We start from the raw sequence: 461,373 nt of genomic DNA on the forward strand, positions 1-461,373 counted from the left end.
ATCGGACGACTCGCATTGAAAAGAACCGGTCAAACCGTCCAATGAAGGGTCTGTCGGTGAATAAAGCTGCCAATTGTAGGTCCCTGCGGCGCGCGGAGCGACCCGAAGCGCATAGGTTGTCCCGCCTTTCCAGAACAATTCAATATAATATGATTCATCTCCGGGACCATAAACAGCGGCATACACGCGATTCTCAAGGTAAGGATTAGTAAAGGATTGACCTTCAAATTCGATTTCATGAACATCATACAGTTCAATCTGGGCCTGCAGGTTGAAAAACAAGCCTGAAATGATAAAGAGGGCGAAGAACCAGAGGATGCGGCAACTGTATTTCATAACAACTATTATGCTTTTCGATTAAATGATTTTTAAAACATGCATCAAAAATCACGCCAGCGGCATGGGGGAAAAATCAAGCTTTATTTTATAAATATCTTGATGCTTTACGAATAATTCTGTATTTTTTCCAAAACCACATAAACCAAACCAATAAAGAATACTATGAATGCTCCCAATCGTTTAACACTTGTACGCATCGCAGCCAGCCCTTTGTTTTTGATTGCTTTTGCGATTGATACAGCCTGGTCCATCGGGATCTGCCTGTTTCTATTAGCTGTCTTTGAATTTACAGACTTTTACGACGGTCAGTTGGCGCGCAAAAAGAACCTGGTCACGGATTTCGGCAAACTGATGGATCCCTTTGCCGACAGTATCAGCCGGTTCACCATTTTCCTCTGCTTTTTGAGCGCAGAATTGGCCCCGGTCTGGATCATTGCTGTTTTCTTTTACCGGGATGTCTTTGTGGCCATACTCAGAGTGTTTGCCATCCGGGAAAACGTCGTGGTTTCGGCACGTCCCAGTGGCAAGCTCAAAGCCATGTTTCAGGCGGGCAGCACCGCTCCCATCCTGATTATCTACTTTTTACAAAAGATCAACGTCATTCCGGAGCCGCTTTACCTGTTTGCACAGGTCAAGCTCGCCACCGTACTCATTGCCATTGCAGCCCTGGTCACGCTGTATTCCGGTATCGATTACTGGAACGGCAACAAGCATATAATTCTACAGTCACTGCAACGAAAACAGTAAAAATCATAAAAAAGCGACAAGGTCCGCGACGGAATCCGCTATGATCCGGGCTTTGTCGCTGGATTGTCGGGCCATTTCCAATGTTGTCTCGCCGCTGAGCACCAGCACACCCACCATATCGTATTGATCCGCCATACGTATATCTGTGTACAACCGATCACCGATAAAGGCGATTTTTGAAGGCTCTGCCTGCGCGCGTTCCGCAATGGCATTCACAGCCTCCTGTGTGGGTTTCCCTGCAACCACCGGCACCTGCCCGTCCGTCGCAGTTTCAAACAGTGAAATAAAGGACCCAACATCCGGTTTAAAGGTATCCCGGGTTACCGGACATAATTTATCGGCATGAGTCGCAATATAGGGCACGCCCCGCAGAACAAGATCGTAACACGCATGTATCTTTTCATAGGTCAACTCGGTATCAAATCCCAGCACTACCGCCCGGGGTGTTTCGTTGCGCGCCTGTTCTTCATCGAGACACACATATCCACGCTCCTTGAAATCCGAATGCAAATCACGATTCCCGACCAGATAAATCTCGGGAAACAACTCGCGCCGCCGCAGATAACTGTCCGCACAGTCGGCCGAGGTGATGATTTGCTCATCCGTGACCGGAAACTCGAGTTCCCTCAGACGATTCAAATAGGTTTGTCTCGACTTTGACGTGTTGTTGGTAAAATAAAACAATTTTCGTCCGGTTTCGAGAATTTTATCCAGAAATTCATAGGCGCCGTCAATAGGCACCCCATCAAGGTACAGGGTGCCGTCCAGATCACATACAACCGCTTTGCATTGTTCCAGCAAATGTAGATTCTGCAGTTTTTTCATAACTATTCTCTCTTTTATGTTCAACGATCAATTTAAGGTTTTTTTTAGGATAAAGGCAAGGATTGTTTATCGATTCCCCGGAACATCCGAGCTATTGCACGAGTTTGAGTTTAAACAGAGTTTTTCCTTGTTTGAAATCTTAATAAATCCTATATTAATAATATAATGAAGTCACTTTATATGAAAATTTTTAAATGCATAGCCCTGAGCCTAGCGGTTATTTCTCTGTTTACAGCATGCGCCGCAACCCGCCCGTCTGCTCCGGAGACCGCGTCCCATGCGGATTATAATCCAATCGCTCTGCAGTATATCATCAACGGCGCATTGGCGGACCTGGAGGGAAATCCCAAAGAGGCGCTGTTCAATTACCAACAGGCCGCAGAATATGACAGCACCTCGCCGGACATCTTTTTTGCCATGGCCGAGGCGTATTTCAAGACTCAGCAGACCGACCTGGCCATCCGGCACGCAAAAAGCGCCCTGTCGCTGAACCCCGAACATGTTCCCACCCTTGAGCTGCTGGCCGCTTCCTACGAAATGCAGGAAGACTATCAACAGGCAAACGATATCTATAAGCAGCTACATGAAATCAATCCGAATGATCTCGAGGTTCTGTTTTATCTGACGCATAATTATATCATTCTGGACAAATTCGAAAAGGCGCTGGAAACCTTTTCCCTGATGCTCCAAGCCGGTGTGCAAAATCCGGAATATTATCTCCAGATCGGACATCAACTGTATCAGAAAAAAGCCTATGACGAAGCAGAGACAGTATACCGGACGTTGCATGCGGTGTTTCCTGAACAGGAAGAAACCTATCTGGCTTTGGCGGCCACAGAGCTGGCGCGCCAGGATACAGCGGCGGCTGTCGCGTGGTATAAAGAAGGACTGAGCGTCGTTCCCGGCTCTGATGATCTCAGGTCTGAACTGCTGCGCATCTACAGGCAGCAGGAAAACTGGCAACACGCCATAGGTTTGTACCAAACCCTCGTCCAGAAAAACCCCAAAGACTTTAAAGCAAAAATCAGATTGGGACAATTGTACATTCAGCAAAAAGACACCGTCAGCGCTATTAAAATTCTCGAGGACGCTGCACGGTCTCATCCCCATCAGCAACGGGTATATCTGACCCTGGGCGCTTTGTACGCCCTGTCCGGTGACACGGCAAAAACCGTTGAGGTTTTCAGTCGGGGCTTCCGTCAAAATCCCGGGTTTAATCAGCTGCGCACCGAGCTGAGACAAATCTATGCAAGCCGTGGAAACTGGGACAACGCGTTTGCGCTCTATGAACCGCTGCTCGAGCAGGACAGCACCCGCGCCAGAGGAAACATTGAAATTGCAGAACTGCTGGTGCAAAAAGGCGACACCCTGCAGGCCATCCAGCGGCTGCAGCCGCTGGCAGAGTCCTATCCGGACAACTGGCAGATTCCGGTGAGTCTGGGCCGTTACCATTTCTTTCTCAACGATATGCAGACAGCGGGTGAGCACTTTGATAAAGCCCTGGACATCAACAAGAACATTGCGGAATTGTGGATTTTGCGCGGCCTGGTGTATCTGAATACCGGACAAACAGAAAACGCCGAGGCTCATTATGAAAAAGCCTTGGAAAAATTTCCGGAACATCCCGAACTGAATTTCTACATGGGCTCTCTGCAGAGCGGACAGGGCAAACACGCCGGTGCCATCAAATATTATGAAACCGCCCTTGAAAATGATCCGGGAAATGAGCAGGTAGCTCTTGCTTTGGCCGCTTCTTTTGACGAAATCGGCCAATATGAACAAGCGGAAAACCTGTACAGCCGGCTGCTTGACAATAATCCGGAAAACGCCATGATTCTCAACAACTATGCGTATCACTTGTCCGTACGCGGAACACAGCTTGAAACCGCGTTGACCTATTCCCAAAAAGCCGTGCAACAACGCCCGGACAATGCACCGTACCTGGACACCCTCGGCTGGGTTTATTATCAGCTGGGAAACTATGAAAAAGCCAGGCACTATATCCAAAAAGCCATGCAAAAAAGTCCGGAAACAGCAGAAATTATTGAGCATATGGGAGACGTGCTGGCGGCATTGGGACAGGAACAGGAAGCAAAAGATTACTGGCGGCGCGCCTATGAACTGGATGAGCGGAGGATCGACATTCTGGAAAAATTGAGCCGGGTCGAATAATGATGATCCATACCCCGCAGCGGCTTTTTATTTTGTTGTGCGTAATTCTGCTTGTTCAATGCGCCGTGTTCAGGCCCGGCCCCATGCTCACGATGGAAGAGCAGGATGCCGACAAACTCAAAAGAGCGCTGCTGAATAATTTTCAAAACATCCGCACATTGAATGCAAACGGACGTATCCTGGTACAGACGCCGCACAAATCATTTAGCGGATACGCACAGGTTCTGATCCGAAAACCGGATTCGATTTATGTCAAGCTCGAAGCGATGCTGGGACTGGATATCGGGGTGTTTTTCACGGACCACCGACAGTTTACACTCTATTCTCCGATGGAAAATATGGTTTATCAAAGCGATCACCCCGACACGCTGAAACTCGAGTCTTTTATCGGCTTTCAATTGTCAAAATCAAAATTCGTTCAGCTGCTATGCGGCCAGAATCTGCCGGAATTCGATGCAGCGCAGGTTACATGGCATCCGGATTCCATTCTCCTGAATCAGAAAACCGCATGCGGAATGCTGACGTACAAAATTGATCCGTATTGGGGCGCTGTCACCGAGGTCAGCCGCCGCAACTCTGACGGTGTTCTTTTGCAGCAAGAGAAATATAGCCAGTTCATCCGCAGAAACGGATCGCGAATCCCGCAGATAATCCGGATTACCCGTCCCCGGGATCACCAGTCCCTGACACTGGTGTACCAGACGGTCGCCGTGAATGAAGACATTGATCCCGGCAAATTTCAGCTAAAGTCGCCGGACAGTGCAGTACGCTACGAATTATAGCCGCAGAACAACAAATGAGAGCTGTGGATATGCCAAATACTTTGAATGACATTTCCGTTGTGATTCCTGCATTCAATGAGGAGGAATCGATTCCCGAACTGGTGAAGCAATTGACGCGAGTGCTTTCTAAATACAAGTTTACCTATGAATTGTTATTCATAGACGACGGCTCGAGCGATTCAACGACAGCTGTGATCCGTGGTCTTGAGGAACGGGATTCACACATCAAACTGATCGCCTTCCGCCGCAATTACGGCAAATCCGCGGCCCTGTCCGCCGGATTCGGATACGCGGCAGGCCGATACATTATCACCATGGACGCCGATTTGCAGGACGATCCCGAAGAAATCCCCAAATTGGTCAACAAACTCGAAGAAGGCTGGGATCTGGTGTCGGGCTGGAAGAAAAAGCGCTATGATCCTTTTTCCAAACGCATCCTGTCCAAGATCTATAATTTTTTCACGTCGGTATTCAGCGGTATCCGTCTGCATGATTTCAACTGCGGACTCAAGGCCTACCGCATCGAGGTGGCCAAAAGTCTGAACGTGTACGGCGAATTGCATCGTTATCTGCCGGTGATCGCGTTCCGCAACGGATTCCGCGTCACAGAAATGGCGGTTCAGCATCACGAACGCAAATACGGCGTTTCCAAATTCGGCGCAGCGCGACTAACCCGCGGCGCGTTTGATCTTTTAACCATCACGTTTCTGACCAAATATAAAAAACGCCCCCTGCATTTGTTCGGACTCTGGGGCGGCATTTCATTTTTTCTCGGATTCATTGTACTGTTTTTGCTGGCGTTTCAGAAAATAGTCTATGACGCACACCTGTCCGACCGGCCGCTGCTGTTTCTCGGCGTTCTGCTGGTGATTGTCGGTATCCAGTTCTTTTCAATCGGACTTTTAGGCGAAATGATCACGGAATCCCGACGCGACAGCGCCCCGTACCTCATTAAGGAGACCGTCGGTCTGGAGGATCAGCCGGAAGCATGAATTCCTCACGTGATATAACCCTGTCCGTCATTGTCCCGTCCTATAACCGCAAAGAGGAGATCCGCGATTTACTCCTGTCGTTAACACGTCAGACCCTGGATACCGCCTATTTTCAGGTGATCATCGTCGATGACGGGTCTACAGACGGCACCAAAGATTTTGTCGAACCCTTCGAACAGCAGCACGATCTGCCGGTTACGCTCTATTCCCAGGACCACCAGGGCCCCGGAGCGGCCCGCAATCTGGGTATGCAAAAAGCAACGGGGGATGTGTTTGTGTTTATCGATTCAGACTGCACCGCGTCGCCGGACTGGCTGCAGACCATCAAAACGCGTTTTGATCAGGACCCGCAGGTTATGGCATTCGGCGGCCGCGATGACGCGGCTCCGGATTTTCCGCCGCTTTTGCTGGCGATCAACTATTCCATGACGTCGTTCCTGACCACCGGCGGCATGCGCGGCGGCAAGAAAAAACGCCTGGCCAAATTCTATCCACGCAGTTTCAACATGGGACTGCATCGGAACTTGTACGAAAAAATCGGCGGATTCGGCGGCCTGCGCCACGGTCAGGACATTGAATTCAGCAACCGCATCATCAAAAGCGGCGAAAAGGTCGTCTATATCCCGGAATGCGTGGTGTTTCACAAACGCCGCACCTCGTTGAGCAAATTTTTCCGCCAGGTCTTCAACTGGGGGGTGGCGCGCATCAATCTTTATAAAATCGACAGCGCCATGTTGGAACCGCTGCACTTTGCGCCGGCCGTGGCGTTCTGGTTTGTGCTCATCTTTACCCTTCTGGCGCTGCTGTTCCGGCCGGTGTTTTCCGTGTGGATCGTTTTTGCTGCGGTCGGCGTGTTCGCCCTGCTCGCATCAGCTGTGGACGCCGCGGTAAAAGCAAAAAGACTCAAAACCGGCCTATTGACACCGCTGGTCATGATCCTGCAGATTTCGGGTTACGGACTCGGATTCAGCATTGCCTTTATCCGGCGTGTCATGTTCAAACAGGATGAATTTACCGGATTTGTCCGGCGCTATTATAAATAATTTTGAACCATAACCTCGGGTTTTTATTATGGCCAAGAAAAAACAGAAACAACAGAAAAAAGCATCCCAGCCGCAAAAACAACAGTGGCAGCTCACACCCTGGCAGCAATGGGGTCTGGCTGTGCTGTTGATTGTCATTACGGTTCTCATCTATTTCGAACCCATTGTCTTTGAAAACAAAGTGCCGCCGTCAACGGATATTCTGGCCTGGAAAGGCAATGCCCAGAGCATTATCGAGGCGCGACAGGAATACAGCTACACGCCGCTGTGGGCCAACAATGTGTTTTCCGGTATGCCGGCGCACCTGATTTCCCTGAAACCGCCCTTTGAACAGCCGGCCAAATATATCATGCAAGGTCTGTCCGCCATTCTTTCCTGGCATGCCTTGTACTATATTCTGGGCGCGGCCGGTATGCTGCTGCTCATGCGTTTTCTCAATCTGTCTTTAATTGCAAGTACGTTTACAGCACTGGCGTTTATCTGGTGGCCGAATCTGCTCGGACTTTTAGAAGCCGGACACAACAGCAAGGCGCAGACCATCCTGCTGATCCCCCTGGCGTTGTATACATTCCTGCGCATTCTGCGCAAACCGGATTTGCTGAATTTCAGTCTGTTCACCATCGCGTTCAGCCTGGTGGTGCGCGCCGGACATTATCAGATCGTATTTTACACCGGACTCATTCTGCTGGCGTTTTCCATCGCCAAACTGATTCAGTTTATCCGCGAAAAAGCCTGGAAAAAAATCGCTGTTATCGCCGTATTCACCCCCCTGGCTCTGGGAATCGGCATCGGCATGTCCGCGTTCCACACCCTGCAGGTGCGTGAATATTCAAAATACAGCGTGCGCGGTGTCAGCAGCGAAGAAGAAAAAGAGGGCACCGACTTTGAATATGCCACCCAATGGTCGCTGCATCCGGCGGAAATGTACAATTTCATTATCCCCCGATTTTTCGGCGGACATTCCAGTCAACTCTACGAGGGTGATGATGTGCCGCAGCTCAAAGACCGCACCATTCCCGGATACTGGGGACATATGCCGTTCACCAGCACCACCGATTATATGGGGGTGATCACCCTGGTGTTCGCGGTTCTGGGCATTTTGCTCCTTTGGCAACGCCGGGAGGTGAAAACCCTGTCCATTCTGATCTTTTTATCCCTGCTTCTGGCGTTCGGGCGCCATTTCCCGCCGCTGTACAATCTGTTTTTCAATGCGGTGCCGTTTTTCAACCACTTCCGGGTGCCCACCATGATCGTATCCGTGGTCTTTTTCTCATTCACGCTGCTGGCGGGCATGGGACTGCACGCGTTGCTCACAAAAGCGCGCGAGATGCAACGACTCAAGCTCCTGCGTGTGGTGCTGATCACATTCGGACTCTTTGCCGCGCTCGGTCTGGCCCCGTTCGTGTTCAGAAACAGCCTCGACTTTTTGCGCCCCCAGGAAGCGCAGCAGTACAATCCCCAGATCATCGAAGCATTGAAAAACGCCCGGTTTGACTTGCTCAAAGGCGATGCCGTACGCATGCTGGCGCTGCTGGCAGGCGCGTTTGCCCTGGTTTTGGCCTACATTAACAAATGGATCGGCAAGGCCATTCTCAGTATCGGTATCGGTGTTCTGCTGCTCATCGATCTGTTCGGTATTGACCAACGCTATCTGCAGCAGCTGGTCCCGGAATCACAAATGGACAATTATTTTGCGGCCACACGCGTGGACAATGCCCTGAAACAAACCGAGGGATTTTACCGCCTTTATCCCATGGGCGATTTCAGCGATCAGCCGCACTGGCCGTATCATCATCAAACCATCACCGGCTATCATCCGGCCAAACTGCGCATTTACCAGGACATTCGCGAATCTGTTATGATGCGCGGATCGGCGCCGGGATTCAATAACCCGGATGCGCCGATCAACTGGAATCTGGTGAATATGTTGAACACGAAATTTTTGCTCTCTCCCCGGAAACTGCAGCATCCGAATCTGACTATGCTGATCAGCAGCGAAGAGATGAGTGTGTACCGGAACACTGCCGCTCTGCCGCGTGTCTGGTGTGTGGGACAAACCGAGGTGATCGCTGACAAGGACGCGCGCCTGATGCGGCTGAATGACCCGGCTTTCGATCCGGCGGAGACCGCTATTCTGGAAGAACCGCTGGATGCAGAGATTGCGGCAGTCGAATGTCAGCCCGAAATCACCCGCTACGAGCCCAATTACATTGATATTGTAACCAATGCGTCTCAACAAACCCTGCTGGTGCTCAGCGAGATCTATTATCCGGCCGGATGGAAAGTATTTATCGACGATCAACCGGGCGAAATTCTGCAAGTCAATCACATTCTGCGCGGCGTGGTGCTGCCCGCCGGCGAACACACCCTGCATTTCAAACTGGAGCCGAAATCCTACGATATCAGTGTCGCCATGATGGGCGGCTCGATTGCCGTCACTTATATTCTGCTGATCATTGCACTGGTTCCGGTGTACAAACGATACAGATCATCAAAACAATAATCAATCAGGGCGGATCACATTCCGCCCTTTTTTAGAGACTTGATATGTGCGGAATCTGCGGTATTGTACAACACTCTGACGATCAGCGGCCTCTGGTCCGGCGCATGTGCGACAGTCTGGCGCACCGCGGACCGGATCACGCCGAGGTGTACCAATCCGGCAATGTGACCCTGGGACACCGGCGCCTGAGCATCATCGATCTGCAGACCGGGAATCAGCCGATTTTCAATGCCGACAAAACCCTGGGCATTGTCTATAACGGCGAGATTTACAATTACCGCGAGTACTGTACAAAGAACTGGTCAAACGCGGCTGCCGGTTCTCTACCCATTCCGATACCGAGGTGGTGCTGAAACTGTACGAAATCGACGGTGTGGACAGCTTTGTACGCCTGAACGGCATCTTTTCTTTTGCCATCCTGGACCAGCGCGACGGTGAAAAACTGGTGCTGGCGCGCGATCATTTCGGCATCAAACCGCTGCATTATTATTGCAAAAACGGACTGTTTGCCTTTGCCTCCGAGTACAAGGCCCTTCTGCTGCACCCGGACGTACCGCGGGAACTCAATGTGCAGGCGCTGCACCATCAGATCAACCTGCGTTACAATCAATTGCAGGAAACCCTGATCAAAGATATTTATCGCCTGCCGCCGGCGCATTTCATGATTGTCCGGGATGCAAACATCGAGCGCATCGAACGCTATTTCAGCCTGTCCCCCCGGATCAACCACAGCAAATCCGAGCAGGACTGGCTGCACGAAATCCCGCAGGTCATCCAGCGCGCCGTCAAGCGCCAGCTGGTCAGCGATGTGCCCATCGGTGTCTACCTGTCCGGTGGCATGGACTCGAGCACCCTGGTGGCCATGATGCGCGAGTCCGGCGCCGATCCGGTGAGCACGTTTACTCTGGGATTCAACGAGCCCACGGATGAGATCGATGACGCGCAGTACACCGTCGATCGCTATGCAACCGATCACCATGTTCTGCGCATGGACCTGAATCCCATGCGCAATATGCCGCATGTGATCCGGCACGCCGAGGAACCAAAAATCAATCTGATTCAGGGATACATGATGTCTCAGTTTGTCTCGCAGCACGTCAAGGTGGCGCTGGGCGGACTCGGCGGCGACGAATTGTTTGCCGGATACGACATTCACAAGTTTTTCTATCCCGTCAACCGCCTGCTCAAAGCCGTGCCGCGCGAATTCGAGGCCGGGATCGGCTCTAAACTGGCGTCGCTGTTGTATTCGCTGCAGTCGCGCCTGCCCATGCAATGGGACGAGTACCGGCGCGGACTGCAGATGGCGCTGTCCGTCGGCAATCTGGCGAAATTTTACCTCATTTTGCGCAATGTCTGGGACTTTGACCGGGCGCACTATGACAAAATTTATCATTCGGGTTTTCTCGATCACAATCTGCAGCCGGTAATGGACGAATTTGAACCGCTGTTCGATTCGGTTTCCGGTCATTCGCCGCTGGAACGCGTGTTCATCGCTGAAATGCGCAGCAAAATGGTCAATGACTATCTGCTGGTGGAGGACCGCATGTCCATGGCCAATTCTCTGGAAGAGCGCGTGCCGTTCCTGGACCTGGATCTGGTCGAATTTGCCCTGTCCATTCCTGGCGACATGAAAATGCGCGGCACGGAAACCAAATATCTGATGCGCAAAGCCCTGGCTTCGTACCTGCCGGGACATATTGTGCGCAAGAAAAAATGGGGATTCACTTTTAATCCCTATCTGCAGTTTCAAAAAGACCTGAAAACCACAGCCGAACGTATTCTCACAAAAAAACGCATCGAACGCGACGGCATTTTCAATTACGAATATATCAAAGCCATTTTAGACGCCAAACCGCATCCGCGTTTGCGCTGGCATTACAATTACATCTGGGTGCTGACCGGATTCTATATTTGGAAGCAGCTGTTTCTGGAATCCGGCAGCGGAGATCAGGATATGCAACTTGAGGCGTTTTACAGCGCATGACCGTACTGATTCTGACATATTACTGGCCGCCGGCCGGCGGTCCCGGTGTGCAGCGTATCCTGAAATTCGCCAAGTATTTACCGGAATTCGGCATCCGGCCGGTCATTTTAACGGTAAAAAACGGCGAATATCCGGCACGCGATGAGACGCTGATTCAGGACGTGCCGCCGGAGATGCCGGTGCACCAAACGTTTTCCCTGGAACCCTACGCCCTGTACCGCCGGTTTTCCGGACAAACAGGCAATGACCCCATCCCCACTTATGTGCTCACCGAATCGAGTCATTCCCTGAGCAAACGCCTGGCCGCCCTGATCCGCGCCAATCTGTTCATCCCGGACGCCCGTATCGGCTGGCTGCCGTATGCCCTGCAAGCGGCCAAACGGCTGTCGCGCACCTACTCTTTTGACGCCGTGATCAGCACCGCGCCGCCCATGAGCACGCACCTGAGCGCAGCGGCGATCGCAAAGCAACTGAACTGCCGCTGGGTCGCCGATTTCCGCGATCCCTGGACGGACGTGTTTTACTATCATGCGCTCAAACGCTCGCGTTTGGCTCAGGGTCTGGACCGCTGGCTGGAACGCCGCGTTCTCCGGGCCGCGGACGCCGTGGTCACGGTCAGTCCCTCCATCATCCGGCTGTTCCGGAGCAAAACGGACAACGACTATCACCTCATCCCCAACGGCTATGACCGCACCGCATTCGCGCCGGTCGCCCCCCTGCCCCCGGACGGCAAGTTTCACATCCTGCACGCCGGACACCTGGCGGACAACCAGAATCCCGCCGCCCTGTGGAAAGCCCTGGCAACCCTCTGCCGTCAATCGACTGAATTGGCCGATACCCTGCAGATCGATTTATACGGGGGCATTCATCAGCGCGTGTCAGATGACCTGACGGCCAACGGCTTGTCGAAACAGGTTGTCTATCACGGCTATCAGCCGCACCATCGCATCATCGCCGCCTACAAGCAGGCGGACTTGCTGTTCTTTGCGGTCCCGGACTGCCGGCACAACAGCGGCATTCTCACCAGCAAACTGTTCGATTACCTCGGCGCCGACACGCCCATCCTCGGCATCGGTCCGGAAACCGGCGACGCCGCCTCCATCCTCAAGCGCACGCACGCGGGACGCGTGTTTGATTACCGTGCTCACGACGCACTTGCAAACTGGCTGCTAAAATTATTCAAAGGCAAAAATTCGCTGAAACGCAGACACATCGAGGATTATGAGAGGAAACATTTAACGGGGAAATTAGCAAAGATTGTGAGGGGATAGTTTTTTCAACAAAAGGGGATTTTTAAAATCATTCAATCGCTTTACAAAAAATCACTTGATAATAACAAAAATAATGCTGAATTTATTATGCTATGAAAACTATTGCTGACATTCAAAAAACAATCAAAGACATTTACCCAAAGCTTGAACGAGACTACCATGTAAAATGCCTTGGATTATTTGGCTCCTATGTCCGTGGTGAACAAACAACAGTGAGCGATGTAGATTTGCTGGTCACATTTAGTGTAAAACCATCATTGTTTCAATTTATCGAGTTGGAAAATATCTTGTCTGACCGTCTGGGCATCAAAGTTGATTTGGTTATGGAATCTTCTTTAAAACCTCGCATCGGCAAACAAATTAAAAAAGAAATTGTGATGATATGAAAAGACTTTACTATGACTTTATAAATTATCTTGTGGATATTCTCGATGCCATAAATAAAATCCAGACGTTTATTAAGGGGCAAACATTTGAACAATTTTTTAGGGATGATAAATCACAATTCGCAGTAATCCGTGCATTCGAGATTATTGGAGAGGCCAGTAAAAAACTCCTGGATTCTGTCAAACAGGACAACCCAAATATTCCCTGGAAAGTAATGGCCGGGATTGAGGGATAAATTAATTCATGATTATTTTGGGATTGATATTGAGGTCGTCTGGAAATCAGCTACTTTGGATATTGAAACATTAAAACCCTTGATTCAAGAAATCATCGATAAATATCAATAATCTGGTCAACATCGGTCATCATGATAAAATTTACTGAAAAGCATTGAAAACCAATTTACAAACCAACAAAATACGCGGTATCATGTTTCGGGTTTCTCTTCCCAGAGTATACGCGGTTTCTTTTCTTGTTCGGCACAGTCTCGTAAAAAAGATTGATTAATTTCTGATATGGTATATCTGTTTCCGCTGCCAAACGTTTGAAATACTCGACTGTATCATCTTCTATACGAATGGTAATCTGCTCAAGAATAATCTCATTATCTGTTTTTTCTTCCTACTTTATATTTACTATCACACTTGAGACTTTCAACTTGAAACGGGTGCAAAACCGGCACAATCTTTGAAACAACGCACTCGTATAGCAAAGTCATTAAAAATACAAACAAAGCTGATGAACTCCAAAAAACAAATTCTGCTCATCGCCCTGGGCGGCAACGCTATGATCCGCAGCGGCCAGTCCGGCAGCATTCATGAACAATTTGACAATCTGCGTATTCCCATGCGGCAGATCGCCCGGCTGTCGCGGCACTATCGCATCCTGATCACGCACGGCAACGGACCGCAGGTCGGCAATTTACTGCTGCAGCAGGAAACCTGCGAGTCGGTGCCCCGGCTGCCGCTCGAAATTCTGGTTGCCCAGACCCAGGGACAGATCGGATATATGATCGAATCCACCCTGGACAGCGAGCTGATGGCCCAGGACGATGCGGAGCAGAAATTTCTCGTCAATCTGAACAGCTATGTGGTGGTGGACGAAAACGATCCGGCGTTTCAGACTCCCTCCAAACCCATCGGTCCGATACTGTCCCCCGAGCGCATCAAAGACCTGCCCTATCCGGTGATCGAGACTCCGAAAGGCTATCGCCGCGTGGTGGCGTCTCCGCAGCCGGTGACCATTGTTGAAAAACGCGAGATCGCGGCGCTGGTGGACATGGATTTTATCGTCATCTGCTGCGGCGGCGGCGGAATTCCGGTGATCCGACGCGAGCGGTCGTTCTGCGGTGTCAATGCAGTAATCGATAAAGATCTGGCCAGCAGCCTGCTGGCGCGCGAGATCGGCGCGCAAATTATGATCATTGCCACGGACGTCGAGGGCGTGGCCCTGCATTTCGGTCAGAGCGATCAGCGATTCCTGCGCCGCATGACCCTGCAGCAGGCGGAACACTCTATCGCCGAAGAACAACTCGCCATCGGCTCCATGCAGCCGAAACTTCAAGCCGCCGCGGAATTTATCCAAAACGGCGGTACACAAGCGGTGATCACCAGCATGGAAATGATTGAAGACGCGGTTGAAGGTAAAGCCGGAACCGAGATTGTAAAAAGCGGTTAAATTCGAAATCAAAGAGATAATAAAAGATTGATTTACCCTTTTTTCGGGTTAAAACAGCCAAAGGTAATCTTTATAAAGACTTGTTGTACATCAATTTGATTTAGGAAAATCTTTTACTTTAGAAGGTTTGTTATATTTATACATCAGATGTAATTGTGATATCTATTCTCGGAGCCTTTTAGAAAAAGTCTCAAAGTTTAGGGGAATATAATATGGCTCAGACATCCAACAAGATATAATTTTGAAATCCGCCTAATTCTTTACCTTTGAAAAAGGTTTGTTCCAAAGCGGTTATAAATCGATATTTAATGGTTTCATGCTTGTGAGGCTGACGCAGAGGATTCGGTTTTCCCTGCTTTTGCAGTTTATTCTGCCAGTTCATGTCCTTGATCCTTTGCTGCATCACTTTGGGATGCGTACCTTTAAACTCTGACAACCGGTCCATCGGACCATAATCAAATTCATCAGGCGCATGTTGATAATGAGTCAAAGCTTTTTTAAATCCCCAATGTACTGAATCCAAAGCTCTTTTTTTATTTTGCATAAGATGAGGAGGACGCACCCATCCGTAATGGTAGATTTCTGCATCGACCTTTGCGACTTTTAATTTGTGATGACCGTCCGGCTGACGCGGGTTTTCATAGTAATCAAATCGTCGAAACGACTGAGCGCTTTGCCAGGAATGGATATCTTTGCGGTTACGGATTAGACGAATTTCACGAGGATACCAGCCATGGCTTTTTTGATAATGATTATAGTCACCCCAAAAATGTTTATAGCTGAACAGCAAACCCTCTACCTGTTCCTGATCTATCAGCTGTTCACATCGGTCTTTGATAATCGGTAAATAGTTTTCATGAACCACTTCATCGGCCTGCAAATAAAACAGCCAGTCACCTGAACATTGTTCCTTGGCAATATCGGTCTGCAGGGCATTGATGACTCCCTTTTCAAAGTATTTTTCTTCCCACACCGTATCAATAATTTTAATTTTGGGATCACCAATATCCACGATACGGTCCCGGGTAGCGTCATCCGAATCGCCTCTGCCCACTGCAATGACGAATTCATCTACAATGGGCAGAATTGACTTTATCGATTCAACAATAGGGTAATAAAGTTTTATACCGTTTCTAACGAATGAAAAGCCGCTTAGGGTCATCGTACCGTTACTCCAGAACAGTGTTCAGATGCTCGACAAATTTTTCTGGCCCAATATATCCAATTTCCCGTAAATTTTCAAACTCTTTCCCGTCCTTGTCAAGAAAAACCAGAGTGGGCATTCCACTGACACCAAATCTCTGCATCAAATCCTGTGTGGCAGCATCGGGTTTGGTGCAGTCGACTTTGATCATTTCAAATTGCTCGGACACCTCTCCGACTTGCGGATCGGTAAACGTGGTTCGATCCATTTGTTTACAGGGAGCGCACCAATCAGCGTAAAAATCGATGAAAACCGGTTTATCTCCATCTATGATTTGATCATAGGATTGACCGCTATACTTTATCCAGTCAACCTGTGTGGTTTTGGCCTGGAGAGAGCCTTGAATCCAAACAATACTCAAGGCGATCAGAACCAGCCCAACAACGGCTCGGAATATTTTAAAGCTTTTTTTATATTGTCCCTGTTCCAGAAATCCGAGCAACAGTCCGGCAGTCAGTGCCAAAAGACCGAGCAGAAAACCGAGCTTATTGGGCACCAGCTCAAGCTGCGGAATAATAAAATAAAAAGCAACCCCAATAAGCAAAAACCCAAATAATTTGCGAATCCAGAGCATCCACACACCGGACTGCGGCAGTTTCCCGAGCAGACTGGAAAAGGTTGCCAGGAATAAATACGGGAGTCCGAGTCCCAGCCCCATCACAAAAAAGAGCAAAGTGCCTTTGACAACCAAACCGAGCTTGGCGATCAAACCGACCAGACCGATGATAATACCAGCCGCGCACGGCGCTATGACAATACCCACCGTTATTCCCATCAAAAAGGAACCGATAATTCCCTCACGGCTTTGCCCGACTTTGGTAAGCAGCCAGGACGGTACAGTGATTTCAAACGCACCAAACAGACTGGCGGCCATGAGCAGGATAATGGTAGCGATAGCCACCACAAACCAGGGACTTTGAAATAAAAATCCCCATTGCTTGCCGGCAAGTCCGGATAAAAGCCCCAGTATCGCAAACGACAAGGCGATTCCGACCACATACAGCAGAGCATTGGTAAACGCCTTGGCCCTGGTTTTATCACTTTGTCCTCCAAAATAACTCACCGTCATGGGAATAACGGGATAGACACAGGGGGTAAGATTGAGAGCCAGTCCTACGACGAAAAAGGCCAAAATGGCTGAAAACAGTCCCTTTTCCAAATACTCTAAAGCTCTCTGTTCACCCGGCGTCAGGTTGAGGGATTCTTTTGCATCTTTAGTTGTATAGATGTCTGCATTTTGAAAAATTTCAGAGTTGACCGGTGTTACATCGGTATCGGCTGCAACCACTTTAAAGTTCTTTGTAAATTGTACCGAATCAGGCGGGAAACACATATTATCATTACATCCCTGATAAGACACCGTTCCCGACACACTGTGTTCTTTAGGAGACAATTCCGGAGACACAGTAACCGGTACAATAATAGCTGTTTCCCCTTCATAAACAGATATTTTACCATCGGTAAAAGAAAATTGTACGAACTTTGGTTCAGGAAAAACCGGTTGTCCAATGCTAATACCGGCAGTAGATTCAAAATGAATTCGAGTCGGAATATAGAAATCGTCACCCGGATCATGCGAGTTGATATGCAACCCTTCTTTAATGTTCAGTACAACAGCGAGCTGGAATTGTTTACCCTGAGGCACCTGTCCGAGTGAAGACAGAACATTCACATCAACCATATCCATATCACCAAACTGTCCAAACAGCTGGGTAATGACCAGCAGAACAAAAAGCAAGACAAATATTTGTTTCATATCAGTTCCTATTCATTGTTATTTTTACCGGATCAAACATCAGATAAACAGTTAATATTCCATGACTACATTCTGGACTCGTCTTTCCAGCGTGTGATTCTCCAGCGTCCGTCATTACAAAGTCGAAAATTAAATATAGCGCTTCCTGAAAAGGAATATTCTCCGGCCGATCCAAATAAATTTAATTGTAATGTTTTTGAAAGTTCCGCCGTTTTTTCTTGTACCTCTTCATAGATAGTCGTGTTCCAGGTTAAAGTGATGGTATCAAAATTCCTGAATAATTGTCCGGTGGTCTTGAGATCCACATTTCGCCCCCAGGAAACAAATCTTCCGCTGCCCCCCAGGTCGGGATCAAAATAGACAAAAACAAATGAACTGTCCAATAGATCCGCATAGACCAGAGAATCCTTGAATGTATAGGCATAGATAAAATTTTTCAGGACATCATCCGGGGTTTGCTGTTCAGTCAGGACAATATCCTCCCCTGCGCTGTTATCCAGTTTCGGTGCAAATGGATTAAAGCATCCAAAGGCATACATCAGGAACGACATCAAACACGCAATTTTCCCCCAATTTTTTCGCACTTTGGGCTGATTCATAAAAAAAAAGCGGTGCAAGACATAACACCGCTTTTCAACTCATCTTGATTGTGTTTGTCATTATTTCAATTTGAATACAACCGGAATAGCAACCCGCACAGCAACAGGTTTATCACGCTGTTTGGCAGGTTTCCATTTTACCGATTTTATCGCCCTGATTGCAGCTTCATCACAGCCGTTGTTACCGAGAGTTTTTACAACATTGGTACTAACGACATTTCCTTTTTCATCAATCACACACTGTATAATGACTCTGCCTTCCACACCGGCTTTTCTGGCAATCTCCGGGTATTCCAGATTTCTCTGGATGGCAGCAAAGCCGCCAATAGGCTCCGGCGGCTCATCATAGGCCAGAAAAATATCAGGTTCTCCACTCTCTTCCGGAGGTGGGGGCGGTGGCGGCATTTCATCAAGATTAATTTCTGTAGATTCAATCGTCAAGTCTTCAGGAATATCTTCATCCTCACTTTCGATCGGAATCGTGGGACGAGACGGCGCCTCTTGACGTGACTGTTGTTCAGTCGCCTGAACCTGTTCAACGTCCAAATTGAGATCAACTTTTTGCTGGATCTGCTGTCTGGTTTCAACCCGCTTAAAGGCCTGAAACAAACCAACAACAAGAGCCAGAGCTAACACAAGTCCAAACTCAATTTGTTTTTTGTATTTGAGTTTCAGACTCACTTCCGGTTTTTTTCTTAAATACATAACAAATCACCTCACTCTGCCTCAACAAGCGTCGAGTAGTTGATGTTCAAGGCTGTGCCACCGACGGTCCGAAGCTCTTCGTGAATTTCCGTGATCTGCCCCATATCTACGTTCTTATCAGCACGCAAAGAGACAAGCTTCATCGGATTCAGCTGATCGGATACTTTATTATAGATAATATTCCGGATTTCACCAACTTCAACCAGATGATCATCAATAGATAGGCGTCCGGCATCATCAGCCCAAATCGTGGCAACGCCGCGTTTTTCTTCCAGCTTTTTAATCTTTTCAGCGTCAGGTAAATTAACCTGCAGGCCTTCACTGGTTTTCATAACAGTGGAAACCATGAAAAAGATCAAAAGCATAAATACAATATCCGGCAAAGATGCATCCGGTATTTTTGCATTTGTTTTTGATTTTTTAGTAAACTTCAATGCCTGCACTCCTCAAACGGTTTACAAGATTATTGTTCCGGTTCAGCGATAGAAATCCTTGTGGCATTGGCTTTTTTCAGCTCATCCAAAACATCTATATAAATATCGTATTTGGTATCCCGCACGGTTTTTACAGAAAAAATCATATTGGGATTTTGCGCCAGTAACTCACGTACACGTCGCGAGACCTCATTCACCTGAACTTGATTTTCGTCCAGCATAACCTGTCCACTGGCATTGATAAGTATATTTGTAATGTTTTGTGAACGGACTTTGGTTTCCTGACCTTTGTCCGGAAGCGTAAGTGACAATCCTTTATCTGTATCGATTGTCGTGGTAACCAGGAAAAAGATCAATAGCAAAAATGCTATATCGGCCAACGAACCCGTCGGTATTTCAGCTGAACGTTCTTTTTTCTTTTTTAACATTATAGAACGATCTCCAATAGGGTTTATTTCTTGTCCAAAGCCACTAATGCGTCAACCAATTCGGTAGAGCTTTCTTCCATATCAATGATCAGTTTGTCGATACGGGAGATGAAAAAGTTGTGCAAAATCTGGGTAATAATAGCGACAATAAGACCAAAACAGGTTGTTAACAATGCAACGGAAATACCACCGGCAACGATAGCGGGTGAAATATTATTCGCTGCAGCAATCGCGTCAAACGCCTGGATCATACCGACAACCGTGCCGGTAAATCCGAGCATAGGAGCAACAGCAATAATGGTGGCCAACCAGATCATACCGCGTTCCAGAAAGGCCATTTCAATAGAACCGGCATTTGAGATTGCTTTTTCAGCAGCCTCTACCCCGCGATCGGAGCGTAACAGTCCCGCGTGAAAAATAGAAGCAACCGGACCACGTGTGTTTTCACACACTTCGATTGCGGAATCCACGCCACCTGATGACAGGGCTTCTTTAACTTTTGACAAAAACTTTCTGGTATTCACCGAAGCTCTTGATAAAGTGATTAACCGCTCAATGCTGATCATAATACCAAGAATAAGCAATACCAAAATCGGATGCATGAATCCGCCGCCTTGTTGATAATAATAGAGCATTCCTAATGATCCTCCAAAAAGTTCATACCTTTGTTATAGATAACGATAGACAATTGAAATTAACTTAGGATTTTTTATCTAAAAAGTCAATATCTTTTTTCGTTTATTGCGAATCAGAGCCCTGCCAACTGTGCAGCTGCTTAACCTTGCGTGCAAGCGACATAGCATTTAACGCTGTTTCAACTTCATCATCACCGGTCACTCTGATCCGGTAATAATGTTCGCTGTCCCACAAATGCCTGGCAACTTCCGCTTTCATCAACAATTTAATATAATCCTCATCTTTTTCAAAAGCCTCTGCATTAAACTCTAAATCGTGTTTTTTCATCAACGCCTTTAATTGCTCAATGTTCCGATCATCTATGCGGAACTGAGTATTAAACGCTTTAAACCCGTCAAATTGTTCCTCTAATTCCGGTCCATAGGTGGATCCAAACTCAAAAAACAGGCGCTTTCTTCTCAGATTGTAGGTAAATCGGGTTATTCGACCGCTCGTCAGAATACTATCCGGTATAATGCCGCCGCCGCCGTACACCGTTCGCCCGGCCAATGTCACATATTTTTTTGTAGAATCCGGTTTGTTGCGCTCTGTATCATCACTATACGCTTCCTGATAATAATCAGCCAAACCATTCTCATAAGGCCGTTGTATCAATCGGCCGCTGGGGGTGTAATAGCGGGCTATTGTGAGACGAATGGCTCCGCCATCGTGCAGATTGATCTGATTCTGTACCAGGCCCTTGCCGAAACTGGTCTGGCCGACCACAAGTCCGCGATCCAAATCCTGCACAGCGCCGGCTACAATTTCAGAGGCGCTGGCTGATCCATGATCAATCATAACAACAACCGGATACATATCATGCGTGCCGCTGTCTGTAGAGTAAAAATCCTCGTCCATTTGCGGAATGCGGCCTTTGGTATAGACCACTCTATAACGGCCGGGAATGAATTTGTTCACCACTTTGACAGCCTGATCCAGATAGCCGCCGGAATTGCCGCGCAAATCGAATATGAGCTGCTGCATACCCTGGCTTTCGAGCTTTTTCAGAGCGTTTTCAACTTCTTCAGCCGTTGTTTTTGAAAAACGTCCCAAATAGATATAACCGGTCTTGTTATCTTGAAGCAGAAAAGCAGCCATCACGCTATAAATCGGGATTGTATCCCGGGTAATGGTGACCTCAAACGTATCCTCCTCACCCGGACGACGTATGGTTACATCAACTTTGCTGCCTTTGGGTCCGCGCAATTTTTCCTGAACTTCATCTTCCGTAATGCCATAGGTAGACTCGCCTTCTATTTCAACGATCCGGTCTCCCGGCAAAAGCCCGACCGCCTCGGAGGGACCGCCGACAATCGGGGATACAACGGTTAAAACTTTATTCAAAATGATAAACTCTATGCCGATACCTTCGAAAGAACCTTCAAAACGTTCATTGACTTTTTGGAGTTTCTTTTCAGGAATGTAAACCGTATGAGGATCAAGTTCTCCAAGCATGCCATGAATGGCGCCTTCAATTAGTTTTTCCGTATCCGGGGGTTCTACATAATAACGGTTAACCAGATTAAAAACCTCCTGAAACCGCATCAGCTGATTGCGAATGTTATCACTGGAATAGAGTTTTCCGTCACTTGATTAAAAGCCAGATTCCCCACCACAACCAGAGCAACAACCAAAAAGGCATGTTTCACATACTTGAACATACAAAATCCTTTGTTATTTTTGTAAACAAACGTAATTTATTGCAAAATCTTGTTCATCTTTAAAAAGCTGTTAAAAAAGAAAACCGATGGGACTGTCCCAGATCATGACCAAAGGGAACATAAGCGTAATCCAGATGCAGCTGTCCGAAATTTAAACCAAATCCGGCGGAAAAAGACTTGTCCTTGTAACCGGTTTGATAGCCTAATCTGATGTTCAGGGATGAAAAGGGTTTAAATTCGGTTCCCAGGTGAACGTGTGAATCCGCGTCAAGCAGTTTGATATAATCCAGAGCCACACTGACATTGTCCTGAAGCATTGAAAACGGTAACTTGTAAAGGACACCCGCGCGGGTTATTTCCGGAATATTTATCTGTTCAGCATCCATATCCGAGGTGACCCCGAGATTTTGCAGAGCCACGGCGAAATACATATCAGAAAATGGTTGATATCTCGCTCCCAGGTCAGCCAGATATCCATCAGCGTACTGGGTATAGATTTTTTCATGTACATATTTAACATTCAATCCCATCGAAAATGTTTCAGATACCCGTCTCGAGTAATTCAAGGAAGCGATGATGTCCTGAGAAGAAAAAGTCCCAAGCGGTTCTTCCGAAGCGATTTCCCGATATTCAAATCCTTCAACATTATTCAGGATCAACCCTATACCGATATTGCTGCTGCCCACCGGCAGGGAAACACTTGCGACATTGTGAGTGATACCCTGTATCCATTGAGTATGAGTAAAATGCACCTGTCGATTTTTCATCCAGCTTGTACCGGCCGGATTCCAAAAAAGTGCCGTCGCATCATCTGCCAAGGCCACAAACGCTTCACCCATCGCTGCAGCGCGGGCGCCCGCTCCAATTTTGAGAACTGCGAGACCGGTATCGCCTCCGGCAATCAAATTTGTATTCATCGATATGAGGAGAATAAATAAAAGCCACTTTTTCATCATGCGTTTCTTTCCTTCTTGCGTTTCTTTAAAACTCAATATTCAAAACTTGATATCTACAATTTATACAACAATCTTTTTAAATCAATCCATGCTATAAATTCAGCCCGGACAAATCATTTTAACAATAAAAGAACAAAAGCACAAGTTTAAAAATCAAAAACCCATGAAACAACATGATCGGCATTGATTGCTTCCCGTCCATTCACAAAGGCATAACCCAGACGCGTATCGATACCCAGAACCTGCAGGTAAAAGCCCAATCCGAATGTCAACATGTCATGATCAAGGCCCAGTCTCAAGGCTCCGAGTTCCGGATAAGCAAACTCGGTTCCAAAGTGATAACGCGGATTTTGTTTGTCGCTGGTTTCCATATCGGCGACCAGCAGCATCCAGTCCGGAAACACCTGGTAGGCAGCGGCAACCCTGACAACGCGGGGAAAATCGTATGTTGTGCTTGTGCCGTGATCGTAAACTTTATCTGTGCTCCATGTGTACCTGGACATGATATCTCTAAGGGCAACTCCAAGCGTCAAAGCTTGAATCGGCTCTGAATACAGCCCCAGATCAATACCAAACCCCGAGGAGGTCAACGGATTTTCACCGCGTTCAAGTCCGGGCATCCGGTTAACCAGAACTTTTCCTGAAACACCAAAACTCAAATACCGGGAAGGACTTGCCGAAAAGGACATGTAAAAGGCATGTTCGGAATTTGAATAATATTGAGTATGCTCACCGGATGCACTTCTGCCGTCGATTTGATCGACACCGGCGTGCACCCAGGCAACACCCAAACCGGCATTCATAGGCGGCGCTGACTCGTCATCCACATGGGGACGCAGAGGTGTGGCAAAGGCCACATAATCCAGACTCCTGTCCAGCGGCAGAAACGCCAGAGACACCACGGCCTGCCGGGTTTCCATGTGGGACAGCACGGCCGGGTTGTAGAGGATGGAAGAGGCGCCGTCCGCTGTAGCGGTATAAGCATCCCCCATAGCTCTGGCGCGCGACCCCACGCCCATTCTCAAAAAAGCTCCCGCATAGCCGCCGTCACCCGTTGACGCAAGTGTTGTAGCACTCAGACTGATGACCACTAAAAATATAAGCTGTATCACTTTCATCCAATACTCCGCACTAATTCACAACCATAATTTTGCCCCAATAGGCGCCGTCGCCGCTGATCTCTACACTGTAAAAATAGACGCCATTTGCCACGGTATCACCGTAATCATTGCTACCGTTCCAGACTTCCGAGTAATCACCGCCCCCCGCCCGATATTTGCCGTCACAAACCGTCGTTACCAGATCCATGGCAAAATCATAGACCTTTACAGTAACCTCTGCAGCGTCTGTTGTATTATATTGAATGCGAACGTGTCCCGTTTCACCCAGAACATTATCACGCGTACTCGAAAACGGATTGGGGTAAGCGTATGTTCGCGGCTCACCATCTAAACGGGTGGAACGGAACGCCCGATAAAGAGTCCAGGTATAACCATTGTTTTCGGTAAACGCCAATCCATCCAGTGTACCTACCCATAGACTGTCATTGGACGCATATACAGAATAAAATTCGTTTGTGAACAATCGGGTGCTGCTTTGACGATCACGAATATTTTGAAAGTTATACCAGGTTTCACCGTAATCCGGAGATTTCCATAATCCGCTGGTCCAGGTTGCCACATATACATTGGGTCCGTCAAACGCTATATCATAGGCGCGTTCACCTTGCAGAAGAATATCCCAGGTCCGGCCTCCATCATCGGTCCTGGACACTGCATAGGTCTCGTCCATACCTTCGGCTTTCCAGGTACAGGCCCATATGGCCTCATGATCCGCATCTTTTTGATGAGCAATATTTACAACCCAATTGCCGGATATATGTTCTTGTTGATTCGAAAATGTAAACTTTTCCCAGGTGTGGCCCCCGTCCATCGATTTATTAATCCCGCCCGATGTGCCAACCCACAAAGCGTCCCCGGTACTGAGAACAGAGAATGGCAAATGGTTTAAAACATGCACAGGGTCAAATACCAGCGAATCGGGTGTTTCGACCTGCCAGGTTTCGCCGAAATCAGTTGATTTTAAGAGACCGCCGCCAAAACTGGCTGCCCAAATCACTCCGTTCTGCAGGGTAAAATCCCATACCACGTTTTGTCCCGGGGTCTCGCCCGGCTGTTCAATGTATTTCCAGGTCTCTCCGTTATCAGAAGAAAAACTTAATCCCTTGCCCCAATCGACGGTAGCGTCAATCGCCTTGATGAATGTATCAATTCCCGCCGCCACCAATAATGTATCGCCCTTGACATACAGGGCAGAGATTCCTTCATCAATTAGGTTTTCAGCGTTTTCGTAGGATTCAAATTCGTTTGTGGAAAAGGTAAACCTGGAAAGCCCGTTACCGGTTCCGAGCCATAAATAATCCCCCTCACGAAAGATATCCGTCACGCCATTACCTACCGGTCCGCTGCGTTTTACCGTATTGACAGAATATCGGGAAATAATCCCGGCATTACCGGCTGACAAGGAAATCAACAGCAATCCCGCCAGACACAAAAGTTCGCGTCGCAGCATCGATCAATTCTCCTCTGTGTATAATAAAAGATGCGTCGTGGTGGAATCACTTTCATTGCCGGCAAAGTCCAATGCATAAAAAGTAAACGTATACTCTCCCGGTGGCTGTTGAGCATCAAACGTACCCATAATCGAATAAACGCCATCGTCTGCCGTCTCGTCGCCGCGCGCGCCCTGATCCCAGTCGGCAAAGTCCTCCTGCCAGGGCAAACCGTTATCAAACAAATCAAAATAGGGGCCGCTGCTCGGAAAAGAACCATCAGCTTTGCGCCATTTCATCCAGACCCGCCTGACATCACTCAACCCCTGATCATCCGTGACAGGTACAGTGATCAAAAAAGTTTTCCTGAATCCCTGCTCAGGCCGCAACACGGAATCTACATGCGCAGGTTCACCCAATATGGGCGGGTCGTTATAGATAGAAATGCTCCGGGATACCGGTTCACTAACTGCGCCGGAAACATCCCGGGCGCGGAAAATAAATTCATAGTCCCCGGTTTTTCTGCCGGATGCAAACTCTGCTGTGATTTGCTGTTCAAACTCACCCGGTGAGGTTGAACGGTCAATCCGGTTTTCAAATATTTTGGTGTCATTCAGATGAGCAGTGTAGGAAACACCCTGGAGATCCTGAAGACCATTAGAGTCGGTCACGGACACGGTAATGAAACGGCTGCCTGAAAAACCACTCGGCAATTCTTCCGGGGCCTCGATACGAGTGATCACGGGAGGAGTATTGGGATTGGCCAAGCCGACAAGCGACCATTCAACGGGCTCGCTTTGCTGATCCTTTTCATCACCGGCGGTAAAATGCCACACCAATTCCTGATCATCACCGGATGCGGTATTATAGTGTATTCGCTGCGTAAACACACCGTCAAATGCGGCAACATCGCCGTCATCCGGGTGCAAGGCGCCGCCGTCATCAAACAAATACCAGGTATAGAGTACGGACCCGTTTTTATCGCGCATGCTGAGCGCAACCGAATCGACCTGATTGTCGCTTTCGACCGTAACTTCCACCCGGTACGTTTTACCCGGGCTCAGCACTTTGGGCGCTGTTTGAACCGCAAGTTCAGGAGCCCCATAGGTCGGCGTTTGCGGCAATTCCCGTTTGGAACATCCTGCAGCAAAGATCAAAAGCACAGCAATTACTATTTTTTTCATATAAACTCTCAATGCCCCGAGTTAAAGACCGACTGTTCCAGAAACGCTTTCAGTTCCTCGTGATTTAGTACTTTTACGTCAGCCTCTTTTAATTGTTCCCCCGTCAACGTCGTGCAAACAGCAATGCAGAACATTCCGGCGGCTTTGGCGCTGAGTATTCCCATAGGAGCATTTTCAATAACAATGCATTCTGCTGCCCGCACCCCGAGATTTTCCGCTGCTCTCAGATAGGGGTCCGGAGCCGGCTTGCCTTGAGCCACGGCTCGCCCGTCAATGACAGCCTCAAATTGAGCATAGATTTCAGGCGAAACAACAGAGCGCACATTTTTATCCAGAGTTCCGGTTACAAGCGCTATTTGAACTCCATGTCGCTTTGCGCTGGAAAAAATATGAGGGATTTCAGGATAGATTCCGGCCTGTTGTGTGGAGCGAAACAATTTGTTTTTTTGATCCACAATTTCCTGGATATCTTTATAATCCACCTCAACGCCGGCGTGCTTGAGGATACGAGACGCGATATCAAGCGCCTGCCGGCCTTCGTTTTCCAGAACCATACGGTCATCAAGATGAGCCCCGTATTCTAAAAGCGTTTCCCGCCAGGCGGCAAGGTGAAAGGGCATGGTTTCTGCAATGACACCGTCAAAGTCAAAGAGCAGAGCTTTGTAATTAGTAAACAAGACCCACCGCTTCCCGGGCTTTATGCAGGTATTCCAGTCCCACGGACCGTGTTTTCTTTGCACCCTCACTCATGATATCCTTGACAACATCCGGATCATTCACAAGCGCCTCACGCTTTTCCCGGTAGGGTTCAAAAAACGTCCAAATCGCTTCGAGGAGTTCCTTTTTGACCTCGCCGTATTTAAGACCCGGTTTAAGATAACGCTCACGCAGCTCATTCCGCCCCGGTTTATCTAAAAACAAGGAGTATATCGCAAATAAATTACAGGTATCGGGGTCTTTCGGCTCCTCAACCGCCCGGGCATCCGTTACAATAGACATGACTTTTTTCTTCAATTGTCCTTTGGAAGCAAAAATCTCAATTGTATTGCCGTAAGACTTTGACATCTTTTGACCGTCAACACCGGGAATCATCGCCAGATCATCCTGAATGTCAGGTTCCGGGAGCACAAACACCTCTCCAAAGGCATGGTTAAATTTTTGGGCAATATCTCGCGTCATCTCTACGTGCTGTTTCTGGTCTTTCCCCACAGGGATCAAATCAGCGCCGTACATCAATATATCAGCAGCCATAAGCACGGGATAGGCAAACAAACCATGATTGATCTCGATTCCTTTTGCTTTTTTATCTTTGAATGAATGCGCCCGGTTCAGCAGCCCCATTTCGGTCACATTGGACAGTATCCATGTGAGCTCCGTGACCTCGGGGACATCCGACTGGACGTAAAAATAGGTTTTTTCCGGATCAATGCCCAAAGCTAAAAAATCGACACACGCTTCAAACGTATGCTTTTTTAATTGTTCAGGATCTTTCACCGTGGTAAGCGCATGATAATTAACAATAAAACAGAATAACTCGTGATTTTTCTGGTAGTCTATCATACGTTTCATCATTGCAAAATAATTACCCAGATGCAGAGCTCCGGAAGGTTGTATACCTGATAAAACACGCACAATAATTTCCTTTCCTGTTTGTTTTTTAAAATATAACAATTTTCAGGGTAAATTGGTACGAGAAAATAAAACAAATTCAACTGAACGAATCTTCGGGATTCACTTGCGATTACAAAATCGTTTTTGTAAATTCGGCCGAATCAATTTACACGAAGGAGATGAAAATGGATTCTCAGGAACTCATGCGCATCGAAGATCAGTACGGAGCTCATAATTATCACCCTCTAAATGTTATTATTCAGCGCGGGGAAGGAATATGGCTTTACGATACTGACGGTAAAAAGTATCTGGATTGTCTCAGCGCCTATTCCGCAGTCAATCAGGGACATTGTCATCCGCGTCTGGTTAAAACCATGCAGAAACAATGTCAACAACTCACATTGACATCCAGAGCTTTCCGAAACGAACAGCTTCCCCTCTTTTGCAAAGAGGTCAGTGAATTCACTGGTTTTGAACGAGTACTGCCCATGAACAGCGGCGGAGAAGCCGTGGAAACCGCCATCAAAGCAGCTCGAAAATGGGGATATATGGTCAAGGGTGTTCCGGCCAACCAGGCGGAGATCATTGTCGCGGAAAACAATTTTCACGGCCGCACCACAACCATTATCAGTTTTTCGACCGAAAATCAGTATAAATCCGGTTTCGGTCCCCTCACACCCGGATTTATCACCGTACCCTATGGTGATCTAAAAGCTCTGCAAGACGCCATAACGAAAAATACTGTGGCTGTATTTCTGGAACCCATTCAGGGTGAGGGCGGAATGATCATCCCGCCTGAAGGGTATCTAAAAGGAGTCCAGGGAATATGCCAGGAGAACAACAGCCTGTTCATTTTGGATGAAATTCAAACCGGTCTGGGACGTTGTGGCAAATTATTTGCTTTTGAATACGAATCGGTGAAACCGGACGCCCTTGTGGTTGGCAAGGCCCTGAGCGGCGGCTTTTATCCGGTTTCCGCTTTTCTTGCCAACAGTGAAATCATGGATATTTTCAAGCCGGGCGATCATGGCAGCACATTTGGCGGCAATCCTCTCGGATGCGCTATAGCACGAGAAGCGCTTAATATTCTAAAAGATGAAGACCTGATCAACAAGGCTTTCGAACTGGGAATCTATTTCAGAGGTAAATTGAACAGCATTCACTCGAAAAACATTGCCCAAGTCCGCGGCAAAGGCCTGATGATCGGTGTAGAACTGGACAAAAAGGCAGGCGGCGCCCGACGTTTCTGTGAAGCGCTTCAGGAACAGGGTGTTCTTTGTAAAGAGACGCATGAGCACATTCTGCGCTTTACGCCTCCGCTCATTATCGAACGTAAAGATCTGGACTGGGCCTTTGAAAGGATCAGTCATGTTCTTGAAACCTTGTAACCCGGAACGGTATTTTTATAGTGGCGTTCCACAAAAATAATTTGTACATTATATATTGAACTCGAGTTAACCTATTATGCCGACACCACTAGGTCACACATTGGCGGGTTCTGCTCTGGCGATATCATCCGGGAAGCCGCACAACAAATGGCTTGCTGTTTTTGTTCTCTTTTTCAGTGTTCTTCCTGATTTTGATGTGATACCCGGCTTTTTTACAGGAAATGTAAACCGTTATCACAGACTGTTCTCGCACAGCCTGGTCTTTGTAACCGTTGCCGGCTTGTTTGGCGCATTTGTATTGTGGCGGTTTTTCCATTACAAATTCAGGAAATCTGCATTTTGGCTGATCAGCGCCGGATATGTGCATCTTGTCATGGATCTTTTGACCCTTGACAAGAGCGCCCTTATGGGTGCCCTTTATTCATGCCGTTTTCGGATTTGCACGTCATTTCACCGGTTCAGATTTTTCTGGATCTGCACCGGGCATCTGCCGGACATGAGTTTTTCAGCAGTCTGTTTACCCGGCATAATTTTTGGGTCGTCTTTGTTGAATTCATTATTCTAGTACCAGTTCTGGTCTTGACACTAAAGAAACAATATAGATCAAATGAACACACCGAATGAACAACCCTATCTTTCTGTTACGGTTCCGCTTTACAATGAAGTGGAAAACGTAGAACGGTTGTGGAACCGGATCTATAGTGTTCTATCACAGCATCCCTATTCGTTCGAAGTCATTTTTGTCGATGACGGCAGTACGGACGGTACACGTGAGGCTGTAAAACAACTTGCCGGAACCCGGTCCCATTTGCGAGCCGTGTTGTTCCGGAGCAATTTGGGCAATCTGCTGCGATGGCAGCCGGATTCAAAACCTCGCGCGGTAAAGTGGTGGTGGCAATGGACGGAGACCTTCAAAACGATCCCAAAGATATTCCGTTAATGGTAGATAAACTGCAGGCGGGTTATGATGTGGTGAGCGGCTGGCGTAAAAACCGCAAAGATAAATTGATCGGCAGAAAACTGCCTTCAAACATTGCAAACCGCATCATCTGCTCGGTGACGGATGTGAAATTACATGACACGGGTTGTTCTCTCAAGGCCTTTCGCGGAGATTTACTGAGGCAAGTGGCGTTGTATGGTGAAATGCATCGATTTATACCCGCTCTGATGCGCATGGAAGGCGCCCGTATCACAGAAATGCCGGTACGACATCATCCCCGGCTTTACGGAACGTCGAAATACAATCTTTCCCGTACATTCCGGGTTATCATGGATTTAACCACCCTGCGACTGCTGATGCGCCATTTGTACAACCCGCTGCTGTATTTTTCAAAATTTTCTTTTCTATGCCTGGCGGGAGGCCTTGTTGCGTTGATCTGTTCGGTCTGCCACAGACATTCAACAGAGACTTTAAATGTCCTTATATCCATTACGGTTTTATTGCTTTCATCCGGATTTATGTTTATTTTACTCGGATTGGTCGGAAAAATGATCACCCACAGTGGCACGCGTAAATCCTTTGCCCTGGACACATTGTACGAAATTGATCACCCTAAACAAGAAATATAGGTTTGTATTATGGCCACACCGCCTGATAGTATAACATTATCAGTCATCGTCGCTGTTCATGACATCAGCGACAAACTGGAATGGTTAAATACCCGGCTTTGCAATGTCCTAAAATCTTATAATAAAACTTTTGAACTGATTTATGTGGATGACGGAAGCCAGGATACATCGTGGCAGGTACTCCAGTCACTTTGTCATCAACATCCATTTATCCGTATTATAAAATTGCGCACAGCATTTGGCGAATCCTCCGTATTGGAAGCAGCTCTTGAAATTGCAAAAGGCGAAAACATTCTGTTTTACACAGCGGGTATCGGCGTCAATCCTTCCGATCTGATCCAGGTCATTAACGAACTGGACACAGATGTAGACGTGGTCATCGGAGCCCGGTCGCCGCGGCGTGATTCGTATATCAACCGGTTTGTATCACGGCTGTTTAATTTTTTCACCAACCGACTCACCAGTCTGCGGTTAAAGGATATTAATTCCGGTGTTCTCGCCACCCGTCGTCAAGTTCTGGAACATGTACCCTTTTACGGTGCACTCAACACGTTTATTCCGGTTATGGCGCACAATCAGGGCTATAAAATCACTGAAATCAATGTGGAACAGCTCACCGGCAATTACAAGCGGGCTCTGCATCCGCGGGATTATGTCCGACGTCTATTGGACCTCGTAAGCGTCATATTTTTAAGCCGTTATACCAAGAAACCCCTGCATTTTCTCGGTTTCCTGGGTGTCCTGTTCACCGGGATCGGCGCTGCCATTGATATTTATTTGTTCTTTTACAGATTATTGGGTTTCGGCGGTATCGCAGGACGGCCTATATTGCTGCTGGGAATGGTGTTACTGGTCATTGGTCTGCAAATGATTGCCATAGGTTTGCTGGGCGAAATGATCATTTTTACACACGCAAGAGATATTCAGGAATACAACATTGAAGAGATTATTGATTAATCGTGAAACTAATCATTCAAATACCTTGCTTTAATGAAGCTGAAACCCTGCCTGTAACCCTGCAGGATCTCCCTAAAGATATCCAGGGTATTGATGATATTGAAATCCTTATCATCGATGACGGCAGTACAGACGACACCGTAAACGTAGCCAAAGCACACGGCGTACATCACATTGTCAGTCTGAGCAAAAACAAAGGCCTGGCCAAAGGATTCACCGCCGGTCTGGATGCCTGTCTGCGATTGGGGGCGGATATTATTGTGAATACCGATGCGGACAATCAGTATGTCGGAGCTGATATCAAAAATCTTGTTCAGCCCATCTTACAGGGAAAGGCTGATCTGGTTATCGGAGACCGGGAAATCAGCCAGATATCCGAATTCAGCTGGATGAAAAAACGTCTGCAGCAGCTGGGGAGCTGGGTGGTTCGGCAGGTATCGACCACAACCGTGCCCGATACCACCAGTGGATTCCGGGCGTTGTCCCGGGAAGCGGCGTTGCAGATCAACGTGATTTCCGAGTTTACCTATACGCTCGAAACAATCATTCAAGCGGGCAAGAAAAACCTGTCCATCACCTCGGAACCGGTACGGACCAATCGTAAGTTGCGCGAGTCCCGTCTTTTTAAAAGCAATTGGGGATATATCAAACGGTCTGTTGCAACGATCGGTCGTATTTACACCATGTACGAGCCGCTAAAAATGTTTTCTTTTATCGGCGGCATCTTTTTTCTGGCCGGCTTGCTGCTTGGACTGCGGTTTTTATATTTTTATGTCACGCAGGGCGGAGCAGGCCATATTCAATCCCTGATCCTGACTGCCATTTTACTGCTTCTGGGTGTGCAGATTTTCATAATCGGTCTTTTAGCAGACATTATCGGGTCAAACCGTTCGTTGATTGAAAACATTTTGTACCGTATCAAAAAAATGGAATATAAAAAATAAAACGCTTTAAAATTTTATATATAGCCGGACGTGAAGCGGAATATTCCCGGACAAGGATCGTGTACAAAGGCCTGAAATCACAGGGACTGCATGTGCGCACCTGCTTTCCGCCGGACAAGCGCTTTATCCATTATCCCAAATTACTGTGGCGCGCGTGGCGGCTTGCACGCGGTTGTGATGTGGTACTGGTCGGTTTTTACGGCCAGCTTTTACTTCCGTTCGTCAAACTGATCACACAAAAACCGATCCTGTTTGATATGTACATCGCGACTTTTGACACCATGGTGCACGATCGCAGGGCAGCTCGGGACGGCTCTGCACAAGCAAAGTTCTACAAATGGAGTGACCGTCTGGCCTGCAAACTCTCTGAAAAACTGGTTTTGGAAACCCGGGATCATATTCGCGATTTTTCTCAAAAATTTCGCATCCCGGAAGGTAAATTTAAACGAATATTTCTCGCAGTTGACAATACAGTCATTCACCCGAGACCACCGGGACCGAAAGCAAACCCGTTTTTGGTGCACTTTCATGGTGAATATGCACCCTTTCATGGCGTAAATACCATCCTGCAGGCCGCTGCGTTGCTCAAAAACGAAAATATTCACTTTCAGATCGTAGGAAAAGGCATCACTTATAAACGCGACCGTCAACTGGCGCGCGACCTCCTTCTTGACCATGTAACATTTTATGATCCTGTTCCCTATCACCAGCTTGCAGATTTTATGGCCAGAGCCGATGTATGCCTTGGCATTTTCGGCGATAATGAACGGATGCTGCGGGTAACCACCAATAAAGTCATAGAAGCCATTGCCATGGGCAAACCCCTGATCACCGGGCGTAACCGACCGGTCCAGGAATTGCTGACTCACAATAAAAGCGCGTACCTTATACCCCGCGCCAATCCGCGGGAGCTGGCCAATGCTATTATATACCTGAAAAATCATCCTGACCTTTGCGAAACATTGGGAAAAAACGCGTATCGGACAGCCAAACAAAACTGCACATTGGAGATTATCGGTCAGGACTTTGGAAATTTATTACAGGAAATAAAACATGAACCCGATTGATTATTCCTCGCTCTCGAAAAAGAACATTCTCATCACCGGCGGACTTGGGTTTATCGGGAGCAATCTGGCACACCAGCTTGTTAAATACGGAGCCGGCGTCACGCTTTACGATGCCTGCCTAAACCCTTATGGCTGGAATCCGGCCAATATACATGAAATCAAGGATCGTGTAACAGTGGTAAACGCCGATATCCGCGACACAGCAACCCTGCGAACCCATGTTCAAAACAAAGATATCATCTTTCATCTCGCAGCCCAGGTCGGTCGCGAAGTGTCCATGGAAAACCCTGAACTGGATACCGATATCAACTGTAACGGTACATTGAGACTGTGCAACGCAGTAGCTGATTTGAATCAGAATGTCAAAATTGTCTATGCAGGCAGCCGCGGACAAATCGGTGAGCCGGAATACCTTCCGGTCGATGAGGCCCACCCTACCAAGCCGACGGATGTCTATGGAATCAATAAACTGGCGGCAGAAAAGTATTTGCTGCTCTACGGGCATATTTACAACTTTCCGGTGGTGTCGCTGCGCCTGAACAACGTCTATGGACCGCGCTGTCAGATGGAACATGGATTTTACGGGATATTGAACTGGTTTATCCAGAATGCCATGACCGGGCGCACCATAACCGTTTATGGCGACGGTCAGCAGACACGCGATTACGTTTACGTGGATGATGTGGTGGACGCTTTTATACGCGCCGCTATTTGCAAAGAATTGAACAACGATATATTTTTCATCGGTTCGGGGATAGAAACCGTGTTTCTGGATATGGTTAAAACTGTGATCCAGGCCACAGGCAAAGGAGAGTATGAGCATATCCCGTTTCCCCCGGAACGCGAAAGCATTGATATTCGCAAATTTGTCGTGACATTCGATAAATTTCAAAAGGCAACCGGATGGAAGCCCCGTGTTGGACTAAAAGACGGGGTTCGCAAAACAGTCGATTTTTATCGTGACCGACTCGAACTGTACTTGAAAGAGAAAACCACCTGAAATGCGCATCGGCTTTATTCACAATATTTTTCCGGTTCTCTCACAGACATTCATCACCAAAGAGATGACCGGACTGGCCGAGCGCGGACTGGATATCCAGATCTATTCGCTTTTCAAACCAAATACAAACGATCCGGCCCGAAAGCGCTCAACAAATCTGTTTTCCGTATGCTATGTACTTTCTGACCTGACTTTGATCTCCGCACATATTCGAGCGCTGTTTTTTTCGCCAATCAGATATTTTTCAACATGGTTTTACGCCTGCACCTCCAGGGAAAACCCGTCGTCTTTTATTAAAACGCTTTTCAAGTTTCTGAAAAACAAAGACATGAACAAAACCGAGCGCCAGGATATGCTGCTGCACTTTTTCCTGGCCGTCCCTCTGGCGATCAAAATGCATAAAGACGGCGTTACATTGATCAATTCTCACTTTGCCGACGCCGCTGCCAGCTTTGCTCTGTTGTGCGCCAGACTCTTAAACCTTCCCTATGGCGTGACAGCGCATGCGTATGATATTTTTACTCCCCAATATAACCTGCATGAAAAAATATCAAACGCAGAATTTGTGCTGACCTGTACAAAATTTAACAAAACCTATTTTTCAGAACGCTTTCCCGAATTTGACCCTGATAAATTTCATGTCTTTTATCACGGCATCAACACCGGACGATTCAAGCCCTGCGACCGGCGCGAGAAAAACAATACAATGAATCTGTTATCAGTCGGCCGACTGGTGCATAAAAAAGGATTTGGCATCCTGATCGGCGCCTGTCAGTTGTTGCAGAACCGGGATATCCCTTTTCAATGCCATATTATCGGCGACGGGCCTCTTCACCCGGAGCTCAAGCGCATGATCGAAAACTGAACCTCGCTTCCATCGTGCGGCTATTGGGAAGCGTCGATCACCATAAAATTAAAAAGCACTATCACTGGGCCGATAGTTTTGTACTGCCCTGCATAGTCGAAAAAAACGGCAATCGGGATGGCATTCCCAATGTTCTTGCGGAAGCCATGGCCATGGGCTTACCTGTTGTGTCCACGCCTGTTTCCGGGATTCCCGAACTCATTGTCAATAACAAAACCGGGTTGTTGGCGGAACCCCAAAACATGACGGATCTCGCCAATAAAATAGAGTATCTATATAAAAACAAACACGAACAAAAGCGGCTTGGCGCAAACGCCCGTGATTTCGTGATCAGACATTTTGATTCTGACAAATGTCTGGATCAATTATTCAATTTTTACAAACATGTTGAACATGAAACTCATAATCAACGCAGATGACCTGGGTTTTCATTCTGCGGTCAATGCGGGAATTTGCAAAGCATTTACAGAGGGAGTGCTGAGCAGCGCCACACTGATGGCAAATGGCGCTGCATTTGATGAGGCGGTTCACCAAATCAAACAGATGAACTTGCCAACCGGTATCCATTTCAATCTAACCAGCGGCATACCGGTGTCGCGTCCCCGACAGATCCCCACCCTGGTGCAGGAAACCGGAACATTCTGGAACAAATGGAAATTTGCGGGACGTATGCTACGGAATAAAATCAGCATAACAGATATACAAACAGAGCTTTCCAGCCAGATTCAAAAATGCCTTGATGCGGGAATCCAACTTGACCATTTTGACGGCCATCATCATGTACACCTTCTCCCGCCGATTTCACGGGTGGTATTCAGCCTCATGCGCCCCATTTCCGGGAAATATCGTTCAGTGTCGTCGCCTTTACATATATCCTGGACCCTGAGCCCTGTGTCTGCATTCCAGCAAACAGCGTTCAAGAGTCTGAGCTATAAAAAGTATGCGACCGACTTTGTTACACCGGATCATTTTGTAGGAATGGAACTTTTAAACAATCCGGACAAAGAGAAAACCATTGCAGCGCTGCTGACACATCTGAAACCAGGGATAACAGAACTCATGTGTCATCCCGGTTTCTACTTGTTCCCGACCCTGTTTCAATTTACAACAAAGGACGCGAACACGAACTCGACGTCCTGGCCGGCCCTGAGATCAAAAAAATGCTTTATTCCCATAAAATAACGGTCATTTCCTACGGCGATCTATCGGCTTAGACGCTCTGGTCCCTCGACCCGCGGCTGTCTCATCAGCAGAGTAAATGGATCAAATCATCTAGCAAGTTTTGATCCTCATTCCCGGTTTGCTCCTAAAAATACTTGACTATTCCCCTCTTATATTGTAAGTTAAAATCTGCTATTTTATATAAAGGAGTCTATTGTGGATAAATTAATGCTTGATACAAGTACTAAAGGCAAACGTGGCGTTCACCTTTATGACCGCGACTTTGAGACTCGTGTTGAAAAACTGGTGCCAAAATCATATCTGCGTAAAAAACCGGCAGAGTTGCCCGAACTCGGCGAATCCGAGATCATGCGTTATTTTGTCAATTTATCAGGAAAAAATCACCATGTCGACAAAGGGTTCTATCCGCTCGGTTCCTGCACCATGAAATACAATCCAAAAATTAATGAAGAAACTGCCGGATTACCCGGATTCCAGCACATCCACCCGCAGCAGCCGGATGATACCGTGCAGGGTGCGCTCAAACTTTTATATGAAATCGGTAAAAATCTTTGTGAAATCGGCGGACTTTCAGCCATCACCCTGCAGCCTTCTGCCGGAGCGCATGGAGAATTGACCGGTCTGATGACTATCCGGGCCTATCACGAATCAAAGGGGCATCCACGCAAATATGTCCTTGTTCCGGACTCGGCGCACGGCACCAATCCAGCGAGCGTATCCATTGCCGGTTATAAAAGCAAAACTTTAAAATCAGACGAGAACGGGCTTGTTGACATTGAAGAGTTAAAAAACGCCCTGGATCAAGACACGGCCGCGTTTATGCTCACCAATCCCAACACATTGGGATTGTTTGAAAAAAATGTCAAACAAATCACCTCCCTGGTTCACGAGGCCGGAGGGCTGGTGTACATGGACGGCGCCAATATGAACGCGCTTTTGGGCATTGTACGTCCCGGTGACCTCGGTGTAGACATTGTGCATTTCAATTTACACAAGACGTTTTCAACACCGCACGGCGGCGGCGGACCGGGCTCCGGACCTATAGCTGTGACACGAGAGCTGGATTCGTTTTTACCGTATCCCTGCGTTCGACAATCAAAAGGTGCATACAGCATGGACTGTAAAAGACCGCAAAGTATCGGCAAAGTCAGTTCTTTTTACGGCAATTTCTCCGTGATTGTCAGAGCGTATACATATATCCGTATGCTGGGGAGTCCCGGATTGCGGCGTGTCGCGGAGCAGGCGATCATCAATTCAAATTATCTTCTGAGCAAAGTCAAAGACGATTATGATTTGCCGTATAAGCAAACTCCAATGCACGAATTTGTCATATCCGGAAATCGACAAAAAGAAAAAGGCGTCAAAACACTGGATATCGCCAAACGTCTTTTGGATTTTGGAGTTCATGCCCCAACCGTGTATTTTCCTCTCATTGTAAACGAAGCCATGATGATTGAACCAACCGAGACAGAAAGCCGCGCGACGCTGGACGCGTTTGCACAGGCTTTGAAACAAATCGCAACCGAAGTGGAAACAGAGCCGGACACCGTGAAATCCGCTCCGCACACGACCGTCATCTCTCGATTGGATGAAGCAGGCGCTGCACGCCAGCTAAATGTGAGGTATAACAGGCAGGATGAATAATGTCCGAAAATGCCAGGGCAATGCGCACGAAAAAAGAACGACCCGGGTGGAATGACCGCACCTTTAAAATTGTTATCGTTCAAAATACATCATCCGACGCATTATTGTTTACGGATGAATCAAGTAAAAATTACAGATATGAATATTTACAAGAATCTGCGTCGTTACAGGAACAGCTAATCTCCGCATGTCCGGATCTGGTCTTTTTAAATTTACCACAATCGTTTGTCCTGGCGCAGGAAATATGCTCATTTATCAAGACCTCCCATACCGCGTATCTTCCAGTCGTTCTGATTGCAGAACAGGACAATCAGGAGAACAAGATAAAGGCAATTCAGGCCGGCGCAGATGACATTATTCTAAAGCCTGTAAACCGATATGAATTAAAGTTCCGCGTCCGCAATCTGCTGCACATAAAATCCCTGCACGATCAATTACAGGACAAAATCAATCAACTGGAGCAGGCTCAACGCAAATTGTGGGAACTCGCGAATACAGACGCGGCTCACGCAGCCTGCATAATTACCGGTACTTTGTCAAAACCCTGGAAACCGAAATAAATCGAAGTAAAAGGCATCTTTTACCTGTTTCATTGGTTATGATGGACATTGATCTTTTTAAAACATACAATGATGTATTGGGCCATCCAGCCGGAAATAAAATACTGGGCTCATTAGCAAAACTGATTCAAAACAATGTCAGACGTATCGACACCGTTGCCCGATACGGCGGTGAAGAATTTGTGCTGATACTGCCTGCAACTGCGGCAAAAAATGCCCATGTTGCAGCAGAGAAAATCCGCAGTCTTGTTCAGACACATGACTTTGGTCAACATGTACAGCCGAATCAATGTCTCACCATCAGCTGCGGTGTAGCGACGTTTCCGCAGGACGGAGAAACCCGGGAACAGTTAATCCGGACGGCTGATTCTCGCCTGTACCAGGCAAAAAACTCGGGACGCAATAAAGTCGTATCCGGGAGACACACAATCATGATAAAATGGATTCGACAACAAGTCAAAAGTAAAATATTCAGACGGCTATTCCTGGCAACCCTGGCCGCCGCTATCATCCCGGTTATTTTAACCATGGGGACCTGGATTATCAACGGTATCAGCACCCCGTTGTATTATGCAGCGGTCCGCTTTGTGCTGATTATTTTAATTGCGGTGGGCGTAGCCGGCATCATTGCCACATTCATTTCGCGCAATATCACACAACCCATTTCAGATTTCGAGCACAGCGCAACAAAAATCGCTCAGGGCAACTTTTCTCATACAGTCAAGGTGCACACAGACGACGAAATCGGCAGGCTCGCGCGTCTTTTTAACTATATGACACTTGAATTAAAGAGACTCCACAATATGAATCTCGCCAAGATTATTGTGGAACGTAACAAAACTCAAACCATCATCAAAAACATTGCCGACGGAGTGATTGTTACAGACCCCCATTTGAACATTTTAATTTTGAATCATTCGGCGGAAAAATGGTTTCAAATCAAAGAGTCCGATGTTTCAGAACAGCCAATTTCCAACGTCATCAAAGAACCCAAACTGATTGAATTGTTGAGCCGCGCTACGGACCCCTGAGCAAACTGTCGAATCCAGCGTGGAAATTACTGTAAAACCGGAAAAAGAATGGAAAACAAGAGTCCTGCAAGCCAACGCAGCCCGGGTGCTGCAGAAAGATGGCAGAGCCGTCGTCGGAGTGGTCACTATTCTGAGAGATGTAACCCAGCAGATAGAAATCAATAAAATGAAAACTGAACTGGTCTCCATGGTCGCGCGCATGAAGCTGCGGTCTCCATTGACCAGTATTTCCGGCTTTAGCGAATTGCTGCTGGACAACGACTCAAGTCCGGAACAAAATACAGAATATGCAAAAATTATTCTCGAGGAAACGAACCGGCTTACGGATTTGGTCAATAAATTCCTGGATATATCAAGAATCGAATCGGGTCGAATTCAGCCAAACAAAATCAGTATAGACCTGTCAGATATTATCCGAATTGTCACCGGCAATCATTCGCAAAAATCATCTCGAAAAAATATCGAAATTTGCATCCATGAAAATGAAACGGTTCCTGAAGTTTATGCTGACTATGGCATGATGGAACAGGTCTTTATCAACCTCATTACCAATGCACTAAAATACAGTCCAGCTGACAGTCGTATTGATATTCATCTGTATGAGACTGGTCAATATGTCCGGGTTGATATTAAAGATCAGGGATATGGAATACCCGAAGAAGCGCTTGCAAAAATATTTGATAAATTTTATCGGGTAAGCACGGAAGAGTCGGAGAACCATGAAACCGGATCCGGTTTGGGACTCAGTCTGGTCAAACATATTGTTGAAATGCATAAAGGCGTTATAGATGTAAGCAGTAGGCTGGGAGAGGGATCGGTTTTTTCTGTATCCTTGCCCCAAATTACAAAAGAACACCTTGAAAGGGTTTGATGCTTTGCTCGATGCCGATTATTCTATAAGCAGTTTGCCCGCTTTTAAAATATAACGACCATCAATAACCACATCAGGCTTGTATACAACAGCATCCAGATGCACGGGGACATCATTTTTGCCGCCAAAAGACACATTATTGCCAATAGCTATATGAATGGTTCCTTTGGTCTTTTCTTCTTCCAGAATGCATCCGCTATTTAGGGTCATCTCATTTGTGCCGATACCAAATTCAGCAACAATCCTGCTGTTCGGGCCGAATTTTGAAAGCCGGGGGCGAAGCCGTCGCGCCGCATCATCGCCTTTAATTCTGACAGCTCTTCCCTCTTTGATGATTAATCTAAGCTGTTCCTTAGCGTAAACACCCATACCACAATCCACATATAAATCCCCGTTGCAACTACCCGGATTCGGTGCAACACTTGCTTCACCGGCAGGCAGGTTGCTAAAGCTTCCGGGTTCTTTTACCAATCCGGTGTCGGCATATCCTTTACTTTTCGATATACTAAAGCTTAATGCGGTGCCATTGGGTGACTGACATGTACATCATGAGCCATGCTCAATATATCCGAGACTTTTTGACTCAAACGGGCAATTTTCTCAAAGTTCATAGAAGCAAGCCGGCAGAACATTTCCCGAGTCATATTCGGCATGCTTAAGATTCTTGCTCCGTTTTTGCAAGCCTGGCGCCGTTCAGGTGTATGGGACAGAGTTTCCCCGGTTAAAAGTACAGCGCAATCCATAGCTCTAAGCATATCGCCAACTCCCCTGACAAGATGGCTGCGTCGCACCGGAAGCTGAATCAGAGCGGCATGTTTGGTTCGCCTGGAGCAAATCTCATATAATATGTTTGCTGTATCCATACATGGATCATCGGCAAGCACCAATATACTTTCCTTGCTCTTTAGCGCCATACATTTATTGATCACAGTATAGGCGGCCTTTTCGCATTGTTTCATGATCAATCCTGCTTTTGAAATAAACAGAGGAGAACCTGCTTGGGTCCTCCTCTATATTTGGGGCTGAAAATCAATTTAGCGTGATGAACTTTCGTTGGGCGAGCATATTAATAAACATACCAAGGCGTTCATACACGGGTTCAACCTTATCTCCGTAATGTTCCTCAAGTTGAACCGCAATATCAAAAACCGTCCGATTGCCGTCAATTTGCTTCCAGACAAAAGTACCATAATCATCCAGATGTATTTTATAATGCGACCGTTTCATGCGCGGCAGTAAATGCTTTTTTAAAAATTTACTCTTGAGCTTTGGTTCCAGCAGTACAACTTTATCATCCGCATACTCAAACTCGGTATTGTATGCCGGAACCATCGTCATTACATTTTTTTCTTGTTCACTTTTGTCTTTCATGATTGCTTGGACTTTTTCAAAGCGTTTAACGGAAAATTGATCAGGACATAGGCTAAAATTGCAAAAACGACCAAACCGAGCCACCAGAATCCTTTAAAATCTGCAGGCAAACCAAATATGTCTTTGAGATGGATATTGCCAACCACCAGTGCCGCAAGCACAATTCCCATCAAGGCTTCTCCGGCGACCAGTCCTGAAGCAATGAGCAATCCGTTATTGTCAACTTTTGTTTTGTCTTCTTCTGATTCAATATCTTTCTCTGCTATTTTATCAACAGCATATTTGATCAGGCCACCGATAAAAATGGCAAATGTGGTTTTAAACGGCAGATACATTCCAACGGCAATGAGCATGGGCGAAGGAGATTTAATCAGGATCAAACCAATGGCGAACAACATGCCCGCAATAACCAGAGGCCATGCCATTTCGCCGCCTACAATTCCTTTGCTCATCATAGCCATCAAACCAGCCTGAGGAGCCGGGAGCGCTTCGCTTCCGATTCCATTTGCCTGATGTAACAGCATAATCGGGACGACCAGAACAAATGCAGCAGCAACCACACCGATCAATTCACCGGCCTGCATTCTCCAGGGAGTCCCGCCGAGTATATGGCCCACTTTTAAATCCTGCATCATATCTCCGGCTACGCCGGCAACACAGCAGACAACTGAAGCCACACCCAGTACAGCCGCCACTCCAGGATTCCCGCGCATGCCCACGAGAATCATCAGAACAGCAGCGATTAAAAGTGTTGACAATGTCAAACCTGAGATCGGATTGGATGAACTGCCGATAATACCGACCAGATATCCGGCAACAGCCGCAAAAATGAATCCGGCAATGCCCATAACAACAGCGGCAAGAATAGCAGAGCCCCAATTTTGACTGAAAGACTGGTATAAAATAATCATACAAATAATCAGGACGCCGATAGCCATCAAGGTGAGACCAAAGGGAAAATCCTTGTCCAATCGGGATTTTGTTCCATCCTCTTTTCCGGCTTTTTTAATATCAGCCAGTCCGTGTCTGATTCCTGTAATTAGGTTGTTGCGCATGGAAAACAAGGTATAAAAAGCGCCAACCAACATACCACCGACTGCAATGGGTTTTATAGTCGAGCTGTAAGCAGCTTTGGCAATGGTTAGCCAACCAAATTCCAGAGCAAAGGGTTCAACCTGGCCTCCCATCAGAAAAATGGCGAGCGGCATCAGGAACAACCATCCGAACACACCACCGGAAAAAGTAATGGCAGCAAGACGAAATCCAATAATATATCCAACTCCCCAAAAATGCGGGTGAGGATGAAGGGCTCTGCATGATCATGCCGCCCTCATAATTCAGTTTCGCCTTTACCCCGGCAGCGGTTTCATAGATATTGCTGCTTCCGTCCAGCAATCGGATGACTGAAGTTTTAAACGTGGCAAATCCCGCCACACTGTCTTTAATGATCCGTAAACCGTTTTCATTTTTAAACAATTCGATCAAGGCAGCCAGACCCAATGGAACCGAATACAAATTTGGCCCCGGATTGACCGCCCTGCCCGGCTTTGACAATTTCTGCGCAGGCTTTGCTTTCCGGAAAGGGCAAGGTATCGTCTTCAATCAGGGTGCGTCTTAAAATAATGATAAACAAAACACCCAAAATACCACCCACAAGCATCAGAAACGTACTGGTCCAGTAATCAAAATTATCCCATACTCCTGAAATAACAAAGGCCGGTATGGTAAAAATGGCTCCGGCCGCCAGAGCTTCGCCGACCGCGCCGGTGGTTCGAGCCAAATTCTCTTCAAGAATAGTACCCTTGAAAGGTCTCAAAGCAGCCATTGCGATCACAGCCGCTGGAAATGTTGCCGCCACTGTCATTCCGGCTTTTAATCCCAAATAGGTATTTGCGGCGCCCAGAATAATGGCGAGTATCGCACCTGTGAACAAGGCCTTGAAGGAGACTCACGCATTGTACTGGTAGCGGGAACATACGGTTTCACGCCGCCTGTTCTTTTGTCTTCAGCCGTATGTAACTCCTCGTTGCAGTGATAGTTTATTATGATTAACGCATTATAGGGAAATTGGGTTAAAATATCAAGCTAAAAGAATAAATTCCCAACAACAGGGCGGCATTTTTAACCAACCGCGATCATCGCATCGTAACAACTGTATGTCAGGCTTGGCCTATCTATACAGAAACCTCGGAACATTTGAACAGGTTCTCATTTTCGTTGATGGAATCCTTTTCAAGCAACCTGTAATATTCCCGGAATACCCGTTTTTCAAGCTCAGCCCTGAATTCTCTTGAAATCGGATGCGCAATATACTTTTGTGCTGCCGTCTTCTCATTCGCCTTGACGGCATCAGAGCAGCAACCCTCTCTTGCTTTTGATAATTTTCATTCCCTTTACGGAAAAAGCGTCCTCAAAGGTTACGTTTACAAACGCTTTCAACTTGTGTTCGTCGCGTAATTTGACACAGATTTCAGTAATTTTCATACATCCCCTTTCCCCAAATAGTTAAAAAGCTCAATGACTGCGGAAGCATGGAACCATTTTGCGGCCTCCCATCTGTAAACTTAATATATTTTTTTTATAAAATCAAATATTTTTTAAGCTTGTATTTTTAAGCCGCGAGGATTAAATTAAAGGGATTAAATCCCTGGTTTCAGGTGTCTCTACTATTATGAAAATGGCAAAAAAAACATACTCGTTTTTATTCATCTTTTTCGTTGTGTTCTTTATGATTAGATCTGTATCCTCCAATCAACGGAAAGAACAGCGCAATCCTATCAACTCTGCCGAATTTTCAAGCAGTACAAAACAACATCAACGGCTTGAAAAAAGAAAGCATACAAAGTGCGGCACGTTTTTTGTCCATGAATTGCTCAATTCTCCTTCTCTATCGAAAAACAACTTTGAAAACATTGTATCCCATGTCATGTCCCGTCCGACTATGCAGTCATTTTACGATACCCCTGAAGGACATTTCAGGATTCATTACAATACTGAAACTCGTCCTATCGTTTATCAACATGATGTTGATGTATCACCAAAAGATTCGCATCCAGACTTTGTCAATCGGACAGGCGCTTATTTTGAGAAAAGTTATGCCTTTATCATTGATTCACTTGGCTATCTAACTCCGCCATCAGACGGTGGGCGTGGGGGAAACGACCGCTATGACGTCTATTTGTCTCTCGCGGATACGCTGGGATTAACGTCACCGGATTCACGCTCTGACCAATATGATGGTTATGATTCTTACACCAGCCATATTCAGCTGAATGCTGCCTTTGATGAGAATCAAACTCCCGATAAACTGGCCAAGGTTACAGCAGCACATGAATTTTTTCACGCGGTCCAGTTTGCCTACGGTCTGGATTATTTTGCAGATATAAACAGTGTCTGGTTCACGGAAGCTTCTGCGGTCTGGATTGAAGACCTGATTTACGATGATGTAAACGATTACTATGGTTACCTGCCGACATTTTTTAACTCTCCCTGGAAATCTCTGCAGACCTGGGACAATAACGCTCACGCTTATGCAGCCTGTATCTGGCCGCATTTTCTTCATCAGAAATATGATATTGATATTATAAAGGAAATATGGGAAAACGCAAACTATTACAATAGCATTTATAATGTCACAAGAGATCTCCTTGCGAACAGGCAAGTCACATTGGATGATGCCTTTCAGGAATTTACTCGCTGGAACTATTTCACAGGCTATCGATATTCAACGAATCTGCCCCACTATGATGAAGCCCGTTACTATCCTCAGGTCTCTATTCAGGCCCTGCATACAGAATTGCCGGTCATAAATCAGGCTCCTCCCGTCAATGAACGCCCGGATCATCTTGCAGCCAATTATATCAGAGCCTACAACAACTCGACTGAATCCAAACGGGCTTTATTCAATTTAAATTCCAGATATGACTGGGAACTACAGGGGCTTTGCAGTATAAACGGAATTTACACGCTATTGCAACCCGTCTATGTATCAAATTCGGAAGCCTTTATTGATATTCCAGCTGAATGCGATCAATTCATCCTCATCCCGTCCGTCACATCGAAAACCGGCGAGGCGATCGATTATACCTACGAAATCCTGAAGCATAACACAGCCACCGGAAATCTTTCTCTCAACTCTATAGATGTGATCGATGCAAACAATTCCCGTGTTGAACCCGGAGAAACCGCAACACTGTCGTTTTCTCTGCAAAACAGCGGACCAGTCATTAATGATTTGACTCTTGTGCTAAAAAGTGCGCAATCCGACATTGCTATTACACCTCAAGACATCACGACGGCTATAGAAAGCTTGTCCGCAACGCAACTCGACTTTGAAATTAAAGCGCCTGAATACTTTATGCCGCAGAAAACGGATTTCACACTGACAGCCCGTACACCTACTGATTCTGTTTCCTTTGATTTCACGCTTGCAGTTGGATTTGCTCCGATTTTGTTTGCCGACAAGGGTTTGTCAAACCCGGAACGCGACGTTTATTTCTCAATCCTCGACAGTCTTGGTCTTTTTTATGATCACATTTCGTTACCGAATGATGAACCCAAACTGGACATTCGCACTCATTTGCTATGCATAGTAGAAAAGGACACCCTTTCTGCTGAATTTCAAGAAAAGGTTCTAAATCAATTGTCATCGTTAGATATTTGTCTGATTACAAACCAGATATCTGATAGCATGATGAACAGATCCTTTTTTCAAGAGGCATTCGACATTCATTGGGGAGCGGCAATGAACGCCAAAGGAATTACCGGGATTTCAGGAAATCATATTTCAGAATCTGGTAACGGGATGTTTGTGTCAGTTCTTAACAATGCGGATGTTCTGGTTCCCTCCAGCCGGAGCAAATCTGTGTTTTACTATGACCTTTCAGATAAAAGCGCTGCTGTAACACTGGATGCAAATTCAAAAAGAGTGATGTTTGGATTTCCGGTACATGAACTCGATGAAAAACCAATGTATATATCCCCCTACATATTAATTTCGCGTGTTTTCGAGTGGTTTGAAACAGATTCACGCGTCAGTAAAGTGAATAGGCCGGACCAAAGGGTACTGCAGCCCTGTTATCCGAATCCGTTCAACAGCAGTACACAAATAAAGGTTGATACCGAGAACGCTTTATCAAACTGCTCGATAAATGTTTACAATATAAGGGGAGAACATGTCAAAACGATATTTCAGGGAAATTTGGCTCCAGGTGTGCATTCTATAACCTGGGAAGGAATAAATTCCAGCAATCAATGGGTGGGGAATGGTAACTATTTTATCCGCTTGAGTTCAGACAATGTTAAAGAAACCCGCAAGATCATTGTTCTAAAATAAAAAAAGGCCATTCATAATGGCCCTTTTGGCTAATAACTTCCCTTTTCAATAATGCTCATATAATTGGGATTATAGATCTCGCCGTCCAGCTCGGAATGCAGTAGTTCATAGTCATTATTACCCTGCAAATCTGAAAAAATAAAAACAACCCCGTTCTGCAGCTCATGGTAGGCCCAACGTTCATAAGGGGCGCGGTTGGCTTCGTTCGGGGTCCGGTCAATTTCATTGGGCATACCGTAAACCGCAAGTACACGGCCCCGGTCCGTTTTCCATCCCGGTTTTTTGAACGCTCTAAAATGTTCATTGGCGTAACGTATCCGTTCTAAATATTGATCACGAAACTCGTTTTCAGGTGTATCGGCAACCGGGTCATTGGCTTTCCAAAAATTGAACAAAAAGGTGCGTTTCAAGTCAATATCATCAATCTGTTTCCAGGTGACCCGGGATTCTTTATTCAGCAAATATAAAATGTAATCAAATTCTTTTTCGATGAGTACAGAGTCCATCGTGGCAAACCGGCTCATTTGCATGGATTGATCAACGATAGGTTGCTGCCCCTCATTAATTTGATAAACATAAAATTCTTTAGTTTGCCGGCCGATCAGACTGTCATCAGTACCCACCTCCAGAACAAGCTGATAAATCCCGGAAGTCAATTTCCCGACATTTATAAATCCGTATTCGACCTGGGGATTCACCGCTTTTTCACGCTTTTTTATAACCGGCTTTATTTTATTCAAAGCTTTACCATTCTTGTCCAGGACTTTATGACGTATTTCATAGTCGTTTTGAACAGCGTCCGGTAAATTATAAAGCTCGGAATAAAAGAACAACATAGGAACGGATTCGTTATAGATCAGAGAAGGATGCGGCGTGACAGACAAGGTATTTTTATAGAACGGGGAATGTTCCTCAGAACGCTTGATCAAAGATGACAATTCGAGATCGCTGATGCTAAAGCCGGGGATTGTTTCTTCAATGTTAACGCCGAACTGCAGCGAATCGACGTGTTCATGATGGTGTAAATCCTGCAGGATAAATTTACCCGTATAATCTCCCGGATCCAGTTGAAACCTCAATTGATCGACCAGCAGCTCGCTGTTTAAAATGGCATTCGTGTCTGCAATGATGGATTGATTTTTCCATGCGAATTTCTGGATCAAAGAATCATCTTGATAAAACTGCAGAGTTCCCAGAAAAAGCCCCTGGAAAGAATCTTCGGTACTGACATAACTCAGATCCTGTTTGGGAAAACTATAATAAAATTCGAGGACCGGTTGATCTCCGCTTTGAAACACCGCCCAGTCTAAATTGGCTCTCAGTGTTTTATGAGCTTGAACGGGTAAAACAAAGCTGGCCATAACAAATATTACAGCTAAAAATGAAATACAACGAACCATTATATCACCTTTACTTGGTCAGGTTATTAACATATCCTGTCTTTGAGTAATTTTACTCTGAATTTTATGTGTTGTTCCATTCATCAGAGCCGGCAGGGAGAAAAGATTAAAAAAAAGGGCTGATTCATACGAATCAGCCCTTTATACATCAGATAAAAGTATTGTTTAGAATCCGAATGTAAAACCGAACCACTGAGTGTCATCAAAGAACTCTGTGGTCTGGTAGGCATAATCGAATTTGACATTAAAGTCACGTCCGGCGCTGAGATTAAAGCCGGCGCCGAAAGCAGGACCGTACAGATAGTTGTCACCCTGCATTACAAATTCATCATCCTCGCCTTCAAGGCCGAGTTTATAAGCGACCGAGTAGGATCCTCGCAGGAAGAACATGTTGTTAAATGAATATTCAACACCTGCAATGTATTGATCGAGGAAGGAAGAATTGTTGGCATATGTTCCGGACAGAGAAAGCATATTCTCATCATTAATCGCCAGTTCATAGCCAATACCAATCTTTAACTGGGTCGGCAATTCAAATTCCATCGATGTTGATTTAAAAACAGAGCTGGCCGGTGTATCATTATAGTACTCGCCTTTGCGGCCCGGATTGATAACCGATCCTTCCAGATCAGAAACCCGGTATTCAAGGTCGGAGCCGTCAAATTTCATACTGGTTCCGAAATTTGACAGGACAATACCCAGACGCAGTCCGTTTTCATTTCTGTACTGCAAGCCGATATCCAAACCAAACCCGTTGGCTTTAACGGACATGATCTTTTCAGAGATCATTTTACCATTAATACCAAACTGGATTCTATCCGTGAATTTACGGCTGTAGTGCATACCCAATGTCAGATAGTTCGGAGAGTAGGTGAGACCATTACCTTCCGGATTATCAACGGTTGTTTGTTCAATATCTCCAAAAGAGATTGTTTTTATGGACATTCCGAAATTACCAACCTGTCCCATATTGGCAATAGCGCCGAAATAGGTGACATTCAGGTCGGCGATATAATTCTGATAAGACAATATGGCTTCGGCGCGGCCCTCAACCAGAGCGCCACCGGCCGGATTCCAATAGACAGCATCGATTCCGCTCACAGTGGCGATATTGGAACCGCTCAAAGCAGTTGAGCGAGCGCCCACGGGAATCAGCAATTCCGATGCTCCTGTGGTGCCGGTTTGCTTGGGATTGCCGGCAAACGCCGTCATACCCGCCAGGAGCAGAACGCAGGCAACAACGAAAAGAGTAAACGTTTTGTATCTCATATTACATTCCTTTCACTTTTTTGTAAATCTCCGTCTTTGTGGACGATGATCATGTTTAGTAGTACAGCAGTCGTTCAGCACGATTGATCACGCCCACCTTCAGCGTGGTCGAACCGACACTTTCGACATCCACGTACATGATATACATACCACTGGCTACAGGTACACCGGCTTCATTACGGAGATCCCATTCCGCGTATGTTGCTCCATCTGTTCCCTGCGCCTGACGGTCTTGATCATCGATTACACTGACCAAATTACCGGCCAAATCGAAAATACGAACGGTTGCGCCTTCTTTGGGAAGGTTGGTAATCCGCATAATTCTGTTGGTCGGTTTGCGTTCTGCCGGGTTAAATCCGAAATATGGATTCGGTACAGCTTTAATTTTATCAAGTTGTGCTTTGGCGACGTCAGCGCCGGTATTCGGCATTCTGGCGGTAAACTCAAACACATCCATTGGTGTATTGGGTTTGTTGGTGACAATTTTAATATATTCACCCGCGGCAGGCGGTCCGTAAAACACACCATCTTCATCCAGATCACCTTCAGATGCATTACCATAATCGTAATACATATTAATGGTGAAGCGGTTGACGGCCGGATACGTGACGCCCCAGGGACCATAACCGGGAGCCTCGGTACCATTACCGGTTGAAATATATTCATCGACCTTTGCCGGATCATATTCTGCATTATCATAAACATAAAGGGGTTCAAATGCAGGTGTGCCGAAAATACCGCCAAAGGTACGTTCCCATTTGCCGTTGTCATCGATATCATAGACACAAACGGGCAGACGGGTGACCGTACCGTCCAGATCAATGCGGTTCATGACAAACGGCAAAAATTCGGGATTACCGTTTTCATCGACAAGTACGGCATCTGTGAGATAACTCCATGCCAGAGTACTGTCATCATCGGTAAAGATGATCTCGTAATCCTTGGGGGACATGGTGCCGAATCGGTCAATGCTTGCCGGATCCGCATCACCGGTTCCCGAGATCGCGATTGTCGGCCATCCCTGAGAAATACCGTAATTATTCAGACTGGCCAATAAATTGGCGTCAGCGATTTCACCGGTTTCCGGGTTGATTTCAACGATACTGTTGATTCCCGGCGGCGGACCCTGGGCTTTGACCATCATACCGTCAACGACAAAATAATTCTGATCGTCATTCTGGTTTTTCTGATTTTTAAGCACATATTTCTGATCGGTGATATCGTACAGATGCCATACGATTTGAGTTTGTTCCGGATGCTCCGGATCAGGTGTTATTTCTTCAAATGTCACCCGATAATCGTGACCATTCAACTCGAGAGGATTCATGATCTCTGCGACCACATCACCATCACCAGGTCCGGCAACGTGTTCAGCGACAATCTGATCACCCACCTCTGTGGAATCGGTCAGTTGGACATCCAGGTATTCGCCGGGCAACACGGTTACACCGCGAACACCGCTCTCAAAGACTTTCGGGTATGCATCTGGAGCAACAGCATAAGCCGTGACGGCGTAATGATATTTTTTATAATTATCAAACGGCAGGCCGCTAAGCACATCCTGTTCCAATACCATACTGTGACTGATACCGGTGTTTTTGCCAAAAGCAACGGCTTCACTGAGCTGTACACCACTTTCCAGATCGAAATAGGTATCACTCAGACCTTCAATATCGTCAACAACATCATAAGTTGCAATCCGCTGCCATGGACCGGAAACGGAAGCGCCCTGGTAGACATTGTATCCCTGAAACGTATAGCCGTCTTTATCAAATTCTTCGATTTCAGCAGCCTGTGCCGGATCATTGGCCCAAACCAGGACAATCTGGTTATCCAGACCCTGAACTGTCATTTCCGGGGTCGGCGGTGTCGGCAGATCAAAATCCTTGTCATACGCCAGCTGGGCAAAAGCATCGAATTTCTTCAAATTACTAATGGCATCCAGATTATTGGATCCGGGAGCGATAATTTTCGCGCCCACGATAACCTGAGTGTCGCCGGCGGCCAACGTAAACGGACCGGAAGCCATCATGAAACGGCGGTCATCGGGAGATGAATCCACCCAACCGGTGCCGTCAACCGGATCGCCGGTGAAAGCGAATTTGGTGCTATCACCCGTCACCTCATTGACAAGCGGAGTGCCGTCACTTAAATTACCTTTCATAAACTCGAAACATTGCGCTGCACTTTCCGGATCGCCATAGGGATCCGGAGCGCCGTTCCAGTAATATGAAAACGCCGTCATAGGCAGGTATTCTCCATCCACTTCCGGACCCTGAAAAAAGTCAAAGCCGAGAGCGGGAGGCGCGCCGCCATACGTCGCGTCTGATGGACTGCCGTTATAACAGTACCCCAGACCCAGCGTGGTGTCACAACCAACCAAATCGTCGGCTGCATCACCCAGATCGGGATCATCCCAAACGGCTACAAAGACTGAATCATAGTCGTTTTCGGATTTGTTGATCATCACCCATTTGACAAACATCATGTTGCCCAATGCGTTCTTGGCGTTATAACCGAAAACCGAAGTCTGGATTTCCAGGCCCATCGGTTTGGTATTAAACAAGTTGGCATGGGTTGCGGGATCAGCATCATTGATCGTAAAGAACAAGGTCTGATCACCGGTCAATTTGGGTGTCATCACGCCGTCCACCATTTCATAGGGCGCGCCCTGATCAAAGGGCCATTCGTCCCAGTCACCGGTGCCGTCGCTGTTGATGACATAAATACGATAAGCCGGATCATCCGGATCAGCCGGAGCGCCGTTGATAATGGGGCCGGCCACAAATTCACTGGCATATTCAGCACAGGCGGTGCGGATGCTTCCATCTTCATCTTTGCCTGCGATCCAAAGACCGGAAGCGTAATCGATGGTTTTATCCGAACCGGCCGGCCATTCCATACCGGATCCGCCTACAACATCATTATCTACAATTTTACCATTATTGGTCACCCAGGACGCGATCGTATTTGCATTGTATTCAAAATGATCCGAAAGGGTGGCTGTTTTTGACAAATTCTCTGAATTCTTCGGTGCCGCCAGAGCCGGAGGACTGAAAAAAATCGTCACAGCAAAGGCCAGAACCGAGAGAATGGTCAAATATCTGACAACTCTATCCATAATTATGTCTCCTGTTTATTTCATTTGAAGCTGAAAAACCACTTAAGATTACAGGCTGAAACGCAAACCGAGTCTAATCTGACGCGGTGTCTCCCAATTATTAGGATCATTTATGAACGCGCGATACATATTTTCAGCATTGTCGCCTTCATACTGAGACATCCAATTCTGACCGTCAGCCGTGCTCAACCAACCGTTATCATTCGGCAGACCAGTCGCTTCATAGATACCGCTGCCGTAAGATTGACCTCTGTCATCGCGTCGATTGAACGGTTGTTTGGTATCCAGAACATTCAGGATCCACACGTAAACGTTCATATCAACACCTGCCAGCTCAAATGATTTGTCCAGTCGTAAATCAAGACTGTAAGTCCAGTCGGTGTAAACCGAATTCACACCACCCACGGGATAAGAAGTCGAGTTGGTGGCTCCAAATACGGTGTCAGCAATACGTTTGGGTGTATAGGGGAATCCGCTTCCAGCCTGGAACAGCAAATTGGCGCCCCAGCCGCTCACACGGTAATCGAGATTACCGGAGAAGGTATGGCGCTGATCGTAATCCAGCGGGGAGACAAAAATCGGATAATATTCATCACCGATCCAGGTCACATAAAAGTTACCGCGAGAAGTTGATCCGGTTCCTTTGGCATACTGAAGCGTGTAATTCAAATTGGCGCGCAGACCATTGGTCGGGCGCAGTTTATAGGTAAACGACATCCCTTTGACAACACCATAGTCACCATTCTGATATTGAGCATAAGTGCTTGGTGATGCGCCAACGCGGTTCTTCAGCACCACATTATCGGAAATTTCCTTGTAATAGGCTGTGATGCTCAATGAAGAGGTGTTGCTCAGCTGCTGTCCGATACCCACTTCATAGGATGTGGTGCGGACCGGTGCCAGATCCGGGTTGCCGATGTCAACCTGGTTACCCTGAACCAGCTGTGCGGCGTAATAGGCCCATCCCGTGTACAGGAACTGCAACTGCGGCTGCTGTACAAACTGTCCGTACTGTGCGTGAAATACAGTGCGGTCGGTTACGGGAAAGGACATACCCAAACGCGGACTCACATTGATATGCGCTTCCGTCTCAGTCAGAGATTCCTCGGCAATCAAACCATTTTCGATCTGGATATCATAAGGATCTTTGACGGTCTGGTCGTTGGCATCCATATAATCGACACGCAGACCCAGATTCAAGACCAGATCTGAAAGCTCGATCTTGTCCTGTACGTAGAACGCGCCGATCAGCGGATGTTTGGCCGCATCCCGTCCCTCATCCAGTGTTGCGGATGGATCCACTTCATTGCCGTCGAAATAAACCGGATATCCGAAATTCTCCGTATAAGCGGCACGATAAGCATTGATGGGATCAATATCCGGATTGTTTGAGAATGTACCAGCCAGACGATAAGACTGGGTGTTGTAACGCCGCATGGTATTGTAGCGGTATTCGAACCCGGTCTTGATTTCATGAGTGGTTCCGATCTGGTGGGTAAAGTCCAGCTTTCCACCCAATACATTGGCTCTGTTCAGGTTGTAAGCCAACGCCGGATAATGGGGCGGCGCAAAGATACCGGAACCCAGTCGGTAATAACTGCTTCTGGGTATACCGTCAGCCACCAAAAAGTCATTGAAAAGACCATTGTCGTTAAAGTCCGTCTTGTCCGCATAATCCGCCATATGGCGTTTCGCATCCGGATTATAGTCCTCATCGCCAAATGCAGAATAGTACGCGGTGGCTTCATAATACGTCTTGGGACCCAGGGTATGAGTCACTTTGCCATAGACAGAATAGTTGTAATCCTCTCTGGCGTAATTGTCCTCAATACTGCCCAGAGACCGGAAATGACTATAAGCGCGCCAATCCTGGAAAGAAGCGTTTCCACCCAGCTTGATGCGCACAGGTTTCAGGTCAAACTGAAGGTTGCCGTTAAAGGCCCATTCTTTCACCCAGTTACCGGGCAGGGGGCCTTCTTGCATGCGTACGGGCAGGATCCATTCTTCTTCAGGAACACCCATTTCCTGCAACTCGGCCTGAGAAAGCGTAATTTCATCATAGGTGTAATTCCCGTCAAGCACGGGGTGGCCGCTGGCGCTGGGATTACGATCCTGCTCATAAGAATGCTCTACAGAAGCAAAATACGAAATCTTGTTGCTCAGCAGGGGTCCTGTAACAGACAGGTTGTAAACATTGTATCCGTAAGAATACGTATCCAGAAAATCTTCTTCTTTGCTCAGGAATTCATCTGTGATCACTTCACCGGAGAGCTTGAATTGCTTGGCGCCACTTTTTGTGGAGGCAATCACAACACCTGAATTCGCAAAACCGTATTCCGCGGAAAAACCACCCGCCTGATAATTGATCTGTTCCAGCGACGTCACGGGCACCGTGCCCACACGTTGACCGGTTCGCAGATTGTTGCTGTACACACCATCGACGTAAAACGCAACCTCGTCGGCACGACCACCGCGGACGTACATGTCACCGCCGGCCGTCACAACACCGGTATTGGTGGCAACGGCGCCGGCCATAGACCGCAACGGCATGTTTTCAATGTCTTCCGAGGTCATAATCGCGGTTTCATTGGTGGCATTTTTATTGATGAGGGGACGGGTTGCGGTAATCACAACCTCTTCTCCCGCAATCGCTTCTGCGGGTAATTCAAATGTCAATTGTGTGGTCAAATCGACATTGACCAAAACTTCTTCGTATGTCACCGGACGATAGCCAATGAATTGAGCTCGTACACTGTATTGTCCCGGCGGCACATTCAGAATCACAAATTCACCGTTTACATTGGTGGCTGCGCCATAGTCCGTACCTACCACCACAACATTAGCAGCTGGTAAAGGCTCATTTGTTTCACTGTCCACAACCTTGCCAGAAATCTTTCCGTAAACGGCTGCAAACAACGAAACCGGCAGCAGAGCGGCAAGTAAAATGACTGCCACTGCAATTTTGTTCACACTTCTCATGAAGAGTACCTCCTTAGTTCCCATTAATTAATTACCTAATGCTAAAAAAAAACATGTTCTCCCTCCGGATTCACCTCCTTTCGTCTTTCAGCTTTAACTATTTATTAATTTTACTTATTTATTAGTATTGTAAATATTGTACAGACTATCTATACTTCCTATACTTCGTTATGGTATGACTATAAATCGGTTCACGACACCGAAATATTTTGAAAGGTTCTTTATCAGTGGCATAGATTCATATAGTGGATACGTTCATAAACTGAACTTTTTTGAATATAAATCATTTTGTAATTAATGTCAAGTAATAAAAATGTTTTTAAAATCTTGTATCCTTTGAATATAGTCAATTTATTAATAAAAAATCAATAAAAAAATATTTTTATAGTTTTTCAATAAAACGCTGCACTATGGTATTGTAAAGCAACACACCTTGCGCCGAAAGGGACAAATGCCCCGGATGGATAACCAGATAACTGCCGGAAGGAGAAATCTCAAAAGGCTCCGTCTGCTCTTCGGTTCCCAGAGCAGAGATTACCGATTCAAAGGCCTGCAAAAAATCAGTACCGGTCAAATGTGTCCAGCCCTGCAACGGGATTCCCGGGCGCCGGCGTAAATGGAGCATGACAAATTCTACAAGCCGCTGTTCAAAACTCAGAACTTCAAGATCAACCGGCGGTTGACCGTTTTGTCCGAGTTCAGCCAAATACAAGGCCAGGTCTTTTGCAGACCCCATACGCTTATCCGGAGGACTGTAGGAATGGGCGTCGGGCCCCAGTCCCAGATAAGCGTCCCCGGTCCAGTACATTTGATTGTGCCGCGATTCGCACCCCGGTCCGGCATAATTTGACAACTCGTAATGCTGATAACCGGAGCGGGTCAACACGGAATGTGCCGTCAGATATAATGATCGTTCCAGCTCTTCATGCACAGGTTTCAAACGACCAGATGCCAGGTCGATTTCAAACCGAGTCCCGGGCTCGAATGTTAACCCGTAAACCGATAAATGCTCAGGCTCATAATCCAATACCTTGTCCAGACTTTTCTGCCAGCTTTTTATCGTCTGCCCGGGAATGCCGAAAATCAAATCGACTGAAACCTGATCAAAAACCTGTTTGGCCAGGTCAAGCGTTTTTTCAGCCTGACCCGCATCATGAATCCGTCCTAATTTTAAAAGCTCCGGGTCCGCCAGGCTTTGTACGCCCAGGCTGATCCGGTTAACCCCGGCGGCGTTGTATTGTTTTAAATGTTTTGAAAATACAGCACCGGGATTGGCTTCGAGTGTAATCTCTGCGTCAAAGACAATTCTGAAATGCTTGTTGATCATATTAATGATCGAATGCACCTGCCCGGGCGCTAAGAGAGAAGGAGTGCCGCCCCCGAAATAAATACTGACGTATTCATACTCACTCCAAATCGTACCGGCATAATATTGTATCTCGGTTTCAAGCGCACGTATGAATGCGGTCATACGGTCGCAATCCACGACCGAATAAAAATCACAATACGGACATTTTTTTCGGCAAAAGGGAATGTGAATGTACAACGCCGCTTTCATCAAAGCTCAGACTTGCGCAGATTGGCTTCCAAATAATAATAATCTGCATAATTCAGAGGCACATCCACTTCGGAATCACTCGGTTTACTGCCCACCGAGTGATCCAGAATAAAGCCTTCTCTGCCCTTGTATTTTTCCCCGGACAGTGAAGCACATATCCGGTCCGCAAATTGCCGGTGCGCCTTTTCGTTGCTGTGCTGGTACAATTCATACAGCGCGGAACACATGATAGCCGCCGCAGAAGCATCCCGCGGAGCATCCGGAATATCAGGGGCATTAAAATCCCAATAGGGCACACCGTCTTCCGGCAGGTTCTCATGCGTCATCACATAATCAGCGATACCGACAGCCTGATCAAGATAGCGTTCATACCCGGTTTCCCGATAACACATGCTGTATCCATACAAGGCCCACGCCTGTCCGCGGCTCCAGGTCGATTCGTCAGAGTATCCCTGATGAGTCTCACGCGAAAGCACCTTGCCGGTTGTTGTATCATAATCCAGAACATGCCAGGTGCTATAGTCCTCGCGAAAATGATTGTTTAGAGTGTGATCGGCATGCGACACGGCTATGGAATAAAATGTAGAATCACCCAGTTCCTTTGCAGCCCGGAACAGCAGCTCCAGATTCATCATATTGTCAATGATCACCGGATACTGCCACTGATCGGACCAGTCCCAGGATTGGATACAACCCACAATCGGATTGTACCGGGAGATCAGCGTTTGCGCGCTCTGCAGCAGAACATCCCGATACTGACGATTCCCGGTAAGGCGAAACGCATTGCCGAAACTGCAATACATCATAAATCCGAGATCATGAGTGCTGTCATTGTATTGCTCATCTTTTAGAGGCATCGTGTAATTTTGAGCGGCCTCTTTCCAGTTTTCATTTCCAGTCCATTCATAGAGATACCACAGCGAACCCGGGAAGAATCCGCTTGTCCAGTCTGACGATGTAATTAGCTTTAACGAATCATCTTCCAGACTTCTTGGGTATTTATCAAAGCTATCAAGTTTTTCCAGCATGATTTTGTATTGCGCTTCGGCCCGCTCAAAATTATCTTGGACCGAAATATTTGGCGCTTTTTCACAGCACGGCAGAAAAACAACAATCAGAATAAAAATAAGACTATACACGGTTCTCATAACTTTCTCTTTTTTGTAATGAAATTTTCTTATTTGTCCTGCAGGAGAGATTGAATGCTTTAATCTATAATATTCACAAAACCATGTCCCTGCATTCCAGCAGAACAAGCAGAGTTTTGCGGCCCGTACTCTATCGAGTTCAGGCAAGTCATCTGACCAAGATCAGAGGGTCTAAAGGATCAAGCTCAGGCAAGGCAGGACAGCTTGTTCAAAGAATGACTTTGAAAATGCGGTTCCAGCGGATAGCATCCAGCAGATCCAGCATGGGTTCATGTTTATCCCAGGAAAAATAAATCACCAACGCTTCGCCCTCAACATTGTCTCTCGGCATAAAGCCCCAGTAACGGCTGTCCGAACTGTTGTCCCGGTTGTCTCCCATCATAAACAGATGGTCTTCCGGAACAACGACCGGGCCAAAATTACTTTTCGGAGAATGAACGTCCGCATATTTTCGAATGGTATAGGTTTTACCACTCTTTTTCTCGACTTGAAAGTAATTGACATACCGGCCCTCTTCAGGGTCAAACTCACGTTTGAGAAACGTTTCTTTCCCTTCGGGTTCACCGTTTACATAGACTGTATTGTTTTTGACCAGGAGGGTATCGCCTTCCAATCCCACACACCGTTTGATATAGTCCAGACGCTCATTTTTCGGATATTTAAAAATAACAATATCACCATGTTTGGGTTGACTCAAGGCAGGCATACGAAAATTGGGGATCTCGATATCCGTACCCCAAATCCTACGGGGTGTTTGTGCGCCGTAAACGAATTTATTCACCAGTAAAAAATCTCCAATCAATAGCGTATCTTTCATAGACCCTGATGGTATTCGAAACGCCTGAATGACAAACGCGCGTAACACCAGGGCGGCCAGCACAGCCACTGCTATAGCTTGAAAATAATGCCGTATTGCTCCTTTTTTCTTGCTCATTTACATCCTCATTTCGTCATCAGAATTCATACTTGATAATCCCATTCGAGCCGTGTCAAGTATTTGACAGAAGTATCAAAAAATGCTTTATAAATCAAGCTAACATAGAGAAAAAATAGCAAAAAAGCAACAGTTTGGTGCCCGGTTGTCCACCCTATGCCGAGCATGGTCCATCCCAACACTGCAAATATCATTGTCAGGACCGTAGTCAACACCGAAAACCCGCTCTGGAGCATATATCTCGGATCAGACCAGTCAAACTTTGCAGCTCTGGCTCCGCCCCACAGTCCAATAGCGCCGGCGCCCATGCAAATCAAAATCTGAATAATGAACACAAAAAGCAAGTCTGTAAACGGAATTCGGTCATGGATTCCCATAACAGACAATCCCACTGCGCCTGCAGATAAAATTAACAGAGAGACTTTGATTTGTTTAACCCACAAAAACACTTTAATTTTGACCGGCGCAATTACAAGATATAAAAAGGCGTATTGTTCTTTGGGTATACTGTTGCGCGCCAGAGCAACCGTCAGCATTGAAATCACCAGAGACATCACGATATACGTCGAAAGATTCGGCAAGGTTTCCACAAAATGATCCGAAGACCGTTGCAGAAAAATCGGCAAAAAGACCACGAATGCCATGGCCAGAATATCCGATTGTATAAAGCGGGTATCTCTAAAATCAATCCGAATTTCTTTTGATAAAAGCACTCTGACAAAGCTTTTAGGACGGTATTCGGCTTTATGCCGTTTTCCCCGTTTATTCAATCTATGCTGTGCAAACTCGAAACGGCTCAGCAGCGCCCCCGACATGTAAATAAAAAGCACGGCGCTTGCACTCAAAAGCAAGCTGTATTTCACAAAATCATAGAGATTCAAAGTTTCCGGAAAAAAAATAATCTCTGAAATCCAGGTGGAAGGTATCATGCCACCGGACACCACTGAACTGATGTGATGCAGCGTATTTAAAGTCTGATTATCAAATTCAGCAGAAAGCGGATCCAGTGTAGCGGTACGTACCCATTGCAACGCCAGCCACCCCCCTATAATGACGACTCCCACCAGTATGGACGTCAATCTCCTGCTCGAATTTACAGGAGCAATCCGGACAATCAAGAGTGCGATCAGGGTTGAAAACCCGGTCGGGATGACCACGTAGAGAGCGGAGGCAACAAGCAACACCGGATAATACCACGCCGGCATCTGCAAAACCCGGGCAGCGGCAAGAACAACAGGGCCGCCGAACATGATAAAAAAAGCCATATTGCTGAAACACGTATCCATAAACTTGTATCGATAGATACTGTTTGACGTTAAAGGCAAGACGCGCAGCAAAGCCATATCTTTATCCAGATACTGTTTTTGAAACACAACAGAAAGTCCGGAAAACATCAAAAACACCCCCAGGCCAAACAGGGTCCCTGAAATCATTTCGGGCCCGAAATTGATTTCAGGAGAATAATACCAATTGGAAAACAAATAAATCAGCCGATTGTAGATGATTGCAGGTACAATCAGCAAACCGGCGACCGTTAACAGCGTACGCTTTTTCAAGACAGAATGATGCAGAGGACTCTTGAACAAGGTCCAGCGAAGCATTAAAAGTTTAAGCATTAATCATCCTTTAAAAACTCTGCGACCTTGGCTTTGGATACATTGCCTGTAAGTTCCAGAAAAACAGATTCCAGGGTTTCCGGACTGCCGCTCTGCTGCCGGATATGATCCGGTCCGCCGAGTGCGACAAGCTCGCCTTGATTGATGATTCCGATTCGATCACACATAGCTTCTGCGATTTCCAGGATATGAGTAGACATGAAAATAGTTGTGCCCTTTTGGATCAGACCATTCAAAATATCCTTTAAATTGCGGGTTGCTTTGGGGTCCAGCGAGACAGTGGGTTCGTCCAGAAACAAGACTTTGGGTTGATGGACAAGCGCGGCGATAAGCGATACTTTTTTCTTCATCCCTCCGGAAAGATTCTCGATCAGTTCATCTCGAAAATCAGTTAATTCAAAAATATCCAAAAGACGATTCATACGCTCAAGTCCGCGATCCATCGGCACACCATAGGCCTTGATGATAAATTCCAGAAACTCATGCGGAGTCAACTTTTCATACAAAACAGGGTTTTCAGGAACAAACCCAAACTGTTGCTTTGCCCTTAACGGTTCCCGCACGATATCAATCCCATTGATCTCAATACGTCCGGCATCCGGCCTTAACAATCCCGTCATCATCTTGATGGTTGTGGTTTTCCCCGCGCCATTCGGCCCTAAAAACACAAACAATTCGCGATTGATCCAAAGATTGAGTGAAACGACAGCCCTCACATTTTCAAATGTTTTGGATACATTTTCAAGCTTTATCATAGGAAACCGGTGTCCTGTTATTCCAGGGTTTCAAGGAGTTTTTCAAGATTCAAAGCGTTAAAGGCATTGTCGGTTCCAAATAAAGGAGTTTTTACAGTATGTTGCTTCAATTGTTCAGCATATTCTCGAACCTGGACCAACGCTTCCTGTCGCATCTCCGGTTCATTATTGCCAAGAGTTGTATAGAGAATAATTCCGTCCATCATATTCATCACCAGTTCTGCATGCTTTAGGTGTTCATTGTGCAAATCGAGCTTGCGTTTCATGGCTTTAGGCAGTTCATGGCTCATCGCCTTGTCCAGTAAAAATCTTGCCTCGTAAATATTATAATAGCTTTTTTCCCAGACCTTGTTAAAATTTACATCATCCGCACCAGCAGGTTGATATTTTTCATTTCTAATAATTGTGCTGTCTCGCAGACTCCACCCCTGCTTTAGTTGAATGGGCAGATAATACAGCCAGGTTGTGATACTCTGCAGTGAAGCTTCCATATACAGATAGAATTGCTTCATCAGAGGAGCGATCGGACCATAAGAATGCGAGAAATATTCGCTGTTTAAAGAATCAATGGCGATTTTTGAATTCCATGTCTGGTTGGCAAATTGATAATGCACCAATTGCTGAACTCCCGGTTCTTTAATTTTGGGATTCATGTACAGCAGAGCCGTTGCGCCAAGTTCCCGATAAGCGGGTACATCCAGCCGCATAACAGAGGGAAACGCCGTAACCAATTCACTCATATAGGGGGCATTGAACAGTTCGCTTATCCCTGTTTTTCTGTCTGTCTGATTAAAAAGCTGCATACAGCTATCCGCGAACGGATAATTGATGTTGACGCAATTCGGATCGATACTGTAATGATTAAAACACCGGGGACCGGCATAAAGCAGCAAAGTAAAATTGTCCCCGGCAACGGCGCGATCAAAAGATTGGAAATCTTTTATATAGTCTGAAGGATAATGAACCAAAAAATGAGGCGGATTCTCCTCGTTTTGCAGCAGCGTTGCTACAGACTGATCTACAACCCTCAGCAGCTTTGCGTATTTTTCGGAATCAGTTGATAACGAACATTCAGAACATTGGCACCAGGTGTCCGGAGGCCACAGTGCAACTGTCGTGCAATTCGCATCGGCAAACTCTGCTTGCAATAAAACTCTTAAACGATCAAGGTGTGCAGCCTTATTGATACAAAACAATGAATCCGGGTTATTTCCTAAAAGTTGTTCATAGAACGGCAATATGGAAAACACAGTTTTTACACCGCCCCGGTCAAGCAGAGGATTAAGTTGATGTTGATTGGGAAACACATTAATCCGATTCCGAATCATCCAGACACAAAATGATGAATCCGCCGGGATATTCAAATCCATATTTTTCAAATAGCCTCTCAGCTCAAACTCTGGCTGTTTTTCAAGTCGCAATCCGGGTAAGGTGATATTATAGTTGCGCGGTATAGTTGTGCCTGTTTCTCCGGGGAAAAACCACCGGACACCGATCATTTGCAGCAGCTCATATCCGGCATAAAGCGGCCCGATCGAAGTATTGCCGCTGAGTACCAGCACAGTACGTTTTTCATCAACAAACGAATCTATTCGAAACGCTTGCGGATTGTTAACATCCTCCCGACTTTTCAGTACAGATTTACGAATGGCTCTGAATTCACTGCGGTCTGAGGGCAGACCGACATGAATGACCATACCTTCTGGAACAGGATCTTTTTCATCAAAAATGGGTATTCTCGATTCGCGCATTTCCACACTGCGGGCAAGATGAGATCGAAGTTCGAGAGCGCAAAAGGCATGACGCGAAATGGCAAGCAAAGAATCCGGAAGGTCCGTCTCGCTCGAATGAATGGCATGAGCGGCCTCCAGCGCGCTTTCAAAAGGCCCCAGATCAAGCATAATAGCGCAAGGCGTTTCATGATCGATTAATAGAAATGACTGTGGCGGATTGCTGCAGCTGAAAACCAGGGCAAGGCACAACCACCATATTTTTTTCATAATGAAAAACACTCTATTCTTTTTAAAGCAACGATAGATACATTCACAAAACCACACATTTTCGGCACAGATAAAAACAGCGCCTGCCTTTGAGTAAAGTCACAAACGCTGATTTTCCCTCCCTCCTGATATCAGGAGGGATAAGACTCGAACAGCTGTCCCCATGGACTGGTTTTGCGAAATTTACTCTGACGAGGTTTTCCCAACATCGGCCACCAGAGATAGTCATGGTAAAAGAAACTGCCGAAAACAAACAGATAAACCAGAGGCGTGTGGAAAAACAGCTTTTGCAGACGTTTCAACGGACTAAACCACAACGCGTCACCCACGCGACTCGCCATATTATCACCCACTGTATAATTGAGATTGATATCAGCGATATCCTCACCCACAATTTCAATTTCATCCATAACACCCGTTCCCAGACCTTTCTCAGTGGCAATGCGGATATAAGATAATGACATCGGATCAAACCCCATCATTTTGGCGGCAACCGCATCAATCGCAACCTGGTCGGCGCCGGCAAGCATAAAATGGGTATCGTGCGGCGTCATCGTGCGCGGCCCCGGCCCCGAGCCTGAAACCGTGCCGTCCATAACTGCAAACAAACCGCTGTGAATCTCCTGCTGTATGGCCAGTAAATCAACCAGGGTTTCATGAATCACAGAGTGGGTGTAATGGCGTTTTTTACTCAGCAACCCTCCGAATGCATTTTTCATCGCCCCGGTCGTGGTGGTGTAAATATGCGTTTTCATCGTGGGCAGATGAATAATATTCTTGTCCATAAAATAAGAAGGAATTTCTATACCGTTTGGAAATATTTTGTCGAGGACCAGCATTTCCGCCTTGGGTTCAAAGACAGTCCAGGTTATTTCTTTTTTGTTAAAGTTTTCATATTCGGGGATATGATATTTTTGATACAGCGGTTTTAATTTATTCATCCGCTGTCCCTTGTCCGCATTGGTAACAACCGTGTTATTGTGAACCGATGAAATATCCGTGTATCCCATGGCCTGCAACGACTGAATTGTGCCTTCCAATTGCCAGGGTGTCGTGTTGGCGCTCAAGTAGGGAAAATGCCAGGAAATATTATCTTTTAATATAGTGGTTTTGTTTTTATCCAGCGCCTTGCCGGCTTCAGCCTGCATAAATAATTGCTTTGTATCATCGATCACCTGATCGGGTGATGTTTTAATGACAGCCACTTTACTCATTTTAATTCTCCACTGTTTAGAGTTTTACAAATAAATAATAAAAAAAATGGATAATATATATAATAAAATTGCCGCAAATAATGAACGGTCTTTAAAGATAACGGTTTCCGGTGTTTCACCGGAATTTTTATTGTAAACAAGATAGACATAGCGAAATAATCCATAAATAACAAACGGCAATGTCCAGAGCAAATTTTGATTGCCGAATTTTTCAACAGTTTGCTCATCCAGTGTGTAAAGCGCATATGACATCAGACAGCTTGTTGTCACAATCGTCAAAATCTGGTCAAGGAACTGACCCTGATACTGATGCAGAGACGGACGCGTTGATCCGGCCTCTTTACCTAATGATAAAATCTCAGCCTTGCGTTTACTCAGAGCAAGGAACAAGGCTAAAAACAGAGCGCAGAGTAAAAACCAGGATGAAATAGGTTCGTTGATAGCCAGTGTGCCCCCCACAGCGCGAAACATAAATCCGGAGGCAATAATCATGACATCAAGAATCACAATGCGTTTTAAATAAAACGAGTACAGGATATTGAGAAAAAGATAAGCCGCAAAAACAACGGTCAGATAAACGTTGTAAAAGTAGCCACCAATCAAGGCGATCGTCATAAACACGAGGGCTGCAATAATGGCGGAAACCGGGGACAACTTTCCGGCAGCCAGAGGACGGTGTTTTTTTACCGGATGCCGGGCATCCTTTTTCCTGTCAAATACGTCATTGATCAGATAGACGCTGGAAGAAACCAGACAAAAATAGACAAAAGCAATGATGGCGCTGGACAATTTATCAATGACAAAAACATCCCGGGCAAACACCAGCCCCGCAAAAACCAGCACATTTTTGACCCATTGCCTGGGTCTGGCAGTGGTAAGGATATACCGTAGCGTTTGCATTTTCGTTCCTTTTTCATTCTAGTAGACTGTATAACCAAAAAAATGAATCATGCCGTGCTCCAGATAAAATATAAAAAAAGGCGGGCAAAAAAGCAATCCGCCCGCCTGATTCTGCGCATTATTTTAGCAATAAAAGCTTTCGGGTAAACTGTTTTTCATGATCCAGTCTTAGCTGATAATAATAAACACCACTCGAGACCGGTTCACCGGCGCTGCTGCCGGCGTTCCACATAATTGAGTGAATGCCTGCATTCATTTTGCGATCAATCAGTGTCTTGACCCGCTCTCCGCGGATATTGTAGATAATGAGTTCAACCCGGACATTTTTCGGCAATTCAAATCGAATGGTTGTTGACGGATTAAACGGATTGGGATAATTCTGATGCAAAGCCACACGCGTCGGCAGTGCAATTAGGGCCTGCGCCATTCCATACTCGGTTTCATAACCGTAACGGTCCACTTCCAGCAGTTTATAATAGTAGCGTTTGCCCGCCGTCACCTCGTTGTCGCGACAGGAATAAACACCCTGTTCGTTGGGCTTGATCATTTCGGGATTGATCCGGGTAAAACCGGAATTCTTATTGGCGCTCCTAAGCACATAAAATCCGGATGTGTTTACCTCCCTGGAGGTTTCCCAGGACACGACAACGTGGTTATCAATAGACTCTGCAGTAAAAGTTGACAGGTCCACAGCGTTCGGTGTGCGCAAGTGTACGTGCCAGCGCTCTTTGGTGTTGCATTCGTTATCCGAGACAACACACTCGACCACAAGCGCGGAATCCGGGAATTGTGCCTTGGTAAAGACCACCGGCAGCATCGGAGTATCTCCGGCAAAAATATCATCAATCATCCAGGTATAATACACCGCATCGCCATTCGGATCAGAAGCTTCCACTTTGAAAGAGAGGGGTTGATTGTAATCAATCACAAGCACGTCCTCTTCCGGTTCCCGCAATGTGATTTCCGGACACATATTCTGAACACTGGTATGGATCATCACCGTACCGCTGTCGGCGGCGCCGAACTTGTCGCGGACAATAAAGGTAATGCTATAATCACCTTCATATTCCATAGTCGGGGTCCAGGTGAACAGATAATTCTGAGCGGTATCAACGGTCGCGGATTCGGGCATATTTTTGAATTCATAATGCAGAGGATCATCATCCGCATCTTCAGCCCGGATGGAAATGTTAACCGTTTGTCCGGCTTCCACAGCTAAATTACGCGGCAGGGGCGGACTAAATTCAGGCGCACTGTTGACCACGATTGCCGTATAGCTCACCTGAGATTCGATGGCGGCATTCTGCGGCTGCACATTGACTTGCTGCGCCCCCAGATTGCCGGTTTGCCAGGTCACCTCGGCAATCCCTTGATTGTTTGTAAACGCGGGCAACGGTTCCTGGATCGACCCTGTTCCTTTCACCACATCAAATTGAATGCCTTCAGCTTCCAGGACGCGGTCGAACACATCCATGGCTTTGATCTTGAGCGGTATCTCGGAAAACGGTCGAACGGTTTCCACATCCGCTGACAGTTTTTGCAATTTAATGGTTCGCGTGCTCTGAACATAACAATTGAACGTCACACTTCCATAACTGCCGGCGGTGGCGCGAATCTTGTGCAATCCCGTGACCGTACCGGTTTTGAACACAACCGCAGCCATGCCGTTCGCATCTGTCTTGACCGGATTCAGGGTCAGCCAGGCGCCCTCGCCCACCAAAAGTTTAAACTCGACAGAAATATGGGAAATAGGTTCGCCGTTCTTTTCCGTGACCTGAACCGCAAATGAATCCGGCATAGTTTTATTGATCAGCCCGATTGTTGAATCACCGGACTGTTTGCTCACAAGACCATCGGCGGGTGGAGAAGCATAGGCCATAAAATATGTATCCGTGGGAATGCCGGTAACATTGGCGCGCACATGCTGCTCTCCCAGAACAGGTCCCAAAACCCAATGCACGCTGACGCGCCCTGTGCTGTCCGTCCGTACCGGTTGATTTTCCTGAATACTGCCGCCGCCGTCTTCGATGGCGAATGTCACCTCAACATTTTCTACCGGATGATTCCATTCATCCAGAACCCGCAATCCAATGGGATCCGGCAGCATTTTTTCCTTTTCATAATACTGGTCCGTTCCAAAGGGGACCACGTGATGCGGCGGACCGTTGATAAAAGAGATTTCGGTTTGTACCACGATCTGATTATTGACCAGCGCCCAAACCATCACGGCTCCTACGTTGGTTGATGCCACTGAAGCCTGTATGCGTCCATTGGCATCCGTTGGTGAATCGGGTTGATCAATAAACACTTCCAGCCCGCTCGCCTGCAGCGTGACCTGCAGACCGCTCAACGGATTTTCAAATTGATCTTTTAATTCAACGACGATATTGGATTTATCCTGACCATTCGCCAGGATATCCGTAGTTGCCGTCATGCTGCTGTTTTCAGAATCCGGTTCTCCCGGCAGAGCTTCCACCGTATATGAAATCGTTCCGGGTTTTAGAGGATCCACGCCGTCATCCGACGTGACACGGATTGTACTGGTGCTCGGCGCATCTCCGAGATACACCTGAGCCGCGGCAATGCCATGCCGATTGGACAGGACATTATGACTGGTATACTGTCCGTTAATCAGACAGTTTCCGGATTCGATCGTAAAAGTGACCGGATGCCGGGACACCGGATTGCCGTCATCATTCAGAACCAGTATTTTCAAAGAATCCGGCAAAACAGTTCCCACTTGCCCGGTGAATTCATCATCCGAATTCACGCGCTGCATGGAAACAGCCAGACTTTTGCGTCCGGAGGCAAAAAACTGCATGGGAGAGCCTTTCAGGCTTTTTCCGTCAAAGCGGGCCATGGCCTCGAATACATAATTATTTTCGCCATAATCCGTTCCCAATGTGGGTCGGACAGAGGCCATACCGTTTTCATCCGTATGAACCGTTATAGTGTTTTCACCATTAAAACGGGCTCCGGAGAATGTCATAAACTGGACGGGCCGATCCTCAAGTCCAATGCCGTTTTGATCCACGATCCGCACCTTGAACGGCTCCGGCAAAGGTTCATTGATACGGCCTTTTTGATGATTCCCGCTTACATATTTTAATTCATAGGGGTCACCCGGACCGGTATAGGCGGTAAAAATCAGGGGACTGCCTATCAGGTCTCTGCCTTCATACTGGCTGCTCACCGCAACTTTTTGTTCATGTTCAGTCGGACCCATGGTATAGGTCACAGCCACCTGTCCCCAAACATCCGTATTGCGCGTCAGGCGGGTCTGGCCGGAAAGGGTGCCGTTACCCTGAACCACCTCATACGTGACAGGATGACCGGAGATCGTATTCAGAAAGGAATCGGTCACGGTTATCTTGAACGGCTGCAACAGGGGCTGGCCGGCATCACCGGACTGGGTGTCACCGGAGACTTTCATAATACGCGCCGGCGGACCGGGATTGCCGGTTGCTGTAAAAATGACCGGAGATCCGTCCAGGTCTTCAGCGGTGGCCACGACCACGTTTTCACCGGCCTTGGTTCCCAGTTTCAAACGTACGGAGGCATGTCCGTCCGAATCGGTTTCTACCAGCACAGTCTGCAGACCCTGAATGGTTCCGCCCCCCTGAGTTACAGCAAATTCCACATCGAATCGACGCACCGGATTTCCAAAGGTATCCAAAATTTGTATGACAAACGATTCAGGCAGCAATTGTCCCGCGGTACTGGTTTGCTGATTGCCGCTGACCATGACAATTGAGGTCGGTTTCCCGCCTGTCGCCGATGCATAAAATACAATGGGAGAATTCTGCGCACTCGGTACTACGGCATGGAACACATACAGTGAATCGCCGATAGAGGAGCCCAGTGTAGGAGTGACTCCCGCAATACCCTGGTTGTTGGTCTGAACCTGTACCGTATCCTGGCCGGAAAAATGGCCGTCGCCGGACATGACGATAAACGTAATATTCTCGCCTTCCACCGGATTGTCCTGCATATCCGTCAACTTTACCGTTAGCGGTTCATCCAGTTCTGAACTGATATGTCCGATCTGGTCATTACCGGAAATATAATTTATTTTCCGGTTTGGCTCACCGGCGGAAGCATTGAATGTATAGGGACTGTTTTGCAGTTCGGTGCCGTTGTAAAAAGAAGAGGCTCGCAGTGCATTCGGCCCGATCTGCGGCCCCATCTGCCAGTTCACCTCGGCATAGCCGTTATTATCTGTTTGCACATTGACAGAGGCCGCCGTGTCTGAATCGGTCACACAAGCGCCCAGTCCCTGCTGAATGGTGTATTGAACCGTATGACCGGAAATCGGATTGCCGTATATATCAGTGATTTGAGTGATAATCGGCTGGCTGAGCGCCCTGTTGATAAATCCGGTTTGGTTGTCACCGGACACATAATTCAGGCGATAGGGATTCGCCGGCTGCGGTGTGACGGTGATGGTTTCCGGGGAACCGGCCAGATGCAGTCCGTCCTGAAGCGAAGACACCCGCAGAGAATTTTGTCCGTCAGCGCCGCTGACCGTACCCATCATCCAGGCCACACTGACCAAACCCTGTTGATCCGTTGTTTTGGAAAGGGTCGAATTCCCGGTTTGATCCAGGTCGCCGCTGCCTTGAGTAATATCAAAAGTAACCTGATGCGCGGGCACCGGCTGATCATCAGCCGACAACACTTTGAATGTAACCGTCACTTCCTGCCCGACAACCGCACCGGGTGTGCCAACCGGAGAGACCCGGATTAGCTGGTCAGGAACCTGTTCAACAGGACGAACCGTGAGTGTCTGATTGGTGGTCACACTTTCAAAAGTCCGAACATCTCCATTCGGGAGTTCAACCTTGACATCCACGCTGGCCGTTTGTCCGGCGCCAACATGCTGTACCATGGAACTCTGACTCTGATAGCCATTGTTTGCCAATATCTCCCGATACCCCAGCAGACTGTTCGCATCATCCAGGCCGCCTGCCTGATAAACCCAGATTTTAGCGCCGAGTCCCACAGCAATACCGTTATCATTGACGACTTTGACCTTGACAAAGCTATTGCTGCCGCTATAATCGTTTCGGAAAAGATGATTTCGGGAGTACAGCTTACCATCAGTGATCCCGCCCCGGGCCACAGCATAAATATCGAGATTACCGTCGTCATTCACATCAAATACACCCGAACCACGGCCGTCCGCAAAGAAGGCTTCAACGCCGCTGTTCGAGCCGGGCGCAAACGCGCCGTTCCCGTCATTAAAATATAATCTGGCCGGCTTGTATTTATCAATCCCGAACAAATCAATATCACCATCGTTATTCCAATCCCCGGTTAAAAGCCCAAAGGTCTGAAGGGAATTCACCCCGAGATTGGAAATATTAACAAATGATCCGTTGTTGTTTTGAAAAACTTCAATACGTGAGTTCGCTCCGGCATCGGAACCGACCACCATATCCAGATCGCCATCATTATCCACATCACACAGGCTTACCGAGTTCACACCGGCGGCCAGGGTCAGGGATGCCATGGAGGAATACCCGCCGTTCTGTGTGTTACGTGCGATATCAACACCGTCATTATGACAGATGACCAGATCCTGGTAACCATCATTATCCAGGTCTCCCGCCGTGACTGCCGCGTAACTTTTACCTGAAGAACGAAAGGCTTGTAAAATTTGTGTATTGACCGTAAAGTTGGCATTGCCGTCATTTAAATACATTTGGTGAGGCGATCCGCCATTGACCACAATAATATCCAAATCACCGTCTTTTTCTATATCCGTTAATGTGGCGCCTTTGGAATCCGAAGCGATATTGGAACCCAAACGTCCGGTTGCATTTGAAAAACTGCCGGTTCCGGTATTTAAATACAGATGATTGGGTTCATTGGGATAAGAGGAACTGTGATAGTTCATGACAAATATATCCTTGTCGCCATCCGCATCAAAATCACCCGCCAGCGAGGCGTAAGAATAGGACGGATCATTCACACCACGATCCGCGCCCAATTCGTCAAAACCTCCATTCTGAGCCATAAACAAAAGATTTTCAGTGTCATAATCTTTGGCAAAAAAGTGTGGTGTGTACAAATCAGAGGCCCCGTCGGCATCGAAATCCGAAATCAAGACACCCTGGGCGCCCACTTTTTGATGCGCCATTTCAGCCGAGGGATCAGCAATATTGGTAAACGGATAATTGCTCGCAGGTTTATATAGTTTCAAATCTTTATAGATGACGCCGGCGTTACCGGAACCATAAGTATCATCTTTACCCAAAAAGATGTATCCAAATGTTTCAACTTGTCCCTCGAACTCCTGCCGGGCCAACGTTTCTCCGTTCAGAGTCAGCCAGATTTCAGTTGTAGTCCAGATAATCCGAAAGGTATAATCAGTATTGCTATTCCAATTCCGACTGTTGATACGGGTTTCCCGGCGTTCATGGGGCGCTTTTTCTCCGTAAAAGGAAGAGGAGATAAACTTGAAATCGATATTGTATTGATTGACCAGTTTTTCATCGGATTTCAGCATCACGTATGAACCCGGAGAGGGGTCGACATCAAAAAAGGACCCGTCCCCTCTGGAATACAGAGAAATGGGGACCCAGTCATCCGTCACCTCCGGCATCATGTTGGTCAATGTGATTTCCATGGTGCCTTCCGGCGGCAGGAAATGATTCAGGTCAATCCGCAATTGCGCATTATCCCGATCGGCGGTCCAGCCGTTATTTGAAAAACTGCCTCCAAACGTGGATATCTGTCCGATGGAATTCTGATCATTGTTTCGCAACGCATGCGAATGTACAAGCACGTCATGATCCGGTTGCGCATATATAAGAGAAGTGATTATCAGCAAGGACATCACCAGAAAAAGACATGAGCGTATCATGAGCTCTCCTCTGATTCATTATTAGAGATAAATATTGACATTTTACACAGTTCAAACAGGAATGCAAAAACCAGGCCGATATTTAGAATTTATAATTTTATCTTTTTCAGTTCAGGCCCCATAATGTGTTAATTTTTAATCTTTTTTGCAAGGTTTATCAACAAGGTGAGAGTTTTTTCAGCAAATTCCTTTTGCTGTTGCGCAGATGTGTTCCATCTGCTAACACGCTGTTTCAAACCGGGAATTTAAACCCGGTCGGTCAAACAAGGAGCAGAGAATGACTTTTTCCGTATTCGCACCAATGTCTGGGGAAGCGTGTCCTATTCCTCGTTCACGGCAAAGGTGCGGTTTACCAATGAATTCCGCAAGTACCTGATCATTCCGGACGGCAAGGAAGGCGATTTCACGCTGGACGAGATCTTTATCGACAATCTGTACGTGAACTGGAAATCGCAGGGTGATATTCCTCTGTCCGTGACTTTGGGTCGCCAGAACCTGATCTATGGCGAAGGGTTTATTCTGCTGGACGGCAATCCCTGGGACGGTTCGCGCTCGATCTATCCCGATGCGATCAAAGTGTCGTTCAAACTGGACAACACCACTGTTGATCTTCTGGGCATTGGCGATAACCGGGTTGACAAACGTTTTCCGACAATAGCGCTCGGCGACCTCGATAATTCGGAAGGCCTGCCGAAAAATGCAGACGAGCAACAATGGCTGAACGACAGCCATGAACAGGCACTTTGTGTATGCGGTGCAAAAACGCGAATCATCGCGCTATGAAGGCTATTATTTTATGAAAAAAGAAGGGGCCAGGGCCTGGATCGGCAGTCCGTATGGTGATGAGGATTTGACATTGCACACTCTGGGCGGACGGGTTCAAGGTCCGGTTGAAGACAATCTCAGCCTGACCACGGAATGGGCCTACCCGTTCGGCAAACGCGGCGATTTCAATCAATCCGCTTACGGCGGCTATGCCTATTTGACCTATAACCTGAACCCTGAGAAAAAGATGAACGTGATGGGCGGATTCAATCTGCTCTCCGGCGATGATCCGTCAACGGATGACAATGAAGGTTGGAACCCCATTTTCAGTCGCTGGCCCAAATGGAGCGAACTGTACATCTATTCCCAGGTCATGGAAACCGTACGCGGTAGGCACAAGGTCGCGTACTGGACCAACACCTTTTCTCCTTACGTCAAATACAATATGAACGTGACTCCCAATATCAGCATGCAGGCCTGTTATTACCACCTGCAGTCGCTGCAGGACGCGTCATTCTGGAATCCGGGGGCAATGTGCGCGGCGACGAATTTCATCACCAAAATGGGTATCCTGGTGGCCATTGTGGACAGTCTGGTGCTGGCCTGGGGCCTGCCGCTGTTCTTTAAAGGCGGCACCGCCATCTTTTTCGGGTTGTGCGCGTCCGCGTTTCTGCCGATCTTTCTCGGCGGACTGTATCTGAAAAACATCAGCAAAGCCGCAGCCTTGTGGAGTTTTGCGTCCGGATTTATCGTCAGTTTTTTCTAACTGTTTTTTATGCACATCAAGGAATCCGCTCCGCTGCTGTTGTGCAACGCGCTGTTCGGCAAAGATTCCCTGGTTCAGGGCAGCATCTGGCAGGTGGTCGATCCGCTGGTGATCGCCCTGCCCGTGGCTGTGATTGTTCTTGTGGTCGTGAATTTTTTCGGCAAAAAACTGCCGGACGATCATCTGGACCGCTGTTTTCAGGATATCAAATCATGATCAATTATTGTCAGGAGGCCGGAAATGCTTGGATTAGTATTAGGCGATTTTTCCGTTTCACTCGTTTTTATACTCACTCTTTTGAGCGCTGTTCTCTGCGTGGTGTACGGTCTGTTGAACTGGAACCGCGGCGGACTGGATGATGATAAAATCGTTCAGGAAGACCAGCAATGGGAACAAGAAGAACACGAAATAGAAAAAAATTTATAGAATGAAAAGGGCGTCGGGATTCGGCGCCTTTTTTTTTGCATCGTTGGAGTGATGCTGCCGCGCGGCGGGATGGATATGGGACAGGATAACCGGATTGGCCGGATTGACAGGATCAAAAGCCAAAGCAGGAATTCTGAAAATAAAAATATCAATCCTTTAATCATACCGAGGCATCATGACGCTTTGTTTTGAATTGTGCCGCGACCTCTCGTCACAAAGCACCGGGGAATGTATTCTGTCCGGGAATACGGGCATAGGACACAGAGTGTCCGGGCTGCATTCCGCAAGAGACTGGCGGAACGATGGAAAGAATCCTGTCAATCCTGTCATCCGGTCCAATGAAAGGCTGCGGGGCAGCAAAGAGTTTGAGTAGAGATGGTTTTTAGACCGGATCGGAGAATGCATGTACACTCCCTAATCGGCGGCATTCCGGTTGGACACCAAAGCCCGGCCGGAGCAACGATTCATTTGATCAATAACATTTTGCAGGATTTCGTGTAGCCGCTCGATGTTCTCAAACGATAGAAATACACGCCGCTGGCAGCAGACTGCCCAAGCGCATCACGGCCGTTCCAGCGAATCTCCCTGAATCCGGCATCTTTTTCCGCGTCCACCAGCGTCGCGATCTCGCGGCCGCGCAGGTCATAGACCTTGAGCGTCACGTGCGCCGCTTCCGGTAGCTGGTAGGAAAGGGTGGTGGCCGGATTGAACGGGTTCGGGTGCGCCGGATGCAGACTGGCCTCGGTGATGGTCTGAGCCACCGGTTTGCTCAACTCCGGATTGGTCGCATATGGTTCCCCGTCGCCACGCGCCAGTGCCGTCAACCGGTGCTGCGGATAGCGCTGTGTGAGCTGATTCAGATACCTGTCGGCTTTTTGCGCGTCCGGCAGAAAACACCGGTACAGCTGCGTCATCTGGTACAACGTGAAGGGTTCGTATCCGCTGCCTGTCAGGTCCTGCAAGGCCTTTAGACACAGACTCTCCGCGGCTTTATAATCGCGATCCTTGATCGCCCGGATCACAGACAAATCGTGAACCACGGCGCGCGTCTCCAGCGGCAGATTTTGCGAGCGCAGTGTTTTGAACCAGGATGACATCCCCGGGATATTGTGCTTGTCCGAGATATGAAACACCTGACACAACGCCTTGCGCGCGTACACCGACGCCGGAAACCGCTTGATGATCTGTTGGTTGATCTCCAGAGCCTGATCCGGGTCCTGATCGTGGTAACGCACGTACCGGCCCCACTGCCAGAGAGATTCGGGATCATCGGGGTTCAAATCAGCGGGATCGAATTTGGTGTCCGTTAGTGTCACTCCGGATTTGGCCAGCGGCGAACCGCCGCCGGGATCACTTGACAGATAGGGTGTATGATTGAACGTACAGCCGCTGCCGACATAGGTATCTATTAAAGCCGGATACTCACCCCAGTAGCAATTAATGGCATCGGAGGAAGCGCCTGCATACATATACAGATCATAGGACCCGTTGTTATCGATGCTGTTGTAACCGTGCATGGGGTAATAGGACCCGAGCATGGCTTCACTGTAACGGCACAGGAAAAAGCCATAGGTGTTGTTGTCACAGATCACGTTGTATCCCCGGTTCGGTTCACCCTCGGTGAACACAGCCTCGCTGTAATAATCACAATCCACACCAGTTGTATTGTCCATGATGCTATTGTGCAGCAGCAGTGGAGAAGCGCCGTCCCAGGTCTGCACCCCGATGGTATTGTCGTGAATGTAGGAATAGGTGATCTCCGGAGAACAGGAGTTGACAGTAATACCGGTTTCCGCATTTTCAATTTCACAGCAGGTTAGTTCGCTGTTGTCATTGGCGTTGATAAAGCGGATACCGTACCACGTACCGGAATTGCAGGTAAATTCAATGGGATTGGCAGATGTGCCCTGGGCATTGAGGGTGCCGTTGACGACGAGTTCGCATCGGGCACAATCAGAACCCGAGGATTGATCATCGGTATTAGAAAAAGAAACTAAAACCGATGGTAAAATTGATAATGTAATTTCTGAGTTTACATGAACATCACCAGTAATATAAATATCATCAATCCAATAAACAGTTTGTGAATATCCACTAGTTGTTATAATGTCACCTGAAAAGACATAATGACTTGGATACATGTGATGACCTCTAAAAGCATCCAAAATGTCGTCTTGGTGCGGTGTGCCATTATTCGGATTGCTATCCCCGTATTCATCGTCATCAGCCTCCAGAATGCAACCGATGAGATTCCTGAAATCCTGAGTATATGGTGAAATTCCTAAATGGCAAAGCCCCTCAAAGATCAAGTTGTCTGTGATGGTGGCTCCAAGCTCTTCCCGTAAGTCCCAGGCCGCACCGGCCATTATCATTCCGTTATAATACCTATCACGCCATGTTCCCGTGGGATTCCAATCATCAGGATAAAGGTAACTGTTATCCAATGGTCTTCCTCCATGATAACCCTCGCCAAAGAGAAACTCTCCGACAATGGTGCAGGCAAAATAATCGCTGAAACCTTCATCTATTGCCCTACTATCATCTGCATTTATGTCATACTTGACGGCATGAGTATATTCATGGTAAATGACATCACTTGTTCTGGCATAATAATATTGAGAAGGTTTTCCTGAGGCCACAGCTATACCAAAATAAATATTTCCACCAGAATAGAAAGCACTGGTACTGCTATAATAGACATACGCATCCATAGAAGGATTCCCGCCATAGTCCCATTCATAACCAAATTGATCCTTCTACTGTGCCATTGATTGATTTTCTAATGGTCTCTTCTTTGTGAACAAGGGATCCCTTATTGGCATCGATATAAAAGGCTTCACCCTTACCTGCCTCCAGGTTGGACAATTCAACTTTCCAGCACAACGTGTAACAGTTTTCTTTATCATCAGGAACAATAATCATGGATGAAGATTCGACTTTGACTGATTCATCTAAATGATCTTTGAATAAATTTTTAGCAATATTCATAGCATTATCGTTAGTGATTGTGTAAGGAAAAGAAGATGGAAAGTTGAGATAAAAATGAACTCCAACCTTTTTAATCGTTCCATCAGTTGCTACTTTAATACCAACTTTAGAGGTATGGACCGGAATTTCGGAATGATATTGTTCGTAAATCAGATAGTAATTGCCACAACTGAAATAGGATGATTTTAATTGTAGTTCTTTTGATTTAATACCAAATTCTTTTTCATGAGATTTTAGATAATTTGAAACTGCCTTCTCTACGCTTTCTGCATCATTCGCTTTTCCAATGGAATCATTCAATCTGTAACCGGGATAAGTTTTGACATGACTGATGCCGGCAAAGGAAAAGTTAGCCAATACAAAAAAGAGCAAAAACACTAAAAGACTGATTGACGTTCTCATGAGCCTGTCCTCCTTTTAGTCAATAGCTTATTGTGTAAAAACAACTTTTTTTGTAACCTGCTTGTTGTTAAAATTTAAAACAACGAAATAAACTCCCGATGGTAAGATGATGCCTCTTTCATCTATGCCGTTCCAGTTAATTTCTGCTGACGTAGCTTGAGTAATGGAAAATGTTTTTACTTTTCGCCCTCTTATATCACAGATATAGATTTCCGGGTCGATTCTACCCTCAGCTCTTGGCATGTTAAGAGCGATTCGGGCTGAAGAATTGAAAGGATTGGGATATACTGAAAGCATGGACCGACTGATTGCATCGTGTTTTGGTTTATTCTTTGAGTCAACTGAGGTGACCAAATCAGGGTAGGCGATATCGTTGATGACTCCGTTGCGGAAGCTATACCATCTTGGTAAAATTGAGATAACATCAGAATACACGCACCCTATCTTCGGAGCCAATAAGTATGTCCAGCCATAATCAACAGCAAAATCAAAACCGAAAAAATAACAGTTTTCCAGTTTTCGATTATTAACAGAAAAAGAGTAGTTTTTTTTATCCAGGGATACTTTTACTGGAACCAGTGTATCTTCAGCAACAAAATGAGTTTTTATTAGCCAAGAATCTCCTTCATTCGCACCAAGATCAAACCACAACTCCTCACGACCGTCATAATAGCGATACACTTTATCCGCTGAGGTTCTCACATAAACCGAGTCTTCTAATCTGTGAATGGTAAAAAAATGATCAAACAGGAAATACGTTTTGCCGTCAATTTCAAGCGAATCAATAATGGAAATTGTATCCTGAAGAACAAATTTATCCGGCCATTCATAAAGATCAAAGACCCAGGTATTACCGATCCGAAGGGGGAAGTAGTCTGAAGCTTTAAGCTGTTGTTCCATGGCATTTGTTACAAATAAGCACAGAATCATAAGAATTATTTTGTTCATGTTTCATTACCTCCTTTTTCTGGTATCATTTACTTGACATAAATGAGTTTCTTGCTATCAACAAATCTGCCGGCAAAAAGCCGATAGAGATAAATGCCGCTTGTCACCTCCCCTCCTTTTTGATTTTTACCCTGCCATTTTACCCGATGCAGACCGGGCGATTGGTTTTGATCGAAAGTGATCACCTCCTTTCCGGTTATATCATAAACCGTCAGTCTGACATGCTGATTTTTTGAAAGTTTATATTTAATGATGACCTCTGAATTGAACGGATTGGGGTAGCTTTGATGCAAAATAGTTTGAGAGGGGAGACTGGAACTGTGTCTTTGAGATATAGAAGTTTTCAGCACCTCTCCCAAATTACCGTTTCGACTTACTTGTTGTGCAAAGATGCCCCAACCACTACCTGTACCGATCTCGTACCAGCAGACAATTGCACCACCTGAATTGTCTGAAATGGCCTTGGGTACACGTTGATAATGCTCTCTTGTTGAAATTGGTACATCATCAGACCACAATTTTAAACCGATCGAATTCAATTTTTGCCCAAACAAATCATTGTCTCCATTACGCCAGCCTTTCCATATGACCACAGGATTTGATGTTTCAACTGGTGCAATTCCATTTCCAAAAACACCTTTTAATAAATTGATTTTACTGAGCATGACACCATTATTGGGCCATTGAGGTAAACCCTCAGGATTTAATTTCTGTACATAAACATTAGATTGTCCCGAATGTGAGTCGTCCCATATAACAAATAAATTTCCATCTTTATTAATTAAAACATTAACATCAGTTTGATCATCTGCATTTTTCGTAATTGTTATCCCGTTCTCTTCCCAAAGGACTTGGCCTTTTCTATCTATCCTTTGTGCGCCAACAATATACTCAGGACTAATTCCATCAAACGTCCATCGTACCCCTGCAATAATGGCGCCCCCTCTTTTGTCACTTATCATTTGCCGCCCAACCGGATAGATCGCCACGCTATTATCATCCCATAAAAAGTATCCTTGCGAATTCAGTTTTTGCAGTTTTGTGTCCCAATTGGTTTCGCTGCTGTCGGAATACAAAATAATGGCATTCCCGGACCCTCCACAAACTGCCGGATTGGAGATATTGTCAAATATGAAATTATCGGTAACCACAAGCCCCGTATCCGGCCAGGCAAGCTGACCATCGGAGGTTATCCTCTGCCCCCTCAGTTCAAAAGCGCCGTTGCCATCCTGATCCTCGCCCCAAAACACAAAGGCGCCTTTGTTCCCGTCACTGCAGGCGGAGACTCCGGTTTTGTCTTTTCCTTCGACAAAAGGAGAGAGTTCAATTCCGGCATCTCCCCAGAGTTTGGTTCCACTGCTGTCTATGCGTTGAGCATAGACAGCGTTATAGGTGACTTCGTAGGGGTCGCCCACCAGATGCCGGTCCTCGAACAAAACGATTACCCCGCCGGCGCTGTCACTGACCAGATAATAATAAGGCGACTGATAACGGTTTGCACTGCTGATTCGGATTCCGTTTCAGGAAACCGGACATAACCATGCTTGTCCAGACGCTGCACCCATACCTGGCGCAGCAAAGCCGGGCTGTCCTGGTAAACAATAAACGCACCGCCAGCCCCGTCAGAGATCATTTGCGGCAACAGTCCGCCATGGGTCACCCGGGTGTTTTCCGCCCCGGATCGGCAGACCACTGAGAAAAAACCGTCCCAAACCAGAACAAAAATATCAGGATGTACTTCAGCATAATCCATCCTCCTGACTGTTGTCACCTATCCGATTAAACAAAAGGAAAAATCCGCATCCGCCCCGAAGGTGTTTTATGCCGTGTGTTTCGCAGTCCCGTGGTATTTCCTTTTTCTCTCCGACACCGCCCCGTAGCGCTGCGCGAATCCATTGTTGCATTCGGCGTCAGATGCTTCTCCCTGCCCTCAAAACCACCTCAAATCCTTTAGCTACTTTACAACCTAAACTATTAAAAGTCAAGCCTTATTTTGATTGAATTGATCTGTTTGGCTTTTTGTGGTGAAAGACAAGTTCGAGCAACAAGAGTCGGTGTGTATGAAATGATGCCCGTGAACAGCAAAAACAAAGCATTGTTGCCAAACAGGCAAGTTCCGGGCCAATATTTTTGCATTGTTTTCAAATAATTTACTGGAAACCCGACCCCGGACCCTGCGAAAATGATTCGCAGCCGGTAAAAAAGTTTCGCAGGGCGGGTTTTGCCGTATGGACCGTGAATTCAAAGTTTGGTTGCCCGTCAGAATCCATCTTTTGTCGTACAACTGTTTTTGTTGTGCGACAAATGAAAGGGGCAGGGCGCGGCCTGGTGCTTTTTATTTTATTGTGCTGCGACCATTCGTCGCACAATGGGGAAATTGTATGACGAGGTCCGTTTTGGAGTGCAATAGCCGGGATGTTGCCGTGCATGGCTTGCACTCAATAGAAATGTGTCCGTCAAGCAACCGGCACGGTATGCGCAGTCCCTGCTGCGACGCGAATTCGTGAAATATCACGGATATTTCACTCCAAATCCCCCCGGCTAATTTGTATGACATGGCGGAACGATGATATCCTGTAAATCCCGAATATCCTGTGATCCGGTCTGATGAGAGACTGCGGGGCAGAAAACATCAAGTATGGTATAGTGAAGAATACCGGCACGTCCTGAAAACAGAGAGGGTAGCGGAAGACAGGCAGCCGAGCGGCCGGCCTGCGTTGTTCAGCAGGACGGCAAACCGGCTGTCAAGTGTTTCCGGTCTGGGGTTTGTTTGATCTATTGAAAAAATACTATATTATCACTTTGCAGATGCCGGTTTAGCGAGGCGGTGCCCGCCCCGGTCGGCAAACTTTGAATGATCAGTAGAAACTGCAACGGGGCGGGCAGCCTGGCTGCAGCGAGGGGGAGACCTCCCCCTCAAGAAGATAAACCAGTCAACACCTTTGTACATGCCGAAAAGGGCAAAAAATACGAGTCATGTATTTTCAGGATTGTGCCGCGACCACTCATCGCACGTCTGAAGAGCCGTACGATGAGGACAAGTTTTGCATGGCAACATCCGTGATGCTGCTGTGCAAGATCCAATAATCATGAAATAGCAATCATTCGGTATTTTGATATTATCCGATATCTTTTACCGGATTCGCCGTTGCAGTTCGTGCCGTTTGTTTTGTTTGCTGTTCAAAGAAAATCAGCAACGAACAAGACGAACAAATAAACAAACCCGGCATATTTAATTTAGCAGTTCCTGATAAAAATGAAACATGCAGCTCAGAGCATTCAGCAATACATGCCTGAATGTCAAAGATTGGTATTGCAAAAGTACCAACAATTCTAATAGTGGATTTTTAGAATTTCAGTTCGTGTCGTTCGTTTTGTTCGCTGCCCCGATATTCAGCAAGGAACGATACAAACAAAACATTTAATGATGAACAAAGAATAGCATCACAGGTAAAAAATTGAATGTCTTTTGCTTTATTGTGCCGCTCTCATTCACCGCACTCTATTGTGCCGCGACCACTCGTCGCATAATTGGGGAATTGTACGACGAGGTCTTGCAGCAAATCAAAACGCGCTATTTGAAAAACATCAAAAACGCGCAAGACACCGGCGAACTGCGCTCCGATATTGATCCCGAGTTTTGCTGAATGGTGGTCAGTAAATTCAACGAAATGTATTAGGTCAAACACTTTGATATTTATCAGAGTGAATGATTTGAACAGGATATTGCCGAACAGATCAGGTTTTTAAAAAAACAGTTATGAACTGTTATGACTTAAATCTATAGCACTTTATTATTTATTTTACATGAATTTAAAATATACTATAACAGTATATACTGCAGTACGTACTGTTATGTTTTGGCCATCTCGTCGATATTCAACAATCACGAATTTCAAAAGACCGCGGCTGCATCCTTGACGTTTGTTAATAGAACACTCTTTCTGAATCGTAAAAAATCAGCAAATAACCCGGAATTTTCATATCCTGAAACAGGTTTTTAATTGAAACGATCTAAATAAAAAAAGGGACTTTAATGCAAAAACCAAATTTACTAAAAACCATCCGGGCGCCGTTTTTATCGTCAATCCTGTCACCGCTGCTGGCCGGTACGCTGCTGGCAGTACTGAGCGGCGCTCCGTTTCATCTATTTAATTTCATTCTGGTGCTGATCATGGGCATGGGACTGCACGCCGCCACCAATGTATACAATGACATCTATGATACCCTGCAGGGCACGGACCGCATCAACGAACATCGCAATGATTTCAGCGGCGGTTCGGGTCTGTTGGTGGAAAATCCGGACATGATATCCTACATGCGCAAGGTGGCTCGTGGCGGATTAATGGTCGCTCTGGCTGCCACCTTTGTTCTTTCCTTTGTCATTCGTCCCTCGCTTCTGCCCTTGTTGTGGATTTTATACCTGCTATCCGCGTTTTTCAGCAAATACTATACGGCAGCGCCGGTCAAGCTGGCCTACCGCGGATGGGGCGAAATCGCGGTCTGGTTTGCATTCGGTCCCATGGCCACGCTGGTGGCAGCGGTCAGCCAGAATGTAGCCGCACATCCTTATATCCTGTTCGCGCTGCCCATCACCGGGCTCAGTACCGCATCAATTCTCCTCGTCGGAGAAATAATCGACGAAACCGCGGACCGAGACAGCGGCAAAATGACAATTGTAGCGCGCACCGGCGCAAAAACCGGACGCTGGGTATACATGGGAATTCAGCTGATTTCATATTGAACACTGCCTTGTTATGCGGAATCCTCGGATGGCCGGGACTGATTGCGTTGATCGGCCTGGTTCCCTATTTCCTTATTTTCCCCAAAGCAGTCGAAATCATCACCCGGCACTATCAGGACATGGATCTATTGAAAAAAGCAGCCGGATTGAACGTAAAAATTCATTTGTTGTTTGCAGTCCTGTTTAATCTGGGACTCTGGCTGGCCGTCATGTTGGCCTGACCAAGCATACGATGAGTTCGGTGCATTTGCGGTGCAGCATCCGAGATGCTGCTGTGCAGGATCCAATAATCATGAAATAGCAATCATTCGGTATTTTGATATTATCCGATATCTTTTACCGGATTCGCCGTTGCAGTTCGTGCCCTTTGTTTTGTTCGCTGTTCAAAAAAAATCAGCAACGAACAAATAAACAAACCCGGCATATTTAATTTATCAGTTCCTGATAAAAATGAAACATGCAGCTCAGAGCATTCAGCAATACATGCCTGAATGTCAAAGATTGGTATTGCAAAAGTACCAACAATTCTAATAGTGGATTTTTATAATTTCAGTTCGTGTCGTTCGTTTTATTCGCTGCCCCGATATTCAGCAAGGAACGATACGAACAAAACATTTAATGATGAACAAAGAATAGCATCACAGGTAAAAAATTGAATGTCTTTTGCTTTATTGTGCCGCGACCACTCGTCTCACAATTGGGGAATTGTACGACGAGGTCAGTAATTTTGCAGTGCAGCATCCGCAATCAGCGGCGCGACTCGTTGTCAGTATCCGTGCTCTGTCTACGCAGGGCTTGGGCTGAATGCAGTCCGTGAAAACTCACGGATATTTACCTCCAAAAAAATTAAAACCAAATCCAAAACCGCCATGAATTCAGCGGCCACAAGCACCTGTTCGCGCTTTGGCACGATGCGGCCGCTGAAATGGAGTCCTGCTTATAGCCTCCCGAGGGGTCTCCTAATAACACGAATATCGTCAATCCACACAGTGCCCTGGCCGTTGACCACCAGATTAAACTCAACGCTGTCCGGATTTTCACCTTCCTTGAGATTAAACAGGATCGCCCGCTGGACCCAGTCCGTATCCCCGGTTAAGGGATTTTGTAACCCCCGGGAAAAATAGCGGCCTTTTTCAGGAAACACACACCACATTTCCAGGTAGCAATTCCCCTGCAGGTCGCGGGTGCGCAGCTGCGCCTGATACACCAGCCTGGCATTCTCAACGTCGATATCCCCGGCTTTGTACAATGGAACCACTGTTGTGTCTTCAACAGTCACCCGGAGCGCACCGTTTCCATCCGCCGTGACCGAGGTATCCAGTTCTACATTCTCAGAGGTAAGCAGGTTGTCCAGATTATCGACCGGGTAGTGTTTTAATTCCCGGACAGGAGATGCCTGTTCGCCGCAGGCAAACGATAAAGTTAGAACCGTGACAATGCAATACAAATACTTGCGCATACGTCCTCCGCTGTTTTAGTTGAATGGATTGATTCTGCGTTAAAATTTCTATTACTAAAACAATAAAACAGGCATGAAAATTCAAACACAACCAAAACAAGGCTTAAAAATAAAAATGATACACCAGCCAAATGGTAACCACACCCACCAGCAGATTTAAAATAACGCCAAGTTTCATAAAGTCGGAGAACCGGTATCCGCCGGCTGAATAGACCATGAGATTGGTCTGATATCCGAGCGGCGAGGCAAAGCAGGTGGAAGCGCCCAGGGCCAGGGTGATGAAATAGGGCCGCGGGTCACCCGGCATTACTTCGGCAATCGACAGCACCACGGGAAACATAATGGCCGCCACCGCATTATTGGTAATCACCCAGGTAAAGCTGCTGGTCAGCAAAAACACCCCCGCGATCACACCCGCCGGACCGAACACATCCAGCACACCCACGATGGTCTGTCCCACGAGTTCGGACAAACCGGAATTGGAGATGCCTTTGGCGACCCCGAAAGAACAGGCGATATACAGCATCACATTCCAGTTGACATTTTCCCTGGCGTCTTTGACGCTGAGGATTTTAAACAGGATCATAAGACTCGCCGTAATAGCCGAACCCAGGATAATGGGCACCACATTCAGTGAAGCGCCCAACACCATGAGCAGGATCAATCCCAGCGCCAGATTGCCCTTCCACCGGGGTTTTTCATAAATATCCAGACTGCGCGATACCAGGGCGAAATCGCGGTCGTGGTAAAAACGCTCTTCAAATCCGTGTTTGGCCAGAATAAACAGGGTATCGTTCGGCTGAAACACAATATCCCCGACCTTTTTATCGATACGACTGCCCGCCCGGTGAATGGCCAAAATAACGCCCTGATAGGTATCGCGGAAATTGCTGTCGCGCACGGTTTGGCCGATCAGCCGCGAGGCGGATGAAACCACGGCTTCGTAGGTTTTCAGCTTGTCCGAATCGACATTTTTCAGATCAAATTCCAGATCCCGCACCACATACAATCCCGGCGTTTTCTGCAGTTCATAAATAGTTTCGGGCAACCCGGTAAAAAACAACCGGTCTTCCGCCTGAACCATCTCGTCCGGCGCCACAGGCGCAATAACTTGTCCGTCTCTGGAAATCTGAAACAAGAACAATCCTTCCAGATGCCGCAAATTGGCATCCTGAACGCTTTTGCCCAGATGCGGGTATTCCTCGGAGACTTTCATCTCGACGACAAATTCACGGGTTTCTTCTCCGAGTTTGGCGGTCAGTTCCTTGCGATTCGGCAGTAAAACGTGGCTGAACAAACTCAACACAATCAGGCTGATCACAGCCACCGGCACACCCACGCGTGTCAACTCGTAGAACGAGAATCCTTCCAGACCTTTTTCCAGCAACAGACCGTGAATAATCAGGTTCGTGCTCGTACCAATCAACGTACACATACCGCCGAGAATCGCGGCATAGGAAACCGGGATTAAAAATTTTGATGAGGACAGATTGTTTTTTTTCGCCCAGTTTTTGATCACCGGAATCAGAGAGGCGACGATGGGGGTATTGTTGAGAAACGCGGAAAACCCGGCAACCGCGGGCAACAGGCGCAAATACCGAAACACCACCGGAGTGGACCGGCCCCCCAGCAGCTTGACAATGCTTTTTTCAAAAATCCCCGAAGCCTGCAGTCCGGCGCTGACAATGAACAAAAATCCCACCGTGATCATACCGGTATTGGAGAACCCTTCAAACGCTTCATCAATGGTAATGACATTGCCGATCACCAAAAGCAGCAAAGCAACAAAAATCAACAGGGAAGGCTGATACACATCACGGATCAGTCCGATGATCAGCAAAACAAGAATGGCAGCTGTAAAATAAAGTTCAAACATGGTGTTGTTCAGAGCGCTTCTTTTCTTTTATTCGCGTCAGAATAAAATACTGGTTTTTATATTTAGATGCAACGGGTATTCGAACAGCAGAATCAGACCGGATATAAAAACAGGAGCAAGGTTCCCAGAGTCAGCGCCTCTTCCCCGACCTGTACGATCGCTTTTGATAAAAAAGACTGCAAATCTGATAGATTCATGATACCCTCACATTCTGTTGACACAACATTAAAAAAACCTTGATTTTTCTCCCGAAATTCAGTAACATTCTAAATTAAAGCGGGAGTAATTCAGTGGTAGAATGCAAGCTTCCCAAGCTTGACGCCGCGGGTTCGACCCCCGTCTCCCGCTCTATGACCGAAAACATAGAGCTATGTTTTCGGTTTTTCTGTTTTGACAGGGCCACTGCAATATAATTATCCCTGTCATCCAGATCAATAATTAACTATTCCGATTTTAAAGGATTTTGTTGAATAAATGTTAAACCCAAAAGAATTTTACAGACGTCTGGATGCATTGTTGGCAACCATCCGTATCGAAAAATCGGATGGGAATTTACTGCCCAATATTGTAAAAACGCTGGTCTCCAATTTTAAAGACACCCTTCAAATCGATAAAGGGCGAATTTATGAACGACGCGCGAGCGAGCTTGTTCTGGTATACCCCAAATTGCCGGCGGAAGAAAGCATGTATGCCACCCGCATCCCCGTAGACACGCCCATCATCCAGATGGCGATCACCAATCGCAGTTATATTTACGATCAGCCGCCGTTAAACACTGCGTTTTACAACAGCAGCAAGAAAACTCCGGATATGTGTACGGCCATTTGGGTTCACAATCAGGATAAAGAATGGATGCTGGTCTTTTCGCTAAAGGAAGGTTGGGTGCGAGAAGAGATCAGTCTGTTTTTAAATTCAGTGCGCACCTCTATTAACTACCGTATCTTTACTGAACTCATGGAAGACCGGCTGGCACAGGCGCAAGAGATACAAAAGAGTCTGCTCCCCAAGAACAAATTTCAAATCGAAGGCTATGAAATTTTCGGGCGGTCGCAACCTGCAGAAATTGTCGGCGGTGATTTTTACGATTATTTTGAATATGAAAAAGACTTTTTTGGCGTAGCCCTGGGAGATGCCAGCGGACACGGTATTCCCGCGGCGCTGCTGGTCCGGGATGTGGTGATCGGATTGCGTATGGGGCTGGCCATGGAAATGCGGCTGGTGCAGACCGTCAAAAAACTGAATACAGTCATTCAAAAAAGCACCTATTCAACCAATTTTGTTTCCATGTTTATTGGTGAGGTGGAACAAGACGGTCACGTTTTTTATATCAACGCAGGGCACCCGGCGCCGTTTTTGATCAAAGACAAGGAAAGCGTGGAACTGCCGGCCACGGGCATCACGCTCGGATTTTTGCCGGACATCCCGTTGTCGCGTTCTCATATCCATATGCCGCCGTCCAGCATTCTGGTCATGTACTCGGACGGTATCATTGAGCGCACCAACGAAGCCGACCGAACAGTTTTGGGTACAAACGTCTGAGAAAACTGGCTGAAAAACACAAACAAAAAACAGCCAGGGAAATTGTTGATTTTATTTTCGATACGGTATACGAATTCGGCAACCGCACCAACTGGGACGATGACGCAACCGTGGTGGTTTTGAAACGCTCCGCGGTTTCTGAGGACAAACCTACTTTAACTCAATCACGGTGATCTCCGGGGGGCAGAACAGGCGTATGGGTACCCATGCGGTCCCCAGGCCCCGATTCACATACAAAGTTGTGTTGTTTTCCTGAAACAATCCCTGAGAATACATGCTTTCCATTTTATTCCGCCATACCACCGGCGATCCGACAAACGGCAGCCTGATTTGTCCGCCATGCGTATGTCCGCTCAGCTGCAAATCCACGCTGCTTTCCCGACTGTATTCAAAGGCTTTGGGCGAGTGTGCCAATAAAATTTTGTAAATTGACACTGAAATTTGATCCGCCATGACAGGCACGGCCTGCTCTTCATAATTGAAATCAATCCAGCGGGCGGGCTGGGTGCCGCGCTCATAGCCTTCAAAATCGGAACCAGCCAGGGTATCGCCAGCCTGATCAAGTATACGCACATCATCAAACTGATTAATGCCCTGGCCGGCGCTCCAAAACCCGACGCTTCCTCCGTTCAGGCGGGTGATGGATGTATCAAACGCCGAAATGGCCCATTGCTCCGGCTGTTGTTCGCCCTCCGGCCAGATCACCGCGTTGATCCGGGTTTGACCGGCCGTATGTGTTACACGAATTTTGAACTGATACCAGGTTTCAGCATGGACAGACAACGTCTGAACCGTCTCCCCCCACACCCGGGTATTATGAGGAGACAAAACAAACTCATCCTTGCCGGCACGCCTGCGGATGCGGTAAAAATGATCAAAGCCCTTGTCCATTTGTGAATAAAACGTGACGCCGATCCCGGACCAGTTTGGATTGAACTGACGGAATCGACCGTAAACCGTATAGTTTTTCCATGACTGATCAAATCGCATCACATGAGTATATGAATTACGAGATTTGGCATTGGTCTGCAACACCTGATTGTCACGATCTGTGTTGATCCAGAAATCCGATACATCTTTCAATTCGGGGTCATCCACGCCCAGAAGCGCCAGGGAATTCCCGTTCACACTAATTCGTTTGATCCGGTTGGACAATACAGTAACACCAATCCGCTGCATTTCCTTCAGCAACAGATCGCTTTTTTCCTTATCGTTGCTGATATCGTTATTACCGCGGCACAGATAAACACCGTCTTTGGCCTGCAGGGTTTCCATAAATTTAGAGACATGCGCCAGGGTGGTTTCAAAATCATTTCCTGTGTTTTCCCAGAGTTCCCGTTTTAAAAACAGATCTCCGGTCACGGCAATGATATCCGGACGCAGGCTGTTTACTTTTTGCACAATTTTTTTTTCAAAGGACGATAGCCTGTAGATGTGTAAATCCGAGATATGCACAACCCTGACCGGGTGTTTGATCTTTTCAGAGTCGATGGAAATCTCTTCAACAGAGATACCCGTTCGTTCAAACACAAAACCATAAACCAACGCCCCGGCCACAATCAAAATCAACAAAAGAATAGTAATCATAACAGGTTTTTGCATCTTTGCTTCCTTTTTCGTATTTTCTGGACACTCAATGTATCCCTATTCGCGCACATTTGCAATCATTTTTTCAGAGGGTAATATGTCAAATATCGGTCAAAAGCTTTCCAATATATCAGAAGAAATCGTCGAGACCTATGAACGGCACGGTGGCATCAACCGGATCGACGGTCAAAATCTGCCGAACAATGAACTTGTGGTTGAAATATTGGACACTTTTCTACACATCTTGTTCCCCGGTTATTTCGGATCGCGCGTACCGCCGCGTTCCAATATGCTGTTTTATGTTCAGAGCATGATCGACCGTCTGTTTTTAAGCTGTGTGGATGAATTTCAGCGCGCCTGCCGCTATGCGGAATCAACGGACAACTATGACGGTGAAATTTCTCAGGATACCTGTGAAGAAAAAGCCTTTACTCTTATATCATCCATACCCTATATTCGCGGTATGTTGAAACTCGACACCCTGGCTGGTTTTGAAGGCGATCCGGCGAGCAAAAGCGTGGAAGAAGTGATCTCCTGCTACCCGTATTTGTATGCCGTATCCACATATCGTATCGCCCACGAAATATACAAAATGGGGTTGCCGCTCATTCCGCGTATTATGACCGAATGGGCGCACCGGCGAACCGGCATCGATATTCACCCGGGCGCTGTCATCGGAGAACGTTTTTTCATCGACCATGGCACCGGTGTTGTCATTGGTGAAACCTCGGACATCGGAGACCAGGTCAAAATTTATCAGGGAGTTACCCTCGGAGCGCTGAGCATTCCGCGCAATCCCGACGGCTCGATTGTCAAAGGCGGCAAACGTCATCCTACGGTTAAGGATAATGCGACCATTTACGCCGGAGCCACAATTCTGGGTGGAGAAACGGTTATCGGTGAAAACAGCGTCATCGGCGCCAATACGTGGATTACCGCCTCGGTTCCGCCGAACACGCTGGTGACGTTTCAGGAACAACAAAAATACAGAAAGCTGGAGTGATATAACGACAATCCCGGCTGCGGTGTGGCCCAGCACAGCACCCAAATCCCTTTATGAAACTCTGTTTTGATCTTTTCGTATACCGAGCTAAACAGAATAAAATGGAGTTTCAAATTGAAGTTAATCACCTGTATACTCATTTCCCTGCCTGTTTTTATTGGTGCAAGTCCGCATTATCACAACTCGGGTATCGAACTCACTGCCACCCGGGTATCGGAAAGCATACAAATCGACGGAAATCTGTCAGAAACGGTTTGGCAGCACACCCGGACCGATCTGCAGTTTTTACAGCGCGAACCCGAGGAAGGTTCACCCTGTTCAGAATCGACAGACATTTATATTGCATTTGATGAACATTCATTATATATAGCCGCCCGGCTTTACGACCGCGCACCGGATTCAATTGTTTCCCCGGTCGGCCGGCTTGATTCAGACACTCCTTCCGATCTGTTCGGTGTGTTTATTGATCCTTACCACGACCACCGCAGCGGATACTATTTCGGCGTGAATCCCGCCGGCACCCGGTTTGACGGCACCTTGAGAAATGACGACTGGATGAACGATTCCTGGGACGGGATCTGGCAGGCCAAAGCCCGCATCGATTCTGCCGGATGGACTGCTGAGATGCGCATTCCATTCTCCCAGCTTCGCTTTAAACAATCCGGTCAGGATGTATGGGGAATCAATTTCAGACGCGATATTGTAAGAAAAAATGAAAAAGCCTATCTGGTGTACTCGCCCAAGAACAGCAGCGGCTTTACCTCGCGATTTCCGCATCTGTCCGGCATTGAAGGCATTTCCAGTCATCATAACATACAGATTACCCCCTATACCCGGACCAAGATACTGCAGGGCTATAGCTATCGGCAGAATCCGCTTATCGATCAGGGAATCAACTCTCCGGCCGCCGGATTTGACTTGCAATATGCGTTGAATTCGAAACTCACCATGAATCTGACTGTAAACCCTGATTTTGGCCAGGTGGAAGTGGATCCGGCCGTGGTGAATCTGTCCGATTTTGAAACGTTTTTCCGGGAAAAGCGTCCGTTTTTTGTGGAAGGGTCTTCCACCTTTTTATTCGGATACGGCGGATCGAACAGCCATTGGGGGTTTAACTGGAGCACACCGGATCTCTTTTACAGCCGGCGAATCGGCAAACAGCCGTACGGCGGACTCCCGGACAATGATTATGAAAAAATTCCGGATGCCACAACCATATACGGAGCCGGCAAAGTCACCGGCAAAGTGGGAAAAAACTGGAATGTAGGAGGATTGTATGCCCTGACGGCCCGGGAAAGCGGGGAATACCGAATTGACGGCACTCTGCACCACCAGACTGTCGAACCCCGAACCCATTTTGGCGTGGCACGGGCGCAGAATGAAATCCAGGAGGGTCGATACGGGATTGGATTTATCAGCACCGGCACCCGTCGGCAGTTTAAACATTCAACACTAAAAGACGAGATGAATCAGGAAGCCTATACGCTGGGAATTGACGGCTGGGCCTTTTTGGATGCTGAACAAACCTGGGTGGTTTCCAGCTGGCTGGCCGGTTCGCAGGTTTCCGGTACAAACGAACGACTGCTCGACTTGCAGACCAATTCCACACATTATTTTCAACGTCCCGGCGTCTCTCATCTCTCTGTGGACAGTTCAGCCACCCGTATGAGCGGTATGGCGGGTCGGGCGCTGCTGAACAAACAAAAAGGAAATTTTTTACTCAACAGCGCTATCGGTTTTGTCTCGCCCGGTTTCGAGGTCAATGATATGGGATTTTTGTGGCGGACCGACATGATCAATGCACATGTCGGCGCCGGTTACAAATGGACAACACCCGGGAACTATTTTCGCGAGCTGTGGGTGATCGGCTCTGCCTTTCAAACGGTTGATTTTGGCGGACATTTGATGGCCCGCGGAATATGGGGCACAACGGATATCAAATTGCTGAATTATCACAATATTTCAGTAACCGGATTTCATGTATTCCCGACACTCGACAATCGGCTGACACGCGGCGGACCGTTGAGCAAATCCCCCTCCGCCCGCTATCTGGAACTTGGATACCGAACCGACAATCGCAGAAATCTGGTTCTGGGATTATCCACTGACCTGTCGACCGGCAGAGCAGAACAAAGCTATTCGCTTTCAGCGGAAATGACCTATAAATCGGCAAAAAGTTTTTCACTGTCGCTCGAACCTGAAATCACCTGGCAGCACCGTCATGCCCAATGGATCGACGAGTTTCCCGATCCCCAGGCCGAGGCGATGTTTGGAAACCGCTATGTGTTCGGTGAACTGGATTACACAGAACTGAGCGCAGACATCCGGCTGAACTGGGCTTTTTCTCCGACACTCACCCTGCAGTTGTATGCACAGCCCTTGATTTCGCACGGTGATTATCATCATTATAAAGAGCTCGCCCGACCGGAAACGTACGAGTTTTACGAATACCAATCGGATGAAATCAGTTTAAAAGACGGTGATTATACGGTTTCTGCAGGCGAGACCTCGTTCTCATATTCAGACCCGGATTTTCACTTTAAATCATTCCGGGGCAATGCCGTGTTACGCTGGGAATACCGTCCCGGCTCGCGTTTGTACCTGGTCTGGACACAGGAACGAAGCAATGACCGCTATTATCAGGATCTGCAGTTTTCAAATTCTTTTGAAAGGCTGATGCGAGACTCGGCGGACAATATATTTATGATAAAAATGACCTACTGGCTGAATATCTAAGTTGCCTCCTGCAAAAGGCGCAGAGTTAAGGTCTGCGCCTTTATTAATTAACCACCACAATGCACCCCAGATTGACAACAGGTATCCGTTTGAGTCACTCCTGTCATAAACACCCAGTGTTTCTTCAACATCAGGATCATTAGAGATTGTAACGGAGACGCGTCCGCTTCTCAACGCCTGCATGCGAAGGGTTGTCAGGTTACCGTTTCCGGAAACAGCGGAGGCTTTGGGTGTAATTTCCACATCATGGATCAGCAGCCCCTCTGTATCCGTCAATTGTACCGTGATATCACCGGCATTTTGTTTTAAAAAATGTTTATCTTTTTCCGCAGATCGAAACGAGAGAATATTCGGATCAAATTCAATCCGGGTGACTGCTTTATAAAATTTGGTCTGCATCGCCCGAACCGCCACATCAAAACTCACGCTGTCACCGGCCTGTACATCCTGAGTGGACGGTGTCGATATGACAGCCGGGGTTACAAATTTCAAAGATAAATACAAATCTATTTTTTCTCCGGACCCTGCCGTGATGGTTGTGTCTCCTTGCATGATCACACGTGAATCTTTGTATACATCTGCCAGGAAACGAACCGGGATACCGGATGGAATCGTAAGTTGAGTATCCGCTCTTGCCCCCTCAAACGGCAATGTTAAATGCAAGCTGTCTTTTTTATGCAAGACGCGCAAATTCATGCTATCGACCAAAGACAGGGACAATGAGTGTCCCGAACTCTCACGCAGTGACAGGGAGAACGACAGTTTTTTATCAGCGACAGGTGGAATTCGGACTTGAACAGCGCAAAAATACCAACAGGGTACCAAGACAGATTATGGATATCATTGTACGTATCATTCAGATCATTCCTGTTTAATCCCAATCCACATGTAAATTAACGGTGGCCGCTTTTTTCTCGTCGTCACCCGACATGAATACGACAACCAACCCTCCGATGACAGCCGTCCCCAGCCAAAACAAAGGCCGTTTATAAAATGCTTTGGATTCGTCCCCGGTCTGAGGCGGACGAAAATTTTGATACAGTCTTTGATATGCTTCCTGAGAGACAAAATGAGTTTTATGAGACACACTGGCGGTCTGACCGTTAACGGCAGTCGCTGTAATCTGGTATTTTAGGGTATCCAGCCGGCTGTAGTAGGATTTCAAGCGAGCGCCGTACGTAAATCCACGTCGAACCACCCGGACCTGATTTTGCAGCACATATCCGCGTTCTCCGTTTGCATGGGTAACCAGGTAGTAGTACTTTGTTGTTTTATCAACAACAAGCTTTTCCCCGGTCATGACCCGGGCCACGATATTGGATGAAGGCGATGGTCGTCCGGAGAGTGTGAGCGCCTGCAGGGGCTGGACCGGCGCCAGGAACCGGATGCTTGGGCGGTATGCGATTCAATTGTCCGTGCACCGTTTTTCCGGCTACTGACAAAGCGAGCGTAACAGACTGTAATTCCGGTTTTTCACTGACTCTTGCCTGGATCATCAGGGGGTCTCCACGCTTTCCGACAATGACCGGCTGGTGACCAATGAGTGGTTTTTCATCATTCTGTCCTGCCCTCAGATGATCGACAAAAACAGGGATAAAAATCATGTAACAGGATACCCACAGGCATAAAATGACACGGGATATTATTATCAGCGTGTTATGACCTTTCATTGCCATCCTATATTTTTGCAACTCGTACGAACCTGATTATACAACAGAAATCATGCCAAAGTAGACACGGCCAAAACGCGACACGGCACGCCGGTCCCGCCTTTGACTGCAACAGCGCCGATGATCAGAGTAAACTCTTTATCAGTAAGCAAATTCAGCCGGGTCAGGTTTTCCAGGTGAAAGACATCATGTTCGGCCAAATACCGATTCACAATAAAATCCGCATCCCCGGCGCCAATATCCGGTGCGTCCATTCCAACACCATGAATCTCGCGTTCAACAAACAATTCTGCAGCATCCGCTGCGATTCCGGGCAGCATAGGCTTTTGCCCGGTTCCCATACAAGTAAACTCCCAGTACTGATCCCAACCGGTATGAACCAGTACCACACTTTCGGCTTTGATTCTGTTGTGCTTTTGCTCCCAGTCCCGGACCATATCCGCAGTCAGTTGAAATCCCTTGTAAAACTCCGGGTACTGAACCGCATGAACACACACAGCAGGCCGGATTAAATCAGCAACCGGCAATTGATCCAGGGTTATGGCATTTGACACATAGTGAGCCGGCACCCCGATATGCGTCCCTGAATGTTCAGCCATTGAAATCCGATTCATTCGGAATCCATCCTGCAGTTTTGTCCAGGGCTGAATCTGCACAGGCGGATCACCCGGCCAGACAGGAACGGATTCGGACAACGGATGACTGCAGTCGATGACTTGCACGATATCTCTCTCCCGTTGGTTCATAACCTCCTGCCGTTTAAATTAACCGGCAGCTATGATATACAATTAATATAATGAAAAATACGGATTTTTTTTGTATTTTCAAGGCATTTAAGGAATGACGATGAAAGAAGATATCGTAACAGATTCAAGCCTGGAATGGCATGGAAATCCCGAGGTCTCGACCGTTTTGCCCGCGCCCGAGCAAGTGGACAATGTGCTGTCTCTTCCCCTCAAACAGGCTATTTTTAAAATATCAGGCCCGGCCATCGGTTCCATGCTGATTATTATGGTTTTCAACCTGATCGACATCTGGTGGGTCAGTAAACTGGGCGCCGAGGCGTTGGCCGGCATCAGCGCAGCGTCTTTTATTCTTTGGGCTCTGCAGGCACTGGCTACACTGGCAGGCACGGGAATCAACTCTCTTGTAGCCCGCTACATCGGCTCCGGGCGGCGCAGTCATGCCTCTACCTGTATCGGACAGGGACTCTTGCTGACTGTGTTGCTTTCCGTGGTTCTTACGCTACTCGGCCTCATCTTTCAGAAATCTATCTTTACAAAAATGGGCCTGGAGGGTATGATCTTTCAGCATGCGATTGACTATCAAAGTATCATTCTTTACGGCCTCTTTGCCATATTTACAGCGTTTGCCGTTGATTCAGCATTCAGAGGCACAGGTGATACGCACACCCCTCTCAAAGTCATTGCAGCCGGTTTGACCCTGAATATGATTCTGGATCCGCTGTTGATCTTTGGTTACGGTCCTTTTCCGGAACTGCAGGCCGGAGGTGCCGCCCTGGCGACTGTCATTGCACATTTACTCATAGCCGTCATCCTGATTTTTCTCCTGCCCCGCCGGTCCTTGCATATTGCGATTCACTGGAAACGGCACTCCCTGGTTCATTTTCCAATGCTGAAACGGATCATACACATCGGTTCTCCTATTGCATTCAATGGCGTCATGTTCTGTCTGAGTTACATGATACTGACCACCATCATTACAGATTACGGATACAATTCTCTGGCCGCTCTCGGCCTTGGGCACCGCATTGAAGGAATATCCTATAATATGTCGGTGGGATTTTCATTTGCCGCCGCGACTCTGGTCGGACAATATCTGGGAGCCAGGCGCCCTCGCACAGCAGAAAAAGCCGCATGGCTCTGTGTATTGTACATCTCTATTATTTTGGCAATTTTAAGTATTGTTTTCTATTTTTTCGGCAGCAGTCTGATTCGGTTGTTCATCAGCGATCCTGCCGTGATTGCAGAAGGAGCGGACTATTTAAAGATCATTGCCATTTTCGAAATTTTCCTGGGATTCGAAATTGTGCTCGAGGGTGCATTCGGCGGTGCAGGAAACTCACTCCCTCCCATGATGATTGCAGCGCCCCTGACCTGGCTCCGGATTCCGCTGGCCCTGTTTCTTGCCGGCACACTGGGATGGGGCAGTACCGGAATTTGGTGGGCAATATCCCTGACGACCGGTCTAAAAGGGATAATACTCGGGTTCTGGTTCAAACGAGGACGCTGGATGAAGCAAACCCTATAAGTGAATCATTTTGACACAGTGTCTATTTTTAAAGCAATCAAATGGAATTGCTGTATATATTAATGATAAATAATACTAAACCCTTTTGTAATTTTCATATTAATTTACTATTTTTATATAACTTATTAGACGCTTTTTTTCTTTGCGATTTGCAAACGTTTGGCCTAAAACATGCATGGGTTCTCTATGCTATTTCTGTTAAAAGTAATCCTTTTCAAAATACGGGGCAACATATGAAACATAGTAAGCTGTTTTTTGTCACATTGATTCTGATACTCGGTATTGTTGGTTCGGTGCAGGCAAGTCATTTTCAGCCGCCATCCAGTAATTTCCAGCCGATGAATATTTATATTATTCAGGCTGCATATCATGGAATGTCGTTAACCGCAGGTGATGAAGTCGCTGTCTTTGACGGTTCTCTCTGTGTGGGCGTTGCCGTATTATCCGAGCCGCCCACGGCATCAAGCCCGGCTCTTTTGAACGCCTACAAGCATGACGACGGAGATGCGGGGTTTACCGGGGGAAATCCCATGACATTTAAAATGTGGGATGCCAGTCGTTCACAAGTATATACTCTGAGTTCAGGAGAAGTGCAATTTTACGATCCCAACACAGGCTCTCCCATCAGCCCCGTACCCTTTGAGGGACTGGGAACCGCTGTGGTGGGGCTGAGCGGCGGTGTCACCGATTATATGTATCTGACCACGCAGACCACCACCGGGGGGTCCACATCCCCTGCACCGGGAACCCATCCCTATCATTACACGGAAACCGTTTCTATTTCAGCCCTCCCTGAATCGGGATATGAATTTGATTACTGGGAAGGAGACGTTGCGGATACCCAGTCCGCTTCAACAACCATCACCATGACAGAAGACGAGACCGTCACGGCACACTTTTCCTGTATTGGCTATACGGTCACCATGGGCGTTACCCCGGCGGGTACAGGCGCCACCGTGCCCACTGTCGGAGATACCAATGTATGCGCGGGCAGCGAAATCACAATCAAAGCCACTCCTATAAGCGGATACGAGTTTGTGCAATGGTATGGCACCGGAATTGCCGACAGCTACAGCGCCAACACCACGGCAACCATAACAGCAGATCAATCCATCACCGCTGAATTTCAGCCGATAACAGCGGATCAGTATACCCTGAACATGGATGTCAACAATTCAACCCGGGGCTCGACCACCCCCGCAGCCGGCAGCTATTCCATCAGCCGGGATTCCGTGGTCACCATAACCGCCTCAGCCAATGCCGGATATCGGTTTGTAAACTGGAGCGGCGATGTGGCGGATCCAAACAGTGCGACGACCACAGTGACCATGAACAGCAACAAAACCATTGTCGCCAATTTCGAGCAGGAAGAATATGATTTAACCCTTTCATCCAATCCCGGTGCCGGCGGATCGACTTCTCCTTCGGCTGGAACCTACACTTACGATGGCGGACAGATTGTAAGCATCGCAGCAAACCCGGTCGACGGATATGTGTTTCAGGGATGGTCCGGAGCCGTAGAAGACCCTAACGCTCAGTCAACAACGGTAGTGATGAACGCGGACAAGGTGGTTACCGCGAATTTTGCGCCCAGTGACCATTACTTGACCTTGCAGGTCAATGAACCAGCATGGGGCACCACCAATCCGTCACCAGGAACCCATGCCTACGGCGACAATTATGTGGTATCCCTGTTTGCCGTCCCGGCCAGCGGATATCAGTTTGTCGGGTGGCAGGGAGATGTCGCAGACCCCAATGATCCATCGACCAGCACAACCATGACATCAAGCAAAACAATCACCGCTTATTTTCAACGGCAGCAGGTCACGTTGACCATCGATGACACGCCCGGCGGCAGCACCACACCGGTTGCCGGAGGCCATACATACAACTCGGGAGATGTGGTCAGTATTTCTGCAACCCCGGCTTCCGGATATTATTTTGTCCAATGGAATGGAGATGTAGCCGATCCCAATTCTGCAAACACCACAGTGATCATGGATGAAGACAAAACCATTTCAGCCACCTTTGCAGAGATGGCAACCTATTCGGTCAACATAAGCGTGATGCCGAACGGCAGCGGTACGACGGTTCCCGCGCCCGGAACGCACGCTATTGAACAAAACACACAAATCAATATAGAAGCCATTTCCAATGCGGGATATCATTTTTCCCGCTGGGAAGGTTCCGGCATTGCTGATCCGTTCGATTCAACAACCACGCTCCAGGTGGATGCAGCCAAGAACATTATTGCTCATTTTCAGTCCAATCAAACCACCCAGTATACCTTAACCATGGACATCAATCAAAGTGGTTGGGGCGCTACACAGCCTTCGGTCGGATCGCATCAATTCGGCGAAGGCGACGTGGTCACTGTGAGAGCCATACCGGAAAGTGGTTACCGATTTGCAAACTGGAGCGGCGCTGTCACTGATCCCAACAGCGCTCAGACCACTGTGCTGATCGATGGTGACAAAACCATTACGGCTAATTTTGAAGCATTGGATGAATACACAATCAGTGTGCTTCCTCCCGATCAAACCGACCGCGGCAGCACCACTCCCGGTCCCGGCAACTATACCCGTTTTGAGGGAGAAACGTTTGAAATTACAGCCACAGCCAACACGGATTACGAATTTGTAAACTGGAATAACAACAGCAGCCTGACCAATCCGACCCTGTCGTTTCAGGTCAATTCAAATCGCAGCTTAAAACCTTATTTTCAACTATCATCCACCGTTGAACTAACCATGCGGATGAATAACAACAGTTACGGCAGCGTATCTCCAGGTATTGGCAAACACACTTATACTCGTAATGACGTGGTCAACGTCGAAGCCTTTCCGAATCCGGGTTTCAGTTTTACACATTGGCAGGGAGATGTTGCCCATACCAATCAGGCGCAGACCACGGTAACCATGGATGCCAGCAAACTGGTCAAAGCCTATTTTGATCACCTCCAGTACGATCTCACGCTGCAGGCATCTCCGTCCGCCGGGGGTGATGTAAATCCGTACACAGGCACCAAACAATATGATTCCTGGAGCGAAGTTCAGATCGAAGCGGTGCCGGCGCCGGGTTATAAGTTTGTCGGCTGGACCGGGGATGTAACCAATTCGTCCAGCGCCACAACAACGGTCACCGTGGACCAAAACAAGGCGGTAGCGGCCAACTTTTCTCAAATTAATGAATATACACTGACCCTGAACGCTTCTCCATCCAGCGGCGGCACAACCCAGCCTTCTGTCGGTTCGCATACCTATGAGAAAGACGAGACAGTGACAGTTCGGGCATTCGCTGCTGCGGGTTATCAATTCTCGCACTGGCAAGGCGATGTTGCCAATCCGTCATCGGCAACAACAACGATCAACATCACAGCGGACAAGCAAATAACAGCGGTTTTTGAAGCGGACCAGCCGAATGAATACCAATTGACCGTTCAGGCGAATCCCGCAAACGGCGGAACCACCACGCCCCAGGCCGGGGTTTACACCTATTCAGCCGGGACTTCTGTGCCATTGACTGCCGTTTCAAATGCGGGTTATACGTTCAGCAGCTGGAGCGGAGGCGTAGACAATCCGTCCAGCGCACAAACGCATGTGGTCATGAACAGCAATAAAACGGTCACTGCTAATTTTGAAGCCGGACAAACCACCTATACCTTTACCATTGATGTGTACCCTGAAGCGACCGGCACTACCCAGCCGGTTCGCGGGCAGCATCAGATAGTAGCGGGAACCACACTGACCATTATTGCAAATCCGGCTCAGGGGTATAAATTCGAATTCTGGACCGGTGATGTCGAAGAGCCTTATAATGACACAACACGCATTACCATTGATGCGGACAAGGGCGTCATCGCGCATTTTCGTGAAATAGAAGGCACCCGGCGGACATTGTCCATTGCCGCTAATCCTACCGACGGCGGAACGGTCATTCCGGCGCCCGGAAAACACGAATACAACAGCGGCGCCCAGGTGATGGTGCAGGCATTGCCCTGGCCCGGTTATCAATTCACCACCTGGCAAGGGCCGGTACAGCAACCGGACAGCAGTACGACGTCCATCACCATGAATCTGGACCACTCGATCGCGGCGAACTTTCAGCAGGCGACGGGTCAGGTTTTTCTGACTATGCAGATAAATCCGGAAGGAGGCGGATTAACCGGTCCGGCTGTCGGCCAGCATTCATTTGCCGTCAATGAAAAAGTAAACATCACGGCGGTTCCGACCGAAGGATACGAATTCTCACATTGGACCGGTGATGTCAATGCGATGGACAAGTCTTCGACCTATATCAGAATGAGTTCCAACAAGACCGTGAGAGCGCATTTTACAACCGAACAAACCAGCAAAACCACATTAACGCTTTCGCATATTCCTGTAAACGGAGGCAGTACAACTCCGACAGCCGGTACGTACACCGGTGACAAAGACCGTGTGATCCCGATCAGCGCAAAAGCCGCATCCGGTTATGAATTTATCGGATGGCAGGGTGATGTGACAGATCCCACAGACAGCACCACCACGGTTGAGCTGGACCGGCATAAAAGCATTGTGGCTGTCTTTCGTCAAAAAGACATTCCCACTTCGATTCTAAGTCTGAGTGTCAGTCCCATTGATTACGGAACCACAGCGCCCGCAACCGGTATTCATTCTTATCAAGTGGGTGAAGTCGTCACGATAACCGCATTGCCGTATGAAGGCTATTATTTCAAAAAATGGATAGGTGAGGTCGCCAATCCCAACAGCCCGACAACAACCATCCATATGGAAAACAACAAATCGGTAACCGCGGTCTTTGAAAAGGGCGAGGCAGAACAGTTTACTCTGGAAATGATTGTCAATCCATCCGGAGCGGGAGTTACGGCTCCTGCAGTCGGTTCGCACCAGTACCGCCAGGGAGAAACCGTCAATATTACCACCATTCCGTCCCCCGGTTTTGAGTTCACCGGCTGGAGCGGTGGTGTGGCTGAGGCCCAAAAACCGACAACTGCTGTTGAAATGACCGGCAACAAACTCATCATTGCGAGTTTCAAGGCAGTTCAGCCGACAAGGCATACACTGACAATCGCGCTGAATCCGGATCAGGGCGGCATCACCGTACCCATGGCCGGTACGTACACGCTGAAAAAAGACAGTGTCATGACCGTAAAGGCGGTTGCAACCGCAGGCTATCGGTTCCTGGAATGGAAAGGCGACGTGACGGACACCGACACCTCGGTCACCCAGGTGCTGATGAACAGCGATAAAAACATCACGGCTCGTTTCATCAAAGATATGTACACACTGCAGATTAAAGCCAGTCCCTATGAAGGCGGCAGCACCACCCCGGTTTCGGGCGATACGATGGTCGTTTCCGGTGAAACCGTTGTGCTCGAAGCAAAACCGAAAAAAGGATTCAAATTTGCCTTTTGGAGCGGCGATATCGAAGACAATCTGAACCCCACTACCGTCGCGTTAACCGAGGACATGAACATTATCGCCAATTTTGTTCAACAGGATGAAAACATCCAGACCCCGGAGATTTTCGGATTGTCGGATGCGTTCAGAAATGATGTACTGCATTTTCAAATCCATAACGCACTCAGCAACCTGGGCCACAACCTGCAATTCCAGTTTGACTGGGGTGATGGAAACCGTTCCGACTGGGTAGAACTCAACTCCCAGAGTGAGAACAATATCACCAAAATCACCTCGCCGAACGGAAACAGCGGCTTGCCGGGCACAGGCAATCTTTTGGATTATGAATCAGGGACCCGTACCTCGGTTACATTGACAGTAAAAGGTGGAACCTATAATCCGGAAAAACATGCGATGCTCGGCGCTGACCCGGCCACAGGAACAGATGCCTGGGATATCTTTAATCAAATTGTGGATTGTCGCGGAACCATACAGCCCATAAATGAACCGAATGAACCGCTGCAGCTGACATTATCCGGTCTGGATCCGGACAAACGCTACACCCTTGCATTCTTTTCCGATCGCAACAATTTCGGCTGGGATCGCGCCTCTGTTGTCACTTTGAAAGGAGCGGAAGAATTTATCAACAACAGTTCGCAGGGCAAGGATCAGTTTGGGCAATCTCTTTATACAGGAGCCCGGTCCGGCTCTGTCAAACTTCCGTCCGACAATTCCCAAACCGGCTATGTGGCGCAATTCCGAAACATTGCCGGCGGTAATGACGGAAAAGTCACACTTTCAATCGATTTTGGCGGAAGCATGGGCCATGAATACAAAGGCAAGCTGGCGAGTGCGCTGATGGTCAAAGAACTGGATCAATCCGGCGTTCCGTCATTCACAGCTTATAATGATCTGGCCTGGTCAGAAGATTTTTACAAACACAAGTATCTGGCTTCGGGCAGTTATCTGATCCGCGTCAGAGCCCGTTGCAAAACCCATCAGGACGTGTTGTCCGAGTGGTCGGAAACGCACAGTGTCATTGTGAGCGGATGTTTGCTGAGCACCCGGGTTGCTCCGGAAGGCTCCGGATACATCCAGAAAATGCCGGATCAACCGGATTATGCGTACAGCACTCCGATCACATTACTGGCCACACCGGCAGAAAATATGGTGTTTGATCACTGGAACGATGATCCAACGGATTCATTGAGCACCAAAGTGATTACGCTGAACAATCACAAAACGATTACAGCACATTTCACCTATCCGTCCGCGGTAGAAGAAAAAACAGTGCCGACGGAATTTGCGCTTGAGCAGAACTATCCCAATCCGTTCAATCCCACAACTGAAATCCGGTACGCACTGCCCGGTCCCGAGCACGTGATTCTGGATATTTATGATCTGCGCGGACGACATGTCAAACGCTTATGGGACGGACGCCAGACCGCCGGACACCACAAACTGCTCTGGAACGCGACAAATAATCAGGGACTGAAAGTGGCGACGGGATTGTATTTTTACAGATTAAAGGCAGGTGATTATACCGACGTCAAGCGCATGATACTTTTGAAATAGACTAAAAAAAAGCCCTTGTCATTGACAGGGGCTTTTTGGTTTTATCACGAATGATGACTGCTTTTCTTTGTATATGCGTGCTAATCCTTTAAAAAACCATATCACGCAAAGAAGCAAAGGTCGCTGAGAAAAACAATATCATATCATGTCCCCGCTGCGTCTCAATATTTTAAATCTGGCTGCTCTTCCAAACCTCGTACAACTCGCGCAATACTATCCCGCATAACTGGTATATTGAGATCCAACAATAGGCCTGATTTCGTCCGGTTTTTTTGTAAACAGGATGCAGCCGTTCACAGGACTTGACATCTACTACTACCGTTTCATCAACAAGCAATATATCCAGACTTTTTTTCTCTGCGTCTTTGCGCCTCTGCGTGCCGGTATTTTTCAAGTCTCTAAAAACTGTTTCGAATTTTTAACGCCCAGCGATTGATAAATCCGCAACGTCGCGTTGGAACGGTTTAATGTATAAAAATGGATTCCCCTGACCTGATTTTCCACCAGATCCCGTACCTGCTCACTGGCCCAGTGCACACCGGCATGTTCCACATATTCTTCATTCACAGCACGCGTAATCAATCGATACAACGGAGCCGGAATTCGGGACCCGGCGGCCAGTTCCGACATGCGATGCATGCCTTGGGTGGAAATGATCGGCATGATTCCGGCGATGATCGGCGCCTCAATGCCGGCCAGTGAACAGCGTTCCTGATAATCATAAAAGTCCTGATTGGCAAAAAAGAACTGGGTGACGATATAGTCGGCTCCGGCGTCAACTTTGGCTTTTAGATGATCCAGTTCAACCAGCCGGTTTGGGGTTTCCGGATGACCTTCCGGGAAACCGGCGACGCCGATACAAAAATCCGGAAAATTTTTTCTGATAAAGGCAACCAGTTCACAGGCGTATTCAAACCCGCCCTCTGTCTTTGTCCATTTTTCATTGTCATCCGGAGCGTCACCGCGCAGGGCAAGTACGTTTTCGATGCCCTCTTTCTGGTAGCGCTCCATTATTTTTGCAATCTCGTCTTTCGTAGACCCAACACATGTCAAATGGGGAACCACCGTTAATCCCAGTTCCTTGTGAATGCGCACCACCAGCTCGTGTGTGCGGTGACGCGTGGACCCTCCAGCGCCATAGGTGACGCTGACGTAGGAGGGTTTAAGAGGAAGAAGTTTTGAAATGTTATTAAACAGGTTTTCCCAGCCGTCCTCGCTTTTGGGCGGGAAAAATTCAAAACTAAATGTAGTGGGTGTTTGATCCAAAAGATCTTTGACTTTCATAATTCTCCAAAATTTTAATTCACATTTTTATTAAAGGTTGTTTCAATAATTCGCGTGCTTTTTTGATCTGATGTTCTATAGAAACCGGCCCGGTGCCGCCGGCAATATTGCGATTCTTTAGAGCGTTCTGCGGATTAAAACACTCGTAAATATCCGCATCAATCAGTTCCGAGTGACGTTTCATAATGTCAAGGGATAAGCTATTCAATGCAGTTCCATTTTGTTCAGCGTTTGCAACGATTTTCCCGATCACACGATGCGCCTGACGAAACGGCATGCCTTTGCGAACCAGATAATCAGCCATATCCGTTGCAAACAGGTCAGGAGTCAATGCGGCGCGCATTCGATCCGGGAAAACAGCAAGTGTCTCCACCACTCCGGCCAATATCCGCACAGACAGGGTGGTCTGATATAAAGAATCGAATACCGGCGCTTTGTCTTCCTGTAAATCCCGAACATAGGCCGTAGGCGCGCCCTTTAGCAGGGTCAGTCCGGATACTTGATTTCCGATCACCCGCGCTGTTTTTCCGCGGATCAGTTCCAGAGAATCCGGATTTTTTTTCTGCGGCATCATACTGCTGCCCGTGGAAAACAGTTCATCGAGTTCAACAAACCGGTAGCCTTCGGACGACACGATGATCAAATCCTCGGCCATTCGGCTGATATGTACCATAATCTGGCTGCAGCAGAACAAAAGGTCATTCACATAATCACGATCAGACGTGGCGTCATAACTGTTTTCAGTGATCCGGCTGAACCCCAGTTCTTTTGCCAGTTGAATACGGTCAATGTCAAACCCGGCGCCGGCAATGGCTCCGGCTCCCAGCGGCATGCTGTCACAGCGCTCAAAAGCCTGATTGAGACGGTCAACATCTCTTTGCAGTTGGAAAAAGAATGATAGTAAATAATGCGCAAATGAAATGGGCTGCGCCTGGCGCAGATGTGTTTGTCCCGGCAAAACAGTATCTCTGTGTTCCTCAGCTTTGTTGGTGAGCGCGGACTGGAGTATTAAAATGGCTTGCTGCAAGTCCAGATTCTTTTCTTTTAAATAGAGTTTTAAATCAGTTACCACCTGGTCATTGCGGCTGCGTCCTGTGTGAATGCGGGCTCCGGTTTCGCCGAGACGTTCTGTGAGCCAGTGCTCGTTGGCCGAGTGAATATCTTCGGCGTGATCCGGAAAGGTCAATTTACCCTCGTGATAATCTTTCTGAATCGCATTTAATGCATCGCGAACCTGCTTTGTCTGCGCATCTGTGTATATACCGGTCCTGCACAATGCGCCGGCCCAGGCTTTATTCACGGCAATATCCGCATCAAACAAATGCTGATCAATGTCCAGTGAGACGCTGAACTCCTGCATCAGGGCATCCACGGATTTTGTAAAACGGCCGCTCCAGATTTTTTCACTGCTCATGTTAATCCCGCTTGAATTTGCTGTAATCCGGTTCTTTGTATTTCGGCTTTTTGCCCCAGTCCATCTCAACCAGCGAACGGACTTTGAGAGGCAATCCGAACAAGTTGATAAAGCCTTCAGCGTCTTTTTGTGCATACACATCTTCCGCACCGAATGTCGCCAGTTCTTCCCGATAAAGCGAGTAGGGTGAACGCCGGCCTTCGATCATAATGTTGCCTTTGTACAGTTTCAGACGCACATCACCCGTCACATTCTGCTGGGTTGATTCGACAAAGGCATCCAGAGACTCGCGCAGCGGTGTAAACCAGGCGCCGTTATAAACCAGTTCCGCGTACTTTGGTGATATCATTTCCTTGAAATGCATGGTCTCCTTGTCCAGGACCAGGGATTCCAGCTGCCGGTGCGCGTTGTACAGCAAAGTGCCGCCCGGCGTTTCATACACCCCGCGGGATTTCATACCGACGAGTCTGTTTTCAACCACATCTGCGCGACCGATGGCATGCTTTCCGGCGATCTGATTCAGTGTCTGCAGCAGCGTGACAGCTTCCATCCGCTGACCGTTCACGCCCACCGGCACACCATTCAGGAATTCAATTTCGACAAACTCGGGTTGATCCGGAGCCTGTTCCGGTGAATGGGTCAGCATGAACATATCATCTTTGGGCGCGTTCCAGGGATCTTCCAGATCGCCGCCTTCATGACTGATATGCCATATGTTGCGGTCATTGCTGTAGATCTTTTCTGTTGTCGCGGTGATCGGAATCTTTTTATCTTTGGCATAGGCAATGGCATCTTCACGCGACCGGATATCCCATTCGCGCCAGGGCGCCAGCACTTTAAGCTTTGGATTAAAAGCCTTGAATGTCAATTCAAAGCGCACCTGATCATTGCCTTTGCCGGTACAGCCATGCGCCACTGCGTCGGCGCCTTCCGCCTCGGCAATTTCCACCTGACGTTTGGCGATGATGGGTCTGGCAAATGAAGTGCCCAAAAGATACTGATTTTCATAAATCGCACCCGCCTTGAGGGTCGGCCAGATATAATCTTCGATAAAGGGTTTGCGCAAATCTTCGATATAGCATTTGGACGCGCCCGTGGCAATCGCTTTTTCTTCCAGGCCGTCCAGTTCTTCACGCTGCCCCACATCGGCGGCAAACGCGATCACCTCACAGCCGTAATGTTCTTTCAACCACGGTATAATGACCGAGGTATCCAACCCGCCGGAATACGCCAATACCGCTTTATGAATGCGTTCTTTCATAATTCATCTCCATATCACTCATTTTATAATCTGGGGGAAACAGTGTGGTTTTCTGATTCGATAGCACAATGTACTAAATATTTGCCAAAAATGCAATATCCTGAGAATTACTATTTTACAACCGAGCCGAATGGCATCATCACAGGTAGAGATCCAAGCCTGTCACTTGAATCAACTGCGAAAGGACTTTTGCACCATCTGATCCGTCAAAAAAATGGCAACCGCGATGATCAAACCCGGATAAATCGGTTCAATATTCCACAGATAGTCATGTGAGGTCAGGCCCAGAGCGCCTGAAAACGTCCAGACCGCAGAGATGCTGCCGGCACTGACCATGGTTAAAAAAGCCGAGCGGCTTTGCATGCGAATTCGATCAAAAAAGCTGGAAACCACAGGAAACAACAGCGCCGGGGTGGCAATAAAACCCAGCTCTTTCCAGAGCTGAACCACGGAACGGCCGTACAGAGCCAGCAGTACACTCAGCACCGTCGTAACAGCCAACCCGATGCGGGTGTACTTGAAAACCTGCGCCTCTTCTTTTTTGGCAATCACCCATAAAAAATCCCGTCCCAGGGTCATGCCTGAAATGAACATCATACTGTCGAGTGTGGACATGACGGTTGCGGTTAATCCGGCCATGAACAAACCGGATAATACAGGCGGCAGCACGCTTTGTGACAAGTGCAGATAGGCTGTGAGCGGATTATCCAGATTCGGAATAATAGCCCGGGCGTAAAGTCCGGCGCTGGTGGTTAAAAAATCAAACACAAACCAGAACAGGACGGACAAGAGCAATCCGGTGCGGGCCACATTCGTATCTTTGGCGGCAAAACAGCGCTGATAAAACGTCGGTTCCACAAAGGTTTGCAAGGCGATAAAATACCAGACGATGATATAGGCGGCGCCCTGTCCCCCATCCCATACGAAATGCGAATCCGGGCACTCTGTTGTAAGAAACGGCAACCCGCCGTATTCGCCGGCCGCAAAGGCGACCACCAGGATGAATCCGATGAACATCAGAGCAAACTGGAACATGTCGGTTTTGACCACAGACTGGAATCCGCCAAAAAACACATAGACCAGACTAAACAGCGCGCCGGCGGATGCCCCGATCCACAGCGGCCAGCCGAAAAAAAAGTTAAGCAATACGCCCAGCATGAGCACATAGGGCGCCGGGGAGGTCATGAAAAACACAAACAAAGCGCTGACATAAGAAGCGCGCAGTCCATAAACTTTTGACATTTGGTCCGGGATGGTATACACCAGTCGCGATCGGGCGCGGCGCGCCATTAAAAACGCAAATCCGAGCGCTGTGAGATAATAAGGAACACCGAATACCAGCCAATTGGAAATACCGTATCGATAAGTAAACTCGCCTACACCCAAAATACCGCCGTACCAGGAGGAAACCAAAGTGGCCACAAACAACGGCAGGGTCAGTCGCCGTCCGGCCAGTAAAAACTGTACCGCTTCGCTGCGCTTTTCACGAATCCGCAAAAAATAACCAAAACAGATGGTCAGTCCCAAATAGGTGAGAATAAAAATTGATTCCGTTAAATCGAGTTTTTCCATAGATATCCTGTTGTATTTAAACTCAAGGTACAAAAACAGCGATTTAAAACCAATACCTCAAGCCATTTATTTAAAGGGAATCATCCGGGATTTCAAACTCGTGCAGAAAATAAAGCTGATGATTCAAGACGAATGGTGTGCGAGTTCGGTAACAGAGTATGATTTTTTTTAATACCTCAGCAATGATCTCAAATCGGTCTCTGATAAAAAGTATCTTGATTGTTCTGCGGAAATTTACTATTTTCGGCATGCATGCAATCACAATCAGAAAGGAAGACTATGGCCGAATTTAAACCCTATGTGCCCGCTGATCAGACATTCAAAGATTTTACGCTCAAGAGTGTTATATTCGGAATTATTTTCGGAATTGTATTTGGCTCGGCCAATGCATATCTGGGACTGCGCGTCGGACTCACCATTTCCACGGCGATTCCGCTTGCCATTGTATCGGTTGCTGTGTTCCGTCTTTTGCAGCCGATTCTGGGAAAATCAAATGTTCTGGAACAAAATATCGCCGCGACCACGGGCTCGGCAAGTTCATCGCTGGCCTCCGGTATCATCTTTACCATACCGGCCCTGTTTCTATGGGGTTTTGCACCCTCGCTGCTGCAAATCGGACTGCTGGCCGGTTTGGGCGGCATCCTCGGTGTGTTGTTTATGATCCCGTTGCGCCGGTTTCTTATTGTCAAAGAACATCTTACCCTGCCCTACCCGGAAGGCACGGCCGCTGCACAGGTTTACATCGCCTCGGATGCAGGCGGCGCCAAAGCCCAAAATGTATTTGTCGGTCTGGGTGTAGGAGCCGGTTACAAGTTTTTTATGAGTTTTTTAAAACTGTGGCCGGAATCACTGAACCTCAAACTACCCATTATAAAAAAAGCCCAAATCGGTCTGGAAGCCGGCCCTGCTTTGCTCGGCGTCGGCTATATCCTCGGCTACCGTATTGCGGCGATCATGGTGGCCGGCGGTTTATTGTCCTGGGTGGGCTTGATTCCCCTGATCAACCATTTTGGACAGGGACTCGCTTCTCCCATGTTCCCGGAGACCAATCTACTGGTTCGCGATATGAGCGCCGCTGAAATCTGGACCCGCTATATCCGCTATATCGGCGCCGGCGCTGTGGCATTCGGCGGGATCATTACCGTGGTCAAATCCGTCCCGACCATGTTCCAATCGCTTCAAGTCGGATTAAAAGAAATTTTGCACAAATCGAATATCGAGGCAAAACCGCTGAGAACCGATCATGACTTGCCGATGAATATTGTGCTGTTAGGTGTTTTACTGGTTATTCTGGCGCTTATCCTGATTCCCACTATCCTGGGTATGGATACCACTCTGCTGATCCGTATTATCAGTGCGGTCTGTATCGCGATTTTTGCATTTATGTTTGTCACGGTCTCATCCCGGATTGTCGGTTTGGTCGGTGTGTCTTCCAATCCCACATCCGGCATGACCATCGTCACGTTGCTGGGTACCAGTCTTTTGTTTTACGCGCTGGGCTGGACCGATGATTTCGGCAAGGCGACGGCTCTGACCATTGGCACCGTGGTCGCGGTGGCGTCATCGATTGCCGGAGATATCTCTCAGGATTTAAAAGCCGGGTATATCATCGGCGCCACACCCAAACGCCAGCAAATGTCGGAACTGATCGGAGCTGCCACTTCAGCCTTTGCCATCGCCGGGGCTGTGTGGCTTTTGGGGCATGCCTTTTCATTCGGCTCTCCCGAACTCCCCGCGCCTCAGGCCACATTGATGAAAACCGTGATCGAAGGCGTACTGCAGGCGGATCTGCCCTGGGGACTTGTACTGACCGGCGCCTCTCTGGCCTTGATGGCGGAGCTGCTCAGTGTACCGTCCCTTCCGTTCGCTGTCGGCATTTATCTGCCGCTCTCCACCATGACCCCGGTATTTGTCGGCGGCTGTATCCGTTATTTCATGGAAAAGAAACAAAAAGCTGCAACCGTTGAGGAAAAAGGATCAGAACAAGGGGTTCTTCTGGGCTCCGGTTTCATTGCCGGCGAAGGGTTGATGGGCGTATTTATCGCGGCATTCGCCGCCTTTTCCGGTCATTTGCCCTATGGACTGGGCATCAGCTGGCCGGAACCTCTGGGACAGTTTGTTTCACTAACTGCATTTGTCCTTTTGGCTGCGTTCCTGATCAACCGTTCACGTAAAAAAGCATAGCGCAAACCAACGGATGCCTCTTCAGGCATCCGTTGATTCTTAAAGTTTCGATTGCTCATCATTAGACCCTATACAAGGAGTTTCTGTTATGGATACCGTTGCAATTCAGTCTCCTGATCAAATCGGGCGCAATTTCATTCCTTCCGAATTTCTGCCCAAAGGCCGGGATGAATATTATTTACGCAATCAACAAACGCCGATATCCGAATCCGTATGGCGGCACCTGGCCTCTACCGAAGTTGAGTATCTGGTCAAAAACGGCAACCGCGCCGCGGATTGGGATGACATCTGGGTGACGGATGAATTCAATCCGGAACAGGTGAACAATACTGAATTTTTCGGCCAAGTCAGAATCGGCCGTCTATCAAATAAAGTGCTAAGCCATCATGATCTGCATCTGCCCGTCGGGATCTATAACAGTAAAATTATTTCCTGTGATATTGGCAATGATTCTGCTATACACAACGTGCAATACCTGGCATTTTATATCATCGGCGAGCGCTGTATTCTGGCCAATATCGATGAAATGAACACCACCAATCACTCCAAATTCGGCAACGGCATTGTCAAAGACGGAGAACCGGAAGATGTGCGGGTGTGGCTGGATATTATGAATGAGACCGGATGCCGACAAATCATGCCCTTTGACGGCATGCTTCCCGCAGACGCCTATTTATGGGCCAAATACCGTGATGATCAGGACCTGTTGAAAAAACTGGGCGAACTCACGCAAAATCAATTCGACTCCAGGCGCGGTTATTACGGCATGGTCGGGACGCAATCGGTGATTAAAAACTCGCGAATTATCAAAGATGTTAAAATCGGGTCACACTGCTATATTAAAGGCGCCAATAAAATCAAAAACCTGACCATCAATTCCACATCAGATGAATCCACCCAGATCGGCGAGGGGGTTGAACTGGTCAACGGCATTATCGGCGTAGGTTGTCACATTTTCTACGGATGCAAGGCGGTTCGCTTTATTCTCGGTCCGCATTCCAGTTTAAAATACGGCGCGCGCTTGATCAATTCGTATCTCGGCGACAATTCGACCATTTCCTGCTGTGAAGTGTTGAACAACCTAATCTTTCCGGCGCACGAACAGCATCACAACAACTCGTTTCTCATCGCCTCGGTGGTCAAGGGACAGAGCAATCTGGCTGCGGGCGCCACCATTGGCTCCAATCATAACAGTCGGGCGAACGACAACGAGATTGAAGCCGGCCGCGGCTTTTGGCCGGGGTTATGCACCAGCGTCAAACATTCCAGCAAATTTGCTTCGTTTACTCTTTTGGCAAAAGCGGATTTTCCCGCGGAACTGAACATTCCCCTGCCCTTTTCACTGGTCAACAACAATGTCGGCCAGGATCAACTGGAAGTTCTGCCGGCGTTCTGGTGGCTTTACAATATGTATGCGCTGGCCCGCAACAGCTGGAAATTCACCAAACGCGACAAGCGCAAATTCAAACGTCAGCATATCGAATACGATTCCCTGGCGCCTGATACGGTGGAAGAAATTTTTCGGGGCCGTGAACTGCTCGAATGGTGGACGGGCAAAGCACTGGCGCGTACTCGAAAGCAAAAAACAGACGATCAAAACACGCACGAGTACATCAGTCTGGGACGCCAAACCCTTGCCGGTTCGAAATGGCCAACCGATCTCAAAGTAACCGGAGAGAACATGGAAAAGAGCAGCAGACGCAGCGTTGTTTTGAAACCATTACAAGGATATAAAGCCTACGGGGACATGCTGTGCCGCTATGCTGTGAACAATATCATGGATTTCATGTTCGACTATCCTGAAATGAAATTCCAGGACGCAAGAGCGCGTCTGTCCGGCGACCGGGAAAAAAAATGGATGAATATCGGCGGACAGCTGATCCGCGAACGGGACGTAGACCAGCTGCGCAAAGAGATCCGCAGCGGCAAACTCTCATCATGGGCGAATATTCACAAACGGTACGATGAACTGTGGGAAAATTATCCCCTGTTGAAACAACAGCATGCCTTTGCCACACTCTGTGAGTACCTGGGCACGGCAGAACCGTCCGATCAACAATGGCTGGATATGCTGGATAAAGCTTTGCATCTTCAGGAATATGTCCGTGATCAGGTTTTCATTTCGAGAGAAAAGGATTATGAAAATCCGTTCCGGCAGGCGACTTTCCGGAATATGAATGAAATGCTGGCCGCGATCGGCACGGTTGAAGACAACAGCTTTATCAAACAGGTTCGCGAGGAAACCGAAACCTATAAAGATAAAATCAAACAACTTCAAGACAGAGAATAATTTATAAAGCAGGAGGACCCCATGACATCGGATTCAAAATACGCACTCGTGCGTGAAATGCTGGACACGGTTGATGTTGTCAAACAATTCGATCCGTCCCAAACCCGTTCCGTCAGCTCGATCATTTCCAGTGTGGGACGGTTGCTGCTCACCGGAGAAGGCTCCAGCCGGTTATTCCCGGCCAAACACATGATACGGCGGGCATTGACCTGGGGCGTTGACCTCAACCTGGTCACCGAGGGCTCACGCCAGGCCGCCCAGTACGATTTGTCGCGTTTTTCCGTGTTCTGCGCATCCAATTCCGGACGCACCAAGGAAGTCGTGCTGTTGGCCAAAATGCTCGCGCAAGCCGGCAATCCGCACCGGTTTGCCCTGACTGCCAATCGGGATACGGTTCTGGAAAACACCTGCACCCAAACCATCGTGCTGAACTGCGGCTGGGAACAGGCGGTTGCCGCCACCAAAAGTGTCGTGGAACAGGCGCTGGTCTATGACTCGATTCTCTGGAATATCGCGGGAAAAGATATGAAACCCGCCCTGCCGAAACTGGCCGACGCGATACAGAACGCACTGACCCTGAAAATTGATCCGGATATTATTAAAACAGCAGCCCAGGCGCCGACCATCTATTTCGCCGGATACAATGACGGCGCCGCCGAAGAATTGACACTGAAAACCAACGAAATTACGCGTGAAAAATCCGATTTCCTGGAAGGGACCTATGCGGTTCACGGCATCGAAGAAGTCATGAACGCCGAGGATATCGTGTTTGTCATGAATCCGATCGATGATGAAATCGAAAAATTCCAGGACGTGCTGGTCAAGGGCGTCGGTTTGAACGTTGTGGCGGTGGCGGACCGGGACACGCCGTTTCCGACCATCAAGGTGCCGCATGTGGATGAATTTATGCCCTATATCTATTTGTGCGCCGGATGGAATCTGTTGGTGGATATCGGACTGCATCTGAATATTGATCTGGATAAACCGGAAAGAGCGCGCAAGGTGGGGAACGAGTTTACCGGGTGAGAAAAAACACATTCACATCAACCCCATAGTCGCCCGATAAAGGGTTGAGTGATAAAAACTGCAGGTGAATTAAATGGGCAGGACAGATAATAAATCCTGTCCATTTGCGTTTTAACTTTAAGCGAACGGTATGAAAAATGAATTTATCCATTTTTGGATTGGGCTATGTGGGCTGCGTAGGTATGGGTTGTTTTTCTCAGCTGGGCAACACTGTGATTGGTGTGGACAGGCAAAAGGATAAAGTCCGAATGATCAATCAAGGCATTGCGACAATTGAAGAAAAAGGAATCGATGAACTTGTTAAAACAGGCAGACAAGAAAACCGGATAAAGGCGACGGTTGATGCCGAATATGCAGTTTTGCATTCTGAGATATCTCTTATCTGTGTCGGGACCTTGAACTCACCTGACGGTCATTTGGACTTGAATGCCGTTTACTCGGTCGCCGACTCCATAGGCGATACATTGAAAAAGAAAAAAGAGCATCATATTACAGTTATTCGATCTACCGTTCTACCGGGGACCCACAAAGAGATCATCTCTATTCTCGAATCGCGTTCCGGCAAATCCTGTAATAAAGATTTTTCTGTCGTTTCCAACCCGGAGTTTCTGCGGGAAGGCACAGCTGTTCAGGATTTTTTATCACCGCCGTTTACGATACTGGCGTCTGAAAACAACTCTGCAATTGATAAATTAAAGAGCCTTTATCAAGAAATTCAGGGAGAGATTATTGTTACAGACATTGAAATTGCAGAACTCATCAAACTGGTCAACAATTCATTTCATGCTTTAAAAGTATCTTTTGCGAATGAGATTGGCAGAATCTGCAACAGACTTGGGGTGAACAGTCAGGATCTCATGCAGCTGTTTTGTAAAGACCAAGTCTTGAATATTTCTCCACAGTATTTAAAGCCGGGTTTCGCCTATGGCGGCTCCTGTCTGCCCAAAGATTTAAAAGCGCTGAACATTATTTCGCATGACCATTATCTGCATACACCGCTGCTCAAAGCGATTTCTGAAAGCAATGATGCTCACATTCAGTTCGCCAAAGAACTTATTTTGGAAATAAATAAAAGCAAGATCACATTTCTCTCAATTACCTTTAAACCTGGTACCGATGATTTGAGATGGAGCCCCGCATTGGAACTCGTTGAATATTTTTTAGGGAAAGGTTTTGATGTGAAAATCTATGACAAAAATCTCAATCTGTCAAAATTAATTGGAAGGAACAAAAGCTATTTGCTGGAAAGGCTGCCACATATTGAAGGTGTTTTGGTGGATTCTATAGAGGAAGCTGTTAAATTTGGTGATATTATTGTGATTGCTAACAAAGAACCATATATCTATAATTTTCTAATACCGAACAACTTGATCCAGGGCAAACTTTATATAGATTTAGTCGGTATGCTAAAGGGTGACACAAGGGAAAATGTTTACAGAATTTACTAAAGCCGACATTGTCTTTTTCGCTTTCTTTAGGTCAATCACTGCTTCTTTTTTAGGAACAAAATAATTTTGGGGAGCATACGGACAAGATTATAATACTGCAATTCTTTCAAGATCGAAAAGTACTGCCATGTATAAAATTATTCCAGAGGGGATCAATAAAAAAACAACAACTATCAAATTACTGAAAAAGGAAGAGGATATATTTAAAAATATTCCAAATATTATAGACGCTGCAGCCACTTTTACTATAGATTTAACTGGAGGTATCCATTCAAGAATAGGTCGAGATAGCAAATATACAGCAATAAAATAGCACACATATGCTATCAAAGCTGAAATTGCTGCACCAAAGTATCCCAACTTGGGTATCAGAATAAAATTCAAAGAAACATTTGTAATACTACCAATTAAAGCAACCAGTGTAATTTTATAACTTTGTTTTTGTAATTCAAACCCTTTGATTAGATATTGGCTCAACCCGAATAAAAATATACCCAGTGCTATCATAGGCAGCACTGTAGAACCTTCAATAAATGAACGATCTGAGAAAATCAGCAATATGTGCTTTGGGATACTGACGAGAATTGTCAATAGTGGTGAACAAATCAGGAAAAAAAAGCGTGTCTGCCCGGTTATAAGCTGCTGAGTTCTAAAATTACCATTTTTTTCCCAACTGTCAATAATAAGCGGATATGCAGCTAACATTAAAATCATATAAACAAACTTCAGAGTATTTTCGGATATCGTATACCCTACAGAATATAGGCCAACCTGAGAAGCATCAGCCAAAATGCCAATTAAATATCGATCAGAAAGCGAGAGCACCCAAAAGGATAGAAAGGATAGGCTGAATGGTAAACCATATTTAATAAACTCTTTCATTAAATTAAATGAAACTGCTTTAAACTTGAGTACAGATTTCAAATTTAAATTGAAGGTTATAAAACCAAACACGAACAATGATACGACAGAGAAAGCGATAAAAACTGCTTCTGCCTTGACCCCCCAATATAAGACTAATATAACACTGACAATGAACTTGCCTAAGGAAAAAAGACTCCATAATATTGAATAAAGTTTTGCTCTAAAAGATGCTCTGTAGACTTGAATGAATATCATAAAAAAAGAACTGGCAAAGGAAGCTATAATTACCATATTCAATATACCAAACAATTGTAAACTTAATTTGGACTTGAAAACTAGAACATTAAGAACAAAACTGAAAAGCGTTACTATTACGATTCCAACAAATGATGTAATAACTAGTGTAGAAAGGAAAATATCTAGTTTATTTCGATTTTTATAGGCAATATAAAATCGCGACACACTGGATGATAACCACATAACAGAAAAAACTTGAATAAAACCAAAAGTGGACAATCCAATTTGATAATATCCATATTCTTCTTGTGAAAAATATGCGGTAAGAAATCTAATGAGAAGTAATCCCAAAATCCCAGGGATTAATTTCGATGGTATGTAAACAAAAGAACTTTTGAGAGTATTTTTAAGACGATTATTTAAATCAACATTACTTTCAGACTTGTTCATTGTTTCTTCTCGGAATAATGATCTCAGACCTAACTTTAAGGTACACAATTTCAACAGCCGATATCATAAAGGCCCATACTATTGTAAATTGATAAATAATTGAACATACACTTGTAATAGAAGCAATGTACAGTCCAATAAAACCAGAAAGTAATGATGCAGTGATATATTTAATAAATAAATCCTGCGTATTTTTAAAAGCATAAAAACCTTTTTTAAACACTTTGAAACCAATCAAAAGAAAAGTCAATAATCCAACGAGACCCATCTTCCAAAAGATATAAATATAAGTGCAGTCCACTTGGTAAGGATACGTCATATAAATTGAATTTCGATCATAAGATGCACCAAGACCTTTGCCAAATAGAATATCGACAATGCTTCCCTGCATTTGTTGCCAAGCCCGTCTTGTATCAGAGATGCGCATAATAATAGAATCATCTCCCATTACATCTGTAAAAGAAAGCCCTCGATTTAATAGAGACACAATAGCGGAACCAATAAAAAGCTGGTCAATTATCAGTATAGTTATAACCAAGGTTGTCATTATCAGTATTAAGAGAACAATAAACTTTAAGATTTTCTGAAATGAAAACTTGTCTCGATTCAACGCAAGAAAAACTACAGCAAATGAGGATATCAAAAATCCCAGCCAAAGCCCACGCCATTGACTGATTAAAACCATTGCAATAATAGGAAACGCGGCTATAATCGATAAAATTTTAATCCAGATTCTTTTTTGAAAAAAGATATTGCTAACGAGAACGGGAACTGTGAATAAAGCAATATAAGGCTGACGAGTTACAATACGCTGGAGAGCAATAGTGGCGATCTTTCCTTCTTGGAAAGTAAGTAACAGATATTCAATTGAAACAATGAAAGAAAAAATCACCAAAGCCATAGTAAGCTTTTTAATTTGCAACAAAGACTTGTTGCGAAGAAAAACAAAATAGAATCCATAAAATAATATAAAGACCCCTTCAGTTATGACATGATAATATGCATATCCTTCCAAAAGGCCTCTCAATAAAGATACAGCAGCAATAACAAGAAATACAATGAGTAGATCGTCAAGGTCATGCAATTGAGTTCCGCTTTTTTCTCTGGTTAGCAAGTTATCCATCCAAATCCATAACAGAACAAAAAAAAGAAGTAACAACAAAACTGGTATTTTTATATAAAAACCATGAAAAAAATCATAATCTGCTCCAAAGGAGCTTGGCAGTATTATTATATAAAGAAATAAAAGTATGATTGTATTTTCGACCGAAAATAATAACCAATATAATAAAGCAGCTGCCCCAATTAACCCAATAATATATAAATAACTATTAAAATGTAAATAAAAGAAAGAGAACCGCAACAAACAATAAATGAAAAACAAATAAAATAGTTTTTTTACCTTTATCAGGCTCTGTCAGGAAAGAGGTGTTTGCTAAAGACTTCATATTTTTTATGATTATATTTTAGCTTTTGTAGAATCTAAAATCTTTTTTTAGCATTTTTGCCATCTCGACCAACTTTTCATATTCACCCGAGCTCTCATTCTTTTGATCATTAATATATTCAATAGTTAAAATGAGTATTATGCTGATAATAATACTTATAATGCTCCAGAAAATTACAAATATTGATCTATGAGGCTTTGATCGTTTGATCGGCTTGACAGCTTTATCGAGCACTTGGAGTGTAGGCGTATCTTTAGCCTCCTGAATTTTTGCTTGTTCATATTGCGGTAAAATGAATTCCATAATTTTTTGCTGCAACATCACATCTCTCATCAGTCTTGCATATTGAATCTGCAATTCAGGAGCTTTGCCTAAGGAAACAAATAATTCATCCTGATCTGTAAAGAAATCATCTAATTTATCCTTTAATGCGCTTATTTGATTTTGGACACTCTTTACACGTAAATTCGACGGGCCAGCATTTTTTAATAATGCATTGAGTTCTATTTCTTTCAAAATGATCTGAGATTTGATCTCAGCAGCAGCTGCTATAGTCGCATGGGTTTGTTGTTCAAAAGCGACTGTTTTATGCTTATTTTGAAAGGCTTTTAACTGTTCTTCAGCTTTATGCAGCTCATTGATATTCTGCATGTAGCGATTTTCAATAAAAATTCGATTACTCTTTGCACTTTCAATTTTCAGATTTTTATTAATACTATCCAATTTTTGTACAAATAAATTGGTCATGTCTCGTGCAATTGTTTGAGCTTCAACAATATTACCTTTCTTGGGTATCCAATTTGTTTTCACCATACAGGCAACACTTAGGGTACCATCATCATTGATATTTTCAGAAACATTTTCCCGAAGTATTTCTATAGCTTCTTCTATGTTTTCTACTTTATATCTTTCGACAAGATTATATTTTTCAATTACAGATTCCATAATCGTTCTACTGTTCAAAATAGAAATAAATTGGTAAATTTCACTTGAAACCGAGCCTAGGCCCAATCCTGCCATGGGCATATTGCTCAGAAGAGAAGACAGGCCAAGTGGAGCAGCATCACTTTGCGGCGGTAAAATAGTTGTGTTTGCTTTATAGACATGCGGTAGTATTAAACTGATACCGGCGGCCAAAATGGCTACAATCAATAAATTAATAATAATCAATTTTCGCCATTTCATCATAATATAAATTAGGTCAATAATTTTTTTTTCTTTCTTACTCATCTCACACCTTATTTAAATTAGATCAATTCCCTATTACACCAACTGCTATAGCAGAAATTAGCAATGAAGATAAAGTAGATACGATACCAAAATAACCTTGAAAATACTGTTCAAAAGTACGGGGCATATGCACCATATCTCCCGGATAGACTGGAGTTTCTGGGCCTCTCTCTTTTTTGCCTGTATCTTTATGGAGCACCCAAACTCCATTCATTCGACCATTTGCACCAGCCATAATGACATAGTCACGAGCAGTCAAGTTACGTACATAATTGAATGCACCTTGCTGATCAACTTCGCCTCGGATATAGACATAATTGGAGGGCAAAATCACACGATCATTTGGTTTTAAGTAAAAAATTGAATCATTCTGAAAGGGATGAAATGTATTTTTTTTGCCAGTTTCCCGTTTGATAACAATTCGTGTATATTCTACATTTGGTTTATCCGCACCAACACGTTGTAAAAAATCCTTCAATGGTTCATCAGGATATGTTTGATAAGTGCCTGCAATTTCAACATCCCCTTCAAGCCGAATGGTGGCTTTCCCGACTAAATCCATTGCTGGAGCGACTATAACATCACCACTCTCTACATATGGATTGTTTTCCAGATCTCCTTCTTGTTCAAATCGATCCAAATTTATATGTAATGTATCGGAATCACGAATGATTCGAACACCGGCTTTCCAAGCCATATCAGTCATTCCACCAGCACGAATGATCAATTCAGACACTCGGTCCATTGCAACTGCTGTAAAGGTACCGGGATATCTCACTTCTCCTGTTACATGAACCCTGAATTGTCTCGGTGTAACAAGAGAAAGAGATATTTGACAATTATCATAAGCCGGCTTGGCTATTGAAAACACTGAATCTTGGGCCTCAGCCAAAGTCAACTCGCTTATATTAATTTCACCCACTGTCGGTATCGATAAAAACCCTTCCGGGCTTATATACACCGTATAATGGGCTTCCAAAGCACCCCAAACATTAAAATCAAAAACATCTCCCGGTCCGACTTTATAACTTTGGGGATTAATAGCTCTTTCAAGAACAGCCGCAGGTACAGCTTGCTGCTGTAACATTAATTGTCTCTGACGTTGTTTCTGAAGAAATTCTTCCCGATTAACAGTCTCTACCTCGAACATTTTTGAAAAGTCTATTGCCGTTGGTCCACTTCTTTTTTCTTCCTCTTCGATATCCATGTTGGATGAAACTCCGGGAATTTGACCAAATCCCACAACAACCAGAATTAAAAGACTAGTAATGATCTTGGACATTTCGTTAATGAACATAAACAATCACCTTATTTCAAATTTATAAAAATTTTAAAAAACTTACCTTTAAAATTAAAAAAGATAAAAGTATAGTCAATAAATACAATAAAAATTGAAACCCAATGTACCTTTTTTTTAAAAAAAATCAAAGCATTAATCATTTACGTTTCATCTCGCGATAATAGATGCCGGGACCATTTTTACTAAATTTTTTAGTGAATAATAAAATTATGGGTTTACTGTAAGAAATATTGTTTGTATATTTAATTTTATGCTTCCATTTTTGGATGCATAATTGTTATGGAGTCAAGACTTGGATAGTAATATACTTTAAAAAATGAAAGAATTCACACAAAGGTTTGATAATGAATATTTGCATGTTTTTAATGACAGAATTTATTCACGACGCCCGCGTAACCAAAGAATCCCGCTCTTTAATAAATGCAGGGAATAGTATAACCCTTATTGCATTGAAAGACGACACCGTTTCCGAATTTGAAATACGGGAATCCATCATTATCAGACGTATAAAACTTTTCACACGGCACATATTACCAAAAGGAACTATCTTTTTCTTTATTAAATATTTAGAATTCGTTCTTAGATCGGTCTATAGCACTAAAAATGCCACATTTGATGTATATCATGCACACGATCTCGAGACACTACCAATTGCTTTTATATTATCAAAACTAAACAACAAACCATTGATTTATGATTCCCACGAATTGTATGTTGATTGCGTGCAACATGGTAAAGTACAGCGAATGGTCTGGTACCAGATTGAGAAGTTTCTGGCTCCGCGTACAACAATGAATATCATGGAGACCCAATCCAGAGCAAACGTATTTGCACAAAGATATAAAATTGCCTCTCCCCATGTAATTATGAATTGTCAATACCTGAACATAGAAAACAACACAAATTTTCTAAGACAAAACTTGGGGATACCTGAATCAATAAAAATCATAATCTATCAGGGACAAATTGCGCCGAGCCGGGGAGTAGATATAATCATTGAAGCGGTCAAATCGCTTCCCGACGTTGTATTGGTTTTAATCGGTCATGGACCTTACAGATTTGAATTAAGAAAAAAAGTTGATCCCAAAGTTCTTGATAAAACTGTTTTTATCCTCGATCCAGTTCCTTGGGAAGAATTAGCTAAATATACTGCTTCCGCTGATCTGGGCATCTTTGCGTTACAAAATGATTCTCCACATTATTATTATGCATTATCAAATAAAATTTTTGAATATCTTTCAGCTGGCTTACCTATTGTATTCAGTGATTTTCCAGAAATGCGCAAAGTAATCGTTGAAAACAATGTTGGGCGAGTCGTAAATGAAAAAAAACCCTCTGACATTGCAGGAGCCATTAGAGAAATCCTATCTAATCCCAAATTATACCACCAAATGTCAGAGAATGCCATAAAAACTGTAAAAGAAAAATATAATTGGCATATTGAGAGCGAAAAATTACTAAATTTATATAATTCAATAAACTTATGAGGCTGTAATGAAAGTCAATTTTATCGATCTCAAAGCTCAATACCAATCCATCAAACCGGAAATTGATAACGCCATTCAAAAGGTATTGCAAAGCTCCGCTTTTGCCGCAGGTCCTTTTGTCAAAGACTTTGAGAACGCATTTCGCCCAAAAACACAATACAGAATTCTGTGTCGGCGTTAACTCTGGAACAGCAGCCTTGCACGCTGTAATGATGGCACTGGATATCAAAGCCGGAGACCAAGTTATTGTACCGGCCAATACCTTTTTCGCAACACCTGAAGCCGTATCCTTGAACAGTGCCGTCCCGGTTTTCGTTGACTGTGAACCGGATTTCTATAACATTGATCCGGAACTGATCGAAAAATCTATTACGTCGAAAACAAAGGCCGTTATTGCTGTTCATCTATACGGTCAACCGGCTCAGATGGAAAGAATAAAGCAGATAGCCGACAAACATGACTTGTTTCTCATTGAGGACTGTGCACAGGCACATACATCACGTTATCACGATCAGTCAGTAGGAACATTCGGCATAGCCGGTTGCTTTAGTTTTTATCCGGGTAAAAATCTCGGAGCCTATGGCGAGGGCGGCGCTGTTGTTACCCGGGATGAATCGTTATATAAAAAACTGATGATGATCAGAGACCATGGCATGCAGCAGAAATATCATCATGATATTATCGGGCATAATTATCGCATGGAGGGAATGCAGGGAGCTGTTCTGGATGTCAAATTAAAGCATATCGATAAATGGACAGAAATTCGAAGGCACAATGCAGGGTTGTATAACAAATACCTCGGCGAATGCAAAGAAATTATTCTGCCAAAAGAAATGGATGATGTTAAACATGTTTATCATCTTTACGTTATTCGCACTAAGAACAGAGACCAGCTTCAGCAGTATCTGAAGGAAAACGGGATATTTACAGGTATCCATTATCCTATTCCCTGCCATTTGCAAAAGGCGTATAAAAATTCAGGTTATCAAAAAGGAGACTTTCCGGTCACCGAAGAACAAGCAGATCAACTTCTGTCGCTGCCCATGTCTGAACAACTGACTGAAAAAGAAGTAAAATATACTGCAGAAAAAATTTTAACATATTTTAAATAAATGGCTGTAGATTCGATGAATATATTAATGGTGCTGCAGAGCGATTATCCACCGGATGTTCGATTGACAAAGGAAATCAAGTCGCTTTATCAAAACGGTTATACCGTTTATTTACTCTGTAACAACCTCAACAAAAGTCCAAAAGTTGAAAAAATTGATAACGCTGTTGTTATTCGCATCAACAAACTGTTTTTTATCCCCCAGAAAATGAGAATATTATTTAATATTCCTCTTTTTTTTAATCCGGTCTGGCTGTTCAGCATCATCAGTTATTCCATAAAATGCAATATCAATTATATTCACGTACACGATTTACCCCTTGCCTTTTCCGCTATTCTAGCCGGCAAATTACTCAACAAACCCGTTGTATACGATATGCATGAAAACTACCCGGCAGCCATGGATATCTGGTATAAAAAAAATCCTTATTATTTTCTTTTCAAAAATCCTTTTTTTGCAAAACAACTGGATTCCATCTGCATGCGACATGCTGAAAAATTAATTACAACCATTGATGAACGTAAAAAATACCTAGAAACCCTTTTTAAATCTGACAAAATTCATATAGTAAGCAACACCATTGATCTGGAAAGATTCTGGTCATTCAGCATTGACCGGGATATTGTGGATACATATAGTAAAAAATATACCATTCTCTATATCGGTTTTTTCAGTTCAGAACGAGGATTGGATACCGTGCTTGAAGGCATGCCCATACTCATTGACAGAATACCTGAAATAAAGCTGCTTCTCGTTGGAAAAGGAAAATATACACCGCATTTGAAATCTCTTGTAAAAAAAATCTCACAACAACATATCGACATCATTGACTGGGTCCCCTTTGAACAAGTTCCCTCGTTTATACAGAGCGCTTCTGTATGTGTAGATCCCAGGCCATCGAATAAAGCCAATGACAGCACAATTTCTCACAAAATTTTTCAATATATGGCCATGGAAAAACCGATTGTCACATCGGATTCTATTCCATTTTCACGGATTATTGCAGAGTGCCGTTGCGGAGAAATATTCAAGTCTAATTCTCCGGCTGATTTTGCTGATGCCGTCACAAAAATATATAACTCTACCACACCTTTTGGAAAAAACGGCAAAAAAGCCGTCATAGAAAAATACAACTGGCAGGAAACCACAAAGGAATTATTAAAGGTATATAGTACACTCAAAAAAGGATCATAATTATGAATATTGCAGTCGTAGGTTTAGGTTACTGGGGGCCCAATCTGGTGAGAAATATCTATGAAGCCAAAATGTGCTCTGGTATTTATTGCTGTGACAAAGATCCGGCAAAAACCAAAACCATAAAAACAAAATACCCTGAAATCAATATTACCAATAACTATAAAGATATCTTGAACAATCAGGACATCGAAGCAGTGGTAATTGCCACCCCGGTTTCCACTCACTATCCGTTGGGACTGGAGTTCCTGAATGCCGGAAAACACGTTTTTATAGAAAAACCCTTTGCCGCATCTACAGAGCAGGCAAATGAACTTGTTAATACTGCGGAAAAAAGGAATAAAGTGATCATGGTCGGTCATACATTTGAATACAGTCCACCGGTGTTAAAAATCAAGGAATTAATCGACAAGAATGAACTCGGAGACATTTATTACATCAGTTCATCAAGAGTGAACCTGGGTCTGCATCAAAAAGATGTGAGCGTGATATGGGATCTGGCACCGCATGATTTTTCATGTTTGTTCTTTTGGCTGAATGAAGATCCAATTCGCATTTCAGCCATGGGCAAGGATTATGTCCAAAAAGGCATCCCGGATGTCGCCTTTATCAATTTAGAATTCCCATCCGGCAGTTTTGCAAATGTTCAGGTAAGCTGGCTGGCACCCAGCAAATTAAGGAGAACAGCAATCATCGGAAGCGAAAAAATGCTCGTTTACGATGACACTCAGAATGTGGAAAAGGTAAAAATATATGACAAAGGCGTTGATTATGTGAATCCTGAATCCTTTGGCGAGTTCCAACTGAGCTATCGCACTGGCGACATCATCAGTCCGCGTTTGGAAACCTTTGAACCGCTGAATCGTGAAATGCAGCACTTTGTTAACTGCTGCAAAACAGGGAAAACCCCGATCAGCGACGGCAGAGACGGGCTTCGGGTTGTAAAAGCACTGGAGAGCGCGGAATATTCATTAAATCACAATGGTGAAAGTGTAGAGATTTAGAATGGCCAAAGATAGAATCATTGAAGACAATGTGACCTGTTATGAAAATGTGAAAATAGGACAGGGTACGGTTATTGAAGTCCCCTCCATCATCGGTAAACCCCCGCGAGGTGCACTGCCGGGAGAACTGCCGCTTATTATAGGCAGAGAGTGTATCATTCGTCCGTTTACAACTCTATACGCCGGGTCGGTTATCGGCGATGATGTGCAAACAGGTCAGGGAGCATCTGTCAGGGAAAAAAATGAAATCGGAAATGATGTCAGTATTGGTACAAACGCTGTACTCGAATTCGGTAATAAAATTGGTAATCATGTACGAATACATTCGCTGTGTTTCCTGGAAATGGTTACCATCGAAGATCATGTCTTTGTGGGGCCCAATGTGGTTTTCACAGATGATCCCCACCCCATGAAATGTCCACGTTACAAGGATTGTCTGGGCGGAGTTACTGTAAAACGTCTGGCCCGAATCGGTGCAAATTCCACAATTCTTCCGGGCGTCACGATCGGAGAAAACACATTGATTGGTGCTGGATCTGTTGTAACCAAAGATGTCCCGGATAATATGGTCGTTGCAGGTGCTCCTGCAAAAATAGTAAAGCATATTGATGAATTAAAATGTTATCCCGGCTTTTTTGAACGTCCTTATGTTTGGCCGCCTTATCAAGAGTAACGGAGGAATGATGTCGAATCAAATCCAAATCGATGATAATTTGATGGTTTCATTTGTCATCCCGATGCTGAATGAAAGGGACGCTATCGAGCGTTGTCTTGACTCTATATTGAGCCAAAATTATCCAGGCGATAAAATTGAAATATTGGTCATTGACGGTATGTCAGAGGATGGTTCCCGGGATATCGTAAAATCACTGGCAGAACGGTTTGAACAAATCAAGCTGTTTGATAATCCTCGCAAACGAACACCTGCTTCGCTTAATATTGGCGCCCGCAATGCTCAGGGCGATATAGTGGTAATACTCGGTGCACATACCAAGATCCATCCTGATTTTGTAAAAACCAATGTGCGATATATGAATGAACTGGGTGTAAAGTGTGTCGGGGGCACACAAATCAATGTGGGTGAAACCCCTATGCAAAAAGCCATCGGCATTGCAATGGGTTCTATATTCGGCATTCCAAGCGCACCTTATCGATTTTACAAGAAAAAAAAATATGTAGATACGGTGGTTTATGCCGCCTATAAAAAAGAGTTGTTTGAAAAAATCGGTTATTTTGATGAAGAGTTGCATATTTCTGAAGACGCAGAATTTAACTGGCGAATTCGTCAAGCAGGATACAAAATCTTTTATACACCTGAAATAATATCATATTATTACCCAAGAAAAAATTTGAAAACTTTATTCCGGCAATTTTATAATTATGGGATATTACGAGTCAATGTAATTAAAAAGCATTTTGATGCCTTTAAATTCATTCATATATTACCTCCGCTATTTGTAAGTCTATTGATAATTACTGCAATATCCGGAATTTTGATACCTAAAACAAGCATATTCTTCCTTGTTTTAACCGTTATATATCTGGTTTATTTGATTATCGGTGCTTTAATCACAGCACAAAACACTCAAAAACCGGGATATACATTTAAACTCGTTGTAATTTTTATGACAATGCATACAAGCTGGGGCCTGGGATTCCTGCGCGGTCTATTTAAAACATACAATTGATCATGTCAAAACGAATAGAAAAAGTTTTTTTAATACTCGTCGATTTCCTGACGATTAATCTGGCGTTTATGATTCTGGTGCGTCTGCGCAGCAGTCTGAATTTATTCACGGCAAGAGATTTTATATTTGCAGCTAAACTATCACTCATTGTATATCTGTTCTGGCTGCTGCTGTTCTTATTCCGGGGCTTGTACCGGTCGTGGTACACGCAATCCCGCTTTGATGAACTGCTCTCTGTGTTCAAAACGACAAGTCTGGGAATGGTTCTGATTTTTGTTTTTACATTCGAACCGGAGCAGGATTTATCAGAAGCCCCTTCACTGGGACGCATGATGATCCTCAGTTACTGGGTTCTCATGATGACGCTTGTGGGCGGAGGGCGTCTTGTTCTGCATACGATTGAGCGCAAGCTGCTCGAGTCCGGGATTGGTCAGCAGAACACCCTGATTATCGGCTGGAACGAGGAAGCCCGTGAGATGGTGGACCGGATTAAAAAATATCCTGCGCTGGGGTATCGGGTTATCGGTTTTGTCGGCATGAAAAAACAGGATTTGGGCAACAAATATAATTCAACCCCCGTTTTGGGCTGGTTGAAAAAACTGCCGTCCCTGGTCAACGAACACCAGGTGGAGCAGGTTATTCTGGCCCCCGGCAAAAAGGCATCCACACAGACCGTCATGCGCATTATCGGAAAATGCGAAGATCTGCCGGTGCACATCAAAATAGAACCCAATATGTACGATATTGTGCTCGGTCACGCCAGGACGAATCAGATTTACGGATTTCCCCTGATCGAAATCCATCCCGAATTGATGCCGCCGTGGGAGAAACGCATCAAACGGCTCATTGACATTCTATTTTCATTCACCGGTCTGATCCTGCTTTCTCCGGTTTTGATCCTGTTTGCACTATTGATCAAAATAGACTCGAAAGGTCCGGTATTTTTTACTCAGGAACGCGTCGGCCGCAAAGGCAAAATCTTTTCCGTTTATAAATTCCGCTCCATGATCCGGGATGCCGAAAAATATACAGGCCCGGTATGGGCGGATGAAAATGATCCCCGAATCACCCGGATGGGTCGATTTATGCGCAAAACCCGAATCGATGAATTCCCGCAGCTTATTAACGTGCTCAAAGGTGATATGAGTCTGGTCGGACCGCGTCCCGAGCGTCCTTTTTTCGTAGAACAATTGAAAAAAGAATATCCGTTTTACAGTCGAAGACTGCGCGTCAAGCCCGGAGTCACGGGCTGGGCGCAGGTGAAAGGGAAATACGACACCACCATAGAGGCGGTGAAAGAAAAGCTGGAATTTGATTTATATTACATTGACAACATATCACTGCGTCTTGATCTCCGGATCATGGTGTACACAATTATTGTCATGCTGAAATTCAAAGGTCAATAAAATCACATGAGGAATATATGCTGGATTTAAAATTTATTCGCGAGAATGCTGATGTCGTTAAAAAAGCTGTAAAAGATAAACACGAAAAAGCTGATGTGGAGCAGCTTTTAAACCTTGACGTAAAACGCCGGGACATGATCAAAACTGTGGAAACCTTACGCGCGGAGCAGAACAAGGTCACTCGACAAATTTCGGAGCTAAAACGCGAGAAAAAAGATGCCTCGGACATTATAACCGAGATGCGCAAGCTATCCGATGACATTAAAGAAAAAAACACAGAGCTCAAACAAATTGAGCAGGATATCTATACGATCCAGATCCACATTCCCAATATTCCCCATGAGGACGTGCCGGTCGGCGGTGAACAGGATAATGTTGAGGTGCGCAGCTGGGGGAAATTCGCTGAAAAAGATTTCAAACCCGCGCCCCATTATGAACTGGCCGAACAGCGCGGCTGGATTGATTTTCAGCGCGGCGCCAACCTTTCCGGATCGTTCTTTGTCAGTTATCGCGGATGGGGCGCGAAACTGGAACGTGCGTTAATCAACTTTATGCTGGATATGCATACAGACAAGCACGGCTACACGGAGATATTTCCCCCCTTTATCACAAAACGCGAGGTCATGTTTGGCACCGGCCAGCTTCCCAAACTGGAAGACGACATGTATCATATCGCAGAAGATGATTTGTTTTTGATCCCCACGGCAGAGGTTCCGGTCACCAACCTGCACGCCGGTGAGATGCTCAGCGCTAAAGATTTACCAATTAAATACACAGCCTATACACCCTGTTTCAGACGTGAAGCCGGGGCTTATGGCAAGGATACCCGCGGCCTGATGCGGCTGCATCAATTTAATAAAGTCGAGATGGTGCGGTTTGTCAAACCGGAGGAATCCTATGCCCAGCTGGAAGAGCTTTTAGGCAATGCAGAGGATGTGTTGCAGGCTCTGGATTTGCCTTACCGGGTCCTGACGCTGGCCACCGGTGATCTGAGTTTTGCTGCTGCAAAATGTTATGATCTTGAAGTGTATGCACAAGGCATTGACAAATGGCTTGAGGTTTCCTCCTGCAGCAATTTTGAAGATTTTCAGGCCAGACGCGCCAACATCAGATTCCGGCGTCAAAAGGGCGGCAAACCGGAATTTGTGCATACATTAAACGCCTCCGGTTTGGCGCTGCCGCGTACGGTCATCGCCATTCTGGAAAATTATCAGACAGACGAGGGCACAGTCATTGTTCCTTCCGTGTTACGCAAATATCTGGGTACGGATGTATTAAAATAGGAGAAAAAAAAAGGAACAATGTTTTGGCAACCAATCAAAAGATACGCCGTATCGGAATCATTTCAGACACACACGGCAAGCTCGATCCGGATGTACACAGAATTTTTGCAAATGTCGATACGATCATTCATACCGGTGATATTGGAAAGGATGAAATTTTGACCGAACTGGAGTGTATCGCGCCGGTAAACGCCGTGTTTGGAAATACAGATCAGGGGCCGTTGCGCGACCGGTTGAAAGCCGTTCTGATGTTATCATTGGGTACATACAAAATTTCAGTAACCCATTATCCGGAACATTTGCGGCGAATTCTCATCGATACCGAACAATACAACATCCAATGCGCCGGACATACGCATGAACCGCTCATCAAACAAGAACACAACCGTCTGTACATCAATCCGGGATCGGCAAGCCAGCCGCGCGGCGGATACGAACCGAGTGTGGCATTATTGAATATAGACGGCATTGAACCCGAAGCAGAGATCGTGTTTCTCGGAACAGATATGGAGAATCCATGAAGACAGCATTTAATGAACGGGTGAATTCAGCGATCAAACAATCCAATTCATTGTTGTGCGTGGGACTGGACACGGATATCGCCCGGCTGCCCGAATCGATCCGGAGAGAAAAGGATGCACTATTTGAATTCAACAAACGAATGATCGATGCAACAATAGAATATGTGGCAGCGTACAAACTAAACCTGGCGTTTTACGAAGCTCAGGGTTACCAGGGATTTAAAGCGTGTGAAAAAACATTCCGATATATACCGGAAGACAAAATCAAAATAGCCGACGCCAAACGCGGAGACATCGGCAACACCGCTGAACAGTATGTTCGTTCTGTGTTTGACAATCTCGACGCGGATGCAGTGACTGTAAACCCCTACATGGGATATGATGCCGCCGTTCCGTTTATCAAACGCCCGGAATACGGTGTTTTTTTTCTGTGTTTGACTTCTAATAAAAGCTCAAAAGATTTTCAATATTTCTCAAATGGAAAGCAAACGCTTTACGAAAAAGTAGCTAAAACCGTCGGGTCCTGGAATACGCAGAACAATTGCGGTTTGGTAGTCGGGGCAACGCACCCTGAAGAGTTGGGAAAAATTCGCAAGATCGCGCCTGACCTGCCCTTTTTGATTCCCGGTATTGGAACGCAGGGCGGCAGTCCCGACAAATCCGTTTTGCAGGGAACCGATGCAAACGCCGGATCGGCATTGTTTAATTCCAGCCGATCTATCATTTATGCATCTTTATCAAATGATTTTGAGCAGGCAGCCCGGGAGGCGGCAAAAAATAGCAGAGACCAACTGAACACAGCACGACAAAACAAATTACGGAGAGAGGGTATGAAGGAAGCCAAGGCAATTGAACTGTTTGAAAAATCCGGGGCTTTGCTCAACGGACATTTTCAATTGACATCGGGACTGCACAGTCCCCAATATTTCCAATGCGCCAAAGTTTTGCAATATCCGGACTATTCGGAACAATTTGCACAGGCCATTATCAAACATTTTAAAAGCGATCATATCGACTGTGTGATTTCTCCGGCGGTCGGAGGAATTATTTTCGGCTATGAAGTGGCGAGACAGTTAAACTGCCGCAATATTTTTTCAGAACGCGTGAACAACGTGATGACCTTGCGACGCGGTCTGCAAATCAACAACGATGAACGCGTATTGGTGATCGAAGATGTAATCACAACCGGCGGATCCGTCAAAGAAGTTATTGAACTGGTCGAGGGCGCCGGCGCCGGGGTGGTCGGAGTGGGATCCATTGTTGACCGCAGCGGCGGCAAAAAATTGTTTGATGTGCCCTATTACTCGGTTTTCAATATGGATGTTGTAACCTACGAGCCGGAAACTTGTCCCCTGTGCGCAAAAGGAAGCAAACCCATTAAACCCGGCAGTCGACCGGCCAGGCAATGAGAAAATAAATGATTGTGAGCATACTTTTATTAATAGCCGGTTTATTTTTACTTTGGATCGGTTCAGAGTTTCTGGTAAAAGGCTCCTCCTCGCTGGCTTTGCATATGGGAGTGAGACCGATACTGGTCGGACTCACGGTCGTGGCCATGGGCACGTCTTCACCGGAATTGGCGGTTTCTTTAACCGCAGCGCTTCAGAACAGCAAGGCTATTTCACTGGGCAATATTATAGGGAGCAATATCGCCAATATCGGCCTGGTTCTGGGAACCTGCGCTCTGATCAATCCTTTGAAAATTGAACGGGCCACGCTTCGCAATGAAGTGCCGATTATGATCGGAGCTATTTTACTGTTTTGTTTTTTAAGTTTCGATGGTTTGCTGAGTTTTTGGGACGGTTTGATATTAGTTGCTCTGTTCCTCGGCTTTTTAATTCTGATCGCCAATCTGGCCAAAAAAGACCGAAAAAAAGCCAAAGAACTGGCCGTTGTAGATCAGACCGGAGAAAAACACTTGCTCAAAAACATTTTATTTATTATTTTGGGTCTGGCGGGACTGGTATACGGGGCAGTGCTTATTGTAAATTCATCCATCGACATTGCAAACGCCCTGGGAGTCAGCCAAGCGGTTATCGCTGTTTCAATGGTGGCTGTGGGAACATCCCTGCCGGAATTGGCAATCTCGGCAGTGGCCTCGATTCGGGGAGAATCCGAACTGGCTGTTGGAAACGCAGTGGGAAGCAATATTTTCAACACCCTGTTTGTCATTGCCATCGTGGCCATGATATCGCCGATCCCGGTGAACCGTGAGTTGTTTCAGCTCGATTATCCGGCAATGCTTGTCTTTACATTAATCACGGGGCCGCTGATGATGACAAGATTCCGTATAAGCCGACTTGAAGGAATCTTTTTGCTGCTGCTTTACGTTGGTTTTATTTATTTGATCTTTTAAATTAACGATTCAGAATATCCTGGTAAACACGTCTGTGATCCGGGTCCAGGACAATCATGGTTTCCAGCGGGGATTTATCCAAAGCGCGCCGATAGACTTCAACAATTTCCTGGTAATGTGCACTGAGAAAATCCCTGGCATACTCGTTATCCGGATTGTCAGCCAGAATTCTATCCAGTTTGTCAATGGCGGTGGCCATATGTTTGCGGGCTTTGGCATTATCCTGTTTGACAAAGGACAGACCGTAAAAATAATAATCGACCATTTCACGGAAGGGTTTGTGACGATTGCTTAAAAGATATTCTACCTTTTCCGTGCGTCGGTCCCATCCTTCGATATAACGCCCGAGACCGAACTTGGCCTGCTGAGCAATATCACGGGCTCTTTCATAATAGGGGGTGCCGTTCAATGTACCCCATTTATCCAGTTCGCCGCCCAGTATGAGAAACACATAAAAATTGATCATGCTGGTAAAACTGTTTAGCTCTGTTTCACTATATTCAAGGATGTCACCGCTTTGATAGGCAAAACGCCAGTGAACATCGGTATACTGAATATCATAGCTGTTGCTGATCACAAGTTGACCTCTATAGCGTTCTTCGGCGTCTGTGGTCATATCCTCTAGTTTCAGTGTGGCTGTAATATAAACGGGTGTATCCCAGCGATCCTCACACCAGGGAGAATTGTTTAAATAATATCTGACGGCTTCGGCAAAATCCGCCAGTTTTTCCTGCTTTTCCTGAGGAAGCGTTTTGAGATTGGTATTGACTTCGGCATCAATGTATTGAGCGGCAACCCCGTTAAAGCACAATAACATAAAACCGAACATCAAAAAGGGGAAACGCATGAAAACCTCCAATTTGAAAAATATAAAAGCCAGCATTTTTGATTTATACAATTTTACATTTTTTATACAGTTTGTCAAGCAAATAGTTCCGATTTCAAAAATTTCTATAGTGTTAGGGTTAATGATCCAAACCCACGCATATGCTGTTTTTGAAGAAACAACCACCAGCGCCCGGTCAGCAGGAATGTGTAATGCCGCAACAGCTCAAATATGTGGCGGCCGAGGCGTCTTTTTTAATCCCGCTTCAGTGATGGATAAGCAAAACAGCATACAGATTCACATGTTCCATGCGCAGCCGTTTGGTCTGAAAGAACTGCAATTCAATTCTCTCGCCTTTTCCTGGTCTCCCTCCCCATTTGCCGTGGCAGCCGCTTTGAAGAGTATTACCAATCCGGCCTATCAAGAATTTCAGTTTTATACGGCAATAGCCAAAAACCTGCCGGCAGGAATCGATATGGGCTGTTCGTTGAGATACGGCAATGTATCCATTCCCGGCTACGGCGATGCTGGCAGCTTTATGGTCGATCTGGGTCTTCAATGTGATATATCATCTCATATCCGCTACGGTTTCAGCGCCTCCAATGTAAATTACGCGCGCCTGGGAACATCCCGGGAAAAAATACCCCAGGTCCTGCGGACAGGAGTCATGATCACGGCAGGCGAGAACGCGATGCTATGCATGGACCTTGTAAAGGATTCACAATTCCCGCTGGATATCCGCGCCGGGGCGGAATATCATGTATTTGATTCTTTGTCACTCAGATTTGGATCAGCTGTGTATCCGTCAAGATGGTCCGCGGGATTCACTTTAACAATTTGGGCATGGGCCATGGATTATGCATACAAATCCCATTCCGATCTGGGAATAACGCACTTGTTTTCTATCCAATTTGACTGGAGGATAGAAAATGATGAAAATTAGTTATATACTCATCCTGGTCATCACGGGTAATGTGATTGGGCAAACAGCAGACATTGAACACCTAATCGGTGATATTGAAGAGGCGGAACAAAATCCTGCCTATATCGAATATTTATATGATATCCTGGAAAACCCTTTGAATATCAACAAAGCATCCAAACAGGAGCTCGAGACGCTCCCCGGATTATCTCCCGCCATGGCGGCGCGCATTCTTTACTACCGCAACCGGCGCGGGCGTATCCATCATCTCGATGAACTTGAATCTTTACCCGGCATGGATAAAAAATATGAAAAGATCAAACCCTTTATTGCAGTGCCAAAGCATCGGCCAACACATATTTCTATTCAGGGACGGCATCGAATACAGAGAAAACTCGCCCTGGAAAAGGCATACAAAGAACACAGCTATGCAGGAGACCCCAACAAAGTCTATTCCAGATTGCGTGGAGAGGTGAACGATCATATCGCATTCGGGGTCATCACCGAGAAAGACGCCGGGGAAAAGAAATGGAACGATCATACATCAGCACATATCAGTATAAAATTTGACCCGCTGAACACAAAACTGGTGCTGGGAGATTATTCCTTTAAAAGCGGATATGGTCTTGTTTTTGGAGGCGCCTTTCGGGTGTTCAAAGGAGCGACGCCGAAACGTCACGGCAACCTGAAAGAGTATATGAGCAGCAACGAAACCGCGTATTTCAGAGGAATAGGGATTGAAAGCCGCTTTTCACTTTTATCCATATCCGTCTTTAAAAGCCAAAAATTCATAGATGGCGAGATCATAGATTCAACAATCTCTATCCTGCCGTCGACAGGATACCACCGCACCCAAACAGAATGCAAAAGACGGCGCAAAATCAAGGAAAAGGTATGGGGCGGACGAATCAGTATAAACCCGATCCGTTCACTAGAAATGGGTCTAACGTATCAACATCATACGCTACCCCAGCAAAAATTAAACGACGATCTTGTGGATATCTTTAAAGTCCCCCGGAAAATCAACCATGTCACGGGATTGTACCTTGATTTTTCGATCAATAACACCACCTCTTTTGCAGAAATTGCCAGGTCAAAATCCAAAGGAACCGCTTTTTACGGAGGTGTCAGCTGTAACAGCTCTATCGCTGAAACCGTGATTACGTTGCGGTATTATGAGCCCGGATTTGACAATGATTTTTCCAATGCATTTGCAGAATATAGTGAAACCCGCAATGAAAAAGGCGTGTATTGGGGATGCCGGGTCGACGTATCAGACCACACAGAACTATACGCCTATATCGATGCCTATCAGGAGATATGGCCTTCAGCTGCAACCCGACTTTTAAGAAAAGGCGCCGAGTTTATGGTCAAATGCGAACAGGAAATGTCAAACCATATTGATCTCCAACTGCGATATAAACGCATTCAGAACTATGAATTTATGAGTATACCGGATAAATTCGGCAACACGGTGAAAGAAGCATTTTGGCATTTAAATCATCGGGCCAGAGTTCAAATCGAACTTGATCGTTCTCCCTTTCGCTTGCGAACCCGGTTTGAATCACATTGGAATCAGCTCCAAAATCATACATCGCAAAATGCGCCTGTGGCAGACAGCATCAGCACTTTGATTTACCAGGATATCAGGCTCAAGTGCACTCGCACCTTATCACTTTACACCAGATGGACCGCATTTGACGCGCCCGTCTATCCGCTCCGGCTTTATCAATTTGAAAACGGATTGCCGGGGACCATGTCGATAAAAATGCTGAATGGCCGCGGCACCCGCTGGTATCTACTGTTTGTATACAAATTACCGCATGCTGCAGATTTCCTGCAAATACAGCCATACCCGCTACGATGACAGGACTGTTTCAGGGTCCGGCTATACCTTTGTGAATCAAGAACTGGACAATGCGTTCGCTGCACAGGTAGAATGGAAATTCTGAGAACTGTATCCGAAAACAGTCATTGATATTTTCCTAAATTGTTAGTACATTGTAAATTAATTTATGATAAAGCAAAATAAAATGACCTTTTTGGAAAATACAGGCCGGGCCGTGGCTCTTTCATTTTTAACATTAAAGAGCCGCTTTAAAAACAATCCGGAAAATTTCAAGAAAACCATCCGGAATACATCGCGAGTCTTCATTTGTTTGCCCGCAAATGAACAGGAACGCGATGCGGCTCAAAACTTGTTTCCCGAATGGAAAACTTGTTTCCCGAATGCAGAGATCATTGGAATGAATCCTGATTCGGAGCAAACGCCTACAGATAAACGCATCATTACTCTGGAAAAGCATGACATCAACATCTGGGGCATTCCGGGCAAACGAATAAAAGATTTGCTTGTCGGAAAACCCGTTGATATCGCCATTGATCTGAACCGGGACTATGACGCCATGTCCACTTTACTGGTACTGATGAGCCGGGCACACTTGAGAGCGGGTTATTTCCATGAAGAGAAAACCCGTTTATACAACTTTTTGCTGCGGACCTCGCCCGAGAAATCCACGCAGCACGCCATACAGGCTTTATTGACCTACTTTAAAACGATCCAATAACGAAACCCGATCGTTTTCAGCAAACAGTAAACATTCAACTTGAAGGCTTTGACTTATGAACCTGAAAAGAACACATAATTGTGGTGAATTAAGACACTCCGATATTGATAAAACCGTGACGGTGATGGGATGGGTCGCAACCCGGCGTGATCATGGCGGTATCATTTTTATTGATTTACGCGATCGATGGGGCCTGACCCAGATCAATATTCGTCCGGAATCCAAAGCCTATGAAGAGGCAAAACGCCTGCGCAACGAATGGGTGGTGGCTTTTAGAGGAATTGTGGAATCCCGGCCGGACGGAATGATCAACAGCAAACTCGACACCGGTGAAATCGAGGTTCTCGCCCGGGAAATCGAGGTATTGAACAGCGCCGAGACCCCTCCCTTTAACATTACCGGTGACATTCAGGCCTCGGAGGATATCCGGCTCAAGTATCGTTACCTGGATTTACGCCGAACCCGCATGCAGCATAACATCATCACCCGGCACCAGGCCGCTCAAACCGTACGCAATTACCTGTCCGGGCAGGATTTTCTGGAAATAGAGACCCCGTATTTGATGAAAAGCACACCGGAAGGCGCCCGGGATTATCTGGTGCCCAGCCGCGTCTCCAAAGGACGTTTTTTCGCATTGCCGCAATCCCCGCAGACTTATAAACAGCTGCTGATGATGTCCGGATTTGACCGGTATTTTCAAATTGTGCGGTGTTTTCGCGATGAAGACTTGCGCGCTGACCGCCAGCCCGAGTTTACGCAGATCGATCTGGAAATGTCTTTTGTGGACGAAGAAGATGTCTACCAGATTGTAGAAGGACTCATGAAACGCGTTATGAAAGAGACTTTGAATATTGACATTCAGACTCCGTTCCCGCGCTTGTCCTACGACACCGCCATGCAAAAATACGGAACGGACCGTCCAGATCTGCGCTTTGGACTCGAAATCGTCGATGTATCAGATATCGTCAAGGAATCGGAATTCAAAGTTTTTGCCTCTGCTGCAAAATCCGGAAAACTGGTCGCCGGCATTTGCGCTCCGGGCTGCGCCTCTTATTCGAGAAAACAGCAGGATGATCTGGCCGCCTGGGCGCGAAAACGCGGCGCCGGCGGACTCGCTGCGATCAAGATCGAAGAGGATGGTATTGCCGGACCTCTGGCTAAATTTTTCAATGACACTCAGTCGCAGGCGTTAATCAAAGCGTTTGATGCGAATCCCGGAGACATGCTGTTTTTTTGCGCCGAAGAACGCGATCTCACCCGACAGATTCTGGCTGAATTACGAGTGGAACTGGCACACCGTCTGGAAATGATCGATGATAACGCTTATGCCCTTTCCTGGATTGTGGATTTTCCTCTTTTTGAATGGAGTCCGGAGCAGGGCCGCTATATTGCGCTGCACCACCCGTTCACCTCACCGGTTCCGGAGGATATTGAAAAACTCACCCACGATCCGGACCATGTAAAGGCACGCGCCTATGATCTGGTTTTAAACGGGATGGAAATTGCAGGCGGCAGTATCAGGATTTCTGACCCGGAATTGCAAAGCAAGATGTTCAAAGCGCTGAATATTCCCCCGGAAGAAGCAGAAAATAAATTCGGCTTTTTAATCAACGCGCTGAAATACGGCGCTCCGCCGCATGGCGGCATTGCATTCGGATTTGACCGTCTGGCCATGATTCTCACACAGTCTTTATCTATACGTGATGTCATCGCATTTCCCAAAACGGCCAGCGCCACATCGTTGATGGACGGCGCGCCGTCCGAAGTGGATATGCAGCAGTTGATTGAACTGGGATTGCGCATCCGCAAATCGTAATTGGTTTTTATTTTTTTGAATGATAACAAGGGAGCAAAACCTAACGACGCCTTGCAGCAGATCGAAAAGGCACGCGGTCAAATTGGTATCAAAATGTCAGGCGCGGCGGCGCGCACCTTTTCGGCTGCTGAAGGCCAGCGGTTACAGGACTAATTATTCAATTAGTCCTGTAACCACAAACTCGATCACCTCTCCAACCCTTTACCCCGGTTTTCATATCCTTCATCGATCTGATCTGCTGCTTCTCTGGCTGCTGTGACGGCAAGTGCATCGCAGCGTTCATTCTCTTTTTTCCCTCCATGCCCCTTTACCCATTCAAAAGTGACGGTATGCCTTTGAATTTGCTGCCATAACGTTTGCCAAAGATCAGCATTTGGAATCGTCTCACCCTTTTTTCTCCAGCGGTTTTGCTGCCAGTTATCCAAACGGCCTTTTAAAACCGCGTCCACTACATATTTAGAGTCGCTGCGCAGCAAAGCTTCTGATGGTTGTTTCAAACTTTCCAAAGCCGCAATACAAGCCATCAATTCCATTCGATTGTTTGTCGTCAACCGATATCCGCCGGACAGTTCTTTTCTGCTGTCATGATACAATAAAACAGCGCCGTACCCGCCAGGTCCCGGATTATCCAGACTGCAGCCGTCGGTATAAATCAGCAGAATATCTTTCGGGGTTTCGGTTTCAGGTTTTATATGCTCATACTCTTTCGGAACTTTAATCCCCAGATATTCAAACCACGCCACTGCGTCCTCAAGATCATAAAAGCCTTTGTACAGAGCGGCAGGAAATCCTTCAACCTGCTGTTTAGCGCCTTGAGGGCCGGACCACTCGGTGTAAATTCCCGGTGTTTTTCCGCGCGCTACGGCATAGTATTTTCGCTTTTTCGGCATAAATCCTCATCATCGTTTATTTTCACAAACCTTCAACCAAAGCCTGTCCGGCTTTGGTTGTGGGTGAATTCAGCAAACAGAAAAAGCGGGACGAACCCGCTTTCTGCCGTTCATTCACCGGTCAAGACAGCTTTATCCGGGTGTACCATAAACAACGGTTGATACGGATTGTCCAGCATCATACGGATATACTGATAAACCGGATCGGTTTCAGCCGGGGTTTGCAGGGGGGACAGTTGACTGCCCAGATCAAACCATCCTTTATATTCAGGAATTTCAACAACCTCAACCAGTTGATCCGGATGAATACCGGCATCTTTTTTTGCCAGTTCAATGGCCGACAACAATCCGCCGATCTCATCGACCAGGCCGACCTGCATGCCGTCCAGACCGGAATAAACGCGGCCTTGCGCCAGAGAGCGAATACTATCAGCGTCCATGTTGCGGCCCTGCGCAACTTTGGCAATAAAACGATCATACATCGTAAGCACCAGTTTTTCAACCCGGGCGTTTTCTTCATCCGTCAAGGGACGCCCGGGTATACGTCCCAGCAACGGCAGGGATACGCCGGCTATGGCATCAATATGTTCTCCGCGCTGGACATGGTCTGATGTCAGACCCAGCTTACTTCCAAACCCATCATCCCAAATCCAGCCGCCAATCACTCCAATAGAGCCGGTAATGGTATTGGGACCGGCAAGAATACGATCACCGTACATGGATATCCAATAGCCGCCGGATCCGGCCACCTCACCCTGGGTCACAATAACCGGTTTTTCTTTGGCGCATTGACGCAATTCCTCTGCCACGAGATCACTCGGCAAAGATTCTCCGCCGGGTGAATCCACACGAAACACCACAGCCTTGACCGAATTGTCTTTTGCCAGATTTCTAAATTGTTTGTGCAGCCAGCGTCCCCTAATGCCTTCATCCATGGCACAGACCCCGATTCCATAGACAAGCGCAATGCGCGGACGTTCCTTCCACTCATCTGTGATTAACGTGTGGTCCCGGAGCAAGGACGGTTTCAGAGGCATCAAATGTTTTCCATATTTGCTTTTCAATATGTCTTTCAAATCGATCCAGCGTGCCAGAGTATCCGTCAAACCCTGCTCCAGCGTTTCATCCGGCAACAGCACGACTTTTTCATTCACCAGGTCATCAAATTGCCCGGATGAGAGCGAACGGGATTCGGATATCTCCTGGTGCAGAGTGCTATAAAAATCTTCCAATAGCGCATTGAGCTGCTCCCGATCGCCGTCTGACATGTTCTCCCGGGAAAACATTTCAGCCGCGGATTTGTACTTGATAAAGCGCCATTCATCAAACTTTAGTCCCAGTTTTTCCAAAGTGCCTTTATAATACGTCCGATTGAACAAATAGCCGGGCAGCGTGAGCATCCCTTCAGGATCCATCACAATACGGTCGGCAGCGCTGGCAATCAAATACTGACTGGAGCCGCAGTTATCAATAAACGCGATGACTGATTTGCCTTTTTCCCGGATATCGGCAAGCGCAGTCCGGATTTCCCAGGCTTTTTCACTTCCCACACGCAGACCACTGATATTCAGAGCCACAACGTTTACACGCGGATCTGTTCCACACGCCTGAATATTACGCAGCACATCATAAAAGGCAACCTCATTGTCTTGTGATATTCGAAATGTCTGATAATTCACCGCGCCTCGCAGTTCAAGCGGGACATAAGAGCGATCGAGTCCCAGCAGCGGTGTGAACAAATTATCGCGCATCCCGCCGATTCTGATTTGGTGACTGTCATACATATGCTCCTGTTCTGCATCAAAATACTGTTGATGCGCATACGAAGACATTCCAAAATCCAGGCTTAATCCAAGTGTAAATTGTTCGGTATCAAAATAACGCCCCACCAGATTGACGCCTTTTGCAACTTGCAGTGCGGCGCCGGCGCTCCATTGGCAATCATTGAACCGCGTATGATCATTCAGGTACAAATCACCGAAACATGTCAAAAACGAGGTACCAAAGGGGCGCACCCCCATTTCCAAAACACCTTTTTTTTCATAATTCTCAGTCCCGTAATAACCGGCAGCGCCCAGCGAAAGATATTGCATCGGTCGCCATACAGCGCCGACAGACCATTCAGATTCGCGTGCAAATTGTTGGCGGTCACCGCGGGACCAGCCATAGCCCATACCCAATGCAAATGCCCGGTCTCCCCAAGCCGCTGAAACCTTGTAATCTGTGATCGAATATCCATCCGAATGACGCTGACAGACTCCAAATCCCAGACCCTTCACCGCAGCGAATGCACCCCAATCGGTCTTTTTGTTGCGGGTGTTCCAATAATAACGCGCTTCCGGCGCCTGCAGCAGGGCGCTGTTGGCCGGATTGATAAATCCCACCAGTCCCTGCTGGAAGGAACTGGAAGGCGCCATTGAAAAATCATAGCGGGAATACAAGGATTGACTCCACAACAGCGACGTTGCGGTCAATAGTATAAACAAAACAATTTTTTTCATCAGAACACCCCTCATTTTGGTGTCAATTTTTTCAATGTTTTGAGATTTATTCCCATTCAAATTTACAGGCAAGTCCAAGTTCATTACGCATCGTAACCATCTGTTGCTGCACCAAAGTCGGCAGCGGCACTCCACTTTTTATTCGTTCTGTACTGTGCCGGTATTCTTTCTCTCCATGCGTATAAATGCGATCAGCATGCTTTGCTTTTTGAGATGTACGCAGCGTCCGCAGGATATCACCCGTCGTGGCTTTAAACGCATCAATATCTGTAAACGCCTTGATATCAACGGCAATAAAAAAATGTCCCAGTCGAATGGGTATACGGTTTCCGTGTGTATCCAGACCGGATAACTGATTGAGGAATTGGCCCTGCTGCAAAGCGGTGGAAAGGATCTCCACCACAGTTGCAAATCCATAGCCCTTGTGACCGCCTGTTTCCTCTGTAATTCCGCCCAGAGGGGTTAAAGCGGCTTTTCCCGCACTCAACGCCTCAAGCGCCTGATCGGCGTCCAGAACCGGCTCTCCGTTCCTATCGACAACCCAACCGGATACCAGCTCTTTGCCTTCGCGTGCATATTGTTCAATTTTTCCCCGCTGACACATAGAGGTCGCATGATCATTGACAAAGGGAAATGCTTCATCCGACGGCATGCCGAAAACGAGCGGATTGGTACCCAGCAAATTCTGGACGCCAAAGGTCGGTGCAACAGAAGGTCGGGCATTGGTGCCTGTGATGCCGATCATATTATGCTCACAGGCCATCATGGGATAATACGCGGCAATCCCGTAATGGGTCGAGTTTTTTGCGATGACCATACCGATTCCATAGGTTCCGGCCTTTTCGATTGCGATATCCATACATTTTTTTGCAATAACCATCCCCATTCCGTTATGCCCGTCAATCACAGCGACAGCAGCGGTGTCTCGAACCGTCTCAAAATTTGTTTCAGCGTTTTGGATTTTATACTTTATTACCCGATCGTAATAAATGGGTTTAAGTCTGCCAATCCCGTGCGAATCGATTCCGCGCAGATCGGCTGCATTTAATACATCGGCACAGATATCTGCATCTTCCGGGGGAACACCCATTCCTTTAAAAACATCATATTCATATTGTTTAAGGTCTGTCAAAGAAATTTTGATATGTGCTTGCATCCTCGCTCCTTTCTGGCAAAAATCAGTAATCAATTCTCGGGGAGAAATAAAAATAGCAAAAACATCTTACAATCACAACCGGTTTTAGCCGCAACATCCCTCTAAGGTTCAGCGAACAACAGAATAAGGGTTATCCCGATTGTATGACACCTTTGCAAATGATATATTATGGTGTCAATTAAAACAATTCGGGAGGATTTATGGATACGAAAAATGAACAACAACGGCAGGAATTTGAAAACGTAGCACTTGAACATATGGATTCTCTATACAGCACAGCGCTTCGATATACACACAATGTTCAGGAAGCTGAAGACCTGGTACAGGATACTTATATGCGTGCATATCGTTTCTTTGACAAGTACCAGAAAGGCACAAATTTTCGCGCATGGATTTTCCGAATCATGACCAATACATTTATCAACAAATACCGCAAAAAGAAAAGACAGCCGCAAAAAGTTGAACTTGACAAGGTGGCATTCAGCATCAAACAAAAAGATGAACAGAAAAAACTCGGTCAGTGGTATAAATATGACGAAAGCAGATATGACGGCTATTTCGATGATGAAGTTTCAAAGGCTTTATCAAAATTATCAGATTATTTTAGGATCGTTGTTTTATTGGCTGATGTTGAAGGATTTACCTACAAGGAAATTGCAAAAATAATCGACCGGCCGAATGGAACCGTCATGTCACGTCTGTTCCGGGGACGACGTATCCTGAAAAACATGCTCTCTGATTATGCCAAAGATGAAGGATATGCTTATAGCCGTTAATGAGGGCGATACAGTCAAAACATGTATCATTTAAAAAAATCGGACAAATGCCCTGATCTCTTGTTGATTGTGAGATTTCAGGGCTTTTTTTTAAAATGTTATGCCTGATTATGGCTTTTAAACATTTCTATTTGTTCAGCTACAATCTGAGCAACCGCCGCCTTGATTTCCCGGATCATTTCCGGATAATCGTGATATTTTTTTTGATCCCGAGCCAGAAAAGACCGGGCCCCGGCCAGCGCGCGTTGAGACAGTCCCGTATAAAAATTGATTTTGCAAATACCCAGTCGAATAGCTTTTTGAAAATCCGAAAAAGACAATCCCGATCCGCCGTGTAACACCAGAGGAATATTGGCGTTTTTTTGAATTTTCGACAATCTGTCAAAATCAAGACGCGGGGTACCCTTGTACTGACCATGTGAATTTCCGATCGCGACCGCAAGGGCATCAATTTCCGTTTTTTTGACAAAATCCGCGGCTCGATCCGGATCTGTGAACAAATCGGGATCAGCTTCACTTGTCAGCCCGCCTTTACTGTCTCCGCCCACAGCTCCCAGTTCACCCTCCACCGTGATTCCCAGGGGATGGCATAACTCAACACAATGTCTGGTCTTTTCCACATTTTCGTCATAGTTGTACCCGGAAGCATCAAACATGACCGACGTAAACCCGAGTCGTATCGCTTTGAGGACAGCATTCAGGTCTTGCCCATGATCCAGATTCAAGGCAACAGGAATGCTCGATTGGACAGCCATTCGTCTTGCAGTATTACAGATCAGATCCAGGTTCAGGTACGGAAAATGCACTTGTGCAATATTCAATATCACCGGAGCATTCAAAGATTCCGCGGTTTCAATGATCGCTTGCAAAAAAGTGACATCGACAATATTAAAGGCGCCCACCGCATATTGGTTCTGAGAGGCATGATCCAGAATACGTTTCATATCACAAAGCGGCATGAATAATCTCCTGTAAAGCCGTTCGAAATGCAAATTTTCGATTCATATTCCTCGCCCGGGTTTTTTTATTTCACGTGAATCATGCAAGCGGTCTCCGGACTTTCCTTATAACCATAGCGAATAGCTTTGCTGCGCAGCAGGGTTTTACCGCGGGGCAGACGCAGCGGTCCGGTCACCAGTTTCCAGTGCGGCGCCTCACCGGTTTCAGTGGTATAAACGATAGATGCACCCTCGGTTGCACAATAAAATCCGATCATGGCGGGATATTGAAATTCTGCGCTATCCCCTTGTATACGTTCCCGGCCGCGGTTTGAAGGAGCATTGGGGATCAGCCAGACCCGCTGAGTGTGAGGCTGCACGCCTCCGGGCCACCAGCGATGTTTGAGTTCTGATTCGGGAATATCACCCAAATCTCCGGTACGACGGCGCCATGTTTCCAGTGTCGCCGACAGTTTTTCCATGATTTCAGAATACTCGGCGTCCCGGGCCAGATTGTTAATCTGATGCGGATCAGCTTGGCAGTCGTAAAGTTCTTCCGGAGGTCTTTTATCGCTGAACCATAATTTCTGCGGTCCTTTCAGAGCATTTTCCGCCTGCAGCCGCAGCATCTCCGTCATGATAGGACTGTTGTTGCGGTAAGGAACCCACAAGACATAGGGTTTGTTCGTGTAATAATTTCTGACGTACAAATAGCGTTTGTCACGTACCGAGCGCATCATATCATAGGACTCGTCGAACCGATCCCGGTGCGAAAAGACCCATTGCCGTTTTTGACCTTTCTGATCTCCGAGGAATGCGCGTCCCTGCATATACGCCGGGATTTCTACATCAGCCATCGACAACACGGTTGCTCCGAAATCGATGGAACTGATCAAATCATCATTTGTACTGCCGGATTTGAGTTGACCGGGCCATTTGATGATCAGCGGGATTCGGGTGCCGGAATCATAGAGCCAACGTTTGCCCCGCAGCAAACCGTCACCATGATCGCCCCAGAAAAAAACAATCGTGTTCTCTGCCTCTCCTTCCTGCTCGAGTTCTTTTAACAGGTTTCCCGCCCACTGGTCCATTTTATGAATCTGGTCGTACAAACGCGCAATGGCTTTGCGTACAGGTCGGGTATCCGGATAATAAGGCGGCACGCTTACTAAATCCGGATCGGTCATGGACGGCTCCTGCCATGTTTTGCTTTCATGCGTCAGGGTGCTGTTAAATACGGCAAAAAACGGCTGATTCTTGTCCGGACGGTTCTTCCAGTGCGCCTGGTCGCTGCAATCATCCCAGATTGAAACGGGGGTATAACTAAAATCTGCAAATTGATAATCAGTTTTTTTATTGTTGGTACAGTAATATCCGGCAGCGCGCAGATATTCAGGAAAGGCTTTCACATGCGCCGGCGGGACTGTCTGGTAGGGTGTCGGCAATTCACCTGTACGTCCTTTATGACTGGTGCGCATATTATGGGTCCCGATTGTGGTCGGATACATACCTGTAATAATACCGGAGCGAACCGGGGCACATACCGGTGACGTGGTAAACACGTGATCAAAACGCATTCCCTCGGCAGCTAAAGCATCCAGATTCGGAGTATCCGCGACGTTATCGCCATAGGATCCGATCCGGGGGCCGATATCTTCACAGGAAATCCAGAGTATATTCCACTTTTTCTCTGCAGCCGCCCGGGCTTTACCAAAAAACGACAAACCGCTCAAGGAAAACATTGACGCCGCTGCCCCGAGTTTTAAAAAATGTCTGCGTTGCATACCTTTACCCTCAAGTTAATAAACAGGAATAAACTAAATTTACGTTTGGATCAAACCATAAAATAATACTCGGCTCCGTCTTTAAATTATTTTAATTGGCAGTGTATAATAGAGAGTTATCCTGAAAAAAGCAAATTTTTTCACAAAAAGATACACTTTAATAGAATTGAAAATGGAATGAACCGCTTGTTTTTTATGTTTTTCATGAAAAAGTATCCGTATTTATTCACATCGTATTCATGTATTTGATTTTTTTAACAATCAGGTCTTTTTTTGCTTGCCTTTCACCCACTTGTTTAGTAAACTTTTGAAATAAAAATACAAAGGAGATAATTATGCCTCAAAAAGTCATGTTTATCATAGGAATTATCCTGGTGTTGATCGGGCTGCTGTTTGTCGGCCCCACCCTCGGCCTGTTCTCAATTACCCGAACATGGCCTGTTATCTTGCTGTTGTTAGGTATCGGCTTTTTCTTTTCCGTAGCGGGAACTCCCAAGGTTTACGGCTTGTTGATGCCGGGTGCGATTCTCACCCTGTCCAGTCTGGTCCTGTTACGTTGCTCATGGACAGGTGACTGGGTGCAAATGGCGACACTCTGGCCCGTCTTTCTGATCTCCGTTGCAGTGGGTTTTTTCCTGATGTATCTTGTAGGCCCCAAAAACAAAGCGCTTTTAATTCCGGGGTTTATCATTGTCGGCGTGGGAATACTGGCATTCCTGATTTTTAACTATATCAATTTCCTGTTCCCGATCCTGTTTCTGGCTGGCGGACTCGTTTTGATATTGCTGTCTCTAAACAACCAGCGCCGCAATAAACTGGAAAAAGCCGCTGCTGAAACCCAAACAGAACCTGAAGAATAGGATGATTCTATGATGCGATTGACAATTCTACTACTGCTGGCGAGTATTGTAACGTTTGCAAAGGAAGGAATGTGGCGACTGGATCAGCTGGAGCTTTTAAGCCTAAAGCAAGCCGGACTGGATATTCCCGTTCAGGATATTTGGAATCCGGATGACGGCGGACTCTCCAAAGCCGTGATCAGTCTGGGCGGCTGCACAGCATCGTTTGTTTCAGAAAACGGACTGATCATGACCAACCACCATTGCGCCTACGGAGCTCTGCAGCGCAACAGCACACCTGAGAATAATGTGCTTGAAAACGGATTTATTGCTGATACCTATGACGACGAGCTGCCAACCCGCGGCACCCATGTTTATGTCCTCGAATCCTTTCGGGATGTGACAAATGAGGTTTTAAACGGCATCAGTGAGGGTATGGACGGCGAGAAACGCCAACGACGCATCAATGAAAACAAAAACAAACTCGTAAAACAGGTTACAGAAGAAAATCCAGAGTATGATGCGTATATCGCAGCAATGTACTCGGGAGCTTCCTACATGCTGTTTATCAGTTTTGAAATCAAAGATGTGCGTATCGTCTATGCTCCGCCCAAAGATATCGGAAAATTCGGCGGAGATATTGACAATTTTGAATGGCCCAGACAGACCGGTGACTTTAGCCTGCTGCGCGCCTATATCGGGCCCGATGGTAAACCTGCTCAACCCTCGGATGACAATGTTCCTTTTCACCCGGGAAAATGGCTCAAGGTATCAACCGCCGGTTACAAACCCGGCGATTTCACGATGGTGCTCGGATATCCCGGGAGAACATATCGGTACAGGACGTCTTTTAGTATAGATTATCTGCAATCCTTTTATTATCCCTGGCGGATTGAATTGTTTGAAAGTATTCTGGATCTGATCGAACAACGCAGTCAGGAAAACGATACCGCTGCCGTCAAACTCGCAAGTATCGAATCCTCCCTGAACAATTCACTCAAGAACAGCCGGGGACAGGTGGACGGGTTTGAACGGACGGGTCTTTTGCGCAAAAAGCTCGACCAGGAGGCCGAATTTATCAAGCGCTTATCAAACGATCCGGAACTGCGTGATGTCGTTCATGTCCTGCCTGCTATCAAGACAGAATATGAAGACTATAAAAGCATTGGTCCCAAACTGCTCTGGTATCGATATTATAGCTATCTCAGTCAAATGATGGGAGCCGCCAAAACCATTTATGTGTGGAGCAAAGAAAAAGAAAAACCGGAGCAAGAGCGGGAGCCCGGATATATGGATCATGAAATGGAGCGCCGAAAAGAACGCTGGAAATACCGGCACCGAAATTTCGATCCGGAATTTGAGAAAGCGGTTTTCAGACATTTTGTTCAAATCGCAGATGAACTGCCATGGAATGCCGTGATAAAAACGGTTGAACAGCTCCCGTCCGACGTTGTGGACAGCCTTTTTGCCCGTTCCGAGCTGGATAACCTGGCCAGCCGGTTAAATTATTTAAACCTCTCCCGTGAGGAGGTTTTAAACCTTGATGATCCGCTGATCCAGTTTGCCGCCGACCTGCACGAGGAAATGCAAAGCGCTGATGATCAGTACAAAGCTTTCCAGAGCGCAATGTCTCAATGGCGTCCCCGGTATATCGAGGCCCTGGCCATTGACTCGTTGCTGTATCCGGATGCCAACAGTACAAAACGGCTCTCGTTTGGAAAAATTAAAGGTTATTCACCGGCAGACGGCGTCAAATATCTGCCGTTCACCACAACAGACGGTCTGCTCGAAAAATACACGGGCTCCTATCCGTTTGATATCCCCGGGAATGCACTGGCATTAATAAAACGCGGCCGGTTCGGAGCGTATATTGATCCCGTGACGAAAAAACTGCATGTCGATTTTCTCAGCACCCTGGATACAACCGGCGGCAACAGCGGCAGTCCTTCACTGAACAGCCGCGGTGAATTGACTGGTTTGTTATTCGACGGCAATTATGAAAGTATAGTAGCCGATTATATCTTTGATCCCGCGCTCACCCGGTCGATCTGCATGGATATACGTTTTGCACTCTGGTATATGGATTACGTAGATCATGCCGATCACCTGATCAAAGAAATGGATATCATTGCTCCGGATACCCGGCATTAAGACAGGCGGCTTGTTTTGATCCTTTTGGAGCATATTCCGGATTTTTTTCTTTTTGTTATTGCTATTGCCTATGCGGAAATCCACTACCGCATAGGCATATTGCCAAGCAGATATTTCATCAAAGAGCCGGAGATTATTGCAGATGTACCCAATCGGCTGCAAAAGGGACCTCTACTGCCCGTCGCCGTCGTTGTCAAAGATTCAGACAAGTATCCTGTCAAAATTCAACAAATAACCTGCCGAATCACTCAGCCATACCCGTTCTCTTGTATATTACCGATCGATCAAGTTCTGGAACGACATTTTTGGGCAATTTGTCCTGACGTACAACTGCCGGATGAAATGACAGGCTGCCTGTCAGTAGACATAATCATTGACTATGAATACCGTGGGAAACAAAAGCGCTGCATCAATGACAATTATAAATTATTATCCCATCGCCCGTTCAGTGTTTTTGTTGATCCCGAGCCACTCCCCTGTGAAAAAGGCTGGGCTCTGGGAGATCTGCATACTCACAGTCATTTGAGCCGCGATCAGGTTGAATTTGGTGCGCCGCCGCACATCAGCCGCAAAATGGCAAAAGCAATGGGTTTGTCCTATTTCGCGGTAACCGATCATTCATATGATCTGGACGACAGCCCGCACAATTACCTGGTCAACGATCCGTCTTTGCCCAAGTGGAATGAATTATGGAACACCGTTTCTGAATTGAACAGCCAGGATGAACATTTTGTCATTATTCCGGGCGAAGAGGTATCTGCAGGCAATTGCAAATCACGCAATGTCCATTGCCTGATTTTAAACAATCCTGATTTTATTCCAGGCAGTGGAGACAGCGCAGAGAAATGGCTGCACACCCGGCCGGAACATTCCATCACATATTGCCTCAGCCGAAAGCAGTCCTCCGCCGCCGTGATTGCCGCGCATCCCTTTGTTCCCATACCTTTTTTACAAAAAATGCTGGTTCGCCGCGATAAATGGCGCAAACAGGATGTAATGCATGAACACCTGGACGGATTACAGCTCTGGAACGGCGATGATGAATATTTTATGGCAACGGGAATTCAGGAATGGATTCAACTGCTCCTCCAGGGTCGTCAAATCGGTTTGTTTGCCGGTACAGACGCCCATGGAAATTTCAACCGCTTCCGTCAAATCGGACTTCCGCACTTTAGTATGAAAGAGAGTGAAAAAGAAGTATTCGGCCGCGCGCATACCGGACTTTATATCGATCAAGAATTGTCGGTTGGCCGTATCATCAAAGCGATTCAGAGGCAGCACGCTTTTGTCAGCAACGGACCCTTTGCATGGCTCGATTTTAGAGCAAACGGAAAACGATTCATGGTAGGAGATAGATGCACTAAAAGATCGGGTGAAATTCAAATCAACTGTAAAACAACAAAATCGTTTGGGGTTCTGAAAGCAGCTGTATTGATTATCGGGGACTGTGCTCTGCAACAAGAAGTCAATCGTCCCCTAAAAGTCACGCAAGCCTGTTATAGAAAACGAGTGAGCCTGGATATAGCAAATTTACCGGAGAAAGGATATCTCAGGCTCAAGGTCGTAACCGATAAAAATTGCGTTGCCTATACCAATCCGATCTATCTTACATAAGTTTTATCTTTTTAATGATGCGTTTTAATCCGCGTCCAAACATTTCAGGCTCGATTTCTATATGGCGGAATTCGCCTTCGCCGTGACTGCTGGTTTTGATTGTATCCAGATCCTTGAGAGTGCTGTGAACCACAAATCGTTCATAATTTGTCATGGGAGGCAACACAACTTTATCCCTGTTTTCAATCGCTTCATCCGCTTTCTTTTTTGCAAACCGCTTTAAATTCCCCACGGGTACCACGCGCAATTCATAATCCTCACCATATCGATAGGTTTTGGTGACAATTTCCGGATTTCGGTCAAATTCGCGATGAATACATTTGCGCTCAAAGGCATTTAAATTTGGAATGACAATCGGTTCGATGGTATCAGAGAGTTCTGACTTTATTCGATCGATCAACTTGACAATCTTTTCGGGCTTTTCCTGATCATTCCTTTCTCTTCCTTTGCCGGGTTGATGTCTTCTGTTGCGTTCACGCGGGTTTCTGCGTTTGTCTATCATAGGTCTCCGTCCTTTTCCATATTCCTGACCTCATTTGAGGTGGGTTAATAGTTTTTTATGAATGTTACCAAAAGGTCCATTACTAAAGGTCACAATGATATCACCTTTATGGATATGCTTTTTGAGAAAAACGACCATTGTCTCAATATCCAGATGCTCCCCCACCTTTCCGGCCGCTTGAATATCGCGAGCCAGTGTTTGGCTGGAGAACAATTGATCTGCCGGGGCTTTTTCCGGGCGGTGAACAGGCGCCACAAGCACCGCATCTGCAGATTCAAAAGCTTTAGGCCATTCTTTCTGAAATATATTGCGGCGGCTGGTTGCCGAACGCGGTTCATACAAGGCCCAGATACGCTGTTTTGGATATTTTGATCTCAAGGCAATCAGAGTTTCACGCACGGCCGTGGGATGATGACCAAAATCATTGTAAATTTTGACCCCGGCCACCGTTCCGACACGTTCAAGGCGCTGCTGAATTCCCGCAAATTGACTCAGCGCCGTGCAGATTGTATCTTTAGCAACTCCCAGCATGATCCGCCGTGATGATTGCCGCGAGTGTATTTTTCACATTATGATTTCCGTACATCGGAATCGTGATACGTTTCCACAACTCGTTATTTTTTATAACCGTAAACGCTGTACCCTCATGATTTGTACTGACATCGGCAGCATGCCAATCCGCTGCTGACGACAGCCCGAATGAAACGACGGGGCAAAATCCAAATTCTGAGATTTGCATGGCATGGCTGTCTTCATGCGAAACCACCAGCAAACCCGTTGAAGGAATAATATTGACAAAACGCCTGAATGCCAATTTAATATCATCCAGTGAATCGTAAATATCAGCGTGATCAAATTCAATTGAAGTGATGATGCCAATATCCGGCAAATAATGTAAAAATTTGGCGGTTTTGTCAAAATAAGCGGAATCGTATTCATCGCCTTCCACAACGAATTCGTTTCCGGTTCCTATTTGAAATCCCCGGCCAAAATGATTGGGAATGCCGCCGATCATAAAATTCGGTGAGCGTTCAGCGTATTCGAGAATCCAGGCGACCAATGAACTGGTGGTGGTTTTTCCATGAGTACCCGTCACGACAATGGAACGATGACCGCGAATACAAAATTCCCGCAGCGCATCGGGCAAAGACATGTAGGGGATGTGCTCATTCAACAGGGCTTCCAATTCAGGGTTGCCACGGGATACTGCATTTCCAACGATCACCAGATCCGGATCTGTTTTCAGATGTTCGGGGTCCCAGCCGCTGTAAACAGGGATTCCCTGTTCTTTCAGGAACGTACTCATGGGGGGATAAACATCCTGATCAACGCCGTACACGTTATAGCCTTTACCTTTCAGCATAGCAGCCAAAGAGGCCATTCCGGTCCCACATACCGCTAAAAAATAGATTTTATGTATATCTTTATTGTTCAACATAATCTTTCAGTATGAATATGAATCAATAAATATAACCATTCACATTAAAAATTAAAAGCATCTTTTTTATCAGAGGGAGCAAAACAAAAGTGCACAGCCGTTACGCTTTAGAATAAAACAGTTTAAAAAATCAGCTGCAAAATTCCAGCATGGATGAATAAAACCGGCTTAGAGGCAGTCCCACCACATTATAAAAACAGCCTTCGATACGTTTTACAAAGACCGCGCTTTCATCCTGTATGCCATAGGCGCCAGCTTTGTCCATGGCATTTCCTGTTTTTATATAGGCATCAATTTCATCATCAGTCAAATCGCGGAACGTAACCAGAGTTCGATCGTAACTGGTCATGATATGGTTACCGGGACGATCCAGCAAGGCAAATCCGGTAAAGACTTCATGACTCTGTCCACTTAATTTTTTCAACATTTTACAGGCGGCAGTTTCATTCTCCGGTTTGCCCAAAATATCCCCGTTGATCACAACAATAGTATCCGCGCCAATGATGATAGCATCATCAACCGATTCACCCACTTTTCTGGCCTTTTTCACAGCCAACGTCTGGACATGCTGGTCCGGAATCGGAATATAAATATTCCGCTCATCAATATTACTGGGAGCTACTTTAAAAGATAATCCGAGCAGTTTGAGTAAATCCGAACGTCTTGGTGATTTTGAAGCCAGGATCAATTCTTTTTTGACACAGTCTTTCAGCAATGGAGTACCCAATTAAAAGCGCGGCATTCTTAATAATGCAATTTCCGCGACGTACAGGTTGTTCCGTGTCCGGACTTTTCAGCGTGATTTGCACAATGACCGCCACCGCAGCAGCCGCTGTTTTCACCCCGCTTGTATCCGGACGCATAGAGAGAAATAAACATAATGCCCAGGGCCAGGAGAAAAAATCCAATTATGACAATATATTGAAGCATGTATAGTCCTTTCACTTTTTCATATACATTTCGAATTCAGGGGTCATTTTTTCCACAAACCCATCCTTCGATTTGATCAACAACAGAACCGGCAGGTTTTCTTTGACAGCCAGATCATATCCATCTTCCGGTCCCATGACATCAAGGGCAGTTGCATAGGCATCTGCAACTGTACAAGAATCATGAAGCACGGTCACGGCTGCCAGTTTGTGCTGTATTGGCCGTCCTGTTCTCGGATCGATCGTGTGGGAATATCGAACGCCGTTTTCTTCAAAATAGTTCCGATAGTCGCCGGAAGTGGCTATTGCAATATTTTCGAGAGAAATGATTTTTTGAACCCGATTGCCGCCATCCGGAGACTGAATTCCGATTCGCCAGTTGACATGATTTTCATTTTTCCCGCGCGCCCGAATTTCTCCGCCTATCTCAACGAGATGATTTTCTGTGCCGGTTCGTTCAAGAAATTCAGATACTTTATCAACAGCATATCCCTTGGCAATCGCGCCCAGATCACACTGCAATCCTGCTACAGTTTTTTTCAATGCAGGCGGGTTGAACCGCACCCGGCAGTTCTCGTATCCAACAAAAGTCAGAGCAGAATCAATGGCCTGTTGCAAAGGCACAGTGCGTATCGAATTTCCCGAACCAAATCCCCAGAGATTCACCAGGGGATTGACAGTGACATCAAACGCTCCCTCTGATTGTCGGCTGATGCGCAAAGCAGTATGAACCACGGATGCAAAATCCTCAGAAACAGACATCCATTGGTCTGCTTTAAAATCATTGAACCTCGAAATCTCGGAAGAATCAATATAGGTCGACATTTGCTGATTCACACGCTCAAGAATCGCGTGAATGCTATCCAAAAGCGCCGGGTGAGACTCATAGTACGAACCGGTTTCGACCAGTTTGATCGAAAACGTTGTACCCATGGTATGACCGGCGTAGCTTTTTTCCCGCCGTTGTCTTGAAACTGAATTACAGCTCACAACCGCGCCAATTAACAACAGGCTGAGAACCAGCACATGATGTTTATTGATGAATATGTTCATAGCGGCAGTTGGCACCCTCGGACAGGCAGCGGTGTTCAAATTGTGAACATTCCTTGACCACATGATACCCGCATTTTCGGGCATGCTGACACAGCTTGCAAAGAGACTGATCCCAGGCATGCCGGAACAAACCTGCATAATTTTCGATCCAGTGCATCACATATCCGCGCCCCGGATCGCGTTGAATCCCGCATCCTTCACACCACTTGTCAACCTTGATGCGTTTAAGCTGCACGCTCAGGAAACGGGCTCTGTTTTCTGAATCCATTATCATCCTCTGATATTTTAAACTCCAAAATCGTCAAACATGATATTTTCAGGTTCCACGCCCAAATTGTCCAGCATATCCAGACAGGCATTTAACATGGGCGGTGGACCGCAGATATAATACTCGGCATCCTCAGGTGCCGGGTGATCTTTTAAGTAATTCTCATAAACCACTTGATGAATAAACCCGGTCGGACCATCCCAGTTATCTTCTGGCAGCGGCTCGGACAGGGCCAGTGTCCAGTCAAAATTATCAAATTTCTCTTCAAGCCTATCAAAGTCTTTATTATAAAAACTTTCCCGGAAACTGCGGGCGCCATACCAGAATGTAATTTTTCGATCGGTGTTGATGCGTTTTAATTGATCAAAAATATGTGAACGCATCGGCGCCATTCCCGCACCGCCGCCGACAAATACCATTTCATGATCTGTATCTTTGGCGTAAAATTCGCCATAAGGTCCGGATATAGTCACTTTATCTCCCGGTTTCAAACTGAAAATATAAGAAGACACTTCGCCCGGCGGAATATCCGGTTTATTCGGGGGCGGTGAGGCAATTCTCACATTCAGCATAATAAGACCTTTTTCTTCCGGGTAATTGGCCATGGAATAGGCGCGGTACACCGATTCATTCACTTTAGAGGTATACTGCCACATATCAAACTTGTCCCAGTCCTCTTGAAATTCTTTGTCAATATCAAAATCTTTATAATGTACCGTATGCGGCGGTACTTCCAGCTGCATATACCCGCCGGCGCGGAAATTCACATCTTCATCCGGGGGCAGTTCGAGAACCAGCTCCTTGATAAAGGTGGCCACATTATCATTGCTTTTAACGGTGCATTCCCACTTTTTAATTTCAAATACTTCCGGGGGAACCTGTATCTCCATATCCCCCTTGACCGGCACCTGGCAGGACAGACGATAGTTTTCACGCACCTGTTTGCGCGTCAGCTTGCCCTTTTCCGTAGCCAGAATATCGCCGCCGCCCGACTCTACAACGCACTTGCACTCTCCGCATGTTCCGCCTCCACCACAGGCAGAAGGCAGGTAAATACCCTGATCGCCCAACGTGGACAATAGCTTTCCGCCCAACGCGACTTTATAAGTATGCTCCGGATCATCATTGATCACCAGTTCCGCCGTTCCCTGCGGAACAAGCTTGGAGCGGGCTATTAAAATAATAACAACCAAGCCAATAACAATGAGTATGAACATGACCACACCCAGTAAAACCAGTCCGATTCCTTGCATGCCATTCCTCTATAACTGTATTCCAGAAAATATCATAAACGCAATAGCCATCAAACCGACTGTAATAAAGGTAATTCCAAGACCCCGCAGTCCGGGCGGCACATTGCTGTATTTTAATTTTTCACGAATTCCGGCCAGTGCGATCACAGCCAGAGCAAAGCCCACACCGGAACCGAATCCAAACACCACACTTTCACCAAAATTATAATCCCGCTCTACCATAAATAACGAACCGCCGAGAATGGCGCAGTTTACTGTAATCAGCGGAAGAAAAATTCCGAGCGAGTTGTAAAGTGAAGGCACAAATTTATCCAGAAACATTTCCAGAATTTGGACCAGCGCTGCGATAACGCCGATATAAGTAATCAATCCTAAAAATGTCAAATCAACATTGGGAAGGCCAGCCCAGGCCAGAGCGCCCTGCTTGAGCACATTGGCATAGATCAAATTGTTCACCGGAACCGTGATGGACTGCACGACGATCACAGCAATCCCCAGACCTGTGGCGGTTTCTACCCGTTTGGAGATCGCCAGAAAGGTACACATGCCCAGAAAAAAAGCAAGCGCCATATTTTCAATAAAAACGGACTTTACAAATAATCCGAGATAATATTCAAACATAAGCAGATCCTCATTCCTCTTCTATTTGTTCCGGTTTCCATGTGCGAATGATCCAGATCAGCAAACCGATCAGGATAAAAGCGCTCGGAGACAGTAAAAACAATCCATTCGGCACATACCAGCCGCCTTCAGTCGCAACCGGAAGAATCTGGAAACCCAATAACTGACCGGATCCCAACAGTTCCCGGAAAAATCCGACATAAACCAGCACAAAACTGTATCCGATACCGTTTCCGATTCCATCCAAAAAACTAAACAAGGGCTTGTTCTGCAGTGCGAACGCCTCAGCACGTCCCAGAATAATACAGTTTGTAATAATCAATCCCACGTAAACCGAAAGCTGCTTACTGATATCATAGGCAAATGCTTTGATCACCTGATCAGCTACGATTACCAATGACGCTATAATCGTCATCTCTACCAGAATTCGAATGCTGCTGGACAAATGGTTGCGAATCGCGCTCACAGTTAGATTTGAAAAAGAAACCACAAATATAACGGCCAGAGACATGACAAGCGACGTCTCCAGTTTTGAAGTCACGGCCAGAGCGGAACAAATGCCCAATATCTGGTAGGCAATCGGATTATTATTAAATATGGGATCAAGAAGAAGCTGTTTAGCTCGTTTCATGGGTCCCATCCTTCCTTTGATGTTTGATAAACGGTAAATAACCTTGCTCGCCCAGCCAAAACCGCACCGTGTTGTTGACACCGCGCGTGGTAATGGTGGCGCCGGACAAACCGTCAATTTTATATTTCGAATTCGTATCAGAAGGATCGACCGTTCCTTTTATCACCTGAATACGCACATTTCCGTCCGGCCCATAGGCCATTTTGCCTTCCCATTGTTCTTTCCAGCTGGGATTGTCCACTTCACCACCCAGTCCGGGGGTTTCACCGTGATCATAATAGGTAATGCCGCGGATCGTTTCCAAATCTCCGTCCAATGCCAGAAAGCCATACATGGTCGACCACAATCCCTTTCCATAAATCGGGAAAATATAGCGTTCAATGCTGTCTCCGGACTGTACCGCATAGACCGGCATGTATTTAGGCTGTTTTTTGAGATCAGCAATATCCTCAGAATCCGGGATCGCCTGAGTAAGCTGGGGATTACTTGCCATGGTCTTCACGTCCAGGGTTTTACTTTCAATAACCTGACGGTATGTCTCTTCAGGAACAGGTTCTCCGGTATCCAAATTAATAACAAGGGTTTCAATTCGTTCATTGAACACGTTTTGCAAATCAATGCCCGGCTCGTACAACTGTCCAGCTTGCAAAATATTTGAAAGTTTATCCAACTCTTGATTGCGCACCTGTCTGGGTTTTAAGCCGACGGCCAAAGCGGACACAATCACGGCGCAAACCAGACAGACACCCAGGGTGACGATAATCATTTTCTTTGTGCTGTCATTCTGCATGGCGCAATTGTCTCCTTTTGATGTTGCGGTTAATAAAAATGCGGTCAATGATGGGGGAAAACACGTTCATGAACAAAATAGCAAGCATCATCCCCTCCGGGAAGGCCGGATTAATCACCCGCACCATGATCACCAGAACACCAATGAGCAAACCGTATATCCATTTGCCCTGGGTTGTCATGGTTGCGCTGACCGGATCGGTTGCCATGAACACCGCCCCAAACGCATAGCCGCCGAATACCAAATGCATCCAGGGTGATACATTAAACATGGGATTGGTGTCACTGCTCACCCAGTTGAAAAAAAGAGCAGTGGCTAAAAGTCCGATTAAGGTAGCAAGCATAATCCGCCACGATCCAATTCGGGTCACAATGAGAATAAACGCGCCGATCAACGCCGCGATTACGGATGTCTCTCCCATAGAACCGGGTATCAATCCGATAAAGGCATCTTTCCAGGTGTATGTAAACTCAATTAACGGATCTGCGAGCTGCGCCAAGGCGGTAGCCTGACTCAATCCGTCAACAGCCACCCAGACCTTGTCTCCGGATATCTGGGCCGGATAGGCAAAAAACAAAAAAGCCCGGGCCGTCAAAGCCGGATTGAAAATATTCATCCCCACGCCGCCGAACACTTCCTTTCCGATGACGACGCCGAATGACACGCCGAGAGCAATCTGCCAATAAGGCAGTGTCGGTGGTGATATCAACGGAAAAAGCAGACTGGTTACGAGAAAGCCTTCATTGATTTCATGCTTGCGGATGACTGCAAAAAGCACTTCCCAGAATCCGCCAACCGCAATGGTCACGATATAGACCGGCAGAAAAAACAACGCCCCGTGCAGAACATTGGCCCAAAAATTTGCCGGATCAAACGCCACACCGAGCTGCATCATAAGCTGTGTCTGCCAGAATGAGGTTTGAACATCAGCAATCTGGGACAATGCCAGATTGGCCTGGTATCCCGTATTGTACAGAGCCATCAACGTACAGGGAACAAGGGCGTAAACCACAGTGATCATGGCACGTTTCATATCCAGTGCATCCCTCACATGCGGCGCTGCCGGAGTCGGCTTTGCGGTGGTAAAGAGTATTGTATCTACAGCCTCATAGAGCGGATGCAGACGTTCCAATTTGCCACCCTTTTGAAAATGCCTGGCCTGTTTATCCAGAAACGATCTTGGTAATTTCACTATCCTTCCTTTTCAATAATTGTCAGATTCCTTCTTAATGCGGCGCCATGGTCCAGCTTGGCCGGACACACAAACGAACAAAGTGACAAGTCTTCTTCTATCAGTTCCAGAACACCGAGCTTTTCAGCCTCATCAAGGTCATCCACTGCCAAAGCCCGGAACAAAGGAGTCGGCAATATATCAAGGGGCATCACTTTTTCATAGGTTCCCAACGGAACAATTCGCACGTTCACTGCCGTGCTGATTGGTGGTAAAAGGAAAACGTTTTTTAGGCAAAAGAGAGGCAAGTGTAAGATTTTTAACTGAAAAAAGATCAGGACTAAAGCTGGTCCATCCCAGGAAAACGCGTTTTTTGCTTTCCGGAAGAACAGAGACCTGATGATGATACCGGCCGAGATAATTGACGGTATCAACCGCCTGATTTCCATCAAGCACAGAACCACTGATCACCCGATTCTCACCCTCCTTCAGCTCGTTTTCGAGGATATCCTGTAAAAACGCACCTTTTCGGGTTCTGAATCAACCGGGGCATTTTGACAGCAGGACCCGCCAAGGCCACGGTACAGGCTGTGTTAATATGTCCGGTGGTAAACGATTCCCCGATATCCGCGACATCCGTGGCATCCAGGTGCCAAACGACTTTTTCGCTGACGCACTGGTGAAATGAAATGGATATGAGTTCCGGGGAGTCCGGCTGGATGCGGTCCGGAAAATTCTTCTGCAGAGACCTGATCCAACTCGGGTATGTTTAAAGCCGAGCCCTGCGCCCTGCAGACGTATACTGTGTCAGTCAGGCGGCTGAGCACCCGCAATCCGGACTCAAATTCTTTGTCACGACCGCGCAGCAGCGTTTCGGTTGCAGGCGCCAACGGCCGGGTATCCATGGCTGTGACAAAAATACTTTGCGGACGTGTTTCAGGGTCCGCTACCTTGCCGAACGGCCGTGCTTTCAGGGCTGTCCACAAACCGGAATCAATCAACTGACTTTTAACGGTCTCTTCCTCCAGTGCATCAAGCTTGTCCGGAGAATAGGATTCAAATGTAACCTGTTCATCGCCCTCGAGCTTGATCACCAGGGACAAGAATTTCCGCTTTTCCCCGCGATTGATCTGCACGACCGTGCCGGTTCCCGGTGCGGTGTACTTGATGCCCGGTGTTTTTTTATCTGTAAATACAACCTGGCCGAGCTTGACCTTGTCTCCTTCTGAAACCTCCATTGTGGGCTTCATGCCCGTATAATCATCACCCAAAAGAGCCACAAAATCCGTGGATTTTTCGTCAAGGACCGATTCGTCCGGGACGCCCGCTATAGGCAGATTTAAACCCTTTTTAATTTTTGTCAAAGCCATGCTGGTTCCTTCAATAAACTATCAATTTTCGGCATATTATTAAACTTATAAAAATCTTTATATAAATCAAAACACTTTATTCAAACGGGGTGTATACAGGGCAACATTTCGGACACAAGAATACTTGAACACTGGGCAATTTTAAGGGTTCCGATCTTTTTTGCAATCAGTTTAGAAACGTTTATATAGAGGTTTCCCCGTCAGATCACTCCGCCCAGGACGGGCGGAGTGGACTCGTATCAAAAAACTGTTTTTAAAACGTGATGTATTTTTCCGGATTAACCCGCTCATCCCCGTCCCGGATTTCAAAGTGCAGATGCGGACCCGTTGACCGGCCGCTGCTGCCCACAAGACCGATACGGTCTCCGGGATCAACTTGCTCACCGACCTGCACCAAAACTTTACTTAACTGGGTATAACGGGAGGTCAAACCGTCACTGTGCTTGATTACAATAAAGCGACCGTTCCCCTTTCCGACCTCAACTTTTGATACAGCCTTAGTGACCACACCCGCATGAACCGCCAAAACCGGTGTGCCTTTGGGCGCTGCCAGATCGATGCCTTTGTGCATGCGTTCTTGCCCGGTAAACGGATCAGTCATAGGTCCGAATCCGGCACTGATGCGGTAGCTGCCGGACGGCAATGGCGTCACGAATTTGCCTGTGTCTTGATGATTGCGTGCAGCCGCCGGAAGAACGACGATTGCGATGAGCGCCAGCATGAGTAACTGTTTCCAGGTAAATGTCATTTGCTTTTCCTTTATGTTTTGAATTCGTTTTAAAAGCGCCGATTTTTGGCCGCCGAACAATAAAACAGCTTTCGGCTGAATAGAATCGGCTGTTTTTAACCAGGTAATCAGTCCCTGCCCGTACGTCTGCCGGCTGATGACGTTTTGAGCCAGAACCCTCGAGTCGCACATACACTCGCGCGCGTTATTCAGTTTATGTGCGGCTACCCATACGGCCGGATGAAAGAAAAACAGGATCTGAATGAGTGTTTGTCCTGTGATCTGCAAATCATCCAGCCGTTTTATGTGCGCACATTCATGCGCCACAATCGATTTTAGGGAGTTTTTAGCTGACAGTCCGCTTCGAGGCAGCACAATAACCGGACGAAAGACTCCCATGGTAAAAGGTGAATGCACCTGCTCCGACACTCTGACACGAATTCGTCTGCGGACTTTAAACTCTGTCCTCCAGTATTCGACCAGAGATAAAACGGCTGTTTGACGAACAGACGGTGCAGATGCAGCATGCAAACGCCATACACGTCGCTGATAAAAATAATGTGCCAAAAGAATAATGACTCCTGCAAGCCAAAGCGCCGTTATCGCACCGGTAAAGCTAAACAGCGAGGCAGAATGATTCAATCCAATACCAGATGATGAAAAAGAGACAGGCGCCTGAACATAAACGGATTGATTGCCAGGTAAGACCATCCGAAGCAGGTCTTCAAATAGCCGTTGTATGGACAATAAGTGAATGATAACAGGCGGAAAAACCAGCCTTATGAAAAACAGAGACCACAAACTGTAATTCCAAAAGACGGAACGCCGTTTTAAACCATATGTAGCTGCAAATATAATCAGAAATAAAATCAAGCCGTTCAAAGAACGGGAGAATAATATATCATAAATCACATGCAGGTCAATCATGGTGTTCGTCCTCCTGCAAGAGTTGTTCGAGTTCTTTAATTTCTTGTTCTGACAAAGTCTGATGCTCAGCGAACATGGAAACCACTTGGGACGCATCAATTTCCAGGAGATTTTGGGCAAAAAACTGCACAAATCGCGCAAGTCCGGCCGGACGGCTGATCATCGGCTTGTACACATAGACTCCATGAAATGCCTCTCGACACAGCAATTCTTTCTTTGTCATTCGATCCATTACTGTTTTGGTTGTGGTATACGCCCAGGCGTGCATAGACTGTAATTGATCATGTACTTCCCGAACACTGGCACGTCTTTTCTTCCACAACACACTCAGAATATCATATTCGGCTTTTGTTAATTCCGGTAAACTTTTCATAAAATTTCTCCTTTATACTACATTGTAGTAATGCTACTAATATATAACATTAAAATGTTTTTGTCAAGAATTTATTTTTTTACTTGACATTATATATTTTCCAGTATATATTAAACTTAACGCTAAAATCACAACCATACTGACAAGGGAGGTGAAAACGAGCGAGAATTTGAGAGAGAAAAGCCCACAGAATCTTCGAAAACTAATTCGGCTGGTAATTGAATCTTAGCTAAAGGGGTACGGGATGAAAGAATTTGTTGAATACGTAGTAAAACATCTGGTAGACAGTCCGGAAGAAGTCAAAGTGACAGAAGTCGTTGGCGAAACAACTGTTGTTTATGAGTTACGTGTAAATCGTCCTGATATGGGTAAAGTCATCGGCAAAAACGGCAGAACAGCTCACGCGATGCGGGTCTTGTTAAGCGCTGTAGCTCGAAAAGCCGGTAAACACGCCACACTCGAGATTTTAGAATAAAAAGATCTTTGGCGACAGGAGGGGAAAGGACAAGTCCATCAAATTATTGATGGACTTTTTTAATGAAATTACAGGAAATCTATGCAATTTGAATTCAAAACGATCGAACTGGAGCACATCAATATCCAGGATACAATATTTCAGCTTGTTGATGATAAAACCAATGCGCATCTAACTGACTCGATGGCATCAACAGGCCTTACAACACCGGTCTGGCTGCAGCAGCTTACGAACAGCTATCGTATTATCAATGGATTTCAGCGCATTCGTTCAGCTTTGAAACTGGGCTGGCAGCAAATCGACAGCTATATTTTTCCCGACACACTCACAGATCTTGATGTATTCAAGATTCTCCTGAAGGAAAAAGGCTTTACCGGTCTCAATCCGGTTGAAAGTAGCGCTGTCATCCGCAAGCTCGAAAGCCACTTTGGACTGTATCAGGAGCAGATCATCCGTTCTTTTTTCCCGCTCATGAAGCTGGCGAATCCACGTTTGTATGATTTGTATTATCCACTGATCAGCCTCTCTCCCGCGTGGCAGTCTGATATTTCTGAGGGTCTTGTATCGCTGGATGCTGCCGCACAGGTTGCAGAAATGGAGAAAAGAGATCAGGATAGCGTACATGAACTGTTCACCCGGCTCAAACCCGGAAAAAACAAACAACGGCAATTTCTCTCTCTATTGACCGATGTTTCAAGATTGGAAAATTGCTCCGTGCACGAGTTGATACAGTCGCAGGAATTTGAAACACTGTTTAAACAGCAGCCGTCCAACCCCTCACAACTCGCCGCCGCCGTCAAGGAACATCTGATGTGCAGACGCTATCCGCAGTACAGCAAAACAGAACAACAGTTTCGCAGCCTGTTACAAAAGGCCAAATGCCCTCCCAATCTGCGCATTCAGCATCCGCCGTTTTTCGAAGGAGAAACCTTTAGCGTGTCTTTTACGTTCAAATCCGAGCAGGACTATCAACAAATACTGCAAAAACTCGATTCTTTTCTCGACAACGGATTAATCAGTGATTTGAAAGACCTGGCATGACCCAAACTGCAAAAAAATTCACCCCTAAACGCATTTTCATTGAAAAGAGCGTTGCCGAGACTGAATTCACCCGGCGGATTTTAGACCAGTTCAAGGTTGCTCACAAACACATCAATGATGCCAATGCCCTGTTGACCCGCAGTGCAATCTCGCGTCGACCGCATCTCTGGAAAAAAAGCTTGCTTTTGGCGCGTCAGCGCGGACCGTTCATGCGCCTCTGCCCGGGCACTCAAAAGCATATTTGCTGTTTGTATCACAATCTGGATGTTGCGGCAGGCTGCAATCTTGGCTGCACCTATTGTTTTCTGCAGGGATATCTGAACACACCGCTCATCACCCTGTACGCCAATCTAAATGACATGTATACAGAGCTTGAAGACAAAATCGCAAAAAATCCGAAACGATTTTTCAGAGTGGGTACCGGCGAACTGAGCGACAGTTTAACATTCGACGATTTTACCTGCCTGTCCCGGGAGCTGGTGGAGTGGTTTTCCGAAAAGTCCAATGCCATCATCGAACTGAAAAGTAAAAACACCCATATCGAAAATGTACTGGATTTAAAACATAACGGCCGCAGTGTGATTTCCTGGTCCATGAATTCTCAGGCCATGGCAAACAGCGAAGAATCTTCAGCCACCTCGCGAAATGAACGCCTTCGAGCGGCAAAAGCGGTGCAGGATGCCGGATATCGTATCGGATTTCATTTCGATCCGATGATCCATCATTCCGACTGGCAGACCGGCTATCGGGAAACCGTGGACAAAATCTTCAAAGTCATAAAACCCGAAACCATTGCCTGGATCAGCCTGGGCGCGCTACGTTATCCGGCCGGATTTGATTCTGTCATCCGTAAAAACCATCCGGAATCACGTATTGTACTGGGGGAACTGGTCCCCGGCCTTGATCAGAAACTGCGGTACTTTAAAAAAATCCGTATCGACATGTTCAAACACATGTATTCCTGGATCAAATCTTGTTCACCGGATGTCTTTGTTTATTTATGCATGGAGCGGGAGGAAATCTGGCGGCGGGCATTCGGCTGGTCGCCCCGGAACAGCGCCGAGTTGAAAACGTTACTCGATGCCCGGGTCAAGCCTTAGGAATTCCCCCTTAAAAGCAGACTCGACTTTTATTCCTGTTCTCCGGTCATATAACGGTGCATGGCCTCGGCAGCCTTGCGGCCGTCTCCCATAGCCAGAATGACCGTCGCCGCGCCCTGCACGATATCACCGCCGGAAAACACACCCGGTATTGACGTTTCTCCGGTTTCGGGAGTGATTTGCAGCGTTCCTTTATCCCGGACCTGGAGTTCGGGAGTTTCCTTCAGCAGCAAAGGATTGGGGCGATTGCCGATGGCTACAATCACAATACCGCAGTCGATTTTGTACTCCGAATCCGGGATCGGAATCGGTCGTCGCCTGCCGGATTCATCAGGTTCACCCAACTGCATTTTGATCACCTGAATACCGGTCACCCAGCCCTGTTCATCGCCAAAAATTTCCACCGGATTGCGAAGCAGATGAAATTCAATACCTTCTTCTTTGGCATGATGCACTTCCTCTTTTCGTGCAGGCAGCTCATCCAGAGAGCGTCTGTACACGATCATGGAATGCTCTGCGCCCAGACGCCGGGCGGTACGGGCAGCATCCATGGCCACATTTCCGCCTCCGACAATCACGACGCGTTCATCGCGCAAAATCGGGGTGTCACTGTTCGGGAAATCATAAGCACGCATCAGATTGGCGCGCGTCAAATATTCGTTGGCTGAATAAACACCGAGCAGGTTTTCTCCGGGCACATTCAGAAACCGGGGCAACCCCGCTCCGGTACCGATAAACACCGTATCATATTCATCCCGGAGTTCCTGCAGGGTAAAGGTGTTGCCGATAATGGCATTATATCTGAATTGAACGCCCAGTTTTTCAAGATTTTCAACTTCCTGCTGAACAATCGCTTTGGGCAGACGAAATTCCGGAATGCCGTAAATCAATACACCTCCGGGTTTGTGCAGGGCCTCGTACACGGTCACGGAATGTCCTTTTTTTGCCAGGTCTCCCGCCACAGTCAATCCGGCAGGCCCGCTGCCGACAACAGCGGCTTTTTTGCCGGTTTTGGTTTCAACCCTCACCGTATTTTCTGTATAATGCGCCCGGTCCCAGTCTGCGACAAAGCGTTCCAGGCGGCCAATACCAACGGATTTGTCAACATCTTTGTGAATTTTTCCCACCGTACACCGGCTTTGACATTGTTCTTCCTGCGGACAAACGCGTCCGCATATGGAGGGAAACACATTTTTCTCCTTAACGGTCCTGACGGCGGCCGTGATATCACCTTCAGCAATCTGGCCGATAAAGCGGGGAATATCAATATTCACCGGGCAGTCTTCTACGCATTTTGGATTTTTACACTGCAGGCAGCGCAGCGCTTCTCGTTTCGCCTGGTCCAGCGAGAACCCGAGGGGCACTTCTTTTTGATTATGAATTCGGGTTTCCGGCTCCTGTTCCGGCATTTTTACCGGATCAATTAAAAGTCGTTCTTTATTCTTCATAGTGTTTCATCAGTTTGATTTCTGAACAGTCTGCATTCATGATCCCGGTAAATATTTTGACGCTTGAGCATTTCATCCCAGTCCACCTGGTGCGCATCAAATTCAGGCCCATCCACACAGACAAATTTAGTCTCATCATTCACATGTATCCGGCATCCGCCGCACATCCCGGTGCCGTCCACCATGATGGTATTCAGGCTCGCAACCGTAGATATGGCATGCGCCCGGGTGGTTTCAGCTGTCATTTTCATCATAACGGGTGGACCAATTGTCACCACCTGATCAATGTGCTGACCGGACTCGATGATCTGTTTGAGCACATCGGTCACAAAACCTTTCTCACCCGCACTGCCGTCGTCAGTGGTAATGTACAGCTTTTTACTCAATTCCCGCATTTCCGGTTCCAAAATCAAAAGCTCTTTGGAACGCGCGCCCAAAATACCGGTAATTTGATTGCCTCTTTCCTTTAATCCGCGCGCAATCGGCAGCAACGGAGCCGCGCCGATTCCTCCGCCAATACAGACAACAGAGCCAAACATATCGAGATGGGTGGGCGTTCCCAGGGGGCCGGCAACCGCGAATAACGAATCCCCGGGCTGCAACGCAGCCATATCTGATGTGCTCTTGCCCACTTTTTGAAAAATAATCCGGATCAATCCTTGTTCCTTGCGGCTTTCCACAATCGTTAATGGAATGCGTTCGGAATTTTCTGTTGTTTGAATAATAACAAATTGTCCGGGCCGGTGTTTATCAGCTATGGCAGGCGCTTGAACAAACCACTGATAGACCCGGGGGGCCAGACATGTTTTTTCTACAATTTCATATAGTGACATATTTTACCATTTTTGTTTTTGACAAGATACGAATTTTATATGTAAAATAAAATAGCATGCCTTTAAAACAGGCGCCGTGTTGCAAAATTTAGTTGAAAAAACAGCTAAAAACCGTTATTTTAGAGGGATAACAACATCAGAGGATCAACTATGTCAAGTGACAAAGAACGTATACAAGAATTACGGAAACAACTTTATTATCACAACTATCGATATTATGTCCTGGATGACCCCGAGATTTCCGATTCCGAATATGACCGATTGATGCGCGAACTCGAAACGCTTGAAAAAAAACATCCGGATTGGGTCACGCCGGACTCTCCGACCCAGCGCGTTGGCGGACAGCCTCTAAAAGCCTTTGACCCGGTGGAACACACACTTCCCATGCTGAGTCTTGACAATTCCATGAATGAAGACGAAATCCGCGAATTCACAGAGCGCGTGCAGCGAAATCTGGCAAAGTCGGATATCGAATATGTGTGTGAACCCAAACTGGACGGTCTGGCCGTAGAACTGGTGTATGAGAACGGCAGTCTGACCACCGCTTCCACGCGCGGGGACGGCACAACCGGCGAAAATATCACACAAAATGTGCGCACAATCAACAGCGTGCCCCTGCGTCTGCTGGAGAATGAACATGCCGTTCCCTCCCGACTGGAAGTGCGCGGCGAAGTCATTCTATACCTTGAGGATTTTGAAAAACTGAACAAACAGCGCGAAAAAAACGGAGAATCCGCTTTTGCCAATCCCCGCAACGCGGCTGCCGGTTCCCTGAGACAGCTGGACCCGTCCGTCACCGCCTCGCGTCCCCTGGATATTTTTTGTTACGGCGCCGGGCAGGTGAACGGCATAGAGTTTGACACCCAGATGAACTTTTTACAGACCCTCAAATCCATGGGACTCAAAATTAATCCTTATATTCGTCTGTGTAACGGTATTCAGGATATCAAGGATTATCACGCGGAAATAATGAAAAAGCGTGATGATCTGCCTTATGAAATTGACGGCATCGTGGTCAAAGTCAATGACACAGCTTTGCAGGAACAACTGGGCGTAAAAACAAAAAGTCCACGCTGGGCCATGGCTTATAAATTTCCGGCACGCCAGGAAACCACTCAAATCAAAGACATTATCGTACAAGTGGGGCGCACCGGCGCATTGACACCGGTTGCCGTGATGCAGCCTGTAAATATCGGCGGGGTTGAAGTTTCACGCGCCAGCCTGCACAACCAGGATGAAATCGACCGCAAGGATGTGCGAATCGGCGACCGGGTGATTGTGCAGCGCGCCGGAGATGTGATTCCCGAAGTGGTCAAGGTCATCAAATCAAAGCGAACCGGTGATGAAACGCCGTTCAAATTGCCGGATACATGTCCGGTCTGCGGCAGCAAAGCCGTGCGTATCGAGGGAGAAGCCGCCAAACGTTGTATTAACCTCTCCTGTCCCGCCCAGGTCAAGGAACGCATCTACCACTTTGCGTCCAAAGCTGCCATGGATATTGACGGACTCGGCGACAAGATTGTAGATCAACTGGTGGATCGAAATCTGGTGTCTGATGCAGCGGACCTGTATGATTTGAGCCGAAAAGACCTGGAATCTCTGGATCGGCTGGCGGAAAAATCGGCTGAAAACCTCTACAACGCCATTCAGGACAGTAAAAACCGTCCGCTGAACCGGGTTTTGTATGCACTGGGAATCCGTTTTGTCGGGGAACATGTGGCGCGTGCGGCTGGTTAAAGAATTCAAATCCATGCGCAAACTGTCAAAGGCTTCAAAAGATGAGCTGATGGATATACATGAAATCGGTCCGCAGGTTGCAGAAAGTGTTGTAGATTTCTTTAATGCAGATCAAAACCTGCGTACCGTTGAGCGGTTGAAATCGGCCGGGATCCCGATGCAGATTAAAGAGAGTGAAACACAGGAAAACCGTCTTAAAGGATGCACTATTGTGTTCACCGGATCACTTGAGACCCTGTCCCGCAAACAAGCCAAAGAAACCACGGAACGTCTCGGAGGACGCGCCACCGGCTCTGTCAGCAGCAATACCGATTATGTGGTGGTCGGCGAGAATCCCGGATTTAAATCTGACAAGGCAAAGGAATTGGGCGTTACAATTATCAGTGAACAGGAATTTCGCGACATGGCCGGATTGGAATCGAATGGGTAGAAACTATCGCCGTATCATTATTTTATTCTGTCTGCTCTCTGCATTGTTCACAACAGTGTATGCGCAGAGCGGCAGTCTAGATTTTGTCACCATAGAAGAAGAGATGAACCTGAGCCGCGATGTGCGCACGCATGCGCCGCTGTATTTTCGATTGCTGCGCAACCGTACGGTCAACCGCTATTTTCAAGCCATGGCTGACTCGATCGGGCGCCATTCGGATTTGGGAGACTCTGGATTATAAAGTGTATATCATGAACCGACCGGATATCCTGCATTTTTCGCTGCCCGGCGGTAATATCTTCATCAGCCGCGGATTGATCGAGTTGACGGAAACCGATTGTGAACTGGCTGCAGTCATTGCGCACGAGGCGGTGCACAGTTCGCATCGTCACAGCGTGCAGCAGGTTGCCGACAAATACGCCTATGCTCTGGCTGCTCAGAAAATCGTTGGCGATAATCCTGAAATCATCAAGACCGTCCTGGAATCGCTGTTTACCCGCGACACGATCCTCGATTATGGAAAAAAACTGGAATTCAGTGCAGATGAGCGCGCGCTGCTTTATATGCAGCAGGCCGGCTATGATCCGGACGGTTTGATGCGGCTTTTAACCAAAATAGACGAACTCTATGATTCGCGCGAATTTTTGATGAAGCATCTACACCGCACGCATCAACTCCCCGGAAAACGGTTAAAGAAACTGCCGGAAGCGCGCGGCCCGCTGCCTCAACCTTCTACCGGCTACAGCCTGATGCGACGGATGCTGGAACGCATCCCTGAATGAGAATGATTCAACCCGGACTCTGCTCTCCGTTGCGCGCCTTAAAGCCAAACAGAAACAATCCAATTATCCAAAAGACTCGGTTCGGTCCTGCATCTTTTTGCCTCCAGCGTTGATCGTGTCTGCGATGCACACGATCATGATGCGGAAACGATTTGAATAAAGAGACGTCAGTTGCCGCAAAACTTTCGGTTGAATACATTTTATTTCAAGCCGTGTCCGGTCAGAAACAGGATTGCGGTTTCATCAGCAGAGAGCATGTGCTCCACCTGCCGAGCGCCTGCGAGAGCCGCAGCGGCTGATAGCTCAACATAGATGCCCTGCCGTGCTGCAAAGTGTTTCGCGTCCAAAATTGCGTTTTCATCGACTTTGATGACCATGCCGGAGCATTCCCGGAGTTCTCTTACGATTTGCTGCAGCCGTCTTGGGTGTGCCACAGCGATTCCGGATGCACATGTCCTGTTGCAAATCTGTCCCCCTGTTTGATGAAACGCTGCAAAAACAGGCGAAACCTGTTCAGCCTGCACAGCAATCAATCGTGGAAGCCGGTTAATTGCCCCCGTTTTTTTCAATTCCCGGAATCCCAAAGCGACGCCAAGCAGCAAAGAGCCGTTACCGACCGGCAATATCACGATATCCGGCGCTGTCCCGTCCAGCTGCTCCCAGCATTCAAAAGCGGCAGTTTTGGTGCCCTGCATGAACAGCGGATGCCAGACGTGACTGGCGTAAAACGAGGATTCTGCGGCTTTGAATGCCGCACACGCCGTGTCCTCTCTGGACCCGTTAACGGCAACCAACTGCGCGCCGTATGCTTTGATTTGTTCAAGTTTGGCAGGCGAAGCAGACGCCGGCACATAAATATCGCATCGAATACCCGCCCGTGCGCAATAAGCGGCTATGGCGCTGCCGGCATTGCCGGAACTGTCTTCCACGCAATGCGTGATCCCCCACTCTTTCATTTTGCTCACCAGAACCGAGGCGCCCCGGTCTTTAAATGAACCGGTGGGGAATAAATAATCCTGTTTGATAGTAATCTGACTGGAATCAAGGGTCATTTCGGTCAGCGGTGTAAACCCTTCTCCCAGACTGACAATATGGGCCGAATGTATTACCGGTAAACTCTCCTGATAACGCCACATATCCGGATATTGACCGGCCCAGACCTCCGGATGCAGTTTTGTTTCGGATGTCCAATCGAGCATTCCACCGCAGTCACAGCGCCAGCGCGGCCTAGCCGGTGAAAAAGATTTACCGCAGGTTTGACAAGCAAACATAATATCCGGTTCTGTAATGAATCAATTCAGAAATTTTTTAAACAATGATAAAATATACAATTTTTTCGGTCTTTTTCTTGCACCTTTCGCCTCTGCCGATCATCTCAATCAGAAAACCAATCCACGCAGAGGGACAAAGGTCGCAAAGAAAAACATGAGCTGTTTTATATTATACGTTCAAATAATTGAAAACAATGATCGATCTAACTTTTACCAGTTGATTTATGAGCGTTTGTTTTGACATCAGCAGTTTATTTCTTGATTTTTTCCTCCGCGACCTTTGCGCCTCCGCGTGCAATGTTTCAATAATCAAATCACAGTTTTCTCTTTGACTTTTTTTCTTTACGCTTCTGCGCTTAATATCGACTCGGACTGGTAAAAAGCCTGATATTCTGAATACAGAGAAAAGTATGAAACATGAAACAAAAAACAAAATGAAATTTTATCAAATCATACAGCGTTATTTGGTGTAAACTTGCGACAAAACAGGAGTGGAACAGAATGTCATACCATCTATTAAAAGGCAAAACAGGACTCATATTCGGCCCCTTAAACGAAAATTCGATTGCCTGGCAGGTGGCTGAACAGGTGTATCAGGAGGGCGGCAACTTTGTCATTTCCAATACCAAAGTTGCCGTGGAGCGCGGAGACGTTGGCACACTGGCACAGCAATGCGGCAATGCGCCCGTCATTGCCGCGGACGCCACGAAAACCCAAGATTTAAAACAGTTGTACAAAGAATACAGCACCCATTTTGACGGCATTGATTTTATCCTGCACTCCATCGGCATGTCGCCGAATGTGCGAAAAGACCGCGAATACACCGATCTCAACTATGAGTGGTTCCACAAAACTCTGGACATCTCGGCTCTGTCCCTGCACCGCATCATCACCGGCGCTTTGCCGCTGCTGAATGAAAACGCCAGCATCGTGGCGTTGACCTACATCGGCGCACAACGCATATTCAGTTCCTACGGCGATATGAGCGACGCCAAAGCGCTGCTGGAAACCATTGCCCGTAACTATGGAGCACATTTGGGAGAAAAAGGCGTCCGCGTCAATACGGTGTCTCAGAGTCCCACCCCCACCACCGCCGGCGGCGGCATCAAGGGGTTTGATACCATGTATGAATTCGCCGACCGATTGGCGCCGCTGGGCAACGCCTCTGCCAAAGAATGCGCCGAGTATGTAATCACTCTGTTCTCGGATCTCACACGCAAAGTCACCCTGCAGAACCTGTATCACGACGGCGGTTTCAGCTCCATGGGCATGAGCGAAGAGCTGTTCAATGGGATACGGGAATCTATGTAATGTTTGACCTGTTGACCATTATTGCCGAACACACGCTATTGACGGCTAAAATGCCGTTGTAATCCCGATGCAAAAAAGGATTCCCGGGATTGTTCAGATATGCTCAAACATCATGACTTTTTCAAATCACGGAATAAATAAAAGCGGCAGGGATTGATAATCTCCTGCTGCTCACAGGTGTTCTGTTATTCTTTTTCAATTTTATCAATGCGCCGCTGATGCCGGCCGCCCTGGAACTCGGCATCCAGCCAGGCATCCACGATCCGGATACCCTCCTCCAGCGACACCATGCGTCCGCCCAGGGCGATCACATTGGCGTTGTTGTGTTCTTTGGCCAGACGCGCGCTTTCCTCATCCCGGCACACGGCGCAGCGCACGCCGCGCACCTTGTTGGCCACGATGGCTTCCCCGTTGCCGCTGCCGCCGAAGACCAGTCCCAGATCGCAGTCACCGTCAGCCACACTTTCGGCAGCGGGACGGCAAAAATCCGGGTAATCCACAGACTCGCTGCTGTCTGTGCCAAAATCCACAATCTCGTATCCCCGGTTCTGCAGGTGCTCCTTTACGACCTGTTTGAGTTGAAACCCGGCATGATCCGAACCGAGGGCAATTTTTTGAGTCATTTTTGCTTCTCCTGAATATTGTTTACCTTTTTAACCGACAAACGCAACCGTTCATTCCCGGCCATCCGATCGGATGTCTGAGCAGAGTATAACAATAGAACACGGATGGCACGGATCAGACAGAGGGGCGAGTGCGTCAGCGCGCCCCGGATATCATACTTGAATGCTTTGTTTTTAAAAAACAGACCTTATGTTTAAAAAGTTATTGTAAAGACAGGTCCATTTCATTAACATATTACACATTCATCAATTTACAAAAATGAAAGGACCTGTCATGAAAAAGGTAAACAAACTAAGCTTCACAGACAAACATTTTTATATTGGTCTTGATGTTCATAAGAAACAATGGACCGTCTGTATTAGTGACAATCAACTGATGATAGAAAATTACACAATGAATCCATCCCCACAGGAATTAAAAAAACATCTTGATAAACGTTATCCGGGAGCGACTTTTCACAGTACATACTGGAGTATGTACTGATCAAGGAGCACCCTAAAGTTATCAAAAATCTAACAGCAATATTGCGCAAATACCCAAGTATACATCTCACTGTGCGAATTTCTACAAGCGGTAAAACCCATTTTGAGACAGAAAACAAAGCTCTTGCTAGTTTAGATCTACACCGAGCTATCTGGAATTTTGCATTACAGAGTATTCACTCAATTAGCTTTGCTGATTGAGGTCATAATAAACCGGTTATGCGGCCCTTACGGCTGCATAGGATTATGCGTACTCACCCTCCCGCTCCATTGCATCGTTCCATCCCTCCTCTTCAGACTTGACTTTTTCTCAAAAATTATTTATATTTTTTCTATTTTTTTTAAGGAATTCATTTGAGACACCACAGCAAACAAACAATCGCCGTTCTGCAGCTGCTCATCATCATCTGGGCCCTGTTCAGCGTCGCGTACTTTTCCCACACGCATACGGACACGGCCGGCCGTTTGGTGGTGCACTCGCATCCGTTTCAACCGCATTCGAATAGCAAAACAACGCCTCACAGCCATTCGCAGCAAGAATTCAATATCTTGGCGCCGTTTATGAAGCGTTTTCCGCTTTTATGCTTGTTCTTTTTGTTGTTTTCTTTTTTCTGCAACCAAACCGCAACCTTGATGCTTTCACGCCTCTCATCAATCCCCAGCCTGTCCTGCCTTCGCGTGCCGACCGCGCCCCGCCGCTGTCTCCGGTCTCCTTGTAATATTGTTCTAAATCCATGCAGAACAGGTGTGTTTTCTGAATCTGCAAATCTCTGACCGGAAACTTGAGTTTCAATACATGAAACATCAATCCCTCTTTGCATCAACATTACTCTGTATCCTGTTAATCCTGTGTTTCGGATTGATTCTCTCGCACCAAAATCGTACCGCGACGCTTGATTGAACAAAAATGTTCGGTTAATCTGGCCGACGCGTTAGAGATGCAGACCGGTGTTCGCGTGGAAAACAATTGTCAAAAACATGATGAATGCCTATCAGAAGGATATTGAAAAAGGAGCAGCCCGCAATCCGGCGTATATTTACAATCCGAGTCAGCCAAGGACCGTATACGCTGCGCTGCAAACAAATTTCTGATGCCACCCCTGAAAACACAAAAAAAAGGCCTGTCATTGACAGGCCTTTTTTTTGTGCGCCCACAGGGAATCGAACCCCGAACCTACTGATTAAGAGTCAGTTGCTCTGCCTAATTGAGCTATAGGCGCATCCGTTTGAAACAAAAAAAAGGCCTTTCAGCCTTTTTAAAGTGAGGGCGCCGGTAATCGAACCCAGGACCGACGGCTTAAAAGGCCGTTGCTCTACCTAGCGAGCTACACCCTCGAAACGATGAATATAATATAAAGCTTTTTAAAAAGACGCAATAAAAATATTTTTATTGCCCCAACTTTTTTTCTTTTCAGTAAAAATATGTTTTTGTTGTATTTTTCAGTAAAGATGATTACCATTCACACTAAACAGGTAAAAAGAATGCCGCCTGACAAGTTTAACCAAAATGAACCGTCGACCCAATAGTTTTATACTCTTTAGCGCGTTCCTCCTTGTCGCACTAATCATACGTCTGATCATGATCTCTATGCGCTGGATCAATCCGGATGAAGGCGCACATCTGATGGATGCCCGCCTGCTCCTTGAGGGTTTTTTACCCATCGTGGATTATGGGGCAAGGCAGCCTGTTTATGTGGGATTATTGGCGGGTTTGCTCAAACTGTTCGGCAACACACTCTCCGCGGGCCGATTGCTTCCGGTTTTATCATCAATGGCCGGAGGCGCTGTTCTTTTTATGATCGGAAAGCGTCTTTACAATCCACGCGCGGGCCTCGTCGCCGGTACGCTTTATCTGTTTCTCCCTCTGACGATGGTTTGGTCACCCGTGGTCAAAACAGAACCACTGACCATTGCTCTCACTTCTCTCGCCGTTCTGTTTGTCCTCGATTCCATACGCCAACCGCACCGGCTTTCCATGCTGTTTATCGGAGGTGTGTTTGCCGGATGCGCCTTTTATGTGCGTCAGCCTTCTCTCTACATCCCCATTGCCGCTGTTTTGTTTTTCGCAACCGCCCCGGGTTACAAGCACCGGGCGCGCCTCACCCGCATCATCATCTTTGCCGGTGGTTTTCTGCGGTTGTCACTGTTACCCTCTTTTTACTTTACTATAGCCGGCATGACCGTACAGGAATTTATGGCGTCTCAACTGAATCCTCTTTATCTGATCTGGAACCGGGTGCCGCATTTATTCAACATGCTGCCGGATCAGTACAAAGTTGTTGATTCAAGCGGATTCCGCGTCTGGTCAGGATGCAGCCTATACACTCCAGGCCTGGCGCCAGGCGGTTTTCTTTTCTCTGTTCCCCCTCACCAGCACCGCCCTGTGGATAAGCCGCAGACATTTTAGAAAACCGGGCTATCTTTTAACACTGTGGTTTGTTATCTCCATTATACTCTATATCTATCAATCTCTGAATAAAAGCTATTACACCCAGTATTTTACCGAAAGCCTGCCTCCTCTGCTGCTGCTCACAGGCGCCTGTCTTTCCGGATGGTACAAGGACTATAAGGTCAACCATAAAGACGGGCGGATTCTTGCCGTCCTGGCGCTGTTTCCGGCGCTGTTTCTCCTGCAGCGGGCGTTCTGGCAGAGCTTCCACGGTATTCCTGTTTACATTGTCCTGTTTACGTTTTTATCCCCTTACCTGTTGTTGTGGCTGCGCCTGACTGATCTCAAAACATCGTTTCGATTGTCTCTGATCAACACGCTCATCATATCCAGTTTTGTTCTCCTGGCCCGGCTTGTCAACCTTGACCCGCTTTTACTAACCATTGCCGCCTTGTTTCTACTGTTTTACTCATCTCAGGCTGTTTTACAGTACTGGGGCCGCACTCTAAAGGAAAATCGGGGGAAAGTCGGGACTCTGCTGCTGATTTTTTCCTGGTGTTTCTCAGCCGCATTTTCCGGCCAGGTTATCGCGTTCAATTATGAAACCGTCTGGTCACGCTCCACTCTCAAACAAGTGTCGGCTGTTTTAAAACAGCATTCCCAGGACAACGGATCGGTGCTCAGCGGCGGAATGATCTGGACATTCGAAAGCGGACTTTATCCTTTTGCCCGCGTTTCACATCCGACTGAATTTTTAAAAAAACGCCATCAGGATTTTGAATCCGAGTTTATTGCCAACCCCCCGGAATTCATCATCCTTGACGGCTATACGCATCGCAAGTTCCAGCGTTATGAACTTTTTATACAACGCCAGATTGAACTCTATTACCAGCCCGTGGATACCGTCCAGGGCTCCCGCTATCCGGTCGAGATCTTACAGCTCACCGGGTATCCGCGGCAAGAGTCACATTTTCTATCCAAAACTGACCGTCCATGAGTTTACGCAGTCAAACAATATCCGGGGTGCTATGGACCGGTATGGCCAAAATGACCATGCAGCTGATGCTGATCGCGGTTCAGCTTGTGTTGGCCCGGTTGCTCTCAAAAGCGGACTTTGGTATTGTGGGTATGGCCGGTCTCGTCACGGTAGCCATCGGCATGGTGAACGACAAAGGACTGGGTACATCAGTTATCCAGAAAAAGACAATCCGGGATTCCGAACTCTCGACCATGTTCTGGATCAGTCTGGTGTTTGGCTTATTACTTTACCTTGTGTCGTTTGCAGCTTCATTTCCCCTGTCGATATTTTTTCGCAATGACACGGTACAACCCGTCATCAGCGTGATCGCCCTCGGCTTTGTTATCGGCGGATTCGGTATTGTTCCCAAATCCATCCTCACCCGTGAGATGGCATTCAAAAGACTGGCTATCATCGAAATCATCTCTGTCTCACTGTCCGGCATTATTGCCGTAACTCTGGCGTTTCTCGGTTGGGGAGTCTGGAGCCTGGTCGCCAATGTACTGTTAAGAGACTCTTTTATGGTTATCGCGCTTTGGTTCGCCTGCCCGTGGCGGCCTCGTCTGCATTATTCACATTCCGAGTTTAAATCCTTTTTCCAATTCAGCGCCAACGTACTCTCCAATGATGTCATGATCTATTTGGTCATGAATGCGGACATTACCATTGTCGGCAGAATCCTGGGAGAAACCGCCCTCGGACTTTATACCTGGGCGCTTTATATGGTCAAACTGCCGGTCCAACGCATATCCGGTATTGTCGCCAAGGTCGTCTTTCCGGCCTTTTCAAAGGTACAGGATGGCATCCAAACCTTCCAACGCGGCTACCTGCGCGCCATGACATATATTTCATTGATTACATTTCCAATTTTGATTATATTAGGGGTCTATGCACAGGAATTTATACTCGTTTTTGTAACCGATAAATGGATAAACGTGGTTGTCCCGCTGCAAATTTTGATACCGATGGCCATGCTCAAATCCGTTGGAACCATCAAAGGTTCTGTCCTCATGGCCGTCGGGCGTCCTGATATCGAGCTTAAATGGAACTGCTTTTACCTGCTCCCCCTTGCCGGCTGCGTATGGCTGGGCACCCGATGGGGGATCATTGGAGTGGCTGCAGCATTCACTGCGCTCTATGTGGTGACCTGGCCGGTCATTCAGGATATAACGAACCGTCAAATCAATGTAACACCGAAACTGTTTGGCAGTGCGTTCACCGCAACCGGACCGGCTTCACTGGTCTTGTTCGCAGGCGGTGGTTTTTTTCGTTATGTTCTTGTACATATATGGAACTGGCAGTCCGTTTTTGTTTTGATCGCTGGAGGTATTGTTTCTTCAGCCCTGTATCTGGCGATGATCTTTTGGCTGGATGCTTCCCTGTTGACAGAATGGAAAACCATGATCAAACAACGTAAGAAAATATGAAAATAGCAATAATGGGAATTCGCGGTATTCCGGCGAATTACGGCGGGTTTGAAACATTTGCAGAAGAACTGGCGCCGCGGCTGACAGACCGCGGGCATGACGTCACGGTTTACGGCCGGTCTCATTTTATTGATTATCAAGAACCGACGTATAAAGGCGTCCATATTAAAGTTTTGCCGACGATCAGTCATAAATACCTGGATACGGTAGTTCACACACTGGTTTGTACACTTTATAGTTTTTTCAAGCCCTATGATGTCGTGTTTATCTGCAACAGCGCCAATGCCGCATTCTGTTTCATACCGCGCCTGTGGAAAAAACCTGTGGTCCTGAATGTGGATGGACTGGAATGGAAACGGCAAAAATGGAACAGCGCCGGGAAAGTGTATTATAAAATTTCAGAATGGCTGGCCACCTTCATTCCGAACGCCATTGTTTCCGATGCGCGCGATGTGCAGGCCTATTACGCCGGGAAATTTCACAAAACATCCACGTATATCCCGTATGGCGCTCGCTAAACCGGGTAACCCGGCACGGAATATTCTACAAGCAGTACAAGATCAATCCGGACGGATATATCTCGATGTCAGCCGCATGGAACCGGAAAACAATGCGCACCGGGTGATCAAGGCATTTGAACAGGTAAAAACGGCTAAAAAACTGGTGATGGTCGGTGACGCGCCGTACGCCACAGAATATATCAGGCAACTGAAAACCACAAAAGATCCGCGTATTCTCTTTACCGGCTATGTGTTCGGCAACGGTTATCGGCAGCTGCAAAGTCATGCCTATGCGTACATTCAGGCCACCGAAGTCGGCGGCACGCACCCGGCCCTGCTCGAAGGGATGGGCTATGGCAACTGCATATTGGCCAATGATGTACCCGAACACCATGAAGTGCTGGGCGAAACCGGGCTCTATTTTTCGAGAACAGATAATAATGACTTGGCCGATAAAATTCAGTTTATTGTGGATCAGCCCGATCAGGCCCGCTCCTTCCGCAAAGCCGTACAAGAGCGCGTCCGTTCACGCTATCAATGGGACCGGATCGCTGATCAGTATGAACATTTATTCAAAAAGGTCGCCCGCTTATGAATCTAAAGCGCAAAAAAACGACCCCGATGTTGCTTGTCATTCTGCTTGTTGCAGCGTTTTTGAGGCTCTATGGAATTAATTTCGGAAAGCCTTTTTTGTATCATCCGGATGAAATCAAACTGACCGCTCAGGCCGGACGTATGCTGAGCACAAAGTTCATGGATAAGGACGCCTGATTTTGGGCATCCGGGTGTATCCGCCGTTCTATCCCGATATGCCGGCCTGCGTGCTGGCTGTTCAGGTTGGAACCGGTCTGGCAACCGGACAATATGACTCTGCTCCAGGATGTGCAAACCACCTTTGAACAGGACCCCTTTGTGTTTTTTCTGTGGAGCCGAATTTTTGTCGCTCTGCTGGGTGTTCTGACCGTGTTTTCACCTCTACCCTATCGGCAAAACTGTATAACCGCAATCTGGGTCTTTTGGCCGCCCTGCTCCTAAGTGTCAATTTTCTGCATGTCCGCCATTCTCACTTTGGCACCGTAGATGTGCCGTCTGCTTTCTTCGGAGTGCTGTGTCTGTTCTTTTGCGCCTTGATGATGCAACACCGGAAAACGCGCTATACGATTCTGGCCGCAGCAAGCGTCTCGCTGGCAGTCGCTACAAAATTCAGCATGCTGTTTCTGGTTCTTCCGTTCCTGTGGGCGCATTTCAGCCAGGCGCCGCTGCGACAATGGTTAGAGCGCCTGAAAGACCGACAGCTGTGGATCGGTGCCGCGACCGGCATACTCTCCTTTTTGATCGCCTGTCCGTTAATCTGGCTGGATTTTAACGAAACCTGGGGCGGCTTCCTGGGCGCACACCGGTTTGAACAAGCCGGTAAAATCGGCAGCGGCGGCGGATTTTTATCCTATTGGACCGGACAACAGGCCCCGGGATTTGGTGTCTTTTACCCCAATTCGATCCCGGAAACCATGGGTATCATTTTGAGCCTCTCGGTGATTATCGGCATTGTCATCATGATGATCCGGCATAAAAAATCAGACCTATTGCTGCTCTTGTTCATGCTTCCCACTTATTTCATGTTCGAAGACATGCTCTATCAAAGCCATGCGCCACCTGCTGCCCCTCGCCGCCGTTTTTCATGATCACGGCAGCCCTGACTTTTGAATGGCTTTATGACAAACTCAAACGACCGGGGTTGAAAATCCTTTTGGCCGCACTGATCCTGTTCGTGTGTGCGGAAAATGCCGCTCACGCCGTCTCTTACTTTGACAAGCTGAAAGATACAGACCCGCGCACCAAAGCTGCATCCTGGATTCAAAACAACATCAAACCCGGTCACAAGGTTATTATCGAGTCCTTTCCTCCACCTATCCCGGAATCCGACAGTCTGGATGTGATCGAGGCGGACCTGATGCGCAAGAGCACCCAAACGACCGAATCCCTTGAAACCTTACTCAAAACCTGCGATTGCTGCTATTATATATCGGATGATTTTACCCGGCAGGTGTTTGACTGGAAGTATACAAAACAACATTATGCAAAAATTAGTCAGGACCGTAAAGATTTTTTCAATTGGCTGGAACAAAACAGCAAATCAAGTCGCTTATTTAAGAGCAAACACCCGATTTTGCAGCCGTCTGTAAAAATATATAAAATGCACAACCCGGAACAATAGAGCCTGTCCGAACTATGATGATAAAAAAACTAACAATCGTAATCCCCGCCTATAATGAAGCTGACAACCTGGAACAATTGTTTCCCCGTTTTCACAAAGCTGTTCAGGATTTGCGGGCCAAACAGATCGATGCAGAAATGGTGGTTGTCAATGACGGAAGCTCGGATGCCACTGCAGCAAAAAGCAGAGAAAACCATGTAACCGTCGTTTCGCATCCCTTTAATCTCGGCGTATGCGCCGCACTGCACACCGGATTTCTTTATGCGCTTGAAAACGACAGTGACGCCCTGATCACGGTAGACGCCGACGGACAGCATAATCCGGAAGATATCCATTATCTGATCCGGGAATTTGAAAAAAGGAATTCGGACGTCATTATCGGCTCCCGCTTTGTCGAGAAAACCGGCTATAAAAAAGAGTTTCTCCGATTCTCGGGCATCAAATTATTTTCTGTACTTGTGAAACTGCTGACCCATCTCACCATCCATGATGTCACCTCCGGATTCCGGGTCTTTGATAAAAAGGCGATCAGATTTTTATCAAACCATTTTCCCGAGGACTATCCGGATGCTGAAATCCTTATCCTGTTGAACAAATCCGGGTTCAAGGTAGAAGAAGTACCAATTGAAATGAATCCCAGAATGCAGGGCACATCTCAACACAACCTGAAATCCGCTCTCCTCTATCCGTTCAAAAACCTGCTAACTATCCTGATTGTTTTGATCAGAACATTGCAAAAAAAGAGGGCGAATACATGAAATATCTGGATATATCGCTTCGTTCAAAGCTCATCGTGGCGCTGATCGCCCTTGTTTTCATCACGTATATCATCTCGCTGCTGTACAAAAACAAAATGTCGGCCAGTTTTGCCCTGGGCTGGATCATCGTCACAATAATCGCCACTTCCGGCATTGTATTTCATCCGGTGCTCAAATTTATCACATTTATCAGCGGTGTGCGGACCGGCGCCAATACTCTGACACTTTATGCATTTGTCTTTATCTTTGCGGTCTTGATCGTTTTTTCCATACAACTGTCAACATTGTATTCGCAGAACAAAAAGCTATCCCAACAGGTTGCCCTGTTACGAACAAGGCTGGAAAAACTCGAACCAGGAAATTCACGTGAAACGCAATAAGTTATTCAATTCCAAATCTCTTCTATTCTCTCTGTTTGTTCTGGCATTGATTGTTCGCATTGCCTATGTGGTTCAGCTGGAGGACCAGTATTATTACTATGATACAGTACACTATGATACTGCCGCCCGGCACATATTATCTGAACAGACATTTGGTCCCAGTTTACATTACTATGGAGAGTATGATCACTATGCCCTGGAAGCACCGTTCCCGATTTACTTATCTTTCATTTATATGATTTTCGGCCACAGCTATCTGGCCGTGCGTTTGATGAATGTTCTTTTGTCTATGATTTATCTGTTTATCCTGTATCAAATCGCACGGCGTTTTTCCAAACGGGTGGCAGTGTGGGCACTGATGATCGCCAGCCTATTCCCCTTTTTCATTTATATCGCCGGTCTGCTGTATGTAACACAGTTGTTCGCACTGCTGTTACTTTTGATTGTGTATTTTTTTCTCCAGTACATGGAGACAGGCCGAATCTCACATCTGGCCTTGGCCGCTTTTTTTTATGCATTAACCATTGCCACCCGTCCCGTTCTTTTGCCTTCAATCCCGCTGGTCCTGCTTTGGGTGTTTTTCGCCAGGGATATACGCTTTACTGTAAAAATGTTTAGAGTGTCCCTGTTAGCAATCATCATTCTGATCGTTCTCACTCCCTGGACCTACCGCAACTATAAAGTTTTTGGCGTTATAGCCCCGGGTCGCGCCTGCCTCGCAGAAGCCAATATTTTTCAAGACATTAAATACTTGATTGAACGCAAAGAATCAGTAAAGCAAAAGCAGTTTACAAACCGGCATTTTTCTGTCAAAGTAAATAAAAATGACACCATTTCTTCCTGGGAATTTTTTGTCGACGATTCCTCGTTCATGATTCTCGAACCCTACACAAACATCAAAAACACACGCACCCCTTACCTGGGACTTTTGATTTACGGTGATTCGTCATTTCGTCTGGATGGCTTAAAGGCGTGGGACGAAAGCGGACAAGTTTTTAGCCTGAATACGGCGCGTCCAGCCGCATTATCGGAGCGAACTCACCTGGACAATGGAAAGCTGGTTACATCCGCATCAGGACAGACATGGGAGCCGGCAGCGGTCTTTAAACTTGAGAATCAACCCGAAAAAATTGAATTGAAATACCCGGAGACCATCCCCGCAAGAGAAATAAGGCGCATAGCCCTATGGACCAATCTAAAAGACTCTGTGCTGACCACAGACGGGGTTATGCTCTGGCTGCATCCCTGGTACGAAGCCGACGCCTGGTTTGTGAAAAACGGCAAACCGGATCACAGCATCAACGTCAAACCGATTTATCCGCAAACCAGCACAAAGGTGCTTTTCCGGTTAATAAAGAAACATCCGATTAAATTTTTCAAAAAACACTTTATAAAAGAGGTGGACTGTTTTGGTCACCCGCCGTATACAGAATCGAAAAACAAAACATCCCCAAACAATTGTACAATATGATTTCCATCATGTTTTTAACACCGCTGTTCATACTGGCCCCCATCGGCATATTCAGATTACGGCATTCTTTAAAAACCCTAACCCTGATTCTAATTCCCATTGTCACCATTTCATTTTCCTATGCCCTGTTTCACGCCGAAGTCAGGTATCGGATTCCACTTGACGGGCTCATTATTCTATTGGCAGTGCTGGGTTTGAACAGCGTGGTCACATACGCTATTAAAAAAAAGCATCATGCCTGATGAGTATGTGTACAACATAAAACCCCCGATAACAGAAATGATTGAGAAAAAAAACATATCAATTTTTAAGCGTAAAACGCTGGTTTTCCTGTATGCTTTTTTTAGCGCTGGTTTATTTACACTATTCTGGATTCTGGCAGGAGAAAAGTGGAAAGTTTTTGGTGATGCTGTCCAGTATCTTGCGGTCTATCACAACGACCCGGCGACAGCTCCTTTCGGATATCGTATTCTGGTGCCGTATTTGGCCAGGTTATTCCCCTTTGGTGCAACAGTGAATTTTGCCATTGTCACAATCGCTTTTCTGATCCTGACTAATCTTGTAATTGTTAAATATTCGCAACTGAAAAATCATTCACCTGTTCATTGCCTTGTTTTCAGTTTGTTCTGGCTTTGTTCGTTTGCATTTGTATATTATGTGACAACATGGATCCGGGCGGATGCTCCCATGCTGTTTTTGCTGGCGCTGATTATTTTACTATCACAGTACAGAATTTCAGTTTTTGCATTATTCTTTATTCTGGCTCTGGGGCTTTTATCGCATGAAACCATGCTGATCGGGTTGTTCATGCTATGGATTGACAATATTTTCCATGGATCTTTTACCGGTGGGAATCGATACAAGTATTACGAATTAATTTTCATCACCCTGCTTCTGATCCTGTTTTGGGTCCTGACGCGCTATTGGATATCAGTAAAAGTCTCAAGTGATCTGAATTATACAAACTCTTTTTTCGCCCTGTTCACCTATGTTCTGGAGTACAGCGGAGGCCTTTTTAAACATGGCATGCGGATTTATGCCGCATACGGCCCCGTTCTTATATACAGTTTTTTGTTTATCACAAGACACCAAAAGAATAATAAAATTTCATTCTTTTCCTTTTTGTTTGCAGCCCTTGTCGCAACATTCTTTGCAACCGACACCTTACGAGTCATGGCGATTATCTATTTTCCAGTGTTATACTATGCTGCAAATTATATAGAACTGTTGTGGAAAAACAAGCAACAGATCAAGGCCATATCACTGGTTCTGCTTCAGATGAGCTATTCCTACATTGTGTATGGTCATCTGAGAACCTTTGAACAATCTCTTCTCTTGACTGTGATTGCAGCACTGTTGTCTGCAGCCGCTTTGCTTATCACCCTTTTTCATAACAAATCAATATCCGGCCCCCCGGCTCGGACTGTATCGTGACAAATAAAGATTGAACTCGAAATGAAACTTTTCCATAAAACTTTGATCATCCTGTTCGGTATATCTATTTCAATAGAACAGGGATTCACCATGGTATTGGGGCGTCTTCAAAACGGTAATCTCATCGGCCCTGATGTGGTCATGCCCGTTGACATTCTGTGCTATGCTTTATTGCTCTTCAAACCCTACAAGCATGTCCATACCCGCTCAAAATGGATGATCACCTTTGGCATCACACTGTCTTTGCTGTATCTGTTTTGGTCGTTTCTGGGTGAATTTATCTCCTACGATCCGGCCGCATTCCGCTTTGGATTTGTCCACCTTGCCCGGGCCATACTGGTATTTATAACCATCCTCACTCGAATTCAAACGCGGGAAGATGTCATAAATTTCACCAAAGGGATTATGTATTCCCTGGGAATTCAGGCAATTATTGGTGTCTGGCAATGGCAAATCGGCCCGGTCAATATACCGTTTTTTAAAATGAACTATAGTTGGCGGGTATCCGGTACACTCCGCGTGGCGAATGCGCTCGGCGCATTCACAGCAGCACTAACCCCGCTGGCAATTCGTCTTGCTCTGTTTACCAAAGTAAAACCCCGTTGGCTCTGGATGATCATCGCTGTATTCTCAATCGGAACCCTTTATGCCACTTACACAAGAGGCGCCTGGATATCCTTTACGATTTCCATGGCATTGTTTTTTATTATTGACTTTTATAAAGCAAAACTGACCAAACGGGATCTTTCTCTGCTGCTTTTAAGCTTGAGCGTTGGGATCATCCTAATCAATATCAAATACGGAGATGCTATTCAAAATCGTATGTCTGGTGCTGAAGAATCTCTGAGAGGCGATAGTGGACACAGCCGACTGAATATGGCCAGGGACGCCATTGGAATTATCCGGGAAAATCCGGTATTTGGCGTCGGACTTAATAATTACCGTTTTCATGCCGATCCATCAATACAGGGAACGCGCATCGTGCATAACACCTACTTGCTCATAACAGCACAACAGGGAATCATCGGCATTGCTTTGTTTGTGATCTTGCATATTACATTCTTTTACAGGGGGTTCAAGATAATCCACACAAAGGATAAAACATTATATCATATCGGTATGGCAACTCTGACAGGGATGATGTCACAATTTATTTACTTTCTTGTCGCTCCTGATTATCGTCTCGTTCCGGTGAAGCTCCAACACTGGCGACTATTGGCAACATTAGCAGTTGTAATCGTCGCAAATCACGAACATCAAATCCTTTTGCGAGTCAAAAAACTAAAGAAAAAAACATCTTATCAGGGTATCCCAGGAAAAATGCTGCGGCCAAATGGAAATCTTGCAAAAAAATATTAGTTTTATAGGTACAAGTAAAATATTTACAACACTGCTCGCTTTTATCCTTGTCCCGGTGGCAACCCACAACCTGGGAAGCGAACAATTTGGTATATATACCCTTGCCACTACAATTGGATTTATCATTATTCTTTTGTCCGATATGGGTATTTATACCATCACCGCCCGGGAAATATCCAGGCATCCCGGGATTGCCTCTTCTTTTTATGCCAGAGTACTCTCTACAAAAGGAATTCTCGCATTACTGACCATTCCCTTGTTAATTGTCTTTTTACTTTTGATGAACTATAATGCAACAAGTGTATACGTAATAGGGGTCTATGCGTTTTCCGCTGTGCTGACTTCCTTTTCAAGAGGCGCGTTTGGTGTTTTTCAGGGGTTTCAAAAGATGCAGTACGAAGCAATCTGTGTCTCTACCGAAAAAATTATTTCCTTTTCAACCGGAATCGCCCTGCTGCTTCTCGGATTTGGTGTAAAATTTTTCATCTGGTCGTTTGTTATTTCCAGTATTGCCCAGTTTCTGCTTGCACATTTTTACATGTCACGACACTTTCTCAAAATCCGTTTTCGTCTGTCAGCAAAACAATGCGCGTGTTTTATTAAGTGTTTCAACCTATGTTGGCGCTTCGGCATTCCTGGCAATGGTCTACAATCATCTCGATATTTTGATGCTGTCCAAAATGGCATCCCTTGAGGATGTTGGTAACTATTCTGCTGCTTATCAGATACTCCGCGTAACCAGTATCTTTCCCACTATTCTTGCAACCGCATTCCTCCCCCAGCTCACACGGCTTTACAACAATTTCCCGTCGCTCGGTGCACTTTTCTCTCAGGGTCTCGGCTATCTGGCCATTTTTATTATTCCACTCGTGCCTGCGGTCATGATTTTACACGAACCGCTGTTTGTGTTTATTTGTGGGACTGATTTTATTCCCGGCAAAGATGCCTTTCAAATTCTCGCATTTGCAGTGGTATTTCAAATGCTGAATATATTTTTTGTTCCGCTTTATATTGCCCTTGATCAACAAAAGAAAATTGTTCAGTTTCAAGGGGTCGGACTTTTGGTAAATGTCTCATTGAATTTAATCCTGATTCCCGTTTTATCCTTTATCGGCGCCTCTTATGCTACTGTTGCGACTGAATTTTGTATTTTTGCACTGATATTTATCTGGATTCGCCGTAAATTATCTGTCCCCCTGCTGCCACGGTTGAAATATCTACTCAAACTGGCGGCAGGCACTCTGATAATGTGTATATTCATTATCATATCACAATTTTATTCGTTGCACATTGCTATCATTGTCGTAGTTTCGGTAATTATTTACAGCATTGCGTTGGAATTGTTAAATGCGGTTAATTTTACGCATTTAATCCGGAATATTGTATCGTTACACAAATAAAATTACCATGCCGTAAAACAAGGATAAAATATCGAATAAACACCTTTCCTGGCTTGTATTTTGCAGGGATTCCTTGTGTTCACTGTCAAATAAACCGGGTATTGATACTATTGCTTTCAGAACAAAAAATCGAAAAATTACAAACATTTTATCAGCGTCAAAAAGCACTTGTTACATCCCCGTTCATTGACGAACAGATGACTTTAAACTCTCCGCTGTTCCAGGGTCTGCAGCAGCGACTTGCTATTTCTTTTTCAAACAAGCGCATTCTCGACATTGGATGCGGCAGCGGGATGCTGGGTGCATTTTTTAATAATCATCAGCATTATACAGGACTCGACTTGAATCAATGGCCGTCCTTTCATATTCTTACTGATGATAAACACCATTATTCCCGGGCCAATGCCTTGCATCTTCCGATTCAAAACGCAATTATGGATATTGCAATTTGTATGGACAGTTTCGAGCATTTCCCCGATCAGTTCATGGCCGCCCGAGAGATCAGACGTGTTCTCAAACCGAATGGTTCGTTTATATTATCTGTTCCCAATTATGCGAATATTTCAGGATTTGTAAAATACCTGAACGAATACTCCGGGCGCTATGAAAAGCAGACATGGGCACCTTTTGATTTCTGGGAACCTGAAGAATTGGAGCATTTTATGACGCCGGGCCGTATAAAAACCATCTTTAGAAAAGCCGGTTTTCGATCTTTTCAACGGTTCGGCTATGATAAAGAAGTGGTGATCGGTTTGTGTCCCTGGGTCTGGCACCCTAAAATGCCTCGCAAACTGGCTCGCTTGATTTCAAAATTATTTGAACCGGTGTCATCACCGCTTGTAAAAATATGGCCTGAAAGCAGTCTGCACACTTTTTGGAAAATTCAGTGAGGTTGTTATGAAGTTTAAAATGCTTATAATCGGATTAGTATTGTTGTTATTCATCCAGGTATCAGCTCAGGACAGACTCAATCCGCCGTTTCCACGCATAGCCAGTTACAGTATGGGCGGAAAACACTGGCCCCAATACTCGATTGGAACGCGTTATCAGATACAATCAAAATATGACCTGTTGTTTACGGCAGGAACCGAAGACCGCGATGGCACATATAAAGCCACCCGCTACCGGTCTTTGAATCCGGATCAAATCCTGATCGGAGGCGGGGTGAACGGTCTGTGGTTTTATGATCCCCCTCAATATTATCTCTATCGCAGCTACCGCGGCTATGTTCAGGAAGAAGCGCAATCCAACCAGGGATTCATCGTGGTGGACAGCACTCAGGGAATCGGTCAGGGCGTCAATGATATTCGTTTTGTGTATGCGGTGATTAATAACGACGTGGTCAATGTAACCGGCACATCCAATGATACAATCTTTATCACCAACGATGGAGGTTTTTATTCTCTTGAACACACCGTCAGCGTCGGAGATTCAGTACTCAGTCCTATCCGTGTTGCCGGCCCCGGAGTTATTCCCAATTTTAGCCAATGGTCGCCCGCCGTGGACGGAAAACATGTTTGGGACTATTTGGCAGAAGAAATACTTTTACGGGAATTTGACTGGGAAAGCGAACTCTATGACGGCGTGTCGCATGATGCATTATCACCCAGGCTCCCCATCACCAGTATAACAATGGATATGAACCTGAACGGCATTGATGATTTTATCGAAATGGGCAGCAATCCCTATGCGGCCAGCCGATATTCCATTGATCCTCACAGGAGAGAATATATAGAATTATGGTTTGAACGCGAAAGTGAACTTATGGAGCAACTGACACCTGATCTCCCTAATCTGCAGTTCGGCAATGCAGGCGGTCCTTGCCCGTTTTTCTTTGATCAGTTGAACGGTCACCTTTATGAAGGATTTTTACGCTGGTCATCCTGGACTCTTTTAAAAAACGATTGCCTGCAGTGGATGAATGCAAACAGAGAAAAAAACCGTCCTTCTCTGATGTTCATAGAAGACTATATCCCCGAAAAATGGTCGCATGACGGCAAAGACCGGTTCAATAAAATGCGTTTCGGATTGACAACGGCCCTGTTGTTTGACTGTTATTACGGCATGACGTTTGGTGATTTTTATTATATCATGCTGTGGTATGACGAATTTGAAACCGATTTGGGATACGGAACATCCGACCCCTTTGTACAGGCCAATGGGCTCTGGGTTCGCTACTTTGATAAAGGTGTCGCTGTCTGTAATCCGACGGGAATGAATCAAACCCTATCACCGTCTGATCTGGACGGCACCTATTATCGACTCAAAGGCGGTCAGGATCCGGAAACCAATAATGGTGAAATCTTTGATCAACCCATCGAACTCTATGGACATGACTATGGTGATGATCTGCGTGGTGACGGTATTATCATGTTCACGACGCCGACAACCTCTGTCTCTGATATAATCGTCGATAATTTTTACCACCACAGTACATCTCCCGGAAGTGAACCCGTTGAGCTCACGGGCAATTGGGGCCGTTATATTACCGCGGGCTATTATGAATGGGACAAAAACAATCCCTACTATTCCCAATTCGGCGGAGGCCAGTCAATCGGGGAATTTGATGAAGCTTATGGCTATCACGCCGTTTCGGCCGGCGATGGTGAGGCCTCAGCAACCTGGCGCCCGACAATCGGAGTGGAAGGGTATTATGAGATCAGTGAGTGGCATGGCTGGCATGGAGATGAGCCGCATTCCTATAACGAAGCCTCAAACGTTCCATTTGAAATCGTCGTGGAATCAAACAAAATCATTCAGGGTGTCATTGACCAAACTAAAAACTATGGTCAGTGGAATCAATTGGGATATGTTTACCTGCCCAAAGGGCAAAGCGCATACGTACAAATCAACAATTCAACAGACGGATGGGTCATTGCCGATGCGGTTCGGTTCAAATATCTGGGTGAAAACGCCACACCTGACACAACGGCTCCAGAGCCGCCGTCGAATATCAGAATAATACATGAATAAATATTAGCGATTTTTTAAAAAAATATTTACCTTTAGGTCCCTTTTTAAATGCCTGATATTGATAAAACTCGATTCTTACATAACATTAAACAGCCCAATCCAGTATAACTCAAAATTATGAGCGGGAACAGAATAATGGCAAACACAAAACAAAATAGCGGCAAGCTCTCTTTTTTCTTTTTTGTTGTATCTTTGATGATATTTGCATTCATTTGCGGACTGGTGTTTGCCAGCTTTGAATGGTTTCCTTACCCTTATTTCCAGAAAGCATGGTACACGGCCAAAACGTTGTGGCAGGACAGTACAACAATTCACAACCTCAATCCTGCGCGATATCCTGAAAAAAATGGTGTTCTCGTCAACAAACAGGATAAGGTTTACCCCGGTATCACTCTCATTTCAGGTGCATGGAATCCCGACGATGAAGAGTGGCATTACGGTATACGTCTCGTGGATATGCAAGGTAATATTGTGAATGAATGGAAGCTGGATCCCGCCAAAATCTGGCCAAAATCTCCCCATACCGACCATACTGCCGGCCTGCATAATAAAAAACGCAGAACTATGATTCATGGCGCTCATATATATCCCAACGGAGATATTGTTTTTAATTTTGAATATCTGACACTCGTAAGAATGGACTGGGATGGCAATATCATATGGAAGCTGCCATATCGAACCCACCACTCTGTATTCGAAGACGAAAACAAAAGCCTGTGGGTTTGTGGCGCAAAATGGCGTGAAGAACGCGTTCCAGAGTATCCGCATTTGAACCCCAATTTTACAGAAGATATGATTGTCAAAGTTTCCCCTGACGGCGAAATTGAGCGGGAAATTTCGATATTAAAAGCCCTGTATGAATGCAATTATTATGGACTGTTGTTCTTTGACTGGGTCTATAATACAGACGACGTCACCCATCTCAATAATGTCGAGGTATTGAGTTCCGATATGGCCGAAAATTTTGAATTGTTTGATACCGGGGATATTCTTATTTCGATGCGATATATCAACTCCGTTATGGTCATTGATGGAAAAACAGAAAAAATAAAATGGTCGTTCACACACCCGTTTGTGGCTCAACATGACCCTGATTTTCACCCGGATGGAACAATTACCGTTTTCAACAACGGATTGTCCAGAAAAAATTCCGAATCTGTCCTGGGCGGCAGCGAAATTCTTAAAATCGATCCGGTTACCAAATCGATTACCCCGATTTATGGTCATAAAGAAGATCAATATTTCTATACCAACCGCGGCGGTAAGCATCAACATCTCCCCAACGGAAACATGATCATTACGGAATGCCAGGCAGGCAGAGTATTTGAAGTCACTTTAGCTGGAGAATTGGTCTGGGATTGGCATACATCCAAATGGAATGAGAATATGGTAGCGGAAATCATGCAAGGCACACGCCTGCCTGAAGGCTATTTGACATTTTTGAATGAATAATCGCGTTTATGATCGACCCGAACACATTAAGCTCAAAACATAAAAAGAGTCAATTCTTTCTCTTACTGCTGATACTCGGAGCTGGCGCATTCTTTCGATTTTACGGGATTGATGCCCAGCTCCCTTATCTTCAGCATCCGGACGAACCCATTTATGTCGAGATCAGCCGAACCATCTTTCAAACCGGTGATTTGAACCCGCACTTTTTTAAATATCCCTCCCTGTTTTTTTATCTCCGCACCCTGGCATACATCCCTTTCTATTACACTGGGAAAATAGCGGGAGCATTCGATTCACCCGGGGACATTATGGGAATTATCAATCTTACCATGGGAGTCAGCAAAGCACAAACTCCATCGCTGATTATTTTTGATCGGAGTATCACAGTTTTTTTCGGAGTTTTATCAATCTTTTTTGTCTTTTTGATCGGCACCAAAATGCTGCGGAACCGGTACTTTGCCCTGCTGCCCGCTTTATTCCTGGCGCTGTTCAGAAGCAATCTTTATTTGGATAAAGTCATTGCTCCTGATACTTTTTTACTGTTTTTTCTCCTGCTTACAGCGTATTATACCCTGTGTTTATTCGAAACCCCATCCCGAAAGAACTATATCCTTGCCGGTCTGTCTGCCGGACTTGCCATATCAGTCAAGTACAACGGGGGGCTCATATTACTCCCTATCCTCATTGCACATCTGATCCTTGAAAAAAAGAAGGCTCTAAAAAATATCAATATCTATATCGCCATAGCCGCGACAGGGCTTGGATTCATTCTAACCTCTCCGTTCGCTCTACTCGATTTCAATACATTTATCCACGATTTTTATTTTGAGATGATGCATTATTCAAAAGTTGGACATATCGGCATGCAAGGCAACACCCTGCAATGGTATGCAAGTTATCTCTACAAATATGTGGGCATCATCATCCTGTCTTTGGCACTGTTGCAAATTATCAAAGGCTTGTGGAACTTTACACCCAGGCTGATTATCTTTGCATCATTTCCTGTTGTTTATTTCATCATGGTCGCTCGTATACTGGTGAGAAATGAAAGAACCATTTTCCTGATTGTGCCGTTTATTTTCATTCTGGCAGTGGGATTTATATCCGATCTGATCTCGTCAAAAAATTCAAGGTTGCAGACCTCTGCCGGATGGATCGGACTTTTATTGTTGATACTCCCGCTCTATCATCATACCAATGCTGCCGTGTACGTGAGTAAAAATTATTATTACAGCCCCAATCACGATCTTGCGCGCGAGTGGATCAATGCGAATATTCCTGAAAACTCCAAAATCGTACTGGAAAGTTATTCTCCTTTTATTTCCCCTGAAAAATACAATATAACAGGATTAAAACGCATTATAAACCAAGATATTGACTGGTATCTGGAAGAAAATGTCGATTATATCATTGTCAGCGATATGATGTATTCTCGATTCTTTAAAAACCCGGAACAGTACAAACGTGAACATGATCAATATCAGCACATTTTTAATAAATTTCAACACTTGAAAACCTTTGATAAACAAGGCAGGCCGGTGCAAATCTTCAAAGTGACTGAGAAAACTTTGCACCTGAACAACTTTTAGAACAAATATGACTTTACAAAAGAAATCAAATCTGATCTTTGCGTTATCCATACTGGGCGCCGTACTCGTCTATCTCAAAAACGGCTGGGTATCGGACGACGCTTATATACTTTTCCGGGGAATTGAACAGCTTTTTGCGGGGAACGGGCCCAACTGGAACCCGCATGAACGTGTGCAAACATTCACAAGCCCGCTCTGGTTTTGGCTGCTGGCCTTTACGCGAATTTTCTCCTCCCATCTGTATATAAACACCATACTCACGTCGTTCTTACTCTGGCTGGGAACTCTGTTCATTCTGAGAAAACTCTTTGGAAATGACTATGTTTTGCTCGCTTCGGTGCTCCTGTTCACAGCCTCGAGAGGATTCTATGATTATACAAGCTCGGGATTAGAAAACACACTGGCCTATTTTTTTATCGCTTTGTTTTTATTTTTAAACAACAAATTATTTTCAAAAAACCCGCAATCAAACAGAAAAAGAACGGTCATTTTCAATTTGATTGTATATGGCCTGCTCATATGTATCCGTCATGATCTTGCGGTCCTGTTTTTCCCGATCGTGCTGTTTTCAATATGGAAATCCGCGCATCTGTTTACCCTAAAACAATGGATAGGGCTTTGTGTCGTCTCTTTGTCTCCTTTTATTATCTGGACACTTTTTTCTCTGGTCTATTATGGTTTTCCGTTTCCCAACACAGCTTATGCAAAGATTGATACCGGTATTGATAAATTATTGATCATGCAACAGGGTGTCAAATACCTGATATCATCGCTGCTATTTGACACAATAACCATGACAGTCATCGGAGCAGCCCTCTTTGTATGCATAAAACGCGGAAAGGCCGACAGCGTCCGGTTTTTAGGATACGGCATTGTTCTGAATCTGATTTATATCATCTATGTCGGCGGTGATTTTATGCAGGGTCGGTTTTTATCCTACGCATTTATGATTGCAGCGATCATTATAATGCAGCAAATTGCCGCAAACTGGAACAAGAAACAACAAGGATTCGGAGTCGCCGTTCTTCTGCTTTATCTTTTCTTATATCCAAACACCCCCTTTGCAACCCCCCTCAACTATCAAAATTACAGATCAAAATTAATGATTTCGGATGAAAGAGGTACTTATTTTAAAAGAACTTCTCTCTATGCCCGCTATATCCGTTACCCTTATTCAGTCGTTTTCCCCCCGCACAAATGGAGCTTTCAGGGACTGCGGTTCAAAATGCAGAATGATCACGTCAGAGTTTTTGGCAATATCGGATTTTTCGGCTACTGGGCCGGAGCAGATAAAATAATTATTGATCCCCTGGGTTTGGCTGATCCGTTATTGGCCAGGCTGCCTGTGCAGGGTGAATGGCGTGTTGGACATTACCTTCGGGAACTGCCAACGGGGTATGTTCAAAGTGTTGAAACAGATAAAAACATGATTGAGAACCCTTCTCTGCATGAATATTATGATAAAATCAAACTCATCACTCAAAGTGATAAACTATTCACGTGGCAAAGAATAAAAACGATTGTTCTGTTCAATGCAGGTACATTTGATCATTTAACAGAATTTTGAACGTTCCGGTTCTGATACAAATAATACGGGGGGCGGCACCTGATTAATTGGAAAAAAGGTTTGATTTTCTCAACATCTTTTTCCGGAATCGTACCCCGTATTAGCAGGAAATCTGTATGTTCATATCCACCCTGATAATTATGCTTAAACGTATAGGGGTCGTAGGGAGGCAGTTTTTTAGTACTTGCATTCCTTCTTAATCGCCACGGCGAAGGAAAATCAACCATTTTATTTATGGCAATGCCCTTGTTCCATATTATGTGATAATTGGCAAAATGATTATACGTGATCATGCGTTTGTAACGTGCGTCGTACAAAATAAATGATAAAACTTTATCTTTTTTGATCCCGTTGAACAAACTCCTGTCAAACGACTTGTTTTCAATTTGGAATTGATTGAAATGCCCGTACCATAAAAATAAATGAATCAAGACTATGGCAGAAATCATAACAATGCGATATTTTAAATGTATTTTAGCGGTTAACATACTTCCCAGCAGGATAACGCCTATAAATACAAAAACCGAAAATCTGTACAAGGTATAGTAAAACGATCCAACAATCTGGAACATGGTCAATAGAGTTAAAAGAGACATCATAATCAGAATAATGATATAGGCATATTTTTTTCTTTCCAATTCATTGCCTATGATCCGATTTATTTTTTTTATGTTGTATAAAGATACGGCAAGGGTAAAAACCGAAAAGGCGATTCCCGCCCATTTGCCTTTATCTCTGGCAAACAGAAAATTATTATCCCAGTGAAGAAAACCTAATCTTTCAAAAAATGTTTTCAGATAGATACTTTTATAATAGTGGCCGACTCGCCTGACAAAAGGAGCGCCCGTTTCACCTAACGAATCATGACCGGAATATGCATACCAGATTAATACAATGAGTATAGCCGGCAAATACACCCAAAACTCTCTGACAGCTCGTCTGAATGAGAATCGTAACAGATAAAAATGATTCACCATCATACATAAAAGAGCGAAAAGCATAATCAAACCATGTACAGAGTACAGGAATAGCATATAAACGGAGAGTATATACCCGTAGATTTTCTTGTCTTTAATTATAAATTTATAATGTAGTATAAATGCAAACATTGTTAACGGGATGCCAAGTGTATAGCCCGTAAACCCCCAATTTACACTGTAATTGTAAAGGTAAAGAAACGCGAGCAATGCAAACCAGACATTCCCCTTTAATTGTCTGATAAATATTAATAGACTGATTGTAAATAATAAAATATAGAGTGTAAAAAAGACATCTTTTGCAAATTCCACGGAAGGAAATACTGAACTGCTCATAAAAAAATGCGAGAAACTGTTGGGCTGAAACCAGAAAGAATCAAATTTAAAAAAGTTTGAAAAAAAGTTGTCCGGGCTGTCGATATAGCGTTCAATCGTTGCCGAAGCCAGGTGCATTGGAAGATCAATAAACGGGAGCAATCTCATATTAGAAATCATTAAAACATGAATTGCTACCAGACCGGCGAACACCAGATAAAAATAACGTTTATTCATGATACCTCCAGGCGCAGCAGAAATATGATACTTTGGATTGCAACAGAAAAAAAGTTCCCGAACTATATTGTAATTTTAACAGGTTACAAACTGTTTTAATTCCAGAGCCGAGCCAGGAAACAAACATTCAAAAAATGAAAAATATTTGATGCAAACTGTTGCTGTACACTTTGTGTCCTTGATAAACTCAATATTTTTTGGTATTTTTCTTTTCTGGAAACACATTCGGATTCATCAATAATTTTTATACTGTAAATGTTCCTACAGTTGAATCAAAAGCTGATAAAACAATGCACAACTCTACAACGCTGAAAAAAATTGTATATTTGAACTATATGCAAGATCTCTATGGAAGCGCCCTGGGCTCTACCATCAAAGCCCGGGAATTACTGCATGGCTTACAGGAACTCGATTACAAAGTTCATTTCTTCTGGAGATGCGAAAAACCGGCAGATACTGACAATGCACGACCAAACCGGAAATCGCACAATAAAAATATAATCCGGACGTTGCTGTTTACACCATTCCAAATTTTAAAAGCGCTGGTATCCGGCGTAGAGGAAGCGAAAATTGTTCGACGAGTCAAGCCTGATTTGCTCATTACCCGACTTGATGCCTTTCGCTTTTCCAGTGTTCTCGTTTCAAACTATTACAATCTCCCGCTTATCCTCGAAGCGGACGGGGCTTGCTCCTACGAGTGGCTGCAGTATCACGGGGGACCGCATCTCTGGCCCCGCTGGCTGCTCTTGTGTGAAAAATTCATTATGAAACACTCTGATCACATCTTTGTCCAGTCTTTGCCGACCCAATCATACTATCTTCAAACACACAGAATATCAAAAAGTAAGATCACGGTCATCACCAACGGCGCCCATCCTTCGGAACCTGTTCCGGAGAAAAAACTCGACAATTTAAGACAACTATATAATATCCAAACAAAAGAAACAGTTATCGGCTTTTCAGGCTCCATGCATCACTGGCACGGCATTGAGCAGTTAAAAGAATTGATTACAGACATTCTCGCACACTACAAAACATGCAAATTCATATTTGTCGGCGGAGGCGGACCGGAAACCGCTTCCATCAGAGAACAATTCAAACATGAAACCCGGGTTGTATTCACCGGAAACGTTCCGTTTGAACACATGCCGGCACATCTGGCTTTGTTCGACATCGCATTGGCGCCGTATCCGCCCATGCCGCTGTTTTATTTTTCTCCGGTCAAACTATTCGAATATATGGCAGCCGGCAAGGCCATTGTCGCTGCCCGGATCGGCCAGATCAACAATGTGCTGAAAAATAAAGTGACAGGCATGTTGTACACACCGGGAGACCTGGACGACATGCATTCCTGTATCAAAACACTGGTTGAAAATCCGGGTTTGCGTTCAAAACTGGCTCAAAACGCACAACACGAGTTCCGACAAAAACATACATGGGCGCAAAAATCAAACCAGCTTGCGCATCTCATCGAAACCACACTGAACAAAAGGAAATGCAATGAAAGTACTTCAACTTGTTGAAGGATTTAATTTCGGCGGCGCGGAAACCAAACTCCTTGAACTGGTTCAACATATGGACACATCAGAGTTTGAAACCACTGTCATGAGCTTGGGACTGGGCAATGAAATCGAAGAAAAGTTCAACCAACTAAATTGCCGTGTACTTACGTTTCAGCGTCAACATCGTTTCGACTTACGTCTGCTGCGCCGGCTGCGCAATTTTATCCGCGATGAACAAATCGACATTGTCATGACCACTTTGTTTTACGCTGATGTGATGGGCGCCATGGCGGGACATAAGGGCGGCGCCAAAGGCGTCTTTTCCTGGGAAACCATATCCTCTCCCAAATGGCTGACGCCGCACCGCTTCTGGGGATACCGCTATGCCATACGCCGGGCTGATGAGGTCATTTCCGTATCCCAGGCGACCGCAGAATGGCTGGTTGAAAAACGCAAAGTACCGCGCCATAAAATTCGCGTCATTCCCTATGGGGTGAACCTGGATATTTTCAAACCGGAACGCGGTTCTATCTCCCGAACCGATCTGGGACTTGCCGAAGACGCCTTTGTGATCGGACAGGTATCGAGACTGAACGAGCAAAAAGGACATGTCTATTTGATGCAGGCGGCCCCGGAACTCATTCACCGGAACCCGAATGTGCATATTCTGCTTGTGGGGGACGGCCCCACCCGGCCGCAAATCGAAACCATGATCCGCGAGCATAGGCTTGAGCATCATGTGCATCTCCTCGGATTCCGCAACGACGTGGCCGAGCTTTTACCGCTGTTTGATGTATTTACCCTGCCGTCGCTTTACGAGGGTCTCCCCAATGTGGTGCTGGAAGCCATGGCCGCCGGACTGCCGGTGGTTGCCACACCGGTGGACGGCACAAAAGAAGCTGTTGTGGATCAGGAAACCGGACTGCTCATTCCCACCCGCGATCCTCAGGCGTTGAACAAGGCGCTTCTGACACTGATCGAACAGCCGCAGCTGGCCAAATCCATGGGCAACGCCGGCCGAAAGCACGTAAAAGCCCATTTTTCTCTCGAAAATCAAGTCAAACAATTTGAAAACCTCTACAAACAATACGCACTATCCGGGACGAAAAAATGAAAATTCTGATGCTACACAAGTTTTATTACATCGAGGGCGGCGCTGAACGTTACGTATTCAATCTAAGCGATTTGTTGACCAAACAGGGCCACAGCGTCATTCCATTCGCGATGCAGGATGACCGGAATTTTGAAACCCCGTACCGTTCCTACTTTGTCAGCAATTTTCAACCCGATCATCTCCACAACACCCGGAATCCGCTCAAACGCCTGAAACTCGCCAGACGAACCGTTTACAGCCGGGAAGCTCAGGTTAAACTGGCGCAGCTGATCAAAGACACAAAACCCGACATTGCACATGTACACTCTATTTACCATCATCTGTCTCCCTCGGTTTTGCATACACTGAAACAAAATAATCTGCCGGTGATGCTGACCCTGCATGACTACAAACTGGTATGCCCCAATTACATTTTTTTGAACGGAAAACGCCGGGTCTGTGAAGCCTGTAAAGGCAAATACTACTGGAATGCTGTGACCCAGAAATGTTTTCGCGATTCATACGGAGCCAGTGTACTCGTAGCGGCTGAGGCTTATGTCAATTCAATCCTGAAAAGCTATAAAAACAATGTCGATGTTCTCACCGCACCCAGTCATTTCCTGGGGAATAAAGTATGGCAATACGGATATCAGCACATCCCCGTAAAAATTCAGCCCTATACACTGGACGTCAACGCCTATCAACCCTGTTTTGAGGACTCGAATTACTTTGTCTTTATGGGACGCTTGACACACGAAAAAGGCCTGCATTTTCTCCTTGATGCCATGCATCACATTCAGGGCGCAGGACTTTACATCTGCGGTACTGGTCCCATTGAACATGAATTACGCGAGCGTATTGACAGGGAATCGCTTGACCATGTCAAAATGCTGGGATATAAAAGCGGTGACGAACTGCGTAAAATCGTTTCTCACGCCAAATTCACGGTTATTCCGTCTGAATGGCATGACAATTCTCCCCTAGTCATCTATGAATCCCAATCGCTGGGCAATCCGATGATCGGTTCGCGTATGGGCGGTATTCCGGAACTGATCAATGAAGATGTGGATGGATATACATTTGACCGGGGTGACATGCACCGGTTTGTCAAACTGGTCAACGAACTCGTTCAAGATCCGGAAAAGTGCAGGAAAATGGGTAAAAACGCCAGACAAAAAGCAGAAACCCAATATGCATTTGCCGGGCATTATCCCAAAATCATGAATTTATACGAGTATACACGCCGACAATCCGAAAAACACTCGGAATCGTAATTGAATTTTCCACATCGACCGTCCGGTCCGCCTTGGCGTGAAACAGGCACATCGGAGCCCGGAGCAGATATACCACCCGGGCGCCGGGCTGCGTCTGAATATAGGGATGCATGGTTTCTGAAACCCCATATCCGATATAATCAGGTATACGGATCCGGTATCAATCTACTTTGAGCACAGCCAGGAATGCTTCCTGCGGCACTTCAACTTTGCCCAGCTGTTTCATTCGCTTTTTACCCTCTTTCTGACGCTCCAAAAGCTTGCGTTTGCGCGTAATATCTCCGCCGTAACATTTGGCAGTCACATTTTTGCGCAGGGCACGAACTGTTTCACGCGCAATCACCTTGCTGCCGACCGCCGCCTGTATTGCAACCTGAAACATCTGCCGCGGTATCAATTCCTGGAGCTTTTGACAGACCCGCCGTCCCCAATCATATGCTTTATCTTTATGCACAATCACAGAGAGGGCGTCTACAGACTCGCCGTTCAGCAAAACATCAAGTTTAACCATATCCGCCTTGCGGTATTCGAGAAACTCGTAATCGAATGATGCATACCCCTTGGAAATTGATTTCAACCGGTCATAGAAATCAAACACCACCTCGGTCAGCGGGAATTCGTACTGAAGATTGGCTCGCTCTTTGTCAATATACTCCGTATTGATATAAACACCTCTTCGCTCCTGGGATAACGTCATAATGCTTCCGATAAACTCAGCAGGTGTCATAATGCTGGCGGAAATATACGGCTCTTCAATATGATCCATTCCATTCAGATCCGGAAGATCCGCAGGACTGTCTATGACGATCTTTTCACCGCTGTCCGAGTAGGCAAAAAACTCGACATTGGGCACCGTAGTCACCAGATCCAGCTCGTACTCGCGTTCAAGACGCTCCTGAATAATTTCCATGTGCAGCAGTCCTAAAAATCCGCATCTGAATCCGAATCCCAAAGCGATAGAAGACTCGGGTCAAACCGCAGGGCCGAGTCGTTCAGAGACAGTTTTTCCAGGGCATTGCGCAAATTCTCATAATCCTCGGAATCCGCCGGAAACAAACCGCTGAACACCATTGGCTTGACCTCCCGGTAGCCGGGCAACTGCTGCCGGGCCGGGTTTTTCACACTCGTAATGGTGTCGCCGACTTTGGTGTCTTTGACATCTTTGGCGCCTGCAATGATATACCCCACCTCACCGGCTTCCAGGGTTTCCCGTTTCAACTGCTGCAGACGGAACACACCAACCTCCTGAGCTTCAAACTCCTTACCGGTTGACATGAAACGGATCATACTGTTGGTGCGTATTCTGCCTTCCATCACACGTACATAAGCAATAGCGCCGCGGTACGAATTAAAGACTGAATCGAAAATCAAAGCGCGAGTGGGCGCCTCTACCTGACCACCGGGGGGTGGGACACGCTTGACAACCGCTTCAAGCACATCCTGCACACCGGTTCCGGCTTTGGCGCTCACCAGACAAATTTCATCTTCCGAGCAGCCTATGGTATCCATGATCTGATGTTTCACATGATCAATCTCCGCACTGGGCAGATCAATCTTGTTGATGACCGGAATAATTTCGAGATCGTGTTCAAGAGCCAGATATAAATTACTCATCGTCTGAGCTTCTATCCCCTGAGCGGCATCGACCACCAGCAACGTGCCTTCACAAGCGGCCAGACTGCGTGAAACTTCATAAGTAAAATCTACGTGCCCCGGGGTATCAATCAGATTTAGCGTATACTCGTGACCGTCTTTGGCTTTATAGTTCATGGTGATAGCATGCATTTTTATCGTAATGCCGCGCTCACGCTCCAGATCCATACTGTCCAGGACCTGCTCTTTCATCTCTTTTTTACTAATGGTATGAGTAAATTCCAAAAACCGGTCAGCCAGTGTTGACTTGCCGTGATCAATATGAGCTATAATAGAAAAATTGCGAAAATAGTCCTGCTTCATGCAATAGTTACCTCAAAAGTTAAAGTGATCCATAACCTTTAATATACAAAACAATTACCAGGAAATCAACCGCTTCGCAGCGTTGGACCATCCATCCCAGTACCAATACGCCTGTCACCGTTCTCTCTGCTTCAGTCCAGGTCGCTTTATGAGACTCGCCCATAGTCCGACAAACTGTCACGAAAAAAGGAATGGTCCTCACACGCATCGTGTTAACAGTTGGAAAAAGGAGGCTATATGAATATTTTCCTTACAGGCTGGAACCGGATTTGTCGGGACCCACGTTCTCAGACAATGCGTACAGGCCGGACATCAGTCTCTCTGTACTGGTTCGCAGCGACAGACAAGGCCGAACAGGTGGCCTGCATGGGAGCATCACCGGTCTACGGTGACATCACAGACATCGGGTCGTTCCAGGATGCCTTGTCGGATTGTCGGGCAGTCATTCATCTCATTGCGATCATCAGGGAACAGCCCCGCAAAAATATGACCTTCGAACGCATCAATAATCAGGGAACCCGGCAGCTCGTGCAGGCGGCCCGAAAGCAGGGCATTGAACGCTTTGTGCACTTGAGCGCATTAAACGCGGATCCGAATGCCTCTACTCCCTATTTTGAAAGCAAAGGAAAAGCAGAAGCGGCAGTCCGGGAGAGCGGAATAAACCCCTGCATTCTAAAACCCAGCTTTATAGTGGGGCCGGGCATGCCTGTTTACTCCATGCTGGCCCGCTTTATAAAAAAATCACCTTTTCACATATTCCCGGTTTTCGGAAACGGACGTTACCGTCACCAACCTGTCTCTGTTCATGATCTGGCCAAAGCTGTTGCTCTTGCTGTAAACACGGAAAACCAATGTTCAGGGACCTACGATCTGGGCGGACCCGAAGCTCTGTCTTTTAATGAGCAACTACGACAGATCGCTGAGGTGATCGATAGTCCGGTACATCTCTGGCACCAGCCCGTGTGGATGAGTCGGGTTGCTGTCTCTCTTTTGTCTCTTCTTCCCCAATCACCCATCGATCAAAACCAATTGAGTATGCTCATCCGGGACAATACATGTGACATTTCCCGGTTCGTGCATGATTTTGGTATAGATCCCATGCCGTTCAAACAGGCAGTCCGTTATCTGGACAACAGCGTATGAGCGGCATCCGTAGCTCAAAACCGGTCGCTCCAAAAAAAAGACCTTGGCCTACCAGACCAGAGGCTCGTCTGCTTTGTCGAATTGAGCCGATTTTTCCGCTTCAGACACCCTGTTGATTCACCTAAACAAGCAGAACAGATATGATCCCGGTCAGAAAGATCCCGTCAAAAGTTCCGGCTCCTCCGATAGAGGCAACCGGTGCGCCCATATCCTTGATCTTGTTAAAATTCAGAATATCCGCACCAACCAGGGTACCCATGGTCCCGGCTATATAGGCCACCCGGGCGGTATCCTGGGGCGCCAGAATCAGCGCTATGATAATGGTTACCAGGGGGGGAATAAAAATAGGAGTGGCAATTCCCAATCCCTTGACCGGTCTGGACACAGCCTGAATAATCAATGCAACCAGAATTGTGGCCAGTACGGGGGTGATCAGAGAAGGACTCTGCAGCCATAGATACAGAGACACCAGAGACGGGATCACAGCGCCGCCCACATTGATCGCGATTGTGGTACATCGGGGCGACATATCAGGGATTCTGTAGCGCATACCCCAAAATTTAATGTTGCGTTCAATTACGGGTTCATCACAGGCAAGTTCTTTGACCGGAATATTGACCATACTGCCGACAAGAGACCCCACCAGAATAAAAAAGACTCCGAATGTGCTGAATCCCAGCTTTTCAAATGCAAACGTCAGTATATGAAGCTGGATCAGTACAAAAAGAAAGATCAACAAAATAACGGAAAACAGGAAAAACAATAAAACAAAGGGTGGATAAAATCGCATTTTTCCTCCTGATCTGACATATAAAAGTGTCTTTATTCATAAACATGCTATTGTATTAATATTAGGGTAATTTACAAAAAAACAACCAGAAAATAAACATTCTTTGTTCTTTATGCAATAACAACAAAAGACCGGCATGTCATGCGATCTACAGATCGCGCAGCAGGCCCGATGATTAACAAGTTCGGACATAGCTGAAGAGCTGGGGAGTTACCGATTTGTATGCGAGAATCCCTCTGTCCCGATCCCACGACTCGAAAATCAAAGGCAGACCCAAACTTTTACAATCCATGTACGCGAAATCCGGGCAGCGCAGGATTCATATATCCGCTTCTGGGTGATATGATGACCTTGCCGGGACTGCCGGTAAAAACATCGATATTGACAGCGAAGAAAAAATCATTGAATTGTTATAATGAATTGATATTGAACAAAATATTTCACATATTAAATATGATACGGCAACCGCCGATTGAAAAGCTGAACTCAATGATGAACCTGTACTAAATATAAAGGATAGTGAATGTCAATTGCAAAACGCGTTAGGGCCGTTCGAAATGCCCTGCCTCAGCATGTACTTTTAGAAGCAGCCGCAAAAACCCGCAGAGCAGATGAAGTGTTGGAAGCCGTCAATGCGGGAATAACAATACTTGGCTATAACTATGTGCAGGAAGCTGAAAAAATACAGGAGAGTATCCATGTAAATGTAAAATGGCATCTAATCGGACATTTACAAAGCAATAAAGTCAAACAGGCCGTGCGCCTCTTTGATATGATAGAAACCATCGATTCAGAAAAAATTGCCAAACGCGTGGATAAGAAATGCCGCGATATTGAAAAAATCATGCCGGTGCTTGTTCAAGTCAACAGCGGCAGAGAACCGCAAAAGAACGGCGTGATGCCGGATGATATCATTCCCTTGATCCGCAAAATCAGCAACTTGCCCAATCTTCGGGTAGAAGGGTTAATGACCATGGGACCGTTACTTGATAATCCGAAAAAACTGGCCCCTTATTTCAGACTCACCAAACAACTATTCGACCAAATTGCTAAAGAAAACATTGTAAACACCGAAATGCGGCGCTTATCGATGGGAATGAGCAATAGCTATCAGATCGCTGTTCAGGAAGGGGCCAATCTTGTACGGATTGGCACAGCTCTTTTCGGTCCGAGACAATGAAATAATCTTTTTTTATTTTTTGTTATAAAACTGGAAAAGCGATGGTTTTGCTTGAATGTACACTGAAAAGGAGAGTAATATGACACTGAAACGTCTGTTTGTTTTTTTGATGATCACAGGAGCAATTTTTTGGAGTTGCAGCGATGACAGCGGCAACGGCACCGGCCCCAGTTCCACAGAAGAGCCGCCGGAATTAAATGTCGAATTTCCCACATTACCGGAAAAAATGCAGCAGTCGAATGACCCGCATGCTCAGCAGGTCAAAACATATCTAATGATCGCAAACAATATGAGCAATACATATCTTGCATACGTTATACCACCTGCAAACGCCGGCAATGGCGATATGAATTACACCTGGACGGATGGTGAAGTAACCGTTCATCTCGATATTTCCGAATCCGGTAATACAATAGAATGGAAAGTACGCTTTAGCGGGTCAGACGGTGAACATACCTATGACAACTGGCTGGCCATGGAAGCACAACGCAACAAGGCAGGCACACAGAGCTCCTTTGTGATTTATGAAAAAGGTATTGAGGGACCAGCGGCAACTTTTGATTATAATAAAGACGACGCTGACACTCAATCTTATGATTTCAAAGCGTACGGCTCTACCGGAATCCGATTGTTAGCCGCAGTCAATGCGGACAGTTCAGGTTGGGCTGAACAGTATGAATATATGGATAATCAATTTGTTCTGAACGAAAAGTATGAATGGGACGCTCAAGGCAACGGTGAATGGTGGAACTATAATACAGATGGTTCTGTTTCCGCTTCGGGAACCTGGTAAAAATCCTGGCGCGTGCAGCCGGAGGGTGCACGCGCTTTTGGGGGCCTTTTTAAAACAACTCTTCATTCCGCTTGACAGACCCATAAAAATCTCCTATATTAAGAAAATTCTTTTGGAGGAGATCTATGAAATTCTATTCGATTCTGGTTTTATTCGCACTCGTTCAATTATGCCGGGGAGGCGCTTTGGAACAATTGACAATTGATCAGACCATTCAAAAACTCGAAAAAAAATACGGGGATCAACACAGATTTCGTATTGAAAAGGGTGTACAACAGGTTGCTCAACTGTGGCGGACGTCCGACGGCAGCCAACAAGCGTTTCAGTCCTTCTGTACCGCATCCTTTATTGCGGATTCCCAGGAACTGGACCGTACCTTAGACCGATTTCAACACAACCTTGAAATCATTTACGGGCATATGCACCAAGTCAACCGCGATCTCAGCGTGCCGGTCGAGTGCGAGACAAACTACCTTTTACCCGTAGACCACCGATTTGCTGAATATGATCCGTCCGCGCATATCCAGTCCGATCTGTTTACCAACAAAATCGCATTCACGGCGCTCCTAAACTTTCCGGCTTTTACGCTTGCAGAGAAAAACAAATGGGCCGCCATTGGTCACGGCGGGAATGGGCCAAAGCCCGACTGGCGGATGAATTTCTCATGCGCATCCCGTCTCACGTCGCACAGGAACGGTCACGCGTTTATGTGCAGGTAGATAATTATATTGCCAATTATAATATACACATGCATCATTTGTTGGACGAAAACAATAAAAGACTCTTTCCTGACGGCTTGAGCCTGATCACACATTGGGGCCTTCGCGACGAATTAAAAGGGCAATATAAGAATCCGGACGGTTTCAAACGCCAAAAAATGATTCAAAAAGTCATGCAGCGAATAATCACTCAAACGATTCCGCGGGACGTGATCGACAATCCGGAACTCGACTGGAATCCGGCAACCAACACACTTTACCGCAAAGGTACGCCAGCCGCAGCTGAACCGGAACCTGATACCCGTTATAAAAATATGCTCAAAGTATTTCACGCAGAACAAAATCTCGACACTTATACGCCGGCATATCCCACCAAAATAGACCGACGATTCAAACATGACCGGGAAATGTCCGAACAACAATTTGAAGAGCTGGCTGAATCCGTACTCGGCGCTCCGATAGGCAAACAAGTGGCTGAGCTCATATCAGAACGTCTGGGTCGACCTCTACAGCCCTTTGATATCTGGTACAATGGTTTCCAGTCACAGGGCGGTCCGCAGGAATCCCGGCTGGATTCAATCACCAGCGCGCGTTATCCCAATGTCCGGGCCTTTCAGGCCGATCTCGGCAATATTCTCCGTTCTCTGGATTTCAAAGCGGATGACGCCGAATTTCTGGCATCTAAAATTACAGTGGATCCGTCGCGCGGCGCCGGACACGCCACCGGCGCCAAACGTGCGCAAGATAATGCGCATCTGCGTACGCGTCTTCCTGAAAGCGGGATGAAATACAAGGGATTTAACATCGCGATTCATGAGCTGGGTCATAACGTAGAACAGGTTTTTTCTCTGAACCGTATGGATCACTATATGCTGGAAGGTGTGCCCAATACAGCTTTTACCGAAGCATTCGCGTTTGTATTTCAGTCACGCGACCTGGATGTGCTGGGTATCGACACAAAAAATGAACAGCAGGAGCTCTTCAAGGCCCTGGATACCTACTGGTCCACCTGTGAAATCGCAGCCGTTGGCCTGGTCGATCTGCGCGTATGGCGCTGGCTGTACAATCACCCCGATGCCAACGCGGCAGACCTGAAAGCCGCAGTGATTCAAATAGCAAAAGACGTGTGGAATGAATACTATGCACCGCTGATCGGACATGACGATTCCATGCTGCTGGCCATTTATTCCCATATGATCGCCAATGGTTTATATCTTCCCGATTATTCTCTGGGACATTTGATCATGTTCCAGATTGAACAGTATTTAAAAAACAAACCATTGGGAAAAGAAATGGAACGTATGTGCCGGTTGGGACGTTTAACCCCGAATTTTTGGATGAAACAGGCAGTCAATGAGCCCGTCTCTTCTGAATCATTACTGAAAGCAACACAGCAAGCCGTAAAGGCGTTAAAGTAGAAACATACAAGGTGTTTTGTATGCAGGAAACAATTTTTGCCACGGATTTCGGCAGATGGGTACTCTTGCCCGCACTCATTTTTTTGGCCAGAGTCAGCGATGTCTCTATCGGAACGATTCGCATTATCTTTGTTTCGCGGGGGCAAAAATTACTGGCGCCGCTGCTGGGATTTTTTGAAATCATGATCTGGCTTTTGGCTATTGGCCAGATTATGCATAATTTGAGTAACTTTTTATGCGTGTTTGCCTATGCAGCAGGATTCTCAACCGGCAATCTGGTGGGAATCTGGATCGAAAAAAAACTGGCGGTCGGCAAAGTATTGGTGCGTATCATCACACAAAAAGGTGCAAATAATCTTGTGGAATCATTGCGTGAGCACGGATTCGGTGCCACTCATATTCCAGCGGAAGGTTCTCGCGGACCGGTCAGCGTTATATACAGCATAATCAATCGCAAAGATATCTATAAAATATACAAGATGATCAACCATTTTAACCCCAAGTCCTTTTATACAATTGAAGATATCCGCGAACTCAACTATGGCATTTTCCCGGAACGAATATCTCTGGCTCCCCGTTTGACATTCATGAATCGAATCCGCTCAACCCGCATCTTTACAAAACATAAAGAAAAATAGCCGGCAGACCGGCCCTGTATTTAACCCCGAAAAATTGAATTATTACTTGTTTTTTAGGCCAGTGTATTGTATTTTGTTAAGCTTTGTCCTAAAAAATTGTGAGGGGCGTCTAAAAGAGGAAAACGTTAGACCAAGTGAAACTTGTAGAACTGAACATAGTCGGATTCAAGTCGTTTGCGAAAAAGACCCATATCCTGATGCATGACGGCATTACCGCCATCGTCGGTCCAAACGGCTGTGGAAAAAGTAATATTGTCGACGCGATACGCTGGGTCATGGGAGAACAACGCACCAGCGCACTCCGAAGTGAAAAAATGGACAATGTCATTTTCAGCGGTTCGGCAAGCGCCAAAGCCGTTGGCATGGCTGAAGTGTCTTTGCGCATCGAAAATGATGATAACAGATTGCCGGTTGATTACTCTGAAGTGGTGATCACCCGCCGTCTCTTTCGTTCCGGAGAGAGCCAGTACCTGATTAACGGCAACCAATGCCGTCTCAAAGACATCAATGATCTTTTCATGGACACCGGAATGACCGGTCAATCCTATTCTGTTATCGAACTGCCGCAGGTGGACAAAATTTTGAACGGCGCTCCGGAAGAACGCAGCCGCATTTTTGAAGAAGCCGCAGGCATCACAAAATTCAAACAGCGCCGCCGGCTCACCTTGCGAAAACTGGATGCCACAGAAAAAGACCTGAACCGCGTGAATGACATTTTAGCAGAAGTTGAGAAAAAAGTCCGCAGTCTGCAACGCCAGGTCACCAAGGCCCGCCGCTATCAGGAACTGTCTGAAGAACTGAAAGACCAGGACATCAAACTGGCCACTCATGATTACGTGAACCTGATCGATGAACTTGAACCGCTTGAGACAAAACGCAATCATCTGGTCGATGAACGCGAGGAGGTCATGGCATCCCTTTCCAACAAGGAAGCCGATTTTGAATCCTGCAAAACCCGGCTCCTGGAACTGGAACAGAAACTCTCGCATGAACAATCGACCTATAACAATTATTATAAAAATATTCAAAAATTTGAAGAACGTGTACTGGTCAACAAAGAGCGTATCCGCAGTCTCGAGGAAATGCAAAAGCGCTATGACGATGAACGCGAACATCTGGTCGAGCAGCTGAACAGTCTGGAACAGGACCTGGATCAAGCCAATTACGAAACCAAACGCGTCAAAAAAGATCTAGATGCCGCCAAAGAACAATACGCAACGTTAAATACCGAATATCAATCCGTTCGTCAGGACTATGATGACAAACGGGCGGCGTTCAAGGATAAAGAAGCCGAGATTTTGTACATCACGGAACAAATCTCGTCAAAGTTGAACGAAGGAGAGCGACTGCGTGCGACAGAAGAAAGTCTCAGCCAGCGCATGCAGGACATTGATGCCCATGTAACCCGGCAAAAAGAACAGTTTCATGACATTTCACGGTCATTGAGCGAACTCCGAACCGCTGAAGCGGAACTGACGCAGCGCTATGAACAGACCCTTGAACATCACACGCAGGCTGAACGCAAGGCCAATGAAGCCCGCAGTGCAGCGGACGGTTTACGCAAAACGGACTTGCAGGATCAGAACCGCATCGAGGTTTTGGAAAACAATGCTGAAATGATTCGAAAGGTTTTGGAAAACTATCAGGATTACCCCTCGGGCGTTCGCTATCTTGCCACATTGAAATCAGATAATTTCAAATCGTTCGGAACTGTGGCCAATGCGTTGCATGTCGATTCTGAACATCGCACCGCCATTTCCGCGGCATTGGGCGAGGCTGCGGCTTATCTGATCGTTAACAATATCAACGACGCCACCACCGGTATCGGGCTGCTTCAGCAGGAACGCAAAGGCGTGGTATCATTTTTACCTCTTGAAGCCATACCCGACGGTCATTCAGAACATCCTCACATTGAAGACCTGGGGGTGGTAGACTGGGCGGATCAGGTCGTACGCTGTCAAGACCGCTTTCGCCCCATCTTGAATATGTTGCTAACTCCCTTTCTCATTGTTCAGGATCTTGAAACTGCGAACCGTCTCTATGAGACAGCCGCGGGTAAAAAGGTCAATCTGGTCACACTTGCCGGTGAAGTTCTGGGGCATTGGGGACTGATACGCGGAGGCAGCCACAGCAAACGTCAATCTGATTTTGTCGGACGTCAGGAAGAACTGGAACAGATTCAAAACGAAATGCAGGAAATCAAACAAGCTTCCGAACGCCGTCAACAGAGAATCCAGGAACTGGATGCCTCTGAAACGGAAACAAGACAACAGGCGGAATCGCTTCAGGAAGAGCTCAAAAATCTGGAGCAGGAGTTGTCCCGCAAACGCGTTGATCTCGGGCGGGTTGAATATGAATACAAAAGCATCCGGGAATCCATAGAAACCCAAACGTCTGAAAAACAGGAACTCTTTAAACGGGTCACAGCAGTGGGGAAAATCTGAAATCCCAGGACAGCACCGCCCAGGCCCTGAAAGAAAAACGAGCAATCCTGGCCAAAGAAACATCCGAGTTGGAACAGGCTGTGCAGAATATCGAGAAAGAGACCATCAGCGCATCGGAAAAAGTGCATCATATCCAGGTCAAAGTGGCCGAAATGTCGAGTGAATTCAATGGCTCCGAACGCCAACGCGATTCTGTACGCGAACAGATACAGAGCACCCAGAAAATGATCGAGCAGCGGGATCGGGAAAATGCACAGGCTTTTAAAGAAATTGAAGAGCTGAATCAAGTCAATAAAGAGTACAATGAACGTATCGGACACATGCAGGAAAAACTGCAGGAAGCAAAAGAAAAACTGGAAGAACTCGAGGATGAACAGTACAATGTGAACGTGCAAACCGATGAGCAGGAAAAAGAAATCCGGGAATACCGCAAACAGGCCGAACAGCAGAATCAGGCGATCCATGAAGCGGACCTGAGATTGTCCGAGCTGCGCATGAAGCGCGACTCGTTGACCGCTCAGATGCAGGAAGAGTATGAATTCAAACTCACCCGCCAGCCCAAAGACCCGGACTTTAATATTGAACAAGCACGCGAAAAAACCCGTGAAATTCGCGAACACATCAAAAAAATGGGACCGGTCAACCTGCTTGCCCTGAAAGAGTACGAAGCAGAAAAAGAACGCTTTGACTTTTTATCAAGTCAACGCGATGATTTGCTCAAAGCCAAGGGCGACCTTGCCGAAACGATCAATATCATCAACAATACAGCCAAGGAAAAACTGGAAGAGACCTTTACCGATATTCAGAAAAATTTTACCCAGGTGTTCCAGAACTTTTTCCACGGCGGCCGCGCAAATTTGGTATTGCGCGAGGGCGAAGACCCGCTTGACATCAATGTGGACATTTACGCCGCACCCGCCGGGAAAAAACCGGCATCCCTGCAGCTGCTTTCAGGCGGAGAAAAGTCCCTGACCGCTGTATCCCTGTTGTTTGCTATTTACCTGGTCAAGCCCAGCCCGTTTTGCATTTTTGACGAGGTGGATGCACCGCTTGACGACAAAAATGTTCAGCGGTTTGCCACAGCCCTCAATGAGCTGTCTGACGGCACCCAGTTTATCATCGTGACACACAACAAGTTGACCATGCGTTCCGCCAAACAATTATACGGTGTCACCATGGAACAGGAAGGCGTGTCCAAAGTAGTATCTGTAAAATTTGAAAACGCAGAACAGTATGTTGAACAGGAGTGATATGTTAAAACATCTATTATTTTCAGCGTTTCTCACTGTATTCTGCACCGCCGGCCTGGCACAGGATACAACAATCGTAAAAGAGTCAGAGTTTTTTCTAAACCTGGACTGGACTCGCTTCAGAGGAAATGACTCTTTAACCTATTTCGAGTTCAGCGGGGCTGTCAGCAGGAATTTGCCCACTTATCAACAGGAAAACGACAGGTATTCCGGAGAGTTTATCGTGGATGCCGCAGTGTTTCAACATGATTCATTGATTGAGCGGAAAATCTGGCGAAATGTTGACCATGTGGACAGCCTTTCGCAAGTACAATCAGATAAAATGCTGTCTTTTATCAATCATTTTTTTCTCAGTCCCGGCAATTATCAGCTATCGCTCTCCGTTTTTGATGCTGTAGACTCTATAAATACGGTCTCTCGATCATTGTCAGTACCCATCATTGGTTTTTCAGACTCTTTGGCTATGAGTGATGTTCAAATGGCATCACATATTGAACAATCCAGAGACAAAGGGCCCTTTGTTAAAAACGGCTTCCGGGTGCTGCCGAACACATCAAGGATCTATGGTCTAAGCTTACCCATTTTATACACATATGCTGAAATTTATAATCTGTCCAGCCCCAAAGAGGCAAAGTATAACACGTATTCGGTCGAATATAACATCTATGATACAGATGCAAACAGGGCAAAGCCTCCTGTCCGGCGCGTTTTTCAAAAGCCCGGACATTCAGCCGTTGCCGTCAACCAGATAACCGTTACCAATCTGTTCTCGGGAACGTATTTACTCAATGTAAAAGTCGTGGATCACGATTTAAATGATTCATTATCCGTGAATCGTAAATTTTATGTGTACCGTCGGGATGATTTTGCAAAAAATAGTCAGCCCCGGCAGACATCCCAAAAAGGCAGTTCATTCAAGGCCTCTTATTATGATCAGCTGAATGAAAAAGAACTGGATCAGGAATTTCAGTACCTGCGTTATATAAACACCCGGAAAGACCGCAAAGTATGGAAAGGCTTGTCCCTGTCAGAAAAACGCGAGTTCTTACCGTCTCTCTGGATGGAATATGATAAAAGTCCCGAGACACCGATCAATGAATTTAAACGCCAATATTTACAGCGTATTCAACAGGCAAATGCGCTGTTCGGCAACAACAACAAGGCAGGCTGGAAGACGGATCGGGGGCGTATACTGGTGATCTATGGGCGGCCCGATGATGTCGAACGCAACTCGATCGTAGGCATTGAACGCGAATATCACGTCTGGCACTATTATGACATTTTAGGCGGCGCTATCTTTGTGTTTGTTGACAAACGGGATCTGGGCAATCTTGAGCTTGTACATTCCACCGCCCCCAGGGAACTGCATGATCCGGACTGGCAACGCTGGATAACCAGATAGACTGAATTCCAAATACGCTCTCAGCCGGTTGCATTCTCTTTTACAAGTGCAGTTAGAGCCCGTTGTTCATGTAAAATCTGCGATTCAAGATCAAATTCACAGTCTTTGGCATCCGTATCCACTGCTGCAAACTCGATATCCACCCCCGTATCTGCATATTCACACTCGAATACGTATTTGGCGCGATCTAAATGGTAATCAGAGGTAATAACCAGAATACGCTCGGGTTTGTATGTTTCAACAATGGGCCTGGACAGAGAAGCATCCTGGATCGTGTTTTTGCTTTGTACAGACCCCAAAACATCCTGATCCGGCACCCCTTTATCCTTTAAATACTGATGCAGATATGCAGCATGCGGCTGGTTCGTTGTATTAAAATGTTCGCCATACCCGCCTGTCAGCAATAGTTTCCAGCCAACTCGTTGAGTATATTCACCATAGGCCCGTTCACAGCGCGATTTTGCCACACTGTACAACTCTCCGCACTCCGAGTTGGGAGATCCCAGAACAATAATCAGACCGTCTAACATATTTTCCTTTCAGTTTTGAATGAATAATATAATGATTCCAAGGTATCTCATGTCAAACTCCCGAAACCCATTTTTAGTTTGATAGCGAAAACAACTGAATGACGCGTGAGATTCCGGTTTTTCGAATAAATTCCCGGGGAGCAATAAAACACCAATTCAGCGGGAAAATCATATAAATATCAATTTTGAATTTGTGATATGTAAACCTCAAGAGTCAGTTTACCCATTCACGGTCCCAACCCAGGGACAAGGTGTAATGTATTTCCCCAAAACACTAAATAGAATCCCGCAAGATCATAGAACTTGGGTTTTCAATATGTAAATCCTCATGCTTGAGAATCATATCAGCCATTCGCCTGCCCATTTCAACAAAGTCAGTGCTGATCGTGGCAATTCCGGTGTTGGCTGCAATCTGTTTCAAGGGTTCATCATTATGCGCGATAATCCCGATATCCCGTCCGATTTTCAGGTTTTTCTGATTGGCTTGCTGAACGGCAGTGACCAGATCTTCATTGTTGGGTATGATATAACAGCAGCCATCCTGTACCTGGAATTCGTTCCTTTTGTCAATAATTCTGTAGGGGATCATCTCTTCTTCACAAAAACGTTTAAAACCTTGAATCATCTCGGCATCATTCATGGTATCCAGATTATATACAGGCTCGCGCCATTCAACCAGAACAAGTGTTTCATACTTATAAAGTCTTTCTTTTGAGGACTTTAGCGCTTCATACCATTGTTTTTCAAAATTCTGACAAACGGACGGATAAGCTTTTCCGAACAACGTGTACCCGACATCCAGTATATAAACCCGCTGATTGCTGATCAGCCGCTGCATCCATTCAAAATGCTGTGAATCTCTCATCGGCATAATAACATATTCCGTGTAATGATTCAGCGCTTCCTTGATCAAACTTTTAAACAGCTTGTCATTGCTGTGATGAAAATACAAATCAATAATCGCATTCTCACCCATCTGAGTTTTAAACGAATTGAACAAAGATTCTTTATAGGAATGAAAATTATCAAACAATAAAAATATATGATGTCGGTTGGCAAACTGGGTTTGAGATACGAAATATCCTTTCCCGGGCACGGAGGAAACAATGCCCAGACTTTTCAGCATCTGAAATGATTTGCACACTGTGTCCCTGGCAATCGGATAATGTTCTACGATTGCATTAATGGAAGGCAGTACATCTCCCTGCCGCAAACGCCCCTGCCTGATCGAATTCCGAATCGAATTGACCAGTTGTTCATACTTGGGCATTTTAGAGTCGTGGTCAATATAGATAATTGATTTCATTTGACTTTTTTTGATTATTGTTAAACAAATGTAATACGATCTATTCAGCTTTTAAAACAACTCAATCCAGAATAATACTCGGCCCAATAACAAATTAATCAAATTTATTATAAATTGAAACATTTTTTTTCAATTCTTTTTTCAATTTACATTTATATTAATCCAATTCAGAAAATCAGTTTGCAAAGTGTATCAGAAAGGGCAAGAGTTTAAAGAGGAAAAAAACACAGCCGGAAACGAACCAGCTGTGTTTATTGTATACTTAGAGTCGGTATCGAAATCCAAGATTCGCGCTTCGGCCGTAATCTTCCAGATAACTGGTGTAATTCATATGATTAATCACACTGCGCTCTCGTTCACCGGTCAGGTTATTGACATTAAGGAAAAACTCCAGGCCATCCACCGGCAATTGCTGCCGCAGCATGAGATCATATCGATAAAAGTCAGTTGAATAGCCGCGTAGTTTCTCATACCAGCTGTTTGATGTGAAAATGCGCGATTTATAACGCATCGCTCCGCGAATAGAAAACCCCTTGTAATCATAGCCCAACGTCAGATTCAGCAGATGATCCGGCTGGCCGAGCATCGGATTTGTATAAGTCGTATCCTCACTAATCAACCTTGATTGATACGTGACCGGATTGATCACGGTCTTTACCTCAGACCGTAGATACTTGGCCTCGGATTCATTTCTTGTATAGTTCACATTCATCACCAGACCATTCAGCAGCCCCGGCAAATACCAGAAATTTGACTGCCATTCTATTTCGTATCCGTAGTTAAAAGCATCATGCGGATTATTGACCGCATAGGCAGCACGCTGACGGTGCATCAGACTGGGTAGCTCAAAAAATAAAGTATCTGTAATAACCGTTTGGCCGGTCCAGAAAATCATATCTTTTATGCGCTTATGAAACGCACCCAACGTAAACAATCCAATTTTGTCGGAATACACGGACATTTGCACATCCCAGTTGCGTGATAATTCCGGTTCCAGTCTGAAATTGCTTAAATTATCAATACTGCCCTGAGTATTGATCACCCATCCCGGCATAATGTTGTTGTAATTGGGCCGTTGCAGTGTATGTGTATAACCGGCTTTAAAATTAAGCCACTCCGTCGGACGGTAAACCGCCTGGACCATCGGCAGGACAAATTCATTCTCACGGATTTTAGCCACCGTATCAATGGGAGTCGGTCGAAAGTCTCTCAGAATACCGAGTCGGTTACCTCTGTATCCGGTATACTCTGTACGATTCGCCTCATAACGAACACCCGGTACAAAGGTAAACTTGGAGGTGACATTAATCTCGGGCATCAGATAAAAAGCGTAATAATCTTCATGTCCATGATAGTCCTGGTAATTGGAAGTAATGAAATTCGGTTGAGGAATATCGTAGAAATCCGTTTCGGGAAGGATCCCACTCGGCTTTGACAAGTTCGTGAATACGACGAAACTTTTGCTTGTCAAATATATTTCCAAAATTATATTTGCCATCTAAAAAGTCTCCGCCTTTATAATCCTCGTCGAAAAAATCAATCAGCAGGATGCGCATATTATCGGCGTCCCAGGCATTTAAAGTCCGCTGACAGAGTTCGTCCTTAAAATCGTCAATAATCATATTCCGAAAAATCTGAGAGGTGCCTTCCTCCCAGTCGGTACGATCGTATTGTTTGGTTTTGTGTCGGTATTTACCGCCAAAACTTATTTTCATATTGACCTGATCTGAAAGATTCAGACTGTAGGCCAGGTTGACTGCACCGGTCAAGTCCCGTTCCCTGGTCTCACTTTCTTCATGAGCGATACCGCCCAGGTCCATAAAGTTGACAGCTTCGTCCATAGAAACCGTTAGCAGGTAAGGAATAGTTTCCGGGTCCAGATTCACATTGTAATTAGCTTTTCTGTCCGCCGGAAAAGGAGACTGGGGAGAATTGCTATTCTCGGAAGTAATTCTGTCAGGCAGAATATTTTCAGAATAAGAATGACTGAACGCCGTTTTAAACTCCCAATTCTTCCACTGGTGGTCAACAGTCAAAGAATTGATTAATACAGTCAAATGGCTCCCTGGAGTATCCGCATAATTGATCCCGAAATTCTGATCAAAAAAGCCATAATTATTAACGTAACGGGTCTCTTGCCGCTGGATGCGACTTGCGAAATTGGACAATTTTATCTCTGTGGAAGGAAGCATATAATCCAACACCATCACCCCGCCCAGTCGCTGGAAATGTCTGAAAATATCCATGAGCTGCATACTATTGGTGCGCACTGGCGCTTGTTCATTTTCCTGGAAAAATGTAACACCTCCAAGCTGCTGGGACCCGGCATCTTTTTCCTCATAATCCACTTGTGCATACAGGCCCAGCATATTTTCATAAAACCGATGGCTGCCGCCGAGAGAAAGCTTGTAATTTTGATACGTATCCCGCAGATCATTCATACCGCCCTGTGCCACAACATTAAAGGACGGTTCATCAGGAGCTTTTTTAATCTTGAAATTTACAATTCCACCGGTCGCCGTGGCCTCTTGATCGGCCATAACGGATTTTGTCAATTCAATGCCTTCCAACATATAGGGCGAAATCATACTCAAGATCTGTGCTTCTGTCCTCTGAACTGGTCGCTGTCATATCCACGCCGTCAACCTGTACCTTGGTGTACTTGGCGCCCATACCGCGGATCAAAACCTTGGTGCCTTCACCGCCGCTTCTCTCCAGCGAAACACCGGGCAGTCTACCCACTGCTTCTGCCGCATTGGCTTCCGGCAATTCCTGAATTTTAGTTGCAGACACGATATTCTTGACGGTGCGTGCGGATATTTGTTGGTTGATAGTCTCAGTTTGCGCGCGGGCCTGAGCCGTAACCACGACGTCTTCTCCGGTTAGCACCGTATAATCCATCTGGACATCTGCCGATACCGTTTCATTGGGTGAAACACGCACATCCACTTCACTTGCGCCATAACCAATATAGTTGACAACCAACGTATAGCTACCCGGTGGAACATCGTGAATAACATACTCGCCACGTATATCCGTGGCGGCACCAATATTGGTATCTTTTAAATACACATTCGCACCAGGCAACGCCTGACCGTTTTCGGCATCCACGACTCTTCCCCGAATCTCTCCTGAAGGCGCTGCAAAATTTTGACCGCTCAATATCATTGTCAGGCATAATAATAACAACTGTACAACATTTCTTCTCATTACAACCTCCTCATCATTGCTTGTATTATTCTCCCTGTAAAATCTTAATAGTTTAATAATCTAGCAAATTAAAAACAATGCAAATTCTAGTCATCATATATAGCACAATCTATGGGAGACAGCAAATTCGAGAAAATGATGCTATAATCTGTAACGTACTCCCATATTTGCACTCCGGCCGTAATCCTCCAAATAACTGGTGTAATTCATATGATTAATCACACTGCGCTCTCGTTCACCGGTCAGGTTATTGACATTAAGGAAAAACTCCAAGCCGTTCACAAAAAGTTTTTGCCGTATCGATAAATCATAGCGGTAGAAATCCGTTGAATAGCCGCGCAGCTTTTCATACCAGCTGTTCGATTTAAAAATATGGGATTTGTAGCGCATCGCCCAACGTATGGAAAATCCTTTATAATCATAGCCCACGGTCAGATTCAGCAAATGCTTGGGCTGCCGGATCATCGGACTTGTATATGTGGTGTCATCATTAACCAGCGTGCTGCGGTAGGTCACCGGATCGATCTGGGTTCGAATCACGGTTCGAAGATATTCAGCCTTGGATTCATTCAGGGTGTAATTTAAATTTAAAACCAGGCCCTTTAGCAAACCGGGTAAATACCAGAAATTGGATTGCCATTCAAATTCAAATCCGTAATTGTATGCATCATTCGGATTATTGGTTGCCCAGGCCGCACGCTGCCGATACATCAGAGTCGGCAATTCAAAAAAGGCCGTATCAAGCACAACGGACTGTCCGGTCCAAAAGATCATATCTGTGATTTTTTTATAAAAGACGCCGGCCGTAACCAAACCGATTTTATTCGAATAAACCGTAGCCTGAAGGTCCCAGTTTCTGGAGAGTTCCGGCTTTAATCGGAAATTACCTAAATTTGATATACTTCCCTGATTGCTGATAAGCCAGCTGGGGATGATATTGTTATAGTCAGGTCGCTGAAGGGTGTGTGTGTAACCTGCCTTGATATTCAACCAGTTTGTCGGTTTATAGACAGCCTGAATCATAGGCAGATAAAAATCATTTCTCCGCACTTTGACAACCGTGTCTATCGGAGTGGGGGTCCAGTTCCTCAAGACACCCAGACGGGTTCCCCGGTATCCGGTATAGTTGGTACGGTTGGCTTCATAACGGAGTCCCGGTACAAATGTGAACCGGGAAGAAATATCAAATTCAGGCATAATATAAAACGCATGATAATCTTCCTTGCCGTGATAATCCTGATAATGTGTATTGATATAGTTCGGCTGGACAATCATCCACAGACTCATGGGTTCGTCAGGATCATAGGTCTCCAGTCCCAGATCATGTATCTTGCGGAATTTATCCGGGTCAAGCACGGGACTAAACTGGTATTTTCCGTCAAGAAAACTGACCGGATCATAATCCTTGTCCAGAAAATCCGACAGGAACAATTTCATGTTATCATTTTGATAAGCATTTATATTTCGCTGACTAAGCGCATCATACAGACTGTCATGAACCATATAGATATAATGCTGTCCACCGATGTCCAGATGAGTGCGATCATAGTTTTTGGTCTTGTGCTTGACTTTGCCGCCGAAATTCAGTTTGAGCTTTATCTGTTCAGAGATATTAAAATTATAAGCAAAATTGAGTTCACCGGCCAGATCCCGTTCACTGGTTTTGTTTTCATTATGATCCACGCCGCCGATATACATAAAATCAGCGATTTTATCGATCGGAATCACAAGCGAGTCCGGAATGGTTTCCGGGTCCAGATTTACATTGTAATTTGATTTTCGGTCGGTTGAAAAAGGATTGTTCGGCGAATGTCCGTTACTGGAAGATATCTCGGCCGGCAAGTGATTTTCAGAGTACGAATGGCTCAATTTAATATGCGTTTCCCAGTTTTTAAAGCTGTGATCAATCTGTAAGGCATTGGTCAAAACATTCAGGGAGCGCTCCGGGATATCGGTATAACGGATATTAAATCCCTGCTGCATAAAATCATAGTTGTTGATGTGTCGTATCTCTTCGCGCTGAATATCACTGTAAAAATTTGACAGTTTGATATCTGTAGACGGCAGATTATAATCCAGGACCAGCGTCCCTCCCAGACGGTGTACATCTCTAAAAATGTCCATCAGCTGCATATTGTTGGTCCGCACCGGTGCGGTTTCGTTTTCCTGAGAAAATCCGACATTGCCCAGTTGTTGTGACCCGGCATCCTTTTCTTCATAATCGACCTGTGCATAAACTCCAAACTTTTTGTTAAAAAATCGATGACTACCGCCAACCGAAACCTTGAAATCCGTATACGTATCGCGCAAATCATTGGAGCCTCCCTGGGCGATTATATTGAAAGAAGGCTCTTCTGAAGCTTTTCTGATCCTGAAATTAACAATACCGCCCGTGGCCGTTGCTTCCTGGTTTGCCATGACTGATTTTGTCAATTCAATACCCTCGAGCATATACGGGGAAATCATGCTTAAATCACTGGAGCGATCTCCCGAACCGGTGGCGGTCATATCAACGCCGTCAATCTGAACCTTGGTGTATTTGGCGCTCATTCCGCGGATCAGGACTTTGGTTCCTTCGCCACCGCTGCGTTCCAGAGAGACGCCGGGCAGACGTCCCACCGCTTCGGCCGCATTTGCTTCCGGCAGCTCCTGAATTTTAGTGGCAGACACAACATTCTTGACCGTAAGTGCTGATATCTGTTGGTTGATCGCCTCGGTCTGACCGCGGGCCTGGGCTGTGATGACCACATCCTCTCCCATCAGCACTTTGTAATCAAGCTGAATATCCAAGTTTTTTGTTTCATTCGGCAGCACTCGAATATCAATATCTTTTTCACCATAACCGATGTAATTCACAGACAAGGTATACGGACCGGGAGGTACGTTCAAAATCCCATACTCGCCGCGGACGTCGGTTGCAGCACCAATATTGGTTCCCTGCAGAAAAACATTTGCACCCGGAAGCGCCTGACCATTCTCCGCATCAACGACCTTGCCCTGTATTTTGCCGGAAGGGGCTGAATATATGCGTTGGATCGCAATAAACATGAACAAAATGATCATGAATCCCGTCTTGACATACTTCATCTCTCGCCCTCTTATAAAGTGTAATAACAATCCAGCGGCGGTCTTTAAACCGCCGCTGGCAGGTTGGTAATCGATATCAACCCCGAAAGACCGAGCGTGTAATGTATACATTAAGATTTTACAGTCGATATCTAAAACCTATATTACCGCTTCGGCCATAATCTTCCAGATAACTGGTGAAATTCATATGATTGATCACATTGTGTTCACGTTCGCCGGTCAGGTTGTTGATATTCATGAAAAACTCCAGTCCGTCCACCGGCAATTGCTGCCTGACCATCACATCAAACCGGTAAAAGTCCGTCGAATAGCCACGCAGCTTTTCATACCAGCTGTTGGTCGTGAAAATCCGCGATTTATAGCGCATCGCCCAGCGGATCGAAAAACCCTTGTAATCATAACCCACGGTCAGGTTCAACAAATGATCCGGCTGATTAATCATCGGACTCGTATACGTGGTGTCCTCACTGATCAGGGTCGACCGATAAGTGATCGGATCAATCTGAGTCTTGACAACCGATCTCAGGTACTCCGCCTCTGACTCGTTGCGCGTATAGTTCACATTCATCACCAGACCGTTCAAGAGTCCCGGCAAATACCAGAAATTCGACTGCCATTCCACTTCATACCCGTAATTGATCGCGTCATTCGGATTGTTGATGGCGTACGCCGCCCGCTGACGGTGCATGAGTGACGGCAGTTCAAAAAAGGACGTATCCTGAATCACCGTCTGTCCCGTCCAGAAAATCATGTCCGTGATGCGCTTGTGAAACGCGCCCACCGTAAATAAACCGATCTTGTCGGAATAGATGGACATTTGAAGGTCCACATTTCGGGACAACTCCGGTTTCAGCCTGAAATTGCTCAAATTCCAGATCTGTCCCTGAGACTGAATGACCCAGCCTGGCATGATATTGTTGTAATTCGGCCGCTGCAGGGTGTGTGTATAGCCCGCCTTGAAATTCAGCCAATTCGTCGGGCGATAGACCGCCTGGATCATGGGCAGCACAAATTCATTGGTGCGCACCTTGGTGACTGTATCAATCGGGGTCGCTCTCCAGTCCCGCAGCACACCCAGGCGATTGCCCCGATACCCGGTATATTCCGTGCGGTTGGACTCGAAACGAACACCGGGGACAAACGTAAACTTTGTCACATTGATCTCCGGCATTAGATAAAACGCATGATAATCCTCAGTCCCGTGATAATCTTCAAAATTGGACTCTATAAAATTTTGATGCGGAAACGCATACATATCCGAGACCGCCGCCACCGGATCATATTGATCCATGACCAGCTCATGAATCCGGCGGAAATCCTGCTTGTCAAATATATTACCGAAATCATATTTGCCGTCCAAAAAGTCACCGCCCTCATAATCCGGGTCCAGAAAATCGGTCAGCAAAATGCGCATATTGTCCGCGTCCCAGGCATCCAGCGTTCGTTGACTAAATTCATCCTCAAAGTCATTATAAATCAAATTCCGGAATTCCTGTGATCCACCGCCATTGTCCTCATTCAGCACCAGTCGGTCATATTCCTTGCTTTTATGCCGGTATTTGCCGCCAAAACTCAATTGCATGTTGATCTGATTCGAAAGACTCAGATTATAGGTAAAATCGAGCTGACCGGTCAAATCCCGCTCTTTGGTCTCGCTCTCTTCATGCTCAATACCGCCCAGATGCATGAAATTCACCGCTTCATCCATAGACACATCGAGCAGATAAGGAATCGTCTCGGGATCCAGATTGACATTGAAATTCGACTTGCGGTCCGTCGGGAACGGATTCTGCGGAGAATTGTTGTTGCTCGAACCAATTTGCGCCGGCAGAGCATTCTCGGAAAAAGAATGACTCAACAACGCGCTGATCTCCCAGTTTCTCACCTGATGGTCAATCTGCAGTGAATTCGTCAGCACGGTTAACCAGCGTTTCGGCGTATCCGTATAATTGATTCCGAATATCTGTTCCGTAAAATTGTAATTGTTGATATAATTCGTGGCTTCGGTACGTTTGCGGCTATAAAAGTTTGTCGACTTGATCTCGGTCGACGGCAAAGTCAAGTCCAGAACCATAGTACCACCCAGCCGCTGGACATTCCTGAAAATATCCATCAGCTGCATGCTGTTGGTGCGCACCGGCGCATCCTGATTCTCCTGGGAAAACCCGACTCCGCCCATTTGCTGTGAACCGGCATTTTTCTTCTCATAATCCACCTGCGCGTAAACACCCAGCATATTGGCGTAAAAACGGTTACTGCCGCCGACGGACACTTTGTAATCATTATAGGTGTCGCGCAAACCATTGTACCCGCCTTGCGCAATCACGTTAAACGATGGCTCTTCGGGCGCTTTGCGGATGCGAAAATTGACAATACCGCCGGTCGCTGTGGCTTCCTGATCCGCCATCACCGATTTGGTCAACTCGATCCCTGCCAGCATATACGGAGAGATCATACTCAAATCACTGCTTCGGTCTCCTTCACCGGTCGCCGTCATATCTACGCCGTCAATCTGTACCTTGGTGTACTTGGCGCCCATGCCGCGGATCATCACCTTGGTGCCTTCACCGCCGCTTCTCTCCAGAGACACACCGGGAAGACGCCCCACCGCTTCCGCTGCGTTCGCTTCCGGTAACTCTTGAATCTTGGTGGCGGAAACGATATTCTTCACCGTGCGCGCCGACACCTGCTGGTTGATGGCCTCGGTTTGACCGCGCGCCTGGGCCGTGATCACAACATCTTCACCGGTGAGCACCGTATAGTCCAGCTGAACATCACGGCTCACTGTTTCGTTCGGTCTGACCTGAACATCAACCTGTTTGGCTGCGTAACCGATATAATTGACCACCAGGGTATAAGTTCCCGGCGGAACATTGGGAATCACATACTGTCCCTGAATATCCGTGGCCGCGCCAATATTTGTATCCTGTAAATAAACATTGGCGCCGGGCAGCGCCTGACCGTTTTCCGCGTCCACAATCTTGCCGCGGATCCTGCCGGATGGCGCTGGAAATACCACGGTCGCACTGCCAGAAGCAGAACCAGTCCTGTTAATAATATCCGTATTCTCATATTCATCAAATCTCCTTGTTGTTGCTCCCGAAAATCAAAGCCGATATCTGTATTTCCAGGTTATTGCAAATCAATTTAAACCAGTCGTTCATTCATCCGTTTAAAATTTACAAACAAAAGGCCTTTTGGAAAAATCCAAAAGGCCTTTCTGTTTCAGATGAGTTTAGCGCTTATTTCACCAGCATCATCTTTTGAATTTGTACCTGGTCACCCATTTCCAGTTTGTAGAAATAAACACCGGTTGCCACTTTGACATTCATGTCATTGGTGCCTTCCCAGGTAACCTGGTAAGTACCGGCAATCTTGTTCTCATTGACCAGAGTTTTGACTTTTTCACCCAGGACATTGTAAACATTCAGTTTTACCTGTCCTGGCTGGTTAATCTGGTAATCAATTGTTGTGGTCGGGTTGAACGGATTCGGATAGTTGGCGCCGAGTTTAAAATCGGACACCACCGTTTTATCCTCCACATCAACGTAAATCTCCGGCCACCAGTTCAAGTCACCCAGAGGCAAACCGTCTGTACCGGCAGTCTGCAGGGTGGCGTTGCTGTAAGACAGATCGAATGTAACAGGCCAGGTAAAGTCGAGATAATTGTCAACACCGTGCCATTTGACGGGTTCAACTTCTTCGCCGGCCCATTCTTTTCTGATATTGTCAGAATTTGTAGCAAGCAGTTCATCAGTACCGTTCATGTTGGTGACACCGGGATCTACGTTCCAGGTGTTTTCTTCATTGAAATACAGGAACGGTTCATGTTCAACAGTAACTTCAGAAGAGTCAATAATGACATCGTTTGTGTCGCGTTCATAAGTCATCACGCTCCAGGTCCAGGTGCCTTCTTCATCGCTGCTTTCGAACATGGCCTGGTTATAGTTGTTCATCCAGGGATTGGCAGTCACATTATCCCATGCTGCCCAATAGTCTTCGATGGGCTGAGTGTACCACCAGGCATTGTTTTTCAGCTGCCAGTTCATTTCCTCGGGAATCAACGTGCCGTCGCCATCGGGATCGTAGGTTTTACCGTAAACACCGCCGGGGCCCCACAGAGAGTCCAGTTCCTGCGGATCCCATTGAATTTCGGCATAATTCATGATACCTTTGACTTCCTGGTCAAAATGACGTTTGATTTCGTCTTCATCATCACTAAATGCGTGCACATTGACAAACAGGTTGTTGGTGTATTTCCTGTTCACATGTCTGTGATTGTCAATGGGATGAACCACAGAGTTGATGAAGCTACAATGATCGATTTCGGTATAAAATGCGCCTTTAACAGCAAAACAACCAAATTTGTAAAAAGTTGTGTTGTGTACTATTACAGTATCATGACCGTCATCGGTGAACACAGCGCCATTCCAAGTCGTTCCCGTGGGATTACCGATATTTTTGAACAGACAGTCTTTGATAATGTAATTATTGGGGCCGCCTGGATCCCAGAATGTGGCCCACCAGGTATACGGAAACTCTACAATACAGCCGTCAAAAGTGATTGTTTTTTGGGTTGCATGCGCAGTCTGAGCAATCCAGGCAATCGGGCCGGTTCCATCCAGATTCACGCCGCTCATCCAGAGATTCTTGAATGTTGCATCATCAAAAAGATGCCACCAGTTATCCACAGCGCTTCCGTCTTCCTTTAAACCACAACGAACGATCGGAGGTCTGTTTTCATCATCCGGCTCATCAGCGACAATCACCAGCGGGAAATCCGCCTGGATCACTTCTGTGAGAATATATTGTGCATTAGGCTGTAATTTATAGACCTTGTGCACGCGTTCACCGGTTTCAGTGGTGTCACCGTGAATGGCTTCATTCAAAGCGCCCAACGGCTGACCTTCAGAGTTCAACGGACCCACTATCAGGGTGTCGCCGACTGAAGTGGTTTGAGCAAACAGACCCGTGCAGAATACAACGAGTATTGCAGCAGTCGCCAACATTAGCATTCTTTTCTTCATTTTAAAGTCCCTTTCGTTAAAAAAATTTAATTAATTCATCAATCTGATAATATACGGATTGATTCTGCTACCTGATACGTCACCTCCTTTTGTTAAATTGTAAACACCATCTTCTCTCCTTGAAACCTCTCAACAACCACCTCCTTTCATACTGAATTCAAATGACAGTTAAAAATAGATTATATTACAGTCTGTAGCGGAAGCCAATATTACCGCTTCGGCCATAGTCTTCCAGATAACTGGTGAAATTCATATGATTGATCACATTGTGTTCACGTTCGCCGGTCAGGTTGTTGATATTCATGAAAAACTCCAGTCCGTCCACCGGCAATTGCTGCCTGACCATCACATCAAACCGGTAAAAGTCCGTCGAATAGCCACGCAGCTTTTCATACCAGCTGTTGGTCGTGAAAATCCGCGATTTATAGCGCATCGCCCAGCGGATCGAAAAACCCTTGTAATCATAACCCACGGTCAGGTTCAACAAATGATCCGGCTGATTAATCATCGGACTTGTATACGTGGTGTCCTCACTGATCAGGGTCGACCGATAAGTGATCGGATCAATCTGAGTCTTGACAACCGATCTCAGGTACTCCGCCTCTGACTCGTTGCGCGTATAGTTCACATTCATCACCAGACCGTTCAAGAGTCCCGGCAAATACCAGAAATTCGACTGCCATTCCACTTCATACCCGTAATTGATCGCGTCATTCGGATTGTTGGTGGCGTACGCCGCCCGCTGACGGTGCATGAGTGACGGCAGTTCAAAAAAGGACGTATCCTGAATCACCGTCTGCCCGGTCCAGAAAATCATATCCGTGATGCGCTTGTGAAACGCGCCCACCGTAAATAAACCGATCTTGTCGGAATAGATGGACATTTGAAGGTCCACATTTCGGGACAACTCCGGTTTCAGCCTGAAATTGCTCAAATTCCAGATCTGTCCCTGAGACTGAATGACCCAGCCTGGCATGATATTGTTGTAATTCGGCCGCTGCAGGGTGTGTGTATAGCCCGCCTTGAAATTCAGCCAGTTCGTCGGGCGATAGACCGCCTGGATCATGGGCAGCACAAATTCATTGGTGCGCACCTTGGTCACTGTATCAATCGGGGTCGCTCTCCAGTCCCGCAGCACACCCAGGCGATTGCCCCGATACCCGGTATATTCCGTGCGGTTGGACTCGAAACGAACACCGGGGACAAACGTAAACTTTGTCACATTGATCTCCGGCATTAGATAAAACGCATGATAATCCTCAGTTCCGTGATAATCTTCAAAATTGGACTCTATAAAATTTTGATGCGGAAACGCATAAGCATCCGAGACGGCGGCCACAGGATCGTACTGATCCATGACCAGTTCATGAATCCGGCGGAAATCCTGCTTGTCAAATATATTACCAAAATTATATTTGCCGTCCAAAAAGTCACCGCCCTCATAATCCGGGTCCAGAAAATCGGTCAGCAAAATGCGCATATTGTCCGCGTCCCAGGCCTTTAACGTGCGTGGACTGAATTCATCCTCGAAATTATCATAAACCAAATCCCGGTAACTTTGATCTCCTCCATCATTACTCGCATTCAGTACCGTGCGGTCGTATTCTTTTGCTTTATGCCGGTATTTGCCGCCAAAACTCAATTGCATGTTGATCTGATTCGAAAGACTCAGATTATAGGTAAAATGAGTCTGACCGGTCAAATCCCGCTCTTTGGTCTCGCTTTCCTCATGCTCAATACCGCCCAGATGCATGAAATTCACCGCTTCATCCATGGACACATCGAGCAGATAAGGAATCGTCTCGGGATCCAGATTGACATTGAAATTCGACTTGCGGTCCGTCGGGAACGGATTCTGCGGAGAATTGTTGTTGCTCGAACCAATTTGCGCCGGCAGAGCATTCTCGGAAAAAGAATGACTCAACAACGCGCTGATCTCCCAGTTTCTCACCTGATGGTCAATCTGCAGTGAATTCGTCAACACGGTTAACCAGCGTTTCGGCGTATCCGTATAATTGATTCCGAATATCTGTTCCGTAAAATTGTAATTGTTGATATAACTCGTGGCTTCGGTACGTTTGCGGCTGTAAAAGTTTGTCGATTTGATCTCGGTGGAGGGCAAAGCCAAGTCCAGAACCATAGTACCACCCAGCCGCTGGACATTCCTGAAAATATCCATCAGCTGCATGCTGTTGGTGCGCACCGGCGCATCCTGATTCTCCTGGGAAAACCCGACTCCGCCCATTTGCTGTGAACCGGCATTTTTCTTCTCATAATCCACCTGCGCGTAAACACCCAGCATATTGGCGTAAAAACGGTTGCTGCCGCCGACGGACACTTTGTAATCATTATAGGTGTCGCGCAAACCATTGTACCCGCCTTGCGCAATCACGTTAAACGACGGCTCGTCAGGCGCTTTGCGGATGCGAAAGTTCACTATACCGCCGGTCGCTGTGGCTTCCTGATCCGCCATCACCGATTTGGTCAACTCGATCCCTGCCAGCATATACGGAGAGATCATACTCAAATCACTGCTTCGGTCTCCTTCACCGGTCGCCGTCATATCTACGCCGTCAATCTGTACCTTGGTGTACTTGGCGCCCATGCCGCGGATCATCACCTTGGTGCCTTCACCGCCGCTTCTCTCCAGAGACACACCGGGAAGACGCCCCACCGCTTCCGCTGCGTTCGCTTCCGGTAACTCTTGAATCTTGGTGGCGGAAACGATATTCTTCACCGTGCGCGCCGACACCTGCTGGTTGATCGCCTCGGTCTGACCGCGCGCCTGGGCCGTGATCACCACATCTTCACCGGTGAGCACCGTATAGTCCAGCTGAACATCCCGGGTCAGTGTTTCGTTCGGTCTGACCTGAACGTCAACCTGTTTGGCTGCGTAACCGATATAATTGACCACCAGGGTATAAGTTCCCGGCGGAACATTGGGGATCACATACTGTCCCTGAATATCCGTGGCCGCGCCAATATTTGTATCCTGTAAATAAACATTGGCGCCGGGCAGCGCCTGACCGTTTTCCGCGTCGACAATCTTGCCGCGGATCCTGCCGGATGGCGCTGCAATGACCAGCTGAACGGCAAACAGCAGCACCCATCCAATCAGCAAAATGCGTACATTCATTCTCATCACAACCTCCTCAACATAGCTTTCAGCTCTAAATCGAATTCCTGAGAATCATGGAACTCGCATTTTCTATATGTTTTCTCTCATTCTGCAAAATCATATCAGCCATCTGTTCCCCCATTCGGGAAAAATCAGTCGTAATCGTAGCAATACCGGTGCTGGCGGCAATCTGCTTCAGCGGCTCATCATTATGAGAGATCATTCCGATATCCCGGCCGATCTTTAAATGGTGCTGATTCGCATAATGGACGGCTGACACCAAATCCTCGTTGTTCGCGATCAAATAGCAGCAGCCCTTTTCAATGCGGACATCCTGCTTGCGTTCGATAATTCGAAAAGCCACACCTTTTTCTTCACAAAATCGTTTGAATCCTCTGACCATATCTTGATCGTTCACAGCATTGTATTGCGGCGCACGCCAGAACACCAATATCAAACAGTTGTATTTGTCAATACGGTCTTTAACCGACAACAAGGCCTCATACCACTGACGCTCAAAATTCTGACAGACAGACGGAAAATAGTCTCCAAACAGATTATACCCCACATCCAGAATATAAACTTTGTGATTGTTGACAATGCGCCGCAGCCACTGGAAATGCTGTTCATCCGGAATGGGCATGATCACATATTCGGTATAATGATTCAAAGCTTCCTTGACCAGACTTTTAAAAAGCTTATCATTGGAATGATGGAAATAAAGATCGATTGTGGCATTTTCTCCGACTCGGGCTTTGAAGGAATTGAACAAAGCTTCTTTATAGGATAAAAAATTATCAAACAACAGAAAGATATGATGTTTGTTGGCAAACTGGGTTTGTGATATAAAATAGCCCTTGCCGGGTACGGAGGAAATAATGCCCAGATTTTTAAGCATCTGAAAAGATTTGCAGACCGTGTCCCGGGCGATGGGATAATTATCTGCAATAGAATTGATACTGGGTAGCAAATCTCCCTGATGCAAGATTCCCTGGCTAATTGCATTTCGAATCGAATTCACCAACTGCTCATACTTGGGCACTTTGGATGAATGATCTATATTAATGATTTGTTGCATCAGACTATTATGCTCTGTTAGATACTGGTATGTCATATATCATACTGTTATCTACTGTTATGATTTAATAAAAATACATGAAAAAGTCAAGTTAAATCAAGCATTTTTTTCAGAAATCGTATATGGTAACGTACACACTTTGACTTTTTTTACGTGGGGTTGGCGCTCAATTTGAGCGCCAACCGGTTTGTTTATTCGTTATAGGTGTCATAAAGCGAACGGATTACCAGACTCTCCCGAATTTGATCCGGTGATTTTTTAGATGTGACTATTAATGGTCTGGATTCACCCGGAATAATATCGATAAAGTTGTCGTCCAGTTGAATAGACTGACTGTCTGCACGCACATACACATCCCTGGCAAGGCTGGAGACTGCCAATACGAGTTTGTATTCATCCGTACCCTTTGATTCGAGTTTAAATTTAATCCCGGGATCCTCTAAAGACAGCTCTTTTTCCGGTACAAAATAAATCGGACGAACAACCCGAGCGCCAGAATTAGACGTAAAACATGCTTTTACAAACACTTTGCTTTTGTCAAAAGAGGACAACAACTGATCAGTGCCGGAGCGAAAGACCTGTTCACTGGCATTTTCAGGAATATCAAGTTCCACCACTTTTCTATTTAGCCGGCTGCCGCTAAAATCCAGTAATTCGAGTGTCAACTTTCCCTTGACCGGGACCTGTTTGTCAGACACCAGATAAATTTCAAGGCTGTCCGGCGTCACAATCGGACTGATCAATATATCCTGAAACATATCCTGAGCCTTGTAATGCGAGGACTTTCCAGTTTCCATAATAATCAACACTGGACCAGGATGTGACCGGCCAGCAGTCATTCAACTGCCAGTACAACGTGCCCATACAGAACGGCTTGTTTCGACGATGAGCATCCACAGCCATCTCTACAGCCTTGGCCTGCAGCAATTGACTGACATACAGATAGGATTCGAAATCTCTGGGTTGTTTGTAATGTCGCTGCATATATTGGTCAATCAGGCGGTTGGCGTACAACTTGTCCTGACGGTTGTCCGTCCCAGCAGCGCTGGTGCAAGAGCATGACGCGAGAATCAATGGCCCGATCCTCGGGCACCGTAAACCGCCGTACGCTGTGGATATCCGAAAATCCCTGAAACCCCCATTCACTCATGAACCGTGCAACATGATCGTCAAACTTTTCAAACGGATGCTTGACGTGCCACACGCCCCAGTAATGATAATCGCCTTCATTGAGCCCGCGTCCGCCCCAGCCGGCCATCGGCGATGATGGAATATAGGCTTGATCCGGATCAACAGCGTGCAGAGCGGACGGAATCAATTCTTCAAACAACTCGGCCGTCTGACGTTCGAACGTTTGCTGCTGCGCTTCAGTCATATCCTTCTCCCAGCCCCAGCCTTCCCAGCCGACCTGATTCTCATTGTTGCCGCACCACAGGGCGATACAGGCATGATTGCGCAAGCGCCTGACATTATCCAGCACTTCATGCCGCACATTTTCAAAAAAAGCTTGGTTGCCGGGATACATGGCGCAGGCAAACATGAAATCCTGCCACACCAGCAATCCTTTTTCATCGCAAAGCTCATAAAAGATGTCTTCTTCGTAAATGCCGCCGCCCACACCCGCAGCATGTTCATATTGGCTTTGACCGCATCAGTCATCAACGATTCATAGCGTTCCGGTGTGACCCGGTTCTGAAAATTGTCCTGAGGGATATAATTGGCGCCCTTGATATAAACGGGCTTTCCGTTCAGCTTGAAGAAAAAGCTTTTGCCGTATTCGTCCGGCTCGCGCACAAACTCTATAGAGCGCACACCAATTCTGACGGTCTGCTCATCCAAAACCGTATGGCTGTCCAAAAGCTTGACTTTTATATCATAAAGCGGCTGATCTCCCAGATCATGCGTCCACCACAATTTCGGATTTTTAATCTGTATAGGAAGTTTTTCAGTCTGTTTGCCGGCATCCAGATACATAATCGACTTGGCCGCCTCTTTACCATTGATGAATGCTTCGACCTGATAAACTTGCCGCTTTGTGATATTCAGACGGGCATGCACGTCCAGATCCGCTTTTTCCGGCGACACATCCGCCTGGAACACCTGGACCCCGGCGATTCGGCCTGCGTCCCAGCTCCGGATCAGCACCGGACGCCAGACCCCGGCCGTCACCAGCCGCGGCCCCCAGTCCCAGCCGTAATGATACCCCGCTTTGCGGGAATACATGCTGATCTGGACATCGGATTGATCATTGTTGGCAGGCGCATCCAGCCGGAATTCCGCATTTTCCCATTTGGGAACATTGATCTTGAACACGGCATGAAAATAGATCCGCAGGTTATTCTCTCCCGTGCGCAGCAGCGACTTTACATCGACCACCCAGGTTCTGAACATATTATCCGCCGACAGAATTTGCTCGCCGTTCAAATAAACATCCGCGCAGGTATCCAGCCCGTAAAAGACCAGCCAATATTGGAGCGGCTCATCAAGGATTCATCAACCTGAAAACCGGTTTTGTACTCCCAGTCTTTTTTCCCGACCCACTGGATGTTCCGCTCCACATCGCGGTAATAGGGATTGGCGATATGGCCGTTGTTCATCAGATCGGTGTGCACACAGCCGGGAACACCGGCGGGCTGCCACTGTTCTTCTCCGGCTTGTCGAAAATACCAGTCATCGCTTAGCTGACCTTTATAAACCTGGGCCGCCCCAAGTCCTTGAAACAAAACGAAAATAAAAGCGAAAAACAGACAATAATGTTTTATCATACCAGTTCCTTTCAGGTAGTTTCAAACCCGTCAAATAGTATAAACTATCATATCCACTTAATCGCCCAGCCGCAAATCCTCCGGCAGCGATCTGCTGTCTGTCTGCGCAGCATACAAAACACTGGCATGCGCCGCTAGCGTGACTGAAAGGTTGCTGCGCTGACCCAGAGGTTTGCAATGCCCGACATTCCATTCAAAACAATAGGCCGATTTTCGACCGATCAATTGCTGCAAATCATATATTTTCTCAAACACAGCGTCTGTGGTGTTGACAATCAATATGGCCCACGCATTCGAATTATCAAAGGGCCGCACCGCCACCGGATGCTCGCGGTCCGTGCTCCAAAACGGCAGTTCAGCCGTGGCACGCCGTTCCGGGACCAGAAACCGCCACAGCTCCACTGCCTCCGCGTCCAGCATCGAAAACCGGTCCGATGTGGTGAGTGTCCCGCCGAGAATTCCGGCCCATAGTGCAATAGAGCGTCGTTCGGTCTCGTTAAACGGCGTATCATAATCACGCAAAAAGATTACATCCGGATCATTCTGCCAGAGTACATTGTTCAAATACTGATCCGCCTGGCTTTCCCGAAACATATTCATACAATCGGCTGCGGCTGCTGACCATGAACGGCGCCACCCAGATGCCCGCGGCATACCCCGCTTGCCGGATCGCCTGAAACGCGGACTGCATCCCCTGCGGCCATTTTTCATTGCTCCCCAGCCAGTCGCCGTAATGACAGTATCCGTCATCAATTTGCACGGCCTGCAGGGGCACGTTTTGCATGTTTTTTAAACCCCGCAGCAGCTCATCCAGTTTTTCCCGACTGAACTCCTTTTCAAATTCGTACCAGGAGCAGTAATAATATTTCGGGGATTGGTTCAATCGGATATGGTGATGCTCAAGTCGTCGCGCCATGCCGCGAAACACCGTATAAGCGGGTTTACCGCTGCGAAACACCAGATTTGGCAGCACACGTTCATCCTGAACAGGCGTCACTCCTTCCAGATAAAAGCCGGTATCAAAACAAATCCGGTTCTCATTCAGATGCCGGTCAATGAGTCCGAATCGGGATTGTTTGTTGTAAAACACACTCTTGTGCAGAAAATTATCCTGGTCCATCGCCGCCAGAATCAATGTGTGATCATCCGGCGAAAGCACACCGGAAACCAGATAACTGTCATAACTCCACACATCCGATTTTAATCGCGCCTGTTCAATACGACTTTTGGGTATCGGCAGATCAAAAATCCCGCTCGGCCCCGCAAAACCCATTCCCTGTTTGAAAAACCGGTCCGTGCCGCGGGTGTGTAATTCGAGCACAATCTGCCCCTCTGCCATGTCATACACAATACGCTGAACCGGGCCGTCAGACAGCACGGTAACACGCAACGGCGAGACGCGTCGACGTTCCAGTCCCGGATAACAGTGATAAAATCCCGTATCTTTTATCCGGATATCAAATGTACCGTCCCTGTGAATACGAAACTCCGGCGGTTCCGCGGTTGTTTCATGGTCTGCAAAATTATCCGCAAACAGCAGTCCCGATTGTGAACTCAAAACAGCGGAACCCAGCAAAGCTGATTTTAAAAAATAGCGTCTATTCATCCCTGAATATCCTTTCCAATGGCAGGCCCGGTTCATCCCCGACATCCCGGGGTTCGCAGAACCAGATTAGTCGTCCGAGTGTATTTAAATTCTCCGGCACATCCCCGGCATCCGGATGCGTCTGCATAAAACGCTCCAGCATCACCTGCCGCAGTGTTTTCACTATCTTTTGATTCTCCGGTTCAGCAGCCACATTATGCGTTTCGTCCGGATCTTTTTTTAGATGATACAAGCGCTCATCCACCCCGGGCGGTCCATTCCCGGTTTCATACCCCAGAGACAGATCGCGTTTTCCGGTCGTAAATATATATTTCCAGGTTTTTGAGGCCACCATGGCCTTGTTGTCCTCGAGATAGGTTGTAAACACATAGTCCCGATGTTCATCGGTTTTGCCATACAACACAGACTTTAAACTCTTGCCCTGAAAATCCGGGTGCGGCGTCACTCCCACCAGTTCGCACAGGGTAGGCGCCATATCGATAAACTCGACCAGACAGTCATTGGCGCCGGACTGAAATCCCTTTCCCTGAACGATAAACGGCACCCGGACCGATTCCTCCCACATGGTGTGTTTTTCAAACCGCTTGTGATCTGCCAGCAAATACCCGTTATCACTGGCATAAACCACCACGGTGTTTTCATCCAGTCCCAATTCACGCACAGCCTCCACAACCCGGCCTATATTGTGATCCATATATTCAACAGATGTGTAATAGGATGCAATGATACGCTTTTTCTCCTGATCGGAAAGATCCGCAAACAGTTCCGGTATCCAGCGGTTGTCCTCAGGACTGCCCTGCGGCAGCGGGATGTCATCGGGATTGTACCGGTTTCTGTATTCGATCGGAAAACTGAACGGCATATGCGGTTCATGATAGGCCAGCCAGAGGAAAAACGGCGCATCCGTATCTTTGTGACCGCGCATGAATTCGATCGCTTTGTTTGTGAAAAATGTCCCTTCCGCATCCTCATAATAGTGATGATCCGGCAGATACCCGGCATTCCATCTGGATGCCGGCGTCTCATGCGGGGCCTCGCTCTGATAGGTCGGGATGTTGTCCGGCGCCGGTTGCGGCGGATTCTTTTTCAGATATTCAATGTGATCCTGGCGGGTGACGGCATGGTCAAACCCATGATTCGGGTATCCGGCATCCTCTTTGTAAAACCCGGCGTAAATCCAGTTGTTAAAATGCGTTTTACCGATTCGTCCCGTGTGATATCCGTGCTCCTGCAAATGCTCAGCGATGGTCACATTGTTCTTGTCCGGAAACGGTGTGAACAGCAGATTCACGCCGGTGGCGTGCGGGTATTTGCCCGTCAGCAGCGACTGCCGCGACGCGCTGCAGATCGGCGCATTGCAGTAGGCATGTGTAAAATGCACACCCTGTGACGCCATGCGGTCCATATGGGGCGTTTGAATCATTGAATTGCCGTTAACACCCAATGCCTTTGAAGCATGATCATCGCCGACAATGACAATGATATTTTTAAATCCGGAGGATGGCGCTGCGTTGATAGTTTTGATCAGTACCGGCAGGCTCGCAGCGGTTGCAGCCGCCGTTCGTAAAAACTCTCTCCGTCTCATAATCAACTCCTGTTGTTGCTCGATCTCATGATTTACAGGTTGGACAACAAGGCTTCAATTTCATAATAAAATCAATATTGGTGCTGCCGATCACTGCTGTTTTTTGCATGTTCCATCCTTTTAAGCTCAAAAATAATTAAAAATCCAATATGCAATTTTTGTTTGATATTTTTTGCACTTTGCCGCTGCGTTTAAACTTTACCCACTCTGAACATGATAGAGCCTAAAACAGCATCTTCATGGCAAAGGTTTCCTGAAAATCAGCATCCGTTTCCAGCGACAGATGCTGAATAGCATGGAGGATGCTTTGAATCTGTGCCTCTTCCATATACAGCATGATTTTGGCGCCGAGCAGGGCGCTGTTCCCCAGTGTCCGCACCCGGTCGGGTTCGGCATCAACAAGCCCGATTCTTCGGGCACTGTTCAAATTCAAATAATTCCCAAACGCGCCGGCTATGTAAAACTGATCCACAGCATCCAGTGATCCACAGCGTTTGCCGCTCAGAATCTGCAGCCCGGCAGCAACAGCGCCCTTGGCCAGCTGAACCTGCCGGATGTCATTCTGGGTCAGACTCAGTCCGGGGATCACCTCCACCCGATCCTGACCGTTCGTCAACTGCCCCCACTCATCCAGTTGTCCGGACTCCAGCAGCCCGGACACGGCATCCAGCAGCCCGCTGCCGCAGATCCCGCGAAGCGAATCCGTGTCGCCGATAACGTGATACGTTAGCTGCTCATCCTTGAACTGTAACGAGGCCAGAGCTCCCGTAGCAGCTTGCATGCCGCAGGAAATATTAATACCTTCAAACGCCGGTCCGGCTGCCGTCGAAGCGCAGAGTATTTTCTTGCGGTTTCCCACGGCAATTTCACCGTTGGTTCCCAGATCGATCAGGCAGCTTATAGCATTCGATTTGTGCATGCCGGAGGCCAGAATCCCGGCCAGAATATCGCTGCCCACAAAGCCGCCGATACACGCCATAAATGCAATGGTCGGGTCACCCTCAAGCTGCCAGTCCAGATCCTCCGGCGTCAGATTCACCTGCCCGGAATGCGGCGATTCAAACGGATACATGGACAGCGGCGACAAATCATACCCGCAGAACAAATGATGCATGACCGTATTCCCAACCAGCACGATCCGGTCCGCAGTATACTTTTGTTCAAGCAGCCGCAGGATCAGGTCATAGACTTTGGCGCGGATCAATCGGGTTAATAGGGCTGAATCCTGCCGTACCGCATACTCGACCCGCGACATAATATCAGCGCCAAACCGCGACTGGGGATTCACGTCGGTCGCAGCCGCCTTGATTTCAGCGGTCTGCAAATCAATGAGCTGCGCCACAAGCGTCGTCGTTCCCACATCCACGGCGATCCCGGTTCCGGGGCGGGGCTCAAATTCAAAATCACTCTGATCGGCCAGAATCAAATGCCGCCACTGGTCCACCAGCAGCGTGACATCCGCTTCCACTCTGGACAGGCAGGCCAGGCGCCAGTCATTGGATAATCCGAGTTCATCCAGCCGCTTTTGATGCCCGGGGTCAACCGGAATACTCCCGTCCAGAATCCTGACTTTACAGCCGCCGCAGGTTCCGCGTCCGCCGCAGGGAAACGCCACAGCGAATTCATTCAGCACATCAATCAGCGGCGTGCCTTTTGACACCTCAATGCTTTGATTCAGCGGTTTCAGATAAATGATCGGCATAGCAGATTACAGGTTTTCCCTCATTTTACGAATATGCTCCGGCGTGGTCCCGCAGCAGCCGCCGATGATATTGGCCCCGGCCTCGATCAATTCGGGAACAAAAGCCGCCATCTCTTCCGGACTTTCCGGAAACACTGTCTTGCCGTTTTTCAGTTGAGGCATGCCCGCATTGGCGTGAATGATCACCGGCAAAGAAATTTCAGCAGCCCGTATTTCTTTGACAATCGGGATCATCTGTTCAATGCCGTTGCCGCAATTAGAGCCGAGAAAATGCACCCCCTGTTCACGCAGATCGGCAACCATTTCTGTCGGAGACACACCCATCATGGTTTTGTATTCGTCATCAACCGTTTGTTCAAACGTCATGGTGCAGGCGATTTCACAATCGGTAGCATCCCGGGCAGCTGCCACGGCAATTTTTGCTTCCTGAAGATCCGACAGGGTCTCGACCAGAATCACATCCGCCCCGCCGTGTTCCAGTGCTTTGGCCTGTTCGGAAAACGCCTTGTATAAATCATCCGCCGTCACTTCACCGGTGATCAGCATGCGGCCGGTCGGCCCCATGGACCCCAGCACGTAGACATCCGACCCGGCCGCCCGGCGCGAACACTGCGCTGCTTTTTCATTCAGCTCGGACACGCGATGTTCAAGCCCGAATCCCTCTAATTTGTATCGGCTGCCGCCGAAACTGTTGGTTTTCACCAGCTGGGCTCCGGCAGTGATAAATTCTTTTGCGACCGACTGTACGAGCTCGGGATACTCCGCGTTCCAGAGCTCGGGACATGTCCCGGCTTTCAATCCTTTGCTCTGCAGGTTGGTTCCCCAGGCGCCGTCCGATAACATGACCGCACCTTTGCGTATTTTCTCTGATAATGATTGCATCATATTATTTCCCTGTTAGTTCAACTCTCATTTTTTCCGGATCAATTCCCTTTCCCATGGCGATCAATTCCGTGACGCCGCTGTATCCGTTGATCACGGTCTGATTGCAGAGTCCTGATGCACATTGAACCGCCCGGACGCTCCCGTCCGTGCACACCACATAGCCCTTCATACGCAGGGTTTTCGGAGTATAAACAGTTAGAAAGCGCTCCAGGCGTTCAGGCGTCACAGACCGGCTGATGCGCAGCACCGCAGAGTTGACAGCCGGCCGGCCGCCGGGCTTGATATTCCGCCATTCCCCCGCATGATCCGACACTACGCTCCCTGCAGTTTCAGGCTGCAGCAGCGGCTCTGCAGGGATATCACAAAAAGAGGATAACGGCACACGCGCATAGGGATTCAGTTCCTTCACCCGCTGCTCTACGGCTTTTGTATTATCAATTAAATCGATTTTGTTGATGATCACCGTATCCGCCACGCGGACCTGATGCGTGATACGGGTCATTCTCGGCTGCATCGTCATAAAGCTGGACGCATCCACAATCGACCATAGATGAGCCAGATGCAGACGCTCAAGCTGCGGCGCATGCAGCAGTTCACCAATGGAAATGGGATCAGCCAGTCCCGACGCTTCTACAATCACACAATCCGGATTCTGCTGTTCAACAAATTTTTGCAAAGAGGTGATAAAATCACCGAGCAGACGCACGCAGAACACCGATCCGTTGTTGATCTCCAGGATCTCGAACGGTTTGCCGGTCTGTTTGAGATCAACGCCGTCACTATTGCCCGGAGCAAACTCATTCTGAATAACGCCTATTTTCATCCGCTCCGCATGCTCGTTCAGGATGCGCTTGAGCAACGTGGTTTTACCGCTGCCCAGAAATCCGGTGACAATATACAGCGGAATCATATGTTTTCGATTTCTTTGATCCATTCCTTGATCACATCCACAGAAGGGTGATAACCCTGTGATTTTACTATCGTGTTCACGGTCACCAGAGCCGGGGTTTGTGTGACACCGTAAGCGGCAATGTCGTTCGCATCGGTCACGCATCGCACCGACAGATCGGTGCCGAGCTCATACTGGGCGCGTTCCAGCGCTGATTTCAGTTCATCGCATTCAGCCGGGTCGTTGCCCAGTAGAATCAGCTCACCTTTTTTGACCCTGACCTTGTACTGCAGTTTTTCATTAATGCGCTCCTGGATTGCCTCGATCAATTTATTTCGCGGCGGAATCTGGGAGACAAACTTGATTTGACCGTCAATACAGATGGTCGGGATGTTTTTTACATACAAAGACGACATAAAGGTGACCGCCTTGACGTCTTTGACCGAATGTTCGCGCCACTCGACAATACCCTTGAACTGCGGCGCCACCTGCTTGACCGCCTCCACCATATACATACAGGGCGCGCAGGATTCCGAATCCAGGGTAATGATATCCACAATCACCTTGTCCCGGTTGCCATAGTCCTGTAAATTCAGCAGGTCATCCGCATCCTGTTTGACCTCCAGCGCCCGCACCACATCCTGCCGATACGGATCGCGCACCAACTGCGTAACAGCCTTGAGATTCTCCGGCGGTGTGTCCATAGGCAGGTCACAGCCCGGCGCCAGGATAAATCCGGTCTCTCCCGCCGCTTCGATACAGTCCATGGCCTCGCGCTGCGCATCTTCTTCCGATCCCATCAGCAGCACAATGGTCAGACGCATATTACCACCGAAACTGATCTTGTGCGCTAACGCAATCTCACGCACATAGTCGAGCGGTATATTCTCATCGATGGATATATTATCCGGCCGGCATTTGCACATGGCTTCAATATTCTGCTGCGCATGACCGCAGACGAAAAATGAACTCAATGCGCCCTGTTTGTGAATATGATCAAAAAGCTGTGTCGCCGGAGGCGTAACAAACTGTTCAAATGAAACCGGATCAATCTGGCTGGTCATCGGATCCACCACCGCAATGATATCGGCTCCCGCGTTTCGGTAAATATCGGCGGTTTTCACAGCGATATCACGCGTAAAATCCAGCAGGTCGTGAATCGTATCGGGTTGCATCATCATTTGCGTAAAGATGTCTGTGCCCAACAGATGCAGAGCCAGGGTGAACGGTCCGGTAATCAGTCCGTACAACGCAAGGTTCGGATATTTTTCCCGCAGTCTCCGGGTCGCCTCTGCCGCCAGAGGCAGCCGATCCAGCGTCTCGTTATAGTCTTCCAGTTCATGTAATTTTTTATCCATGAGCGGATGCGTCACCACCGAGGGCGGGTTATCCGCCGACCACTGCAGTTCGCAGCCCAATGCCTCTGCCTCAATCTGTAGATCAAATATCACCGGAATGCCGTCCGGTTCATAAGCTTCGACGGCAGCGGAAACGCCGTCCACGATCAGATCCGCTGATTTCAGATACTGTTGCGCATCGGTGCCGATGAGTGTGCCGCCGTGCACCCCCACAAACGGCACCCAGGGAATCCGCTCCACAGGTTCAAGCCGAAACGCGTGCTCAACAAGCTGTTTTCCTGTCATCATTCATCCTGTATTTCTGTTCGATAAATACCATCATAGTTAATGTCCTGTTAAAACATATATTTAGAACAACTTATAATTTCCATCCGTTATGATATTCTGGGAAAATCAGCGGCTCGGTATCCGCCACATTGGTCACTTTCATTTCATTCCAGTCCCAGTAACATTTCTCCTCAGTGCGCATGGCCACCACACCGGACAGAATGGCTTCAATGAACGGACCGGAATAGCTCCAGTCGGACTCGCTCGATGACCCTGCTTGCAGGCGTCAATCCAGTCGCGATAGATCCCACCGACCCGCAGCAGGGTTTTCGGAGGCAGGGTATAGTCCTGCATCTTCGATTCGGGAATAATACGCGGATTGCCGGCCCAGCCGGGACACATGATCTTGCCGTTTTCACCGACGAACAGAATACCGTGCCCGCCACCGGTCAAATCACGTCCCGGTTCCAGCTCGTCCGGACGCGGCGGCATCAGCCCTTCGTACCACACCAGACGCACCGGCGGTTTGTCCCCGCGCGCGGGAAACTGGTAATGAACAATGGATGTAAACGGCCGCTTTTCCCGGTCTCCCCAGGCGCTGCGCGCTTCCACCCATTCCGGATATCCCAGATCCAGCGCATAAAACGCGGGATCCATATCGATGATGAAAACCAAAATCACCAATCTTGGAGGTACCAAAATCCCAGTAATAGCGCCAGCCGCTGGGTATATATTCCGGATGATAATCACGAAACGGCGCAGGACCGATCCACAAATCCCAGTCCAGACCCTCCGGTACCGGCGGTTTGTCCGTAGGCCGACCGCTGCAGGCCGGATTCGGATCCGGGTCCAGGCATGCACCTCGGTGACATTTCCGATGGCGCCGTCCTGGATCCATTCACGCGTCAGACGAATCCCTTCATCACCATGACCCTGATGCCCCAGCTGGGTGACAATGCCGGCTTGGCGGGCTGCTTGGGTCAATGTCCTCACTTCACTGATTGTATGCGCCAGCGGCTTTTCAAGATAAATATGTTTCCGGCGTTCAATCGCCGCCATAGCCGCGACCGCATGCGTATGATCCGGAGTCGAGATCACGACCGCATCGTAATCTTTTTCCTGATCCAGCATTCTGCGGAAATCGACATAGACCCGGCACTCGGGTTCGTGTTTTGTCGCGGATTGTGCTGCATAATGACGTGTGATGCGTTCAAAGGCCGGTTTTCGGCCGCCGGGTTCTTTGTGATAAGTCGAGCTGTAATCCGCCCAGTCCACGGTATCGGCAATCGCTGTAATCCGGACATCATCATGCTGCAGCAGATTTTTGGTGTTCTGCATACCCTGTCCGCCCACACCGATCATGACAATATTCAGCCTGTCACTCGGCGCCGTATACCCGGAACCGCCCAGAACATGCCGCGGAACAATACTCACAGCGGCTGCAGCAGTGCCCGCTGTTTTTAAAAATTGTCGCCTTGATTTTTTTGTAAAATTCATAATCGCAATGTCCTGTAAAATCGTTTATATTTTCACCATGATCAAGTTCTCTGTTCAACAATCTTAACCGGTCATTGAATTTAAATAATCAACCGCGCCCTGCGGATCCGGCGAATAAAAATCCGCACCGATCTCTTTGCGGAACTCATCGGTCACCGGCGCCCCGCCGATCAGTATCTTGGTGTCCGGTTTTTGCTCCTTGATTTCTTTAACACTGGACTGCATATTCACCATAGTGGTGGCGAGCAAAGCCGACAGGCCGATCACCGCACCCGGATTTTCGTCAATGGTCTTGACAAACTCTTCTGTTTTCACATCCGTACCCAGATCAACCACATTCCAGCCGCCGCCTTCGATCATCATGGACACCAGGTTCTTGCCGATATCGTGCAAATCGCCGGCCACCGTTCCGATGACAAAGGTGCCCTTTTGCTGGATATCGCCGGACTGAAAAAAAGGTTTCAAATGCGCCATAGCGGCTTTCATGGCTTTGGCCGACATGAGCACCTGAGGTACAAATATTTCATTCGCCTTGAACTTTTTCCCAACCCGGCTCATGGCGGGCACCAGAGACTCGTTGAGAATGGCTTTGGCCGTCATATTCTCATCCAGAGCCTGTTTTGTCAACTCGTCGGCGCCGTCCTGATCTTTCATATCCGGGGGATAGGGTGACTGCCGGTCCACTTTGCCGAATTCAACACAATAAGCAATTTTTTCGATTAATGATTCCATAATTCACTCCTGGTTATTGTATTCGTGTTCAAATATAAAATAATCAAACCTAATTTTGATATTAAATAAACCTGAACTCTCGTTTTAACGATCAGTTGTTCATTCATTAGGTCAAAAGCCGTGATCCCACCGCGTCAAACACCATGCGGGTCAATTCCGGATCCTCCAGGGTCATCATACACAGATGTTCATATCCGACCAGATCGATGACATTTTCCAGGACGCCGCAAGGTCCGCAGGCGATCAGTTTCATGCCGTCCGGAACAAACGCCGCCAGTTCATTGTAAATATCATAATGTCCGGTTTCGGCATCCGGCCACGGATAGGCTTCACATGTATAGTACCCGTCAACCATTGAATTCCCTGACCGCCTCAATCATCGAAACCACATTTTCAACCGGCACATTGGCCTGAATATTATGAACAGTGTTGAACACAAAACCGCCGTCTTTACCGAATATGCCGCAGTGCTTGAGAACCTGTTCTCTGACCTCATCCGGTTTTCCATAGGGCAGCATTTTCTGCGTATCCACGCCGCCGCCCCAGAACACCAGATCACTGCCGTATTCATTTTTCAGGTGCTGCGGGTCCATGCCTTTGGCATTCACCTGAACCGGATTGATAATATCAAAGCCGGCTTTGATAAACAGCGGCAGGAACGGCTCCACCGCGCCGCAGCAGTGTTTGAACGTTTTCCAGTTCGTATGGGCATGAATCCAGTCATTAACCTTTTTATAATAAGGCAGCCACAGATCCCGAAAGGTATCCGCTGAGCAAAACTGCGAATCCTGAGTGCCAAAATCCGTACCGCAGATAAATATCGAATCAATCGTATCCTGCATGATGGAAGCAAACGTGTTCAGGTTTTTCAGTGCAATGTCCACCTGTTTTTCAAACACAGTTTTCACATAATCCGGCCGCATGACCGTGGACATGTACCATTCAGAGATATCTCGTATGCCTCTGGGATGCTTGGCAAACGGCGCCGGCACCAGGGCGATATCACCCAGCGCGGTTCCGCCCATATTGCCGATCACCGACTTTTTACAGGTTTTAATTTCCTGCGCCATATCCTTCCAATAAGCAATGTCCGCATCTGTGAACGGAGAAAATTCCTCCAGATTATCCACCGGATCCAGCTTGTCCTCCTGAATCGGCTCCTGTCGAATGATGGAATCAAAAAAATACGCATCCGACGGCATATGACCGCTGGGCGGCGCATCCGCGTCACCGCCGGGATGTATATACACACCGCCCTTGGGACTGTCGCTCACGTAAAAATCGCCGCCCACCTGAACGGTCTGTCCCCAGGGCGTCACCCAGGGTTTCCAGTTGTCATTCGGGAATCCAAACAGGGTATTGCGCGGAGGCGCGCCGACCACATCCACCCCTATGACGTTAGCCAGTTCATTATCCACCTCCCCCAGCATCTGGTACGGGTCCACAACTTTGACCGGTCTTTGTTCAAGACCGTAATGCCGGCGCAGTTTTTCAACGATCAGACAGTGAATCCCCGTAACCGCCGTAGACCCGAAATCAACCGGAATACGGTCCGGTGTTTTATGATGTAATGTCTGCTGAACACGCTCTTTTGAATTCATAAATCATTTCCACTCATGCAAAGTTTGTTTTAATGAAAGCCTTCAACCCGGCGATAGGCACAATCGGTGCGCCGGCAGGATTCACAGGGAAACGGCTGAAACGTCACAGACTTACCGATACCGACAAGTCCGCTCACCGATTTGATCGGGATCATCAGCGAGTTGCTGTTCAACTCGACCCCGCAGAATCCGTCCGGCAGCAGAGTAAACAGTTTCTGCTGCTCGGAAACGCTCCAGTCGCAGTATCCCGGACTGTAGCTGTTTGTGATGTTGTATCCGGTTTTGTCCACATCGCGTGCGATCTGCTGCCGGACTTTTTCAGCGATTTCCGAGGTAATCAGTGACGCGATCACATCAGCTATCAAGCCTTTTAACGCGTCATTGCATAGACAGTCCTGGGTCCAGTTGCTGATCTCGGAACCTGCCGTGCACACAAATACAGCCGCCGAGCCAAGGCCGGATAATTGTCCGCCGGCGCGTTTTCCGACATCAAAGGTAACCTGTTCGATTCTGACGTGTTGTTTGTCGATGCACTCGGCCGGGTCATAAAACACATACCCGCCGCACAATCCCTCAGCGTCAATAATTTCGTCAAGCAGGTCCCGCGCCAAACTCTGCGTATAGGCGTTTTCCTGCTCATTGCCGCCGAGAATAGCGTGAACTTTTTTTAAATTCAGGTCAAGTTCCTGGACAGTGTAATTCATTGTTTTGATCATACAGCTCCCGATGTACAGGCATTGGACAAGGCGGACACATGTTCATGCGGTGTATTGACGCTAATCTCACACCCGCCGGACAGAATAAATGCCCGGTTTTCTTCCTTTTTGATCAGATCGCGGGCTTTGACGTACAGGGTTTGCGGTGATTCGTTCTGGATGCTCACCGGATTGATATTACCGCAGCGAGCGATATCCGGACCCAGCATTTCAGCGGCATGATCCGGGTCCACCTGCCAGTCCAGATCACAGATATCCGGTGCCACCGTTTTGATCGACGGCAGCAGATGCGTGATATCCCCGCAGATATGCAGTTTCACCCGCGCGCCCTGATCCTGTATAAACCGCACCAGTTCGGCATGCCGGTCACGGACAAACTGATCGTAGGTCGCTTGATCAATTTGAGAGCAAATCGCGTCTCCGATGCCGATCACATCACAGCCCGCCTCGATCTGGGCTTTGGCAAATGCCCTGGCGGTCATCAGACATTTATCCATCAGCATGCAGACAAAATCAGGGTCCATCATCAGCTGCATTAAAACCTCACTGACGCCGGCCAGATCGCACGCTTCGGCCAGCGGTCCTTCGATCCAGCCGATGATCGGAACCCCGCCTTTCAGCTGCTTTTGAAACAGCTCGGCGCCGTGAATACGGTCACGGGTGCGCTCGGCTTTATACACATCCGGATTTGCAAGCGCTTTGATATCATCTTTGCTGCGAATCAGGATATCCTCGCATTTCGGTACCGCTTCATCCAAAAAGGTGATGCGGGCGCCGAATGCGGACGTCTCCCGGTAAGGGTCGGAAATGAGTCCGACCATATCGGTTTGAAAGGCATCCATGCATTCGATATTGGCGCGCACCAGGGTGCGGTAATCCGATGCAAACTGTGCGTATGTTGCGCCGATGTAACGCGCGGCAAAATGCATCAAAATCGGCCGAAACAGAGTACGGTTCAGCGGATCACTATGGAACAGGGCGTCAAAGTCCTGTTTTTTGCTCATGTTCAAACCTTTATATTAAATTCAAATCGTTTTCAATCTGTTCCAGGGTTTTGCCTTTGGTTTCCGGGATGACTTTATACACAAACACAAACATCAACACACACATGCCGCCGTACAGCCAGTAGGAAAATCCGTGATGAAAGCGCTCCACCAGCCATTTGTTCTCATCGATCATGGGAAAGGTCTGGGAAATCAGATAATTGGTCGCCCACAGACACACCGTGGCAATGGACATGGCGCGGGCGCGGATTTTGGTCGGAAATAGTTCCGACAATATGATCCATACCACCGGCCCCACCGAGATGGCGAAAAAAGAAATATATCCCAGAATCAGCAGCAGCGACCAGACCGTGGTGATCTGAACAAACGCCAGGATTCCCGTCGACACCAGACAAAACGCCATACCCAGTGAACCGATAAGCAGCAGCGGCCGGCGGCCGAGCTTGTCCACCTTGAGCATGGCAAATACCGTGAATCCCATATTGAACACACCCACCACAAGGGTCTGCAGCAGCGCCGCATTGACATCGCTGCCGAACTGTTTAAAGATTTCCGGGGCGTAATACAGGATCACGTTAATGCCCACAGCCTGCTGCAATACCGCAAGCACAACCCCGATGAGCACGAGTTTCAGGATACGCGGTTCAAACAGCATGTTTGCCGAATCAGATTCGCGTGACAGGGTGTGTTTAATCTCACTGATCCGCTCTTTTGCACTTGTGCTGCCCTGAATTTTCTCAAGAATACGGTACGCTTTATCGGATTTTGCATTCAGGGCCAGCCATCTCGGACTTTCCGGCACAAAAAACAGGGCAATCAAAAACACAAACGCCGGAATCGTCTCTGAGCCGAACATCCAGCGCCAGCCGGTTTCGACGTTCCAGAGTTGCGTCCCCTGACGCGCAATAAAATAATTAATCAGATAAATCAGCACCATACCGCACACAATAGCAAACTGATTCAACGACACCAGTCGGCCGCGCACCCGGGCCGGAGCCACTTCAGAGATAAACAAGGGCGTGATCATGGACGCCGCTCCCACACCGCAGCCGCCGATCATCCGGTAGATTGCAAAAACATCCAGCCGGTCTGCAAGCGCGGAGCCCAGCGCCGAAACCTCAAACAGCACCGCCGCCAGTATGAGCACTTTTTTGCGGCCCAGCCAGTCGCTCAGTATGCCGGCGAATAAACATCCAATGATCGAACCGATCAATGCCGAAGCCGCCGCCCAGCCCATCTGGGCGGCCGACAGATCAAAATGTATTCTCAGAAATCCAATGGCTCCCGAAATGACGGCCGTATCGTAACCGAACAGCAGGCCGCCCAGGGAAGCGGCAATCGCGACAAGGGTTACATAGGATGTGTTAACAGGGGTGTTGCTCATCCACATTTCCAGTTTTCATTCTATTAAAATAAAATCATCCGCTTCAAAATTCAACACGTTATTTTACAATATCTGATACTATTTTAGCATCATGGGACGAATAGGCATACAAAATATATAGACTCCATCCCGGAATAACAAGGCACAAACCGGCCCAATTGCTCCACAAACACGACAAAAACCGGTGTATCTCATTCTTCTTTGTATGTCTGCAGCAGCTCACCGGTTTCTGCATCCTTGAGAATGCGTTTGCTGCGGCCGTCCGGCATGACTTCATCCTTGATCAGCAGGTATTTGCCGTCAATCAACGGCCGCGATTCCCGGTCAACATCCGCACCGGTTTTACCGCGCCAGTCCTGCAGTTCGACAGGCTCCCAGGCTCGGGTTTGAGCGGATTTGTAACAGGCGTCAATAACGGCATTTACCACATAGCCGTCATAAAAACTCTCCATCGGCGTTTCACCCGTCTCGATGGCATGAAACATATCCTTGAACATATTTGGATACCCGAGAGTATGCACTTCATCGCCCACCGGGAACAGCCAGCCTTTATCCGATTCCGCTTTCTCCGCCACATAACCGCCCGAGTCGCCGGAGGTAAACATCTCAAATCCGGTGCGCAGCCAGTGATTGATCCAGATAGTTCCCGCGCTGCCGGACACTTCATCACGCAGATCCATGCCGCCGCGGAACGCCCAGCTGACTTCAAACTGACCGATGGCCTCGTTCTCAAAACGGATCAGACAAATCGCAAAATCCTCGGCTTCGATAGGATGCACCTTGGTGTCCGCCGTACACATGACCTCAACCGGCCGGACATCCTTGCCGATATAATTGCGGATGATCTCGATACAGTGACAACCCAGATCCACAATCGCGCCGCCGCCGGCTTTTTCCAGGTCCCAGAACCAGTCGGAATGCGGTCCGGGATGCGTTTCCCGTGACCGCACCCAGAGAATTTTTCCCAGCGCCCCTTTTTTTACAGACTCTTGTGATTTCAGGGTCTTGGGCGTATAAGCCAGATCTTCCAAATAACCGCCAAACACCCCGGCCTTTTCAACCGCGTCCAGTATATCTTTGGCTTCCGCGGCTGTGCGTCCCAGCGGCTTGGTGCACAGCACCGCTTTGCCCGCCTGCGCGCACATCAGCGCCGCCTCTTTATGCAAATGATTGGGAATGCCGATGATCACCATGTCCGTATCCGGATCCTGGATAGCTGCTTTCATATCATCCGTGGCGTTGGGAATCTCCCACTGTTCGGCAAAGGCTCGCGCCGATTCTTTTGTAGAGGCGCAGACATGATGAATGCGGTCTTTGCCGCGCATCTCATGAATGCTTTGCGTGTAGAAATGACCAATCAGTCCGGTTCCCAACAGCGTAATTTGATGTGATGTTGCCATAATTTGACCTCCTGTCATACTTTTCCGTACGTTACTGTTTAACCACTTTTTCTCTGAACGCCAGACCGAAAAAGACCAGTATGACCGCGGCAAATCCCGCCGGCAGCCACCAGAAATTCTGCCACTGGGCGCCGTTCAGAACGGACGCCGAGCCCAGAAATGCGCCGTAAATGCGCCCGGCCACCTGCGCGCCGATCAGCATGCCCAGTCCATAGGTCACCAGCACCAGCATGCCCTGCGCCTGACCGCGGATTGCGGGTGTCGATTTTTTGTCCACGTAAATCTGACCGGTGACAAAAAAGAAATCATAACAAATCCCGTGCAGCAGAATACCGGCAATGATCATCCAGTAGACACCGGCCGGAGCAGCCATGGCAAACAACGCATAACGCAACACCCAGGCGCCCATCCCGACCAGCAGCATCTTTTTAACACCCAGTCGCGCAAAAAACACGGGAATGAGCAGCATAAAGACCACCTCGGACATTTGTCCGAACGACATGGTGAACGCCGGACTGGAAAAGCCCGCATCCTTGACAAAAATAGGCGCAAAATTATAATAAGCAGACAGGGGAATACAGATTAAAAACGAACTGAGGAGAAAGACAAAAAAGGACGGGCTTTTGAGTTGTTTCAGAGCATCTACACCGACAATGCTGCGGATGGAAACGGGCTGACCGGCGGCCTGAGGCGGGGTATGCGGTAATGTAAAACTGTACAATCCCAGCAGCAGACTCGCCACGCCGGTCGCATACAGCGGCAGCGGCGTCAGGTCCGGCAGGTTTCCGCCGGCAAAATGCACCAGCCCAAAACTGATAAACAGTCCGGCAATGATCCAGCCGATGGTCCCGAATACCCGGATCACCGGGAATTGTTTTTCCTGATTCTGAATGTTATGAAACGCCAGCGAGTTGGTCAGTCCGATGGTCGGCATATAACACAGATTGTACAACAACAGCATGAGGATAAAAACGGTCGGATTGCCGGTGAACGACGGTACAAACAGCATGACAATACCGCCTGCCAGATGCAGCACACCCAGCACCCGCTCTGTGGGGAAATAACGGTCCGCGATCAATCCCAGAAAAAACGGCGCAATGATCGCCGCTATGGGATTCACGGTATACGGCCAAAAGGTCAAATGCCCCATGCCGTGTGCGGTCATATAATTACCGATCACCACGTACCAGGCTCCCCAGATAAAAAACTGCAGAAACATCATGGTGCTGAGACGCACAGTCACAAAGTTTTTCATAATTTTTGCTCCCTTCTTATGGTTTAAGAACCCTACCTTTTTATGTTTTTATCAGATTAATTGTGTACAGTTTGTCAAAAACCGGGACATCTGCAGAGGCATTGCTGATCGTCAGGGTCAGAAACTGCTCACCGGATTCAAGGTCCATGCTGCCGAGCACGGCCCGGTTCGGATCATCGATCACGCCTTCAATCCGGGCGCCGTTCACGGCAACCTGTACCATGGAACCCTTTACCTCTGCCGCTTCATAATCCAGGCTCACCCGGTAGCTTCCCGGAATCTGCACACGGATGTGATATACGGCAAAATCCCCTGCTTGACGCCAGTTATAGGTGTGATCAAATGCACATTTTACATCTTTGCTGATGTCATAGGGGGCATAGGCCAAAACTGTACTGTGTTTTTTTCCGTTATGCCCGATCAAAAACACCGGCATCTTGAACGAATTTCTTTCACGCAATACGCTCTGCCACCAGCGTTCCAGCCGGCCTGTGAGTTTGTTAACCCGTTTGGGATGCTCCGCTTTGATGTCATTCTGCTGCATTGCATCCTCACCCACATCATAGAGACATAATCCCTGTTCGGCGCATTCAGGCATCTCGTCAATCCGGCCGGGATTCATCATCAGCTTGTAGTTTTCCTTCTGGATGGAAATAATCTGATCCCGCAGCTTTAGATTCTTTTTCTCCTCCGGCGTCACCGGCCGGTATTCCTGTTTGACACCCCGTGGCGTCCAGGGCTCATCAGTCGGCACCCAGGCAGGCTGTGCATAATTGTATGAATATTTAGGTTTTAACTTTTCCGTCTCAGCGTACAGATAATCAGCAATACTCCGCCCGTCCAGGGTGCGGTTGTGCGGGTTCCGCACACCGGCCAGCTCCAGCAGGGTCGGGTACAGATCACAACAGTCCACCAGCCGTTCCACCGTCGCCGGTTTTAAGTGATTGTTCCAGCGCACAAAAAACGGCGAACGCACACCGTTTTCCCAGATATTGCCCTTGTGGCCGCGCAGATCATTGACATAACGTGTTTCCCGGTCCGCATGCGTCAGATCGGCGTTCAGCACAGCCGGACCGTTATCACTGAAAAAGATAACCACGGTGTTCTCTGACAATCCAAGCGCATCAAGTTCATCCAGCAGCCGCCGCACCTGTTCGTCCATACGCTCCACCATGGCATAGACAACGGCCAGAGCGCGACTGATTCCTTTTTCCATATAGCGTTTAACCCGGTCATCACGCGCATTGAGCGGCGCGTGACACGACAGAAACGGCACATACGCGAAAAACGGCTCATCCTGATGCCGCTGCATAAAATCAATGGCGTAATCAACCAGCACATCCGTAATCCAGCCTTTATGCTGTTTCGGCTCACCGTTGTAGAATCCCTGATTATCCCGATGCTGATACAGTCCCGCCATATACGCTTCCTCAAATCCGCGCTGCCAGGGGAAATACCCCTCGGTTTTGCCGCTGTGCCATTTCCCCCACATGCCGGTGCGGTAGCCGTTATCCCGCAGCACATCGGCAACCGTCACTTCATTTAGGGCCAGGAAATCCTTGCCGCCGTGTACATGCGACACCCCGGTGCGCAGAAAATGCCGACCCGTCAGCAGCGAGGCGCGCGTGGGGGCACACACCGGATTGACATAAAAATGCTTGAACTGCACCGATTCCTGTGCAAAGCGGTCCAGGTTCGGCGTTGCGATGATGCTATTGCCGTGCAGAGACAGATCGTCCCAGCCCATGTCATCCGCGACCAGCAGCAGAAAATTGGGTTTCTCCGCGCCTGCAGGCTTGCTGTTGCAGCCTGGTAAAATCGCCGCCGCCAGCGCTGTCGTACCGGCGGCCTTTAAAAATCGTCTTCGTTTCATAAAACGCTTCCGGCTTATTTAGAGTTTAATTTATGGGTTTTGATAAACTCACGCAGCACATCCGACCACACCTCATAACCCTGTTCGGTCAAATGCGTGCCGTCTGTGGTGTATTCAGCGTTCAGTCCGTTCGCACCGGACATGTGTGCATTCAAATCAATAAAATGAACATCATGCTCCCGGCAGAATGTTTTTAACAGCTGATTCAACAGCCGGACATGCGCATTGTTCTCCGGATTGTTGTGCTGATACAAGGTGGACTGCATCACCGGCGTGATATCATGCTCGATGAGCTGCCCGACGATGCGTTTGTGATTCTCAAAGATCTGATCAACCGGCACACCCAGCGTCAGGTCATTGATGCCGCCCATCACAAAACAGGCTTCTGGTGATGCTGCAATTACGCAAGTGTCCAGTATCCACAGCATCTGCCCGGTGGTATAGCCGCCCTGACCGCTGTTGCGGATGCGGTCGAACCCCAGACGTTTGTTCCAGTTGCCGCCCTGCTCCGTAATGGAATTCCCGAGCATCACCAGCTTGACATGTTTGGGGGACTGTTTCATAATTCGATCAATGCGCTCCTTTGCCAATTCAGTGTAATTTATGTATGTGGTTTGGCCCTGCTCACCGGTGTCATTCATACAGACCTTGAGCTGCGCCGCCCAGATCGTGTATGCCTCGTCGGTCAACTGCATGCCGTCGGTTGTAAAGTGTGGCGCCAGACCCGTTTCTCTGCACAGCGAACGATTGATATCAATAAGCAGTATGCCTTTTTCCCGGCAAAAAATCTCCGTCTGAGCATTCAGCTTTTTGACGCTCTGGTTGATCAGCGGCCGGTTTTCCAGAAACAGCGTGCTGTTGATCACCGGCTCAATCGCGTGCGCCCGCAGCGTGTCGCACAGCATGTGGTAACTTTTGATAATTTCCGATATCGGCACTCCCAGCAGCACATCTTCCAGACCGGTGTAGATAAAACAATACGCCGGTTTATAGGGCAGCACACTGTGATCCAGCACCCAGGTCAGCTGCCGACTGGTAAAATCCGACACGCTGGCGTTATGCACATCAGAACGGCCGATCAGCTGCGGCCAGTCCGCATTTTTAAACACAGAATTGCCGAGAAACACCGCATGCGCGGATCGGCCCCTGCCCGGATTCACGGCCAGCACAGTGCTGAACACAAATAGCGCACAAACAACCACCCACAGTTTTCTCATCATCACTCCATTGATTTATTGATCCAGCAGCGTTTCCAGCGCCAGTACCGAGAAAATAAACGGCGTGGCGCCGAACACGATATATTCGGACTGCTGCCACAGATACGGATGATCCGGTTTCAATTCCGGGAAATCCGGAAAAATCAGATTTACACCCGAATACAGTCCACCCGGTGTGTAGGAATAATCACTGCGGTTGACGCCGAATGCCGGAATGGGCGCATGAGCGCCGACTCCGGACACCAGCGACAGACTGGACGCCGGATGCCGTCCCAGCATGTAATCCACCACGTTTTCCAGCGGCTTTGTGGTAAAGATATCCGGGTGCTGTTTAATTAGGTAATAATGCGTATACATGCGCCATAAAATATCCCATCCGAATCCCCAGACATGTTCCTCATACGCAACGCCAAAGGGATTTTTCGATAATTGTTCGTTCAACTCTTTTTGATACAGCTTGAGGTTTTCTTCAAACGCCGCCCGAAACGAATCACCGAGATGATCCGCAACCCGGCTCACCGTCCAGGCGGTTTGCGGCATTTGTTTGTAGATATTCTCCTGTTCATCCCGCAGTGCCTGCAAAAACCGGTCATCTCGGGTGGTCAAATACAGTTCAACCGCTGCGTTGATGCGCTGTTCAAACAGATTGCGCGGCGTGCCGACCGATGCATAAAACACCGGTTCGTGCGTCTCTTCATAGTCCCAGATCCGCTGCGCTGTGGCCAGGCATTCTTCGGCCGGCTCTTTGTAAAACGATTTCAGAGCCCGGGACGCCGCGCATAAATAACTGATCACCGCATATTCGCGCCGCGTATCCTTGTTGGTGAAAATATAACGGTCATCAAAAACCCCGGAATGCGTTCCGGTTTTCGAATCCTCCGGCATGTCCGGATCATAAAACAGGTTATCCGTCATCGCGCCCCAATGGCCTTCCTGCAGATAAGTGGAAAAGTCTTTGCTGATGATGCCGACAAAACTGTGGTCCGCGGCGCGATACTGGGCCAGCAGAAAATCAACGCCGTGTCGGATATGCTGAATCATGTCCGGCAGACGGTCCGGCTGATGCAGATACACCATGCGGCTGTCAAAATCAATGCTGGTTTTATCAATATCAGGACGGAATTCCTCCCAGGTCAACGCCAGATGATACGTCGCGCGGCCCGAAGACCCGGTGTTTACATCATCATCTCCGGCATCGTGCCAGCCGCCCTGATTCATGCCCGGAATCGTGGTGTTGGGTTGATAGTCGGTCTCGGTTTCGCCGGTTTGATCATAGCCGTCGTAAAACGGCAGCGGCGCCGGCGCCTGCAGTCCGTCATCCATATGACACAAGCCATGCCACAGCCGGTTGCGGTCGCGTACCCGCATATGACACATCTGCACCGGCAGAAACGTCAACAGCGACGGCTGCCAGACTCCGTCGGTATACACCGATTCGCTGATCCGGAACGGGGTTGTGGTCACGGTATCATAAACGATCTGGTACAATCCGTCCTGGCGCACCTCGGTGAAATCAAATTTGCCATACACATACCGGTAAAACGAGCCCCAGCGTTCCGGTTCTGCTTCCAGCACCGTTTTCCGGCTGCCGTCCGGCTGAAACCGCAAAAGCCGCGCGCGCTGCAGGTCTGTGGTGCGCGAATCCAGTTCAAGAACCGCTTCTTTGCTCTGAGCCGGATGATAGCCGACCTGCGAATGAGCGATCACCGGCGTGCGCGTCCAGTTCTCCATGACTTGCGGCCGGAAAATCAAATGAACGGCGTTTTCCTGTTGATCACAGTCCGCCTTCACCCGAATGCCGAACCAGCTGCGCTGTTCATTCAGCCGATCGTCAACCAGTTCAATCTCTCCGGCTCTGGATTCGATAGTCAACCCGTACAATTTCGATTCCGCGGCAAGCATCAGGTTGCGGCCGGAGGCCAGCACCCGCGGATCATCCGGGTTCACGTTGTGATACTGAAAGATCTGCGGGAACACACCGGACCCGGATTGCGTGACAAAACTTTTTCCCTTGTAATATTCCGGGTACAGTTCCATCTGAAAACTCAGCTGCTCCAGCCGGCCGTGTTCTGGTTTTTCTTTGAAATCCAACGTGACCGCAAACGCATGATCCGGCAGCGGATCGATCAGCAATTCAAAAGCTAAATTCACCTCCGCGTGGCTGAAGGGAATGCGGATTTGTTCGCTTTCAGCATCCACAATGCGCTCTGGATTGCTGATTTGCGGAATGGGTTCGGTCATGATCTCATCCGCCGCATCCGCGCCTGACAGCAGTACGGCAACATTGCCGTTGGTGGCAATGCGCCGGTCGTGCTGAATAATCTCGATACCGCCCTGTTTGCCCACCGGATAAACGTTGTGAAAGGCCAGCACAGACACCTGCGGCGTCCATAAATATTCTTCAGGGGTCAGCTCGAGCCGGGTTTGGCTGTAACTGGTCTGCACCATTAAAAGACAGCACAAACTGCATAATAACAAAATCATAATATTGCATGGATATCGCATTCCAACAACTCTTCTTTTTATTCAACCGGCGTTAACGTACCGGCGAATCCGCCGGCGGACAGCAATGTCACGGTGATTTGAGAATCACGGGTCACGCGTTCATTTATGCTTCCGAATGATCGCTTGTTCATCCCGTCGGTAAACAAATTCAGCTTGTATTCCTGATCATCCAGAAAATCCAGATCCAGGCTCATTGATTTTTCATTAAATTCGCCGTTGATTCCCGCCAGATAATACACGCCGTCTTTCAGCCGCGCCAGCACAACAGAACGGCCCGGATATCCGTCGACAAAGCGGGTGTCATCCCAGCTCACCGGCACCTGTTTCAAAAAGCCGCGCACCTCCTGCGGCACCTTCTGCAGTCCCGCGATGCGGTCGGCAATATGCTGAATGCCGCACTGAAACACCACGGACAGCGCCAGTTCATGCGCGTAACTGGTCACATGCGGGGTTTCCGGGGAATAATCCGAGAACGTCACCGGCGTATAGTCCATGGGACCGATGACATTGCGGGTGAACGGATACACACTGTTCAGCCACACCGCGCGTTCGGCATACGGGGGATAGCTGTACAGCTCGGCGCCGCGCACCGACTCCATGGACAGCGCATTCGGATAGGTACGGTGCCAGCCGCGTGGAATGGTGCAGCCGTGCGTATTCACCACCAGATTAAAATCCGCCGCATCTTTAAAAATGTCAATATACAGATCAATCACTTGCTGTTTGTCGCTTTGAAAAAAATCGACTTTGATGCCCTTGACGCCCCAGTCGCTGATTTTTTGCATCTCCCGGCGCCGGATTTTCCGATCGTACATCAGGTCACGCGGTCCGGCGTTCATCACCCGCGTGTGCGGTCCGCCGGAATTGTACCACAGCAGAATACCCACATCTCTGCTGTTCGCATACTCGACCAGCTCCTCAATCGTGCCGCCTTCCATGATGTGCCAGTCCGCGTCCACCAGCGAGTATGTCCAGCCCATGTCCGCCGCCAGGTCCACATATTCTTTGAGTTTGTCATAGTTTCTTCCGCTGGAATGATCACCCCACCAGCTCCACGAGGCTTTGCCCGGTTCAATCCAGTCAGTGTTCTCCAGCACGGATTCGTCCGCCAGATGCGTCACCAGATTTGACTCGACAACCGTCCCCAAATCATCTCCGATCACCGCCAGACGCCAGGGGGTCTCCCAGGGCAGCGTGGACGAGGGAGTGCGGTCCCACATGCCGTAGGCTTCCCAGTCGTGCGGAAATTCGATGCGGTACAGTCCGTCCGGCGCCTCCGCGGACAGATGCGCGCCACAGTATCCGCTATCCAGATTCGTTTCGCTCAGCAGCACCCACAGGCTGTCCGCTTCAAACAGCGCCGGAAATCCCCAGCCCGTGGACAGCGGCGGCGGATCGCCGATGGACAAATCCTTGATATACCCGTATTCATAGGCGGGCGACCAGACGCCGAGCGTGTCGTACGGCTGCAGCCAGGCGCGGCCTTCATTCGGCAGATTAAACGAACTCCATTCACGTTCAACGGTGTATAGAGAATCGGATTGCTCCGGAAACACATACTTGTAAGCAATTCCGTCATTATAAGCGCGGAACACCACGTTCACCGGCGCAGTCTGATCATTCACCAGCTCAAGCGTCAATTCCCGGCATTCAACCTCATGCTGCAGCTGCTTGCCGGTGATCAGGGTATAGGACTGATTCAACATGCGCTCCGACTGACCGGCATAGTTCAGATGAGTATAAAAAGTTTGATCCGCGCGCTGAATCCCCAGCGGCGAAGATTCAATCACCGTCCGTACATCGTCGCCGTGATACACAACCTGATAGCTCAGCATACCAGGTTGATGCGTGTCTCCGGCTGCGGCTCTTAGATCAATTTGGATCTCAAGCCGTCCATCGGGTGATTGGACGGACCACTGTGTCGGCCGCATCCCGCAGGACAACAACAGCGCAACACAAATCAGCAAAGACAACCGTATCATAATTTTCATCGTTCTTTTCCCTAATTTCATTCAAGCAAAAGTTTATTGTTCCCGGATTCAAGTGGATAGATTTGCTCCTTGTAAATGAATCGGCCTGACAGCGACACGGGCAACGTTATTTCAGCGGTATAGGTATCCGGGTCCGTTTTTTTGTAATGCACAGAGATCACGCCAAGAGGATGAACACAGCGTCCCTCGATCGTTTCCAGATCACCCGGCTGCGGCTGAATGACAACACGTTTAAATCCCGGGGATGCCGGGGCAATACCGCAGGTGATGTTCAGAAAATCAAACAGCGGATGCGCGCTCCAGGCGTGGCAGTCCGAGCGCCCCTCCACACCATGCTCGGGAAAGGTGGTCATGCCGTTATCCAGACAGCGTTTCCATTTGCCCAGCAGATTCAACATCTCGCCGCCGCGTCCGGCCTGTTTCAGGGCCTGAAACACATAAAAATCAAAATACAGCGTGGTTTCCGCCAGATCCGGATCGTGGATCAAAGCATCGGCAATTGTTGCCTGCAGCGAATCCGGGACCGCTTGCGCCAGGATGGCCAGACTGTTGGTGTGTTTGGTGTAGAGAGTTTTGTTCGGCGTCTCGGCAAACAACTGCCGCGACTCGTCGTAACAGGTTTCCCGGACCGCCCCCTTGATGCGCCGGGACAGTTCGCGATATTGCAACGGTTCACAGTCATGCCCGAAATACTGGAACAGCTCTGCAGCCAAATCCAGGGTCTGCGCGAACAGCAGACTGATGTGCGCCGAATTTCCCTCAAGAACACCCGGCGGTGACCCGGCTTTGAATTCCTTGACCCCGCCGTCAATATGATTCCAGAACGGCAGCGGCCCGAGCAGTCCGGTGTCATTTAGTTTGTCCGTGAACCAGCTCAGGATAAACCGCATCTGCGGCAGTCTGGATTCGACAAAGTCAAAATCATCCACATACATAAAATAATCATGCGTCATCTGAATCAGCAGCAGGGAGAACGGCGGAATAATCTGCACGCCGGCGGACGGATGGCTGCTTTGGGTCAGGCCCATGGGCTGCATTGAGTGATAAAACTGATTTAGAGCGTGCCGGGCCAGACGTGAATCGCCGGTCAGGGTATAGGAGATCAACGCCTGAATGCGCGTATCGCCGATATACTGCAGCTGTTCGTAATAGGGACAGTCCATATAGGTTTCCAGCGCACACAGCCGCGCCGTACGCCAGGAGGCCGTCCAGATCTGATTCAGGGTATCCCGGTCTGCCGTAAAGCCGCCCCTCTGTTCAAACGGATACGCGGTAAACCGGTTGTGCATGTCATGGATCACCAGCGGCTCATCGCCGGTGTCAATGACGAGTTTGACATAGCGGAACACCCGCAGCCAGAGCGGCTCAAAGTCCCGGTTCTCACCGCCGTCCGGGATAAACACATCATAATAGCCCTTCATCTCTTTACCCTGCCACACATCGCGGTTGCCTTTGCTGCCGTCCGGATTGAACAGCGCCTCCTGATACAGAATTTTGATCCGCGCGCCGCGGCCGCCGCTGACGGTTAACTGCGGAACGCCCATGGTCAGGCTGCCGTGATCGAGGAGAATCTCGATATGCGAATTTGCCGGACAGTCGACCGCCTTGAATTCCCCAAACGACGCCATGCCGCTCACGCTCACCGCCGCTCCGACGGGCTCCTGCTGTTCCTGCATCAACGGGATGGGGCGCGGTTGCAAATACCAGGGCGTGCCGTGCCAGGTGTTCAAACCGGTTCGCTGACCTTTGCCGATGCGTTGAACGGCTGTCCAGTCAGAATCATCAAATTCAGGTGAATGCCAACCCCGGGCATGCGTCCGGCCGTCCAGACGCTCCGTGGCGCCGGCGATATATCCGCCGCCCACCTGCCGGGACGAGTGCGGGATAAATTCATAGCCGGGATCGCGAAACACCCGCCAGGTCGAATCCGTGATCAGATGACAGCCATCGCCGCTGCGGCCGTCACAGATCAACGCCGTACGCTGACTGATCTGCCGCGCCCCCCGGTGCGCTCCCTGGTTCCAGACCTGTACGGCGATCAGGTTGTCGCCCGGCTGCAGATGATCGGACAGTTCGATAGGTATCGTAATACCAGTGATGCAGATCCCCGACCGCCGGTCCGAATCCGATATAGGAGCCGTTCACATACAGTTTGTAACGGTTGTCCGCGGATATGTGCAGGACAAACGAGTCCGGTTCTGATCTCAGAGCAAACCTCTTGCGAAAATAAAACACACCGGCATCATCACCGTCGTATTCCGGATGTACGATCCAGTCGGCGACATCAGGATTGTTCAGATCCGCCGGATCCGCAATAAACGGATTCTCTGCATACAGGCCAGTGGAACATATAAACGGTACAGCAAAATAAAAAAACCGGTATATAAAAATTCTTTTAGGGATGAGGAACATGATTTCGAGCGGTTTCAAACAGGGTCTAAACAGCCGCCGATCTCTGAAAACAATTGATCCTGCCGTTTTTTTCCGAACCCGCCCCACCGTAGTGTTGAGGCAATCCCGCCGCTTCATACACACCTCGTATCCGTTGTAGACTCGAAGGTTTTCGAAACCCGATCCGCGAAACCGGGGTACCATTCGTTTCGAATTCTGCAAACCAACCTGATTTTTGATGAACATCAATCATTTCTATTATACAAATTATAATATAAAAAAAATAGTAAAAAATGATAAAAAACAATGCCAAAGACCGGGTTGCCCCCACATAACAGTACAGCCGTAACTAGCGGCGCTCGGCCTCCCGAAACCCGGTTCGCCGGCAGGTAAAACCGCTGTGAAAGACTCCGGGCAGCCGGACAGAATCCCCGAAACCGTTTTTTATCCTGCCCCCCGGGCACGCTTGTAATGTAGGCCGACCAGTGGGTCGGCCCGCAGGACAACCCAATGGCTCTGAATGACACATTTGCCGATGAAAATATCAGACACAGAAGGGGCTGTTAAATCCGTTCCGGTTGCAAAACTCCATTTTGCAGCCCGCTGCCCCGGTCACGCGAGTATGAGCGATCTCCTTTCCCCGGCCAAACCTCGGAGTTGTGAAAAAATCAGAGACCGACCGGTTCACAGCCGCGCGCTTTGGCACGTGGACCCGGATATCCCTCAACCCCGCTTGAGGGGGCGTCAGCCGCCGCTGAACCGCAGCAGCACCATACAGATACAGACCGGCTCCCCACCTCTCGTTCCGCCGGTCCCCCGGCGGAATGCAGCCCGGACCCTCTGCGTCCCGGGAGGGCCGGGACCCTGAATAAAAAGATATTTTTATAGCAGCCTACTCGTGGTTCTTTAACATTCTTTCATAATCATCATGGGAACCAATCCAAACCCAAATGAAATCGCTATCCCGTTTCACAGCCAGTGCTCGCATACGATAAGCCTATCCTTACAGACCAAAATTTTCCAATCTTTTTAAAATGCAGTGATGAATGAACGGGATTGTCTTTCAGTAAATCAAAATTTTTATCTGCGGCTTTTTTGATTTCAGGTTTGAGCTTTTCATAACATTAGCGGAATCTTTTCGTTGTTTAATGCATGCCCCCGGGCCCTATAACTCACCATAGTCCTTTTCATTCCGGGCTTCATTGATCAAGAAATCTAATTCCCCGGACTCTGAATCTTTTTTAATTTTTTTATCCCATTTCTGGTTTTCCTTGAGATAAAACCATTTACGCAATTTCTTATACTCATCTTCCGGCAAGGATTCTATCTCTTTTTCTAACTGTTCTACACTTTTCATACAAACTCTCCAAATCATGTACAGGAACTTTTAAAATATTCAATCAAATGCAAGAAGAATGTTTGAGGTTCAATCTGCAAAGCATCCATCGCGTTTGAGTTCCTCCATAACCCGGCTATGAGGGATGGGTTCTTCTTCACGCCGCTCTGCTAGTGCAGTCAAATCATGAATATCTTCGACCAACTGCTCGTATTCCTCAATAGAAAGAATCACAGCCCGTTTTTTGCCCTGCTTGTCCACAATAAATTTCGAATTTATATTTTTCTGCACATTCATCATGACCTCCTTAAAAAAAGATACAATCAAAAATATAAAATATTTGAAATAAAGAAAAGGATTTCTTTTTGTGGCATTGACAGGAAAGTAGGCCGTCCAGTTGGTCGGCCCGGAGGACAAACCAAAGGCTCCGGACTCTCCTGCAGCCCACAATGAACAATTACAATCCAGTCCTGATTTTTTGCCGGAATGCGTCGCTAGCGCGCTCTACCAAGTCTCCCGCAAGCCTGAAGCACATACCGGTGAACCAGCCTGCCGGCACATATGCACCGCCGCATCCTGGGATAGATATGTTTCCCGTTCCGCCAGTCTTCAGCGGAATGACACTGGGGGCTAAAGCCCCCGCGAAAAAGTGGTGTGTGGGGGATATCATTCACCCTCGAGCTAAAGCTCGGGGCTATGAAAAAAATTAGCAGCTGATCACTATTTCCCCTGATATAAGCAGCTTTTCAAATAAAATCCCCGGGCCATGAATAAATATCCAAACAACTTGAGGGTATTATTCGGTTCATGGCCGCACGCTCTGCCTCTGGATTCAAAATCATCTTTGGCGCAATCCAGGGGATGAAAACCCCAAGGGGTCTGCTTACCAACAGTGTTTCCCATTTCATAGCCACGCGCTTTAGCGCGTGGTCCTCAGTATCCCCCGGCACCCTTGAGAGGAGCTTTAGCCCCCAGTCATAAAATGATACTTTGATTGCTTTAGACCGACCAGTTAGTCGGCCCGGAGGACAAGCCGGAGGCTCGAAATCACACGCTTTGCGGCAAAAATATCAAACACGTGATGCTCTGGTAAATTTGTTCTGGTTTGATATGATAGTCCAAATATTTATTTAAGCATTCTTTCATAATCATCATGTGTACCGATCCAAACCCAAATATAGTCACTATCTCTTTTTACAGCAAGTGCACGGTGGGATAAGCCTATTCTTACAGACCAGAATTTCCCAATCTTTTTAAAATGCAATGATGAATGAAGAGGATCTTCTTTTAGTAAAGAAAAATTTTTGTCTGCTACTTTTTGAATTTCAGGCTGGAGTTTCTCATAACATTGTCGGAATCAAAAAGTGGTTTTATGCATAATGCCGGGCCTTATAATTCGCCATAGTCCTTCTCATTCCGTGCTTCATTGATCAAAAAGTTCAATTTTCCAGACTTTGAGTTCTCTTTTATTTCATTATCCCATCTCTCATTCTCTTTGAGATAAAACCATTGACGTAATTCCTCATATTCATCTTCCGGCAAAGATTCTATCTCTTTTTCTAACTGTTGAACACGTTTCATACAAACACTCCAAATAATATACTTGATCTATTATACTGTTAAAATATGATATAAAAATATAAAATTCCTGAACTAAACAAAAGGGATTTCTTTTTGCGACATTGACATGTTGGCCGTCCAGTTGGTCGGCCCGGAGGACAAACCAGAAACTCCGGACTATTTTGCAGCACACAATGAACAATATACAATGAACATTGATCATTGTAAAAGTAGTAATCCAGTTTGCAGTCGGTCAATTTTCTGTAAACTCCCCTGGCCGGCAATCAAAAAACCCGCCGATTAAAAAGTGTTATATACATCTTTTCGATGAGCAATTCGAATAATATAAATCCGCAGGATAGCATCGGATATCTCATAAACAATTCTATAATTACCTGCGCGTATTCGGTAAAAATACTCACTACCCCTTAATTTACGCACACCATCTGGTCTTGGATTAACAGCGAGCGCGTGGATTTTTTCCAGTATTTTAGGGATATTTGATTTATCAATTTTTTGTATTTCTTTAAGAGCTGATTTTTTCCATTCAATCTGATATATATCCATCGCGTTTGAGTTCCTCCAAAACCCGGCTATGAGGGATGATTTCTTCTTCACGCCGCTCTCGCTAGCGTGCAGTCAAATCATGAATATCTTCCACCAGCTGCTCGTATTCCTCAATAGAAAGGATCACAGCCCGTTTTTTGCCCTGCTTGTCCACAATAAATTCCGGATTTATATGTTTCAGCACATTCATCATGACCTCCTTTAAAAAAGATATAAACAAAAATATGAAATTTTTGAAATAAACAAAAGGATTTCTTTCCTATTCAGCGGTTTCCCAATTTACGGCAATACTGGACGCCTTTTGCCGTAAATTGGGTCTGAAATGATATTTTAATTCCCTGCTCGCAGATAGATATCAAGTATATTGCGGATAATTTTGCTCAAGCCATATTTTAATATCATCATATAATTTTCGGGTGGTCTGGATGAGTTCATTTACCTCTGTCTCAGAGATCAGACCGGCTGTATCATAATCGCTCTTATTTCTCCTGCAAAGATTTCGAATTCATGTGACCTCCCGATTACAAACATGTTTTCCCCGGCGAGCAACGAACGAAGGAAATGATTTTTATTTTTCAACTGTTGCAGAAATTCCTGTTTTGAAAATATAGAGTAATTGACTTGCCGCTGCAGAATCTCTTCCATTGTTCTAAATATTAGAACAATTTAGCCATCTATTCAATGAATGTCAAGTGTAAAGCGGGTTGATTGCATTCGTTTTCCGCAGCCTGCCCATGATATTTTTGCAGTCGTTCATAACGATCATGTGTACCCATGCAAATGCAAATATAATTGCTATCCTGTTTAACAGACAGTGCCCGGTACAAAAGAAATGCAGGCCGACCCGCTTGGTCAGCCCAGAGGACTAAATCTATACACGATTAAAGGGTTTCGGTTCACGAACCCACCCTACAGCTTTATTCCTTTATATATCGCTTGATTCTGGCGATATCCTCATTTGCTTTATCCCCCTTGTAATAGATCTCGATAAAATGCACATGATGAGTCCTTTTGTCAAACGAATATATCACACGCAGGCCGCTCCTGCTGCCTTTGCCTTTGAGTGCTTTGCAGGCAAATTTTTTAACCTTAAAGACCGATTCATCAGTCTGGAGGTCAGGAATTTGAAAAATACTCTGATTATCAATCCCCTGAATATGCCGCAGCTCGATAGCTGCTTTTTTCATCACCCTGAAATCCTCTGTCAGACTCGGAAACCTCTTTTTCAGCTTTTTAAACTCTTTTTTAAATGGTTCTGATTCACTGTATATCAGATTCATAATCTCTTACGGTTGTTTCGGACGTTCGGTAAAACACCGTTTCATAATCAAGTTCCTCTCCTTCTTTTGCTGTGATCCACGGAACATCCTGATGTGAATAGTGACTTAATTCCGAAGTATTTTTGCATCCCAGACGGTCCAGAACAAGGTCAATATGCTTGATTTCACAGGCCGTCAGCAAGCTCAAATCAGCAGACCGGTGCGGCAGATATTTGGTCTGTTCATATGTGAAAAAATTGCTTTTCACCTTTTCAAGGTCTCCCTGTTGTATCATCTGGTCTGTAATTTTTTCAAATTCAACAGGCATCGGACCAAAGTAATTCTTGATATACCGGGCTCCGATCAGCTGGTCTTCGTATTTTTCATAATAATCAAAATCAATAAAATATAACAGCTTGTAAATCACAGTTTGACCAACATGCGGTTCCGCGCCGCGTTTTTCCAGAATATAGAGCAGAACTTCTTTGAATTTTTCAACCCGGTTTTGCGGCACACTGATACGGGTTCTCTGTACAGGCGCATTCTTTACGCTTTGATTAGGCTCTGCTTTTTCTTCTTCGACAACTACTTGATGCTTTGCCGACTCCCGTTCGGCCAGCAAATCATTCAGACTCGATTCAAACAAGGCACTCAGTTTTTCAAGCTCACTGAGCGTCAGTTCGCGTTTACCGGCCTCGATTTGCCTATAGGTCTGACGCGTACACCCCAGATAGCCGGCAATATACTCTTGGGTGTATTTGTTTTCCTCTCTTTGTGTTTTTATAAATTGATACACCGCCATTTTCGTACCTTTTTTTTTCTCAACACAACTCATCCCAATATAATAATGTTCAAATTATTTGTCAAGTATTATGTAAATATTTTTTTACATATCCAGAATTCAGACAAACATTTTGTCCAGCAGACCATGGAATTTTTTCATTTTTCAGGAACACCTGCTAAAAGACACCTCAAAATATTGTTTCATGGCAAATTCATATTAAAACGGCTGTTAATCGATGTAAATGCAGACCGCCCCAGTGGGTCGGCCCGCAGGACAAACCAAAGCCTCTGAATCACACGCTTTCCGGCAAAAAAAGCAAACACCTCATGCTCTGGTAAATTGGCTCGGGTTACAAAATTTTATTTCGCAGCCCACCGCTCTGGCGCCCAAATTTCATTTGCAACCCCCTTCTCCGGAGCTGAGTCAAATATTTAGAAAACAACAAGAGACTCGTAACAATAATAGTGAGCGAACCCTTTCCTCCGAGCTAAAGCCCGAAGCTATGATAAAATTCAGACCGACCGTTTCATAGCCGCGCGCTTTAGCGCGTATATCCGAATATTCCCCAATCCCCCTCGAGGGGACGTTAGCCCCCGGTCATGAAAGAATACTGAACAGCTCGTATGTTGCGCTGGCGCGGCAACCGTTCGCCGCCCCCGCTGAACCGCAGCATCACGATACACAAACAGACCGGCTCCCCGCCTACCGTTCCGCCGGTCTCCGACGGAATGCAGCACGGACGCTCTGCGTCCCGGGAAAGCTAAAAAAGGATAAAGCTGTTGCAGGTTTTTTTAATTCTGAATAAAATTTTTAATAAAAAAAGTAAAATCTTTCATATCTTGAAAATATTTTTCTACTTCCGCTTGTTCAAATTCAATATATGCATCGTAATCCCCGGTACGGCGAATATCATACGCTTCCCGTACGATTCTACCATATTTGACATCAATTTTTCCAGAACGAATAAATTCTTTATTAAACCATCCAATTAATTGTAAATGCTTTGAGCTTTCGAACCCATATTTTAATCCGAGAGCCAGTAATGAATAAAAAATGCCGTAATATATTCTATTTACGGCAGTATTCAGTTTGCTATTCTCTATCAGAAAATCGACTGTTTCCACTGTTTCCAGTGCCTGCATGATACGGTATTGTATCAGCTGTTTTCTGTCTTTCTGATCCAGTGTCATACGTAATGTCCGTTTCGAATGGCGTTCTGAAAAACAGGCTGCTTTCCACGTGGTTTTTGCAACTCTGTTTCAGATAAAATATGTGTATCCAGAATAATCTCATATTTCAGTTCAATATCATAGCAATAATCCGATATCCTTTTTTTTAACTTCCAATCCGGCACATGCTTTACCACAATTAAAATATCATAATCTGATCCCGGCATAGCTTTGTATTGCTGTGAACCGAATAACACGACATCCTTTATACAATTCCCAAGGTGCTGTTTGAGATAATGTTTTAACTCTTTTATTATTTGAATTCTGTCTGTCATAATCATACTCTATTTGCTCTCTTAAACATAATCAATCATTAAATCGTATGCAAGAAGAATGTTTGAGGTTCAATCTGCAAAGCATCCATCGCGTTTGAGTTCCTCTATAACCCGGCTATGAGGGATGGGTTCTTCTTCACGCCGCTCTGCTAGTGCAGTCAAATCATGAATATCTTCCACCGGCTGCTCGTATTCCTCAATAGAAAGGATCACAGCCCGCTTTTTGCCCTGCTGGTCCACAATAAATTCCGGATTTATATTTTTCGGCACCTTTATCATGACCACCTTAAAAAAATATGAAATTCCTGAAATAAAGAAAAGAATTTCTTTCGTATTCAGCGGTTTTTCAAATTTTCGGCAATACTGGACGCGTATTGCCGTAAATTGCGTCTGAAATGAGATTTTCATTCCCTGCTGGCAGATTACCTCATTCCTCAGCCATCCAGGACAGATATGTTACCCACTTCTCATTCCGCCAGTCCTCTTGCGGAATGCGGCCCGGACACTCTGTATCCCGACACATCTGACAACCAATATTTTCATTAAAATGACAGGTTCCCCATTAAAACACCCACCGATTTGTGCCGGATGAGAGGCGTATTGGGCGTGTTATTTAAATAGAATATGCGGTTTTTTTCTTTTGTAGCAGTTTTTATGGTATTCAGTGGATTTTTAACTTTGCAGAAATAGACTCAAACTCTTTTCTTAAAATTAACAATACTCTGGATCATTCTGCTCAAGCCATGTTTTAATATCATCATATAATTTTCGGGACGTCTGGATGAGTTCATTTACCTCTGTCTCAGAGATCAGACCGGCTGTATCATAATCGCTCTTATTTCTCTTGTAAAGATTTCGAATTCATGTGACCTCCCGATTACAAACATGTTTTCCCCGGCGAGTAACGAACGAAGGAAATGATTTTTATTTTTCAGCTGTTGCAGTCAGTAAGGTGGGTTCGTATCCTAAATCTATACACGATTAAAGGGTTTCGGCTCACGAAGCCACCCTACTACTGTGTTTCGCGCGCCCTCTGCAGCAACCACCCGCCGCCGCTGAACCGCAGCACAATACAGATACAGACCGGCCCCCCGCTTCTCGTTCCGCCGGGGGACCGGCGGAATGCAGCCCGGACGCTCTGCGTTCCGGGACTTTCAAAATCGGGATTTTGATCAAGAAACCGTACATACCAACCTACCAATGGCACTTTGAATATAAAGTGCCATTGGTAGGTTCCGGTATACCGACACGGGTGAACCACAGCAGCCAAACAATGGTTTTGTTAAAACGGCAGACACAACCGGAAACCGGTGTGCGGTTTTGACGAGAAAGGGTGCGAAAATCTGCTCAAATTTGATGCAATCGTTTGACAACACCCCGCAGCATACTTTTTGTCTCTGTTGTGACTCTGGCTGTAACCCTATTGAGGCACACCTACCAGAACTCTTGTGTTGTTGCAGCATTTGCAACGACCCCTTTACGCTGCAGTCTGTTCATAAAACGGCGACGGCAGCGTTTCATAAACCCGCCGCACATGAATAAAAACCTCATTGGCTTTAGATGTCACATCCTGTTCGGTGTACCCTCCCACAGGCAATCCGGTTTTTTCACTCCACAGAAAATCGCGTATGGCAACCTGGACCGCATCGCGTGTGGATTCTTTGTCAGTCCAGTGATCCACTCGCAATTGTTCTTTTTTCAGCGTCTCCAGCAATTGTTTGGAAACGCCTTTAATGCGTTCAATATCCCTGGGTGAAAGATCCGGTTTTTTCAATAAATCAAACACGGCCAACTGTTCCTCCGTCAAGCCTTCTCGCGCAGCGCGGCTTTGCTCCTGATCCATCTCCTCAACAAACTTTAATAATTCCTCAAAGGTTTGTTCAATTGTGGCGCGGTCTTTTTCACGATTATAAGCGGCCACAATGTCTTCGTAATGACGCTGAAAATCAGTGCGCATGGGATTTTGCTGCAATAACCGTTCAAGCCGCTGTTCAACAGCGGTTTTCAAATTTTTCACGGTTGTGTGCTGCGCATGATGGCGTTCAAATTCCTGACGCAATCGCTCAAAATCAATTTGACTGATATCATAAGGACCGCATTCATCCGTAATGCCAGTTTTTTCCATCTCAATGGCCTCATCCACAACCGTGTGCAGCGAACGCAGGATATCGGTGATATCGGCCTGATAGCTGTCTTTCTGCAGACATTTATAAATAAAACTGATCGCTTGATAATCGATCCGATATTCGTTCACGCTTTTGATCGTCAAACAGGCTTTGAATTTGGTAAATACAGCGCGGCACAGCACTTCAAAACGTTTGCGGGTTTCGTCGTTTTCATTGGCAGCCTCCTTGGCATCCCGAATCGCAGCGTTGCGCTCAAAACTGGACTCTGATGACATCGCTTGCAAAGAGGCGCCGCCTGCACTCAGGAATTCCCGAACCAGTTGGATGCTCTCCACCAGATCATCCAACAGCTTTTTATTAGGAGCGGCAGGTTGTTGTTTGCTTGACTCTTCACGTCCCTGATCACCCGTGCCGCTAAACGTCGCCAGGGCTTGACGCAGGTTTCGCAGGATTCCGCAATAATCGACAATCATGCCGTTGTTTTTACCTTTATTCACCCGGTTGGCTCGGGCAATCGCCTGCATCAGAGTATGCGCTTTCAGCGGCTTGTCCAGATACAGTGTCGATAAACAAGGCACATCAAAGCCGGTCAGCCACATGGCGCAGACAATGGCGATTCGAAACGGATGTTCTTCCTGTTTGAATGCATCATCCAAAGCCATGCGCTGCATATTGCTGAATTGCGGTTTTTGCCGCATTTCCGGCGTTAAATCAATTCCATCTTTGATCAGTTTGCGATGCGGCAGGATATTCAGATCCCATTTTTCAAATTTTTCGACTTCGCCCTGTTCTTCACTGACCACCACAGCCATTCGGGCTTGCCGCATCCAGTCAATGTGACGCTGGCGCATTTGCTCCTCCTGGTCATCATTGGCCTCACCAATATCGGCTTCCAGGCGGGAAATCCGTTGCTGCCAGTATATTTCAATGAGATCATACATGCGTACACAGGTGATCTTGTCGATGCACACCAGCATGGCTTTGCCGTTCTCTCCGGCTACAGAATAGTGTTCCACAAAATCTCGGGCCACCTGATCCAGACGTTTTTGTGCGGTAACGATATGATAATCGCGTCGCAGCTCCTGCTCCAATCTCTGCTGCACATCGACATCCTGGATCTCCAGTTCTTCCAGCTTTTCTGCAATGCGTTCATTCAAATCACCAATAGCCACCCCCAGTTTATCACCCCGAGCGTCATAGTACAAGGGAACGGTTGCCTTGTCTTCAACCGCGCGCTGAAAATCATAGGTGGAAATATAATCTCCAAACACCTGTTTGGTGATTTGATCGTTTTTGAACAACGGCGTGCCGGTAAAACCGATATAACTGGCATTGGGCAAGGCGTTGCGCATATTCAATGCCAGCGTGCCATACTGGGTGCGATGCGCTTCATCCGTAATCACGATAATGTCATCCCGCTCGGTATAGGGCTGATGCGGTTTCACCTCCGGACTGAATTTCTGGATCAGGGAAAAAATATGCGACTTGTGCTGTGAGAGCAGTTCTTCAAGATTCTCACAACTGGTGGCGCGGCAGGGATTGCGGTCGTTGTTGACCACCCCGCACCCGGCAAAGGTTTTGTATATTTGCGTATCCAGATCCTGACGGTCGGTTAGAATGAGAAATGTAAAATTACCACCCAGTTTGCGGTGAATTTTACGCGAGAAAAACACCATGGAATAGCTCTTGCCTGCGCCCTGAGTGTGCCAAAACACACCCAATTTGCCGTCTCGCTTTTTTCGTTCGATAACGGAATCTACAGCCCGATTCACGCCCAAAAATTGATGATTGCGCGCCAGGATTTTTTTGGTATCACCTGTAGAATCATCGAATACAATGAAATTTTCCAGCAAATCAATAAAATTATGTTTCTCGCAGACCCCCTTGAGCAATGTCTCCATATCCACAGCCCCCGCTTCATCTTCATGCAGGCGCTTCCATTCAAAAAAATGTTCAAATCGACTGGACATTGATCCCATTTTGGCATCAATGCCGTTAGCCAGCACCACAAAGGCATTGTGATGAAACAGGTGCGGAATGCTTGTCAGATAGTCTTTGAAATTTTTCTCATAGGCAGCTCGGATATCCTTGCTCAGATTTTTCAGTTCCATGAACAACAACGGCAATCCATTGACAAATCCAACAATATCAGCACGACGATGGTACAAATCACCCTGCACCCAGAGCTCACGCACGCACAGAAAATGATTATTCAAGGGATGTTCAAAATCAATCAAACGCAACCGTTGTCGCCGCCGTTTTCCATTTTCATCTCTAAACGTGACAGTCAACCCCTTTCGCAAAAGCTCGTATTTTTCCCGATTGACGGCGATCAAAGACTGCATGGACGAGGTACTGACAATCTGACGCACCGCATCGTCATAAACATTTTCCGGCAAAGCCGGATTCAGTTCAATGAGTTTTTGACGCAGGTAACGGGTCAACACCACGTCACGATCGGATGCACGGCCAAGCAGACTATCCGGACCAAAATCCTCCCGATTGTAAGCGTACACCGAGTCCCATTTCAGCTCATTTTTTAGATATTCAGCCGTGGTTCGCTGGACGAGGTTGTCTTCCGTGTAATCTGAGGGTGTCATAAATTGCTTTCGTGTGCTCTATTGTAGATCATTTTTTTCTAAATTTTCGTCGGAATCGTTATACCTATCTGAGTGGCGACCGGTGTATACAAATCAATTTCTTCCTCTGGTGTGTGAATGGATACCACCAAAGAATATCGGGTTTTGGAACTCCATTTTCCCAAATAAGCCCGTTCACGCCACCATCCTATTTGAGGTGTTACAGCGATTAAATTCGATTTGGCCAATTCAGCAGCTGTGCCTTTCCAGATATCTGAATGTATAGATCCCTTATCCCGAGCTTGTCCAATGGTCCAATGATCTGTTTCACTTTTGGTTTCCAGTGTTTCATCTTTGCTCCGCGCTGCTTTATTGACTCTTTTGATAAATTCCCGTTTCGACTCTGTTGGTGAAATCAATTTAAATCTCAAAGCATGAGAAGCATAGCGATATCTTTCCTTCCAACCGATCTGACCGGGTCCGGGCTCTATGAAATAGGACAAGGTGATTCGCATGCTGACTTTCGTTTCATCCGGTAACGACTGTAATACATGCACAGGCCATGGCAAGTCATACAAATGCATATCTTTGGTCTGATAACCATTCGACTTTTCTTTTTCATTATACTTTTTATCAAAGGGTTGAATCTCGGATTGTGCAATCAAAGTCAGAGAATTGGCTGCACTGTAAAGGGCGCGTTCCAGATTGGGCACGCCATATCCACAAATCGTTAGCAAGCGGGCATAATCTGTTTTTGAACCATCGACGCTAAATTGAGATTTCAATACATCCGTCCATTCGGCAGAGTGGATCAAAAGAGCTCGTATCGTTTCCGGCCAAAACTCTGGATATCTCACCTGAATTTGAGCGGCCATCCAGGCTGCCTGTGCGGTTGCAGCACTGGTCATATTAAAACTTTGAAAATGACTGTGCTGTGGATCATAATGAGTTGACAATAAAGAAAGATCATCACACTCGGACGTAAAATTTTTGCCATCAATAGCGAGATTTCCGCCTTCTAACACGATATCCGGTTTTAAAGGCCATTTATTATCTTCCCAGGTCACAGAAGTCGTGGAAAAAGGCGACAATCCGCCTTTAGGAGCAAGTGGCCTATACTCAGAAAACGTTTTATCTTTAATGGTATCCAGATCGGTAAAAGCACCTACTGCAATGGCATTCCAGGATTGCGCCGGATCATGTACTGAATCAGTCAACTGTGCAGCGGGATACTGATTCCAGTTTTGCATATCAGCATTACCCGCGCAAACAATCATCAAGCGCCTTGTATCGTCATCCACTCCGGCAGCCAATTGGTCTAACTTGCCTGACCACGACGTGGGACGGCCTCTGTCGCGTGTATCCTCAGCGGCGACGGCCATACAGATAATGCGATTTGTATCAGGCGATTGTATTTCAGCCAGGCTGATTCCCTGTAAAGTCATATCACCCCATAGTTCATGTGACTTTTTAACCGAGTCAAAGGGTATGATCTTGACGGATTCCAGACCATGGTTAATGTGAACAGACTGATTGTTTGATAAAATCTTGATCAAATCTCCATAACCGGCTAAACCCGCCATTAATGTCCCATGTTTTACCTGATCATGTATTCCCCATTTGGAATTTACCGTCTGACAATCGTCTACCTTTATCAGAGGAGAAAGCAGGGGATGTCCGCAATTCACACCGGTATCCAGGATACAAATGGCCACATCCGGATTCTCTGTAAATACTGTTCGTTCGAGCAAGTCCTCTACCCATTCCGCCTGTTCTTTGTTGGGCAGCGTGACCCAAAAGTCCGCAGTTGTTTTGGCGCGTCTGTATTCGGCAATATTATCAGATGAGAGAGATAGCCGTTCGAGGTCTTTACGAGACGCCAAAATCATTTTTACAGTTCGTTCAGGGAAACGAATAAATCCTGTTTTTGCTTCAATGCGGAGTTTTTTTAACAAAGTATCAAACTTTGATATAATATCATCCTTGTCACTGCTCAGACCAGACTTCACACCAAACCGGATCATCACCCGGAATTAATGATCGATCATCAACCCAGAATGAATCAATGGAAAATGCTTTATGAATATCGGAAATACTGTTGACCAAATCGGCATTTTGTGGCCGACCGCCTCTGGTTTCTTTTTCCTGATATTCATTGATTTTCTTGAGAAAATGGTCTTTTTTTGAATTTGCCACATAAACCGTGGCATAGGTTGTCGCCGCCTCTTTATCGAATTTTGCGTCCTTGTCTTTGACTTTTGTTTGTTCTGTGCGAACATTCAACAAGCGTATTTTTTTTGACCGCATATCTTCAAGACTTTTGATGACCAAATCATCCCCGGGGTCACTTTTAAACTCTAAATAAACGCCCTGCCGTTCATAAACAGCGACAAAGGACTGTTCCGATTCGGCCTCTTGCCAGGCTTTATTCAATCGCTTTCTCAGATAAAGACTGTGTGTATTGCGATCACGATCAGGAATTCGTTTTTCTCGCCATCCTGATGGTGGAGAAGTAAATGCGTAATTTTCCGGATGATCCTTTAATAAAATATGTGAATAATGTTCACCCGCCATTGGTTCCCCCGTGTTTAGTCTTGAGCGTATTTGCGTTCCTTTAACGTCGCCGCCAATATGGATTCATCGACTTGTTGATCATAGAGAATAGCATTCTTGATGGCGTCCCGACAAGCCAAATCAATTTCCGCTTGACTGAGGGACTCGCTTATGGTTAACAGGTCATCCCATGTAAAGCTTGACGGTTTGAATGTGCCCAACACGTTTTCGATCAGTTGTTTTCGTTCGGATTCAGTGGGTTTGTCATATTGCATCACATCGTCAAAACGCCGGAATAACGCCCGATCCAGTAAATTCGGACTGTTGGTGGCCGCCACAATCAGACTGTCCGAGGCATCCTGTTCGATAAACTGCAAAAATGAATTCAGTACCCGCCGCATTTCACCGACATCGTTGTCCAGTGAACGTTCTCCGCCAATGGCATCAAATTCATCAAACAGGTAGACTCCGATATCCTCCTGAATCAATTCAAAAATTTGCCTCAATTTGGCGCTTGTTTCGCCCATAAATTTTGTCACCAGACGGTCCACCTGAATGGTGTGCAGCGGCAGACGCAGTTCATGCGCCAGCACTTTGGCGGTCATGGTTTTGCCGGTTCCCGGCGGTCCGGTCAATAATACTTTACGACGATGTGACAATCCATGTGATTTTAATTTGTTCTGTTGACGGAACTCGTGAATGATGCGTTGAATTCGTTGTTCAAGCTCGGGCTTGATCACCAGCGCGGATTTGGGCACATTCGGTTGTTCGGATTGCACCAGCCCGAGCATATCTTTCGGAAACCGCAAGACCACGGCTCCCCGGTTGCGGCGATTTTTGTCAATGATATCACGAATATCATGCGCCAGCGCTTTGTGCCCCTGTTTTGCCTCGTGCGCCGCCACTTGCAAGGCAATGGAGTAAAACCGCTCGGAATCGCTGCTCAGATGCGAGCGGATCAATGATTTTATGTGTTCAGCGGTGGCCACGCTTGCTCCTGTCATATTGATAAAACAAGATACTGGTCTTGAGGGCAGAAATTGCAATGTAACTGTTAAAATGTAAGAAAATCCTGTTTCTTAATCAAAGTGTTTTCAGTGCCATTTATGATTAATTATATATTTAGATGCAAACAGATAGCATCGCCTCTTACTCTTCATCATGACCGTTTCCCATCTGTTTTTCAAATGCCTGACGTACCAATCCCATGATATAGGGCAAATCTGCCGATTTACTTAGACAAACTTCAACATCACCATTCCCCCACCGTCCCAGATTGGTTACATCTTTGGCTATTTTGCGGGGATCGGACAACTCATGATATCGCAAATTCAAAGATAATCGTAACCTGCTTTTTTGTGGAACAACATCAAGAAAATTGGTTTCTGCCTTGTAGGCAATATACAACTTTAGTATTTCTTCGGTGACACAGTCATCAAGATCAAAAACAAGTTTTCGCAAGGATTCGAATAATCCACGTACTGCAGTTCCTTTTGATAACTGGGGGTGGTCATCAAGAGAATAACCCGCCGTTCTATCTGTTTTTGGTTGAAATTGTTTTAAAATATCATCGGATAACTCGGGTGATTTCCAAACTCGATTCGCTTCTGTTGCAAGACATTGGGCACGTTCATGGATTGTCTGTTCATTCCACGAGTCCATTTCGCCAAGACCTTTATTCAATTTGATCGGACTTTGCTTAAAGCCTCCTTTCATATCGCGTTTTTCAACAAATGATCTGTCGCTGTATTCACTGTTATATCCGGTCAATGTCAGATTACCCAACGTATGCAGCCATGTTGCTTGTATTTGTTGCCAATTGTCGCCTAATGCCTCTCTCCACTTTGCTGACAAGTTTTCATTTTGTGGAAGGATATGTTCAATCGTATACTCGTCCACCAATACTCGTTCCTTATGTTCATGATTTTCAAGCCGTCGGAAGAGGTAACTGCGACGTGGAAAGTTGTACAGATCCCGGGTCGATAGTTCGCGTTTGAATTCTTCATCATTCGGGAATCTTCGATAGGACGGCAATGATAAAAAATGAGCCTTGATGCTGTCCAGATATTGATTCTTTTTTAAAATGCGTCCAAAATTGGCAAATGTTTTATTGAGTGAATTGGTGGGGATAGAGCATACCGCTCTGCGAAAAACATAGGCTTCTATGAACCGAACAGCAGAAACAAAATCATCTTTTGCAAGATCATTTTGTTTATAATCATGATACAACTCAAGCAACAAGGGAAACGCAACATCTACTTTTAACTCTCTCAAGTCCTGAAAGGCCTCTGACAATTCTCTATCAGGCTCTTTATCCAAAGCCATAGCACAATAATACTCTGCAAACATGTGAATATCTTGAACCAGTGATTCAACACCGTGCTGTATGATTTCAGGGGTGCACGCATAAGCTTTGAAAGCTTCGTAAACCGCCCGGATATTGGGTATTTCGCCGGTTTTAAATGTCAAATAATGTCGAATAAAACTGTCGAACTGCTTGCCGTATGCTTCTTGACCGAATTCAACTTCCATGGGACGCCAATGATATTTATAAAGCACTTTTTGTTTTTCTGAATCCAGTCCCATCAGGATAAAATTTCTGATTAAATCGGCTTGACTCAACTCCCGACCCGTTGAATTCATGCTTTCAAAAATAAGTTGAGGATTGTCCTGGTCGCGGTTAAGCGAGATATCGACGATCATGAGTTTCGCAAGTCCCTGGCAAAGGGGAACCAAGTCATCACCAAGGGATTTGACTTTATCCATAAAATAAGTAAAATTTTCCATGATACGCAGTGAATGGTCTTGAGGTGTTGACTTTTGCTGTATGAGCGATAACAGCGTTTCTTTATCCGTTTGCGTTAACAGCAACTTGAAAGCGTGTTCATCCTCTTCCAATGGATTCAAGAGATAATAACTGCGTATTTTTTTTGCGGAAAACCCATCCAATGGCTCTTTATCTCCCAATTGCCGAGCCAATGCCTCCAAGATCAACATGACCGTGGTCAGCCGTTGCTGCCCATCAATTACCAGCAAAGGGGATTGGCTGCTCACCTGATAAAGTCCTTTTTCAATATAAACAATCGAACCGACAAAATGCGCCGAGATATTTTCATTATTCCCGGTTCGAATAATATCTTCCCACAACTGTTTACATTCCCGATCTGTCCAGCTATACGTTCGCTGATAAATGGGGATGATAAATTGCTGAGATTTTTTTAAGAAATCGAGGAGTTTGGCTTCGGTTGCTTGCATATGGTGATTTCTCCATTCATTAATTTGGGTAAAAGTAAATCACGAACCTTTGACAAAGTATCAATTTCCTTTATTAGGAGATAAATTTGTCTATGTATATCACTCGCATAATTTTCGAACAATCTCAATATTTTATCGTCGGGAATTATTACAGATCTGCTATGTGCAAAATCACGATTTAAACCCGGTACTGCAACATCTGTGCTAATAAATGTTATATTTTTTAATGCATAATATAAATAATAGGAACAATTTTTATTCTCAATGTAATAAACTGTATCAATTGGGTAACAATCATCATAGGACCAAAATATTTTGCCCACATTTCCTTTTCTCCCAATAATTATTGCTGGGCCTGAAATCAATGAACAAGAATGATAACCAATAATACCACTAGAGCCATAAACTGGGAATGGGCCTATTTCACGATTACTTTTTTTTAGTGATTTACCATAATTTAATGGGGCAACATCACCCAAATGGTTATTTTCCCACCCCTCCGGCACCCCATCCACAATCTTTGCATGCTCATGTCCCGGAAACCGGAGATGCACAAACCACTCCCGGTACAGCAAGCGCGCCGAACGTTCCAGCAGCTGAATACGACGGCGGTTGTTTTCGATGAGGTCGTCGTAGGAGGAGAGGATAGAAGCAATTTTTTCCTGTTTGGTTAACGAAAGATCATCAATTTCGATTTCTTTTAATCGCTCAATTGTGTATGCAGATTGTGAAGTACCGATAGTACATTTATGAAGTTGTGATCGTCCAATAGGTGATAACAACCAATAGTAAAAAAATGTACTATTCAATTTTTCAATATTCTTAAACCATATCAAATTTCCATCTTTAAAATAAAATTCATCATCAGAAGTTACAATATATGGAATACCAAGAGTTCCTACTGAAGTAATAAGTATATCACCTTTTTCAGGTGCACCATATTTGTTTTTTATCAACTCAAATTTCTCTCGTGAGATATATAAATTGCTCCTCAATTCACCGTCATGTGCAAATCTCTGTACAATTTCTCTACCTCTTATAAATGGTATACCATTATCAACATAATCGGATGCGTAGATACGTTTGCTCGATGTAATATGACAGTAATCTTTTAACTTGTTTTTACGATTATGGCTCGAGTTCATAATATATTATATTCCCAACTCCTCAAAATTCCTCTTGATCCGTTCCGCCAGTTCCACCGCTTCGGCGTTCAAGGCATCCAGTTCTGTGTGAATCTCGCGCAGGGTTTCCTCAAAATCAAAATCCTCGTCTTCCTCCTCCGGCGCCACGCCCACATAGCGTCCGGGGGTCAGCGACCAGTCATTGGCCTGCAGCTCGGCATGATCCACCCGTTTCACCAGCCCCTCCACATCGCACAGCTCGGCATCCGGAAAGCGTTCCGTGAGCCAGTGCGCCTGTTTCCAGACATAGCGCACCGGTTTCAAGGTCTCCACCGCAGCAGCGCGCGCGGCATCGATCTTTTTGCGCAATTGATTGATCGGTTTGCGCGGCCAGGCGTCGTGCGCTTTGGCGTCATAGTCGTTCTCACACAATTCCAACAGCTGAGCGGCCTGCTTGACCACCAGGTCCGCCTGTTTGATCAAATCGCGGCTTGCTTCCGCTAGAGGCGACAAGCGCTCCACAGCCTGTTTGAGCGCGCCGTTGTGTTTATCCTGCTCAGCCCAGCGCTGTTTTTGTTCGCCAAACCTATGTTTGAATTTTCGAACATCCTCTTCAAATGCAATGACAGCATGTTCATAGTCCAGACTGCTTTTGTCAAGTTCCGCGTGTCCCATGGCCTCGACAAATGGCCGAACCGCTTCGCGCATGCTGTGAATTTGCGTCGCAAATCCGGATAGCGGTCGGACAGGTTCATTCGCATCGCTCTCATCAGACAGACACTGATCGCATTGATCCAGCATGCGCTGACAATACCCGGCCACGAGGTCCAGATAGCGCTGTGTTTGTCCGCGGTACAGCCAGACCATGGCGAGCAGATTCTGTTCCTGTTCGGGACTGAAATCATAAATTTTGCGCGTCACCTGCCGATAGACATTGCGCGCATCGATCATCAGCACCTTGTCGCGGTGTTCTTTCGGTTTGTCGCGGTTGAGAAACCACAATTCACAGGGCACGGACCGCGTATAAAAGAAATTGGACCGGATCGCCATCATGATATCCACCGCCCCGGTTTCGATCAGTTTTTGCCGCACCTTGGCCTCATCGCGGCCGGCGCTGGACGCCTGGGATGACATGACAAATCCGGCGCGCCCGGTTTCATTCAGATAGCTGTAAAAGAAACTAATCCACACGTAATTGCCGTTCGGCACTTTATCGTTTTTATTCTTGCCCGGCAACCCAAACGGCATGCGTGAATCGCTTTTGACACTGTCCGCGTCGATCTCGTCCACATTGAACGGCGGATTCGCCATCACATAATCGGCTTTGCCAACCAGAGCATGCGGATCCTGATAATAGGTAATCGCCTTTTGAATATTGCCTTCCAGACCGTGCACCGCCAGATTCATCTGGGCCAACCGAATGGTGGTCGAATTCTTTTCCATGCCGTAAAACGTCAGGCGTTCCGCCGGATTGTCACCGTGCTCCCGTACGGTGCGTGCACTCTGCACAAACATGCCACCCGAACCGCAGGCCGGATCCAGAACAATCCCGCCGTTTGGATCCAGCACATGCGCGATCATGGACACCAGGGAAACCGGGGTGAAAAATTCGCCATTGTCGTGCGCCTTGAGATCTGCGAATTTGGTGAGAAAATATTCGTAAATGCGGCCAAATACATCACCGGACACCTGTTTCAGGGCATCCGGATTCAGATATTCCAGCATTTGTTGCAAAACATCATTATCCAGTTCCTGATATTCACTTTTGGGTAAAATGCCTTTTAGACTGTCATAATCCTGTTCAATGGACTCCATGGCCTTTATGACGGCCTTGACGCGGTCTTTATCTCCGGGCAGGGAAACCAAATGATCAAATTGCGCTTCGGGGCGCAGATAAATGGCATTTCTGCGCGAAAAATCTTCTTTGCTCAGGGGACGTGTTTTGCCGTTGCGTTTCGGCAATCCGGCAACAATCTCATCTTTGACCGCCAGGAATCGGCTGTAAGCGTGTCGCAGAAAAATAAGCCCCATCACCGGCAAAAAGTATTCATTGCTGGCATAATTGGAATTGGCCCGCAAGGTATCGGCAGCGCTCCAGAGGCGTTTTTCGATGGTTTTAATGTGTTCAAGTTGGGGCATGGTGTGGGTTCCGGTTAGATGCTTTGAGTTCAACAGTTGCTGGATAAACTTGAATCTTTTAAATTATAACTTTTCCGGCACAGGATCAACTTTTTTCTCTAAAGCCTCGCGGTCTTTACATCGTGAAATACGCTCAAGTCCCAGTCTCAGTCCTTTGATCAGACCAAAGCGCTGCAGACAGAGTCTGGCATAATCGGAACAGGACGGAATAAAATTACAGTCCGTTCTGAACAGGGCGCCGTCTTTGTTGACGCGCTGATACCATTTAATGCAGCGTATGCAGAGATGCGCAAGCATGATTACCGGCCCAGCGTGATGATTACAGATTCCCGGGTCCAGAACAGCAAATAGCGTTTCTGTTCCACCAGCTGAAACACAACCTGCCATCCGTCTTTTGCCAACTGATTCAGTTGCGCTTGCATTTTATTCACCGGAATAACTGACGAGCCGAGTAAGAGCGTACTGCACCCGCCTTCTTCCACGGTGATGACCTTGTATTCTTTAAATTTCTGCATGTCCATCTCCGGTTTTGTGATCGATTGTGTTGTCTGTTTTTGTTGATCCGGCTGACTCGGCGTTGACTGTCCCGGCATCTCCTGATAATGCCTGGAAGGCACGATTAATCGTGCACCGCACTTTTTACACGGCCCTGCTTTTCCGGCCATAGAATCATCTACGGTGTATGATTTTCCGCAGCTTTTACAGCTGAATGTGATGCTCATGAGTTTGCCCCTTTACAGTTTAAATTTATTTCCAAAATCAGCATTAAAACTCGATCGCTCGCAGCAACTCCGGCGTATCCAGCTCATCATAGGTGTTCCCGGACATCATTTTACCGCGGATCACATATTGCTGCTGGTCGATCGTGACGACCAAATAGAAGGGTTTATCTTTATCCACATCTCTTCCCAGCAGTTCAAACAGGATCGCGCCGCTGTACATCTCTTCCGGCTGCAGGTTATGGTTTTTCAGCATGGATGCGATCAGGGTCATGGTGGTGTTTTGATTCTGCTGCTGAAGGACAGCGTGGTCTTGTGCCAGTTGATCATTTTTGTAGTTATAATAGGCGCGCTCTGCAGCGTTGTTGCTGTTGGCAATATAGCTCGAATTGGCCAGCGCCACCCCATACATTACACCGATTAGAGCGGATTTCTGTACTTGAGCAACCCGCAGTTCTTTGGGCAAGACCGGCTGTAACTCGACAATCTCGTCCTTTTGTTTCTGCAACAGTTTACAGTGTGCGGGGTATAGAAAAATTTCGCGGTTTGAGTTATTGGCAACGGATGTATTAAAGTACACGTAATTACCCGCTTGCAGTCCGCTGACATACAGGTCGATATTGTTTTTACCCACATGAATAAATTGAATGCCGTCCGTCCAGAACACATTCCTGTTCCGCCCCCTTCCATCTTTGAGCGTGTCCGACCATCGGACAAACATTTGATTGACGGTGCAGGAAAGCAAACTTGACAGCAATACAAAGAGTGCAATTATCCCGGTTCGCATAGAACATCCCGGTTTTTCAGTTCGCGTTTTTATTCTATTCATCGATGAAAAACGGTTATAAAACCCCGGAGAAACCCATATCCCCGCCGGTTCCCGTTCATTGAACATAAACAATTACAGCGTTTTTCACAAGACATTTTCCGCTCTTGTAATAGCCTGGAAACGCAGAGCCCACACCCTGTCTCGAATCAGGTGCAGCGGGCGGTTCCTCCCGTTCGCCTGCTCCGCTGCTCCTGGTTCCGCCAGTCACCTTGCATAAGGCAGCCGAGATACTCTGTGTCACGAGTCAAAAAAAATATGGCGCTGTTACAGGCTGTTATAAAGCAGATCTTGTCTTTCATAGCCTTTTCAAAACCGGCTCGACGCTCAACGGGGCGACGAACCTCGTCTACAACTTTGCTAAAAAACATCCATATATACCATTGTATTTTATTGTTTTAAATTACAGTAAAACAGAACGTACTATAGTACGTTCTGTTTTCCAATCATCATACGGCGGTTTCGTTGCCAGGCATTCCCCCCGCAGCCCGCTGTAAAATCCGTTACACCCGTTCCTCTTTCAGCTGATCACAACGGCTCTGCAGTTCCCTGACCATGCTTGCATAGTCCATTGGATCGGCCAGATGACGTTTTTCATGCGGGTCCTGCTGCAGTTCATCGAGTTCTTTGTAAACCGGCGGATGTATTTGTAGCGTTTATTACGCACCCCGGCCGATGCCGAAATACAGCCGATACTATCTTTACGTAACAGGATTTGCGCCGCGGTTCAGCCGTTGCCGCAAATCCTGTCAAACTCATCCCTTACAGCTCGAGACTCTTGAGATACTCGCTGCTCGATTTCAGACACGCCATACCGTCCGGCGCCTTGTCGCGTTCGACAAAGTAGTGCTCAATCCCCTGATCCAGGGCCTCGGTCAAAATCGACGGGAAATCAATGATACCGCTGCCGGGACAGGCAAAGGACTGTTCTTCGTCACCCGCCATATCCTTGACGTGCAGAATCGGAATCCGGCCGTTGTACTGCTGCAGAACCTGCAGCGGATCGGCGCCGCCTTTGGCCACCCAGTAACTATCCATCTCACACTTGACCAGCTCCGGATCGGTATGATCCATCAGATAATGGAACGGCAGGCCCGCTTCCATCTCGATGAATTCATTATCGTGATTGTGCCAGCACAGGGTCAATCCGTTACCCGCAGCCAGTTCACCGATCTGATTCAGCAGATCCGCGCTCTTTTGACAATCCTCGAGCTTGAACGGCTCGCCGACCAGCCACGGCCAGTAGGACACGGCATAGGGCATCCCCAGCGCCAGGACGTTTTCAAAACTCTGTTTCACCTCGTCCATGTCCTCCGAGAATTTAATGCCCCCGGCCACCGGCGTCAATCCGACCTCCTGCAGGTACGCCAGGTAGTCCTGCGCCGAGTCCGCATACACACCGCCCTCGTATTCGCTGAACCCGTAAGAAGCAGCCTGTTTCAGCGCCGCCCGCCAGTCAGCTTTCAGCTCTTTGCCGATGAGTCCGCTGATAAAGCCGAGGTTGAATCGTGTCTGTGTCTGTGTTTCGCAAGCGACATACGGCAGTGCAGCCATGGCAGCGCCGGCGGCCGCGGTCTTTAATAAAAACTGTCGTCTGGTATCCATCATTCTCTCCTTTTGTTCAAAACAACAATTAACCGATTTTCGGCAGCGTCCACGGTGACCGGTAGCGCGGCACAATATAGCTGTTGGCTTTATCGCAATTGCTAAAGCGGTTGTTCACATCATCCCAGATTAGAAACGGCTCGCCGATACGGGCGGATATATTGGCCGCGTGCACGTGCAGAGCCGCGGCGCGCCCGACTTGCGGCGGACAGGCCGGAATCTGCCGCGATTTGATGCAATCCAGAAAATTGCGCACATGCTCGCCATGCGATTCTTTTCCAGAGGTCACCTCTTTGGCCTCGGTCAGATGTTTTTCTTTCACCGGGTCCCATTCCGGCACCACCTTGTAGCTGTGCCGGTTCGCCTTGATGGTCGCCTTGTTGCCGATAAAATTGACGCCGTACATGAGTTCAAACGGACCTTCCTGCACACCGGCGGTCATATCGTAATTGATCACATAATCCTGGGTCGGATAAATGACATTCATGGTATCAAAGGTATCGCGTTTTTTGTTGGAATCGCTGTTGTTGGCCGCAAACGTCATCACCTGCCCCGGCGCTTTGACCTGATCCTTGGCCCACAACCCCATGTCCACCAGGTGCACGCCCCAGTCCGAGAACATGCCGCCGCCGTAGGCCCAGAAATGCCGCCAGCTGCCGTGAAAATGGTTGCGGTTGAACGGACGGCTCGGCGCCGGTCCCAGCCACATATCGTAATCCACGCCGTCCGGTACCGGTTCATCCATGGCCGGTGTGGCGCCCAGGCCGTAATTGAAATTCGCCCACATGTTCACTTTGCGCAGCGACCCGATGACGCCGGATTTGATCAGTTTCATGACCTCGATAAAGATCTGATTGCTGCGCTGTTGCTGGCCCACCTGCACCACGCGGTCATAGTAATTGGCGGCCCTGACCATGATGTTGCATTCCTCAATGGTGTTGGCCATGGGTTTTTCCACATACACATCCTTGCCGGCCTGTACGGCATCCACCAGCTGCAGACAGTGCCAGTGATCCGGCGTGCCGATGATCACCGCATCGATGTCCTTTTGCTCCAGCATCTTGCGGTAGTCGTTATACAGTTTGGGTTTCTGACCAAAGGTCTTTTGCACCTCGGCCGCGCGTTCGTCCAGTACGCTCCGATCCACGTCACACATGGCCGTACAGCGCGCGTCATCATAGCCCAGACTGTCCTTGAGTATGCCGAATCCCTTGTTGCGGCATCCAATCAGCGCCACGTTGATCCTGTCATTGGCGCCCAGGGCGGCTGCCGGAACAAACGCAGCGGCAGATGCCAGCGCTGTGGTTTTTACAAATTGTCTCCGATTTACATAACGGCTTTCCATAAAACCTCCTTGTTGAAATAGGTTATTTTATCCCGCTGACAGCGGTCCGCATTTTTCGCAGACCGGTTTCCGCAACCGTCAGGGGATCATGTTTCCAGTACTCCCGGTTGAACAGTTCCAGCGACAGCACCGTCGGCCCGCCGGCGTTCAGATCGGTGAGAATCTGCACGACCGGAGCGACACCGTCCCCCGGATACACCCGGTCGGCGTCGTTCTGCTCTTCTCTCGCTTTGTCCGGATAATCGTTCATATGAAAAATATCAATCAGCTGACCGCTGAGCATTTTCAATCCGTTGAACCCGGACCCGCCGCGGAACAGATGATACACATCCGGTAAAATCCGCGCATCCGGATCATTGGCCGCCGCTGCGATCATCAGCGCCTGTCCCAGATGCCACAGCACCTGTGACGCGCCCCAGAACTCCAGCTGCGGCATCACGCCGGTCTCGCGTCCCAGTTCTAAAAGTTCGGCATAAGCTTCGCCGGCTTTGAACAGGTCCAGAGGCGCATCCGACGGCACACCGGCCGGCGGCGCCGCAATTCGTCGGCAGCCAACCGCAGACAACAGCTGCATGTCGTCGCGCATCTGATCGAATCCGGCCTTGCCCGTTAGCCAGGGCGCAAAACCGATCGCGCTCTCAACAGCGAGGCCGTGATCTTTGATGCGCTGTTCAATTTCTGAAAGCGAATGCCCGGAATCCAGACAGGCTTTCAAATCGCGCACCCAGATTTCCACGCCGTCGTATCCCGCCTGTGCGGCGATTTCCATACTTTTCAGCAGTCCGATTTCCCCGCCGTTGATCGTGCTGGTGTTCAGACAAAAGCGGAATGCCGGTTCGGGCTTTTCTGCAGTTGAGCATCCGCTTCCGATCACAGCGGCTGCGGGTGCGGCTGCCGCTGACATGACAAATCTTCTTCGGTTCATAACAAATCATCCTTTTATATCTGATGCGGTACGGTTTGGGTTGTATCCAGTTTGCTAAAGCTGCCGTCCAGTTTTTTTCCGTCGACAGTCACCTCTTTGAGTTTAATATGTTCCGCCTGCTCGATCACCAGCCGCTCACCGGTCACGCTGTCATCCATGACAGTGTTGATAAAAATATGCTTCACCATGTTTCCCTCTGCTTCCCCGCGTGCCCATTTTCAGTTTTCAAAACCAGCCGATACTCTGAATTCAACTCCGGCCTGCCCTCCACCTGCAGCCGCAGTTTAAAAATACCGGCTTTCCGGTTCGGCAGCCGGCAGCGGACCTGCGGCCCTCTGAGATTGTTGTTGGATTTTATCCGATCCGGCGTCCAGGACGTCAGAGTTTCGATCTCGCCGTCATGAATTAGGCTCACAGTCACTCTCCTGATCTCAGCCGCCTGAAACCGATCGTTCAGCGCCCAGAGTTCGCAGGAGAATTCCTCCCCGGGTTTCCATGTAAATTTGGGGATTTTGGCGCTCACCAGCAGAGGACGGCAGTTCTGCCGCACCTGGTCCAAGGCCGGTTTGGGTGTGAGCGGATAATCGATCAGGCTGGTGTTGGCCGCGGTGGTCCAGGGTTCATTGAAACACCAGCTCAGCGCCATGGCACAGTAGGGTTTCTGCCGCCGCGCTTCTTCGAAAATGCATTTCAATCCTTCCGCCTGCAGAATCTGACCGTGCTCCACAAGCTGCTGCAGATTCTCCGATGCGCCGAAACAGGATTCGATGAAATCCTGCATCAGCCAGGTGTCGCCGAGCCAGGCGTTATAGCCGTGATGGCTCGTCCAGGACGAGTCCGGGCGCGGCGGCCAGAGCTCGGAATCGGGTATGGCTTTTTTTATAGTCCCCACCCCACTGGGCGACGGCACACCGAATTCCGTGTACGCCGTCTTGCGTGAGCGGCTGTAGATTTGAAACACCTCTTCTCCGGTATCGTCATCGCGGAACACATAATGGCCGTGCCCCATGCCCATCTGCGGGGCGGTCATGATAAACGGCGTATCCGGATCGTATTTCAGGGTTTGACTGTTCAGCAGCCGCAGCGCTCGGGACTGATTGGTCATTCCGGACCATTCGTTAAACAGCCTCATTGCCGCCGCACCACAGAGCCAGACAGGCATGATTCCGCAGCTTGCGGATTATGGATTCGGATTCCTGCTCTAAAACTTTCAAGTAAACCGGCGAATCCGGATAAGCATTGCAGGCCAGCGGAAATTCCTGCCAGATCAAAATGCCTTTTTCGTCACACAGGCTGTAAAAGGATTCTTTGTTAACAATACCGCCGCCCCACACGCGCAGCATATTAAAATTGGCTTTTTTTGCCTTTTCCAGCAATCCCTGATACCGTTCAGCCGTAATCACACCCGGAAATATCTCCGGATTGACCCAGTTGCAGCCTTTGCAGAATATGCGCCGGCCGTTCAGTTCAAGCTGCATCGGCGGCACACTCTGGGTTTTGGGAAACTGTTGCGGTTCATCCCAGGCGCCCGTGTTCATCACCAGCCGCACCTGCTTGAACCCGATGCGCTGAGCCCGGTGACCCCAAAGCGCCCCGTTCTTGTAAATCTGAAACACACTCGTATACAGATGCGGCGTGCCGTGATCATGCGTCCACCACAGCAGCGGATTCTGAAGGTCATTGCTCAGCGTCAGCGTTTCTTCCTGGAAACGGCCGGTCTGCTGAACCACCGGCGTGCCATCCGGCGCCAGCAGTGACCATTGATAGTCCAGCCCCCGCACCGCATGTCCTTCGATCTCACAGATCAATTCAGCCTGACTGAAATCCGCGGACAGCGTATAGCGCAGGTTAGATGAACGGACATGCTGCTCGGACCGAACCTGCAGTCCGGTTTCATCCCAGATCCCCAGCGGCACCAGACGCGGATGCCAGTCCCAGCCGTAACTCACCGCCGGTTTGACGCTGCCGGCGGCCTGACCTTTATCCAGCGGCCTCGCATAGGCCTTGGGAACCGGAAAAATCAGCACGGTCAGGGTGTTCTTGGACTTGATAACCGAGGTCAAATCCAGTTCAACCGGCGTGAACATGCCTTCCTGCCGCCAAAGCAGGCGGCCGTTCAAGCGGATTTCAAACTGATAATCAATGCCGCGGCTGACAAAAAACAGGCGCTCATTGCCAGCCGGCTGCGGTTTTTCAAATTCAGCGGTATAGAGCCAGTACACATCTTCCATCCATAAAAACTGTTTCCAGTTTTCAGCGTGAAAAAAAGGTTCATAATGTTCAGCCGCGGCGACATCCAGCTGCACAGCCCCCGGCACCACAGCCGGATAGTGTTTTTCCGGGCTGCCGTCATACTCAAGCTGCCAGCCGATGTTCCAGGTCAGCGGCTGTATGTCATTTAACATCAAATGTTCATTCATAGTTGACCGCGCTTATCCGAGAATGACCTCGACTTTATTTTCCGATTCAAATTCGGCAGCCGGTATACGGGTGCCGTCCAGCGCTTTGCCGTTTACGATCAGGGATTTGACGCCCCGCTGCACACGTGCGGAATTGTCCACGCTGATATGAAAGGAACAGCCGCGAAATTCACGCGTCACGGTAAACGCGTCCCATTTGCAAGGAATACAGGGATCAATGACCAGTGCGTCATAATCGGGACGAACACCCAGAATATAACGGGTGAGGGCATAATAGGTCCAGGCCGCGCTTCCGCTCAGCCAGGGCAATCTGGACGTGCCTTCTTTGGGACTGTGTCTGGAATGCGTGGACTGACACACCACATAAGGCTCCACCTCGCGCACATCCGCGTGATCATTATAAGCGGCCGGCAGATAATCCCGCAAATATTCATACGCCCGGTCTCCATGCCCCAAAAGGGTTTCCGCTATGACCGCCCATCCCTGAGTATGGATAAAGATACCGCCGTTTTCCTTGTTGCCGGGATTCATCAGCTGCGCGCGCATAATGGTATGATCTTCACGGGTAAACGGCGGATCACAGATCATCAGTCCGTAACGGGTTGCCAGGCGTTCATGCACCGCATTCATAGCCGATTCCGCCTGTTCCGGTGATGCGGCGCCTCCCATCACCGCCCAGACCTGGGGATTTAAAAACAGACTGCCTTCTTTGTTCTCATGACCGCCATAGCGTGCATGATTTTCACCGTAGCCGCGCAGAAACCATTCGCCGTCCCATACGTGTTTCTGAATGGCGTCATCCAGCTTTTCAAGGCGCGTTTGTCCCCACTCGACTTCCGATGCTTCACCCAGCCGCTCCGCCACATCCACGTACACACTCAGCGCCAGCCGCAATTGCATGGCCACAAACGCGCTCTCGCCGGTCTTGCCGAACCGCACACAATCGTTCCAGTCCGCTTTTAATCCCAGCGGCAACCCATGTTCACCCGAATGTTCAAGGGTAAACTCGATGGCGCGTTTCATATGCCGAAACACTGTATCCTCACCTCGATCCGCATACGGCAACACTTTGTTGTAAAAGTCCATATCGCCGGTTTCCTTGACGTAATCCGGAATGGCATAAAACAGCCACATGCTATCATCGGAACGGTATTCATCATCATGCGGCGCCGCTTCCTGTCCCGGTTTGTGCCGGGTCGGATACACCACCGGCAGCGCCGCGCCGTTGGACAGCTGACCGGTGATCATGAGTTTTAAACGTTCTCCCACCTGTTCCGGAATGCTGTGAACCACGCCGATAAAATCCTGAACCGTATCCCGGTACCCCAGTCCGTCCCGATCCACACCGGTGTACACCAGACTGACGGCCCGCGACCAGGAGTAGGTGATCAGATTGTTGTACATTCCCCACACATTGACCGTGCTGTTCAGTTGCTGATCCGGGGTTTGCACGGTGAACCGGGCCAGATGATGATGCCAGGCCTGTTTCAGCTCATTTAGCTCCTGATCCGCCTTTTTGATGTCCTGATATTTGCCGCGAATCTGTTGGCCTTCCGCATCCGCGCGGCCGACGCCGACAAGCACCAAAAAGTCTTTGCTCTCGCCCGGTTCCAGATCAATATCCGTCTGCAGACTGCCGCAGGCGTTATCCCCATAAGCCAGTGATCCGCTGCACGTGCCGGATTCCACCGCAATCGGATTTTTATAGGTTCTGTATTTTCCCACAAAGCGTTCCCGGTCCGTATCCCAGTTCGTCACCGGGGCGCCGGCCAGAGCCATGAACGTGTGCCGGCCCTGGTCTTTTTCATCAAAATTGTCCGGCATAGGCGGAATATTCACATTGGTGCCGTGATCAATGATCCCGTCTTTGACCGCCATGATGGTGGTGTATTGCGTATACTGGATATTCAGCAAATCGTCCAGAGCCGACCAGCTGCCGGAATATTCGACATAGGTAAAGGCGCTCAATTTTCGTCTGACGGAATCCCGGTTCGTCAACGACACCCGCCACACTTCATAATGCTGATTCAACGGCACAAAAAACGTCACCTTGGATTCGATGTGTTTATAATTTGATTTGATGGATGTATACGCCGTTCCGTGCCGGCATTCAGTGGTATAATCCTCGAGAGGAACCCCAACCGGCTGCCAGGAAGCGGACCAGATGTCACCCGCATCCCGGTCGCGGAAATATAAAAACTTTCCGGGCTGGTCCTTTAAAATGGTATTAAAATGCATCCGAATAAACCGACCCTTGCCGCCGGACCGGTAGAAACTATAGCCTCCCGCATTGTTGGTCACAATCGCGCCGTACTCCACAGAGCCCAGATAATTGCTCCAGGGCTCCGGGGTCTGCGGATTGGTGATTACATATTCCTTGTTCTCGTCATCAAAAAAACCGTATCTCATAGCATCCCTCTCTCGATCTGTTTCTGTCCCGATTGCGATCTCAGTTCCCCATCGCAGTCTGTATCCTGTTTAGTTGTTGCGCTCTGCTTTGTGCCGCTTTGGCGCGGCTCACGGTCCAGGTTTCCTGCAAGGACATGCGTTCACCGGGCTGCAGTGCCTGAAAGGCGCCGTGCACTTCCAGTTCCAGCAGGTTTTGCTCATCAGCGCGCACCTGATTGTAGATTTCCACCAGCCGATGCTCCGGATGCATCCGGTGCACGGGTACCGGCTCGAACTCTATCAACAGCATCTGGCCTTTATCAAATGCGGCAATAAAAGGCTCGCGCGGCGTTAAAAACGCTTTTTGCACGCGCTGTTGTTTGCCTTCCGACGGCGCCGATGTGTGGAATGTAAAATAGCCGTCCTGAATCGAATAGGGCATCACATCCCGATGCTCGTCCGCTTTCATACTGACCCAGTCCAGATGTTCAGAATCAGCGGGCACGTAAAACGAGGCGTATCCGTCCAGACGCGTGTTCATCCAGAGATCCCACTGCACGGATGTGTCGCGGATGTTTTCAGCGCTGACAATGAACGTCACCTGTGAATCCGCCAGACTGATCTCTTTGGTCAGCCGGATGCCGCTGACCGGACTCGGCGGACCGGCCATCTTGAGATAATCCTCACGCTGTTTTAGTACCGCAAACTCTGCATGGGTTAGAAACGGATCCGGGCCAGTTGGCTTTGCGCTGCAGCAGTGTGTCATTCACGTCCTGCTGCAGCCACCATCCGCTCTGCGGCCCGACCCACACGATATGCCCGTAATACGGGGTCATTTCATGCAGCCGTGTGGCTTTCGGCGTCTCGGCAGGTTTCTGTTCCCAGAGTTCAGGAACCGCTTTCAGAATATTGTCCATGCCCGGTTTGTGCAGCGACACCACCCGGCCGCCTACCTGCGGCAGTACACCCACCTCAACATGTTCCGTTCTCAATGTAATCAGCATAGTTGCTTCAGGTCGTTGATCCGGGTCAGTGCATCCGGACAAAAACAAAACCATTGCTGTAAAGAGTATTAAATATTTCATCATCAACTCCACTAGTTCAAGGTTACTGCGTATAAATCCCACGTCCGTCAAAATCTACAATTGTCAGATTATCCAGCCTCTGAATGCTATACTTGACTTTGTTTCCCCGGGCATCCGTAATACGCACACCCCGGTCCAGATGCTTGAATCTAAGCACATTTTGTCCTCTTGCGCGTATGGTATAGGAAATATCCGACCTTGCGTCTACAGACTCGAGTTCGACCGTGGAAGAGACCAGACAATTTTTCAATTCACTGCGTTCCCGCATGTTGACGGCAAGCGTATTATCTCCATTCTCAATCTGTTTGAGAGGAATTTGCAGGGTGTGCTGCAGCGGTTCACCGTTCAGCAGCACCTCGGCGATCGGTCCGCTGCCGCTGTAGGTCACATCAAACAAACCGTTCTGATACACATAATCCGTCAAAGAGTCCAGATACTTTGTGCGGCGCACGGCAATTCCGAACGGCAGCCGGTGCAGCCCCATATGGGTGACCGCCGACAGCCAGGGCGCGATGGAATACACCAGCGGCCGCACATCGTGAAACGGATCGCCGTCCTCTTGATCCACCAGTTCCGGTATGGTATAGGGCATGGGCAGATATTTCCCGGGACGCACACTCTGCGGCACCAGATAATCCAGAGCCGCCATGATGCGGTCCTCATCATACAATTCCGTATCCATGCTGGTCAAAATAGCGTTATAGGCGCAGATAAACATGCCTTTCGGATTGTCCTCCATATCCGCAAGCAGGGCGTTTCGGGCGTTTTTATAATGTTCGGGATAATTCGGATGCAGCGGCGGAATGGCCAGCGCCCAGCGGTAATCGGTCTGATCCATGCCGTAAGGATCTGCTGCCATCATCGTACCGTTGTCGGTCAACAGATCGCCGTAAGAAGGAAGATCACCCGGCGTGTCAAAAAAATGCCGCATATTCTCTTCCAGACCCTCGGCCTTGCGCAGATACGTTTCAGCCGTCTCGGCGTCGGTCATGGCGGACAACATCATGTAATTGCTGTAATTGAGCATATTGATATACAAATCATAAGACCGGACGATCAGACTGTCTTTGTACGTGGATTGCCAGAAATCATTCGGCCGACCCACCGCATTGTCATACCCGTCTCCGCGGCTGCCGGTCAGCGGCGTCTCGCAGTAATAGTACCGGTAAAACAAACCGCGATCCTCATCGAACGAATAACGCTCCAGCCAGTCCATGCCCTGTTGCAGGTTTTTGAGGTATTGGCCGCTGACATAGCGGTCCTCGCCGGTTTGCGTCCAATGCGCAAACGCCGGCCAGACGGCGTAAAACAGACCGTCTTCTTCCCATTTGGTGATGGGACCGGCCATCAATTGACCGAAAAACCTGCCTTTCGGTTCTTCCCGGCTGATATTGGGATTCAAAAGCGCGATTTTACAATGTTCAGCAGCCGCATCTGCCCAGCCGGAATAGCAGATATGCGAGGTGTTCATACCGCCGTCCCGGTACCAGAGCAGATAATAAATATACTGATTCGTGGAGCGCATAAATCCGCCGTCCTGCATGGACAGGGCGATACGCCGGTTTTTTTCCAGCAGTTTCTGCATCTCGGGTCGGTCTTTGAGCTGAAAGCGTCCCGTTTTCAGCGCTTCGGACACCTTTTGTTCATTCACCCGAATTAATGCTTTCATGTCCGTTGATGCAATCTCCGCAGCGGTTTCGGCAACCCGTTCCTTTTTCAGCTCACCCATGATCACCAGCGGCTGTCCGGCCGCCAGTTCTGCGCGCGCGTAAATACTGCGGCCCTTGTCCAGCGTTAGCTGATGCCGAAACTGTCCGGCGCCGTCCCCCATCACGGCGGCAAAATTTAAGACCCGCCCGCGGTCCGTATGCTGCAGCACAAACTGATTTTCAGTGCGCGCCAGAGCCGAATCCGATTTGTGGCTGGCCAGATCCACCTTGCCGTCCTGCTCAAACCACAAAACCAGCCCCGGTTCATCGAACAAACTCACCAGATGCAGGGTCTGGTTTTTAAAATACAGAATGCTGTGAAAGGGATCAAAGTCGCAGCGTTCAAACCGGTCCAGATTCAAACCCGGCAGCGTGATGCGATCGTACACCTTGCAATGGTCATCGCGATTGGAAAAATTGCGGTCGCGGTAATCCAGAGACGTCCAGGCCTGCGGTGAAATCCACAACTGCAGATCACTGCGGTCCACGCAATACTCAACACGCAACCCGTTGCGGTTCTGCATCAGGATAAAGGTTTCCGGATAGGTAATTCCGTACTGCGACGCGTTCATGTACAGCAGTTCGTTTTCACCTTTTTCATTCTCATTGATATTGACCTCTGTCTCGGCGCCTGACGCGTACAGTCCCGTCAACACACAACTTAGCATCAATATCAGAACAAGCTTTAATTTTGACATTTTGTATCCCTTTTCATTTCAATTCATCAATCTTTTTTTGCTTTCTGCAATCCTGCGCCGGCCTGTTGAATCCTCGGATCATGGCGGATCAAATAAAATCCAAAACAAAGAATATGCAGATAAAAACATGCCTGCCGGACAGCCATACATCCTTGCAGGACCGTCCGACAGGGATGCTGTTCAGAATTTAACCGCCAAAGCGCTGCCTGGCGTCATCCAGGATCTTGACGGTCGCTGTGGCGCCGCAGCGCGCCGCGCCGCAGTCGCGCACCATCAGCAGCCCATTTAGGGTGCGCACACCGCCGGCCGCCTTGACCTTAACCTCGGGATCGGAATGTTTGCGCATCAGTCGGAGATCATGTTCGGTGGCGCCTTCATAGGCGTATCTGCCGTCCTCGCCCTTGACAAACCCGAATCCGCTGGACGTCTTGACATAATCGACTTTGAGTTCGCTGCAGATCTCACACAGTTTGATAATGTGCGCATCATCCGGCATATAATCATTTTCAAAAATCACTTTTAATACGGCATGGTTCGCTTTGGTCACCTTGACAATACTGCCGATTTCCTTTTTGACATAATCCCAGTCACCGCTCAGGACTTTGCCGATATTGACGACCATATCGATTTCAACGGCGCCGTCTTTGATGGCCTGTTCGGTTTCGAACACCTTGACATCGATGGCGCTGTTGCCGTGCGGAAATCCGATGACACAGCCGTTGATCACATCCGAACCTTTTAAATATTCAGCCGCTTGTTTGACCGCGTACGGTTTAACGCAGACCGACGCCGTATCATATTTGACAGCAATTTCACACTCTCTTTTTAAATCCTCATCCGTCATGGTCGGATGCAGGATCGAATGATCAATCATTTTTGCGAGTTCTTTGACAGTTGGCATATTTTCCTCTCCTTTTTTAGCTATATGTTTATACCTGTTTTTCGAATACTGTTTTGGACACATTCAGCGTCCTGGTTCCTTGTGTCAGCTTTTGCCGATGCTGTTGTAAAATATCATATATCAGTCCGCTTCTTTGCCAAATTCTCCGAATGTGTGCGGTAAATCTCTGACAAATGCACTCAGTTTTTCTTTCAGTTCAGAGGCGGTTTCACCATACCCCACGTCCGTAACCAGATTCCGCTGTTCGAACGGATCATTTTCCAGATCATACAATTGATCCTTGTCAAAATAATTCGGAAAATCCCGGACTGCGCTATAAATCACGCCTTCGCCCTGCCGGTGCCAGTTGGCAATGCCGCTCCAGCCGATGCGGCGCGGTTCTCCGGTTTCGGCGCTTGTTTGCGCTTCGGCCTGCATTTTGTCCAGCACCTCCTGCGGCGGCCGATTGGCAATATACTTCCATTTCGGCGTGACCACCGCCTTGATGTACGCGCATTCCAGCAGCAGCGAATCCCGCCATCCATCGGCTTGTTCTTTTAAAAGCGGCAGAAAACTGCGGCCATCCCGCGACATATTTTCCGGCGGGGTTCCGCCGGCCAGTTCAATACAGGTCGGCGCGATATCAACGCTCGCGGCGATCTGATCGATCCGGGATCCGGGTTCGACATGGCCCGGCCAGCGCAGCAGGAACGGCACCCGGTTGCCTTCGTAGCAGGTAAACTTGCCGCGCGACTGGTGATCGCTGGTAAAAATGACCATTGTATGTTCAGCCAGACCCAGCTCGTCCAGTTTTGCCAGCACCGCGCCCACACTGTCATCCATCCAGGTGGCCATGGCATTGCGCTTGTCAATGCCGTGTTGCTCCAGACGCTTAAAAATCGTTTGCCGCGGCGGCTGCACATCCGGCGCTTTATCCAGCATGCCCGCCGGCGTCGCCAGTTTGTTGCCCATTTCCCAGTCTGAAAAATACTGACCGTGCGGGATCGGAAGCGGCATGTACAGAAAGAACGGCTGATCCTGAGACTGCTCGATAAACTTTAACGCTCCCTCTGTAACCCATTCCATATTGTGTGTGCGCATCTCCTCGGGCAGTCCGAGAAACTCGACGTTTTCCATATAGGCGCGTTCAATAAAATCAAAGTCCAGATCATCCGCATTGATGAGAATTACATTGGGTTTTCGCGCTTTGGAACAGGACGCGTTCAGGAAAAATCCGCCGGCAATCGCCGAGGCGCCTGCTGTTTTCAAAAAGGTTCGTCGTTTCATCCTGTCATCTCCTATTTCAACACACCATCGGTTACACCGGGCCAGTCATCGGTCCGAAACGGTCCGGCCGGCAGTCCGACCGAATTGTACAGATTGCACACCGGATTGTTGGCCCAGGCATAGCGCACGGCTCTCGGTTCATCCATTGTATCGGACCAGACCACAACCTGATCGCCGCGGATCTCGGCCTGCGCCGGAACAAATTCGCGATCCGGTCCGGCGATACTAAACCCCTTCAGCGTATTGCTGCCGCGGCTCACCAGACTATCCGCGGTATGCGCAAAATCAATGATTGCCCGGCCGTTTTCTATGGACATGGACGTGTAAACCGGACCGGACCCGAGCACGTCCTGCCCATAGGCCTGTGCCCGCGCCCAGAGACCCAGGCGCTTTCCCACATCCTGTTTGTTTTTCGGGTGAATATCATCCGCTTCGCCGATATCGATAATGACCGCCAGTCCGGTGTTTTTCAGTGTTTCAGCGGTCATGGCCTGCGCTTCGCGCAGTTCCGCCCAGGCGCTTTCTTCCGGCCCCTCACTGACAGCCATGTAATTGGCCAGCTGAACAATACCGAAATAACAGGTCTTTTGATCCCACACACGCCGCCAGTCGTTGATCATCGCAGGCAGCAGGGTGCGGTACTGCCGGGCGCGGCCGGCATTGGCCTCGCCCTGATACCAGATGGCGCCGCGCATGCCAAAGGGCGCCAGCGGATGAATCATGGCATTGTAGAGTCCGGCGGGAGTATGCGGATGTCCCGGACCGCGCGGTTCCGGCGGCAAATCGCCGCTGCCCGGTCCCGTGACCAGGGACGGGATTCCAGGGCTTGTTCCACTTTGTATGTCCAGGCGCCGTGCAGTTCAATCTCTTGTGCGGTATCGTTTTTCTGCTGAAGCAGCCGCATTTGCGAACGCGCGCCGGCAAATCCACCCTCGCCAAAACGATCAAACACACGCACGGCAATGACTGCATCACCGGCGCGCACAAGTTCAGCCGGGACGCTATATTTACGCGGATGCGTCCAGAAGGACGGCGTTTCCTCACCGGTCCGGCCTACCTCAACACCATTGAAACAGGTCACATCAAAATCATCAATCGGACCCAGGGACAGATTCAAATCCTGACCGGCCCAGGCATCCGGAATGCTGACGGTTTTGCGGAACCAGACCGCGCCGTCAATGCGCATATCCTCCCATTGTTCCCAGAATCCCGGCAACGTGCAGGTGCGCCAGTCGCCGTCATCGAACTCCGGATCGGCCCATCCTTTTTTCACGCCCCGGTTGCCGGTGTCCGTCTGGTCAGACATCCAGCGTTTCTTTATTGTTTTTGATCTTTTCCACCAGTTCGCGGTATTCCGCCATGCGCCGGGGATAATTCTGCGTCACATTCTCTGCCCAGTGTGTGACAAGAGGTTTCAACAGCGAATCAGAAACCAGCGCTTCTTTACTTGTCCAGGCTTCCGCCGGGGTGCCGCCCCAGGAACTGTGAATCAGTCCCACCGGTACATCAAGATGTTCATGCAGATGACGGCCGAAAAAAAACCCCACCGCTGAAAAATCGGCCACGGTCTCCGGTGAACACGGCTGCCAGTCTCCTTTAAAAGCTAAACCGGGGTGTGTCCGCTACCGCCTGTTTTACCGTACACAGCCGTATAGTCGGATAGACCGCATTTTTAATTTCCGGTTCACTGTTCATGGAAAAGCGAACGCTCCAGTTCATATTCGACTGGCCCGAACACAGCCAGACTTCCCCCACCAGCACATCCTCAAATCGCGTGGTGTCCGCGCCGATGACCGAAAGAGAATAGGGGCCGCCTGCCCGCACGGGTTTCAGCTTGAGCGACCAGCTGCTGTCCTCCGCAACCGCCGCGCCGCGCAGCTGATCCGCAAACTTTACCTGCACGTAACCGCCCGGGTCCGCCTTGCCCCAGACCGGAATGTCCATATCCCGCTGCAGCACCATATGATCGCTAAAGATTGCCGACAACCGGATATTTTCAGCCGTGGGCGGTTTAACACCGCATCCTGCTGCCAGCACAAGCACGATGACAGCCATACACAGATATATTTTCGGGTGTTTCATCAGTTCCTCCTGCAATCTAAGGTTTGATCAATTTGATTTCATCAATGAGCAATGTGGGACTTTTATGCCGGCTCTGCCACCAGGCCGGCCGTTCCTCAATGTTATAAGCGGATATTCGCAAATATTTTACATCCATGAGGTTTACCGGCGCTGAAAATTCGCGCACCTCGTAATAAAAATGCTTTTCATTCGCATCGGTGCGGGTTTCATACACCGTTTTGAACGTGTCACCGGTTTTCGAGGCCTCGATAACTATACGGCGCGGATACACATACCCCCAGTACCAGTCTGAGGAAAAGCGCATTTTGATGGCGGCCAGATTCATCCGGCGCGTCAGTTCGATATGCGCAATCATGTCCGTTTCAAAGGCCAGCCAATGCTGTTCCAGATTTCCGGCGGCTCCGGTTTGGCCGTCGAATAAATCAAAGCGATCAGGTGTCTGGAATAATGTTATCGGATCGTGATCAAAATGCACGGAATCCACTTTGACAGCATGATAGCGTTTTTGTGCAATCAGGCCCGTCAAACCGTGTTCAAAACAGGCCGCGTTGATCACCGCGGATTTGTCGATGGAAAACGGCCCTGCATAGACCTTTGAATTCAGGGTCGGCAGGCTTCCGTCCGTGGTATAACGGATCTTGACACCCGGACGATGAGCGGACAGACGAACCTGCAGAGAATCGGAAAACAATCGCTGATCCGGTTCAATCACCGGTTTGCTGAGAAAATCCTGACGCGCATCCGGCAGGTCATAACGAATCCAGGTCTGCTTGTTCCCATTCCGCACCGGCGATATCCGAACGGCAAACTGCATATCTTTCGCCCGCACCAGATATTCATCACGAACGCCGGGACCGCAGGCTGCGGTCCCCAGACCTGATTGTCTGTGATCCAGGTCAACCGTAATAAAGTCATTTTTTTCGAGTTCATACAAATGCGAGGCCGATTCAATCTGCCGGTCATCATAAAAAGATGCGCTGAAATGCATCAGGCTATCAGACTGAAATAAAAGGCCGTCGCTGCCGTCGGTCAAACTCATCCAGCGCACATCCGCCCGATTGCCGTTTTCCTGCGGCAGTATATAGGGTTCAAACAGGTCGGTCACCGGCAGAGTATAGGTATCGACAAAGGCGCTGGTCTTGCGGTCCGGATAATTCTCATGCGGTCCGCGTCCGTACCAGGCGGCCTGATTCAAGCGCTCAGGCACCTGCATCTGCACACCCAGCCCGGGCAAAATCGTAACATCCGGCTGCGGATAAACAAATGTATGGAGAATCAAATCCCCGTTAATCACCGTGTAATGGTGGATCACCTGAAACAAAAGTGTGCGCTCCGTATCCAGCATGGCAAAGGTGGCGATCAATTTGGCGGTTTGGGGGGTCACCGCGGTCTTGAGATCCACCAGCTCGGACTGCAGTTGATCCAGATTTTGTTTTTTCCACAAGCGCAGACCGTTCGCGTCTTTGGCGTCATTGTCGGTGGGCGGCCGCCAGACACACAATTCCGGTCCCCTGACCAGAACATCCTCACCGTCCAGATGCCAGGTATCCAGGGTGCCCGAGCGTTTGTCAAATCCGATGAACCAGTTCCCGCCGCTGACATTAAGACGCGCTGCAGATTCCGTCGCAGTGATCCCGGGGAGCTCGGGCAATGGGTTGATGGCCCAGCCAGGATCGCGTCCGGGCAGTTCAAACTGGGCTTTGGCAACCGCATGACCGCCAGACAAGCTCTGATCGGATTCGAGTTGCGCATACACGTTCAGAAAACACTCTCGTTCGCGCGGCAGTTCAGCTGAATTAAAATCAATTTTCACAGACGCCGATGACCCGGCGGGAAGATCAAGGCGCGGCAGTGTACCGGACTGGATGCGCTCTCCTTCACAGGTCACTTTCCATAAAAACTTTAAATCTTTCAGATTCCGGAAATGATGAGCATTGTGGATATCAATCAAGCCGCGGGCCAAATCCACAGCGGTGAACCACACGGGCTGGTAGGCGACTTTGGCTTCAAGCAGCGCCGGTGTGATGCGGCGATCCGGATACACCAGACCATTCAGACAAAAGTTCGCATCATTCGGTTCATCCCCGAAATCTCCGCCGTAAGCGAAAAATCGCTCACCCTGTTCATGGGTCTTGTACAGACCCTGATCCACCCAGTCCCAGACAAAGCCGCCCTGCAGCCGCGGATACTTGCGGATGACTTTCCAGTAATCCATAATTCCGCCGTTGTTGCCCATCGCATGCGAATATTCGCATAAAATGATCGGGCGGTCCGGGAATTGCTTGTGAAACCGGACGATTTCATCCGGTGACGCATACATATTGGAAATGATATCAAACTGACTGACACCGGTCGCCTCTTTGGAATCATCATAATGTACGGGACGCGACGCATCCAGCGCTCTGATGCTGTCCGCCAGGATATCGAAATTGCGGCCATAGCCGGTTTCATTGCCCAGAGACCAGACGATGACCGAAGCATGATTGATATCCCGATGCAGCATGGACCGGCCGCGATCCAGAATGGCCGCCTGCCAGTCGGGATTGTCATTTAATACGCCGGTTTCCCGCAGATGATGGCCTTCGATATTGGCCTCATCCCATACGTACAGGCCATATTCATCGCACAGGTCATACCACAGGGGATGATTCGGATAATGTGCAGTGCGCACCGCGTTGATATTGTGCTGCTTCATGAGCTTGATATCCCGAATCATGAGATCGCGCGATACCACCCGTCCGGTCTCCGGATCAATCTCATGCCGGTTGACGCCGCGCATGACTACCGGCACGCCGTTGACGCACAACTGACCCTGCTTGATTTCCACTGTACGAAATCCGATGCGGAACGAAACAGCTTCCAGCACAGCGTCTTTTGAATCCCTCAGCTCCAGCGCCAGCGTGTATAAATTCGGGAATTCGGCGCTCCAGGCACCCGGTTGCTGAATTTCCGCATCAAATTTTTGCATCATCCGGCCTGTTCCGGGGATCTCAATGCCCTTATCCCTCTCGATAACCACGTTGCGCCCCTGCGGATCTCGCAGTTCATACGTCAAACTCAAGCCGCGGCCGTTGCGTCGGGTGTGATTCTCGAGATGAGTCTCCACCGTCAAAAGACCGTTTTTGTATTCCTCATCCAGCGGAGACCGGATGACCACGTCACGAATCCGCAACCGCGGTTCAGCGGTCAGGTACACATCCCGATAAATACCGCTCAGTCGCCAGAAATCCTGATCTTCCAGGTAACTGCCGTCCGACCAGCGGTACACCTGCGCCGCCAGCAGATTTTCACCCGGTTGTATCCATTTTGTGATATTGAATTCAGCCGGAGTCATGCTGCCCTGACTGTAACCGACTTGCCGTCCGTTAATCCACAAATAAAACGCGGACTGGACGCCTTCAAAATGGATAAAAAGTTCTTTATCCTTCCAGGTTTCCGGCACTGTGAATGTTTTCCGGTACGGATCGCAACCGGATTGTTGCGCCGGATGAACGGCGGCTCGGCCGGAAACGGATATTTTATATTGGTATAAATGGGGGTGCCATATCCCTGCATCTGCCAGTTGGAGGGCACCGGAATCTCGTCCCATGCGCTGTCATCATAATCTATTCGATAGAACCCGGACGGCGCGCCGGCATCATCCGACACCCATCTGAATTTAAAACTGCCGTTCAAATCTTTATACAACGCCGATGCGGATACATCATTGTTCAGGGCTGCCGCTTTTGACTGAAACGGAATAAAATGCGCCCGCGGCGGTTCCGTGTTGATATTGATGACCGCGGGATTCTGCCAGTCAACCGCAGTCGTTCCGCCGATCCCGACAGCGGCCGAAATCAGCATGAATAGTCCTGCTATACGACACATGCTTCTGTCCTTCACACGCGGCTCCTACTTTAATTTGACAAGCAATTGTTTCGATTCAGGGATCATCACATCCGATTTAAAATTCAGCGCCCATCCGGTTTCGGTCTCCTGAGCATCAAACGCCAGCGGTTTATCCGAAAGCTGTACAGATTTCACAGCGGTGATTCCGAGATCGTTCAGGGTCAGTGACCGGACGCGCATCTCGCCCGCATGGTTCAGCAATGCCACGGATTCCGCTTTTTTAATAAAATCCGCTGTGCCGCGGTTGTAGGCAAAAAAGAGGTTATAAGCATCCTCCGGATGACAGGGGAAAGGAATAGTGGTCATTGCGAATGCTCAATCCCAGCACACCGTTGATGATCGCCCACGCGGACATGGGCCGGAAATAATGACCGCCGAATTCCTGATGATCAAAATACAGACCATTGTCCCGGTAGCGGTCGTCCACGGTCTTGATCACAGACATGGCCTCATCATACATATCTTCGTACATGAGAAACGAAGCAAACCCCAGTTCCACACCCGTCCAGCAGGTATTGGCCTGATCCACCCACAGATTGGTCTCGTGAATGGGATACAATTCCGGATACTCGGGCCAGGTGCAGTTGCGCAGACCGAAATCCGCTTGGTAGGACAGGTCCAGCACCGTCTGCAGGGCCGAGCGCACGTGTTCCGGATTTAGGATATACCCGAATCCGCTCTGATGCGCCAGCCACTGGCCGATCACCTGATCGGTGAGACAGGCATTGTCCACGCCTTTGTCTCCCTCCTTGTCATTGTACAGAATGTAATACTCGCCGTTCCACAGCTTGTCTTCCACCAGCTGCCGGGTGACCTCAAACACGTTCCGGCTTTTGCGCTGCATGGCCTCATCGTTCATCACCCGGGCCGCCTGTACCATCCCTTCAGCGGCGCACAGCCACTGGCTGTGAATATACGACGCCATTCCGTACATGGGAAAATTGTCATAACTGCACATAATGCCTTCCATATCCGGCAGCAGATCACCGTCCTGGTCCCGGTCATTCAGTACGTAATTGAACGCCTTTTTCAACGACGGCCACATTTCCTTCATATAGTCTTCATCGCCGGTCCACAGATAATCGCGCACCACCTGCTGAATATAATTACCGGGCAGATCGATACGGTGATACACGCCCCAGGTGCCGCTCTGCAGATAATCCAGGTCCACGGCCAGTCCGTGACCGATTTCACCGCGCTCAGTCTGACAGTGTTTGTGACGGCGCATGGTCGATTTCTGCAGGTCCGGGAACAGCGACAACACACTGGCGGACCCATACAGAGACACATCCATGGTGCCGTTGGGTCCCCAGGATTTATTCGGGGCCATGCCTTCGCGGATGGCAAAGTTGCCGTCCCGGTCCAGGGTAGAGCTGGCGATAAACGTATTCAGCTGCGAGTTAATCTGGTTCAGGGCAAACTGCGGCAGATCACTGGCGTAAAAATCATCGAAAAAACGGCGTGTCTGTCGTGATAACGGCGCTTTCTGCTGCACCATGTAATCAGCAACCCCGGCTGCACTGTCAAAGAAATTATTGTAATAATGTCCAATGCGTTTGGTTTTGGTGTAATTGATCCTGTAATCGTCCTGCTGCAGCCATTCGATGGGCTGCATGCCGTCCTGCGCCTGATGCGCGCCCCAGGCATTGGGAAAATACCAGGTAAACACAAAGGAATGGTTAAATTCTTCGCCGGCGCTCAAATCACGGGTGATGCCGATGGAACTGAAATGCCGCTGGTCTTTGGTGCCGCCCTCGGCAATGCGTCCGCGCTTTTCACCGTTGTCCAGCGTAACATTGCGGCCGGCCGTGTCATCAATATTGGGAAAATGATTTTCGACCACCAGCCGTTCGTAATAGGGGTGCTTGTGCTCCCAGCCCAGATAATAGGTGGACTCGCCGGATAGTGAAGCCAGACCCATATGCCCGTAGGTGCGGTACTCTGGATCCAGATCACCGGCGCTCATATTCAAAACTTTATAGGCGTCTTTTTCAACAATATCCGCGGTAAAGTATTTGTCCACGGTGTCATACCCCACCAGATTGCGCAGGGATGCGATCAGGAACACGTTCACGTCTTTCGAGGAGGTATTGCGAACCTTGAAATCAAAATACACACCCGGCAGTGATGAATTCTTGACATCAAACGGGATAAAGGGATTGTAGACTGTCACATCGATCTCGAACGGCATCCCGGAATCACGAAAGGTCATGTCCGTATACGGAAACCGCGCTTCATATTCGATCTCGTCAATGCCATTTAACCAGGGATAGTAATAGGCGATACCCTCCAGACCGGCTTCGTTATAGCCGCGGTTCAGCTGCAGCAGTTTCAGTTGCGGATCTTTTCCCTCCACCTGATAGCGCACGATGAAAAACAGCAGCGATTTATCGTCATGACTGCGCGGATGCGCCGGAATCTCAAACACCGGACCGGCGCCCAGCGGATAATTGTTAAAGATCGACCAGTTGTAAAACTGTCCGTCCTTGCGCAGTTCCACAGATCCGGTGCCCAGTCCGCCGTGCGCAATGCCGCTGCGAGGCCGGTAGGATGATTTGTATATTTCAGATGCTGACAGCAGCGAGGTCAACATGGCTGCAATAATGAACATTTTTATAAATTTCATAAAATCCTCAAATTATTCAAAACATTATTTAACAGGCGTTGCATACGCCGCAAATCCGCCGTAGCGCGCTATTTGAATCTCCGTTTGATCACCCGTGTTGACGGTTATGGTTTTAAAATCATAGTCGCTGCGCAAAGAACCGTCCGAAATGATATGAACGTGATAGGATGCATCCGACAGAAAATCAAAATTCAGGCGCAGCGTCTTTTCCTGAAATTCTCCGTTGATGCCGGCAATGTACCAGATTTCACCGCTGCGGCGCGCCATCACCGCGTCGCGTCCCGGATAGCCGCTGATCAGCCGGGTTTCGTCCCAGACCACGGGCACGCGCCGGAGAAAGTCCTGAACCGCTTTGGGCTGCGACCGGTAGACATCAACATGATCGGCGGCGTGCAGTATCCCGGATTCAAACACCACGGACAGGGCCAGTTCGTGCGCATCCGAGGTGTGGTGCGGTACCGTGTGATGTGAAAAAGTGACCGGTGTATAGTCCATAGGACCGATGACATTGCGGGTAAAGGGATAAATCGTATTCAGCAGCGGCGCGCGGTGCCCGAACTCTTTATCAAACCGGTAACATTCTGCGCCTTTGACCGATTCAAGCGTGAGCAGATTCGGCCAGGTGCGGCGCCAGCCGCGTGGAATGGTACAGCCGTGAAAATTCACCACCAGCCCGGCGTCGACCGCATCGCGCAGGATATCGGTATACTGCTGCATAATACAGGGTTTGTCGCTCTGAAAAAAATCCACCTTGATGCCTTTGACGCCGATTTTTTCCAGCCAGGCAAATTCCTGACGCCGCGCCTCGGCTTTGTGCATGCGGCCGCGCAGCTGTTCGCCCACTGTATTGTGCGGCCCGCCGGAGTTGTACCATACCAGCAGTCCGACATTTTGTTCACTGGCATACTGCGCCAGTTGTTGCAGATCGCCGTTTTCCATCATGTTCCAGTTGGCGTCCACCAGGGAATACTCCCAGCCCATCTGGGCGGAAAAATCAACAAACTCTTTTAATATATCAAAATCTTTGGGACTGTCCGACAGCGACCACCAGCTCCAGCTGGAACGGCCCGGCTGAATCCAGTCGGTTTGATCCAGTTTCGAATCCGCGCTCAAAGACGTCACCACATTGGACTCGACAATCGCGTTCAGATCCGGACCCGCCAGGATCACGCGCCAGGCGGAGGACCAGGGTAACGACACCACCGGCTCAACGCCGCACACCCCGTAGGCTTCGTCCTGTTCCGGAAAGCGCACTTTGTATTCACCGCCCGGACACTCGGGCTGCAGATGCATGCCAACCGAGAGTTCAGATCCGGCTTCGGTGACCAGCATCCAGTGTCCGGCTGTTTCGAACAGCATGGGAAACGCCCAGCCGCGCATGGCCAAAGGCGCCGGGGTGCCGATGGGAACGGCGTTTTCATAATAGGTTTCGTATCCCGGCGTCCATTTGGAGATGCGGTCGTAGGGGTGCATCCAGGCGGTCCCGGGCTGCGGCAGATTGAACGTGGTCTGTTCGTAAACGATCCGGCAGCGGTCTGCTCCGGCCGCCCGGTCGATCCGGTAACGGAACGCTGCGCCGCTGTCAAATACGCGCACCTCGATGCTCAGTTTGTCGCCGTCCGCATTGACAAAATGCACGGCAGCCTGATTGTAACCATCATCAATCACCCGCTGTTTGCCGCTGATCAGCGTGTACTGCTCCCGAGCGGCTGTAATGTCAGAGACCGAGTCGAACTGCAGTCGATTGGCCAGGTCCAGGTTCTGCCCGGCCAGGCCCAGAAGCGACGCTTCAATCAGCTCTGCCCCGGCGCCGGAAAGTGTATAAAACGGTGTACCGGATTCGCTGCCCACCGATAAAACAAGGTCGCCATCAGGGGACGGCACCGACACATGAATCGGAGCCGCGGCAATTGCAACGGCCGTGATTAAAAGAAAAACAACAATTCTCATGTCAACTCCCATAATTCAGATTCAGTATGCGCGCTATTAAAAATGTCTTTAAATTCTGCAAGTTTTTCAGGATGCTGCATCGCCAGGTCCTGCTGTTCGCCGGGATCCTGCGTCAAATGGTACAATTCCATCGGTGAATCGGGCCCGGACTGGCGCACCGCTTTCCAGTCGCCCTGACGTGCCGCCTGTCGCGGCGCCTGCCACCAGTAAAACTCCCAGTACAGATACTCGTGCTGCGGCTGTTCTCCGCCGGTCAGTTCCGGCAGCATCGATATAGCGTCACGTTGCGGGGCCGGCGCGCCGGCAATCTCGCACAGCGTCGGAAACACATCCCAGAACGCCGATATGTGCTCACTCACGCTGCCCGGCTGCACCTGTCCCGGCCACCTGGCAATGAACGGAACACGGATACCCCCTCGTACAAATCACGTTTGGCGCCGCGCAGAGGACCGTTGCTGCGGAACGTCTGACACCAGGGCGCCGGCATGGCGCCGTTGTCACTGGTAAACACCATCAGGGTGTTTTTTTCCAGACCCAGTTCTTTCAGCTTTGTCAGAATGCGCCCCACATAATCATCCAGGATGCGGATAACCGTGGCGTACTGTTTCTGCTCGTGGCTCCACGGTTTATCGCGATAATCCGGATGAATCTCCGGCACTTCATTTTTCGCTCCCTCCGCTGCCTCTCCATTGTCATGCGGTATGGTGGTGGGAAAATAGAGGAAAAACGGCCGGTTTTGGTGTTGTTCAATAAATTTCAATGCTTCGTCGGCAACCACATGGCGGGCATACTCGTTTTTTTCAGTCGAATAACTGCCCAGACCCTTTGACCAGTGGTCTTTCGGCATGTAAACCACCTCGTTATCCAGATGGATTTTCCCGGCGTTTTTATAAATAAACGCGGGGAATGCATTGTGAGCGCGCACCTGATCGTAATAGCCGCAAAACGTGTCAAATCCGTGTTTCTGAGGATCGCCGGGTGTATCCGCCAGTCCCAGTCCCCATTTTCCGAAACAGCCGGTGGCATAGCCGGCCTGTTTCAGCGCGGCGGCCACGGTCGTCTCGTCCGCCGGCAGCGGCATCTGACCGCGCGGCTCCGCCTGGCGATTGCCGCGCACAACCGCATGTCCGGTGTGTCTGCCGGTCATCAGCACACAGCGCGACGGCGCGCACACCGTGGATCCGGCATAGTGCTGAGTAAAACGCATGCCCTGCTGCGCCAGCTGATCAATATTCGGCGTGCTGAAATTTGTCTGTCCGTAACAGCCCAGGTCTCCGTATCCCAGATCATCGGCCATAATAAAAATAATGTTCGGCTGTTTCGGCCTGCTGCAGCCGAACCTCGCCAGACCCAGCGCGGCTGAGCCCAGCGCTGCGTTTTTGATAAATTGTCGACGTGATACACTCATTTCAACTACCATCGCTCGAATCTGTTCTCAGGCGTCTGTTCATAATCCGGATTCGGTTGCGGCATATCCGCATTCACCGCCTTGCGCCAGGCACGCAGGCGTGCAAGCATATGCTGCGCCCGATCCGGCTGTTCAGCCGCCAGATTGTGCTGTTCGCCCATATCGGTTTTCAGATTGAACAGCTGCACAGCGCCGTTCTCATAATATTCAATCAGCTTGTAATCGCCCATGCGCACCGCGCCGCCCGGACTCTGTTGACCGTGATTGCTGTAATGCGGCCAGTGCCAGTAAATAGCCTCACGCTCGAGACGCTCACCTTTGAGAACCGGTGAGAGACTGAATCCGTCGCGATGCTGCTGCGGCATCAGCGGCAGACCCGCCGCGTCCAGAATCGTCGGATAAAAATCCGTGCTGATCACCGGTTCGCTGCACTCCGAGCCGGGATCAACGCGTCCCGGCCAGCGGATGATCAGGGGTTCGCGAATACCGCCCTCGTACAGCCAGCCTTTGGCGCCGCGCAAGGGGAGATTCGAGGTCGAGATGGTATCCGGAGAAGCCTGTCCGCCGTTGTCGGATGTGAAAATCAGCAGCGTGTTATCCGTCAGGCCGAGTTCATCCAGCGCCTGCATCACGGCGCCGACGCTGTCATCCAGACTCTCGATCATGGCGGCGTACACCGGATTGTCCTGGATCTGCTTGATTTTGGTCAACCGGTTCGGCAGATATCCGTGACCGTCATAACGGGGGTCATCGATCAGTCGAGCCAGTGAATCACGTTTGTAAAATTTCGGAAATTCCGAGGCCGGATTGCCTTCCAGAATGAACGGGCGCCGGTCCGGCCGCGCCGAATGCGCCAGTTTGGCTTTGTATTTTTCCACCAGCTCCGGTCTGGCCTGCAGCGGATCGTGTACCGCGTAATGCGACAAATACAGGAAAAACGGCTCGTTCTGATGCGTTTCCATAAAGCGCACCGCTTCGTGGGTCAGCCGGTCGGTCAGGTATTCGCCGGGATTGCCGCCGTCCAGGTTTTTAATTCTGGGATTGAACGGTTTATCCGATTCGTACGGGTAAAAATACGAGGCCGGAAACCCTTTTTCGTATCCGGCCACATTCACGTCAAACCCGTGATCGCGCGGCCAGGACCCTTTTTCGCCCAGATGCCATTTGCCGATACTGGCCGTGACATACCCGTGCGGTTTCAGCGCTTCGGCCAGGGTGGTCTCGGAAAACAGCAAATTCGGCTCAATGTCGGGCTGCAACAATGGCTGACAGGTCATATTGCGGCGTCCGGGCAGAAAATCCGTCAGATGCAGCCGCGCCGAATACCGGCCGGTCAGCAGCGCCGCCCGGGTGGGTGAACACACCGGACACGCGGCATAGGCATCGCTGAATATCATACCCTGTGCGGCCAGACGGTCAATATTCGGGGTCTCGTAAAACGTGCTGCCGTAACAGCCGACATCCGTCCAGCCCAGATCATCCGCGAGGATCAAGACAATATTCGGTTGGGTGCGCCCGCCGCATTTTAGTATAGGGGTAAACAATCCGGCCAGAGCGGCCGATCCCGCCGTTTTTAAAAATTGACGACGAGTTTGATCGGTATTTGATCTCATGTTCTGTCTCCTATCTATTTGACATCCTCCCGGTTCAGCCACTGCAGCCAGTCAACGCAGCGGTCGGTCCAGCTTTGCACAGGTCCCCGATCCAGACCGAGGGCAAATCCATGTCCGCCGACAGGATAAATATGCATTTCCGCCGGAATATCAAAATGCCGCAGCGCTTTGAAAAACGCCAGCGAATGCTCCACAGGCACACCGCTGTCATCATTGGCGTGCACCAGAAACGTCGGCGGCGTGTCTGCACTCACCTGCTTTTCATTCGAATAATAATCCAGCAACTCCTGATTCGTGGAATCCGGGCCCAGCAGGGTTTTCACCGATCCGCTGCCTTTGCCGAACGACCGGATCACCGGATAGCCCAAAATCATAAAATCCGGTCGACAGCTCAAACGTTCGATGGGGTCCTCAGCATCCGGGTCACCGCTGTCAAAATGCGTACCGGCAGTGGACGCCAGATGGCCGCCGGCGGAAAATCCCATGATTCCCACCTTGTCGGGATGAATATGCCAGTCATCCGCATGATAGCGGGTCAGGCGCAGGGCGCGCTGCGCGTCCAGGAGCGGCGATTTGTGGCGCACCACATTGCTTTCGGACACCGGCAGACGGTATTTTAAAACCACCGCGGCAATACCTTTGGAATTCAGCCATTTTGCCATATCCGTGCCTTCCCAGTCATACGCCAGAATCCAGTAGCCGCCGCCCGGACAAATCACCACAGCCTGACCGGTGGCAATACCCTGCGCCGGAAGAAATACTGATATATCCGGTTTCTGCACGCTGCTGATCTTGATCAATCGGCCGGTGTCCTCGAGCTGTTCGGTTTCATCGGTCTGCTGAAAATTCGGAATGCCGTCCGGCCACAACGGCAGCACCAGATCCTGAGCGCCAACTGTCAAAACCGGCAGGAACAGAGCCATCATTAAAAGCAGTTTAATATTCATGCGAGTCCTCTAATCATTGCATCAAGCCAATCTTTTTTCGTGATACGTACCGGGGTTCAGAGACAAAAGCAGCATCAGTGATGCGGATACGATAAACCTGTTTGTAGCCGTTTCATTTATCGATTTGAAAACAAAACAGTACAGTCTTTTCTAAATCAGTTCTTTACATGCTTTGATCCCGGCACGCCATGCTGTTCAATCATGCAGCCGCTCACTTGATCAGCGTCAGTTTACCGGTGCGCACCTGTTGATCCGCCTGCAGCTGATAAAAATAAACACCGGATGAAAAATCAGCCGCATTCAGGGTCACGGCGTGCACACCTGAAGCCATGCGTCCATAGTCCAGATGCCGCACTTGCTGACCGAGGGTGTTATAGACAGCAAGCTGCACCTGCATCTGTTTAGGCAGATGAAATTCAATACGCGTTGCGTGGTTGAACGGATTCGGGAACGCCGGCTGCAGCCGCAAGCGATCGATGGTGTTCGGCTCATCCGCGACAAACAGCGGGGCGCCGGTATTCTCAAAGGTCACGCAAAACGTGCCGCCGGAATCCGCCGGCAGGGTGATGCTGCGGGCATCGCGGTCGTACTGCGGCCAGTCCTGACCCTCCCGTTCCACAGCTGTGATTTTGAGATGCTGATCCGGAATGGCCAGGGGATACAGCTCGACAATGCGCTGACGCTCCGCCGCCTCAAAATGATAATACAGCTGCACCGGCTGCTGATGCACATATAAATTCGTATACAGATAGGTCAGATATCCCAGTTCCACGCCGTGATAGCCGTTTTTCCAGATATCGCCCTTGGTGTCATTGGTCACCTCACCCTCAACACGGGTCTGGGAAAACGACCCGCCGTACACGTCATCGCGCAGATAATTCATATAAAAGTCAATGGATTCATCCGCCATCTGCAGGCAGAGACGGCGCATGCTGTCGGATTCAGCGATATAATAATTGATCAATCCGCACATCACCGCCTGTTCCACCATCCAGTAATCCTTGCCGGCATCCACTTCCCCGGTTTTCCAGTTGTATCCCATCAGGGGACCGCCGTGCACATGATCGAATCCTCCGTTTTCCCACATGTCCAGAATCAACCGCTGCGCCGCATCCCGATAGGCCTCGCGCGGTTCCACCATATAGGCGCGCGCCAGACACCAGGCGGTTTTCAGCACATGTCCCACACTACCGCCGGCGCTCTCGGTGTTCAGGTTCCAGTCCGAGTCATATTCTTCGGCAAATCCGAATTTAACCTGCGGATTATCCATACTGGCCACCAGGCGTTCGTCCATAATGTCCGCCATGGTCAGCAGCCGGTCGCGAAACATATCCTCTTTGGTCAGCAGATACAGGATCAGAGCGTTGGTGGTCACGCCGTCCACGGTGGGCGTAAACCCTTTGCCACGCGCATTCGACCAGTCCAGGTCCGCATCCGCAAAATAACCGGCGTATTCCGGCCGGTGATCCCACATCTGCGCATCCAGCATATCAAAACCGCGCATCATCCAGTCCCAGTGACTGAGCGAATCCACGGGTGCCTCATAGTCGGGCGGATAGGCGCCAGCATGCACACCGCCCGTGGCTTCGACCACGGGCGCGATCCCGACCAGCGCGTAATGCTGAGTAAACGACCATTTCCAGGTGTTGGGATCCCACCATTGATTCCAGGCCTGGAGCATTCCCGCAGCATCCGTGGTAAAATACCAGCCGCCGTTGGTTGTATCCCAGCCGTGCGTATATAAAAAGTCCAGGGCGTGACAGGCATAATCTAAATAATCAGTATTGCCGGTGAGCATAAACGCACGCGAAAAGGCGAATGCCAGCCGCGAGTTACCGGGCAAAGACTTTAGCGAATCCGTAATCTGTGTGGCATCGCGGTTCAGATAGGAAAAGAACCCGCCGTTGACGCTGTCCCGGGCATGCGACCAGAATTCGGCTTCACCGAGTACATAATCGATATTTTTCGACGGGTGCGTCAGATAATCGGACTGCAGAACAGACTGCGCTGCACCGATATTGAAGAAAATGAGAGCCGTAAAAAACAACAGATACAATCGTGACATTTACATCTCCAGAGTTTGCTTTGCAGCCGCCGACGTCATGATCAGCAGCTGCATGAAATGAGCATCCAGTATCATTCTGTATTAAATTCGCTGCACTTTTATCGCAGCAATATACATTTTTTCGACAGGACCCGGTCACCGGAACGGATCTGGTAAAAATACACACCGCTTCCCACCTGCAGACCGTAATCGTTGCTGCCGTCCCAGGTGATCTGGTGTTCTCCCGCCTCGATTGTTCGGTTCAGCAACGTCCTGACCTTTTGACCCAGAATATTGTAAATCATCAGCGTGGCCTGTGCCGTCTCCGGAACCTGAAACCGGATACGGGTCACAGGATTGAACGGATTCGGATAATTTTGATGCAGGCGGAAAGCGGTCGGCTGCGCTTCTTTTTCATCAACAGCCACGACCACATCTCCGCTGATGCTGCCCACCAGCGTCGTGACGCTGCGGGCCGGCAGCGCCACCGATCCGTTACCGGAGGTGATGCCGCGGTATTCGAAATTCAGGTGTTCGGCCGTGGTCCAGGTATCATAGGTCTCTGCATGCCGTCCGCCGGTGAGACGAATGCTCAGGGGCTCACTGCCTTTGTTGATGATCACGATCGTCTGCTGTTTGGTGTCCGGGTGAATGAATCCGGAGGCCAGGATATCATCATGATCATCCACAATGCGCGCCCGGCGGGCGCCCGGACGAATGTATTTGTAATAATTTTTTGACGTGTAAAAACTGGCTGTGGGCTCGTTCTTGTCCATGAGCGTGCCTTCAATATTCCAGAGCGTCCACAAACTGACATTGCCGTACACCAGGGCCCCGTGAATGGCTCCGGCCAGAGACAGGGCGGAATTCCAATCCTTGTATTCCGGATAGGTTTCGGTCATCCACAATTCTTTTTCGTACGCACAGGATTGGCTTTGTTGCCACAGATCCTGCCAGCCGGCATAGCTCGGCTGCGCCGCGTTCACGCCGCTCTCACCGTAGCCGTGCGTGGCAATAATACCCGTAACCCGATCCGCAGTGCTGCTGTTTTTGATCGAGTTGACATATTCCTGCATGGAATAATGCGACTGGGTGAACACCTGCTCCGGCATGTACAGCTGCGTCGCCAGGCCTTCGCGGGCAAAGCGTGCGCCCACCACCCGCATCAGCCGCGTGTAATGCGTCGGATCAAACACAGCCGAAGCATACGGCTCGGTGAACGCCGGTTCGTTCTGCGGTCCCACGGCATCTATATGCACACCGGCTTCGTCTCTGAACGACTCGACCGCCGCGACGAGGCTCTCGGCAAATTCATCGTAATAATAGGGCTCCAGCACATTGTCGGTGGCTGCGTAATGCGGCGCCGACGCATAGCCATAGGCCACGGACAAATTGCGTTTCATCCACGCCGGCGGCGACCAGGAGGTCAAAATAAAGGTCTCTACGCCTCTGGCCTGGAGTTCGCGGTAATAATCAAAATCAAAGGCGCTCTTGTCAAAGGCGTTCAGATTCAGCACATCCGGATCATTGTTGTCATTCACCGGTTCGATCTGATTGCTGATCAAACCGGTACGCACGGCTGATGCGCCCAGATCCTCGGTATACCAGTCAATATAGTTTTGCTGTCCTTCAAACTGAAACGTGCCAAATCCACGAATTTCCTGAAACAGCGTATCGCGAAGAATCTTGATACTGACATGTGACTGGTCGTTGATCACGTTCACGTCAACCCGGCGGGTTCGGCTTCGCGCGCCCTCTGCGGAAACTTTTAAAATAATTTGCACATAACCGGTCTGATCCGGAGCCGGCGTAACGGTCATCAGAACACTGTCGCCCTGCAACGGACTGAGCTCCGGATGCATGATGATTGATGTATCCGTGCTCATTGCGGTGATCTCCGGTTCAACTCCCTGCACATTGCTGGTAATGCCGGTCAGCGTCAGCGTGTGTGCACCGCTGTTTTGGTAGAACACCTGATCCGGCACCGGATCCAGTCCGCAGGCGGGCTCGATTTCGGGAACCAGACTGTCCGGCACCGCGCTGCCGAGGCGCAGATTGGCAATGTATACGGTACCGTTGTCGTGCGGAAACGGCCAGGTGAATTCGCTGGCGTAATTGAGCAACACTTTTTGAATCCGGCGCACATCGATGGGTTGACCTTCGGCATTGTTCATACCGCCTTTGCCGCGGAAATCCATCAACACGGTTTGCCATTGCTGTTCATAGACACGCTTGCGCTGATCGTGCGCCGCATCCACATTGCGGTCCAAATCCGAATCCCAGCCGTCGTCGTAAAAATAACAGTGCGTCAGTCCCTGACCCAGACCGGCGCCGTCAATATGAAAATCACCGCCCTCAAAATAGATATCATAACTCAGATAGCGGTGTTCATTCACGTTCAGGTCCGGCGTAAAATAAATCGTGCCCGTCCAGCACGGCTTGTTCTTGAGTTGAATTTTAAGCACATTGTCTTTGCCGTGAAACGAACCGATTTCCGGCACCTGGGTGTTGGGCACGTCATCCACGCCCCAGTTCTGCAGATCGGTCATGCGCGCGGCATGGCCGGTGAGCGGCAGGGTGCCGACCTGAATCTCAAAAGAGATCACGGTCGATGCATCGCCGTTGTTAAACCCGGCGCCCCCGTCATCATTCAAAGTCAGTGTAATTTCAGTGGTTCCGGAACTCGAGGGCGTATACATCAGCTTAGCCTGATCTGACCCCTGAGTGTAAACGAGATTCAGAAAAGCCTGTGATATCACAGAGTCGACAGAACTCTGCGCCTGAATATCCAGCGTCTGTGTACCGTCATCACCGTCGTTGATTCCCGTCAGGATCAGGCTCTGTTGACCATGTTCCAGATACACATACTGATCCGGTACAAAATCGATCTGTGGTTGATGGTTGATCTGCTCCCAGGAACGCACATCAAACGAGGTTTCACAGGTATTCTGTTGAGCGTATTGATCATTCAGATGCAGAGTCACCGTGATACCGGAATCCGCGGCCAGCGTCTTGAATCCCAGCATGGCCTGTGTATCGCCCGGGTTATAATTTAGATCAAACAGACTGTCGGGCAGTGCGGCCTGATTGCTGCTGGTCACATGAATCAGTACGGGTTGTTCCACAGCGGGATTGCCGTCGGATATGCCGGTGAGCCGGATCAGCGTCGTGTCCCCGGCCATAACCTGCTGATCCGCCACAGCGTCCAGTATCGGCGGCTGATTGCCGTTGATGGTGACCGGCACCCGGATGGTATTATCCGTGTAATCTTTAGCCCCGAACGCAGTCAGGATCAGCGTGTCCGTTGCCACTGTATCAGCAGCATCAAAAGACACTTGGGCAACCCGGGATGTTACCTCTGAGACCTGAAGATTCTCGAGCAGTCCCTGCACCGAAACTATGCCCACAGAATCAGCGTTGGTCAAATCCACCGCCTCGAAACGGTTGCCGGTCGTACCGGTAAATACCGTCAGAGCGCCCATCGCGCCTATGCCCGCCAGTTTGGCGGCATCCTCGCCGGCGGTGAGCTCATCCAGGTACAGTTCGGCCTGCAATGCATCATGGGTGTTGCCGTTCGGGGCGAGAATTAATTTGCTAATGCGCGTCTTGTCCACTTTCCGGTCCGCGGAAAAATCAAACGGCAGCGTCACCCAGGTGTCTGACGCGTAGACTTTGCGCGAAAACGCCATATTGTTGTCATCCGCGTCCACAATGCTCACAGTCAGCAAAAAGGGCGTATCCGCTTTTAGCTTTAGGTTTAAAAAAGGATGCCCGGACAAGTCCAGCGTATCCCCGAGTGTATAGGTGACCCCCTGCCAGCGCGCACTGAACTGCTTGCGCACATGCACATTCAAAACTCCGTCATTTTGATCAAACCCGAATGTCGGCGGCCCTGTAAACCTCATCTCGCCGTCAAAAGAATCCGTATAGCCGCTGACCTGCCCCCACAATGTACCGGTCACAAACAGGACAACCGCAATCAACACACACATGCGTCTCATAACATTCTCTCTCCTTTATGCAGACTGTTATATACCAGTCTAATATAAGAGAATATTGTAAAATATCAAGATTTTTCACAGGGAATAAAGATTGTTTACAGAAAATATCAGTTCTATCACATTTTGAGCGGGTAAATAGTAAACGCAGAAGCATAGAAAAGCATAATTTGTGCATGAAAGACAGGGCGATCGAAAGCGTCCGCTAAAGAAAAAGCTTTGTTCGCTTGGCGGTCAGTGAATCATTATCCATTGGCACATCCTTTTATGTTTTGCACGGATTTCAGCATGTGATCGATGAGAGCCGTCGCTTTGTACATAAACTCATCATAACGATCCGGCTGTTTGCGGTTCAGATAAAACAACAGCAATCCGGTGATGACCGGGTTCAACGGTTCTGTTTAACAAGGTGGATACTTTGCGACCCTGAATGTCATATATATCAATGACCACATGATCCGATACCGGGATGTTACAAGTGATACGAGTCTCGGGATTGAAGGGATTGGGATAGTTTTGACTCAATGCAAAGCATAATGGAATTGTTTTATTGTTAATCGTCGTGTCCTTTGACCCATATTTACCAATCTTGGCATTTCCGTATAGGTCTGAGGCTCACTTTCATAAGGATTCCAGGTTACAGTACCCTGAAAACGAGCATTCCATTCATGAACGTGCAATTCTCAAAACAGTTACCTGTGCCGTTCACCACATGGGCGTTCCAGGTGCCGCCATTAAAGACACAGGACTCAAACGAGTTGTTATTGCAAGATCGCCCCGGATATCCACCCGGGGCGTCAACTGGATTGGGACATCCGTCCCGCTGGCGGCAAAAACACCCTGTACCCTCACCGGATCCCAGCACGCTTGACAGAGCACTGAAACCACAATTCAGAAATGAGCGACAGGCTCTTCACACGGCCTTGAACATGAAATCCGGAGAAAGGCTGTCCTGCCGGCACCCGGGGACAGCCTATTGATACTCAACTTCCTTTAACCTAAATTGAGCGATTTTAAAACAGAACAAAATAAACTGGCTCAAAAGGGAGCCAGTCATGTCTATTTGTGTAAATTCTATTCTGTTTTCATGTTACAAAAGTCTTTTTACCTGTTTTTAAAATGAACTATGCCTAAAAACATGAAAAAACTAACATTAGGGCGTATCAATCCTGTGAAATAAAATTTTCTGGAAACATTTTGCTCTATGTCATGAAAGCTGGTTTTTGTTCGCGAATCGCCTGCCATAAAAGTGGAATTTTTAATGCATCATAAGTAGCTTGGGTGACTTTCAAGATTACCTGTTGACTCGTCGATATTATCTTGACAGCAAAATCAATTACAGTCCGGCGAAAAGTGCTGGGATAGCTCGTAACCGGTAACACATCCTGGGTCATATCACGCTTGAAAGCTTCGTATAGAAAATGACTCATCAAAAAAATGTAATAAAAGGCTCTGTTCATTCCAAAGCCTTTAAAGGGAAGCTGCTCGCATACGACAAAATCCTTTTGTGAACGATGAACAAGTTCACCCTTGCCGCGACTATGATCCAATTCAATGATCTTTTCCGCCTTTAAATAGTCATCGCCAACTGCCTGCACCAGCTTTTCATCACATTCTTTATTCTGGCCAATGTTTGTATAAATCACATTGTCCGGTCGAGCAAAATCAAAGGTCATCTGGCCATTATCTTCGGTTTCTTGTGATGTGAAAATGCATCGCCGAAATGTAGACCACGTGTCAAGCCGGTTACCAAATTCAACAAACGACCACGACATTTGATACAAGTGAAATCGATCAACAGGAACTTCTTTAACATATTGTTTAATACCCTTATAGAGCTTTCCGCTGCACGCATAATGAATGCCGAGGCGTTCTTCAAAAAATCTGAAATTCTTATCATCTAAAAAACCGCTGTCTTTAAGCAGTATGATTGGCACATCAGCATAATGGGTTCGAATCGCTTTGACCAAACGTCCAACAGCTTTTCTCAAATCTGTCCCATGATTGCAGTGCACATTGCCAGGACGGAACAATGCATCCACCACATAAGGCCCCCAGCTGATTTGCAGCGGCTGAAAGCCCTTTTTCTTCTTATAAGTTGGCTTAACGCCTTGACGTTTTTGGGCATCGTCATTGTCAAAGACCACCGTATCAGCGAATAATATGATCACTTTGGGCTTTTCAACATGAAGGCGCCAGATAAAAAGCTTGAGCAAAATAGAACGAAAGAGCCATTGTCCGACAAAACCAAGTCGGCGAAACATTCTCTTTATCTGATGCGATGTCGCCATGTGCCAAGGCTCATTCTCTAGGAGCGCGGCATAAGCGTCGTCGTTTTTACGTCGATCAAAGCCTAACATGGAACGGTCGGTGCCATCAATGAACCAGCCCACAACTTGTTTAATAAACTGAAAGCAACTAATGCCCTTGGCCGAACCTTTTAGAGAACCAAGACATTGTTCGAAAAGCTTGAAAAAACCAATGTTTTCGACATATTTGATAAAGAAAAACAGGCCGCCGCGCCCGCTCATTTTTTCAGTTGTGACCTCGATTTTTGAAATTTTTACTTGCTTTGAATTGGTTTTTTTCTTCATATTATTGTCACCTTTTGGGTGCGTGGATTGATTTTAGTTGATTTTGTCTTAATTAAAATAATAACAATCCATTATAATCCCAAAAGGTTTTTTATTTTTCGAAGAATCGCTCAGTTTAGGTTTAAGATATATGGCAAAAGTAAGGCCTGCGTAACAATTTCAACTTTTTGTTAAAGTCTTCAAGGAGATCGGAAAGACGGGCAAAATTATCATAGTTTTTCTTTTCAGGTTCAAATTCCACAAGAATATCTATATCACTTTCAAAATTTTGCTCATCCCGCACATAGGAACCGAATAGTCCTATCTTTTGCACCCCTAATTTATATAGTCATAACGGTTTTCCCGAAAGATATCAAATATTTTTGTTTTCGTATTCATCACATATCAATGCACTTTTTTATCATAATATAAATAATTATCAAAATTCGCAAGACATTTCGCTGCTGTTCTCATACGGCCAGGAACTCTACAATCTGCATGCCAAAATACACGCCCAGTCCTCCGGCGGCTATCACCGCAGCGCTGTATAGGATCAGCATCAGCACATAAACGCGCTCGCTCAATTGCTGCCCCCGGTTCACCGGGTCTTTAATATATCCGTTGCGCACCGCCAGCAGCAGTTCATTGATACAGACCCCAGCCACAATCAGACAAAACACCGCAGCCAAAATCAATCCGATAAAACTTTTTTTATCCATGGTCAAACGCCTCTATGCGGTGAAACACCGGAACCTGTTCCTATTCAGGCGCGTGAGCCCCGGCATGCGGCTCACGGGTATAGCGGTGCAGATGACTTGATCCATACGCATTTTTTCATCCTGCACGGATCGGATAAACCGGATGGCCAGATCCTTGCGTCCGGCTTTGGCGTATACATAGACAAGCGCATCAAACAAATAGCGGGCCGTTCCATAACCGTAGCGGTCCGGTGTGGGAGTAAACCAGACATTCTTGATCGTCAAAGCCTCGGCTTTAGCGAGTTTTGCAAGCTGCAGCGCCTGTCTGTCATCTCCCTTTTTTAGAAATGCGCGCGCCGCACAAATCCGGGTCTCGTTGCGGTGGATCAGGTTCGTATCGGCCATCACTCACCTTTCGATAGATTCAGGAACAGGCGTATTTTGATAGGACAATACGTTCAAAGCAATTGCAAACAGCATCAACGGCAGCAGCGCAATGAGATTATGATCCGGCTGATAAAAAAACATAATCACCGTACCGCCGGATTGGTGAACCAGCATGGCGGTCAGCAGATTTCGACCGGACCGGTTGTACAGGGAATCGATCACAAACGACACCGACAGCATGGAGAGAAATCCATAAAGGCTCGGTTCAATACCAAACGCTATATTCATAGGCTGATGCCACAGCCACCACAGCACGCCGACAACCGCACTTCCGGCCAGCGTACCGAACCGGGACTGCAGACGCGGCAGCGCAAATCCCCGCCATCCAGGTTCTTCCAGCAGCGGACTGGTGAAAAACGCCGTGGCAAAATGAATAAGCATCACCGGAATCACCGCCCACCCCAAATCGGCAGGACCGTCTTTGATAATCTGAAACGATGCATTCGGCTTTAAAGCGTGAATCGCATTCCCGGCAATACGCAGCAGCGGCAGCGCCAGCACGCACAGCGCTAAAAGTCCTTTGCCGGCGCTGCGAATACGCAGGGTTGAAAAAATAGTTTTCAGATGATGGGTTCCGCCGATCCGGTCCAAAATCAACAACGCCAGCAGCGGTCCGGCCGCCCCCAGCGTCGAGAGCAGAATGGTCAGCGGATTAAACGGCGAGCCGCCGACCACCACCCGGGACATGAGCAGCCAGAATGTCCAGGAAATCATAAAGGCAAATCCGTAAAAAACCAGCAACCCATACTTTACCTGTTTCATATAAGCCCTTTATAAACAGGTGAATATCGATTTTATCAATCCGGTTTATCCCTAAACACAGACTTTCAGCCGCCGTCAATTCGCTCTACAAAAATCACTGACATCTTTCTGTCCGGCCTGATTGATGTTATTGATCACCCGGATTGTAAATCACGCCATTTTGTCGAGCATATGTATTCAGCACCCGCACCGCCTCGTCCCGCAATACCCCGCTGATCACCTCGACACCGCGCTCGCGCAGCGACTCGATCCAGTCCGCCGGTTTCGGACCTTCGTCAAAACCGATGGCCTCCACATCCGCTTTGGCCGCGCCGTACACCAACCCGCGGACCCCGGACCACAGCACGGCGCCGAAACACATCAGACAGGGTTCGGCGCTGGAATACAGCACCAGCCGTCCGCTGTGCCGGCTCAGATCAGTACTGCCGCAACCGGCGCTGCGCCGCGGACAACGCCAGTATCTCGGCATGGCACACGGATAAATTCGAGCGTGTCACCAGATTCACTCCGGCTGAAACCAGCTCTCCGGATTCACAGTCAAACACCGCGGCGCCAAAGGGTCCGCCGCTGCCCTGCTCGACATTCTGACGCGCCAAATCAACAACAAAGCCCATGCGCGCCGGATCATCCGGAAACGAGGTGCGGGATTTGACCGCATCGATCAGCCAGCCGGGAAATTTGATATAAAGTTCAATCATAAAATCAGTTATAATGGGTTTGGTAGGGCGGATTCGTTATTCACATCTATACAAAAATGATTTGTTCACAAACCCGCCTATCTTTGATAGCAATATAAAAAAAATAACAGCAAAAACAAGATTTATTGCAACAGCTGCAAAAATGAAAGAGGCACTGCCGTCTTTAATACGGAACCATAATCTTAGACGGATGGGTCGAAAAAACCCCATAACCGTTTTGCCAATCCCCCCTGATACAAACCTATGTTTATCCCAATATCTCCGAAATATATTGCTCAACTTTTGAAATGCAAGGCTGGCCGATATCGCCCTTTCAGGGCTCATAAAAAAAGCATCCAAACGCTTTCACAAAATCCAATCTCATAGTACAACTTTCAGCGAGAACGGCAAAGGATGTCCAGGGGGCACGCGATCCAAGCTTGAAATTATAAAAACAAAGGATTAATTTTTTAAACAGTAAAAGCTAAACCAATCCGGCTTTTCGTTCGAGTGCCCGGTGAGTAATATATATGTCGACCCTCTGAGCGGGGCATAGGTGCCGCAGTCCGGTCAACAGCATATGCGGTTTCACCACATCGTTAGGCCCGAGTCTACTTTCCGCTTGCATCCTGTCTGTCAAATGTGTATTTTCAATCCAGGGCGGTGCAGCCGGCATCGCCGATATGTATAAAACAACACGGGAGGGCGTACATATGGCAACATCCGTTGTGCCGGTAATGGACAAAACCGTTCCGGAATCCAGCCGCGATCCGCTGCGCATTATGATCGAGATCGCTGAAAGCGACACCCTGTCCGATGCGGACAAGACCAACCTGATCGAATATTCAAAACAGCGGTTCAAAAACAGACGGCGCATGGCGTATCTGGCCCTGATGACGCTGCTCGCTTCACTGGTCCTGGTTTTCATGGCCGCGTTCATCGACGGCCTGACCGGTTCCGATATCCTGACCTGCTTTAAAGAAAACGCGTCGCTGTTCATCTGGCTGGAAGGCTTTCTGACCGTCATTGTCGCTGCTTATTTCGGCGTGTCTGCCTGGCGTCCGTCCAGTTGAGTCGCAACGTCTGTAAATTCAGCATGACCGGTCGTAACTGACGGCGGTCTGAACTTCGAGTACAGCAAATCCGTGCAATCGGCTGAGAGTCAGCGAGATAAACAAAAAACTGATAAATCAAAGGCATTTATGCGGGACCTTGCCGATTCTTTCGCAGTGGATGATGAATCGTGACCAAACCCATATCCATGATCAAACCTACGGGTTTCTCTTCTATGAATGCAGCATTCCCAACCGCTTGCAAACGCACAGCGGCTGGACGGTGGAACAGAGCGATCTTGATGCTTTTTTCAGGCAGAATTTGACGGCCAATGGGTTTACCGCAAACGAAATCCACGATTTTATCGACTATTGGTGTCCGCGCCTGGTCGACTATCCGGTTTACGAAATATATCCGCAAACCCGGAAGGATATTGATCCATTGGTCAAACTGCACATCTCAGAACCGCCGCAGACTCTGCTGCGCTTGTACTATTTTTTAGAAAATGGCCCAATCCATTCACTTTTGATACAGCCCCAGATTCTTTCCTTGACAATATCATTTTTTTTCGCATATTAGCGCAAACGTTTGCGCCACATTGTTCTACTTATGAAAAAACCAACCACACTACAAACCATTGCCAGTGACCTGGGCGTTTCGCCCACCACGGTGTCGCGGGTATTGAATCACAAAGCCGATCAATACCGCATCAGTAAGACAACACGCGAGCTTGTTTTCAGCAAAGCGCGTGAGTTGCATTTCATTCCCAATCCGATGGCGCGCGGACTCAAAATGCAAAAAACTCAGACAATTGGTTTGGTGATTCCTGATATTTCCAATCCCTTTTTTGCAAGCATTGCCAAAAGTGTGGAGCAGGAAGCCCGAAAATATAAATACTCGATCATTTTATGCGATTCACAGGAGGATATGGAGACGGAATACGCTTCCTTGTCCCTGCTGGAACAGAGAAAAGTGGACGGTATGATCATTGCTCCGGTCGGATTGCAGGGCGGTGCAATTGAACAAATCCATCATGGCGGCACACCCGTTGTGATCGTTGATCGGTATTTTCCGAACACGGACGTTCCGTTTGTGGGATCAGACAATTACAAGGGTGCGTACCATGCGGTCCAGTACCTGATCAAGGCCGGTCATCGCCACATTGCCTTTATCCAGGGAATTCCCGATACCACTCCCAACATAGACCGCTTGCGCGGTTACCGGGACGCCCTGCAGGCGTCAGATTTGCCATTTAACGATACCTTAATCGTGGGCGACAGTTTCGGTGAAGAAAACGGCTATCTGGAGATGAAAATACTCGCCCGCCATCATCCACGTCCCACCGCTGTATTCGCAGCCAGCAACCTGATATCATTGGGGGCTTTGAAAGCTTTGGCGGAAAAAGGACTTTATGTGCCGGATGATATATCCATGATATCATTCGATGAACAGCCTTATTCCAATCTCCTTAAAACGCCCATGACCACGGTGGCGCAGCAAAATATGGAAATCGGTCAAATTGCCGTCAAGATTCTGTTCAGACAAATCAGCAACACCAAACTGGAATTCAATAAAAATATCACATTATCCACAAAAATGATTGTTCGCGACTCTGTAAAAAGGATCAACCAATCCCTCTAGAAAGTAATATTTCAAAACCATCACGACGAAAAGCATGTAAAGACATGTATATTTATGAATTCACTCAAACAGATGATATAATTGGACTCGATAATCAACCGTTTACACCAACACTTTAACAAGGAGAGTTTATGGTCGTCGTACAATCGTATGCTGTTGCCGTTGTCATGTGTTTTGTGACAATGCTGTGCTGGGGGTCCTGGGCCAACACTCAGAAGCTTGCCAGCAAAGAATGGAAATTTCAGTTGTTTTACTGGGATTATGCACTGGGCGTGCTGTTATTATCCCTGGTTTTCGCGTTTACACTCGGAAGTCTCGGTTCACTGGGACGCAGCTTTCTTCCGGACCTGGCTCAGGCGGATGCCTCTGCGCTCGGATCAGCCTTTTTGGGCGGAGTTGTATTCAATTTTGCCAATATTCTGATTGTTGTGGCCATCGACATTGCCGGTATGGCCGTCGCCTTTCCGGTGGGCATTGGCTTGGCGCTGGTGATCGGCGTGATTTCCAACTATCTGGCGGTACCTGTCGGAAATCCGGTTGTGTTGTTCGGCGGTGTTGGATTTGTCGTGCTGGCGATTGTACTGGATTCGATCGCCTACAAACGTTTATCCAGCGGCAGACAGCAAAGCACGGCCAAAGGACTGCTTTTTTCCGTCATCGGCGGTGTGGCGATGGGATTTTTCTACCGTTTTGTGGCTGCATCCATGTCGGAAAACTTTTTACACCCCCAGGCCGGTAAAATGACACCTTACACTGCTGTGGTCGTATTTGCAGTGGGACTACTGCTGTCCAATTTTCTCTGGAACACCATTCTCATGCGCAAACCCGTGTCCGGCGAACCGGTAAGTTACCGCGATTATTTTAAAAAAGGAAATCCGCGCTTACATTTGATCGGCATTTTGGGCGGTATCATCTGGAGTATCGGCATGTCATTCAGCATCATTGCAGCAGGGGAAGCCGGTTATGCCATTTCCTACGGATTGGGGCAGGGCGCCACCATGATCGCCGCGTTGTGGGGTGTATTTATCTGGAAAGAATTCAAAAACGCGCCCAAAGGCACCACTCCTCTCATCACATTGATGTTTATCTTTTTCTTTGTGGGACTGGGATTGATCATCTGGGCGCGTGTCGCGTGACAAACAACAAAAGGAGATTTTTTTGAACAATCAGCAAACAAATATTGTGGTCATCGGAAGTTCAAACACGGATATGATCATCAAGGTCCCTCACATTCCCGCACCCGGTGAAACCGTACTGGGGGGGGCGATTCTCAACCGCAGCCGGCGGCAAAGGCGCAAACCAGGCGGTTGCGGCAGCGCGTGCCGGTGGAAACGTGGCGTTTGTTGCCAAACTGGGCCGGGATATGTTTGGAGACAAAGCGCTGGAGGGCTTGAAAGCGGATCACATCGACACAGCAGGCGTCAGCAGAGACCCTGAGGCGCCTTCCGGTGTGGCGGAAATCTTTGTTTCGGACAGCGGGGAAAACAGCATTGCAGTGGCATCCGGCGCAAACGCCCGGCTCCAGCCGGATGTTATCAAAAAGGCCGAAGCAAGTCTTGAATCGGCGGACATACTGGTCATGCAGCTGGAGATTCCGTTGCAGACCATACAGGCTGCCGCGGAGCTTGCGCTCAAATACAACCTGACAACCATTCTGAATCCGGCTCCGGCGCAGCCGCTGTCCGATGAGTTGCTGAACACTGTGGATATCATCACGCCGAATGAAAGTGAGACCCGGCTGTTGACCGGAATCGAGGTGCAGGACAATGATTCGGCGCAAAAAGCTGCGGACATTCTGCACGCCAAAGGCATCGGCACGGTTATTATTACGCTCGGGAAGAAAGGTGTTTATATATCCGATCAGAACACAGGTGAACACATTCCCGGTTTTTCAGTCAAGGCCGTCGATACCACAGCTGCGGGAGATGTGTTTAACGGGGCGCTTGCAGTGGGTCTTGCAGAAAAACAACCGCTGCAGAATGCAATCAAATTCGCCAATGCAGCGGCTGCGCTTTCTGTGACCCAGCTTGGAGCGCAGCCGTCAGCGCCGCATCGGGATGCTATACTGAATCTGCTAAAAGGCAAAGAAAACAGTTAAATCTCTTTAAATTTGCTGCCCGGCACATTACAAATCGGACAGGAATCCGGCACATCGCCTTCGACTGTATTGCCGCAGACCGGACAAACATAAACCGGCGTTTCCGGCATATCCTGTCCGTTTTCCACGGCCTCAAGAGCTTTGGAATACAGATCATGATGTATTTTTTCAACAGCCATGGCAAACTCAAAAGACTTTTGTGCCTTTTTCTCCCCGTCCTGTTTGGCCTGCTCTACAAAATCAGGATACATGGTTTGAAACTCATAGCCTTCACCTTCGATGGCGGCCTTGAGATTTTCAATCGTATCATTGATCCCTTCCATCACGCGAAAATGAGCCAATGCATGCACGGTTTCAGCCTCGGCAGCGGCCCGAAACAGTTTGGCCACCTGATGCAGTCCGTCTTTTTCAGCCCTGGCTGCAAAGGCCAGATACATCCGGTTGGCTTGACTTTCACCTGCAAACGCTTCCTTGAGATTATCTTTTGTAGACATAAACGGTCTCCTGTTAAAAGTTGAGTATTTCAAAGGGATATAAAAAAAAGCGTCCGGCCATACGGTTCGGACGCTTTTTTGATTTAGGGGTGGGAAAGTTTTATTCCTGTTCAAGAGCAGCCTGAGCAGCGGCCAGTCGCGCGATCGGCACGCGGAACGGAGAACAGGATACATAGTTCATACCAACTTTGGCGCAGAACTTGACGGATTGAGGTTCACCGCCGTGCTCACCACAGATTCCGACCTTGAGGTCGGGGCGGGTGCTGCGGCCGCGCTGGGTTCCCAACTCAACCAGCTGTCCCACACCTTCCTGATCCAATACCTGGAAGGGATCTTCCTTGAGAAGATTTTTGTCCAGGTAAACCGGCAGGAATTTACCGGCATCATCGCGGCTGTAACCAAAGGTCATCTGGGTCAGATCATTGGTACCAAAGGAAAAGAATTCAGCGCTTTCCGCAACTTTATCGGCTGTCAGAGCAGCGCGCGGAATCTCGATCATGGTTCCAACCATATAGTCGATTTTTTTACCGCGTTCCTCAAACACCTTGTCTGCAGTTTTGGTAATAATATCCTTCTGCAAGTCCAGTTCTGCCTTGGTTCCAATCAGCGGCACCATAATTTCGGGTTTGGCATCAATGCCTTTATCTTTACAGTTGAGCGCCGCTTCAATAATGGCGCGCGCCTGCATTTCTGTGATTTCCGGATAGGTGTTGCCCAGACGACAACCGCGGTGACCCAGCATCGGATTGAATTCAGCCAGTTCATCGACTTTGGCTTTAACTTTTTCCGGAGACACGCCCATCTCTTTGGCCATATCAGCCTGATTTTTCTCTTCATGCGGCACAAATTCGTGCAGAGGCGGATCCAGCAGACGTACCGTCACCGGCAGTCCGTCCATCGCTTCAAAGATACCCTCAAAGTCTTCGCGCTGATAAGGCAGAAGCTTTTCCAGGCCTTTACGGCGGCCTTTTTCGTCTTCAGACAGAATCATCTCGCGCATGGCTTTGATGCGGTCGCCTTCAAAGAACATATGCTCGGTCCGGCATAGGCCGATACCTTTGGCGCCGAAATCACGTGCAACTTTGGAATCATGCGGCGTATCCGCATTGGTCCGCACATGCATTTTCGTGAATTTCTCGGTCAGTTCCATGAGTTTGGCAAACGTACCTGAAACCTCGGGTTCTTTTGTGGCCACTTTACCTTCCAGAACTTCACCGGTGGTTCCGTTCAATGAAATCCAGTCGCCTTCTTTAAAGGTTTTGCCTTCTGCTTCGAATTCGCGTTTTCTATAATTGATTTTAACAGCCCCGGCACCGGAGACACAGCATTTTCCCATACCGCGGGCCACAACAGCGGCGTGAGAGGTCATACCGCCGCGTGCGGTCAGGATACCATTGGCCGCATCCATACCGGCGAGATCTTCGGGAGAGGTTTCAATACGGACCAGAATTACCTCTTCGTCTTTTGCTTTCCATTCCACGGCTTCATCGGCGAAAAAGACCACACGGCCGGTTGCAGCGCCGGGAGATGCCGGCAGACCTTTTCCGATCACAGTGGAATTTTTATATTGATCCATATCAAAAATCGGGTGCAGGAGTTCATCCAGACGGTTGGGAGCGACGCGCATGAGAGCGGTTTTTTCGTCGATAAAACCCTGTTCCATCATTTCAATGGCCATTCGAACCATGGCAGCACCGGTTCGCTTGCCGTTACGGGTCTGCAACAGCCACAATTTACCTTCCTGAATGGTAAATTCCAGGTCCTGCATGTCTTTATAGTGATTTTCCAGCTTTTCTTCAACATCACGCAGCTGTTTGTAAACTTTCGGCATGGTTTCTTCCAGTGACGGGTATTTTTCTTTGCGCTCCTGCTCGGAAATTTCAGCGCGCTCGGCCCATTTTTTCGAGCCTTCCAGAGTAATTTCCTGCGGCGTACGCACACCGGCCACCACATCTTCGCCCTGAGCATTGATCAGGTATTCGCCGTTAAACACATCTTCGCCGGTGGCGGCGTCACGGGTAAAGGCAACACCGGTTGCAGAACTGTCGCCCATATTACCGAAAACCATGGACTGCACATTCACAGCCGTTCCCCAATCGCCGGGGATGCCGTTCAGTCTGCGGTAAACAATGGCTCGTTCATTCTGCCAGGACCCAAACACAGCGCCGATAGCGCCCCAAAGCTGTTCCCACGGATCGGTCGGAAAATCCTGGCCGGTTACGCGTTTTACAGCCGCCTTGAACTCTTTAACCAGATCTTTAAGATCATCCACTTTTAGCTGGGTGTCCAGTTCAACGCCTTTTTTCTCTTTCATATTTTCGATAATTTCTTCAAAAGGATCAATATCCTCTTTGCTTTCCGGCTTCATGCCCATCACCACATCACCGTACATCTGTACGAAACGACGGTAGGAATCCCAGGCAAAGCGTTCATTACCGGACTTTTTTGTCAAACCGACAACCGCATCATCATTGATTCCCAGATTCAAAACCGTGTCCATCATACCCGGCATGGAAACGCGGGCGCCGGAACGAACAGAAAGAAGCAGAGGGTCTTCCCGATCACCGAATTTCAAGCCCATGACGGATTCGATATGTTTGACGCCGTCTTCAACTTCATCTTTAATCAGCTTTGCAGTTTTTTCAGGACCTTTCTGAGTCCATTGGGTACAGGCCTCAGTTGTTATGGTAAAACCGGCAGGCACAGGAATACCAATTCGATTCATCTCGGCAAGATTGGCGCCTTTGCCGCCCAACAGATTTTTCATCTCGGTTGAGCCTTCAGCTTTTCCATCACCAAATTTGTACACATATTTTTGAGACATTCAACAACTCCTATTATTTTTTAGTTTAATATTTATGTAACTTACCGCCATCCATACTGTAATTGCCGTTATGCACCCGACCTTTTATAGTATTCATGTCCACATGCTGTATTCATATCATATTCGGGTAAGGGGCAAAGACCGGAAGAGACAGTATAGTGTATAAGATAATCATTTTTTCAGACTAAATCAATTCTCAATATTCAATTTTATTTGATTCTGGTACTCTTGCTCATTTTTCAGAATATCGATCGCTTTTTTGATCACCTCGTCGCGCTCAAATCGCGTGACATAAGACGCGTCATTCCCGAACCATTTTGCAGCCAGCTCCTGCTTGATCATAAACTTGATGTCATTTATCGATTCGCTGCGTTCTTTACTTTCAACAGATTGAAACTTGTCCCGGAGGATTTCAATCTGAGGTTCAAATTGCTCATAGAAACCGTTCCTCCTGGCTATGGTTTCCAGACTGTCCAGTTCAGCCATTCCCTCCGGACTGTATTCAAAATCACTGGTATCCACAAAGGTGAAAAATGTGTCCAGCATATCCTTATCAACAGTAAAGTCCTTTTCCGTCGGGTTGTGATCGGCGGCATAACGAAGACTAAAATTAAAAAACAGAGAATGAAACCGCAGCATGGACACATAGCGGGACAGTTTTTCATTGTCGATCTCTATATCCGGACGTATCCCGCCGCCACCATATACCTGTCTGCCGTTTTCCGTGGTATATACAGGCCGGATCGAATCTTCTTGCACGGGATCAAGCAATACCGATTCGCCGTTGCGTTTAAAGACATCAGAACGCTGGATCAGCCGTCCGCTGGGAAGGTAGTATTTTGCCGTGGTCATTTTCAGCTGATGTCTGCCTTTGCGGTCCAGAGGGATCACGTTCTGCACCAGGCCTTTTCCAAAGGTTTCATGACCGATGACCACACCCCGGTCCAAGTCCTGTATAGCCCCGGAAACGATTTCAGAGGCGGACGCAGAATATTGATCCACCAGAACAATCAGCGGTTTATTGGCGAATATCGGAATACCCTCTGTGCGGTATTCCTGATCCGTTCGCTGATTGCGTCCTTTGGTATATACAACCATGGTATTATCATCGAAAAAATTGCTCAGCACATTAACAGCCACATCGAGCAATCCGCCCGGATTGCCCCGCAGGTCCAGAATCAGACTTTCCATTCCCTGATCCAGCAGCTCTTCCAGCGCGGTTTTCACCTGTTCTCCGGCTCCGCGGTTAAACACATTCACATTAATCAGACCGATTCCGGGTTCTACCATTCCTTTGTACTGAATCACGGATATGACAATCTCATCGCGAATCAATGTGATGGAAATCGGCTCTTCCACTCCAACACGGCGAATCTTGATCCGGACTTTGGAGCCTTTTTCTTCACCACGCAGCCGCGAGGCGGTTTCCGTCAACGACAAATTTTTTGTTGATTCCCCGTCAATCTCGATTATTTTATCGCCTTCCCGAATGCTCGCCTTTTGAGCCGGACTGTTGGGAAACGGCTGTTCAGCACAGGTGGGCCAACCGTTGCGCACTGTAATGCGCATACCGACTCCATAATATTTGCCTTTTGTCATCAGTTCAATATTTTCCTGGGCTTCCTTTTTCAGATAAATCGTGTATGGGTCCAGGGCGTTCATCATACCATCAATTCCGGCCCGCATAAATGCTTCCGGATCAACCGGTTCGACATATGAGCCTACCACTTTTTTATAAACTTCACCATAGAGATGAATGTTTTCGCGAGTATCCGAATACAGATCCCGTTTGTCCTGACACATCAAGACTGTTGACCAACTCGTCAACAGCAGAAACAAAACCAATAATTTGATGCCATATTGTCTCATCAATTTTACCTTTTCATCTTTTTTTATCTTCATAAACATATTTCCAGGCGTTTATTATTTCCTTGTGAACAGTTTCAACAGAGTTATCTCCATTTACAACCATAAAGCGATCCGGATATTGTTTTGCGATATCCAGATAACCCAGCCTCACCCGGGTTTGAAACCGTATTCCTTCTGCTTCCATCCGATCCTGTTTCGTTTTGGAACGTGTTAAACGGTCAAGAGCCTTGTCGGGTTTCATATCGATATAAAAAGTATAGTCCGGCACCAGACCGCAGGAACCGATTTGGTTGGCGTGTTCGACAATATCCAGGTCAAGTTGACGGGCATATCCCTGGTACGCCGTGGTGGAATCATAAAATCGGTCACAAATGACAAACCGGCCATCGGCCAAGGCAGGTTTTATCGTTTCCTCAACCAGCTGAGCGCGCGCCGCTTCGTACAGAAGCAGTTCTGTGATTGACGACATGCCGCTATTCGCCGCGTCCAGCAGTACCTTGCGAATGGACTCGGAAACCCGGGGTCCACCGGGGTCTCGCACCACAACACTTTCAATTCCCGAATTTATCAGCGCGTCGGAAAATTTGGCCGCCTGTGTGCTCTTGCCGCTGCCGTCTATACCCTCAAACGTGATAAAGATCCCGTTTTTTTCTTTTGTCTGTGTCATTCGGATGCGCTTTTCCTCCATGACCCTTTCAGGAAACGTAAATAATTCAAACCCACGCGTATCGATTCATCCACTGTCTGTATGGACCACACACCCCAAAGTCCCCAGCCGAATACGAATGCTGCAATATAATTGAAACCAATCTCAAACACAAGGACAAAAGCCATTACGGTATACATCAACCAGTGCAGTTCATCCGCACCGCGGAGATTGCCGCTGATCACATTATTCATAGCCTTTGGGATTTGTGCCAGGGCAAATACAAAGATGACACCGGACCCCAACGCCACGGTTTCAGGATTTGTAGTGAATATTTTAATGACAAAACGGGAAGACAGCAGCATGACAGCAACGATGACCATGATAAACAGCACCATCGCACGATGCGCCGCATGCGCTGCATTTTCCGCAAGCTCGCGATCTTTGGCGCCGAGATGTTTACCCATATAACTCATTGCCGCCAGACTGAATCCCATATAAAACATGGATAATATATTTTGCACACGCATAAAAATCGTATGCGTACTGAGATAAACCACCCCCATACTTCCAACGTATCCCATGACCACCAGCTGACCAAAGGCCCATCCTGCCTGCTCCATCGTGGTTGGAAATCCTTTAAGGAATAAATATTTAAAGCTCTTTAGGCGGGGACGGGACAGTTCTGAAAAACAAAGACGGACAGAGACGTTGCCGCTTCTTAAATAATAAAAAGAGAGGATAAATCCCAAAGTATGTGAAATTCCGGCAGCCAGAGCGGCCCCCGGGACACCAAGTTTTGGAAAAAAAAACAATCCGAATATCAAACAGGGTGACAGACAGACATTTAAACTGTTGATGAGAAGATTGACGGTCATGGAATGCCGGGTATCACCGGTGGCCCGGATAATGCCCGTTGCCACAAAATTAATCATAATAAAGGGAAAATAAGAGAGGGTTCTCAGATAAGATTCGCCCGCAGCCTGAGCTGAGGACGAACTTCCTTCCTTGATCAGCTTGAACAAATGCACGGCGCCAAAGCGCCAGATCAGGCATATGCAGCAGGCGAGTATGATTCCCATGATCATTGCCTGACCAAATATATGATTCGCCTCGTGTCTGTTGCTTGCACCGAGGTAATGATTGATGATCAGCCCGGCGCCGACCACAAACGTCAGCAAGACGGCAAAAAAGACCACCACCACCTGAATGGCCATACCGTGCCCGGCCAGCGCTGCAGCAGACAACTTGCCGATGAGGATCGCTTCGATCGTCCACATGATCGTCTGCGAGGAGAGATCCGCTGCAGCAGGCAACGATGTTTTGATAAAAGATCTAAAAGCGGACTTTTTCAAGGCTATTCATACCCGGAGATTATTCGTAATAGTCCAGGCCCAAATGGGTAATCAAATCCTCTCCCATGAAATGACGCAGCGTGTTTTTCAGCTTCATCAATTGGATGAAAATATCATGTTCGGGATAAAGACCTTCTGCGACCATCGGGCTTTTACAGTAAAATGACATCCATTCCTGAATACCGGAATACCCGGCGCGCTGCGCCAGATCAATAAAAAGAGCCAAATCCAAAACCAGAGGGGCGGCCAGAATGCTGTCCCGGCACAAAAAATTGACCTTGACCTGCATGGGATATCCGCACCATCCGAAAATATCGATATTATCCCAGCCTTCTTTATTGTCACCGCTGGGTGGATAATAATTAATACGCACTTTGTGATAAAGGTTACCATAAAGGTCGGGATTTTTATCCGGTTGGAAAATATATTCAAGCGCAGACAGCTTGGTCACCTCTTTGGAGCGGAACGACAGGGGTTCATCCAGCACTTCACCATCCCGGTTGCCGAGAATATTGGTGGAAAACCAGCCGCGCACCCCCAATTGCCGGGCTTTAAAGCCGGGCGCAAGAAGGGTTTTCATAAACGTTTGACCGGTTTTAAAATCCTTACCGGCAACGGGCACGTTATTTTGTTTGGCAAGCTGCAAGAGGGCCGGGATATCCGTGGTCATATGCGGTGCGCCGTTTACATAGGGCACACCGGATTTGATCGCCGCATAAGCATAGATCATACTGCTGGAAATGCTTTCATCATTGTTTTTCAGTCCTTCTTCAAAGGATTCTATGCTTTCCCATACACTGGAATATTCGAGATAGGTTTCGGTGCTGCCGCACCAAATCACAACCAGCCGATCCACATGATTTTCCGTTTTAAAGGTTTGCATATCCTGCATAAGCTGCTCGGCAAAATGCATTTTAGTGTCGCCGGTCTTTTTATTGGGACCGTCCAAACGTTTGACATAGCGTGGTTCAAACACAGCCGGCATGGGATGGATTTTCTCAAGTTCGGGTTTAACTTTTTCCAGATCCGTATCAGACAGGACACTGGCATGCTTTGCTGATTCGTAGACATTGTCCGGAAAAATATCCCATCCCCCGAACACCAAATCATGCAAATCGGCGAGAGGCACAAACTCTTTGATCTTGGGAACCCGGTCTTCAGTGCGTTTTCCAAGACGTATGGTTCCCATTTGCGTCAAAGACCCAATGGGTTTGGCATGGCCCTTTCGGACCAGTTCAGTGCCGGCAATAAATGTCGTTCCCACTGCTCCCAAACCCGGAAGTAGTACCCCCAATTTTCCGGTGGGTTTTTTAATTTCTACGCTCACAATTTCTCCTTTCTCCATTCTGTATCAATCCATCTATAAAAAAGCACACACACTTTATTCATGACCGGGGTTTTCGATGTTTTCCCATTTGCGCGAGTTTTCATGCTGAAACACATAAATCAGTCTTTGAACAGCGGTAATATGGGTGAAAACGGCCAGAAACACCAGGACCGCAATCAACATATGACCGGAAATCAATGAAGCAAGGATCAACAGAACAAAGCGTTCGGGCCTCTGCAACAGACCTTTTTTGCATTCAAAGTCCAGGCTTTCCGCCCGGGCACGCACGTAACTCACCATCAGTGAACCGGAGAGAGCAAGCATAAGGACAGATGCTTTGATCCCCAAACTCAAATACGGCAGAACATCGGTCGAAATGATATGAATGGATATCCCGATAAAAATAAAAATTTCCGAAAACCGATCCAGAGTTGAATCATACAATGCGCCAAAACGCGTCACTCGATTTGATGCCCGCGCCACCTGTCCGTCAATCATATCAAAGAGCCCTCCGATCATCAGCAGCAGGGCCGCGGAACGCAGACTGCCCCGGGCAAAATAAACCGATGCGAGCATGCATAATATCAAAGAAAGTGTGGTAAACCAATTCGGATTCAGATCAAAACGAACAAAAAATGGATCACCGGATTAAAAAGTCCGCGCACGGCATTGATAAATCGCTCTCGATAGTCCGACTTTTTCATGCAACACTCCCGGCTTTTAAATTGCGGGTTAATCCCTCCAGCACGATCACAAACTCTCCTTTTAACACAATGTTTTCAGGTGATTGCGTGACATGCTCAAGATCATCATAGATAATGGTTTCAAATTTCTTGGTCAACTCACGTGCAATGACAACGCGGCGGTTGCCCAACATCTGATACAAATCAGACAGGGTCTTTAGAATACGATAGGGGGATTCGTAAAAAATAATAGTTCGGGCTCATGAATCAGCGCCTCGAGCCTTTTTTTGCGGCCCTTTTTCACCGGCAAAAATCCTTCGAACACAAATCGATCCGTGGGCAATCCGGAAACAACCAGCGCCGAAATCAGTGCGGTGGGTCCGGGGATCGCGTGAATTTGAACATTTTGTTTCAATGCTTCCCGAACCAGAAAAAAAGCGGGATCGGAAATCCCCGGAGTGCCTGCGTCCGTAATGAGAGCCATATCCTCTCCCCCCACAAGCCGCTCCACCAAAACGGGTGTAACCTTTGTCTTGTTATGATCGTGATAGCTGGAACACGCGGTTGCTATCTTATAATGGGACAGCAGTATCTTGCTTTTGCGCGTATCTTCGGCCAAAATATGATCGACAGAGTTTAATACCGAAACCGCCCGATATGAGATATCTTCCAGATTACCAATGGGCGTGCTGACCAGGTACAATTTTCCTAACGCAGATTTTTCGATCTCTTCTGAATTCGTGTTCAAACCCTTTCCGAGTCACTATTCGCATTCATACTAAAACTGGACATTATAACAATTTTATCCGTAAAAGTCAACAAAAAGGCAGATTCTTGAGATGCCCTTTTCCTTGGCAGGTTTCACAGCGAAAAGGTACGAAACAGGGTGTGGATTGTTGTGCAGCCGTCTATTGAGAGTACAAGCCGTCGAGACAGTGGTTACAATATTGGGGGGTACAGAGACGTGTTTTGAGGTAAATCAAACCCTGCTGGACACATCCCCGGTCCACACACTGACGCCCGCCTTTTTGATCGCCGAACAGACGAAGCCGCATCGTGCGGGTGATTTCGTTTTCACCGGACAGCGGATATTGCAGATACACATCCGCACAGCGCTCTTGAGCCGACGATCGTCGGTCTCACGGGCATAAGCAATCAATCCGGGTAAAATAATATTCAAAATAATATCACGGGCACGCTTCCGTCCAATCAGAAATGTAACGCCGAGATTAGGAGGGGCAACGGATCTGAAGGAAAAATGATTCTCCCAGAAAACCGATGCTTTGATCTGGAACAGTCGCTCCAACTCGGATATCATCAAGCGGGGACGGCGTTTTTCCTGCGCAAAAAGACTGATCAGTGTCGAAACAAAACCGTCACGCATAAAATTTTGAGCCAGACTGGCCGCAGCCGCAATTCGACCGGGTTGGGAAATTATTGGGCCGCAATCGGAAAAACCGCCACTCTTTGGGATGAAGAACCTCTACTTTATCCCGATAGGGACACATATTCCACAACTCGACAAGTTTCTTTTACATAGGGGTCTTCCGGCTGAATTAAATTACTTTCCTCGCCGAAAAATCCGGCCGCCCCGAACAACACGGCTTCGCATTTCAACAGTCCCACCTTTGGCGGCATCATTCCAGATGTAGTCCCGAAATTTTCTCTGATGGGCACATTACAAGCTAATCTTTGGAAGGAAATTTGATTTTTAGAATACCCCAGCGCTTGGCAGATATTCGCAAATAACAACTGATCCCAGGAGAGGATTTCGCGCTTTTCAAGCATCCTGGCAACTTTGAGAACCAGTTGTTTACGCCCCATTTGCTCCAGAACACATTGTATAGTCATGGGGTCTTTATCGGCCAGGGCACACACAATCTCGTCTGAAACGGCTTTCCGGTCTGTATTCGGTGTAGGATTCAAGTTCCTCCGCCGCCTGTTCCAGATAATGGTCCAGGTTCAATATCGGAACCGTCCCACCGTTTTCACACAAAGTCTCGAAATTTTGCTTGCAGTCCATGGTCACCACATGCAGCAGAACGGAATTGTAACGCGGATCCTGATGATGACGGTGCGCAAACCAATCCCCCGCAACAGAGTGTATCTCGACATCACCGCGCTTTAGTTCTCCATCAATCCTCAACAGAGCATCTAAGAAATCCGGTCCTGAATCATGATTTTGGCGGCCTTTTTCCAGAATCTCAACCCGCCGGCCGCATAAAGTCCGCAAATCATGATGTTCAAATGAACGATTCTGCCAGAGATAATAAAGAAAACTTTCTCTCGCAGGTTCTCCGATCATACTCATACAGCCCCCTCACATTTTTTAAGGTTATTGTTTTACCTTTTTTTTACCATCAAAGTGTTTATTAAACCCGTCGATACACCCCGTTTATCTATAATATCATGACCCATATTCATCTTGCGAGACAGCGCATTTAATGAATCAACCACCTCTTCTCGTTGGTTACCGGAAAGCAGTCGGGGTTGAAATCGAACCCGTTTGTTATCCACATCAATCGGATAAACAACAGCCGAAAGACTTGCTGTTTTTGAAAAAACAACCTTTAAAATAAAGCTTTGTGTTGCGGTTTTACTGAACGAGCCAAACACATAATTGCCCAGACTATAGGCAATCAGCTTGTTCTTGTACCATTCCAGTCCCTGCATCACGTGCGGATGATGGCCCAGCACGAGATCAGCGCCATTGTCTATCGCTTTATGCGCATACAGGATCTGATAATCCCGGGGAACAGGATTTTTTTCCTGTCCCCAATGAAAACTGACCACAACCCAATCCGCTATCTGCTTTGCAGACCGTATGTCAGCTTGCATCCGTTCCAAAATCGGGTAACAGGTGCCGCAGTTTTCATCCGTGGCCCAAAACGCACTGGGATAGGTCATGGAATAACCGAAAAAAGCAATTTTCCGGTTTTTCACCCGGACAAGAGCAGGACTGCATGCTTCCGTCCGGGACTGCCCGGCACCACTGTAATGCAACCCAAGACTGTCCAGAATTCCGGTCGTTTCGTTCAAGCCGGATTCACCGTAATCCAGTATATGATTATTCGCGAGATTCAGCACATCAAATCCGGCACGCTTCACAGCCGGTGCCATATATCCGGGGACCTTGAACGTAAACGTCTTCCCTTCATATCGATCAGCAGAAGATGTAAAGGGAGCCTCCAGATTAGCAACGGCAATATCTGCATTTTTGACAAGTCCTGCCGTCCCAGAAAATGGATAGTCGACCGTTTGTTCGCCGACAATATCCACAATCCAGGAACCCATCATCAAGTCACCTACTGCAACGATCGATATTTCCTGCGATGTTTCAAAAAATGAATCAAAATAAAAAATATCCGGAAATTCATAATTATGACCAAAGCGGTTCGGTTGTGCAAAGATTATCGTGCCGATGCATAAAAGCACAACAAGAAGCAGACAACTTGATTTATTTTTTCTCGTCTTTTTCTTCATCTACCAGGGTAGCATCTTCAATATCCGAAGCGTCGGAATCATCTTCAACATCTCCGGATTGTGTTTGGGTGGTTTTCTTTTGGTCTTCACGGGCTTGTTTTTCTTTTTGTCGTTCTTCGGCCCGTTTTTCACGTTCCAGTTCTTTTTCGCGTTTTATTTCCGCGATTTCCGCCTGTTTGTTGGCGATATCATTCTGACATTCTTTGATTTTGCCAATCACATCCTGGATATGTTCGTTCTCATTCACATCCTGTTTTTCAGAAACCGCTTCGAAGGTGGCTTTGCCGAGATCTGCATAGTATTTATCCAGTTGCCGGTTCAGCCCGGCCACATCCACTTTGATTTTGCCGATTTTTCCGTATTCTTCGGTTTTATCAATTACACTTTCAAAACCGTCGCGTATTTCATTTAAAAAAGAGCTCATCATTCATCCTCACTGTTTTGTATGTCCTAAAAAGCACAATTTTCTTACACTTTCAATACTTCCGGATTTCAAAACCACAAAATAAACTCCGGAAGCAACCGGTTTGTTCGCATCATTGGTGCCATCCCAGTAGCGCGAATAAAGTCCGGTCGGTAAGTCCCGTTCGTACAAGGTCCGCACCTTTTGCCCGAGGGCATTATAAATATTGATCGTTGTTTTCTGCTCTTCCACGGCCGTTAACTGAAATTCAATTTGAGCCTGATTCATAAAAGGATTGGGAAACGCAGACAAGTATTTTTCTTCAGCAATGGATTCCTGTTTCGGCGTACCCTGCACAGCCTGAAGCGCGTCCAGTTTGCCCCATCCCCAGTTGTTGTCCGGGATAGCGCCGACATGTTCATCCACCAGTGCGGAACGGGTCATGATGGAGCGTACCTGTGTCGCCGTGGCGTCCGGGTATCTTTGCAAAATCAGAGCCGCGGCGCCTGTGACATGCGGCGCTGCCATACTGGTGCCGCCGGATATACCATGAATTCCGTCCTGCGCCACCCATGCATTGGGCAGATCATCACTGCCGGAATAGAAAATACTTTGCGGTTCGTCGGCCGGCGCGAATTCCGACATGCTACTTGCAATCACCTGACCCGGCGCCACAATTTCCGGCTTGATGCGGTCATCGCGAGTCGGGCCGCCGCTTGAATAGGCGGCCAGCTGACCGATTTCATACTGATCATTCACATCCCAGGTCAAACTGTGACCGTCCAAATCTTCCCATCGACGCTTTGAAATAAAAGACCCCACAGTGATCGCATCTTTTGCTGTTCCCGGCACGGAAATCTGCATTGAATAATCAAGTGTGTCTTTAAACTCCGCGTTCATCGTGCTGTATGATAACCAGATGTCCACATCTCCGGCATTGCCGGTAAATACAATTTCCCACTCGCCTGCTGCCGGGGGAGTATCCGCATTCTCGTCCGATATTTGAATATAAATCTCCCGGTCGCCGTTTAACAAATTGGTGCCCGGTTCATAACTTCCGTCCCCGGTATCGTAAAAACCGTTCCACACATAGAGATACCCGTCTTCTGATTCTGCATCATAAACTTGTCCGGGAAGAACCGGGCCGATTCCATAGCCGTTCGGTGTGTAGACTTTGACGCCGATCTTGTCCTTGTCCTCATACCATCCGCTGAAAATCACATAATCATTCTGACTCCCTGCTTCCGGGGTATATTCCGGCACATTGAACTGGGTATTTTTATCATCCTGCCAGTCGGCCCACGCTACATTTTCGTGAATAGATTGATCGCCTTCGTTTCCACTGGACACCACGATGACTTTGCCATTGACCTCTTTGCCCACCGTCTCATCAATAACCTGTTCAACCGGTGAGGTGGCGTCATGAGCGCCACTGTGACCACCAAGACTGAGATTGGTCACATAGGGTTGATCCAGCACCGTGGCAATACTGTCGATAAAGGCAAGCGCAATAATCTGATCAGCGGTTTGAAACGTGCGTCCTTCATCATCACGCGTCGCTTTGACTATAACCAGATCAGCCTCGGGAGCAACGCCGCAATACAATCCATAGCCCTGGCCGTCACTGCCATCGCCCGCAGCGATTCCGGCGACATGCGTACCGTGCCCGCCCCGATCTGTGAGACCGATATTCAGCTGACCGTTCAACGCAGCGTTAATATCATCCTCGGTAATGAGCTTTGCTCCGTAAACAGAACCGGGCTGACTCAGATCAAGAACATATTTGATACGCGTCATACCGTTGGGTTTTCGGAAATCATGGTGCTTCCAGTCAATTCCGGAATCTATAATTCCCACCAACACGCCTTTTCCTGTAATATCCATATCACTGCGAACAAGATTGGCCCCGACCGAAACAGTGCTGACGTTCAGTTTGGCATAATCAGGCCAGGGTTTTTCAATATAGGAAACCAGCGGATCACCTGCCAATTCAACCAATTGTGAAACCGTTCCCTCGACCACCGCAATGCGTCCTCGTCTGACAACCACTTTGACCGGCCAATTATTCGGAGTGTTTCCTTTGTGTTTCAACGTAACAATGGCACGTTCAGGCGCAGCCGGGGAAACTTTGGATAAAAGCGTCGGTTTCTCCGGAGATAATAACTGGCGTGTTAAATTCGGGCCTAATTTCGTTGTACTGGAAAACACGGTTACGGTAAAGACAAGGAGTATAAATAATATTTTTTTCACAATCACCTCGGCTGTTTGTTAATAGTTACAGAACCGGCTCAAAAGTTCCTATCTATAACACATTTTGTTTCTCGATTTAATCCTTACAACCTTGAAAAAACAGAGCAGGGACAGGGTCATTTAATTTATATCGCTGTTTTTTTGACAATTCCCCGATTCTTTATAATGTCTCAATTTTTAACTCCATTGTCAATAAAAATTATACAAGATACAAAAAAATAACCGGGGTGCAATTCAATCGATGCGTATAGCCATTAAATTTTTCAACGCTGGAATATCGGCGTTGATTTGCAAAATTTACAAACATGTTCTGCAGCTGCTATTGGAACCTTTTTATGTGAGATTTCGTTTCAATTTTTACAATATTTTAGTAAATTCCCATTGGAGGATTATGCAGGAACACGGAAAAATAATTAAATGTGACGGAAGAGAAGCCGTTGTCGAAATCGAGCAGGGTGAACAATGCAAGCATTGTAACGCCTGTCACATGTTCGGAGAATCAAAAATGCGCCTTACGGCCCATAACGGCATTGATGCACAGCCGGGTGATCACGTCACGGTTGTGGTTGAACCCCGGTTCGTGCTCACGAGTTCTTTTTTGATTTTTATTTTCCCCATCCTTGCCATGATTGCCGGTTATTTTGTCGGACAAACATTCAGCCAAAGCCCTGATGAAAGGTTCGGTATTTTGGGCGCATTTGCCGGTTTGCTGATGGCGCTCGGATTTAACCGAATGGTAAACCGAACCGCGTCATCCGGAGAACACCATAACAGTGCAGAAATCATCTCCCGGATTCGGGCGGATCAACAGGACAATACAGGACAATCCATATGCTGAAAAATATATTTTTCATTTGTGCATTCATCGGTTTTACTTGCCTTTACGCTGCTCAGGTCAAGCCGGTCCGTGTGATTTCCAGCTCTCCGACGCAGCTCTCGCTTGAAATCAATATCCAAAACTGGTCTATGGATTCAATCACAACAGACAATGCCATCTATCAGTCTTTGTCTTTTCCCGGAGCCCAACATGATCAGCCTCCGGGCGCACCCGACATCCCGTCGCTGGTGATTCCCGTCGGCGTGCCCGCACAGGGACAGATCAACATCAATATCGCAAACACGCAATCACAACGCCTTGATCCCGTTCAATTGGCGCCGGCGCCTCGCTCCGAGGTCCATAACCAGGATGTCAGTTGGTCCTACAATCCCGACCCTGAAATCTATAACCGTTCCGAATTCGCGCCCAACACCCTGATAAACAGGCCGGACACCCGCAGACTGCGATCCATACGCTATGTCCCCATCAGAGTCTATCTCTTACAGTACAATCCCAAAACTCAAAATCTCAGGCGCTACAACCGAATCACTCTGACTATCACCTTTCCACAAACCGGGCAATCTACCAAACCCGCCGCTTATGACGAACAACTCGACAATCTGCTCATCAATTACGATCAGGCCAGGCTCTGGGCCGCAACCCCGCAACAGAGACTTGAGAAAGCTCAAACCCAACTGTTCCATGGCAGCGACTGGTACAAAATCACCATCTCCGGCAACGGCGGCGGTGGTATGGAAAATATGTACAAACTCACCGGCAAAATCCTCAAAGACAAGGGCGTGCCCGTTGAATCTATTGATCCCGCCACTCTGCAGCTGTTTAACAACGGCGGCCGTATGCTCAACCGGGACATTGTCAACGCCGTCAATGACACCCTGATCGAAAATCCCATCAAAATTGTCGGCGCTAAAGACGGGCGTCTGGATGACAACGACTATATCCTCTTTTACGGGCGGTCCCTGGAAGGCGTTGCTTACGATTCGGTTCAAAACCGGCTCTTCCATTACATCCACCGCTTTGATTATGACAATGCCTTTTGGCTTACCTACGGCAAACAAACCGGAAAACGCATGCAGCAAAAATCCTCGCTGCCCACACAGGGTCTCGATCCGCAACCCGCCTTTCGCGATCTGGTCTGGATCGAAGAAGAACGGCACAACATTTACAACTCGGGTACCATCTGGCTGGGACGCGAACTTTCCCGGGAAGTGAGTTCCTGGTCCGTCAACTTTGATCTCCACAATCCGCTCAACAGCGAACCAACCCAGGCCAGGGTCTCCCTCGCTCCAACATCCGGTCAAAATGAAACCTACCGGTTCTACATGAACGGAAACTCGATCGGCAGCACGCAAACCAGCGGAACCGGGCTCTATCTCAGAGAACTCGAATATGACGCACAGGGCACCCTGATGGACGCTGAAAACACCTTTACGCTCAGCTACGTGGCCGCTTCGAACGCCTCATTTGCCTATGTCAACTGGGTCGAACTTGAATTCGGCAGGACCTTTACCGCAAAAGACAACAAACTTTTTTTCAGAGGGCCCCTTGGAAACCAAACCGCAGCTTTTGAACTCGAGGGATTTGACAAACAAAACATCAGCATCTTTGACGTCACGGACATGAACACGGCGCAGATTATTCCGGAATCTCAAAACGGAAGCATACGGTTTGCAGACAATGCCGGTGAAACCAGGCTGAAACGCTATCTTGCCCTCTCACCGGACGACTATGCGGAAATCGAACCCGAAAACATTGAATCTGTCGACGTGCAGCACCTGCGCAGCGAACGCAATATTGACTTTATCATTATCACATACAAAGACTTTTACCAGCAGGCCCTGGAGCTGGAAAGCTTGCGTGAAAACTGGGACCCGGATGACCGGCTCGAAACCGAGGTCGTCCAATATGCCTCCATTGTCAATGAATTCGGGTGGGGCATTTCCGATCCCGAAGCTGTGCGGCGTTTTCTTGCCTGGGCACAAATGCACTGGAACCAGCCCGGATACGTCCTGCTTTTCGGAGACGGTCACTTTGATTATAAAAACATACTCAGACACGATACCCCCAACCTGATACCGCCGTATGAAATTGACGGGGTTCTTGAGACCTCCTCTCGTGTATCGGATGACTGGTTCGCTTATACGAGCGGCCAGGAACAGGGCATGCAGATGGCTGTCGGGCGGCTGTGCGTCACCTCTGTGGACGAAGCCCAGGCCGTGGTCGACAAGATCGTAAGCTATGAAACCGATCCGCCCTATGAAGAATGGATGAACCGCATCACCTTTCTTGCCGACGACGAACTCATTGCCAACGGCAAATCCTCAGGGGTGGATTTTGTGCATATGGGGCAAAGCGAGCAATTGTCACGTTTCCATACCCCCGAGGTATTCAATCAGAAAAAAGTTTACCTTGTCGATTATCCGGCCGTGCCCTCCGCCAGCGTCAGCGGTGTGACCAAACCCGCCGCCAGTCAGGCGCTTTTGGAACAGATCAATCGCGGCACCTTGATCCTCAATTTTATCGGACACGGCAATGACAACCTGTTAACGCATGAGCGCGTGTTCAAACGTTCCGATCACTTTGATCAGGTGCGCAACGACAATCGACTGGCACTCTGGGTGGCCGCCACCTGCGAGTTTGCCTATTGGGATCAGCCGTTTGAACAGAGCTTTGCCGAGGACCTGGTCAATGCGCGCGGACGCGGCGCACTGGCTCTGATTGGATCCGCGCGTCTGGCGTTTGCTTCGCCCAACGCGGCATTCAATTACAACTTGTTTGACAATATATTTGTGAATTATAAAGAAACCGGGCACACAACCCGACTGGGTGATGCGGTTCTGTTGTCAAAACTCGAAATGTCTACCGGCTTTTATAAAGAAAACACTGAAAAATTTCTATTGCTGGGCGATCCGACGTTGCGCCTGCAGGCGCCGCAGCACCAGGCAGTCATCGACGACCTCGCGCCCGACAGCATCAAAGCTCTGGGCAAAACATCCCTGTCCGGACACATCGAACAAAACGGCAGTATCTGGCCCGATTTCAGCGGTAACATGCTGGTGCGCGTCATGGACACGCAAATTCAAAAATCCTATCACAACCCGGAACTCGATCGCACAACCTCCTATCTCAAACCCGGAAACACCCTGTTCAACGGCCAGGTCACCGTCGAAAACGGCCGGTTTGACGTCAATTTCATCGTGCCCAAAGACATCTCGTACGGCGGCGACCAGGCCAAAATCTCTTTGTATTTCTGGAACCATGAAACCTCCGGCGCCGGTATCCGAAACAACCTTGTGGTCAGTCAGAAGGCAGTTGATCTTGAAGACCAAAAAGGACCTGAAATGCATTTGCACTTTGGCGACCCTAATTTTATCAGCGGCGATCTGGTCTCGCAGAATCCAACCCTGCATGTCGAACTCGCTGATTCCATCAGCGGCATCAATACCGCCGGATCCATCGGCCATCAGATCACCATGACCCTTAATGACAATTTCAACCAGTCCACGGATCTCACCGAATACTTTAAATACGATGAGGGCAGCTTTGTCAACGGTTCCCTGGAATACCCCATATTTGAACTCGAACCCGGCGAACACAGCATGACCGTCAAAGCCTGGGACAATTCCAACAACTCGTCTGTGACTACAACCTATTTTACAGTGATTCATGAGAAAAAACTGGAAATCAAAAACGTTGTCACCTGGCCCAATCCCATGCGCGAATCCTGTACCTTTCGCTTTCAACTCAGCCAGAACGCCGAGGTCTCGATTAAAATCTATACCCTGGCCGGCAGGATGGTGCAAGCATTCGACGCGCTTCCCATGCGCGCCGGATACAATGTTTTTCCTATAACATGGGACGGAACCGACCGCGACAACAGCAGACTGGCCAATGGCGTCTATCTCTATCGGATCACAGCAAAAACAAAACAGCAGGAAAAAAACAAAACCGCTCACAACATCGGAAAGCTGATTATCGCCCGCTGAAAATAAAATGCGTTCTTTACGGTCTGGTCACATGCGATTTTCGTGATGCCAGTCGCAGCCGTAATTTCCGATTTTGTATTGTTCCAAACGTCCATCCAGTGCATCCTCCTTCACGACTGAATATATTTTCTGAATCTCTTCTTCAGTCATGGGCTTGAAATTCCGGGCGATGTTTACATCCTGATGCAAATTATATTGAGACTGGATACCGCAAATCAAGGTACTGATCGGCAGAGAGAGACTGTATCGACGCGCCTGCTCTGCTGAAAGTCCAAGTCGTCGGACAATGATGCCGTTCTGAGCAGCCAGCCCTTTCATCCCCAAAACACTGACTCCCTGATCAACAGCCACCGGCAGCACCTGCTTTTGAAAGCTGTGATAATGAGCATCCAAAACATTCACAGGCATTTGCACCGTATCCCATTGAAAGGGTTTCTCGAGCATTCGGAGATGGTAGTTCGGATGCTTGTGACCTGAAAAGCCAATGTATCGGATTTTGCCCGCTTCGCGCGCCTCCAGAGCCGCAGCAATTGCACCCTGTTCCGGATCAAAAATCAAGTCCGGATCATCATCCCATTTGATGCCATGAAACTGCCACAAGTCCAGATGATCCGTCTGCAGTCGCCTTAGACTGTCCTCAAGCTGCTGTTTCGCTCCGTTGTAATCACGGGCGCAAACCTTGGTCATTAAAAACACCTTGTCGCGGCGATTTTCGGTTGACAACGCCTTGCCCATCAGGGTTTCAGAGCCGCCCTGCTGGTACTCCCAGCAATTGTCAAAAAAGGTCACTCCGAGATCGATGGCTTCATGCATGAGCGAAATGGCTTCATCCTTATCAGGAACCGCGGCAATATCCCAGCCGCCTATCCCGATAATGGACACTTTTTCCCCGGTGTTTCCCAACGGTCTGACAGGAATTCCTTCCGGCCCCGGTTCCTGTGCAGCAAGAAGATCTGCCCCAAGCACCAACCCTGCTAATGCAGTCTTGATAAAATCACGACGATCCACATTTTGGAAAGACATAAGGCACCTCGCAAAACCGGTTATGTTTTTTCATTGATCCTTTTTGCCAGATCAATATCTTTATCCGTCACTCCACCTTCACTATGAGTTGTGGCTGTAACAGTCACTTTGTTCCAGTCGTGCATTAAAATATTGGGATGATGGTCCGACTCTTCGGCAAGTTGACCGACCTGATTAACAAATTCCAAAGCGGATTTGAAATCTTTAAAAATATAGGTTTTCTCTATAGCATTATTCGACAACTTCCACTCCAAAAGATCAAGTTGGTCTTTAATATCATTCCTGTTAATCATTTCTATAACCTCCAATCGATTATTATACTATTTAAAACGAATAATTAATGATGAATATTTCATGAATAAGTCAAAGCAACAAAGAGACAATACTTTGCCAGGAAATGATTAATATAATTTTTTAACCCCCCTTTTAAAAACACAAACACCTGCCCCTTGAATTATTTCAAAAAATTTGATATTTTTATTGATTAATCCATATAAATTAAATAAGTTAATAACATATTCTACAATTGTGACTTTCGGTAATATGAAGATCAACGCTTTTACCCCTTCACGAAACATGAGGAGCTTGTAATGAGTAATATGGCCTTTGGATTAACAGATGGCATCATCTTTCTTGCCTTTTTCGGGTTCGTTGTAGCTTTTAGTATGTGGAAAAGTCGTAAAGGAAAAACCGGTGAAGATTACTTTCTGGCCGGGAGAGGATTGATCTGGCCGTTAATCGGTTTGTCCATGATTGCCGCCAATATTTCGACAGAACAATTTGTCGGTATGTCCGGCCAGGGGGCGGGTCAGGCGGGATTGGCGATTGCCAGTTACGAATGGATGGCCGCTATTACTATGGTCATTACAGCTATTTTCCTTCTGCCGCATTTTTTAAAGGCCGGAATTTATACATTTCCAGAATTTCTGGAATACCGTTATTCCCCTCTTGCCAGAAACCTGATGGCGTTTTATACCATGCTGATCTATGTTTTTGTGCTCGTGGCTTCCGTTCTCTACTCGGGGGGATTAACCATAGAAACCTTATTTCACGGCGCACAACCGTTTGGAATTGAAGTAACTCTGACCAAAGCTGTCTGGCTTGTTGGGATAATCGCTGCGATTTACACAGTATGGGGCGGCCTAAAAGGTATTGCCTGGGCAGATCTATTTTTCGGGTCCAGCCTGATAATCGGCGGTTTTATCATTCTGTTCATAGGTTTGGACAAAGTGGGAGGAGTCGGGAGTTTCTATGAAGCAAATCATGAAAAAATGCATATGATTCTTCCCGCGGACCATCCTGTGCTTCCTTGGACCGCCCTTGTATTCGGATTATGGATTCCAAATTTTTACTATTGGAGTGTGAATCAATTTATCACACAACGAACACTGGCAGCCAAAAGTTTGAAAGAAGGGCAGTTTGGAGTTTTGTTTGCCGCCTTTTTAAAACTCATCACGCCGTTTATCATCGTAATACCGGGCATTATCGCTTTTCAATTGTTTAGAAATGAAATGACCGGACCAGACGCGACAACCGATGCCGCTTTTCCGCTTATTATTCGAAACATTATTCCTACCGGCCTTAGGGGATTTATCTTTGCAGCGGTCGGTGGAGCGGTAATGAGTTCTCTAGCTTCCATGTTAAATTCTGCTTCTACAATATTTACCATGGATTTGTTTAAAAGATTTATCAATACCAATCCGTCGCATAAAACAGTTGTCTGGACCGGCCGTACTTCAACCTTGATATTCCTGCTTATCGGTTGTTTGATTGCTCCGGTTTTGAGCAATCCTGCATTAAAGGGTATTTTCACGTATATACAGGAATTTCAAGGATTTATTTCTCCAGGTATTTTGGCGGCATTTGCCTTTGGGCTTTTGTTTAAAAAAGCGCCAAAACAGGCAGGCGTTGCAGCCTTGATTTTAAATCCAGTCATTTATGGATTGCTGCTTGTCTTTTTCGGTCAGCTCCCGGTGTTTAGTTCGGTTAATATTGCCGAAGTGGCGTTTTTGAACAGAATGGCTATTACGTTTATTATCATTGTAATTATTATGGGTTTCATTACATGGCGCAACCCCCTTGAAAAACCAATGGTAATGCCGGAACGAAAAGACTTTGATGCCGCGGTCGCTCCAGGAGTTAAACGCTTAGGCGCAGTTATTATTATTATAGTCATCGCCCTTTACATTATTTTCTGGTAAATCATTATAACACTCTCGTCGTTTGATTTGCCGGGAGTGTTTTTTGAATGGATAAGGATACATTCAACGATTGAAAATACAATCACAGAAATCATACAGAGGTTGTTTCTTGAAAGACAAAAAAACATTTATCACAACATTCAGACAGCATTTTGACGCCGAACCGAGAATATTTTGCGCCCCCGGCCGAGTGAACCTGATCGGAGAACATACCGATTACAATGACGGGTTTGTTTTTCCCATGGCTATCGGTCATTACACCACTATCGCTGTGGCTCCCCGGACGGATCGGAAACTCTATCTGATCTCCCATAACCTAAATGAAAAAGCCACAGTGGATCTGACTAAAAACGAGCCTGCTGGCAAGTGGCATGATTACATTGCCGGCATTGCGGCCATGCTGGAACAGAAAGGCGTCCGTATACCGGGCGCCAATCTGTATATTTACAGTGACGTGCCGGTTGGCGCGGGACTGTCTTCATCGGCAGCGCTTGAAATCTCAAGCGCCCTGGCCTTGCTGTCCACATCGGGCAAGACTATACCGAACAGAGAACTGGCATTGCTCGGCCAGCGCGCTGAAAATCAGTTCGTCGGCATGAACTGCGGCATTATGGATCAGTTTATTTCAGTTCACGGCGAACAGGACCACGCTTTGTTTCTGGACTGCCGCACCCTCGATTATCAACAGGTACCCCTTCCTTCGGATCATGTGCGTATCGTTATCTGCAACACCATGGTCAAACATGAATTGGGAGCCTCGGAATACAACAATCGACGGGCTGAATGCGAAAAAGGTGTCAGTATTTTGAAAAATGATTTTCCTGACATTAAAGCCCTGCGCGATGTATCGCTCAGTCAGTTTATTGCGTCCCAGGACAAGTTGCCTCCCGTTGTGCAAAAACGCTGCCGTCATGTCATTACAGAGAATGAAAGAACCGAGCAATCCATTCAAGCGCTCGAAACGGGGGATCTGGTTTTATTCGGAGATTTGATGAACGGTTCACACGACAGCTTGCGAGATGACTATGCCGTCAGCTGCAAAGAACTCGATATGATGGTCGATCTTGCACGGCATATAAAAGGTGTGCTCGGCGCGAGAATGACCGGAGGCGGCTTTGGCGGTTGTACAGTCAATCTGGTAAAAAAGGAAAATGCTGACCAATTTTGCAAACAAATCAGCAAAGCCTATAAAGACAAAACCGATTTAACCCCCGATATCTATGTCTCGATACCGGCGCAAGGGGCTTTTGAGTGGAAATAGCAGAGGACCCCCGCGAAACCATTGCGGTTTCGCAGCATTCTTTCATAAACAGCATTTTCCTCTGAACTCAAAACCACGGGAACAATATGTCCGACAGACAAAAGACTGTAACAAACGCACCTCACACTCGCTTTGATTACATTATATTCGACCTTGGCGGTGTCCTGGTCGAATACCAAAGGTCTCCCTCAATACTGGAATACACTGAATCCCCGCTTACAAAAGAAGACCTCTCGTGGTGGTGGCAGCGCTCATCAACGGTTATCCGGTTTGAAAAAGGCGAAATAAGTGAAACCGAGTTTTCAGAAAAATCAATCAATGAACTCAACCTCCAGGTCAGTACAGAAAAGTTTTTAGATTGGTTTGCTTCCAGCTTTAAAGGACTTTTACCCGGCGTATCGGACATTATAATGCAGTTAAGTCAAACACACCAGCTCGCCACCATTTCCAATGTTAACAAAGTATTTTGGGATAAATTTGAAAAAACAGATATTTACACCTTTTTTTCAAGGCGCTTTCTCTCATTTGAACTGGGTATCCGCAAACCTGATTTGGAACTCTATAAAATCGTTTTACAAACTCTAAAGGCCCCCCCCCATCGTCTTTTATACTTTGACGATTTGTACGAAAATATTGATGCCGCAAAAACACTGGGGATTCAAAGTTACGTTGCAAAAAACGTTAAAGATATCATAAAAATTGCAGAAAAATTTGATCTGTTAAACAATTAAAAGAGCCAGAATCTACACTTTTGACTGACGATGAATGAAAACCATAAATCCAAAGTTGCGCTTGTCTATTGCGACAGCTATGATGAAAACAGGCTGTATTCCGCGGTAAAGCAAGGCATTGATCTTTTAGGCGGATTTGAGCAATATATCAATCCGAACGATAAAGTTCTGTTAAAACCGAATATTTTGGTGGGAGACCCGCCTGCAAAAGCTTCCGCGACACATCCACAAGTCTTCCGTGCAGTGGCCAGACTGCTGCTTGAAACACATCCAAACGTCGCCTATGGTGACTCGCCGGCCATTGGCAGCTGCGGGCAAATGAAACGCGCCGGATTTCATAAAATCGGTACTGAACTGGGATTGCATCTTGCGGATTTTGATCAGGGTCAGGACGTTAAATTTCCGGACTCTCCATTCACCAAATCATTTAAAATCGCAAACGGGGTCCTTGAATCGGACGCTTTGATCAGTATCAGTAAATTGAAAACACATCAGCTTTCGCGTATCACAGGCGCTGTCAAGAACCAGTTCGGCTGCATACCCGGTCTGCTAAAAACAGAATATCATCTTTGGATTCCAAATGCTTATGACTTTTGCAAAATGTTGGTGACCCTAAATCTGTTGATCCAACCCAAACTTTACATCATGGATGGAATCACAGCAATGCAGGGAAACGGCCCGAGGGGCGGTGAACCAGTTCCGATGAATACTCTGCTCTTTTCAAATGACCCCATCGCTCTGGATGCAACCGCTGCCCGCCTGGTGGCTCTCAATCCGGAGCATGTCACAACATCCGGCCCGGGTGAAGAATGGGGTTTGGGTACCTGGAAAAAAGATCAAATTGAATTATTGGGACATCCTTTCGATGCCTTGTACAATCCGGACTTTGATATTCCGCGCAAACCGGTCTCCTCTGTAACCCGAACGGGACGGATTTCTTTTATCAAAAACTGGATTTCCCCGCGACCGGTCATTGATTCGGAACGCTGTGTGCGCTGCGGTATGTGTGTCAGAGCCTGCCCGGTTTCACCGAAAGCTGTAGACTGGCAAGACGATGATAAAAAACCGCCACTCTACAATTACAAGCGCTGTATTCGTTGTTTCTGCTGTCAGGAGATATGTCCCGAACAGGCGATAACAGTGAGGACCCCCTGGCTGGGCCGATTGCTTTTCAGACGATGACTGGACGGATCATGGCCTGAAATTTGCAATCTCTATGCTGAACACAAGGGTCTGATTATCTATGAAAAAACAAACTCAAAAACTGGAACAATTCAAACAGGCGGTTGTTCGATTTTTCAAATATGATATCTGGCACAAAGATGTCAAACAACTGCCCGGAATCCGCAAGGCTATATACCAATGGTCTATGATCCTCTTTTTGGTGGTCCGCGGATTTTTTAAAGAACACATCTGGATCCGAGCTTCTTCTCTCGTTTTCAGTACCCTGTTGGCGATTGTCCCCATGCTCGCGGTGATTTTTTCCCTGCTCAAGGGATTCGGATTCCACAGACGGCTCGAGCCTGCGCTGCAGCGTCTGTTTGCACCGCTCGGCCAGGAAAAAATAGAAACCATTACCCCCCGGGTTATCGAATTTTTGGATAATATCGACGTGGGCGCTTTGGGTGTCATCGGACTCATGGTGTTGTTGTTTTCCGTTTTCTCTGTGGTCAGCACAATCGAAGGCGCATTCAATTCAATCTGGCAAATACGAAAATCACGGAGCTTTCACAGACGACTCAGCGACTATTTCAGCTTTCTTTTACTGGGTCCGTTCTTGTTGATTATCATTCCGGGATTTACAGCTTATATTCAGCAAATTTCTATCATACATTCAATCGGCGAGACGACAGGGCTTGATGTGTTTTTCAGACGGTTCTGGACATTGCTGGCCAGCTGGCTGCTGTTTTATCTTTTTTATGTTTTCATTCCCAATACACGCGTAAAACTAAAATCCGCATTGGTCGGCGCTATTGCGGCGGGTACAATCTGGCAAATCGTCAATTTCGCCTTTACACAGTTTTTTGTAACAGCATACCAGACCGGTCCGTCCGGCGCATTGTATTCCAGTTTTGCCACAATTCCTCTTTTTCTCATCTGGCTGTACATCAGTTGGGCCATTATACTGTTGGGCGGTGAGATTTGTTTCACCCATCAAAACCACAAGCTTTTGGGGTGGCAAATCGCTCAAAAAAGTTATAGCAGCAAAGACCGTTTGTTCCTTTCAATCAAAATTTTAATCTTGCTTTCCAGACAATTTTACCAGGGAAAAAAACCGCTCACGAGCACTGAATTGAGCAACACCATGCAGCTTGCAGAACCGCAAATTGATAGCATGCTCAACACATTGATTCATACCGGTCTGATCTACATTGTCGAGGACGAAGAATTGCGCTACAGTCCGGCGAAAAGCCTGAACACCCTGACCATCCGTGACGTCATCACCGCGTTGCAGGAGAACGGTGATGAATTTGAACTCGATCCGGATAAATTTCCGGTTGATGCAGTGCTCAGTACGATCCGAAAAGAATACGACACAGCGATGGATGAATTGTTTTCGGATTGGACCTTTGAAATGTTAGTGCAGAAAGACAAGGCGGAAACGATAACATAAAAGTTGTATACAGGGCGCAGGCCCGGGGAGCCATTTAAAAAAGGGGATTTCTCATGAAAAGCATTCTTTTTTGTTTGTTATTCACAGCCGCATCTCATTCACAGATTGTACTCTCGGAAATTATGTTCAATCCGAAAGGAGATGAACGCACTCTGGAATATATCGAATTGTTCAACAAATCGAAAACTACAAGCCTCTCGCTCAAAAACCACATGCTCACAGATGGACAGGGGGTCGATCAAATTACAACCGTAACCGGTGAACTCTCACTGCAACCAGAGCAATTTGCACTCGTTCTTTCTCCCACATATTATGAGAAAAGCACGGCCTACGACAGCATTGTACCACCCGAAACCTTGTGGCTAACCATCCATAACAGCCAATTCGGGGCCTATGGTCTGAATAATTCGAAAGGTGAACCTGTCTCGCTATTAAGTCCGGATTCGAGCGTCCTGTCATCGTATACCTATACAGTAGATAACGATGACGGCATATCTGATGAAAAAATTGATCTCTACGGATCAGATGCAGCGGATAACTGGGGTAATTCTCAACCCGGTGGAACGCCCGGATTTTTAAACTCCATATCCCCGGCATCCCATGATCTGTCCCTTGAATACATTGATCATTTTCCCGCTCCCTGCAGCGATCAAGACAGCGTCACCATTTTGATTTTATTAACAAACAAAGGGTTGCACGCTATTGAATACATTGATTTGATTGTTGAAATCAGATCAGATACCACTGAACCCCACGGTTCTCCCATTTACCAATCCCGTCTCACCAACAGGATACCCATTTCAGATTCAGTGCGGAACACGATAAAGCTGTCTCCATTTGAACCCGGCAGATATGACTTGAAAATCAAGGCAAACACTGAAAAAGATGATCGACTGAGCAATAACAGCATCAATCTGAAGCTATTATGTTACCCTTTATTTTCACCCAAAGATATTCTTATTAATGAAATTTATTTTGATCCTGCGCCTGATAGCAGTGAATGGGTGGAACTTTACAACAACAGCGGCCAAACTATCAATTTATGCAACTGGACATTTTCAGATTCTCGCACCCGCATAAGGGTTCAGAGAGTATACAATTTTTATCCGGTGAATATATTCTGCTTGGCTCCTCTCCATTTGACCGGGACCGTCTAAAATGGATTGAATGCAATTTACCGGCGCTGAACAACCCTGGTGACAACCTGACACTACAAAATCCCGTCGGAACGGTTATTGACAGTCTAAAGTACCAGTCGAACTGGGGCGGCGGAGACGGGATATCGCTTGAACGCATCGAATTCTCGGGAGCATCAACTGACCCTGACAATTGGCGGGGATGTACAGATTCAAGCGGACACACTGCAGGGCGATATAACAGTAACAGTCCCAAACAATACGATCTTGAGATAAAATCATCTTTCTGGCAGCCGGAAGCTCCATCTCACAACACACCCGTTTATCTGAACGCTGTCATCCTGAATGTCGGACGATCAACTTTGAGCGGCATTACCGTCGAATGGTCGGCTCAATCATGTGCAGATCAACACCCGCACCGTATCGGCATCTATACCATTCCGTCACTGGCGCCCAAAGACAGCGCGACCGCAGGCATCAGATGGAACCATGCGATGCCAGGATCGTATCATCTCACTGCTGCAGTTCACCATTCAAGCGATTCGAATTTGGTCAACAACATTCTTACAGATACGATAAGCATAAGCGCCCCGGCTTTATCCGCGGTGGTGACTGAAATTTTATATAATCCCGACGATAAAATGAGTGAAAGTATAGAATTGTATAACAGGTCCCCCCACCCGCTTGAACTCTCCGGATGGACATTGACGGACAGTGATTCTTTATCGCCGTTATCTTTTGCTGTAAATAACTACTTGCTGCCATCAAACCATTATTGCGTGATTTGCCGTGATTCCTCTGCCGCAAAGGCCAACACAGATTCATGGATTGTATCTTTGATTTTACCCAATCTCAACAATACAAATGATTTGATAAAACTATCAGACGCCAATGGCCGGATGATGGACTCGCTCATTTATCATTCGGAATGGGGCGGAGAAAAAGGCCGGTCTTTGGAACGTATTCACGCAAATCTGGACTCTAATGACCCTCACAACTGGTCAACCTGTCTTCATCCGGATGGACACACTTTGGGTAAAGTAAATAGCAATTATATTCCTGTCACATCCCGGCCTGTTACTCTAACAGCAGAACCCAACCCGTTTTCTCCAAATCAGGATGGAATAGACGACCATACGATCATTCAATACCATCTCTCCAGGCCCGCTGAATTGATAAATCTCAAGATATATGACATCCAGGGTCGACTGGTGAGATTTCTTAGGAATAACGATAAAAGTCCGATTGAACACTATGCGGTGTGGGATGGTAAAGACGACAGCGGTCAAAGGTGCCGCATGGGAATTTATATCATCTTGCTGGAGGCATTAAACACGTCAGGAAAAACCATAGACCGGAAAAAATCAACCGTTGTGCTGGCGGATAAATTGTAATCTTGTATGAATTATCGGGGAGCATCAATCCGGCTACTGTCTATACTGGTTTTGTGCCCTTTTACCCATTTTCGTACACGAATGGAATCCAATTTCCCAAGATCCGGCAGCTTATCGTCAAATGGTATGTCACCCAGCTCTATTTCAAGATTTTCTTCGATCCCCTGCCGCAATCGACGCCATTCCTTTTCATTCACAGTCCATTTGATCATTTTATTGCTTTTAAAACTTTCAATCAATGAATCGATATCCTTTGCTGCAAACATTTTGGGTATATTCTGCAGCGTATCATCCATAACCACCCGGATTCCGCTATCTGCCACGAAAAAAACCCGTTGTTTGAATACGACAAAGGCGCTGTCGCTTTGGTACAGCGTCTCTAATTCATTTTGGAACTCCCGCATTTTCTCAAGACGCAGAGCCAGTTCTTTGTCAGTCATGCCCGACCACTGAGAAAGTCTGTTGGGAGAACGGGAATCGATTTGTGCACGTTTTAATGCATCCATCGCTGTTTGTACATTAACAGCGTCATGCATATTTTTCATGTTTAATATTGCGGCAGCCACATTTTCAACTTGCTGAACCGATACCTGCTGGCGCTCGGCCTTTTGCATAAACTCCCGGTACTGCTGCTCAAGCATTGCTTTTTGCGGACTTAAGGGACCATAGCAAGCAATTCCTCGCCAAACAATCCCAACGTCTTACGCAATACGGAATCACGTACTTGAGTATCGTCGGTTACAATGAGATACACGCCAAAAGACAATATCAAGACCAAAAGACCCAAACCTGCTTTTTTGAACAGTTTCAATGCCCTGTCTCCCAAAAAATGTTGTAAACCCTGAATCTTATATTAGACTCAATACTTTGAAACAGGTTCCTCTTGTCAGAAAAATAGAATAGCTTTATTTTTATCAGCGACAGATTTGTAGATTCTCTTGATGATCCGGGCCGTACTTTTGATTTTAGCCATGAGAACGGAGAGCATCTCAGCGCGAAATACAGCCATGCGGTAAAGGACAAATCAGGTAAAGCGTAGGGTATTTCTATCAACACCTAACGTTGTGATATCTCCCTTGCAGAACCGTTATCAGTTTCGACGGAGTCCGTCAACGTCTGTTCGCGGTATGGTATTTTTTCCTGCCAACCGGGAATGCAGATTGACTGTAAACCCGGGCCAGATAAAAGCTGAAACACCTGGACTCGAGTCATAAATTGACAGGTTTCAAAGCTGTCAAATATTAAAAACACAAATATTCTTCCCGGAAAAGCCAGAACAGCATGACGGCCTTTCGTTAAAGATATCAACGGAGGCTGAACGTCAAAAGTCGCATATTTTTTTTATCGAAAACAGTAAGCTGGGAACCTGAGCCATAACCGTCAACTGAAACAGAATAGAACAGATGTTGCCTGTCACGGGAATCAACGACCGTATCCAGATAATGTCCCTGAGAGTCAATAAGATGCACCCCGTTCAGATCCGCAACATAAACAAGAGTTTTCCGATAACAAAGTTGACCGTTAAATTCCACGCCGGATGGGTCAACGGAAACAGCAAGCCGCGTGGGAAAGATAAAACGCGCCATACCACCGACACGGTTATTTTGGCCGTACTCGCCGATACTTTGAAGTAAATTATAATGGTCATCCGTAATCAAAACCCGATGATTACCGAGATCTGTGATATACACCTTTCCCGAATCGTCGACATAAACGCCTTCGGGACTGTTCAAATAATTTCGCTCTTCATCACCCCATTTTATTTCAATATTTCTCCCCTGGGAATACGCTTGCTCAGGTGAACACAGCCTTATTTCATTATTTTTGGAATGAACCACTAAGACTTGAGAGAGCTCCTTAAGCGCATAATCGCGCAAATAAACCGTCGTATCAATATCATGGTACAAGCGGGTATTATCACCCAGGGCAGCGGCTTTCTTTTTGGTAAAATAATTATGGTCCTCTCGTGTGACAGAAACCCGGGATTCATCATTTTTTACAAAATCATATATTGGTGACAAAACAGCATACACGGTATCTACACCGGGGTTCACAAAATGATGTTCCAGAATATAAGGATAGTGATCTTCATCTCTGACAATTATGGTTTTCACCGAATTGATATCAACTTTATCCTTGGAAAACGTCTTGTTTTCACCACGGGAAAGTATTTCACCGTTTAATTGCACCTGACAATCAACCAGAATATTTCCGTCTGAATCAAGAGCAAACAACTCCAGGCCTGAAACAATATCGCCTTGTTGTTCATCGAAAAGCCCCACCCCCTCGAAAACACCTTCCCTGTAAAATTGTGAGCTTTCCAGAATATGAACAGACGGATAAAGTTCGCGTTTCGGCAAGCCAAAACGTCTCAAACATTGTATGCTCTGGCGAGCCTTTTTGTCCCTGATATAATCAGAATCAGCGAGTTTTTCGTAATTCATAACCGCATCGTCAGTCATAAGCCAATTGTCCGGGAATTGCACTGTATAATCAATCGACTCGGCGACACCGCTTCCGACTCTGTCCAGTGCGGCCTGAGATTTCCTGTACCAATACTTTGCTTCAATGGTATTCTGACTGGTTACGTTCATCACGGCTTTATAGCATGCTCTTGCTTTTTTATTGTCTAATCTTTCCCGATAGATCTCGCCAAGATAAAACAGTGCTCTTGCACTGTTTTCATCGCGAACCAGAGTTTGCAGAATGCGTTGAGATTCGGCGTAGCGCTCTGCGAAAAACAGAGCCCGGCTCCGAATATATTCCGCTTCTTTCTGGTAAACTCCGCTTACACCGGTTAGTATATCCGCAGATTCTTGATAAAGGCTTTGCGTTTCTGTCGGATTCGGAGCAATTTCTGCTTCAAGAGATTTTGTAATTCCTTTGTAAAACTGCGTCTCATTGCTATACGAATCTTCCGAAACTCTGAAAAGCACATTGAGGATATCCAGGTAATCCTGACGTTGTTCTCCGGTAACTCCCGACGCTGAGGGAAGCAGCTCCTTAACCAGCTGTAAGGCTCTTTGAATATCAGTCCCCAGAACATCCGTGTAAATTTTGCTGGCTTTTCTGTCAACCGGCCCGCTACCAGCGACAATTCTGAAAATGGAATTTTTGCGTTTCAATTCCTGAACTTTATCATAAATCGCACGGATTGTAAAGGACGTGGTATCAATATCCCGGGCCAATTGAGCTAACTGTTTAGGATTGTTATGGTTTTTTTCAAAACGGGACAAAAAAATACGGTATGTTGCATCTTCATAGAGGAATTTTTGCCGAAGGTTGATTGGTTCAGAGACATGTGTTAGAAAATTTTGAAACGCGGCCTGCTCCTTGCCTTCGTTTAAAATATACTTTAAAAATCCTGCCCAATAGTAGGATTCCCGGGTACTATCACTTGAACGGGTGTAATAACCATTCGACCCAATCAGTCTTATCAAATTTTCAACAGACTGATAGTCAGCATGGTAGCGGTTTCCCATGCGGAATATTTTTTCCTGTTCATATTGTCGAGACTCGAGATTATCAAGCGTAAGCTCAAACTCCTGCACATCTTCCGCCTGAATATCAATCAGCAATTTGTTCAATAAAGTCATGGCATGAGAATAATCCTTAATTTCTACATTTTCATCAAACGTACCTGACAATTGCTGATATGCTGTTTGATTAAAGTTCAACGTGGCATTGTTTTCATCCTCGATTCCGGAATATAACTTGCCGGTATAAAATGCAATATCCATCAACCGGAGTTGCGCGGCAAATTCCAAATCCTCCTCGAGATTTTTTTGTAACAGTTCCTGCAGCAATATTCCGGCGTGTTCAAGAGCTTCAAGATTGTCATTAATATTAAAATCATCCCCGATTGAATTGGCAAACATGTTATATCGGTTGAGTATGGACTTGCGCAGCTCACACTCTGATGCCATATAGAGGGCCTTGGCGGCATCCTTTCCGGAATCCCGGTAATTCAAAAAATAGTCAATTGCCTGCTCCAGATACTTTACACTGTTTTCCGGATCAAGTTCAGCAAGGCGATAACAGCTCCAGCCGGCTTTATACAGGGCATTTTCAGCATATTCGGTATAGTTTGTCTGGATATCGGCACGTTTTCTGCATTCAAGAAAATCAGCCAGCGCCCGTTGAAACAAGGTAATTGATTCATTGGACAGACCCAGGTTATACCGCGCTTCCCCCCTAAAGTAAAGCGCTACACCCTGTTGACTGGGCGGCGCTGCATCTATCCACTGATTGATTTCATCAATAGCAGCGTCGTAATCTCCGCGATTAAACGTCTGCATGGCTCCGGACTGGACAAAATCTTGGGCGTATATATTGGGTAACAAGGCCCAAACAAAGCAAAAGGATATCAGTATTAAAAGTCTGTTTCTATTCATAATTTCCTCTGTATCCAACCATTAATCATTAATATATCCGATGTGGATATTATCATTGATAATATAATATAATAATCCATTATCAATCTGGATATTTACCGCAAAACCGGAGCTGCGCTCCAGACCCCGCAAATCGATGGTCAATTCAGCACCGATAGAACCCACATTAAAGAAAAATTCGATATTTCCGGTCTTGTATCGGGTATATACCCAGGTTTTCATAACCTTTTCAAGATAATCACCGGCCGCAGGATACCTGCATCGCGCAAGCTCATAATGTTCAAATTGCCAGACTCGTCGATATATCCCTTTACGCGAATCTGAGCTGTCGCATCAATTTCCCGCAATGAACTCCAATCAACAGGAGTGATACCGGCGGCGCGGGTATTTATTTCGAACTGTTTGGTCCGGCGTGGTGGTCCGGATATTACAAGGCCCTGGGTACCGGGCCGTTCTGGGATATCCAGGTCAGGCATATTTTGCTCACCTCTTAAAAACGCGATCTCTTGCCTGGCAGGACAAAATAACGAACAGATCAAAACAATGACTATCACAGCAACAATGGTCCAGAAAACAATTTTTTTCACGAGATTATACAAATAGGTTCTTTTGCTCCTGCTGTCTCTGTATTCTATATTGGCAATCATAACCGTCTACCGCAGATTCATGAAATAATAACAGGATAATCAGATTTTACTTTAATTAACGCCCTGTTTCACGGAAAGTTATAACCAGATTATTTTGGAAAATCCCGTCCTGATTTTGGGTCTGAACCGTTTGAATATCGGCTTTGCGCACATCACTAAAAGAGCCTTCTACACATCCGTATTCGATCTCGTTCACTTTGGAAATCTTTTGAATAATATCAATAACATGATAGTAGGGCATCTGTTCCGGACAACGGATCAAAAAAAAGTACTCTACGGATGTGCTCTGTGCACGTTTGATAATATCTTCAACATTCTGCATCAACTCGGATTTATCAAAAAAACGAGACTGGAAATAATCGATGATCTTTGTTTGCACTTGTTCGCTGGGCAGGTACCCGTAATCATTTATAATTTGATCCACGCGATCAGCCGCAGTAGGGTCAATAAAATAGTATCCTTGTAATGTTTCCTGTCCATAGAGCTGAATCAACACTTGAGCCCGTCCCATCTGATTCTGTGGAAGCGGCACGGATACATTGGCTTCGCCTTTTTCCATTTTTACAACAATATTGGTAACGGCAAAAAAGATTACCAGGATAAATGCCATATCAATGAGTGAAGTCCACTGTGGTTTGCGTCTTTTTCTTTCAATAGATCTAAATGCCAAAAATTTTCTCCTTCAGCTTAGGATGTCAAAACCCGGAAACTAAGCATGTGAACGGGATTTACAGAAGGATCATCAGTAATTTCATTGCATAAATTGAAAAAATAATTAATTAATCCAAATTCGGTATTTCTTACTGCACGGACCTCAATAGGGGTCATCCCCATGGAGGGATCTATCATGTTGGTTATATACCTTGTTAAATTGGATTCAATCGTAGCTGCCGACCTGTTCGGTCTATCTTTCCGAATCGTCTTCAAAAATGCAGGAACATCGCGGATTTCAGCGTAATATTGTGAATCCGGGGGTTGAGCACGCAATTGCCGGTTAATTTCATCAATGGCCTGTTTTTCCGTCCTCGATCTGTCAGAATCAGGCCAGAGAAAATAGATTGCTTTGCCCCCTTGCTCATCCAGATTGACAATATGGATAAGCAGGGTCTCTAAAACAGAATCATTTAGAGGAGAAATCTGTTCCTGGGTGCGGGGCAGATCAAGATCAGACGGAGGTGCCGGAGTTTTTTCCTCTTTGCCAGCAGTAGTCAATGTACACAGAAAGAAAACGAGCAGAAGAAAAACCACATCAACAAGCGTTGGCAATTCTATTTGAGCATTATAGGTGGTCCTGTATTTTTCTTTTCGCATTATAGTGAATAATGTCCTTGTTTACAATCGCTCGGTAATCGGCACAAAAATAGCCTGCCATTTCCCATAGATCCAGTCCAAAACATTTTTGTAATAATAATAAATCAGTGTCAGCAGAATTCCGGTCAATAAACCAAAGATTGTCGTGTAAAGAGCTTCAAAAATACCATCAGCCAACTGGCGGATCAACTCCATGTGCTCGACATCAGGAGGTAAAGACTCGATCTTTTGGAAAATATTTGAAAGACCGCTAACCGTTCCCAATAGACCCAACAACGGAGCCACGGTTCCGAGATTCCACAGCCAATCCAAAAATGATTTTTCCGTCAACTTGTTAATTTCCGTATAGGATCGACTCTCGATGGCGCGATCAACTTCTTCAGAGACTTTGTCCCATTGATACCCGTTAATCCGATGGTTTTCCAAACCCGCTGAAAATATTTTCACGGTCGGGTATTTTAAAAGCGGTTTTGCCTTTTTATTGAAAAGATCGTTTTCGATTTCTTCCCAGGTTATCAGTAATTTGTTCCCGCTCGTTGATTTGAACCGATATTCCTGTTCGATCTCAATACCGTTGCTCATCAGATCGCCAAAATCAGCGTTTTCCCCAAAATAGGTATTAATGTCCTTGATGATTTTTTGTTTTTGTTCTTCTGTGACGCGTTTGGGATCCATATTAATAATTTCGCGCAACACATTGATGGCGGGAATACCCTTGTCGCGAAAATCATTATAACATGCCTGATTCAGTTGTGTCAGGCCGCCGGTTCCTTTACGGACAATTTCATTGGTGCGCTCCATAATTTTCTTCCAGGCCTCAATTAAAAACAAAAACCGGGGAGAAATATAATTTTCAAAATAGCGGTCCTTGTTTATCGGTAGCCGAATAAGACTCTCTCTCTTGAACGGAAACACAAGCCGAAATTTCAAGTTTTTCCGACAACGAAACCAGAAAATATAAAACACGCCGGCCACGAAAAATAAAAGAATGATGGTAAACGATATTTTTCCAACCGGTGTGGAATCATCGCTGTAAATCCGTTCCCACACAGTGGTTTTCCGCCCCGGTTCACGGGCAGAAGATACATCGCCAGCCTGAGAGCCGCCTCTTGATTTTTGGATATTGGAACTGGCGATGGTTTTATTATTGTCGTCTAAAGCTTCGACTTTGAAAAAATAATCTTTATGCGTTTCCTGATCCGCGATCGTATGGCGGGTTGTATCGCCGACTGAAGCAATCTGGAGAATATCATCGGACTCTCTGCCCCCTAACACATAAACCCTGAAACTAAAGGGGGTGACATTGCTCACCTCCTGATTTCCTTCCATTAAAGACCAATCTATCTGAAAATCACAGGCTTTCAACTGGCCAAACAGATTCTTCTCATAATTTGTCGGGGTGACACTGTTTATACGAACAAAATAATCCTGTGCCACTGCTGTCGATATCATTATGAACAACAGCAGGAGTATATTCATTTTCAAGTTAATCCCCAGCACCTTCACCATGCACCTCCTGATTCATTAGCCAATACCATTCAAATTCTTGGGCGTTTTATTCCTAAACCATTAATTACAGTCATTGCGTTATTCTGCCTAAAAGTTTTTCGATCTGTTCAACAGATTCATCCACGAGATTCGAGGCCGGATAATATCGCTGAATATTATAATAAGCATTTAAGGCTTCTTTTTCCATCCCCAATTTTTCATAACATTGTGCGATCAGAAATTCTGCATCGTCCGATAGTCGAACAGCGTCAAGTTCAGGATTATTGAAAAAAGTGAATCTTGAATAGTAACGATTCAACTGAACATTAAACTGATTAGTGACCTGATTTAATTGGACGACGGCCTTTTCGAATTCACCGTTATCAAAATAAACAGAACCCTGCAAAAACAGAGAAAGCGCCTTTAAACTTTCAAGATTGTTCGGATTCTTGTCAACAGACTGCTGCAAGTGAGAAACAGCCAGGTCATGGCGTCCCTGAATAAAATAGACGGTACCCAGCAAATACAACGACTTGTAATCAGGATTTTCAATTCGCTGCAACTGTTCGGTCGATTTCAAATAATCGCCGCTTATCATGGCACACTCGCTATATCTTCTGATATCCTGTTCTGTGAATTTCACAGACTGTTTCTCAAGGGCCAGCTCATATTCCTGCACCGCCATTCCGGCCGATTCTCCGGCCTTTGAAAATCGGTTGTTTTCCACAGCGGCTCTAACCGAGGTGTATAATTCATTGGCCAGGCTCAAACCACCGATTAATCGAAAATATCGTGTTGCATTTTTAGAGTCAAGGGTTGTGCCCAGATTTTCAGCCGCAATCTCCACATGATCATTCGGATACCGGGCCAATATTTGCAGATACTTTTCCTTTTCCGCCGTCAGTTGCTCAAGAAAAAATTCGTCATCATAACGGGTGCCAAAATCCAAAGTCAGGAACAAACGAATATCATTTTTCAGAACATCTGTGGGCTTTAAAGCAAAAGCCATATCAACATTTAATTTTACATTATCCGTGGCATCAAATGCAAGCCCGGCGCCAAAACTCGGCGCCTGTGACTTTGTGTTATAGCCCGCCCGTAATTTAGGGACAATGCCCTTGTTGTTCCAGGGAAATACAGCCTCAAATCCGCCGTAATGATTGTTCAAGTGACCGTGGTCTGTGCCTATACTTTCATAATCGTAAAGCGTGTTCAAAACCCATTGATCAAATGTAAACCGGTAACTCAAACCGGTCCGAAGGGAAAATGGAAATTCATCTTTTTGATTCTCGCTGAATCCAACGCGGGGGGTGATGATATTTTTCAATGAAATGCCGAACTGGAGCGGCAGCAAATATTTTAAGGGAAGTTTCAATAGAAACGGATTAATTAATTTTACCGTAGCGCCCACATCGGTTCCAAAGCCCCATCCCTGATCCGAAGTATAATTGGGAAACGCCTGATTCACAAGATTGAAATTCACACCATAGTTCACAATCCCCCAGGTGCTGACATACTCTCTGGCCACGGACAGCATAAAAGCCTGTTCGTACACATCAAAAGACCCCATGTTTCGATTATGGACATCCCGCTGATCAAAACCAGTCATTGCAAGATTAACCCAGCCCAATCCGACGGATGTATTTTGATCAATCACACGCGGCAGAGCGGCGCCCATAAAGGTATAGCGGGTGTCATAAAAAAGATTAGAGTACATGGATGTGAGTTCAGTTTGCTGTACGGTCATCAAACCAGCCGGATTCCAATAGACAGCACTGGCATCATCTGCCAAAGCTGTAAAGGCTCCGCCTGTGCCCAACGCTCTGGGACCGACCCCATAACGCAAAAACTCTCCGGGATAACCGGCGTTTCCTTCCCCGGACCATGTCTGAGTGCTCTGCAAAGTCATCAGGCACAGCACGACAGCAAAAGTGTATTTTATTTTGCGCATATATTCCAAACCCGGTTTCTCATGCATTCCGTTTTACTTTTTAAATACGGCAATTTTTCTAATATATTTTTCATTTCCATTCAGAGACTTGATCACACAGATATAGCCGCCATTTGCGACAATATCACCACGTTCATTTCTTCCGTCCCAGACAAGCCCCTCGCCTCCATCATTCAACCGGTTATCAGCCATCGTTTCCCACAGCGCCACCCGGTTCCCAAAGGCATCAAGAATGGTCACTTTGAGTTTAGAGGGTTCTTTTAAAGACAAGTAGAACGTTGTTGCTTCCTGCTCCGGATTGAACGGATTTGGGATAATTGGTAAAAACCTCTTCCTCATCCGGCCCCACCATAACACGAACCGGATATTCATCACTGGCATGATCTATCTCCGTCCGAATACGCTCAATTGAAGCATTTTGATCGATATCCGCTTTGTCCAGAATATAAATACTCAGCAGATGAGCTCCTTGTTCCTGAATAAGCGGGATACTGTAACTGCCGGTCGAGTCCGCGAAATCGTATCCGGTTTCCTCAATCGGTATAAAATGAGCGATACTGTCGGGCTGTGCCATTTCAAAAGCAAGTTTTTCGATGATCCAGAGTCCTGCCAATTCACCCGGAGATTGATCCCAGGCCCTGAATGAAAACTGATAAGAATCAGACAGCTTTACGGCTTTAGGTCCATTAAAAGCGTGCAATACAGGCGGCTGCACGTCATAAATAATCGAATTTCCGGTATCAAATTGTTTTCCGGAACGATTTTTAACCTGAACATACAAATTATATTGTTTTATCAATGCCGAGGTTTGAAAAGAATGCTCAGAGACAATAAACTTTTTGTTTTGATTTAGATATTCAAAAGACTGTTGCTGCAAACTGTCCGGATGTACAGCAAATCGAATGGAATCAATCTCTCCGCCTAAAATTTCCACAAGCGCAATGACGGTTTTTTCGTCTGTGAACTCACTATCAATCCGATCAGGCACATCAGGGATCCCGTTTTCTGAGGTGATCTGATTTTGATATTCAGAGCGGTCAAACAGTGTCAATGCGATTTCAGGCGGAGTCTGCAGACGGATATAGACGCTATCGATTCCAGCATTCCCCGCAGAATCCACGGCCGCGAGATGCCACATTCCGCTTTCTGTCACATCAATAACACTGCTTGATGCAAATGAGACTTGATTCAGAGTATCTGTATCGAAATTCATCGCACTGACAGAATCAAAATCAGAATCAGTTGATGCGATCAGACGATCCATGGTTTTCGGATATTCACAGCTGATATCGACAGAAAGCCTGAAATTCATGCCGGATACAAACAACGTATCAGCAGAGCTTTGCACATTCAGTCCGAGTGTCTGGTCTAAAAAGCGGACGTTCGGCGTGCTGTTATCGGACCAGTTTCCAGCCTTGTCACGAACCCGAATATTACAGGTGAGTGTTTCAAAATTTCCGGAAACAGGTTTGAATTTCAAACGACAATCCTGCTGAAATTCAAGATACAGCCGGCACGTCTGTCCATGATCCGTTCAGCTGAATGAATTCAATTTGATTTGACAACGCCATTGAATCCACATCATTATCAGTCACACTCGAACTCAGCAAGACCGCCAAACTGTCCGAAAACCCGGTGCGGGCAGCAAAGGGCTGGTCATTCAGATCAGATAAACTGGATTGGGGCGCTGCCGGAGGCGTGGAATCATAAACAATAGAATCCCGGGTGATATCACTGGTATAGTCATTATTCAGGACCACTTTGGCAAGCACACTATATGTGCTGTCTGAGTGCAGTTCAGGATACAAATCTTGCAAATCAATCAAAAACTGATTATGTTCGGAATTCACATCCCAGACCACCACATCGGTCTGCGCATCGTTATAAAAATAAAAAGAGTCTGCTTTGGACATGTCAAAATTCATATTGATAATACTGATATTGACACGCTCTTCATTGGTATATCCGGGCTGGGCCTTGTTTTTCTGCGATGTATCGGACAAGGTGATATCAAATCGTGGAATCACCGGGATTGTTTCAAAAATGGGAAGAGTTTCATTTCCTGCGGAATCAACGCATGACACCGTAAACTCGCCGTTACCGGTGGGAACAAAAATCTCTACATCCGCATCCACTGCCATTTTCTGCCTTTGAAACAACAACAGCGAATCATTAACAATGATCCGGGACAGATCCTGGATCTGATCTAAAAGCCCTTGAAAACGAATGCCAACCCTATCTGCACCGGTTGAGGACGTATCTCCGCTGGAAATATCAAATGCGATAACCCGGGAGGCCTGCAGTTCAGCAACCCGGTTGTCATATTTTATAGTATCAGTTGCGGCAGCAGAAACATTGCCGGCAAAATCGCTGACTTTATAGGAAAGCGTCCACTGCCGATTATCTGTATCAGGCAGGGAATCGGAAAATACCAAGCTTTGCAATTCACGACAGTACGGAACCGGTTCCAGCCGCTTGATTTTAAAGAGATCGTCATCTGCGGATTCCAGCGTCACATTCACAATTCTTTCATTGGTCCATCCTGTGAACGCGCCATTGCGTTGATCCACCTGAAAGGGATTGGCATCCGATACGACTGTATTAAGCTCAAAAATCATATTATCAAAAATGAGAGAACGCGTTATAGCGGGAATCTGTTCATTCATGGCGCTGTCCAACGCGGTGACCCTAAATTGAATCGTTGAACCGGATTCGGGAATCTTTCCCAAATCAAAGAGCACACTATCCCGATCAAAAGGCAGCACAGATTCCTGACCAGCCGAGGTAATCCGCAAATAACTGCCTGCGTTGTCTTTGAATGAAAAGTCATAAAGAAGGACCCAAATGGAATCCGTGTACCCGGGTTGGGGAGCAAAACATATATTTTTGTGGATATCAAGATCACTGACGGTGAATGCGGTCAACTCGGGGGCGTAAAGATCAAATATAACAGGTCGATTCCGCACAGACCGGTTTCCCGCCCTGTCAGAAACGCTAATTCCAAAAGAATCCTTGACATCCATGTCCGAACGCACACGCACGGTAAAGGTCAACGTATCTGTTAAAGCCGGAACATCTGACGGCAGAATAATTGAAATCTGGTCCGGTTGAATCTGCCCCAATCGCGCGGTCAAAGATTGCACATCAATTCCGGAGAGCGGATCGAACACATCGACCACAATTTCCACATAACCGTCCGCAGTGGTGTCCTGACCGGTGTATGTCCGTTCCTCAAAAAATATTTCCGGCGCCTTCGTGTCAATGTTGACGCGAATCGAATCAAGTTTATCCGCCGTATTTCCCTGTAGAATCCAATTGGCGGCACGCGCCTCCCCCGCTCCATGTGATATATGTGAATACGATGCATCCCGTCCGCGCAAATAAAAAGTTCTGGAATCTCCGTTGGACAATTCAACAGGCAGGGTGCCGCTTACCTTCGTGGTCTCTACCGTTCCATCGGGAACCTCAATAAACGTCGAACAGACCTCCAGTCCGGCAGTGTCCCAAATACAAGCGCGGTAGATACCGGCGTCATCGGCCAGTGTATAATTGATTTGAAATTGCGTTTGATTGAACCAGTTCCCCGCCAGAGAATCAACACCATCGATAAGAAATGACTCGGACGTCGGCAGTGTGCGGTCCTGGGTGGAATAGACGCTTTGCTGACTCCAGCCTCCGGCACGCGGCCCCTCTTGCAAAGAAGCCCAGAGCCGGGCCCGATAATAAATCTTTTGTTGAGCAGGCAACGCATTCGCATTCAAATCCCGGCCAAAATAAACCAGAGAGTCGGCATAGGCAGACGGAAAGGCGTCATGTCCGTCAAACGTGCGCTCAAAATCATCGGTCAGCGAAGCCTGCACTTCAACAATGCAGTGATTCAAGGATATCTGCTCATCCCGGATCATCAGCGGACCCTGCAGTTGATCCCAGTAAACCACATTCCTGTTCCCGGTGGTGTATTCAGGCTCTGCCAGCATGGTCAGGACAGGAATATCGGGGTCGGCGCTGACAATTTGTTCAGATTCAATAGCCCGGATGATCGACTCATAAACCGCCTGTTCCACTTCCGGCGGTCTTTGGGGTTCCGCGAACACACCTTGAAACCCGACAATCAGTGCAAACAGAAATAATGTTATAAAAGTCTGATATTTGGTTTTCATAATTAATTTCATTCCATCAGATTCCTGGAAAGCTTATTTGATTAGCAGCATTTTGCCGAGTTTCTGCTGTGTTTTGTCGTCAGAGCTTAGCTGAACCCTGAAATAATAAATTCCGCTGGCCACCGGGTTGCCGAAACTGTCTTTGCCGTACCAGTGCGCAGCATGCATGCCTTTTTCACGGTAGGCGTTGACGAGCGTTTTGACCTTTCGGCCCTGAACATTATAAATATCCACATTCACATGACCTGCGGCTTCCAGGTTAAAGGTAATCCGGGTCCCGGAATTGAAAGGATTGGGGTAATTTCCAAATGCATTTTCATCTGTTGACAATTGAGTGGCTGCTAAATCTGAATCAGGGATTTGTAAAGTCTTAATTATCGTATCAGATACCGCCCATAAACTATTTATTGTATTGTTCAAAAACATATTGACTCTAACCGTAAAACTACCCTCTTCCTTTAAAGGAATTGGCACGGTAATTTCAGGTCCTAATGTATCCGCATTCCAGCTTTGCAAGGGCTTTGTCTGGTCATTTTGCTTCAAATCGATCTGTACAACTTTTTGCTGATACATATCCAGATTAAAATTGGATAAATCTATAATTAAAAGCTCAAAATCACGAGTAGTATATCTAACACCATTTACAATTCTTTCCCAATTAAGCCATTTTACGGCAGGAGATGTTTTTGCTGCAACAACAATTTCATGATCCGTTTGTGTGTAATCAAAAACATGATCCACTTTATCAACAGACCCTATACGATAAACCAACTTGCCTTGATAATCAAATTCATCGACATAAAAAGTATCAAGACCCGTATCAGCAATTTTGGAAAAACAGCTGTCTGGTTCATACTGTTTCTTGCGATATACTATATAGTTATCCAAGCCGCTTTCATCATCCTCCGTTGCCCCCCATCTTAAACGAACCCATCCTTGAGTCATGTCATCGTTATAGAAAATTTCTTCAGTTGAAAGTGAGGGAATATCTTTCGGGGGATAACAATCCGGTATAATAGAAAGAGATTCCGAGTCTGCACTCTCATTATTTTCAAAATCCCGGAAATTAGCAGACACTCTGTAGGGTAGATTATTAATATTTTCAATAATAATAGAGCCACCATTGGTTAAATCAAAATTATAATCTGATTGTTCTGGAAAGTCCAGCCATGGACTGTAAAAATTTTTCTGGCCTGAATTGATTAAAGAATCACGGATAACCCTGTATCTAACCGACTTTGGAGTGCTCGTAAAATTTTGCTTTATATAGGAAGCTTCAAGAGGCAAAACAGCTGTTGTGTCTGTACATTGTACATAATGAAATGAATCAGCAATAAATACAATTGTGCGACTTGTATCTACGCTTAATTTCGGAGGGGGTAAAATCTTGGGCAAAATTTGGGGGGCGGGAGAAAGTTTTGAATTTCCAGCTTTGTCAAATGCAACAATAGAGTATTTGTAATTTTCATTTGAATTATAATTAAATAAAGTGTCCTCGTAAAAAACCTTCTCGGTAACAGCATCATACATAATCTTTGCAACTATCTCACTCCCTCTGTCAGTTGACCTGATAAGATTATAATAATTTACACCAGAGACACTGTCTTTTGCATGTTTCCATAATAATTGTACCAAAACAGGTTCTTGCCACTTTGTACGCAATGTATCCAAATTTACATCAGAGGGAGGAGAGGCATCCTGTGTTGTAGAGGTGGTATCAGAACGTAAAATATATCCATTATCGTCTTCCACTTTAATAAAATATTGATATTGTTTCGCATCAAGCAATCGAATAAACTCAGCCGTATAGGATGTATCATCGCCAGTCTTGTAAATATTACCGGATTCAATATATGCATCACTCAAAAGAGGATTGAAAGCTACAACTCGTAGATTCTCACTCTGTTCAGATATTATAAACTTGATAGAATTTGACGTCCCTTTTGTAAATTCGGGTTCAGGATAGATATGTGGCGGAGAAATCAATTGGAATTCATTAAATTGAATTGAATCTTCACCTACAGATCTAATATAAATAAAATTTGATTCGCCTTTTTTTAATAAATGTAGTCCATGATCAATATATTCATCCGAATCAGAAACCGTGCCGTTAGAGCTCGAAACATAATACACTTTTTCATTATTAATAAATAATCTATACCCCACTGGGTTTTGGGGGCGATCAACATTTTTGGCTTTTATTTTTAGCCGATAATACCCCGTATAAATTACATCTTTTAAAACAAGCTGGTTTGTTTTTTTACGAGGTTCAAGCTTAATATCCATAGGAAAAGACAACACCTTTGGATAACTATTATGACTGGTATCAAGCCTTAAAGTATCAAAGGTAGATTTTGCCAATGGAGATTTGTCAGAAAAATAGGAAGGTTTCTCTTTTTCAGATTCATGTGAATCACTCAATTCTTTAGTTTGACCACGAATTACAAATGAATAATTAAAAAATAAAAGTATTAAAACGATATATAATGAAAAAAAGATACTTTTCATTAGTTAGGCCTTTTATATTAATAATATAACTAAAGTATTTATTAATGATGCATATTTTAAATATATAATAATTTATGATAAACGCGTAAAACACTTTAAAGTTTCTACATATCACCATTGAAATGAAATGCAACACAGTAGCAATTCTAAAATATTAGTAATTAGATAATTAAAATGCAAGACATTTTAATCTACGTTCTCTACATCGATTAAAAACTATAAAAAGTTAATCCTTTCAGGGCACAATCACTTTTAAAGCATTCGGATTTATAGTAACTTTAATTTTCGTGCCGCCGTCACGGGTTTCGCCATCAAAGTGGAACGGGCCGGGCTTTTCGCGTAATATTGTCACCTCTTTCGCCTGATAGCGCGAATATTTCTGAATTTTTTCGATACCTCCCAGAAACAATCGGGGCAGATTAAATAATGTATACCAAAACCCGGCGCGGTGGACAGCACAAATATCAAGCAATCCATCATCCAGCTCTGCCTCAGGTGAGATAATAGCGCCGCCTCCCCAGCCCTTCAAGTTGGCAATGGTGACAAAGAGAGCCGGCACCGCAATTTCGTGATGATCAAACTTTAGTGTAAAGACTTCATGTTTATAGCGAAAAAACTCACGAATGCCGATCGTAAAATAAGGCAGCAATCCCCGGACCTGTTGATCGTTAAACTCTTTACCGATAGAGGCATCCAGTCCCACTCCGGTTACAATAAAAAAAGCATTCCCGTTTACATTGCCCGCATCCATGGTCCGAATTCTTCCGTTAATCAGTGTTTTAACAGCGCGCACGGGGCCCAGCGGAATAGAAAGCCCGCGCGCCAAACCGTTCCCCGAGCCTAATGGAATAATCCCCAGGGCTGTATCGGAATAAAGCAGTGCAGAGCCGATTTCATTTGTGGTACCGTCTCCACCGACAGAAACCACAGCATCAAATCCGAGTTCCACCGCTTCTTTGGCCAATTCATGAGCATGTCCGGCATAACGGGTATCATGAAATTCGTACTCGAACGGTGCATCCATCAAGGAAAGTTCCAGAGTTTTACGAATCAGAAACGGTGATTTCAGGAAACCGGAACGAGGATTATTCACAATTCTCACTTTTTTTAAATCCAAGGGCCTTTACCTTTCTTTTTCGCCTGAAATATCATCATTCCACTGGAATAGTTATAAGGAGACTTGTCAAAATCACTCCAGACTTTTTGGGTCTCGAATCCGCACAATCGCAATAACGCTTCAACTTCATAACGGAACATATATCTATACTTCATGATAGCGCTTCGGCTTTCTTCACTGCCAAGCTGAACATATTCATTGCGTATGCTAAGCTGTTGAACCACCGGATCATGTGAAACGTCAATCCTGATCTTTATATTTTCATCCGGATCTGCAAGATCCTCCGGAGACAACTCTTCATGCCATTCTTTTTGAGCCATAACCTGATACAAAGGCACAAACAAATCAAAAACCAGCAAACCGCCGGGATCAAGGTGCCGGGCAATGCACTGAAGCGCCGCAATCTGGTCATCCTGGGTCAGATTATGCAGCAGCGCCCGAAACGGAACAATACAACAGGGAAAGGTTCGGTTCAGATTGAAATCCCGCATGTCCGCCTGGATAAATACGGGGGCTTTCAATCCCGTTGTTTGCGCCGCCTTTTCTTTTGCGATCTCTAACATACGAAACGAATTATCAATTCCGGTAACCGAAACGCCATGTTCTGCAAGGTACAGCGCAATTCGCCCCGTGCCCGCACCGACTTCCAACACGGATTTAAACGTTTTGCCGTAAGACAAATAAAATGAAAAATCATTATCTTTCAGCCCATATTCCAAGTCATAGTACAGAGAAAAGCTGTCATAAACGGCGTTCATGGCTATGTCCTACTTAAAAGCCCAGTTCGTTCGAGTCCAGCAGGATCGTCACCGGGCCGTCATTGTGAATGGTTACCTGCATGTATTCTCCAAAACGTCCGGTCACAACCGGCAGTCCGAATTCACGGATTCGTTCGACTATGAGTTCATACAGGGGGCGTGCTATATCCGGTGACGCGGCATGGGCAAAACCGGGACGCCGGCCTTTGCGGCAGTCTGCATATAAAGTGAACTGTGAAATAGCCAAAATTTCAGCCCGGACGTCCAGACTCGACAAATTCATTTTTCCGTCGTGATCTTTAAATATCCGCAGGTTGACCAACTTTTCCACCATTTTATCGATCGGAGCCTCCGTATCTCCGGCAGCAATCCCGATCAACACCACCAGACCGGGACCTATAGACTTGACCCGTTTATCCTGGATATCTACAGCCCCGCAGCTTACACGTTGGATCAATAGTCTCATATCTTTCTTTTTCCTGTTTCAACCATCCATATCGCAGCTAATATCGCCCCACGTAAAGCGCCAGCAATCCGATGAGCATATCCGCTTTGAGCAGTTTGCTGACAAACCGCATTTTCCTGACGGTCGGCTCCAGCCAGATGCAAACTACCGTGTAAATCAAGACTGTATACACCCCAACCAGTAAAATCCAGAAATAATACCGGTTATACAATTCCGTTACAAAAGGGACCAGAGTCAGGCCGACCAGCAGCGTCAAAAGAAGGGTCACCAGCCACTGACCCGGTCGAATACCGTAAACCACTGCGAGGGTATTCGCCTGGCCCTGCCGGTCTCCTTTTTGATCTTCGATATCTTTGATGATCTCGCGGGCAAAATGCATGCAAAAAGCAAACAATGCGGGATAAAGCGCATATTCAGGGTGACCTACGGCGAGGCCCCCGTAAATAAATGCAAACGCTGTCGCAAGGCTTACAACAAAATTGCCACATAACACCATTCTTTTCAAATACGCACTGTACAAATACAGCAAAACAGAGAAAACAGCAGCAATGAGTACCGCAATAAACCCAATATAAAAAGCGCATGCAACTCCTGAAACAAATAAACATCCTGAAAATATTTTTGCTTCCCGCACTCCCAACAGATGACGCGGTAGCGGCCGCAGGGGTTTGTTCACCCGATCGATTTCAATATCAAAGACATCATTTACCGTATTCGCCGCAGCTGTGATTAACGCGCCTGACACACAGGCAGCCAGTACGGCAGAGAGCGGCTGCAGGGGGCCGGCGAGTACAGCGCCCACACCAATGGCCACAAAACTTATAACCACGTTCAGCGGCCGGGTTATTTCCAAATATCCTGAAAATTTCAATGTATTGATACGATTCTTTCCCATTGACTGGGTTTAATATAGAACAGATATACAGAAAAATCAAGCGTTAAAAGCATGACATTCGTTCTCTTTCGCTTTTTTTGCAAAAAATAACATGTAATATTGTTATACCAAAAATATAACGTTTTGCAACAAACTCTTTTTTAATTACACAGAAACTTTTTATCTTTTAGACCATACAAATAATGATTTACAATTCAGTTAACAGGAAGAACAATCAAAAACAAGAACACTGACATAAAATCCCAGGCAGAATGCTTCACTGCGGCTGAAGCTTCGCAAATCAGCGAACAGCTGTTAAATGTACTGTCTGATTATATTTATACGGTTCGCATAAAAGACAACAAAGTGATCGATACCGTCCATGGTAAAGGCTGTCTTGCTGTGACCGGTTATGCGCATACAGAGTATGATAAAGAACCGGAACTTTGGTTTCGTATGGTTCATCGTGATGACCGGGAGGCTGTGACCGAACAAGCCACAAAAGCGAGAAAAGGTATCGATGTTCCGCCGCTTGAACACCGGATCATCCATAAAAACGGGGAGGTGAAATGGATTCCGCAATACGATTGTACTTCTCCGTAACGATCAGGATGAGGTTTATGCTTATAACGGTCTGATTCATGATATCACAGAACAAAAGCTTTCAGATCTCTCTCTGCGCCAAAGTGAAGCGCGCTACCGTTCTCTGACAGAAGATGTACTGGAAAGTACCCGGGTGGCCATTTCCATTCTGGATGCAGAGTCCAGGTATATTTGGATCAACCGCGCATTTACTCAGTTTTTCAATATCTCCCGCAATGCGGTCATTGGAAAAAGCCATCACTCAATTTCAGAACAGATTTTCCGGGATCGCGTGGCTCATCCGTACGAATTTTTCCAATTTTCCCGGAACAGCTTTCAACAACAGTCACCTTCTGAGCGCTTTATGGTGCACATACTGCCTGAGGATGATCTGGAAGAACGGTATGTAGAGTACTGGACGTCTCCCATCAAGCACGGGTTGTACAAAGGCGGACGCATCGAACAGTTTACCGACGTTACCGAACTCAAGATCATTCTGGATGATCTCATGGAGAGCGAGCGCCGGCAAAAACAGCTTTTGCACCATCTGACGGATTATACCTTTACGGTCAAATTAAGAGACGACAAACCGGTATTTACGCATCACAGTCAGGGCTGTCTTTCAGTGACCGGATACGAACCGGAAGACTTTATCCTCAATCCGGACCTCTGGTTCAAAATTATCCACAAGGAAGATGAGAACACTGTTCAGCAGCATTTGCAGCAGATTTTAGGAGGAGACAAAACACAAGAATTCGAGCATCGAATACTCCGCAAAGACGGCGATACCCGCTGGGTCAAAACCACAATCGTCCCGGACCATGACGAATCGGCGCGCTTTCAGTCCGCAGACGGGCTCGTCAGTGACATCACAGCGCTCAAGGAAGCAGAACATCGCGACACTATCCGCCAGCGTCAATTGATTCAGGCGGACAAACTGGCCACGCTCGGCATTCTGGTCTCCGGTGTGGCGCATGAAATCAACAATCCCAACAATTTCATCTCTTTAAACGCCAGTATGATCGGCAAAGTCTGGCGCAGCCTTCAGCCCATTCTTGAAGAATATCAGACCGAACACGGGGATTTTCTCATTGCCAACATGTCCTATGAATCCGCCAAAGACAAAATTATCGATCTATTGAACGGCATCACCAAAGGCTCGGAACGCATTGCAAAAATTGTAAAAAGCCTCAAGGATTATGCACGTCAAGACAAAGACACCCTGAATGAGGTTGTGGATATTAACAAGGCGCTGGACGAAGCAATTGTCATTGTCAACAATATGATCAAAAAATCCACCCAGTCATTCCGGGTTGAATATAATAACAATAATCCCAGGGTGCGAGGAAATTTTCAAAAACTGGAACAGGTGTTCATCAATCTAATCAGCAATGCATGCGATTCTTTAAAACACACTCCAAAAGAACTGTTCATCCAGTCCTCCATAGATACAGACCAACATAACATTTGTGTGAAAATCTATGATTCCGGAATCGGAATCCCACAAACGGATATGGAGCATATTTTTGATCCGTTTTTCACGACCAAACGCAGCAGCGGCGGAACCGGTCTCGGTTTGTCTATTGCTTATGGTATCATCAAAGATCACGGTGGAGACCTGTCTCTGGAATCAGCTCCCCATGTGGGTACCACGGCTACGGTCACACTGCCGGCTGCAAACAAATCGGAACCATAGGTGCATTATGACAAAAAGAGACCCGCTTTTGCCTATATTATTGATTGATGATGAAAAGGATTTTTTAATCAGCGCGGAATTCACACTGAATTCTCACGGATTCAGCCATATCAAAACCATCAGCGACCCGCGTCAGGTTGAGCCGCTGCTCGAGACAACAGACGTTTCGGTGATTGTCCTGGACCTCACCATGCCGCACATTACCGGACAGGAACTGCTGCCCCAAATCGTTGAAAAACATCCGGATATTCCGGTCATTGTCATCACAGCGCTGAATGAGGTGGAAACCGCTGTGCAGACCATGAAACACGGCGCATTTGATTATATATTAAAACCGGTTAATGAAACCAATATGGTTTCCACGATCAAACGCGCACTGGAAGTCAATCAGATCCGCGACGAAAACACCCGGCTGAAAAAAGTGCTGCTTTCCGGTTCCCTGGAACACCCCGAGGCCTTTGATTTCATCATTTCGCAGAATTCAAAAATGTATTCTCTCTTTCAGTATATCGAGGCGATTGCGCCAACACCGCTGCCCATACTGATCACCGGTGAAACCGGCACCGGTAAAGAACTCATCGCCCGCGCGATCCACCGGCTCAGCGGTGTGGAGGGCGAGTTTGTTGCGGAAAACGTGGCCGGTCTGGACGACCAACTGTTTTCCGACACCCTGTTCGGGCATGCCAGGGGAGCATTCACAGGTGCGGACAAGCAACGCCAGGGACTCGTGGAACGAGCGGCCGGCGGCACGTTATTCCTGGATGAAATCGGCGATCTGCGCATCGAATCGCAGGTTAAATTGCTGCGACTGCTGCAGGAACGCAGTTATTATCCCCTGGGATCGGACGTGCCCCAATTAACAGACACCCGGATCATCGTGGCGACATTAAGAGATTTAACAGACCGTGTTCGACAGGAACTTTTTCGCAAGGATCTGTACTACCGTCTGCAGGCGCATCATATCGCCTTGCCGACCTTGCGCGAACGCAAGGACGATATTCCACTGCTCATTGATCATTTTATCCATAAAGCCGCCAAAGAGCTGGACAAAACGCCGCCCGCCTATCCGCCGGAACTGATCACTCTGCTGAAAACCTATCATTTCCCGGGTAATATCCGGGAACTCGAAGGAATGATCTTTGACGCAGTCAGCCGTCACAAGTCAGGTGTGCTTTCCATGGAATCCTTTCGGATGAAACTCTCGGTGGATCAGAAACAGCAGCCACTAAGACCGGAGCCGAAACAGCAGACCATCAGTTTCGGCGATCCCTTTCCCACATTGAAAGAAACAGAAGAACAATTGGTGGAAGAGGCCCTGAAGCGCAGCAATGGCAACCAGACCATTGCCGCCGGTATGCTCGGCATCTCCCGTAGAGCGCTAAACAATCGATTACAAAGAGCCAAACACAAGAATCCCTGATATGAAACCTTTATACAAACACGTGATCTGGGACTGGAACGGCACCCTGATCAATGATATGTGGTTATGTGTGGATATTCTGAATCCGCTGCTGCGGAAATACGGACAGCCGCCTATCACACAATCATTTTATTTAGAACACTTTGATTTTCCGGTTCGGGATTTTTATGAACGCGCGGGATTTGACTTTACACATGTGCCTTTTGAAATTGTGGGCACGGAATGGATGACTATTTACCGAAATCGTTGCAAAGAATGCAGTCTGCACGAACAGGCCCGCAACACTCTGAATTCCATCAAACGCAAGGGTCTGGGACAATCGATCGTGTCCGCGTCTGATATAAGCTTGTTGTCCGAATCTTTGCAGTATTTTGATGTTCACGCCTATTTCCAAAAAATATCCGGTTTGGACAATCATTACGCTGAAGGTAAAGTTGATATTGCCCGGCATCATATTCAAGAGCTGGGTATGGCGCCGGAAAACGTCCTGTTTGTAGGTGATACACTGCATGATTTTCAGGTCGCCGGGGCAATCGGAGTCGATTGCCTCTTGTTTTCAGGCGGTCACCATGCAAAAGTTAAACTGCAGCAAAGTAAAATCAGAATCATTGATTCATTGTCCGAGATCTGTAAAATCCTTGAATGTTAGCAAGTTTCTTTTTATCTTTTATAATGTTATGTTTTCTATTGTATTTAATAAAATCGACGATCTTGATCGTTTGAACCGCAACACGAGGAGTATATGAAATTTCAACCGCAAATCATCACGATTGATGACTATGAAAAGCATGTGGGCAAGGAAACCATTGAGCGCATTAAGGACAAAGCTGAAAGCCTGCAGGGCCTGCATGTCAGCAATGTAAACTCGACCTATTACGGCGGCGGGGTTTCCGTATTGCTGACGTCTCTCACCCTGCTCATGAACAGCCTTGGAATCAAAACAGGATGGCGCATCATCCAGGGCTCTCCTGACTTTTTCGGAATCACCAAAAAAATGCACAATGCGCTGCAGGGCGGTGACTGAATTTTTCCGAAATGAAAAAAGAAATATATGAAGATGTGATTTACGAAAACATGATCCGAAATCACCTGGACCATGATTTCGTTGTCATTCATGATCCCCAGCCGCTGCTGCTGATCAACCATTACCGAAAACGCGGACCCTGGATCTGGAGATGTCATATCGATCTTTCCAATCCTCACGAAGAATTATGGGATTACCTGCGTCCCTCGGTTGAAAAATACGACGGTGTGATCGTCTCTTCAGAAGATTATCAGCAAAAACTGGACACACCACAGGTTGTTTTCATGCCGGCAATCGATCCATTTTCTATTTTGAACCGAGATCTTACGGAAGAGGAAGTTGATGAACGTCTGAAACATTATGATATTCCCACTGATTTACCGCTTGTCACGCAAGTTTCCCGCTTTGATACCTGGAAAGATCCGCAGGGGGTAATTGATGCCCTTAAAAAGGCCCGCAAAGAGGTGCCCTGCACACTGGTATTATTGGGCAATGTGGCCACAGACGACCCGGAGGGTGTGGAAGTTTACCAATCTTTGCTGGATCAACAGGAGGAACGTATTTTGATCATGAGCCACGAGGATACCGCACTGGTCAATGCACTGCAGCGGAAATCACGCGTGGTTTTACAGAAATCTCTGCGCGAGGGGTTTGGACTCACAGTCGCCGAGGCCATGTGGAAAGGAACGCCGGTAATCGGCGGTAATGTGGGCGGCATCCGCTATCAAATCGAGGATGGTGAAAACGGATATCTGGTATCCTCCGTGGATGAAGCGGCGGACCGTATCGTGACTCTGCTCAAGGATGAAAAACTGGCGCGTGATATGGGGTGCCAGGCCCGGGAAAGCGTGCGCGAAAACTTTTTACTCAGCCGTTATCTTGAACAGTATCTGGACCTGTTCAACTCGTTTGAACCTAATTTTCAGCTGACGAACGGCGTATTCGGCAAAAAAAGAAATTCGGATTGTTTTAATGCATAGGGATCGGAGCATTTGATCGAACGATCCGATCGGGATTGAGGATGATTTGAAAACACAGATTCGAAACAAAGAATTAAGCTGGCTGTCTTTCAATGAACGCCTGATTCAAGAGGCGGATAAAAAAGACGTCCCCGTTATAGAACGCATCAAATTCCTGGGTATCTATTCCAACAACCTTGATGAATTTTTCAGAGTCCGTGTGGCCATTCTAAAACGGCTCGCGATGTTGGGAAAATTCACAAAGGCGGAAGGCAATGATCCGCGGGAAATGATAAAACTCGTCGAAAAACGGGTCAAAGAACTTGGTATACGGTTCAGCCGGGTGTATAACAATATTCTTCAAACCCTGGAAAGAGAAAATATATTCATCATCAACGAAAAACAACTGAACCGGGAGCAGAAAAACTATGTGGAGAAATATTTCTTTCAGACCATCCGCCCCCGGATCAATCCGCTTATTCTTAAAAAAAATATTCCTTTACCGGATCTAAAAGATGAAGCGTTTTATCTGGGAATCATGATTGTCCAAAAAGGCGGTTTGAAAAATATTTATTCATTGATCGAAGTACCGACGGATATATTGCCGCGCTTCATCGATCTGCCCTGCAAAAAGGACGAGATTTATATTATGATGCTGGAAGATGTGATTCGAGAACATCTTGAAAATATTTTCTACATGTTCGATTTAAAATCAGTTCAGGCCTTTACCTTCAAGCTCACCCGGGACGCCGAACTGGATGTGAACGATGACGTGGACAAAAGCTATCTGAAAACGGTCGAAGAGAGCCTGGAACAGCGCAAGATGGCCTTTCCTGTGCGTCTGGTCTATGATGCACAAATGCCGTCAAAGCTTTTGAATATTCTGGAAGAAAAGCTCGGTTACGGGCCAAACGACACCAAAATTGCGGGAGGACGCTATCACAACTCTAAGGATTTTGTAAACTTTCCAAAACTAAAAAAAGAAAATTTATTATACGCTCCTCTGCCCCCGATCACGCATGCCGATCTTCACCGGGGAACCTATATCCAGGGTGTGATCAAGGAGAAGGATATTCTACTGCATTTTCCGTATCAGACATTCAATCACTTTGTCGATCTACTGCGCGAAGCGGCGATCGATGCGGATGTTACGGAAATCAAGATCACCGCCTACCGGCTTGCCAAACGATCCAGTGTGATCAGTGCACTGGTCAATGCCGCGCGTAATGGTAAAAAAGTGACCGTGATCATGGAACTGCGCGCCCGATTTGATGAGCAAAACAACATCCAATGGAGTGAAGAACTGCGCAAGGAAGGTGTTCGGGTCATTTACGGCATCGAAGGATTCAAGGTTCACGCCAAACTCGTTCAGATCACCCGGCAGGAACACGGCAAACGCATCCACCTGGCATGCATCGGAACCGGTAATTTTAACGAAGACACCACCGGTACATTCAGCGATCACCTGCTGTGCACCGGTCGGCAGGAAATCACACGAGAAGTAGCGCACGTGTTCGAGTTTTTCGAACGCAATTACAAGGTGCGCCGCTACCGGCATATTTTGATGTCGCCGTTTTTTATGCGCAACCGCATCGTGCGCCTGATTAACCAGGAAATCCGCAATGCTCAGGCCGGACTCCCTGCGCATATTTATATTAAACTGAACAATCTTGTCGACGGCCCGCTCATCCGCAAACTGTACCAAGCCAGGAAAAAGGGGGTTGATGTCAAGCTGAATGTGCGTGGTATGTTCTCTCTGTATCCGACCTTTGACGGCAAAAGCAACACGATTCCTTCAATAGGACTCATAGACCGGTTTCTTGAGCATTCACGCATGATGTTTTTCGGCAACAATGGAGATGAAAAAATATTCATCATGTCCGCTGATCTGATGACCCGGAACCTGGACCGCCGTGTAGAAGTCGGGGTACCGATTCAGGAGCCGGAGATCAAAAAAGAACTGCGCACCCTGTGGGATTACCAGTGGAGGGATACCTATGCTGCACGTATACTGGACAACCAGCTGAGCAATGAGCTGGTTACGTCGCCGGACGGCACAAAATTTCGTTCACAAGTCGAGTTTTACCATTATCTGAAAAGCCGGCATGGTGGCACGCTGAAACCCTTCTAAATTTTTCTTTCTTTACAGACAGTACGTTCTGCAGACCGTACTGTCTGTCTGATTTTGCACCTGCGTATTGATTTGTATGGATTCACGATCAGCTTGAAACCAAACATTCACCTGGCCACCCGGCACCCGGCATTCGACTTTTCTCCCGGAGTGAACCCGACTGCCGCGCATCATATCATACCCGTTCATGCACATCCCGGTATTCCGCAGCACCGTATCGTTTAACCTGAGCGTAAAACTCCCTGATACAGCATCGATTTCATACGGAAAAGGAAACGGGTCAGCGAGTTCAACCTCACCTTTTACAGGACTCATACGATACAACCCCGACCCGTGGGCCGGCAGTTCCCGGGTAAATGACTCAGAGTACACTCCCAGGTCGGTATCCGTCCACAAATCCTGAACCTGATACCGCCCCTCGAGAAATTCAAAAGTTACCGTCTGCGGTTCGTCTGTGACATTAAACAACGCCAGATAATGATTCCGTGAATCGGGGATATCCGCAAACCAGATGCGCTGCCCGGGAACCTCACCGGAATAACCGTGATAGATCTGCCGGTTGTTCTCACTGTTTTTTTGCACCTCCAGCACAGCAGAATTGCGCAGTAAATCAAACGTCTCCTTGGAAGACGTTAAAAAATCCCCGCCCCACATCAACGGGGAACGCGCCATGCACCACAGGGTCATAATGCTTTTCTGTTCCTCAAGGGTGAAATGAGTCTCTCGACGCTCTTCCGGGATATGCACTTTTAGCTGTCCCAGCGGCAGCATGTCGGCATCCGGCCAGCTGCCGTCTCCGATGAACGGCGACCAGTGGTGTGCCAATTCAAAGACACGCTCCACATCGTCCCATTCATCCCAGACATCAATGGAGATGCGCCACATATCCGCGTGCTGCTGCCGATGATCCGCAAAAGAAATCTGCGCCTCGCCGCAGGGCAGCAGCTCTTCCGCCAGGACGTCAACCAAATCGCGAAAGCGGTTTTCATAGATACATCCCCTGTAGGAATCTTAGCTGTTCCAGCCCATAGGCGGCGTTGGCGCATGTTGCGCCAACATAGTGCAGGCGGCGATCATCAAAAACAGCAGTGACAGTGTCAGTCTCATTTTCATGATTTTTCCTCGTTTTGGTGAATATTTTATGTGTACGTACACATTTTAGATTAATATTAAAGAACAGTCATGACTGTTCTTTAATTCTTCACCCTCCGCTCTAAATAATAACAAGAATTTCAATAACAAGCAACCTTTAACTTGCAAGACTTATTGCGCACTGCGGGACGGTTTGAAATTCGTTAACAAACTGTCAAATGAAATAGCGCCCAGCTTTAAAAGATCGATTTGATAGACCTGTTCATTATAGGAAATCGCCTCTTCCAAAACATATATATCCGCTCCCCGGCTTGTATAGGACTCGATCTGTTCCCTGTCGGATATAGAATCAACAAAAATCTTTTCATCATCCGCAGGGTCATCGGTCATTACTTGAATTTGAGGCAGCAGCGAACCCGTAACCATGACAGCCGGTCCTTTTAGTTTATTTACAGCAGCAATGATACAAGTAATCCGATGGGTCTGATCAGTGCGTTTAAAATGATCCTGGATAACGGGGCCGGTCCATTCAATGCCTGAACGGTCCACAGACACCAAAAAGGGTGACAGCAGCAGTGCAATTGCAAGGCCAAGAGTGTAACGGGACCGCATGATGAGATTGACCCCCAGGATCATAAACGGCACCACGGGGATCAAATATCCGGCTTCATGCGGTAAACGCAGAAAGACAGCAAAATAAATGACCACGGTCGTCAGACACAACAGGATACCGCTGCGTTTTTCCAGGTCATGCCAGGACATCCTGACAATCTGACGATTGAACAGTGCCAAAGCAAACATTAAAAGCAGGCCTGCAGCGCCCCAGACCCCCCAAACCCATAGTACAGAACGTCCAAGCAGCGTCGCAAGCGACGGGTATCCCGGAATGTCATAAAAATTCAGAAATCCAATGCCATAATGCACAAACACCGGAATATAACACAGAACGCCTGTAATTAACGCTAATCCTGCGAGAGACAACAATCGAACATAGCTTTTATTTGCATATATGATGAAAAGCCAGATTGCAAGGGGCAGCAGCATGGCCGCCGAGGTCATTCGACAGCCGACGGCAAGCCCCAGACAGAGTCCGGCAAGCACAGGGCGATCCTTCAAAACCAGATAAACAGCGGCCAGCACAAACGCCAGAGCCCACATATAATCCATACTGTTGACACTGTTAATATAGACCACAGGGGTCAGAGCAAAGGCAATTCCCCAGAGAAAAATCCGCTTGATGTGGAAAAAACGCAAAATGAGTACAAAAAACAGGCAGGCCATACTGCTGAATACTGCAGTCAGACCGTTCACCACAACCGGAGCCGACGTGCCGATCCACGACAGCAGGTATTCCTGCAGCGGATAACCGGGCAGCCGGGACAGTGTATAATCGCCGGTTTCCGCAATATTCCGGGCCGCACGCACGACGCGCCAGGCATCCGAATCCAAGCCATAACCGGGTGTGAGCCATGGTATTCGCGTTAACAGGACAAATAAAAAAAATAGAATGAGCTTAACCCGTTGAAAAGCCCCAAATCGCATTGATTTTCCGCTTATTTTTTCAGCAACCGGTACATTAAAGACATCAATTTTCGTGCTGCAGCCATACAGGCAGCAGCACGAAAGTATAGTAATATTTTATCGAATGTGCAACATTTTATGCGTTTCATCCAAACAGATTTTTCCGCCTGATGTTTCTTTGACGGTGATTCTGTAAAGATAGACACCGCTGGCCACACGCCTGCCGAATTGATTGCGGCTGTCCCAGACGATCCGGTGCGAACCGGCCGGCATTGGTCCGGAAACCAGGGTGCGCACATGTTGACCCAGGAGATTATAGATCGCCAGACTAACCTTTGACGATCGCGCCAAATCATATTGGATCACTGTTTCCGGATTAAACGGATTCGGATAATTCGCATAACATCTAAATCCATCCGGGAGTTCTGCATTCTGCCCGACTCCTACAGGAGCGCCCCCTGCAGATTCTGTTAACACAGACAGGGAATTTGCCGCATACACCGGTTGACCGGGAGATTCAAATTCAGCCAGAGCCTGCATTTCCACACCGCGACTCTTGTCATAGATCCTGAAAATCAGTGTATCCCCGGACAGCATACCGTCTGTTTCATCGGTCATGGGATTGTCTCCCCACACGGTCAAAGCGGCATTGCTTTCATTCCAGACCTCGGAACCGCAGCAAACTCCACCGGTATTGAACACAGCAATTTCGTCACCGGTTTGCAGTTCTTCACCTGCCGCATCGCAGGGATGAATCGCGGCCGGGATGATGACGGTGGCATTTTCACCGGTATAGAACACCGAACTGTAATAAACACTGTCTGAAGCAAATGCGCGTTTACCCAGCCTGCCGGCCGGGAATTCAAACGAACCGGTATCGCCCACGCACACCCAATAGGCTTCTCCCGGACGCATCATACCGATTTCATTGATGCCCATATCCGGGATCCAGAGCTGCCCGCTGCTGTTTTTCATCGCCCAGATTTTGTCAGCCAAACCGGCCAGGGCTTCTTCAACAGGAACCGGTTGATTGGGCAGAAATCCGATCAGTCCCCAATCCCCGGGAAGAATCCCTTCCATTCTGCGCGTCGGCATGCATTTAAATAAACCGCTGAGCAGCAAACGCATGGACGGATCAATAACATCCGGTGACACACCCCAGCCGCCGGGACTAAAAATACCCCAGCCGCCGGGACCGAATATGGAATTGCTGTCCGGTTTGCCGACATTGACGGGCAGGGTTGGATCCAGAGGAGTACCGGTGATCTGAAATTGACCGTTGCGTTTTGACAATAGCTGATAGCCCTGTACGGGATTGATTCTTTGAATCTCATCGATCCCATACTCCGGCAGATAGACCTGACCGGCTCCGTTTTTCAGCATGATAACGGGAGAATTTGGCCGAGTATTGGCAAGAGATTGCCTGACAGGCATAACCTCCTCATCACCCTCCGGCACGTCTAATTCCACAAACACATCAAAAAGGAATCTGCGGACAGATCCAGTGTATCGCCGGGGTGACCGGGCAATACATGGAAAGATAATGTGTTTGTACCCTCATCAACAGGTATGATCTGGGTGGCGCCGGTCTCCGGATCAACCAGTGAATGAATCAGGATGCGTTCATCCTCTACTTCGCCGTTGCGGGCCGCGCCTTTGTAGGTCAGACCCTGATCACTGCACAGGCGAAATCGTGCATAGGTAGACCCGGCCGCGGCGTTAGCAGGCAGGATAAACGGGATATGCTGCGTGCCAGCACTGGTCAGATGCTCCACAATCACATGTTCACCGGCGTCCGCCCAGTCACCGTCCTGATTGTAATCGATCCAGGCATTCAGATAGGCCGAAATCGAGGCGGTCACCATCACTTCAGAGGTGTCACCCGGCACCAGCGCTGCGGGAAAGCGGATGCCGTCTTCGTCGTCCTGACTGTCAAATGTATCATCGCCCTGTGCATTAACATCCGGCATGCCGTCAACGTCGGGATCAATATCCTTACCCAGATAGCAGCGGTAATCCACCACATGACAGGCGCCGGAATGCGCTTTTAACGTGGGATACGGTTCGTCCGGGGCATCGCCGAAATCTAATTTGCTTTCTGCCGCCTGAAACACAATTTGGTAATCCTCAACCTCGCCATTTTCAACATAACCGGTAAAGCCGATACCGCGCTCATAACTGAGACGGAAGCGCGCGTACGTCGAATCTGTCGTGGCATCCGCGGGAATGGCAATCGTGATATAATTAACACCGGGCTGCACACTGTGATTGACAACCACATGATCAAGGGTATCAGACCAGTCGCCGTTTGCGTTGAAATCAATCCAGCCGTTGAGAAAGGCGCTGTCCGATGCGATGACTTTGAGTTCAGTGTTATGCCCGGTCAACAGAGCTGTAGTGAACCGCACACCGTCTTCATCGTCCAGACTGCCGTTGTCATCTCCCAGCGCATGCAGGTCCGGCTGACCGTCCGCTTCAGCATCGATCAGCGCCCCCAGAAACAAACGGCCGGACACCCCGTGGCGGGCGCCGTTCTGCGCCAGTGTGGTCGGATACGGTTGCTCCGGCGCATCGCCAAAATCCGTATTCGTCTCCGGATCCGGTTCATCGATTCTGACTGTCAAGTCTTCAACCTCGCCTTCCCGCGCCGGTCCGTAAAAAGACAGTCCGTGGGTTCGACTGACCCTGAAGCGGGCGTAACCCAAATCAGAAGCCGCCTGCAACGGCACGGGAAACTGCAGGGTTTGCGTACCCTGCGGCACGGGCTCATCCACCAGAATATGCTCCAGAGGATCAGTCCACAGACCATTGCCGTTAAAATCCACCCAGGCCGTGACAATAGCGTCCATAGACACCGTGACAGTGACCTCGTTTATCGTCCCCGGTATCAACGGCGCATTGAAACTGATGCCGTCCTCATCATCGGTATGGTCATTGTCATCTCCCAGTGCCGCCGCATCCGGCAGGCCGTCCGGCTCGGCATCCAGGCGACTGCCGAAAAACAACGTAGTGTCGATGACATGCCGGGCGCCGTTGTGCTTGAGCAGCGTCGGGAACGGTTTGTCCGGGGCATCGCCGAAATCCATGCGCGGCTCTTCCTCGGAAACCCCGATGATATAGTCTTCAACCTCTCCGTCGCGCGCCGCTCCCCAGGGAAATACGGCACGATAGCTGGTCAGTCGGAAACGCACACCGGTTTCACCCGGCAGCGCCGTCAAGGGAACCCTGAAACTGAAATGGTTCGTGCCAGAGGACACCGGCCGGTTCGAGATTGCGTGCTCGATGGCGGTATCCCATTCCTGATTGTGATTCCAGTCCACCCAGGCATTCAGAATACCGTTTCCCGAAACCTCCGCCTTGATAGTGGTATACTGACCCGGCAGCCAGGGGGTCATAAAGCCGATGCCGTCTTCATCATCATTGCCGCCATTGTCATCCCCGGTGGCATCGGCTGACGGCTGACCATCCGGTTCCGTATCAATACGGGCTCCCAGATACAGCGTGGTGTCCATCCGGTGCCGGGCGCCGTCCAGGGCGAGCGAGGTACGATACAGGGAATCCGGGAGATCGCCGAAATCCCAATGCAGCTGTTCGTGCGGGAATTGCACCCTATAATCCTCAACTTCTCCGTCCGGCGCGCCGCCTGTGAATCCCAGTTGACGACTGCTGCTGAACCGGAAACGCGCACAGGTGGAATCCGATGTGGCATTCAGCGGGATATCAACCGGTATCAGATTCGATCCGGAACCAAACAGCACATCCTGTGCAATCTGATCTCCCGCATCCGCCCAGCTGCCGTCCCCGTCAAAGTCCATCCAGGCGTTTAAAATACCGCGGCGCGAAGCCAGCACTTTAATCTGAACAGTGTTTCCCGGCGTCATCACCGGAAAGGCCACCCCATCCTCGTCATCGCTGCCGTTTGCGTCATCTCCGTGCGCCAACAGCGTCGGCTGACCGTCGGCTTCGGCATCAATTCCGGAGCCCAGAAACCACTCTTCCACCACCCGGTGAAAGGCTCCGTTATTCGCCTGCAGGGTCGGATAGGGTTGGTCCGGGGCGTCTCCCCAGTCAAATTGCTCAGATTCGCTGATGGCGACGTGATAATCCTCCACTTCTCCGGACTTTGCCGCGCCGGTAAAGGACAATCCGCGTTCTTTAGAATATCGAAAACGAGCATACGTACGAACCGGTTTGGCGTCCGCAGGCACCATGAACGACAGGGTCTGTATACCATGCATGACCGGGGTGTTGGCAATTATCTGTTCTCCGGCATCAGACCAGTCGCCGTCGTGATTAAAATCCAGCCAGGCGTTCAAAATGCCGTCCTGCGACGCAATGACTTCGATCTTGGCCGTACTGCCTGGAATGAGCGCTGTGACAAAACGAATCCCGTCTTCATCATCCGTGGCATCCATATCATCACCATCCGCTGCCGCGGTGGGCTGACCGTCCGGATCACCGTCAATATGGGACCCCAGGAACATGCGCTCGATGATCAGGTGACGCGCGCCATTATTCGCCAGAAAGGTGGGATACGGTTCGTCGGGTGCATCGCCAAAATCGTAATCTCCCTCTTCCGGCTCGTAAATTTCAATCTGATAGTCTTCCACTTCTCCGTTGGACGCTTCGCCTTTGAAACTCTCACCTCCTTTGAGAGAAAAACGAAACCGGGCACAAGTTTTTCCGGGTTTGCTGTCATCCCGGGCGGTAAATGACAGATTGTTATTACCGCTGTTCAGCCCCGCATCATTGAAAATCTGCTCTCCGGAATCCGTCCAGTCGCCGTCGCCGTTAAAATCCACCCAGGCATTCAAAAACCCGTTGGTGGACGCGCTGACTGAAATATTCACTGTTTGTCCCGGGTGAATACTCGACGGCAGACTGACACCGTCTTCATCATCGCTGCCGGCATTGTCATCGCCGTCCGCATTCGCGTTCGGCTGCCCATCGCGTTCATCATCAATCCTGGATCCCAAAAACACATCCGGATTGATACGATGCCGCGCGCCGTCGCTCTTTAACAGCGTCGGATACGGCTGATCCGGTGCGTCTCCGAAATCCAGAGCCTGCTCGAGTTCTTCAATCTCGACATAATAGTCCTCCACCTCTCCATTGGGTGAATCACCAGTATAGCTTTCTCCGCCTTTGAGCGAATAACGCACACGCGCAAACGTGTATCCCCATTCTGCGGATTGCGGTAAATTGAAATACCGCGTATTGGACCCCTTGCTGACACCCACATTGTTCAGAACATGATCATAGTCGTCTTTCCAGTCACCGTTGCGGTCGATATCCAGCCAAATATTCACCACACCCGCTGTTGAGGCTGAAATGCGTACCGCGACAACCTGTCCGGGAACCAGGGTCCCGAAACTGACGCCGTCCTCATCATCACCCTTGTTGTCATCGCCCAATGCTTTGGGCGACGGCTGGCCGTCCTCCTCTGCATCTATGGTTTTTCCCAGAAACACCTCCCGGTTAACAGCATGCCGGGCGCCGCTGTGGCGTAAAACTGTGGGATACGGCGAATCCGGAGCGTCTCCGTAATCATACTGCAGCCGCTGCGCCAAAACTGGACTGGTCAGCAGCAAAACAATACTGATCACCCATCTGCAAAATATCTTCATAATGGCCTCCCTTTTGTTAATCAGTTAATTTTGAAATGTGATAGTTCCGGCAAAAACAAACGTAAATGATTCGCAGATGTGATTCGATTCAAAGTCTGGAAACAAAAGATCAGATTCCCGGTTCCCCGTGGGCTGGTTGAAAAAGAATTATGTTATGTCGGATATAACGTTTAACGATTTTCATATTTAAAATATTCCGTGACACCCGTCTTTCTGGCATCCCGGAAAATCTATCGCCCCCTGGTCGCAATTTTATTTATACTCGTACAGTTTCACCCGCTGAATACTGCAAGTCTGTCCGCTCAAATGCATATGCCGCCCCTGGTGACTTTGATCGCCGTTCATACGCCGGCCGCGCACCCATCGGCCGTCCCGGAATTCACCTTCTTCCATTTTTCCGATTCCCGCCCGGACGCCCTCTGTCTGAGAGTTAAAGGTAATGACAATGCCGCTGCCGGCAACAAGAAATTCACCCGGCGCCAGTTCGATGATCATACCGCCAAAGCGCGGAGTGGCGTCACCCGGCATCCGGGGCGCGTAGGGCCAGGTGTATTCGTGTCGGACATGAAAGCGAAAATCACCCGGTTCGCGCAAATGCGGTCCGGCCGGTAATTGCGTGATAGCGAAAAAAACAATCAGGATAAAAAGCCGTAACCGTACCATGATGAAGGTCCTTTGTTTTTAAACTCTATATTCTGTTAGACATCAATGAAACACCGGATCATTACCGCTATACTCAAACCAGTCATAGATTGCCTCGTTCTGAACCGTCTCGCCCAGAGAGGTGGTGTACATGCCGAACACCGCCCCAACGAATCCGCCCGCGACTTGAGTGCTGAGAAACGAGGCATCCACTCTGTCTTTGAGCAGAGTCCAGTCCGGTTTGTCGGCGTCTGCGGCCCAGGAGAACGAATAGGAATTCTCATGCGTGCCGATGCGCAGCAGCAGATTTTGTCTCTGCACGTCCTCCGGCAGCGCAGCGGATTGCAAAAGTTTCATTCCGGACGATGATTCGGGATCGGATTGAAACAGCTGCACCACCATGTCGCTGTCTTTTATCGATTGACAGAGATAATAAAAATGCGTTTCGTTCTGAAAAATGATTAATCCGGCTTTTTCGTTCGACGCCTGCGGTGTAAAGTTCAGCGATACCGAAGCATTGCAGTCCATATGTTGCTGCCGATGGGCGATCAAACTCGGATTGGCGGTTCCGGAGCAGGTCTCCGGGCGCAAATCCATCGCCAGCTGACCGGGATGTCGGTTAAGACTATGCCAGGTCTGATGAGGCGTGCGCAGGAACAGATAACTGGGGTGCAACAGAGAATCCGTAAACTCGTCGCGAAACATAAAATTGCCGCTGTACGGCCTCGCATCGGCGTTCCATTCGGGCAGGTCGGGCCGTGGATAGCTGTATTGCACTTTTTCATAATCCGGATTAATCACCGGCCAGCCATCGATCCATTGGACCGGCGCCATAAAGGTTTCGCGGCCGGTGTTGTAATAGCCTTTTTCAAACGGCGGATATGGCCGGCAGCCCAGGAACACGGCCCACCAGTCACCGGCAGGTGTCTGCACCATATCAGCATGACCGGTGCAGGTGACCGGATAGTCGCGCGACGGATCCAGGTGCCGCTGGGTGAGAATGGGATTGTGGTCGTAAGGCTCATAGGGTCCCTGAACCGTCTGACTGCGAAAAATCACCTCGGAATGATCTTCAGCGGTGCCGCCTTCGGCCGCCATCAGATAATAGGCGCCGTTGATCTTGTAAAGATGCGGCGCTTCGATCCACACCGGTTCCTCGCTGATATCCACGCCGCCGTTGACCAGAATGGTCTCCGGCCCGACGGTTTTCAGAGATTCGGGATCAAACTCGCGCATGCGCAGGGTGCGGTGCCCGGAGTATAATGGCTGATCGTCCGGCGCCACGCTGTTGTAGATAATATACGCCTTGCCGTCATCATCAAAAAACAGGGAGGGGTCAATGCCATTGATATCCGGCAGCCAGACGGGATTCGACCAGTCCCCCGCCGGGTCCTCTGCAGTGACCACAAAATTGCCGCCCGCATCCACCAGGGTGCAGACCACGTAAAACGTGCCCTGATGATAGCTGATGGCCGGCGCGAAAATACCACGCGACACCCCGAGTCCACTCAAATCCATCTGCTCCGGCCGCTCCATGACGCTGCCCAGCTGTTTCCAGTTCACCAGATCACGACTGTGAAACAGCGGAATGCCGGGAAAATAGCTGAAACTGGAATTGACCAGGTAATACTCCTCCCCGACCCGGCAAATGCTCGGATCCGGATAAAATCCCGCCAACACGGGATTGGTAAAAGTTGCCGGGTCCTGCTCTGTAACCGCACAGGCTGTTATCAAAACGGCAAACAACAAACCGATAATCCTTATCATCTCTCACCTCTTTTATGACATTTCGATTGAAAACTGAACCGATTTAATATGATCATTTTTTTCAATAAAGTCAAGCAAGACATCAGGGCAGAATGCAAATCCAGCAGTCGGTGGTGTGAAGCAAAGAGATTAGAATTATCGCTCTCATCCTACAATCTCTCTCAGAACCGATAGCGTCCGTCAGCTGGCAGACGCTATCATTGAGCGGTACTCGTCTGAAAAAAAGCAGTTGGACTGCGGCTTGGGTGTTGAATGCGAGGTGGATTATCTGTTTATGCCGTGTGCCGGGATGGACCCCCGACACGATCCGGAACAACAGCGGTCTTTAACCGATTCTGCTCCTTTCCTTTGTCGCACAGCCGGGTTGTTAATTTGTTCTCGAGTGTTTATAAAACTATTCAGGTTTATAAAAAATATTAAAAACAACTGTTGCAATTCTCATTTATTTTATTATTTTCATATACAAGTTTGTTATGATGCACGGGTACATTGTTCGATTGTACAGCAACAGATAGAATGAACCTATAACAACTCTTGTCCGATTCAGAGACGACAGCGGAACAGAGGATCGGTACGATTCGTCAAAACGGCTCTATTGACGCGTCCTATCTGATCTTTTTTTAGGACAATCAACTGAACCGGTTCAGTTCTCATGTTTCATACAACATCTGATACAAACATCTATCCTGACTGTGCAGAACAACAACTGCAATGTCAGGTAGAAACGTAGAAACACTCGAACGCACAATCGATCAGAGTTCAGCAAACAGAGAGATTTTTCAATGACAGATCAACAATGGAACATGCTTTTACAGGTTCTTGACGGAAAATCCGTAAAACCGCTACCCACGGGATTCATTATTGACAGTCCGTGGCTGCCCGGATGGAGCGGAAACACGATTATTGATTATTTCAGCAGCGATGAGACATGGCTGAATGCCAATCTCGAGGTGGTACGAACCTTTCCGGAGGTGATGTTTTTTCCGGGATTCTGGTCGGAATACGGCATGTGCACCGAGCCCTCGGCATTCGGAGCGCGCTGTGTGTTTCCGGCGAATGAATTCCCGCACGCGCATAAAGTTCTGCGCTCTGTGGAAGACATCGCAAACCTTCCGGAACCCGATCCGAGAACCGACGGACTGCTGCCGTTCATGCTCAATCGACTGAAACGACTGCAGCCGCAGATCCATGACGCCGGGCACACCATCCGTTTTGCCGTAGCGCGCGGGCCATTGAACATTGCCAGTTATCTCATGGGCTCAACTGAATTATTAACCACCATGATGATGCAGCCGGAACACGCCGAATCTCTGATGCAGAAAATTACCTCCTTTTTGAAAAACTGGCTGGACTTGCAGATGCAGACTTTTCCGTCCATTGACGGCATTTTCCTCCTGGATGATATTATCGGATTTATAGGACACGAGGAATTCAAACGGTTCGGTTTACCTTACTTTAAAGCATTGTACGGTCTGGGCGGTTCTGTGCGCTTTTTACACAACGACGCGCCTTCCCGCGTCTCCGCTCCCCTGCTCACGGACATGGGAGTCAATCTGTTTAATATGGGATATGATGTACCACTGAACGAGTTAAAAGAATTAACAAATAACCGGGTGACGCTGCTCGGCAATCTGCCGCCGCGCGACGTACTGGCCTCCGGCGATAAACAGATCGTAAAAAGCGAAACCCGGGCGCTTTTAGACTCTTTACAGGACACATCGCGAATTATTTTATCCTGCGGCGGCGGAATGCCGCCCCAGGTCAGCAACGATAATATTCGCGCGTTTATCGAGACCGTTCAAGCCTATTCACGATAAAAGCCAGCTTTAAACAAATGATCGGCGCCATGCAAAGCGAAACACCCGGAGAGATGGAGTATGAGATTGTCCGGCTGATGGACAACATGCAAATAAAATAACGCAAGACAAGCGTTCCGAAAGTATAAATACAATTAATAATGAACGTTTAAATTAAAGGTAACTATGTCATATCAATCCCTGTACAAAGTTCTGCTCGTGACGCTCATCATCCTGTTCAGCCGCGCCCCGGCACAGCCAGAGCATGACCGGGTGGACGGCAATCTCATCCAGTTTAACGATAACGGCGCCTGGTGCTGGTACCAGGACGAACGCGCGGTCATTGACATCGCCCACGACAAACTCATCCTCGGATCGAATGCCAGCGGCGACGGCGTCGGTGGGTCATCCCGGGACGGACACATCGAAGGCGTGATTCACGATTTATCCACCGGATTGTCCGAGCGCAGTCTGTTCATGGACGCCTATTGTGACGATCACAACGCCCCGGCCTTTTTGGTGCTGCCTGACGGCTCCTACCTGGCCATGTATTCGCAGCACTATGACGAGTACAGCCGCTACCGGATTTATGATGGCACGGACTGGAGCTCTGAAAACCGGTTCGACTGGCGCGACATTCCGGGCGGCACGGATTTTTCCACCACCTATGCCAATTTGTTCTACCTGTCAGCTGAAAACAAGGTTTACAACATTGTGCGCAGCTACGCCCGCAGTCCGAATATGATGGTATCAACCGATACGGCGGCGACCTGGTCGTACGGCGGACTGGTGACCGAACCGGATGAGAGCATCGGTTATGTGAATGGTTATTTCAAATACAGCAGCAACGGCGTGGACCGCATCGATTTTATCGCCACGGAACATCATCCTCGCGATTATAACACCAGCATCTATCACGGATACATTCAGGGCGGTCAGACGTTTAAATCAGACGGCACGTTGATGGATGAGGATATATCCGACAAATCCGCGCCCAAACCGGCGGAATACACACCGGTTTACACCGCCGATACCAAGGTCAACGGCGTCACCATGACCCGGTGCTGGAATCATGATCTCCAGGTCTATGAGGACGGCCGCATTGCCGCCCTGATCAAGGCACGCGCCGATGACAATGAAAGGGATCACCGGTTTTTCTATTGCCGCTACAACGGCACCGAGTGGTCCTGGACCTATCTGGGCAAGGCCGGCGCCAAGCTGTACGGCAGCGAACAGGATTACACCGGACTGGGCGCGCTGCATCCGCACGATCCCAGCATCATTTACATCTCGACACCGTTCGATCCACGCGATGATTCCGATCTGGGTGTCCATGAAATCTTTAAAGGCGTCTCGGAGGATGGGGGGCAGACCTGGTCCTGGTCGGCGGTCACTCAAAACTCGACGTGTGATAATCTGCGCCCCATTGTGCCGGCCTGGAATCAACACAATACCGCGCTGCTGTGGTGGCGCGGCGCCTACAATGCCGCCCAGAGCTTTGATGCTGCTGTGGTGGGGATCATCGAACGCGACTCGCTGGTGCGGGGCGTCAAGCACTATGTGGACGGCGCCGGATACAACACCACATTCGCGGACGGCGACGGTCTGCGCACCACCGGTCCCACAATGGACAAGGGCGAAGCGGACAGCCGCTGGCATGAACGCACCGGATTCGGCAATCAGGGATCGGTGCTCACGTCGTCCGAACTCGACGGGGAAGACGCTCCGGCGCTGAAAACCGATATTGTCGTGCCGGATTCCGGCAGCTATGAGCTGTGGGTGAATTTCTGGGCCAATCCGGATGCGGACTGGCGCATCAAAGCCGGACTGTCCGGGGATCATATGCAGATCTATCGACACATGGCCTGTCAGCAGGTCGAGTCCGGCGATTATGTGCAGTCGCTTCGCTTCACAGATGACGGCAACACCTATCTGTATCAGGCCTGGCTGGGACGCGTGCGCCTTGATAAAAACGATACCATCAGCGTGTTTGTAGATGACTATGGCGTGGCCACCGGCACGACCCACCAGCGTCAGGGCAACACAGCGCGCACCTGGTACGACGGCGTCAGTTACGCGCGCGTCGGCGACCCGGTGAGCATGAGCGTTGAAACCCCGGCCGGCACACCGATGCACTGTTCGTTGCTGCAAAACTATCCCAATCCGTTCAATCCGGAAACCACCATCCGCTACACCCTTTCAGAACCAGCGCATGTACAGCTGCGCGTGATCAACCTGCAAGGACAAATCGTCGCCACGCTAGTGGATGACAGCCGGTCGACCGGAGCGTATCAGGTCAACTGGAATGCTCAGGAACACGCCTCCGGTGTTTATTTTGTTCAGTTGATGGCCGGAGATGCGCTGCAGGTTCGGAAAATGATGCTGGTTCGGTAAATCGATAAAACCCTCCCGACTGGACAGGCAGAACCGGAACCATGGAAATGGTTGAATAGAAATTTGAAATTCATCTTTACGAGTTAAAATCGCAAATCGACCGTTAGCTCATGATACACCGTCAGCCTCACGATTTAATCTGTGAAAATCCGCGTCATCTGTGTTCTATTCAATACACCGGATCAGCCGGAAAGCCCCGCAACCCGCCATCAGCTCGGCAACAGAGTCCATAGAATTGAACCAGGCCCAAGACCGGTCAGAGTGGCAAGATAGCCCCTTGCAAGTAAACAAACAGGAAATCAATCGCCTTACTCTACCTCTTCCGGATTGAGTGACAGCGTCACAGGTTCTTTTCCGCGTTGTGCACTTTTGTGCAACGCCAGGATCAGCTCTTGATCCATTCGTCCCCGGAGGGCGCCATAGGTGAATTGGTTAATCTGACAGCCAGAACAGTAAACGATAATAACATTATCCCGGATTTCAAATATTTTATTGACAATGAAATATTTTTTATGTACTATTCTACGGGTTCATTAAAAGAAGGATCTGTCAGCTATTCTGATAGGGGTTTTGTGCCCTTTTTTTGTCAAAACAAAGCAAGTAATAGTTCATTTTTTAGTGCTTGCATCCTTTTGATATTGCAGTCACTCAGTCGTCCGATATTTTGAATCCAAATGTGAACCGATTCCGGTGATGCATGGTTGCAAACGAGCTCTCTTGAATTCCGTTCCTGTCAAGGCCGGCAGCCGGGGTTGATCCGGGATATGGGCGGATTAAAGCGTCTAAAAAAATGATTTCACAATCTGAGCGGGTTTTTTCCCGGGGTAAACGTCATAGAATAAAAAGCGGGGATACCGGCTATGAAATTTCTGATCCAAAAACAAACATCATCAATAAACAGGGAGGGTCATATGAAAACATGATTCTTTGACCCGTTTCAAACAAAATAACCCGTTTTAGAAAGGAGACCCTTATGTTGAACCGCAGCATATTTGTATTCTGTTTGTTTTGCGCCTGTGTGCTGTTCACCGGCATCGGCCGCACGCAAAGCATTTCGGAACAGCTCAAACAGGCGGACTGTCAGTTCGAGATTTATTATGGCGACCAGAAACTCGATGTGATTAAACAAATGATCACAAAACGTGCTGTACATTTCCTGTACAGGGAAGGAGGTTATGGGCATGAAGCATATTTTCTCGAGTGGGCTTATAAGAATGATATTGAAATCGACAGTCAGCCTAATTGGGTTCATTTTTACAATTCATCCAATCAAAAAATTCATAGCAAGCTTGATTTGATTAGATTTGAGAACCAAAGCCTGAAAAACAAACACTTTGATAAAAATACGAGTATACACTATTATGGCTTTAGTCTCGAAAAGGTGCCGATGTTTGTACTTGATGATACATTTAAAATTGTAATTATAAAATAGTATTAATTGAACTCAGAAATAAAAAGGGGATAAAAATGTTGACAAAAATCCAGTGGTATATGTGTTGTATATTTTTTCTGTTTACTTCGATCGGACTGACCCATACAAATTCCTCCAATCAAATCATGATGTCTCCGAATGATCCCATGCGAGACCCGGATTGGGATTGGTACTCGGACAACAGTATGACGGTGGATTTGTATTGTCAGGCAGGTGATTATGATGATATCTCAATGCCTTGGAGTAATGGCGGTCATGCCATTTATGAAGTCTTTCTTGATAATGGATATAAAGATATTTATCCAGCAGATGGTTGGGAACTTTTGCTCCGTGATTTTGGCACAGAAACCAGGGATGCTCCCTGGCCATATTTTATTCTCTATAACAAGTACATTGGGTTATTGAGATTGATTTATTGGGGTATACCACAGGGTGAAGGGGTTTCTTATGCGACTGGAACAATACAATTTATTGATGGTTATAGCCCTATTTTTGAACTCTCTCAATTGGAGCAAGCTGGTTACCTGAATGATAATTCTACTCAGGATAAAGTTGAAGAGCTTTATGTTATCAGCAAGTTTTACCCGGAGCATTGGAATTATTTTGATTTTCCGGTTTCAGGGTATGATCCTGAAATTTATACAAATGAAGTAAAGGTTCGTATCGATATTGACTTGTTTTCAGAATTCAAAGTGGAGCTGGCTGGTTCAAGTGCGGTTAATATAGAGAATAGTCAACTGGATGTAAGGCCTCAAACGAACAACGGATTGGTTACAGCATTAACAAAAACCCTTGAGACCGGAAAAAAGTATTATACAGATATTTCTAAAGAATGGAAAACCTTATCAGATGCCCAAGATGAAATGTCAGATATACTCAAATGGGCAAAGGGTATTTCCGGTCAAACATGGTGGACGCAAATATTAACTAATTTAAGTACTATTAATAAGGCGAGTTGGATACCTGCATTAGGGCCGGTTGCTGCTATCATTAACTTTATGAGTGGTGGTGGGGCGAGTAATAGTAATAATCTAACCGCTGCTGTCAGTTTATTGCCGCGAACGATAACCTTAGAGGGTAGTTTTACAAAGGAATGGCCTTATAATGGTGTTTCATTCTACTTGCCTGGTTGTAATGTAGCGAATCCCTCTCAGGCTATATCAGACAACACACTACCAATTTATGATAATCCGTTTGGTGTCTTTAATATGGTGGAAAAGCCGACCGTTGATTATGGATATCAATACTCTCATTCCGTGGATGACAATCTATGCGATCCCCCAACCATGGCACGGGATTATTTTGATGTGTATTATAGCCTTACTGACAATGTGTCATATGTCGTTAATCCTTATGTATTTGATCTTGCCAAAAGTTCAGTGAAATTTTCGTACGCTTCTGAAGAAACGGGTAATCTCTGTGATTTTATCGCTGTGAATAATGCTGATTTTTATTCTGATTATGTGGAACATATGCAATATGTGTCATTGGATTATCAATCCTGCGCGCACCCTCTTGGCATCGGAGCGTCGGAGGTCAAAGCCGCTTTATTGGCGGAATTGGTTCCTTATGATGTGGATGCGAATTTTGTACCCGCGCAGGTCATTAAAGCGTATGATATCGAACTTGGCAACGATCTTGGTTTGATAAATCCGGCAACACCCATTTATCCATTTGATATCGTAACTCAGAATATTTACACCAACACCACATTGCATTCCTGTAAAATTGTACAGGACATAACGGTTTCCGGCTGTACCTTGAGCATCGCGCCCGGGTCTATCATCTTATTGGCGCCGGATGTGAAATGATCCATGGCATCCGATGCCAGACTTGTGGCCGAGGGAACCCTTGAAGAGCCCATACGCTTTTATCGCTTGAACGCAGACTATGCCTGGGACCAGGTTGAGCTCAGCGGCAATAACAACTCGTTTGAGTACTGTGTCTTTAATGGCGGCACCTGGAACGTCCATGTGGTGAACGGCACAGGCAACTGTTTTGAAAATTGTACGTTCATGAATGGCGTGCGCGGATTTTATGCTTCTGGAAATGTGAATCAGTTTGTTCTGGACAAGTGCCTGGTCACCGGAAATTCTGATATCGGTGTTTATGCAACTCAATGCTGGGCCGGTATTAAAAACAGTACCATTACCGCCAATGGAGGGCAGGGAATTCGCATTCTTTCCGGCAAGCTGGGTTACTATACACCCGGTTATTTTACAAATAATTATATTTATGGCAATGAGGGTCACGGTATAGGTGTTAAAGGAGACCTCTATCTCGGCTATGGAAGCACGCCCGGCAACAACTTGATCTTTAACAATGGCGGTGAAGCAGAAATCAAGGTTGAAAATTATTTTGGCAGCCATGTGTATCAATCAAGTTACGGCGGACTGTCGGATATTTTTGACGATGACCTGGGATATTATATTTATAATGCGAGCGCTTCCTCTGTGAATGCTGTTGATAATTTCTGGGGTACAGAGAATGGGCCGGAAGGCGGGAATGCTCGTTTTCAGGGTAATGTGAGCTGGAGCCCTTTTAAAGATGAGCCTCAGACCTATACGGAAATTGTAGGGATGCATCCCGGTTTACAAAAGAGATCTGCAAATCAATTCTACAGGCCTGAATATCAGATCATTCCCAAACAGGTGGCATCGGAAAATCGACCGGACTGTGTGAATACGGCATTCACCCGTTTGGAAAAACGAATGATGGAACTGATCAACCTCATTGCTTCCAATGAGTATGACAGCAACACGTCGACCCGGATATTGGAACTGTATCAATTGTCAAAAGAAGATCCCGAGGATAAACTGGGATTGAAACAACAGATAAAAGTAATTATTCGGGATAAAAGTAATAAGGGAAAAGATTTTTATAAAAACAGCTTAAATTATAAAAATCTATCATCTGAGCAGAAAAAAGCCCTTCAGTACAATGCCGAGATTGCGATGCTAGCGGAAATTGATGAGAAAATTCAGGACTATCAATTGCAGCTTGCGCTGGCGGAATCGAACCCTATAAAGTCTGATTATGACCGGCTGCTCAACGACGCCCTGGCGCTGTTGTACGATGTAAAGCCGTTTATTAAAGCAGATGATCATTTTCGTGAATTTCTGGATTTCGAGGTATCGCTTCTGCAATGGTCGGGCCGGTATAAAGAAGCACACAAATGTTTGATAAAGCTGATCAAACATGTGGAAAAGAACAATATTGAGGGTTATTCTTATTCAGACACCTATGAACTATGGGAAGAAGACCTTTTGTATGTAATAGAGGGAAATTCCAAGATTGGTAAATATGGGTCAAAGGACACGACGATTAACAGTAAAACAGTTCCATCGTGCTTTGCATTGAGTCAAAACTATCCCAATCCCTTCAATCCCGAGACCCATATCACTTACAACATCCCGGAAGCGGATCAGGTGGTCATTGATATATATGACATTCAGGGGCGCAAAGTATCCACCTTGTTAAACAGAACCGTAGAAGCGGGGCAGCATTCCGTTTCCTGGCATGGAAAAGATGACTATGGAAATCAGGTTGCGTCCGGTATGTATCTTTATCAAATCCGTTACCAGGATCGTGTCGCCACACGTAAAATGTTATTCATGAGGTAACGTATGAAACCGTTTATCACCACAAAAAACCGGACAAACAATCGGTAAGGGTAAAATTGTTGTTTGCCCGGCCTTCTAACAACAAAGCCTGGTGCTACAGCACCGGGCTTTGTAATATAAACATTCTTCAAGGAAGCTGCAAGTTTATCATTACTTGTCGAAAAAATGGACAATCTATATCCTACACCATCATCGCCCATTTACCAGGTTACCCACCTTTATCACCCTATTGGGGTCGAATCTTTGTTCAAAGTTTTCTCAATATTGAATTTTTCAGGTCTTCACACTCGATTTCAACCACCGTAGCTTTGCGGCTAAGAGTATCCCCCGGTATTCAAGATTGTGATTCGATCAGCTATGCGCCAACTTGTTTGTTTCTTATTGGTATCAACAACTATACGTAATAACCCGGCTCCCGTAACCGTATAAACACCCTGTTCGAATACGATGACCAGCAGGTCCCCCCGGTTTACAGCAGCAGAAAAGGCAATGGCAGCACCCAGAAACAAAAAGAGCCGAATAAAATTCGGCTCAAAGGCAGGGAAAACGCCTTTCCCCGGCCGGACCGGGGAGGACAAATACAAAAATTGTTACAGACTGCAACTCAGACGGTCATGATCTCTTTTTCTTTGTGCTCCAGCATTTCGTCGATCTTTTTGATCGTCTCATCCGTCAGTTCCTGCACTTTTTCCTGACCAGTGTGCATATCATCTTCAGAAATGTCCGAGCTTTTTTCAGCTTTTTTCAGCTTTTCATTGGCATCGCGTCTGATGTTTCGGATCGCCACCTTGCCGTCTTCGGCAATTTTCTTGGCGACCTTGACCAGATCCTTGCGTCGCTCTTCAGTCAGCTGAGGGATTGGAATTCGAATGACGATCCCGTCATTGGTGGGATTGAGTCCGAGATCGGATTTCATAATCGTTTTTTCAATCTCGCCCAGCATGCTTTTGTCCCAGGGCTGAATCACCAAAAGCCGGGGTTCCGGCGCGCTGACATTGGCCACCTGCTTGAGCGGTGTGCTTTGTCCGTAATAATCGATTTTAATGCCGTCGAGCAGGGCGGGTGTGGCTTTGCCGGTGCGCAGCTTGGTAAATTCCTGACTCACCACATCCACTGCTTTTTCCATACGCTGTTTTGAATCTTTTCTAATCGTTTCAATCATAAGACTCACCATTTACTTTGGTTCCAAGATTCTCTCCCAAAACAACCCGTTTCAAATTATCCTTTTCCATCAACTTGAACACAACTATGGGCAGTTCATTTTCCATACACAACGTGATAGCCGTTGTATCCATAACGCGCAATTGCCGGCGAATCACCTGCATATAGTTCAATTCTTTAAACATCACAGCATCCGAATGTATTTCCGGGTCTTTGTCATAAACACCGTCCACTTTGGTTGCTTTGAGGATGGCGTCCGCTTCGATCTCTATGGCGCGCAGGGTAGCGGCTGTATCCGTGGTGAAATACGGATTTCCCGTGCCTCCGCCGAATATAACCACGCGGCCCTTGCTCAGATGGTTCATCGCGCGCCGGCGGATAAACGGTTCGGCCAGCTCTTCCATTTTAATTGCAGTCAACACCCGGGTTTGCAGATCATAGCGTTCCAGATAATCCTGAAGCGCCAGAGAGTTGATACACGTCGCCAGCATGCCCATATAGTCCGCGGTCACCCGGTCCATACCGCGGGCGCTGGCTGACAGGCCCCGGAAAATATTCCCGCCACCGACAACAATCCCGATTTCCACGCCCATATGTGCAACTTCACTGATCTCCTGAGAAATTTGATTGACCGTATCCGGATCAATGCCCAAACGTTTGTGATTGCCCATCAGAGCTTCGCCGGAAATTTTAAGCAGGATGCGTTTACAAGTCAACTTTTTATCAGTCATAAGTATTGGGAATATATCGTTCAGATATAAAAAAAGAGCAAAGCCGGAGCTTTGCTCTGTGAATTATTCTTCGCCAATTTCAAACCGGGCAAATCGCCGAATCAGCATATTTTCCCCGAGTTTGGCTATGGTTTCTTTTAAATATTCCTGAACCGTCTTGTCAGGGTCTTTGACAAACGGTTGTTCCAGGAGACAGTTTTCTTCGTAATATTTATTCAGTTTGCCGGTGATCATCTTTTCAATCACATGTTCCGGTTTGCCCTGCTCGCGCGCCTGGGCTCTGTAAATATCCATCTCGTGATCAATATTTTCCTGCTTGACCTCTTCACGAGCAATGGCTTTGGGCCGGCTTGCGGCAATGTGCATGGCAACATCTTTGGCCATCTGTATAAAATCATCGGTACGGGCGACAAAATCCGTTTCACAGGCGATTTCCACCAGGACGCCAAGACGATTTCCCGGATGTATATAAGAATAAACGATTCCCTGCTCTGTGGCGCGGCCGGATTTTTTCTCGACCTTTTGCATACCTTTTTTGCGCAGATGATCGATCGCGGCCTCAATATCACCGTTTGTCTCTTTTAGCGCCTGTTTGCAGTCCATCATGCCGGCGCCTGTTTTATCCCTTAATGTTTTTACATCAGCTGCAGAGACACCCATCTATTGATTCTCCTTATCTTTCTTGGTTAACCTCATTTTCATTCGGAAGAAGCGCTGCTTTTCTCTTCCATCTGAACCGCTTCTTCAGTGGCTTGTTCCTGTTGTTTTACAGATTTTCCTTCGAGAATGGCATCGGCAATGGCGTGTGTCACCAGATTGATCGCTTTGAAGGCATCATCATTGCTGGGGATCGGGAAATCGATATCGTCGGGATCGGAATTGGTATCAATAATGCCGATAATCGGAATGTTCAGGCGTTTGGCCTCGCGTACGGCAATCGCCTCTTTTTTGGTGTCCACGACAAAAACAGCGCCGGGCAGATGGTTCATATCCCGGATACCGCCAAGGTCGCGGTTCAGTTTTTCTTTTTCGCGTTCAACCTGAAGGATTTCTTTTTTCTGGATTTTGTCATAGGTTCCGTCTGTGGCAAGTTTTTCCAGATTTTTCAGACGTTTGACACTGCGTTTGATGGTAATAAAATTGGTGAGTGTACCACCCAGCCATCTTTCGATCACATAAGGCATACCGCAACGCTCCGCTTCCAGGCGGATGATATCCTGAGCCTGCTTTTTGGTGCCGACCAGCAAAATCTCTTCACCATTGCGGGCAATGCGCCGGGCTTCTTCACACGCCTCAAGGAGAAGAGCGCGTGATTTTTTCAAATCAATAATATGGATACCATTTCGCTGCATAAAGATATAGGGCTTCATCTTTGGATTCCAGCGTCGCGTCAAATGACCGAAATGGCATCCTGCAACCAATAATTCTTGCAGTTTGATATCGTTCATAGGTGTTGACCTCTTTGTTTGGGGTTAATCCTCCATTCTCCCATATGTGTATGCACCGAAACAGGCACCCCAACCCGGAAGAATGTGTGTGATTTTTTTTCTTATCGTTTGGAGAACTGGAACTTTTTACGCGCACCCGGCTGTCCGTATTTTTTACGTTCAACCATTCGCGGATCACGCGTCAAAAATCCGTTCTTGCGCAGGACGGACTTTAATTCTTCATCACTTTGAACCAGCGCGCGCGCAATACCCAATAACAGCGCACCGGATTGACCGGAAAGACCGCCGCCATTGACATGGGCTTCGATATCAACTTTACCCTTCATCTCCGTCACTTCCAGAGGTTGTTCCACAACCATCTGCAGGGTATCTCGGCTGATATATTCAAGCGCTTCCCGGTTGTTGATGGTGAATTTACCGTCACCCGGTTTCAAATACACACGGGCTATGGCATTTTTACGCCGTCCTGTGGCGTAGAAAAAATGACCCTTCATGCTTGCTCCTTTGTTTACAGAGTTAAAGGTTCGGGCTGCTGAGCCGTATGCGGATGCGCCTCACCTTTGTAAATTTTTGCGTGTTTCAACAGCTTGCGTCCCAGCCGGTTGCGCGGTAACATGCCACGTATTGCTTTCTGAACCACAAACTCCGGTTTTCTTTCCTGCATGCGCCAGATGGGTGTGGCTTTTATACCGCCCGGATACCCCGAGTGGTGATAGTACACCTTGTCCTGCGCTTTGCGACCCGTGAGCTTTACTTTATCAGCATTCACAATAATGACATAATCACCCACATCAGCATGGGGAGCCCACATGGGTTTATGCTTGCCGCGGACTATGTGAGCCACTTTACAAGCCAGGCGGCCCAGCGCCAAATCTTCCGCGTCAATCACATACCACTTGCGTTCGACATCCTTGGGTTTAGGTGAATATGTTTTCAATGTTCTGCTCCTCTATTTTCTAATTAGAATTCACAAAGACATAAAATATATAAACATAATCAATAAAATGCAAGTTAAAAATTGATCAAACCGGGCCATCGTTCAATCCGGAAACCGCTAAAGACCTGAATAAATTTATCTAAAGCAATAATTATCCTTGCTTTTTTCAATTCACTCCGCTATCTTTGAATGGTAACGGATGCTGCCCACAACTCTTCTCCTTTTTCCACGCCAAAGCCAGTCTTCCAGACGTCTGGACATTCCCCCGCTTACGATACCGTTACGTTAAAAAAAACAAAAAACCGGAAGCAGGGCTGAGAACATGGAACCGATCGTCCTGACCATTGAAACAAAGTGCAAACGATGCTATTCCTGCGTGCGGCAGTGTCCTGCGCGCGCCATCAAAGTAGAAGACGGACAGGCGCGGGTGCTGATCAATCGTTGTATTGCCTGCGGAAACTGCGTCAAAGTCTGCCCGCAGCAGGCCAAGCAAATCCGCGATGGTACAACTCATACCCGGGATTTGCTCGAACAGTCCGATCCCGTCTTTGCGCTCCTGGCGCCGTCATTTCCGGCCGCCTTTTCCGCAGAGCCGGAACAGGTCATCACGGGCCTTCGCGCCCTTGGATTTTCCCAGGTGCTGGAAGTGGCTTTCGGGGCGGATCTGGTTGTTGAAGAATATAAAAAACTCATCCATTCCGATGTCATGCCGGCCATTATCGCCTCCCCCTGCCCGGCTATGGTCAATTTTATTGAAAAATATTACGCGCATCTCAATATGGTTCTGGCGCCGATCGTATCACCCATGATTGCCATGGGGCGAGCCGTCAAATATCGATATTTTCCGGGCGCCAAAACGGTATTTATCGGGCCCTGTATCGCCAAAAAAAAAGAAATGCTGGACAATAATGTCAAAGGCGTGATTGATCAAGTTCTCACCTACCGGGAATTGAACACCCTGTTTTTAGAACATAAAATCAATCCCGAAACATTGGAAAAATCGGATTTTGACGGTCCGCGCGCTGATCTGGGCAGGATTTTCCCGGTTTCCGGCGGTCTCTTGAAATGCGCCGGGGAAACTTGCGATGTCCTGGATAATGACATCGTGGTCAGTGAAGGCCGTGAGCGGGTGATCGATGTATTGGATAAAGCCGGCGAAGGCCAGATCGAAGCGCATTTCCTGGACCTGCTGTTTTGCAGAGGCTGTATTAACGGTCCCGTGATGCCGAACGAAGATTCAGTCTATGTACATCATGACCGCATCACAAAATACGTGAAACGCCGCAGTTCCGCAGCCCTGCGGTCCCGGGCCCGACGCGACCGGCAGCTCTACGCGGACATTAACCTGCGGCGCGCGTTTAATTTTGAAGAGATTACCATGCGCGAGCCCAGCGAAGCGGAAATCCGCAACGTACTGCTGAAAACCGGCAAACGCCACCCGGAAGACGAACTGAACTGCGGCGCCTGCGGCTACGCGTCCTGCCGCGCAAAGGCAAAAGCGGTCTGCCAGGGTCTGGCCGAAGCGGAAATGTGCCTGCCCTACATGGTGGAACAGCTGGAATCCATTCAGGAAGAACTCTCTGATTCCAATGATGAACTGAAAAAATCACTCAACTCCCTGAAACAGGCTCAGGAACAGCTGGTGCAGGCGGAAAAAATGGCCTCGGTGGGGCGTCTCGCCGCCGGCGTTGCACATGAATTGAACAATCCACTGGGCGGTATCCTTCTGTATTCCAATATTCTGCTCAAAAAACTCGAGCACGAAGAAGAGGAAAAATCGGTGCAATGGGTGGTCAAAGAAGCGGAACGCTGCCGAAAAATCGTAAGAGGACTGCTCGATTTTTCCCGCCAGCGGCAGCTGGACAAATCGCGGGCGGACCTCAATGAAATTATCGAAAAAACCCTGGTTCTGATCAAAGAACCCTCACTTTTTAAGAATATCAAACTTGTCAAGCAATACGGCAAACCGATTGCTGTGTATGTAGACAAGCTTCAGATTCAGCAGGTTCTGCTGAATATCATACTAAACGCAGCCGAAGCGATGAACGGCGAGGGCACATTAATCCTCGGCACCGATAATACAAACAACGCGTTCGCCTCTGTTTCTATAGCCGATACGGGTCCCGGCATGTCCCGGGAAACCCGTGAAAAAATCTTTGATCCGTTTTTTACAACAAAACCGGTGGGCAAGGGTACAGGACTGGGGCTGGCCATGGCCTACGGCACGATCCAAAAACATGGCGGCGAGATCAAAGTGAACAGCCGGCTGGGCAAGGGAACCCGGTTTACAATTACACTGCCCCTTGCCATGCAGACACAGAAAACCTCAGCCGGGATAAAACGGATTTCCGCAACCCCTTAAAATGATCATTCACAAGAAATGGTGACTTTTATGGCACAAAAAATACTGATTGTTGATGATGATGCGGATTTTATCGACATTAATACCCGTGTACTCGGCGCTTCAGGCTATGAAACCGAGTCCGCATCAACATCCGAGGAAGCCCTGCAGAAACTCCGCGGGCAAAAATTCGACCTGGCAATTGTGGACCTGATGATCGAGGATCTGGATTCCGGATTCAATATCGCGTATGCAATCCGCGACGATGAAAAGCTGCGCGACATGCCCATTCTCATGCTCACATCAGCGCCCCGAAAAACAGGCGTAAACATCAACTTTCCCGAAGGCAAAGACTGGATGAAAGTGGATGATTTTGCCGAAAAACCGCTAAAACCGGCGGAACTGGTGAACCGGGTAAAACAGCTGCTAAAAAGCAAATGAATCAATCAGGACACATACTTGTCATCGATGACGAGGAGGTCATTCGGTCCGGATGTCAGCAAATACTGGAAGCAGATGGCTATCATGTTGATCTGGCGGATAACGGTAAAAGCGGTCTGGAACTGATCCGTAAAAACGATTACGATCTGGTGCTGACGGATATTATGATGCCGGAAATGGACGGCATGCAGGTGCTGGATGAGCTTCAAAAAATGGATTCCCGGACGGTTTCCATTGTGATCACCGGTTATGCCTCCATTGAGAGCGCCATTGATGCCGGGCGGAAAGGCGCATTTGATTATATCGCCAAACCGTTTGATCCGGATGAACTGTCAACCCGCGTGGAACGCGGTCTCAAACAGGCGGAACATCTCCAACAAGTCGAGCGCCTGCGAAAAGAACGGGACGAAAATTTACTCGAGATCAGCAATGAACGCGCCCGCACCCTGACCATTATCAATTCCATGCATGAAGGTGTCATCGCCACCAACCGCCAAAAGCAGGTGGTTCTCATGAACCCGGCTGCCATTAAAATGCTCAGGTTAAAACGGCAAAAGATTATCGGACAAACGGTGCAGGATATCCTGACCATGCCCGATCTGACAAAGACCATCAACGAGATTCTTGAAACTGTAAAGTCCAGTCTGAAAACGCTGCAAAAGGAATTTGACACGCCGGACGGCCGGGTGCTGCAAGCCAGTATTACACCGATCCAGGATGAAAACCAGGCCTGTATCGGTACGGTCACGGTTTTATTCGATATCACACGCGAAAAACAGGTGGAGCAGATGAAATCCGATTTTGTTTCACATGTTTCGCATGAACTCAAAGCGCCGCTGAATGCCATCCAGGGTTATCTCGATTTGATCCTGGAGGGTATTGCAGGAAACGATCCGGAAAAAGAACGGGATATCGTGCAGAAATCCCGCAACCGCGCCAAAGCGCTCTCGGATTTGATCAATGACCTGCTGGACCTGTCGCGGGTGGAACAACGCAATATCTCCAAAGAAATGGAGCCCGTACAGCTGCAGGAAGTTTTGACCCAAGTCATTGATTTTTATCGTTCCAAAGCCGATGAAAAATCCATCACGTTAAAGACCTCACTACCGGAAGACACCCCGCCGGTTCGGGGAAACAAACAGGATCTTGATCGTTTATTCGCCAATTTGGTGAGTAACGCTGTCAAATATACACCTGAGAACGGCAACGTAGACATCCGGCTGGATTCTGATCCCGAGCATGTCAACGTCAGGATCAAAGATAGCGGCATCGGATTCACACCGGAAACGAAGAATAAAATTTTTGACGAGTTTTACCGCGCGGAAAACGCGGTGGAACAAAAAATCAGCGGCACCGGACTCGGATTGAGTATCGCAAAGAAAATAGCAGAAGACCACCAAGGATATATTGAAGTGGAAAGCCAGGTCAACAAGGGATCAACATTTTATGTCATATTTCCTGCATACAAATAGGTTTAAATCATTCCGGATACTATATCCTGCTGGAGGATTGATTTATGTTAGTTAAAGACATCGTAGAAAAACTGGGCCTCGAGGTGTTCAGCGGCGAAAACAACCTGGACTGTGAAATCACCGGTGGCTGCATTTCCGACATTTTGAGTGACGTCATGGTTCAGGCAAACAAAGGCATGCTGTGGGTGACCAATCAGACTCACGAGAATGTACTGGCTGTCACATTTTTCAAAAGCCTCGCCGGCGTCATCCTGCCCAACGGTTTGTATCTTGAAGAGAATGCGGCCCGCAAAGCTAAAGAAAAGGGAATCCTCGTGCTTTTAACAGACCTCCCCGCTTTTGAAATTGTGGGACAACTGTATGAAATGGGCGTTGGAAAAAAAACAAGCCCCTGCGGACAAAAAAACAAAAAAAAGTATTGACAATGATCCAAACATTCTGTATCATTAGTTATAATTGTAACATATTATTCTATTATAGTATTTGTTTTTGTGTCGATTGTGATATTATATTGAATAATCAAGACAGAATATCCCGGCTGTTGCTGTATAAAAATGTACTTGTTCAGTTTCAGGCCATCGGCCTGGTCAAGGTTTTTTCGGATAATATTGGTGATGCACTGAACATCTCTTCCTCGCTGGTTCGTAAGGATTTTGCTTTTTTTAAAATTACGGGCAGCCCAAAAGGCGGGTATGACATTGAATCGATTCTGCAGCGGATTGATACAATCCTTGGAAAGGACAAAACCCAACGTGTTATACTCATCGGTATCGGAAGGCTGGGTTCAGCCTTGCTTTATCACCATAAAGCATTTAACCGGGAAGGAATCAACATCACAGCGGGATTTGATATCGATCCCGAAAAACTAAATCCCGATAAACCGATTCCCATTTTCCCGGTGGATCAGTTATCCGAGCATATTGAAAAGCATAAAATTAAATTTGCAATTGTCACGGTACCGGAATCAGCCGCACGGCACATCATTGATGTGTTGAAAGCCGAGCAGATAAACGGTATTTTGAACTTTACATCACTCAAAGCCAAAAACACCGACACGACTCTCATCCACAATGTGAACATTGAACACGAGCTCCTCCGACTTGTCTATACCGCCGGCAAACGAATCTGACCCTCCCTTCCCACAGCATCTGATTATCTCTTCCGGACATTAAACCAACGAGTTTATCAAACCGGAGACCATTATGCTGATCAACATTCAAGATTTTATCGAATTTTTGCGCAAAACCGCCCAACAGGGGGATCAAATTTCCCAGGTTGTTGTGCCCGTCCGTTCTGAATACGCTGACGATACCCACACCTTTTTTAGGCCACTGACCGAATCCAACACCCCGCTTTTTAATTCATACCGGACGGTAGACCCGGCCAAATTCCTGCTTTATCTGCCGCGCGAACAAGTCTTTCCTGCAGAGCAAACAAAAAACCGCATTCTGGCCGGTGTCAAGGCGTGCGATTTAAAAGCGCTGGAATTGCTGGATGCGGCATTATTATACGACCAGTTCACAGATCCGGCCTACAAGCAATGGCGCGACTCTACTCTGATCATCACCTCAGACTGTGATGACATCAGCAGCAGTTGTCATTGCAATCTGGTGAACGGTCAGCCCTTTGCGGAAAACGGCTATGATCTCAATCTGTCTCAAATCAAAAATGATTTTTTAATTACCGTGGGATCCGACCGCGGGGACAAGCTCTTAGACCGGATCAAAAGCGAGATAAAGACACGCAAAGCGTCCGAATCTCAGCGAATGCAGGTTGAAAAGCAGCGCAAACGCATCATCGAGCGCCTCACCGGGCAGAACAAGCCGTATTCGCGTTCCAGCCATTATGAAAAGCTCCGAACCATAGACCCGGCCCCCTGGCAAGATGAATCCATGACCTGTATCGGCTGCGGTGCGTGCACGCATATTTGTCCCACCTGTTATTGCCTGATTTTGAATGATGAAAGCAAGGCAGATCAGTTTATCAAACAACGTTCATTTGATTCATGCCAGTACAACGGTTACGCCCGCGTGGCCGGCGGCGCCACGCCGCGGCCCTCCATGACGGAGCGATTCCGCAACCGTTATCTGTGCAAATTTGACTATATGGTCCACAATTTTGAAAAAATCGGCTGCACCGGATGCGGCCGCTGTACTCAGGCCTGTGCGGGAGAAATCGACTTTCGCCAGGTGGTACACAACCTGCAAAATATGGCAATAGCGGTTCAATAAACATAAAGGAACGCACCATGCCTGTTTTATTAAAAACCACCTCTCCCCAAGACATTGAAAATCCTTATCGGGTTATTCCTGCAGAGATTTATGATATTGTCCAGGAATCACCGTTGATCCGAACCCTTAAATTGCGTCCTGATGAACCGATTGTCTTTAAAACCGGACAATTTATTGAGCTTTCGATCCCGGGCGTCGGTGAAGGACCGTTTACACCGTCGTCATCACATTTCGAAACCGAACGCATGGACGTGACCATTATGAAAACCGGATTTGTAACCAACACCATTCATCAGGCAAAAACAGGTGACCGGGTGGGACTGCGCGGACCCTTTGGTTCACATTATCCGCTGGACACCTTTGAAGGCAAAAACATCCTGATTCTCGGCGGCGGTTGTGGTCTGGCGCCTCTGCGGTCGCTGTTTTTAACGCTGGTTCATGAAATTGACCGCTACAACAGCATCACATTTTTTGCCGGCGCCAAATCGCCCAAAGACTGCATCTACAAACAGGCCGTGGACGAGTGGAAGCAGTATCCCAAAGTGACGTTTGTTCGCGCCGTAGATGAGGTGCCCGCGGGTCAGGAATGGCATGAAGATGTGGGAGTGGTCACCGTGCTGCTGAACAAACTGGACATTGATCCGGCCGATAATCCGGCCGTTGTCTGCGGACCACCTGTGATGATGAAATTCGGCGCCCGTGATCTTTTGGAATACGGATTCCGTGAGGACCGCCTCTATCTTTCCATGGAAAAAAAAATGTACTGTGGATTCGGACAATGCCGTCACTGCGTGATGGGAAAATACTATGCCTGCAAAGATGGTCCGGTGTTCACCTATGAGCAGATCAAAAACGAGGAGGATATTTGGGAATGAAACGTCTTTTTATCGATATCCCTGCTCTCCTGGACGGCAACGGCAAAGCCGATAAGATTGAATGCGAATATCTGTACCACCGCAAAAACAACGGCAGTTTTAGTCTGCTTGAAGTGGCAGAATTCGCATCCTATTGTCGCCAGTGCAAAGATGCGTTTTGCGTCGCCGCCTGCCCCAAAGACGCACTGGAGCGGCTGGAAAGCGGCACCGTCAAACGCTACAATATGCGTTGCGTGGGCTGCAAGAGCTGCACGCTGGCGTGTCCGTTCGGCACCATTTTCCCCGACGTGATCAACTATATCACCATGTCCTGCGACTATTGCCTGCAGCAGCTGCGCAGCAACCCGGATTATGAACCCCGGTGTGTCAAAACAGCGCCGAATCAGGCATTTCAAATGAAAGAGACAGCGGAAAATCCCGCGGAACACATCTTTTTTGTGGGTGATTTTCTAACTGTCAAAAGCCCCAGCTGGCTGCAAAAGGAGGAGAGACAATGACTCTGACGTATGTATTCTACATTCTGATCTTTCCGGGACTGCTGTTCACCGGTATTCTGGGACTGCTGATCGGATGGCTGGACCGTAAAGTATCGGCGCGCTTTCAGTTTCGGGTAGGACCGCCTTTACTGCAGAACTTTAACGATTTTTTCAAGCTTTTGGGCAAGGAAACGCTTGTTACCAAAGAGAGCGTCGCCGGCATGTTTCTGTCCGCACCGTTTGTGGCGTTTGGCACGCTGGTGCTGCTGTCCGCCATCATCGGCGCGGCTTTGTTCTTCAATCAAAGCTTCGGCGGTGATGTCATTGTGCTCATGTATTTGTTCATGATCTATTCAGTGATGGTCGTTCTCGGCGGGTCCTCCACCGGCAATGTCTATTCCAGCATAGGGGCGGGACGCGAAATCAAGCTTTTACTGGCAGACGAACTGGCATTTATCCTTGTGCTGCTGGTTCCAGTCATCAAATCCGGTTATGAACTGGAACTCGGTGCATTGTTAAGCGCGCAGGCAGAGACCGGTGTTTTTCTCAATTCCCTCTCGGGAATCCTTGCTTTTATAATCGGCATCCTGTGCATCCAGGCAAAAATGACTCTGACTCCATTTGATATACCGGAAGCCGAGACCGAGATCGTAGAGGGACCGTTTATGGAATACAGCGGACCGCCTCTGGCTTTCTGGAAACTGAGCCGCCTTTTCATGTGGGTGGTGTTTCCGTTTTTTCTCATCCTTATTCTGTGGGGCGGATTTGATCTCAGCGGGCCGGGTATTCTGTGGTCAGTTTTAAAATATCTGGCCATTGTGGTGATCATGATCATTATCAAAAACACCAATCCACGCGTTCGCACCGACACCGGTTTGAATTTTTTCTGGAAATATTTAACCCCGTTGGGCTTTGTGGCGGTTATTCTGGCAATTTTGGGAGTATAGATTATGGGATGGTATAACAAAAGATTGGCAAAATCAATCTGGGTATTTCATATCAGCGCTTCGCCCTGTAACAATTGTGATATTGAAATTCTCGATTTGTTGACCCCGAAATATGATGTTGAACGCTTTGGGATCAAGCTTGTCGGTTCCATCCGGCATGCCGATGTGCTGCTGGTCACCGGAATATTGAATCACAAAGTGGCGCCGCGAGTCAAGGTGATTTACGAACAGGCGCCCCGGCCCTGCTTTGCGGTCGGAATTGGATCCTGTCCGGCCACGGGATGCTGTTTCAAGGACAGTTACAACATTTCGCCCAGTCCCAAGGACACAATCCCGTTTGATCTGTTCATACCGGGATGTCCTCCCAAACCGGAAAATATGATTGAGGGCATTATCAAACTCGTGGAGGTGCTGAATGGCTGAAACAACCGGTTTTTTTCAGGATATGAACACAGTCATATCCGATCTGGTGGAAAAAAGATTGAGATATTATTTTGTTGTCAAGGACGAAGATCTGCACAAGGTGGTGATCTACTTGTTCAAAACCATGGGATGCCGGCTGTCCACAGCCACGGCAACCGAACGCTATGACGCGATTGAAGTTCTTTATCATTTTTCCCACGATGCCACCGGCACCTATTACTGTCCGCGCATCCTGATGACAAACAAAGATAAACCGCAAATGTCGTCCATTACCCGCATTGTCAAAGGCGCGGAATGGATTGAACGCGAAATGGCGGAAATGTACGGCATTGATTTCAAAGGACACCCGCGCAAAGAGCCGCTGCTCACCAAGGACAATTCGCAGGTACGTGTTCAACCCTTGCGCGCGAGGAGGATATCATGACCGGAAACAACATCCCCATCGGCCCCTATCATCCGCTGCTTGAAGAAGCGGAATATTTTAATCTGGTGATAGACGGCGAAACCGTCGTGGACATCGATATGGACATTGGCTGGATGCACCGGGGTCACGAGTTTATCTCGGAACAGAAAACCTTTACCCAGTCCATCTATCTGGTTGAACGGATCTGCGGGATTTGCTCCACTTCGCATCCGATTGCCTGTGTGCATGCGTTCGAGGATGTTGACAATATCGAAATCCCGGAACGCGCCGCTTATATCCGCACCCTGGTGGGTGAATTGGAGCGTATACACAGTCACCTGTTGTGGCTGGGACTGGCCGGCCATTTTATCGGATATGACACGGTGTGGATGTGGGCCTGGAAATACCGCGAGCCGGTACTGCAGATGTTTGAGATCATTTCCGGAAACCGCAATCATTACGGCATGATGCGCATCGGCGGCGTGGCGCAGGATGTGGATCCCGCTGTTATTCCGGAATTGAACAAGCACCTGGACATGATCGACAAGAAAATGGCCATGATCGCCAAAGTGGCCAAAGATGATCCGGTGTTGCGCTCGCGTTTAAAAAGAGTGGGGGTTTTATCAAAACAAGACGCCATTGACTATTGTGCCGTGGGCCCCACCGCCCGCGCTTCGGATGTGCACACGGATGTCCGCAAAGACGAACCGATGGATGCCTATCCATGGGTTGATTTTGATGAAATTGTGTTGCCGAACGGCGACGTCTATGACAAACTCGTTGTCAGGGTGCTGGAGACCCTGGAATCGACAAAAATCTGCCGACAGTGTCTGGAAAAACTGAAAACCGTCAAGGGTCCGGTGCTCAACAACGTCAAGGAAATATCTGCGGGCGAAGGTCTGGGGCGCTATGAAGCGCCGCGCGGTGAGGTGTTTCATTTTGTCAAAACGGACGGCAGCAATCGACCGGTGCGCCACAAAGTGCGGGCGCCCAGCTATGTCAATATCCCGACATTCACCGCTTCATGTAAAGGCATACCGGTCGCGGACGCCCTGATCACGCTTGCTTCCGTGGACCCCTGTTATTGTTGTACGGAACGTTCATTCAAGCTGATGGATGTCAATCATGATCCCTGCACGCTTGACATCCTGGCCCTGTCACGTGAAAAAACGCAACAAATCAGGAGGGAACTCCATGTTGATTAGCCACCTATCCATCGTATTTATTATTGTCCCGGCGGTGATTGCAGTGGTGAATTTGCTGTTGCCGGTGATCTTGCGAAAGCTGTTATCATTCGCGGGTGCGCTTACACTGCTTGCCTTGACGGGTTATATCTATTTCAGCGGATTAATCCGGCCCGGTTTTGGACTCTGGACCCTTTTTGGAACCCCCGTGTTCGCTATGGACTCAATGACCCTGTTTGCGCTTGCGTTTATTCAACTGCTGGCGTTTGTGATCCTTGTTTATGCCCTTTACGGCGTCAAACCCGAGATCCAAAAACCTTTTTTCGCTTTATTCTCCCTTTCTGTGGCCGCCTGCAACGGTGTCGTGCTGAGCGACCATGGTATCAGCTTTTTGGTCTTTTGGGGACTGTCCGGGATGAGTTTGTTTTTATTTGCGCTTTTGGGCCGTTCGGACCAGGCGCTGCAGTCCGCGAAAAAGACCATGCTCATCATCGGCAGCTCGGATGCCGTGCTGATCATGGGATTGGCAGTCATGGCTCTGATCAAACCGGAAGCGCAATGGTCTCTCAGTCAATATCATATACCGGTCTACGGCGGTACAGCGTGGCTGGCCTTTATTCTGGTGCTCATTGCGGCGCTGGCCAAAGCCGGCGGTTTCCCGCTGCACACCTGGCTACCGGATTATGCGCGCGACGCGCCCGTGGAAAGCGCAGCTCTGCTGCCGGCCTCTCTGGACAAGCTCCTGGGCATCTACCTGCTGGCGCGTCTGCTCACCACGTTGTTCAGCGTCGACATGATCCTGAACCTGATTCTTATATCACTGGGCGCCATCACGGTCATTACCGCGGTCATGATGGCTCTGGTTCAGCATAACGCAAGGCGGCTGCTCGGATACCATGCTGTCAGTCAGGTGGGCTATATGATCATCGGTGTCAGCAGCGGAAATCCCATCGCCTTTGCCGGCGGTTTGTTCCATCTGGTGAACAATACCATCTACAAGTCCGGTTTATTTCTGACCCTCGGATCGGTTGAGAAACGAACCGGCAGCAACGACCTGGATGACCTCGGCGGATTGGCTCGCAATATGCCGATTACATTCCTGATGGCATTGATCGGAGCGCTGTCCATATCCGGGATTCCGCCCTTTAATGGTTTTTTCTCCAAATGGATGATTTATCAGGGCATGCTGGACATGGCCGCGGCGGCCCCGGCCGGATATCAAATCTGGCTGATGGTCTGTCTGGTGCTGGCCGTATTCGGAAGCGCGCTCACCCTGGCGAGTTTTCTTAAATTCATTCATGCCATCTATCTGGGAAACGGCCGGATAAACTTGAACACGTGAAAGAAGCGCCGTTCAATCAGTGGCTGGCCGCCGGCGTATTGTCCATACTCTGCATCGGCTTTGGGCTGTTTGCAGTCGGTGTCCCTCTGAAATTATTCATTTATCCCGTCCTTTCAGCAAACGGCATGGCCCTGCCTGAGTTTTTAGGGTTGTATCAGCCGGTTCTTCTTACACTATTGTTTGGCATCGTTTTCCTGCTGGGTATAATCGTATTCGTCCTTTTGAAAAAAATACGGATTGACAATATATATCTCGGCGGCATGTCGCCTGTGGAAAATTTAGGGTCACCGGAACCGCATTTTACAACGAAATCCGCGCCATGTGGCCGTTAAATCAGTGTTACAAAGCGGCTGATAAAAAGCTGTTCGATGTGTACCACATCAGCGCCGCCGGTTCAACCGGACTTGGCAAACTGCTGCAGAGTCTGCACACCGGACTGCTGCCCTTGTATGTGTTTTTCATTGTTGTCGGTGTTCTCATTTTTCTGGTCGTGATCTGAGAGCCGCAGAGTAAAAATAATAAATGATTTCAACAACGGAGGTTGTGATGCCGGTCGAAACTTGGCTCACGTTTACCATCGGATTTATGATCCTGGGTTCTATCGTTGCTCTTGAACTGCGGGACATTCTATCATCGATTATCGCCATCGGGGTTGTTGGATTGGGAGTGTCGATGTCGTTCCTGTTCCTGCAGGCTCCTGATCTGGCGATTGTTCAGTTTTTGTTCGAAATCTTTGCTCTGATCATTCTGGTTCGGGCGTTTATCGGCAAAGACTATCACGCGTTTGAACCGGCCAAAGCTTCGATCGCTCTCACGCTATCGAGTATTATTGCCCTTTCCGCTATCCTGTTGCTCAGCGTGCCCGTACTGCGGCTGCTGCCGCCCTTCGGTGAACCGCTCATGCACACAGCGCAGCATTATCTGGATCACGGCGCCCGGGAAACCGGTGCGGCGAATTTGGTGGCTTCGGTCATTCTCGATTACCGTGCTTACGACACCCTGGGTGAAATCACCGTTCTGTTTACAGCCATATTGGGTGTATTCACCGTACTGCGGACCGCGATAAAATCAGAAGGAGGCACAGATGAAGAATAATGGTATGACTCTGATCGTCAAAACAGTAACGCGTATTACCGTATGGATGATTATTCTCTACGGCGCATACATTATTCTACATGGGCACTTGACCCCGGGCGGCGGATTCGGCGGCGGGGTCATCATTGCGCTGGCATTGCTCAATGTCATGCTGGCGTACGGCCGCGAGTTTACAACCCGATGGCTGAATATTTCCGTTCTCGAACACGGAGAATCCCTGAGCGCGCTTTTGTTTCTCATTACAGGAATTGTTGGTTTACTGGTCAGCGGCGCATTCCTGGCGAATTTTATCAGCAAAGGACAGCTTTTTCATCTGCTGAGCGCGGGCACCCTCCCCGTTCTCAATATTATCATCGGATTCAAGGTTGCATTATCGCTTTTTCTTGTCGTATGGGTGCTGACAAGTATAAAACTGTCAAAAGGAGATACGACATGACGCTATATATTTTATGTTTTGTACTGTTTCTGGTGGGATTGTATGGCGTGATTACCAAACGGGATCTGATTAAAATCATCCTGTCGATCGGAATTTTGGGTTACGCGGCCAATCTCTTTCTGATCCTGGTCGCCTATCGCCATGGCGCCGTGTATCCCATTCTGGTCGAGAACGCTGACCGGCAGGCGATGGTCGATCCTCTGCCCCAGGCGCTGGTGTTGACCTCCATTGTCATAGAACTGGGGATCACAGCGCTGCTGGTGGCGCTGGCCGTGCGATTGTTTCAAAAATACAAAACCTTTGATATTACAAAAATCAGGAGACTGCGAGGATGAACCTGCCGCTATTTGTTATCATTCCGTTGTTCACGGCATTTTTGATCACGCTGATCGCCGGAAAAAAAGACATCTGGGGCGTGGTGTTATCCCTGAGTGCCACAGGCGCCTTGACCGTGCTGGCGGTTATCGGTTTTTCACGAGTCAGCGGCGAAACAGTGATCTATGAGGTGGGCGGCTGGCCGGCGCCGATTGGCATTGTCATGGTCCTGGATGCCCTGTCTGCCTTTATGCTCATCATTGTCAGCGGCGTGGCCGTGACCGCGCTTTTGTATTCGATTCAATACATCCGGCATTTATCTGCAAACTGGAAATATTACGCCCTGTTCATGCTGATGCTCAGCGGGATGAATGGCGTCATCATTACCGGAGATCTTTTTAATCTCTATGTGTTTATGGAAATTGCCCTGCTGGCCGCATTCGCTCTGGTGGCTTATGGGTCCAGAGCCCGGGAATTTGAAGCGGCTTTTAAATACGCGATTATGGGGTCTGTTTCATCCATGCTGATTCTGATCGGTATCGGCGTCACCTACAGCGCCACTTCGACGCTGACTCTGGCGAAAGTTGCCCAGGTTCTTCCGGAACAGCCGGCACAGCTGATAGTGTGGCTGGCTGCTTTTTTCCTCGCCGGTTTCGGCCTCAAAGCCGCTATGGTGCCGTTTCACGCCTGGCTGCCGGATGCGCATTCCTCGGCGCCGGCGCCCATATCCTCCATGCTGTCCGGCGTGTTGATCAAAGTCCTTGGAATCTATGTGATAATCCGGCTGTTTTTCAATGTATTCAATGCGCCGCCGGTTTTATTGTCTGTTTTGACGGTACTGGGTATCATATCCATCGTTGCCGCGGGACTGGTTTCCATACTGCAGTGGGATCTGAAACGGCTGCTGGCTTACAGCAGCATCAGTCAAATTGGCTACATTCTGCTGGGACTCGGACTGGGCACCCCGCTTGCCATACTGGGCGCTGTGTTTCACCTGTTCAATCATGCTGTTTTCAAGTCGCTGCTGTTTTACAATGCCGGCAGCATTGAACTGTCCATGGGCACCCGCAATCTCAAAAGCATGGGCAGATTAACCGAACGCCTTCCCGTCACATCCGGCACTTCCATGATTGCATCGCTGGCGATTTCCGGTATCCCGCCGTTCAATGGTTTTTTCAGTAAACTGATCATCATCATGGCAGCTGTCGCGGCGGGAAAATTCTGGCTGTCCGCTCTGGCCATTATCGGCAGTGTCCTGACGCTGGCAGCGGTTCTGAAATTTCAGCAATACAGCCGGCGCCGTAGCGTCGAGGTCGAGTCGACAGGAGAAACAACCGGATTGGCCATGAATACCGCCATGCTGGCTCTGGCTCTGATTTGTATTATCGGCGGATGCCTGCTTCTGCCGGGCATCAAGGAATTCACATTGGAACCGGTGGTGAATGTGATTTCCGGAAAACTGCAATACATTCAACTGGTTCTGGGGAGGTCGTTATGAGTATCAAATTTAAAAGCAGAATTTTTGTTTTTATTCTGTCGCTGCTGGTCTGGCTGGCTTTGACGGATATTAAAAACGTTCAGGAACTCATCGCGGGATCTATCGTTGCGCTTCTGGTCAGTCTGACAGCCGGCCACTGGCTGATCACAACGAGCAAACAAAAGCATGTGCTGCATCGGTCGCTGTACGCGTTGATCTATTTTCTCAAATTTCTCCGGGAAATGGTCAAAGCCAACCTGCATGTTGCCTATATTGTGGTGCATCCCCGCCTGCCGATCAAACCCGGTATTGTGAAAATAAAAACCCGACTCACCAAGGAAGCGGCGATCACCGTACTGACCAATTCGATTACGCTGACACCGGGCACTCTAACGATTGATGTGGACGAAAAAAAGTCGATTTATGTTCACTGGATTGATATTAAAAGCAAAGAGGTTAATGAATGCACCGAGTTGATCGGTAACCGGTTTGAACCCCTGCTCACGGAGGTGTTTGAATGAAATTTTTGCGATGGCTTTCCGGATTGCTGTTGATTGCTCTGTTTTTCTATATCAACTTTTTTATATATCAAGGTGAACTATTATTCAAACTAATCAATATTATTTTATTCAGTTCGCTGTTTGTGCTGCTGCGTGTGATTTTCGGGCCGTCTCCGGCGGACCGGATCGTTGCCGTGGATATTCTCGGTGTACTGATTGTCGGTATGCTGGCGCTGATCGGACTGTATTATGACAATGATTTTTTTGTCGATATCGGGCTCATCTGGGCACTGTTGAGTTTTATCGCCTCACTGGCGTTTGCTAAAATTCTGGAAGGGAGGTCGCTTGATGATTAATGAGACCATTGGACTGATCTTTATAGGTATGGGTATCGCATTCGACTTTTTCGGTGTTTTGGGTCTGCTGAGGCTTCCGGATGTTTATAATCGACTTCAGGCAGCAACCAAATGCGTCACCTTTGGCTCGGCCGGCGTCCTGTTTGGCGCTTTTATCATAAAAGGATTTACCCCGTTCGGATTCAAAGCCCTGTTGGGCATTGCGTTCATATTTCTGACAGCTCCGGTGGCAGCGCATGCCATATCCCGGGCCGCACATCGAAGCGGTATCCCGCTGACCCGGGAAACAGAAATTGATTATTACGCAAAAGATCATGAACTGAAAAAATAAAGGAACAACGAATGTTTCTGCCAAAATTGCGCGAAGTGAAAGAAGCGCTTTCTTCCCTGTTTTCCGCTCCGTATACTACCCGGTTTCCCAAAGAAGCGTTTGAACCGGCTGAACAGTTCCGGGGCTTTCCCAAATACCATGAGGACTATTGCGTGGGATGCGGCGCCTGCGCCCAGGTCTGTCCTCCGGCAGCAATCACCATGACGGATGACGTGGAACATAAAACCAGAAGATTGACGGTTAACTATGCCTCTTGCATTCATTGCGGTCAATGCGAGGAAAAATGCATGACGGAACAGGGTATTCAATTGTCAACGCAATACTCGCTCTCGGGCACAGACCTCGAGGCAGAGGACATGTTCGAACATGTGGACAAGGAACTGCTGCTTTGTGAACTATGCGGAGAGGTCATCGCGGCGCGCGATCATTTGCTATGGCTCAAAGACCGGTTGGGCGCCAAAGCCTATGCCCATCCGAATCTGTTGCTGGAAACTCAAAAAGCATTCGCCGACCTGCCAAGAGCAGATGCCAAAGCCCGGATACGCCGGGAAGACCAGTTCAAGCAGGTATGCCCGCGATGCCGGCATAAAACCGTGGTTGCGGATGAATTTTAAAACATTCTGTAAAACCCTCTTCCCCGCCCAACCCCTGGTCTTTGTTGGTCTTGGCAACGACGCCCGGGGTGATGACGCCGCGGGATTGCTGTTTCTGCACATGCTGAACCAGCAACCGGAATTTCGTTCTGCGGTGTTCATCCGGGCCGGCGCTAATCCGGAAAATGTATTACAGCCCATCCTGAACGCTCAGCCGTCTATGCTGATTTTCATCGACAGCACGGACTGGGGCGGCGCACCCGGGGATATCCGCTGGATTGATCGCAGTGAGCTCGATCAAATCCGTATCAGCACACATGCCTTTTCAATCTCAATGGTAGAAGAATACCTCAAGGCTCACCGGGCAATGGACATCCGTTATTTGGGGATACAGGTGCGCTCCACCCGCACCGGCGAACCAATCTGCAAACCGGTTCGTCGTGCCATCAAATCATTTTTCACCCCCGCTGGAGAAAGCACACTGTAACAGCAGCCCTGTTTTCCGAGAATCGCAGCCCTAACCACACATCATCATCATTTAGACATAGAGACAGAAAACCTTGCAACAGCATGATCCGGCGTGACTCACGAAATCGATATCAGACGCCTGTTCCGGTATCACAGACTGAGAATCGGCAGGATACGCTGCTGAACATCACCGGTAATATCGATCTTGCCGTCTTCAGTGACAAATACATCAATCTCGGTTCGAAAGCCCATGTTTTTTTCCGGCATATAAATGCCGGGCTCAATAGAAAAACAGGTTCCCGGCAAGATTTTACGTTCGTCACGGGTTTCCAGATTATCAATATGCACCCCGTTGCCGTGCACCTCTTCTCCGATATTGTGTCCGGTACGATGCGTGAAATAGTCGCCATAACCGGCGTCTTTGATGACATTGCGGCACACCTCATCCACTTGCCAGCCGTGTACGGGTTTCTTTTCTGCAAACCGCTGTTCAACGAGTTTGACCGCCGCGTCACGGGCAGAAGCGATAATACTGAACAGAGAATCGTAAGAGTCGGGGACCTCGGTATCGATAAATCCCATCCAGGTGATATCATAATAGATACCGCCGGGGACATCCTGCTTGGCCCACAGATCAATGAGCACAAGATCGCCCTGTTTCATGGTAGCGCTGTTGTCCGGAGTGGGCTCGTAATGCGGATCACCGGCATGATCATTGACCGCCACAATAGGGCCGTCCGGCCATACCATGTGGTTCTCGCGCATTTTCTCCTGAATGAACACCTGTATCTCATGTTCCGTGGGGGGATTATTCTTGACCAAGCGGATTGCGATCTCTTTAAACGCCGCATTTTTAATGTCCTGAATGATGCGGCCGGCTTGTTTGTGGCGCTCCCAGTCTTGCATTGTCAGGTGGGCTTCGAACTGCCCGACCAGGTCGGCGCTGGACACCACGTTGAATCCGAAACTGCGTACCAAATCGATGGTACCGGCATCCACGATGGAGACGTACGGAATGGCGTTGTTGGGTGAATACTGCATAGCGACCGTTTTGGCATTACCGAGCATGTTTTTCAATTGTTCTTCCAGGCTCTGCCAGGCCAGGTACACCTGTTTGTCGCCCGGCAGGTGGTCGCAGCGCCAGGATTCGATGCGGTGCACCAGTTTTTGCGGTGTACCGTGGGCGGGAATAAAATAAAACCATCGTCGTGTCGCCGACCGGCTGGTATCCATGTTCAGAACGCGCGCTGCAATCGCATCTCGGTCATGAAAATCATAAAACAACCAGCCGTCAATATTTTGAGTGTTCAGGGCTTGCTGTATAGCGGGAATATCCATAACCGACCTTTAATTTTGAGCGTTCGAACGAATCAATCGCTTAATCATTCTCTCAATGGTTTCGAGATCTTCGTACATCTCGTCGGCATTTTTCAGACATTCCAGGTCTTTGGCCAGGAGAAACAGATAGGAAACATCCTGGAGAGCGGTTAACGCTTCCCGGTAGTAATGGATCTTGGCTTTTTTCCCGCGTTTTTTAAATCCGATTGCCAGATTGCTGGGAATATCTACGATTCTTACAGTCAGGAGATCAGCAAGGGCCTTGCCTTCCTTGCCGGAAAATTTGGATTTAAAAACAAATTGTGCGAGTTTGTGACTCTTTTGCCAAACCACCAGATCCTGGAATGATTCAACTTTTGAGCTCATAGAATTTTACCTTTCAAAAATAGTGTTATAACGGTTTATAGGAAACTGGTTTGGAAAGAACGACTGTACGATCACAAATTAAACTTAATAAATTTAAGGGCTAGATGCAATCTTTTTAATCAAAATCGAACATGGACACCACATTGCCGTCTTTTGTGTCCGGTTCGGGTGTTTCAGGTTCATCGGATTCAGGCGCGCGCACCCGTCGTATTTCCACCGGCACCCCCTTGATCGTAAACGTCTGTCCGCGCATCTGGTCGGAATCCAGTGTCCAGGTCATGGTTTTCAGCGGTTGCGCCAGAATCAGCAGATTCAGCTGCCACCAATCTTTTTTTCTGTCAGGTGTTATTGATTCAACCCGGGCGAAGAACGTCGGCTCATTGTTCATATAGACCAACAGCACCTCGCCTCTTTGAAACATTTTTCCATATGGAATCATGCGCTATCCTCTCTGGTTGCTCTGTCTCATTTCCACCCTAGTCTATGCATAATATTGAAAAAAGTCAAGCCCATGTTGGAGAATTAACTTGCTTCTATCCGTCATTATTCTTAATATAATAACAAACTAAATTGCGGGGAAAGATATCGGCGGAATTATGGACACAAAAATAAAAGCAACGGTAATCTCTTCGGAAGATTTAAACCGGACGGTAACACGATTGGCGCATCAGATTGTTGAATATAATTCAGGCGCGGAAAAGCTGGCTCTGGTCGGCATCCGAACCCGGGGCGCCACACTGGCTGAACGGCTGGTGAAAAAAATAGAAGAGATTGAGCAGAAAAAAGTGCCGCTGGGCATTCTCGACATTACATTGTACCGGGATGATTTCAAAAAACGATTCAAGCAGCCCAACATTCAGCTCACCGATCTTTCGTTCCAAATTGATGATATTCCGGTTGTTTTAGTGGATGATGTTTTGTATACCGGCCGCACCGCACGCGCCGCCCTGGACGCTCTGATGGATTACGGCCGGCCCTCCAATATACAGCTGGCCGTTCTGATTGACCGCGGCCATCGTGAACTCCCGATCCAGCCTGATTTTATCGGCAAAGTGGTCACCACCCAGGTGGGTGAAGAGATCAAGGTCAATCTGGAGGAAATCGACGGTCAGAACTGTGTTCATTTAATTCAAGTTTCGGAGAATATGTAAATGCCTGTATCCATTTCACATTTACTCGGTCTGGAAGATGTTTCCGCTCAGGATATCGGGACGATTCTGGATACCGCGGAAACATTCAAAGAGGTTCTGGAGCGCCCCATTCCCAAAGTCCCCACGCTGCGCGGCACCACCGTATTGAACCTGTTTTACGAACCCTCGACACGCACACGCATCTCGTTTGAACTGGCGGAAAAACGTTTAACCGCAGATACGATCAACTTTTCCAAAGCCACCAGTTCGGTATCCAAAGGCGAAGTCCTGCGCGACACCATCCGCAATATTGAAGCCATGAAAATCGATATGATCGTGGTGCGTCATTCGGCCGCCGGCGTGCCCCTGTTCCTCACCCAGTGCTCGGATGCAGCTGTGATCAATGCCGGTGACGGCAAGCACGAACATCCTACCCAGGCGCTGTTGGATATGCTCAGTCTGCGGCAGAAATTCGGTTCATTAAAAGGGCTCAAAGTGGCCATCGTGGGCGATATTCTGCACAGTCGTGTCGCCGGGTCCAACATTCACGGACTTTTAACCATGGGCGCCGAGGTTATGCTCTGCGGTCCCAAAACCCTGATCCCGCCGCATATCCATGATCTGGGCGTATCGGTCTCCTATCAAATTGATCAAGCCCTGGAATGGGCGGATGCGGTCAATGTTCTCCGCATTCAGCTGGAACGCCAGAAAAGCGGCCTGTTTCCCAGTATTCGCGAGTATCACGCCCAAATTCGGCGTGACGCGCCGCCGTATCGAACAACAGAAAAAGAAATCACCATTATGCACCCCGGGCCCATCAATCGCGGTGTGGAACTCGACAGCGATGTTGCGGATTCGGACGCCTCAATCATTCTGTATCAGGTGACCAACGGAGTCGCCGTGCGTATGGCTGTGTTGTATCTGCTGGCCAATCCGGAAGGTAAAGTTGAATAAACAGGACGTGACATGAATTTACAAGCATTGAAACATATCTGTCTGAAAAACGCCGAGCTCGTAGACCCGGTGGCCCACACCCGGCAATCGGCCGATATCATTATCAAGAACGGAATCATTCAAGAGATCGGCAAAATTGATTCCTCGTTCTCAGGAGAAAGCGTGGATTGCAGCGGTCAGGTTATCTCTCCCGGACTCGTTGATATGCACGTACATCTGCGCGAGCCTGGACGCGAGGACGAGGAAACCGTGGAAACCGGCTGCGCCGCAGCCATGGCCGGCGGTTTTACAGCCGTGCTGCCCATGCCCAACACCGATCCGCCCTGCGACAATCAGCAGGTGGTGCGTTTTCTCAAACAAAAGGCGGAAAAAGAGCTGGTGGACGTTTATCCGGTCGGTGCGATCACCAAGGGCCGCAAAGGAATAGAAATGGCGGAAATCGCCGATCTGTATCAGGCCGGCGCCGTGGCCTTTTCCGATGACGGCAGCACATCATCCAACAGCCTGGTGATGCGCTACGCCTTGGAATACGCCAGTATGTACAACGCACCGATCATTGATCATTGTGAAGATCACAAGCTGGCCAATCAGGGACATATGAACGAAGGTGTCATGTCCACGCGCCTGGGCATCACAGGCATACCCAACGCCGCAGAATCCGTGATCATTGCCCGGGACATTGAGCTGGTACGGCTGACCGGCAGTGCGCTGCACGTGGCGCACCTGTCCACAGCCGAGGGTGTTGAACTGGTCAGACGCGCCAAACAGGAAGGATTGCCGGTCACCTGCGAGGTGGCGCCGCATCATCTGTTGTTCACGGACCAGGACTTGACCGGATTTGATCCCAATTTAAAAATGAATCCGCCCCTGCGCACCCCAAAAGACATGGACGCCCTGATGCAGGGCATTGCCGACGGCACCGTCGACGTATTCGCGTCCGATCATGCGCCGCACTCGCTGGAAGAAAAGCAGGTCGAGTTTGAAGCCGCACCCTTTGGTATTATCGGATTACAGAGTATGCTGAGCGTCATCCTTAAAACCGTCGTAGAATCCGGCGCCCTGTCCCTGGAACAGGCCCTAGAAAAAATGTGCGTCACACCGCGTAAACTGCTAAATCTACCGGTCCCACAGATCAAAACCGGAGAACCGGCCAATCTGAGTATTTTTAATCCAAAAGCCAAAACCGTGCTCAGGAAACAGGATATCAAATCCCTGTCACATAATTCGCCCTATATCGATATGGAACTTTCCGGAAAGGTGTATGGCGTGTGCAACAAGGGATTGATGTATATAAATAAATAATGCAAGCCCCCTACATTCCTCCAGAACCGCAACCGAACCGCATATTCCGGACCGACTTGCTGCTGACATATTTTTACGAGCGTTAATGACGAGTGTCTGTATGCACGAAACCGCTATTGCCGGAAACATTATTGACATTGTAACCGAAACCGGACGCCGTCATCCGGATGTGGAAATCAAACGTGTTCGGGTGGTCATTGGTGAAATGATCGCGGTGGTGCCGGAGTTGCTGCTGCACGCCTATGATTCGCTCATCACCGACACGCCTCTGCAGTATTCAAGTCTTGATCTCACGATTATTCCCGTTACCGCAAACTGCAGTCAATGCGATGCATCATTTGGCATCGACGAATTCGAATTTACCTGCCCTTTTTGTCAATCCAGCAGTATTCAACTAACGTCAGGTCATGAATTTTACGTCAAAGAAGTGGAGGTGGAACCATGTCCATCATAACAGTGGAACGCAAAGTGTTGGAAAAAAATGACGAGATCGCGGCTGTCCTGAAAAAGCAGTTCTCGGATCAGAGAACCGTTGTATTAAACCTGGTAAGTTCTCCCGGTTCCGGAAAAACCACCTTGCTGGAGCAAACCCTGCAGGCGCTGCAGGGTCAGGTTCGCATGGCTGTCGTGGAAGGGGATGTGCAAACCGATAACGATGCCAAACGCATTGCCCGCTACCATGTACCGGTGGCGCAAATCGTCACCCACGGCGCCTGCCATCTGGATGCACAACTGGTGCGCGATGCCGTATCCCGGATTGATCTTACGGGTGTTCAGCTGCTGTTTATCGAAAACGTCGGCAACCTCGTCTGCCCCGCCAGCTATGATCTGGGCGAACAGCATAAAATTGTCATGGTGTCCACCACCGAAGGCGACGACAAACCTGTGAAATATCCGCATATGTTTCGGGCTGCGGATCTCTGCATTCTGAATAAAACCGATCTGCTGCCGTACGTTGACTTTGACAAGCATCAATTCCGGAAAAACGCGGAAAAAATCAATGCAAATCTCTTATTTTTTGAGGTTTCCGCCAAAACCGGAGAGGGATTGCAGGATTGGTGTCAATGGCTGGTTGACGGCACACAAACATCCGGAAACTAAAACGTGCAGCGCATCAAAATACAGATTCAAGGCGCGGTTCAGGGCGTCGGTTTTCGTCCGTTCGTCTACCGCACAGCCCGCGCTCTCGGACTGACCGGCTGGGTGTGCAATGCGCCGCAGGGTGTTACAATCGAAGCTGAAGGTGACATTCGGGCTCTTGAATCGTTTCTGGCCGGTCTTGAATTTGAAAAACCGCAGCCGGCCAAGCTGTATTCGATTAAACATCAGTTTTCTGATCCGGTGGGCTATAGCGAATTTCATATTCGCAAAAGTACGGCAAAAGGAGACTGTTCCGCCTGGATTCTGCCGGACATTGCCACGTGTCCGGATTGCCTCAACGAACTCTTTGACCCGGACAACCGGCGCTATCTTTATCCGTTTATCAACTGTACGCATTGCGGTCCGCGCTTTACCATCATTGAAAACATTCCCTATGACCGCCTCCAGACCACAATGCGTGAGTTTCGCATGTGCCCGACCTGTCAAAGCGAGTATGAGAATCCCGATGACCGGCGCTTTCACGCGCAGCCGAATGCCTGTCCGGACTGCGGCCCGCAGGTTGAGTGGGTCGATACATCCGGTCGGTCGATAGCAAGCCGAAACGAGGCGATCGCTCAGTGTGTCGAGCTGTTGCGGGACGGCCGGATTGCCGCGGTCAAGGGACTCGGGGGTTTTCATTTGATGGCGGATGCCGGAAATACCGATGCGGTTCAGCGTTTGCGCCGGCGAAAACATCGCGACGAAAAGCCTTTTGCCCTCATGATGAACGCTGCGGATGCAGAGACCGTCTGCGACATCAGCCTGCTGGAGAAAAGCGCGCTGCACGCTCCGGGAGCGCCCATTGTTCTCCTGGCTAAAAAACAGCAGACCTCTGAATGCCATGGCAACATAGCAGAGAATATCGCCGCGAACAATCCCTGGCTGGGGGTGATGCTGCCGTATACGCCGCTGCATCATATCATTCTTGAAAAATTCGGTCGACCCCTGGTGGCCACCAGCGGAAATTTATCCGACGATACAATCTGCACAGATAACCACGACGCGCTGGAGCGTCTGAGCCGGATCGCGGATGCCTTTTTGATGCACAACCGCCGCATTGCCCGTCACGCGGATGATTCGATCGTCCGGGTGATCAACAACCGACTGGTGGCGCTGCGGCGGGCGCGCGGGTATGCGCCGCTGCCGGTGCGCCTCCGCCAGTCCCTGCCTGCGGCTGTTTGTGTGGGCGGGCACTTGAAAAATACGGTTTGCGTGGGGTCCGCCGGTCTGGTCTTTCCCAGTCAGCATATCGGCGATCTGGACACCCCGCACGCGCTGCAGGCGTTTCATCAAATGATAGACGATTTCAGCCGCTTGTATGACATCACCCCCGACTATATTCTTCACGATGCTCATCCGGATTACGCTTCCACCCGGGAATGCATGCAGTTTTCAGGCAAAAAGATCGCGGTTCAGCATCACGTCGCTCATGTTCTCTCCTGCATGGCTGAAAACGATGTGGAGCCGCCGGTTCTGGGGGTGGCCTGGGACGGCACCGGTTACGGACCGGACGGCACGGTCTGGGGTGGCGAATGGCTGGATATCAGCACAACCGGGTATACCCGTGCGGGGCATTTGCGCACGTTTGCACTGCCCGGCGGAGATGTTGCCGTCAAGCAGCCCTGGCGCTCAGCGGTCGGACTGTTGTATGAATTGTACGGCACAGACACCGAATCCATTCAGCAACTGCCGCCGCTGCAGGCAGTGTCGAAACCAACACTCCGAACCCTCTTGAGTATGCTGAACCGGCGTGTCAACAGTCCCCGGACCAGCAGCGCCGGACGCCTGTTTGATGCGGTCGCCTCGATCCTTGATATTCAGCACATTAATCACTTTGAAAGTCAGGCAGCTATGGCACTGGAACACCTGGCCTGGAGAAACAAACATACAGACGGCTATGATTTTGACATCCGATTTGATGAAAATCGGCAAACCTGGGTGCTCGACTGGCAGCCGATGATCCACAGGATAATCAACGACGATCAGCAGGGCGTATCGCCGGGCCGGATCGCCGCCGGTTTTCACAACACATTGGCAGAGATGATCGTCACTATGGCGCAAAACATAAAACAGCCGAAACTCGTGTTGAGCGGCGGCACCTTTCAGAATCGATATCTGAGCGAACGGGTGCAGGCACGGCTCGAACAAGAAGGATTTCAGGTCTATACGCATCAGCAGATACCGCCCAATGACGGCGGCATCAGTCTGGGTCAATATGCGGCATTGACCTTTCAACTCGAACCCAAAGAGGTCGTATGTGTTTAGCCATACCCGGTAAAATTCTCAGTATAGAGGGCAGTGATCCGGTCACACGCAAAGGCCGCGTCAGTTTTGACGGTGTGGTCCGGGAGGTGCATCTCGGTTATGTCCCGGACGCCAAACCCGGTGATTACGTGAATGTTCACGTTGGTTTTGCCATCGGTGTGCTTGATGAACAGGAAGCCAAAGAAATCTACGGGATTCTGGACGAGATCGAATCGATCACACAGCAGCGGAAACGCCAATGAAACGCGACCAGCCCTTTCGTGATGCCGACGTCGTCAAACGTTATATTCAGGCCATTCATGATATCACGGATCAGCCGTGGACCATCATGGAAATCTGCGGGGGACAAACGCACGCCTTCCTGCGCCACGGGATCGACACCCTGCTGCCGCCGGACATCACCCTGCTGCACGGACCCGGCTGTCCGGTTTGCGTGACGCCCATTGACAAAATTGACAAAGCCATAGAACTGGCCCAACAGCCGGATATCATGTTGTGCTCGTTCGGCGATATGGTGCGCGTGCCCGGCAGCCGGGAAGACCTGCTGTCCGTCAAATCCCGGGGCGGCGATGTCCGCATTGTCTATTCACCCACAGACGCCCTCAAGCTGGCGCGCCAGCATCCGGACAAGCAGGTGGTGTTTTTCGGCATCGGGTTCGAGACCACAGCGCCGGCCAATGCCATGGCTGTGCTGGGGGCGCAATCGGAACAGCTGAACAATTTTTCCGTATTGACCTCGCAGGTGCGGGTGCCGCCGGCCATCCGGGCGATCCTTTCTTCGGACGACTGCCGTGTAAACGGTTTTCTGGCTGCCGGACATGTGTGCACGGTGATGGGCTATCACGAATACACCCCCCTGGCCAAAGCGTTTAAAACCCCGATGGTGGTCACCGGATTCGAACCGGTCGATCTGGTGCAGGGCATGCTGATGTGCATCCGGCAGCTGCGGGAAGGTCGTTACGAGGTGGAAAATCCGTATAAACGGTCGGTGACCGAGGCCGGAAACCGGCCCGCGCAGCAAGCATTGCTGAATGTATTTGAACGCGTCGATCAGACCTGGCGGGGGATCGGGGTGATCCCGGACAGCGGACTGGCGCTGCGCGACCAATATGCCGCGTTCGACGCGGAAAAAAAATTCCAATTGAAAAACATGTCCATCCGGGAAGAAACCGACTGCATGTCCGGTCTGGTGCTGCAGGGACTGAAAAAACCGACCGATTGTCCCTGTTTCGCCGATTCCTGCACCCCCGAGCATCCCCTGGGCGCCACCATGGTGTCATCGGAAGGGGCGTGCGCGGCGTATTATCGGTATCGGAAACGCTGAACCCTTCTGCTGTATTCGGCAAGTGGTTTTACCGCGCTTCCGGTCGGTTACCGTAGCCTCGACCGTGGTGTTTTTCGTCGTTTGGACGACAATGCCGCCTTTCGGCAATGTAGGATAATGATCGCGCGGGGTATCGGAATTATGATAACGATGATTGATTAATTTTTTTCTTGCATAGTATCCGGAAAATACATACAATGCCAATGCAGGATCATCTGTGTCAACGGGGCAGTACATATCTGACACAGGGTTCATAGGATGTTTAGATTCCTTTTTTGGTACATTCGTTAGCATGCAAAAAATTATTTAGTTCAGCTGTGGTCGATAATATGGGGTAATAGTGAATATAAATTTATATAATGAATTCCGATTGTTCAAATCTGCGTTTACTAACAACAAAAGGTTACTATCCATCTTTTTCACCTGATAGTAAGTGGGTGGTTTACACGAATACAGACAGCAGGGATGGGCGTATATGGAAAACAAGTGTGACAGGAGGTGAGAAAATAGCCGTTACTCCGCCGGCTCCGGATAGTTATTTTGATGAACATGATAATTCACCGAAATGAAAGGAATTTAAAATGAAGAAAACCTTTGTTTTAATCTTATGCTTAGCATTTAGTGCTTTCAGCGCTGAAAAAGAAATGAAAAAAAAACTGATTATCCACCTTAAAAAACCTATTATAAAGTTATCAGATGCAAAAAGTGAATTTACTTTAAACGCTATTAAAATAAGTGATGAATCTCTAAAGAAAACTTTGGATGAACTGGACATTCAAACAATTAAAAGAACTGTACCATCTTTTAAGATGGAAAATCATACCAAAGAAAATCTAAATAACAAATTTTTTCAAATATCAGATCTGTCATTAATCTATACAATATCATTTAAACCGGATATTAGTAAAATTGAAGAATATAAAAATGCTTTATCAAAACTTGATAATATAAAAATGGTTGAATTTGTATATCAATATGAAAATACAGATGAAACGATCATTCCTAATGATGATAGATTTAAATATACTGATAATAATTCAAATGGTGTGTATAATTTTGGAACTGATACTCCAGGGAGGCAATGGGGATTATTTGATTACTATGTGTCCAATCCTCAGAACAGAGCTGATGTTTCTATGCCTGAGGCCTGGGATTTTTCAACCGGATCATCAAATATTAAAATAGGATTTGTAGAATCAACTTCATCGGCATATGAGGGTGATCCAATAAATGGTATAACAGAATTGAAGGGGCGTAATTCAGGAAGTAATGGTGTTAGTTGGGGTGATAATAGTCATTCTGTAGCAACAGCAGGCATTGCCATTGCCAATACAAACAATGATCATCTGGTAGCAGGTGTAGATTGGAATGCTAAATATTATTCGGCCGCGCATGGAAATAATTCTGAAGAATTTGCCTCCGCAATACAATCCTGTGTAAATGAAAATTGTAATGTAATCAACAATAGCTGGTCAATAGAAGCGGGTAATGATGGTTCATATAGTACAATGTTAGCAATAAGAAATGCTTTATTTTAATGGTTCATTCGTAGTTGCTGCTATGGGTAATAATAACGGGTCTCAAGATCGAGTACCTGCCTGCTATTCTGATATTGTTTTTTCTGTGGCATCGGCTAATAAAAGCAATAACTATTCAAGTTTTTCTAACCATAATTCTTATGTGGATGTAACAGCACCGGGCGGTACAAATTCGTCGTCCCAATACGATGATATATGTGTTATTACTGGTGATGATGATGTTGATTATATGTATGGTACTTCTTTTTCTACTCCTTTAGTTTCAGGTGTTGCAAGCTTGATGATGAGTATGCGCGAAGATGTCAGAGCGGAAGATGTCGAATATATTTTAAAACACACTGCCGATGATATTTATTTAGCTGGTTTTGATAATTTTACTGGTTATGGCAAAATTAATGCTAAAGAGGCAATTCGCAGACTATCTTCAATATATAATATGGAAAGGTATACAACCAACGGTGGAACAATTATCCAAGTTGATAACGACTGGAAAACCTTTGTTCTTTATGCAGATTTTTATACTTGTGTTGCAAAAAAATATAGAATTGAGAAGAACATAAGTTTTAATAATTATAATCAAAGTACAATTTTGATATGGGGAAATATTGACGGTACTCTTGGTGTTGCTCCATCAAATCCAAATTATCAGATACCATGGTGTGGAGTAAAAGAGGGGACAATTACATCTTCCAGTGCAACGATTCAGACATATGTTTATAAATGTAAAGAACTTTATTACCCTTATCAAACTTTCTGGTATCCATGTGAACCCTCGGAAGTTGAATTTGCCTATACAGTGCTTGGGGATCCTCCGCCTTCAACACCATCTATATCTCTTGGCACACAATGGGATCCAGATATGCATATTAATCATCCTAAATTAACAATTACACGAGGTAGTGAAGATACTGATGAATATAATATATACAGAATGAAAAATGGTTCCAGTTTTGATGTGGTGGCTACGATTAGTTGCTCTGGTACAACAACTACATGGGTGGATGAAATAATAATGTCTACACAATACTATGGTGATAATTGGTGGTATAAAGTAAAGGCCAAAGATGATTTTGGAAGTGAATCAGATTTTAGTAATACTGTATATACCAAGGGAGTTCAGGTAGATTCATCAATGAATAAAGACGAGCCAATTACGCTCGAGATACCCGAACTACCCTCTGGATATTCACTTTCTGCATTTCCAAATCCCTTCAATCCTACAACAAATTTTAAAATTGGCTTACCAGAAGCAGGTAATGTAAAATTATCAGTTTATAATTCTATTGGACAGAATGTTTTTAAATTCGATGAATATCGCGAGGCGGGATATCAAAATATTGTTTTTGAAGCAAAGAATTTAAATGCCGGCGTATATTTTTATCGGTTAAATGTAAAAAATTATAGCAAGAGTGGAAAAATTTTATATGTAAAATAAAAACTGCCTGCTAAATTAGAATATTCAAAAAAATATTCTGAGCAGACCGGCTCACCAGCAGGCAGTTCAAAGACCACTAGTCAGTTTATGGTTAATGGCCTTTACTATTTTAGGTCTCCTGAAAAAATCATTTTACAGCATTATGGGCTCGTAATACAGCCAAACTCGTTTTTTGACATGCATAAACAGCCGAATTAACCGCTTTCTAAAGCATGTCCTGATAGGCATAAAAAAATAATGTCGGAAAAAATGAGTTGTATTCATAATATATCACATTTAATTTATAGTAACCTATAAAAATTATAATTCAATTCAATTAATTAAGTTTATGGAAATTATGAAATTAAACTGTTTTTTCCTGTTTTTTATATTTCTTCTTTCTTGTAACCAGCCAACCGATAATAATAATGAAAGAGATTCACCCTCTTTTATGAAGGATGTGTGCCCAATTTGGTCCCCAATTACAAATAAAATCGCTTATATTCATGGCGGAAAGATTACAACTCCTGGTGTTTATTTAATCAACCCGGATGGGTCGAATAATCATTTATTATTTAGTTCAGTTGTGGTTGATAATATAATATGGGGTAATAGTGAATATGAATTTATTTTCGATGCTTACAAGCAAATCTGGTGGTACAATTATGAAACGGGCAGTTCTTTTCAAATTACCAATACTCCAGGAGGAAATTTTTTCCCGTCACTTTGTCCAAATGGTAAATTCAGTTCTATATTCAAAATCAATTGGTTCGGATAATTATAAAGCGTGGTATTTGGAAAATAAATACAGATGGAACAAAAGATCACCTTTTAATTGAATATGGTACGCAACCTTGTTATATGGCCGATGGAAAAATGTTTGTTTATTGTGATTATGCTGATAGAGCGCAAGTATATAAATATTTTATTAACGATAGTAGTTTAGAAAATTTGACAAATATGAAGTGGAATTGTTTACTCCCCAAAGTTTCTCCCGATGGTAAGCTAATTGTTTTTATGCACTATGCAAACTATTTGGATTACTATAATATTTATATAATGAATTCCGATGGTTCAAATCTGCGTTTACTAACAACAAAAGGTTACTATCCATCTTTTTCACCTGATAGTAAGTGGGTGGTTTACACGAATACAGACAGCAGGGATGGGCGTATATGGAAAACAAGTGTGACAGGAGGTGAGAAAATAGCCGTTACTCCGCCGGCTCCGGATAGTTATTTTGATGAACATGATAATTCACCGAAATGAAAAAAGAGGATGGGTAATCACCATGAAGGCTACCACAATATACACATTACTCTTTCTGCTGCTTTTAACTGTAGCATGCCATGTAACCGAACCGAACAAGAAGGCTCACCGTAGACCTGATAATGAGACGATTGCATGTGTTTCAGACTTGGTGATATGGCTTCGTCTGTTGCAATCACATATAATTGTCAAGAATTGATTAATCTCAAAACACGAGGTACGTTTTATGTGGACTGGTCGCCAGATAAAACGATGCTTGTCTATTGCAAACATTATAATATTGAAAACGGGATACGGGTTGAAATCTGGACAATGAATTCCGACGGATCAGAACAAAAGAGGATAAGTGGAACCGATACGTTGTGCTATTTTCCTGAATTTTCCCCCTCGGGAGATAAAATCATGTATACAGCTACAAACCGTTTTAGCACACGAATCGTGGTGTGCGATGTGAATGGTAATTTCAAAAAAACGGCGCTCACCTCGTTTCAGGCCACAAACATCGATACAAGCTGCGTGTACGGTATGGACTGGAAGAATGAAAGTGAGATCATATACAACTACTGGGGTAGAGGAATGACCGGGTATATGAAGGCAGCCTCTTATAAAATAAACAGTAAAGAACATTTTTCATTGGCGTTTCTGATGTCAATATCTATACACCGGACTCCAATCGGGGGGCAGCCTCGGACTCGACCGGTCGGTTTACACTCACGCTTCCCGGCGGGGCTCACAGGCTCTGTTTTGCGCATGTCGGCTATGAAACAAGGTGTCTGCAGGTGGTCGCGCATCCGGATTCCCCGGCTGTGATACCGGATGTGGCATTGACAGCACGGGTGCTTGAGGGCAAACAAGTCAGTGTGCAGGCGTACGGAGACGTTGCCAAGCTCGACCAGTATGAGGTATCAGGCGCCCGGGCGGGACGACCACCAATCCCCTGCCGGAATCCGCTTTTAACGTTAAAGACGCTGCCGGGGGTGTGGTCGGTCAATGATCAGAGCGGCAAGTTTCAGGTGCGGGGCGGCAGTTACGATGACAATCTCATTGTGATCAACGGTGTCGAGATCGAGCAGCCGCATCTGGTGCGCAAGGGCGTGATGGAAAATCCCTCGCTGATCAATCCCTATCTGGTGGACGCCATCAAACTGAGAACCGGGGCGTATCCCGTGACCTATGGCGACCGTCTTGCCTCGGTTCTGGATGTCACTTACCGGAAAAACGACAGTCAACAATGGAGCGGCCAGGTCAATGTGTCCATGGTCGAAGCCGGCGTCGCTCTGTTTTCACCCGAATCCGAAACCTTTAATTTCAGCACCTCTGTCAGGCGCATTGACTATGGCCATATCTACAAATCACAGCACCGGCAGGGAGAGTACAACCCGGATTTTTACGACTGGCAGAGCCTGTTCAGCTGGAACCTGTCAGACCGGCACAAATTCAGCGGATACGCCGCACTGGCGCGCAGCCGTTACCGGTCAGAGCCTTCGAGTGTGAAAGCGGTGCCCGGTTTCCCCGAGGCTCCGCAATACAGCATCCATGAATCAGGACAAGAACGCTTTGATCACAATACGGGTGTTTTGGGGATTCAGTGGAACGCGGACTGGACCAAGAGCTGGTCCACGCTGGTGAAATCCTCCATCGTTGTGCAAAACGAACGCGAAGACACCCAATTGTATACGCAAATTATACCCCTTGATGACGAAGAACTGCCGGATTCCGCTCTGACACTGGACGGGCGCCGGGAATCCTATGACAACGCGTTTACCCACCGGCAGGTTCACGTTCATATGCGAACCCGATTCCAAACTCCGCTTCAGCAATTGATATTCGGGGTCGAAGGCCAGTGGCTGAATCAGGACCTTGATGCGGATGAAGCGGTGTCCGGCAATTATCAGCTGCCGGGTGATGCGGTCGGTCCGGTTCAGCAGGATATTCTCTGGAACACCTCAGGCACCGCCTGTTTTCTGCAGTATCAGCGCGATCTGTCCGCTCTTTTCAAAATAAATGCGGGCGCGCGACTGTTTCGTTATGCGTTTAACAAAGAGACGGTGTTCATGCCGCGCCTCGGATGCCGATACCGGGTGACGGATCACACAGAGACGGCGTTTCATATCGGACGCTATGCACAGCCGCCGTTGTACAGGGAAATCCAACACGTACCGCTTCAAGACCGGCCTGCGTTGAAAGCCCAGAAAGCCTGGCAATCCACACTGAGCCTGCGGCAGACACTTCCCAACCGGCATTATGTGCAGATGGAAGTTTACTATAAAACAATGAGCGACCTGATTTCCTATGACACCTATGATGTGCGCACCCTGTATTCCGGTCAAAACGACGCCAAAGGCTATGCCTACGGTCTGGACGCCATGCTGTTCGGAGAGTTTGTCCCGGACTGTATCAACTGGATCAGTTACGGATATCTGATCGCCAAAGAAGATCTGATCTACGATTCCGAGGGCTGGGTGAACCGGCCGTCCGCACAAACGCATACCCTGAGCTTTAATCTGCAGGACAAGATGGAGCGCTTTCCGGGATCACGCATGCATTTGCGCATTCTCCTGGGAAGCGGATCATACTATACGATTTATTATTCAAAAGACGACGAAATACTGACATCTGCCCGAAACGCGGGACGGCTGCCTCTGTATCAACGGTTTGATCTGGGACTGACGCAGCGGTTTACGTGGAAGGGATTTAAATTTACCTTCAAAGAAGAAGTGCTGAACATGTTTGATCACACCAATGTGCTGAGCGCAAGCTGGTTTGAAAACACGCTTGTCAAAACCTATCTGAGCGGCATCAACTACAATGTGGGAGTCCGGGTGGAATTTTAAGAGCTGTCTCTATATGTTTGCTTTTTATGTTGGATAGCGTTGGCGTGAAGCGATTCAACGACATCACTGTTAAAAGGGAATTAACTAAAATTCAGGTCAATAAAGAAAGTAATTTGGTTTTCTCTTGTTTTGCTCTGCGACCTCTGCTCCTCGTGCGTGGGGACAAGCTTGAACTCGACCGCGAAACAAAACCAATACGATTGTGTGCATCCGGAATCTTTTTTTTCATGATCTTGCGCGTGACGCAAACGGCGATCCCTTGATCCGGAACCGCCACGGCCAGTCTGCGCACTCGCCCGCATAGGCCACTCCCACCCGCGGGCCGGATTCGATGGGACGATCGTTTTGCTCCGGTTGAATCCAGAGTTCATTGTTGTCGATAGAGGCGCCGTTAAAAGACAGATCAATGCCGAAAGCCCGGGTCAGGTTTCCCGGTCCGCGCGCCAGATCGCGGTCAGATATGTGATCGCCGCGATGACGGCGCATGATATCCAGACCTTCAAGCGGTTCAAGCGCGCGCAACAGCACCGCGCCGGCTGTTGTTTCCGGACCGGTGACCACATTCAGACAGACATGCAGCCCATAGACTTTGTACACATAAATGATCCCGGGCGGACCGAACATAAGACGGGCGTTGCCTGGATTTTTCCGCGAGGCGTGCGAGGCGCGGTCGTCAGGGCCACTATAGGCCTCGGTTTCAACAATGCGACCGGCAACCAACCCGTCAGAAAAGCGGCGCACCAGCCGCATCCCCAACAGGGAACGGGCGACCTCCGGGGCGGATTGTTGAAAAAAAGATGAGGATAAACGGGTACTCATTCAATGCACCAATGCCAGTTTCAAACGGTGGCGATACGTTTCCGTATCGAGTACAATCAAATAAATGCCGCTCGGACAAACAGCGCCCTGGTCATTGCGTCCGTCCCAGGCCGCATAATGGGAACCGGCCGAATAGACCCTGTTCAGCGTTGAGATACGGCGTCCGAGCATATCGTAAATGCTTATGTTGACCGGTCCCGGTTTGGACAGATAAAAATGAATCCGGGTACCCGGATTGGCTGGATTGGGCGCGCAGCTCACGTTGAACTTTGATAGGGGAGCTCGGGTCTGCACAGCGGTTTCCGTCGACCGCTCATAAGCGCCCAGATCCGGAGCCGCTCCCTGATGGCGCGGATTGCCGGCCAGATCAACGACAAGATGCGTGGGCATAGCGGCATTCAGGGCCGGACTCGAGGCGGACAGACGATAATCGCCGTCCCCGCCCCAGGCGGGTCGGACAAACCGCGGATCCGCGGCCAGTACGCCGTCACCGAGAGCAGGAATCGTCTCTGCGCTGTATTCGTCCTGTCCATGCTGCAGTAAAATATCGTTCTCCGGCATCCAGAACAGCGTGTGAGACACAGAAAAATTGACAGTTTCGGTCAAAAACAGGGAAGACCGGCGTCCGCGGCTGCTGATAATGGTGTTGAGCATATTCACGTGGATCGGCACCTGCGGATGATCGTACTGCGCCCACATGCAGTAATTCTGTCCCAGGGAATCGTCAATGCTGCAATGCACAAACTCAAACACCGCGTTTGGGAATTCGGTGTCAATCACCACCGCGGACCAGGGTGTGGGCGTGGCATCGCCGTCGCCGCGGCCGTAGATCAGCGTGTTTTCAATGCGGCCGTAGCGCCCCCAGAGTTTCAGACCGTCCGTGCGATTGTTGGCAATGATGCAGCTGCGTACGATGGTCGTATCAGATTTGCTATCCAGTCCGTCGCCGTGATTGTGTTCCAGCCTGCAGCGCACAAACTCTACCGGTCCCGGGCCCGGTTCGATGCCGAATCCGTCCGGGCGACCGTAAGGATTTTCAGAATCGCCGTTCTGATAATAATGGCCGGACCGGGATAATTGTGAATCCGTGAATCTGACATTCTGCCAGCCGCCGCCGCTCCCCGCTTCCGGTCCGCCGGCGGCGCCGAATCCGCAGTGATGAATAGTACACGAGTCCACCGTCAGATCAGTCACATCCCGGATATTCAAGCCGAATTCATCGAGATGGTGAATATGTAGATTGCGCAGGACAATATGCGAACAGGGTTCAGCCGTGGCATTGATGCCGTCGCGGGCGTATTCCTGCCCGTCATGCGTGAATTCCAGATCGGAGATTTCGACATAATGGGCGCCGGACAAATTGATCAAGGCATAGAGGTTATCGGCTCCGGCCAGGACCGCGGCGCCCGAATCGCTGCCGCGGATGCGGGTAACCTGTTGCGCAGAACCGGACGGCGGCTGCAGGATATCCGCATCAAAGACACGCTGCACATAGGTGCCGGGCAGCAAAACCAGTTCATCGCCGCCCTGCATCCGCCGGGTCGCCCAAGACGCAGAGGCCCAGGGGGCGCCCAAACTGCCGTCATGCCTGTCATCGCCGTCAGGCGAAACGTAATAGGTCGCCGGATAGACGGCTATGGCGACCAACAGAAAAAGCAAAATATGTCGTACCACAAGCCCTCTCAATCCTTTTTGATCAACAATATACAATAGAGATGATCCTTATGCAAGCCCGGCAAAGCCAATTTAATCCATTCATGAAATAGAGGTTGTTTGAACGGGATAGTTTTCGTATAATAATTTCAAGAATGACAGTGAACCCAACAACGGTCTGTGTCTGTAATTTGTACAATATTGATGATATTCGTTTATGTTTGTAAAATTCCCATGCAGAGTTATGGAAAATACATTAGATCATCGACATCTTTCGTCCAATCGCTTTTTTTCAAAATGTTGTAAATCGATGATTCTATCAATGATGCTTGGCCTTCTGGTGGTAAATTATTCCAGAACAGTTTTTTGTCTCTACCATGAAAAGTATCAACCCAAACACCGTTCCAGCCATCTTTTTGTAAAAATCTCAAAATCGCCAATTCACCAAATAAATTTTCATTATCAATTTTTACCAGTGGTTTACTCAAGTATGTTTTGGAAAGTCGTTCGTCTGTCAGATATCTGGGTTCAGCCGGTTCAAATTGCATTTTGAAATTTGTGATATTGATTACATCTGAATCAAGAATCCTTACATCTTTTTGAATTTCAGTTGCTAAACTTTTCAATATTTCCATTTTGTACTCACATTTTTTCTGCCCAACGAGTTGTTAGATTCTTATATTTAATGGTTTAGGGTAGGGTAAAAGAGTACATACTATAGTACATACTCTTTTAGAAAAGCGCATGCAATGTATATCCCGGGGCTGCAGCCCCCTCGTCCTCCTCTCCAATCCGGGTGAATCCCTGTTCTATGGCATCCATTCCGGGCCGGGCCATACGCGACGGGTGCCTCTGAAATGTTAGGGGCCGGGATCGAGATGCATGGCGAACAAATTTTATAGCAACTGCTATTGATCTTTAATAAAATACAGATCCTCTGTCTTGAGTGTTTGACATTATTTGTGGTCGAGCAGCAAATCGTAAAAAGAAAGAAGAAAAAATCGTGAGCGTTGAACAGTCGTACCTCTGACGTTGCGAATTTGTGCCAAATACATATGATGTCCAAAGAATACGAAAAACCGTTGATTTTCGTTGTAAATGGGGTTATCTCCCTGTGGGATGTTTTAACGGCTGTTCTGCTGCTGTCCGTCGGTACGGGGTTTTACCGGTTGATGCGACCGAATCTGGGCAGCATGCGGATACCGGTGATCGCCTATATTGTGATCATTTCGGTGATGGTCAACCGGGCCGCTTCTGCGCCTCTCAGTCCGGAATTCACCCCCTCCCAGGCCTTGCTGGTCCTGTTCGGCGCGCTGCTGTTTTATCTGTCGGATGTGATTCTGGCCGCCAACAAGTTCTGGAAACCCTGGAGATACAACCGCATCAGTCTGGTATTTTATTACAGCGGACAACTCTTGATTGCATTAAGCACCGGATATTTCTGTTAGTGAACCCTGCCAATATAAAAGGTAACCGACCGCCTGGAATCCTGATGTGGAAGAAATGAATCCGGTGCAAGTTGTGTTGCAGTCATACGAGTTGGTATATTTTTAAAAAAGGATGATCTCTTGAAAATTTTAAATGACAAACCGATTATTCATTATCCCTGCAACTGGTCTTACCGGATCATCGGCCGGGACGAACAGCTGCTGCGGTCAACAGCAAAATCCGTTGCGGACGGAAAAACATACAGCATTAAACCTTCGAACAAGAGTTCGGGCGGCAAATACGTGTCCCTCAGCTTTACTGTACATGTTGATGGTGAACAGGAGCGCTTGTCAATTTTCACACAATTGAAAAAGAGCAAAGCCGTAAAATACGTTTTATAAAAATCTCGAAAGACATGTTGCTATGCTTCACATCTATATCGATGCGGACGCGTGTCCGGTGAAATCCGAGGTATACCGCGTTGCTGAACGACATCATCTGCAGGTTACGCTGGTTTCGAATACATTCATGCGGATTCCGGACAAACCATGGATCCGACTCGAGCGCGTGCCGGAGAGTCTGGACGCCGCGGATGACTGGATCGCTGACCAGGTTCAGGCGAATGATATTGTAATCACGTCGGACATTCCGCTCGCCGACCGTTGTGTGAAACAGAGCGCCCGGGTATTGACGCCAAACGGCAGGGAATTCACCGATGAGAATATCGGCGAGGCGCTGGCTGCCCGCAACCTGATGACGGAACTGCGCAGCGCCGGACAGGTCACAACCGGACCGCCACCGATGAAAAAACAAGACCGCTCGCGCTTTTTGCATGAACTGGATCAAATGATTCGGCGTGTTCTGCGGGAAGCAAACAATTAACCGATTAGACGACGGGTGAATATCACGACAAAAAGAAGGATATATGATCGTTTTTATGCGACTCAAAAAGCTCACGTCCCATTCACCAGGCTTTTGTTCTTTATAAAATCATACATGGTCGTGCGTTGAAGTTCGGCCAGAGCCAGTTGATAGCTGATATAGGCATCCAGATAGGCAAGTTGTGCATTGAGATAGCGGTCCCGGTCCAGTGCCAGCTCCTGACTGGTGATATCGCCGTTATCGAAACGTTTTAGCGAGATATCGAATGCGCGATTGGCGACATCGCGTCGTTTTTCAAGCACATCAAGCTGACTGCGGGTTTCTTTTAATCGTCCCACAACATCGCGTACCTCGCGTTTAATTGTTTTTTTTTGCTCCTGTAGTGACAAATCGGAATTGGAAAGCCGGGCATGTGCGGCCTGTACCGCCGCTTTGTTTCCGCCCCAGTCCCAAATCGGCACGGAGACATTGAACATCACACCTTTATTATTCGGTCGTCGGTCCATGTCGTCCAGACTGGAGGTCAAAAGATCCCGCGGTGCGGTTTCAAAAGGCAGCGTCGGGCTGGAAACACCGGTAATATCGTAGAACGCGCTCAGGGTTGCGTGAAAATCGCGCCTGGCATCCACCTCTTTGACCTGAATTTTCGATAATTCCACATTGATTTCACCCAAACGGATTTCAGATCTGTTTTGTAATGCCAGCTGAATGGCGCGTTCCTGGTCCACATGGGTTTCCTGGATGGTAAAATCCGTGACTATGCCCACATCATCCGTTAATTTCAACCCTATAAGCTGCTTAAACCGGTCGGCGCTGCGTTCCCGGCTGGCTGCCGCTGCCACCTGTTTGCTTTGGCTTTCTGCCAAATCAGCTTCCATCTGCAGCGCTTCCACCTGGGGAATCAATCCGGCGTCGTATTTCTGTCGGGCCAGATCATACAGTTCCGTCTGCTGCTTCAGATCCTGCCTGGCAATCTCATATTCACGAGTCGCACGATAAAGCTGATAGAAAGATTGAGTGACACGATAAACAATATCCAGTTGATCGCGATTGTAGCGCCTGACTGCGCTTTCATAATTCAGGTTTGCTTCTTTCAGGGATTTTAGCTTTTTCCGCGCCTGCTCAGCTTCTATTTCGTACTGCTGAATTTCCAGCGTTTGTTTCTCGCGCACATTCGGGGCTTCAAACTGCAGTTTGTCCAGCTGCAGACGCGCCGATTTTTCCGATGCGGCAGCCGCGTGCATTTGAGATGTATATAACTGCAACTGCATCTTTAATTCAGAAGAACGCCGGGCGGCATCTGCTTTGGTAATCTTTTTTACAGGAAAACAAAACATGTTTTTCCAAAAGTGAGTCGACTTTCAATCCATTTTGATCTCCTATCAACTTGAAACCCACACGCCTATTGTGGTTTCTATCTATAATTTGCTGGGACAAAAAATCAAAACAATCATCAATCGAATCCGGCACCCCAGGAACTATTAAAATCGCAGGGGGACAATGAAGGAAACGAGCCAGCAGTTTCGGGCAGTGATATGCTGCAGTTGACAGCCAAAAAGGCACATCAGAGCCCAAAACTGATACTGCTCAGGTAAATTGACCGCCTTGATCAAGAGGTGTTTGAGTTTAGGAGGTGCAATGGAAGCTTCATATGCTCAAGTATGGTTCGGATGAGTTCATACTGGATATCCGGAAAAGTCAGCAAAGAGGGCAGCCGGTCGGTGAGGATCACCGCATCAATTTCGGAATCCGGACGCGGTTGACGTTTTTTGATTTCAGCGAAAAACAATTGTCCATACAATTCTCTGCCGGCGCTGCGAACACCGTAGCGGGTGACCGGCGTGAGCAGCGCACTCACCGTCCCGGTTTCTTCATACAATTCTCGTCGCGCCGCCTCTTCAGCCGTTTCTCCCGGTTCAACATGACCGGCCGGAATTTCCCAGGTCCCTCGATCTTTTTGTCTGACAAACAGCCACTTTTCCCCTTGCCTGGAGAGAATCAGCACATAGGTTAGCGACAAAACCTGTGTAAGAGGATAGTAATGAATTTCAGAGTGCATAGAAATCCACAGAAATATTATTCAGAGTGTTCAACCATACGGTCATATCCATAAAGCATATAGCCGCTCCAAAAAGCCGGATGCCTGTCAATATCACGAAAAACCGTCTGCCTGGCCAACTGCAAAGCTTTGGCCGGAGGATGCCCGTCGACCTGATACCGGAAATATCGTTTGGTCAGTACTGCTGCCGCGGCCGGAATCCGCGTAAAAGGTACTGAACAAAATCAGAGGATGTTGATAAAGTCGCAACGTGTACGGAAGCAAAATATCAGCTCCCGCGCGCCACATCCCCGTCCGGTTCATTTGATGTTCACTGAGCACAATCTGATATCCGGGCAAAGCATGCTGAATCAAAAACCCGAGCTCCAGTTTGTCCCCCAAGGTGCTGTCCGGGGACAGAGCAACAAAAGACCGCAGGGGATCAACAGAATCACTGCGTGCCGGACAGTTAAACAGCAGCGAAAACAAACCGGAATCCGGTCGGGAAACATTTGATACGGTAGCACCTTTTCCCTGCAGTAAATTCACAGTATAATCATAGGATAGATCTCTGGCCAACATGCGGGAATAGGGCGATTGTGAATATTCTATCCTCAGAGGTTCTACAACCGTTTTGATGCGCAGATCAGCGGACGCAGGATCGGGAAGCGCGGTCATTTCAGACAATTGATTGGCTCGTGACCAATGATGCGTCAGGCCCAGCCATTCTTCTCCGGACCTCAGAGCGGCGAACGGCAGCAATTTTAGCTTGCCGTATGCGATAATCACCACCTGATCGAAGGAATTCAGCGATTTTTCCCAGGGTTTGATCACAGTGTCGTACAGATAATTCGGTTCCTGGCCCAAATCCTGTGCGGTTTGCAGTTTCACGAGAAACTGCTCCAAAGTTTGTTCAAACTCCGGCTGTATCAATTCCTTGCGGTCAAAGCGCACATTATCCGGTTCAATACCCCACGAATAAAGGTAATTATCTACAGCTTTAAAGATTAGAGTGACCGTATTTGAAGGGCGGCTGCCGGACAGCGTGTCCTGGCCCGGGATGACCAGTTGTCTCAGGGGTTCAGAGACATCCGGATTTTGATAAAGTTGATCCAGATCGGCATAACTTTTATCAACCGGGTTGCGGTTGACCGTATCCGAACGCGTCAAAGCATAACGATATTCCCACTCGTGTTCGCACACAATCTGATTCAGTGAATCCCGGGCGCTGAGGAAAGACCTTAGAGAACCGGGAAAATCGGCGGAATATCTGGAAAATTGGCGAATCCGGTGCAGTTGTTCAATACGATCCGCAAGCAGCAGCGCCTGACGGGGACGATCGTTGTTTACAAAAATGTTGAAAAGTTGTTGATAAATCAACCAATAATCAGGCGAATCCATCAGCTTTAATTGGCTGCCGTATACAGAAGCGAGTCGTGTTTTCAGAAGATTCAACGCCTCTGTGTGCATCGTCCATCCCAGGCTGTCATTGACTCCCATGTTGTGACGGGCAACCTGGGTCATGGCAGCGGCCTGCAGAAGCGGGTAGGCATAATAGCGGGCGCTATCCAGGGCTGAACGCGCCGCATTCAGCCCTTCCTGTTTTTCATAAAGCAAACTTGACAAAAGATGTCGCTTGATATCTATTTCTACATTCTGAAGAGAATCGTTGATCTGTTGAACAATCAGATTCGTCTCCATCGCTTTCAGTTTCAAACCCTGTTCCCGGTACAAATAAGCCATTTGCAGCAAATGACGCGCACGATTTAGAGGCTGCGAGTTGACGGAATCGAGATCGGCCGCGGACTGTAACTGAAAAACAGCGGAACGGTGGTTTTGCCATTTCCGATCCAGCCAGGCCAGGGTTTCGAGAACCTGAGAGCGCTTCTGGGACTGCGGGCCCGTAGATTCCAGAGCTTTATAAGCGGTACTCACAGCAGATTGCATGTCATGAAACGCGGCCTGAACCCGGCTGATTTGAAGCAAAAACTGATAAAGATCACTCTGCCCGCCGTTCGCCCGATAATACTGAAGCGCAGTTTCCGCGGCTTGTTTTGCCGCATAAGGATTGTTATTGATCATATGTAATCTTGAAACCTGCAGTACAATATCCGCCGCAGTCCCGGGATACAGGTCAGGATCAATGAGGTTTCGCGCTTGCTGAGCGTACTCGTACGCATTGTTGAACAAATCCATTTGAGCATAGAGTTCGGAAATCCGTAAAAGATGCTGCGCAGATCGTTCCGGCAAGTCTGCAGATTTGAGCAATTCCAGAGCCTGGATATGAACACGACGCGCCTGAACCGGTCGATTCTGTTGGCTCCAGATATCCGCAATATGCCGGATGCATTCAGATTGATCAGCAATCCGGTTTTGACCGGCATAGATTTGCGCCGCCTCCTGATACGCCCGAATGGCCTGTTCATACTCACCGCCGCGCTGATAGATCGCCGCCGTTTCTTCAAGCATACGTCCTTCATCCGTGGATAATCCGTATTCTTTGACCAGATGATTGTATTCCTGGCGGGCGTCAATGGCCTTACGGCTTTCCTGCTGCTGATTGTAATAATAAGCGAGGTTGAAATATCCGGCTGCCATATTCTCCACATTATGGTGCTGCCGGGCCTGCTCGATGAGTTGTTGTTGCAGTGAAACGGCTTCATCCCACATCGCTCCGTTCACGGCACATTCCAGCATCCGATTTAACAACGGTACGACCTGTTCGGTCCATTCAAAATATCTGTAAACAGTCAAAGCACGATGATAGATAGATAACGCCTGTTGAAATTGATGGTCATCAAACGCCTGGTCGCCTCGCTGCACCAGCTGCTCCACATTATCCTGGCGGGACTTGAGCTCTTCTTCAGGGGTCATCCCTTGAAAACCGTAAAGATAGCGGGAGGTGAGATAATGCGACTCTTCTCCGTGGAAAGCCTGGTGCACCGTCGTTTCCCTGAGGTTCC

General features: G+C 47.5%; 395 protein-coding genes, 3 tRNA genes and 9 pseudogenes (2 of these 407 only partly in view). 172 read left to right on the top strand and 235 right to left on the bottom strand.

Annotation, left to right across the window (positions count from 1 at the left end):
• Nucleotides 1–336 carry the 5' portion of a DUF5060 domain-containing protein gene (locus tag U5R06_20260; protein MDZ7725081.1) on the bottom strand. The gene continues 165 nt to the left of window position 1, outside the view, so only the first 336 of its 501 coding nucleotides appear in the window; it begins with the start codon at nucleotides 334–336; its stop codon lies beyond the left edge, outside the window.
• Between the two features lie 165 nt (nucleotides 337–501).
• Between U5R06_20260 and pgsA the strand changes: the two genes are divergently transcribed.
• Nucleotides 502–1,086: a CDP-diacylglycerol--glycerol-3-phosphate 3-phosphatidyltransferase gene (gene pgsA / locus U5R06_20265; GenBank protein MDZ7725082.1), complete on the top strand. Its 585-nt coding sequence runs from the start codon at nucleotides 502–504 to the stop codon at nucleotides 1,084–1,086.
• A gap of 3 nt (nucleotides 1,087–1,089) precedes the next feature.
• On the opposite strand, the gene U5R06_20270 is transcribed toward pgsA, so the two are convergent.
• Nucleotides 1,090–1,911: an HAD-IIA family hydrolase gene (locus U5R06_20270; GenBank protein MDZ7725083.1), complete on the bottom strand. Its 822-nt coding sequence runs from the start codon at nucleotides 1,909–1,911 to the stop codon at nucleotides 1,090–1,092.
• 180 nt (nucleotides 1,912–2,091) lie between these two features.
• Between U5R06_20270 and U5R06_20275 the strand changes: the two genes are divergently transcribed.
• The 11 genes from U5R06_20275 to U5R06_20325 all read left to right on the top strand — a co-directional run bounded on the left by U5R06_20275 (nucleotide 2,092) and on the right by U5R06_20325 (nucleotide 13,392).
• Nucleotides 2,092–4,083, top strand: coding sequence for a tetratricopeptide repeat protein (locus tag U5R06_20275; GenBank protein ID MDZ7725084.1), 1,992 nt, complete (start codon nucleotides 2,092–2,094; stop codon nucleotides 4,081–4,083).
• The gene (locus U5R06_20280) at nucleotides 4,083–4,865 is read left to right on the top strand and encodes a DUF4292 domain-containing protein (protein ID MDZ7725085.1); all 783 of its coding nucleotides are present in this window, start codon (nucleotides 4,083–4,085) and stop codon (nucleotides 4,863–4,865) included. Before U5R06_20275 ends, U5R06_20280 begins: the two co-directional genes overlap by 1 nt.
• A gap of 29 nt (nucleotides 4,866–4,894) precedes the next feature.
• Nucleotides 4,895–5,857 (top strand): glycosyltransferase family 2 protein, encoded by a 963-nt coding sequence (locus U5R06_20285; GenBank protein MDZ7725086.1) that lies wholly within the window; start codon nucleotides 4,895–4,897, stop codon nucleotides 5,855–5,857.
• Nucleotides 5,854–6,900 (top strand): glycosyltransferase, encoded by a 1,047-nt coding sequence (locus U5R06_20290; protein MDZ7725087.1) that lies wholly within the window; start codon nucleotides 5,854–5,856, stop codon nucleotides 6,898–6,900. The genes U5R06_20285 and U5R06_20290 overlap by 4 nt, the downstream gene beginning before the upstream one ends.
• Nucleotides 6,901–6,928: 28 nt before the next feature.
• Nucleotides 6,929–9,403 carry a hypothetical protein gene (locus U5R06_20295; GenBank protein MDZ7725088.1) on the top strand — a complete coding sequence of 825 codons (2,475 nt, stop codon included), beginning with the start codon at nucleotides 6,929–6,931 and terminating at the stop codon, nucleotides 9,401–9,403.
• A 44-nt stretch (nucleotides 9,404–9,447) separates the two neighbouring features.
• Complete coding sequence (locus tag U5R06_20300) at nucleotides 9,448–9,756, top strand: hypothetical protein (GenBank protein ID MDZ7725089.1); 309 nt, start codon at nucleotides 9,448–9,450, stop codon at nucleotides 9,754–9,756.
• Nucleotides 9,750–11,387 carry an asparagine synthase (glutamine-hydrolyzing) gene (asnB, locus tag U5R06_20305; GenBank protein MDZ7725090.1) on the top strand — a complete coding sequence of 546 codons (1,638 nt, stop codon included), beginning with the start codon at nucleotides 9,750–9,752 and terminating at the stop codon, nucleotides 11,385–11,387. Before U5R06_20300 ends, asnB begins: the two co-directional genes overlap by 7 nt.
• On the top strand, nucleotides 11,384–12,658 hold the full coding sequence (locus tag U5R06_20310) for a glycosyltransferase family 4 protein (GenBank protein MDZ7725091.1): 1,275 nt from the start codon (nucleotides 11,384–11,386) through the stop codon (nucleotides 12,656–12,658). The genes asnB and U5R06_20310 overlap by 4 nt, the downstream gene beginning before the upstream one ends.
• Before the next feature lie 92 nt (nucleotides 12,659–12,750).
• The gene (locus tag U5R06_20315) at nucleotides 12,751–13,044 is read left to right on the top strand and encodes a nucleotidyltransferase family protein (GenBank protein MDZ7725092.1); all 294 of its coding nucleotides are present in this window, start codon (nucleotides 12,751–12,753) and stop codon (nucleotides 13,042–13,044) included.
• Nucleotides 13,041–13,280, top strand: a complete 240-nt coding sequence (locus tag U5R06_20320; protein MDZ7725093.1) for a HepT-like ribonuclease domain-containing protein — start codon at nucleotides 13,041–13,043, stop codon at nucleotides 13,278–13,280. Before U5R06_20315 ends, U5R06_20320 begins: the two co-directional genes overlap by 4 nt.
• Complete coding sequence (locus tag U5R06_20325) at nucleotides 13,270–13,392, top strand: HepT-like ribonuclease domain-containing protein (protein MDZ7725094.1); 123 nt, start codon at nucleotides 13,270–13,272, stop codon at nucleotides 13,390–13,392. Before U5R06_20320 ends, U5R06_20325 begins: the two co-directional genes overlap by 11 nt.
• A gap of 80 nt (nucleotides 13,393–13,472) precedes the next feature.
• On the opposite strand, the pseudogene U5R06_20330 reads toward U5R06_20325, so the two are convergent.
• A pseudogene (locus U5R06_20330) lies at nucleotides 13,473–13,645 on the bottom strand (antitoxin).
• A gap of 138 nt (nucleotides 13,646–13,783) precedes the next feature.
• Between U5R06_20330 and U5R06_20335 the strand changes: the two are divergent.
• The gene (locus U5R06_20335; protein ID MDZ7725095.1) at nucleotides 13,784–14,722 is read left to right on the top strand and encodes a carbamate kinase; all 939 of its coding nucleotides are present in this window, start codon (nucleotides 13,784–13,786) and stop codon (nucleotides 14,720–14,722) included.
• A gap of 217 nt (nucleotides 14,723–14,939) precedes the next feature.
• On the opposite strand, the gene U5R06_20340 is transcribed toward U5R06_20335, so the two are convergent.
• The 14 genes from U5R06_20340 to trpS form a co-directional block, all read right to left on the bottom strand.
• The gene (locus U5R06_20340) at nucleotides 14,940–15,884 is read right to left on the bottom strand and encodes a hypothetical protein (protein MDZ7725096.1); all 945 of its coding nucleotides are present in this window, start codon (nucleotides 15,882–15,884) and stop codon (nucleotides 14,940–14,942) included.
• A 7-nt stretch (nucleotides 15,885–15,891) separates the two neighbouring features.
• On the bottom strand, nucleotides 15,892–17,682 hold the full coding sequence (locus U5R06_20345; GenBank protein MDZ7725097.1) for a cytochrome c biogenesis protein CcdA: 1,791 nt from the start codon (nucleotides 17,680–17,682) through the stop codon (nucleotides 15,892–15,894).
• Nucleotides 17,683–17,747: 65 nt separating this feature from the next.
• On the bottom strand, nucleotides 17,748–18,233 hold the full coding sequence (locus tag U5R06_20350) for a hypothetical protein (protein MDZ7725098.1): 486 nt from the start codon (nucleotides 18,231–18,233) through the stop codon (nucleotides 17,748–17,750).
• A gap of 108 nt (nucleotides 18,234–18,341) precedes the next feature.
• A complete protein-coding gene (locus U5R06_20355; protein ID MDZ7725099.1) occupies nucleotides 18,342–18,986 on the bottom strand; it encodes an energy transducer TonB in 645 nt (214 codons plus the stop codon).
• A gap of 11 nt (nucleotides 18,987–18,997) precedes the next feature.
• Nucleotides 18,998–19,420, bottom strand: a complete 423-nt coding sequence (locus U5R06_20360; protein ID MDZ7725100.1) for a biopolymer transporter ExbD — start codon at nucleotides 19,418–19,420, stop codon at nucleotides 18,998–19,000.
• 29 nt (nucleotides 19,421–19,449) lie between these two features.
• Nucleotides 19,450–19,848 (bottom strand): biopolymer transporter ExbD, encoded by a 399-nt coding sequence (locus tag U5R06_20365; GenBank protein MDZ7725101.1) that lies wholly within the window; start codon nucleotides 19,846–19,848, stop codon nucleotides 19,450–19,452.
• A 23-nt stretch (nucleotides 19,849–19,871) separates the two neighbouring features.
• Nucleotides 19,872–20,483: a MotA/TolQ/ExbB proton channel family protein gene (locus U5R06_20370; GenBank protein MDZ7725102.1), complete on the bottom strand. Its 612-nt coding sequence runs from the start codon at nucleotides 20,481–20,483 to the stop codon at nucleotides 19,872–19,874.
• A gap of 103 nt (nucleotides 20,484–20,586) precedes the next feature.
• On the bottom strand, nucleotides 20,587–22,068 hold the full coding sequence (locus U5R06_20375; GenBank protein ID MDZ7725103.1) for a S41 family peptidase: 1,482 nt from the start codon (nucleotides 22,066–22,068) through the stop codon (nucleotides 20,587–20,589).
• A gap of 175 nt (nucleotides 22,069–22,243) precedes the next feature.
• Entirely contained in the window at nucleotides 22,244–23,140 is an 897-nt protein-coding gene (locus U5R06_20380) for a PorV/PorQ family protein (protein ID MDZ7725104.1), read from the bottom strand.
• Between the two features lie 146 nt (nucleotides 23,141–23,286).
• Nucleotides 23,287–24,258, bottom strand: a complete 972-nt coding sequence (locus U5R06_20385; GenBank protein ID MDZ7725105.1) for a hypothetical protein — start codon at nucleotides 24,256–24,258, stop codon at nucleotides 23,287–23,289.
• 13 nt (nucleotides 24,259–24,271) lie between these two features.
• A complete protein-coding gene (locus U5R06_20390) occupies nucleotides 24,272–25,711 on the bottom strand; it encodes a FlgD immunoglobulin-like domain containing protein (GenBank protein ID MDZ7725106.1) in 1,440 nt (479 codons plus the stop codon).
• A 3-nt stretch (nucleotides 25,712–25,714) separates the two neighbouring features.
• Entirely contained in the window at nucleotides 25,715–26,875 is a 1,161-nt protein-coding gene (locus U5R06_20395; protein ID MDZ7725107.1) for a hypothetical protein, read from the bottom strand.
• 8 nt (nucleotides 26,876–26,883) lie between these two features.
• Nucleotides 26,884–27,552: an HAD-IA family hydrolase gene (locus tag U5R06_20400; GenBank protein MDZ7725108.1), complete on the bottom strand. Its 669-nt coding sequence runs from the start codon at nucleotides 27,550–27,552 to the stop codon at nucleotides 26,884–26,886.
• On the bottom strand, nucleotides 27,542–28,507 hold the full coding sequence (gene trpS / locus U5R06_20405) for a tryptophan--tRNA ligase (GenBank protein ID MDZ7725109.1): 966 nt from the start codon (nucleotides 28,505–28,507) through the stop codon (nucleotides 27,542–27,544). Before trpS ends, U5R06_20400 begins: the two co-directional genes overlap by 11 nt.
• A gap of 164 nt (nucleotides 28,508–28,671) precedes the next feature.
• Here trpS and rocD point away from each other — a divergent pair, with 164 nt between their 5' ends.
• Nucleotides 28,672–29,874, top strand: coding sequence for an ornithine--oxo-acid transaminase (rocD, locus tag U5R06_20410; GenBank protein ID MDZ7725110.1), 1,203 nt, complete (start codon nucleotides 28,672–28,674; stop codon nucleotides 29,872–29,874).
• A gap of 124 nt (nucleotides 29,875–29,998) precedes the next feature.
• Here the strand turns inward: rocD and U5R06_20415 are convergent, their stop codons facing one another.
• A complete protein-coding gene (locus tag U5R06_20415) occupies nucleotides 29,999–30,190 on the bottom strand; it encodes a hypothetical protein (protein ID MDZ7725111.1) in 192 nt (63 codons plus the stop codon).
• 291 nt (nucleotides 30,191–30,481) lie between these two features.
• Here U5R06_20415 and U5R06_20420 point away from each other — a divergent pair.
• The 12 genes and pseudogenes from U5R06_20420 (at nucleotide 30,482) to U5R06_20475 (ending at nucleotide 41,564) form a co-directional block, all read left to right on the top strand.
• Nucleotides 30,482–31,443, top strand: a pseudogene (locus U5R06_20420) (glycosyltransferase family 2 protein).
• 9 nt (nucleotides 31,444–31,452) lie between these two features.
• On the top strand, nucleotides 31,453–32,400 hold the full coding sequence (locus tag U5R06_20425) for a glycosyltransferase (protein MDZ7725112.1): 948 nt from the start codon (nucleotides 31,453–31,455) through the stop codon (nucleotides 32,398–32,400).
• A gap of 2 nt (nucleotides 32,401–32,402) precedes the next feature.
• The gene (locus U5R06_20430; protein ID MDZ7725113.1) at nucleotides 32,403–33,344 is read left to right on the top strand and encodes a glycosyltransferase family 2 protein; all 942 of its coding nucleotides are present in this window, start codon (nucleotides 32,403–32,405) and stop codon (nucleotides 33,342–33,344) included.
• A gap of 59 nt (nucleotides 33,345–33,403) precedes the next feature.
• Nucleotides 33,404–34,411, top strand: a complete 1,008-nt coding sequence (locus U5R06_20435) for a glycosyltransferase (protein MDZ7725114.1) — start codon at nucleotides 33,404–33,406, stop codon at nucleotides 34,409–34,411.
• On the top strand, nucleotides 34,398–35,411 hold the full coding sequence (locus U5R06_20440) for a GDP-mannose 4,6-dehydratase (protein MDZ7725115.1): 1,014 nt from the start codon (nucleotides 34,398–34,400) through the stop codon (nucleotides 35,409–35,411). Before U5R06_20435 ends, U5R06_20440 begins: the two co-directional genes overlap by 14 nt.
• 1 nt (nucleotide 35,412) lies before the next feature.
• Nucleotides 35,413–36,276: a hypothetical protein gene (locus U5R06_20445; GenBank protein ID MDZ7725116.1), complete on the top strand. Its 864-nt coding sequence runs from the start codon at nucleotides 35,413–35,415 to the stop codon at nucleotides 36,274–36,276.
• A complete protein-coding gene (locus U5R06_20450; GenBank protein MDZ7725117.1) occupies nucleotides 36,216–36,695 on the top strand; it encodes a glycosyltransferase family 4 protein in 480 nt (159 codons plus the stop codon). The genes U5R06_20445 and U5R06_20450 overlap by 61 nt, the downstream gene beginning before the upstream one ends.
• Nucleotides 36,670–37,458: a ChbG/HpnK family deacetylase gene (locus U5R06_20455; GenBank protein ID MDZ7725118.1), complete on the top strand. Its 789-nt coding sequence runs from the start codon at nucleotides 36,670–36,672 to the stop codon at nucleotides 37,456–37,458. Before U5R06_20450 ends, U5R06_20455 begins: the two co-directional genes overlap by 26 nt.
• A gap of 192 nt (nucleotides 37,459–37,650) precedes the next feature.
• A complete protein-coding gene (gene gcvPB / locus U5R06_20460) occupies nucleotides 37,651–39,102 on the top strand; it encodes an aminomethyl-transferring glycine dehydrogenase subunit GcvPB (GenBank protein ID MDZ7725119.1) in 1,452 nt (483 codons plus the stop codon).
• A complete protein-coding gene (locus U5R06_20465) occupies nucleotides 39,102–39,662 on the top strand; it encodes a hypothetical protein (GenBank protein ID MDZ7725120.1) in 561 nt (186 codons plus the stop codon). The genes gcvPB and U5R06_20465 overlap by 1 nt, the downstream gene beginning before the upstream one ends.
• Nucleotides 39,581–40,693, top strand: a complete 1,113-nt coding sequence (locus U5R06_20470; protein MDZ7725121.1) for a diguanylate cyclase — start codon at nucleotides 39,581–39,583, stop codon at nucleotides 40,691–40,693. Before U5R06_20465 ends, U5R06_20470 begins: the two co-directional genes overlap by 82 nt.
• Nucleotides 40,694–40,712: 19 nt before the next feature.
• Nucleotides 40,713–41,564 (top strand): HAMP domain-containing sensor histidine kinase, encoded by an 852-nt coding sequence (locus tag U5R06_20475; GenBank protein MDZ7725122.1) that lies wholly within the window; start codon nucleotides 40,713–40,715, stop codon nucleotides 41,562–41,564.
• Between the two features lie 18 nt (nucleotides 41,565–41,582).
• Here U5R06_20475 and U5R06_20480 read toward each other — a convergent pair whose 3' ends face one another.
• From U5R06_20480 to U5R06_20505, 6 genes and pseudogenes are all read right to left on the bottom strand, one after another.
• Nucleotides 41,583–42,035, bottom strand: coding sequence for a hypothetical protein (locus tag U5R06_20480; GenBank protein MDZ7725123.1), 453 nt, complete (start codon nucleotides 42,033–42,035; stop codon nucleotides 41,583–41,585).
• A 41-nt stretch (nucleotides 42,036–42,076) separates the two neighbouring features.
• Nucleotides 42,077–42,523, bottom strand: a complete 447-nt coding sequence (locus U5R06_20485; protein ID MDZ7725124.1) for a hypothetical protein — start codon at nucleotides 42,521–42,523, stop codon at nucleotides 42,077–42,079.
• 70 nt (nucleotides 42,524–42,593) lie between these two features.
• Nucleotides 42,594–42,935: a PqqD family protein gene (locus U5R06_20490; GenBank protein ID MDZ7725125.1), complete on the bottom strand. Its 342-nt coding sequence runs from the start codon at nucleotides 42,933–42,935 to the stop codon at nucleotides 42,594–42,596.
• A pseudogene (locus tag U5R06_20495) lies at nucleotides 42,932–44,218 on the bottom strand (oligopeptide transporter, OPT family). Before U5R06_20495 ends, U5R06_20490 begins: the two are co-directional and overlap by 4 nt.
• A 185-nt stretch (nucleotides 44,219–44,403) precedes the next feature.
• Complete coding sequence (locus U5R06_20500) at nucleotides 44,404–44,868, bottom strand: OPT/YSL family transporter (GenBank protein MDZ7725126.1); 465 nt, start codon at nucleotides 44,866–44,868, stop codon at nucleotides 44,404–44,406.
• A gap of 416 nt (nucleotides 44,869–45,284) precedes the next feature.
• Nucleotides 45,285–45,419 carry a septation protein SpoVG family protein gene (locus U5R06_20505; protein ID MDZ7725127.1) on the bottom strand — a complete coding sequence of 45 codons (135 nt, stop codon included), beginning with the start codon at nucleotides 45,417–45,419 and terminating at the stop codon, nucleotides 45,285–45,287.
• A 187-nt stretch (nucleotides 45,420–45,606) separates the two neighbouring features.
• Here U5R06_20505 and U5R06_20510 point away from each other — a divergent pair, with 187 nt between their 5' ends.
• Nucleotides 45,607–48,270 (top strand): MXAN_6640 family putative metalloprotease, encoded by a 2,664-nt coding sequence (locus tag U5R06_20510; GenBank protein ID MDZ7725128.1) that lies wholly within the window; start codon nucleotides 45,607–45,609, stop codon nucleotides 48,268–48,270.
• 29 nt (nucleotides 48,271–48,299) lie between these two features.
• On the opposite strand, the gene U5R06_20515 is transcribed toward U5R06_20510, so the two are convergent.
• The 13 genes from U5R06_20515 to U5R06_20575 form a co-directional block, all read right to left on the bottom strand.
• Entirely contained in the window at nucleotides 48,300–49,670 is a 1,371-nt protein-coding gene (locus tag U5R06_20515; protein MDZ7725129.1) for a GWxTD domain-containing protein, read from the bottom strand.
• A gap of 165 nt (nucleotides 49,671–49,835) precedes the next feature.
• Nucleotides 49,836–50,939 (bottom strand): PorV/PorQ family protein, encoded by a 1,104-nt coding sequence (locus U5R06_20520; GenBank protein ID MDZ7725130.1) that lies wholly within the window; start codon nucleotides 50,937–50,939, stop codon nucleotides 49,836–49,838.
• 55 nt (nucleotides 50,940–50,994) lie between these two features.
• The gene (locus U5R06_20525) at nucleotides 50,995–54,060 is read right to left on the bottom strand and encodes a hypothetical protein (protein ID MDZ7725131.1); all 3,066 of its coding nucleotides are present in this window, start codon (nucleotides 54,058–54,060) and stop codon (nucleotides 50,995–50,997) included.
• 48 nt (nucleotides 54,061–54,108) lie between these two features.
• Nucleotides 54,109–57,039: a TonB-dependent receptor gene (locus U5R06_20530; GenBank protein MDZ7725132.1), complete on the bottom strand. Its 2,931-nt coding sequence runs from the start codon at nucleotides 57,037–57,039 to the stop codon at nucleotides 54,109–54,111.
• A 382-nt stretch (nucleotides 57,040–57,421) separates the two neighbouring features.
• Nucleotides 57,422–58,597, bottom strand: coding sequence for a radical SAM family heme chaperone HemW (hemW, locus tag U5R06_20535; GenBank protein ID MDZ7725133.1), 1,176 nt, complete (start codon nucleotides 58,595–58,597; stop codon nucleotides 57,422–57,424).
• Nucleotides 58,597–59,745, bottom strand: coding sequence for a glycoside hydrolase family 88 protein (locus U5R06_20540; protein ID MDZ7725134.1), 1,149 nt, complete (start codon nucleotides 59,743–59,745; stop codon nucleotides 58,597–58,599). Before U5R06_20540 ends, hemW begins: the two co-directional genes overlap by 1 nt.
• 208 nt (nucleotides 59,746–59,953) lie before the next feature.
• On the bottom strand, nucleotides 59,954–60,679 hold the full coding sequence (gene lepB, locus U5R06_20545; protein ID MDZ7725135.1) for a signal peptidase I: 726 nt from the start codon (nucleotides 60,677–60,679) through the stop codon (nucleotides 59,954–59,956).
• 26 nt (nucleotides 60,680–60,705) lie between these two features.
• Nucleotides 60,706–62,295: a hypothetical protein gene (locus U5R06_20550; GenBank protein ID MDZ7725136.1), complete on the bottom strand. Its 1,590-nt coding sequence runs from the start codon at nucleotides 62,293–62,295 to the stop codon at nucleotides 60,706–60,708.
• Nucleotides 62,295–63,050, bottom strand: coding sequence for an ABC transporter ATP-binding protein (locus U5R06_20555; GenBank protein MDZ7725137.1), 756 nt, complete (start codon nucleotides 63,048–63,050; stop codon nucleotides 62,295–62,297). Before U5R06_20555 ends, U5R06_20550 begins: the two co-directional genes overlap by 1 nt.
• A 17-nt stretch (nucleotides 63,051–63,067) precedes the next feature.
• Nucleotides 63,068–65,050, bottom strand: a complete 1,983-nt coding sequence (locus U5R06_20560) for a hypothetical protein (GenBank protein MDZ7725138.1) — start codon at nucleotides 65,048–65,050, stop codon at nucleotides 63,068–63,070.
• A gap of 131 nt (nucleotides 65,051–65,181) precedes the next feature.
• Complete coding sequence (locus U5R06_20565; GenBank protein MDZ7725139.1) at nucleotides 65,182–66,264, bottom strand: DUF362 domain-containing protein; 1,083 nt, start codon at nucleotides 66,262–66,264, stop codon at nucleotides 65,182–65,184.
• 24 nt (nucleotides 66,265–66,288) lie between these two features.
• A complete protein-coding gene (locus U5R06_20570) occupies nucleotides 66,289–67,164 on the bottom strand; it encodes a decaprenyl-phosphate phosphoribosyltransferase (GenBank protein ID MDZ7725140.1) in 876 nt (291 codons plus the stop codon).
• A gap of 118 nt (nucleotides 67,165–67,282) precedes the next feature.
• Entirely contained in the window at nucleotides 67,283–74,032 is a 6,750-nt protein-coding gene (locus tag U5R06_20575; GenBank protein ID MDZ7725141.1) for an Ig-like domain-containing protein, read from the bottom strand.
• A gap of 315 nt (nucleotides 74,033–74,347) precedes the next feature.
• Here U5R06_20575 and U5R06_20580 point away from each other — a divergent pair, with 315 nt between their 5' ends.
• Genes U5R06_20580 through U5R06_20595 form a run of 4 tightly spaced genes read left to right on the top strand, consistent with a single transcriptional unit; the run spans nucleotide 74,348 to nucleotide 75,989 of the window.
• Entirely contained in the window at nucleotides 74,348–74,815 is a 468-nt protein-coding gene (locus U5R06_20580) for a hypothetical protein (GenBank protein ID MDZ7725142.1), read from the top strand.
• Nucleotides 74,763–75,563 carry a hypothetical protein gene (locus U5R06_20585; GenBank protein ID MDZ7725143.1) on the top strand — a complete coding sequence of 267 codons (801 nt, stop codon included), beginning with the start codon at nucleotides 74,763–74,765 and terminating at the stop codon, nucleotides 75,561–75,563. Before U5R06_20580 ends, U5R06_20585 begins: the two co-directional genes overlap by 53 nt.
• Nucleotides 75,564–75,572: 9 nt before the next feature.
• The gene (locus U5R06_20590) at nucleotides 75,573–75,779 is read left to right on the top strand and encodes a hypothetical protein (GenBank protein MDZ7725144.1); all 207 of its coding nucleotides are present in this window, start codon (nucleotides 75,573–75,575) and stop codon (nucleotides 75,777–75,779) included.
• A 24-nt stretch (nucleotides 75,780–75,803) separates the two neighbouring features.
• Nucleotides 75,804–75,989 carry a hypothetical protein gene (locus U5R06_20595; protein MDZ7725145.1) on the top strand — a complete coding sequence of 62 codons (186 nt, stop codon included), beginning with the start codon at nucleotides 75,804–75,806 and terminating at the stop codon, nucleotides 75,987–75,989.
• Nucleotides 75,990–76,453: 464 nt separating this feature from the next.
• Here the strand turns inward: U5R06_20595 and U5R06_20600 are convergent, their stop codons facing one another.
• From U5R06_20600 to U5R06_20620, 5 genes are read right to left on the bottom strand one after another with little or no spacing between them, the layout of a single operon-like run.
• Entirely contained in the window at nucleotides 76,454–78,700 is a 2,247-nt protein-coding gene (locus U5R06_20600) for a FlgD immunoglobulin-like domain containing protein (GenBank protein MDZ7725146.1), read from the bottom strand.
• A 25-nt stretch (nucleotides 78,701–78,725) separates the two neighbouring features.
• Nucleotides 78,726–79,379, bottom strand: a complete 654-nt coding sequence (locus tag U5R06_20605; protein MDZ7725147.1) for a hypothetical protein — start codon at nucleotides 79,377–79,379, stop codon at nucleotides 78,726–78,728.
• A gap of 27 nt (nucleotides 79,380–79,406) precedes the next feature.
• Nucleotides 79,407–80,327: a T9SS type A sorting domain-containing protein gene (locus U5R06_20610; GenBank protein ID MDZ7725148.1), complete on the bottom strand. Its 921-nt coding sequence runs from the start codon at nucleotides 80,325–80,327 to the stop codon at nucleotides 79,407–79,409.
• A 29-nt stretch (nucleotides 80,328–80,356) separates the two neighbouring features.
• Nucleotides 80,357–81,742 (bottom strand): T9SS type A sorting domain-containing protein, encoded by a 1,386-nt coding sequence (locus U5R06_20615; GenBank protein MDZ7725149.1) that lies wholly within the window; start codon nucleotides 81,740–81,742, stop codon nucleotides 80,357–80,359.
• 26 nt (nucleotides 81,743–81,768) lie between these two features.
• Nucleotides 81,769–82,080: a hypothetical protein gene (locus U5R06_20620; GenBank protein MDZ7725150.1), complete on the bottom strand. Its 312-nt coding sequence runs from the start codon at nucleotides 82,078–82,080 to the stop codon at nucleotides 81,769–81,771.
• 1,705 nt (nucleotides 82,081–83,785) lie between these two features.
• Between U5R06_20620 and U5R06_20625 the strand changes: the two genes are divergently transcribed.
• The 3 genes from U5R06_20625 (at nucleotide 83,786) to U5R06_20635 (ending at nucleotide 85,292) form a co-directional block, all read left to right on the top strand.
• Nucleotides 83,786–83,974, top strand: coding sequence for a hypothetical protein (locus U5R06_20625; GenBank protein MDZ7725151.1), 189 nt, complete (start codon nucleotides 83,786–83,788; stop codon nucleotides 83,972–83,974).
• Between the two features lie 389 nt (nucleotides 83,975–84,363).
• Entirely contained in the window at nucleotides 84,364–85,071 is a 708-nt protein-coding gene (locus U5R06_20630) for a prenyltransferase (GenBank protein ID MDZ7725152.1), read from the top strand.
• Nucleotides 85,068–85,292: a hypothetical protein gene (locus tag U5R06_20635; GenBank protein MDZ7725153.1), complete on the top strand. Its 225-nt coding sequence runs from the start codon at nucleotides 85,068–85,070 to the stop codon at nucleotides 85,290–85,292. The genes U5R06_20630 and U5R06_20635 overlap by 4 nt, the downstream gene beginning before the upstream one ends.
• 716 nt (nucleotides 85,293–86,008) lie before the next feature.
• Here the strand turns inward: U5R06_20635 and U5R06_20640 are convergent.
• Together U5R06_20640 and U5R06_20645 are read right to left on the bottom strand one after the other, a co-directional pair.
• The gene (locus tag U5R06_20640) at nucleotides 86,009–86,530 is read right to left on the bottom strand and encodes a hypothetical protein (protein ID MDZ7725154.1); all 522 of its coding nucleotides are present in this window, start codon (nucleotides 86,528–86,530) and stop codon (nucleotides 86,009–86,011) included.
• 103 nt (nucleotides 86,531–86,633) lie between these two features.
• Nucleotides 86,634–88,406 carry an SLC13 family permease gene (locus tag U5R06_20645; protein ID MDZ7725155.1) on the bottom strand — a complete coding sequence of 591 codons (1,773 nt, stop codon included), beginning with the start codon at nucleotides 88,404–88,406 and terminating at the stop codon, nucleotides 86,634–86,636.
• Nucleotides 88,407–88,682: 276 nt separating this feature from the next.
• On the opposite strand from U5R06_20645, the gene U5R06_20650 reads away from it, so the two are divergent.
• Both U5R06_20650 and U5R06_20655 read left to right on the top strand, forming a co-directional pair.
• Nucleotides 88,683–88,754: transfer RNA gene (locus U5R06_20650), tRNA-Gly, on the top strand.
• 126 nt (nucleotides 88,755–88,880) lie between these two features.
• Nucleotides 88,881–89,945, top strand: a complete 1,065-nt coding sequence (locus U5R06_20655; GenBank protein MDZ7725156.1) for a SpoIIE family protein phosphatase — start codon at nucleotides 88,881–88,883, stop codon at nucleotides 89,943–89,945.
• A gap of 150 nt (nucleotides 89,946–90,095) precedes the next feature.
• Here the strand turns inward: U5R06_20655 and U5R06_20660 are convergent, their stop codons facing one another.
• The gene (locus U5R06_20660; GenBank protein ID MDZ7725157.1) at nucleotides 90,096–91,547 is read right to left on the bottom strand and encodes a metallophosphoesterase; all 1,452 of its coding nucleotides are present in this window, start codon (nucleotides 91,545–91,547) and stop codon (nucleotides 90,096–90,098) included.
• An 82-nt stretch (nucleotides 91,548–91,629) separates the two neighbouring features.
• On the opposite strand from U5R06_20660, the gene epsC reads away from it, so the two are divergent.
• Nucleotides 91,630–92,535, top strand: coding sequence for a serine O-acetyltransferase EpsC (gene epsC / locus U5R06_20665; GenBank protein MDZ7725158.1), 906 nt, complete (start codon nucleotides 91,630–91,632; stop codon nucleotides 92,533–92,535).
• Nucleotides 92,536–92,649: 114 nt separating this feature from the next.
• Nucleotides 92,650–95,271 carry a DUF5916 domain-containing protein gene (locus tag U5R06_20670; protein ID MDZ7725159.1) on the top strand — a complete coding sequence of 874 codons (2,622 nt, stop codon included), beginning with the start codon at nucleotides 92,650–92,652 and terminating at the stop codon, nucleotides 95,269–95,271.
• Here the strand turns inward: U5R06_20670 and U5R06_20675 are convergent.
• From U5R06_20675 to U5R06_20685, 3 genes are all read right to left on the bottom strand, one after another.
• Nucleotides 95,191–95,967, bottom strand: a complete 777-nt coding sequence (locus U5R06_20675; protein ID MDZ7725160.1) for a cohesin domain-containing protein — start codon at nucleotides 95,965–95,967, stop codon at nucleotides 95,191–95,193. The two genes, U5R06_20670 and U5R06_20675, sit on opposite strands and share 81 nt — an antisense overlap.
• A gap of 175 nt (nucleotides 95,968–96,142) precedes the next feature.
• The gene (locus U5R06_20680) at nucleotides 96,143–96,571 is read right to left on the bottom strand and encodes a hypothetical protein (GenBank protein MDZ7725161.1); all 429 of its coding nucleotides are present in this window, start codon (nucleotides 96,569–96,571) and stop codon (nucleotides 96,143–96,145) included.
• Between the two features lie 420 nt (nucleotides 96,572–96,991).
• Complete coding sequence (locus U5R06_20685) at nucleotides 96,992–97,687, bottom strand: cyclase family protein (protein ID MDZ7725162.1); 696 nt, start codon at nucleotides 97,685–97,687, stop codon at nucleotides 96,992–96,994.
• 100 nt (nucleotides 97,688–97,787) lie between these two features.
• Between U5R06_20685 and U5R06_20690 the strand changes: the two genes are divergently transcribed.
• Nucleotides 97,788–99,212, top strand: coding sequence for an MATE family efflux transporter (locus U5R06_20690; GenBank protein ID MDZ7725163.1), 1,425 nt, complete (start codon nucleotides 97,788–97,790; stop codon nucleotides 99,210–99,212).
• 233 nt (nucleotides 99,213–99,445) lie between these two features.
• Nucleotides 99,446–106,189 (top strand): InlB B-repeat-containing protein, encoded by a 6,744-nt coding sequence (locus U5R06_20695; GenBank protein ID MDZ7725164.1) that lies wholly within the window; start codon nucleotides 99,446–99,448, stop codon nucleotides 106,187–106,189.
• Between the two features lie 390 nt (nucleotides 106,190–106,579).
• Here U5R06_20695 and metF read toward each other — a convergent pair whose 3' ends face one another.
• The 4 genes from metF to U5R06_20715 all read right to left on the bottom strand — a co-directional run bounded on the left by metF (nucleotide 106,580) and on the right by U5R06_20715 (nucleotide 111,720).
• Nucleotides 106,580–107,473: a methylenetetrahydrofolate reductase [NAD(P)H] gene (gene metF / locus U5R06_20700; protein MDZ7725165.1), complete on the bottom strand. Its 894-nt coding sequence runs from the start codon at nucleotides 107,471–107,473 to the stop codon at nucleotides 106,580–106,582.
• A gap of 19 nt (nucleotides 107,474–107,492) precedes the next feature.
• Nucleotides 107,493–108,887, bottom strand: coding sequence for an argininosuccinate lyase (argH, locus tag U5R06_20705; protein ID MDZ7725166.1), 1,395 nt, complete (start codon nucleotides 108,885–108,887; stop codon nucleotides 107,493–107,495).
• 1 nt (nucleotide 108,888) lies between these two features.
• Nucleotides 108,889–110,148 carry an argininosuccinate synthase gene (locus U5R06_20710; GenBank protein ID MDZ7725167.1) on the bottom strand — a complete coding sequence of 420 codons (1,260 nt, stop codon included), beginning with the start codon at nucleotides 110,146–110,148 and terminating at the stop codon, nucleotides 108,889–108,891.
• A 171-nt stretch (nucleotides 110,149–110,319) separates the two neighbouring features.
• Nucleotides 110,320–111,720, bottom strand: a complete 1,401-nt coding sequence (locus U5R06_20715; GenBank protein ID MDZ7725168.1) for a sodium:solute symporter family protein — start codon at nucleotides 111,718–111,720, stop codon at nucleotides 110,320–110,322.
• A gap of 279 nt (nucleotides 111,721–111,999) precedes the next feature.
• Between U5R06_20715 and U5R06_20720 the strand changes: the two genes are divergently transcribed.
• The 4 genes from U5R06_20720 (at nucleotide 112,000) to U5R06_20735 (ending at nucleotide 118,668) form a co-directional block, all read left to right on the top strand.
• Entirely contained in the window at nucleotides 112,000–113,904 is a 1,905-nt protein-coding gene (locus U5R06_20720) for an oligopeptide transporter, OPT family (GenBank protein MDZ7725169.1), read from the top strand.
• Between the two features lie 88 nt (nucleotides 113,905–113,992).
• Complete coding sequence (locus U5R06_20725; protein MDZ7725170.1) at nucleotides 113,993–116,194, top strand: DUF4954 family protein; 2,202 nt, start codon at nucleotides 113,993–113,995, stop codon at nucleotides 116,192–116,194.
• A 21-nt stretch (nucleotides 116,195–116,215) separates the two neighbouring features.
• On the top strand, nucleotides 116,216–117,220 hold the full coding sequence (locus tag U5R06_20730; GenBank protein MDZ7725171.1) for a sugar isomerase: 1,005 nt from the start codon (nucleotides 116,216–116,218) through the stop codon (nucleotides 117,218–117,220).
• Nucleotides 117,221–117,357: 137 nt separating this feature from the next.
• Nucleotides 117,358–118,668, top strand: a complete 1,311-nt coding sequence (locus tag U5R06_20735; protein MDZ7725172.1) for a nucleotide sugar dehydrogenase — start codon at nucleotides 117,358–117,360, stop codon at nucleotides 118,666–118,668.
• Between the two features lie 87 nt (nucleotides 118,669–118,755).
• On the opposite strand, the gene U5R06_20740 is transcribed toward U5R06_20735, so the two are convergent.
• The 4 genes from U5R06_20740 to U5R06_20755 all read right to left on the bottom strand — a co-directional run bounded on the left by U5R06_20740 (nucleotide 118,756) and on the right by U5R06_20755 (nucleotide 124,194).
• A complete protein-coding gene (locus U5R06_20740) occupies nucleotides 118,756–120,219 on the bottom strand; it encodes an oligosaccharide flippase family protein (GenBank protein ID MDZ7725173.1) in 1,464 nt (487 codons plus the stop codon).
• Nucleotides 120,206–121,342: a hypothetical protein gene (locus tag U5R06_20745; protein ID MDZ7725174.1), complete on the bottom strand. Its 1,137-nt coding sequence runs from the start codon at nucleotides 121,340–121,342 to the stop codon at nucleotides 120,206–120,208. Before U5R06_20745 ends, U5R06_20740 begins: the two co-directional genes overlap by 14 nt.
• Before the next feature lie 343 nt (nucleotides 121,343–121,685).
• A complete protein-coding gene (locus U5R06_20750; GenBank protein ID MDZ7725175.1) occupies nucleotides 121,686–122,897 on the bottom strand; it encodes a Wzz/FepE/Etk N-terminal domain-containing protein in 1,212 nt (403 codons plus the stop codon).
• A 22-nt stretch (nucleotides 122,898–122,919) separates the two neighbouring features.
• Nucleotides 122,920–124,194, bottom strand: coding sequence for a polysaccharide biosynthesis/export family protein (locus tag U5R06_20755; protein MDZ7725176.1), 1,275 nt, complete (start codon nucleotides 124,192–124,194; stop codon nucleotides 122,920–122,922).
• A 347-nt stretch (nucleotides 124,195–124,541) separates the two neighbouring features.
• Between U5R06_20755 and U5R06_20760 the strand changes: the two genes are divergently transcribed.
• The 11 genes from U5R06_20760 to U5R06_20810 all read left to right on the top strand — a co-directional run bounded on the left by U5R06_20760 (nucleotide 124,542) and on the right by U5R06_20810 (nucleotide 136,248).
• Nucleotides 124,542–125,684 (top strand): glycosyltransferase family 4 protein, encoded by a 1,143-nt coding sequence (locus U5R06_20760; protein MDZ7725177.1) that lies wholly within the window; start codon nucleotides 124,542–124,544, stop codon nucleotides 125,682–125,684.
• Between the two features lie 128 nt (nucleotides 125,685–125,812).
• Nucleotides 125,813–126,796 carry a DegT/DnrJ/EryC1/StrS family aminotransferase gene (locus tag U5R06_20765; GenBank protein ID MDZ7725178.1) on the top strand — a complete coding sequence of 328 codons (984 nt, stop codon included), beginning with the start codon at nucleotides 125,813–125,815 and terminating at the stop codon, nucleotides 126,794–126,796.
• A 15-nt stretch (nucleotides 126,797–126,811) separates the two neighbouring features.
• Nucleotides 126,812–127,990, top strand: coding sequence for a glycosyltransferase family 4 protein (locus U5R06_20770; GenBank protein MDZ7725179.1), 1,179 nt, complete (start codon nucleotides 126,812–126,814; stop codon nucleotides 127,988–127,990).
• 2 nt (nucleotides 127,991–127,992) lie between these two features.
• Nucleotides 127,993–128,994, top strand: coding sequence for a Gfo/Idh/MocA family oxidoreductase (locus U5R06_20775; GenBank protein ID MDZ7725180.1), 1,002 nt, complete (start codon nucleotides 127,993–127,995; stop codon nucleotides 128,992–128,994).
• Between the two features lies 1 nt (nucleotide 128,995).
• Nucleotides 128,996–129,667: a DapH/DapD/GlmU-related protein gene (locus tag U5R06_20780; GenBank protein ID MDZ7725181.1), complete on the top strand. Its 672-nt coding sequence runs from the start codon at nucleotides 128,996–128,998 to the stop codon at nucleotides 129,665–129,667.
• A 7-nt stretch (nucleotides 129,668–129,674) separates the two neighbouring features.
• On the top strand, nucleotides 129,675–130,682 hold the full coding sequence (locus U5R06_20785) for a glycosyltransferase family 2 protein (protein ID MDZ7725182.1): 1,008 nt from the start codon (nucleotides 129,675–129,677) through the stop codon (nucleotides 130,680–130,682).
• Nucleotides 130,683–130,684: 2 nt separating this feature from the next.
• Nucleotides 130,685–132,088, top strand: a complete 1,404-nt coding sequence (locus U5R06_20790) for a sugar transferase (GenBank protein MDZ7725183.1) — start codon at nucleotides 130,685–130,687, stop codon at nucleotides 132,086–132,088.
• Between the two features lie 17 nt (nucleotides 132,089–132,105).
• Entirely contained in the window at nucleotides 132,106–133,371 is a 1,266-nt protein-coding gene (serS, locus tag U5R06_20795) for a serine--tRNA ligase (GenBank protein MDZ7725184.1), read from the top strand.
• 23 nt (nucleotides 133,372–133,394) lie between these two features.
• On the top strand, nucleotides 133,395–133,892 hold the full coding sequence (locus tag U5R06_20800) for a metallophosphoesterase family protein (protein MDZ7725185.1): 498 nt from the start codon (nucleotides 133,395–133,397) through the stop codon (nucleotides 133,890–133,892).
• Complete coding sequence (pyrF, locus tag U5R06_20805; GenBank protein MDZ7725186.1) at nucleotides 133,889–135,301, top strand: orotidine-5'-phosphate decarboxylase; 1,413 nt, start codon at nucleotides 133,889–133,891, stop codon at nucleotides 135,299–135,301. The genes U5R06_20800 and pyrF overlap by 4 nt, the downstream gene beginning before the upstream one ends.
• An 8-nt stretch (nucleotides 135,302–135,309) precedes the next feature.
• On the top strand, nucleotides 135,310–136,248 hold the full coding sequence (locus tag U5R06_20810) for a calcium/sodium antiporter (GenBank protein MDZ7725187.1): 939 nt from the start codon (nucleotides 135,310–135,312) through the stop codon (nucleotides 136,246–136,248).
• 1 nt (nucleotide 136,249) lies between these two features.
• Here the strand turns inward: U5R06_20810 and U5R06_20815 are convergent, their stop codons facing one another.
• Entirely contained in the window at nucleotides 136,250–137,095 is an 846-nt protein-coding gene (locus tag U5R06_20815; GenBank protein MDZ7725188.1) for a DUF4835 family protein, read from the bottom strand.
• Nucleotides 137,096–137,345: 250 nt separating this feature from the next.
• Between U5R06_20815 and U5R06_20820 the strand changes: the two genes are divergently transcribed.
• From U5R06_20820 to U5R06_20840, 5 genes are all read left to right on the top strand, one after another.
• Nucleotides 137,346–138,017, top strand: coding sequence for a hypothetical protein (locus tag U5R06_20820; protein MDZ7725189.1), 672 nt, complete (start codon nucleotides 137,346–137,348; stop codon nucleotides 138,015–138,017).
• Nucleotides 138,004–139,863 (top strand): helix-hairpin-helix domain-containing protein, encoded by a 1,860-nt coding sequence (locus tag U5R06_20825; GenBank protein ID MDZ7725190.1) that lies wholly within the window; start codon nucleotides 138,004–138,006, stop codon nucleotides 139,861–139,863. The genes U5R06_20820 and U5R06_20825 overlap by 14 nt, the downstream gene beginning before the upstream one ends.
• Before the next feature lie 166 nt (nucleotides 139,864–140,029).
• Entirely contained in the window at nucleotides 140,030–140,563 is a 534-nt protein-coding gene (locus tag U5R06_20830; protein MDZ7725191.1) for a hypothetical protein, read from the top strand.
• Between the two features lie 55 nt (nucleotides 140,564–140,618).
• A complete protein-coding gene (aspS, locus tag U5R06_20835) occupies nucleotides 140,619–142,379 on the top strand; it encodes an aspartate--tRNA ligase (GenBank protein MDZ7725192.1) in 1,761 nt (586 codons plus the stop codon).
• Entirely contained in the window at nucleotides 142,380–142,532 is a 153-nt protein-coding gene (locus tag U5R06_20840) for a hypothetical protein (protein ID MDZ7725193.1), read from the top strand. It begins immediately after the preceding gene.
• A gap of 32 nt (nucleotides 142,533–142,564) precedes the next feature.
• Here U5R06_20840 and rnhA read toward each other — a convergent pair whose 3' ends face one another.
• From rnhA to U5R06_20855, 3 genes are all read right to left on the bottom strand, one after another.
• Complete coding sequence (rnhA, locus tag U5R06_20845) at nucleotides 142,565–143,269, bottom strand: ribonuclease HI (protein MDZ7725194.1); 705 nt, start codon at nucleotides 143,267–143,269, stop codon at nucleotides 142,565–142,567.
• A gap of 110 nt (nucleotides 143,270–143,379) precedes the next feature.
• Nucleotides 143,380–145,770: a S49 family peptidase gene (locus tag U5R06_20850; protein MDZ7725195.1), complete on the bottom strand. Its 2,391-nt coding sequence runs from the start codon at nucleotides 145,768–145,770 to the stop codon at nucleotides 143,380–143,382.
• Between the two features lie 46 nt (nucleotides 145,771–145,816).
• Nucleotides 145,817–146,926, bottom strand: coding sequence for an Ldh family oxidoreductase (locus U5R06_20855; GenBank protein MDZ7725196.1), 1,110 nt, complete (start codon nucleotides 146,924–146,926; stop codon nucleotides 145,817–145,819).
• A gap of 200 nt (nucleotides 146,927–147,126) precedes the next feature.
• On the opposite strand from U5R06_20855, the gene U5R06_20860 reads away from it, so the two are divergent.
• Nucleotides 147,127–147,702 (top strand): sigma-70 family RNA polymerase sigma factor, encoded by a 576-nt coding sequence (locus U5R06_20860; GenBank protein ID MDZ7725197.1) that lies wholly within the window; start codon nucleotides 147,127–147,129, stop codon nucleotides 147,700–147,702.
• Nucleotides 147,703–147,800: 98 nt separating this feature from the next.
• Here the strand turns inward: U5R06_20860 and U5R06_20865 are convergent, their stop codons facing one another.
• On the bottom strand, nucleotides 147,801–148,661 hold the full coding sequence (locus U5R06_20865) for a ketose-bisphosphate aldolase (protein MDZ7725198.1): 861 nt from the start codon (nucleotides 148,659–148,661) through the stop codon (nucleotides 147,801–147,803).
• Between the two features lie 65 nt (nucleotides 148,662–148,726).
• Nucleotides 148,727–150,424 (bottom strand): sulfatase, encoded by a 1,698-nt coding sequence (locus U5R06_20870; protein ID MDZ7725199.1) that lies wholly within the window; start codon nucleotides 150,422–150,424, stop codon nucleotides 148,727–148,729.
• Between the two features lie 335 nt (nucleotides 150,425–150,759).
• On the opposite strand from U5R06_20870, the gene U5R06_20875 reads away from it, so the two are divergent.
• From U5R06_20875 to U5R06_20885, 3 genes are read left to right on the top strand one after another with little or no spacing between them, the layout of a single operon-like run.
• Nucleotides 150,760–151,284 (top strand): hypothetical protein, encoded by a 525-nt coding sequence (locus tag U5R06_20875; GenBank protein MDZ7725200.1) that lies wholly within the window; start codon nucleotides 150,760–150,762, stop codon nucleotides 151,282–151,284.
• 9 nt (nucleotides 151,285–151,293) lie between these two features.
• A complete protein-coding gene (locus U5R06_20880; GenBank protein MDZ7725201.1) occupies nucleotides 151,294–153,414 on the top strand; it encodes a S46 family peptidase in 2,121 nt (706 codons plus the stop codon).
• Between the two features lie 15 nt (nucleotides 153,415–153,429).
• Nucleotides 153,430–155,028, top strand: a complete 1,599-nt coding sequence (locus U5R06_20885) for a CehA/McbA family metallohydrolase (protein ID MDZ7725202.1) — start codon at nucleotides 153,430–153,432, stop codon at nucleotides 155,026–155,028.
• Here the strand turns inward: U5R06_20885 and U5R06_20890 are convergent.
• The 15 genes and pseudogenes from U5R06_20890 to U5R06_20960 all read right to left on the bottom strand — a co-directional run bounded on the left by U5R06_20890 (nucleotide 155,021) and on the right by U5R06_20960 (nucleotide 167,081).
• Nucleotides 155,021–155,530 (bottom strand): R3H domain-containing nucleic acid-binding protein, encoded by a 510-nt coding sequence (locus U5R06_20890; protein MDZ7725203.1) that lies wholly within the window; start codon nucleotides 155,528–155,530, stop codon nucleotides 155,021–155,023. The two genes, U5R06_20885 and U5R06_20890, sit on opposite strands and share 8 nt — an antisense overlap.
• Before the next feature lie 30 nt (nucleotides 155,531–155,560).
• Nucleotides 155,561–156,061, bottom strand: a complete 501-nt coding sequence (locus tag U5R06_20895) for a cyanophycin synthetase (protein ID MDZ7725204.1) — start codon at nucleotides 156,059–156,061, stop codon at nucleotides 155,561–155,563.
• Nucleotides 156,045–156,968, bottom strand: coding sequence for a Mur ligase family protein (locus U5R06_20900; GenBank protein ID MDZ7725205.1), 924 nt, complete (start codon nucleotides 156,966–156,968; stop codon nucleotides 156,045–156,047). The genes U5R06_20895 and U5R06_20900 overlap by 17 nt, the downstream gene beginning before the upstream one ends.
• Before the next feature lie 130 nt (nucleotides 156,969–157,098).
• Entirely contained in the window at nucleotides 157,099–157,683 is a 585-nt protein-coding gene (locus U5R06_20905) for a Maf family protein (GenBank protein ID MDZ7725206.1), read from the bottom strand.
• Nucleotides 157,684–157,712: 29 nt separating this feature from the next.
• Nucleotides 157,713–157,898 carry a hypothetical protein gene (locus U5R06_20910; GenBank protein ID MDZ7725207.1) on the bottom strand — a complete coding sequence of 62 codons (186 nt, stop codon included), beginning with the start codon at nucleotides 157,896–157,898 and terminating at the stop codon, nucleotides 157,713–157,715.
• 11 nt (nucleotides 157,899–157,909) lie between these two features.
• Entirely contained in the window at nucleotides 157,910–158,950 is a 1,041-nt protein-coding gene (locus tag U5R06_20915) for an FAD:protein FMN transferase (GenBank protein ID MDZ7725208.1), read from the bottom strand.
• Nucleotides 158,931–159,218 (bottom strand): hypothetical protein, encoded by a 288-nt coding sequence (locus tag U5R06_20920; GenBank protein MDZ7725209.1) that lies wholly within the window; start codon nucleotides 159,216–159,218, stop codon nucleotides 158,931–158,933. Before U5R06_20920 ends, U5R06_20915 begins: the two co-directional genes overlap by 20 nt.
• Nucleotides 159,219–159,235: 17 nt before the next feature.
• Nucleotides 159,236–160,471: an NADH:ubiquinone reductase (Na(+)-transporting) subunit F gene (gene nqrF, locus U5R06_20925; GenBank protein ID MDZ7725210.1), complete on the bottom strand. Its 1,236-nt coding sequence runs from the start codon at nucleotides 160,469–160,471 to the stop codon at nucleotides 159,236–159,238.
• A gap of 9 nt (nucleotides 160,472–160,480) precedes the next feature.
• Entirely contained in the window at nucleotides 160,481–161,092 is a 612-nt protein-coding gene (gene nqrE / locus U5R06_20930) for an NADH:ubiquinone reductase (Na(+)-transporting) subunit E (GenBank protein ID MDZ7725211.1), read from the bottom strand.
• 10 nt (nucleotides 161,093–161,102) lie between these two features.
• Complete coding sequence (locus U5R06_20935) at nucleotides 161,103–161,732, bottom strand: NADH:ubiquinone reductase (Na(+)-transporting) subunit D (protein MDZ7725212.1); 630 nt, start codon at nucleotides 161,730–161,732, stop codon at nucleotides 161,103–161,105.
• Nucleotides 161,710–162,513: a Na(+)-translocating NADH-quinone reductase subunit C gene (locus tag U5R06_20940; GenBank protein MDZ7725213.1), complete on the bottom strand. Its 804-nt coding sequence runs from the start codon at nucleotides 162,511–162,513 to the stop codon at nucleotides 161,710–161,712. Before U5R06_20940 ends, U5R06_20935 begins: the two co-directional genes overlap by 23 nt.
• Nucleotides 162,503–163,705, bottom strand: coding sequence for an NADH:ubiquinone reductase (Na(+)-transporting) subunit B (locus tag U5R06_20945; GenBank protein ID MDZ7725214.1), 1,203 nt, complete (start codon nucleotides 163,703–163,705; stop codon nucleotides 162,503–162,505). Before U5R06_20945 ends, U5R06_20940 begins: the two co-directional genes overlap by 11 nt.
• A pseudogene (locus U5R06_20950) lies at nucleotides 163,705–165,048 on the bottom strand (Na(+)-translocating NADH-quinone reductase subunit A). Before U5R06_20950 ends, U5R06_20945 begins: the two are co-directional and overlap by 1 nt.
• 259 nt (nucleotides 165,049–165,307) lie before the next feature.
• Nucleotides 165,308–166,804, bottom strand: a complete 1,497-nt coding sequence (locus U5R06_20955) for a M23/M56 family metallopeptidase (protein ID MDZ7725215.1) — start codon at nucleotides 166,802–166,804, stop codon at nucleotides 165,308–165,310.
• Nucleotides 166,701–167,081, bottom strand: coding sequence for a BlaI/MecI/CopY family transcriptional regulator (locus tag U5R06_20960; GenBank protein ID MDZ7725216.1), 381 nt, complete (start codon nucleotides 167,079–167,081; stop codon nucleotides 166,701–166,703). The genes U5R06_20955 and U5R06_20960 overlap by 104 nt, the downstream gene beginning before the upstream one ends.
• A gap of 244 nt (nucleotides 167,082–167,325) precedes the next feature.
• Between U5R06_20960 and U5R06_20965 the strand changes: the two genes are divergently transcribed.
• The 3 genes from U5R06_20965 (at nucleotide 167,326) to U5R06_20975 (ending at nucleotide 169,697) form a co-directional block, all read left to right on the top strand.
• On the top strand, nucleotides 167,326–167,556 hold the full coding sequence (locus U5R06_20965) for a KH domain-containing protein (protein MDZ7725217.1): 231 nt from the start codon (nucleotides 167,326–167,328) through the stop codon (nucleotides 167,554–167,556).
• Between the two features lie 81 nt (nucleotides 167,557–167,637).
• Nucleotides 167,638–168,597, top strand: coding sequence for a ParB N-terminal domain-containing protein (locus U5R06_20970; GenBank protein ID MDZ7725218.1), 960 nt, complete (start codon nucleotides 167,638–167,640; stop codon nucleotides 168,595–168,597).
• Entirely contained in the window at nucleotides 168,594–169,697 is a 1,104-nt protein-coding gene (locus tag U5R06_20975) for a DNA photolyase (protein MDZ7725219.1), read from the top strand. Before U5R06_20970 ends, U5R06_20975 begins: the two co-directional genes overlap by 4 nt.
• A gap of 29 nt (nucleotides 169,698–169,726) precedes the next feature.
• Here U5R06_20975 and gltA read toward each other — a convergent pair whose 3' ends face one another.
• Together gltA and U5R06_20985 are read right to left on the bottom strand one after the other, a co-directional pair.
• Nucleotides 169,727–171,145, bottom strand: a complete 1,419-nt coding sequence (gene gltA / locus U5R06_20980; GenBank protein ID MDZ7725220.1) for an NADPH-dependent glutamate synthase — start codon at nucleotides 171,143–171,145, stop codon at nucleotides 169,727–169,729.
• Nucleotides 171,142–171,978 carry a sulfide/dihydroorotate dehydrogenase-like FAD/NAD-binding protein gene (locus U5R06_20985; protein MDZ7725221.1) on the bottom strand — a complete coding sequence of 279 codons (837 nt, stop codon included), beginning with the start codon at nucleotides 171,976–171,978 and terminating at the stop codon, nucleotides 171,142–171,144. Before U5R06_20985 ends, gltA begins: the two co-directional genes overlap by 4 nt.
• Before the next feature lie 150 nt (nucleotides 171,979–172,128).
• Here U5R06_20985 and ligA point away from each other — a divergent pair, with 150 nt between their 5' ends.
• From ligA to U5R06_21005, 4 genes are read left to right on the top strand one after another with little or no spacing between them, the layout of a single operon-like run.
• Nucleotides 172,129–173,715 (top strand): NAD-dependent DNA ligase LigA, encoded by a 1,587-nt coding sequence (gene ligA, locus U5R06_20990; GenBank protein MDZ7725222.1) that lies wholly within the window; start codon nucleotides 172,129–172,131, stop codon nucleotides 173,713–173,715.
• On the top strand, nucleotides 173,681–174,145 hold the full coding sequence (locus U5R06_20995; protein MDZ7725223.1) for a BRCT domain-containing protein: 465 nt from the start codon (nucleotides 173,681–173,683) through the stop codon (nucleotides 174,143–174,145). Before ligA ends, U5R06_20995 begins: the two co-directional genes overlap by 35 nt.
• The gene (locus U5R06_21000) at nucleotides 174,138–174,386 is read left to right on the top strand and encodes a hypothetical protein (protein MDZ7725224.1); all 249 of its coding nucleotides are present in this window, start codon (nucleotides 174,138–174,140) and stop codon (nucleotides 174,384–174,386) included. Before U5R06_20995 ends, U5R06_21000 begins: the two co-directional genes overlap by 8 nt.
• A gap of 10 nt (nucleotides 174,387–174,396) precedes the next feature.
• Nucleotides 174,397–174,927, top strand: a complete 531-nt coding sequence (locus U5R06_21005) for a M48 family metallopeptidase (protein ID MDZ7725225.1) — start codon at nucleotides 174,397–174,399, stop codon at nucleotides 174,925–174,927.
• Nucleotides 174,928–175,127: 200 nt separating this feature from the next.
• Here the strand turns inward: U5R06_21005 and U5R06_21010 are convergent, their stop codons facing one another.
• On the bottom strand, nucleotides 175,128–176,198 hold the full coding sequence (locus U5R06_21010; GenBank protein ID MDZ7725226.1) for a threonine synthase: 1,071 nt from the start codon (nucleotides 176,196–176,198) through the stop codon (nucleotides 175,128–175,130).
• Between the two features lie 501 nt (nucleotides 176,199–176,699).
• Here U5R06_21010 and U5R06_21015 point away from each other — a divergent pair.
• Nucleotides 176,700–177,509: an enoyl-ACP reductase gene (locus tag U5R06_21015; protein MDZ7725227.1), complete on the top strand. Its 810-nt coding sequence runs from the start codon at nucleotides 176,700–176,702 to the stop codon at nucleotides 177,507–177,509.
• A 185-nt stretch (nucleotides 177,510–177,694) separates the two neighbouring features.
• Here U5R06_21015 and U5R06_21020 read toward each other — a convergent pair whose 3' ends face one another.
• The 5 genes from U5R06_21020 to U5R06_21040 all read right to left on the bottom strand — a co-directional run bounded on the left by U5R06_21020 (nucleotide 177,695) and on the right by U5R06_21040 (nucleotide 179,950).
• Nucleotides 177,695–178,132, bottom strand: coding sequence for a ribose-5-phosphate isomerase (locus U5R06_21020; protein ID MDZ7725228.1), 438 nt, complete (start codon nucleotides 178,130–178,132; stop codon nucleotides 177,695–177,697).
• 804 nt (nucleotides 178,133–178,936) lie between these two features.
• A complete protein-coding gene (locus tag U5R06_21025; GenBank protein MDZ7725229.1) occupies nucleotides 178,937–179,092 on the bottom strand; it encodes a hypothetical protein in 156 nt (51 codons plus the stop codon).
• A gap of 41 nt (nucleotides 179,093–179,133) precedes the next feature.
• Nucleotides 179,134–179,442 (bottom strand): hypothetical protein, encoded by a 309-nt coding sequence (locus tag U5R06_21030; protein MDZ7725230.1) that lies wholly within the window; start codon nucleotides 179,440–179,442, stop codon nucleotides 179,134–179,136.
• Nucleotides 179,443–179,761: 319 nt separating this feature from the next.
• A tRNA-Lys gene (locus U5R06_21035) sits at nucleotides 179,762–179,835 on the bottom strand.
• Nucleotides 179,836–179,877: 42 nt separating this feature from the next.
• A tRNA-Lys gene (locus U5R06_21040) sits at nucleotides 179,878–179,950 on the bottom strand.
• A gap of 253 nt (nucleotides 179,951–180,203) precedes the next feature.
• On the opposite strand from U5R06_21040, the gene U5R06_21045 reads away from it, so the two are divergent.
• The 21 genes and pseudogenes from U5R06_21045 (at nucleotide 180,204) to U5R06_21145 (ending at nucleotide 200,547) form a co-directional block, all read left to right on the top strand.
• Nucleotides 180,204–181,022, top strand: a complete 819-nt coding sequence (locus U5R06_21045; GenBank protein MDZ7725231.1) for a glycosyltransferase family 39 protein — start codon at nucleotides 180,204–180,206, stop codon at nucleotides 181,020–181,022.
• Nucleotides 181,023–181,997: 975 nt separating this feature from the next.
• Complete coding sequence (locus U5R06_21050; GenBank protein ID MDZ7725232.1) at nucleotides 181,998–183,449, top strand: lipopolysaccharide biosynthesis protein; 1,452 nt, start codon at nucleotides 181,998–182,000, stop codon at nucleotides 183,447–183,449.
• Nucleotides 183,446–183,967, top strand: a complete 522-nt coding sequence (locus U5R06_21055) for a DUF1972 domain-containing protein (protein ID MDZ7725233.1) — start codon at nucleotides 183,446–183,448, stop codon at nucleotides 183,965–183,967. Before U5R06_21050 ends, U5R06_21055 begins: the two co-directional genes overlap by 4 nt.
• On the top strand, nucleotides 183,954–184,544 hold the full coding sequence (locus U5R06_21060; protein ID MDZ7725234.1) for a glycosyltransferase: 591 nt from the start codon (nucleotides 183,954–183,956) through the stop codon (nucleotides 184,542–184,544). Before U5R06_21055 ends, U5R06_21060 begins: the two co-directional genes overlap by 14 nt.
• Nucleotides 184,541–184,720 (top strand): hypothetical protein, encoded by a 180-nt coding sequence (locus tag U5R06_21065; protein MDZ7725235.1) that lies wholly within the window; start codon nucleotides 184,541–184,543, stop codon nucleotides 184,718–184,720. Before U5R06_21060 ends, U5R06_21065 begins: the two co-directional genes overlap by 4 nt.
• 93 nt (nucleotides 184,721–184,813) lie before the next feature.
• Nucleotides 184,814–184,984: a hypothetical protein gene (locus U5R06_21070; protein MDZ7725236.1), complete on the top strand. Its 171-nt coding sequence runs from the start codon at nucleotides 184,814–184,816 to the stop codon at nucleotides 184,982–184,984.
• On the top strand, nucleotides 184,966–185,631 hold the full coding sequence (locus tag U5R06_21075) for a glycosyltransferase family 39 protein (protein MDZ7725237.1): 666 nt from the start codon (nucleotides 184,966–184,968) through the stop codon (nucleotides 185,629–185,631). Before U5R06_21070 ends, U5R06_21075 begins: the two co-directional genes overlap by 19 nt.
• Nucleotides 185,628–186,164, top strand: a complete 537-nt coding sequence (locus tag U5R06_21080; protein MDZ7725238.1) for a hypothetical protein — start codon at nucleotides 185,628–185,630, stop codon at nucleotides 186,162–186,164. The genes U5R06_21075 and U5R06_21080 overlap by 4 nt, the downstream gene beginning before the upstream one ends.
• A 14-nt stretch (nucleotides 186,165–186,178) precedes the next feature.
• Nucleotides 186,179–186,922: a glycosyltransferase family 2 protein gene (locus tag U5R06_21085; GenBank protein ID MDZ7725239.1), complete on the top strand. Its 744-nt coding sequence runs from the start codon at nucleotides 186,179–186,181 to the stop codon at nucleotides 186,920–186,922.
• A complete protein-coding gene (locus tag U5R06_21090; protein MDZ7725240.1) occupies nucleotides 186,919–187,302 on the top strand; it encodes a DUF2304 domain-containing protein in 384 nt (127 codons plus the stop codon). The genes U5R06_21085 and U5R06_21090 overlap by 4 nt, the downstream gene beginning before the upstream one ends.
• Entirely contained in the window at nucleotides 187,289–188,773 is a 1,485-nt protein-coding gene (locus tag U5R06_21095; GenBank protein MDZ7725241.1) for a glycosyltransferase family 39 protein, read from the top strand. Before U5R06_21090 ends, U5R06_21095 begins: the two co-directional genes overlap by 14 nt.
• 8 nt (nucleotides 188,774–188,781) lie before the next feature.
• The gene (locus U5R06_21100) at nucleotides 188,782–189,015 is read left to right on the top strand and encodes a hypothetical protein (protein MDZ7725242.1); all 234 of its coding nucleotides are present in this window, start codon (nucleotides 188,782–188,784) and stop codon (nucleotides 189,013–189,015) included.
• A 37-nt stretch (nucleotides 189,016–189,052) separates the two neighbouring features.
• Entirely contained in the window at nucleotides 189,053–190,207 is a 1,155-nt protein-coding gene (locus tag U5R06_21105) for an EpsG family protein (GenBank protein ID MDZ7725243.1), read from the top strand.
• A 21-nt stretch (nucleotides 190,208–190,228) separates the two neighbouring features.
• Nucleotides 190,229–191,566, top strand: coding sequence for an O-antigen ligase family protein (locus U5R06_21110; GenBank protein ID MDZ7725244.1), 1,338 nt, complete (start codon nucleotides 190,229–190,231; stop codon nucleotides 191,564–191,566).
• A pseudogene (locus tag U5R06_21115) lies at nucleotides 191,541–192,435 on the top strand (oligosaccharide flippase family protein). Before U5R06_21110 ends, U5R06_21115 begins: the two are co-directional and overlap by 26 nt.
• Before the next feature lie 12 nt (nucleotides 192,436–192,447).
• Nucleotides 192,448–192,966 (top strand): polysaccharide biosynthesis C-terminal domain-containing protein, encoded by a 519-nt coding sequence (locus U5R06_21120; protein MDZ7725245.1) that lies wholly within the window; start codon nucleotides 192,448–192,450, stop codon nucleotides 192,964–192,966.
• Nucleotides 192,967–193,163: 197 nt separating this feature from the next.
• Nucleotides 193,164–193,856, top strand: a complete 693-nt coding sequence (locus U5R06_21125) for a class I SAM-dependent methyltransferase (GenBank protein ID MDZ7725246.1) — start codon at nucleotides 193,164–193,166, stop codon at nucleotides 193,854–193,856.
• Nucleotides 193,857–193,863: 7 nt separating this feature from the next.
• Entirely contained in the window at nucleotides 193,864–195,939 is a 2,076-nt protein-coding gene (locus U5R06_21130; GenBank protein MDZ7725247.1) for a hypothetical protein, read from the top strand.
• Nucleotides 195,940–196,074: 135 nt separating this feature from the next.
• Nucleotides 196,075–197,391, top strand: coding sequence for an arylsulfotransferase family protein (locus U5R06_21135; protein ID MDZ7725248.1), 1,317 nt, complete (start codon nucleotides 196,075–196,077; stop codon nucleotides 197,389–197,391).
• An 8-nt stretch (nucleotides 197,392–197,399) separates the two neighbouring features.
• Nucleotides 197,400–198,980, top strand: coding sequence for a glycosyltransferase family 39 protein (locus tag U5R06_21140; GenBank protein MDZ7725249.1), 1,581 nt, complete (start codon nucleotides 197,400–197,402; stop codon nucleotides 198,978–198,980).
• 7 nt (nucleotides 198,981–198,987) lie between these two features.
• Nucleotides 198,988–200,547 carry a hypothetical protein gene (locus U5R06_21145; protein ID MDZ7725250.1) on the top strand — a complete coding sequence of 520 codons (1,560 nt, stop codon included), beginning with the start codon at nucleotides 198,988–198,990 and terminating at the stop codon, nucleotides 200,545–200,547.
• Here the strand turns inward: U5R06_21145 and U5R06_21150 are convergent.
• Nucleotides 200,529–202,076: a hypothetical protein gene (locus U5R06_21150; protein MDZ7725251.1), complete on the bottom strand. Its 1,548-nt coding sequence runs from the start codon at nucleotides 202,074–202,076 to the stop codon at nucleotides 200,529–200,531. The genes U5R06_21145 and U5R06_21150 overlap by 19 nt on opposite strands.
• 290 nt (nucleotides 202,077–202,366) lie before the next feature.
• Between U5R06_21150 and U5R06_21155 the strand changes: the two genes are divergently transcribed.
• Genes U5R06_21155 through U5R06_21165 form a run of 3 tightly spaced genes read left to right on the top strand, consistent with a single transcriptional unit; the run spans nucleotide 202,367 to nucleotide 205,945 of the window.
• Nucleotides 202,367–203,599, top strand: a complete 1,233-nt coding sequence (locus U5R06_21155) for a glycosyltransferase family 4 protein (GenBank protein ID MDZ7725252.1) — start codon at nucleotides 202,367–202,369, stop codon at nucleotides 203,597–203,599.
• The gene (locus tag U5R06_21160) at nucleotides 203,577–204,692 is read left to right on the top strand and encodes a glycosyltransferase (GenBank protein ID MDZ7725253.1); all 1,116 of its coding nucleotides are present in this window, start codon (nucleotides 203,577–203,579) and stop codon (nucleotides 204,690–204,692) included. The genes U5R06_21155 and U5R06_21160 overlap by 23 nt, the downstream gene beginning before the upstream one ends.
• Nucleotides 204,689–205,945, top strand: coding sequence for a glycosyltransferase family 4 protein (locus U5R06_21165; protein ID MDZ7725254.1), 1,257 nt, complete (start codon nucleotides 204,689–204,691; stop codon nucleotides 205,943–205,945). The genes U5R06_21160 and U5R06_21165 overlap by 4 nt, the downstream gene beginning before the upstream one ends.
• 160 nt (nucleotides 205,946–206,105) lie before the next feature.
• Here the strand turns inward: U5R06_21165 and lepA are convergent.
• A pseudogene (gene lepA / locus U5R06_21170) lies at nucleotides 206,106–207,901 on the bottom strand (translation elongation factor 4).
• 237 nt (nucleotides 207,902–208,138) lie between these two features.
• On the opposite strand from lepA, the gene U5R06_21175 reads away from it, so the two are divergent.
• The gene (locus tag U5R06_21175; GenBank protein ID MDZ7725255.1) at nucleotides 208,139–209,044 is read left to right on the top strand and encodes an NAD-dependent epimerase/dehydratase family protein; all 906 of its coding nucleotides are present in this window, start codon (nucleotides 208,139–208,141) and stop codon (nucleotides 209,042–209,044) included.
• Between the two features lie 121 nt (nucleotides 209,045–209,165).
• Here U5R06_21175 and U5R06_21180 read toward each other — a convergent pair whose 3' ends face one another.
• Nucleotides 209,166–209,834: a DUF1614 domain-containing protein gene (locus tag U5R06_21180; protein ID MDZ7725256.1), complete on the bottom strand. Its 669-nt coding sequence runs from the start codon at nucleotides 209,832–209,834 to the stop codon at nucleotides 209,166–209,168.
• 523 nt (nucleotides 209,835–210,357) lie between these two features.
• On the opposite strand from U5R06_21180, the gene U5R06_21185 reads away from it, so the two are divergent.
• The 8 genes from U5R06_21185 (at nucleotide 210,358) to U5R06_21220 (ending at nucleotide 219,678) form a co-directional block, all read left to right on the top strand.
• The gene (locus U5R06_21185; protein MDZ7725257.1) at nucleotides 210,358–211,014 is read left to right on the top strand and encodes a YggS family pyridoxal phosphate-dependent enzyme; all 657 of its coding nucleotides are present in this window, start codon (nucleotides 210,358–210,360) and stop codon (nucleotides 211,012–211,014) included.
• Nucleotides 211,015–211,093: 79 nt separating this feature from the next.
• A complete protein-coding gene (locus U5R06_21190) occupies nucleotides 211,094–211,807 on the top strand; it encodes a hypothetical protein (protein MDZ7725258.1) in 714 nt (237 codons plus the stop codon).
• Between the two features lie 125 nt (nucleotides 211,808–211,932).
• On the top strand, nucleotides 211,933–212,526 hold the full coding sequence (locus U5R06_21195) for a hypothetical protein (GenBank protein MDZ7725259.1): 594 nt from the start codon (nucleotides 211,933–211,935) through the stop codon (nucleotides 212,524–212,526).
• Entirely contained in the window at nucleotides 212,412–213,944 is a 1,533-nt protein-coding gene (locus tag U5R06_21200) for a hypothetical protein (protein MDZ7725260.1), read from the top strand. The genes U5R06_21195 and U5R06_21200 overlap by 115 nt, the downstream gene beginning before the upstream one ends.
• A 20-nt stretch (nucleotides 213,945–213,964) precedes the next feature.
• Nucleotides 213,965–214,582 carry a DUF2179 domain-containing protein gene (locus U5R06_21205; GenBank protein MDZ7725261.1) on the top strand — a complete coding sequence of 206 codons (618 nt, stop codon included), beginning with the start codon at nucleotides 213,965–213,967 and terminating at the stop codon, nucleotides 214,580–214,582.
• 134 nt (nucleotides 214,583–214,716) lie between these two features.
• Nucleotides 214,717–217,026 (top strand): chromosome segregation protein SMC, encoded by a 2,310-nt coding sequence (gene smc / locus U5R06_21210; protein ID MDZ7725262.1) that lies wholly within the window; start codon nucleotides 214,717–214,719, stop codon nucleotides 217,024–217,026.
• 80 nt (nucleotides 217,027–217,106) lie between these two features.
• Nucleotides 217,107–218,276, top strand: a complete 1,170-nt coding sequence (locus tag U5R06_21215) for an AAA family ATPase (protein ID MDZ7725263.1) — start codon at nucleotides 217,107–217,109, stop codon at nucleotides 218,274–218,276.
• A 1-nt stretch (nucleotide 218,277) separates the two neighbouring features.
• Entirely contained in the window at nucleotides 218,278–219,678 is a 1,401-nt protein-coding gene (locus U5R06_21220; GenBank protein MDZ7725264.1) for a GWxTD domain-containing protein, read from the top strand.
• Between the two features lie 20 nt (nucleotides 219,679–219,698).
• Here U5R06_21220 and U5R06_21225 read toward each other — a convergent pair whose 3' ends face one another.
• The 45 genes and pseudogenes from U5R06_21225 to U5R06_21445 all read right to left on the bottom strand — a co-directional run bounded on the left by U5R06_21225 (nucleotide 219,699) and on the right by U5R06_21445 (nucleotide 273,181).
• Nucleotides 219,699–220,208, bottom strand: coding sequence for a YdcF family protein (locus tag U5R06_21225; GenBank protein MDZ7725265.1), 510 nt, complete (start codon nucleotides 220,206–220,208; stop codon nucleotides 219,699–219,701).
• A 274-nt stretch (nucleotides 220,209–220,482) separates the two neighbouring features.
• Nucleotides 220,483–221,514 carry a GntR family transcriptional regulator gene (locus tag U5R06_21230; protein ID MDZ7725266.1) on the bottom strand — a complete coding sequence of 344 codons (1,032 nt, stop codon included), beginning with the start codon at nucleotides 221,512–221,514 and terminating at the stop codon, nucleotides 220,483–220,485.
• Between the two features lie 262 nt (nucleotides 221,515–221,776).
• A complete protein-coding gene (locus U5R06_21235; GenBank protein MDZ7725267.1) occupies nucleotides 221,777–222,952 on the bottom strand; it encodes a TonB-dependent receptor in 1,176 nt (391 codons plus the stop codon).
• A complete protein-coding gene (locus U5R06_21240) occupies nucleotides 222,855–224,108 on the bottom strand; it encodes a hypothetical protein (protein MDZ7725268.1) in 1,254 nt (417 codons plus the stop codon). The genes U5R06_21235 and U5R06_21240 overlap by 98 nt, the downstream gene beginning before the upstream one ends.
• Complete coding sequence (locus U5R06_21245; protein MDZ7725269.1) at nucleotides 224,071–224,724, bottom strand: carboxypeptidase-like regulatory domain-containing protein; 654 nt, start codon at nucleotides 224,722–224,724, stop codon at nucleotides 224,071–224,073. The genes U5R06_21240 and U5R06_21245 overlap by 38 nt, the downstream gene beginning before the upstream one ends.
• Nucleotides 224,725–224,865: 141 nt before the next feature.
• Nucleotides 224,866–227,811 carry a TonB-dependent receptor gene (locus tag U5R06_21250; GenBank protein ID MDZ7725270.1) on the bottom strand — a complete coding sequence of 982 codons (2,946 nt, stop codon included), beginning with the start codon at nucleotides 227,809–227,811 and terminating at the stop codon, nucleotides 224,866–224,868.
• Between the two features lie 118 nt (nucleotides 227,812–227,929).
• Entirely contained in the window at nucleotides 227,930–230,830 is a 2,901-nt protein-coding gene (locus U5R06_21255) for a carboxypeptidase-like regulatory domain-containing protein (protein ID MDZ7725271.1), read from the bottom strand.
• Between the two features lie 223 nt (nucleotides 230,831–231,053).
• Entirely contained in the window at nucleotides 231,054–232,838 is a 1,785-nt protein-coding gene (locus U5R06_21260; GenBank protein MDZ7725272.1) for a T9SS type A sorting domain-containing protein, read from the bottom strand.
• 184 nt (nucleotides 232,839–233,022) lie between these two features.
• A complete protein-coding gene (locus U5R06_21265) occupies nucleotides 233,023–235,980 on the bottom strand; it encodes a carboxypeptidase-like regulatory domain-containing protein (GenBank protein MDZ7725273.1) in 2,958 nt (985 codons plus the stop codon).
• Nucleotides 235,981–236,008: 28 nt separating this feature from the next.
• On the bottom strand, nucleotides 236,009–237,034 hold the full coding sequence (locus U5R06_21270; protein ID MDZ7725274.1) for a GntR family transcriptional regulator: 1,026 nt from the start codon (nucleotides 237,032–237,034) through the stop codon (nucleotides 236,009–236,011).
• A gap of 191 nt (nucleotides 237,035–237,225) precedes the next feature.
• Entirely contained in the window at nucleotides 237,226–237,792 is a 567-nt protein-coding gene (locus tag U5R06_21275; GenBank protein ID MDZ7725275.1) for a glycoside hydrolase family 2 protein, read from the bottom strand.
• Nucleotides 237,743–238,018, bottom strand: coding sequence for a hypothetical protein (locus tag U5R06_21280; GenBank protein ID MDZ7725276.1), 276 nt, complete (start codon nucleotides 238,016–238,018; stop codon nucleotides 237,743–237,745). The genes U5R06_21275 and U5R06_21280 overlap by 50 nt, the downstream gene beginning before the upstream one ends.
• 7 nt (nucleotides 238,019–238,025) lie before the next feature.
• Entirely contained in the window at nucleotides 238,026–238,409 is a 384-nt protein-coding gene (locus tag U5R06_21285; GenBank protein MDZ7725277.1) for a hypothetical protein, read from the bottom strand.
• Nucleotides 238,406–239,458 carry a hypothetical protein gene (locus U5R06_21290; GenBank protein MDZ7725278.1) on the bottom strand — a complete coding sequence of 351 codons (1,053 nt, stop codon included), beginning with the start codon at nucleotides 239,456–239,458 and terminating at the stop codon, nucleotides 238,406–238,408. Before U5R06_21290 ends, U5R06_21285 begins: the two co-directional genes overlap by 4 nt.
• Nucleotides 239,455–239,799, bottom strand: coding sequence for a hypothetical protein (locus tag U5R06_21295; GenBank protein MDZ7725279.1), 345 nt, complete (start codon nucleotides 239,797–239,799; stop codon nucleotides 239,455–239,457). Before U5R06_21295 ends, U5R06_21290 begins: the two co-directional genes overlap by 4 nt.
• A gap of 57 nt (nucleotides 239,800–239,856) precedes the next feature.
• Nucleotides 239,857–240,399: a hypothetical protein gene (locus U5R06_21300; GenBank protein ID MDZ7725280.1), complete on the bottom strand. Its 543-nt coding sequence runs from the start codon at nucleotides 240,397–240,399 to the stop codon at nucleotides 239,857–239,859.
• Nucleotides 240,338–241,405: an alpha-galactosidase gene (locus tag U5R06_21305; protein MDZ7725281.1), complete on the bottom strand. Its 1,068-nt coding sequence runs from the start codon at nucleotides 241,403–241,405 to the stop codon at nucleotides 240,338–240,340. The genes U5R06_21300 and U5R06_21305 overlap by 62 nt, the downstream gene beginning before the upstream one ends.
• On the bottom strand, nucleotides 241,398–242,990 hold the full coding sequence (locus U5R06_21310; protein ID MDZ7725282.1) for a sulfatase-like hydrolase/transferase: 1,593 nt from the start codon (nucleotides 242,988–242,990) through the stop codon (nucleotides 241,398–241,400). Before U5R06_21310 ends, U5R06_21305 begins: the two co-directional genes overlap by 8 nt.
• Before the next feature lie 223 nt (nucleotides 242,991–243,213).
• The gene (locus U5R06_21315) at nucleotides 243,214–244,692 is read right to left on the bottom strand and encodes an ASKHA domain-containing protein (GenBank protein ID MDZ7725283.1); all 1,479 of its coding nucleotides are present in this window, start codon (nucleotides 244,690–244,692) and stop codon (nucleotides 243,214–243,216) included.
• Between the two features lie 6 nt (nucleotides 244,693–244,698).
• Entirely contained in the window at nucleotides 244,699–245,577 is an 879-nt protein-coding gene (locus tag U5R06_21320) for a homocysteine S-methyltransferase family protein (protein MDZ7725284.1), read from the bottom strand.
• Between the two features lies 1 nt (nucleotide 245,578).
• Complete coding sequence (locus U5R06_21325; protein ID MDZ7725285.1) at nucleotides 245,579–246,511, bottom strand: CobW family GTP-binding protein; 933 nt, start codon at nucleotides 246,509–246,511, stop codon at nucleotides 245,579–245,581.
• Nucleotides 246,484–248,112 (bottom strand): uroporphyrinogen decarboxylase family protein, encoded by a 1,629-nt coding sequence (locus U5R06_21330; GenBank protein MDZ7725286.1) that lies wholly within the window; start codon nucleotides 248,110–248,112, stop codon nucleotides 246,484–246,486. Before U5R06_21330 ends, U5R06_21325 begins: the two co-directional genes overlap by 28 nt.
• Nucleotides 248,113–248,250: 138 nt before the next feature.
• Nucleotides 248,251–249,588, bottom strand: coding sequence for a Gfo/Idh/MocA family oxidoreductase (locus tag U5R06_21335; protein MDZ7725287.1), 1,338 nt, complete (start codon nucleotides 249,586–249,588; stop codon nucleotides 248,251–248,253).
• Between the two features lie 63 nt (nucleotides 249,589–249,651).
• The gene (locus tag U5R06_21340; GenBank protein ID MDZ7725288.1) at nucleotides 249,652–250,320 is read right to left on the bottom strand and encodes a B12-binding domain-containing protein; all 669 of its coding nucleotides are present in this window, start codon (nucleotides 250,318–250,320) and stop codon (nucleotides 249,652–249,654) included.
• Nucleotides 250,321–250,426: 106 nt separating this feature from the next.
• Nucleotides 250,427–250,675, bottom strand: coding sequence for a hypothetical protein (locus U5R06_21345; protein ID MDZ7725289.1), 249 nt, complete (start codon nucleotides 250,673–250,675; stop codon nucleotides 250,427–250,429).
• Complete coding sequence (locus U5R06_21350) at nucleotides 250,668–251,921, bottom strand: uroporphyrinogen decarboxylase family protein (protein ID MDZ7725290.1); 1,254 nt, start codon at nucleotides 251,919–251,921, stop codon at nucleotides 250,668–250,670. Before U5R06_21350 ends, U5R06_21345 begins: the two co-directional genes overlap by 8 nt.
• A gap of 29 nt (nucleotides 251,922–251,950) precedes the next feature.
• Entirely contained in the window at nucleotides 251,951–252,637 is a 687-nt protein-coding gene (locus tag U5R06_21355) for a vitamin B12 dependent-methionine synthase activation domain-containing protein (protein ID MDZ7725291.1), read from the bottom strand.
• On the bottom strand, nucleotides 252,634–253,641 hold the full coding sequence (locus tag U5R06_21360; protein ID MDZ7725292.1) for a uroporphyrinogen decarboxylase family protein: 1,008 nt from the start codon (nucleotides 253,639–253,641) through the stop codon (nucleotides 252,634–252,636). The genes U5R06_21355 and U5R06_21360 overlap by 4 nt, the downstream gene beginning before the upstream one ends.
• A 10-nt stretch (nucleotides 253,642–253,651) precedes the next feature.
• Nucleotides 253,652–255,025, bottom strand: a complete 1,374-nt coding sequence (locus U5R06_21365) for a sugar porter family MFS transporter (protein ID MDZ7725293.1) — start codon at nucleotides 255,023–255,025, stop codon at nucleotides 253,652–253,654.
• A gap of 191 nt (nucleotides 255,026–255,216) precedes the next feature.
• The gene (locus U5R06_21370) at nucleotides 255,217–256,425 is read right to left on the bottom strand and encodes a Gfo/Idh/MocA family oxidoreductase (protein MDZ7725294.1); all 1,209 of its coding nucleotides are present in this window, start codon (nucleotides 256,423–256,425) and stop codon (nucleotides 255,217–255,219) included.
• A gap of 31 nt (nucleotides 256,426–256,456) precedes the next feature.
• The gene (locus tag U5R06_21375) at nucleotides 256,457–257,680 is read right to left on the bottom strand and encodes a nucleoside permease (protein ID MDZ7725295.1); all 1,224 of its coding nucleotides are present in this window, start codon (nucleotides 257,678–257,680) and stop codon (nucleotides 256,457–256,459) included.
• A 40-nt stretch (nucleotides 257,681–257,720) separates the two neighbouring features.
• The gene (locus U5R06_21380; protein MDZ7725296.1) at nucleotides 257,721–259,553 is read right to left on the bottom strand and encodes a sulfatase-like hydrolase/transferase; all 1,833 of its coding nucleotides are present in this window, start codon (nucleotides 259,551–259,553) and stop codon (nucleotides 257,721–257,723) included.
• Between the two features lie 14 nt (nucleotides 259,554–259,567).
• Nucleotides 259,568–260,773, bottom strand: coding sequence for a GDSL-type esterase/lipase family protein (locus U5R06_21385; protein ID MDZ7725297.1), 1,206 nt, complete (start codon nucleotides 260,771–260,773; stop codon nucleotides 259,568–259,570).
• Nucleotides 260,774–260,785: 12 nt separating this feature from the next.
• Complete coding sequence (locus U5R06_21390) at nucleotides 260,786–263,275, bottom strand: glycoside hydrolase family 9 protein (GenBank protein MDZ7725298.1); 2,490 nt, start codon at nucleotides 263,273–263,275, stop codon at nucleotides 260,786–260,788.
• Nucleotides 263,276–263,292: 17 nt separating this feature from the next.
• Complete coding sequence (locus U5R06_21395; GenBank protein ID MDZ7725299.1) at nucleotides 263,293–265,266, bottom strand: glycoside hydrolase family 97 catalytic domain-containing protein; 1,974 nt, start codon at nucleotides 265,264–265,266, stop codon at nucleotides 263,293–263,295.
• A gap of 17 nt (nucleotides 265,267–265,283) precedes the next feature.
• Nucleotides 265,284–267,239 (bottom strand): family 78 glycoside hydrolase catalytic domain, encoded by a 1,956-nt coding sequence (locus U5R06_21400; protein MDZ7725300.1) that lies wholly within the window; start codon nucleotides 267,237–267,239, stop codon nucleotides 265,284–265,286.
• Nucleotides 267,229–267,795 carry a hypothetical protein gene (locus U5R06_21405; protein MDZ7725301.1) on the bottom strand — a complete coding sequence of 189 codons (567 nt, stop codon included), beginning with the start codon at nucleotides 267,793–267,795 and terminating at the stop codon, nucleotides 267,229–267,231. Before U5R06_21405 ends, U5R06_21400 begins: the two co-directional genes overlap by 11 nt.
• A 754-nt stretch (nucleotides 267,796–268,549) precedes the next feature.
• Nucleotides 268,550–268,757 (bottom strand): annotated as a pseudogene (locus U5R06_21410) (hypothetical protein).
• A 65-nt stretch (nucleotides 268,758–268,822) separates the two neighbouring features.
• Entirely contained in the window at nucleotides 268,823–269,014 is a 192-nt protein-coding gene (locus tag U5R06_21415; GenBank protein ID MDZ7725302.1) for a hypothetical protein, read from the bottom strand.
• 69 nt (nucleotides 269,015–269,083) lie between these two features.
• Nucleotides 269,084–269,293, bottom strand: coding sequence for a hypothetical protein (locus U5R06_21420; protein MDZ7725303.1), 210 nt, complete (start codon nucleotides 269,291–269,293; stop codon nucleotides 269,084–269,086).
• Between the two features lie 1,089 nt (nucleotides 269,294–270,382).
• The gene (locus U5R06_21425; GenBank protein MDZ7725304.1) at nucleotides 270,383–270,574 is read right to left on the bottom strand and encodes a hypothetical protein; all 192 of its coding nucleotides are present in this window, start codon (nucleotides 270,572–270,574) and stop codon (nucleotides 270,383–270,385) included.
• A gap of 279 nt (nucleotides 270,575–270,853) precedes the next feature.
• Entirely contained in the window at nucleotides 270,854–271,171 is a 318-nt protein-coding gene (locus U5R06_21430; GenBank protein MDZ7725305.1) for a type II toxin-antitoxin system RelE/ParE family toxin, read from the bottom strand.
• Between the two features lie 10 nt (nucleotides 271,172–271,181).
• Complete coding sequence (locus tag U5R06_21435) at nucleotides 271,182–271,313, bottom strand: hypothetical protein (GenBank protein ID MDZ7725306.1); 132 nt, start codon at nucleotides 271,311–271,313, stop codon at nucleotides 271,182–271,184.
• 724 nt (nucleotides 271,314–272,037) lie between these two features.
• Nucleotides 272,038–272,310, bottom strand: coding sequence for a hypothetical protein (locus U5R06_21440; protein ID MDZ7725307.1), 273 nt, complete (start codon nucleotides 272,308–272,310; stop codon nucleotides 272,038–272,040).
• Nucleotides 272,311–272,380: 70 nt separating this feature from the next.
• Nucleotides 272,381–273,181 carry a DUF4065 domain-containing protein gene (locus U5R06_21445; GenBank protein ID MDZ7725308.1) on the bottom strand — a complete coding sequence of 267 codons (801 nt, stop codon included), beginning with the start codon at nucleotides 273,179–273,181 and terminating at the stop codon, nucleotides 272,381–272,383.
• A 605-nt stretch (nucleotides 273,182–273,786) separates the two neighbouring features.
• Between U5R06_21445 and U5R06_21450 the strand changes: the two genes are divergently transcribed.
• Nucleotides 273,787–273,927, top strand: coding sequence for a hypothetical protein (locus U5R06_21450; GenBank protein MDZ7725309.1), 141 nt, complete (start codon nucleotides 273,787–273,789; stop codon nucleotides 273,925–273,927).
• A gap of 27 nt (nucleotides 273,928–273,954) precedes the next feature.
• Here U5R06_21450 and U5R06_21455 read toward each other — a convergent pair whose 3' ends face one another.
• The 48 genes from U5R06_21455 to U5R06_21690 form a co-directional block, all read right to left on the bottom strand.
• Nucleotides 273,955–274,353, bottom strand: coding sequence for a HEPN domain-containing protein (locus tag U5R06_21455; protein MDZ7725310.1), 399 nt, complete (start codon nucleotides 274,351–274,353; stop codon nucleotides 273,955–273,957).
• Complete coding sequence (locus U5R06_21460) at nucleotides 274,350–274,673, bottom strand: nucleotidyltransferase domain-containing protein (GenBank protein MDZ7725311.1); 324 nt, start codon at nucleotides 274,671–274,673, stop codon at nucleotides 274,350–274,352. The genes U5R06_21455 and U5R06_21460 overlap by 4 nt, the downstream gene beginning before the upstream one ends.
• A 63-nt stretch (nucleotides 274,674–274,736) precedes the next feature.
• Entirely contained in the window at nucleotides 274,737–275,075 is a 339-nt protein-coding gene (locus tag U5R06_21465; protein ID MDZ7725312.1) for a hypothetical protein, read from the bottom strand.
• 1,069 nt (nucleotides 275,076–276,144) lie between these two features.
• Nucleotides 276,145–279,393, bottom strand: coding sequence for a type I restriction endonuclease subunit R (locus U5R06_21470; GenBank protein MDZ7725313.1), 3,249 nt, complete (start codon nucleotides 279,391–279,393; stop codon nucleotides 276,145–276,147).
• Between the two features lie 38 nt (nucleotides 279,394–279,431).
• Entirely contained in the window at nucleotides 279,432–281,381 is a 1,950-nt protein-coding gene (locus U5R06_21475) for a S8 family peptidase (GenBank protein ID MDZ7725314.1), read from the bottom strand.
• Nucleotides 281,359–281,946: a hypothetical protein gene (locus tag U5R06_21480; GenBank protein MDZ7725315.1), complete on the bottom strand. Its 588-nt coding sequence runs from the start codon at nucleotides 281,944–281,946 to the stop codon at nucleotides 281,359–281,361. The genes U5R06_21475 and U5R06_21480 overlap by 23 nt, the downstream gene beginning before the upstream one ends.
• Nucleotides 281,947–281,960: 14 nt before the next feature.
• Nucleotides 281,961–282,914: an ATP-binding protein gene (locus U5R06_21485; protein MDZ7725316.1), complete on the bottom strand. Its 954-nt coding sequence runs from the start codon at nucleotides 282,912–282,914 to the stop codon at nucleotides 281,961–281,963.
• Between the two features lie 160 nt (nucleotides 282,915–283,074).
• Nucleotides 283,075–285,180 (bottom strand): DUF262 and DUF1524 domain-containing protein, encoded by a 2,106-nt coding sequence (locus U5R06_21490; protein MDZ7725317.1) that lies wholly within the window; start codon nucleotides 285,178–285,180, stop codon nucleotides 283,075–283,077.
• On the bottom strand, nucleotides 285,144–286,325 hold the full coding sequence (locus tag U5R06_21495) for a restriction endonuclease subunit S (protein MDZ7725318.1): 1,182 nt from the start codon (nucleotides 286,323–286,325) through the stop codon (nucleotides 285,144–285,146). The genes U5R06_21490 and U5R06_21495 overlap by 37 nt, the downstream gene beginning before the upstream one ends.
• 6 nt (nucleotides 286,326–286,331) lie before the next feature.
• A complete protein-coding gene (locus U5R06_21500; GenBank protein ID MDZ7725319.1) occupies nucleotides 286,332–288,443 on the bottom strand; it encodes an N-6 DNA methylase in 2,112 nt (703 codons plus the stop codon).
• Between the two features lie 63 nt (nucleotides 288,444–288,506).
• Complete coding sequence (gene yidD, locus U5R06_21505; GenBank protein MDZ7725320.1) at nucleotides 288,507–288,740, bottom strand: membrane protein insertion efficiency factor YidD; 234 nt, start codon at nucleotides 288,738–288,740, stop codon at nucleotides 288,507–288,509.
• Between the two features lie 2 nt (nucleotides 288,741–288,742).
• On the bottom strand, nucleotides 288,743–288,958 hold the full coding sequence (locus U5R06_21510; GenBank protein MDZ7725321.1) for a DUF4177 domain-containing protein: 216 nt from the start codon (nucleotides 288,956–288,958) through the stop codon (nucleotides 288,743–288,745).
• Nucleotides 288,959–289,208: 250 nt separating this feature from the next.
• Entirely contained in the window at nucleotides 289,209–289,949 is a 741-nt protein-coding gene (locus U5R06_21515) for a hypothetical protein (protein MDZ7725322.1), read from the bottom strand.
• A gap of 801 nt (nucleotides 289,950–290,750) precedes the next feature.
• On the bottom strand, nucleotides 290,751–291,596 hold the full coding sequence (locus U5R06_21520) for a sugar phosphate isomerase/epimerase (protein ID MDZ7725323.1): 846 nt from the start codon (nucleotides 291,594–291,596) through the stop codon (nucleotides 290,751–290,753).
• Nucleotides 291,597–291,621: 25 nt separating this feature from the next.
• The gene (locus tag U5R06_21525) at nucleotides 291,622–292,938 is read right to left on the bottom strand and encodes a Gfo/Idh/MocA family oxidoreductase (GenBank protein ID MDZ7725324.1); all 1,317 of its coding nucleotides are present in this window, start codon (nucleotides 292,936–292,938) and stop codon (nucleotides 291,622–291,624) included.
• A 22-nt stretch (nucleotides 292,939–292,960) separates the two neighbouring features.
• Complete coding sequence (locus U5R06_21530; GenBank protein MDZ7725325.1) at nucleotides 292,961–293,863, bottom strand: sugar phosphate isomerase/epimerase family protein; 903 nt, start codon at nucleotides 293,861–293,863, stop codon at nucleotides 292,961–292,963.
• A gap of 14 nt (nucleotides 293,864–293,877) precedes the next feature.
• Entirely contained in the window at nucleotides 293,878–294,051 is a 174-nt protein-coding gene (locus tag U5R06_21535) for a hypothetical protein (GenBank protein MDZ7725326.1), read from the bottom strand.
• Nucleotides 294,045–294,995 (bottom strand): hypothetical protein, encoded by a 951-nt coding sequence (locus U5R06_21540; protein ID MDZ7725327.1) that lies wholly within the window; start codon nucleotides 294,993–294,995, stop codon nucleotides 294,045–294,047. The genes U5R06_21535 and U5R06_21540 overlap by 7 nt, the downstream gene beginning before the upstream one ends.
• On the bottom strand, nucleotides 294,982–296,268 hold the full coding sequence (locus tag U5R06_21545) for a hypothetical protein (protein MDZ7725328.1): 1,287 nt from the start codon (nucleotides 296,266–296,268) through the stop codon (nucleotides 294,982–294,984). Before U5R06_21545 ends, U5R06_21540 begins: the two co-directional genes overlap by 14 nt.
• Nucleotides 296,269–296,295: 27 nt before the next feature.
• Nucleotides 296,296–298,692 carry a N,N'-diacetylchitobiose phosphorylase gene (locus U5R06_21550; protein ID MDZ7725329.1) on the bottom strand — a complete coding sequence of 799 codons (2,397 nt, stop codon included), beginning with the start codon at nucleotides 298,690–298,692 and terminating at the stop codon, nucleotides 296,296–296,298.
• A 40-nt stretch (nucleotides 298,693–298,732) separates the two neighbouring features.
• The gene (locus U5R06_21555) at nucleotides 298,733–299,437 is read right to left on the bottom strand and encodes a DUF4380 domain-containing protein (GenBank protein MDZ7725330.1); all 705 of its coding nucleotides are present in this window, start codon (nucleotides 299,435–299,437) and stop codon (nucleotides 298,733–298,735) included.
• Entirely contained in the window at nucleotides 299,355–299,759 is a 405-nt protein-coding gene (locus U5R06_21560) for a DUF4380 domain-containing protein (GenBank protein ID MDZ7725331.1), read from the bottom strand. The genes U5R06_21555 and U5R06_21560 overlap by 83 nt, the downstream gene beginning before the upstream one ends.
• Before the next feature lie 19 nt (nucleotides 299,760–299,778).
• Nucleotides 299,779–302,163 carry a hypothetical protein gene (locus tag U5R06_21565; protein ID MDZ7725332.1) on the bottom strand — a complete coding sequence of 795 codons (2,385 nt, stop codon included), beginning with the start codon at nucleotides 302,161–302,163 and terminating at the stop codon, nucleotides 299,779–299,781.
• Nucleotides 302,164–302,350: 187 nt separating this feature from the next.
• Nucleotides 302,351–303,064 (bottom strand): deoxyribose-phosphate aldolase, encoded by a 714-nt coding sequence (deoC, locus tag U5R06_21570; GenBank protein MDZ7725333.1) that lies wholly within the window; start codon nucleotides 303,062–303,064, stop codon nucleotides 302,351–302,353.
• A gap of 120 nt (nucleotides 303,065–303,184) precedes the next feature.
• The gene (locus tag U5R06_21575) at nucleotides 303,185–304,330 is read right to left on the bottom strand and encodes a sulfatase-like hydrolase/transferase (protein ID MDZ7725334.1); all 1,146 of its coding nucleotides are present in this window, start codon (nucleotides 304,328–304,330) and stop codon (nucleotides 303,185–303,187) included.
• An 11-nt stretch (nucleotides 304,331–304,341) separates the two neighbouring features.
• A complete protein-coding gene (locus U5R06_21580; GenBank protein MDZ7725335.1) occupies nucleotides 304,342–305,112 on the bottom strand; it encodes a sialate O-acetylesterase in 771 nt (256 codons plus the stop codon).
• Nucleotides 305,049–305,636, bottom strand: a complete 588-nt coding sequence (locus U5R06_21585; protein ID MDZ7725336.1) for a hypothetical protein — start codon at nucleotides 305,634–305,636, stop codon at nucleotides 305,049–305,051. The genes U5R06_21580 and U5R06_21585 overlap by 64 nt, the downstream gene beginning before the upstream one ends.
• Nucleotides 305,629–305,895: a hypothetical protein gene (locus U5R06_21590; protein ID MDZ7725337.1), complete on the bottom strand. Its 267-nt coding sequence runs from the start codon at nucleotides 305,893–305,895 to the stop codon at nucleotides 305,629–305,631. The genes U5R06_21585 and U5R06_21590 overlap by 8 nt, the downstream gene beginning before the upstream one ends.
• Before the next feature lie 31 nt (nucleotides 305,896–305,926).
• Nucleotides 305,927–306,412, bottom strand: a complete 486-nt coding sequence (locus U5R06_21595; protein ID MDZ7725338.1) for a hypothetical protein — start codon at nucleotides 306,410–306,412, stop codon at nucleotides 305,927–305,929.
• A 16-nt stretch (nucleotides 306,413–306,428) separates the two neighbouring features.
• Nucleotides 306,429–309,854, bottom strand: coding sequence for a glycoside hydrolase family 2 TIM barrel-domain containing protein (locus U5R06_21600; GenBank protein ID MDZ7725339.1), 3,426 nt, complete (start codon nucleotides 309,852–309,854; stop codon nucleotides 306,429–306,431).
• Nucleotides 309,743–310,279, bottom strand: coding sequence for a hypothetical protein (locus U5R06_21605; GenBank protein MDZ7725340.1), 537 nt, complete (start codon nucleotides 310,277–310,279; stop codon nucleotides 309,743–309,745). Before U5R06_21605 ends, U5R06_21600 begins: the two co-directional genes overlap by 112 nt.
• 24 nt (nucleotides 310,280–310,303) lie before the next feature.
• A complete protein-coding gene (locus U5R06_21610; GenBank protein MDZ7725341.1) occupies nucleotides 310,304–310,606 on the bottom strand; it encodes a hypothetical protein in 303 nt (100 codons plus the stop codon).
• A complete protein-coding gene (locus U5R06_21615; protein ID MDZ7725342.1) occupies nucleotides 310,563–312,926 on the bottom strand; it encodes a GH116 family glycosyl hydrolase in 2,364 nt (787 codons plus the stop codon). Before U5R06_21615 ends, U5R06_21610 begins: the two co-directional genes overlap by 44 nt.
• Before the next feature lie 24 nt (nucleotides 312,927–312,950).
• Complete coding sequence (locus U5R06_21620) at nucleotides 312,951–314,876, bottom strand: glycoside hydrolase family 97 catalytic domain-containing protein (protein MDZ7725343.1); 1,926 nt, start codon at nucleotides 314,874–314,876, stop codon at nucleotides 312,951–312,953.
• The gene (locus U5R06_21625; protein ID MDZ7725344.1) at nucleotides 314,873–315,235 is read right to left on the bottom strand and encodes a hypothetical protein; all 363 of its coding nucleotides are present in this window, start codon (nucleotides 315,233–315,235) and stop codon (nucleotides 314,873–314,875) included. The genes U5R06_21620 and U5R06_21625 overlap by 4 nt, the downstream gene beginning before the upstream one ends.
• Nucleotides 315,232–316,284, bottom strand: coding sequence for a sulfatase-like hydrolase/transferase (locus tag U5R06_21630; protein ID MDZ7725345.1), 1,053 nt, complete (start codon nucleotides 316,282–316,284; stop codon nucleotides 315,232–315,234). The genes U5R06_21625 and U5R06_21630 overlap by 4 nt, the downstream gene beginning before the upstream one ends.
• A gap of 5 nt (nucleotides 316,285–316,289) precedes the next feature.
• The gene (locus tag U5R06_21635; GenBank protein ID MDZ7725346.1) at nucleotides 316,290–317,897 is read right to left on the bottom strand and encodes a sulfatase; all 1,608 of its coding nucleotides are present in this window, start codon (nucleotides 317,895–317,897) and stop codon (nucleotides 316,290–316,292) included.
• A 14-nt stretch (nucleotides 317,898–317,911) separates the two neighbouring features.
• Complete coding sequence (locus tag U5R06_21640; GenBank protein MDZ7725347.1) at nucleotides 317,912–318,844, bottom strand: alpha/beta hydrolase; 933 nt, start codon at nucleotides 318,842–318,844, stop codon at nucleotides 317,912–317,914.
• A 211-nt stretch (nucleotides 318,845–319,055) separates the two neighbouring features.
• Nucleotides 319,056–320,909 carry an AGE family epimerase/isomerase gene (locus U5R06_21645; protein MDZ7725348.1) on the bottom strand — a complete coding sequence of 618 codons (1,854 nt, stop codon included), beginning with the start codon at nucleotides 320,907–320,909 and terminating at the stop codon, nucleotides 319,056–319,058.
• Nucleotides 320,910–321,007: 98 nt separating this feature from the next.
• Entirely contained in the window at nucleotides 321,008–324,889 is a 3,882-nt protein-coding gene (locus U5R06_21650) for a T9SS type A sorting domain-containing protein (protein ID MDZ7725349.1), read from the bottom strand.
• Between the two features lie 242 nt (nucleotides 324,890–325,131).
• A complete protein-coding gene (locus U5R06_21655) occupies nucleotides 325,132–325,278 on the bottom strand; it encodes a hypothetical protein (protein MDZ7725350.1) in 147 nt (48 codons plus the stop codon).
• 810 nt (nucleotides 325,279–326,088) lie between these two features.
• Complete coding sequence (locus tag U5R06_21660; protein ID MDZ7725351.1) at nucleotides 326,089–327,480, bottom strand: IS1380 family transposase; 1,392 nt, start codon at nucleotides 327,478–327,480, stop codon at nucleotides 326,089–326,091.
• Nucleotides 327,481–327,601: 121 nt separating this feature from the next.
• A complete protein-coding gene (locus U5R06_21665; GenBank protein ID MDZ7725352.1) occupies nucleotides 327,602–327,793 on the bottom strand; it encodes a nucleotidyltransferase domain-containing protein in 192 nt (63 codons plus the stop codon).
• 136 nt (nucleotides 327,794–327,929) lie between these two features.
• Complete coding sequence (locus tag U5R06_21670; protein ID MDZ7725353.1) at nucleotides 327,930–328,178, bottom strand: hypothetical protein; 249 nt, start codon at nucleotides 328,176–328,178, stop codon at nucleotides 327,930–327,932.
• A 12-nt stretch (nucleotides 328,179–328,190) separates the two neighbouring features.
• On the bottom strand, nucleotides 328,191–328,562 hold the full coding sequence (locus U5R06_21675) for a hypothetical protein (GenBank protein ID MDZ7725354.1): 372 nt from the start codon (nucleotides 328,560–328,562) through the stop codon (nucleotides 328,191–328,193).
• Between the two features lie 3 nt (nucleotides 328,563–328,565).
• Nucleotides 328,566–329,366, bottom strand: coding sequence for a type II CAAX endopeptidase family protein (locus U5R06_21680; GenBank protein MDZ7725355.1), 801 nt, complete (start codon nucleotides 329,364–329,366; stop codon nucleotides 328,566–328,568).
• A 127-nt stretch (nucleotides 329,367–329,493) separates the two neighbouring features.
• Nucleotides 329,494–329,835 carry a hypothetical protein gene (locus U5R06_21685; GenBank protein MDZ7725356.1) on the bottom strand — a complete coding sequence of 114 codons (342 nt, stop codon included), beginning with the start codon at nucleotides 329,833–329,835 and terminating at the stop codon, nucleotides 329,494–329,496.
• Nucleotides 329,783–330,064, bottom strand: coding sequence for a hypothetical protein (locus U5R06_21690; protein ID MDZ7725357.1), 282 nt, complete (start codon nucleotides 330,062–330,064; stop codon nucleotides 329,783–329,785). The genes U5R06_21685 and U5R06_21690 overlap by 53 nt, the downstream gene beginning before the upstream one ends.
• 692 nt (nucleotides 330,065–330,756) lie before the next feature.
• On the opposite strand from U5R06_21690, the gene U5R06_21695 reads away from it, so the two are divergent.
• The 5 genes and pseudogenes from U5R06_21695 (at nucleotide 330,757) to rbsK (ending at nucleotide 334,835) form a co-directional block, all read left to right on the top strand.
• Nucleotides 330,757–331,116 (top strand): hypothetical protein, encoded by a 360-nt coding sequence (locus U5R06_21695; protein ID MDZ7725358.1) that lies wholly within the window; start codon nucleotides 330,757–330,759, stop codon nucleotides 331,114–331,116.
• A gap of 160 nt (nucleotides 331,117–331,276) precedes the next feature.
• Nucleotides 331,277–331,675: a hypothetical protein gene (locus tag U5R06_21700; GenBank protein MDZ7725359.1), complete on the top strand. Its 399-nt coding sequence runs from the start codon at nucleotides 331,277–331,279 to the stop codon at nucleotides 331,673–331,675.
• A 30-nt stretch (nucleotides 331,676–331,705) separates the two neighbouring features.
• Entirely contained in the window at nucleotides 331,706–332,737 is a 1,032-nt protein-coding gene (locus U5R06_21705; GenBank protein MDZ7725360.1) for a LacI family DNA-binding transcriptional regulator, read from the top strand.
• Between the two features lie 131 nt (nucleotides 332,738–332,868).
• Nucleotides 332,869–333,873, top strand: a complete 1,005-nt coding sequence (locus tag U5R06_21710; protein ID MDZ7725361.1) for a GRP family sugar transporter — start codon at nucleotides 332,869–332,871, stop codon at nucleotides 333,871–333,873.
• 73 nt (nucleotides 333,874–333,946) lie between these two features.
• Nucleotides 333,947–334,835, top strand: a pseudogene (rbsK, locus tag U5R06_21715) (ribokinase).
• Here rbsK and U5R06_21720 read toward each other — a convergent pair.
• The 15 genes from U5R06_21720 to U5R06_21790 all read right to left on the bottom strand — a co-directional run bounded on the left by U5R06_21720 (nucleotide 334,832) and on the right by U5R06_21790 (nucleotide 350,169).
• A complete protein-coding gene (locus tag U5R06_21720) occupies nucleotides 334,832–335,329 on the bottom strand; it encodes a rubrerythrin family protein (protein MDZ7725362.1) in 498 nt (165 codons plus the stop codon). The pseudogene rbsK and the gene U5R06_21720 sit on opposite strands and share 4 nt — an antisense overlap.
• A 100-nt stretch (nucleotides 335,330–335,429) precedes the next feature.
• Nucleotides 335,430–338,153, bottom strand: a complete 2,724-nt coding sequence (gene ppdK / locus U5R06_21725) for a pyruvate, phosphate dikinase (protein ID MDZ7725363.1) — start codon at nucleotides 338,151–338,153, stop codon at nucleotides 335,430–335,432.
• Nucleotides 338,154–338,342: 189 nt separating this feature from the next.
• The gene (locus tag U5R06_21730; GenBank protein MDZ7725364.1) at nucleotides 338,343–340,055 is read right to left on the bottom strand and encodes a S41 family peptidase; all 1,713 of its coding nucleotides are present in this window, start codon (nucleotides 340,053–340,055) and stop codon (nucleotides 338,343–338,345) included.
• A complete protein-coding gene (tmk, locus tag U5R06_21735) occupies nucleotides 340,036–340,689 on the bottom strand; it encodes a dTMP kinase (protein ID MDZ7725365.1) in 654 nt (217 codons plus the stop codon). Before tmk ends, U5R06_21730 begins: the two co-directional genes overlap by 20 nt.
• Nucleotides 340,686–342,023: an MATE family efflux transporter gene (locus tag U5R06_21740; GenBank protein ID MDZ7725366.1), complete on the bottom strand. Its 1,338-nt coding sequence runs from the start codon at nucleotides 342,021–342,023 to the stop codon at nucleotides 340,686–340,688. The genes tmk and U5R06_21740 overlap by 4 nt, the downstream gene beginning before the upstream one ends.
• 19 nt (nucleotides 342,024–342,042) lie before the next feature.
• The gene (locus U5R06_21745) at nucleotides 342,043–343,368 is read right to left on the bottom strand and encodes an inositol-3-phosphate synthase (protein ID MDZ7725367.1); all 1,326 of its coding nucleotides are present in this window, start codon (nucleotides 343,366–343,368) and stop codon (nucleotides 342,043–342,045) included.
• Nucleotides 343,369–343,404: 36 nt separating this feature from the next.
• Complete coding sequence (locus tag U5R06_21750; protein ID MDZ7725368.1) at nucleotides 343,405–343,968, bottom strand: CDP-alcohol phosphatidyltransferase family protein; 564 nt, start codon at nucleotides 343,966–343,968, stop codon at nucleotides 343,405–343,407.
• A gap of 82 nt (nucleotides 343,969–344,050) precedes the next feature.
• Nucleotides 344,051–344,236 carry a hypothetical protein gene (locus U5R06_21755; protein MDZ7725369.1) on the bottom strand — a complete coding sequence of 62 codons (186 nt, stop codon included), beginning with the start codon at nucleotides 344,234–344,236 and terminating at the stop codon, nucleotides 344,051–344,053.
• A gap of 14 nt (nucleotides 344,237–344,250) precedes the next feature.
• The gene (gene rsmI / locus U5R06_21760) at nucleotides 344,251–344,781 is read right to left on the bottom strand and encodes a 16S rRNA (cytidine(1402)-2'-O)-methyltransferase (GenBank protein ID MDZ7725370.1); all 531 of its coding nucleotides are present in this window, start codon (nucleotides 344,779–344,781) and stop codon (nucleotides 344,251–344,253) included.
• A gap of 231 nt (nucleotides 344,782–345,012) precedes the next feature.
• Nucleotides 345,013–345,417: a DUF2851 family protein gene (locus tag U5R06_21765; protein ID MDZ7725371.1), complete on the bottom strand. Its 405-nt coding sequence runs from the start codon at nucleotides 345,415–345,417 to the stop codon at nucleotides 345,013–345,015.
• Between the two features lie 104 nt (nucleotides 345,418–345,521).
• On the bottom strand, nucleotides 345,522–345,959 hold the full coding sequence (locus tag U5R06_21770; GenBank protein MDZ7725372.1) for a DUF2851 family protein: 438 nt from the start codon (nucleotides 345,957–345,959) through the stop codon (nucleotides 345,522–345,524).
• The gene (locus U5R06_21775; GenBank protein MDZ7725373.1) at nucleotides 345,892–346,344 is read right to left on the bottom strand and encodes a DUF2851 family protein; all 453 of its coding nucleotides are present in this window, start codon (nucleotides 346,342–346,344) and stop codon (nucleotides 345,892–345,894) included. Before U5R06_21775 ends, U5R06_21770 begins: the two co-directional genes overlap by 68 nt.
• A gap of 32 nt (nucleotides 346,345–346,376) precedes the next feature.
• Complete coding sequence (locus U5R06_21780; protein ID MDZ7725374.1) at nucleotides 346,377–347,516, bottom strand: CapA family protein; 1,140 nt, start codon at nucleotides 347,514–347,516, stop codon at nucleotides 346,377–346,379.
• Nucleotides 347,491–347,943, bottom strand: coding sequence for a hypothetical protein (locus tag U5R06_21785; GenBank protein ID MDZ7725375.1), 453 nt, complete (start codon nucleotides 347,941–347,943; stop codon nucleotides 347,491–347,493). Before U5R06_21785 ends, U5R06_21780 begins: the two co-directional genes overlap by 26 nt.
• Nucleotides 347,944–347,949: 6 nt before the next feature.
• Nucleotides 347,950–350,169: a S8 family serine peptidase gene (locus U5R06_21790; GenBank protein MDZ7725376.1), complete on the bottom strand. Its 2,220-nt coding sequence runs from the start codon at nucleotides 350,167–350,169 to the stop codon at nucleotides 347,950–347,952.
• Between the two features lie 391 nt (nucleotides 350,170–350,560).
• On the opposite strand from U5R06_21790, the gene U5R06_21795 reads away from it, so the two are divergent.
• Nucleotides 350,561–351,007 carry a SoxR reducing system RseC family protein gene (locus U5R06_21795; GenBank protein MDZ7725377.1) on the top strand — a complete coding sequence of 149 codons (447 nt, stop codon included), beginning with the start codon at nucleotides 350,561–350,563 and terminating at the stop codon, nucleotides 351,005–351,007.
• Entirely contained in the window at nucleotides 351,001–354,993 is a 3,993-nt protein-coding gene (porU, locus tag U5R06_21800; GenBank protein ID MDZ7725378.1) for a type IX secretion system sortase PorU, read from the top strand. Before U5R06_21795 ends, porU begins: the two co-directional genes overlap by 7 nt.
• A 27-nt stretch (nucleotides 354,994–355,020) precedes the next feature.
• On the opposite strand, the gene U5R06_21805 is transcribed toward porU, so the two are convergent.
• Together U5R06_21805 and U5R06_21810 are read right to left on the bottom strand one after the other, a co-directional pair.
• Nucleotides 355,021–356,016 (bottom strand): aldo/keto reductase, encoded by a 996-nt coding sequence (locus U5R06_21805; GenBank protein MDZ7725379.1) that lies wholly within the window; start codon nucleotides 356,014–356,016, stop codon nucleotides 355,021–355,023.
• Nucleotides 356,017–356,036: 20 nt separating this feature from the next.
• Entirely contained in the window at nucleotides 356,037–356,309 is a 273-nt protein-coding gene (locus U5R06_21810) for a 4a-hydroxytetrahydrobiopterin dehydratase (protein MDZ7725380.1), read from the bottom strand.
• Between the two features lie 297 nt (nucleotides 356,310–356,606).
• Between U5R06_21810 and U5R06_21815 the strand changes: the two genes are divergently transcribed.
• From U5R06_21815 to U5R06_21845, 7 genes are all read left to right on the top strand, one after another.
• The gene (locus tag U5R06_21815; GenBank protein MDZ7725381.1) at nucleotides 356,607–358,217 is read left to right on the top strand and encodes a solute:sodium symporter family transporter; all 1,611 of its coding nucleotides are present in this window, start codon (nucleotides 356,607–356,609) and stop codon (nucleotides 358,215–358,217) included.
• A gap of 109 nt (nucleotides 358,218–358,326) precedes the next feature.
• Nucleotides 358,327–359,478 carry a galactokinase gene (locus U5R06_21820; protein MDZ7725382.1) on the top strand — a complete coding sequence of 384 codons (1,152 nt, stop codon included), beginning with the start codon at nucleotides 358,327–358,329 and terminating at the stop codon, nucleotides 359,476–359,478.
• A gap of 86 nt (nucleotides 359,479–359,564) precedes the next feature.
• Nucleotides 359,565–360,209: an HAD-IA family hydrolase gene (locus tag U5R06_21825; protein ID MDZ7725383.1), complete on the top strand. Its 645-nt coding sequence runs from the start codon at nucleotides 359,565–359,567 to the stop codon at nucleotides 360,207–360,209.
• 30 nt (nucleotides 360,210–360,239) lie between these two features.
• Entirely contained in the window at nucleotides 360,240–361,391 is a 1,152-nt protein-coding gene (locus tag U5R06_21830; GenBank protein ID MDZ7725384.1) for a DUF362 domain-containing protein, read from the top strand.
• A gap of 61 nt (nucleotides 361,392–361,452) precedes the next feature.
• Nucleotides 361,453–362,823, top strand: a complete 1,371-nt coding sequence (locus U5R06_21835; GenBank protein MDZ7725385.1) for a YihY/virulence factor BrkB family protein — start codon at nucleotides 361,453–361,455, stop codon at nucleotides 362,821–362,823.
• A 53-nt stretch (nucleotides 362,824–362,876) separates the two neighbouring features.
• Entirely contained in the window at nucleotides 362,877–363,980 is a 1,104-nt protein-coding gene (locus U5R06_21840; GenBank protein ID MDZ7725386.1) for a lamin tail domain-containing protein, read from the top strand.
• On the top strand, nucleotides 363,866–365,353 hold the full coding sequence (locus U5R06_21845; GenBank protein MDZ7725387.1) for a lamin tail domain-containing protein: 1,488 nt from the start codon (nucleotides 363,866–363,868) through the stop codon (nucleotides 365,351–365,353). Before U5R06_21840 ends, U5R06_21845 begins: the two co-directional genes overlap by 115 nt.
• A gap of 11 nt (nucleotides 365,354–365,364) precedes the next feature.
• On the opposite strand, the gene U5R06_21850 is transcribed toward U5R06_21845, so the two are convergent.
• The 16 genes from U5R06_21850 to U5R06_21925 form a co-directional block, all read right to left on the bottom strand.
• Entirely contained in the window at nucleotides 365,365–365,967 is a 603-nt protein-coding gene (locus U5R06_21850) for a hypothetical protein (protein ID MDZ7725388.1), read from the bottom strand.
• A 690-nt stretch (nucleotides 365,968–366,657) separates the two neighbouring features.
• Nucleotides 366,658–369,747, bottom strand: coding sequence for a hypothetical protein (locus tag U5R06_21855; GenBank protein MDZ7725389.1), 3,090 nt, complete (start codon nucleotides 369,745–369,747; stop codon nucleotides 366,658–366,660).
• A gap of 21 nt (nucleotides 369,748–369,768) precedes the next feature.
• Nucleotides 369,769–369,969, bottom strand: a complete 201-nt coding sequence (locus U5R06_21860; protein MDZ7725390.1) for a hypothetical protein — start codon at nucleotides 369,967–369,969, stop codon at nucleotides 369,769–369,771.
• On the bottom strand, nucleotides 369,966–370,223 hold the full coding sequence (locus U5R06_21865) for a hypothetical protein (protein MDZ7725391.1): 258 nt from the start codon (nucleotides 370,221–370,223) through the stop codon (nucleotides 369,966–369,968). The genes U5R06_21860 and U5R06_21865 overlap by 4 nt, the downstream gene beginning before the upstream one ends.
• 226 nt (nucleotides 370,224–370,449) lie before the next feature.
• Nucleotides 370,450–371,064 carry a biopolymer transporter ExbD gene (locus U5R06_21870; protein ID MDZ7725392.1) on the bottom strand — a complete coding sequence of 205 codons (615 nt, stop codon included), beginning with the start codon at nucleotides 371,062–371,064 and terminating at the stop codon, nucleotides 370,450–370,452.
• A 17-nt stretch (nucleotides 371,065–371,081) separates the two neighbouring features.
• Complete coding sequence (locus tag U5R06_21875) at nucleotides 371,082–371,705, bottom strand: biopolymer transporter ExbD (protein ID MDZ7725393.1); 624 nt, start codon at nucleotides 371,703–371,705, stop codon at nucleotides 371,082–371,084.
• Between the two features lie 21 nt (nucleotides 371,706–371,726).
• Nucleotides 371,727–373,214 (bottom strand): MotA/TolQ/ExbB proton channel family protein, encoded by a 1,488-nt coding sequence (locus U5R06_21880; protein MDZ7725394.1) that lies wholly within the window; start codon nucleotides 373,212–373,214, stop codon nucleotides 371,727–371,729.
• Nucleotides 373,215–373,284: 70 nt separating this feature from the next.
• A complete protein-coding gene (locus tag U5R06_21885; protein MDZ7725395.1) occupies nucleotides 373,285–375,144 on the bottom strand; it encodes a tetratricopeptide repeat protein in 1,860 nt (619 codons plus the stop codon).
• Nucleotides 375,145–375,177: 33 nt separating this feature from the next.
• Nucleotides 375,178–375,414 carry a hypothetical protein gene (locus tag U5R06_21890; protein ID MDZ7725396.1) on the bottom strand — a complete coding sequence of 79 codons (237 nt, stop codon included), beginning with the start codon at nucleotides 375,412–375,414 and terminating at the stop codon, nucleotides 375,178–375,180.
• The gene (locus U5R06_21895) at nucleotides 375,392–376,624 is read right to left on the bottom strand and encodes a hypothetical protein (protein ID MDZ7725397.1); all 1,233 of its coding nucleotides are present in this window, start codon (nucleotides 376,622–376,624) and stop codon (nucleotides 375,392–375,394) included. The genes U5R06_21890 and U5R06_21895 overlap by 23 nt, the downstream gene beginning before the upstream one ends.
• Before the next feature lie 19 nt (nucleotides 376,625–376,643).
• Nucleotides 376,644–379,304, bottom strand: coding sequence for a hypothetical protein (locus U5R06_21900; GenBank protein MDZ7725398.1), 2,661 nt, complete (start codon nucleotides 379,302–379,304; stop codon nucleotides 376,644–376,646).
• A 33-nt stretch (nucleotides 379,305–379,337) separates the two neighbouring features.
• A complete protein-coding gene (locus U5R06_21905) occupies nucleotides 379,338–381,812 on the bottom strand; it encodes a FlgD immunoglobulin-like domain containing protein (GenBank protein ID MDZ7725399.1) in 2,475 nt (824 codons plus the stop codon).
• Between the two features lie 235 nt (nucleotides 381,813–382,047).
• On the bottom strand, nucleotides 382,048–382,905 hold the full coding sequence (locus U5R06_21910; protein ID MDZ7725400.1) for a YegS/Rv2252/BmrU family lipid kinase: 858 nt from the start codon (nucleotides 382,903–382,905) through the stop codon (nucleotides 382,048–382,050).
• Nucleotides 382,906–382,919: 14 nt separating this feature from the next.
• A complete protein-coding gene (locus U5R06_21915) occupies nucleotides 382,920–383,687 on the bottom strand; it encodes a class I SAM-dependent methyltransferase (GenBank protein ID MDZ7725401.1) in 768 nt (255 codons plus the stop codon).
• Nucleotides 383,688–383,700: 13 nt separating this feature from the next.
• A complete protein-coding gene (dtd, locus tag U5R06_21920) occupies nucleotides 383,701–384,153 on the bottom strand; it encodes a D-aminoacyl-tRNA deacylase (GenBank protein MDZ7725402.1) in 453 nt (150 codons plus the stop codon).
• A gap of 37 nt (nucleotides 384,154–384,190) precedes the next feature.
• Nucleotides 384,191–385,006, bottom strand: coding sequence for a geranylgeranylglycerol-phosphate geranylgeranyltransferase (locus U5R06_21925; GenBank protein ID MDZ7725403.1), 816 nt, complete (start codon nucleotides 385,004–385,006; stop codon nucleotides 384,191–384,193).
• A gap of 387 nt (nucleotides 385,007–385,393) precedes the next feature.
• Between U5R06_21925 and U5R06_21930 the strand changes: the two genes are divergently transcribed.
• The 6 genes and pseudogenes from U5R06_21930 to ppk1 all read left to right on the top strand — a co-directional run bounded on the left by U5R06_21930 (nucleotide 385,394) and on the right by ppk1 (nucleotide 392,839).
• Nucleotides 385,394–385,630: a PAS domain-containing protein gene (locus tag U5R06_21930; GenBank protein MDZ7725404.1), complete on the top strand. Its 237-nt coding sequence runs from the start codon at nucleotides 385,394–385,396 to the stop codon at nucleotides 385,628–385,630.
• 103 nt (nucleotides 385,631–385,733) lie between these two features.
• On the top strand, nucleotides 385,734–387,305 hold the full coding sequence (locus tag U5R06_21935; GenBank protein ID MDZ7725405.1) for an ATP-binding protein: 1,572 nt from the start codon (nucleotides 385,734–385,736) through the stop codon (nucleotides 387,303–387,305).
• Nucleotides 387,306–387,312: 7 nt separating this feature from the next.
• Nucleotides 387,313–388,725, top strand: a complete 1,413-nt coding sequence (locus U5R06_21940; protein MDZ7725406.1) for a sigma-54 dependent transcriptional regulator — start codon at nucleotides 387,313–387,315, stop codon at nucleotides 388,723–388,725.
• A gap of 1 nt (nucleotide 388,726) precedes the next feature.
• A complete protein-coding gene (locus U5R06_21945; GenBank protein ID MDZ7725407.1) occupies nucleotides 388,727–389,374 on the top strand; it encodes an HAD family hydrolase in 648 nt (215 codons plus the stop codon).
• A gap of 93 nt (nucleotides 389,375–389,467) precedes the next feature.
• Nucleotides 389,468–390,729: pseudogene (locus tag U5R06_21950) on the top strand (glycosyltransferase).
• A 46-nt stretch (nucleotides 390,730–390,775) separates the two neighbouring features.
• Nucleotides 390,776–392,839, top strand: a complete 2,064-nt coding sequence (ppk1, locus tag U5R06_21955; protein MDZ7725408.1) for a polyphosphate kinase 1 — start codon at nucleotides 390,776–390,778, stop codon at nucleotides 392,837–392,839.
• 12 nt (nucleotides 392,840–392,851) lie between these two features.
• Here the strand turns inward: ppk1 and U5R06_21960 are convergent, their stop codons facing one another.
• From U5R06_21960 to U5R06_21985, 6 genes are all read right to left on the bottom strand, one after another.
• A complete protein-coding gene (locus tag U5R06_21960; protein MDZ7725409.1) occupies nucleotides 392,852–393,808 on the bottom strand; it encodes a hypothetical protein in 957 nt (318 codons plus the stop codon).
• A 294-nt stretch (nucleotides 393,809–394,102) separates the two neighbouring features.
• On the bottom strand, nucleotides 394,103–395,473 hold the full coding sequence (locus U5R06_21965; protein ID MDZ7725410.1) for a hypothetical protein: 1,371 nt from the start codon (nucleotides 395,471–395,473) through the stop codon (nucleotides 394,103–394,105).
• Between the two features lie 96 nt (nucleotides 395,474–395,569).
• A complete protein-coding gene (locus U5R06_21970) occupies nucleotides 395,570–396,886 on the bottom strand; it encodes a FlgD immunoglobulin-like domain containing protein (protein MDZ7725411.1) in 1,317 nt (438 codons plus the stop codon).
• A gap of 26 nt (nucleotides 396,887–396,912) precedes the next feature.
• Complete coding sequence (locus U5R06_21975; protein ID MDZ7725412.1) at nucleotides 396,913–401,079, bottom strand: GEVED domain-containing protein; 4,167 nt, start codon at nucleotides 401,077–401,079, stop codon at nucleotides 396,913–396,915.
• A gap of 252 nt (nucleotides 401,080–401,331) precedes the next feature.
• A complete protein-coding gene (locus U5R06_21980; GenBank protein ID MDZ7725413.1) occupies nucleotides 401,332–401,742 on the bottom strand; it encodes a DUF5597 domain-containing protein in 411 nt (136 codons plus the stop codon).
• A 42-nt stretch (nucleotides 401,743–401,784) separates the two neighbouring features.
• Nucleotides 401,785–403,488 (bottom strand): glycoside hydrolase family 43 protein, encoded by a 1,704-nt coding sequence (locus tag U5R06_21985; GenBank protein MDZ7725414.1) that lies wholly within the window; start codon nucleotides 403,486–403,488, stop codon nucleotides 401,785–401,787.
• Nucleotides 403,489–404,270: 782 nt separating this feature from the next.
• Between U5R06_21985 and U5R06_21990 the strand changes: the two genes are divergently transcribed.
• From U5R06_21990 to U5R06_22010, 5 genes are all read left to right on the top strand, one after another.
• Nucleotides 404,271–405,305, top strand: coding sequence for a uroporphyrinogen decarboxylase family protein (locus U5R06_21990; GenBank protein MDZ7725415.1), 1,035 nt, complete (start codon nucleotides 404,271–404,273; stop codon nucleotides 405,303–405,305).
• A gap of 165 nt (nucleotides 405,306–405,470) precedes the next feature.
• Nucleotides 405,471–407,678, top strand: coding sequence for a T9SS type A sorting domain-containing protein (locus U5R06_21995; GenBank protein MDZ7725416.1), 2,208 nt, complete (start codon nucleotides 405,471–405,473; stop codon nucleotides 407,676–407,678).
• Nucleotides 407,679–408,651: 973 nt separating this feature from the next.
• The gene (locus U5R06_22000) at nucleotides 408,652–409,110 is read left to right on the top strand and encodes a hypothetical protein (GenBank protein ID MDZ7725417.1); all 459 of its coding nucleotides are present in this window, start codon (nucleotides 408,652–408,654) and stop codon (nucleotides 409,108–409,110) included.
• 35 nt (nucleotides 409,111–409,145) lie between these two features.
• Nucleotides 409,146–410,921, top strand: a complete 1,776-nt coding sequence (locus U5R06_22005) for a hypothetical protein (GenBank protein ID MDZ7725418.1) — start codon at nucleotides 409,146–409,148, stop codon at nucleotides 410,919–410,921.
• A 3-nt stretch (nucleotides 410,922–410,924) separates the two neighbouring features.
• Nucleotides 410,925–412,733: a FlgD immunoglobulin-like domain containing protein gene (locus U5R06_22010; protein MDZ7725419.1), complete on the top strand. Its 1,809-nt coding sequence runs from the start codon at nucleotides 410,925–410,927 to the stop codon at nucleotides 412,731–412,733.
• Between the two features lie 604 nt (nucleotides 412,734–413,337).
• Here U5R06_22010 and frr read toward each other — a convergent pair.
• The 6 genes from frr to rplM all read right to left on the bottom strand — a co-directional run bounded on the left by frr (nucleotide 413,338) and on the right by rplM (nucleotide 417,010).
• Nucleotides 413,338–413,895, bottom strand: coding sequence for a ribosome recycling factor (gene frr / locus U5R06_22015; GenBank protein MDZ7725420.1), 558 nt, complete (start codon nucleotides 413,893–413,895; stop codon nucleotides 413,338–413,340).
• Nucleotides 413,888–414,625 (bottom strand): UMP kinase, encoded by a 738-nt coding sequence (gene pyrH, locus U5R06_22020; GenBank protein MDZ7725421.1) that lies wholly within the window; start codon nucleotides 414,623–414,625, stop codon nucleotides 413,888–413,890. The genes frr and pyrH overlap by 8 nt, the downstream gene beginning before the upstream one ends.
• A gap of 63 nt (nucleotides 414,626–414,688) precedes the next feature.
• Nucleotides 414,689–415,285 (bottom strand): translation elongation factor Ts, encoded by a 597-nt coding sequence (gene tsf / locus U5R06_22025; protein ID MDZ7725422.1) that lies wholly within the window; start codon nucleotides 415,283–415,285, stop codon nucleotides 414,689–414,691.
• Nucleotides 415,286–415,323: 38 nt separating this feature from the next.
• Nucleotides 415,324–416,073 (bottom strand): 30S ribosomal protein S2, encoded by a 750-nt coding sequence (rpsB, locus tag U5R06_22030; protein ID MDZ7725423.1) that lies wholly within the window; start codon nucleotides 416,071–416,073, stop codon nucleotides 415,324–415,326.
• Between the two features lie 101 nt (nucleotides 416,074–416,174).
• Nucleotides 416,175–416,567 carry a 30S ribosomal protein S9 gene (gene rpsI / locus U5R06_22035; GenBank protein ID MDZ7725424.1) on the bottom strand — a complete coding sequence of 131 codons (393 nt, stop codon included), beginning with the start codon at nucleotides 416,565–416,567 and terminating at the stop codon, nucleotides 416,175–416,177.
• Between the two features lie 14 nt (nucleotides 416,568–416,581).
• Nucleotides 416,582–417,010, bottom strand: coding sequence for a 50S ribosomal protein L13 (gene rplM, locus U5R06_22040; GenBank protein ID MDZ7725425.1), 429 nt, complete (start codon nucleotides 417,008–417,010; stop codon nucleotides 416,582–416,584).
• A gap of 322 nt (nucleotides 417,011–417,332) precedes the next feature.
• On the opposite strand from rplM, the gene U5R06_22045 reads away from it, so the two are divergent.
• From U5R06_22045 to U5R06_22160, 24 genes are all read left to right on the top strand, one after another.
• Nucleotides 417,333–419,372 (top strand): [Fe-Fe] hydrogenase large subunit C-terminal domain-containing protein, encoded by a 2,040-nt coding sequence (locus tag U5R06_22045; GenBank protein ID MDZ7725426.1) that lies wholly within the window; start codon nucleotides 417,333–417,335, stop codon nucleotides 419,370–419,372.
• A gap of 30 nt (nucleotides 419,373–419,402) precedes the next feature.
• Nucleotides 419,403–419,792, top strand: coding sequence for a response regulator (locus U5R06_22050; protein MDZ7725427.1), 390 nt, complete (start codon nucleotides 419,403–419,405; stop codon nucleotides 419,790–419,792).
• The gene (locus tag U5R06_22055; GenBank protein MDZ7725428.1) at nucleotides 419,789–421,264 is read left to right on the top strand and encodes a response regulator; all 1,476 of its coding nucleotides are present in this window, start codon (nucleotides 419,789–419,791) and stop codon (nucleotides 421,262–421,264) included. Before U5R06_22050 ends, U5R06_22055 begins: the two co-directional genes overlap by 4 nt.
• 44 nt (nucleotides 421,265–421,308) lie before the next feature.
• On the top strand, nucleotides 421,309–421,686 hold the full coding sequence (locus tag U5R06_22060) for a serine kinase (GenBank protein ID MDZ7725429.1): 378 nt from the start codon (nucleotides 421,309–421,311) through the stop codon (nucleotides 421,684–421,686).
• An 89-nt stretch (nucleotides 421,687–421,775) separates the two neighbouring features.
• Nucleotides 421,776–422,393, top strand: a complete 618-nt coding sequence (locus tag U5R06_22065) for a redox-sensing transcriptional repressor Rex (protein MDZ7725430.1) — start codon at nucleotides 421,776–421,778, stop codon at nucleotides 422,391–422,393.
• A 73-nt stretch (nucleotides 422,394–422,466) separates the two neighbouring features.
• On the top strand, nucleotides 422,467–423,495 hold the full coding sequence (locus U5R06_22070) for a 4Fe-4S dicluster domain-containing protein (GenBank protein MDZ7725431.1): 1,029 nt from the start codon (nucleotides 422,467–422,469) through the stop codon (nucleotides 423,493–423,495).
• Between the two features lie 17 nt (nucleotides 423,496–423,512).
• Nucleotides 423,513–424,370: an FAD/NAD(P)-binding protein gene (locus U5R06_22075; protein MDZ7725432.1), complete on the top strand. Its 858-nt coding sequence runs from the start codon at nucleotides 423,513–423,515 to the stop codon at nucleotides 424,368–424,370.
• Nucleotides 424,367–424,867: a 4Fe-4S dicluster domain-containing protein gene (locus U5R06_22080; GenBank protein ID MDZ7725433.1), complete on the top strand. Its 501-nt coding sequence runs from the start codon at nucleotides 424,367–424,369 to the stop codon at nucleotides 424,865–424,867. Before U5R06_22075 ends, U5R06_22080 begins: the two co-directional genes overlap by 4 nt.
• Nucleotides 424,864–425,793 carry a complex I subunit 1 family protein gene (locus tag U5R06_22085; GenBank protein ID MDZ7725434.1) on the top strand — a complete coding sequence of 310 codons (930 nt, stop codon included), beginning with the start codon at nucleotides 424,864–424,866 and terminating at the stop codon, nucleotides 425,791–425,793. The genes U5R06_22080 and U5R06_22085 overlap by 4 nt, the downstream gene beginning before the upstream one ends.
• 3 nt (nucleotides 425,794–425,796) lie before the next feature.
• Nucleotides 425,797–426,216: an NADH-quinone oxidoreductase subunit NuoB gene (gene nuoB, locus U5R06_22090; protein ID MDZ7725435.1), complete on the top strand. Its 420-nt coding sequence runs from the start codon at nucleotides 425,797–425,799 to the stop codon at nucleotides 426,214–426,216.
• On the top strand, nucleotides 426,209–426,640 hold the full coding sequence (locus tag U5R06_22095; protein ID MDZ7725436.1) for an NADH-quinone oxidoreductase subunit C: 432 nt from the start codon (nucleotides 426,209–426,211) through the stop codon (nucleotides 426,638–426,640). Before nuoB ends, U5R06_22095 begins: the two co-directional genes overlap by 8 nt.
• Entirely contained in the window at nucleotides 426,637–427,824 is a 1,188-nt protein-coding gene (locus U5R06_22100) for a nickel-dependent hydrogenase large subunit (GenBank protein ID MDZ7725437.1), read from the top strand. The genes U5R06_22095 and U5R06_22100 overlap by 4 nt, the downstream gene beginning before the upstream one ends.
• Nucleotides 427,814–429,145, top strand: coding sequence for a proton-conducting transporter membrane subunit (locus U5R06_22105; protein ID MDZ7725438.1), 1,332 nt, complete (start codon nucleotides 427,814–427,816; stop codon nucleotides 429,143–429,145). The genes U5R06_22100 and U5R06_22105 overlap by 11 nt, the downstream gene beginning before the upstream one ends.
• Nucleotides 429,142–429,477 carry a hypothetical protein gene (locus U5R06_22110; GenBank protein MDZ7725439.1) on the top strand — a complete coding sequence of 112 codons (336 nt, stop codon included), beginning with the start codon at nucleotides 429,142–429,144 and terminating at the stop codon, nucleotides 429,475–429,477. Before U5R06_22105 ends, U5R06_22110 begins: the two co-directional genes overlap by 4 nt.
• Nucleotides 429,465–429,644 carry a hypothetical protein gene (locus U5R06_22115; protein ID MDZ7725440.1) on the top strand — a complete coding sequence of 60 codons (180 nt, stop codon included), beginning with the start codon at nucleotides 429,465–429,467 and terminating at the stop codon, nucleotides 429,642–429,644. Before U5R06_22110 ends, U5R06_22115 begins: the two co-directional genes overlap by 13 nt.
• A gap of 47 nt (nucleotides 429,645–429,691) precedes the next feature.
• A complete protein-coding gene (gene mbhE, locus U5R06_22120; GenBank protein MDZ7725441.1) occupies nucleotides 429,692–430,240 on the top strand; it encodes a hydrogen gas-evolving membrane-bound hydrogenase subunit E in 549 nt (182 codons plus the stop codon).
• The gene (locus U5R06_22125; GenBank protein MDZ7725442.1) at nucleotides 430,230–430,676 is read left to right on the top strand and encodes an MnhB domain-containing protein; all 447 of its coding nucleotides are present in this window, start codon (nucleotides 430,230–430,232) and stop codon (nucleotides 430,674–430,676) included. The genes mbhE and U5R06_22125 overlap by 11 nt, the downstream gene beginning before the upstream one ends.
• The gene (locus U5R06_22130; GenBank protein ID MDZ7725443.1) at nucleotides 430,673–431,011 is read left to right on the top strand and encodes a sodium:proton antiporter; all 339 of its coding nucleotides are present in this window, start codon (nucleotides 430,673–430,675) and stop codon (nucleotides 431,009–431,011) included. The genes U5R06_22125 and U5R06_22130 overlap by 4 nt, the downstream gene beginning before the upstream one ends.
• Entirely contained in the window at nucleotides 431,008–432,489 is a 1,482-nt protein-coding gene (locus tag U5R06_22135) for a proton-conducting transporter membrane subunit (GenBank protein ID MDZ7725444.1), read from the top strand. Before U5R06_22130 ends, U5R06_22135 begins: the two co-directional genes overlap by 4 nt.
• A complete protein-coding gene (locus U5R06_22140) occupies nucleotides 432,486–432,989 on the top strand; it encodes a Na+/H+ antiporter subunit E (GenBank protein MDZ7725445.1) in 504 nt (167 codons plus the stop codon). The genes U5R06_22135 and U5R06_22140 overlap by 4 nt, the downstream gene beginning before the upstream one ends.
• The gene (locus U5R06_22145) at nucleotides 432,986–433,324 is read left to right on the top strand and encodes a monovalent cation/H+ antiporter complex subunit F (protein MDZ7725446.1); all 339 of its coding nucleotides are present in this window, start codon (nucleotides 432,986–432,988) and stop codon (nucleotides 433,322–433,324) included. Before U5R06_22140 ends, U5R06_22145 begins: the two co-directional genes overlap by 4 nt.
• The gene (mnhG, locus tag U5R06_22150; protein MDZ7725447.1) at nucleotides 433,317–433,655 is read left to right on the top strand and encodes a monovalent cation/H(+) antiporter subunit G; all 339 of its coding nucleotides are present in this window, start codon (nucleotides 433,317–433,319) and stop codon (nucleotides 433,653–433,655) included. The genes U5R06_22145 and mnhG overlap by 8 nt, the downstream gene beginning before the upstream one ends.
• Nucleotides 433,656–433,666: 11 nt before the next feature.
• Nucleotides 433,667–434,269: a 4Fe-4S dicluster domain-containing protein gene (locus U5R06_22155; protein MDZ7725448.1), complete on the top strand. Its 603-nt coding sequence runs from the start codon at nucleotides 433,667–433,669 to the stop codon at nucleotides 434,267–434,269.
• Nucleotides 434,259–434,735: a hydrogenase maturation protease gene (locus tag U5R06_22160; GenBank protein MDZ7725449.1), complete on the top strand. Its 477-nt coding sequence runs from the start codon at nucleotides 434,259–434,261 to the stop codon at nucleotides 434,733–434,735. Before U5R06_22155 ends, U5R06_22160 begins: the two co-directional genes overlap by 11 nt.
• Nucleotides 434,736–434,866: 131 nt before the next feature.
• Here U5R06_22160 and U5R06_22165 read toward each other — a convergent pair whose 3' ends face one another.
• The 3 genes from U5R06_22165 to U5R06_22175 all read right to left on the bottom strand — a co-directional run bounded on the left by U5R06_22165 (nucleotide 434,867) and on the right by U5R06_22175 (nucleotide 436,859).
• Complete coding sequence (locus U5R06_22165; protein MDZ7725450.1) at nucleotides 434,867–436,054, bottom strand: M24 family metallopeptidase; 1,188 nt, start codon at nucleotides 436,052–436,054, stop codon at nucleotides 434,867–434,869.
• 9 nt (nucleotides 436,055–436,063) lie between these two features.
• Nucleotides 436,064–436,420 carry a four helix bundle protein gene (locus U5R06_22170; protein ID MDZ7725451.1) on the bottom strand — a complete coding sequence of 119 codons (357 nt, stop codon included), beginning with the start codon at nucleotides 436,418–436,420 and terminating at the stop codon, nucleotides 436,064–436,066.
• Nucleotides 436,421–436,535: 115 nt separating this feature from the next.
• Nucleotides 436,536–436,859, bottom strand: a complete 324-nt coding sequence (locus U5R06_22175; protein MDZ7725452.1) for a hypothetical protein — start codon at nucleotides 436,857–436,859, stop codon at nucleotides 436,536–436,538.
• 157 nt (nucleotides 436,860–437,016) lie between these two features.
• Here U5R06_22175 and pyrR point away from each other — a divergent pair, with 157 nt between their 5' ends.
• The 14 genes from pyrR (at nucleotide 437,017) to U5R06_22245 (ending at nucleotide 451,590) form a co-directional block, all read left to right on the top strand.
• Nucleotides 437,017–437,571 (top strand): bifunctional pyr operon transcriptional regulator/uracil phosphoribosyltransferase PyrR, encoded by a 555-nt coding sequence (gene pyrR / locus U5R06_22180; protein ID MDZ7725453.1) that lies wholly within the window; start codon nucleotides 437,017–437,019, stop codon nucleotides 437,569–437,571.
• Nucleotides 437,572–438,504, top strand: a complete 933-nt coding sequence (locus U5R06_22185; protein ID MDZ7725454.1) for an aspartate carbamoyltransferase catalytic subunit — start codon at nucleotides 437,572–437,574, stop codon at nucleotides 438,502–438,504. It begins immediately after the preceding gene.
• A 12-nt stretch (nucleotides 438,505–438,516) separates the two neighbouring features.
• Nucleotides 438,517–439,806 (top strand): dihydroorotase, encoded by a 1,290-nt coding sequence (locus U5R06_22190; GenBank protein MDZ7725455.1) that lies wholly within the window; start codon nucleotides 438,517–438,519, stop codon nucleotides 439,804–439,806.
• A gap of 85 nt (nucleotides 439,807–439,891) precedes the next feature.
• Complete coding sequence (locus U5R06_22195) at nucleotides 439,892–440,260, top strand: hydrogenase maturation nickel metallochaperone HypA (protein ID MDZ7725456.1); 369 nt, start codon at nucleotides 439,892–439,894, stop codon at nucleotides 440,258–440,260.
• Nucleotides 440,248–440,907, top strand: coding sequence for a hydrogenase nickel incorporation protein HypB (hypB, locus tag U5R06_22200; GenBank protein ID MDZ7725457.1), 660 nt, complete (start codon nucleotides 440,248–440,250; stop codon nucleotides 440,905–440,907). Before U5R06_22195 ends, hypB begins: the two co-directional genes overlap by 13 nt.
• A gap of 3 nt (nucleotides 440,908–440,910) precedes the next feature.
• Nucleotides 440,911–443,211 carry a carbamoyltransferase HypF gene (gene hypF / locus U5R06_22205; GenBank protein MDZ7725458.1) on the top strand — a complete coding sequence of 767 codons (2,301 nt, stop codon included), beginning with the start codon at nucleotides 440,911–440,913 and terminating at the stop codon, nucleotides 443,209–443,211.
• Complete coding sequence (locus U5R06_22210; protein MDZ7725459.1) at nucleotides 443,202–443,453, top strand: HypC/HybG/HupF family hydrogenase formation chaperone; 252 nt, start codon at nucleotides 443,202–443,204, stop codon at nucleotides 443,451–443,453. Before hypF ends, U5R06_22210 begins: the two co-directional genes overlap by 10 nt.
• Nucleotides 443,450–444,535 carry a hydrogenase formation protein HypD gene (hypD, locus tag U5R06_22215; protein ID MDZ7725460.1) on the top strand — a complete coding sequence of 362 codons (1,086 nt, stop codon included), beginning with the start codon at nucleotides 443,450–443,452 and terminating at the stop codon, nucleotides 444,533–444,535. Before U5R06_22210 ends, hypD begins: the two co-directional genes overlap by 4 nt.
• 581 nt (nucleotides 444,536–445,116) lie before the next feature.
• Nucleotides 445,117–446,073: a S8 family serine peptidase gene (locus U5R06_22220; GenBank protein MDZ7725461.1), complete on the top strand. Its 957-nt coding sequence runs from the start codon at nucleotides 445,117–445,119 to the stop codon at nucleotides 446,071–446,073.
• On the top strand, nucleotides 446,060–447,508 hold the full coding sequence (locus U5R06_22225) for a S8 family serine peptidase (GenBank protein MDZ7725462.1): 1,449 nt from the start codon (nucleotides 446,060–446,062) through the stop codon (nucleotides 447,506–447,508). The genes U5R06_22220 and U5R06_22225 overlap by 14 nt, the downstream gene beginning before the upstream one ends.
• A 337-nt stretch (nucleotides 447,509–447,845) precedes the next feature.
• Complete coding sequence (locus U5R06_22230) at nucleotides 447,846–448,265, top strand: hypothetical protein (GenBank protein MDZ7725463.1); 420 nt, start codon at nucleotides 447,846–447,848, stop codon at nucleotides 448,263–448,265.
• Nucleotides 448,253–448,756 (top strand): DUF5050 domain-containing protein, encoded by a 504-nt coding sequence (locus U5R06_22235; GenBank protein ID MDZ7725464.1) that lies wholly within the window; start codon nucleotides 448,253–448,255, stop codon nucleotides 448,754–448,756. Before U5R06_22230 ends, U5R06_22235 begins: the two co-directional genes overlap by 13 nt.
• Before the next feature lie 135 nt (nucleotides 448,757–448,891).
• Nucleotides 448,892–449,566 carry a hypothetical protein gene (locus U5R06_22240; protein ID MDZ7725465.1) on the top strand — a complete coding sequence of 225 codons (675 nt, stop codon included), beginning with the start codon at nucleotides 448,892–448,894 and terminating at the stop codon, nucleotides 449,564–449,566.
• Nucleotides 449,536–451,590, top strand: a complete 2,055-nt coding sequence (locus U5R06_22245) for a TonB-dependent receptor plug domain-containing protein (GenBank protein ID MDZ7725466.1) — start codon at nucleotides 449,536–449,538, stop codon at nucleotides 451,588–451,590. Before U5R06_22240 ends, U5R06_22245 begins: the two co-directional genes overlap by 31 nt.
• A 225-nt stretch (nucleotides 451,591–451,815) precedes the next feature.
• Here U5R06_22245 and U5R06_22250 read toward each other — a convergent pair whose 3' ends face one another.
• The 3 genes from U5R06_22250 to U5R06_22260 form a co-directional block, all read right to left on the bottom strand.
• The gene (locus U5R06_22250) at nucleotides 451,816–452,409 is read right to left on the bottom strand and encodes a DNA-3-methyladenine glycosylase (protein MDZ7725467.1); all 594 of its coding nucleotides are present in this window, start codon (nucleotides 452,407–452,409) and stop codon (nucleotides 451,816–451,818) included.
• On the bottom strand, nucleotides 452,410–454,119 hold the full coding sequence (locus U5R06_22255; GenBank protein ID MDZ7725468.1) for a right-handed parallel beta-helix repeat-containing protein: 1,710 nt from the start codon (nucleotides 454,117–454,119) through the stop codon (nucleotides 452,410–452,412). It abuts the gene before it with no gap.
• Nucleotides 454,120–454,304: 185 nt separating this feature from the next.
• Nucleotides 454,305–454,697, bottom strand: a complete 393-nt coding sequence (locus U5R06_22260; GenBank protein ID MDZ7725469.1) for a hypothetical protein — start codon at nucleotides 454,695–454,697, stop codon at nucleotides 454,305–454,307.
• A gap of 420 nt (nucleotides 454,698–455,117) precedes the next feature.
• On the opposite strand from U5R06_22260, the gene U5R06_22265 reads away from it, so the two are divergent.
• From U5R06_22265 to U5R06_22275, 3 genes are all read left to right on the top strand, one after another.
• Entirely contained in the window at nucleotides 455,118–455,510 is a 393-nt protein-coding gene (locus tag U5R06_22265; protein MDZ7725470.1) for a lysoplasmalogenase, read from the top strand.
• 120 nt (nucleotides 455,511–455,630) lie between these two features.
• The gene (locus tag U5R06_22270; protein MDZ7725471.1) at nucleotides 455,631–455,891 is read left to right on the top strand and encodes a DUF493 domain-containing protein; all 261 of its coding nucleotides are present in this window, start codon (nucleotides 455,631–455,633) and stop codon (nucleotides 455,889–455,891) included.
• A 22-nt stretch (nucleotides 455,892–455,913) separates the two neighbouring features.
• Complete coding sequence (locus tag U5R06_22275; GenBank protein ID MDZ7725472.1) at nucleotides 455,914–456,372, top strand: YaiI/YqxD family protein; 459 nt, start codon at nucleotides 455,914–455,916, stop codon at nucleotides 456,370–456,372.
• A gap of 71 nt (nucleotides 456,373–456,443) precedes the next feature.
• Here U5R06_22275 and U5R06_22280 read toward each other — a convergent pair whose 3' ends face one another.
• From U5R06_22280 to U5R06_22290, 3 genes are all read right to left on the bottom strand, one after another.
• Nucleotides 456,444–457,709, bottom strand: coding sequence for a TolC family protein (locus U5R06_22280; GenBank protein ID MDZ7725473.1), 1,266 nt, complete (start codon nucleotides 457,707–457,709; stop codon nucleotides 456,444–456,446).
• 272 nt (nucleotides 457,710–457,981) lie between these two features.
• Nucleotides 457,982–458,431: an NUDIX domain-containing protein gene (locus U5R06_22285; GenBank protein MDZ7725474.1), complete on the bottom strand. Its 450-nt coding sequence runs from the start codon at nucleotides 458,429–458,431 to the stop codon at nucleotides 457,982–457,984.
• 93 nt (nucleotides 458,432–458,524) lie between these two features.
• On the bottom strand, nucleotides 458,525–461,373 hold the 3' portion of the coding sequence (locus tag U5R06_22290) for a tetratricopeptide repeat protein (protein MDZ7725475.1). Its footprint extends 5,230 nt past the window's final position; the window shows 2,849 of its 8,079 coding nt (coding positions 5,231–8,079); the start codon falls outside the window, past its right edge; its stop codon occupies nucleotides 458,525–458,527.

This window comes from candidate division KSB1 bacterium, assembly GCA_034521575.1.
Lineage (GTDB): Bacteria > Zhuqueibacterota > Zhuqueibacteria > Residuimicrobiales > Krinioviventaceae > JAXHMJ01.

Bases quoted from the DNA above. Each gene is read 5' to 3' on its own strand.
- U5R06_21705 (MDZ7725360.1), top strand. From the start codon at position 331,706: ATGAAAAAACCAACCACACTACAAACCATTGCCAGTGACCTGGGCGTT.
- U5R06_21515 (MDZ7725322.1), bottom strand. From the start codon at position 289,949: ATGCGAACCGGGATAATTGCACTCTTTGTATTGCTGTCAAGTTTGCTT.
- U5R06_22275 (MDZ7725472.1), top strand. From the start codon at position 455,914: ATGCTTCACATCTATATCGATGCGGACGCGTGTCCGGTGAAATCCGAG.
- U5R06_20760 (MDZ7725177.1), top strand. From the start codon at position 124,542: ATGAATATTTGCATGTTTTTAATGACAGAATTTATTCACGACGCCCGC.
- U5R06_20735 (MDZ7725172.1), top strand. From the start codon at position 117,358: ATGAATTTATCCATTTTTGGATTGGGCTATGTGGGCTGCGTAGGTATG.
- U5R06_21810 (MDZ7725380.1), bottom strand. From the start codon at position 356,309: ATGATTAACAGGAATGATATTAAAGACCAACTTGATCTTTTGGAGTGG.
- U5R06_20775 (MDZ7725180.1), top strand. From the start codon at position 127,993: ATGAATATTGCAGTCGTAGGTTTAGGTTACTGGGGGCCCAATCTGGTG.
- U5R06_20690 (MDZ7725163.1), top strand. From the start codon at position 97,788: ATGAAAGAAGATATCGTAACAGATTCAAGCCTGGAATGGCATGGAAAT.
- U5R06_20740 (MDZ7725173.1), bottom strand. From the start codon at position 120,219: ATGAACAAGTCTGAAAGTAATGTTGATTTAAATAATCGTCTTAAAAAT.
- U5R06_20985 (MDZ7725221.1), bottom strand. From the start codon at position 171,978: ATGTCACTATATGAAATTGTAGAAAAAACATGTCTGGCCCCCCGGGTC.
- U5R06_21775 (MDZ7725373.1), bottom strand. From the start codon at position 346,344: ATGAGTATGATCGGAGAACCTGCGAGAGAAAGTTTTCTTTATTATCTC.
- U5R06_22195 (MDZ7725456.1), top strand. From the start codon at position 439,892: ATGACGAGTGTCTGTATGCACGAAACCGCTATTGCCGGAAACATTATT.
- U5R06_20940 (MDZ7725213.1), bottom strand. From the start codon at position 162,513: ATGCAGAATGACAGCACAAAGAAAATGATTATCGTCACCCTGGGTGTC.
- U5R06_21690 (MDZ7725357.1), bottom strand. From the start codon at position 330,064: ATGATTGAACTTTATATCAAATTTCCCGGCTGGCTGATCGATGCGGTC.
- U5R06_21765 (MDZ7725371.1), bottom strand. From the start codon at position 345,417: ATGCGTGACGGTTTTGTTTCGACACTGATCAGTCTTTTTGCGCAGGAA.
- U5R06_21120 (MDZ7725245.1), top strand. From the start codon at position 192,448: ATGATTTTACACGAACCGCTGTTTGTGTTTATTTGTGGGACTGATTTT.
- U5R06_21055 (MDZ7725233.1), top strand. From the start codon at position 183,446: ATGAAAATAGCAATAATGGGAATTCGCGGTATTCCGGCGAATTACGGC.
- U5R06_20920 (MDZ7725209.1), bottom strand. From the start codon at position 159,218: ATGGATTCAGAAAACAGAGCCCGTTTCCTGAGCGTGCAGCTTAAACGC.
- U5R06_21880 (MDZ7725394.1), bottom strand. From the start codon at position 373,214: ATGGTGAAGGTGCTGGGGATTAACTTGAAAATGAATATACTCCTGCTG.
- U5R06_20680 (MDZ7725161.1), bottom strand. From the start codon at position 96,571: ATGACCGGGGAAAAGCTTGTTGTTGATAAAACAACAAAGTACTACTAC.
- U5R06_20610 (MDZ7725148.1), bottom strand. From the start codon at position 80,327: ATGAACAAAATAATTCTTATGATTCTGTGCTTATTTGTAACAAATGCC.
- U5R06_21990 (MDZ7725415.1), top strand. From the start codon at position 404,271: ATGACAGATCAACAATGGAACATGCTTTTACAGGTTCTTGACGGAAAA.
- U5R06_20350 (MDZ7725098.1), bottom strand. From the start codon at position 18,233: ATGTCGTTCCTGATGTATGCCTTTGGATGCTTTAATCCATTTGCACCG.
- U5R06_20955 (MDZ7725215.1), bottom strand. From the start codon at position 166,804: ATGCGTCCCAAGTGGTTTCCATGTTCGCTGAGCATCAGACTTTGTCAG.
- U5R06_21045 (MDZ7725231.1), top strand. From the start codon at position 180,204: ATGCGCTGGATCAATCCGGATGAAGGCGCACATCTGATGGATGCCCGC.
- U5R06_21175 (MDZ7725255.1), top strand. From the start codon at position 208,139: ATGAATATTTTCCTTACAGGCTGGAACCGGATTTGTCGGGACCCACGT.
- U5R06_21005 (MDZ7725225.1), top strand. From the start codon at position 174,397: ATGAACCGACCGGATATCCTGCATTTTTCGCTGCCCGGCGGTAATATC.
- U5R06_20755 (MDZ7725176.1), bottom strand. From the start codon at position 124,194: ATGTTCATTAACGAAATGTCCAAGATCATTACTAGTCTTTTAATTCTG.
- U5R06_20415 (MDZ7725111.1), bottom strand. From the start codon at position 30,190: ATGGAAAAACCGCCACAATACAAATGCGCCAAACAAGCCGGCAACGGT.
- U5R06_21230 (MDZ7725266.1), bottom strand. From the start codon at position 221,514: ATGAAATCAATTATCTATATTGACCACGACTCTAAAATGCCCAAGTAT.
- U5R06_21015 (MDZ7725227.1), top strand. From the start codon at position 176,700: ATGTCATACCATCTATTAAAAGGCAAAACAGGACTCATATTCGGCCCC.
- U5R06_21300 (MDZ7725280.1), bottom strand. From the start codon at position 240,399: ATGAATATGTTTCGGGAAAGCCAGGCGGATCAGTATTTGAACAATGTA.
- U5R06_21830 (MDZ7725384.1), top strand. From the start codon at position 360,240: ATGAATGAAAACCATAAATCCAAAGTTGCGCTTGTCTATTGCGACAGC.
- U5R06_20300 (MDZ7725089.1), top strand. From the start codon at position 9,448: ATGTGCGGAATCTGCGGTATTGTACAACACTCTGACGATCAGCGGCCT.
- rocD (MDZ7725110.1), top strand. From the start codon at position 28,672: ATGGATTCTCAGGAACTCATGCGCATCGAAGATCAGTACGGAGCTCAT.
- U5R06_20290 (MDZ7725087.1), top strand. From the start codon at position 5,854: ATGAATTCCTCACGTGATATAACCCTGTCCGTCATTGTCCCGTCCTAT.
- U5R06_21335 (MDZ7725287.1), bottom strand. From the start codon at position 249,588: ATGAATTTTACAAAAAAATCAAGGCGACAATTTTTAAAAACAGCGGGC.
- U5R06_21010 (MDZ7725226.1), bottom strand. From the start codon at position 176,198: ATGTTTGCTTGTCAAACCTGCGGTAAATCTTTTTCACCGGCTAGGCCG.
- U5R06_21365 (MDZ7725293.1), bottom strand. From the start codon at position 255,025: ATGAGCAACACCCCTGTTAACACATCCTATGTAACCCTTGTCGCGATT.
- U5R06_22160 (MDZ7725449.1), top strand. From the start codon at position 434,259: ATGAATTTTAAAACATTCTGTAAAACCCTCTTCCCCGCCCAACCCCTG.
- U5R06_20715 (MDZ7725168.1), bottom strand. From the start codon at position 111,720: ATGGAAAAACTCGATTTAACGGAATCAATTTTTATTCTCACCTATTTG.
- U5R06_21330 (MDZ7725286.1), bottom strand. From the start codon at position 248,112: ATGATGACAGGAAAACAGCTTGTTGAGCACGCGTTTCGGCTTGAACCT.
- U5R06_21270 (MDZ7725274.1), bottom strand. From the start codon at position 237,034: ATGCAACAAATCATTAATATAGATCATTCATCCAAAGTGCCCAAGTAT.
- U5R06_21390 (MDZ7725298.1), bottom strand. From the start codon at position 263,275: ATGCGATATCCATGCAATATTATGATTTTGTTATTATGCAGTTTGTGC.
- U5R06_20395 (MDZ7725107.1), bottom strand. From the start codon at position 26,875: ATGAAAAAAATAGTAATTGCTGTGCTTTTGATCTTTGCTGCAGGATGT.
- U5R06_21150 (MDZ7725251.1), bottom strand. From the start codon at position 202,076: ATGAATAAACGTTATTTTTATCTGGTGTTCGCCGGTCTGGTAGCAATT.
- U5R06_21310 (MDZ7725282.1), bottom strand. From the start codon at position 242,990: ATGAGACGGAGAGAGTTTTTACGAACGGCGGCTGCAACCGCTGCGAGC.
- U5R06_21050 (MDZ7725232.1), top strand. From the start codon at position 181,998: ATGAGTTTACGCAGTCAAACAATATCCGGGGTGCTATGGACCGGTATG.
- U5R06_20525 (MDZ7725131.1), bottom strand. From the start codon at position 54,060: ATGGATAGAGTTGTCAGATATTTGACCATTCTCTCGGTTCTGGCCTTT.
- U5R06_20810 (MDZ7725187.1), top strand. From the start codon at position 135,310: ATGATTGTGAGCATACTTTTATTAATAGCCGGTTTATTTTTACTTTGG.
- U5R06_21675 (MDZ7725354.1), bottom strand. From the start codon at position 328,562: ATGGCCGATACGAACCTGATCCACCGCAACGAGACCCGGATTTGTGCG.
- U5R06_20640 (MDZ7725154.1), bottom strand. From the start codon at position 86,530: ATGCGCAAGTATTTGTATTGCATTGTCACGGTTCTAACTTTATCGTTT.
- U5R06_21200 (MDZ7725260.1), top strand. From the start codon at position 212,412: ATGGGCCGCCATTGGTCACGGCGGGAATGGGCCAAAGCCCGACTGGCG.
- U5R06_20450 (MDZ7725117.1), top strand. From the start codon at position 36,216: ATGCCATATTATCGGCGACGGGCCTCTTCACCCGGAGCTCAAGCGCAT.
- tsf (MDZ7725422.1), bottom strand. From the start codon at position 415,285: ATGGGTGTCTCTGCAGCTGATGTAAAAACATTAAGGGATAAAACAGGC.
- U5R06_21700 (MDZ7725359.1), top strand. From the start codon at position 331,277: ATGATGAATCGTGACCAAACCCATATCCATGATCAAACCTACGGGTTT.
- U5R06_21915 (MDZ7725401.1), bottom strand. From the start codon at position 383,687: ATGAACGCCGTTTATGACAGCTTTTCTCTGTACTATGACTTGGAATAT.
- U5R06_21435 (MDZ7725306.1), bottom strand. From the start codon at position 271,313: ATGATGAATGTGCTGAAACATATAAATCCGGAATTTATTGTGGACAAG.
- U5R06_20485 (MDZ7725124.1), bottom strand. From the start codon at position 42,523: ATGAAACAATGCGAAAAGGCCGCCTATACTGTGATCAATAAATGTATG.
- U5R06_21180 (MDZ7725256.1), bottom strand. From the start codon at position 209,834: ATGCGATTTTATCCACCCTTTGTTTTATTGTTTTTCCTGTTTTCCGTT.
- U5R06_21380 (MDZ7725296.1), bottom strand. From the start codon at position 259,553: ATGAAACGAAGACGATTTTTAAAGGCCGCCGGTACGACAGCGCTGGCG.
- U5R06_20560 (MDZ7725138.1), bottom strand. From the start codon at position 65,050: ATGAAAAAAATATGGTGGTTGTGCCTTGCCCTGGTTTTCAGCTGCAGC.
- U5R06_21565 (MDZ7725332.1), bottom strand. From the start codon at position 302,163: ATGTCAAAATTAAAGCTTGTTCTGATATTGATGCTAAGTTGTGTGTTG.
- U5R06_21195 (MDZ7725259.1), top strand. From the start codon at position 211,933: ATGAAATTCTATTCGATTCTGGTTTTATTCGCACTCGTTCAATTATGC.
- U5R06_21110 (MDZ7725244.1), top strand. From the start codon at position 190,229: ATGAAACTTTTCCATAAAACTTTGATCATCCTGTTCGGTATATCTATT.
- U5R06_20725 (MDZ7725170.1), top strand. From the start codon at position 113,993: ATGGATACCGTTGCAATTCAGTCTCCTGATCAAATCGGGCGCAATTTC.
- U5R06_20550 (MDZ7725136.1), bottom strand. From the start codon at position 62,295: ATGCTTAAACTTTTAATGCTTCGCTGGACCTTGTTCAAGAGTCCTCTG.
- U5R06_21105 (MDZ7725243.1), top strand. From the start codon at position 189,053: ATGATTGAGAAAAAAAACATATCAATTTTTAAGCGTAAAACGCTGGTT.
- U5R06_20575 (MDZ7725141.1), bottom strand. From the start codon at position 74,032: ATGATACGCTCATGTCTTTTTCTGGTGATGTCCTTGCTGATAATCACT.
- U5R06_21185 (MDZ7725257.1), top strand. From the start codon at position 210,358: ATGTCAATTGCAAAACGCGTTAGGGCCGTTCGAAATGCCCTGCCTCAG.
- U5R06_21370 (MDZ7725294.1), bottom strand. From the start codon at position 256,425: ATGGCAACATCACATCAAATTACGCTGTTGGGAACCGGACTGATTGGT.
- U5R06_20915 (MDZ7725208.1), bottom strand. From the start codon at position 158,950: ATGAACATATTCATCAATAAACATCATGTGCTGGTTCTCAGCCTGTTG.
- hypD (MDZ7725460.1), top strand. From the start codon at position 443,450: ATGAAACGCGACCAGCCCTTTCGTGATGCCGACGTCGTCAAACGTTAT.
- U5R06_21795 (MDZ7725377.1), top strand. From the start codon at position 350,561: ATGCAGGAACACGGAAAAATAATTAAATGTGACGGAAGAGAAGCCGTT.
- U5R06_21560 (MDZ7725331.1), bottom strand. From the start codon at position 299,759: ATGATGAAATATTTAATACTCTTTACAGCAATGGTTTTGTTTTTGTCC.
- U5R06_21660 (MDZ7725351.1), bottom strand. From the start codon at position 327,480: ATGAAGAAAAAAACCAATTCAAAGCAAGTAAAAATTTCAAAAATCGAG.
- pgsA (MDZ7725082.1), top strand. From the start codon at position 502: ATGAATGCTCCCAATCGTTTAACACTTGTACGCATCGCAGCCAGCCCT.
- U5R06_22085 (MDZ7725434.1), top strand. From the start codon at position 424,864: ATGACTCTGACGTATGTATTCTACATTCTGATCTTTCCGGGACTGCTG.
- dtd (MDZ7725402.1), bottom strand. From the start codon at position 384,153: ATGAGACTATTGATCCAACGTGTAAGCTGCGGGGCTGTAGATATCCAG.
- U5R06_20515 (MDZ7725129.1), bottom strand. From the start codon at position 49,670: ATGGTTCGTTGTATTTCATTTTTAGCTGTAATATTTGTTATGGCCAGC.
- U5R06_20855 (MDZ7725196.1), bottom strand. From the start codon at position 146,926: ATGCAAGCACATATCAAAATTTCTTTGACAGACCTTAAACAATATGAA.
- U5R06_21135 (MDZ7725248.1), top strand. From the start codon at position 196,075: ATGGCAAACACAAAACAAAATAGCGGCAAGCTCTCTTTTTTCTTTTTT.
- serS (MDZ7725184.1), top strand. From the start codon at position 132,106: ATGCTGGATTTAAAATTTATTCGCGAGAATGCTGATGTCGTTAAAAAA.
- U5R06_20600 (MDZ7725146.1), bottom strand. From the start codon at position 78,700: ATGGATGCGTATGTCTATTATAGCAGTACCAGTGCTTTCTATTCTGGT.
- U5R06_21815 (MDZ7725381.1), top strand. From the start codon at position 356,607: ATGAGTAATATGGCCTTTGGATTAACAGATGGCATCATCTTTCTTGCC.
- U5R06_21730 (MDZ7725364.1), bottom strand. From the start codon at position 340,055: ATGAAGATAAAAAAAGATGAAAAGGTAAAATTGATGAGACAATATGGC.
- U5R06_21030 (MDZ7725230.1), bottom strand. From the start codon at position 179,442: ATGTTGATGCAAAGAGGGATTGATGTTTCATGTATTGAAACTCAAGTT.
- U5R06_21345 (MDZ7725289.1), bottom strand. From the start codon at position 250,675: ATGGTTGACGGGTACTATACATGTGAAGCCTATCCGTGGCCGGATGCC.
- U5R06_21540 (MDZ7725327.1), bottom strand. From the start codon at position 294,995: ATGAGGCTGTTTAACGAATGGTCCGGAATGACCAATCAGTCCCGAGCG.
- U5R06_21650 (MDZ7725349.1), bottom strand. From the start codon at position 324,889: ATGAGACGCATGTGTGTGTTGATTGCGGTTGTCCTGTTTGTGACCGGT.
- U5R06_21450 (MDZ7725309.1), top strand. From the start codon at position 273,787: ATGTTGCGCTGGCGCGGCAACCGTTCGCCGCCCCCGCTGAACCGCAGC.
- U5R06_20370 (MDZ7725102.1), bottom strand. From the start codon at position 20,483: ATGCTCTATTATTATCAACAAGGCGGCGGATTCATGCATCCGATTTTG.
- U5R06_21835 (MDZ7725385.1), top strand. From the start codon at position 361,453: ATGAAAAAACAAACTCAAAAACTGGAACAATTCAAACAGGCGGTTGTT.
- U5R06_20865 (MDZ7725198.1), bottom strand. From the start codon at position 148,661: ATGCCGCTTTGTGATATGAAACGTATTCTGGATCATGCCTCTCAGAAC.
- U5R06_20585 (MDZ7725143.1), top strand. From the start codon at position 74,763: ATGAACAGGCACTTTGTGTATGCGGTGCAAAAACGCGAATCATCGCGC.
- nqrF (MDZ7725210.1), bottom strand. From the start codon at position 160,471: ATGCAAGGAATCGGACTGGTTTTACTGGGTGTGGTCATGTTCATACTC.
- U5R06_21000 (MDZ7725224.1), top strand. From the start codon at position 174,138: ATGGGTAGAAACTATCGCCGTATCATTATTTTATTCTGTCTGCTCTCT.
- U5R06_21620 (MDZ7725343.1), bottom strand. From the start codon at position 314,876: ATGAGAATTGTTGTTTTTCTTTTAATCACGGCCGTTGCAATTGCCGCG.
- U5R06_22280 (MDZ7725473.1), bottom strand. From the start codon at position 457,709: ATGTTTTGTTTTCCTGTAAAAAAGATTACCAAAGCAGATGCCGCCCGG.
- U5R06_20890 (MDZ7725203.1), bottom strand. From the start codon at position 155,530: ATGATAGACAAACGCAGAAACCCGCGTGAACGCAACAGAAGACATCAA.
- U5R06_22220 (MDZ7725461.1), top strand. From the start codon at position 445,117: ATGAAGAAAACCTTTGTTTTAATCTTATGCTTAGCATTTAGTGCTTTC.
- U5R06_21630 (MDZ7725345.1), bottom strand. From the start codon at position 316,284: ATGAGTGTATCACGTCGACAATTTATCAAAAACGCAGCGCTGGGCTCA.
- U5R06_21965 (MDZ7725410.1), bottom strand. From the start codon at position 395,473: ATGCGATTTGGGGCTTTTCAACGGGTTAAGCTCATTCTATTTTTTTTA.
- U5R06_21855 (MDZ7725389.1), bottom strand. From the start codon at position 369,747: ATGAATAGAAACAGACTTTTAATACTGATATCCTTTTGCTTTGTTTGG.
- U5R06_21190 (MDZ7725258.1), top strand. From the start codon at position 211,094: ATGACACTGAAACGTCTGTTTGTTTTTTTGATGATCACAGGAGCAATT.
- U5R06_21535 (MDZ7725326.1), bottom strand. From the start codon at position 294,051: ATGGTGAAGCATATTTTTATCAACACTGTCATGGATGACAGCGTGACC.
- U5R06_21785 (MDZ7725375.1), bottom strand. From the start codon at position 347,943: ATGATGAGCTCTTTTTTAAATGAAATACGCGACGGTTTTGAAAGTGTA.
- hypB (MDZ7725457.1), top strand. From the start codon at position 440,248: ATGTCCATCATAACAGTGGAACGCAAAGTGTTGGAAAAAAATGACGAG.
- rpsI (MDZ7725424.1), bottom strand. From the start codon at position 416,567: ATGAAGGGTCATTTTTTCTACGCCACAGGACGGCGTAAAAATGCCATA.
- U5R06_22175 (MDZ7725452.1), bottom strand. From the start codon at position 436,859: ATGATTCCATATGGAAAAATGTTTCAAAGAGGCGAGGTGCTGTTGGTC.
- U5R06_21845 (MDZ7725387.1), top strand. From the start codon at position 363,866: ATGCAACTGGACATTTTCAGATTCTCGCACCCGCATAAGGGTTCAGAG.
- U5R06_20935 (MDZ7725212.1), bottom strand. From the start codon at position 161,732: ATGGGACCCATGAAACGAGCTAAACAGCTTCTTCTTGATCCCATATTT.
- U5R06_21530 (MDZ7725325.1), bottom strand. From the start codon at position 293,863: ATGAACCGAAGAAGATTTGTCATGTCAGCGGCAGCCGCACCCGCAGCC.
- U5R06_20340 (MDZ7725096.1), bottom strand. From the start codon at position 15,884: ATGACCCTAAGCGGCTTTTCATTCGTTAGAAACGGTATAAAACTTTAT.
- U5R06_22185 (MDZ7725454.1), top strand. From the start codon at position 437,572: ATGCCTGTATCCATTTCACATTTACTCGGTCTGGAAGATGTTTCCGCT.
- U5R06_22005 (MDZ7725418.1), top strand. From the start codon at position 409,146: ATGTTGACAAAAATCCAGTGGTATATGTGTTGTATATTTTTTCTGTTT.
- U5R06_21405 (MDZ7725301.1), bottom strand. From the start codon at position 267,795: ATGAAGCGGCGGGATTGCCTCAACACTACGGTGGGGCGGGTTCGGAAA.
- U5R06_20275 (MDZ7725084.1), top strand. From the start codon at position 2,092: ATGAAAATTTTTAAATGCATAGCCCTGAGCCTAGCGGTTATTTCTCTG.
- pyrR (MDZ7725453.1), top strand. From the start codon at position 437,017: ATGGACACAAAAATAAAAGCAACGGTAATCTCTTCGGAAGATTTAAAC.
- U5R06_21720 (MDZ7725362.1), bottom strand. From the start codon at position 335,329: ATGTCTACAAAAGATAATCTCAAGGAAGCGTTTGCAGGTGAAAGTCAA.
- tmk (MDZ7725365.1), bottom strand. From the start codon at position 340,689: ATGACACAGACAAAAGAAAAAAACGGGATCTTTATCACGTTTGAGGGT.
- U5R06_20875 (MDZ7725200.1), top strand. From the start codon at position 150,760: ATGCCTCAAAAAGTCATGTTTATCATAGGAATTATCCTGGTGTTGATC.
- U5R06_21860 (MDZ7725390.1), bottom strand. From the start codon at position 369,969: ATGAAAACCTGGGTATATACCCGATACAAGACCGGAAATATCGAATTT.
- porU (MDZ7725378.1), top strand. From the start codon at position 351,001: ATGCTGAAAAATATATTTTTCATTTGTGCATTCATCGGTTTTACTTGC.
- U5R06_21455 (MDZ7725310.1), bottom strand. From the start codon at position 274,353: ATGACACTGGATCAGAAAGACAGAAAACAGCTGATACAATACCGTATC.
- U5R06_22095 (MDZ7725436.1), top strand. From the start codon at position 426,209: ATGGCTGAAACAACCGGTTTTTTTCAGGATATGAACACAGTCATATCC.
- U5R06_20880 (MDZ7725201.1), top strand. From the start codon at position 151,294: ATGATGCGATTGACAATTCTACTACTGCTGGCGAGTATTGTAACGTTT.
- U5R06_20770 (MDZ7725179.1), top strand. From the start codon at position 126,812: ATGAATATATTAATGGTGCTGCAGAGCGATTATCCACCGGATGTTCGA.
- U5R06_22135 (MDZ7725444.1), top strand. From the start codon at position 431,008: ATGAACCTGCCGCTATTTGTTATCATTCCGTTGTTCACGGCATTTTTG.
- U5R06_21130 (MDZ7725247.1), top strand. From the start codon at position 193,864: ATGAAGTTTAAAATGCTTATAATCGGATTAGTATTGTTGTTATTCATC.
- U5R06_21415 (MDZ7725302.1), bottom strand. From the start codon at position 269,014: ATGAAAAGTGTAGAACAGTTAGAAAAAGAGATAGAATCCTTGCCGGAA.
- U5R06_21585 (MDZ7725336.1), bottom strand. From the start codon at position 305,636: ATGTCTGACCAGACGGACACCGGCAACCGGGGCGTGAAAAAAGGATGG.
- U5R06_21070 (MDZ7725236.1), top strand. From the start codon at position 184,814: ATGACTCTGCTCCAGGATGTGCAAACCACCTTTGAACAGGACCCCTTT.
- U5R06_21395 (MDZ7725299.1), bottom strand. From the start codon at position 265,266: ATGAAAATTATGATACGGTTGTCTTTGCTGATTTGTGTTGCGCTGTTG.
- U5R06_21225 (MDZ7725265.1), bottom strand. From the start codon at position 220,208: ATGTTAGACGGTCTGATTATTGTTCTGGGATCTCCCAACTCGGAGTGC.
- U5R06_20620 (MDZ7725150.1), bottom strand. From the start codon at position 82,080: ATGGATTATGCTGAAGTACATCCTGATATTTTTGTTCTGGTTTGGGAC.
- U5R06_21695 (MDZ7725358.1), top strand. From the start codon at position 330,757: ATGGCAACATCCGTTGTGCCGGTAATGGACAAAACCGTTCCGGAATCC.
- U5R06_22130 (MDZ7725443.1), top strand. From the start codon at position 430,673: ATGACGCTATATATTTTATGTTTTGTACTGTTTCTGGTGGGATTGTAT.
- pyrH (MDZ7725421.1), bottom strand. From the start codon at position 414,625: ATGACTGATAAAAAGTTGACTTGTAAACGCATCCTGCTTAAAATTTCC.
- U5R06_20595 (MDZ7725145.1), top strand. From the start codon at position 75,804: ATGCTTGGATTAGTATTAGGCGATTTTTCCGTTTCACTCGTTTTTATA.
- U5R06_20660 (MDZ7725157.1), bottom strand. From the start codon at position 91,547: ATGCAAAAACCTGTTATGATTACTATTCTTTTGTTGATTTTGATTGTG.
- U5R06_21805 (MDZ7725379.1), bottom strand. From the start codon at position 356,016: ATGTCTTTCCAAAATGTGGATCGTCGTGATTTTATCAAGACTGCATTA.
- U5R06_21995 (MDZ7725416.1), top strand. From the start codon at position 405,471: ATGTCATATCAATCCCTGTACAAAGTTCTGCTCGTGACGCTCATCATC.
- U5R06_21090 (MDZ7725240.1), top strand. From the start codon at position 186,919: ATGAAATATCTGGATATATCGCTTCGTTCAAAGCTCATCGTGGCGCTG.
- U5R06_21685 (MDZ7725356.1), bottom strand. From the start codon at position 329,835: ATGCCGAGATACTGGCGTTGTCCGCGGCGCAGCGCCGGTTGCGGCAGT.
- U5R06_21140 (MDZ7725249.1), top strand. From the start codon at position 197,400: ATGATCGACCCGAACACATTAAGCTCAAAACATAAAAAGAGTCAATTC.
- U5R06_20645 (MDZ7725155.1), bottom strand. From the start codon at position 88,406: ATGTTTGAACTTTATTTTACAGCTGCCATTCTTGTTTTGCTGATCATC.
- pyrF (MDZ7725186.1), top strand. From the start codon at position 133,889: ATGAAGACAGCATTTAATGAACGGGTGAATTCAGCGATCAAACAATCC.
- rnhA (MDZ7725194.1), bottom strand. From the start codon at position 143,269: ATGCCGAAAAAGCGAAAATACTATGCCGTAGCGCGCGGAAAAACACCG.
- U5R06_21850 (MDZ7725388.1), bottom strand. From the start codon at position 365,967: ATGCAAAAGGCCGAGCGCCAGCAGGTATCGGTTCAGCAAGTTGAAAAT.
- U5R06_20385 (MDZ7725105.1), bottom strand. From the start codon at position 24,258: ATGAAAGTGATACAGCTTATATTTTTAGTGGTCATCAGTCTGAGTGCT.
- U5R06_21160 (MDZ7725253.1), top strand. From the start codon at position 203,577: ATGAAAGTACTTCAACTTGTTGAAGGATTTAATTTCGGCGGCGCGGAA.
- U5R06_20455 (MDZ7725118.1), top strand. From the start codon at position 36,670: ATGAAACTCATAATCAACGCAGATGACCTGGGTTTTCATTCTGCGGTC.
- U5R06_21500 (MDZ7725319.1), bottom strand. From the start codon at position 288,443: ATGCCCCAACTTGAACACATTAAAACCATCGAAAAACGCCTCTGGAGC.
- U5R06_21905 (MDZ7725399.1), bottom strand. From the start codon at position 381,812: ATGAAAAGTATCTTTTTTTCATTATATATCGTTTTAATACTTTTATTT.
- U5R06_20695 (MDZ7725164.1), top strand. From the start codon at position 99,446: ATGAAACATAGTAAGCTGTTTTTTGTCACATTGATTCTGATACTCGGT.
- U5R06_21940 (MDZ7725406.1), top strand. From the start codon at position 387,313: ATGACAAAAAGAGACCCGCTTTTGCCTATATTATTGATTGATGATGAA.
- U5R06_21080 (MDZ7725238.1), top strand. From the start codon at position 185,628: ATGATCACGGCAGCCCTGACTTTTGAATGGCTTTATGACAAACTCAAA.
- U5R06_21645 (MDZ7725348.1), bottom strand. From the start codon at position 320,909: ATGTCACGATTGTATCTGTTGTTTTTTACGGCTCTCATTTTCTTCAAT.
- mbhE (MDZ7725441.1), top strand. From the start codon at position 429,692: ATGCCGGTCGAAACTTGGCTCACGTTTACCATCGGATTTATGATCCTG.
- U5R06_21520 (MDZ7725323.1), bottom strand. From the start codon at position 291,596: ATGATGGATACCAGACGACAGTTTTTATTAAAGACCGCGGCCGCCGGC.
- U5R06_22125 (MDZ7725442.1), top strand. From the start codon at position 430,230: ATGAAGAATAATGGTATGACTCTGATCGTCAAAACAGTAACGCGTATT.
- U5R06_21975 (MDZ7725412.1), bottom strand. From the start codon at position 401,079: ATGAAGATATTTTGCAGATGGGTGATCAGTATTGTTTTGCTGCTGACC.
- U5R06_22265 (MDZ7725470.1), top strand. From the start codon at position 455,118: ATGATGTCCAAAGAATACGAAAAACCGTTGATTTTCGTTGTAAATGGG.
- U5R06_20390 (MDZ7725106.1), bottom strand. From the start codon at position 25,711: ATGCTGCGACGCGAACTTTTGTGTCTGGCGGGATTGCTGTTGATTTCC.
- U5R06_21610 (MDZ7725341.1), bottom strand. From the start codon at position 310,606: ATGACCACTATTCCTTTCCCCTGTCATCCGGAGGATGCTTATAACCTC.
- U5R06_21875 (MDZ7725393.1), bottom strand. From the start codon at position 371,705: ATGCGAAAAGAAAAATACAGGACCACCTATAATGCTCAAATAGAATTG.
- U5R06_22075 (MDZ7725432.1), top strand. From the start codon at position 423,513: ATGCCTGTTTTATTAAAAACCACCTCTCCCCAAGACATTGAAAATCCT.
- U5R06_21125 (MDZ7725246.1), top strand. From the start codon at position 193,164: ATGACTTTAAACTCTCCGCTGTTCCAGGGTCTGCAGCAGCGACTTGCT.
- U5R06_21245 (MDZ7725269.1), bottom strand. From the start codon at position 224,724: ATGAGAAGAAATGTTGTACAGTTGTTATTATTATGCCTGACAATGATA.
- U5R06_21340 (MDZ7725288.1), bottom strand. From the start codon at position 250,320: ATGGAATCATTAATCGAAAAAATTGCTTATTGTGTTGAATTCGGCAAA.
- U5R06_20445 (MDZ7725116.1), top strand. From the start codon at position 35,413: ATGCGCATCGGCTTTATTCACAATATTTTTCCGGTTCTCTCACAGACA.
- gltA (MDZ7725220.1), bottom strand. From the start codon at position 171,145: ATGAAGAATAAAGAACGACTTTTAATTGATCCGGTAAAAATGCCGGAA.
- U5R06_20895 (MDZ7725204.1), bottom strand. From the start codon at position 156,061: ATGCTGGGAGTTGCTAAAGATACAATCTGCACGGCGCTGAGTCAATTT.
- frr (MDZ7725420.1), bottom strand. From the start codon at position 413,895: ATGATTGAAACGATTAGAAAAGATTCAAAACAGCGTATGGAAAAAGCA.
- U5R06_21445 (MDZ7725308.1), bottom strand. From the start codon at position 273,181: ATGGCGGTGTATCAATTTATAAAAACACAAAGAGAGGAAAACAAATAC.
- U5R06_20710 (MDZ7725167.1), bottom strand. From the start codon at position 110,148: ATGAAAGAACGCATTCATAAAGCGGTATTGGCGTATTCCGGCGGGTTG.
- U5R06_20355 (MDZ7725099.1), bottom strand. From the start codon at position 18,986: ATGTATTTAAGAAAAAAACCGGAAGTGAGTCTGAAACTCAAATACAAA.
- U5R06_21305 (MDZ7725281.1), bottom strand. From the start codon at position 241,405: ATGAATAGACGCTATTTTTTAAAATCAGCTTTGCTGGGTTCCGCTGTT.
- U5R06_21260 (MDZ7725272.1), bottom strand. From the start codon at position 232,838: ATGAAGAAAAGAATGCTAATGTTGGCGACTGCTGCAATACTCGTTGTA.
- U5R06_20675 (MDZ7725160.1), bottom strand. From the start codon at position 95,967: ATGAATTTGCGCGTCTTGCATAAAAAAGACAGCTTGCATTTAACATTG.
- U5R06_21355 (MDZ7725291.1), bottom strand. From the start codon at position 252,637: ATGATCAAAACAATGAATTACACTGTCCAGGAACTTGACCTGAATTTA.
- U5R06_20315 (MDZ7725092.1), top strand. From the start codon at position 12,751: ATGAAAACTATTGCTGACATTCAAAAAACAATCAAAGACATTTACCCA.
- U5R06_21680 (MDZ7725355.1), bottom strand. From the start codon at position 329,366: ATGAAACAGGTAAAGTATGGGTTGCTGGTTTTTTACGGATTTGCCTTT.
- U5R06_21460 (MDZ7725311.1), bottom strand. From the start codon at position 274,673: ATGATTATGACAGACAGAATTCAAATAATAAAAGAGTTAAAACATTAT.
- U5R06_21360 (MDZ7725292.1), bottom strand. From the start codon at position 253,641: ATGAGCAAAAAACAGGACTTTGACGCCCTGTTCCATAGTGATCCGCTG.
- U5R06_20815 (MDZ7725188.1), bottom strand. From the start codon at position 137,095: ATGCGTTTCCCCTTTTTGATGTTCGGTTTTATGTTATTGTGCTTTAAC.
- yidD (MDZ7725320.1), bottom strand. From the start codon at position 288,740: ATGCTTGCGCATCTCTGCATACGCTGCATTAAATGGTATCAGCGCGTC.
- U5R06_20965 (MDZ7725217.1), top strand. From the start codon at position 167,326: ATGAAAGAATTTGTTGAATACGTAGTAAAACATCTGGTAGACAGTCCG.
- U5R06_20285 (MDZ7725086.1), top strand. From the start codon at position 4,895: ATGCCAAATACTTTGAATGACATTTCCGTTGTGATTCCTGCATTCAAT.
- U5R06_21710 (MDZ7725361.1), top strand. From the start codon at position 332,869: ATGGTCGTCGTACAATCGTATGCTGTTGCCGTTGTCATGTGTTTTGTG.
- U5R06_20790 (MDZ7725183.1), top strand. From the start codon at position 130,685: ATGTCAAAACGAATAGAAAAAGTTTTTTTAATACTCGTCGATTTCCTG.
- U5R06_20870 (MDZ7725199.1), bottom strand. From the start codon at position 150,424: ATGCAACGCAGACATTTTTTAAAACTCGGGGCAGCGGCGTCAATGTTT.
- U5R06_21465 (MDZ7725312.1), bottom strand. From the start codon at position 275,075: ATGAAAATCTCATTTCAGACGCAATTTACGGCAATACGCGTCCAGTAT.
- U5R06_22045 (MDZ7725426.1), top strand. From the start codon at position 417,333: ATGGAACCGATCGTCCTGACCATTGAAACAAAGTGCAAACGATGCTAT.
- U5R06_22170 (MDZ7725451.1), bottom strand. From the start codon at position 436,420: ATGAGCTCAAAAGTTGAATCATTCCAGGATCTGGTGGTTTGGCAAAAG.
- U5R06_21595 (MDZ7725338.1), bottom strand. From the start codon at position 306,412: ATGAAACACCCGAAAATATATCTGTGTATGGCTGTCATCGTGCTTGTG.
- U5R06_22285 (MDZ7725474.1), bottom strand. From the start codon at position 458,431: ATGCACTCTGAAATTCATTACTATCCTCTTACACAGGTTTTGTCGCTA.
- U5R06_21605 (MDZ7725340.1), bottom strand. From the start codon at position 310,279: ATGTGTCGTATAGCAGGACTATTCATGCTGATTTCGGCCGCTGTCGGG.
- U5R06_20440 (MDZ7725115.1), top strand. From the start codon at position 34,398: ATGAACCCGATTGATTATTCCTCGCTCTCGAAAAAGAACATTCTCATC.
- U5R06_21550 (MDZ7725329.1), bottom strand. From the start codon at position 298,692: ATGAGATACGGTTTTTTTGATGACGAGAACAAGGAATATGTAATCACC.
- U5R06_22260 (MDZ7725469.1), bottom strand. From the start codon at position 454,697: ATGGAAATATTGAAAAGTTTAGCAACTGAAATTCAAAAAGATGTAAGG.
- U5R06_21065 (MDZ7725235.1), top strand. From the start codon at position 184,541: ATGAATCTAAAGCGCAAAAAAACGACCCCGATGTTGCTTGTCATTCTG.
- U5R06_21670 (MDZ7725353.1), bottom strand. From the start codon at position 328,178: ATGGATAAAAAAAGTTTTATCGGATTGATTTTGGCTGCGGTGTTTTGT.
- U5R06_20310 (MDZ7725091.1), top strand. From the start codon at position 11,384: ATGACCGTACTGATTCTGACATATTACTGGCCGCCGGCCGGCGGTCCC.
- U5R06_22000 (MDZ7725417.1), top strand. From the start codon at position 408,652: ATGTTGAACCGCAGCATATTTGTATTCTGTTTGTTTTGCGCCTGTGTG.
- U5R06_21555 (MDZ7725330.1), bottom strand. From the start codon at position 299,437: ATGACACACTGCTGCAGCGCAAAGCCAACTGGCCCGGATCCGTTTCTA.
- nuoB (MDZ7725435.1), top strand. From the start codon at position 425,797: ATGGGATGGTATAACAAAAGATTGGCAAAATCAATCTGGGTATTTCAT.
- U5R06_21280 (MDZ7725276.1), bottom strand. From the start codon at position 238,018: ATGCAGCGACATTACAAACAACCCAGAGATTTCGAATCCTATCTGTAT.
- U5R06_21885 (MDZ7725395.1), bottom strand. From the start codon at position 375,144: ATGCGCAAAATAAAATACACTTTTGCTGTCGTGCTGTGCCTGATGACT.
- U5R06_20590 (MDZ7725144.1), top strand. From the start codon at position 75,573: ATGCACATCAAGGAATCCGCTCCGCTGCTGTTGTGCAACGCGCTGTTC.
- U5R06_20465 (MDZ7725120.1), top strand. From the start codon at position 39,102: ATGTCCGAAAATGCCAGGGCAATGCGCACGAAAAAAGAACGACCCGGG.
- U5R06_22230 (MDZ7725463.1), top strand. From the start codon at position 447,846: ATGAAATTAAACTGTTTTTTCCTGTTTTTTATATTTCTTCTTTCTTGT.
- U5R06_21545 (MDZ7725328.1), bottom strand. From the start codon at position 296,268: ATGTTAAATGACATACAGCCGCTGACCTGGAACATCGGCTGGCAGCTT.
- U5R06_20425 (MDZ7725112.1), top strand. From the start codon at position 31,453: ATGGCCACACCGCCTGATAGTATAACATTATCAGTCATCGTCGCTGTT.
- U5R06_20970 (MDZ7725218.1), top strand. From the start codon at position 167,638: ATGCAATTTGAATTCAAAACGATCGAACTGGAGCACATCAATATCCAG.
- U5R06_21490 (MDZ7725317.1), bottom strand. From the start codon at position 285,180: ATGCAAGCAACCGAAGCCAAACTCCTCGATTTCTTAAAAAAATCTCAG.
- U5R06_20280 (MDZ7725085.1), top strand. From the start codon at position 4,083: ATGATGATCCATACCCCGCAGCGGCTTTTTATTTTGTTGTGCGTAATT.
- U5R06_21100 (MDZ7725242.1), top strand. From the start codon at position 188,782: ATGTTTTTAACACCGCTGTTCATACTGGCCCCCATCGGCATATTCAGA.
- U5R06_20745 (MDZ7725174.1), bottom strand. From the start codon at position 121,342: ATGGATAACTTGCTAACCAGAGAAAAAAGCGGAACTCAATTGCATGAC.
- U5R06_22080 (MDZ7725433.1), top strand. From the start codon at position 424,367: ATGAAACGTCTTTTTATCGATATCCCTGCTCTCCTGGACGGCAACGGC.
- U5R06_20555 (MDZ7725137.1), bottom strand. From the start codon at position 63,050: ATGATAAAGCTTGAAAATGTATCCAAAACATTTGAAAATGTGAGGGCT.
- U5R06_21085 (MDZ7725239.1), top strand. From the start codon at position 186,179: ATGATGATAAAAAAACTAACAATCGTAATCCCCGCCTATAATGAAGCT.
- U5R06_20830 (MDZ7725191.1), top strand. From the start codon at position 140,030: ATGACCTTTTTGGAAAATACAGGCCGGGCCGTGGCTCTTTCATTTTTA.
- U5R06_20630 (MDZ7725152.1), top strand. From the start codon at position 84,364: ATGCAAAAACCAAATTTACTAAAAACCATCCGGGCGCCGTTTTTATCG.
- U5R06_22105 (MDZ7725438.1), top strand. From the start codon at position 427,814: ATGTTGATTAGCCACCTATCCATCGTATTTATTATTGTCCCGGCGGTG.
- U5R06_21250 (MDZ7725270.1), bottom strand. From the start codon at position 227,811: ATGAAGTATGTCAAGACGGGATTCATGATCATTTTGTTCATGTTTATT.
- U5R06_20860 (MDZ7725197.1), top strand. From the start codon at position 147,127: ATGGATACGAAAAATGAACAACAACGGCAGGAATTTGAAAACGTAGCA.
- metF (MDZ7725165.1), bottom strand. From the start codon at position 107,473: ATGAAAGTCAAAGATCTTTTGGATCAAACACCCACTACATTTAGTTTT.
- U5R06_20375 (MDZ7725103.1), bottom strand. From the start codon at position 22,068: ATGCGGTTTCAGGAGGTTTTTAATCTGGTTAACCGTTATTATGTAGAA.
- U5R06_22190 (MDZ7725455.1), top strand. From the start codon at position 438,517: ATGAATTTACAAGCATTGAAACATATCTGTCTGAAAAACGCCGAGCTC.
- U5R06_22225 (MDZ7725462.1), top strand. From the start codon at position 446,060: ATGCTTTATTTTAATGGTTCATTCGTAGTTGCTGCTATGGGTAATAAT.
- U5R06_21350 (MDZ7725290.1), bottom strand. From the start codon at position 251,921: ATGAATTCAAAAGAGCGTGTTCAGCAGACATTACATCATAAAACACCG.
- U5R06_20490 (MDZ7725125.1), bottom strand. From the start codon at position 42,935: ATGAAAGACAAAAGTGAACAAGAAAAAAATGTAATGACGATGGTTCCG.
- U5R06_21745 (MDZ7725367.1), bottom strand. From the start codon at position 343,368: ATGGAGAAAGGAGAAATTGTGAGCGTAGAAATTAAAAAACCCACCGGA.
- U5R06_21525 (MDZ7725324.1), bottom strand. From the start codon at position 292,938: ATGGAAAGCCGTTATGTAAATCGGAGACAATTTGTAAAAACCACAGCG.
- U5R06_21275 (MDZ7725275.1), bottom strand. From the start codon at position 237,792: ATGTTTCAGGATATATTGATCAGTCCGATTGTGACGCCGGACAGCCTT.
- ppdK (MDZ7725363.1), bottom strand. From the start codon at position 338,153: ATGTCTCAAAAATATGTGTACAAATTTGGTGATGGAAAAGCTGAAGGC.
- U5R06_21145 (MDZ7725250.1), top strand. From the start codon at position 198,988: ATGACTTTACAAAAGAAATCAAATCTGATCTTTGCGTTATCCATACTG.
- U5R06_21315 (MDZ7725283.1), bottom strand. From the start codon at position 244,692: ATGCCGATCATTTATCTGAAACCGCTGAATCAAAGCATTGAGGTGTCA.
- U5R06_21060 (MDZ7725234.1), top strand. From the start codon at position 183,954: ATGGCGCTCGCTAAACCGGGTAACCCGGCACGGAATATTCTACAAGCA.
- U5R06_20540 (MDZ7725134.1), bottom strand. From the start codon at position 59,745: ATGAGAACCGTGTATAGTCTTATTTTTATTCTGATTGTTGTTTTTCTG.
- U5R06_20520 (MDZ7725130.1), bottom strand. From the start codon at position 50,939: ATGAGATACAAAACGTTTACTCTTTTCGTTGTTGCCTGCGTTCTGCTC.
- U5R06_20655 (MDZ7725156.1), top strand. From the start codon at position 88,881: ATGTTAAACCCAAAAGAATTTTACAGACGTCTGGATGCATTGTTGGCA.
- mnhG (MDZ7725447.1), top strand. From the start codon at position 433,317: ATGATTAATGAGACCATTGGACTGATCTTTATAGGTATGGGTATCGCA.
- U5R06_21295 (MDZ7725279.1), bottom strand. From the start codon at position 239,799: ATGATAAAACATTATTGTCTGTTTTTCGCTTTTATTTTCGTTTTGTTT.
- U5R06_21020 (MDZ7725228.1), bottom strand. From the start codon at position 178,132: ATGACTCAAAAAATTGCCCTCGGTTCGGATCATGCCGGGTTTCAACTC.
- U5R06_20345 (MDZ7725097.1), bottom strand. From the start codon at position 17,682: ATGAAACAAATATTTGTCTTGCTTTTTGTTCTGCTGGTCATTACCCAG.
- U5R06_22155 (MDZ7725448.1), top strand. From the start codon at position 433,667: ATGTTTCTGCCAAAATTGCGCGAAGTGAAAGAAGCGCTTTCTTCCCTG.
- U5R06_21615 (MDZ7725342.1), bottom strand. From the start codon at position 312,926: ATGAAATTTATAAAAATGTTCATTATTGCAGCCATGTTGACCTCGCTG.
- U5R06_22115 (MDZ7725440.1), top strand. From the start codon at position 429,465: ATGTGGCCGTTAAATCAGTGTTACAAAGCGGCTGATAAAAAGCTGTTC.
- argH (MDZ7725166.1), bottom strand. From the start codon at position 108,887: ATGAGCAGTGAAAAAATCTGGAGCGGCCGTTTTACAAAATCCGTGGAT.
- U5R06_21985 (MDZ7725414.1), bottom strand. From the start codon at position 403,488: ATGATAAGGATTATCGGTTTGTTGTTTGCCGTTTTGATAACAGCCTGT.
- rpsB (MDZ7725423.1), bottom strand. From the start codon at position 416,073: ATGAACGATATCAAACTGCAAGAATTATTGGTTGCAGGATGCCATTTC.
- U5R06_20975 (MDZ7725219.1), top strand. From the start codon at position 168,594: ATGACCCAAACTGCAAAAAAATTCACCCCTAAACGCATTTTCATTGAA.
- U5R06_20960 (MDZ7725216.1), bottom strand. From the start codon at position 167,081: ATGAAAAGTTTACCGGAATTAACAAAAGCCGAATATGATATTCTGAGT.
- U5R06_20570 (MDZ7725140.1), bottom strand. From the start codon at position 67,164: ATGCAAACGCTACGGTATATCCTTACCACTGCCAGACCCAGGCAATGG.
- aspS (MDZ7725192.1), top strand. From the start codon at position 140,619: ATGAACCTGAAAAGAACACATAATTGTGGTGAATTAAGACACTCCGAT.
- U5R06_20270 (MDZ7725083.1), bottom strand. From the start codon at position 1,911: ATGAAAAAACTGCAGAATCTACATTTGCTGGAACAATGCAAAGCGGTT.
- U5R06_22140 (MDZ7725445.1), top strand. From the start codon at position 432,486: ATGAGTATCAAATTTAAAAGCAGAATTTTTGTTTTTATTCTGTCGCTG.
- U5R06_20685 (MDZ7725162.1), bottom strand. From the start codon at position 97,687: ATGAACCAACGGGAGAGAGATATCGTGCAAGTCATCGACTGCAGTCAT.
- U5R06_21780 (MDZ7725374.1), bottom strand. From the start codon at position 347,516: ATGAAGAAAAAGACGAGAAAAAATAAATCAAGTTGTCTGCTTCTTGTT.
- U5R06_20910 (MDZ7725207.1), bottom strand. From the start codon at position 157,898: ATGCTTCAATATATTGTCATAATTGGATTTTTTCTCCTGGCCCTGGGC.
- U5R06_20505 (MDZ7725127.1), bottom strand. From the start codon at position 45,419: ATGAAAATTACTGAAATCTGTGTCAAATTACGCGACGAACACAAGTTG.
- ligA (MDZ7725222.1), top strand. From the start codon at position 172,129: ATGTCAAGTGACAAAGAACGTATACAAGAATTACGGAAACAACTTTAT.
- U5R06_21205 (MDZ7725261.1), top strand. From the start codon at position 213,965: ATGCAGGAAACAATTTTTGCCACGGATTTCGGCAGATGGGTACTCTTG.
- U5R06_21980 (MDZ7725413.1), bottom strand. From the start codon at position 401,742: ATGGTACGGTTACGGCTTTTTATCCTGATTGTTTTTTTCGCTATCACG.
- U5R06_21945 (MDZ7725407.1), top strand. From the start codon at position 388,727: ATGAAACCTTTATACAAACACGTGATCTGGGACTGGAACGGCACCCTG.
- U5R06_21825 (MDZ7725383.1), top strand. From the start codon at position 359,565: ATGTCCGACAGACAAAAGACTGTAACAAACGCACCTCACACTCGCTTT.
- U5R06_21840 (MDZ7725386.1), top strand. From the start codon at position 362,877: ATGAAAAGCATTCTTTTTTGTTTGTTATTCACAGCCGCATCTCATTCA.
- U5R06_22250 (MDZ7725467.1), bottom strand. From the start codon at position 452,409: ATGAGTACCCGTTTATCCTCATCTTTTTTTCAACAATCCGCCCCGGAG.
- epsC (MDZ7725158.1), top strand. From the start codon at position 91,630: ATGTCAAATATCGGTCAAAAGCTTTCCAATATATCAGAAGAAATCGTC.
- U5R06_20320 (MDZ7725093.1), top strand. From the start codon at position 13,041: ATGAAAAGACTTTACTATGACTTTATAAATTATCTTGTGGATATTCTC.
- U5R06_20365 (MDZ7725101.1), bottom strand. From the start codon at position 19,848: ATGTTAAAAAAGAAAAAAGAACGTTCAGCTGAAATACCGACGGGTTCG.
- U5R06_21375 (MDZ7725295.1), bottom strand. From the start codon at position 257,680: ATGAAAAACTTTGTGACTGTGCGTCTCAGCACCATGATGTTTCTGCAG.
- U5R06_20720 (MDZ7725169.1), top strand. From the start codon at position 112,000: ATGGCCGAATTTAAACCCTATGTGCCCGCTGATCAGACATTCAAAGAT.
- U5R06_20820 (MDZ7725189.1), top strand. From the start codon at position 137,346: ATGGATAAGCAAAACAGCATACAGATTCACATGTTCCATGCGCAGCCG.
- U5R06_22240 (MDZ7725465.1), top strand. From the start codon at position 448,892: ATGTGTTTCAGACTTGGTGATATGGCTTCGTCTGTTGCAATCACATAT.
- U5R06_21155 (MDZ7725252.1), top strand. From the start codon at position 202,367: ATGCACAACTCTACAACGCTGAAAAAAATTGTATATTTGAACTATATG.
- U5R06_21385 (MDZ7725297.1), bottom strand. From the start codon at position 260,773: ATGATGAGAAAACTGTGGGTGGTTGTTTGTGCGCTATTTGTGTTCAGC.
- U5R06_21220 (MDZ7725264.1), top strand. From the start codon at position 218,278: ATGTTAAAACATCTATTATTTTCAGCGTTTCTCACTGTATTCTGCACC.
- U5R06_21865 (MDZ7725391.1), bottom strand. From the start codon at position 370,223: ATGCCTGACCTGGATATCCCAGAACGGCCCGGTACCCAGGGCCTTGTA.
- U5R06_22210 (MDZ7725459.1), top strand. From the start codon at position 443,202: ATGTGTTTAGCCATACCCGGTAAAATTCTCAGTATAGAGGGCAGTGAT.
- U5R06_20380 (MDZ7725104.1), bottom strand. From the start codon at position 23,140: ATGATGAAAAAGTGGCTTTTATTTATTCTCCTCATATCGATGAATACA.
- U5R06_20900 (MDZ7725205.1), bottom strand. From the start codon at position 156,968: ATGTTGAACAATAAAGATATACATAAAATCTATTTTTTAGCGGTATGT.
- U5R06_22060 (MDZ7725429.1), top strand. From the start codon at position 421,309: ATGTTAGTTAAAGACATCGTAGAAAAACTGGGCCTCGAGGTGTTCAGC.
- U5R06_22145 (MDZ7725446.1), top strand. From the start codon at position 432,986: ATGAAATTTTTGCGATGGCTTTCCGGATTGCTGTTGATTGCTCTGTTT.
- U5R06_20295 (MDZ7725088.1), top strand. From the start codon at position 6,929: ATGGCCAAGAAAAAACAGAAACAACAGAAAAAAGCATCCCAGCCGCAA.
- U5R06_21495 (MDZ7725318.1), bottom strand. From the start codon at position 286,325: ATGAACTCGAGCCATAATCGTAAAAACAAGTTAAAAGATTACTGTCAT.
- U5R06_21635 (MDZ7725346.1), bottom strand. From the start codon at position 317,897: ATGAGATCAAATACCGATCAAACTCGTCGTCAATTTTTAAAAACGGCG.
- U5R06_20825 (MDZ7725190.1), top strand. From the start codon at position 138,004: ATGATGAAAATTAGTTATATACTCATCCTGGTCATCACGGGTAATGTG.
- U5R06_20530 (MDZ7725132.1), bottom strand. From the start codon at position 57,039: ATGAGAAGTGTGAACAAAATTGCAGTGGCAGTCATTTTACTTGCCGCT.
- U5R06_21510 (MDZ7725321.1), bottom strand. From the start codon at position 288,958: ATGCAGAAATTTAAAGAATACAAGGTCATCACCGTGGAAGAAGGCGGG.
- U5R06_21900 (MDZ7725398.1), bottom strand. From the start codon at position 379,304: ATGAAAACCAAATATCAGACTTTTATAACATTATTTCTGTTTGCACTG.
- U5R06_21970 (MDZ7725411.1), bottom strand. From the start codon at position 396,886: ATGCCTGTCAGGCAATCTCTTGCCAATACTCGGCCAAATTCTCCCGTT.
- U5R06_21425 (MDZ7725304.1), bottom strand. From the start codon at position 270,574: ATGAAACGTGTTCAACAGTTAGAAAAAGAGATAGAATCTTTGCCGGAA.
- U5R06_21420 (MDZ7725303.1), bottom strand. From the start codon at position 269,293: ATGATGAATGTGCAGAAAAATATAAATTCGAAATTTATTGTGGACAAG.
- hemW (MDZ7725133.1), bottom strand. From the start codon at position 58,597: ATGAAAGCGGCGTTGTACATTCACATTCCCTTTTGCCGAAAAAAATGT.
- U5R06_20730 (MDZ7725171.1), top strand. From the start codon at position 116,216: ATGACATCGGATTCAAAATACGCACTCGTGCGTGAAATGCTGGACACG.
- U5R06_20605 (MDZ7725147.1), bottom strand. From the start codon at position 79,379: ATGAGAACGTCAATCAGTCTTTTAGTGTTTTTGCTCTTTTTTGTATTG.
- U5R06_21265 (MDZ7725273.1), bottom strand. From the start codon at position 235,980: ATGAGAATGAATGTACGCATTTTGCTGATTGGATGGGTGCTGCTGTTT.
- U5R06_20510 (MDZ7725128.1), top strand. From the start codon at position 45,607: ATGAAAATGGCAAAAAAAACATACTCGTTTTTATTCATCTTTTTCGTT.
- U5R06_21470 (MDZ7725313.1), bottom strand. From the start codon at position 279,393: ATGACACCCTCAGATTACACGGAAGACAACCTCGTCCAGCGAACCACG.
- U5R06_22055 (MDZ7725428.1), top strand. From the start codon at position 419,789: ATGAATCAATCAGGACACATACTTGTCATCGATGACGAGGAGGTCATT.
- U5R06_20565 (MDZ7725139.1), bottom strand. From the start codon at position 66,264: ATGAGTAAAGTGGCTGTCATTAAAACATCACCCGATCAGGTGATCGAT.
- U5R06_22100 (MDZ7725437.1), top strand. From the start codon at position 426,637: ATGACCGGAAACAACATCCCCATCGGCCCCTATCATCCGCTGCTTGAA.
- U5R06_21575 (MDZ7725334.1), bottom strand. From the start codon at position 304,330: ATGAAACGACGAACCTTTTTGAAAACAGCAGGCGCCTCGGCGATTGCC.
- U5R06_21325 (MDZ7725285.1), bottom strand. From the start codon at position 246,511: ATGGATCAAAGAAATCGAAAACATATGATTCCGCTGTATATTGTCACC.
- U5R06_21165 (MDZ7725254.1), top strand. From the start codon at position 204,689: ATGAAAATTCTGATGCTACACAAGTTTTATTACATCGAGGGCGGCGCT.
- U5R06_22010 (MDZ7725419.1), top strand. From the start codon at position 410,925: ATGGCATCCGATGCCAGACTTGTGGCCGAGGGAACCCTTGAAGAGCCC.
- U5R06_21480 (MDZ7725315.1), bottom strand. From the start codon at position 281,946: ATGGCGGGTGAACATTATTCACATATTTTATTAAAGGATCATCCGGAA.
- deoC (MDZ7725333.1), bottom strand. From the start codon at position 303,064: ATGCCAACTGTCAAAGAACTCGCAAAAATGATTGATCATTCGATCCTG.
- U5R06_20780 (MDZ7725181.1), top strand. From the start codon at position 128,996: ATGGCCAAAGATAGAATCATTGAAGACAATGTGACCTGTTATGAAAAT.
- lepB (MDZ7725135.1), bottom strand. From the start codon at position 60,679: ATGAGCAAGAAAAAAGGAGCAATACGGCATTATTTTCAAGCTATAGCA.
- U5R06_22165 (MDZ7725450.1), bottom strand. From the start codon at position 436,054: ATGGATATTCCCGCTATACAGCAAGCCCTGAACACTCAAAATATTGAC.
- U5R06_20750 (MDZ7725175.1), bottom strand. From the start codon at position 122,897: ATGAGTAAGAAAGAAAAAAAAATTATTGACCTAATTTATATTATGATG.
- U5R06_20335 (MDZ7725095.1), top strand. From the start codon at position 13,784: ATGAACTCCAAAAAACAAATTCTGCTCATCGCCCTGGGCGGCAACGCT.
- nqrE (MDZ7725211.1), bottom strand. From the start codon at position 161,092: ATGTTTGAATATTATCTCGGATTATTTGTAAAGTCCGTTTTTATTGAA.
- U5R06_21640 (MDZ7725347.1), bottom strand. From the start codon at position 318,844: ATGAATATTAAACTGCTTTTAATGATGGCTCTGTTCCTGCCGGTTTTG.
- U5R06_20850 (MDZ7725195.1), bottom strand. From the start codon at position 145,770: ATGAAAAAAATTGTTTTGTTTATACTATTGACCGCAACGTCGCTGTTG.
- U5R06_21320 (MDZ7725284.1), bottom strand. From the start codon at position 245,577: ATGATGCAATCATTATCAGAGAAAATACGCAAAGGTGCGGTCATGTTA.
- U5R06_22070 (MDZ7725431.1), top strand. From the start codon at position 422,467: ATGCTGATCAACATTCAAGATTTTATCGAATTTTTGCGCAAAACCGCC.
- U5R06_22050 (MDZ7725427.1), top strand. From the start codon at position 419,403: ATGGCACAAAAAATACTGATTGTTGATGATGATGCGGATTTTATCGAC.
- U5R06_21285 (MDZ7725277.1), bottom strand. From the start codon at position 238,409: ATGACTGAAGCGCAGCAGCAAACGTTCGAACGTCAGACGGCCGAGTTG.
- U5R06_20785 (MDZ7725182.1), top strand. From the start codon at position 129,675: ATGATGTCGAATCAAATCCAAATCGATGATAATTTGATGGTTTCATTT.